This is a genomic window from Bacillus sp. S14(2024), assembly GCF_050473785.1.
Taxonomy (GTDB): Bacteria; Bacillota; Bacilli; order Bacillales; family Bacillaceae_G; genus Bacillus_A; species Bacillus_A yunxiaonensis.
Genome location: NZ_JBFLUP010000006.1, coordinates 732420 through 1193792, shown reverse-complemented (window position 1 = coordinate 1193792; position 461373 = coordinate 732420). Strand labels below are relative to the sequence as shown.

Genomic DNA, 461373 nt, shown 5'->3' with positions numbered 1-461373 from the left:
TTCCATTGTATGCAATCCCACTGTATGAACAGCATGTAAAAAAATATGTTTAAACATTTCTACTTCTGTATGTGCACTGCTGCCAATCAGCAAATTTCCTCCTTCTTCTAATAAAGAACCGTATGCCATTGCCAATTTCACAACAACTTGCGGTGTAATATCTAAATTACATCTTCCACACATACGACTTTTCTGCAGAAAACACGAAATATTTTCATGCTCTCTAATTCCAGATGAAGCAATAATTGTACTATTTTCAACAACTTTCTCTGGCCATACTTTTCCCTTCGCCTTGATCACTACATTCCGTCCAATTCGACATTGATCAGCCACAACACTCTTTTCAAATAAAGTAACTCCATCTTCAATAATTGTACTTGCCCCAACTGTTGTTCCAAGCAACTCACATTGCTTTCCTATGTACGTATGGGGGAGTAAAATACTTTTTTGAAGACGGGTATATGCAGAAATTATGCTATGCTTACCGATAATAGAATACGGCTCAATTACAGCTCCTGTTTGTATTGTTGTTCCTTCACCAATAAAAGCAGGACCGTGGATCTTTGTTCCTTTTTCAATTGTTACATCTTCACCAATCCATACCATTGGCAACACTTCTGTATATGGAATAGGTACATGAACTTTTTTCGTAAGCAAGTCAAATTGAGCTTGACGATATTGAGAAAATGTTCCAATATCAAGCCAATATCCATCCGCTACATATCCATACATGGCTTCTTTGTTTTCTAATAAAGGAAATACATGATGACTAAAATCAAAAAACGTATGAGGTGTAATATAAGAAAAAATCTCGGGGTTCATAATATAAATACCAGTGTTTACTGTATTGGAAATTACTTCGTTCCAACTTGGCTTTTCAATATATTTAATAACTTCATGACGCTGATTTGTTACAACTAATCCATACGATAACGGATTAGCTACTTCTTTAACAAACATTGTAACTATTCCGTTATGACTGTTATGAAAATCAATCCCTTTAGATAGCTGAAAATCTGTTAACGCATCTCCGCTGATCACAACAAATGGCTCATCTAAAAACTTCTCTGCTTGTTTCACACTCCCCGCCGTACCAAGAGGAGGAGTGTCTTCAAAATAATAGAGCTTTACTCCCCATTTACTACCATCACCAAAATAATTTTGAATAACGGAACTCATATATTGAACAGTAATAGCAATTTCTCGAATACCATGCTCTTTCAATAGTTCAATACTATATTCCATCACTGGCTTTTGTAGTAGAGGCAACATGGGCTTGGGAAGGTTACATGTTAACGGACGTAAACGCGTCCCTTTCCCTCCTGCTAAAATAACCCCCTTCATCGGCATTCAACCTCCACATTTATGATGTTGAACTGCTTTTTCATACGTGTGTGCGGTTGCTCTTGCAATTTCACCCCAATTATAGTGAACAAGAACATCTTCATATCCTTTGTTTGCCACGCACTGAGCAACTTCTTGTTGTTCTATAATAAATATTAATTTCTCACTCAAATTTTGCGAGCAGCCTGATTTCATTTGAAACCCATTCACACCATCTATAATGATCTCTTGCAGACCACCCACACGCGAAACCAAAACTGGTCTCTTTGCAAGCATCCCCTCTAATGCAACAATCCCAAAAGGTTCATACAAACTTGGAATTAATAATACATCACACCTTTGGAGAAAAGCTCGTTGTTCTTCTTCTGTAATATGACCGAGAAAAAAGATAGAGTGTTGCAGTCCTCTTCCTTGAACAACTGCACGGTACTGCTCTAACATGGGCCCTTGACCTGCAATAATAAATATAACCTGTGGGTATAGCTTAATAATCTGCGGCGCAGCTTCAATAATCGTATAAAAACCCTTCTCATTGACAATACGGCCAATTGAAAATACAACCAATCGTTCTGCTAAATTATAACGCTGTGTAATTTCTAATGAAGGCGTAACAGCATGAAAGAAATGGCGGTCAATCCCATTTGGATGTACAACAACACATTCACCATTTATTTCCAAATCCCGCGCAACCTCATTTTTCATAAACTGACTGCAAACAATCACAATGTTAGATTCTTTTACTAGCTCCTTTTCATGCATATGTATTTTCCATTGCAGTGATGTATAAATCCCACCATTGCGTCCATGTTCCGTTGCATGAATTGTTGTAACGAGTGACAAACGTTGCTGTTTTTGCAGTTCCATTGCACAAATAGCAACAAGCCAATCATGAGCATGAATCACATCAAACGTATAACATTTACACAATTCTTGTGTATAAGCAAACATAGACTTGTTTAACTGAGCAATCCATTCATAAAAATGATACTTTTCACGATCATCAACTGAAACACGATGCACATGTACATCTTGTATCTTTTCATATGTCGTGCAACGCTCTTCGTGTACCGTTACTACATGCACGTAATGTCCATTATGTGCAAGAGCCCGGGATAATTCATATACATGCCTTCCAAGGCCACCTACCATCATCGGGGGATATTCCCATGCCAACATTAAAATATGCAAAGGCTCCATACATCCCTCTTTTCTCTTCACATAGAAGAATAAAGTGAAACTTCCTTTCATAAACACTTTTTTTATGAAAGGTTAGTTGAACCAATCGGGCTCTTACGGGTGGTTTGAATTTCTTCTTGCTATACTTCTTACCAACCGTTTGAGCGGGGTAAAGTGAAACTTCCTTTCATGAACGTTTTTTCATGAAGGGTTAGTTGAACCAATCGGGCTCTTACGGGTGGTTTGAATTTCTTCTTGCTATACTTCTTACCAACCGTTTGAGCGGGGTAAAGTGAAACTTCCTTTCATGAACGTTTTTTCATGAAGGGTTAGTTGAACCAATCGGGCTCTTACGGGTGGTTTGAATTTCTTCTTGCTATACTTCTTACCAACCGTTTGAGCGGGGTAAAGTGAAACTTCCATACAAAAAGTAAGCGTTTTCTTTAAGTTGCATTATATTCCATCTTACCACCGCAATAACGAAGTAACAATAATCCTTTTTTGTCATATTTCGACTAAAAAAGAGAGGAGCATTCTGCATTCCTCTCTTAATAATTCTTATTCATTTAATAAATAATGCTTTCCTTTTACAAGATAAAAAACATTTTCCGCAATGTTTGTACTATGATCAGCCACTCGTTCAATATAACGTGCAATAAACGACAGCTGTGTGATTTGTCCAATCGTCTCTGGCTGATCTGGAATAGAAGAAATAAACTCACGAATTGCTTTCCCATAAAGTTCATCGACTGCATCATCCATCTCAGCAATCTTTTTCGCATATGTTAAGTTTTCTTCTCTATAAGATCGAATCACATTTTGCAACATATCTATTGCAATTTTGAACATATCTTCAAGGTTTTGTAATGATACAGATACTTCTTTTTCACCAAGACGGATTGTCGACTTAGCAATATTTACTGCGTGATCTGCAATACGCTCTAAATCTGTTGCGGTTTTAATTGAAATAAAAATTCTTCGTAAATCACTAGCAACAGGTTGTTGTTTCGTAATCAACATTAATGCAAAATCATTAATTTCTTCTTCCAAATTATCCATACGATAATCACCATCGATTACCTCAAGCGCCTTCTCTACATCTCTTGTACGCAATCCTTCCATTGCAATTTCAAGAGCTTGTTTTGCTAATTCACCTAGTTCAATAATTTTTTGCTGTAATGCTTGCAAATCATACTGAAATTGTTCGCGTACCATGTTGGTCCCCCTTTATTCGTTACACATGCTCCAATATAAGTTGAAGCTCTCACCGAATTATTCCAATTGATAAGAACATACCTTTCTCTCTCAAACAGACGCTATTAACCGAATCGGCCTGTAATATAATCTTCTGTTCGTTTGTCTGTTGGAGTTGTAAATAATTTATTCGTTTCTGTATATTCCACTACTTCTCCGCTTAAGAAGAAAGCAGTTTTATCAGAAATACGTGCTGCTTGTTGCATGTTATGTGTAACAATAACGATACTGAAATCTTTCTTTAACTCTTGAATTAACTCTTCTACTTTTAATGTAGAAATTGGATCTAACGCTGATGTTGGTTCATCCATTAAAATAACATCTGGTTCAATCGCTAAGCAACGTGCAATACATAAACGTTGCTGCTGTCCACCTGATAGCCCATACGCATTATCATGTAATCTATCTTTTAATTCATCCCAAATCGCCGCACCGCGCAAACTCTTCTCAACAATTTCGTCCAACGTTTTCTTATCGCGAATACCATGAATTTTCGGGCCATACACAACATTTTCGTAGATTGATTTTGGAAATGGATTTGGCTTCTGAAATACCATTCCAACATGTGTACGTAGTTCCTCAACAGGATAAGATTTATCGAAAATGTTACGATCACGATATTCAATCACCCCTGTTGTCCTAACGATTGGTACTAGTTCAACCATACGATTTAATGTTTTTAAATACGTAGATTTTCCGCAACCACTTGGCCCAATAATTGCTGTCACTTCATTCTCATAAACACTTAAATTAATATCCTTTAACGCATGATCTTCTCCGTACCATAAGTTTAAATTTTTCGTATCAAATACAACTTTTTTTGTCTGAGGGATAGTCTTTTCTTCATTTTTCACCTGTACATTTACTACTGTAGATACCATTTTGAAATTCCCCTTTCATCCATGTACTTCTTACTTACGATTTCGTAGCCATATTGCAAAAGTGTTTATAAAAACCAACAACAGTAGTAACACAATAATTCCAGCTGCTGCTACATGTTGAAACTCCTCCTGCGGCCTGCTCATCCAATTAAAAATTTGAATTGGTAAAACTGTAAATTTATCAAATACATCCAGCGGTACATAGTTTGCAAAAGCAAGTGCCCCAATGACAAGTAATGGAGCTGCTTCTCCAATCGCTCGTGATAATGCCAAAATACAACCTGTTAAAATTCCTGGCATCGCTGCCTTAATAACAACACGAGACATCGTTTGCCACTTCGTTGCCCCCACTCCATAAGAAGCTTCTAACAAAGATCTCGGTACAGATCGAAGTGCCTCTTGCGCTGCTACAACAACTGTCGGCAAAACGAGAAGACTCATCGTTAATGCTGCTGCTAATATGCTTTCACCTAACTGCAGCCCATATACAAACATTGTTAATCCTAATAATCCAAAAACAACAGACGGCACTCCTGCCAATGTTTGAATGTTGATTTTTATCATTCGTGTAAACAATGATTGCTTGGCATAGTATTCTAAATAAAGAGCTGTTCCCACTCCTAATAAAAAAGAAGTAGGGGTAACAACACTCATAAATAAAATCGTTCCTGATAAAGCCGCTGCAATACCAGCTTTCTCTGGATTTCGCGATGCAAAATTGGTAAAAAAATCAAATGAGATATATGTTATGCCTTGTCGGAAAATTTGGTACAGCAAAAAAATTAATATACAAAGTGAAAATAGCATAGTTATACGAAATGCAACCTTGCATACACGATCTTTCCGGAATCGAGAAGACATATGTTCTTGTATATTTCGCTCATTTAACATGCGCATATTATGTCGCCTCCTTAAAGCGACGCATAATATACTGCGCAATCATATTCATGATCAATGTAAAAATAAATAGCGTTGCTCCGACAGCATACATACTGTAATAGGTCAACGTACCATAAGGAGCATCCCCTAAGCTAACTTGCACAATATAAGCCGTTAGCGTCTGAATAGACTGTGTCGGATCTAATGATAAGCTTGGCGTTGAACCGCCCGCAATGACAACAATCATCGTTTCTCCAACTGCTCTTGAGGCGGCTAACACAATCGCTGCTACAACTCCTGTAAAAGCTGCTGGTAATACAATGTTCTTTGCCGTTTCAAAACGAGTGGCCCCAATCGCAAAGGAAGCTTCTCGCACCTGATTCGGTACAGCACGCATCGCATCCTCACTAAGAGATGCAATCGTTGGAATCATCATGATACCAATTACAATCCCTGGACTAAGTGCGTTAAAAAACTGTAAATCCGGAACGACGCGCTGCAAAATAGGTGTAACAACTGTTAAAGCAAAAAAACCGTATACAATTGTCGGGATCCCCGCCAGCAGTTCTAATACCGGTTTTAATACCTTTCTTGCTGCATTAGAAGCGTATTCACTTAAAAATATCGCACATCCTAATCCAATCGGAATCGCAACAACCATTGCAATGATAGTAACAAGCACAGTTCCATATATAAGCGGTAAAATACCAAACTTAGGATTTTCAAAAAAAGGAAGCCATTCTTTTTCTGTAAAAAAGGAAACCATTGGTACTCTTTCAAAAAACATAAATGTTTCATTTGCTAAAGTTACAATAATTCCTATCGTTGTAACAATAGAAATACTGGCGATTATTCGTAGTACGAAAGGAACCATTTGATTGATTCGCTGTGCTTTCTTTCGCTTGCCTATATTTCTTTCAATCAAATGTTGAACAGAAACCGTAACGCGACTCTTATCATTACGAGCCAAAGATGAAAACCCCTCTCCATCCTGACATTATTTTTGTATTTCTGTTAACATTTGTAGCTGTTTATTATATTTATATTGCGGTAGCTTCACATATCCAATCTCCTCTACAAGCTCCCCTGCGTGCTCCATCATAAAAGATACATAATTCGCAACGCTTGTTTTAGCTCGAATAGAAGAATTGTTTATATATACATAGAGCGGCCTAGACAACGGCTTATATGCCCCGGATTGAATTGTTTCTTTCGCTGGGGCAATACCGTTAATTTTTACAGCCTTTACTTTATCACGATTCGCGGCATAGTATGCATATCCAACAAATGCAATTGCGTGTTTATTACTCATAACACCTCTTATTAGAACATTGTCATCTTCAGATAACGTGACTGTTTTTGTTATGAGTTTTTTTTGTAACACTACATTTTGAAAATAATCGTACGTACCAGAATCTACCCCTGGTGCGTAAAATTGTATCGTTTCCTGCGGCCATTTCGGATGAATTTGTGACCATTTTTTCGTTGTTCCACTTTCACTCCATATTGTTTGTAATTCTTCTATTGTAAAATTATCTGCCCACGTATTTTCACGATTCACAATAAGTGTAAGACCATCATAAGCAATTTGAAGTGGTGTATACGTGATATGATGCTTCTTAGCAAGTTGCTCTTCTTCTCTTTTCATTGGCCTAGAAGCATTCGTCATATCCACTTCGCCTTTTCCAAAACGATGAAACCCTCCCCCTGTTCCAGATATACCAATGGAAATTTTTACAGAGGGTTCTCTTTTCGTATACTCTTCTGCTACTGCTTCCATAATCGGAAAAATTGTAGAAGATCCATCAATTTGTACCTTCCCTACAATATTCGCAGCAGAAATAGGTAACGTATGAGCAGATAAAAAAAATATCGATAATATAACCATGGTGTATGTTCTATTACGTTTCACGTAATATTTCCTCCTAGGAGCCTTCTGATAACAGAAGTACACATATAAGAATAATGCCGAACTATTAACTCGGTTTTAATAGTTTGTAAAAGTTTTGTAAATATCCACATTTTCTATGCGCTAATGAACAAGCAGTGATGCGTCTGTATACGAAACTTTCATTAGCGAATGCTCCCCCTCCTATCTTCTTTGTTTCCTCTGAATCTTGAGGCAAGAATCTTACTATCTGTGAATAGTAGGATGAATTCCATTTCATTTATAATTTTACGAAAACACAAGCCATATTCCATAAGCTTGTACACTTCTGTCATCACTATATGCGGCACATATAAAAAAAAGCACACTATCTTCACAGATAGTGTGCCAACCTTGCATATTTTTATTCTTATTGATTTGTTTTTGAAGTATTTTCTAATGCTCCAGCGTTTCCATTAGCTTCTTGCTTTTTCAAATCAAAGTATGCGTCCATAACTCGGCGTGCAATATTTCTGCTGACTGGATTATGATCATCAGACAGCCATGGAACAACAACAGAAAATGCAACTTCTGGATCAGATGCCGGCGCATATCCGATCATCGTTAAATTATACGTAGTTGGTAATTGACCACCTAACCTTGCTCTTACTTCTTTTTGGTCAGGACCTGCATAAGCTGCCTGTGCTGTTCCTGTTTTTCCTGCCGGATCATATGTGGCAGTACCAAAAGCAGTATGACCTGTTCCGTTTTGTGTTTGCATTACCATTTTAAAACCATCTTGGACGTGTTTAATATAAGAATCTTTCATATCCACTCGATTTAAGACAACTGGTTCCATCGACTGCACAACTTGTCCTACATCTTCTGGTTTTGAAGTCGGCCTGCGAATTTCTTTTACAATTTGCGGCTTCATGCGATAACCACCATTCGCAATCGTTGATACATATTGTGCCAATTGCAGAGGTGTATAAGTGTCAAACTGTCCAATCGCTAAATCAAGTAGTTTACCAGGTTCCGCTGCTTGTCCTCTTACTCCATACACTTCATTCGGTAAATCTATTCCAGTCGGTACTCCAAGACCAAATTCACCAAAGTTTTTACGCATTGTATCAAAAGCCGATTGTTTAATGTTTAATGTACCATTCGGCACATAATCTACACCTGCAATTTTCATCGCCGTTTTAAACATATATACGTTTGAAGATCGTTGCAAAGCAGTTAAGTCATCAATCGGTCCCATTCCTGAGTCTGTCCATGATTTTTTCACATTCGTACCCTTAAATTTCAGTGGTTCATCGACTTGTACTTCTCCTGGCGTAATTGCTCCTGTTTGATATCCTGTCAAAAGAGTTGCTCCTTTTACAGTTGAACCCATTTCATATGAACTCGTCATCGTACCAAGTGCATAATCTTTTATCTTAGGCTGTCCATCTTCATTCACAAATTGTTTACCAGCCATCGATAAAATTTCGCCGTTTTTCGGATTCATCATAACAACGAACGCACGGTCCATATAACCGGCTGAACCTGAAGCTTTCGCTTTTTGCATTTCGTCTGCGATAATTTGCTCAACCTGCTTTTGCAGCTCCATATCAATAGTCAGCGTTAAATTCTTTCCGCTTTCTCCTTTAGATACGTAATCTGTTTCAATAATATTACCTTTTGAATCTGTAATATTTTTCACTTCTGCTTTTGTACCATGCAATGCGTCTTCGTATTGCTGTTCAATATAACTTTTTCCGACGCGATCATTACGATCGTAATCACGAACTAAGTAGTAATCTAGATTCTCTCGCGGTAATCCCTCATCAGAGCTCGTTACACCGCCAAGTACAGTGCGGAACATATCATCATAAGCATAGTGACGATCCCAATCAACCGTCGTGTCTACTCCAGGCAACTTGTCTAAGTTCTCACTAATTACAGCATATTCTTCAGGTGTAACATCTTTTTTTATAATTTGCGGCGTCATTGCATAACCGCTGTCCATTTTACTCTTAATTGCTAACACCTTTAAATCCTGAGCAGTTAATTCATTTAATTCTGCTTCTGTAATACGGTCAAGTTGACGCTGTGCCAGTTGCTTATCGTCAATCTTTTGCGCTTTGAGATCCTCTTTGTCTTTTTTGGTAATTTTTTCTTTTGCCCGCTCTGGATTTAACAGAATCCAAAAATCTTTTTTATCTCGTTCTGTTAACTTATCAGTCGGTACATCGATTAGTTTCGCAAGTTGTTTTGCGGTTTCTAAACGTTCTTCAGGTTTTGACCCCTTCACTTTTGTATACGTAATCGTTCGAAGTGGTGTATTATCTACAACTGCACGACCGTATCTGTCAAAAATCTTTCCGCGTGGAACAGGAGTACTTACCGTTAAGTTTTCCTTTTTATCTACTTCATTTTTATAATCTTCACCATGTACAATCTGTACCATTCCTAAGCGGACAATAACTGTCGAAAACAGTAAAAACACACAAAAAAACAACACATTTAACCGAAATGGAATCTTGGCTTTCTTCTTTTTCTCTTTCTTGTTCTTGCTCATACGAACCCCCTCTGCCAACAGCTATGCAAGCGGAAAGGGACACCTTCTTCAGGTGTCCTCGCTACTGTCATATACGTTTTACTATTCTAACATAAAATAGGGCAGAAGTTAACCTTCTCCTTCAGTTGTATTTTGAGTCGTTTGTACAACTTCTAGCCCTGTAGAATGCGCTTTTTCATCATCGTATTTGACATTTCGAATTGCAAAATAGATGAGTAAATGTCCAGCACCCAATATTAATAATAAAACAGGCAAGCTTTTTTCTGCCGGAAATAATGAAACCGCTAGTAGGAAACTTAAAACGGAACAGATTCTTCCTCCGTTTAACCATAGTTCACGAACAACAATATATTCTACTCGCCGCTCTTTTGCTTGTTTGGCTCTGCCAATTATATCATATGTCATCGAACCGTATGGAACAAGAAGAATTGGATACGCCACAGCAATACAAGCTGCATAAATGAGCAATTTCGTATACGTAACATGAAAGACAACTAAAAATACAACGGCATATAAAATAATTCCACCAATTAAAATGGCTTTTTTTCTCCATTCCTTTTTCATTACACGTGCTACTAAATAGTAACAAATGAATGAAACAGCAGAATTTACAAGTCCATATTTCCCCAGCGCTAATTCACTTCCAGAAGCTAAATACACATATACAGAAATAACAAATATAAATGTACCTTCCCGTAGACCTTGAAAGAAATGAGCAAGTGTAATTCTTCCCCAGTTTTTATTATTCTTTCTCTCTTTCATTACTTCAACCAGTTCATAACGTCCTTCACATTCACGCTTTGTGAGAAAAAAACTGACCACAACTGCAATAGTAAATAAGGTTAAAGACAGAAAAAAAACGAATGTATAACCACTCCACTTTTCCATACGCGAAATGATAAATCCGGATGCAATCGGACCAATCATGCCCGAAAATGAGCTAAGCAATCCGAGAAATCCGTTAAAAAAATCCCGTGTCTCCGGCTCTGTAATTTCAAATGTTAATAAATTAAATGAGAGCCAATAAAACCCATATCCCATTCCAAGCAAACTACCGATAAGTAAAATATACTGCGAAGCATTTGTTCCTGTTAGTAATACAACAATAAAAAAAATAGCTAATGTTGTCACACCAATTCGGAGCAAAATCGTACGATCCACTCGTTTCGCTAATTTTCCAGCAACAAGAAATGTCAGCGGTTGTAAAACAACGCTTGCTAAATTATAGAGACCAATATTCACAAAATCCTTTGTTTGTTTCCATAAATAAATATTAACAAACGTATTCGACAACGAAATAGCCAACGCATATAACCCGCCAATTGTCAGTAATAATACTAAGTCACGATTCACCTCAACATCGCCAATTAAATGTTTCCATTTCATATGAACTCTCCTTTACTTCACATGTTCTAGTCTTCCAAAGAAGACCACAATTATGTAAAGAAGAAGGGATAAAGTGAAACTTCCGTCAATGGAATGTTTTTCTCCATTGGCGGTTAGTTGAACCCATCAAGCCGATGTGAGAAACAAAAAAAGCTAGGAGAAACATCTCCTAGCTTTTACAATTATAATTATTTTGCGTCTTGGTAACGTTTTTCAACTGCGTTCCAATCTACAACGTTCCAGAATGCACCGATGTAGTCAGGACGGCGGTTTTGGTAATGTAAGTAGTATGCATGCTCCCAAACGTCTAATCCTAAAATTGGAGTTTTACCTTCCATTAATGGAGTATCTTGGTTTGGTGTGCTTGTTACTTCTAACTCACCATTGTTTACAACAAGCCATGCCCAGCCAGAACCGAAGCGAGTTGCGCCTGCTTTTGCAAACTCTTCTTTAAATGCATCAAAGCTGCCGAATTTTGCTTCAATTGCGCCTGCAAGTTCACCTACTGGCTGTCCGCCGCCATTTGGAGAAAGGATTGTCCAGAATAAAGAGTGGTTTGCATGTCCACCACCGTTATTGCGTACTGCTGTGCGAATTGCTTCTGGCACTTCGTTTAAGTTTGCAACTAGCTCTTCAATGCTTTTTTCTGCTAATTCCGCATGCCCTTCTAATGCAGCATTTAAGTTTGTTACGTATGTGTTGTGATGTTTTGTATGATGGATGTTCATTGTTTCTTTGTCAAAATGAGGTTCTAATGCATCATACGCATAAGGTAAATTTGGTAATTCATGTTTTGCCATTGTTATATTCCTCCCATTGTATGTATTGCCGATAATGACTTGGCATACAAATTTATTTTACCCTAATTATATAGGGGGTGAAAACAAATTTAACGTATTGCCTCGCTAACATTAAAGTAGCAAATTTCCCATTTCTTTTCAAACGAAATGCTCATGTATTTCGTAAAAAAAGCTTCCTTCTATAAGGAAGCATATGTGCTATGTATGAATATGTGAAATGGGTATGGACCCTGTAGGACTCGAACCTACGACCGGACGGTTATGAGCCGTCTGCTCTAACCAGCTGAGCTAAGGGTCCACAATATATATATGAATAACTGCCAAGGTATCTTATGTGCTCTAGTCAGTTAAACTACTACGGAATGTATGATTACACATAAAAATGTAAGATAAATTTACCATATTGAAAAGAAATGTGTCAATTGTATTTTCCATATCACGCATGATATATCTTGTGATTCTTTAGAAACGTACGTTACAATGAGGTGATAAATCAGTATATTTAAAAGAAGGAAGTGAATTCATGTCCGTATTTACACAACTATTCAAAAGCTTATATGTACCAAAAGAAATGGCGCTCTTTCGTTTTCAAAAAATCGGAAAAACGATTCTTTACATAATGTTGTTATGTTTATTGGCTACCGTTCCAAAAACAATTCTATTTGGAAATTTCATTCAAGATGGTATCAGTCTGATTGATCGTTCTATCGAAAAAGATGTGCCTGATTTTAAAATTGAAAATGGCGAACTTCACGCAGACATCAACAAGCCCATTGTAAAAGATGACACAAATTCTATTTTTGTATTTGATCCAAACGCAACAGATACAAGTGCATATCCAAACCGAGATGGTGTGTTCATCTTAAAAGATAAAGTGATTTCAATATCAGAGCAAAAACCACAATCATTTCCATATAGTGACTTTGGAAATACAACTTTTGAAAAGAAAGATATTCAAGAATTGGTTACATTTATCGATAGCATATATCCAATTGCTATGTTCGTTATCGGGATATTTATTTACTTATTCCAACTCTTCATTACATTCCTTGGTGTTACGCTATTAGCATTTATCGGCTCTGCAATGAGCGGACAGCGCAAGCTATCTTACAAACAAGTTTGGACATTAACTGCTTACAGTTATACAATCCCAACAATATTCTTTATGATCATGGACTTGTTAAAAATTAATGTCCCAAGCCCGTTACTTCTATTTATTGCTGTTGTCCTCATTGTTCTTTACTTAACAATAAAAGAAGTACCAAAACCAAAAGAAAAAAATTCACTATAAAAAATGCCTTCAAGGCATTTTTTTTTTGGACAAGCATATATTTCTCTACAAAGGAGTGGAGAAATATGAAAAGACTTGGCGGTGTTTTATTGTTGCTTGTCCTCGGTTACATTCTGTACTACGATATTACAATCGGCACTTTGCCGTTACTTCATACATATCCCAAAACAAAAGAAACTTCAGCTAAAGCTTCAAAGAACGACCAAAAAGAAAAAATATTATCAGCAAAATATAAAATCATTGAGGTAAAAACAGGTGATACCGTTCTATCCATTACAGAAGAAATTAACAAAAAAAAAATTCCTTCTATTGAAAAGGTTGTGACAGATTTTAAAGGATTAAACCAAAATGAATCTCCTGCAAAAATACAAATCGGAAAAAAATACAAATTCCCTCTTTACCCATAATAGCATTACATAATTCTTGTCAACTGCAGCAAAGCGCTGATACAATAGAAAAAGTGAAACTAGACATTTGGCTTCACTAGATAAATACTGTATATAATATAAATGTATTTGTCTATAAAATAAGAAACTTCTTTTATAAGGAGAGCGATCTATTCGTGAATGAAATAACTCATCGTACAAAAACACGTCCTGTTAAAGTTGGAAATTTAACAATTGGCGGTAATAATGAATTAATTATACAAAGTATGACAACAACAAAAACGCATGATGTGGAAGCAACAGTTGCTGAAATTAAACGTTTAGAAGAAGCAGGTTGTCAAATTGTTCGTGTAGCCGTTCCAGATGAGCGCGCTGCAAATGCAATTGCTGATATTAAAAAACAAATTAATATCCCTCTTGTTGCTGATATTCACTTTGACTATCGCCTAGCATTAAAAGCAATTGAAGGCGGTATTGACAAAGTTCGTATCAATCCAGGCAACATCGGTCGCCGCCATAAAGTTGAAGCAGTTGTAAATGCTGCAAAAGAACGTGGCATTCCAATTCGCATCGGTGTAAATGCAGGTTCATTAGAACGTCATATTTTAGAAAAATATGGATACCCAACAGCAGATGGCATGGTAGAAAGCGCATTGCATCACATTAAAATTTTAGAGGACTTAGATTTTCACGATATCATCGTATCGATGAAAGCGTCCGATGTGAACTTAGCAATTGAAGCATACGAAAAAGCATCACGTGCTTTCGATTATCCATTACACCTTGGAATCACGGAATCTGGAACGTTATTTGCTGGAACTGTAAAAAGTGCAGCTGGTCTTGGAGCTATCTTAAGCAAAGGCATCGGTAACACACTACGTATTTCGTTAAGTGCAGACCCAGTTGAAGAAGTAAAAGTAGCACGTGAACTATTAAAATCATTTGGTCTTGCTTCTAACGCTGCTACATTAATCTCTTGTCCAACATGCGGACGTATTGAAATTGACTTAATTAGCATCGCAAATGAAGTAGAGGAGTATATTTCAAAAATTAAAGCACCGATTAAGGTTGCGGTACTTGGTTGCGCAGTAAATGGTCCTGGTGAAGCACGTGAAGCTGATATCGGGATTGCTGGAGCACGCGGAGAAGGTTTACTTTTCCGTAAAGGCGAAATTGTGCGTAAAGTACCAGAAGAAACAATGGTAGAAGAATTAAAAAAAGAAATTGATAAAATTGCAGCAGAATATGCGGCAAAACAAGAAAAATAAAGTGAAAAAGTTCTAATAAAAAAAGCTTGTCAGTTTCAAAACTGACAAGCTTTTTATTGTGCACACTTTGGGCAGCGTCCATATATTTCAAACTTATGCCCAGTTACTTCAAATCCTTTAAAATCTTTATTCATTAGTTCCATTGGACACGAAGTAATTTCCTTCGTTCCTCCGCAATCTAAACAAATGAAATGATGATGGTGTTCTGTAGTAGAACATTTGAAGCGAAAATGCTTTTCACCATTTAATTCAGTCTGTTCCAAAATACCAATTTCTACAAATACAGTTAAATTGCGATAAATGGTATCAAAGCTTAATCCCGGATAATCATCTTTCATATTAGCTAAAACATCTCTTGCTGTTAAATATTTATTGTGAGCTGCAAATAGGCGAAGCATCTCTTCTCTTTTACCGGTATGTTTATAGCCTTTCTCCTTCATAAGGTGTAAAGCTTCTGTAAGATTCATAATCATCCCTACTTTACGCAGTTTTTTTCTTCTCCCATAAGATTGCACCAATTAAAATAAGAACTGCTAACACAACAATTGTACCACCTGGAGCGAGGTTTAGCTGATAAGAAGCTAACATACCTCCGACTACCGAAATTTCCCCAAATACAATAGAGTAGAAAATCGTTTGTTTAAATCCTTTCGCGATGCGGATACTCGCTGCAACTGGTAATGTCATTAACGATGAAACAAGAAGAATACCGACAACACGCATTGAAACCGCAATCACAAGTGCAACTAAAATAACAAAAATAAAGTGAATCCATTTTGCACGCAAACCTGTTGCTACAGCATATTCTTCATCAAAAGATAATAAGAACAGTTCTTTGTATAATAAAATGATGACAGCAAGAACAACTATAGCAACCAATCCAATAATAAGTAAATCACTGCTTGTTACTGCACTCACACTACCAAACAAATAACTAAATAAATCTGTATTAAATCCATTTGCAAGCGAAATGAACACAACACCAATTCCAATACCAGCTGATAAAATAATTGGAACTGCTAACTCTTGATAATGTTTATATACCGCTCTTAATTTTTCAATGAGTAAAGCACCACCAATAGAAAATACCATTCCCATATATAATGGATTTAAAAAACCACCGGTAAACACTGTCTTTTCTAGTAATAAGCTCGCTGCAATACCTGATAACGTAACATGACTTAACGCATCAGCAATAAATGATAAACGACGAATTACAACAAAAACACCTAACAGCGGGGCAACAAGTCCAATTAAAATTCCAGCGTATAAAGAATTTCGTAAAAAGTCATATTGCAAAAAATCCTGTATCATCGTATCCCCCCGTGATGCTCGTGATCATGCTCTAAACGATGAACATGATGACCATATAATAACGACATTTCAGTATCTTCTAACTCTCGGAATGTCTCTATATTTCCATGGAAATGTAACTGCTGATTTAAGCATGCCACATGCGTCACTTTTTCTGTTACCGCGCCAATATCATGCGTCACAAGAATCAGTGTAATTCCTAATTTCTTATTTAAATGTGCAAGCATTTCATAAAAACTCTCAACATTTTTCACGTCTACCCCCACTGTTGGTTCATCTAAAATCAACAGCTCTGGGTCGCTGACAAGTGCTCTTGCAATAAAGACGCGCTGCTGTTGCCCTCCAGAAAGCTCTCCAATGTTCCGATTTATAAAATCACTCATTCCAACATCTGCGATAGCCTGTCTTACCTTTTCTTTATCAGATTTGGATAAAAAGCGAAATAAGCCCTTTTTAGAAACAAGTCCCATCGAAACAACTTCAAATACAGTTGCTGGAAAGCCAGAATTGAAGCTATTTGCCTTTTGTGAAACATATCCAACTTTATTCCAATTTTTAAATTTCTTACTATCAACACCAAACAACCGAATCGTCCCTTGTTTCGGTTTTAAAATACCTAATATGCATTTCAATAATGTAGATTTCCCCGATCCATTTGGGCCTACTAAACCTAAAAAAGCTCCTTTAGGAACTTGTAATTGAATGTTCTCTAACACATTTCGCTCTTCATAACGAAAGGTTAAATTCTCGATTTCTAATATATATTCCATCATATCTCACCTATTTTAATTCAGAATGATTCCGATTTATTTCTATTTGAATTATATTATAGCTCATTACGAGTTGTAAACCAATCTGTCCTAAAATATACCTCTCATTTTAGACAACCCTTCTATTATAGCAAAAAGCAGAGAAAATCTCTCTGCTTTTAGTGAATTGCTGATTTAAATTTTGCACCTTTTGTTTCTTGTGTATTCATAATAGTAATAAAAGCATTTTCATCTACTTCATGAACAATTGATTTTAGTTTCGTTACCTCTAAACGAGTAATAACTGCATAGATGACTTCTTTTTCTTTATCTGTATAGCCACCTTTCCCAACTAGCTTCGTTGTTCCGCGACCAAGTCGATGTAAAATTGCATTTGATACCTCTTCATAATAGTCTGACACAATAATAACTGCTTTTGTTTCATCTAGACCTTGAATAACTGTATCAATCGTTTTAAAGGCAATATAGTATGTCATGACAGAATACATTGCTTGTTCTACTCCAAACACAAATGCCGCCCAAGAAAAGACGAAAATATTCATAAACATCACAAATTCACCAACAGAGAACGGTAATTTTTTTGTTAGTAAAATACCTAGAATTTCCGCTCCATCTAATGAACCACCATGCCTAATTACCAGTCCAACACCAACACCTAAAATTAATCCGCCAAAGACAGTCGCTAAAATCGGCTCTGTCGTAAAGGGCTGAATAGAATGCAATGTTGACTCAATGAAAGCTAAACATACAACTGCAAAAACAGAAGATAACATAAATGTTTTTCCGATTTGCTTATAACCTGAGTACATAAATGGTAAATTGAGGATTACAACTAAAGTGGAAAAGCTTAGCCACCAAACATTTGGTGTAAGGTAATCTAATATGAGGGAAACACCGATAATACCACCATCAATAATTTTGTTTGGAATTAAAAACAATTCGAGTGCAACCGCTGCACAACCAGCACCGATTACAATCATAATAAGACGATACACAAGATGAATTATACTTTCTCTTCTATGTTGTTTTTTTTCCATGCTACCTCCTCAAGTATCTTTATAGTTTTGTCCTTTTATTATAGCACACTCACCTTTTTTTGCTGAGAAAACTGCCTGCTTTGGAATATACACAAGCATATTCCACATATATTCGGATATGAGGACAAAACAAAGGAGGCAGCAACATGAACCTCATTCAGCAGTTTGTAAATAAAAAATTAAACAATATGACTTCTAAAGAATTATTAAAATATAGTACAGAATATGGAGTATCTATTACAAGCGAACAAGCAGATAAAATCGTCACATTAATTCAAGGAAAACATATTAATATTTATGATGTCCAAGAAAGATTGCAACTCTTAAAACAAATTGCAAAGGTTACTTCTCCTGCTACTGCACAGCAAATCAATACTTTGTTCCAAAAATTACTAAAATAAAAAAGGGGATTTCCCCCTTTTTTATTGACCTTTAATTTTCTGAAGAATCTCTTCATCAAACATACCGTTTTTCAACATTTCAATTTCAAATTTATAGGGTGGCTTTTTATCTTGTTTATCCTCACCTACATATGGTGTTTCAAGAATTTTCGGTACATGCTGTAATTGTGGATGATGTACAATGTGATGCAATGTTTTATAACCAATATGACCGAATCCGATATTCTCATGACGGTCTTTTCTAGCACCGCGCTCATTTTTACTATCATTAATGTGTAATACTTGCAAACGATCGATACCTACAATTTTATCAAACTCGTTTAAAACACCGTCAAAATCATTAACAATATCGTAACCAGCGTCATGTGTATGACACGTATCAAAGCAGACAGATAATTTCTCATTATGCGTTACACCATCAATGATTCTAGCAAGCTCTTCAAAGCTGCGCCCGCACTCTGTTCCTTTTCCAGCCATTGTTTCTAGCGCAATGTTCACCGTTTGATCAGCTGTTAACACTTCATTTAATCCTTCAATAATTTTTTGAATTCCTGCATCTGCACCTGCTCCAACATGTGCTCCAGGATGAAGCACAATTTGTTTCGCAACCCCTAACGCTGATGTTCTTTCGATTTCCATACTAAGAAAATCAACACCTAGTTGGAACGTTTCAGGTTTCGTTGTGTTGCCAATGTTAATAATATAAGGTGCATGAACAATAATTTCTTCAATCCCATGAAGTTCCATATGTTTACGTCCAGCTTCTATATTTAACTCTTCAATTGGTTTCCTTCTCGTATTTTGCGGTGCTCCTGTATAAACCATAAACGTTGTTGCACCATAGGATACAGCTTCCTCACTCGCTGCTAATAGCATTTTCTTTCCACTCATCGAAACGTGAGATCCAATTTTCAACATGTAATCACCTCTTATAAATACAATAGCTATAATGATAGCATAATTTGTAGAAATCTGACACTGTTAACTTCTCCACAAAAAAAAGATAAGGAAGGTCCTTATCTTTTCTTCTTGCTATATTTTTTCTTAATTTTATCGCGTTCCCATTCAAGCTTTTTCTTGTAGTTCGGTTTTACTTTTTTCGGTTTTTTCACAACTTTTTGCGCCATAGCATCTAATTTATCATTCGGTTTCTTACGACTTTGACGACGACGTCGAGGTCCTAATTCAATCCACTCACCTGCACGCAAATCAACGTGTTGGAATTCAATATGGCGTTGCTTCTCTAAAGTATCTAATGCTTCTTCATCAGCCGGATCATAAATTGTTGCTGCAATACCAGAGTACCCAGCACGTGCAGTTCGGCCAACACGGTGAATAAAGAAATCTAAATCGGACGGAATTTCATAGTTAATAACATGACTAATTCCCTCGATATCAATACCGCGTGCAGCTAAATCTGTAGCTACAATGTACTGGAATTCTAAATCACGAACTTGTTTCATCATTTTCTTACGATCACGAGGGGATAAATCACCATGAATACGACCAACTTTTAAACCGCGCTCCGCTAAACCATCAGCTACTTCATCAGCCATTTTTTTTGTATTTGTAAACACGATCGCTAAATACGGCTGATATTGCAGTAACATATTTTTCACAAGCTCAACTTTATTACGGTGTCTTGATGGAATAAGATGATGTTCAAGGTTAACTGCTGCTACTTGCTTTGGATTAATATGAATATGCTCTGGGTTCTCCATATATTTCTTCATAAATGGTTTTAACTTTTGCGGAATTGTCGCTGAGAAAACAAGCATTTGTAAATTTTTCGGCATACGCGCTGCAATTTTATCTACATCGTGAATAAAGCCCATATCAAGCATTAAATCTGCTTCATCGACAACAATAACAGAAGCCGTATGTACAAATAGCGCTTGCTCTTCCACTAAATCTTTAATACGACCAGGCGTTCCGACAACAACATGCGGTTGTTTCTTCAGCTTTTCAATCGAACGCTGTTTATCTGTCCCACCGATAAAACAACGCGCTGTAATCATTTTGTCTTCTTCACAAAACTTTGTCATCTTTACAATTTCTGCATAAATTTGCTGTGCTAATTCACGAGTTGGAGCTGTAATTACGAGCTGTACTTCCTCTCGGTTTGTATCAATACGATTTAACGTTGGAAGTAAATACGCGTGTGTTTTTCCAGAACCTGTTTGTGATTGCCCGATAATACTAATTCCCTTCTTCACAACTGGGAAAATTTTCTGTTGAATTTCTGTCGGTTCTGAAAAACGCAATTCACGAATTGCATCTATTAAAAATGGTTGAAAATCATACTGTGTAAATGTTTGCACTGACATACATTCCACCTTCTTCCTTATTTCTACTGCGTTCATTAATCAGTCAAGTTAACATTATATCGAAATCTACCAGTAAAATCTATCTTTAGTTTAGCTTTTCAGGGGAAAAACTAACCTTCTTACTGTCAATTGCATATTGTGGTGTATATTACCAAATTAAAGAAAAGAGGATTCCCTAATGCGTATGAAATCTCCTCCATATCAACAAATGTACGGTCAGCCTCCCTATCCTTATACGATGTATCCGTCATCAGGCATGCAACCATTACCAGGTATGCCACCATCACCAGGTATGCAACCGATGATGCCTAAAAAGAAAGGCTTTCTTGCAAAATTGTTTAAAAAAAACGACCCAGCTGCAGATTATATGCATATGATGCCCCCTTATAGACAAATGGAAACCTACTCAAATGTACCATATCAGCAAAACCGTCCATATATGCAGCAGCAGCAGCAAAACAACCCATATATGCAACCGCAACAGCAGCAAAGAATGATGCAACCTCAAATGATGGCACCAAATGAAACACGCGGAGCAGCGGCAGGAGCAGGAAGTACACCTAGTGGGATTGGCAGCTTTTTCACTAACTTCATTTCAAACCCCACTGGAATGCTAAACAACGTTGAAAAAGTTGTCCAAATGGCCCAATCCTTTGGACCCGTCGTGCAGCAATACGGCCCGGTTGTCCGCAGTATTCCTAACATAATGAAAATACTTACATCTGGAAAAAACACTGAGGAAAAACAAACAGAAGAAGTTAAAACAATACTTCCCACTCCATCTGAACAAATACCCATTACAAGCAAACCACTTACTTCTCAAATCATACTTGAAGATGATGCAAACGTAGAAACCTTACAGTCAACTACCCCTAGACCAAAGTTATATGTGTAACATTTCTTTGTCATCCGCTTCCTTCTCCTTTATAATAAAAAGGATTAACTTTATCAAACAAATCCTTTTTTAAAGGAGCGGATTAATTATATGAAAATTGTTAAAATTTCTCCTCGCGGCTATTGCTACGGTGTTGTAGACGCGATGGTTATTGCGCGCAATGCAGCGCTGGATAAGACCTTACCAAGACCAATTTATATTTTAGGTATGATTGTCCATAACAAACACGTAACAGATGCATTTGAAGAAGATGGCATTATTACGCTTGACGGTCCAAGCCGCTTAGATATTCTAGAAAAAATTGAGTCTGGCACTGTTATTTTTACAGCTCACGGTGTATCTCCTGAAGTAAAACAACGTGCAAAGGAAAAGGGCCTAACAACAATTGATGCGACATGTCCTGACGTAACAAAAACACATGACTTAATTGAGGCAAAAAAAGAAGAAGGCTACCATATTATTTATATCGGCAAAAAAGGACATCCTGAGCCTGAAGGTGCAATTGGAATTGCCCCGGATATTGTCCATCTCATTGAGAAAGAAACAGACCTTGAAACACTTACCATTCCAACTGATAAAATTTTGGTCACAAACCAAACGACGATGAGTCAATGGGATGTTCAACATATTATGGAGAACATCCAAAAAAAGTTTCCGACAGCAGAATTTCATAAAGAGATTTGCCTTGCTACACAAGTGCGTCAAGAAGCGGTCGCAAAACAAGCAACTGCTGCTGATTTAACAATTGTTGTTGGTGATCCAAAAAGTAATAACTCTAACCGCCTTGCACAAGTGTCTGAAGAAATTGCTAGCACAAAAGCATACCGCGTTGCCGATGTAAGTGAAATTCAATTAGAATGGCTACAAGGCGTAGAAACAGTAGCTATTACAGCGGGTGCTTCTACACCAACACCTATCACAAAAGAGGTAATCGCATTTTTTGAACAGTACGATCCAACAAATCCTGCAACGTGGGAGCGCAAACGAAACGTACCACTACAAAAAATCTTACCGAAAGTAAAGGCAAAATAAAGTGAAACTCCCATGAATAGCGGGGTAATATAAATAAATCCGTTATCTTATAAGATAACGGATTTTATTCTAGTCCACGTTATACAAACGTAAATGGATCTGTATGTAATTCTGAAGCATGAATACGCGCAGTAAATTTTCTCTCATCTACTTTTGCTTGTAATTGTTTTTGTACACCTTTTTTCATCACTTTTTCTACGTTATGTCCCGGATCTACAATATTTAATCCAAGCATCATCGCATCATGCGCAACATGATAATACATATCTCCTGTCACATATACGTCTGCTCCTTTATACTTCGCCTGCTTTATATACTTATTCCCATCCCCGCCAAGTACCGCTACTTTTTTCACAGTATCATGTAAGTTTCCAACAACGCGAGCTCCCTTCACTTCAAGGGATTCCTTCACATGCTCTGCAAACTGTTGTAATGTCATTTCTTGTGGTAAATACCCGATTTTCCCAAGTCCTAATGTTTCACCTTTGTTCTCTAGCGGATAAATATCATATGCTACTTCTTCATACGGATGTGCCTGTAGCATTGCTTTCATGATTTTACGCTGCAGGGAAGCAGGAATAATAGTTTCAATACGAACTTCTTCCACTTGTTCTAAATGCCCTGTCTTTCCGATATACGGATTTGTTCCTTCTTGCGGCATAAATGTACCAGTACCCCCACTATTAAACGTACAATGACTATAATTCCCGATATGACCCGCTCCCGCATCACCAATCGCCTGACGTACCACTTCTGCATGAGAAGAAGGAACAAATACAACTAACTTTTTCATTTCTTCTGCATAAGTAGGAACAAGCACTTCCGTTTCCTGCAATCCTAAAGCGTCTGCAAGTAAATCATTCACACCACCTTTTGCAATATCCACATTTGTATGAGCAGCATAAACTGCAATATCGTGTTTTATACACATTTCAATAATCCGTCCATATGCTTGCTCTGTATGAATTACTTTTAATGGATTAAAGATAAGCGGATGATGGGCAATAATTAAATTCGCCCTTTTTTCTATCGCCTCTTGCACAACTTCTTCCGTTACATCAAGTGCGATTAAAACACTCTCTATCGTTTTATTCAATGCCCCAATTTGCAATCCAACCTTATCGCCTTCCATCGCTAAATGTTTTGGGTACATACTTTCAAATAAAGAAATGATTTCATATCCATTCGGCGTTTTACTCATGATAAAACCTCCTCAATCATACGGATCTTCTCTAACACTTCTGCACGCTTCACTTTTGTATCTTCTGTTTCTGTCGCAAATTCTAATTGCTTACAAATATTTTTAAAGTTTTTACGTTCACTCTCCCATTTTTCTACAAACACTTCATTTTTCTCTTTCATTAAAAATGGTCCCATTAACAAAGCTTCTTCTTTTTTTTCACTGTACGGTGCAAGGGTGTTTCCCTGTTCCCCTACTAAAATTTCGTAAATCTTGCCGTCTTCTTTTATAATTTTTTCTTTTATTAATTCCCAGCCATTTTCAATAAACCATTCGCGAATATGGTGCGCAGCAATGTTAGGCTGTAAAATTAAACGGGTTACACCACTAAGCTTCTCTTTTCCATTCTCTAAAATATCACGAATTAACGCACCACCCATACCTGCAATTGTAATTACATCTACTTCACCTGGCGCGATTACTTCTAAGCCATTTCCTTTACGTACGTTCACTTTATTTTGCAATCCGCACTCTGCTACCGTAGCTTGGGCAGAACGGAACGGACCTTCTACAACCTCTCCCGCTACCGCTTGTGTGGCAATATTATGTAAAACCGTATAACAAGGTAAATAAGCATGATCCGAACCAATATCTGCAACAGTAGAACCCTTTGGAATTTCAAGCACCACTTCTTCTAATCGTTTTGAAAGCTTTACTTCATTCATTTGTTTCAATTGCTCCTTCTCTTTTCAGTCTGTCTCCATGATAAAGAATTTATAGTTGTTGTTGCAAGGGAATAAATTATTTTACTTACCTTACAAACCGTTTTTTTCGAATTCAACATTTTAGGCGATAAAGTGAAACTTCCATCAGTAGGGGTTTTCTTTCCCCCCACTGATGGTTAGTTGAACCAATCGGACTTTTATGGGCAGTTAGTCCCACCTATCTTCTTTGCGCTTTTCTCTCAATCTTTAGGTGGGACCTTACTGCCCGTTAATGCGGGATAAAGTGAAACTTCCATATATCATAAAATAATTATTTCATGTAGTCACCACATGTCTTTTTTGAGATTATCTTGATCCTCTTTATTTTAAAAAGAAGGTAAACAGAAAGCAAACATAATACAGTAAAACTTCCATCAATGGAGGATTTTCTTCATCCCGACTAATAGTTAATTGAAGTACTCAGCAATCATCTCCCATCTATCTTCTTTAACTTCTCAAGATCTTGAAGCTGGAATCTTACTGCTCATTAAATCAAGACAAAAAAAGACCCTTCGCTAAGACGCAAAGAGTTGCCATGTAACAATATATTATTTTTTCTTTGATAACCAATCTGCAACCTTTGACGCTTGATCCGCTGGAATAATACCTGATGGCATGTTTCCTCTTCCTTTTAAAATAACTTCTTGGATTTGATCTTTCGAAAGTCTGTCACCTACTTTTTGCAAATTAGGACCAACTGCTCCTTGCAACTGATCACCATGACAACTTGTACAATTTTGCTTTACAATATCTTCAGGTTTTGCTGCTGTCTGCGTCGTTTTTCCCCCGGGCTTCTTCGCCTCAGCTAGCTCCTTTGATTTATTCATACCTTGAAATGAAAATACAAACATCATAATAATTCCTAATACGGCAATAAGAGCAAATGGAATTAACGGATTACGCTTCATTTTTTCTTTTTCCCCCTTTATACCCCTTAATAGTTTGATGATTCAGTCATTTATATTGTACTTGAAAACATTCTACCAGAAAAGACCAAACTACAATAAGTTTAAAATATTCCATATATTCAATCAATTATTCCGCTACAAAATCGCGTAAATTTTTGATAAATATCCACTTTTCTCATCATAAACAGTTATATTTTCCACATATTTTTGCTAGGAATACACGAAATTAATCGAAAAATCGAAAAATGACCATTTGCAAATCAAAAGACAATTCTGTAAAATAAATTACAAGAATTGTAATTGCTTTTGACAGCTAAATTTTAACAAAAATTAACAAAAGAAAAAAGTTTACTTCATATTACTGAAGTAAACTTTAAGCAAATCTCTATTCTAAGAAATCTTTCAAACGTTTGCTACGGCTTGGGTGTCTTAATTTACGAAGCGCTTTTGCTTCAATTTGACGAATACGCTCTCTCGTAACGCCGAATACTTTTCCAACTTCTTCAAGCGTGCGAGTTCGTCCATCGTCTAAACCGAAACGAAGACGAAGAACATTTTCTTCACGATCTGTTAATGTATCTAGTACATCTTCTAATTGCTCTTTTAATAACTCATATGCTGCATGATCTGCAGGAGATGTTGCTTCTTGGTCTTCAATAAAGTCACCTAAATGAGAGTCGTCCTCTTCACCAATTGGTGTTTCAAGAGATACTGGCTCTTGTGCAATTTTTAAGATTTCGCGTACTTTTTCAGGAGCTAGATCCATCTCTTCACCAATTTCTTCAGGAGACGGCTCACGACCTAAATCTTGTAATAATTGACGTTGAACACGAATTAATTTATTAATTGTTTCAACCATATGAACTGGTATACGAATTGTTCTTGCTTGGTCCGCAATTGCACGTGTAATCGCTTGGCGAATCCACCATGTTGCATACGTACTAAATTTATACCCTTTGCGGTAATCAAACTTTTCAACTGCTTTAATTAGACCCATATTCCCTTCTTGAATTAAGTCTAAGAAAAGCATACCGCGGCCAACATAACGTTTTGCAATACTTACAACAAGACGTAAGTTTGCTTCTGCAAGGCGGCGCTTCGCTTCTTCATCGCCTTCTTCAATACGTTTTGCAAGAGCAATTTCTTCTTCAGCAGATAGTAAGTCAACACGACCAATTTCTTTTAAGTACATGCGCACAGGATCATTGATTTTCACACCTGGCGGTACACTTAAATCATTTAAGTCAAACTCTTCTTCTGTTTTGGCTAATTGATGTGTATTTGGATCTTCATCGCTGTCGCCAACTAAATCAATTCCTTGTTCACCTAAATATTCATAATATTCATCCATTTGTTCGGATTCAATATCAAATCCGCTCATGCGTTCTGCAATCTCTTCATATGTAAGAACGCCACGTTTTTTTCCGAGCTCTGTGAGTTGCTCTTTCACTTGCTCAAGTGTTATATCAGTTTCAATTTGTTTAGAACGAGCTGGTTTATCAGCCATTTGTTCCCCTCCTTACGCGAGATACAAACAATGATTATAATAAGTTTTTATACAAAAAGCTATTTTCTTGCTTTTCGCTTTTGTAAATACTCTTGGAAAAAACGCGCTGCTGCCAAATGGTCTTCTTTTTCCATTTGCTTGAGCATAAAAATATTTTCCATTTTCTTTATTTTTTGCTTATGCCGACGTAAAGCATCTACGTTACCATGAAGCAATTCTTCTGAGAATTCGGGATTAATCATCTCATCTGTTGAAATATTAGTTACAATATTTTTTAACTTTTCATCAGAAAGCCAGCTTAAAAAGTTTCCGACTGACGGTTCATTTCCCTTTTCATAATATGCGTATAGCTCATATAAAATCCCTTTATGTTCTTCTGTATGAAAATCTTCTATATGAGGCTCGATACGAAAAGCGATATCTACACTTTGCAACATATGATAAATAAGCTCTCTTTCAGCTCTTTCAAAACCAGAAAATTTCGGCTTCGCATGAACAATTTGAGAAGGCTGCGAAATTGGCTTTGTCTGTTTTTGCTGTACCTTTTGTTCTTTGCGATATTGGTGCAATTGCCCAAGTAGTGTTTCCATTGAGTAAGCAAATTCCTGTGACAATGCCTTCAAATACGATTCCGCCTGCATTGCATCTTGCAATGAAGCTAACTCTTTTAAAACACTTTTCACATAAGCTTCTTTTCCAGATTCATCTTGTAAATTTTTCCCTAAACGAAGATAATTTATTTTAAATCCAACAAAACTTATACTTGCATGTACAAGTTTTTGAAACGGTGTTATCCCGTATCGCTGCACATATTCGTCAGGGTCTAATTTATCTGGCATAGAGACAACCTTCACTTCACAACCGGTTTGCAATAACAATTGTCCTGCTTTCATCGTTGCTTCTTGTCCTGCTTTATCACCATCATAGCAAAGAACAACAGTTTCAACATTACGCCGCAGAAGCTTCGCCTGTTCCTCAGTTAAAGCAGTGCCCATTGTTGCAACAGATTCTTCAATTCCACTTTTCACAGCTGCTAAAACATCCGCATATCCTTCAAAGAGAAGAACTTGCCCTCGTTTTCGAATAAATGGCCTTGCTTGATGAAAATTATATAACAGCTTGCTTTTATGAAAAATAGGTGTTTCTGGGCTATTCAAATACTTTGGTGTATCATCTCCTAATGCCCGTCCACTAAAAGCAGCTACTTTTCCTTGCAAGGTATGAATTGGAAATATAACTCGTCCACGAAAACGATCATGATAACTGCCATCCTTCTCGCTGCGAACAAGTAAGCCAGCTTGTTCCATAACAGCTGGTGAGAATCCCCGTTTTTGCAAGATTTTCGCCGCTGCATCCCAAGCGGGAGTGGCATACCCAATTTCAAACTTTGCAATCATTTCTTTCGTAATACCTCGCTCTAGCAAATACGAAAGTGCTTGCTTCCCATCTTCTGTATTTACTAAGAGATGATGGTAATACTTTTTCAAAAGCTCATGAGCTTGCAACATAATCGTACTATCATCAGATATGTTTTGTTTTTGCTCTAGTTCTGATGTAAAGTTAGCAACAGGAATATCATTTCGCTCACCTAATTTTTGTACAGCTTCCACAAAAGACAGTCCGTCTATTTTCATTAAGAAGGAAAAAACATTTCCTCCTTCTCCGCATCCGAAGCAATGAAAAATTTGCTTATCAGAGGAAACAGAAAACGACGGTGAGTTCTCGCCATGAAAAGGGCAAAGTCCAAAATAATTTCGACCTTGTTTTTTAAGCTGCACATATTCACCAATCACATCAACAATATCAGACGATGTACGAATTTGTTCTACAACTTCCTCGGGAATTTTGTTTCCCATAACTCCATCTCCGTGTCGTATTTTGTATTCGATACAAACTAAAGAATTCCTTTATAATTCGACAATATTTTTTCTAAACTAGACAAAAAACATTGTCGATCACGCTTAGCAAACGTTTTTGGCCCTTTTGTAAAGGTTCCTTGTCTACGTAACTTCGCAGATACATATCGATTATATAAAATTGTATCCATATGCTCATCGGTTACAAATGTGCCGCGCGGAGATAATACGTACACTCCTTTTTTAACAAGAAGACCAGCAAGCCCCATATCTTGTGTGATAACGAGATTTCCTGCCTTTGCACGCTGATAGATGTAAAAATCCATCTCATCTTGTGCAGAATCTACATATACCCAATTTCCTTTTTGGCTTCTTGACTGATGGGCGTAGGATGCGACAAACCAAATGTCGACATGAAATTTTGTACGATGTGCAAAATTTCTTCCTTCACTGGACATGCATCTGCATCAACAAAAATTTTAGTGATGTTTTGCATATTTCTCTATTCTACATCCCTTCTGTGAATCCTTCCATAATGTCTGTTTTCTTGTTTAGATTTTTGTCGATTTTACGTAAAAGTATTTCCTTCACAAATCTTATCCCTAGTTTATTCTGAAAAATTAAAGTCTAAACGTAAAATGAATGTTTTTATCACAATTTTTTATTATAATATATTTTTCTAAACTTAGCTACACATCTGTTAAATTTTCATAATTGAGTGAAAAAAGCACATTCACCTTTGGTAAATGTGCTAAAACTTCTGTCGGTTTTGCACTGCATTCACAATAATATTTGCTGTTTCTTCAATCGCTTTATTGGATACATCAATAACAGGACAACCGATTTTACTCACTACACGTTCAAAGTGTTCAATCTCTTCTTTAATACGATTAATATTAGCGTAACTCGCTCCATCACTTAACCCAAGAGACTTTAAACGTTCTTTGCGAATATGATTTAATTTATCAGGTGTTATTTTTAAGCCAAAGCATTTTTCTTTCGGCACGCGATATAATTCTTCCGGCGGATCCACTTCAGGCACGAGAGGAACATTAGCTACTTTTAATCGCTTGTTATGTGCAAGATATTGTGAAAGTGGTGTTTTTGATGTACGAGACACTCCGATTAATACGATATCAGCTTTTAAAAGACCACGCGCATCTCTACCATCGTCATATTTCACAGCAAATTCAATCGCTTCAATCTTTTTGAAATACTCTTCATCCAACTTCCGTACAACCCCTGGCTCATATCTTGGAATTTGCCCTGTTACCTCTTCAATTTGGTCGATAAGAGGACCGATAATATCATAAGCCTCTACACCCTCTTTTGCCGCTTCTTCCCGTAAATATTTTCGCATATCGGGCTTTACTAACGTAAAACAAATAAGCGCATCATTACTTTTGGCGATAGAAATAACTTCTTTTAATGTCCCTGTATCTTCTACGTACGGTACACGTCTAATGTCCGGCGCAAATGGAAATTGCCCCATAGCTGCTCGAACAACTAAATCAGCTGTTTCTCCAACCGAATCAGATACGACATATACGATTTTACTATTCATTGCATTACCTCACTTTAAACGAATTGCACTTACTCATGATTCACTAAATCAACGAATGCACGCGTAATATTAGTTTTTGTGATGCGACCGACAACTTCTAATCCTTGTTTCGTGTCCTTTACAACCGGAACAGCATCAATCTGCTTTTCTATTAAATCCATTGCGACATCATACAAGCTATCTTCCTTGCGACACATCGTAACATTCGGCATTCTTGTCATAATAATATTTACCGGCAATGACGTCAAATCCTGCTTTCCTAGACTTGCTCTTAGCAAATCTTTTCGAGAAACAACACCGACTAACAATGTATTTTGGTCAACGATAAATAAAGTACCGACATCTTCTAAAAACATTGCACAGATTGCATCATATACAGAAACGTTTTTATCAATTACAGCCGGCCTAGATTGATAATCTTGTACAATAACTTTTTTAACCGCCTCAGAAAGCAGTTGTCCACCTGTTTTTCCAGTATAAAAGTAACCAACACGCGGACGTGCTTCTAAATAACCCGCCATTGTTAAAATAGCTAAATCTGGCCTAAGCGTTGCTCTCGTTAAATTTAATTGCTCAGCAATCGCTTCTCCTGTAATTGGACCGTTATCTTTTACAATCTGGATGATATGTTCTTGGCGCTTATTTAGTTCTATGATAATCACCACCTTCATTACAACACGAAAAGAGTTATACTATCTCTTAAATATTATATACTAAATATGTCATTCGAAAAAGAAAGTATGTAAAAAGGACCTCATTTGGTCCTCTATATTTGAAATTTATCAAGCTGATCTAAAAAACGTCTTGATTTTAAATATATCCCGCAATATTCATCATAGTACATATTCAATACTGTGCGCATTTGTTTTTTTGTTTCGTCTTTAACAGATACATTTCCAAGACGCGCTAAATCAAAATGATAAAATAACCGCAACAGCTTGTGAACAGCTTCTCCAATCACAATACGGTACGGGTCTTGCTCAGCGTGATGTTTACACAGAAAACCGCCTTCCCTAATAGAGAAGGCGACAAAGTCTGTTGACTGGTGACAAATCGCACATGTATCAAAGTATGGATTAAGCCCGAAAACTGGCAACATTTTCGTTTGATAGATTAGTGCTAGAACTTCTGGGTCAACCCCTTCACTCATATAATGCAACGTTTGATATAACATTTCAAATAAATACGGATTATGTTTTTTCTCTTCTGTCGCTTTATCAGTCAGTTCAACAATAAATGACGCATAAGCAGTTAAAAATAAATCTTCACGGATTTCTCGCATAGAAGAAATAATCTCACCTTGCTGTAATGTCCCTAAACCGGAACCCATTTGAATGAGAAAATGACCGTGAGTTAATAATTGAGAAATGGATGCCAGTCTACTTTTAGGTTTTTTAGCTCCTCTGGCCATTGCACTAACTTTTCCTAATTCGCGGGAAAATATAGTTACAATTTTGTTTGTTTCTCCATAATCAATCGTTCGAATGACAATTCCCTCAATTTTTTGAAACATGTTCGTCACCATCCAAGGTTCGAACAAAATGGGTTAGGAAATTGGAGAATCTAGCTCTACTTGTACTTCTTCATGCTGCTGCATTTCATCTTCTACATTTTTTTCCATTTCCTTCAAAAGAAGATACGTTTCAATGCTTCCTGTTTTCGAGAAAACTTTCCAGGTAAAATCTAACATAAGAATCCACCTTTCTCAGTAAGCTTACATGTAGTCCAATTTCTTGCTTTGTTATTAAAATGACCCATTTTGTTCATTTTCATGTGAGAAAATTTTTTCTAAATTATACAGTTTTTATCTCTCTATTCGCGGGCAGCAAAACCCCACTCCAATATTCAGAGAAAAGTGAAAAAATAGGTGGGGGATAATTGCTGGCATGCGCCCAGTTGGTTCAGCTAACCATTCGTGAGGAAAAACATCTGACGAATGGCAGTTTCACTTTATAGATATTCGTCTTCGCGGAAGCCAAGGTCACGTAACTGTGACATTTTGTTACGCCAATCTTTCTGCACTTTTACCCACAACTCTAAAAATACTCTTGAACCAAGAAGCGACTCAATATCATAGCGCGCTCTTTTCCCAACTTCTTTTAACATCTTACCTTGTTTCCCAATCACAATTCCTTTTTGTGACGGACGTTCTACAATAATTGTTGCATTAACATAAATTGCTCCGCCTTCACGCTTTTGAATTGCATCAATAACAACCGCAACAGAATGCGGCACTTCCTCACGTGTTAAATGTAATACTTTTTCACGAATAAGTTCTGCAATAATAAAGCGCTCTGGATGATCTGTCACTTGATTTTCCGGATAATATTGCGGGCCTTCTGGTAAATATTTTTTAATCGCCCCAATTAACGCTTCCACATTATTTCCTTCTAATGCTGAAATAGGTACAATTTCAGCGAAATCATATAACGTACGGTATTTATCAATAAGCCCAAGCAGCTCCTCTGGATGAACTTGGTCAATTTTATTGATCACTAAAAATACTGGTCGCTTCGTTTCTTGTAATTTTTCAATGATAAACTCTTCACCGCGTCCAAAGCCTTCCTCTGCATTGACCATAAACAAAACAATATCTACTTCTTTTATTGTCGTTTGAGCCATTTTAACCATAAAATCGCCAAGTTTATGCTTTGGTTTATGTATACCTGGTGTATCAATAAATACGACTTGCGCATCATTTTCTGTATAAACACCTTGAATTTTATTACGTGTTGTTTGTGGTTTATCGCTCATAATCGCAATTTTTTGACCGATAATTCGGTTTAAAAATGTTGATTTCCCAACGTTTGGTCTCCCAATAATAGAGACAAAACCTGATTTAAAACCTTCTCTATTCATGTAAATCCTCCGCTAAAAATGCTCCTGGTAACAATTCTCCTACTGTTGTTTCTTGAATGTCACCGCTTAAATTTGTTAAATATACTTTTGTATTTGACTCACACAATTCTACCATAACTTGACGACACGCTCCACAAGGAGGCACTGGGCGTTTTGTATCTGCTACAACTGCAATTGCAGTAAATTCTGTACTTCCTTCCGAAATTGCTTTAAATAGCGCCGTTCTTTCCGCGCAGTTACACAAACCATATGATGCATTCTCAACATTGCAACCACGATATACTTTCCCGTCTTTCGTTAATAAGGCAGCACCGACTTGAAATTTAGAATACGGTACATATGCTTGTTTACGCGCTTCGATCGCTTCTTGAATTAATTCTTTGCTGTTCATCGTGTCTCGTCCTTTCCATTCACATTATGAAAAGATAAAAATCTTTGGAATGCAACTATATCATATACGGCCCAAAGATAATAGCGCCAATTACAACGGCAATAATCGAGAAAAACAATACCGCGCCTGCTGCTGCGTCTTTCGCTATTTTAGCAAGGGGTTTCACATCAGTCGTTACTAAATCAACTGTTTTCTCTATCGCTGTATTAACGATTTCCAATGCAAATACAACGCCAATTGTCAACAGTAAAATAAGCCACTCTATTTTCGTAATATGAAAATAAAAGCCAAAGCCACTAACAACGCACGCTGCCAAACAATGAATTTGTACATTTCTTTCATGGAGAAGACAAAAGAAAATTCCAGCAAATGCATAGCGAAAACTATTTATTAGTTTCCCTTTTTTCATCTACCCAATCCAAAAGTATCGAGAATTTCTTTTTGCTTTCCAAACATAACCTTTTCTTCTTCTTCTGTCATATGATCATAACCAAGTAAATGTAAAAAGCCATGCACTGCTAAAAAACCAAGCTCACGCTCAAAAGAATGGCCATATTCTTCAGCCTGCTCTTTCGCTCTCGGAATAGAAATAATAATATCCCCTAACATACGAGGCATTTCCACACCGACAATTTCCATTTCTCCTTCGCCCATATCTTCCATGGCAAAAGAAATTACGTCTGTTGGCTGATCTTTATCACGATAATCACGGTTAATTTCTTGAATACGCTCATTATTTACAAATGTAATCGAAAGTTCTGCTCCATCTTCTACAGATTCTGTATCTGCAGCTTTTTCAACTAACTGCTGAATCATGTCAACATACTCTTCTTTTACTTCTTCCGTTTCATCAAAAAAGTCAATTATTAACCCCATTTACTTCACCTTTTCTTCTGATAATTTCGGATACTTAATCCGAGAATGGAAAATTCCATTTAATGTTTCACATAATGTTTTCTCCACAATTTGCAGTTCTTTAAATGTTAAATTACATTCACTAAATTGTCCATCTTGTAGACGATCCTTAATAATACTACGAACAAGATTGTCAATTTGCTCTGGCGTTGGTGCATTCATCGAACGCACTGCCGCTTCTACACTATCGGCAATACCGACAATTGCCGATTCTTTTGATGTTGCTTTTGGACCTGGATAACGAAACATCTCTTCTGTGTACTTCTCTTTATCCTCTTGCATTGCTTTATAGTAGAAATACTTTAACAAAGTGGTTCCATGATGCTGTGCCGTGATATCAATAATTTCTTGCGGAATATGGTGTTCTTCTAACATTTTCACTCCATTTATAACATGGGCAATTATAATATCTCTGCTTGTTTCAGGATCTAACCGATCATGAGGATTTGAGATTCCCATTTGATTTTCAATAAAGAAATGCGGCTGCACCGTTTTCCCGATATCGTGATAGTATGCTCCTACACGTGCTAACACACCATTTGCTCCTACAGCTTCACATGCCGCTTCTGATAAATTTGCAACCATGACACTATGATGATACGTTCCTGGTGCTTCTAATAAAATTTTGCGAAGCAATGGATGATTTGGACTTGATAATTCCACCAACTTCATACTAGAAACAAGACCAAGAGCACTTTCTAAATATGGCAAAATCCCCATTGCTAAAATAGATGAAATAATCCCAGATGCCGCTGCCATTAATAAATGTGTTCCAATCTCAAGCGGTGAAAAGTTTCCGTTGCGCAGTAACAATAAAGCTGATAATACAACCACATTTAAAATAGATACAAGCACCCCAGCTTGCAGCAGCATTGTACGGCGATTTTTTTCTCGCAAGAAAATACTAACAGAAAGCGCGCTAAGCAATACATAAATCCCAACTGAAAAATTCAGTGTACTCGTTACCCCTTCATTAAATAAAATACTACCACACACCGAAAAAATCACACTCGTTATGAAAACAAATCGATCGCTAATCATCAACTTCACTAATATAGTTCCCATTGCAACTGGGACAATATAAGCAATACCGGCGTATTCTAACTTTTGAAACAAACTAATAATTTTCATTAAAACAACTGTAATAGCAACAATTGTTGTATATGCTAGGATATATGGCTTGTCCTCTCTTTTCGGCTTTAAAAACGCCTCAAATTGCTTATGCATAAAAAATAAAAGAACACCAATAAAAATAGCTAGTCCCAAAAATGGTTGAAATGAATTACTTTGATCCAGTAATCCTACTAACTTCAACTGTTCATATATTTCTCTTGTGATTGTGTCGCCTTCTTTCACAAGAATTTGACCTTGTAAAATATAAACAGGGGCCACTTGATCCATCGCCATTTGCTTTCGTTCCTTCGTAGCAGACGGATCATAAAAATAATTTGGTACGATCGCATACTGACCAAGTGCAATAATTGCTTGTTTCAATTCATTGCTAACAAATACATTTTTTAACTCGTTAGAAATACGATCTTTAAACTGATCCACTTCATTCATTTTAATATGAGAACTCATTAAATTATTAACGGCTGTGACGGTTGATTCCCTCGCCACAAGAAGCTGATCTTCTGCCGCATTTAAAAATTGCAATAGCACTTGATCAGACAAACTTTTCGTTAAATCCGTTGGCAATTTCTTTTTTAACTTATCCAATCGTTCTGAAGTCGATAAGTTTTTTTGCGCATCTGGTGCCGAAGCATTGGTCTCTGAATCCACTTCTTTAACTGCATCAAAGACCGAATTTACAACATCAATTCGATTTTGTTTATATTCACTTCGATACGTATACTGATCCTCGACCTTTTGAGCAGCTTCTCTCTTTTTCTTTTCTGTTGTTACTTTATCTTCAATTTTAACAGGAGAATGGATTGTCTTTTTTGAAATAGACAACATTTTGACATCTAATTGTTCCGGTTTTACATTATTCATCAGCGCAAAAAATAGCACTGCTCCTACTAAAACATAAGAAATCCAGCTCAGTTTTTTCGAATGTTGTATATTGCGAAACCACTTAGCAACTTCTTGAAACCTTGACATAATTACAATACCTTCTCCTCTCCTGATATAAAGTGAAACTTCCATTCGTGAGGCGTTCTTTCCTCGCGAATGGTTAGTTGAACCAATCGGGCTCTTACAATCGGTTCGTTTTCTCTTCTTTGCTTTACTACTACCGATTGTTGGAGCGGGATAAAAAGAAATGATCCTTACAAGCAGGATCATTCCATTTTATCATATGCTTCAATAATTCGCTGTACAAGTGGATGACGAACAACATCCGATTGCTCAAGTTTAATAAACGAAAGTCCAGCTACGGCGTCTAATACATTCGCTGCAATAGAGAGACCAGATTTCACACCTTTCGGTAAATCAATCTGAGATGGATCTCCCGTAACAACCATTTTTGAACCAAATCCAAGACGCGTTAAAAACATTTTAATTTGTGCTCCTGTTGTATTTTGCGCTTCATCTAGAATAACAAAGGCATCATCGAGTGTTCGGCCTCTCATATATGCTAATGGAGCAATTTCAATGATACCGCGTTCCATCATTCTTTGTGTATGTTCTTGCCCAAGCACATCATGAAGAGCATCATAAAGAGGGCGTAAATACGGATCCACTTTTTCTTTCAAATCTCCCGGTAAAAAACCTAAACTTTCTCCAGCTTCAACAGCAGGTCTGGTTAAAATAATTTTTTTTACATAACCATTTTTTAATGCTCGAACAGCCATTACTACAGCTAAGTATGTTTTACCAGTACCTGCTGGTCCCATTCCAAAAACAATATCATTCTTCTTAATAGCATGAATATATTGCCTTTGTCCCATCGTTTTCACACGGATGGACTTACCTTTTGCTGTTTTAAAAATTTCTTCTTCATATAACTCTTCAAAATGAGCCAATTTCCCTTGACGACCAAGTTGAATTGCGTAAGCTACATCACACTCAGAAATCGATACACCCTTGCGAATAACAGCTAGAAGCTGTTTTAATATACCTTCAACAAGAGCTATCGCTTCGTCTGTTCCAGATACACGAACAGATTCCCCTCTCGTAACAATCGATACCTCGAGCTCGTTCTCAATTACTTTTAAATGCACATCATTTACTCCAAACAAAGCAATTGCTTCATTATGGTTTTCCAATTGTTGATTCATCTCTACTAATTGTTCAGCCATTAATTACTCAATCTCCTTGAATATCGGATTCAGATATCGGTTGAGCCTCTGCAATATTTTCAATCACTGTATAATGTAACAATAATTTTAAATTCCCATTCTCAACCTGTTTATGCAAAACTTTCTTCCCTATAATCATAGCACGTTCATCCAATTTTTTCTTTAATTCTTTTTGTCCCATTTCCTCCGCTACCGCCATTGCCTGTTTTTCTGTATATTCACGGTTTGCTTCTTCCTCTTCACGTACAATCGCTTTTTCATAAGCAATCGGCAGTGTAAAACCAAGCAGCTTAACATCATGTCTTACTATCTCCGTTTTAGACTGCTTATACTTATCATGCTGAAATCCCCATATTTTTATTTTTGCGTTTCCGAAAGTCAAATAATGCTCTCTATATGAATTCCCTGTATAAACTTGAAATGTCGTTTTCAAAGGTACCTCCACTTCAGACTTGTACCAAGTTTCCCCAAATACAACCCCTTTGGCAGAAACAATCGTCGGGCTATCCTCTTTCCCATACACCCCCGATACAAGAAGTTGTCCTTTTTGTACATAATCATTTTTCATAACTGCTGGCTTTCCAATCTCTACAAACATCTTCGTAATAATCGCTTCCTTTTTTGCAACTAAATGTTGTGGTACCTGTTCTTTTTCTTTTTTTGGTTCATTTTTTTCGACTATTTTAAAGTGATATGTCGTTCCTTTCACTTCCAAACCAACCCATGTAATAGCATTAATATTATTAGTCAAATAACGCTGTACAGTCTCTACACTCGGCATTTGAAATTGCAACTTCCCTTTCTTAATACCCATTTTGTCCAATTCTTTCATCAAAATATATTCCGTTTCTGGCTTTGCCCCTGTTATTTCTATTTTCCATACCATGTTTGATAAGGCGATAACACTTACTAAAAAAAGTAAAAAACCAACAAGAAAACCGCTATTTCGAAGTAAACGCTTATTCCAAAACGGTAACCCATAACGTCCAATAAAATACAGTTTGCATTCATTTTTACGGTAAATCGGACGTAATCGCTTCACATCACGAAGTAGCATGCAAAATACAAGTGTATTATCTTCAACTTTCTTCACATTCCAAACAAGAATATCACGCCTTACACATTCATTAACAAATCGTTCTACTCCTCTTCCTTGAATTCGCACCTTCACATACCCAATCCATCTTGTAAACCACTGATTTTTCATAACTCGCCCCCATCAGCTTTCTGAAAAAGGCGCAGCCCGCTTAGAGACCTGCACCCTCTTTATCACTTTATCCCACTCAAACAGTCGGTAGTAGCAAAACTAAGAAGTGAAGGCTTACCGACTGTAAGAACCCGATTCGTTCAACTAACCATTCGTAAGGAAAAGCGTCTCACGAATGGAAGCTTCACTTTATCTATCTTTCTTTTCTTCTTCTAAAAACAAAACTTGCTCAATGGTCCCCTCAAGTAAAAGCTCTTCTGGAAGAATCGTTTTAATAACAAAAGAGTCTCCTTTTATTAATAATTGTCCTTGTTTTAACAAAAGCCGCACCTCTTTATCGCTAAATACTAATAATCCACGATGATTTTCTATATAAATATGTACCTGCCCAACAAGTGTAATTCTCGGCAGATCCATGAATACATCTGCAGGTAGGTCTATCTGCTTAGTAATCCAATTTTTCATTTGCTGCAACTTTCTCATCGAAGACCCCCCTCTCATCCCATATGTATGAAAAAAAGGCTTGTAATATCACGTCCAAATTGAAAAAAAAACATAAAAAAGCGTCTCATTATAAATGAGACGCTTTTTTATGCTAATAGTTGTGAAACAAGCTTATTCACTTGTGAGCCATCTGCTTTACCTTTTACTTTCGGTATAACAGCACTCATCACTTTGCCCATATCAGCTTTAGAAGCTGCACCAACTTCAGAAATAGTTTGCTGAATAACAGCAGTCAATTCTTCTTCTGTTAATTGCTCTGGCAAATATGTTTCTAAGATCTGAATTTCGCTTTTCAGTTTATCAACAAGGTCTTCACGACCCGCTTTTTCAAATTCAAGGAGGGAGTCTTTATACTGTTTTACTTGACGAGTTAAAACTGTTAATTCCTCTTCTTCTGTAAGAGAGTGTTGCAGTTTAATTTCTTCATTTTGTAAAGCAGCCTTAACCATACGAATAACGGTTAATTTTTCTTTTTCTCTATTCTTCATCGCTTGTTTCATATCATCGTTTAAACGACTGAGAAGACTCATAAATTACACCCTCTCTTAGAATTTGCGTTTTCTTGCCGCTTCAGATTTCTTCTTGCGTTTTACGCTTGGCTTTTCATAGAACTCGCGCTTTCTTGCTTCAGCAAGCGTACCAGCTTTAGAAGTTGATCTTTTAAAACGGCGAAGTGCATCCTCCAAAGACTCGTTTTTACGAACGACTGTTTTTGACATTCTCTTTCCCTCCCTCCGAAACATCCACTTACATCCTAAATTCAGCATGCAAAAAGAAACACTTTCTCAGCATGTCTTTTAAGATTATAATACATTTTATACTTTTAGGTCAACTATCTGATAAAAGAAAAGAAGAGCAATCGCTCTTCTTTTTTCACGATACGTTCAATTTCGATATAAAATTCTATATCAATGCGACATTATTCTACCAAAATGTTCGCTTCTACTTTTCATCATCTGGATACAATATCCCCAGTTTTTCGTGTCAAATAACCTTAGCCGACAGGGCTAAACAGTCGGCTCCGCTTTGATTTTAATAATCAGTTGTTGCTGTTTTTCCGCTTACTAGCGCTACACCAGAGCTTGTACCGATGCGTGTTGCACCAGCTTCTACCATTGCGTCCATGCCTTTTTCATCACGAACACCGCCTGATGCTTTTACACCTATTTCTGGTCCTACTGTTTTTCTCATTAATGCAACATCTTCTACTGTTGCACCGCCTGTTGAAAATCCTGTTGATGTTTTTACAAAATCAACACCTGCTTTTACAGACAACTCACAAGCACGAACTTTTTCTTCCTCGGTTAATAGGCATGTTTCAATAATTACTTTTACAAGCGCTTTTCCTTTTGCAGCTTCTACAACTGCGCGAACATCACGCTCTACTAACTCGTCGTTTTTATCTTTTAATGCACCGATGTTAATCACCATATCAACTTCTGTTGCGCCTTTTGCAATTGCATCTTTTGTTTCAAATGCTTTCGTTTCTGGTGTATTTGCTCCAAGAGGAAAACCAATTACAGTACAAACTTTTACGTCTGTCCCTTTTAAAATTTCTGCCGCTGTTTCAATCCATGTTGGATTTACACATACAGAGGCAAAATCATGTTGTTTTGCCTCTTCGCATAGAGTAACAATTGCCTCTTTTTTTGCATCTGGCTTTAATAACGTATGATCAATTAATTTTGCATAATTCATTTAAAAATTGCCCCTTTCTTAACTTATACTCAATATTTTCGTACTTATCAGTTGTCTGACAACCTTAATCTTCAGCATTATATCATAAAGTATAGCGTTTTCATATTTTAACTTCTCCAGCAAACAAAAAAGCATGCAAACAAAACTGTTTGCATGCTTTTCGATTATGCGCTTGCTGATTCTTTCGGAGATGCATCTTCTAGAACACGAACAAATTGCGCTTCATTATAAGGATAACCAGCTTTCGTGATTTTTACCTTAATCAATTTACCGATTAATTCTTCAGACCCTTCAAAGACAACTTTTAAGTAATTATCTGTGTAACCTACATATAATCCTTCACGATCAGCTTCTTTAAATGGCTCTTCTGGAATAATTTCAAGAACTTCACCTTCAAACTGAGATGCATATTCTTTCGCTAATTGATCAGATAATGCAATCAAGCGGTGTACGCGCTCGTTCTTGATTTCTTCTGGCACTTGATCATCCATGCGCGCTGCTGGTGTTCCCGTACGTTTTGAATACGGGAATACATGGAGTTCAGAGAAATGATTATTTTTAATGAAATTGAACGTTTCCATAAATTCTTCTTCTGTTTCACCAGGGAAACCAACGATAACATCAGATGTAATTGCTAGTCCTGGCAACGCTTCTTTTAAGCGATCTAAACGCTCTTGGAAAAACTCCATCGTATATTTACGGCGCATACGCTTCAATACTGTATTAGATCCAGATTGAAGTGGAATGTGCAGATGACGTACAACAACTTTAGAGTCGCGCAGTACTTCAATCACTTCATCAGTAATTTGACTTGCTTCAATGGAAGAAATACGAAGGCGTTTTAAACCTGTTACTTGCGCTTCCATATCGCGAAGTAATCCTGCTAAATTATAATCTTTCATGTCTTCACCGTATCCACCTGTATGAATACCTGTTAAGACGATTTCTTTATAGCCAGCATCTACTAATTGCTGCGCTTGACGAATAACTTCTTTCCCATCACGAGAACGCATTAAACCACGAGCCCACGGAATGATACAGAACGTACAGAAGTTGTTACATCCTTCTTGAATTTTCAAAGATGCACGTGTACGATCTGTAAAGTACGGTACGTCTAATTCTTCATATACACGTGTTTTCATAATGTTACGTACAGCATTAATTGGCTGACGTTCATTACGATATTCTTCAATATAGCCAAGCATTTTCTCACGGTCTTGCGTTCCGACAACAATATCCACACCTGGAATTGCCATAATTTCTGCTGGAGATGTTTGTGCATAACATCCCGTTACACAAATTACCGCATCAGGATTTTGACGAACGGCACGACGAATGACTTGACGACTTTTTTTATCCCCTGTATTTGTTACAGTACATGTATTAATTACATATACATCAGCTGTTTTCTCAAATTCAGTTCGCTCATAACCACCTTGTTTAAACAGTTGCCAAATCGCTTCTGTCTCGTAGTGGTTTACTTTACAACCTAACGTATGAAACGCAACAGTTGCCATATATATTCACCCCATTAATTCAAAATGATAAGACGCGGCACTTAGCGCATATAAAGGCGCTGTTTCTGTCCGCAATATTCTTGGTCCTAAACTGCAAGGTACAAAAGCATGCTCAGATAGAGAAGATACTTCCCCTTCTGTTAAACCACCTTCTGGCCCAAATACAATGAGTACCTTTTGTCCAGGCTCTAACTTCATTAAAGCCTTAGCAAAGTTTGATTTTTCACCTTGCTTTGCTTCTTCTTCATATGCAACAAGACAACTATCATAGCCTTTGCTCATCGCAAGAAGCTCTTTAAAAGAAACAGGTGCATACACAGTAGGAATCTCACTGCGATGAGACTGCTCGGCTGCCTCTTTTACGATTTTATTAAAACGCTCTACTTTTTTTCCAGCTTTTTTCGCATCCCATTTTACAATAGATCGAGATGCCTCAAACGGTAAAAAGGCGGCTGCTCCAAGCTCAGTTCCTTTTTGTAAAATCAACTCAAGCTTATCTCCTTTAGGCAGTCCGCTAGCAATTGTCACAAATATAGGTAGTTCACTTGACATCTCTACCCATTCTACAATAGTTGCATTTATAAATTCATTGGTAATTTCAGCAATTGTACAAATTGCTGTTCTCCCATTTGTGCAACAATAAATGTGATCACCAGGCGTCATACGCATCACTCTTCCGATGTGATGCACATCATCTCCTACAATACGAATTGTTGTTTCATTTATATTTTGTTCTTCTACAAAATAACGCTGCATCATATCACCTTAGTAAGGTTTAGCTCTTTTCGTAAACAAATGCTTACGAAAAGAGCTAAACAGTTTGATTTGGATTGAACAAACGGCAAGTCCCTCACTACTGTCAGCGAGAGACTTTTCGTTTACATTCCCCCGTACAAACGGGCAATAAAACTCCGAAATAGGGAAAATTCTAACTTACCCTTTACGCGCAATAATTGCTACCCAATCTTCCATCGTTAACACTTCTTCTACTGTAAAACCTGCATTTACTAACGCTTCTGTTACAATTTTCTCTTTCGCAGCAATAATACCAGATGTAATGAATAATCCACCTTGCTTAACAACTTTTGCTGCATCTTCTGGGAATAATAAAATAATTTCCGCTAGTAAATTTGCGACAATTAAATCAACAGGGCCTTCAATTCCTTCTAGTAAACTGTTTCGTTCAACAGTTACAACATTCTCTGTATGATTTAATCGAACGTTCATCTCAGCACTCTCTACTGCAACTGGATCTAAATCGTATGCTTGAATAGACGCAGCACCTAGTTTGGCAGCAGCAATACTTAACACACCAGAGCCTGTTCCAACGTCAATAACAGTATCACCAGGTTGTACTGTTTTTTCTAAAGCACGAATACACATCGTTGTTGTTGGATGCGTTCCTGTACCAAATGCCATCCCTGGATCTAACTCAATAATTTTTTCTTCTGGTGAAGAAGGTGTATACTCTTCCCATGTTGGCACAATTGTAAATGTATCAGAAATTTTCACTGGATGGTAATACTTTTTCCAAGCAGTTGCCCAATCCTCTTCATCTACCTCATTAACAGATACAGTTGCTGCTCCAATCTGAATTCCATAAGAAGGCAACAGATCAATGGATGATTTTACACTTGTAACTGTTTCCTGCAAAGTATCATTCTTTGGGAAATACGCTTTTACAAGTACACCTTCTGTTGGATATTCAGCTGGATTTAACGCATAAATCTCACCAAATTGTTGTTCACGCTCTTTCGTTAATTCAGCAGGGTCTTCAATCGCAACACCGCTTGCTCCTGCTTCATGTAAAATATGCGAGATTGCTTCTACAGCTTCCTCTGTTGTATGAATACTAATTTCTGACCATTTCACAATTTACCAACTCCATTTTTTATTTCCATTATTCCCCTTTAAAAGCTCGCTTAAGCTTTTTAAATAGGCTATCATCATGGTCTTCTTGACCTGCAAATTCTCTCAGCAATTCTTTTTGGTGTGATGTTAATTTTGTTGGTGTAACAACACGAACAACAACATATTGATCACCTTGCCCATATCCGCGTACATTTGGAGCGCCTTTTCCTTTTAAACGGAATTCTGTTCCCGTTTGTGTTCCTGCTGGAATTTTTAATTTTACTTTTCCATGCACAGTCGGAACTTCCACTTCATCTCCAAGTGCTGCTTGTGCAAATGTTAATGGCATTTCACAAATAATATCATCACCTTCGCGATGGAAGAATTCATGCTCTTGTACACGAACTACTACATACAGGTCTCCTGCTGGGCCGCCGTTTATACCAGCTTCCCCTTTACCAGATACGCGAATTTGTTGACCATTATCAATACCAGCTGGAATTTTAACGTTAATTTTTTTACGTTTACGTACTTTTCCAGATCCATGACATGTTGTACATTTGTCTTTAATTATTTGACCTGTTCCAGAGCACTGTCTACAAGCTTGACGATTTACAATACGACCAAATGGTGTGTTTTGCTCCACGCTAATTTGACCTGTTCCAGAACAATGTTTACATGTTTCTTTCGAAGTTCCAGGCTTCGCTCCGCTACCGTTACATGTATCACAAGGATCTTCAGTTGGAATTTCAATATCCATTTCCTTACCAGAAATTGCTTCTTCAAAATTTAAAGAAACTTGATATTGAAGATCTGCACCTTGACGCGGCGCATTTGGATCACGGCGTCTGCCGCCTCCGCCACCAAAGAATGAACTGAAGATGTCTTCAAAACCGAACCCTCCACCGAAGTCGCCTCCGCCAAAACCACCAAATCCTTGATTTGGATCAGCATGACCAAATTGATCGTACTGTGCACGTTTTGAATCATCACTTAATACTTCGTATGCTTCTTGCACTTCTTTAAATTTTTCAATTGCATTTTCTTCTGTACTTACATCTGGATGATACTTTTTCGCCAAACGACGGTATGCTTTTTTAATCTCGTCTTTTGAAGCGCCTTTGCTAACGCCAAGTACTTCATAGTAATCTCGTTTACTCATAAGTTTGCAACCCCCGAATCCTTTCACATAAACGTAATTTTAACATCGAAAGAAAGTGCTTTGCAACACTGTTTCCTCACTTACAGTATGCAAGAAGAAAAACATTGGACTCTCACACAAAAAACTCCGTGTGCACCCAGTCTTTTCTTCACTCGTGAAAAAAGTCAAAGCCAAGGCACGCTTGACTTTGACTTTTTGTCATCTTACTTATCTTATTACTTATCTTCTTTTACTTCTTCAAACTCAGCATCGACTACATTGTCGTTTTTCGCGCCTGCGTTGCCTTGTGCGCCTTCTTCTTGCTGTGATCCTGCAGCAGCTTGAGCTTGCTCATATAATTTTACAGTTAATTGTTGTACGATTTCTTGAAGTGCATCTTTTTTCGCACGGATTTCATCAAGGTCGTTTTTCTCGATTGCCGCTTGTAATGCATCTTTCGCTTCTGTCGCTTTCGCTACTTCAGCTGCATCTACTTTACCTTCTAAATCTTTTACAACTTTATCTGTTTGGAATACAAGTTGGTCAGCTTCGTTACGAAGTTCAACTTCTTCTTTACGTTTTTGGTCAGCATCAGCATTTGCTTCTGCTTCTTTTACCATACGATCTACTTCTTCATCAGAAAGACCTGAAGAAGATTGGATTGTAATTGCTTGTTCTTTACTTGTTCCTAAATCTTTCGCACGTACGTTTACAATACCGTTCGCATCAATATCGAATGTTACTTCGATTTGCGGAATGCCGCGTGGTGCTGGTGGAATGTCTGTTAATTGGAAACGACCTAACGTTTTGTTATCCGCTGCCATTGGACGTTCACCTTGTAGTACGTGAATATCTACTGCTGGTTGGTTATCAGCAGCCGTTGAGAACACTTGTGATTTACTTGTTGGGATTGTTGTGTTACGCTCGATTAATTTTGTGAACACGCCGCCCATTGTTTCGATACCTAAAGAAAGCGGAGTTACGTCTAATAATAGAACGCCTTTTACATCACCAGTAAGTACACCACCCTGTACTGCAGCACCTAATGCTACAACTTCATCAGGGTTTACACCTTTATATGGTTCTTTACCAGTTTCACGCTTAATAGCTTCTTGTACAGCCGGGATACGAGTAGAACCACCTACAAGAATTACTTTATCTAGTTCGCTTGGAGAAAGACCAGCGTCTTTTAACGCACGACGAGTTGGCTCCAATGTTCTTTCAACAAGGTTCGCTGATAGCTCTTCAAATTTCGCTCTTGTTAACGTTAACTCTAAGTGCAATGGACCTGCAGGACCTGCACTAATGAATGGTAATGAAATTTGTGTTTGCGTTACACCAGAAAGATCTTTCTTCGCTTTTTCAGCTGCATCTTTCAAACGTTGAAGTGCCATTTTATCTTGGCTTAAATCAATGTTATTTTCTTTTTTAAATTCAGCTACTAAATGATCAATGATTACTTGGTCAAAGTCGTCACCACCAAGACGGTTGTCACCAGCAGTTGAAATAACTTCAAATGTTCCATCTGCTAATTCAAGGATAGATACGTCGAATGTACCGCCACCTAAATCATACACTAAGATTTTTTGTTCTTCGTCTTGTTTTTCTAAACCGTAAGCAAGTGCTGCTGCTGTTGGCTCATTAATAATACGTTCTACTTCTAAACCAGCAATGCGGCCTGCATCTTTTGTTGCTTGACGCTCTGCATCGTTGAAGTATGCTGGTACAGTAATAACAGCTTTTGTTACAGGCTCACCTAAATATGCCTCTGCAGACGCTTTTAAGTTTTGTAAAATAATCGCAGAAATTTCTTGAGGTGTATATTCTTTACCTTCTACTTCTACTTTGTAATCTGTACCCATATGACGTTTAATAGAGATAATTGTATTTGGGTTCGTAATTGCTTGACGCTTTGCTACTTCCCCAACTTGACGCTCTTCGTTTTTGAAAGCTACAACAGAAGGAGTTGTACGGTTACCTTCTGGATTTGGAATAACCTTTGGTTCCCCGCCTTCCATAACAGCTACACAAGAGTTTGTTGTACCTAAGTCAATACCGATGATTTTACTCATGACGAAACCTCCTATATTTATGTAATTATTGATTTACTTTTACCATTGATGGTCGAATCACGCGATCTTTTAGCTTGTAACCTTTTTGGAATTCTTCTACAACCGCGTTTGATTCAAACTCACTGTCTTCTACTTGCATAACAGCTTGATGTTCATGCGGATCAAACTGCTTTCCAACAGCTTCAATTGCTTCAACACCTTCTTTTGTCAGCGCTTCTAACAATTGACGATACACCATTTCCATCCCTTGTAATAAGGATTTCATTTGCTCATCATTTGCTTCTACCTGCATTGCTCTTTCAAAATTATCAAGAGCTGGCAAAATATCTGATACAAGACTTTGTGATCTATATTTTTCAGCCGCTTGCTTATCTAGTTGAACGCGGCGCTTATAGTTTTCAAAATCAGCTTGTAGACGAAGCATGCGACCTTCCGTTTCCGTCAATTTCGCTTGTAATCCATCTACTTTTTCTTGCAAAAGAGCAGCTTCGCTTTTTTCTTCTACTACAGTTTCTTCGCTATTTTCTGATGCCACAGCTTCTTCTGTTTGTGCTTCTTTTACTTCTTCTACCACTTGTTCATTACGCTCTTCCACAACTTTCACCTCCTTAAAAAGACCGGGCCAACACAACTCAGCACTAACCCAGCTATCTAATTTGTATCCAACTACTCATCAGCAGCGGGGATATCCCCGCCACAAATGGAAGTTTTTTATTATTTCGGTTTATATAAACCGTTCAGTCCATCTGTAAATTGCTTTGTAAACAATTGCAACAAACTAATGACACGAGAATATTGCATTCTCGTCGGTCCTAAAATCGCAATTGTTCCAAGCTGCTCATCCCCAATCGAGTATGTCGCAGAAATTAAGCTACAATCTTCCATGGCAGCAGAAGAGTTTTCACGTCCAATCTTCACTTGAATACCAATTTGTTTACTCTGCAAGATGTCATAAAACGCATCTTCATTTTCAATCATAGTGAATAATGATCGAACCTTCTGAATGTCATGGAATTCTGGCTGAGCAAGCATATTTGCTTTTCCACCAAAATATATTTTTTCGGATAACGGAAATTGGAATGTACCGTCTAACATTTTCATGACACTATCATAATTATGAACGTACTGACGCAAAACCATTACAATTTCTTTAAAGATTTTATTGTGAAGCTCTGACATCGGTACACCTGATAACTTGTCATTCAAAATGTTAACCATCTTTTCTAAATCTAATAAATCAACAGATTCCGGAACAGTGATGGTCTTACTTTGCACATGTCCTGTGTCAGTTACAATAATCGCGACCGCTGTTTTACGATCAAGCGGAAGGATTTGTACATTTTTCAGCTTATTCGCACTCACTTTTGGCCCAAGAACAATCGCCGTATAACTCGTGAGTTCTGATAAAATTTGTGCGGATTGCTGTGCAAGCTTTTCCGCTTCAAAAACTCTTTCAGCAAACAAGTCTTTAATTTGTACAACATCTTCACTTGGCAAAAGCTGCGGTGAAAGAAGATGATCTACATAAAAGCGATATCCTTTTTCAGAAGGAACGCGCCCTGAAGAACTATGTGTCTTTTCAATAAACCCAAGCTCCTCCAAATCAGCCATTTCATTTCGAATTGTCGCTGAACTAAATGTAATTTCTTCTTTTTTAGATAAAGTTCTTGATCCAACAGGTTGTGCAGATCCAATAAAATCGTCAATTATTGTCTGTAAAATTAAGAGCTGACGTTCCGTAAGCATTTCATCATCACCTCTGTTAGCACTCTTAGGTTTCGAGTGCTAAATCTATTACTAACTTACCAAAATTGATATTGAATTGTCAACGGAAACGTGATGAGATAAAGCGAAACTTTTAGCAGCAGTTTTTTCCACTGCTAATTAGCCCCACCAATCGGGCTCTTACAGACGGTTTCCCTCCTTGATTCACCTCTACGTACCGTCTAGCGGGATACAACGAAACTTTATACGAAATTAATCCACCAAGAATGATTGAAATACTTCATTTCCTAATAGCTTCCCTTTTCTTGTTAAACAAATATGGGTATTCGTTTCTTGAAGCAATTCATGTTCTTTATTATGAAGTAACTGCTTCGCAAAGATTTCGCTCATCTCTACACTGAATTTTTTTCTAAATTCTACTTTTGAAACACCTGCTGTTTTTCGCAGCCCTAAAAATAACTCTTCCTCCATTTTTTCTTGCCTTGTCACTTGATGAGCATCTAAATATGGCAAACCTGTCTCATCAATTTTAGCGAAATATTGTTTTAATGGACCTACATTTTGAATTCGTTCGCCGTTTACGTAACTATGAGCCCCAGCTCCAAAACCATAATATTCTTCATTATTCCAGTATGTTAGATTATGTTTACTTTCATAGCCTTCTTTCGAAAAATTACTAATTTCATACTGTTTATAACCATGCTTCTCCATTTCATCCATCACAATTTCATACATTCTTGCTTCATGATCTTCTCCTGGAAGTCTCAGTTTTCCTTTATTCATTAAATTATAAAAAACCGTTTTCGGCTCGACAATTAAAGAATACGCAGAGAAATGTTGAACCCCAAGTGTAAAAGCAATATCTAGCGTTTCTCTTACATCCTCTATCGTTTGCGTTGGCAATGCATAAATTAAATCAACATTAATATTTGTAAAACCAACTTCCTGCGCCTCACGAATCGCTACGAATGCATCTTCTCTCGTATGTTTGCGCCCAATTTTTTGCAATAATTCATCTCGAAATGTTTGAACACCAAAACTAATCCGGTTTACACCACCTTCTAGTAGAAGATTCAATTTCTCTTTAGGTAAATCTCCTGGATTGGCTTCAAAAGTTAGTTCACAATTTGGTGCAAACGGACGTAAACGACGATTAATAATATCTAGCAAATACTCTGTTTGTTCCATATTTAGTGCTGTTGGTGTTCCTCCACCAACAAAAATCGTTTTCATTTGTTCAAAAGGCGTTTTTTTGATTGTATTCACAATTTCTTTCTCTAAATATTGTAAGTATTGTTCAACTGGCTGACGCTCAATAAATACTTTATTAAAATCACAATAGTGACAAATGTGCTGACAAAACGGAATATGAATATACGCAGCTTGTATCAAAGTCTGTTCCTACCTTTCTAAAAAGAAAACCCCCGCACTCCGGAGGTTTATTTACTTCTGTAACCCTATACGAATTCGGCCCATTCGCATTTCCCCCAATCATACATCATTTCAACGATTGGTAAAAGCGGCATACCGAGTTTCGTCATAAAGTATTCTACACGCGGAGGTACCTCTGGGTATACAGTTCGATTAATGATTCCATCTTCAATCAATTCTTTTAATTGATTAGACAAGACTTCATGAGAAATATTAGGAAATAGACGCTGAAATTCACTGAAACGATGCAGACCTTCTACTTTCCACTAATGATAGAAAGTGGAAGGTCCTTTTCACAATTTAAATCACCGTTTTGTATTTTTCTTGAACTTCTTTTCGGATGTTCTCAGACAAGACAATCTCCTAACTTTTAATCAATGGGTACTATTTGGTTACTCTTCACCAAATAGCACATCCTTTTCCAAACAATTTTTGCTTTTTACAATAAAAAGCATCACCACTATTGTAAAGGACAGATACAAAGATGTCTAAATATTAACCGAATCGTTACAGACTACCATTTCTGATTTCTTAAAGAAAAAGAAGCCGTACAAACGGCTTCTTTTTGTTATTAGTTATCATCCATTTTCAATACAGCCATGAATGCTTCTTGCGGTACTTCTACAGAACCAACGGACTTCATACGCTTCTTACCTTCTTTTTGTTTTTCAAGAAGTTTACGTTTACGAGAAATGTCACCGCCGTAACATTTTGCTAATACGTTTTTACGCATCGCTTTAATTGTAGAACGCGCCACAACTTTATTTCCGATTGTTGCTTGTATAGGCACTTCAAACTGCTGTCTTGGAATTAACTCTTTTAACTTTTCTACAATTACTTTTCCACGGTCATATGCTGAGTCACGATGCACAATGAAAGATAGCGCATCGACTTGCTCACCATTCAATAAAATATCCATCTTCACAAGCTTAGACGGTTTATAACCAATTAGCTCGTAATCAAAGGATGCATATCCTTTCGTATTCGACTTCAATTGATCGAAGAAATCATATACGATTTCAGAAAGCGGAATTTCATATGTCAAAGTAACGCGCGTTTCATCTAAATATTGCATATCAATAAACGTACCACGTTTCCCTTGGCAAATTTCCATAACTGCCCCAACATAATCGTTTGGAACCATAATAGATGCTTTTACATACGGCTCTTCCACACGATCAAGAGATTGCGGATCCGGCATGTTAGATGGATTATCAACTGTCATGTCCTCACCGTTTGTTAAATATACTTTATAAATAACACTTGGTGCTGTTGTAATTAAATCAATTTTAAATTCACGTTCAATACGTTCTTGAATGATTTCCATATGAAGTAAGCCTAAGAAACCACAACGGAAACCAAATCCAAGTGCTTGAGACGTTTCTGGTTCAAATTCAAGAGCAGAGTCATTTAATTCTAGCTTTTCTAATGCATCACGTAAATCATTATAACGCGCAGAATCAATTGGATATAAACCACAGAATACCATTGGATTTAACTTACGATACCCTGGTAAAGGTTCTGCCGCTGGACGTTTTGCATGTGTAATCGTATCACCTACACGCGTATCACCAACATTTTTAATTGATGCCGCTAAAAAGCCTACATCACCTACTGTTAATTCTTCACGCTGCGTTGTTTTCGGTGTGAACACACCTACTTCTGTTACTTCAAACTCTTTACCTGTTGCCATCATACGTACTTTATCGCCAACTTTTACTGTACCGTTTACAACACGAATATAAGCAATTACACCGCGGTACGGATCATATAAAGAGTCGAAAATCATACATTGTAATGGTTCTTCCGAATCACCTGCTGGAGCTGGCACTTTTTCAACGATTTGTTCTAAAATCTCTTCAATACCAATCCCCGCTTTTGCAGAAGCAAGCACAGCTTCTGATGCGTCTAAGCCAATTACATCCTCTACCTCTTGACGAACGCGCTCTGGATCAGCGCTCGGCAAGTCAATTTTATTAATAACCGGCAAAATTTCTAAATTATTATCTAGTGCTAAATATACGTTTGCTAATGTTTGCGCCTCAATCCCTTGCGCTGCGTCAACAACAAGTATCGCACCTTCACAAGCCGCTAAACTACGAGATACTTCATACGTAAAATCGACATGCCCTGGTGTATCAATTAAGTGGAGAATATATTCTTCTCCATCTTTCGCTTTATACGTTAATTGTACTGCATTTAATTTAATTGTAATTCCGCGCTCACGCTCTAAATCCATAGAGTCAAGTAACTGTGCTTTCATTTCGCGTTGTGCTAACGCATTTGTTTTCTCTAAAATGCGGTCTGCCAACGTTGACTTTCCGTGGTCAATGTGAGCAATAATGGAAAAGTTACGAATTTTAGACTGCCTTTTTGCTCTTTCTTCTTTATTCATCTATTTTCTCACTCCTACTAATCTCGCCAATATACACTAGCACTGATTATATCAATACAAGGGAAAAGATTCAATGAAAACTGGTGCAGCGTTATAAGCAAGTGCTCTTACTTTTATCATATGCAATCCGTAAACAATAGACAAACCTTTTCTATCATGAAGAAAAGCTACCCTACTCTTAAGTAAGATAGCTGCTTCTTTACGTTCCAAATTAACGAAATATACGTTTCATTTTATCTACAACGGTATATGTTACGTTGCGAACTACATTTTGTACAAATAAAGTCAATCCTCTTCCCATGGTCTCTAGCATATTAAAACTTTTTAATTCCTCTAGCTGTTTTTGTTTTTCCTCAATGGAAAATGTTTCTCCAAGAATTGTTCTTTCTACATCCCCGTGGTCTGTTCCTGTTATATGAGCAATTTGCTCATATGTTGGATTATTATAACCTTTCATCTGTTTTAAACCGCTATTAGCAACTTGCATACCCGCTAACGTTATAAGAAATAAACTGATAACGAGAAGAATACATTTGCGTGTAAACTGCCCCAATTCTTATTACTCCTTTTACAATCAATGCGTATATGCCCCTGTATTATCCTGATCAATTTGATGATGAAGCGCTGCATTCAAACCACTCGCAATGAGATTGGCCATATCTTCAATAAACGCATCAACTTCTTTTGGTGTGACCATTAAATTATGTCCGAGCGGCGCTAACACTTCATAAATTAACTTTCTCTTCTCTTCTTCCTCGAGCGTACCAACAGCCCCTAGAAACATATTGCGGCTTTTTTCGTCCGGCATATCTTCTTCTGTCAATTTTTTCTTCTCACCAAATGTAAAGCCGGCCGGAAGTAAAGAACGGGCTGGCTTTCCGCCCTCTCGCATCTCACGCCCAAAATGTTTTAAAATGAAATCAATTGTATCACTTGTAATCGAAACCGCATCTACAACAGTCGGAACACCAATTGCAATAACTGGTATACCTAGTGTATCTTTACTTAACTCTTTTCGTTTATTCCCGACACCAGAACCAGGGTGAATACCAGTATCCGAAATTTGGATGGTACTATTTACTCGTTCAATAGACCGAGCAGCAAGTGCATCAATTGCAATCACAAAGTCTGGCTTTGTTTTTTCAATGACCCCATAAATCATATCGCTCGTTTCAATACCTGTAATGCCCATAACTCCTGGTCTAATCGCACTGACAGAACGAAAACCTTCCTCTACACTTTCCGGCTGCAACTTAAATAAATGACGTGTGACAAGTACATTCTCCACAACAATTGGACCTAATGCATCCGGCGTTACATTCCAGTTACCAAGACCAACGATTAAGCAGCTCGCTTCCTTATCTATCCCAATTTCCTCCATGAAGTAGGAGAATTCTTTCGCAAAAATATTCTCTACTTTTTGTTGTAACTCTGTGTCTTGCTGACGAATCCCTTGCACTTCTAAAGTTAAATAATTTCCTGGTTTCTTTCCCATCGCCTCAACAGCACTTTCATCAATCGTCACCTTCGTAATTGTAATACCATCTTCTTCGCGCTCTTTTACAATTACACCTTGGATAGCAGTTTTTTCTTCTTGCTGCTCTTGCAGCATTTGATGGGCTTCTAATGCAAGATCTGTTCTTATCGCATATTTACTTAAATCAAGCGGTTCACGCATACTATCTCCTCCACTACTTATAATAAATATTCATTAGAATTCCCCAAACTTTTTTTAGCCATTCTTTTCCTATATTGAAATTTCATCGATCTCACTATTGCAATTCTCTTCTCCGTTTGATAGAATATCACTTGTTCTATGTAAGTATCGAGTCACTCGATCGCACCAGGGAGGTGAAATATATGGCAAACATTAAATCTGCTATCAAACGCGCTAAACTTAGCGAAGAGCGTCGTGCACATAACGCTTCTATCAAATCTGACATGCGTACAGCTGTTAAAACTGTAGAGGCTTTAGTTAACAATAACGATCTTGAAACAGCAAAAGAAGCATACAAAGTAGCTTCTAAAAAACTTGACAAAGCAGCTCGTAAAGGTCTTATCCACCAAAACGCTGCATCTCGTCAAAAATCTCGCTTAGCGAAACAAGTAAACGCGTAAGCGTTTAAAAAAACGATCCATCTGGGTCGTTTTTTATTTTCCTAAAAAAATGTTCATGTAGTTGTCTACATGAACATTTTTCCACTATCCAATATGATTTAAACGCATTAGAAAAAATTCTAACACAAGTCGTTTATCCATTCTTCCTGTTTTCATATTATAATCTGCTTCAGCAAGCTCATGAATCACCCGCTTTAACGCTTCAAATGAGAAGAAATTTGTTTGATTCATGGCCAATTTCACGCGATACGGATGCACACCGATATGCGATGCGATTTGATTTTGCCCATAACCGCGCTGCTGAAGTTCTTTCACTTGATATAATAAACGAAACTGACCTACAAGAAGCGCAAGTAATTTAATCGGCTCTTCTTGCTGTGTAAACAATCCTTCTAAAATACGCATTGCACCTGCAATATCTTTTTTTATCACCTTTTCTGTTAAGGCAAACACATTTTGTTCAACAGACTTTGGAACAAGTTCTGCTACAAGACTTGTAGTAATCTCACCGCCTAGTCCGACGTATAATGTGAGCTTATCCATTTCTTGCGCAAGCATCGTCACATTGCTTCCAACAAGCTCTAATAGCAAACTAGCTGCCCCATCCTCTATATGAATATGCATTTCTTCTGCACGGCTTACGATCCATTTACGCACATCTTGCACTTGCATCGCATTTGCTTCTACCACATCTGCTGTTTTCTTCAAGAGCTTTGTAATTTTTTTACGCTCGTCCAATTTTTCAAACGGGGCGATAAATACAAGAATAGAAAATGGTGACGGTTCAGCAATATATTCCTCTAACACTTTTACATTTTGCTCAATTTTTGCTTTTTGAGATGTTAGAAATAACGGTGATTTCACAACGATGATTTTACGTTCCCCAAAGAAAGGAAGTGTCTTTGCATCCTCAACTACTTCTTCTATATGCGCTTCTTCTAAGTCATACGTAACAACGTTGAACTCACGATCTTCTTCAGGTAATGCTTCTGATGTCAAAAGCTGAAGCGTTTCATTTATAAAATATGCCTCTGTTCCATATAACAAATATAACGTGGAAAATTGCTTTTTCTTTATTTTTTTATGTATATCACTCATGTAACTTCCTACTCCCTAACACTTTATATACTTATAGTAATGTGGCAACCACCGTTTTACAAGTGCAAAGGAACAGGCAGCTACCCGTTCCTTGATCTATATAAAACGTTACAAAATAAACCCCGGGAATTTTATTTTGTAACGGTAATTACCTTGGTTTTATTATTTGCACCTGCCTTACCAACTATGAATGACAACTGTTAGCACACTTGGAAAAGCATTGATAAAGTGAAACTTCCATCAGCGGAGGGTGTTTTCCACTAATAGAAACCCCATCGGACTTTTACGGGCAGTATTCCCAACTCTCTCAGAATTTTGAGTTTGGAATACTGTCCACGAATAACAGGATAAATTGTAGATTTTTTTCTGACAATATTTTATACTAAAATGGAATGTTGGGAGGGATTCAAAGATGAATGAATTTGAAAAAAACGTTCAAAGTAAGCGTAATGACGCTACCGATTCAGGAGTAGGCTTTATAGTTTCATTTGGATTTTTTACCACATTATTTATCATCGCAACAGTCATTAAATTGATCGGTTCTTAAAGACTGCATGTGGCAGTCTTCTTTTTTTCTGTGTTTCATCATATGTTAACTTACTGCGAAACGTTCCCGTCTCCCCTTGAAAAACATAAGAAACTGCTCCTTGTTCATCCGTTCTCCATATTTCAATGTCGCGATCCCTTAGACGCTCTAACACTTCAGTATGCGGATGCCCATAACGATTGTTCTCTCCAACAGAAATAATGGCTGTTTTCGGCTTCACAATATCCAAAAACTGTTGTGAAGATGACGTTTTACTACCATGATGTCCAACTTTTAAAACGTCTGCATGCAGCTCTGGATACCATTGTATGAGGCGCCTCTCACCTATTTCTTCTAAATCACCTGTAAATAACCATGTCAGGCCTCCTATTTTTGTCCAAATCACAATAGATTGATCATTATCTACCTTTTCTTCTCCTCCTGGGGATAATACCGAAAACACCACCTCACCAGCCGTCCAGCTGTCTCCTTTTTCTACAACTCGAATGGGCACATTCTTTTGCACAGCAAGCTGCTTTATTTGTTGTTCAGGTAAGGAGAATTTTTTCTTCTTACCTAAAACAACCTCTTTCACAGCAATGGATTGCATTACTTCTTTAGCTGCTCCCATGTGATCCATATCTCCATGTGTCACAATTAATTTATCAATCACTCGCACACCCTCTTTTTGTAAAAATGGAATGAGAATATCATGTCCAACAGAAAATTCATGTTTTTTTCGCTGCCATTCTTCCTTCTTTACTGGAAGTGTCCCACCCGTATCAATTAAATACGTTCCTTGATTGTATGGGAGACGAATCAAAATAGCATCCCCTTGTCCAACATCAATATAAGTAATACTTCCGTTTGCGTTCACATATGGGAATCCATAATGACATATACTAAGCAGAAAAAAGCTCGATAGGAACAACGTGCGATATTTTCTCCAAATAAGCCCCTCCCATGATAAAAGGACACTTACAATACTCATGCAATATAGCGCAACAATAAATGGCGGTGTTTGTCCAAGGGTAAGACGCACAAACGGTAAAGCTTCGCACATTTGTAGCATCACATTCGAAGCATGTATACATAAAGACAATATGTGAGCCAACCACTGCGACACAATTGGGAGGAATATCATACATATAAGAAGAACAATGCACACAGGTAAAACAACTAAAGATAAAAACGGGACATAGATCATATTTAGAAGAATACTGTAAGGAGAAAAATAACCGAAGTGATAAAGTAAAATAGGCGTACTCGTTAGCTGAGAAATAACTGAAATATATATGGAGTTTTTTAACACGCCATTTTCACTAGCTAAAAGCCGTGACGAAGATAGTAAAAGGGAAAAACTTCCTACAAACGAAAACTGAAATCCAATATCAAATAGTACATACGGATCATAAAACAGCATAATCATCAACGTCATACTTAAAGCATCCATTCCTGAGACTCGGATTGCTTGCGTGAGCGCTCCTAGCACAATAACAGCTGTTATAGATGCTCGCACAACCGATGGCGAAGCCCCTGCACAAAACATATATAGCGGAATACAAACGATCAGGAGCATCGTCGTACTTTCACGTGTCATCCTAGTTCGCAGTAATATGAAATAACATATCGCAGTTAACAGAACAATATGCGATCCTGATATTGCCAACAAATGCACAAGTCCAAATTGTTGATACTGTTCCTCCACCTCAAACGTCATATATTGGCGATCACCAAACAATAAAGCATTCATAAAGGCCGCTGACTGTCCGGAAAAAGTCTCTCCTATATAAGAAACAGCTGCTTGTCGCATCGAAAATAACCAATGAACAAACGAAATATCTTTTTGTACACAATTAGAGATTGATTCTGTCTCAAAAAGAGCATGAATATGCTGTTTATATAAATAATCCTTATAATTAAACGCATAAAAATTTCGAGGAAGTGGCGGCTCTTTCAAAGCACCAGTAAACGTACACACCATACCAGGGTGCAATTGCTTCAATTCTTCTTTTAATTTACGAGACGGAATTTTGTAAAACAACTGAACTGTTTCATTACTTTCCATTCCTAACTGAAAAGAAAGGCGATCTCCATTTATAAGCGGAGTACTTTGAATCGTACCTGTTATGTCTGTCTTACGAAAAGAGAGCATAGAATTATTTTGTTTGTCTACGTAGATTGCGTATACATACGTAAGACCAAATACGAGGACAATCAAGGAGAATATCGGAAGAGAGGTACGAGAAAAACAAACGAAGCAATAGCAACCGAATATAAGAAAAGGAACGATAGAAAAAGAGGAGTAAGCTGTTGCAATCCCAAAGATAACTGAGATTGCAACGTAGCTCCATTGCCCACGCAACACGTACTCACCTCACGGTTTATACCATATTTTTTGCCTGCAATAATACTTGTTGCAACTGTTCTAATGTCATTTCATCTGTTTCTAACGAAGACAAAACCTGTTTTAGCTCCTGCATTTTCTGTTGTTCTTCTAATGTTGTTACGTCAAATGCAAGAGGAACATGTTTTACTCTAACATTTGCTTGCTCAAATAACTCAAGTGCATACGGATGATTTTTATAATCTTGCGCATAGTACACTGCTGTAATACCACTTTGAATAATTGCTTTACAGCAATGTAAACACGGAAAATGCGTAACATAAATTTCCGCTCCATCTGTTTTCGCACCAAATTTCGCACATTGCAGTAGTGCATTCATTTCCGCATGAATTGTGCGCACACAATGATTATCAATCACATAACACCCTTCATCTATACAATGCACACCGCCGGCAATCGAGCCATTATAACCACCAGCAATAATGCGTTTATCCCGTACAATTGTCGCTCCAACTGCAAGCCTTGTACACGTACTGCGCAGTGATAACAAATGACTTTGTGTCATAAAATATTGATCCCAAGAAACTCGTTCCATTATCTTCACCTACTTTTTAATCTTCTTACTAGTGTAGCGAAAGAAGAAAAAAGTCGTCAATCATTTATGGAACAATTATTTCATCTTTTATTTTTTCTAGCGACTTTTCTCCAATCCCATCAACTTCTAATAAATCTTCTACTTTTTGAAACGGTCCATGCTGCTCACGATATTTCATAATATTTTCCGCTTTCCTAGGACCAATTCCGGATATTTTTTCAAGTTGTTCCTTTGTTGCTGTATTAATTTGTATTTTTCCTTCTTGCAAGGATGATCCATTTACAGAAACTGTTTGTTCTCCTTTTTTTGGCACATAAATCATCATTTGATCTTGTACAATCTGAGCCAAGTTTACCTTCGTCACATCTGCTTCTGGCAAAAATCCTCCTGCTTTTTCAACAGCATCTTTCACCCGCGCTCCGCTTTGTAATTCATACACCCCTTCATGATGTACAGCTCCTTTAACATCAACGATAGTCGCTTTTGATTGCGGTTTAGAATCTGTTACTTTTGTTTTCTCTTTCCTTTCTTCCACCTTAGAATTCGCTTCCACTTTCACTGCGGGCTGTTCTTGCCCATTTTTTGTTTGCCATACAAATAAAATACCGACAACACCAATTGCCGCAAATAAAACGAGCCACTTTCTAGGCAAATTCATCATCATTTTGCACCTCTAATTCATAAATTCAAAATAAACTTCATATTGTTTAGGAGAAAGATGTTACGAAGGAGGGGATGAAACATTGAACATAGGAATAATAGGAACAGGGAATATGGGGAATATACTCATTGATGCATGTATCGAAGCCCGGGCTGTCAAACCTTCGTGTCTTACTATCATTAATCGTACTTTCGCAAAAGCATATCATATAAAAGAGAAGTATCCTTCTATTCATATAGCAAAAACAATTCAAGAAGTAATTGAACGCTCTGAGCTGATTTTTATTTGCGTAAAACCATTAGATATATATCCTATTTTGACAAATCATGCTCCTATTCTTACAAATGACAAATGCCTAGTTTCGATTACAAGCCCCATATCTACCGTACAATTAGAAACAATCGTATCCTGCCATGTTGCTCGTATTATCCCGAGTATTACAAATCGCGCATTAGCTGGTGTCTCCCTATGTACATTCGGAAAAAACTGCTCAGAAGAATGGCAAACGCATGTATTAAACTTGTTTCAAAAAATATCTAAACCTATTACTATTGAAGAAAATATTACAAGAGTGGCATCCGATATCGTAAGCTGCGGCCCTGCATTTTTCAGCTATTTGTTACAGCGCTTTATTGATGCTTCTGTAGAAGAAACAAACATTACGCGTGAAGAGGCTACTATTTTAACGAGCGAAATGATTATCGGGATGGGAAAACTGTTAGAAAAACAAATTTTCACCTTGCCGACTTTGCAGGAGAAAGTGTGTGTAAAAGGTGGTATAACAGGAGAAGGGATTCGCGTTTTAGAAGAACATGTTGGAGATATGTTTAACAAGATGTTAAAACGAACACATGAGAAGTATGAAGAGGATGTTGAGCATGTGGAACAACAATTTAAAAAGCATTAATATATCTCTTACGACAAAAACTACTATATTCCTTCATAAATACTTTATTTTTTTGCTGTCTACCTTTATCACGCTATTCGCGGGTAGTAAGCCCCCCACTGATGGAAGTTTCACTTTATAAGTAAAAAAGCAACCATTCATACGGTTGCTTTTTTACTATGCATTCTTTTTAGCGACAAAGAAGACACGCTCTGTTTGTTCTGTTACTTCAGTTCTTTCGAAGTCTCCCGTTACGCGAAGAACGGTAAAACCAGCTTCTTCAAGCCATTTCGTTAGTACTTCAACAGGATATGTACGCTGCATATGCAACTCATCAAATCGATGATACACATCCTCTTCTTCGTCTCGTACAAAAAATGTTAAATCATGCTCGACACTGTTTGTTTCTTCACCTGGGAAGCAGTTCCAGATGAGAGAAATTTCTTCTTCATTGACTGTATACGTTTCATTTTGAAATACATGATGAATTTTATAAAGAGAGTGAACATCAAATAAAAATAAACCATCTTGATATAAATGATGATACACACGTCGAAATGTTTCTTGAATGCCGTCTTCTTGCAACACATAATTTAACGAATCACAAAAAATCGTGACGCAGTCAAACTCACCTGGAACATCCAACTCGCGCATATCTTGTTGATAAAAAGGAATAAAATGACCTTCTTCACATAACTTTTGCTGAGCGATTGTTAACATTTCTTCTGATAGGTCTACTCCCGTTACATCATATCCCTTTTTCACAAGAGGCAATGTGACATTGCCCGTTCCGCAAGCCACATCCAGAATTTTCGCATCTGTTTTACCAATTTGCTCTAAGCTTTGTTCCGTAAATTCTACCCATTTTTCATATGGGACATCATTCATTAACTCATCATACAATAATGCAAATTGTTCGTATCTCATTGACCTAACTCTTCTGTGATATCTTCACGTGGTACATCGCCCCAAAGACGTTCTAAATTATAGTAATCACGCTCATCTTTATGGAATACGTGTACAACAACATCCCCAAGGTCAACTAACACCCAACGCGCTTCTTCAAAACCTTCCATGCGCTTTACATCAATTTGCACTTCATGTGCCTGTTCTTTAATCTCGCGAGCGATTGCTTGCACTTGTTTATCAGAGTTACCATGGCAGATTACAAAATAATCCGCAAGCGGTGAAATCCCTTGCATATTTAAAATAACAATATCTTCTGCTCTTTTATCGTCAGCTGCTCGTGCTGCCAATACTAATAATTCTCGATCTTTCATTTCGTAAAGTCCTCCTTAATGACTGCATTATACGTTTGGAATGTTAATGGATAGATCGTTTGGTTTTTTTCCATTAAAAATTGTATTGTATGCTTTAAAGCATATAATAACGCTTGATTAATATCTTCTCGTGCCAGCTTTCTCGCTTCTTCAACGCCAGGAAACTTACGGCCAGGTTCAATATAATCCGCCACGTAAATCACTTTATCAAGCATCGTCATTTGTTCATGTCCACTCGTATGATACGTAATAGCTTGTAATATGTCAGTATCTGTAATACCGACTTCTTTTTCTACTAAATATGCCCCAACTGGTGCATGCCATAATTCTTTATTATAATACAACAAGTCTTTTGGTAAATTTTCTCGTTTTATAATTTCTTCCATTTCTGAAATCGGTCTACATTTTGCATAATCATGAAAAATCGCTGTCATCTCGGCCTTTTTCTCGTCAACACCATATTGCTTTGCGAGTTCGATAGCCGTTTCCATAACACCAATTGTATGAATATAACGCTTTTCATGCATTTGTTGTTTCACAATTTCAAGTGCTCGTTTACGATCCATATAGCCCATTCCCCTCAATGTATTCCTGTACTCCTTTAGGAAGCAAATATTTGCATGTCTTCTTCTTTGTAAAACGTTCGCGCAGAAGCGAAGAAGAGACAGCAAATTCCGGAATTTCTACCGTTACAATATCATAAGGCGTAGAAAGTGTATAACCAGGACGAGCAACACCGACAAACGTAACGAGCTTTAACAACTCATCGATGTTATACCATTTTGGTAAGTATTCCACCATATCTCCACCAATAATAAAATAAAATTGAACGTCTGGATGGTCCTTTGTCAATTGTAACATAGTGTCATAAGTGTAAGACGGACCTTCTCGTTCCAGTTCCGCTAAACAAATAGAGAAATGCATGTCTTGCTCAATTGCTAAATGAATCATTTCTAAACGATTACGTACACTTGTGACTTCCTTATCTCGTTTATGAGGGGGGATTTGATTTGGCAGAAACCAAACCTCATCAAGTTGCAATGCATCATACACTTCATTTGCAATTAACAGATGTCCATTATGAGGCGGGTCAAATGTCCCGCCAATAATCCCGATTCTCTTCAAAGAAAACGCCCCTTTACCTTGTCCTTATAGGTGATAGCTCTCATTCATGAAAAAGTGAGATACCTATACGAACTCGATTGGTTCAACTAACTTTTAGAAATCGTTACTTTGTTTTTGGTAACACAATACGTTTATTTTCTTTTGATTCTTTATATAAGACGATTGTGCTTCCGATTACCTGTACAAGCTCTGCTTTTGCACCTTCTGCAAGCTCTTCTGCTACTTCATGACGGTCAAATTCACAGTTTTGCAGTACACTAATTTTCATTAGCTCACGCACTTCTAGCGCTTCTGCAATTTGCTTTACCATATTTTCATTTACTCCACCTTTACCAACCTGAAAAATTGGTGTTAAGTGATGTGCCTCAGCACGTAAAAATCGTTTTTGTTTTCCTGTTAACATGTATTTAGCCTCCAAGCTTTTTCATTACTATTTGTTTCATTCGCTCTATATCCGGTAAGCGTCCTGTCCAAATTTCAAATGCAAGCGCCCCTTGAAATACAAACATATCAATGCCATTTTGCACAATTGCTCCATGCACCTTCGCATCTTGCAGCAACTTCGTTTCAAACGGATTATAAATAATATCAGACACAATGCTTCCTTTTTTCAAATCTCGAATGCATAGTGGTGTATCTTCTACATGCGGGTGCATACCTACTGTCGTTGTATGGATAATAATATCGTACAGTGCTTGTTTGTCTATTGCTTCTTCTATTGAAAGCGCTAAGGACACGACTTCACTTTCACAGTCAGCAATAAGCTGTTCTGCCTTTTCTACCGTTCGATTCGCAATGTCAATCTCTTTCACACCAGCATCTGCAAGTGAATAATAAATCGCACGACACGCTCCGCCAGCGCCGAGCAGTAAAATACGTTTGTTCGTTATTGGCTCTTTACTAATAGATTGCAATGAACGAACATACCCAACTCCATCTGTATTATACCCAATTAGTTTTCCTTCTTTATGAAGCACTGTATTTACCGCACCGATTTTCTCTGCCAACGGATCAATTTCGTCTAAATGCTGCATAATAGAAACTTTATGCGGAGTTGTCACATTAAACCCAACAACCCCAAGTGCCTTTAATCCTTTCACCGCTTCACCTAATTCGCTCTCTTGAACAAGAAAAGCATGATAATGTGCATCGATCTCTAAATGTGTAAATGCATCATTATGCATGAGCGGTGATAAGGAATGTCCAATTGGATTCCCAATTACGCCATATAATTGTTTCACAAGTCCTCACCACTTTATATTAAAGATTTACGTAATGAAACACTAACTCCTTTTGGTACATGCGCTGCAATTTTTGCGCCAGCTTCATTCACTGTTACCCATCCTAAACCCGAAAATACAACATCGGTTTTCGGTTCATGAATTGTAAACTCATATTTTACAAGCTCTGGCATGTTCTCAAGTTCTTCTGGTGTTGGTGGATTTAATAATTCTCCAGCATGCTTTTCATACAATGCATCTGCTTTTTCAAGCTTCGTGCGATGAATTGTAAGACGATTGGATAAATGGCAAGTAAACGAACGACGACCGCCGCTTATATAATCAAATCGTGCTAATCCACCAAAGAATAACGTTTGTTCTTCATTGAGTTGAAATACCATCGGCTTAATTTCTTTTGTTGGAGTAATCATTTTTAAGCTTTGCTTTCCAACATAATGCGCCATTTGATGATGATTAATAATACCTGGTGTATCATATAAAGATGAATTTTCATCTAATGGAATATCGATTAAATCCAACGTTGTCCCCGGGAAATGTGATGTCGTAATCACATTTTCCGTTTCCTCACTAAACTCTTTAATAATACGGTTAATAAACGTTGATTTCCCAACGTTTGTACATCCAACAACATAAACATCTTTTCCATCACGATATTGTTCAATTGCGCTTGCAAGTTCATCAATACCTTGACCTTTTGCTGCACTAATTAAGAAAACATCTTCCGGCTTTAAGCCGAGTTGTTTTGCACTATAGCGCATCCAATGTGTTAGCTTTTCTGGTTTTACAGATTTCGGAATTAAGTCCGCTTTGTTACCGACAAGAAGTACTTTATTATTTCCAACAAAGCGGTGTAAACCAGGCAGCCAGCTTCCATTAAAATCAAAAATATCAACAATCTTAACAACTAATGCATCAGATTGTCCAATTCCATTTAAAATGCGTAAAAAATCATCATCTGTTAACGACACATCTTGAATTTCATTGTAATGCTTTAAGCGAAAACAACGCTGACAAATGATATGTTCTTTCTCTAACGAAGAAGCTGGTGCATAACCAACTTCACTTTTATTTTCTGTTTGAATTGCAACACCGCATCCAATACATTTAAACGTCTCAGTCAAGCTTTATTCCTCCCAATTAATTAAACCTTTTTTCTTCATATTACGCATAATTCTACGCTCAATTTTTCGATTAAAACGAGTCATAAACCCATCCGTTTGTGCAACTGGAACAACTAAAATTGTGTATAGCCCAACACGGTTACCGCCAAGCACATCTGTTAATAATTGATCTCCAATTACAACTACTTCCTCCGCACGCAAATTCATTTTCGTTATCGCTCGTTTAAAAGCACGAACAAGCGGCTTACGTGCACTATGAATAAACGGAATACCAAGTGGATCAGCAAAATCTTTTACACGCTGTTCGTTATTATTCGAAACAACTGTCACTTGAATGCCATGTTCTTTCATTTTTGTAAACCATTCTTCCAATTGCGGTGTCGCATTCGGACGATCCCATTCAATCAAGGTATTATCTAAATCAGTAATAATCCCTTTTATACCTCGGTTTTTCAATTCTTCAGGTTGAATATGATACACGTTTTTTACATATTCATTTGGTAAAAATAAACTCAATCTCTTTCACCTCTTTGAGGAGTTTTGTAAAGTTCAACTTCCATTTTGAGAGTGATTTTCTCTGAAAATGGTTAGTTGAACTTATCGGGCTCTTACAGGCAGTTACTCGTCATGAAACTTCTATCACTACTGCCTGTTAGAGCGGGGTAAAGTTCAACTTCCATTTTGAAAGTGATTTTCTCTCAAAATGGTTAGTTGAACTTATCAGGCTCTTACAGACAGTTATTCTTCACGAAACTTCCACTACTAATGCCCGCTAGTAGCAGAATAGATCATCTAACGGCTACTGTCCGTTAAACTTGGACAAAATTTTTCGACAGCATTTTTCGATTACGCACCTGTGGATAAACTTGTACACAATTTCCACACTTAAGTTTCAGTTAATTCCGAAATTACCAACAATTATTACACATTTTATCCACGGTAACATGTGGATAACCAACAGATTGTGGCATAAGACAATTTTTGGTACATTAAATGTGACAAATTTACCTTTTTCGCAGGAGGTGGATCGCCTTGACGGCAAAACATATGGAAAAGTTATCTACCGAATTACTCACTGAGTCTTATTATAAAGCAAAAGAATTAAAATTAAATCCCGACTTCATTTTACTTATTAAACAAGAAATCATTAGACGCTCACTAGAGGACAAGCTTTTGAAATCGTCTTGAGTACATATACAGTGAAACTTCTATAAGTGACCTTTTACCCGCTTATGATTAGTTGACCAGATCACCTTAATAAGCCCTGTATATTAAGGTTAGAAATTTACTGCCCATTCAGTGCGGGACAAATACTGCTTCACCTGTAAAAAGAGCCATCTAGAAGACGGCTCTTTTATTATAAAGTGAAACAAGCTATATAAAAGCTGCTTCTTTTATAACCGAGTTGCGACTTTTTCACCAACACGAACCTCTTGTCCACTAGTTAATGATTGAACTACTTCAATCATATCTTTTTCAAATAATAAAACGACTGTAGAGCCAAATGTAAAGTAAGCCATCTCTTCACCTTTTTGAACAACTTCTCTCTCATGCAGCAGTTCAATACTATTAACAAACATTGCACCTACTTTAACAAGAGCCAACCGCTCTCCTTCACTCTCTATTTCAGTTACAGAGCGATAGTTTTTGGATAACGTATCTTTTCCATATTTCATACCTGCTGCATTAACAGGATATGATTTCCTTCCAAGTACAAAACGTTCTGTCACTGTACCTGAGAGCGGGCTATGAATACGGTGATAATGGCTTGGACTTAAATAAATAACCATGTATGTACCACCTGCGTAGCGCGCTGCTCTTTCTTCCGTACCAAGCATATCTACAATAGAATATTGTTTTCCTTTAATCTCAAACATTTTCGCTTGATCAATAGGACCATGATCTGCAAAAACACCATCAACCGGACTCACAATGCTAGATACTTCTGTATCAATCGATCGTTTTCCCTTTTTTAATTTACGCGTAAATAATTCATGAAGCGTTCCGTACTCTTTTAAATCCTTCTCCATCTCATCTTGTCTAATGTGAAATACTTTTGCATAAGACGGAATAATAATCGAGCTTAAACGCGACTGCGCAAATTTACGCAATACATAGGACGTAAAACGACCATTTGTAAGTTCAATCAATAATCGATATAACGTACGTCGCAAACTGCGAAACCCCCTACTATGATATATTCTTTTGTAATAAGACTATTACATGTAGTTTTTCCTATTTTTGTTTCTATATCATAAATTATTAGCACCTTTTAATATTACAGATAGAACCCATCATTTTCAACCGTGAACATAGATTTATCAAAGGAGTTTCATTTTACCGAAAAAGAAAAATGCCTGCTTTTGAATAAAATCAGGCATTTTCCATCTTCAAGATTTCCCCTTCTTCTCTTTCTCTGCACGAACAAATTCATGAAACATTTTCATTAATGCCCTCTTCTCAATACGCGATACATAGCTCCGCGATATACCAAGTGCTTTCGCAATCTCTCGCTGCGTTTTCTCTTTCTCCATACCAAGACCAAATCGGTTTACAATTACTTCTTTTTCCCGTTCATCTAATATGTCGATATACTCTTTAATTTTCTCAAGCTCCATACTCAGTTGAATGGTATCAATCACATCTTCTGATTCTGATTTTAAAATATCTATTAAAGAAATTTCATTCCCTTCCTTATCCTGCCCAATTGGATCATGAAGAGAAACATCTTTTTTCGTTTTCTTTAATACGCGTAAGTGCATTAGAATTTCATTTTCAATACAGCGAGCTGCATACGTTGCCAATTTTGTTCCTTTTCCTTGCGAATAGCTTTCAATCGCCTTAATTAAACCAATCGTACCGATGGAAATTAAGTCTTCCGCATCTTCTCCTGTATTTTCAAATTTCTTCACAATATGTGCCACAAGGCGTAAATTATGTTCGATGAGGAGATTTCTTGCGTGTGCATCTCCTTGCTCCATAAGCTCCAAGTACTTTCTCTCCTCATCAGGCGACAACGGCTGTGGAAATGCATTATTTTTGACATACGATACGAAAATAAAAACCTCACGAATCATATATCCAATTGCGGCGAACAGACTCAACCTCTTCACCCCCGCAAAAATAGTGGTCTTTACTATGTGTATGTGGGCAGGTGATTGTTTGTGTCTGTACAGCTTTATGGACAAAACGAAAAACATTCCTTAATAGTTTGTTTTGTCTATTCACTTTCTATATGAAATCATTTCAAACTTTCCACCAAATCGCTTTTCCCGTACTCGCATCTATATAGCGAATTTCTCGTCTATCGCTATAATCTCCATTATATTCTGCCGTTGTTTGTCTATAAACAAGTTGATATTGAGGAGGCTCTTGCTCAACGTCTTCAAACCACCTTAATTCTGCACGAAGCGATTGACAATACTGCTCTAACGCTTGTTCTTCACTCACTTTCACTTCCTTGTCATAAGTGAGCAGCTTTTGAATAAGACTTTGCGACGTACCACTATATGTTCTTATGTCGCCAGTTTCTCCATCCACAATGACGCGCACCAACTCACCTTCTATCCGAACACCATTTACATATACATAAAAATTAAAGTGTCCTGGATCTTCTTCATCCGGATCATCTTGATTGCTCCAAACGCGAAGATGTTGTTCGTAATTTGGAAATACCTTTCCTAAAAATTGCAGCGCTTTTTCAAAACATTGTTCACGGGTTAATACAGGTTTTCCCTGGTGGTTTCCTCGTTCATAATATCCAAGCAACTCATTTGTTTCTTTATCCATTTTCACAGTAATTGACGTTTCATACTGGAACATATGAAAGTGTTTCTTCCAGTACGCATCGAAAGATTTGTCATATTCTTCAGCGCTCTCTTGTTTATCTGGTAACTTTGCCAAAATAATTATCTTCTCTGTTTCTCTCTCTTCTTCGTGTACTTTCTTCATGACCTTTTTATCAATATGAAATAAACGTTCAATATTTGCTTCTAGTTGTGGCTCCTCACTTAAAGCTGGCAATTCTCTTGTTTCAATCACATAATGACTACGATCATGCAAGTCTTCTCCAGTATGTACCTCAATAAAAGCATGTGCAGGAATTGGTTCATATACAAGGTAATAGCCTTCTTCTATTTCGCCATCCTCCCATTCAAACAACGAATTCGAAAGTTGTGTAAAGACAGGCTCCATACTCTGCCTTTGCTTCAATTGCCTTGTCACACTTTCTTTCTCTACAATAGAACTCGGCCACATTGGCTTTTCCTTTATGCCCTCGTTTCTAAATTTAATAACATTCCCATCTACATCAACTTCGACTACAAAACCTGTTCGAGGCAACGAATAGCCATTTACTTCCTGCCTATATTCAAACACTATACTCTTTTTTCTTTCATTTATATAAATAATTGTACATTCTTTATATGTATGCGGGGCATGCTGCTGCAAAAATGCATCCGCAATGCTTTTTCCTTGCTCTTCACTTACACTTAGCCGCTTTGGGACGCACTCTTTATGTATGGATAATTCCATTAACTCTCCTGTTTCTTTTCGTAAACAGGCTTGAATGTATTCTTCAGGATTCCCCTGTTTCTCCCACCATAATAAATGAACATCTTCATTTACTTTTTCATCATCAACAACAAGTGTATAATCATGTGGAATTTCAACAATATGAGCTACCTGTTGCACTCTCTTCCTATCTACTTGATTCATCATATTCCCCCTATGGTAAAAAATACGTCTATATCATATCACACAAAATTATCTTTATTTTGTATAAATTGGATTATTCATAATTTATGAAGTTATGGCTGACTCCAAAAAAATCCCCGTACAAAAAATATCGTAATCACTATTAGCACTATACCGGAACCCCACAAAACTATTTTTCCGGGCCAACTAAGGAGAATGTAAATGAAAGAATAAAACCATAAATGACGATACAAAGAGGAATTTCATCACCCATTTCTCTCCTTGATTTTCTTCATTAGCAACAAAAAACGACTAGAATTTCTAGTCGTTTACTTCGTTTCACGATGCAATGTTACTCGCTTTAATCGCGGACAATATTTTTTTAGTTCAATACGCTCTGGATTGTTTCGTTTATTTTTCTTTGTAATATAATTGCGATCACCGCACTCTGTACAAGCTAACGTAATATTTACACGCATAAGTTTATACCTCCTAGTAAATTGATTTCGCGAACACAAAACGTAATCATTACGATTTATATCATAAACTTTGCCATTCACTTTGTCAATTCTATAATAAAAAAACTTCTTAATTTAACGTATTTCCAAAAGAAAGCAAAATACCTCGAACTTAAGATGTTTTGTAAGCGGTATAAAAAAGACAAAAAACTGAAACAATTTGTTCATACGGAATTCACATCAATCAATTAGTATAGAAAATGTACATAGTTATATCATACAATAAACACTATGTGGGGAAGGAGGAACATGTAATGAAAACACGCTATCGCTTTATGATTTCATCTGTGGCGGCGTTTGCTTATATGATTTGGTATTTAGTTTAAGCAACCTTACTTTCCAAATAAGAAAAAGGTGTGTATATAATGGAATTTAACCAAACAACAGTTGATTATTGGAAAGCATTTGTATTACCTTATACATTTGCTCTTGAAGAACTGAAAACAAAATTTGAAATTATGAACCGGGAAGCTCAGTTTCTAGAAGACTACAACCCGTTTGAACATATAAAAACACGATTAAAACAACCAAAAAGTATTATTAAAAAGTTAGAACGAAAAAACATAGCTCCAACTGTCGAAAATGCCCAACAACATTTATTCGATATTATCGGTATTCGAATTACATGTTGTTTTGTGGAAGATATTTACTATTTGAAAAATTTGATAGAAAAACGAACAGATATGGAAATCATAGAAGTTAAAGATTATATTGCAACGCCAAAACCAAATGGCTATAAAAGTCTCCATATGATTATTAAGTATCCATTAGTATTAAATGCAGGAACACAAAACGTTTTTGCAGAGATTCAATTACGTACGTTAGCAATGGATTTCTGGGCAAGTTTAGAACATAAAATGTATTATAAATATGAAGGAAATATCCCTGAATATTTAAAGCAGGAATTACATGATGCTGCTATGAAAGCTGAAGAACTTGACAATAAGATGGCCTCCATCCGTCAAGATATTGATGAAATTGAATCATGTTCAGAGCGCATTTTATTACCTGTGTAAAAGAAGTTCTCTATGCAAGAGAACTTCTTTTTATCCCGCCCCACTGATGGAAGTTTCACCTTATCCTTTTTCAATCAAACGTACTTCTTCTATCTTCCATACACTATCTTCTTTTGCTACGGTGTAACGAACTTTCTTTTCAGCAGACTCTTCTTTCTCTTTCGTTTCTACCACAGCATACTCTCCTTCAAAATTTCTTACACTAAAATCCAACAGTTCAATTTTTTTATTCTTATTTTTAAATTCTGCTTCTTTTTGTGCTTTTGTATCTTCTAGTCCTAATGACTTCGTTGAAAAAAGTGCCATATGCCCCTCAAAGTTTTTCTCATTTATTGTTTGAATATAGGAATCTATTAACTTTCTAATCGCTTGCTCTTCTTCCTTTGGTATAGGCTTATTTTCCCCTTCTTTACGAATTGTTTCTTCCTTTTCCGTTGTGTCTTTTTGCACTTTTTCTTGTGAGCTACATCCACATAATTGAAAACTTATTATTCCTAAAATCCCTAATCTCTTTAAAAATCGTTTCATATATCTATCCTCCAAAATTAAAAAGAAAAAAGCAAGGCAAAGAAGCCCCGCTTTTTCTTCATATTAGCGTCTACCTTTATTTGGATCGCCGCCCCCAATAATATCAAACACTCGTTTTGCTAAGTTTGTATTTTCTTGAACGCCAGCAAATAAGTATTTTCCTGGTCCAAATGCATATACACCAACATCTTCACCAGTATGACCACCAGTTGTCCAACCTGTGTAAGAGCGTGTATTAAAGATCGCTTCAATTGCATTATCAATCGTTGTTACATCTTTTGACGTTGCAGCATCATTCACAGATTTAATTTCTTCAGGTGTTAATTGTAAATCAATATACTTTTTCAATGTTTCTTCAACGTTTGCACCTTTAGCGATTTCAGCTGCCATAAAGTCAGGTGTACGTTTTGCTGCTTTAATTGGACTCACATCAAAATTATATACTCCGTTTGCTCCAAGAGACAGACCACCAGTAGAATGATCAGCCGTTGCCACTACTAACGTGTGCTTATCCTTTTTCGCAAATTCAATTGCCGCTTTAAACGCTCTTTCAAAGTCTTCCATTTCACTCATCGCTGCAACAACGTCATTATCATGACCAGCCCAGTCAATTTGGCTGCCTTCTACCATTAAGAAGAAACCATTTTTGTTTTTATTTAAGCGATTAATCGCTGCATTTGTCATGTCTTCTAAAGAAGGTGTGCTGTAATTGCGGTCGATCATTTTATCAAGACCACCTGGCGCAAATAATCCAAGAATTTGGTCATTTTTATCATTTAATAATTGCTGACGATCCGTTACAAGACTATAACCATCTTTTTTAAATTCTTCTGTAAGTTTGCGATCTTTTCGATCAAAGTTCTTTAATCCTCCCCCAAGGAGAACGTCAACTTTATGTTTCCCATTAATTTTCTCGTTAAAATAGTCATCAGCAATTTGATCCATATTTTTCCGATCAATGTTATGTGCTCCAAACGCAGCTGGCGTTGCATGTGTAATCTCCGAAGTTGCAACTAAACCTGTAGATTTTCCGCGTTCTTTTGCTTGCTCTAATACTGTTTTTACCTTTGATTTATCATTGTCCACTGCTATGGCTGCATTATATGTTTTAACCCCTGCTGACATTGCAGTTGCTGCAGAAGCTGAGTCTGTAATATTTTGATGCTCATCTTCTGGATATGTAACCTGTGTTCCTACGAGATGCTTATCAAATTCAGTTTGCTCCATTTCAAATGTTTTTGGGTTATCCTTCATATAACGATGCGCTGTCATATAAGAAGGGCCCATACCATCTCCGATTAAGACAATCACATTTTTAATCTTTGCATTGTCTTCTTTTTCATCTGCTTTAATAACATCTGAACGCGTAACATTCCACGTTACAATTGAAGTAAGTGCTAACGACGAAACAACCGCAAACGGCCAAGCTTTCTTCATAAATCTTTTCATCTTATAAGTCCCCCTAAATTCTTAATTCTATCCCTACTACCAAATGTACTAGAAAACTGTTAAGAGAGAATTGGAAATATGTAAACATTTTGTTAATTTAAGGTAATATTGTTGCAAGCTGTATTTCTTTGTCGTTTTACTTATCGACGTATATGATCCTTCTAAATTCAGCATGTTTGTAAACCCTCTCTCTTTCCTTAACGCACAATAAGACGTAATATTTTGATTTTCCATGATAAAATGTATCTACTAAAGAAACACGAGGAGTGTAATATATGCAAATAAAAACACTAAGTACCTCTGATATCTCACAACTTCTATCTCTTTGCGATGCAGTAGGTTGGTTACATAACGTTTCATCTATGAAAGAACAATTTGAAACCTTCTTTTCTATCGGTACCTTGTTTGGCCATGATAACGAAGGTAAGCTTATCTCTTGTATCGCTGTTTTTCCATATAAAACAGGATTTACTTCTATTGGTATGCTTATTGTTCATCCAGATTTTCAACGAAGAGGATTAGCACGCTCTTTGCTAGACGTTAGTATAAAAAACGCTTCGCAATTGCAACCTTTTACTCTCATTGCAACAGATGCTGGTACGCCGTTATATCATACATATGGGTTTAACACAATTACTTCTATTCATCGACTAGAACGAAATCGCACAGCTACAAAAAACAACTCCTTTTCTACTAGTCAAATCACAAGTCAGGATCTTAATACACTCACTCAACTCGATTACATAGCAAGCGGCGCTTATCGTCCCGAGCTGTATTCAATACTTTTAAATAGAGCATATCTTGCATTAAAAATAGAAAAAAACGATAGACTAGAGGCTTTTGCGCTATGTATACAAAAAGGAGATATCTTATGTGTTACTCCCCTTATCGCTAACAATGAAGAGAATGCCATGCATTTACTACTATCCATATGTAATCAATGGGATGGAGTTGTTCGTATCGACATTCCTCATTCACAAACAACCTTTAGAAATAAACTACAATCGTATGGATTTCAAGTAACACTCGTTTCTCCGCTCATGATAAAAAACGGAAAACACCTTCCTGGTAAACGTGATTCTATCTTTGCTATGATGGACGCAGCACTCTGTTAGAAAGGAGAAACCATTTTGAAGCGCTGGAAACTTTATATTATTAGTTGCTTTGCTCTGACAACACTAACAAGCTGCAGCACAATTGAGAAGCAAACAAAAAAAGCAACACAAGTAAAAGAAACAGTTACAACAAAACTGAAGACAGATGAAAAAATGATTGAAATTGATGGACAAACCATTTACTTCAAACAAATTGGTAAAAATAAACCACCTTTACTTATGCTTCATGGCTTTGGAGGTTCATCAAATGGCTTTAGCGATATTTATCCCGATTTAGCAAAAAACCATACCATTATCGCTGTCGACATTTTAGGTTTCGGTCATTCTTCTAAACCGATGGGTTTTCACTATTCATTTCCAAATCAAGCAAACTTATATTATAAATTAATGAAAAAATTAGGATATGATACATTCGCCATACTAGGACACTCAATGGGCGGAGAAATTTCTTTAAACTTAACATACTTATATCCGAATGCAGTAAGCCACCTTATTTTAGCGGATGCAACAGGGGCTGAATCTTTGCAACACGGGAAAGGATCTCCAAAACCAAATTTATCAACTGATTTGAGTACTGTCTCTACTCCGAAAGAATATCGTAAGAATGAAGTAAAGTATACACGTGAAGATACGGAGCATTATACAGAATTAAGTAAAATGAGGCCGCGCCGTTTACGCATCAATGCTGATGAAATCAAAGTGCCAACATTAATTATTTGGGGAAGAAATGATAAAAGCGTTTCTTGGAAAAATGGTGAAACGTATCATCAATTCTTAAAAAATAGTACATTTCATATTATCGAGGAAGGCGAACATGCACCGTTTCGTCAACAACCGAAAGAGTTTATGCAGTATGTTGATGAGTTTTTCAAGAAGTATCCTACTAAGTCATAATTTTTTACAAAAAAATTCCTAATCAAAGGGAAATTATAATACAATCAGGGAAAAAGGAGGAGATATATTGCTCAGACCTGATAAAAATAATTCATATAAAAATGGATTGTATTTAAGCATTTATAACTTATGCTATATGCTTGGATCAGGCGCTCTATTAATTGGACTTGGTTGGATATTTAGCTCCATTGAAGTAAAAAGTAGTTTTACTCTTCTATTTGGTCCGATTATGATACTCTTCTTACTTTTGTCAGGGATTGGTTACTTTATATTATGGATCCGATTATTAAAGAAGTATCGCCAATATGTTACACACAAACCGAGTTGGAATATGTTTATTATCGGTGTAATTGGCGTGATTCCCAATCTTATTTTTTTCGGCTATTTTATGAGCCTCCAAAATGATGAATCTTGTTTCGGTGCGGCCTTTTTAGGAATCCCGATTTTCTTTCTATCAGCAATTACGATGCTCATGCTTAGTTTATTTATAGCAAAATCACCTCAAATTCGTTAAAAGGGGTATCTCATGATGAGATACCCCTTTTATCCCGCTATTCGCGAGCAGTAACCCCCCCACTGATGGAAGTTTCACTCTATACGCTAAGCGGCTTGTTTTTTATAATTAAGTGATTTTTTATTGGAAATTTTTGATAAGATAAGTCCATCTACACCAAATTTGCCAGCATTATAACCTGAAACTAAAATCAACATAGACAAGATTACTAATTGTGGATTCACGCCAGTTGAACCACTAAACATATAGGAAAAGTTCATTACAAGACCAAAAAATACAGCTGTTTTCGTTAAACACCCAACAATTAACCCTATTCCAACTAAAATTTCTCCCCATGTAACTAAAAAATTAAATAGCTCTACATTTGGAATTGCTACTTCTTTTAAAAAGGATGCCCACCATGATTGCACTGTTGGATGAGCTCCTGATGCTTGTTCAATTGCTCCTTTTAAAAAACCTGTTGCGTCAAATCCGCCACCTGTTAGTTTTTTCACCCCTGCCATAAGCCACGTATATCCAATATAAATACGCACCGCTGCTAGTAAAAAGGAAACTGCTTTGTTCTCTCTTAAAAACTGAATAACCATACATTCCTCCTGATTTTTGTAATTCAATAAATTACATGACTACAACAACATTCGTAACCGGTTTTCGTTTCATTCTTTCGTTTCATTCATTATGAATGCTTTTTATCAATTTGCACAAAATACTTCAAACGTACGTTATATAACCACTTTTATTTGCAAATAAAAACTTGAACATATAATAACACAAACGATAATGATTTTCATTACTATTTACAAAGAATTTATTTTCTCAATGTCAAATTTTATAAAAAAACGTACTTTTATCTTTTTAGATGAGTAAACTCCTACTTATCGTTAGTTGAACTTCATTTTAATCCCTTTTCTACTATAATTGAATTTCATACATCCCTGTTTCCTCTAAAAAGTCTTCCCTCGTTAGTACTCGTTTCATTACATATTGCCTATATGCTGTAATCGTTCCATCATGAGAAACGATCATTACGCGTGAAACTTGTAACGTTTTACACCATTCTATGAAACTATAGGCAGCTGTGCAAAATTCAGGCTCTGAAATCGTATTGATCCCATTACTCCATAACTCTTCATTGTGTTTTTCTGCTAATAAAAATTGGGGGAATAACTGCTGAATGTTCTTTTGATTTAACATTTTGTCACAAGGCAACGTTCTTGCTCCTTCTCGATATGGAAAAATGCGAGGTGAAATACACGGATGAACCACTTTCATACAAGCAACTTGTCCGCTCCATAACGCAGCTGTCTGTATTGTTCGTACCGTTGGACTTGCAATCAATACATCACTCTCACGTAGAGGTAAATTTCCTTGCAGTAATAATGCCTGTTCTCTTCCCTTATTTGTGAGATATGGATGATTCGTCCGTAAACTATCCGGCAGATTTGTTGTATGCTCTCCTTCTCCATGTCTGACAAAAATAAGTTTCATATTAGAATTCCTTTCTTTTCTCTTTTTTTTCGCATCAACGTGCAATTGTTCATATTAAATAAAGGTCAATCTAACAGCATCTAGACATTTAATGTTGAAAATCCTTTAGCATTCAAGTAATCCTCAACTTTCTTCACTTTTAAGCAATGTAAGATGAAACATAGCTATATTGTTATTAAAACCATTTTTGTTCATTTTCAAATTATGCATTTCAATATCTGTGTCTATCCCATTATATTTTTGAATTAGTTGTTTCACATGATTGTAAATATCTACACTATCCATAGTTTCCTCCTCTAAAATCATACCCCTGAAAATAACGACAATAAACAAACCCTCAATCATAGAAGCTTCTCTTCTTTACAAAAAAATCCTCTCTTTATGTAAAAGAGAGGATCCACATATATTTAAATTTAAGGGGGAAACAAAGTAATATAACCCTTTCCTTACAGGAGTTCAGCATCTACATAACGAATATCATATGTTATACAAAAATAGAAATAGGTGATTATGATGATCCGTGAAATTACCGAAGCAGATGCAGCTCCGTTTTTAAAGCTATGTCAAACAATTGATCAAGAAACAAATTTTATGTTGTTTGAACCTAATGAGCGAGATTTTACAATAGAGAAACAAAAATCTATGATTCAAGCACTTCTCTCTCCGCATAATTCAACACTTCTAGTGGCAGAGAAAGATGAGCAACTTGTTGGTTATATAATAGCTCGCGGCGGAGCAGTAAAGCGAAAGCAACACGCTGCATATTTAGCAATTGGGTTGCTCCAGCAATATGCAGGTCAAGGAATCGGCAAACAATTACTTCATGAAATTGAACAATGGGCACGCAAACAACAATTACTGCGTCTAGAATTAACAGTCATGTCTCATAACGAAAGAGCCATTGCGTTATATAAAAAGATAGGTTTTGTTATTGAAGGTGAAGCAGCGTATGGTGTGATTGTTGATGGACAGCCAAGGAATGAATATTATATGGCAAAAATCTTATAAAAGACTTAGGGAATCCAAAATAAACTCTTTTTTTATCGATATATTTAAAGTGCAGCCAAGTCAATTGTTTCTAAGCAATGACAAAATGATGAGATTGCAGCAGACTTTTTCACCATCTGCATTTGCTTTACATGAACCATTACCCATTAAACAATTAGACGATAAAATTATTTTTACAGATGGTCACACCCGTGCATATTTATATTGGCAAGCGAATATAAAAGAGATTCCTGTGTATTGGGATGACGATCCATTACATTATGACTTATATAAATTATGTGTAGAGTGGTGTCTATCAGAAAAGATTTTTCATATTGGCCATTTACAGCACCGGATTTTACCTCATTCACAATATGAAACGCAGTGGATAAAACGCTGCATAAATGCCGAAAAATCTATGACAAACTATACACTCTTTTAATATGCGTCTCTGAAATCAGGGCACGCATATTTTTATTCTTTTACGGATACAACATGCTCCCAATCTCGTTTCTCATAACAATTTACGGCTTCGTCTATATTTTGAATCCATTTTCTCGCTTGTGAACCGTCTGCATTTGCAATCCACATATCAGCTTGCTTTCGATTAGAGCGTATCCATAAAAGTTGATTTGTGTGTTTTATATAGTACGGATAATAATCTCCATACCCTTTTGGCGGGGTTGTAATTTGATGCTGCTGTGCATTCGCAACATTGATTTGATATAGTGAAGGCTGCGGACGTTGCTGCGGATCATTGGACCATTCCGTTTCTATTGCTCTAGAAATTGTAATAAAAGTATTATTTTCCCAATCAAAATCCCAATCAACATAACCTTTTGGAGTAAAAGTAGCTTGCTGAAAAGCAAGTTCTTTTAATTTTAAATGTTTATTTTCGACGGTAAAGCGTCCTTCTCCTTCTATGTATACAAGAATATTTTTTGAAGGTGACTATTAGAACCATTTTGGTTGAATCAGCATACGATCAACTGCTTCAAACTTGCTTCCATCCGCTCCAATTATACATAACCTATTCATCAATCAAGAAGCTGTTGGCGTTGCTAAAAATAAAAAGAAGGCACACTCTATGCCTTCTTTCTTACTTTTTCACTTTCTGCGATTCAAAATATGCTTCTAAAATGCGCTTTCCAATCTTTTTATTCACCGGATTTTCTGTATCATTCACAACCCATGGTACAACAACAGAAAATGCAATTTCTGGATTGTCGTACGGTGCATACCCAACAAACGTTAAGTTGTAGCATTTGGGACTTTTTCCATCTGAACCAGATTTTCGCAGTTCCTTATCAGGACCATCATAGTAAATTTCGGCTGTTCCTGTCTTTGCTGCTGGCATATAGGGATTGTCTTGTCCAAAATTCGAATATCCTGTTCCCGGAGGCGCTTCCACTACCATACGAAATCCTTTTTGTATTTGCTTGAGATAAGAGCTATCTTTCATACCAATGCTGTTTAATACGACTGGTACATTAGATTGAACAACAGCACCTATTTCTCCTTCCTTCGTTGTTGGTTTACGAATTTCTTTCACATATTGTGGCTTTAATCGATATCCTCCGTTTGCAATCGTAGAAACATACTGTGCTAATTGCAGAGGCGTATATGTATCATACTGACCAATCGCAAGGTCTAATAAAAAACCTGGTTTATCAGCAAGCCCTTTTAAACCACTTGCTTCATTCGGTAAATCAATACCAGTTGGAACACCAAGCCCAAACTGACCAAATGAACTTCTCATCTTGCGAAATGCCTCTTCTTTTACATTCAACTTCATATTTGCTTTATAATCAGTCCCTGCAATTTTCATTGCTGTTTTAAACATATACGCATTGGACGATACTTGTAATGCTTGTAAATCCGTAATGTTCCCAAATACTTTATACGACTTTTTAACTGGTGTTTTATAAATTAAAATCTCCTCATCTAACAATGACGTACCAGGTTGAATGACCCCTTCTTGATACCCCGTAAATAATGTTGCCCCTTTTACAACAGACCCCATTGGATAAGAGCTCGTCATCGTTCCAAGTGCAAAGTCTTGTATTTGCTCCTCATTTTCGATAAACTGTTTTCCTGCCATAGACAAAATCTCACCATTCTTCGGATTCATCATAACGACAAACGCTCGGTCAATGAGACGTTCCCCATTTCGCTTCGCAACCTGTAATTCTTCTTCTATAATTTTTTCTACTTGCTTTTGCAATTCCATATCAATTGTTAAAGACAAATCTTTGCCACGTTCACCTTTAGAAAGATATATCGTTTCCATGATAGCACCGTTTTCATCTGTCACGTTTTTCACTTGCGATTTTTTACCCTGAAGGACATCTTCATGTACTTGCTCAATATAGCTTTTTCCTACTCGATCCGTCCGGTTATATCCTCGGGCAAGGTAATAATCCAGTCTCTCTTTCGGTAACCCTTCATTACTATTTGTAACACTGCCAAGTACCGTTCGAAACATATTTTCATATGGATAGCTGCGATCCCAATCACTTGTAATATCTACTCCGGGAAGTTCCGCTAACCTTTCGCTTACAATTGCATATTCTTGATCAGTCACCCCTTGATTTTTTATTGTTTGAGGAGTTAAAACATGTCCACCTTCCATTTGACGCTTAATCGCCAAAACCTCAATGTCTTCGGGAGTAAACTTTGCTAGCTCTTCTTCCGTAATACGTTCTAACTGTCTCTTATAAAGATCTTTATCACTAATTTTTTTGTCTTTTAGTAATTGTAAATCTTCTTTTGTTATTTTCTTTTCGGCCTGCTTTGGATTCAACTCTATCCAAAAATCCTTTTTATCACGCTCTGTAACTTTATCTATTGGCATTTCAATTAACTTCGCTAATTTCCTTGCAACTTCTAAACGATCTTCCTTTTTGGAACTTTTAGACCTCGTATAACTAATTGTTCGCAGCGGCTTATTTTCTACAATAACACGATGATAACGATCATATATTTTTCCCCGTGGCACAGAAACATTTGTCGTTACATTTTCTACCCTCGCCACTTCTTGCTTATAGCTCTCCCCCTTAATAATCTGTAAAAAACCTAAACGAAAAATAAGTGTTGAAAACGCTATAAACACCGCAAAAAACAGAAGATTCAGTCTAAGATTCGTATAATTTTTCTTTTCCTTCTTCGCCATCCCTCTCACCCTTTTCTTTTACGACAAGAACATCCATATAATATAATAAAATAGAAAAGTTTCCCAAACAACATTTTTTTACAATTCTAGAAAATAATAATTTTCAAATTTTATTTTTTGTATATTTCCACTATAATTATTGTTGACAATTTCGAAGTGGTAGTTTTACAATACAAAACATAGTTTATTTGAACGAAACATATAGGCATTGAAGGAATCATAGTAGTAGTTATATCCCTGTCTCAGAGAGCTGATGGTTGGTGGAAATCAGTACATATATAAACACGAATTACAATTCCAGAGCTTCTTTCTCGTAGTGAACCTTTCATGAAGGGAAAGACGGATCTTTCCGTTATCTTAAGAGAGTGGTAAACAGTCTTTTGTTTACAAATAGGGTGGTACCGCGATTTTTATGGTCCCTATCGGATTTCCGATAGGGCTTTTTTGCGTTCCCCCCTTTAAACAATTTCATATATACGCGTTGATAGAATAATAGTAGTGGCTTATATCCCTGTTTCAGAGAGCTGATGATTGGTGCAAATCAGTACATATATAAACATGAATTACAATTCTGGAGCTTCTTTCTCGTAGTGAACCTTTCATGAAGGAAAAGACGGATCCTTCCGTTATCCTAAGAGAGTGGTAAACAGTTTATTGTTTACAAGTAGGGTGGTACTGCGATTTTTATCGTCCCTATCGGATTTTCCGATAGGGATTTTTTCTATTTGCAGCAAAACAAATATTAAATAATTCGGAATTTTATGATAAAATTTTAGAAGCGCTTACATTTTTTTGAAAGGAGTGATGCGCATAAAAAAACAAATCCTAGCACTTTTTTACATAAAAGGAGGATATCTATATGACAAGAACAACAGAAATTCCATCACATTTAAAACCATTTGTATCAAAGCAGCATTACGACCAATACACACCTATTGATCACGCTGTATGGCGCTACATTATGAGACAAAATCATAACTTTTTAAAAGACGTTGCACATCCAGCATATGTAAACGGATTGCAGTCTTCCGGTATTAATATAGATGCCATTCCAAAAGTAGAAGAAATGAACAATTGTTTAGCACCGAGCGGCTGGGGAGCTGTTACAATTGACGGCTTAATTCCTGGCGTAGCATTCTTTGATTTCCAAGGACATGGTCTCCTGCCAATTGCGACAGATATTCGCAAAGTAGAAAATATTGAATATACACCAGCTCCTGACATTGTTCATGAAGCAGCTGGACATGCCCCAATTCTACTCGACCCTACATATGCAAAATATGTAAAGTTGTTCGGAAAGATTGGAGCAAAAGCTTTCTCTACAAAAGAAGAACACGAATTGTTTGAAGCAGTTCGTCAATTAACGATTGTAAAAGAAAGCCGTACATCTACTCCAGAAGAAATTATTGCTGCAGAGAAAGAAGTGGAAGAAAAACAAAAACATGTTTCTGGCCTATCAGAAGCCGAACAAATTTCCCGTCTTTTCTGGTGGACAGTGGAATACGGATTGATTGGCGATATACAAAATCCGAAAATTTACGGTGCTGGACTGCTTTCCTCTGTAGGTGAAAGCAAGCATTGTTTAACTGACGCTGTCAAAAAAGTACCGTTCTCCATTGAATCATGTATTCAAACGAGCTACGATGTAACAAAAATGCAGCCTCAGCTTTTTGTATGCGGCTCTTTCGAAGAACTGATTGAAGCGCTTGAAAAATTCTCAGAAACAATGGCATTCAAATCAGGCGGTACAAAAGGCTTAGATAAAGCACTGCGTTCTGAAAATACAGCGACAGTTACTTTAAACAGCGGATTGCAAATTACAGGAACACTAGTTGAAGTAGTAAAAGATGAAAGCGGTGAGGCTATTTATATAAAAACAGGTAGTCCAACTGCACTAGCTATCGATCATACACAATTACCAAATCATTCTACAACTGTGCACCAAGATGGGTTTGGTACACCAATCGGATTGTTACAAAATAATATCGCATTAGAATCTTGCACAGACGAAGAATTAAACACATTAGGAATCTCTGTTGGTAACAAAACTGAGTTTACCTTTACAAGCGGTGTACATGTGACAGGGACAGTAACCGACATTATTAGAAATGAGGAAAAAGTCGCCGTCATTTCATTTACAAATTGTACAGTCACTTTAAAGGACCGCTTATTATTCGATGCAGCATGGGGTACATTTGATATGGCAGTTGGTTCAGCAATTCCTTCTGTTTTCCCTGGTGCAGCTGATCCAGCAGCATTCTTCCCAATAGCAGAAGAAGAAGAAGTTATACCTGCACCGCGCACACGAACAGAGCTTGAAAAAATGTACGAAACTGTTCGCGATATTCGGAGCGAAGGTTCATTACACGAACAGCTTATAGAACAGCTTGTAGCAATCCATCACGTATTAGATAAGTTTTATGAAAAGGAATGGCTTCTGCGCCTTGAGATTTTAGAATTATTACTAGAGTATAAAGTGGAGATTCCAGAACGTGCAGCATTGTTTCAACAACTTTCTTCCTTTAAAAATAATGAAGAAGTTCAGCGTCTAATTAATAACGGGCTTGCCTTACTCCCAATAAAGGATGTGATAAACAATGCAACGATTAACTAACGAAGAAGTACAAGAAGAGTTAATGAAGTTGGATAAATGGACAATAAAAGACGAAAAATGGATTGAACGAAAATACATGTTCTCCGACTACTTAAAAGGTGTCGAATTTGTTTCTGAAGCGGCCAAACTATCAGAAGAACACAATCACCATCCATTTATCCTTATCCAGTATAAAGCAGTTATTATCACGTTGTCATCATGGAATGCAAAAGGTTTGACAAAACTTGATTTTGAAATGGCAAAACAGTTTGATGAGATGTTTTTGCAAAATGAAAAAGCAATTGTAAGATAACATGGAATGAACCAGCCAGAAACTTTTCTGCTGGTTCATTTCATATAGCTAAACATGTAGGAGGAACATAATTGAAACACCTCATTCAACTTTTCCTCGGTGCATTTGTTGCTTGGCTAATCATTAGTTTCTTCACAAACCATTACAATTCGGGTAGTTTATTTCTTTTCAGACTAGGTGCAATTTCTGGGTATCAAATTGGAAAGAACTAGAGATAGCATCTCGTACTTCGGCATATTGCTTCTCACATCGAAAAAAGACAAAAAGGAAGCCACTATTTAAGCTTCCTTTTTCTATCTCACACGAGAATGAATATGATACACTTCATTTTCCTACATAACAGATGTTCCAATCATGAACTATTTCAAATCAATTGTTGTGAAGTAGTACTAGTCTTTTTTCAATACTGTCGCTTTTAAGAAACGATCTACAAATCCTTCTGCTTTTACAACAAATAAGTAAAGGCCCATTGCTAATAATGCAAGATCTATTTCATATCCAGGATTTTTTCCGTCTCCTAATAAACCAGCTGACCATTTCACTTTTACAATTGCTCCAACTAAAATAAGTGCAAATAATAGTCCGACATATCTTACACCTAAACCGATAATTAAACAAATACCACCAACTAATTCTACTGTCGCAACGCCATATGCAAGACCGCCTGGTAAACCAATACTTGTAAACCAACCTGCTATGTTATCGATTCCTGCTTGGAACTTTGCTAAACCATGAGCAAAAAACGTAACTCCTAACACAATTCGAATAATTAAATTACCAATATATTGATTCATCGTTCGTTCTCCTTTATTGTTTTGTTATATGAAACTTTTATTTACAATACAAAACATACAATAAAATTTTTTATTCGTCAATTGATTTTTATTGAGAAAAAGTAAAAAAGATTTGCTATGATACAAATATCTGTTTAGAAAAAGGAGATCGAGCATTATGAATATTGGTTCGACAATACGTGAAATTCGGCAGCGCAGGGGTATTACAATTGCGCAAATTTGTGAAGGAACAGGGCTTTCTAAAGGATTTATGAGCCAAGTGGAGAACAATAAAACATCTCCATCTATTTCTACTCTAGAAACAATCGCTCATTTTTTAAATGTTCCTCTCCCTTATTTATTGTTAGAGCAAAAAGATCGCATGAAAATTGTAAAAAAAGAAGAACGGAAATATAGTATTTACGGAAAAGATCAACAAAAAATTGAGCATGTATCTGAACAAGGAGGACTGCGTTTATCATTAGTAGAAATTCCTCCCGGCTTTCCGAAAGAAAACACACCGAATGCTCATGAAGGGGAAGAATGTCATCTTGTCTTACGCGGAAAATTAGAGGTTCAACATGGAGAAGATATTGCCATTGTAGAAGAAGGGGATTCGTTTTCTTGGAGCGCTTGTGTACCACACATCGTTCGTAATATTGGTGATGAAGCTGCACTTCTTCTTATTTCAAGCCATGCTGAAAATCGAAAACATGTATATTGAAGCATTGTAAGCAAATTTGTTTGCAATGCTTTCTTTATGAAATAAACATATTTCTCTCTTCTATGTTCTTGTATAATATTCTTTATAAGGATAAATTTGGATTTTAAAGGTAGGAGAATACAGAATATGTACTATTTTATATCCCTCGCTTCGTTCGTACTTCTTGTCATTACACTGCAACTACAAAATCCTGTACTTGTTGCTATATGGATAGGATCTACACTTGTTTTACTATGGAAAAAAGCATATCAATCATTTGCAGTAACAAATATATTATTTGCCCTTGGTTTTGCTCTATACTTATTTGCAATGCATACGATTTCATTTCCCTCTAAAGAAACAACAATCTTAATAAGACGTCTTTGTCTACTGCTTGTCTTTATTCCATTTCTCACTGCTTCACGTCGATATAAACAGACATTCATGTCATATTGGCAAAAAACAAAATGGAAAAATACACTTTACGCTCCATTTATATGGAGAGGTCCTCAAGAAATCACAATACAACTGTTTCTCATCATTGCTATCAGCATCAATATTATTGTTTTTATACCATTTCTATTTTTAAAAGGACTACCCTATATTCAACATGTTTTTCTGTTTGCTATTTTATTTTCTATTATAAATGCGGTTTTAGAAGAATGGATTTGGAGAGGATTTTTACTTACAAATTTCACAAAACAAACGGGAGAAAAGTGGGCTGTTGTCCTAACCAGCGTCGGATTTGGCTTACAACATTATTCTCTAGGTTTTCCTTGGATTGTTTGTATTAGCTTTAGTATAGGTGGATTTTTTTATGGAGGAATTACCGTAAAAGCTAATAGTATCCTTCCAGCTGTTATATGGCACATTGCTCTGAATCTATTAATGGTATGCAGCGGGATGATTTTATAACTATCTTTTATATACTAAAATAAAAAGGAGCAGGTTATTATTTTCCTATCCCTGCTCTTCTCATTGAATAAACGAGAACATCCATATCATGAAATAACACCGTCTTCTCATAAACCATCCCTGTTTTTCTTGCCACAAAAATAGAAGCTGGATGATTGGGATTAATAAGAGAAATAAGTTTCTGAAGTTGAAGTACTTGAAAGCCGTAATCACGAAAAGCAGCTGCAGCTTCTTTCGCATATCCATTTCCCCAATACTTGGGAAGAAGCCAATATCCAATTTCAATTTCTTCTTTTCCATCGACACGCTGACGAACAAGTCCTGCATGACCGATTGGTTCTCCTGTCTCTCTATGTAACATCATGAATAAACCAAGTCCACGCTCATATCCTGGAAGAACCCAGCTTTCAAGACTTTTTTTGCATTGTTCATACGTTTTGGGAGTTCCTTTCCCAATGTAGCGAATCACTTGTTCGTTTCCCCATAAAGAAGCATAAAAATCTAAATCATCCATTGTATATTTACGAATTTGTAAACGGTTCGTGTGAAACACGGTCTTCCCCCTTTCTTGTCGATTCTCTTTCTATAACTGAAATAGGTAATTGTATTCGTTGCACACGTTCTCCTGTTGATTGTTTATGCAATAAAATGATAGCATTCTTCGCCATACTTGCAATCGAGGTATGGATGGTCGTTATATTAGGATTCATCATCATCGAAATTTCCTGATTATCGAATCCAATCACACCAAAATCTTTTGGAACACAAATTCCCATTCGCTGCGCTTCCATAATCACCCCTGCAGCTATTTCGTCACTACCTGTAAAAACTGCATCAGGAGCATTTTTCATGGATTGCATAGTATGTACAATGCGTTTCCCATCCTTTAATCCATAACAATTCGGAAATACCCATTCCTGTTGCAACGATAGTTTGTACTCACATAAAGCTTTTTTATATCCTTGGTATCTTTTCCGCTGCGCCTTACTTTTTAATGTATCGTAACAAAATCCAATGCGTGTATATCCTTTTTCTAAAAGATGCCTTGTTCCTAAATACCCCGCCTGTTCTTCATCAAATTGAACCGTTGATATCAATTCTGTTTCTACATGCTCATTGCATATAACAATTGTGCCTGAAGTTATTGCGCACTCTATCTCCTCTATTGGTAAAGAAAGTGTAGTAAAAATAAGCCCATCTAACTTCTTCGTTCTTACGTACTGTATAAACTCTCTTTCCCTTTTCATATCATAATTTGATTGTAATATCACAACATCATAACGATCTTCTTTTAAAATATCACTTATTTCTTGAATAAGTTGGCTAAAGAATGGATGATGTAAATTTGGTACTACTACACCGATTAAATTTGTTTGCAGACGCCGTAAATCTTTTGCTACTGCCACGGGAACATAATTCTTTTCATCAATAATCGCTTGCACTCTTTCTCTTAATTCTGTACGAACATACGGATGATGATTGAGTACACGGGAAACGGTCGCTTTAGAAACTCCAGCTAATTTAGCGATATCTTCAATTGTAAAAATCGTAAATCCCCCCTTGACCTGTAACGCATTTCAGAATGTACAGTATATAGTAAGTTATATATCTATTATAAATGAGGTGACCTTAAATATGGGAAAAATTCAAATTTTAGGAGAAACTATTAATGCAAAAGCAGTTGCCTTTGATAAGGATGGTACGTTATTTCAAGCTATCCCTTTTTGGTATGAAATTGATAGACTACGAAAATATAAATTTTTACAAATTGTTGGCGAAGGATACGAATCGCTTTGGGAAAAAGCAGTTGGCTTCGTACATCCTGATCAAGTTGATTTTAAAGGGTTACTAGCAGTTGCACCTGAAGAGGATGAAATAATTGTTACGGCAAGCCTGTTATATCAAATAACAAAATATCCATGGCATCGCTGTAAAGAAATTGCCGCTGCTATTTTTAAAGAAAGCGATGAAGAGTTATGCATTGAAAATGCTTTTCATCCGATTCAAGGAGCGGCTGACTGTATAACTTCCTTGCAAAGTGAAGGAATTTATACAGGGATTTTAACATCAGATACTAAATTACGAGCAAAAAAGTGTATAGAACTTCTTTCCGTACCACCTCTGCATTTTCTTCTTACTCCAGAAGATGTAACATGCGGAAAGCCGAACCCGGAGATGATTATAAAAACATGTAAACAACTTGGTATTCAAACAAATGAACTTATTATGATTGGAGATACTGTTGTTGATGTAAAAATGGCCAAAGATGCAGGCAGTATTGCTGTAGGGATTGCAAATCACGAACATGCAATAGAAGAATTAACACCATACGCTGATTTTATTATTACAGCTTACACCGATATTCAAGTTTTAACTAAAAAAACACAGTAGACAAAACTGTCTACTGTATTCATACCATAATTGATATATAGAAATCGAATCGGGCTATGTAGGATAAAGAATGTAAAAAACAGTGCTCATATGCTCCCAGCTTTGTTACACTCAGCACCCATTTCGCAGTATTTTCATCAAAAAAAGCTACTTAAAGATATATACTCTTTAAGTAGCTTTTCTATCTATAACATCTGTTCATGTTCGTTCTCCTCTAACTTGTCACGCAACTCTCTTGCACGGTAGAAAAAATAAAAAGAACCGCCTAAAAAAGCAGCAATCACACCCATCATGGCAAACATTTGCACCATTTCTTTGTGTCCATTTGGGAGTAATAAACCGAGCATCAAAAATGCACTTAGTGCTAACATGACTTGACCGAAACGAATATAATCAGCAATTTTTTGCTGTAATTCTTTCATTCTTTAATCACTCCTCCTTTTCACTGTATCATATTTTCATCGTTTCGTAGGCAAGTAAATACAACCAATGAGGGAGAAGTTTTCCAAAAGGAAAAGAGCCGCAATACACGCGGCTCTTTCTTTCATTACACACCTTTATATGCTTGCATATATACTTCTTTTAATTCTGAAATAAGCGGTAATTTCGGATTTGCTGTTGTACATTGATCTTCAAATGCTCGTTCAGAAAGTACATCAACAACCACTTCAAATGCTTCTTTTTCAACACCTTGACCAGCAACACTCATATTAATATTTAATTCTTTTCCAAGAGCGATAATGGCTTGTACTAATGATTCCACACCTTCTTCTACTGTGCTTGCTGGAAGGCCAAGCATTCTTGCGATATGTGCATAACGCTCATCTGCAACAAAGTACTCATATTTAGGGAATAGCGCATGTTTTCTCGGTTTAATTGCGTTATAGCGAATAACATGCGGCATTAAGATTGCATTAGCACGTCCGTGCGGAATATGAAACTCCGGTCCAATTTTATGTGCTAAGCTATGGTTAATACCAAGAAACGCATTGGCAAATGCCATCCCAGCAATTGCTGAAGCATTATGCATTTTTTCACGCGCCTCTTCGTCATTTCCATCTTTATATGCACGTGGTAAATATTTAAATACAAGATCAATTGCTTTTAAGGCTAATCCATCTGTATAATCGTTTGCCATAATAGATACGTACGCTTCAATTGCATGTGTTAATACGTCCATTCCTGTGTCAGCAGTCACATGCGGCGGTACTGTCATAACAAACTGCGGGTCAACGATTGCAACATCTGGTGTTAATTCATAATCAGCTAGCGGATATTTGATATTGTTCTTTTTATCTGTAATAACTGCGAATGGAGTAACTTCTGACCCTGTTCCAGATGTTGTCGGAATGGCAACAAACTGCGCTTTAGTTCCTAGTTTTGGATATTTACATGTACGTTTTCTAATGTCTAAAAACTTTTGTTTAATGCCAAAGAATTCTGTTTCTGGATGCTCATAAAATAGCCACATTCCTTTTGCTGCATCCATCGCTGATCCACCGCCAAGAGCAATAATCACATCTGGCTTGAAGCTTCGCATCATTTCCGCTCCTTTAAATACCGTTTCATCTGATGGATCTGGCTCTACTTCAAAAAATACTTCTACCTTTACATCGTTCATATGTTGACATAAATAATGCGTTACTGTATCAACATATCCAAGTTTCACCATTCCAGGATCTGTTACAATAAATGCTCGTGAAATGTTCGGCATTTTTGCTAAATATTGCGTTGCATGTTTTTCAAAATAAATTTTTGGTGGCAGCTTGAACCACTGCATATTCTTTTTTCTGTTTGCAAGTCTTTTTATATTCAGTAGATGTGTTGCCGTTACGTTTTGAGAAACAGAGTTCTTTCCGTATGATCCACATCCAAGTGTAAGTGATGGAATGAAAGCATTATATACATCACCAATTCCGCCGTGTGCTGACGGAGCATTTACAATAAGACGACATGCTTTCATACGTAGTCCAAACTGTTTTTGTACTTCTTTATTTGTAGAGTGAATGACTGCAGAATGCCCTAACCCGCCAAGCTCTAACATATTTTCACAATGTTGCAGTCCTTCTTCTAATGAATTTGCTTTTATACAAGCTAATACTGGACTTAATTTTTCACGAGATAACGGATAATCCGCGCCGACTCCTTTAATTTCAGCTACAAGCATCTTTGTGTCTTCAGGTACTGTAATCCCAACTAAAGCTGCAATATAATGAGCGGATTTCCCTACGATATCGCTATTTACTGCACATGTATTTTCATTAATAACAAGTTTCTCTAATTTTTTTCGTTCTTCTGCTGTTACAAAATAACAATTGTTCGCTACCATTTCTTGTTTCACATCATTATAGATTTCTTTATCTACAATAATTGCTTGTTCAGAAGCACAAATCATACCGTTATCAAATGTTTTCGATAAGATTACATCATTCACAGCTCGCTTCACATGTGCTGATTTTTCTATATAACAAGGAACGTTACCTGGTCCTACCCCTAAAGCTGGTTTACCAGTTGAATATGCTGATTTCACCATTCCTGCGCCTCCTGTTGCTAGAACAAGTGCCACCCCTTCATGATTCATAAGTTGCTTTGTCGCTTCAACAGAAGGTCTTTCGATCCATTGAATACAATTCTCTGGTGCCCCTGCTTTTACTGCAGCATCACGCACTGTTTTAGCAGCTGCGATAGAACATTGCTGCGCTGAAGGGTGGAATGCAAAAATAATTGGGTTTCTCGTTTTCATCGCAATAATTGCTTTAAACATCGTTGTTGAAGTTGGGTTTGTTACTGGTGTTACCCCAGCAACTACACCAACCGGCTCTGCAATTTCTATAACTTCCTCATGTGGATCCTCACGAATAATCCCCACTGTTTTATCGTTTTTTATACTATGCCAAATGTATTCAGTTGCGAAAATATTTTTGATACATTTGTCTTCATACACACCGCGGCCCGTTTCTTCAACAGCCATTTTTGCTAGTGGCATATGTTGGTCCACACCAGCAAGTGCCATTTCGTGTACAATGTTGTCAATTTGGTCTTGTGTAAATCCTTCCAATGCTTGTAAAGCTTTTTGACCGTTCTTTACTAACGCCTCAATCATCTCTGTTACTTCTTGCATTTCATTTACAACTTTCTCTTTGACTGCCATGTAATTTCCTCCTATTTCGCTTTTGGACACAATAAGTCCATTAGGGTCTTTAATTGTCCCTATTAGCTAAAAAAAATAGAACTACCTTTTCTACATGAATCTCATTGTTTGTGAAACATTTCACATAAATATGTGTAAAGTATCTTGTTTCATGTTCTTACTATACACGAGATATTTTTATTTGTGTGTGTCTAATTTGTGAAATATTTCACAAATTAGAATTATAAGAAACAAGCACTACTTCATTCAGTAGTGCTTGTTCCATTATGCTAATGCTCGTGCTAAATCTTCAATTAAATCTTCTCCGTCTTCAATTCCAACTGAAATACGAATTAATGTATCTGTAATTCCTAGTTCTGCACGGCGCTCTACTGGAATAGAAGCATGTGTCATTTGAGAAGGAATTGAAATTAGGCTTTCTACTGCACCTAGACTTTCAGCAAGTGTAAAGTACTGTACTTTCTCAAGGACAGCGTTTAATGTTTCTTTACTATCTACATCAAATGAAATAATTGCGCCATAACCATTTGCTTGCTCTGCTGCTAAGTCATGATTATAGTGACTGCTAAGTCCTGGATAATACACTTTGTTTACTTTCGAATGATTTTGTAAGAACTCAGCGATTGCACGGGCATTTGCCTCATGCTCTTCCATGCGTACTCCTAACGTTTTTAAACCACGTAGTAATAAGAAGCTATCTTGTGGTCCTAAAATACCACCCGTTGAATTTTGTACGAAATGAAGCTCCTCTGCTAATTCTGCACTATTTACAGCTACTACTCCAGCGACAACATCACTATGACCACCTAAATATTTTGTTGCACTATGAAGTACAATATCTGCACCAAGGGAGATCGGTGTTTGCCAATACGGTGTCATAAATGTATTATCAACAATTGTTAATAAGCCTTGTTCTTTAGCCAGTGCTGCAATTTGTTTAATATCTGTAATTTTTAAAAGCGGATTCGTCGGTGTTTCTACATAAATCGCTTTTGTATTTGGAAGAATTGCTTCTTTTACCGTTTCTAAGTTTGTTGTATCAACAAATGTATGTTCAATTCCAAAACGATTTAATACTTTTGACATGACACGGTATGTTCCGCCGTATACATCATCTGTTAAAACAACATGATCCCCTTTAGAGAAAAGCATCATCACTGCTGTAATTGCTGCCATACCTGATCCAAATGCAAATCCTGCATGACCATTTTCAAGAACAGCAATTGTTTCTTCAAGGGCTGCACGAGTTGGATTTCCCGTACGTGAATATTCGTACCCTTTATGATTCCCTACACCTTCTTGTTTGTACGTACTCGTTTGATAAATTGGTACTGTTACAGCTCCAGTTGAAGGTTCTCCGATATGAATACCATGAATTAATTTTGTTTTTTTTCTCATTTTTATTCCCATCCTTTGTATATGTCCTTACTCAAATAGCGTTCACTGCTATCTGGAAAAATTGTTACAATATTTGTACCTGGCTTTGCTTTCTCTGCTTCTAATAAACTTGCGTGAAGCGCTGCACCCGAAGAACTACCAACAAGAAGTCCTTCTTTTTGTGCCAATTGTTTCACACGTGAGAATGCATCACGATCTGAAATCGTATGAACGGTATCAAAATATGATGGATTCAGAAACGGTGGTATAAATTCAAGTCCAATTCCTTCTGTTTCATGAGAGCCGGCTTCGCCCCCATTTAAAATTGAGCCTTCTGGTTCAACAATTACTGTTTTAATCTGTTGACTTTGCTCTTTTAAATATGACGCTGTTCCCATAAATGTTCCACCGGTACCAGCACCAGCGACAAATATGTTAATGTTTCCGTCTAGTGCTTCCCACAGTTCAGGACCTAATGTTTTATAATATGCACGTGGATTTGCTTCATTAGCAAATTGACATGGAGAATATGAATTTGGAATTTCTTTAAGAAGCTCTTCTGCTTTTGCAATAGCACCTGTCATACCTTTTGAGGTTGGTGTATGAACAATCGTTGCCCCAAGAGCTTTCATAAGTTCTTGTTTTTCAATACTAAATTTCTCTGGAACGCAAACGATAACATGTAAATTATGCTCAAGTGCTGCAAGTGCCAGTCCAATTCCTGTATTGCCAGCTGTCGGTTCAATAATTGTTCCACCTGGCGTAACAAGCCCCTTAGCAAGAGCATCCTCAATTAATTCTCGCCCTAACCGATCTTTTACACTTCCTCCTGGGTTATAGAACTCAAGCTTCGCAAAAAGCCGAACACCTTCTGGAAGTAAAAAATGCGTAATTTCAACAAGCGGTGTATGTCCGATTAGGTCATGAACACTGCGATACACTTTCATCGTATTTCCTCCTTACCTAATACCTCAAAAGAAAAAGGCAACTGTATGTATATCTTATATATGAAACAGTTGCCTTTTTGCTACATTACTTTAACTCTTCTAATACTTTTACAATAAAGTTTGTAGAATGAAGAGCTGCTTGATCTAAAAATTGGTCGAACGAAATATCCGATTCCTTACCAGCAATATCAGAAAGTGCTCGAATGATTACAAATGGCACTTTATATTGATAACAAACTTGTGCAACTGCTGCTGCTTCCATTTCTACTGCATACAGATCAGCAAATTTCTCACGAACAAATGCAACGCGGTTTGGATCGCTCATGAAAGAATCTCCAGTTGCAATCATACCTTTTACAACTTGAATGCCATCTGCTGTTTGCATACATTTTTCAGCTAATGCAACAAGTTCTTCATCCGCTGGAAACCCTGCCGGCATTCCTGGTACTTGACCATATTCATAGTCAAACGCCGTTACATCTACGTCATGATGACGAACTTCTGTTGAAATCACAACATCCCCTACATTTAAAGAATGATGGAATCCACCAGCTGAACCTGTATTAATAATTTTTTCAGGCTTATAACGCTCTAATAAAATCGTTGTTGACATTGCTGCATTTACTTTACCAATACCAGACTTCAGTAAAATCACTTCATGACCTGCTAGTGTACCCTTCGTAAACTCGCAACCTGCAACTGTTTCCGTTTCTGCTTGCTCTAACTTGTCACGTAAAATACGTACTTCTTCTTCCATTGCTCCGATTACAGCAATTCTCAAACTAATCCCTCTTTCTATTGCTTCGTTGCCTCCATTACCCAAACAAAATGATTCATACGGGTGAACGTGACTTGAAAGCTATTGTTTTCAAAAATAGATTGCATGACTGGAATACGTGTATAATATTCCGTTTGTAAATCATTTGCTAACTGATGAAATCCTTGCTCTTGTGCAGATTCAACAGTTTTATCATATGCTTCTTGATCTACAAATATCGTGTCAGCAAACACTATTTTACCACCTTTATTTAGCAATTGACTATACTTCGCAATTGCAACATTTTTTTCTTCATCTGTTAAGTGGTGAAAAGCATACGTGCTAACAATCGTATCAACATGCGAAGGAGCAACAAAGTTTAGAAAATCACCTTCTATAATCGATACATCTTGCGGAAGTTTTTGTTTCGCAATCGCCCGCATTTCTTGTGACGGTTCTATACCATAAACATTGTAACCGGCAGCTAATAATCTATTTGTTAAGTTGCCAGTACCAACACCAAATTCCAAAACATTTCCAAAAGATTTATTTACTACATCCTCTAAAATCTCCTCATAATGAGCGAAAACTTCCTTATATTGTATATCTTCGCCCTGTACGAAAGAATCATACGTATGAGCCCATTCATCGAATAGTTCATTAAATTCTGTACCCATAAAAATTCCCCTTTTTCTTATCGGATTTATCAGTATAATATGCCTTATACGCTAAAAAGTCAACAAAAATGCACATGGTATTTCTTAGCCTTCTTTGATACACTAAATTATGAACATGCGGAAAGAGGTGTGCTTCATGTCGTTTACATTTGAAATGATGGAAGATAAAGTTGAATTTTTTGAAGCAGCTAGCTTAGCATCGCTAGAAAAGAAAATCAATGAACAAATCGATAATAATAAGGCACTTATGATGGAAGTGCATCACGTTTCACATCAAATGATTATGGATCCTGAAAGCAAACGACCATATTATAGCGCTGTTGTTCATTTTAAATTGAAAAAATTACGCTAAAAAAGAGAGAGGCTTTATCACCTCTCTCTTTTTTAATTTAGGGTTTGAACAAGCGTTGGTTTCCAGCCCTCATTTTCTACCCAATCAATATTTACTTGATATTTTTTACCTGTTTGTTTATCTGTTACTTTACCATATGCTTTCTGTTTCCCATTATTTCCAATACGGTTAAGCACCAACTGATCTGCTGGGATATCAGTTGCATACGCAATCGCCTTTATCATCTCATTCCAATCAGTACTTCCTTTTTGGAATGTCATTGCTGGTGATTGACCTTGCTCTGTACCAACTGGCTTCCAAGCTGGCTTTGTATACGCTTCTGTCGCTGTTGCAATTGTTTTCTCTGCGGATACTTTTTCATTTTCTTTTGCTTTCGCTTCTTCTTCCGCTTTCTTCTTTGCTTCTTCGTCTTTTTTCTTTTGCTCCGCTGCTTTCGCGTCTTCTTTCTTCTTAGCTGCTGCTTCTTTTTCTTTTTCAGTTTGCTGCGTTACCTTTTTATCACTAGACGCAACTTGCTCTGTTTTATCAGAAGTAAAGAATAATTGATATGCTACAATTATTACCGCTAATAACACGATACCAATTGCAATATTCAAAACACCATTTTGACGACGCCTTTGTTGTTTTTGTTGAAATCTAGTTCCTGCCATCATTCAAACCTCCATGACATTTTTCATACTTGTTATTGTAACATCAAATGCACAAAGGTTGAAGGAGTAGGGCTACTTTTTCACAAAATGAAAATATTTCTTATCAATTTCTCTTGTTTTCCCACTTAGCAATGGATTCCACATAATCAGCAAAAATGTGTGTTACGATATTGTCTTTCCTATTCGTTTCTAAATCAACAACAACTAAAGCATAGCGAGGGTTTTCATACGGAAAATAACCAGCGAACCACCGATTTTCACGATTCTCTTTCCCTGTTTGTGCAGTTCCTGATTTCCCTGCTATTGTAAATGGTAATGATTGATAGGCGGAACCTGTACCATTCGATGACGTTACAACACCTCTTAACAATTGCTGCATTTGCTTTATCGTATTTTTTTTGAGTGTTTTCCCTCGTAGTAGATGATCCTCAAAATGAAATAATTTCGTTCCATTTTTATATGTAATGCTCCGCACAGCTTTCACTTCTTTCTTCTCGCCCCCTCTTGCAATTGTTGCCATCATATTGGCGACAGCTAGCGGTGATAACCGAACATCTTTTTGACCGATTGCAGTTTGTGCAATTGCTTTTCGAACCGTTTTATCTCTTTCATCACGCCAAATTGTTCCCTCTTTTTCTTCTATGAGCTGCTGCAATGAAGATGTATGAAAAATAGATCCTTTCCATCCAACGCTGTTTGCTGCCCCTAACGCGTCTACATACTTCTCAATCACCATTCTATCTTTTTGTAAGAGTTCACGCCCAAGCACTGCAAACGTGCGATTACAGCTGCGAGCAAAGCTTTCTGTAAAAGATAGCTTCCCCATCAACCTATCTGCTTTCCCTTCTCCGTAAAGATCCATATCGCAGTCAAATCTTCGCTTTGCTGTAAGTATTCCTTCCTCAATAGCAGCAGCTGCAATGACAGTTTTAAAAACAGACCCTGGAAAATGTGGAATAAGCATTTGATTACTTGCACCTTGCTTATACGCTTCCTTGTTGTTTGTATGTAAAGACGGCTTACTCACCATTGCTAAAATTTCATTTGTTTGAATATCAAGTAATATAAGACCGCCTTTTACAAGTTTGTACTGATTGATAAGTTCCTCCGCTCTCACTTGTAAACTTTTATCCAATGTTGTTTCTATAACAAGTGGATAAAAAGGATTAGCAGGATATGTATACTTAACTTTTTTCCCGAAAATTGGTTCTCCTTGCCCATCAACATGATATAGTATTTTTGCTTCTCCATCTGATAATAAAAACTCATCAAACGAGCGTTGCAGCCCTGAAATACCGATTGGTGTTTTCTTCTTTTCTCTTTCCCCATACCGCTTTACAAACTGCTCCTCATTTTCTCCAGTAATGCCGATGAGATGCTCAGCTATAATACCATTTTGCTTCAATCTTGCATGGGCTGCCAAAATACCTGGAATCTTTAAATGGTTAATTTGCTGCATTTGTTCTTTCGTTAATTTCAACGGCTTTTCATCTTGCTGAAATATAACGGGCTTGTTTGCTATTCGTATTTGCTGCTCTAATTCTTTCTCTCGTACTCCGATGATATTGGCAATCTTGTGCACCGGCCAATTCGTACTTCGCAATAATGGAAATAAAATTAAAACCGTCTGATTATCATCCACCAGCTCTTTACCGTTTCGATCAGTAAAACGGCCACGCCCATCGTCTACAATAACTGCCTGTGTACGCTGAGCAACGCTTTTTTCAATTAAATTAATATGTTTATCTGTAAACGACTCCGTTTTCACAAGCTGGATTTGTATTAAACGGCCAAGTAATATAAACATCATACACATAAAAGCTGCTAAAATTATGATAATTCGCTGCTGCATTTTCATAAAAAAACACCTCGTCTTTCATTGTTGACGAGGTGTAATTCTTTTTATACAAACAGACAGAAGAATTTGATATTGTAAAGGTTCTCTTTATCCTGCTATTCGCGGGCAGTAAAACCCCCTACTGATAGAAGTTTCACTTTATTTCCCATGGATTTTAAGATGAGGTATACGAATCACAATAATAAAAAGCTAACTCACCATACGATGAGTTAGCTTTTTATGTTTTACTTTACAGAAACGATTTTTACGCGCATATCTCCGCCTGGCGTTTGTACGATTACTTCTTCGCCAATTTGCTTACCCATTAAGCTCTTCGCGATTGGAGAATCGTTAGAAATTCTGCCTTCAAATGGATCAGCTTCCGCGCTACCGACGATTGTATATGCTTCTTCCTCACCACTTGGTAATTCTTGAAAAACAACAGTTTTACCAAGCGTTACAACTGTAGAATCTTCACCGTTATCTTCAATAATAACTGCATTGCGAATCATGTTTTCAAGCTGTGTAATACGACCTTCTACGAATGCTTGCTCGTCTTTTGCTGCATCATACTCAGAGTTCTCAGAAAGATCACCAAAGCTGCGCGCAATTTTAATACGCTCTACAACTTCTTTACGTCTTACTGTTTTTAATTGTTCAAGTTCATGTTCTAATTTTTGTTTTCCCTCAAGTGTCATAGGGTAAGTTTTTTCTGTTGCCATGTTTTCCACTCCTTTTATATACCAATCCCCCGAAAAAAAGAGGAGTTCCATATGAAAACTCCTCCGCCTTATGAAATAGCGAAGGTTTCTAGTACGCTTAGCACTAGCGGAGTTGTCACATACAACCCCGTATTTTTTCCCAATTCTTCCTTATCCCACTATTCGCGGGCAGTGGACCCCCACCTCAAAATCCAAAGGAAAGCGAGGAAGGTAGGTTGCCCGTTAACCTCCCACTGGTGGAAGTTCCACTTTATATAAAGAAGATATGTATGGAAAGTTAATATAAATATGCCCTCACCTAGATGGGGGTGAGGTTGGCATGTTTCATTGTATTCGATAGAAAGGGGAAAAATCCCTTCCTATCGTACATCTTTTACTATGCTATTACAAATTCACTTTTTCTTCAAGAATTGTTGCAATTTTTGTGACCATAATATCAATCGCAACATGATTTTGTCCACCTTCTGGAATAATAATATCTGCAAATTTCTTAGAAGGCTCAATAAATTGATTGTGCATTGGACGCACAACATTTACATATTGTTCAACAACAGATTCCATCGTACGGCCGCGTTCTTTAATATCTCGCTCCATACGGCGTAAAATGCGAAGGTCAGCATCTGTATCAACAAACACTTTAATATCCATTAAATCGCAAAGACGTGGATCTTCTAAAATAAGAATTCCCTCTAGAATAATTACATCTTTCGGTTCTACTGGAATAATTTCTTCCGAGCGTGTATGCAATGTGTAATCATATACAGGCTTCTCAACCTGCTTATACGCAAGCAACTGATGCAAGTGCTCAATTAACAAGTCATTATCAAATGCTAACGGATGATCATAATTTGTTTTTAAGCGCTCCTCCATTGGCAAATGACTTTGATCTTTATAATAATAATCTTGCTCTAAGATTAAAATAGAATGACCTTGAAACTGATCAAAGATTGCTTTTGTTACACTTGTTTTACCTGATCCTGAACCACCAGCGATTCCAATTACAACAGGCTTGTTCGTCCCCATTCAACTACCACTCTTTCTTATTGAAGTATGCTTTTTCGCATCATGTTGTTCACATACACTGGTCGATCCACTTTGAATTTCACGATTTGCAACGGATGTCTCGCTGCATCTAATTCGTTTCCATCCTCATCCCAAATTTTTTCCACCGTTTGTGTAAAGTTTTCAATTTCTGGTCCAAAGAACTCAACTTCATGACCTGGTTTGAAGTAGTTACGCTGCTCTATTGTTACAATGCCTGTTTCTTCATTATAATCTAACACTAAACCAGCAAAATCATACGTTGTTTTCTTACTATGATTTCCATACATTTGTTCTAAGTGCCCAGGAACTCCTTCAAAGAATGCAGGTGCTGTATCACGATTTGCACATTTATCAAGTTCTTCTAACCATTCTTGTTTAAACTCGAAGTTGTCTGGATCTGCACAATATGCATCGATTACTTTACGATACACAGTTGCAACAGTTGCAACGTAGTGAATTGATTTCATGCGCCCTTCCACTTTCAAGCTGTCAATCCCAATTTCAATCATTTTCGGGATAGATAAAATAAGATTTAAGTCTTTTGGACTCATTGCAAAAGGAGCATCCCCTTCTTTAAATAAAGGAAGTTCTTCTGCTTCTTTATGTTGCGATACTGTCTGAACTAAATCATAATCCCAGCGGCAAGATTGACAGCAACCACCGCGGTTAGAGTCACGTGCTGTCATATGATTACTTAATGTACATCTTCCAGAGTACGCAATACACATTGCACCGTGGACAAATGCCTCAATTTCAATATCAACGTGCTCTTTGATTTCTTTCATTTCTTCGTATCCTACTTCACGAGCCAATACAAGACGGTGCAGGCCTTCTTCTTTCCAATACTGCGCTGCTTTCCAGTTGGACAGTGATTGTTGTGTACTTAAATGCACTTCAACAGAAGGTGCTACACGTTTACACGTCTCAATAATAAGAGGATCTGCAACGATAATACCTGTTACACCAGCTTTTTCAATCCCTCTTAAATATTCTTCTAAGCCGTCCATATTTTCATTATGTGCAAAGATATTTGTTGTTACATATATTTTCGCACCATATTTCTTTGCAAATTCAACGCCTTCTGCCATTTCTTCTAGCGTAAAGTTACCTGCATTTGAGCGAAGACCAAATTCTTGTCCACCTAAATATACAGCATCTGCACCGTAATGAATAGCTACTTTTAATTTTTCTAAGTTACCTGCTGGTATTAATAACTCGGGTTTCTTTACAATAACACGTTTTCCGTCAATTACACGTGAAATTTCTTTGACAGTCATATGCTGAACCTCCTTTTTAATAAACAGTTTCTTTGAAGAAGAATCCTGTATCTAACGGGCGATTTACCGGTTGAATTTCTTCAATTTCTTTATATAAGTCGTCTTTTACGCCATAATACGCATCGCGATCTTCTACGCATAAATCAATAGCCTTACGATATCTCTTCGTTACTTCAACAATGTATTCTGAACTTTTTAATACACCATCAATTTTTAAGCTATCGATTTCAGCATCGATTAACTCTTCTAATTCATCGATAAAACAAATATCATTCGGACTCATAATGTGAGTGCCGTTCTCATCTTCATAGACTGGATATTTATTATTACGTTCTTTATCATGTAAAAACATGTTTTCTTCATACTTCTTCTTTTCAATTTCCATATCGCGCCCTTGATATTCAAAGTAGTTTCCTACTAAAGAACGCTTTGATTGGAACATGCATGTCATTCCGTGAATTTGTACTTCCACTTCGACTTCTGCATTTTCTTTTAATTCCACAATTTCATCTAAGCTTAATTCGCGGGCAAGAACAGCGCGTTTTGCACCTTTACGTCCCCAATAGTTACATGTAAACCAGTTTGTTGCTGTTGTTTCTGTATTCCAATGCATTTGCATACTTGGTGCAACTTCACGCACTGTCATTAATACAGCTGGATCTCCAAATACAACTGCATCTACATTTACTTCTTGTAAAAATGCCACATAATCTTTTAAAGCTTCTACTTTCTCATTATGGAACATCGCATTCATTGCAACATACACTTTCATGTTATTTTCATGTGCAATAGCTACTGTTTCTTTTACGTCTTCACGAGAAAATTCACCAGCTAAACGTAAACCAAATTTTTGTTCACCAATCATTACTGCATCTGCACCTGCTTTTGCAAGTGGTTCAATATCCGCCACTGTTCTTGGCGTTACTAACAACTCAGGTTTTTTCATTATACGTCACCCCTTCTTTTTACTCACGGCTACTCCGTCGCCAATCGGGAAAATTGTTGTATCATATCCTTCATGATTCATGAGCCACTCATTATACGTTTTAATTCTTCTAATTAACCCACGTGTACGTCTATTTTCAATGTGTTCCTTTGTCGTCACAAGACCGTGATATAGTACATTATCTGAAATAATAACGCCGCCAGGATTTAATAACGGCTCGTATATATCAAAAAAGCGACGATATTGTCCTTTTGCTGCATCAATAAAAATGACATCAAATGTGCCATGTTCTTTTACTTGCTCTCCTGTTTCTAGAGCATCTCCAAAAATAACAGAAATGCGTTCTTTTACCGGGGAACGATTTATATATTCAAGTGCTTTTTCATATCGATCCGCATTTCGCTCTACGGTGACAATACGTGAATTTGGAATGGCTTGCATCATGCGAATGCTAGAATATCCAATTGCTGTACCAAGTTCTAAGATGGTCTTTGGCTTAATTAGACGCAAAAATTGCAACATAAACTCCATGCCAAGACGATCCATAATTGGTACATGATACTCACTCGCATACTGTTCCATTTCAAGAATTAGCTCATCTTTCGGATCGATAAAAGACTGCAAATATTCATAAACTGCATCTTGTTGCTCCATAGATAGTCCTCCTTATCGCATGGAGAAGTAAAAAAGAATATTGTCTCTTTGCGGCAAGAAAAATACAAGCTCACTCTATCCTTAGCTTGTACGTCCCGTTTCTATATTAAAAACGATTCTTCTGCCAGTTTTTAACCCGCTATATTTTATCATAAAAAAGAGGGATATGCGAATTTTTCTCGCTTCCCTCAAAAAATTTACGATTGCTTTTGTGTAATATACTTTTGTTTTAACGCGTTATGCTCTTCTAGTGTTTTAGCGTAATACACTTGACCGTCTGGTGCCGCTAAGAAATAATAATACTCTGTTTGTGCAGGCTCAAGTGCTGCTTCTACTGATTTTACACTAGAATTAGAAATTGGTCCAACTGGTAATCCTTTCACAACATATGTATTATACGGAGAGTTTACTTTTAAATCCTCATATAGTACACGCTCTTTATGCTTCCCTAATGCATATAGCACTGTTGGATCTGTTTGCAGCGGCATTCCTTTTGCTAAACGATTATAAAACACACTAGCAATATTTTTCCGATCTGTATAACCCGTTGCTTCCTCTTCAATTAAAGAAGACATTGTCAATAATTGGTGAACATCCAATTGTCTTGCTTGCATTTTTTGCGCGTTTTGTTCAATCAATTTATTTGTTTTATCAAGCATTGGCGTTACGATTTCTTCTAACGTTACTTGCTTTTTATAGTACGGGTATGTAGCTGGATATAAATACCCTTCTAATGGATACTTAATATTGCTATCAAAAATTTTATTAGTAAGCAATGTTGGATACTTCTGCTGGAGTTTTTGCACAAATGCTTTATCATTCAACTGACGAATAACATCTTCTTTGTTTAATTTAAATTCCTTAGCAATTGTATCTGCAATTTCAACAACTTGTGCCCCCTCTTTAACTGTCACTTTATAAGCAACTGGACGATGCACATTACCAGATGACATTTGTCCCATTATTTCATCTACATTCATCGATGGGTTTAACAAATATGTACCAGCTTGTAAATTTTGAGACTTCATTTTTGCGTATAAACCAAATATAGTTCCGTTTTTTACAATTCCTTTGTCTTCCAAAATCTCTCCTACCTTACTTGTAGAAGAACCTTTTGGAATTTCCACTTCAATTTCCTTTTTACTCTCTGCATTAAGCGGCTTTAAAGCTGAAGCAATATATGCATATGCAGAACCACAAACAACAAGCAATGCAATGAAAATGGCTGCAATTACTCTTCTTCGTTTTTTTGTTTTCATTTGATTCACTACCCTATGCCCTCCTTATTCCAAATTGTATAATGTACTCGCCTACTCTATACAACAACTTACGAAATACTAAAAAACATGTCTATTCTTTAGACATGTTTTTTCTTTTTTCAACAACCTGTATTATTATACTACAAATAACGATCTGCTTTCGACAAAAAATCTTTCATTCATCTTACAAATATAACAAACAAACTGATTTCAATATGAAATCAGTTTGTTTGCACTTACTATATTATTCTTCGCCTTCTTCTTCCTCAGCAAGAGTGTTAAACATTTCTTGTACCATTTCCCACTCTTCTTCTGATTCGATTGGAAGTAATGTTCCGCCAGATTCTTCTTCGTTTTGCTCGAAAGCCATTGCATCATAAATTGGATCGCCATCTTCGTCAACTTCACCGATTGGTGAGAATACTACGTAAGATTTTTTACCAAATTTTTCAGCATCAAAAGTGAAAATAATTTCACATAGATGTTCGTTACCTTTTTCGTCAACAATTGTAATTTGATTTTCTTCCATTATGGTCACCTCTTATTTACTATCTAAATATCCTTGCAAAATTACGACAGCTGCCATCTTATCAATGACTTGCTTTCGTTTTTTTCGGCTTACATCTGCCGAAATGAGCAGGCGCTCCGCTGCCATTGTTGACAAGCGTTCGTCCCACAGTACAACTTCCAATTGCACGAGCTCACCCAATTTTTCTGCAAATTGCTGACAAGCCACGCCGCGCGGACCGATTGTACCATTCATGTTTTTTGGCAATCCTACTACTATCTTGTCCACATTGTACTGTTTTACTAACTCTGAAATACGATTAAAACCAAATTCGCCTCTTTCTTCGTTAATTTTAATCGTTTCCAAGCCTTGTGCTGTCCAGCCCATCTCATCGCTTATTGCAACGCCGACTGTTTTTGTCCCAACATCTAAACCTAATATACGCATAAACTACTCCTCACGATGATGCTTCAAATAAGACTTTACAAGCTCCTCAATCAGTTCATCACGTTCTAGCTTACGAATAATATTGCGAGCATCTTTATGACGAGGTATGTATGCTGGATCTCCACTTAATAAATAACCGACGATTTGATTAATCGGATTATATCCTTTTTCTTGAAGTGCATCATACACAGTTAATAGTACGTCATTGACATGGACATTTTGTTTTTCTTCTTGGAAGTTAAACTTCATCGTTTTATCGAACCCGTCCATTTTTAAGCACCTCACTTTACTAGGTATAGGGAGAAAGATATCCCTTCTCCCTACTATTGTACACTACTATCTCTTTATTTTGAAACAGATTTAACGTACTCTTCTACAAATGCAAGTGCATCCTCTACTTGTGCTGGATTTTTACCACCAGCTTGCGCCATATCAGGACGACCGCCGCCGCCACCGCCGCAACGAGATGCTACCTCTTTAACAAGTTTACCAGCATGGTATCCTTGCTCAATTAAATCTTTCGTTACACCAGCAAGAATGTTGACCTTATCATCGTTTACAGCTGTAAGCACGATAACTGCAGATTGTAATTTGTTCTTTAAGTCATCCATCATTGTACGTAAGTTATTCATATCTGCAACATTTACTTTTGTTGCAAGTACATTTACACCATCCACTGTACGCACTGCATCTGTTAAGTTACCAGCTTCAATGTTGCTTAGTTTTGCTGCAAGAGACTCATTTTCTTTTTGCAGTTGTTTTACTTCAGCAAATAAGCCATCCACTCTTGTTAAAATATCTTTCGGATTTGTTTTCATTTTGTTTGCTGCTTCTTTTAATAAACCAACTTGTTCGTTCATTAATTCATATGCAGCTTTTCCTGTTACCGCTTCAATACGACGCGTTCCTGCTCCAATACCAGATTCAGCAACGATTTTGAAAATACCAATAGATGCTGTGTTATCTACATGACAACCACCGCAAAGCTCTAAGCTATAATCACCTACTTGTACAACGCGTACAACATCTCCGTATTTTTCACCGAATAGTGCCATTGCACCCATCGCTTTTGCTTCTTCAATTGCTTTTTGAGAAATGTCTACTGTGATACTTTCCCAAATTTTCTCGTTTACAATACGCTCAATTTTTTCAAGTTCATCAGCTTGTACTTGACCGAAGTGAGAGAAGTCAAAACGTAAACGCTCTGATGTTACAAGAGATCCTGCTTGGTTTACGTGTCCGCCAAGTACATCTTTTAGCGCTTGATGCAGAAGGTGAGTTGCCGTATGGTTTTTCACGATTGCTGCGCGGTTTTTCGTATCGATTAACGTTTTTACTGCTGCATCTTTTGTTAATGTTCCTTCTTCTACAACTACTTTGTGTAAGTTTTGACCATTAGGCGCTTTTTGTACATCTTTTACAAGTACTTTTACGCCATCAGCAAGAAGATAACCACGGTCAGCAATCTGTCCGCCGCTCTCAGCGTAGAATGGTGTTACATCTAACATTAATTGTCCTTCTTCACCTGCTTGTAGGCTATCTGTGAACTCACCATTCTTCACAAGTGCAACAACGTTACTTTCTGTAGCTACAGAATCATAACCAATAAATTCGCTCGCTACTTTAATTTCACCAAGAACGCCGCCTTGTACTTGCATTGAATCAACGTCTTGACGAGCTGCACGTGCGCGCTCACGTTGTTTTTCCATCTCTGCTTCAAAACCTTCATGATCAACTGTCATGCCAGCTTCTTCTGCATATTCTTCTGTTAATTCAATTGGGAAACCATATGTGTCATATAGACGGAATGCGTCTTCGCCAGAAATAACAGTTGATTTTTCTTCTTTTGCTTTTCCAATCACTTCAGCTAAGATTGCTTCGCCGTCATGAAGTGTTTCATGGAAACGCTCCTCTTCATTTTTCACAACGCGTGCAATAAAGTCTTTCTTCTCAAGAACTTCTGGGTAGAAATCCTTCATTACTTCGCCAACTACTGGTACTAATTCATACATAAATGGACGACTAACATTTAATTTCTTCGCATAACGTACAGCGCGGCGTAATAAACGACGTAATACATAACCACGGCCTTCGTTAGAAGGAAGAGCTCCGTCTCCAACTGCAAATGTTACAGTACGAATATGGTCAGCAATTACTTTAAACGCTGTATCTTGTTCATGATTGCCAGCGCGGTATTTTTCACCAGAAATTGCTTCTGTTGCACCGATAATTGGCATAAATAAGTCTGTGTCAAAGTTCGTTGGCACATTTTGAACAACAGATGCCATACGCTCAAGACCCATCCCTGTATCAATGTTTTTCTTCGGAAGCGGCGTATATGTACCGTCAGGGTTATGATTGAATTGTGAGAATACAAGGTTCCATACTTCTAAATAACGTTCATTTTCTCCACCTGGATATAATTCTGGATCGCTAAAATCGTTACCGTAAGCTTCTCCGCGGTCGTAGAAAATTTCTGTGTTCGGTCCACTTGGGCCTTCACCAATATCCCAGAAGTTTTCTTCTAAACGGATAATGCGCTCTTTTGGCACACCCATTTTCTCGTGCCAAATTTGGAATGCTTCTTCATCTTCTGGATGGATTGTTACAGATAAAAGTTCTTTATCGAAACCAATCCATTTGTCGCTCGTTAAAAACTCCCAAGCCCATGTAATTGCTTCTTCTTTGAAGTAATCCCCAATTGAGAAGTTCCCTAACATTTCAAAGAATGTATGGTGACGAGCTGTTTTCCCTACATTTTCAATATCGTTTGTACGAATTGATTTTTGCGCATTTGTAATGCGCGGGTTTTGTGGAATTACGCGGCCATCAAAATATTTTTTCAGCGTTGCAACCCCACTATTAATCCATAAAAGAGATGGATCTTCGTGCGGAACTAATGATGCACTCGGTTCTACTGCATGTCCTTTTTCTTGGAAAAAATCTAAAAACATTTGACGAATTTGTGCGCCTGTTAAGTGTTTCATATGTATTTCCTCCTTCATTAAAATCAATTAAAAAACAAAAAACTCCCGTCCCCTATAACAGGGACGAGAGTTGACTCGCGTTACCACCCTGATTATGAAATAAAAAGCGGAAGTGTCTTACTTTTGGACACGACGGCTAGATTGCACATCCTAATAATATGCATATATTTCATCACCTCAAGTTGCCGTAACGTGGCAAGACGGCAGGGATTAGCTGCTCTCAGGAATAGCGTTCTGTTACCCTTCATTTGAAGCTTCTCTCAGCCTAAGGAAGCTTCTCTCTGCAAAATGGACTGTAACATACTCGTTCCGTCATTAATTTATCATATACTATATGCACAAATTGTAGCGAATCCGTTTCCATTTGTCAATGTTTCCAAAATAGCTTGGTATGGACAATAATGGTACGAAGAACCGCTAACAGTGGTACGGATAATAAGAGTCCTACAATGCCGCCAATTTCACCTCCAACAAGCAGTGCAAGCATAATAATAACAGGGTGCATCCGCAGAGATCTTCCTACAATATAGGGGGACAAAATATTACTCTCAACAAATTGTAAAATGGCAAGCGCAATTCCAGCTTTAATAACTAAATTCGTTGATACTGTCGCGGCAATCATTAATGTTGGAATCGCCCCTAAAATAGGACCGAAGTATGGGATAATATCAGTAACTCCAACGATAATCCCTAAAAGAAGCGGATACTTCATTCCGATAAACCAAAATGCCAGCGCAGAGACCCCTCCTAAAATTAAACAAACAAATAATTGTCCGCGAATATAATTTCCAAGCGACTTATCAATTTCTTTTGCTAACTGCTGACCATCCTTACGCCACTTACTCGGTACAAGCTTCCAAAAAATATGATAAAATTCACCGTAGTCTTTTAATATGTAAAATACGATAAATGGAATTAAAAAAATAATAAGAAGTGAATCAAGTATGCCTCTTGCCGTACTCATCACTTTATTTAAAAGCGCTTGTATCTTTCCCTCAACCCCTGCAAAGATTTGTTTAATTTTCTCATTCACGAACTCAGGAAAATTTTCAGTTTGCTCTGTTATTCCATCCGACCATGTTTCATACATGCTCACAAATTGCGGAAATTGCTCGTTCATTTCTTGCAACTGTGCAATAACAGCTGGCGTTCCTTTATACACACCATATCCAAGACCGCCAAAGAAAAGAATGTAAATGAGTAAAATGGCAAATGTACGCGGCATGCCTTTTTCATGCAATTTTTCAATAAGCGGATGCAGCAAATAAGCAATAAAACAAGCGATGAAAAATGGTGTAACGGCGACTTTAATCACAAATAAAATCGGTGCCCAAAGCGGCTTAATTTTCAAAAAGACGAGCAAACATAAAAAAATCAGCAATAATAAACCTAACCGGTAAATCCAAATAATTTTAAGATTCTTCAATAGAAAAACCTCCTCTATTTCTTAGTTTGAAGAGAAATAAAGAAGGTTATGTGTAAAAATTAAAAAACTCCGCCATGCCGGGATTTTTTTGTAGGTATTCTTACTGTTTTGTAGAAAGATACATATACTCAAACTAACAAGTGCAATTTCATATCATTTCTTGTCCTCACTATTATTTATCCCGCTATTTTTGGGCAGTAAGATCTCCACCCTAAGATTCAAAGAGAAACGAGGAAGATAGGTGGGGGACAACTTCCCGCAAAAGTCCGATTAGTTCAACAAAGTTAGGAGGCGCAAAATGGTTTGGTTGATGCTGGGACTTTCCGCACTTTGCATGCTATTAGAATGGATATGTATTGGGTTTGGCATTTGGAAAGGATTTTTCATTCCCTCTTCAAAACAAGAACGTGCCAGGCATCTCTGTTACTACAGTATACTAGGGCTTGGCTGCTACGGACTTTCTCATCTTTTCTCTCAAATCGGATTATTTTACCTCTACATAAGCACATAAAAAAGCTCCCTAAAATTAGGGAGCTTCTTCGCATCTGAAACATGCATGTATAATGAGAATTATAAATAAGATTTAAGCATCTTACGTGCTTTTTTCATATTTCGTCTTGAAAATACATCTTGCTTACGTGCATATCGATATGCTGCTGCTCCTACACCTAATGCAATTAATGATGAGCGCAATTTCAAAGTTAACACTCTCCTTATTAACCGATTGTTCGTTCGTTCTCATCAAACAAATCATCTAAAGAACTTAATGAACCGTCTTCCTCGACTTGATGTGTATGAATTTTCCCCTTTGAAATCGATAATTCAATAAAGCAGTTCCAGCAATAATATTGATTCACACCTATTTTTCCAATATCTTTTCCTTTACAGTTTGGACAACTGAACATATGGCGTTCATCTCCTTACAATCTCCCGTATTCTATTACGCCATTATGTCCAAACTATATATGTTTATACATGATAAGAACTGCATTACACTATATAATTTCACCTCGTTACATAAAATCATACGGTGAAATGTTTTCCACATCGAGACCCTCTTCTGTCATAATCTCAATTGCTTCTGCTTTTCCTTGCAATCTGTCGCATAGTGTTGTTTGACGAAGCGCATCATCAAGGCGACTTACACCAGATTGAAAAGCAGTTTCCTCGCCGCAAATAATTAAAAACTTTTTACTACGTGTAATTCCTGTATAAATTAAATTACGGCGCAACATGCGGTAATAACTTTTTACAACCGGCATAATCACAATCGGAAATTCACTTCCTTGTGATTTATGAATAGAACAGCAATACGCATGTGTAATTTGGTTTAAATCTGCTTTTGTATACGTTACTTCAATACCGTCAAAAGAAACAACAACCATATCTTGCTGTTCTACGTTTTCTTTCGCATAGAACACTGAAACAATTTCGCCAATATCGCCGTTAAATACTTGACTTTCCGGCTGATTGACAAGTTGAAGCACTTTATCTCCAGCCCTATACACAACCTCGCCATATGCAATTTCACGGCTTTTTTCTTTTTTCGGATTAAACACTTCTTGCAGCGCTTCATTTAACGTATTAATACCTGCCGGCCCCTTGTACATAGGAGCTAACACTTGTACATCACGTGCACTAAATCCTTTTGTTTTTGCATTTTCACACACTTGCTTAACAACCTCAACAATTTGCGTACTTGCACACGCAATAAACGAACGATCTTTTTTATTTTGTGTTACATCAGGAGGTAACACACCCTTTTTAATCGCATGAGCAAGCTGAATAACAGATGAACCTTCCGCCTGTCTATATATTTCCGTAAGCTTTACCGTTGGAATAACACTGGATTCTAATAGATCTTTCAACACTTGTCCAGGACCAACAGATGGTAATTGATCTTCATCTCCAACGATGATGACTTGAATGGTAGATGGCAATGATTTGAACAATTGATTCGCAAGCCAAATATCAACCATGGAAAACTCATCAATAATAAGTAATTTCCCTTTAACAGGATCGTGCTCATTACGTTGAAACGATCCTTCGGGTGTCCATCCAAGCAGACGATGGATTGTACAAGCAGGCAATCCTGTTGATTCACTCATACGCTTTGCTGCACGGCCTGTCGGTGCTGTTAATAAAATAGGGAACGGATTGTCATCACTATAATCCTTCGGGTCTAATGATAACCCATGAAGAGAAGCATACATTTCAACAATCCCTTTAATAACAGTCGTCTTTCCTGTACCAGGACCTCCTGTTAAAATCATCATCGGTTTATGAAGAGCTGTTTGAATCCCTTCTTGCTGAAGCGGTGCATATTGCACGCCGAGCTGCTCTTCAATTTTTCCGAGTGTTAACAACAGCTCCGATTCAGGAAAGGAAGGAAGTTCTTCTTGGCCAAGTAAACGATTGATAGAAGCTACAACACCTTTTTCAGAATAATACAAGGAGGCTAAATATACACGCTCATCTTCTATAATAATTTTGCCTTCTCCCTGCATCATTTCTGCGCATTGCAAAACATCTTCTTCTGTAACAGACGTTTCTTGGTTATTTAACAACTCCATCGTTTGTTGCACTAACTGCTCTCTTTTCATATACACATGACCTTCTTGCAGCGAAACGTGCTCTAATGTATAGAAGCATCCTGCTCGTACACGATCGGCATGATTACCAGAGATGCCAAGCGCGCGGCCAATATCATCAGCTCGTCCAAACCCAATACCATCTACCTCTTCAATCAGCTGATACGGATTATTCCGAATAACTTCAAGTGTCATTTCTTTATACTGTTGATAAATTTTAATAGAAAGCTTCGTTCCAAATCCATAACCGTTTAGAAAGCTCATCACTTTTTCAAGGCCTTGATGTTCAATAATCGTTTCGTATATTTCTTGTGCTTTTTGCTTATTTACAATCCCGTCCAAAGCTGCGGGATCATCCATAATTTTCGAAATCGCATGTTCACCAAGATGATCAACAATTTTTTCCGCTGTTCGTTTCCCGATTCCTTTAAATAAATCGCTCGCTAAATATTGCACCATTCCTGTTTTTGTTTGCGGTAATTCCTTTTTAAACGTTTCAATATGATATTGTTTCCCGTACTTTGGATGATCTTTAAAATGACCTGTTAGTGTAAACACTTCATCTTCGTGCATTCGGGGAAAGTGACCTGTTATCATGACCTTTTTTTCGTCATATGTTTCGTTCGTTTCAATAATTTTCATACTGACAACGGAATAGAGGTTTTCTTCGTTGTGGAAAATGGTATGAAGAACTTGTGCTTTTATAAACTTCTGCTCTTCCTCAAACAAATCCATTGCATGTTGATTTCCCATTTTGCCCCTCCTTCCATTTTATGCGTCTTGCTCTAATAAACGAATGCCGTTACCCGCTAAAAAGTGATCCGGTTGAATGGCTACAGCTTTCTTAAACATCACAAGCGCCTTCTCGCTATTTTCCTCAAACGCATATACTACACCTAAATTGTAATAAGCATCTGCATGTTCTTCATCAAGTGCTACAACTTTTTCAAAATAAGGTTTTGCTTCTTTTACATGTTCTAGGCGTGCAAAGCATAATCCGCATTGAAAAATCGCTTCAACATCACCTTCATTTAACTCAGCTGCACGCTGTAAAAACGGCAGCGCTAAACGATCGTTTCCAAGCTGAACATATGTAATGCCAAGCATAAACGAAACATCTCCCGTTTGCAGCCCTGCTTGCATCGCTTTCTCAAATGCTTCTTTCGCCTGTGCAAAAAGCTCTTGCTGGAAATATATATTTCCTAATCCATAATACGCTGTAGCAGATTTTTCATCTAATTCAATCGCACGTTTATAAAAGGCAACAGCACGCTCACTGTCTCCTAATACATCTAATAAATTTGCAAAGTTAATATAACCAAGTGCATCTTTTGGATTTTCCTCAATGGCCTCTGTAAAATTCTTTGCTGCTTCTTCCCAGTTTCCTTCTTGCATATATTGAATGCCTGTTTCAAGCTTGTTTGACATATTTTTCACCTCTACAACAAATTATAACAAAGAATCTATTTTTCGAGCGAACGAAAATTCGCCTTTACTAAAAAGAAACCTCTGACCATTATAAGGCAGAGGTTTTTCTTTCTTATCCTAAATAATCAAGTTTCTTACCATTACGGTATACTTCATCGATTGTTGCGCCGCCTAAGCACTCATCTCCATCATAGAAGACCACTGCTTGTCCAGGTGTAATAGCACGAATTGGCTCATCACAAAGAATGCGAATTGTATTCTCATCAACAATTTGAACCGTTACAGCGTTATCCTCTTGACGATAGCGGAATTTCGCTGTACATGTAAATTCTTTTTCTTTCGGCTTATTGCTTACCCAGCTTACATTTGTAGCAAATACTTCATCACCATATAACAGCTCGTTGTGGAATCCCTGTTCTACATATAAAATGTTTTCTTTCAAGTTCTTCCCAACAGCAAACCACGGATCCCCATTGCCACCAATACCAAGGCCATGACGTTGTCCAATTGTATAATACATTAAACCGTCATGTTTCCCTTTGACTTCGCCAGATAATGTTTGCATCTTACCTGGCTGCGCTGGTAAATAGTTACTTAAAAAGTCTTTAAAATTGCGCTCGCCAATAAAGCAAATACCTGTGCTATCTTTTTTCGCTGCTGTTGCTAAACCTGCTTCTTTCGCCATTTCACGAATTTGCGGTTTCTTTAACTCACCAAGTGGAAACATCGTTTTTGATAATTGGTCTTGGCTCAGTTGATTTAAGAAATATGTTTGATCTTTATTATCATCAACGCCGCGCAGCATTTTATATTCACCATCAATATACGCTACACGTGCATAGTGCCCTGTTGCTACATAATCTGCCCCAAGCTCCATTGCATGGTCTAAAAATGCTTTAAATTTAATTTCTTTATTACACATTACATCTGGGTTCGGGGTACGGCCAGCACGGTATTCATCTAAAAAATACGTAAATACTTTATCCCAATATTGCTTTTCAAAATTGACTGCATAATATGGGATTCCAATTTGGTTACATACTTCAATCACATCGTTATAATCTTCTGTTGCTGTACATACGCCATTTTCGTCCGTATCATCCCAGTTTTTCATAAAAATTCCGATTACATCATAGCCTTGCTTTTTTAATAACATCGCTGCTACAGATGAATCAACGCCACCGGACATCCCAATGACAACGCGTGTTTCGTGAGGTAGTTTGTTCATCACGTCACCTCCTATATTAATTTTGTGTTAATCGTTTTACGATCTTCACTGTTTCGTACGCTGCTTTTTCTACTTGTTCTTTCGTATTGCCAAGTCCAAAGCTAAACCGCACGGATGAACGTATTTTATCGGATTCTTTTCCGAACATCGCTACGAGCACATGTGATGGATCAATAGAGCCAGCCGTACAAGCAGATCCGCTTGAAACCGCAACTCCCGCTAAGTCTAAGTTCATAAGGAATGACTCAATATTCATTCCTGTAAAACTTATATTTAACACATGTGGTAAGCAATGTCCGAAGTTTCCGTTTACCTCGAAAGTAATGTCTTCTTGTTTCAAGACAGATATCATTATATCTTTAAATCCCTTGTATTGGGCAATTTTTTGCTCACGAGCTTGCTCCGCTAACAAAACAGCTTGCTGAAGCCCAACAATTCCCGGTACATTTTCTGTGCCAGCGCGGCGTTTTCGTTCTTGCTCTCCACCTGTTAATAGCGGTTCAAATTTCACATGCTGTCCTGCATATAAAAAGCCGACACCTTTTGGACCGTTAATTTTATGAGAAGAGATTGATAACAAATCAATGCCAAGCTCTTTCACATCAATTACTGTTAAACCGTATGCTTGTACTGCATCTGTATGAAAATAAGCACCGTGTTCTTTCAATAGAGCGCCAATTTCTCCTATCGGCTGCACTGTACCAACTTCATTATTTCCAAACATAATCGAGACAAGAATCGTTTGATCTGTTAATGCCTCTTGCAAATCAGAAATATGGATACGCCCTGTTTCATCAACAGGTAAATACGTCACTTCAAACCCTTCTTGCTCTAGCACATTACATGTATGCAAAATCGCATGGTGCTCAATTGCAGTCGTAATAATGTGATTTCCTTTCTTACGATTCGCACGGGCTACGCCTAAAAGCGCTAAATTATCAGCCTCTGTACCACCGCTTGTAAAAATAATTTCATTTGGATTTGCATGGATGCTCCGTGCACACGTACGTCTTGCTTCATCAACTGCATGACGGCCTTGGCGCCCAAAAAAGTGGATGCTTGAAGGGTTACCAAATGCTTCTGTCATATATGGAATCATCTTTTCGACTACTTCTGGGTGAGCCGGAGATGTCGCAGCATGATCTAAATAAATGCGTTCCATCATATCTCCTTCTTTCCAAATCGTTACACACGGAATTAAATGTAAAACATATAACCACCATTGTTTTCTTCTTCATAGCGTACTAAATCTTCTAATGTTGTACTATCTAGAACTTCCTGCACCGCATCACGAACGCGTATCCAAAGCTGACGCTGTGCTGGCTCTTCTTCATCTAACATTTCTACTACATTAATCGGACCTTCTAATACACGAATGACATCACCAGCTGTAATGTTAATTGGTTGATCCGATAATACATAACCACCATATGCACCGCGTGTACTTTTTACAAGACGAGCATTACGAAGCGGCGAAATGAGTTGCTCTAAATAATGCTCTGATAAATCATGCGCTTGAGCAATTGATTTTAATGAAATTGGACCTTCTCCAAATTTTTTTGCAAGATCAATCATAATCGTTAAACCGTAACGGCCTTTTGTTGAGATTTTCATATATGTTGCACCTCTTTTCAAATCTTTCACTTTTACCTGGCTAGTTATTCTTTTATTTAGTAGGAAGAACACTCTCTGAAATCAAAATCCTTTGAAATTATAGCATAATATAGTATGATAAGAAATTTCAACTTTTCTAACAGAAATGATAACATATAAGTATATCAAATAACTCGGAATTTATAACATAAAGTGAAACTTTAATCAGCCCTCACCAATCGGGCGCATGTTAGCAGTTTATCTCCCATCTAACTTCTGAACGAGCCACTGGAGCTGGACAATGTTTTACCAAATTTCAAGGTGGGAGTATTACTGCCCGCGCATAGCGGGATAAACAATGAACAGTCACTTAAGGAGAGATTATATATGAAGCAACCACTCGCACATCGAATGCGTCCGACCAATATTACAGAAGTTATCGGCCAAGAACATGTAGTGGGAGAAGGCAAAATTTTATGGCGAATGGTACAAGCAAAGCATTTACAATCAATGATTTTATACGGACCTCCCGGAACAGGAAAAACATCTATTGCAAGTGCCATTGCCGGCAGCATCGGTATGCCTTTTCGTCTATTAAATGCCGTTACTCATAATAAAAAAGATATGGAAGTTGTTGTCCAAGAGGCAAAAATGCATCGTCACCTTATTTTAATTTTAGATGAAGTGCATCGTTTAGATAAAGGAAAGCAAGATTTCCTTCTTCCTCACTTAGAAAGCGGACTCATTACATTAATTGGAGCAACGACAAGCAACCCATTTCACGCAATTAACTCCGCTATTCGGAGCCGTTGTCAAATTTTTGAGCTACACGCTTTAACGGAAGAAAATATTTTACAAGGATTAAAGCGCGCTTTAACAGATGAGGAAAAAGGGCTAGGAGAGTACAATGTCACAGTAACAGATGAAGCTCTTCATCATTTCGCAAGTGCATCTGGCGGTGATATGCGCTCTGCTTATAATGCGCTTGAACTCGCTGTCTTATCTAGCTTTACAACAGATAAAGAAACAGTAGAAATCTCGCTTGAAATTGCTGAAGAATGTCTACAGAAGAAAAGCTTTGTACACGACAAAGGCGGCGATGCACATTATGACGTATTGTCAGCTTTCCAAAAATCAGTTCGCGGAAGCGATGTAAATGCAGCCCTTCATTATTTAGCTCGCCTTATTGAAGCTGGTGATATGCAGAGTATTGGCAGACGATTGCTTATTATGGCATACGAAGATGTTGGGCTTGCCAATCCACAAGCTGGGCCGCGTACGCTAGCTGCCATTGAATCCGCAGAACGCGTTGGCTTTCCAGAAGCTCGTATTCCGCTTGCAAATGCAGTTATTGAACTATGCTTATCACCAAAATCAAATTCAGCATATAAAGCACTTGATGCAGCCTTACATGACCTTAGAAATGGACAAACAGGCGATGTTCCCTCCCATTTAAAAGATAATCACTATAAAGGCGCTGAAACGCTCGGTAGAGGTATTGGCTACTTATATCCGCACGATTATCCAAACGGATGGGTTCAGCAGCAATACTTGCCAGATAAAATAAAAAACAAACAATACTATAAACCAAAGAAAACAGGAAAGTTTGAACAAGCACTCGCTTCAGTTTATGAAAGATTGCAACATTCGTATAAAACCGAATCAAAAGGGTAATATAAGCGAAAACGACATGAAATATGGGGGTTTCGCAATGAAAATGCGCCAAGATGCATGGACTGGAGAAGAAGATTTACTTCTAGCAGAAACCGTTTTACGTCATATTCGCGAAGGCAGCACCCAATTAAAAGCATTTGATGAAATTGGCGATCAATTAAATCGAACATCCGCTGCTTGCGGCTTTCGTTGGAATGCAGAAGTTCGGCAAAACTATGAAGAAGCTGTGCAAATTGCAAAAAAACAACGGAAAGAATTGAAGCGGGCACAAGCAACACAGCAAAAACAGCAAATATCACGCTTGAGACCGAAGAAAAGTGTCGTAATTGATGTTGAGTTTTCAGAAGAACTCAGCCCAAATCAGCCATCGCTTACGATGCAAGATGTAATTTCATTTCTTCAAAACGTTGAACAGAACGATCCGCGTGTAGCGAAGTTACAAACTGAAAACGAAACATTACGCCGTCAGCTCGAAAAACTGCGAAATACAAATCAAGAATTAGAGAAAAAGCTTGAAACGTTGAAGAATCAACAACAATCTGTACAAGAAGACTATGAAACACTTGTCAGAATTATGGACCGCGCTCGCAAGCTTGTTATATTAGACGAGCCAAATGAGCATATGGCACCCATTTTTAAAATGGATGAGAACGGAAATTTAGAAATTGTTTCACAATAAAGTGAAACTGCCAGCAATGAGGGGTTATCCTCCGCTCATCTTCCTCACCTCTCTCTGAATCTTGAGGTGGGAGTCTTACTGCTTGTGAATAGCAGGATAAAAAAGAGAGATGCATGTGCATCTCTCTTTTTTATTCTTGTCCTACACGCTTTACTTCTATATCCTTCAAACGTTCACGCACAACATGACTTGCCATAATTAAGCCAGCCACAGACGGAACGAATGCGTTAGAGGAAGGTGGTAATTTCGCTTTGCGAATTTTCGCATTTTCATCTGGAACAATTTCTTTTCGAATGTCTTCACGAATCACAATCGGATTTTCGTCAGAGAATACAACTTTCACACCTTTTTTAATGCCCTCTTTACGAAGCTTCGTACGAATTACCTTTGCAATTGGATCTGTATGTGTTTTTGAAATATCAGCAATACGGAAACGAGTTGGATCCATTTTATTTGCTGCACCCATACTTGAAATGATTTTAATTTTACGTCGCAAGCACTGTTTAATTAAATGAATTTTGAACGTAATTGTATCAGATGCATCCACTACGAAATCTAAACCATGTTTAAAGAACTCTTCGTATGTTTCATCTGTATAAAACATTTCTAATGCGATAACTTCGCAGTCTGGGTTAATGTCTGCAATACGCTCTTTCATTAATTCTACTTTTGAACGACCCACAGTAGAAAGTAACGCATGGATTTGACGATTAACATTTGTAATATCTACAACGTCTTTATCAACTAATACAAGACGACCGACGCCAGAACGCGCTAGCGCTTCAGCTGCAAACGAACCAACACCGCCAATTCCTAAAATACCAACCGTACTATTTTTTAATATTTCAATACCTTCTTTTCCGAAGGCTAATTCATTACGTGAAAATTGATGTAACATGCGGTCTACACTCCTATTACAAAAATGGTCTACCATGTATTCTAGCGTTTTTCCGACTATTTGTATAGAAAAAGTTATATACCAAAACAAAAAATCCTAGATGGAATTAGTATATCCATCTAGGATTCGTTCTTACTTCTCTTCTTTGACTTTTAATTGTAAGTAAAGCTCTTCAAGCTGTGCATCTGCAACTGGGCTCGGTGCTTCTGTTAATAAGCAGCTTGCGCTTGCTGTTTTCGGGAATGCAATTGTATCACGAAGGTTTGTACGACCTGCAAGTAACATAACAAGACGGTCTAAACCTAATGCGATTCCTCCGTGCGGCGGTGTACCATATTCGAATGCTTCTAATAAGAATCCGAACTGCTCTTGTGCTTCTTCTTGCGAGAAACCAAGTGCTTTGAACATTTTTTCTTGTACATCACGCTCGTAAATACGAAGTGATCCACCACCAAGCTCATAACCGTTTAATACAAGGTCATATGCTTGTGCACGCGCTTTTTCTGGTGCTGTTTCTAATAACTCTACATCTTCACGGAATGGCATTGTGAATGGATGATGAGCTGCGAAGTAACGATCAGCATCTTCATCATACTCAAGAAGCGGCCAATCTGTTACCCATAGGAAATTAAATTTGCCTTCATCAATTAACTCAAGTTCTTTACCTAAGCGTAAACGAAGTGCTCCTAAGCTATCTGCAACAACGCTCTTCTTATCAGCAACGAATAATAATAAGTCACCAGCAGCCCCATCTAACGTGCTCATAAGTGCATTTGCATCTTCTTCGTTAAAGAATTTTGCGATTGGACCTTTTAAGCCGTCTTCTTCAACTTTTAACCAGGCTAGCCCTTTTGCTCCGTACACTTTTACGAATTCTGTTAATGCGTCGATGTCTTTACGAGAATATTTGCTCGCTGCACCTTTTGCATTAATTGCTTTTACTTGTCCGCCGCTCTCTACAGCACTTGTGAACACTTTAAAACCACAACTTGCTGCAAATTCTGATAGATCAATAAGCTCCATCGTAAAACGTGTATCTGGCTTATCAGAACCGTAGCGAGCCATTGCATCTGCATATGTCATGCGCGGGAACGGTGCATGAATCTCTACACCTTTTGCTTCTTTCATTACTTTTGTCATCATGCGTTCCATCATTTCTAGAATTTCTTCTTGTGTTAAGAATGATGTCTCAATGTCGACTTGTGTGAATTCTGGCTGACGATCTGCACGTAAATCTTCATCACGGAAGCAGCGTGCCACTTGGTAGTAACGTTCAAAACCGCCGACCATAAGAAGCTGCTTAAATAACTGCGGAGATTGCGGAAGTGCATAAAACTCTCCTTCATGCACACGGCTTGGTACTAAGTAATCACGAGCTCCTTCTGGTGTACTTTTCGTTAAAATCGGTGTTTCTACTTCTAAGAAATCTTCACTATCTAAGAAGTTACGAATTGTTTTTGTTACGTCGTGACGCATTTTAAATGTGTTGTACATAGCAGGACGACGTAAATCTAAGTAACGATATTTTAAGCGAACGTCTTCTGATGCATCTGTATCATCTGTAATCATAATCGGTGGTGTTTTTGCTGCATTTAATACGTTTACTTTCGTAGCTTGTACTTCAATACGGCCTGTTGCCATATTTTCATTAATTGCACCAGCCGCACGCTCAACAACTGTACCTTCTACATGCAGCACATATTCACCGCGAATTGTTTCTGCTATTTCTAATGCTTCCTTTGAAGTCTCTGGACTAAATACAACTTGTACAATACCTGTACGGTCACGTAAGTCAATGAAAATTAATCCGCCTAAATCACGGCGTTTTTGTACCCAACCTTTTAATTGAACTGTTTGTCCCACTGCTTCTACTGTTACTTTTCCACATTCATGTGTTCTTTCAGCCATTTCTGCTCTCCCCCTATACTAATTTCTCTGCTACGTATGAAGCAAATACATCTAATGCAACTTCTTCTTGTTCGCCTGTTGCCATATCTTTTAAGTTGATAATGCCTTTTTCTAGTTCATCCTCACCTAATACAGCAACGTATTTTGCACTTAGACGATCCGCTGATTTAAACTGCGCCTTCATTTTACGATCTAAGTAATCTTTTTCAACCGCTAAGCCAGCCTTCCGAAGATCGAAGACAACTTTTGCAGCGCGATCTTTCGCTTTTTCACCAAGCGCTACAACATAACAATCGATGTTATGAACAATTGGTAATTCAATATTCTCAGCTTTCAGCGCCATAATTAAACGTTCGATACTCATCGCAAAACCAATACCAGGCATTTCTGGACCGCCAATTTCTTGTACAAGTCCGTTGTAACGACCACCGCCGCTTAACGTTGTAATCGCCCCGAAACCTTCAGCCTCACTCATAATTTCAAATACAGTGTGCTGATAATAATCTAAACCGCGCACAAGGTTTGGATCTTTCTCAAATGGTATGCCCATCATTGTTAATAGTTCTTGTACTTTTTCATAATACTCACTTGATTCTTCGTTTAAATATTCTGTAATAGACGGTGCTGTTGCCATCAATTCATGATTGCGATCTTTTTTACAATCTAAAATACGAAGTGGGTTTTTCCCTAAACGAGATTGGCAATCTGCACAAAACTCACCGATGCGAGGCTCAAAGTGTGCGATTAATGCATCGCGATGTGCTTTACGGCTCGCTGCATCACCTAAGCTATTTAAAACAACTTTTATATTCTTTAAGCCCATGCCGCGGTAAAACTCAACAGCAAGCGCAATAACTTCAGCATCAATTGCCGGATCATTACTGCCAATCGCCTCAATTCCAAACTGAACAAATTGACGGTAACGGCCTGCTTGTGGTCTTTCATAACGGAACATCTGTCCAATATAATATAATTTTGTTGGCTGCGTAGCGTCACCAAACATTTTATTTTCTACATAAGAACGTACAACTGGTGCTGTTCCTTCTGGACGAAGTGTTAAGCTGCGCTCTCCGCGATCTTCGAATGTGTACATCTCTTTTTGTACGATATCCGTTGTATCACCAACACCGCGTAAAAATAATTCTGTGTGCTCAAAAATTGGTGTACGAATCTCTTTATAGTTATAACGACGGCAAATTTCACGTGCTTGTCCTTCAATATACTGCCATAGTTCAACAGTACCAGGAAGGATATCTTGCGTTCCGCGTGGGATTTGAATAGACATATTCAGTTCCTCCTCATTTTTTCAATAATAATAAAAATAAAAAAACTCCCGCCTCTACTGATTACACAGTAGGGACGAGAGTATAATACCCGTGGTGCCACCCTAATTGAAGCACGTATGCTTCCACTTTTTTAATAACGCTTAAATTGCGTTCGACCTCTACTGAGCACTAAGCTGTTCAAGACGAAACCTACAGAGTGTCATTCGATCAGTCATCATGCAGAAATGTTTTCAGCCCTGGACATTTCCTCTCTTTTCATGTGTCTCTCATCTACTCTTCTCTATCATCGGTTTATAACATATGTAACTGTAAAAAGACGAATTTGTTTACTACTATACGGTTATTCACAAATGTTGTCAAGGTTCTCAAGAACGTCCAAGGTGCTTCTTTAATGTTTTCACATCTTTTAAAGAAAGCCCAAATTCAGAAGCAAGTTCAAGCGTTGTATTTTGCGATTCTTTTGAAATAAACTCATGAAAATTCACATTAAACAATTGATTCGCTCCGTTAGTAACAGCGTTTCCTTTCTCATTCATACGCATATGCATATCCCTCACATTCAATAGTGGAATTCTAATGACTAGTGTTCCATATTGATGTGGAGGTTATACGCTGTTACAAAAAAGAGAGGAGAACACATCCCCTCTCTTCCACCATCACTATTTACTCTCTACAATTAAAGTCACCGGACCATCATTAATAAGCTGAACGTCCATCATCGCTCCAAATTGTCCTGTTTCTACATGCAATCCTTGTTTGCGAAGTTCTTCGTTAAAGAAATCGTATAAATGTTCTGCATAGTCATGCTTTGCTGCATCCATAAAGTTTGGGCGTCTTCCTTTTCGGCAATCTCCGTATAACGTGAACTGTGAAATAGAAAGAACTTGTCCACCGACATCTAATACAGAATGGTTCATTTTCTCGTTTTCATCTTCAAAAATGCGTAAGTTGGCAATTTTTTCAGCAATGTACGTTGCATCTTTTTCTGTATCTTCATGTGTGATTCCAACTAATAGTGTTAAGCCGAAAGGAATTTGTCCTACAACTTCTCCTTTCACTGTTACAGATGCTTCTTTTGATCGTTGTAAGACAACTCTCATATATATTCACTCCTAATTAATGCATCATGCGGCGCACCGCATAAATTTCTGGAACTCGTTTAATACGTTCCACAACTTTTTTCAAATGCTGTAAGTTATGAATAGAAATAGACATATGAATTGTCGCCATTTTGTTGCGGTCGCTTCTTCCTGAAACAGCCGAAATATATGTTTTCGTTTCTGTTACAGCTTGCAATACTTCATTTAGTAAACCGCGGCGGTCATATCCTGAAATTTCAATATCAACGTTGTATTCAATTTCTTTTTCCGGGCTGCCTTCCCATTCTACATCCAGCAATCTTTCTTGTGCTTCTTCTGTATGAACATTTACGCAGTCTGTACGATGAATCGATACACCGCGGCCTTTCGTAATATAGCCAATGATGTCATCACCAGGAACTGGATTACAACACTTTGATAAACGGATAAGTAAATTATCCGCACCACTTACTTTCACACCAGAATCCCATTTCCGAATTTTCATCGGTTTTCGAACTTCTTTTACTTCCGTTATTTCTTCTTCACGTTGCTTACGGAATTTATCTGTTAAGCGCGTCACAATTTGCGATGCGGTAATGCCGTTATAGCCAACAGCTGCAAACATATCTTCTTCGTTTGCAAAATTAAATTTCTCAGCAACACGTTTTAAGTTATCAGATGCTAATACTTCTTTCATCTCATACTCAAGGCCTCGCACCTCTTTTTCAACAAGCTCGCGACCTTTTTCAATATTCTCATCACGGCGCTGCTTTTTGAAAAATTGACGAATTTTATTTTTCGCATGCGATGTTTGAGCTAATTTCACCCAGTCCTGACTCGGGCCATATGAATGCTTAGATGTTAAAATTTCAATGATGTCACCTGTTTTTAATTTATAATCAAGAGTCACCATCTTACCGTTTACTTTTGCACCAATCGTTTTATTCCCTATTTCAGAGTGAACACGGTAAGCAAAGTCAATTGGAACCGAACCAAGGGGCAATTCCATTACATCTCCTTTTGGTGTAAATACAAACACCATATCAGAGAATAAATCAATTTTTAAGGATTCCATAAATTCTTCTGCATTCGAAGCTTCATTTTGCCATTCTAAAATTTGACGGAACCACGTTAATTTTTTCTCAAGCGTTCCTGTTGTGTCAACCGCTTGTCCTTCTTTATATGCCCAGTGTGCCGCAATTCCGTATTCTGCAATTTCATGCATTTCTTTCGTGCGAATTTGCACTTCAAGCGGATCACCTTTAGGTCCAATTACTGTTGTATGCAGCGACTGATACAAGTTTGCTTTTGGCATTGCAATATAATCTTTAAAACGGCCTGGCATCGGTTTCCAGCACGTGTGAATAATACCTAGAACTGCGTAGCAATCTTTAATACTATTTACCACAACACGAACAGCTAGCAAATCATAAATTTCATTGAATTGTTTATTTTGCATTGCCATTTTACGGTAAATACTGTAAATATGCTTTGGACGACCAGAAATCTCCGGTTGAATCGCCACTTCTTTTAACTTGTCACGAATTTCTGTCATAACTTCATCTAAATATTCTTCACGTTCGGCACGCTTGCGTTTCATTAAATTGACAATACGATAATATTGCTGCGGATTTAAATAACGAAGCGCTGTATCTTCTAGTTCCCACTTAATCGTATTAATTCCGAGTCTATGTGCTAATGGTGCGAAAATTTCCAATGTTTCATTTGCAATGCGACGCTGTTTTTCTTGGGGTAAGTGTTTCAGCGTACGCATGTTATGAAGACGGTCAGCTAGTTTAATTAAAATCACTCGAATATCTTGCGCCATTGCGATAAACATTTTTCGATGATTTTCCGCTTGTTGCTGCTCATGTGATTTATATTTAATTTTTCCAAGCTTTGTGACACCATCAACAAGCATCGCAATCTCTTTTGTAAATTCACGCTCAATATCTTCTAACGTTACCTCTGTATCTTCTACTACATCATGTAAAAAACCTGCAGATACAGTAGACGGATCCATTTGTAAATCAACTAAAATACCTGCTACTTGAATTGGATGAATGATATATGGTTCCCCTGATTTTCGGTATTGCTCACTATGTGCGGAACGCGCAAATTCATAAGCGCGCGCAACAAGATCGATATCATCATCTTGTAAATATTGCCCTGCTCTCTCCAGTACCTGTTCAGCTGTTAGTACTTGTTCATTCGCCATCTAATCACCTTTTATTGAAGATTAATAATCTCTTTCCTTGCCAATTAGAATAATTTTTATTTTACCATTATAACGTAATGATTGGGAATTGTGAAAAGGAAAAGATTTTACAAACATTTCGCTTTGCTTTTTCAACAAATATATAAAAATACCCGATCCTCTCAAAGAGATTCACGGGTACTCCACATGCCGCCCTGTTTACAATTAATATTTTTCTAATACTAATACGTCATAACCGTCTAACATTTTACGGCCATCTAAATAAGTAAGCTCTACTAAAAATGCGATACCTGCAACAACACCGCCAAGTTCTTCTACTAACTTAATTGTCGCTTCAATTGTTCCACCTGTAGCTAATAGGTCATCTGTAATTAATACTCGTTGACCAGGTTTGATCGCATCTTTATGAATTGTTAACACATCTTTACCATACTCTTTACCGTAATCTACTTTAATTACTTCGCGTGGTAATTTACCTAATTTCCGAACTGGTGCAAAACCCACTTCTAATGCGTAAGAAACTGGACATCCAATAATAAAACCACGAGCTTCTGGTCCTACTACAAGGTCGATATTTCTTTCTTTTGCATACGCAACGATTGCATCCGTTGCTGCTTTATATGCTTTTCCATCATTCATTAAAGGTGTGATGTCTTTAAAGACAATACCTTCTTTCGGATAATCCGGTACAATTGCAATATGTTGCTTGAAATCCATATTTATGAATCCTCCTCAAATATAAAAGAATTGTAAATACAAATCCTTTATCCTAACTGTTCTACTTCTTTATGATTACGAATCGTTTCAAACCATGCATATAATTGTTGATATGTGCTATAAACCAGTTCTTTTTCTAATTGTAAATGGTTGATTTTCTCACGATACGTGTTTGATTCGGTTAAATCACGCTTTTTCATTTCTCCTGCCATAAAAATGACACCGTCTTTTATTGTAACAAATTCTAACTCAAAAAACACCTGTGTCATGAAATTTACTGTATCTTTTGACCAACCTTTATGACGGCAAAGTTGCTCTCCGTATTGTCGAAGAGAAAATGGTGCTTTTTGATGTAAAAATGAATAGTACCATTTAAAATGTTCCCTCGTTGGAACCGTACTGAATAAGTGATTGTTTTCTTGATAAAAAACGGTATAAATACGGTCTGGAAATCCTTTTTCACATATAGACTTTAGATCTTCTGTCGCATCTGGTAAATCAAGAACAACAACGTAACGACCTTCTAATATTGTCACATCCTTGGCATGCACGAGATAATCTGTATACGCTTCTAAAGAAAACTTTTGCAATGCCTCTTCTTTAAAATACACGATTGTCAATTTATCACGCGAAAGATCGGCGAGATTTGCTTCTACATTACGCATACTGCGCCAATCAAATAATTGCCAAGCTTCTACAGCAATATCTTGAATCATAATTTGTGGTTTACGGAAATTATTCCATTCATTAATAGAAGCTTCTCCAACGATCGACACGTGCGCTACAGGAGAAATTTCTTTTGCAAATGCACCAAGACCAAAACCGATGCTATCTAATGTCGCTTGTCCATTACGAAGTGTCATTTTCAAATGCGAACCATCAGAACCAATTGCGCGAATACTTTCAAGACCTGCATCCTTCACAGCGATACGCGGCTTTGGATTTCCGACACCAAACGGGGCAAGTTTTTGCATCTCTTCAATTGCAGCAAGCGTTACATCTTCCACTTCACATACTGCATCTACTGCAGTGACTGCAATAAAATCTTCATCTGATAGCTGAACCGCCGCTTGCTCATTTAAGCGTCGGCGCAGTTCATCGACATCATCCATACTAAGAGTCATACCAGCAGCCATTGGATGCCCGCCAAAATGCGGTAAAATGTCCCGGCAATCTGATAAATTAGCATACAAATCAAAGCCTTCAATACTACGGGCTGATCCTTTTGCCGTCCCTTTTTCGGGATCAATGCTTAGTACAATTGTCGGACGATAAAAGCGATCTATGAGCTTTGAAGCAACAATCCCAATTACACCAGGATTCCAACCTTCTTTTGCAAGAACTAATACTTTATTCTCTTCTGGCGGATAATGTGCTTCCACTTCCACAATCGCTTCTTCCGTAATTTGCTTTACAATATCTTTTCGCAATTTGTTCAGTTCATCAATTTCTTGTGCAAGTTCTTTTGCTTCTTCTACATCTTCTGACAATAGTAAATGCACAGCTGGCGTTGCATCTTCTAATCGTCCAACTGCATTAATGCGCGGTCCAATTGCAAAACCAACACTCTCTTCTGTAATGTCACCTTGCGAAATATTAGCAACTTTAAAGAGTGCTTGTAATCCTACTCGCTGCGTTGTTCGCAATTTTTTCAGCCCACGTTGCACGAGTAGGCGGTTTTCACCATAAAGAGGCACTAAATCAGCCACTGTACCAATAACTGCAATTTCTAATAAATGTTCTGGCACACTCCCAAGCAAAGCATGAGCAACTTTAAACGCAACTCCAACACCTGCCAAGTAATGAAACGGATACACACCACCATCTAACTTCGGGTGAATGATCGCTAAAGCTTCCGGCAATTCTGGCGGCGGCTCATGATGATCGGTAATAATTAAATCAACGCCCAGCTCCTTTGCAACCTGCGCCTCGTGAACAGCTGCAATTCCCGTATCAACTGTAATAATAAGTGAGAAACCAGCACGGTGCGCCCAGCGAAACGCTTCTTCATTCGGCCCATATCCTTCTGTAAATCGGTTCGGAATATAAAACTCCACATCCGCTCCAATTTCTTGCAATGCTAAAAATAAAACAGTTGTACTACTAACACCGTCTGCATCATAATCACCAAAAATTAAAATTTGCTCTCCGTTTTGAATCGCTTGGCGAATACGCTCTACAGTACGGTCCATACCTTCTAATAAAAACGGATCGTGAAATTCTTGCTGCTCTGTATTTAAAAAGTCCACAATCTTTTCTTCTGTATCGAATCCTCTATTCAGTAATAGTGAAGTAACAAGAGGAGACAATTGAAGTTTATTTGCCAACTGTCCTACAAGTTCCTCATTAGTATACTTTTCTTTCCAACGCGTCTTCGCTTGTAACAACGAAATCACCCCTTAACCTATCCATTATACTAGACAGACTAAGGGGTGACAATAAAGTGAGACTTCTATTTTGGGAGCGCACTTCTCCCAAAATGGTTAGTCGAACCAATCGGGCTCTTAGGGACAGTTCTCCTCTGCATTCACTACCGCACTACTGTCCCTTTGAGCGGGGTAAAGCGAAACTTCTATTTTTGGAACGCCCTTCTCCCAAAATAGTTAGTCGAACCAATCGGGCTCTTAGAGACAGTTCTCCTCTGCATTCACTACCGCACTACTGTCCCTTTGAGCGGGGGAAAGTGAGACTTCTATTTTTGGAACGCCCTTCTCCCAAAATAGTTAGTCGAACCAATCGGGCTCTTAGGGACAGTTCTCCTCTGCATTCACTACCGCACTACTGTCCCTTTGAGCGGGGGAAAGTGAGACTTCTATTTTTGGAACGCCCTTCTCCCAAAATAGTTAGTCGAACCAATCGGGCTCTTAGGGACAGTTCTCCTCTGCATTCACTACCGCACTACTGTCCCTTTGAGCGGGGGAAAGTGAGACTTCTATTTTTGGAACGCCCTTCTCCCAAAATAGTTAGTCGAACCAATCGGGCTCTTAGGGACAGTTCTCCTCTGCATTCACTACCGCACTACTGTCCCTTTGAGCGGGGTAAAGCGAAACTTCCTTTAGCGCTTTTTGCTAAAGGTTTGTTAAGCCAATCGGGCTCTTACGGGCAGTCCTTCTCCTTGGCGTTCCTACATTCTACTGCCCGTTTGAGCGAGATAAAATGAGACTTCTTTTTGGTCGCCCTTCCCCGAAAATAGTTAGTCGAACCAATCAGGCTCTTAGGGACAGTTCCTCCTCTGTATGAACTACCACTTTATATATTAATCCGGAGAATATGGATTAATATGTACGAAGACGTTTTGCACATGATCTTGCTGCATGAGCACCTCTTTCACATGTTTACCAATGCGATGTCCATCTTCTACCGTAATGTACGGATCAACAGACACTTTAATATCAACAATAACATAGTGTCCATGCTCTCTTGCGTATAGCGAACCTATTTTCTTTACCCCTTCTACTTGCATAACGGCTTCCCTCATCGGAACGATATCTTCTTCATGAAGTACATGATCCAACGTTGTATGAATCGCTTCTTTTCCAATATCCCAAGCCATTTTTATAACGAGTAAAGATACAAATAAACCGGCAACTGGATCGGCATATACAAGCCAATCTACCCCCATTTTACTTCCTATAATCGCCGCTCCAATCCCAATTAAAGCCGCAAATGATGAAAATACATCCGAACGATGCTCATACGCGTTTGCAATAATGGCATCACTTTTTATCCTTTTACCTAACTTATATTTGTAGCGGAACATCCCTTCTTTCACAACAATCGAAAGAAGCACAGCAATCACAGTAATCCAGCGCGGTGGCTCTAGCACTTGTGTAAAAGCTTTAATAGAAGAGATAACAATTTCAATTCCGACAATAAATAAAAGAACAGCTACGATAATCGCTGAGATCGATTCCGCTTTTCCATGTCCATATGGATGATCGTCATCAGGCGGTTGCTTTGCTGCACGCAGCCCAAATAAAACCGCTAACGAACCAATAACATCTGATCCGGAATGTACAGCATCCGCCATAAGCGCTTTACTATTTCCAATATATCCAATAATCGCCTTTATAATTGCGAGTAAAATATTACCAATAATTCCAACAATCGCACCAAACTCCGCTTGTTTAAAACGTTCATCTTTTTCCATAACCGCAATCCTTTCTTTCGCCAACCTATATTTTATCCCGCACTAACGATCAAGCTTAGTGAAATCGAAGAAGAGAAGTGGGGACTAATTTCTCCTAAGTGCCCGATTGGTTCAACTAACCTTCTGGAAAAAAACGTTCCAGAAGGAAGTTTCACTTTATTTTATCCCGGAACAAAAAAGAAATGCCTACAATTAGGCATCTCTTTTTATTCAAGTTTAAGCGACTTTACTTATACTTGCGGTTCAGACGTATTTACTTCAACTTTCTTCTGACCTTTTCCTTTTTTCAAACGACGGCTTTCAAGCATCAACCAAATTTGAGATGCAACGAAAACAGAAGAATACGTACCAACAATTAAGCCGACAAATAATGCAATTGAGAAGTTTCGCAATGACTCACTACCGAAAATTAATAATGTAATAACAGGTAGTAACACTGTCATGACCGTATTAATAGAACGACCGATTGTTTGACGAATACTAGAATTCACAATCTCTTCTAAATCACTTACAGTACGAATTTTTTGTTTCTGTTTGTATAACTCACGGTTTCGGTCAAACGTAACAATCGAATCATTAATAGAATAACCGATAATCGTTAACACTGCTGCGATAAATGTTAGATCAACTTCTAAGTGAAGTAAGCTAAACACAATGATAATGAAGAATGCATCGTGCAGAAGTGCTAACACTGCCGATAGCGCATATGTGAAGCGGAAACGAATACTCACATATAAAATGATAACAAGAGAAGCAATTAGCACTGCAATAAGTGCATTTCGTGCAATTTCTTTTCCGATTGTCGGAGAAACTGTACTTACGTTCGGTTCTGCACCATATTTATCATGGTAAAATGTTTTTACTTTCGCAATATCGTCTTTTGATAGTACACCAATTGTACGAACAGCAAATCCTTTATTATCATTACCTGTCGGCACAATATCTTCTTTCTTCACATCTACTTTTAAATCATGTAACTCTTGTTGTACTTGTGAAACCGTTATGGCTTGATTTGTTTTAATGTCCATGCGCGTACCGCTTGCAAAGTCAATCCCAAGATTCAACTTAAAGATTGGTAAAATAATCGCACCTAGAATCATCACAACAACAGAGAACCAGAAAAACTTATGTCCAATATTAACAAAGTTAACACGGTCAAATTTCGTTGGTGCATGTTCTACACCTTTTGATAACGGAATAATTTCCTTCGGTTTTACACCAAAGTAAGAATATTTTTTATCAAAGTAACGACTCTTAACAAGTAAGCCAAGTAAGAAACGTGTACCGTAAACATTTGTAATAAAGCCGACGAAAATACTTACAATTAAACTTGTCGCAAATCCTTTCACAGAGCTATTACCGTATGCAAATAAGACAACTGCTGCTGCAAGCGTTGTAACATTCGCATCTAAAATCGTTGATAACGAACGCTGATTACCTGCGCGATATGCTGATAACATCGATTTTCCGATGCGCAATTCTTCTTTTAGTCTTTCATATGTAATAACGTTTGCATCAACCGCAATTCCGACCCCGAGCACCAGTGCCGCTATACCCGGTAATGTTAGAACAGCGTGCATCCAATTGAATACGAGTAACGTTATGTAAATATATAAACCAAGCATAATTACCGCTACAAGACCTGGTAGACGATAGAATACAAGCATAAATAAGAAAATAAGAGCGATACCAATCGCACTTGCAAAAATTGTTTTTTGCAATGCTTGCTCTCCGAATTTTGCTCCAACAGAAGTAGAGTATATTTCTTTTAAATCAACAGGAAGTGCTCCGGCATTTAACAACTCTGAAAGTTGTTTTGCGCTCTCTACTGTAAAGTTTCCACCAACAATAGATACTTCCGCTTGATTAAATACTTGACTAACAGTAGCTGCCGATAAATATTTTGGCTTTGGCTTCGCTGCTTCTGCCTTGTAAGAATCTTTTCCTTCTTCAAAATCAAGCCAAATCACCATTAAATTTGTTGGTTGCGGCATGCTAGATACTTTTTGAGTTACTGCACGGAACTTATCAGCACTCTTTAATTTTAGGCTAACGCTTGGACGGCCTTGTTCATCAAACGTTTGCTTTGCTCCATCCGTCGCTAAATCAGAACCATCCATAAGAATGTTATCATTTACATCACGAAATGTTAATTTCGCTTGCGTTGATAACACATCTCGCGCTTGCTGCTGATCTTTTACTCCAGCAAGCTGCACACGAATGCGATCATTTCCTTCAATTTGGATATTCGGTTCGCTTACACCAAGAACGTTTACACGTTTTTCGAGTGCACCAACCGTACTCACAAGAGTATCCTTTGTAACTTTATCTCCTTTTTTCGCTGGCTTTACTTCATATAAAATTTCAAAGCCGCCCCGAAGATCAAGCCCGAGGTTAATTCCTTTTGTAATGTTTTTTGTCGTTGCTCCAATGATTCCTCCAATTAATAACACAACGAGGAAAAAGGCAACGATTCTACTGCTTCGTTTTGCCATATGTTTCTTGTTCCTCCTTTGAACAAAGGCCATTGTTCCAAAATTACCTCTTTATCAATACTCATTATTATACTGCAAGAGGAAGAACAAACCAATTACAACCTATTATTTATTTTCATATTCTTCAAATGACCAAAGCGGTGCTTGGTACGCCTTCATCGTTAAAAATGTCATATAATCGTTAGCTGTTAACGTTAACACGTCATTTACAAGCTCATACAATCTGACATCACTATCTACTTTTTTCCACTTTCGAGTCTTTAAACATTTCCAAACGTCTTCCATTGTAACGCGATCATAGCCGAGCATTTGGAACTCTTCTACCTTGCTTTCTAAGACGATTCTTAACTGTTCCCGATACGCTTCTATCAACTCTTCTTTCCCAACCACTTCCAGCTCATCTCCTTCTGATCTCACGTTCCTCATTTCAAATGCTTGTCATGCTTGCCTTATAGATGCATATAAATTATTGTAAATCATTCCATTGATTTTGAGAAGGTAGGAGAAAATTATGACGAAACAAACCTTTTTACGAGGTGCTTTTATTTTAATGTTAGCTGGTTTTATCACGAAAATATTAGGATTTATTAACCGTATTGTAATGGCACGCACTTTAGGAGAAGAAGGTGTTGGATTATATATGATGGCCGTTCCAACATTTATATTGGCTATCACCATTACACAAATCGGTCTCCCGGTTGCCATTGCAAAACTGGTCGCTGAAGCAGAGGCTACACATGATAAGCAACAAGTTAAAAAAATATTAACTGTTTCATTAGCTATCACCTCGGTCATTAGTATTCTATTAACAGCCGGAATTATGCTTCTGGCACCTTTGTTAGCAGAAACATTTCTAACCGATAAACGAACCTATTATCCATTAATTGCCATTTTACCCGTTGTGCCTGTTATTGCCGTTTCTTCTGTGCTTCGTGGTTATTTCCAAGGGAAACAAAACATGAAACCGAGCGCCTACGCACAAGTGCTAGAACAAGTCGTTCGCATTACAATTATTGCAGTATGCATCCGCCTTTTCTTACCATATGGAGTGGAATACGCTGCAGCGGGTGCAATGCTATCTGCTGTACTCGGAGAAGTCGCTTCCCTTTTATTCCTATTAACGTTGTTTCAAAGAGAAAAACATCTTTCCATTCGATCTCGTTTTGTAAGTACCGTAAAAGAAAGCAAAGACACTTTTTATTCTTTAATGGATATCGCACTTCCTACAACAGGAAGCCGTTTAATCGGATCCATTTCTTACTTTTTTGAACCAATTGTTGTCATGCAAAGTTTAGCAATGGCCGGAGTTGCAGCCTCTATTGCAACAAAGCAATACGGTATATTAAATGGGTATGCCTTTCCACTTTTGTCTTTGCCAGCTTTTATTACCTATGCTCTTTCAACAGCGCTTGTTCCTTCCATTAGCGAAGCAAACGCTAAAAAGCAGCACCGTTTAGTAGAGCGTAGATTACAGCAAGCAATGCGCATCTCTCTTATTACAGGAGGATGGTCTGTTGTTATTTTATACGTATTCGCTTCACCTATTTTAACGCTTATGTATGGTTCCGATAGCGCGACCCTTTTTATTCAAGTACTTGCACCTTGTTTTTTATTTCACTATTTTCAGGGACCACTGACATCTGTATTACAAGCTCTAAATTTAGCGCGAGCTGCCATGATGAATACATTTATCGGAGCGATTGTGAAATTACTTGTTATTTTCGTCCTTGCCTCACAGCCGCAATTTCAAATGATGGGTGTGGCACTTGCAATTGCAGCCAATATCGTGACAGTTACTTTACTTCACTATGCAACGGTATTAAAAAAGATTACGTTTACTATTTATATAAAAGATTATGTATACGGATTATTTTCCATGATCATTGCTGGAGGAACAGGTTACTACATACATAAGCACATCATCTTCTCCCCTTCACTTGGCAAGCAAACATTATGGGAAGTACTATCCACTACGACACTATATATATTTCTGTTAATCCTTTTTCGCCTTATTAGAAAAGAAGAATTACTTCGATTACCTATTATTCGTAGATTCTCTTTTTTTAAATAAAAAGTTGCTGCCTATTTTAAGGAGCAACTTTTCATTTATCTATTAAATCAACAAAAAACTGGCCGTTTTGAAAGCTACAATATGAAATATTTTCAATATCCTTATACCCTAATTTCTTTAGTTTGTCTTCCAGCCATATATCGGTATGTTCCATCATGTATAAGTGTTTTTTCTGAATTTCTCCATCAATAATGAGCGGAACCGAAAATAATGGTGTATCATTTTTACTTTTTTTACTTTTTTGCTTTTCAAACACCGATAATCTTCCTGATGGTTCTAAAATTGCATACTCTACATCACGTATATCACCGATACTTTGCTCACGTAATTGCATAAGCAAATCATCCATATTGTAACGATGTTTACGCATTTGCTTCTCATCGATTTTCCCCTCGTGCACGATAATAGCCGGCTCCCCTTCTAATATATGACGAAGACGCTGGCTTTTTAGCGAGACAAAAGATAAAGCAATTTGAATGATCATAATAAGCACCATCGGAACAAGTTGATGCCACATTGCCTTATCCATATTTTCAATTGCAATAACTGCCATTTCACCAAGCATAATAAAAACGACTAAGTCCAAAACACTCAATTCACCAATTTCACGTTTTCCCATTAGACGAAAAATAATGAGCATTACACTGTATAAGACAATTGTTCGAAAGATAATTTGAACTAGTTCCATCTTTCATTTCCTTTCTCATTTCAATTTCTATATATTAGTTTCCCCGTACAAAAAGAAACTAGTCTAACTTAGCAAAACAAGAAATATGCTTGTATTAGAAAGGAGAGATGCTCTATGGATGGAACGAAAAAATTATCAATTGCAGTTGGATTCGGCATCGTTACCTTACTTATCTTCGCTTGCCTAGCAAGTATCATCATTGCTTTATTATTGAAGTTTACAAACATAAATGAAGGAACTTTATCCATCGCACTTTTTGTCCTCGCAATTATGTCGACAATAATCGCTGGATTTGTTGCTGGGGTAAAAGCGCAGGGAAAAGGTTGGTTTGTCGGTGGATCCACTGGAGTCATATTTGCCATTCTCGTATTTCTTGTAAATTATTTAGGCTTTTCATCGGCGTTATCAAAGGCACAGCTTCTATATCAACTCGTGATTATAGCGGCAAGTACACTTGGAGGCATACTCGGAGTCAATATTGGCAAGCGTACAACATATTAAAAAAGCTGTCCCAAAAGTAATACTTTTGGGACAGCTTTTTTTCATTAACCTTTTACAATTTCACGAATCGCACTGCGATCAAATGTAAGGTGTGAACCACCAGATTTAATCACGATTGTTGTATCAGTTACAGATTCAATTGTACCATGCATGCCGCCAATTGTTACGATTGCATCGCCTTTTTTCAGTTCACTTTGCATTTGTGCTACTGCCTTTTGACGCTTTTGTTGCGGGCGAATTAATAAGAAGTAGAAAATCGCAAACATCGCAACAATCATGATAATATTCATCATACCTGGATTCATCTTTTATTCCTCCTTAATTATTATGTATTAGAAGTTTTTAGCATTCGGTTTATTAAAGCCATACTGTTCAAAGAACTCATCACGGAAGTCTCCAAGACGGTCTTCACGAATGGCTTGTCTCACCTGCTCCATTAATTTTAACAGAAAATGCAGGTTGTGGTAAGACGTTAAGCGAATTCCGAATGTTTCATCACATTTCATTAAGTGGCGAATGTACGCACGTGAATAATTTTTACATGTGTAACAATCACAATTTGGATCAAGCGGGCCAAAGTCCTTTGCATACTTCGCATTTTTCACAACTAGACGTCCTTCACTTGTCATACATGTACCATTTCGTGCAATACGAGTTGGAAGTACACAATCAAACATATCAATACCACGAATTGCACCATCAATTAACGAGTCTGGAGATCCAACACCCATTAAATAACGAGGTTTGTTATCTGGAAGAAGTGGTGTTGTAAATTCAAGCACACGATTCATAATATCTTTCGGTTCTCCAACAGATAAACCACCTACTGCATAACCTGGGAAATCCATTGAAACAAGATCACGGGCACTTTGACGACGAAGTTCTTCAAATTCTCCGCCCTGCACAATACCAAACAACCCTTGATCCTGCGGACGCTGATGCGCTTTTAAACAGCGCTCTGCCCAGCGGCTCGTACGCTCTACTGATTTTTTCATATACTCAAATGTCGCTGGAAACGGCGGACACTCATCAAATGCCATCATAATATCAGAACCAAGTGCATTTTGAATTTCCATTGCCTTTTCTGGTGATAAGAATAATTTATCTCCATTTAAGTGATTGCGGAAATGAACACCTTCTTCTTCAATGCGACGGAAGTCACTTAAACTAAACACCTGAAAGCCACCGGAATCTGTTAGAATCGAACGATCCCAGTTCATAAATTTATGTAAACCGCCTGCTTCGCGTACAATTTCATGACCAGGACGAAGCCATAAATGATACGTATTACTTAAAATAATACCCGCATCCATTGCTTTTAACTCTTCTGGTGACATTGTTTTTACTGTCGCAAGTGTTCCTACTGGCATAAAAATTGGAGTTTCAAATGAACCGTGCGGTGTATGAACACGGCCTAAACGTGCTCCTGTTTGTTTACAAGTTTTAATTAATTCATAACGTATTGCTGTCATATTGTTGCTCCTTTTTATTTCTTCTCTACTTTAGAGTGAGATGCAACAAACATCGCATCACCAAAACTAAAGAAACGATACTTTTCTTTTACCGCTTCATTGTACGCATGAAGAACATTTTCTCTTCCTGCAAATGCGCTCACAAGCATAATTAATGTTGATTTTGGCAAGTGGAAGTTTGTAATTAAACCATCGATCGCTTTAAATTCATATCCTGGATACATGAAAATATCAGTCCAGCCAGAAGCTGCGCAAAGTTTGCCATTATTGTCTGTTGCAATTGTTTCAAGCGTACGCGTTGATGTTGTACCAACAGTAATAATACGACCGCCTTTTTGTTTTACATTGTTTAGCAAATCTGCTGTTTCCGCTGACATATGATAATACTCTGCATGCATATGATGCTCCTCGATTGTATCTGCAGAAACCGGTCTAAATGTCCCAAGTCCAACATGCAATGTAATAAATGCTAAATGAACACCTTTTTGCTTCAACTTTTCTAGCAGTTCTTCTGTAAAATGAAGTCCCGCTGTTGGCGCCGCTGCTGAACCAACTTCACGTGCAAACACCGTCTGATAACGATCGCGGTCTTCAAGCGTTTCTTTAATATATGGAGGAAGTGGCATTTCACCAAGCTCGTCTAAAATTTCATAGAAAATACCATCATACGAAAATTCCAAATGGCGGCCACCTTGTTCACCAGCTCCGACACATGTTGCTTTTAGTTTTCCCTCACCAAAAGAAATTACCGTTCCTTCTTTCACACGTTTTGCAGGTTTAACAAGCGTCTCCCAAGTGTCTCCATCTTCTTGCTTTAATAAAAGCACTTCAATATGTGCACCTGTATCTTCTTTTACACCGTGCAAACGCGCAGGCATCACTTTCGTTTCATTTAAAACTAAACAATCGCCCTCATGTAAATATGAAAGAATGTCAGTAAAATGTTTATGCTGAATCTCACCCGTTTCACGATCTAACACCATTAATCTTGATGTTTCACGATCTTCAAGCGGTACTTGTGCAATAAGTTCTTCTGGTAAATGAAAATCAAACAAATTAATATCCATAACTAAGTTCACCTATTTCTATTTAAATCGATTTATGACATACATAATAAAAGATAATACAATACTTATCACAATACACGTAACAATAGGAAAATAAAAGGTAACGTTTCCCTTTTTCACAAAAATGTCGCCTGGAAGCCTTCCTATAAGCTTCCAAGCTAATCCCACAACAATTAAAAGAATGCCAGCCGTAATGAGCAGCTTTGACATATCCATCAAACCCCAGGCATCTCCATTCCGAAATGTTCATATGCAAGCGGTGTAACAATACGACCCCTTGGTGTTCTTTGCAGGAAGCCAATTTGCAGTAAGTACGGCTCATACACATCTTCAATTGTATGAGATTCTTCCCCAATCGTTGCTGAAACTGTTTCTAATCCAACTGGACCACCGCGGAATTTTTCAATAATACCAAGCAATAATTTGTGATCAATATGATCTAATCCAAGTTTATCTACTTGCAGTAGTTCGAGTGCCATTTGCGTAATATCCATCGTAACAGTTCCATCACCGCGCACCTGCGCAAAATCACGTACACGACGCAATAAGCGGTTCGCAATTCGCGGTGTACCTCGTGCACGCCTTGCAATCTCTAAGGCAGCTAACGAATCAATTTCAACTTCAAACACTTCTGCTGTACGTTCTACAATGGCTGATAACTGATCAACTGTGTAATATTCTAAACGAGACAATACACCGAAACGATCTCGAAGCGGTGCAGATAATGCACCTGCCCGCGTTGTTGCGCCAACTAATGTAAACGGAGGTAAATCAAGCCGAACAGAGCGCGCTGTTGGACCTTTCCCAATTACAATATCAAGACAGAAATCTTCCATCGCTGGATATAACACTTCTTCAATGGAGCGATGCAGACGATGAATTTCATCAATGAATAAAACATCACCCGGTTGAAGCGCCGTTAATACCGCTGCTAAATCACCTGGCCGTTCAATTGCCGGTCCTGATGTTGTACGAATATTCACGCCCATTTCATTCGCAATAATGTTTGCTAATGTCGTTTTCCCAAGTCCTGGCGGCCCATACAATAAGACGTGATCTAACGTTTCTTCACGCATTTTTGCAGCTTCAATAAATACTGCTAAATTATGTTTTGCTTTATCTTGCCCAATATATTGACGGAGCGTTTGTGGTCTTAACGAATATTCTAAGTCCATATCTTCATATACGGACTCTCCCGAGACAAGACGTTCGTCCATTCTACTCACCTCTTACCATTTAGTAAAAGACTAAGTGCCTTTTTAATATATTGATCCGTCGTAAGTGATTCTTTTAATAATTCTGGCACGACGCGAGACACTTCTCGCTCTGCATATCCAAGTGCTCTAAGTGCTTCCAGTGCTTCATCAAGCTCCGCAGATGTTCCTTTTTTCTCATCGAAACGCTCTTCATCTGAAAATAGGTCAACAAAGGCATCCGGCACAACATCTGCTAATTTCCCTTTTAAATCTAAAATCATTTGACGCGCTGTTTTCTTTCCAACACCTGGGAATTTCACTAAGAATTTTTCATCCTCATGTTCAATCGCTTGTACAACCTGACCTGTTTGACCAGAAGCTAAAATCGCAAGCGCTCCCTTTGGTCCAATCCCCGATACACCTAAAAGTTTTGTAAATAATAAACGCTCTTCACGTGTTTTAAATCCGTAAAGGGCCATGATATCTTCTCTTACATAATGATATGTATATACGCGAAGTTCTTGTTTACTTCTTTGAAATACATACGGATTTGGTGTAAAAATTTGATAGCCCATTCCGTTATGGTCAAGAACAACATATTCCGGTCCTACATATTCCACATAACCTGTAATATATTCAAACAAAACTGTATCTCTCCCTCTCAAATCATGTATTCCATTTTAACATAAATAACGATATAAATGCGAGATTCCCCCAACAAATGTTCTCTATCCTATCTTTTCCTTTTCATATTGACTGAGTACTCTCAAAGAATGAATAGCATAAAAATGATAAGAAAACAGCCGTAGCTACTTTAAGCTACGGCTGTTTCCATTACTCATAGAATACTGTTCCATATCTTTCATTACTTCCACAAATCGCTCTTTCGATTTCACTCGAATCCCGCGCTTCAACCGTTCGCGCTGATAACTCTCCATCTTTTTCATATCAATTTGAAAAAAGGAATGAATGACATTATCGGTTTCGGGTACACCGTTAAAAATTTGGAGAATTCCTTCTTTCGAAACCCCAAAATAACCGCTTGTTTTTAATAACGGCGAAATATCGTCAATGCGTTTTTGCAATACAACTTGTACATCGTCTCGATCAACAAGTTGCCACTCTTTATATTGTTCCAAAAGCTTTTCTAAGTGCACAACCTTGTCTCTAAAAATTTCCTGACTCACTTCCCCGTCTAAATATATACGCTGCAACATGATTGTAATTTGAGGTTCCTGTTCCACTGCATTATCCGAACTCTCTGCCGATGCTACACTCGATTCATGATAAAAACAAAACACAGCTAGCACAATCTGCATTGCAATAATCATGAATTTCATATGCTGTCACCTCTTTTAGGGAAAATAAAAAACTTCTATTTACAGTTTGACCGAAAATAGAAGTTTTATCCCTTAGAAAAGTGGCGCTGACTGTTAATCCACTTAGACGAAAGGAGTTAGGAAGCGAAGCTAGATCATACGAAAAACGGAGTTGACTAGAATAAATTCTTTCCTACAAAGAATCACGTCTAAAAGATAACTAACAAAAAAGCGGAATAAGATTTTCATCTTACTCCGCTACAATTTTCTATATAATAAGAAAGACGCCTGTCATGCAGGCGTCTTGATGCGTTTTACGGCGAGAGACCAGGCGGCCACATCCGCGTGTTTAGCACTTAAGCATATCTCTCGTCTTACGTAAATTAGCTCATCGCTTTGTTAATATAACATTAACCGCGCAAGAAAGCAAGAAAGAAATGAATAACCACCTTTATACTACTTTTGATACTGCCTATTTTAGCATGTCTTTTGCCGATTTTACCTACCAATTCTTCTACAATACTACACTGTAACCCTAAACGCCCTCTCTAGAAAAGGAGAATTTCAAAAATGTCGAATCAACTTATCACAGATTTATCTGAATCAAAAAAACATTATAGTACAATTAACACAGGATTATTAGAAGATGAACTTCAATTAGACTGCATCGAAAATATACATTTACTAACAGAAAAATCGATACATTACATAAATAAAAAGAAGGGGAAATAACATTTCCCCTTCTTCTCATTATCGCACCGTATTAGTTACATTCGTACGAAGATCTTGAAACAGATTTGTTACATCACGATTTAAATTGTTTGTAACTGTTCCATTTCGAAGACTTGTGCTAATTGTGTCAACACGAGTAAACATATCTTCTTTTGCTGTAATATAGACATTTCGATTGTTAACAAGCGGTGCGACAGCTTTGCGAATGTCATCTGTTAATGCTTTTTCATCTGTTCCACTGCGAGATTTTACTGCAATGACAACATCATTACCGCGCACAACAGTAGAAACACGCTCCACGTTAGCCATACCCTTTACACGATTAGTAATAGCTTCAGCTGTTTTACCATCATTGTTAACATAGGAGTTGTTCATCGTAACGTTACGAGTTGGATACGGAGTCGTTATATTACGAGTTGGAGACGGATTCGTTATTTGTCCGTGATAATTTACATCGCGGTAATAATTGTATCCAACGTTATTACGAGTATTATGAATGTCTTTATTAATTTTTGAATACTTTACATTTCCGTAATTGTCCGTTCTGACATCGTTACGGTACGTAACATAATCTGTAGTACGGTCTGTACGTGTTACATTATCTCTATACGGATAGGTATTCTCATACGCTGTCCGTTGATAATTATAAGTAGCATTACGATCCATTGCACTTTTTTTAGGTGTACCACATGCAGCTAATGCACTGGTAACTAACAAAGAAGCGGCAATAAGCTTAATTTGTTTGTTCAATACAAAAACCCCCTCTGTTAGAATGAACTTTTCATTCGAAAAGCTCCCTCTTATAATGAGTCACAAAGGGGGTTTTTACACTGTCAGTATTTTACTTAAAATTTCGGAGGTGCTGCTGCTAAATGACGCTTATGCTCTGAACGGGCATGAAGACGCTCAATAATAAGACGATCTTTTTCAGGAACTTCCTCACCTTTTAAATATTTGTCAATCATGTTATATGTTGTACCCATTTCATTTTCATCCGTTTGACCTTCCCAAAGACCTGCGCTTGGTGCTTTATGTATAACTTCATCTGGCACCCCTAATGCTTTTGCCATTTCTCGTACTTCACCTTTTGTGAAATGAACAAGAGGTACTAAATCTACACCGCCATCGCCATACTTTGTGAAATATCCAGTATGCCATTCTGCCGCATTATCTGTCCCAACAACAAGGTAGCCAAAATTGTTTGCAACAGCATATAATGTTGTCATACGAAGACGAGCACGTGTATTTGCATCACCTAATGTCGCACGTTCTTCATCCCATTTTCCATTTGACTTCAGTTGTTCTTCTACTGCACCAAATAATGTTTTATGTGTCTCTGTTAAATCAACGATATAATGATCAATTCCAGAGCTTTCTACAACTTTTAATGCGTCCTCTTGATCTTTTGGATTACTTTTACAAGGCATAATAACGCCTAAAGAATCATTTGGACATGCACGTTTAATTAAATGCGTTACAACAGCAGAGTCAATGCCGCCACTAATCCCAACAATAAGACCTTTTACATTTGCCTCTTTTACTTTCGTTTGTAACCACTCAATGAGTTTTTCAATTTTTTGTTCCATTTCTGCTACTTCCTTTCTCAGCAGGATTCATTTGTACTCATTTTACTATATTATCTAATCTTTTCCGAATTTCCAAACAGATTTTCACAAAAAAAGCCGTTCTGTATAAAAGAACGGCTCCTTGACACCCTTTTTAATTTTCCTCTTCTTCCGAATATGGTGTACCAAATACAGAAGGAGGATTTGGTGGATAATACATTGTACCAGGCTGTGGTGTATACGGAATATATGGATTTTGTTGATAAGATTCACGTGGAAAATATGGTACACCTGGCTGTGGACTATACAATTTTGGTTCATCATCACAGCCACAGTCCTCTTGTATTGGCGCAATTGGCGGTGCATTATTATCCATTGTTATAGGTGCGACATTTGGATTTGGCATAGAAGTGTATTGCATATCATATTGTGGCATGCCCTGCATTGGCGGCATACCTTGCATTGGCGGCATGCCGTAGTATGGATTTTGTTGATATGGCATTTGATAGTGTGGCTGTGGGTATGGTGATTGATATGGCATCTGTTGTGGGTATGATGGTGGGTATGGATACGGCATTGGTGCAAATGGTGGCATTTGATTACTTTCCATCATCGGCATCATATTTGGCATGTGGCTACTTTCCATCATCGGCATCATATTTGGCATGTGGCTACTTTCCATCATCGGCATCATATTTGGCATATTGCTACTTTCCATCATTGGCATCACATTTGGCATTTGATTACTTTCCATCATTGGCATCATACTTGGCATTTGATTATTTTCCATCATCGGCATCATATTTGGCATATTGCTACTTTCCATCATCGGCATCATATTTGGCATATTGCTACTTTCCATCATCGGCATCATATTTGGCATATTGCTACCTTCCATCATCGGCATCATATTTGGCATATTGCTACCTTCCATCATCGGCATCATATTTGGCATATTGCTACCTTCCATCATTGGCATCATATTTGGCATATTGCTACCTTCCATCATCGGCATCATATTTGGCATATTGCTACCTTCCATCATTGGCATCATATTTGGCATATTGCTACCTTCCATCATCGGCATCATATTTGGCATATTGCTACCTTCCATCATTGGCATCATATTTGGCATATTGCTACCTTCCATCATCGGCATCATATTTGGCATATTGCTACCTTCCATCATTGGCATCATACTTGGCATTGGACTATTTTCCGTTATTGGCATCACATTTGGCATTGGACTATTTTCCGTCATTGGCATCACATTTGGCATTTGATTACTTTCCATCATCGACATCACATTTGGCATTTGGATATTTTCCATTATTGGCATAACACTTGGATGGATATTTTCCATTATTGGCATCGTAACATTAGGTGGGAGCACTTGTGGAATTTCTTTTGTAACCTGCGGTGCGACAACATTGCTTACATTTTCTTTTGTAACTTCCGGTGCAACGACATTGCTTACATTTTCTTTTGTCACTTGTGGTGCGACGACATTACTTACATTTTCTTTTTTTACTTCTGGTGCGATGACATTACTTATATTTTCTTTCTTCACTTCTGGCGCGATGACGTTACTTATATTTTCTTTCTTCACTCCTGGTGCGACAACATTACTTCCTTTCATTTTATTTACTTGCGGAGCAATTAAATCGTTACCTTTTTTTATAATATCTGCAATTTTATACTCTTTTTTCGCTTTTACCGGTGGTTGCGGCGGCTGTGGTAAAATGTTCACGGAAAATTTTGTGCTCTCTTTTTGTTTTTCTACTTTGCTAACAACCGGTTGCTTCTCAACAACAGGTAGTTTTTCTACTGGTTTCTCTTTTTGGATAGGCTGTTCTTTTTGGATAGGTTGTTCCTTTTGTATAGGCTGCTCTTTTTGGATAGGTTGTTCCTTTTGTACTTCTTTTTGTGGTTTTACCTGCATTTCCTTCTGCGGTTTTTGCGCTGCTGGTTTTTCTGTAATTGGTCCAGCTTGTGAGACCTCCTCCTCTTCTTCTATACCAAGAGGTTTAGGTGCAACAGGAAATTCTTTTTGCTGCACTTCTTTTACATATTCTTTTGGAGGGACTGAACCAGCACCTGGATTTTTTTTAATCGGAACACTGTTAGATGGTACTTTAATTTTCATGCCAGGCATAATTAAATCTGGATTACTGAGCTGTGTATTCGCTGCTTTTAATGTTTCAAAATCCACCCCGTACTTTTTCGCAATTTTCCAAAGGGTATCCCCTTTTTGCACGATATGAATTTTCAAATTTTCCCCCTCCTGTATAACTTATCTATAATAAAGTGAAACTTCCATCAGTAGAGTTTTTCTTCATCCCCACTAATGGTTAGTTGAACCAATCGGGCTTTTACAGACAGCTATCCCCACCTATCTTCCTAAGAAAAGCGGAAGCGGCTCGTTCAGAATCGCAGGACGCCCGCGCCTAAGGCAAAGAGGCGCTTTTTGCCTCGTCCGAAGGGCGAAACGACCGGAGATTCTAGCCACTAGAGCTGGACAATGCTTTTCTCTGAATCTTGAGGTGAGGAGCTTACTGTCCACGAATAGCGAGATAAAAACGAATATTAACACAATGATTGCTTCAACACAATGTATGCTCACGAAAGCAGAATTATGTACAAAAGAAAAAGCAACGGAAATCCGTCGCTTCTATGCTCGCTCTAACATTCTGTTTAGCGCAAGTACCGCTTCTTCTGTTATTTTTTTATCTACTTGAATTACATTTACATGCTCGCCGCGCTCGATTGCTTCAAGCGCCCATAGTAAATGTGGTAAATCAATACGGTTCATCGTTAAGCATGGACACATAAATGGATTTAATGAAATAATTTCTTTATCTGGATGCTGTTGAATAATACGATTAACTAAGTTCATTTCTGTACCGATTGCCCACTTACTTCCAGACGGAGCTTTTTCAATCATATCAATAATATATTTTGTTGAACCTGCATAATCAGAAGCTGCAACAACTTCATAACAACATTCTGGGTGAACAATAATGTTCATATCTGGATGATTTTTTCTTACACTTTCAATATTCTTCACAGTGAAATTTTGATGGACGGAACAGTGCCCTTTCCATAAAATAACCTGAACGTCTTCTACATTCCCATCATATTCTAATGAATCTGTGTGTGGATCCCAAACCGCCATTTTTTCTAAAGGTACCCCAAGGTCATATGCTGTATTACGTCCTAAATGTTGATCTGGTAAAAATAAAATACGCTCTTTTTGTGTAAATGCCCATTTCACCATTTCTTTCGCATTAGAAGATGTAACAGTTGCACCGCCATTTCGGCCGCAAAATGCTTTAATTGCAGCAGTTGAGTTTACATATGTTAACGGAAGCATCGTATCTCCAAATAATTGCTGTAACTCTTTCCAAGCTCGCTCTGTTTGTTCGATATCAGCCATATCAGCCATAGAGCATCCAGCTCGCATATCAGGAAGAATGACAATTTGTTCATCTGTTGTTAGCATATCAGCTGTTTCGGCCATAAAGTGAACACCGCAAAACACAATATATTTCGCTTCTTTGTTGCGTGCAGCTACTTGTGCAAGCTGCAAGGAATCTCCCGTTGAATCTGAAAATTGAACAACCTCATCTTTTTGATAATGATGCCCCGGAATAAAAAGCTTTTCTCCTAGCTTCTCTTTAATTTCACGCACACGCTCTTCCATTTCTTCTATTGACATTGTTTGATAACGATCTGGCAACATCGTTTCAATCGGTTGCACTGTTTCTAAAATACTCATCTGTGAAGTCCCCCTCTTCCCTTCTCTCAATCACACTTCAATGTTGAAACTAATATCTAACGCTTTAACAGAATGAGTTAGTAATCCTAACGAAATGTAATCCACACCTGTTTGACCATACTCCGCCAAATTCTCAATCGTAATCCCACCTGAAGCCTCTGTAACAATTGCACCTGGTACGAGCTTGCAATATTCGCTCACTTCTTCTGGCGTACGATTATCAAACATAATAATGTCTGCTCCAGCAGCAACTGCTTCTAGCACTTGTTCTTTCGTTTCTGTTTCCACTTCTACTTTTACCATATGTCCAAGCTGCTCTTTCACTGTTGTTACCGCTTTTGTAATCGAGCCAGCGAACGCAATATGGTTATCTTTAATCATGACACCATCGTATAATCCGAAGCGATGATTATAACCGCCGCCGCATACAACGGCATGTTTATCAAACATACGAAGCCCTGGCATTGTTTTTCTCGTATCACAAATGCGTGTATGATCGCTTCCGAGTGCAGTAACTGCCTTTCTTGTCATTGTTGCTACGCCGCTCATGCGCTGAATTACATTTAACACAACACGTTCAGCTGTTAATAAAGAAGCAATCGGTCCTTGTACAGTAGCAAGGATATCTCCGTTTTTCACCATATCTCCGTCTTTTGCATGGAGTGTAACTTCAATACGATTATCTAATAATGTAAAACCTTCCTTAATCACATCAACTCCTGCAAAAACACCCGTATCTTTTACAAGAAACGTTCCCCGCGCTTGCAAGTCGTTTGGAAAAATAAGCTGCGATGTTACATCTCGCTCCCCAATATCTTCTAGAAAAAATTGTTTCAATGCCTCTTTTACTTTTAATGTATTCATAGAACCCCTCTTTCCCTTCGTTAAGCGAATTGCAACATATTCTTTTTCATTACAATTTCGCACGTCCCGTTACTACGCTTTGGAAAATCACTGCGATAATGACCGCCAATACTCTCTTTTCTTTGCAGTGCAGCTTTTGTTAGTAACTGGCAAACAGTTAGCATATTAATAATTGTTATATCTTCATTTGTAAGGTCTTCATATGGAAGCATTTTACTATATGTTCCATACTGCTCTAGCCATCGCTTCGCATACGATAAACCTTCTTCCGTGCGTACAATCCCAACGTATTTCATCATCAGCTCTTGTATTTCTTCTTTTCGCGGCAACTGTATGTGCGGTAACTCACCTTGTACTGCTCCATCGCTATTCACGATTTGCGGCTCAATATTTGCTAAAATGTGTTCCCCTACACGTTTTCCAAATACAAGGCCTTCTAATAACGAATTACTCGCAAGGCGGTTCGCACCATGTACACCATTACATGCAACTTCACCCACTGCATATAAACGATTGATCGATGTTTCCCCGTTACAATTTGTTTTTACACCGCCCATATGAAAATGAGCACCTGGTACAACTGGAATATACTTATTTTCCATGTTAACGCCATTCTTTTTACATAAAAAAGAAACAGTTGGAAAACGCTCTTCAAAGTTTGAAATAGATGAGATATCTAAGTACACCATTTCACCAGCTAACATTTGTTCATGAATGGCACGCGCGACTACATCACGCGGTGCAAGGTCTTGTTGTTCATGAATATGCGTCATAAACCGCTCTCCTTTTGCGTTTCGAAGAATAGCACCTTCTCCGCGCACCGCTTCTGACACAAGACCGCAGCAATCCCCATTTACATATAGCATCGTTGGATGAAACTGTACAAATTCTAAATCAACAAGTTTTCCTCCAGCTCTATATACCATCGCTACCCCATCGCCTGTAACCGTACAATCATTGGAAGTGAATGCATACACTCCGCCAATACCACCTGATGCCAGTACGACACACTGTGCGTAATATTTTTGTATATTTCCTTTACTATCACGTGCAACAACACCATGACAAGTTTGATTCTCTATTATAAAATCCAAGACCATTTCTTGTTCAACAACTGTCACATATGGAAGTACTTGCTCTGCAAGATGCTCTAGCAAATTTTTCCCGGTCGCATCCCCGCCCGCATGTAAAATACGTCGTTTTCGATGCGCACCTTCTTTTCCAAGATGTAATCCTTGCTCATCACCGTCAAAGCGCATACCGTTATCTAGTAAGGTTTTCATTTCTCTTGGCCCTTGCTCTACTAAGTAACGAACAGCTTTCCTATTGTTATAATGACATCCTGCTGTAAGCGTATCTTCATAGTGATCATCTGGATGATCGTATGAAGCAACTGCTGCTGCAATCCCGCCTTGCGCCAAATTTGTATTGTTATTTCGCCCTGTTTTCTTTGTGATAATAATCACATTCTTTTCGTGACAAATTGTTTGCGCAACGCGCAGCGCTGCAACCCCGCTTCCGATAATTAAGACATCTGCATTTGGCATTTTCATTGCCCCCTACTTTACACTTTTCAACTGTCTTGACACCTATATTTACATATATTTAAAATAATAACAAGAGCTTTTTATAAAATGATAAGAAAATCTTATAAAGAAAGGGCTATGCTCTATGATATATATGGATTATGCTGCAACAACACCGATGAGTAAAGAAGCGCTAGAGACGTATACAAAAGCCGCTGAACATTATTTCGGAAATGAACAAAGCTTACATGATATTGGCGGTACCGCCTCCTCATTATTACAGTCTTGCCGCCAAGCATTTGCTACGATGATTAGCGGGAAAGAACAAGGGGTCTTTTTTACGAGCGGCGGATCAGAGTCCAACTATCTCGCGATTCAATCATTACTAAATGCTCGAGACGGAAAGCATATCATTACAACACCTATGGAACATGCATCTATCCGAAATTACTTTCACCTTCTTCAAGAGCAGGGCTATGAAATTACTGAAATCCCTGTAGATCGCTTTGGCATGATTCAACTTGATGCACTCGAACGTTCTATTACAGAACACACTGTACTTGCGAGCATACAACATGGAAACTCTGAAATTGGAACGCTGCAACCAATTGCTGAAATTGGGGCCATTCTTCAAAAACGTAACGTCTTATTTCATACAGATTGCGTGCAGACATTTGGGAAAATACCAATCGATGTGACTAAGATGAACATTGATAGTCTCTCTGTTTCTGCTCATAAAATTTACGGTCCAAAAGGGGTAGGAGCATGCTATATAAATCCACAAGTTCGTTGGGGGCAAGTATTTCCTGGCACCTCTCATGAAAAAGGATTTCGTCCCGGCACCGTGAATGTCCCTGGCATTGCTTCGTTTATTACAGCAGCACAGCACATGGTAAAGAATCAACAAGTGGAAGTAACTCGTTTACAAGAATTACGAGCATACTTTATCCAGCAATTACAAGCCATTTCACACGAAATACAACTTGAAGGCCATTCTACTTCTTGTTTACCACATATCATTGGGGTTACAATAAAAGGAATAGAAGGCCAGTATACAATGCTAGAGTGCAATCGCCGCGGCATTGCTATTTCAACAGGAAGCGCTTGTCAAATCGGAAAACAGGAGCCTTCTAAAACAATGCTTGCGATTGGAAAAGAACATGAAGAAGCAAAGCAGTATGTCCGCTTTTCATTTGGACATCAAACAACAACAGAACATATTGATGCAACAATCCATGCACTTATAGCAATCGGAAATCAATTTAATAGAGGTGTTAATAGTAAATGAGTCAAAATAAACAAAAAAAGATTTTAGGAGAGGAAAGGAGACAGCTCATTTTAGAATGGCTTCTCGCCGCAAGTAAACCATTGTCCGGCAGTGAATTAGCAAAGAAAACAAACGTAAGCCGTCAGGTCATCGTACAAGATATTTCTTTATTAAAAGCCCGAAATGAACCTATTATTGCAACAGCGCAAGGATATTTATATTTAAGACCGTCAGAAAAACAACATACTACATTCGAGCGCATTATCGTTTCCAATCATCAGCCATCACAAGTACGCCAGGAGCTTACTCTACTCGTTGACCATGGAGTTACAATTAAAGATGTAAAAGTGGAACATCCAGTATACGGAGATTTAACTGCTTTAATTCTAGTAAGTAATCGATTTGAACTCGAACAGTATTTAAAAAAAATTGAAGAAACAAAAGCGACTTATTTATCTCAACTTACAGATGGAATTCATTTGCATACAATTGAAGCAGATTCTATTGAAAAGTTAAATGCAGCTTGTGAGGCATTAGACCGAGCTGGATTTCTTGTTCATTAAAAAAACGCACAGAGAATTTTTACTATCTCTGTGCATTTTTTTGTTTTTATCCATGCTACAATAGAAAAAAATGATGGGAAGGGAGAAAATATATGGGAATCGAACTCATTCACTTTAGCATCGGAAAACCAAAAACAATCCAATATGCAGAAGATAAAGAAATGACAACCGGCATATGTAAACAGCTTGTTGAGGATGCTTTTTTATCAAAAGATGGCTTTCAAGGAGACGGTGTTGCGGACTTACGTTTTCACGGAGGGCCTGATCGTGCCGTTTGTGTCTACCCTTACGAACATTATCAGCTGTGGGAAAACGAGTTTCATACATCACTTCCTACATCTGCATTCGGAGAAAATGTAACAGTTACAAATATGTTAGAGCAGGACGTTTGTATTGGTGACATTTATCAGCTTGGAGATGCAATTGTTCAAGTAACGCAAGGAAGAATCCCATGTAGTACAATTTCGAAACGACTCGGCATTTCTGGTATTTTACCTCGCATTGTCGAAACTGGCTATACTGGATATTTATGCCGCGTTTTGCAAGAAGGAACGGTTCGTAAAGATTCACAAGTTACATTACTCGAACGTCAGCCACAGCAAGTTTCCATTTTATTTGCGAACGAAGTCTATTTCCGAGGACAAAAAGATGTAGATGGCATGGAAAAGATTATCGCAGTTCCCGAACTCGCAGAAGATTGGCGAAAATCATTGACCTCACGGCTTGAAAAATTAACATAGAAAATCCCACTGCATGCGCAATGGGATTTTCTTTTTCACACCCAATAAGAGGAATAGCTCCCAAGTAATGTGACAGAAAAGCCAAGTGCTTCTAACTCCATTCTCACTCCTGGAAGCAGGACATCATCATACTCTTTCTCCACATCAATTAAGAAAAAATAATTGCCGAGGCCTGTTTTCATCGGACGAGACTCAATTTTGGAAAGGTTTAATTTTCTCCATGCAAATGCGGATAACACTTGATATAACGCGCCTGCATAGTCTGAAGGTAACGTTACCATAAGCGTTGTTTTCGTCCCGCGGCGCTCCCCATTTCTCGGTAATTCAACTTGTTCGTTCTTATGCAATACGAGAAAACGCGTATGATTATTTTTATGCGTATGAATATCACGCTCGACAATAGATAATCCATATTTTTCAGCTGCAGCCTCATTTGCAATTGCCGCAATTTTTTCTTCTGGATGTTCCATTACAAACTGCGCGGCAGCGCTTGTTGATGTCATATCACGCACCGTCACACCTTTTAATTCTTGATTTAAAAACTTATGACACTGTGCAATTGCATGTGGATGAGAATGTACTGCATATACGTCTTTCCATACTTGTGCATGCTGCGGATGAACGAGCAAATGTTGCTGAACAGGTACTGTAATTTCGCCAACGATTGGCAACGTTTGCTCATGTACAAGATAATCAATCGTAATATTTACTGAGCCTTCAATCGCATTTTCCAGCGGTACAACGGCAAAGTCTACAACATCATTTGCTGCTGCATCTATACAATCTGGAATCGTTCGATATGGTACATGTTCAGCCTCAGGAAAGAAGCGACTCACCGCCATATTTGTAAATGTTGCTTCTGGTCCTAAATAGCCAACTCGAATCGTCATCTTTTCCCCTCTTTTTCGTTTTCTTACTGTTATACCATAAACATCTATATTCTTCTACCTATTTTTAGAATATTAAAACAAAAAGACTAGCAAGAGCTAGCCTATATGTTTCATATATTCTTTTTGTGCAAAGAAGAAATAGAGTATACACGCGATGAGATAAACTGCAATGACCTCTAAAACGAGTCCAAATGATTTAGATAAAAAAAAGGCAACATAGTACGTATGCAAGGCAACTGCACTATGTATACTTCCTAATAAAACGGGGAAAAAGAATAGAACCCCTAGTTGCCAACGTGAAATCTTATATATTTCTTGCTTTGTCATCCCTATTTTTAAAAGAGCTTGATATTGCATGCGGTCATATTCAATATTATGAAACCATTTAAAATAAACTGTGCTACAGGATGCAAGAAAAAAGAGTACACTAATAAATGAACCGATAAATAATATAAGATTCCCTCCGTCTTTCATCGCCTTATATATATATACATTATTACGTGTTACTGCTTCTTTCCCTTTTGAAATGTGAGCTTGTAATTCTTCACCTAATTTTTCTCTATTCTCCCAATTTCTTAATTCATATCCGCTATATACATATTTTTCATGGTCAGGAACTTGACGAGAAAGCTTTTGAAAATCTTGATTATGCATAACGAGAAATCTGCCGCTACGCTGACTACTATCCGTATTAAATACATTTCCTTCATATGCTCCGTTATATGCAAATTGATATATTTCTCCTAGCGCTTTAAAATTTATATACTTCTTATGATGCCGAGGCGGAACATCATAATTACCATAATAAACAAATGTTACGGTTCCTTCTTTCGGATGCACCAGCTGCTTCGACTGCCTGTTTGCTTCTCTATTATACTCATCTTCGCTAATCACAGTTGCATAAGACTCTTTATTAGAATCTAACTGAAATGTTACCGGGATTCCAACAAACGTTGCATAACGAAAATCATTGACACCGTGCTTACGAAACAGATTTTCAACCGTTTCTTTCTCCATTACTTCCTTAGAACCAATTCCTTTTTCAACATATGAGAAAGCATGAGGCTGATTGTAACGAAGTTGTTCTTTCATACTTAAAAAAAATAAATAGACTGAACCTGTAGCTGTTACTACTATCGTTGTTAACATAGATAAAATAAAGAAAAAACGTCGATTATCTTTTACTGTATGTAACAACTGATTGACAACGAATAAATACGGATATTGATACATCACACTCTTTCTATTTTTAATCCTTTGTAATACTTGAATCGTACCATGTGTGCATACAAAATATGTACCAATTGTCGTTAAAATGGAAACAGGTATAAAATACAAAGCAATATTCATCATCGTCACTTTTGTTGTTAAACCATAGCCAATTCCTATACAGACGAAACCGAACCACCAAAGCCACTTCTTACTTTTTGTTTCCTTCTTTCCTTCCTGAATTTCCTTTAATAAATGAATGATTTCGATTTTCCATATACGTAGTGCACTAAAAATTGATAAAAGGAGAAACATAGTGACGTATGTGATAATCGTTATAACAACAGCTTTTAAACTAAAAATAAACGACAATTGATCCGGCATATTAAGCAATAAACTAAAAATCATAAAAAATAACTTTAAAAATAGCAGACCTATCCCTATCCCGGCAAAGCTCGCAATGAGCCCAACTGCAAGTTGCTCCATTATCATCATACATATGACATTTACTTTCGTAGCTCCCATTAATATAAATAGCCCAAATTCTTTTTTACGGGATTGTATAAAGATCGAACTAGAATAAAGAATGAATATAATGGAAAAAGCAATTACAATCACATCACACACAATAAGGCCCGACTGTACCCCCTTATACAAATCACCCGTTTTCATGTAAGGATGCAAAATAATAGATGTGTACATAAAAAAGGCAAATACAGAAAAACAACTACTTAAGAAAAATATTTTGTAGTTGTGCCAATTCCCTCTAACATTTTGAAAAGTAAGTTGATAAAACTTCACCTTTCTCCCCCCTAAAACCCGTTACATACGTAAAAAGCTAGGAAGTCCTAGCTTTTTACGTGCTTTAAATATCCTCTTTGTGCAATGGCAAAATATAATGCGGATGCTAGTACGTATGCTGTAATAATAACCGCTCCTGACTTCCATAAGTCTAAATACAACATGTTCCCTAACGTATATAATGCAAACCCACTATGCAGAATACCTATCAAAATCGGAATAAAGAAAATTGCTCCCATTTGTCTAACTGCAATTCTACGAATTTCTTGATCCGTCATACCAATTCGTTTTAAAGAATGAAATTGAATACGATCTTGTTCTTTATCATTAAACCACTTAAAGTATGTCATACTGCAAGCAAAGAAGAAGAACAATATTGTTATGAAGAAACCAATAAACATCGTAATCGCACCATTTTCTTTTACACTTTGATAAATAAGAATAGAATTATCAAAATTTGCTTTTTTATCATCGGCGATGTGACCTTTCAATTCTTTCACGAGAGCCTCCGTATCTTTCCAGTTCTTAATATAATAGCCGTAATACATCATCTTTTCTGTATCTGGGACAGCAGCTGCATACTTGGCGTAGTCTTGCTCATTTACAACAAGTAAACTATCAGCATTAAACACCGCTTTTGTATATGGCTTATTTAACTTCAGTTCATATGATTGATTTTGTACTTTAAATGTAAAAGGCTTCGTTGCATCAAATTTCATGAGTTCATTCATCATATCCAAAACAACCATTGTGCCAGTTCCAGGCTGATTATGTATCTCTTCCTGTTGTTGCTTTTTCGCTTCTGTATTAAATTCTTTCGCAGAGATAATTCTCATATTGAATTCCCGATCTTCATTCATCAATTTCATATGAAATGTTCCTGGCACTTCGGTTACAGTTACTTTTCGCGCTTGTTCAAAGTTATGTTTTTTGAGCAGCGTTTGCATTGTTTCTTCTTTCATCACTTCATGAGAGTTTACCCCTTTTTCCTGAATGGAAATAGCATGTGGTGTATGCTCCGCCACTTTTGCACTCATATCTTCAAAGAAGACATATAACGTCCCCATTGCCGATGCAACAATTGCTGTGATGATCGAAACAACAAATAGAAAACGTGCGTTATCTTTCATCTTATAAACGAGGTTACTAATAACAAACAAATTCGGCTGCTTATAAAAAAGTGACTTTCTCTTTTGCAATGCTTTTAATAAAACAACGCTTCCTTGTGTGAATAAAAAATAGGTTCCGATAATCGTTAAACCAACAATTGGAAGGAAGTACACCGTAAGGTTCATGAACGTTACTTGAAAACAAAGAACGTAAGCAACGATAATACTTAGTAATCCGGCTAAAAATAACCATGTAAACGAAAACGGCTCGACTCTTTGTTTTCTTGCATCGCGAAGCAGATCAATAATTTGCAATCTCCATATCGCCCATAATCCAAATAATGATAAAACGAAAAAGAGAATCAAATATACACCGGCAGTGATTACGATCGCTTTTCCATTCCAGACAAATGGCAATGCTTTTTCAATTCCTATTACAGCACTTACTGCTTTAAAAAAGAGTGGTAAACCGAGCATACCAAGAGCAATTCCACTGACAATTGAAATGCATCCAAGAATCATTTGCTCTAGCATAATCATTCTTCCTAATTGTCCTTTTGTCGCACCAATTAAAGTGAATAGCCCTAACTCTTTTTTACGAGCCCGTAAAAAGATGGAGTTGGAGTATAAAATGAATAACCCAGAAAATAAAATAACAATATAATTACATGTCTCTAATCCTTTTTCAACACGCATTTTCTCACTAATATTACCATTCACGACATCTGGATGATAAATAAACGAAGCATACATAAAGAACACAAAAATCGATAGACAACTACTAATTAAAAACGCTTTATAATTACGCCAATTTCCTTTGACATTATTAAACGCGAGCTGGCGAAAGTTCATGGTACTCTCCCCCTAGCATCGCAAGTACGTCTAATATTTCTTGGAAGAAGGCTTGTTTTGTTTCTCCCTTATGAATCTCTGAGAAAATTTCACCGTCACGAATAAATAAAATACGTTCACAATAGCTTGCCGCAACAGGATCATGCGTTACCATTGCAATCGTCACTTTCTTTTCTTCATGAAGTTCCTGCAGAGCACCCATCAATGATTTCGCTGATTTGGAGTCTAAGTTTCCTGTCGGTTCATCAGCTAAAATTAAAGTCGGCTGATGAATAATCGCCCGTGCTGCTGCCGCACGTTGCTGCTGACCGCCTGATACTTCGTACACTTTTTTATGTAAAATTCCCTCTATGTTTAGAAACTTTGCAATTTCTAATACTTTCGCATCAATTTCTTTCACAGGACGATTTGCCATTACAAGTGGCAAAATGATATTTTCCTTAATGGATAACGTATCAAGTAAGTTGAAATCTTGGAAAATAAACCCTAAGTGTGTACGGCGAAACGCTGCAAGTTTTGCAGCACGCATTTGACTAATTTCTTCACCATTCATATATACATGGCCAGATGTTGGCTTATCAATTGTCGCTAGTAGATTTAGAAGCGTTGTTTTCCCGCTTCCTGATGGTCCCATAATACCGACAAATTCACCTTCTTCTATTTTAAAGTTAATATTATTTAGTGCTGTTGTCGTTACCGAACCTTTTGATTGATATACTTTTGTTAAACCTTTTACTTCAAGAACACTCATTTTACATCCCCCTATGTATTTTCTTCTTACTTTTACTATAGAAAAAACGAGGAAAAGTAACGAGTGATTTCCCTTACAAAACGGTTTGTTATCTTACAATTTTGTCATTTTCCTCATCATTTGATGATATCCTTTATCTTTCGAGAACTGGAACGTAAATGTTGTCCCCTCATTCTCTATCGATTGTACAGAAATTCCATGACTAAGATGCTCACAAATTTGTTTTGTAATATACAATCCCATTCCTGTCGCTTCTCTTGTTTTCCGTCCATTGACTCCTGTAAAAAACGGTTCAAAAATTCGCTTTATATCTTGTTTTGGAATCCCTATTCCGCTATCACGAATATGTAATGTAATGACACTGTCTGTTTCTTCTATCTGAAATGCAATTTCTTTTTTCTCTTTTTCTGTAATTCTTGTATACTTCAGTGCATTCATCACAATTTGATTGATCGCAATACTAAGCCATTTTTGGTCTGAAGCTACCATATACTGCTCTTTACGAAAGATAACTTTCGGATATACAGAAGATTGAATAAATGCTTTTTTATGCTGGTTAATACTATCACGAACAATATCCACCACATTAACTTCTTCTATTTTATAATCTTTCCCAAACTGTTCGAGGCGTGCCATATGAAGTGCTAACTCTAACCCCTGTAAAATACGATTATTTTCTTCACGAATACTTTCAATCGTATCTCTTGCTTCGCGGTGCGTTTGTCCAAGTTTTTGCAGCAATAGTTCAATGACAGATACCGGCGTTTTCATTTGATGAATCCACTGGTTCATAAAGATCGTTTGCTGCTCTCCTTTTGCTTGTTGTTCATGCACTTCATTCATGTATTGTTGTCTTAGGAGAGAAAAGGCTTCTACAATCGTTTCTTGTTCGTATGAATATGACGAACTGATTGATAAAGAATGATGCAACTCGTGTCCCTCTGCAATATAATGCTCTACTTTTTGCAAGAAAACTTGTCTTTTCCGGTAATCATACATAAGAAAGCAAGCAAAAACGACGATTGATAATAAAAATCCATATAGCCAGGTAGTCCAATTTATAGATTGTTTCTGCAAAAAAGCTTGCAGCTGCAAGACAAGACCAAATAGAACCACACTCATGATGTAAGAAACAAGCAATGCGGTGCGGTCCATCACATACTTTTTAAGATTCATGTTCATTCACCCAGTTCGTTAGGAGCGCATATCCATAGCCCCGTTTCGTAACAATTGCATCGCTAATACCAATCTCCTCTAACTTTTTACGAACACGCTTTACATTTACAGTTAAGGTATTGTCATCAACAAAAGCAATTTCATCCCATAACGCTTCTAATAATTCTTCTCTCGTTACATATTGATCCGCTTGCTTCATTAAGCATTCTAATAAATAATACTCATTTTTTGTAAGCTCCACTTGCTTTTCTTGCCACTCTACCATATGCTGTGCTGGAAATAAAAGTAACCCACTGACTCCAAAGTAATCACTTTCCGCCCCAGAAGCATATTCACCATACACACGGCGCAGTGCACTTTTTACTTTTGCCATGACAATATCTAAATGAAATGGCTTCGTAATGTAATCATCTCCACCATTTTCAATTGCCATCACTTGATCCATTTCTCCTGTCCGTGCAGAAACGAAAATAATCGGTGCATTAGAAATAGTACGAATTTGACGGCACCAATAAAAGCCGTCAAAGTATGGTAAATTAATATCAAGTAAAACTAAATGAGGGTTCACTTTTGCAAATTCATCTTTTATATGACGAAAATCTTGCACGCGAAATGACTGATAACCGTATTTCCCTAGATGCCCTTCTAAAATATCAGAAATTTTCAGATCATCTTCTACAATTAATATTTTATACATACAATTCCCCACTCCCTTTTTAAAAGCAAATGAAGGTACAATTACTACGTGCCTTACATCTACCCATTTTCCATTATAAGGGTAAATTTCCATTTGAGGAGATTTTTTTACTTTGGCAAATAAAAAAGACTGCCGTATTTCGGCAGTCTTTAGTCGATAAATTCAAATTCATATTCAAGAATTTTTACAATATCGCCGTCTTTTGCACCGCGCGCGCGAAGTGCTTCATCAATGCCCATACCGCGCATTTGACGAGCGAATCGGCGCACAGATTCATCACGAGTAAAGTCTGTCATCTTGAATGTTTTCTCAATGTCATAACCAGAAATGACAAATGTACCATCGCTTTCACGTGTAATCTCAAAATTAGAACCTTCAGCCTCAAATTTATACATTACACTTGCATCTGATTCACTGATTACTTCATGCACTGGGAATTCTGGTGTTGTTTCTATTAGATTTGCTACTTCAAATAGTAAATCACGAACACCTTGACGCGTTACCGCAGAAATAGGGAAGATTTTCACTTCATCTCCCACTTTTTCTTTGAACGCTTGTAAATTTTCTTCTGCATCTGGCATATCCATTTTGTTCGCAACAACAACTTGTGGACGCTCTGTTAGACGCAGATTATATTCTTTTAACTCGTTATTAATCGTTACGTAATCCTCATATGGATCGCGTCCTTCTAAACCAGACATATCAATCACATGAATGATAACGCGTGTACGTTCAATATGACGTAAAAATTGATGTCCAAGTCCAACACCTGCGTGTGCACCTTCAATCAATCCTGGAAGGTCTGCCATAACAAAGCTGCGGCCATCACCTGTTTCAACTACTCCAAGGTTTGGAACAATTGTTGTAAAGTGGTATTCGGCAATTTTCGGACGTGCTGATGATACAACAGACAATAATGTTGATTTACCAACGCTTGGGAAACCAACAAGTCCAACATCAGCTAACACTTTTAATTCTAGTACTACTTCACGCTCTTGACCTGGCTCCCCGTTCTCAGCGATTTCTGGAGCTGGGTTCGTTGGCGTCGCAAAACGTGAGTTCCCGCGACCACCACGGCCACCTTTTGCGATAACTGCTGATTGCTCATGCGTTACTAAATCCGCAAGAATTTGACCAGTAGCTTCATCTTTTACAACTGTTCCCGGCGGAACCTTTACAATTAAATCATCCGCTTTACGGCCATGTTGGTTTTTACTCATTCCATGTTGACCGCGATCTGCTTTAAAGTGACGCTGATAGCGGAAATCCATTAATGTACGTAATCCTTCGTCTACAACGAAAACAACATCGGCACCTTTACCACCATCACCGCCTGCTGGGCCACCTTTTGGAACATATTTCTCACGACGATATGCAACCATTCCGTTTCCACCGTCGCCGCCTTTTACATATATCTTGACCTGATCTACAAACATTATTTCACCACACTTTTTTCTAGTATTTGTAATATGACCGAAATTTCTTCATCTCGTACTGTATAAGAAATGGAAAACCATTTATTATGCTGATGAGCAAGCCATTCTTGTATTTCTTGTACATCTGTTAGCTTGCCACGAAAATCAAAAAAGAAACGAGCATCCTCATCGTCACATTCAACTGTGATACAAACATAATTTTCAACATAAACGTCTAAACTATGCTCAAGCATTCGGAAAAATTGAGCCGTCCATATAGAAACACTCTCATCTAGATGTGATAAATTATGTATCTTTCCTAATACTTCGTACTCCAACAAGCACGGGTGCTGCTTCCAATTATATGTTAAAATCCATTCTGAAAACTTGGGCATAGAAAGCCCAATCAGATTCGATTCTTGTCTCGCTTCTTGGACAAAACGATCGATGAGCCCATGAATTTCTTCCACTCTTCCAAGCGAAAGATTTCCTTTAATCATCTGCATACGATTGAGCCAATCATGTCTCGAATGGCGCAGCGCATCTATAATTGTCCATTTTTCCTTCATCCATATACCCCTTTAATATAGAAAAACTCTAACCTGCACCCAGGTTAGAGCTTTCCGTGAGTTTCTTATGCTTCTTGAGCAACAGGATATACGCTCACTTGTTTGCGGTCACGGCCAAGACGCTCGAAGCGTACTACGCCGTCAACTTTCGCGTATAATGTGTCATCGCCACCACGACCAACGTTAACACCTGGATAAATTTTTGTACCGCGTTGACGGTAAAGAATTGATCCACCTGTTACGAATTGACCGTCTGCACGCTTAGCACCAAGACGTTTTGCGATAGAGTCACGACCGTTCTTTGTGCTACCTACACCTTTCTTAGATGCGAAAAACTGAAGATCTAATCTTAACATACGTTACACCTCCTGCACTTTTTCTATTAATCGGATATATTTTCCGTAATCAAGTTCGATCGTTTTTAGCGAAACAACCATGCCCTCTAACAGAAAACAAGCTTTTTCTTTTATAGAATCATCTAGATCACTAGGCAATTCATACTTTAAGAATCCGCCATCTTTTCCAAGTTCAATAGTTGCTTGCACATTACAAAGTGATTCCACAGCATTTATAGATCCAAACACAACCGCCGTCGTTCCAGCACAGACAAGATCTTGTCCATGCGGCGCAAAATTGGCATGCCCGGTCATTTTAAATGATTGGATACTTCCTAATTTCGTGCGATTAATCGTAATTTTAATCATGACAACCCGAATTAAGCGTTGATTGCTTCAATCACTAATTTCGTGTATGGTTGACGGTGACCTTGTTTTTTACGATTGTTCTTTTTCGCTTTGTATTTGAAAACGATAATTTTCTTAGCGCGACCTTGTTTTTCAACTTTCGCAGTAACCGTTGCACCTTCTACAACTGGGCTACCAACTTTAACAGTTTCGCCACCAACGAAAAGAACTTTGTCAAAAGTAACAGTTTCACCAGCTTCTACGTCTAATTTCTCTACGTAGATTGCTTGACCAGCTTCAACTTTAATTTGTTTTCCACCTGTTTCGATAATTGCGTACATAATTGCACCTCCTCATAATTACTAAGACTCGCCAAAACGAGGTAGACATACAATGTCTTTTTGGAACCTGTTCTGTGCGGTTGTAGTATATAGCCGTTTAGGTGCTATAAACTATAACATAGAGATGTTATCACGAAACACTGCCTATTGTCAATGAATGTTCTACTAACTATTTTTTCAATGCACGTATTTCTTCCTTTGTTCCAAAGCGTTGAATCTTATAACGCACAGCTTCTTCATCAATAAAATAAATTTGCAACGATACATTACGTTGCAGTTCCTTCTCAAAAAAGATTTTTTGTACATTAGGATGGGCAGCAATAAGAACCGCCTCATCGTCTGTTCCATTATAAGCAATGAGTTCTCTCTCTAACTCATATGCCACCGTTTCATGTGATAAAACATAACCGCTATTTTGACAAATCGTGCAATCTGCTAATAAAACATCACGAAGCGATTGCTTTTTTCGTTTTCGTGTCATTTCTAAAATACCAAGCTCAGTAAATCCTAATACTCTTGTATAAGTGTGGTCTTTTTCTAAGTTTGACCTTAAGATTTCTCTTATTTTTTCTTTTTCATCGCGGCGCTTCATATTAATAAAATCAATTAAAATCATTCCGCCAATATCTCGAAGTCGCAGTTGCCGTGCGATTTCTTTCGCTGCCATTTCATTTGTGCGCAGCACTGTATCTTGTAAATTTTGTTTTCCGGTGAATTTCCCAGTGTTTACATCAATTACAGTCATCGTTTCCATTTGCTCAATGAGTAAATACGCTCCGCTTGGAAGCCACACAACCTTTTGCAGTGCTTTCTCAATTTCACGATCAATTCCATAGCGAGCAAATAAGGGTGTCTTCTCACTAAAAAAAGTAACTTTCTCTTCACCTATTCTCTCTTTTAATTCTTGTATCATCCCAAGCTGATCTACAATCACTTCTGAAACCGTCTCTACTGGTATCTCTTGAAATATCCGATCTATAAAACTAGAAGGAGAATGAACAAGAATCGGTGCTTTTCCTCTTTGTTCTTGTGTTTTCACAAGCTCAAACTGGGACTGAAGACGTTGCATCTCCGCTTGTACATCTTCTATTTGTACCTTCTCGCATGCAGAACGAAAAATAAATCCACCTGTTTCTTCTAGTGCAAGAAGTTGTTCTCGTTTTCTCGCATCTTTTATTTTCCGGGAAACGGCAAAAACTGTGTCGTAGGGCATATACACGACATATTTCCCGGTGAATTCTATATTCGCTGTTATTTTTGGCCCTTTCGTATCAATCGCTTCTTTCACAACTTGTACGAGGAGTGCTTGTCCTTCGTGCAACCGCATAGATGATGGCACGTTTTCATACGACAAATAAGCATGTTTCTCCAAACCAATATTAACAAAGGCAGCATTCATACCAGCTATCGTTCGCATAACACGCCCAATATATATATTTCCAACAATTTGTTCTTGTTCATTTCGTTGCCATAAAAGTTCTACAATCTCTTTCTCTTCTTCAACAGCAACTCGTTTTTCCGAACCGATGTAGTTTATGTATAGCTTCTTCAAAGTATATTCCTCTCTTTATCCTTTTTTTATACCATAATAAAAGGTTAGTGTTATCGTCAACACTAACCAATTAACTCTTCTATAGATGATGTTGTTCTTTTTTCTGTAAAATATGCGTAAAGTAATTCATTTTCATCTAGTGTATATTGATTTTTATGATCTCCTTGTATGATAATTGAGTGTTTATATCCTCTTCGAAACTGTGTGAAAATATGATATAGACTCGTTTCTTTTTCAACTGTAATAGCTGTAACTTTTGCAATTTCTCGTTTTTTCCCGTAGTAGCGCTCTAATAAGAATCTCATAAATGCATAACGACGTTGTTTCCATTCTTGAAATAAAGAGAATACTAAAAAAAGAAGTAATGTCCACATCATTACATTCTTACTATTCCAGAAAAGTTGCAGCAAAAATACAGCACTAAAACAAGCAATTGATATTTTCATCATGATGTTATGTGCCTGTACAAATGGAAAGCGATATGACAATATATTTAGGACAATCTTCCCTCCATCAAGAGGCCAAATCGGCAGTAAGTTAAAGCACAAAATAATTATGTTATTCCACATAAAAAAATGATAGAAGTCTTCTCCCATCCAACCTACTGTGTACGACAAATAAGCAGCAGCTAACATCCACACATGTTGAATAGGCCCCGCTATAATGACAATCAATTCTTCTTTTAATGGCTTATTTCCATGCTCATCAAGCTCAGCCACCCCGCCAAATGGCAATAACTGAATTTGTTTAATGCGCCATTTATAATGGGCTGCAGCTACTGCATGACCTAACTCATGAATAAAGACAATGAAAAATAAAATTAATAATTCTTTAAAACGAGCTGTAAAAATCGCAATTGCCATAATCCCCCAAAACAATGGATGAATGGTAATTTTTGATAAAATCTCACTGTATTTACTCAAATGAAATCACCTGAATTGGATCAATAAATTTTTCATTCTTTTTAAAAGCAAAATAAAATTTACCATTTTTACCATTTTCATCATTTCCAACCGTTCCAATTTTTTGTTTTTTTGCTACATAATCATATAATTTAACTGATGCTTCTCCTAAATTTCCATACCATGATTCCGTACCATCTGCATGTTGAACCTGAACGATATTCCCAAATCCTTCTTTTTGGCCAGCGAAAACAACAATTCCCTCATTCACTGATTCCACAATTGCATTTGCTGCTGTTTGTACAAATACACCTTGCCCATTCGCATGAAAACTTTGCATCACTTTCCCTGAAGCAGGAACAGCATAATCCTTTTCTTTCTGAACCGTTTTCTTTTCACTAGAAGATAAAAATGACAGTGGCTTTCCAAATTGCGTTTCATACCACTTAGAAACAGATGCAAATTGAAATTCTTTTTCCATTGCTTGTTTGACAGTTGTACGCGTTCCTTCAAGAGAACTCGTTGTATTTTTAAATAAGATCGCTACGACAAGAACAAGAATTGCAGATAGTAGTAACTTAAAAAGAAATATTTCTTTGCGAAAAAAAGGGTGTGTTTCTTCTCCTTCCTCTATAAGAAGTGGTGTACATTCTTGCTCTTCATATGAAAATATTTCATCTTCTTCTGTTCTTTCCTGCTGTGCTTTCCTTTTAGCAATGCGTTTTTTAATTTCTTCTACTCGCTTATTTCTCATCCTGACCCCTTCCTCTTTCAATCAGTTTGTACATATGTATGAGTTGTCCGGGAAAGATATTCATGGGAATGAAATGAAACTTTACCCCCTCTTACCTAACGTCCTTACCTTCTGTTACATGTTAAAATGAGAGGCAAGTCTGCTTAGCAAAACAAAAAACACTCCGCATATATGCGAAGTGCTTTTAACGTATTCCGAAGAATTTTTTCATTTTCGTGAAGACCGTTTCTTTTTCATTTTCAAGCGGCTGCAATGGTACATTTTCCCCAAGCAAACGTCTTGCAATATTTCGATAAGCAATTGATGCTTTTCCATTCGGTTGCAATGCTACAGGCTCTCCTGTATTCGTTGCTCGAATAACTGCATCATCATCTTCTACAACACCGAGTAACTCGATTGAAAGCGTACGTACAATTTCATCTACATCCAACATATCTTGTTCATGTAGCATATGACTGCGCACACGGTTAATAATTAATTTCGGTGGCTCGATATCTTCTTTTTCCAATAGTCCGATAATCCGATCGGCATCGCGCATTGAAGATACTTCTGGCGTTGTAACAACGATCGCTTTATCGGCACCTGCCACAGCATTTTTAAAACCTTGTTCAATACCAGCCGGGCAGTCAATTAATATGTAATCATAGTCCTGGCGTAATTGCTGTATTAATTCTTCCATTTGTTCAGGTGTTACCGCTGATTTGTCGCTCGTTTGCGCTGCAGGTAATAAATAGAGTTCATCGAAGCGCTTATCTCTAATAAGAGCTTGGGGTAAACGACAACGCCCTTCAACAACATCAACAAGATCATATATAATACGGTTTTCCAGCCCCATTACTACGTCTAAATTTCGCAGACCGATATCTGTATCAATCAAACATATTTTTTTCCCAGATAACGCCAAGGCTGTTCCAATGTTTGCAGACGTTGTAGTTTTTCCTACTCCGCCTTTTCCAGATGTAATAACTATTGCCTCTCCCACAGCTATACAATTCCCCTTTCTAACCTTGTTAAATTAGGTCTAAGATGAGTGAGAAGTTGAATGCGATCGACAACAATGTAATTGTTCTCATTAATGTAGGCACATTCTGCCCCTTCCGCCCCGTCTTCTTTCTCTTCAGGAGCGCGCGTTGTCACGTCGCTAATCCGAAGCTGCATTGGATTCATAACAGAAGCTGCAACAACAGCTTCTGCATCCCCATAATATCCAGCATGTGCAATACCTCGTAATGCTCCAATAATAAAAATATTTCCTCCAGCAATAACCGTCCCGCCTGGATTTACATCACCAATTAATAATAAATCGCCTTTTACATGCAATATTTGACCTGAACGAACAATCTTTGAAACAGAAACAATTTCTGTTTCTTCTTTCCATGCCAATGCTTGTTCTTTCGTTACAACATCACTCTCAATAGAATCTACAACTAAATTCTTTTTATTACGAATTAATGTACGCAATTCTTCCTGCTGTACTTCTGTCACATAACGATTCCCAACTTTGACCTGAACTTCAATTAACGATCGTCCATCCCCCTCGTAATAATGGGTGGAAAGCTTTTCGTCAAGTTCTTGCAGCAATTCGCGAAATGAACAGGAATCATCAAGATGTAATGCTAAACCATCCTTTGTTCCTTTTATAGTCACATATTGTTGCTTTTTTTCTGTCACCAATGCTCACCCCACCGATTCAATTCGACATAAAATCAGAAAATCCTTTTTTCTTTTTCTTCCATGGCTTCTGAAAGACGTAAAATATATCTTCTCAGTGGGAAACAAAACAGTAGTAAAAAAATGCCGTTTAATAACAACGTTGGAAGAAGACGGTCTGTGAAAAAGATATGCGCTGACATTTGAACACGACCAATTAGCGTCAAAAATCCATACACATAATACTCCAGCGCGGCAATGCTCGCTAATACAATACAGAACACAATAAAAAGGTTCAGTTGTAAAATTCGCATCGCATGATATACAAGATAAGCTAAAATCGGATAAGCAAATATATACACACCAACTAGCTCTGTATGCACCATATCAAACAAAAATCCAAATAATAGTCCATAGTAAATACCTTGTACAGAATTATAGTAAATTGTAATAAAGCATAAAACAATCATTAAAAAATGCGGAGCTACGACTGTATTCTTCCAAAAAAGACTCGTTGGTACAAAGGTGGAAAACATGCTCTCGAGTACAAACACGAGAAGAAGCAGAAGAGGAAGAATTGCTTTTTTTATACTCATCTCTTCCCCCTCCTATTTCCCTAGATCGACTGTCGGCATTTCTCGTTTTGCGACCATAACATTATCTACATCATTTAAATCTGCTGCAGGTTTTACATAAGCAGTTTGTGTTAATCCGTATTCATCTGATGTCACATCGACGATTTGCCCAATAACCAACCCTTCTGGGAACACACCACCGTAGCCAGAAGTTACAACCATTTGATCCTTCTCTACTGGTACACCAGATGGGATTTTTGTAAAGAGAAGCAATTGCTTCTCTTTATCGTATCCTTCAATTAACCCGAAAACACGCTTATCCCCTTGTACAACAGCTGAAATACGATTTGTTCTATTTAAAGAGCTTAATAGTTCAACTGTTGAAGTGAATTGTGAAACGCTTTTTACTTTTCCGACTAAACCTTTTGATGTAATAACAGCCGAATCTTTTTGAATACCTTGTTGCGCGCCTTTATCAATTGCAATTAGGTCATACCATTTATCTGGATTTCGGTTAATAATAGTTGCTTGAACCGGATTAAAACTACGAAGCGAATCTTTTTTTCCAACAATATCACGAAGATCTGCATTTTCTTTCTCTAAGTCTTTCACCTTTACGGACAATTCTGCATACTTGTCCAAGTTTGCTTTTAATTCTTTATTTTCTTCATACGTGCGCTTTACATCTTGTACGTTCTCAAAGAATCCGGCAACATAATTCGCTGGCTTTTGAAATACACGTTCTACAACTCCTACGGTATCCTTTACAAACTGCTCTGGCCACGTTAGATTTTTCCGTTCTTTCAATGAGATCCCGATCAATGCCACGAGAAGAATGATACTAACTAACAAAACAATTAATCTTTTGTTTAAGAAAAACTGTGGCACGTTCACACCCTCTTAAATTTACTAATTTTTATGCTGAAATAATGGATTTTATCGAGCAGTTTTGAAAAGATGGATATTGTCTAACGCTTTACCTGTTCCAATTGCTACACAATCTAATGGATTTTCTGCAACAAGAACTGGCATATTTGTTTCTTCGCTAATTACTTTATCTAAATTACGAAGCAAAGCACCACCACCTGTTAAAACAATTCCGCGGTCCATAATATCTGCCGCTAATTCTGGCGGAGTTTTTTCTAATGTATTTTTCACAGACTCAACAATCGCATCTACTGTATCTTTTAAAGCTGCTGCAATCTCTTCTGGGCGAATTGTTATCGTTTTTGGTAATCCTGTCACTAAGTCACGACCGCGAATATCCATTGGCTCAACACCTTCTACTTCGCCTGCAGAGCCGATTTCTAATTTTAATGCTTCTGCTGTTCGTTCCCCAATCATTACGTTGTAGCTTTTCTTAACATATTGAATAATTGCATCATCCATTTCATCACCAGCAACACGAGCAGATTGGCTTGTTACAATACCACCTAGCGAGATAATTGCAACTTCTGTTGTACCACCACCAATATCAACAACCATACTTCCTGTTGGTTCCCAAACAGGTAAGTTCGCACCAATTGCTGCTGCAAATGGCTCTTCAATTGGATATGCATCACGTGCGCCTGCTTGACGAGTCGCATCAATTACTGCTCGTTTTTCAACAGCTGTAATACCAGATGGCACACATACCATTACATAAGGCTTGCGAGAGAAGAAGCCGTTTGATTTTTGTGCTTGTTGAATATAATATTTCATCATTGTTGCTGTTGTTTCATAATCAGCGATAACACCGTCTTTCATCGGACGAAGTGCTACAACATTTCCAGGTGTACGACCAATCATTTGTTTTGCATCGTTACCAACTGCAACAATTTGTTTTGTATCTGTTTGCAATGCCACAACAGACGGCTCGCGTACAACGACACCTTTCCCCTTCACGTATACAAGCGTATTCGCTGTTCCTAAGTCTATTCCAAGATCACGAGTAAAACTACCAATTCCAAACATATCATGTATCTTCCTTTCTAATTTTAACAAAAGTACTTTATTTGTTCTTTTAAATACTATTATATTTATATAAAACATAACGTTTTTATATGTTCTTTGTTATAGTGTAGACGAAAGCCTACAAAAAACTCATAACTCACATTATAAAACAAAATAAAGAAAAAAAATAGTCTTAAATATGACCTTTATCTTTTAAACTAACAAATTTATGGTCACCAATTATAATATGATCGAGAATTTCAATCCCGATAATTTTCCCGCATTCTACAAGTCGTTTCGTTACCTCAATATCTTCTCGGCTTGGTGCGGGATCGCCTGAAGGGTGATTATGAAGACATATAATAGAGGCAGCAGCGCGGCGGAAAGCTTCCTTGAAAACCTCGCGCGGATGCACAATTGACGCATTCAAACTTCCAATAAATACCGTTTGCCGATGCATCACTTGATTTTTCGTATTTAAATACAGACACACAAAATGTTCTTGTTGTAAAAAGCGCATCTCCTCCATCATGTAGCGTGCGCAATCTTCTGGATTGCGAATGCTATATCTATTCTGATACTCTAATCGTACCATTCTTCGTCCAAGTTCAAAAGCAGCAATAAGTTGGGATGCTTTTGCCATCCCAACGCCGTGAATGCTTGTCATTTCTTCGATTGTTGCATCTTTTAACATTCGTAATCCATCAAAATGATGCAAAATTCGATTCGCTAATGTTAAAACCGACTCCTCTTTTGAACCCGTTCGAAGTAATATAGCGAGAAGTTCTGTGTTTGATAAGCTGCTTGCTCCTTCTAGCAATAAACGCTCCCGTGGTTGATCTTCTTTCACAACATCACGAATGCAGCTCATATTTCAGCCTCCTTTACATATTAAATTGTTTTAATTCACGCATAACACGTGCAATTGGCAAACCGACAATCGCATAATAATCACCTTGTATATGATGAACAAAAATAGCACCTTTTCCTTGTATACCATAGCTACCAGCTTTATCAAGCGGTTCTTTCGTTCGTACATATGCATCGATTTCTTCTTCTGTTAATTCCCAAAACGTTACTTCTGCACGCTCATAAAATGTCACTGTTTTTTCTTTTGAAATAAGAGCGACTCCTGTATATACTTCATGTGTTTTCCCTGATAAGAGCTGCAACATTTCTTTCGCTTCACCCTCATCTACTGGTTTTCCCAAAATACGCGATTCATACGTAACAATTGTATCAGCACCAAGCACAACACAGTCTTCGTGATTCTTTGCTACAGCAGATGCTTTTTGCAATGCAAGCGACATCACGATATCATGCGGTAATGAATATGCTCCAATTATTTCTTCTACATCACTAACTACAACGTCAAACGGCATATCTACTAGTTCAAGTAATTCTTTACGCCTTGGTGAACCAGACGCTAAAATAAGTTTTTTCATACGTTCTCCTTTCGTTTTCCAAATTAGCAGGAAGATACAACATAACCATACTAAATGTATATATTCTCCTCAAATTTTGAAAATATCGTTTTTCTTTTAAAAAATACAAAAGAAAGGAAAGAAGCTTAACCCCCCCTTCCCTTTCTTCAGCTTAAACAGATGATTTAAAAAAACTCCCCCCCCACTAATAGTTCACATGCCAGCAGTTATCTCCCACTTCACTTCTCTCTGATTTTTGTGGTGGGGTCTTACTGCCCGCGAATAGCTGGATAATGAGTTAAATATTATCTAATTATTATACGTTTTTGTTTTTTTGTGAAACTATTTTTTCATAAGAAAGAAAGCTATCTACTAAAACTTGCTGCAATTTTGTTATTGTTTCCACATCTTGTTTTCCCTCTTGCATTGTCTGTACAGCCACTGATGCATACGTAAATAATTTTTTTACATCGTCTCGCTTCAATGCCTTTTCCTCTTTTTTTATTGCCTTCCATTCATTTTCAATTTGTTCTATATCTGTTTTACTTATTTTATTCCCTGACTGTATCACAGCTGCTTGTTGCAGCAATTTTCCATACAATGATTGTAGCTTTTCAAAAAACGGTCCGTACTCTTGATTCCCTTTTAGAAGTGCTTGATCCGCAATCTCCCATTTCTTTTTCATTACTGATATATCTTTTTGTTTATATTGCTCCATCATCTGCATAACAGATTGTTCATCATTTGCCATTCCAAGAACGAGTAAATATTTATCTCCTGATTGCATAACCGCTCCAGGGACTCCTTGTTCTTGTAGACCCTGGAGCGATGCCTGTCCCTTTTCTTTAGTAGAAAATACTCCGCCCTGCACAAAATAAATAGTAAGCGGTGATAAAGCTGCTGATGCTGCTTTCTTTTCTTCTTTTTTCTCATTTGTTGATTGTTTTGTCTCATTTTTCTCTGTAACATTTGCTACTGGGGCTGTATTTTCACGAACTGTTTCTTGACCTGTTAACAAGTGGAGCATTCCCATTCCAAATCCTGTCCCAATTACAATCGCTGTGGATACTGTCAAAATGAAAGTATTATTCCATCCTTTTTTCCCTTTTTGTATGGAAGATAATACATTTTTTTGAAACGGCACAACATTATTTGTCACTGTATTTGCATTCTCTGGCAGCACCCACTCAAACTCTTCTTTCTTTTGCTCATGTTCTTTCTTTTCTAAATAATTTGCTTCCGTTCCATTCACTTTAATTGAAATTGTTCGCGATTGCTTGTCCATACCCCCACTCCTTACTTCTTATCATTGCCAGCATCGTATCATACTCGTTTCAAAAAAGAACGAGATATTTGTCAAAGAGATTCGCCAAATTATCCTATATTGTTATCTTATATGTATGCTTGCGTCTTTATTTGTAGAACTAAAAAACTAGACAGTTTATTTCTGTCTAGTTTTTTGAATAACGTATTTACGAGCTTCTGATATGAAGTAAAGAGAACCTGTTAGTAAGAAAACATCATCTTCTTGTAGAGAAGCTATTGTTGTATCAATCGCTTCCTGCCAATTCTCAAAAATATGTTTCGATTCTCGTTTCGAATAAGCAGCAAGAGCCTCAGCAGAAATTGCACGATCAAACGTAAACGTCGTAAAGATCATTTCATCTGCAATTGTTTCTAACTGTCCAACCATTGCATCCAATTGTTTATCTCCAAGTGCTGTAAATAAAACGACAATTCGCTTGTCCCTATAGTGGGCACGAACTGTTTCTACAAGGCTATGAACTCCTTCTGGATTGTGAGCACCATCAATAATGACATGTGGTTTCGTAGCAAGTTGTTCAAAACGTCCAATCCAGTATGCTTCAGCTAACCCTTTTCGAATATGCTCCTCATCAATTAAGAACGCCTGATACACTTTTAAATACGTGATTGCCATCAAAGCAAGCGCAGCATTTTGCACTTGATGCTGACCTTTCATAGAAATAAGAAGGTCTTCATATGTATGGAATGGAGACGAAAATGTAAATTGTTCACCTTGCATCTTTGCAAAAAGATGTTCTACTTTAAATTGATTCCCAAGTTCATATAAATTAGAACGCTTTTCACTTGCAACAGTACGAATAACTTCTAACGCACCACCTTGCTCCACACCTGTAATAACAGGAACACCTGATTTAACAATTCCCGCTTTTTCAAATGCAATATCTTCTAATGTATCTCCTAGAATATGCATATGATCATGACCAATATTTGTAATGATGCTCAGTACAGGGTGAATAACATTTGTTGAATCAAAACGCCCTCCAAGACCTGTCTCAAATAAAACGATGTCACACGGATTTGTCTTTCCAAAATAATAAAGCGCCATAACAGTAATGATTTCAAATTCTGTCGCTTCACCTAAATCCGTTTCATCTAACTTTTCCACCACAGGATTGACCATATTTACGAGATCTGTAATTTCTTGATCTGAAATTGGTGTACCATCAATACTAATCCGTTCATTAAACGTTTCGATATACGGTGAAGTAAAGGTTCCTACTTTATACTCTGCCTCCTGTAACATATAGCGCATATATGTGAGAGTAGACCCTTTTCCATTTGTTCCCGCAAGATGAACACATTTTATATGCCGCTCTGGATTTCCAAGTTCCTCTAGCATCCATCGCATGCGTTCTAACCCTGGTTTAATCCCAAATTTTAAACGACTATGAATCCAGTCGATTGCTTCCTCATATGTATGTATCATGTATGCTATTCCCCTTTCAAATCAGCAAAAAAACGAACCAAGACAACAGAGTATCTCAACTCTATTATACGCAAATAAAAGAGACTCACCAATATAGTGAGTCTCTTTCGAATAACTTTATTTTTGAAGATCAGCTAAACGTTGGCGAACTGCTTCGCGTTTTTCTAGATAATCTTGTTCTTTCGCGCGTTCTCCCTCAATAACTGCAGCTGGAGCTTTTGCTACGAATCCTTGATTTGAAAGTTTCTTTTGTACACGCTCTACTTCTTTATCGAACTTCTCAAGTTCTTTTTCAAGACGTGCTTTTTCTTCTTCAAGGTTAATAAGGTCAGCTAATGGTAAGAATAACTCTGCACCTGATACGATTGCAGTCATTGCTTTTTCCGGCGCTTGTAAATCCGTTTGAATTGTTAATTCACTTGGATTACAGAAGCGCTCAATATAAGAGCTGTTTTTCGTAAGTTGAGCTAGTACTGCTTCGTCTTTTGCTTTAATTTGCATTTGAACTTTTTTGCTCATTGGCGTATTTACTTCTGCACGGATGTTACGAACAGAGCGAATGATATCAACTAGAAGGTGCATTTCTGCCGCAGCTTCTGTATCTTGTAAATCTTCGCGAACTGTTGGCCATGCAGCTACTGTAATAGACTCACCCTCATGAGGTAAATGTTGCCAAATTTTCTCTGTTACAAATGGCATGAATGGGTGTAATAGACGCATTGTTTGGTCTAATACGTAAGCTAAAATAGAACGAGTTGTTTTCTTAGCTGCTTCATCTTCACCGTATAGTGGAAGTTTCGCCATTTCAATGTACCAGTCACAGAAATCATCCCAAATGAAGTTGTATAGTGAACGACCAGCTTCACCGAACTCATATTTATCCATGTTACGTGTTACACTTTCGATTGTTTCGTTTAAACGAGTTAAAATCCACTTATCTGCAACTGATTTTTCACCAGTTAAATCGATTTCTTCATACTTCATGTCATCCATGTTCATTAATACGAAACGTGATGCGTTCCAAATTTTATTAATGAAGTTCCAAGTAGATTCTACTTTTTCCATGCTGAAGCGTAAATCTTGGCCTGGTGCACTTCCTGTTGATAAGAAGAAACGCATTGCATCTGCACCGTACTTCTCGATAACATCCATTGGGTCAATACCGTTACCAAGAGATTTACTCATTTTACGTCCTTGCTCATCACGAACTAAACCGTGAATTAATACGTCTTTAAATGGACGCTCGCCTGTAAACTCTAAACCTTGGAAAATCATACGAGATACCCAGAAGAAGATGATGTCATAACCAGTTACTAAAGCATCTGTTGAATAGTAACGTTTGAAGTCTGCTGCATCTTCATTCGGCCAACCAAGCGTTGAGAACGGCCATAATGCTGAGCTAAACCATGTATCAAGTACGTCGTTATCTTGGTTCCAGTTTTCAATATCTGCTGGTGCTTCTGTACCTACGTATACTTCACCAGTCTCTTTATGATACCAAGCTGGAATGCGGTGTCCCCACCATAATTGACGAGAAATACACCAGTCATGAATGTTTTCCATCCAGCGTAAGAATGTGTTTTCAAAACGATCTGGTACGAATGTTACTTTTTCTTCTTCTTTTTGTTGAAGTTCAATTGCTTTTTCTGCAAGTGGTGCCATTTTTACGAACCATTGTGTTGATAAGTAAGGCTCAACAACTGCACCGCTGCGCTCACTATGACCCACTGAGTGCATATGAGGCTCGATTTCTACTAATACGCCAGCTTCTTGTAAGTCTTTTACTAACTCTTTACGGCATTCGAAACGATCCATACCGTTGTACTTACCAGCTCTTTCATTCATCGTTCCATCTTCGTTCATTACTAAGATGCGTGGTAAGTCATGGCGATTACCTACTTCAAAGTCATTCGGGTCATGGGCTGGTGTAATTTTTACAACGCCTGTTCCGAAGTCTTTCTCTACGTACTCATCAGCAATAATCGGAATCTCACGACCTACGATTGGAAGTGTAACTGTTTTTCCGATTAAATGTTTGTAACGATCGTCTTCTGGATGAACTGCTACTGCTGTATCACCAAGCATCGTTTCTGGACGAGTTGTTGCAAGGCGAATGTGACCAGAGCCGTCTGTTAACGGATAGTTCATATGGTAGAATGCACCTTGAACTTCTTTATGAATTACTTCAATATCAGAAAGAGCTGTGCGTGTTGCTGGGTCCCAGTTGATAATATATTCACCGCGGTAAATTAAGCCTTTTTCGTATAATTGAACGAATACTTTATTAACCGCATCAGATAAACCTTTATCTAATGTGAAACGCTCACGAGAATAATCTAGTCCTAAACCAACTTTCCCCCATTGCTGACGAATGTGAGAAGCGTATTCTTCTTTCCATTCCCACGCTTTTTCAAGGAATTTCTCACGGCCAAGATCGTAACGTGAAATACCTTCTTCACGAAGTTTTCCTTCTACTTTCGCTTGTGTTGCAATACCAGCATGGTCCATTCCTGGAAGCCATAATACATCGTAACCTTGCATACGCTTTGTACGAGTTAAAATATCTTGAAGCGTCGTATCCCAAGCATGACCTAAGTGCAGCTTACCAGTTACGTTTGGAGGCGGAATTACAATTGTATATGGTTGTTTCTTTTCATCTCCTGTTGCTTCGAAATATTTGCCTTCAAGCCACCATTGATAGCGGCCTTCTTCAACGGACATATGATCATATTTAGTCGGTAAATTCTTTTCCGTGTTTGACATTATTTTCCCTCCTTCAAAATAAAAAATGTCCCTCATCCAAAAAGGACGAGGGACATCGTGGTACCACCTTTATTTACAAACAAATTCAAAATTTGCTTATACTCTTGATTTGATAACGGACAGATCCGTCTTTTCCTAATGAGAATGACTCCGTTCAGAAAAGATGCTCCAGGGCTACCTTCTAACATGACTATCTAGAGAATCTCACAGCTAATAATTCTCCTCTCTGCAGACGTTTAATGTTATACTCTTCCCCTTCAACGCATTTATATAATTGTTATTTATTATATACAACAGTGTAAAAAACGAAACCACATTCGTCAAGATAAAAATATTTTTCGACTTACATCTACACTTATTACATTCTATTTTCAATCAGCTTAACCAAGTTTTTTATACCATATGCAAAGAAAATGAAAAAAGTGCAGCACAAGCACACTAGACGCTTACCCTGCATAATGTAATATCACATTTATTCTTCTCTTATGATTCCATACTAGAGGAGTTTCTAATACGGAGGACCATTATGCGACGCTTTCGACGCACGTACAACTTTTCAGCCCCTTCATGGCTAAGAAATATACAAACGATGTTTTCTGACTTTGCAATCCCGCTCACGATTTTCCAAGGCATTCGTACGTTGCTTCTGCCTACGTTTTTAGATTTTGTGATACTTGTTATTTTCGTAGCAGCAACGATTCGCTTACATTTTCAGCCGTAACCTCTTCTTGAGGCTACGGCTAATTTTATCCCGCTATTCGCGGGCAGTAGGACCACACCCTAAGAATCAGAGAGAAGCGAAGAAGATAAGTGGGAGATGAAGAAAACCCTCACTGATGAAAGCTTCACTTTATTTTGAGTTCTTCGCTTCTTGCTCAGAAGCTTGAAGCTGCGCCACGAAATATTCAATATTACTTATAAGCCAATGTGCTTGTTGAAGCATTTTCACATCATGTAGCTCCTTTGTTTCGTTACGGACATTTCGAGCATTTGTATATGAATGCACTTGCTTTATAAATGCTTTTGGATAAGCTAAATATGCAAACATAAGTAACTTTTCTTCCTTTGTAAACGCAAAATTCTTTTGATAGATTTGGTACCATTCATATCGATCATTTCTTGCAATTGGATATGTGTTGAAGGAACGTGAATAAAACTGAACGATATCTTGAACTGGGGTAGCAAACTGCGCATCTTCTAAACTAATAAAATAACCGTTCCGCTGATAATCAAATAAAAAGTGATTCATGGAAACATTGCCATGAATAAATGAAATACGTGTTTTTTCTTTTTCTTTCATCGCCTCATGCCATTCTGTAAACTGTTTCGTCGCAAATTCATGGGCACGAAGCGCTTGATGAAAGTACGTACAATACTGCAATTCAAACGGAGACATATACCATTTCGCTTCAGATTCAACTAAAAACTGCTCTAACAGAACTCCATCTTGTTCCCAGCGGTTTGAAATAGTATCAAAATGTTCTTGAAGCGCTTCTTCCGTCACTTCCTCCTCTCGCACCGTTTTTCTGTGCATCAAAGCAAGTGTTTGAAACATTTTATGATACTGATCATTCTCTTCGCCTTGTCCTTCTGCACTTCCTAGCCAAGGCATTAAATAATAACTATGTTCACCATCAGTTAACACGTGCCTTCCATCTTTCGTATGGTAAATCGGTGCAAAATTCGTAAAGCCCTTTTCTCGTAAAAATTGAACATAATACATAAGGTTACTTCGTTCTAATTTCTGAGGGGGTAATTTTTTCAACGCATATGGACCTTGGCTCGTATAAATTTTTATTACATTCCCATATTCCTCAATATGTTCAGGAGCTAATTGATATAGCTGCAAAATAGAAGCATAACGGTCTCGCAATTCCATGTCCATACGAACAACGACCCTTTCTACAGGAGCATAAGGTGAAACTTACATCAGTGAGGGCTTCATCCCCCACTGATGTAAAGCCTGCCCAATCGGGCGCATACCAGCAGTTATTCCCGCCTTTCTCCTTCGCTTCTCTCTGAATATTGAAATAGGGGTTTACTGCCCAAAAATAGCGGGATGAAAAAGCAAAGAGGTGAGGAAGATTCCTCTTCACTCACTTTGTTTTCACTTTTGGTACTGGTATATACAAAATTTGTCCTGCTGTTAAATATATATCATCCGTTTGATTTATACGGTGTAAATGTTGAACAGAAGTATCATAGCGCTCTGCAACGGATTCAATCGTATCGCCTTCCTGTACAAAATACAATCTCAGCTTTGTAAATTCATCTTCCGGCTGCTTTGCAAATAATTTTGTTAAATATAACGCATTTTCATCTCGCTGTGAGTATGAAATTTCTTCTTGCGCCTCCTCATTGACAGCTTCCTGTTTTACTTTCGTTTCCTTACGTCCAAAAAACAGCTGCGGCGCGACTTCTTCTTGCTTTTCCTCCTCGGCCTCGATTTCTTGCTCCTCTTCTAGATCAAGCTCTGGTTCTTGACGAGCTTCTAACTGAAATGGCTCAAAGGCATAATCTTCCCACTCATCAGTCTCTACCAACTCTTCTTCCTCTTTTTCTTCTTCTCTTATTACTGCCTCGTCTCTTACTTCTTCCTCTTCTCTTATTTCTTCCTCTTCTCTTATTTCTTCCTCTTCATCACACAATCCATAGATAGAAATATCCGCTAAAAGCTGCAAGCATCCACTGTCCAACAATTCATAATCAAATTCTTCAATATCCACATATAAATCTTCGACTTGCTTCACGCGTCCTCTTGGAATAGAAATCTCTAACGGGAACGAATGTACCAATTCATTTATACCATCTTCACGTGTTTCAACATAATCTACAGCGCGAACTGGTGATAATTCTCGCAATGAGAAAACCTCTGTTTCTTCCTTTGCAATATATTCCCCTGTTAAATCAAGCTGTCCACTTACAACAATTTCATATTCACGCTCTTCTATAACAACATCAGGATCTAACGAAATAGAAAGTAACTCATTGACTTCCTGTCCTTTTTGAAACCAGACAGATTCTTTTAACGAAAACCGTAATGAAGTTTGTTGATCTGCTGCCACTTCGTATTCCCCCTCCCAAACTATATGTCATTACAGATTTATGTGAGAAATAGGGACTTTATGAATAAAAAAATCGCTCTCACTTGAGAGCGATTTTAATACCACATATTTAAAAGAATAAAAAAGCTAACAAATTAACCTTTTAATTTAGACATAGCAATTTCTGCAGCAGCAATTGTTGCCTCGATATCAGCATCACTATGTGCTGTTGATAAGAACAGTCCTTCAAACTGAGAAGGTGGTAAGAATATGCCTTGTTCTACCATTTCACGGTAATATGCCGCAAAATATTCTAAATTAGACGTTTTTGCTGTTTCATAGTTAATAACCTTTTCATCTGTAAAGAAAATACCAACCATAGAACCAGCACGGTTAATACAATGCGGAATATCATATTTTACAGCAACTTCATGTAAACCTTTTTCAAGTATTTCTGCTTTACGTTCAAATTCTTTATAGCTCTCCGGTGTTAATTGGACAAGCGTTTCATATCCAGCTGTCATTGCTAATGGATTACCAGATAATGTACCAGCTTGATAAATCGGTCCACTTGGTGCTACTTGCTTCATAATTTCAGCTTTACCACCATATGCCCCAACAGGAAGTCCACCGCCAATGACTTTTCCTAAACACGTTAAATCAGGTGTTACTCCAAAATATCCTTGTCCGCAATTATAAGCCACACGGAATCCCGTCATAACTTCATCAAAAATTAGAAGTGCACCGTATTCTGTTGTAACATCGCGAAGTCCTTGTAAAAATCCTGGAAGCGGCGGTACAACGCCCATATTTCCAGCTACCGGTTCTACAATGACACACGCAATATCATCACCGAACTGTTCAAAAGCGTATTTCACGCTCTCTAAATCATTATAAGCAACAGTAATCGTATTTTTCGCAACACCTTCTGGTACACCCGGGCTATCTGGTAAACCAAGCGTAGCAACGCCAGAACCAGCTTTAATTAAAAGGGAATCTCCATGCCCGTGATAGCAACCTTCAAATTTCAAAATTTTATTACGCCCTGTGTAACCGCGCGCTAAGCGAAGTGCACTCATTGTCGCTTCTGTTCCAGAGTTTACCATACGTACAATTTCAATAGACGGTACGCGATCGATTACAAGCTGCGCTAATTTATTTTCAATTTCTGTTGGCGCACCGAAGCTTGTCCCTTTTTCTACTACCGCTTTTAACGCCTCAACAACCCGGTCGTTGGAATGCCCATGAATAAGCGGGCCCCATGATAATACATAATCAATGTATTCATTTCCATCAATATCATAAACTTTAGAGCCTTTTCCACGCTCCATAAATAATGGATTCATACCGACAGATTTAAATGCACGCACTGGGCTATTTACACCACCTGGCATTAAATCTTTTGCTGTTTCAAAAGCTTCAATCGATTTATCAAAACTTTTCATTATCGTGCGCTCCCTTCTTGTAACCATCTCGCTGCATCTTTTGCATGATATGTAAGTATTAAATCTGCTCCAGCACGCTTCATACTTAATAATTTTTCAAGAACAATATCTTTTTCATTAACCCAGCCATTTTGTGCTGCCGCTTTAATCATTGAGTATTCACCACTCACATTATACGCAACAACCGGAAGATTAAAGTTATTTTTCACATCACGAATAATATCTAAATAAGAAAGCGCTGGCTTCACAATTAAGAAGTCTGCTCCTTCCATTACATCTGACTCAGCTTCGCGGAACGCTTCTAAGCGATTCGCTGGATCCATTTGATATGTTTTACGATCACCAAATTGCGGTGCACCATGTGCAGCATCACGAAACGGTCCATAAAAAGCAGACGCATATTTTACTGCATATGACATAACTGGAACATGAGCAAAACCGTTTTCATCTAACGCATGACGAATAGCCGCTACAAATCCATCCATCATATTAGATGGCGCAATAATATCTGCACCTGCTTTTGCTTGACTTACTGCTGTTTTTGCAAGAACCTCTAACGATTCATCATTTAAAATAATTCCATCTTCAATTACACCGCAATGCCCATGACTCGTATATTGGCATAAACATGTATCTGCGATTACAACTAATTCTGGAAATTGCTCTTTAATTTGTGTAATTGCTCGCTGTACGATACCATGCTCACAATACGCAGAAGAACCAACTTCATCTTTTTCAGCAGGTATACCGAACACGATAACTGAACGAATACCTAAATCAACAACTTCTTGCATTTCTGCTTGCAAATGGTCTAAAGAAATTTGAAATACACCCGGCATAGAAGAAACTTCATTACGTTTGTTTTCTCCTTCTACAACAAAAATTGGATAAATGAAATCTTCTGTATGTAAATGTGTTTCACGCACAAGAGCACGCATACTTGCACTTTGTCGTAAACGACGATGACGGTTAAATTGTAAAGGATTCATAACTTTTTCCATCTCCAATTCTTAAAGTTTCATTTTATTATACATTTTTATAATAATATTCTGAAATGCATTGTAACATAGCTTCAATCGTATATTCTTTCGGAATGAGAAGATTTTGAAAATGTTTACGCGCTTCTCGTTCTGTAATTGGGCCTATACAAGCAATTGTACATCCTTTTATCCATTCTCTCCAGTTTTCACCCTCAAGCAATGCGATAAAACTTTGCACAGTCGATGGACTTGTAAAAGTAATCACATCGATTTTTCTCGATTGCAGTGCATCAATAAGCTGCCCGCGCTTTTGTGCATGGACCATAGTTTCATATACAATAAGCTCACGTACGATAGCACCATGACCTCTCAATGCTTCCGGTATCACATCTCTTGCAAGGTTACCTTTTGGCAATAACACACGCGTTCCGCTTCCTATATGACTCACAAATTCTTCCGCAAATGCTTCAGCTACAAATGCAGTTGGCACAAAATGAACAATATAACCGCGTTGCTCTAATTCTTTCTTTGTTTTTACACCAACTGCAGCAATTTTAATGGTATGTGGTAACGGTTGCTTTATACCATCTAAAAAGAAATTCACACCATTTTTACTTGTGAAAATAATCCAATTATATGTGTTTAATTCATCATATACCTCTTGAAAGTTCTCATCTGAAACTGCTGTTATATGCAAAAGCGGAATTTCTAATGGAATTCCGCCCTGCTTTTGCACTTCTGTACTCATTTGCTTCGCTTGTTGCTCAGCTCTTGTAATTAGCACTGTTTTTCCACGAAGAGAAGTCATATTGCTAGTTTTGCTCCTGATTTGCTAAAACAATAAGTTCCTTCGCTCCTTGCCCGATTAACAAGTCTGCTGCTCGTTCTCCAACTTCTCGCGAATTTTCACCAGTCACAACTTCTTTCAATAAGACAGTTCCATCTGCAGATCCAACGAGAGCTGTTAATTCAATTTGGTTATCTTCTTTCAGCGTCGCATATCCAGCAATCGGCACTTGGCATCCGCCTTCTAATTTATGAAGAAATACCCGTTCTGCTTCAACTGTTTTCGCTGTTACACTATCATTCAGATGACTTAGTAGTTGTAATAAATCATCATCATCCTCGCGGCATTCAATGGATAACGCACCTTGCCCAACAGCTGGTACACATGCCTTTTCGTCTAAATACCCTGTAATCACATCATCTGCCCAGCCCATTCGCTTTAGTCCTGCGGCTGCTAAAATAATCGCATCATAATTTTCTTCTTTGAGTTTACGAAGTCTCGTATCGATATTTCCACGAATCCATTTGATTTGTAAATCCGGACGTGCTGCTAACAACTGTGCACTGCGACGTAAACTACTTGTACCGATAACAGCTCCTTCTGGTAACTCATCAAACGATTCACCATTTTTAGAAATAAACGCATCACGTGGGTCAACACGTTTCGGAATACATCCAATTGTTAGTCCCTCAGGAAGTACTGCTGGCATATCTTTCATGCTATGAACAGCCATATCAATTTCTTTTGTAAGCAGCGCATATTCGATCTCTTTTACGAATAGCCCTTTTCCGCCTACTTTCGAAAGGGTCACATCTAAAATAACGTCACCTTTCGTTACAATTTCTTTCACTTCAAATTCATATGGCAATCCCAGTGCTTTCAATTGATCGATAAACCAATGTGTTTGCGTTAATGCCAATTTACTTTTTCTTGATCCTACAATAATTTTGCGCATATTTTTCTCTCCTCATTATAAGTACCAAAAGTGGAAATTCGATAAACTGCTAAATAGAAAAATATTAATTAACATGATGAGAAATGCCCCAATGTTCCAACTTGCAATTTTCTTCCCCTGCAATGTATCTGAGCCGCGCAAATAAATACCTGCACAGTACACAAATAAAACAACGAAAGATCCGATTACCTTCGCGTCATACCAATGAAAATTATCTAACTTCGTATATCCCCATATACACCCGAGCAAAATTGCTAATAAAAAGAATGGTACAGAAAATAAATTCAAACCATATGACATAGAATCGAGCTTCGGTAAATTTCCTAAACGTCTTAATCTTGCATTCCATTTTTTTTGTTTTAATAAACGATATTGAATTAAGTACATAATGGAAAAAATAAAAGAAACTGTAAATGTTGCATAGGAAATAATCGCCATACCAACATGCACATAGACAAGCTCCGATACTAATTGATTTGTTAACATCGGCGACATTTGTCCAAGCGGAGTAAAAATAGAAACGGCGCTTACACCAAATGCAATCATATTTGTAAAAAAGACTAAAAAATCAATACGCATAAATCGGTTAATAACTAATGATAATGTAATTAATAGCCACACATAAAAATAAATACCCGATAGCAGCGTTAAAATAGGATTGATTTCCGCTTCTGTTGCTCGAAGTAACATAAATATCGAATATAATACCCATACAACAGAAAGTAACCAAAAGGCAATTCGATTTGCCTTTCGGTTACTTTGAAAATAATCTATGAAATATAAACTCACGCTGCAGGCATATAAAATAATGGCAATATGATAAATAATGCTATTGTTTAAAACACCCATCCATTTATCCTTTCCATTACAAAGATGGAGCGGATACGGTCCACTTCTCCGTCTGTTTCCATTCTGCTTTTGTCTCTTCCATTACTTCTTTCGCATTTAAATCAAAAATTTTCGCAAATAGAGCAAGTTTTTCTTGCGCATTTTCTTCCGCTGCCAACTCTTTCGCAATTAAAATTGGATCTTTTAACAATTGATTAATAATACTTTTCGTATGCTTACTAATCACTTTTCGCTCACGCTCTGTTAACGTTGGAATCTTTCGTTCAATACTTTGCATTGTTTCACTTTGAATCGCTAATGCCTTATCACGAAGCTCTGAAATTAGCGGTACAACACCAAGCGTATTTAGCCATGACTTGAATAGAATCATTTCTTCTTCAATCATAATTTGAATTTTTTCAGCCTCTTTTAATCGCTCAGCACGATTTGCTTCCACAACACCTTGTAAATCATCAATATCATACAAGAAAACACTTTCTAAAGCATCAATTGCTGGATCAATATCCCGCGGCACCGCAATATCTACCATAAAAAGCGGACGACCAGAGCGCATACCCTCTACTTTGGACATCATTTCTTTCGTAATTACATATTCAGAAGCACCTGTTGAACTAATTACAATATCAGCCTCTAACAATGCACATTGCAGTTGATCTAATGGCTTTGCATGCCCCATATATTTTTCTGCCATCGCTTCCGCTTTTGCAAACGTACGATTCATAACAGTCACTTTATGAGCACCGCTTCCGTACAAATTTTGAAGTGCTAATTCACCCATTTTCCCCGCACCAAGAATAAGAACATGGCAATCTTTCAAATCACCAAAAATTTTCTTCCCAAGTTCAACAGCTGCATAACTTACCGACATGGCATTGCCGCCAATTGTTGTTTCAGAATGGGCACGTTTTGCCAGTGTAACGACTTGTTTAAACAATTCATTAAATATCGTTCCTGTCGTTTTTACTTCTTGCGCTAGTAAGAAGCTATTACGAATTTGGCCTAAAATTTGCGTTTCTCCCACTACCATTGAATCTAATCCGCATGTTACACGGAATAAATGATCCGTAGCACCGTCTTGCTCATATATAGACAAATATGATGCAATTTCCTCTATTTCAAGCTGAAACCAATCAGCCATAAATTTCTTAATATAATAGCGTCCTGTGTGTAACTGATCTACCACAGCATAGATTTCCGTTCGATTGCACGTTGATACAATGACATTTTCTAATACACTTTTTTGTTGTTGTAACGTTGTCATTGCTTGCTCTAACTCTGCTTCTTGGAATGTTAGTTTCTCACGAATTTCTACAGGGGCTGTTCGATAGTTAACACCAACAACAAGAATATGCACGCAGCATGTCCCCCTTCAACCGATTTTTCATCTTATCTACTATCATAATACAACTTTCCTCTTATAAATCCGACAATCATGTGAACATCGTCTCATTTTTCCTTCCTTAATTGACAATAAGACATCCATTGGAATAAGTAAAGAATGAAAAAAGAAAGGTAAGGAAAACTTTTATAAAGATCGATGCATGCAACTAACCCTTTCAGGTGAAAAGCACTCCTGAAAGGGAAGTTTCACTTTATCCCGCTCAAAGGGACAGTAAAAAAATGCTTATTCAAAGAAGATACTGTCCCTAAGAGCCCGATTGGTTCAACTAACCCTTTCAGGTGAAAAGCACTCCTGAAAGGGAAGTTTCACTTTATAATAATTATAAGATAATAACTCTATCTGTACGTTATCAAAAAAAATTGTCAGAATCAAGTAATAGAAACTATTCCATACATGCTGAAAGACTATCTTTTACTAGCTTCTTTCAATTGAAAGAAAATATGTATGATTATTCCAAACGATAGATTTTCTTTTCGGTTGACATCTCATTTGTTTTATTTTATATTAATTTTACAAAATTAAATTGTGCACAATTTAAAAAGGAGGGATACTCATGCACGAGAATCCTTTACATCTAGATAATCAACTTTGTTTTTCTATTTACGCTTGTTCTAGAGAGGTCACACGTTTTTATCGTCCTTATTTAGAAGAAATGGGCATTACGTATCCGCAATATATTACTTTGTTAGTACTGTGGGAACAAGACGGAATAACAGTAAAAGAAATTGGTGAACGATTATTTTTAGATTCTGGAACATTAACGCCTATGTTAAAAAGAATGGAAGGGTTACAACTTGTTAAGCGTGTTCGTTCAAAGAAAGATGAACGAAAAGTATGTATTGAACTAACAGAGCAAGGATTTGCTTTAAAAGAAAAAGCATGTTCATTGCCACAAACAATGGCATCGCATTTAGGAATTACAACTGAAGATTATACAACTTTATTAATTCAATTAAACAAATTAATTGAAACAATGAAAACAATAAATGATAGAAAAGAGGAGTAAACATGGAAAATTTATATACTGCTACTGTAACAGCAACAGGTGGACGAAATGGGAAAGTAATTTCTGAGGATGGTGTTTTAAATCTCGATGTAAAAATGCCAAAAGCATTAGGTGGTATGGGCGGCCATGCAACAAACCCTGAGCAATTATTTGCAGCAGGATATGCAGCCTGTTTTGATAGTGCGCTGCAGCTTGTGATTCGTACGAAACGCGTAAAAGTAGAAAGTACGGAAGTAACGGCTCACGTATCAATTGGCAAAGATACAGATGGGGGATTCGGATTAGCTGTCACATTAGATGTACGCGTAGCTGGTGTATCTCACGAAGAAGCAAAACAATTAGTAGAATCTGCACACGGAGTATGTCCATACTCTAAAGCAACAAAAGGAAATATTGAAGTTACATTAAACGTACTATAGTACCAAAAAAACGTGTGACAATTCGTCACACGTTTTTTGTATTTGTAAACTTATGAATCGCTTTCCACGCTTCTTCTTTCCCAAGACCTGTTTCTGAAGAAAATAATACGACTTCATCTCCTGGTTCTACATCAAGCGTTTCTTTCACAACTTTTAAGTGCTTTTGCCATTTTCCTTTTGGAATTTTATCGGCTTTTGTTGCGATAATGATTGTTGGAATTTCATAATGCTTTAAGAAATCATACATCATCACATCATCACTTGTCGGCTTGTGACGTAAATCAATAACAAGAACAGCTGCATCTAGCTGTTTTCTTGTTGTGAAATACGTTTCGATCATCTTGCCCCATGCTGCTCGTTCTGACTTCGATACTTTCGCATATCCATAACCTGGTACATCCACGAAATGCATCATATCATTAATAATGAAAAAATTTAATGTTTGCGTTTTTCCTGGTTTAGAAGAAATGCGCACTAATTTTTTTCGATTTAAAATTTTATTTATAAAGGATGACTTTCCAACATTAGAACGACCCGCTAATGCGATTTCTGGTAAATCACCCTCAGGATATTGTTCTGGTTTGACTGCGCTAATAACAATCTCAGCTTTTGTTACTTTCATTTTTTCACTCCTACTAATGCGTGCTCTAGTACCTCATCTAAATGCGAGGCCAGCACAAACGTAAGGTTTTCCTTTACGCTTTCTGGAATATCTTCTAAATCTTTTTCATTTTCGGCTGGTAAGATAATTTTCGTTAAACCTGCACGATGCGCACTTAACGTTTTCTCTTTCAATCCACCAATTGGTAATACACGACCACGAAGTGTAATTTCACCCGTCATTCCTACTTCTTTACTAACAGGAATTCCTGTTAATGCTGAAATAAGAGCTGTTGCCATCGTAATCCCCGCAGATGGCCCATCTTTTGGTACAGCACCTTCAGGAACATGAATATGGATATCATGTTTTTCATGGAAATCAGGGTCAATATGCAATTCTTCTGCACGTGAACGAATATAACTAAATGCTGCTTGTGCAGATTCTTTCATCACATCTCCAAGTTTTCCTGTTAAAATTAGTTTTCCTTTTCCTGGAGATACAGATACTTCAATTGCAAGCGTATCTCCTCCAGCTGCTGTATACGCTAAACCTGTTGCCATACCTACTTGATCTTTCGTTTCAGCTTGACCATAGCGGTATACTCGCTTTCCAAGCAACTCTGTAATATTCTTTTCTGTTACAACAACGCGCTTACGCTCTTCTGTTACAACAATCTTCGCTGCTTTCCGGCAAACCTTCGCCAGCTGACGCTCTAACGTACGAACACCTGCTTCACGTGTATAGTAACGGATAATTTCAAGAAGTGCTTCATCACGTACTTGTAAATTCCCTTTTTTCAACCCATGTTCCTTCAATTGTTTCGGAAGCAAATGCTCACGGGCAATATGTACTTTTTCAAGTTCTGTATAGCCAGCAATTGAAATAATCTCCATGCGATCAAGAAGCGGACCTGGGATGCTTGCCAGCGTATTAGCTGTTGCAATAAACATAACTTTCGATAAATCATATGGCTCTTCAATGTAATGATCACTGAAATTATGATTTTGCTCTGGATCTAACACCTCTAATAATGCTGCTGAAGGGTCTCCTCGAAAATCATTCGACATTTTATCAATCTCATCTAATAAAAAGACTGGATTGATTGTCTTTGCCTTTTTCATTCCTTGAATAATACGGCCCGGCATCGCACCAACATACGTACGACGATGACCACGGATTTCAGATTCATCACGTACACCACCAAGTGAAACACGAACAAAATTACGATTTAATGATGTCGCAATTGATTTAGCTAACGATGTTTTCCCAACCCCAGGTGGACCGACTAAACAAAGAATAGGTCCCTTTAATGAATTCGTAAGCTTTTGCACTGCTAAATATTCAAGTACTCGCTCTTTTACTTTTTCAAGCCCATAATGCTCTTCATTTAAAATTTTTTCAGCACGCATAAGGTCTATACGATCTTCTGTTGCCTCAGTCCAAGGAAGAGATAATAACCAATCAATATAATTGCGAATCACACCGCTCTCTGCTGAACTTGCCGGCAATTTCTCATAACGATCTAGCTCTTTTAAAGCTGCCTGCTGCGTTTCTTCTGGCATTCCCGATTCTTCAATCTTTTCACGAAGCTCTTCTACTTCGCCGCCTTTTCCTTCTTTATCACCAAGTTCTTTTTGAATAGCTTTCATTTGCTCACGTAAGAAGTACTCTTTTTGTGTACGCTCCATAGAACGCTTCACTTGCTGACCAATTTTCTTTTCTAAGTTCAATAACTCTTTTTCATCTTGAATAAAAGAAATAAGTGTATGTAATCGTTCTTTCACCGCAGCGATTTCTAAAATCTGTTGCTTTTGCTTCATTTTGAGCGGCAAATGAGATGCTATGAGATCGGCTAATCGACCTGGTTCATCAACATCAACCACTGTTACAAAAGTTTCATCTGAAACCTTCTTAGACAACTTAATATATTGCTCAAAATACTCAATTAATGTACGCATGAGTGCTTTTTCTTCTAAATCGCCCTCTTCTTCTTCCATTAACGTACGGACATTAGCTGTAATTACATCATCTTCTTCGATGAATTCGGTCATTTCTACTCTATGTAAACCTTCTACAAGGATACGCATCGTTCCGTTTGGCAATTTGAGCATTTGCTTCACTTTTGCTAACGTACCTACTTTATAAATATCATCTTCTTTCGGATCATCGATATTCACGTCTTTTTGCATCGCTAAAAAAACTATATTTTCATCTACAGCCGCCTGCTCGAGCGCTTGTATCGATTTATCACGTCCTACATCAAGATGCAGAACCATCGTCGGATATACGAGAACGCCTCTTAATGGTAGGAGGGGCACGATTCTTTCGTTCGCATTCATATTAGACATAGCACCTCCATAAATATCTTTGTTTCCCTATTTTATATTACAATAAAGCCTTATGCAATCGCAGAGACTCGATGCCCTATTGCTCATTAAAGAAAAAGGGACTTCGCTTAAGCATATAACAACTTAAACGAAGTCTAGGATATCCTGCTCTGACGGGCAATAAAGTTAGCATCTCTCGTATGATGATTGCCCATATGAGCCCGATTGGTGAGAGCTTTCCATCAGTGGCGGCTGCCCCCCCCACTGATGGAAGTTTCACTTTATCCCGCATTAACGGGCAGTAAGACCTCCACCCCAAGATTGAGAGAAGCGAAGAAGTTAGGTGGGGGCTAACTGCCCGTAAAAGCCCGATTGGTTCAACTAACCATCAGTGGGGATGAAAAACCCCCACTGATGGAAGTTTCACTTTACATCGATTGCACGTCACCTTCATCTACGGAAAGTAATGTATCGCCTGTTCGCTCAATTTTTTCTTTTACAAATACTAATGCAAATACTTCTTTTAATTTTCGTACAGGAATGATTTCAATACCTTTGATTGTGTAGAGGAAAGGCTGCATATTTTCTGCTGGGATTAGCACTTTCTTTGCCCCAGCCTTTTTCGCTGCTTTTACTTTCGCATAAACACCACCAACTGGTTTCACTTCTCCGTGAATACTAATTTCTCCAGTCATCGCTACTTCATTATTGATATACATGCGATGAACAGCAGAATATACACCCGTTGCAATGGCAATGCCGGCAGATGGTCCATCAATTGGAATACCGCCTGGAAAGTTAATATGTATATCATATCCTTCTGGTAATAGATCTAACGAACGAAGGACAGTCACAACATTATCAACAGAACCTTTCGCCATACTTTTACGACGAATTGATTTCGTTTGATTACCGATACTTTCTTCTTCTACAATCCCTGTTACCACAACGGATCCATTCTCTTTTGCTGGAATTGCCGTTACTTCTATTTCAAGTAATGCCCCTGTATTGGGTCCATATACAGCCAGGCCATTCACAAGACCAATTTTTGGAATTGGATATACCCGCTTTTCATATTTCGGCGTCAGTTGGCTTGAATGAATAACCCATTCAATATCCTCATCCTTTATAAAAGATCGTCCTTCATTAATTGCCATTCCAGCCGAGATTTGCACAAGATTAATGGCTTCTCTTCCATTCCGTGCGTACATTCCAATCATTTCTATACCATGTTCACCTAGCTCCATATCCACCTTTTCAGCAGCATTTTTGGCTACTGCTTCAATTTCTTCTGTATCTAGCTCACGAAAAAAGACTTCTAAACAGCGTGATCGAATGGCAGGAGGAATTTCATCTGGAGAACGTGTTGTTGCGCCAACAAGACGAAAATCAGCTGGTAATCCCTTTTGGAAAATATCATGAATATACGTTGGAATGAGAGAATTCTCTTCACTATAATATGCACTTTCCAAAAATACTTTACGATCCTCAAGCACTTTTAACATCTTATTCATTTGAATTGGATGCAATTCCCCAATCTCATCAATAAATAAAATACCTCCATGCGCATCTGTGACCGCTCCTTTTTTCGGTTGCGGAATACCAGCCTGTCCCATTGCTCCGGCACCTTGATAAATTGGATCATGAACAGAACCAATTAACGGATCAGCAATCCCCCGCTCATCAAATCGAGCCGTTGTGGCATCCAGCTCAATAAATGTTGCAGTCATTCGAAATGGAGATTTCGAATTTTTCTTTGCTTCTTCTAATACGAGCCGAGCCGCTGCTGTTTTCCCAACTCCTGGCGGTCCATATATTATGACATGTTGCGGATTTGGACCGCATAGCGCAGCCTTTAATGATTTAATACCATCTTCTTGTCCAACAATATCAGCAAAAGACGCTGGGCGAACTTTTTCAGCAAGGGGTTCTGTTAAAGAAATTTCCCGCATTTTTCGAAGTTGCTCTAGCTCTTTCTTTGATTCTCTATCAATTGAAACCTTTTGTGTTCGCTGGTTTTTGAGTAAATGCCAAAAATACAATCCGACAATTACACCAAAGACAAGTTGAACGATTAAAAAAATATTTGTCCAGCTCATACTCATTTCCTCCCGCTATGTTTTACTTATCAGTATCCCCTGGGAGGAAACACGCTAAACATAATAAGAAACAGCAATTATACAATTGCTGTTTCTTAACGTTTATGCTGCTATTCACGGACAATAATATCCCCACCTCAAAATTCAGCACAAGCAAAAAGTTAGGTGGGGATCAATTACTGGTATGTGCCCGATTTGTTCCACTCATAATCAGCAGAAAGAATTCCCCACTGATTAAGGTTTCACTTTATGCAGATGTTTTTGTATCTTGTTCAAGTACAGTACCATCTTGAAGCACTAATTTTGGTGTAGCATTTTCTGCTACTGTTTCTTTTGAAATCACACATTTCTCAATATCTTTACGAGACGGAAGTTCGAACATCACATCAAGCATAAGGCCTTCAATGATTGAACGAAGTCCACGTGCACCCGTTTTACGTTCAATTGCTTTTTTCGCAATTTCAACAAGGGCACCCTCTTCAAACTCTAATTCAACATCATCAAGTTCCAATAACTTTTGGAACTGCTTCACAAGCGCATTTTTTGGCTTTGTTAAGATGTCAACTAGAGCGCCTTCATCAAGCGGCTCTAAATTCGCAATAACCGGAAGACGACCAATAAATTCTGGAATTAATCCAAATTTTAATAAATCTTCTGGTAATACATGCGATAAAACATGCTTTTCTGTTACATCAGCATTTTTCTTCTCAGAACCGAAACCAATCACTTTTTCACCAAGACGGCGTTTAATAATTGGTTCAATGCCATCAAATGCACCGCCACAAATGAATAAAATGTTTGTTGTATCAATTTGAATAAACTCTTGATGTGGATGCTTACGACCACCCTGAGGAGGAACGCTTGCTACAGTACCTTCTAAAATTTTAAGAAGTGCCTGTTGCACACCCTCACCAGATACATCACGTGTAATTGACGGATTTTCTGACTTACGCGCCACTTTATCAATCTCATCAATATAAATGATTCCTTTTTCCGCTTTCTCTACATCATAATCAGCTGCTTGAATAAGTTTTAGTAGGATGTTTTCTACATCTTCCCCAACGTATCCAGCTTCTGTTAAAGATGTTGCGTCAGCAATTGCAAATGGAACATTTAAAATACGTGCTAATGTTTGTGCCAGTAACGTTTTACCGCTACCAGTTGGTCCAATTAAAGCAATATTACTTTTCGCTAATTCTACATCATCAATTTTGCTGTTAGAATTAATGCGTTTGTAATGGTTATATACCGCTACCGCTAAAGCCTTTTTCGCTTGATCTTGTCCGATTACATATTCATCCAAAATCTCACGGATTTCTACCGGTTTCGGTACATCTTTGAATTCTACTTCTTCATCTTTTGCAAGCTCCTCTTGCACGATTTCTGTGCAAAGTTCTATACATTCATCACAAATGTAGACACCAGGACCTGCAACAAGCTTTCGAACTTGCGTTTGTGTTTTACCACAGAAAGAACATTTTAATTGCCCTTTTTCATCATTAAATTTAAACATATTTTCACACCCCTTACAAAGTGCTAAAACCTTGCCTTCGTATGTACACGATAAATGTATCGTATGTAAATACATATTATGTCACTACGTGGCTAGAAATACAAATAATATGGTTAGTTATGTACAAATAAAAAATTTTTTGAAACTTTTGAAATATGTATATTCGACTTTCGAAGAATCATTTCCTTCTTCATAACAAAAATGTTTTACAAATATATTTATATTTATAAAACAAGGCACGAGCAATGTCGCGCCTTGTTATTTTATTATGCAGTCTTGCTGTTATCTACTAAGAAATCTACTGCTTTACGAATTTGAAGCTCTTCTTTTACACCTTCAACGTTACCAAGAGCTTGTTTCACAGCGTCTACTGGCATGTTGTACATTTCAGCCATTTTTTCAACTTCTGCATTTACTTCTTCTTCTGTTACTTCAATGTTTTCAGCTTTGATGATTGCTTCAAGAACAAGGTTAGTTGTTACGCGTTTTGCTGCGTCTTCTTTCATTTGTTCTTTTAATTTTGCTTCATCAGTACCTGTGAATTGGTAGTAAAGCTCTAAGTTCATGCCTTGGTAGCTTAAGCGTTGCTCGAATTCGCGAACCATACGATCTAATTCAGTTTCGATCATTGCTTCTGGAATTTCAATTTCTGCATTTGCAGCAGCTTTTTCTACTACTTCGTCACGAAGTTTGTTCTCAGCTTCATGTTTTTTGTTCTCTTCTAAGTTTTCACGAAGTTTTGCTTTTAACTCATCAAGAGTTGCTACTTCTTCGTTTGCATCTTTTGCGAACTCATCATCTAAAGCAGGAAGTTCTTTCACTTTAATTTCATGAACTGTTACTTTAAATGTTGCTGGTTTACCAGCTAGTTCTGCTGCATGGTATTCTTCTGGGAATGATACTTCCACGTCTTTTTGTTCGCCAGCTTTTAGACCAACTAATTGCTCTTCAAATCCTGGGATGAATGTACCAGAACCAATTTCTAAAGAGTAGTTCTCGCCTTTTCCGCCTTCAAATGCTTCGCCATCAACGAAACCTTCGAAGTCGATTACAGCTGTAGCACCGTTTTCTACAATGCCGTCTTCTTTAACTACAAGCTCAGCTTGACGCTCTTGTAAAGATTTTAATTCATTCTCTACATCTTCATCAGTTACAGTAGTATCAACTTTTTCTACTGTTAAGCCTTTGTACTCGCCTAATTTCACTTCAGGTTTTACAGTAACTTTTGCAGTGAAAATTAAGTTTTCGCCTTTTTCGAATTTCTCGATGTCGATTTCAGGGTGAGCAACTGGGAAGATACCAGTTTCATCAATTGCTTCTCCGTATGCTTTTGGTAAGATGATATCTAAAGCATCTTGGTATAAAGATTCTACACCGAAGCGTTGTTCGAATAGTGGACGAGGCATTTTTCCTTTACGGAAGCCTGGTACATTGATTGTTTTTACAACTTTTTTGAACGCAGCGTCTAAAGAGTTGTTTACTTCTTTCACATCAACTTCAATTGTTAAAACGCCAACGTTACCTTCTAATTTTTCCCATTTTGCAGCCATTTATTCTTTCCCTCCAACTATAATAATGTATGCACATACCTCTAGAGATCGAGGCATTTATCGTCTCTGATAAAGAAACAACAAACACTCTGTAAAGCTGACGCATTCAGCTTTTACATCCGTTATAAAAACCTCGGACGCATCATTCTCAATCTACTATTTGTCCAAAAGACAAATATGGTATATTTTGTTCGAGAATAATATGAAACATATAAGTAAGAGAATATTTGTTTCTATTCTCTTATAAAAAGGCAGATTTCAGCCTTTTACAACCCTTACATTATAACATAGAATACTCTCGTTTCAATAACCGAAACATTCTTTTTCATTATACTGGCATAAACCCTTCTTTCTCAATACGTAAAAACCACTGATATGCAACATGATATTCTTCAAGAGTAATATCATACTCACGAAGAAGCTGTTCCTCACGAATCGGCATTCCAAAGCGTTTTCTTCCAACTCTCTCTAAAACAGCTGCCCATAACTTGTCTTTCTCTATTAATAAAGGAAACGGAAAGATGCTTGTTTGCATTTCTTTCCAATATGTAATAATCGCCTCATACATCGTTGGATTATCATGCTCTAAGCGATCAGACAATATATGTAACACTTTTTCTGTATCATATGGATTATAAGATAAATTAGCCGGTATAACCGTTATTGTCTCACCGAATTTCTCCACATCTACGCTTTCTTGTATTTGATTTTCCATTAATATGTGTAAGATAGAAGTTTTAATATAAGGGTGCTTCGTTTCATCTAGTAAAAATTTACGCAGCGCTGGCAACGCACTTCCGACATTTCTATTCGGAAGACGATTTATCGCCCGCAGTTGCTTCCCATAATCACCTTTAAGCAAAGCATCTGCAAACGCAGGTTCATCAAAAAATACGTCATTGTCTATTTCTACTACTTCTTCACCATCTAACATACTCTTTGCAAACAATGCAAGTTGTGCTAATTTCTCTTTTTGCTCTTCTGTTATTTCTTTCGTTTGTAAAACGGACTGTACCGTTTCAATAATGCCTTCATAATCATTTGTTTGTACTAAAATCGTAACATATGTTTCGAGAATATCCTGAAATAAGAGTTCCCCTGTTTCAAGCAATTCCTCGCATCGCTCTTTCGCTTCTTTCATTTCCTTTAATTCTAGTAAACAAATAACTGAAGCCAATTCTGATTGTTCTGTCTGTGCTCCGTACTGGCGCAACATTTCGAAGCATGTTAAAGCTTCTTCAAACCGACGTTCACGCAATGCAATAAACCCTTCGTCGATAAATCGCGCTGACAACTGCGGAAACAATACGACCGTACTTTCTTTTTTATCCATACGCTCGCCTCTTTTTTTAGATTTTCAATACACTTTAAAGTTAATATAACAAATGATAGTTCGGAACACAATATTTGGAATCTGTTCGTTTTTACTAGGAAAATACAGATTTCTACTATACAAAAATAGAATATACTAACCAGAAATACGAAAGTAGAATTTTTAGAAGCAAGTGATGATCCTTACAGGAGGAAGAAAAAAACTCTCAGCTACTGATGCGGAGAGTTCTAATGAAAGGCTTTTATAATAGTAGGATATACAAAGAGGGTTATCACTTGAAGAACAATAAACACCATTATGATGATGCTAAAGAAGAAAATAAGCTTACTACGTTTCATCAATACCATAATAATAATCATGGTACTAATGATTGAACACAAAAAAAATATACTTGTACTTGAACTTAATAATCCAATTGGAAACATAAATAATAAAACAACACTACAAATCCCAACAATCCCCAATAACCATTCCATTCCTTGTCCCCTTAAATCTTATTTATGCAATTAAATGTTTTATAACATTAATCATGTCCATCAATTTATCAAAGGCAACAACTCCAAAAGCAATCGATAAAGCTACAACAGCTAAACCTTTCATTATTTTTCCTCCTCGCGTCGTCTTTGTTATCTTTAGTATAGATTTTTTAGAAATAGTTACCATCGAATTTTCTTACATGTACCTTACAGAATTGTAAGATTTCTCAAAAAAAAAGACTTCTCTCATGTTATAATAAATTCGAAATGATTCAGAAATTTCAAAACGAAAGGGCGATACTACAATGTTTAAAAAAGTAGCAGCTGATATGCTTGGTTTAAGTGACATTGGGTCCGTTATTACCCCTGCTGATTATGATAAAGTAGATGCTGATGATTATGTCATGCATGAAGAAAACGAAAAAATTTACTTTTTAATCAAATCAAAAACAGATGAGTATTGCTTTACAAATACAGCTCTTATTCATGTTGACGGAACAAGTGCGATAAGTAAGAAACGTACACTTCGCCGTTATAATTACAACACTCATAAAATTTCTAACGTTCTGCTTGAAACAGCAGGGACAGTAGACTTAGATATTGAGATTAAATTTAATATGGGCGGAGAGCATTACTCCATCGACGTACATAAAAAACATATTGAAGAGGTAAAAGATTTATATAAAGCGCTTCTGAAAATCGCGGAAATCACTCATGAAAATGATATCGTAACGCAATACGCACATAAGAGCTTAGAAATGGCCTCTTCTACATTAAGCAATGTGAGAAATGCTGAGCTAGATGTAGCAGCGCAGTTTAAAGAAATTAATCAAATAGCGTTTAACTGGCTTGTGGATACGAAGAAACAATATAATGTAAAAGATTTCGGGTTTGTGTTTGAGAAGTTTATTAACAATTAACCTAAACTCATATAAAAAGAAACAGTCCTTATCTCTTTCATATGTATTTACAATAATGTGCTTAATTTTAAGCCCTTAAACTAGTAAAACAGCCAACCTTCCATGGATACTCAATGAAAGGTTGGCTGTTTTTTCAGTATTTATGTTCAAGCATAATTTATTAACGAAGATTTAGTTTAAGAAAACAGACAGTGTATTCACTAAGCTTCTTACGAGTACTCACTGAACCCACTTGAAGCCCCCCTCTTTTCCCTACTCCTCAGTTGAACTCAAATCCAAGATCTCGTCTCTTCTCGTTTTGGTCAAATATATGACCAAACTCAAAATCGTTACAAAAAAGATCGCACTAGTTCCTATGGTACCTAAACCAAGACCACCTTCATCGCGAGGCTGCGACAAGTAATCACCGAAAACCTTTATGTATCAACCACTTTATTTTACTAAAGCTCGATAATAAGACCTTATCCGCAACACAAAAAAGGAACCGCGATTTGCGATTCCTAAAATTTTTATTTATTTGCTCCGTTTATGACACTAAGCGAATTGTTAAGTGCAGATTTGCACTTGTTGACATCAGGGTTTGATGAACGAACTGCTGCTAATACACTGTCAATAGTTCCATCAATTTTAGTCCACGTTGTGCCATCTATTTTCCTAAGTTTAGGCTCCGCTGTGTCCCATTCATGTTCCAAATTGTCTGCCCCTTTTTTCGCCGAAGTAAAGTCATTTGAGTTTACATGGTTTAGCATATCACTTTCAATTTTAACAAAATCTGTTAACTGTCCAGATAATGTAGTTTGCGCAGAATCGGTTGGCGGTGCTATATGATTACTGCACCAAACATAACCGCCTATACCACCAACTAAGAACATGCATAGTACCACAATGGTTTGTGTCAAAACATTTTTCTTGTTTCCATTTGCTTGTTTTGTTTCTGCTGTATCACTTTTTACCTTTGTATCAACTTTTGTAACAGCAAGAAAAACGATTATCGCTAAAATAGCTATTAGAAAAATTACACTAGTAATTGTTGTCCCCAAACCTAACCCGCCATTATTTTTGGGTTGAGATAGGTAATCTCCTATTGATGCTCCGAGTGGACGAGTAAGAATATACGCAATCCAAAACGCTAATACCCCATCAAGTTTCAAAAACTTCCATGCTAAAAATACACAACCAATTATAATAACGACTAGTATTCCTGTGTAAAGATAACCAAGTCCGAGTTGTTCGGAATATAAATCTCCGACTGCTGTTCCAAGTGCAAATGTGAAAAGAATGGTAAGCCAATAGAAAACTTCTCTTTTTCTTGTAAAAATCGAGTGTATTGAGAGTGTTTTTTCACTGAGATACCAAAAAAGAAAAGTTAAACCTAGCAGCACGGAGAAAACTACCGTACTAACCTCAAGAGGTACTCCCATATTGTCTGTTAAATTATCAGTTACCAACGTTCCAAATACACTTATAAGAACAACAGTTAGCCAATAAATGCCTGGAACATATTTAGTTGCTCTGAATTGAAGATACAATACAATGAAAAACGCTATTCCCATAATTATGGTAGTGAGAGTTAAACCAAATCCAAGGTTGAAATTTAGGAAATCAGCAAATGTTTCACCAACAGTTGTGCATAAAATTTTGATTATCCAGAAGAAGATCGTAACTTGTGGAACCTTATTCAACATCTGCCGGCCTAGTGACGAGGCGGCAGCGACTTCATCGGAAACGAATAGATCTTTTGCCAATGAACTCATCTCCTTTTATTGTATTTTAGCCGATAATGAATAACTTAAACATTTCATGATTCTCGTTTATTCATTTGATGATTACTACAAGAACTAGTCCCTACTTTACTAACTTTTAATGAAATTCATCTGAAAATCTAATTAGATTTATATGAGAAATTTATTAAAAATTAATGTAACATCATAAAAAAGGAAAGCATTCTTTATAACAAGCGCTCTTCTAGGGGAGTAAAAAAACAAATAAAATAACAATCATTTAACAAAAAAAGCATCGGTTTTATCACCGATGCTTTACTTTTTTATCATAAGAAATAGCACAATTACCATTTCTTATGATAAAAAATAAAAAACCTTGTCATCAAAAGATAACAAGGTTTTTTTAGCGTCCCAGGAGAGATTCGAACTCCCGACCCGTCAATTACCTACGATATATAAACGATTCTTTCATCGTTTGCTGAACGTTCATTTGGGCGGTCAACTGACCGTTTTTGTTAATTAATATTATACGCTATATAGTAGTTCTACGTCAATGTTGAATGCCTTTTTGTTCTATCAATTCCCTATCGAAAATTCTGACGCATTTAGATGAATCCCCTTATCCACGGAATAAAAAATAATCGTCTTAAAATGCGAATCTCGGCGTACCTTTCCGCACTATTTTATATATTTTGATCGCAGTCTTAATATATCTTCCTCTTCGCGAATACCTGCCGATCCCTTCCTCACATTTTTTACGACAGTCCAATTCGGGTTAGTTTCATCGCCGATATTCTGTACTGTAAAGTTGCCGTCACCATATTTTCGGTGACCTTCTGCCAATTTCTCCGTTAAATCATTCTCATTTGATCTCGCCATCCTTGCGCCATCTCCCTTTTTTATACAACCTTCTTAAACTGTCCAACCAATCACACGTCCAGTCAATTGGAGATTCTCGTTTTCCGCTTCTATTAATTGTAACACACTGTCGGGGATAAGTTCCGATAATAGCTGCTTAATCGCACTAGAAACGTTATTTTCTTCGAATGTGAATGAGCCGACGGCAGTTACGCTAAACGATGCGATTCCTTGCCGCTGTATTTTGTTTGTATGTGATTTATCTAACGCTTGTTTTACGGCTCTAGCTCTATCGTATTTATCTTCATAGCATCGCTTGCAAATCAGCTTAAATCCCCCACGCCCATTTCGATAATAGCTATCTAGCGGAAACTTTTCAGCGCAGGATTTACATTGCTTTACTTCGGTTTCCTTACCGTCTACCTCGATAAATTCCGTCACGGTATATTCGCCAGTCTCCAATCATATCTGTAATAGTTGCTGCGAACACAGCTAGTCCTAATATTACGGCGGCTGCACTAAGATACAAGTTTCCGATAATATCCGTAACTACTAACGCAATTAGTGCGATTGTTAACAGAATTACGGAATGTTTCTTCCTTTTTTTTATTTTTACTTTTATCTTCATATATGTACCCCCTTTCGAAAGGAAACGTATTTCTTTGTCCTACTTATCGTCCATTCTTCTTACGCAGCCTGCGTTCTTTTATAATTGCTGCACCTACCGCAGTAGATATCAATAGGAATAGTACGGCGATAACGTCAACGATAAGGCTGTTAAACTTAGACGAGACACCAACGAATACCAGCGCTATCGTTAATACCGCTAGCATGATTAAGGTTACTTTATCTTCGCACGTAGATACCCACTCCTATCTACCTTTTTTCTTCCTGTAATAGCTTCTTAAACTCTTCTTTAATCCACTTTTTCACACATAACTTACAAATTCCACCTGAAAACAGACGTATTTTATCTGAATTTAAAGGTTGAATATACTCTTTAGCTACTTCTGCTTTACGGCAATAAATTGTTTTAGTGCCCATATCGCGAATAATATGTAGCTTCCTTATTGTATTTACATTAGATAAGTTAAATCGAGAAGAACTACCTACCATGATATTTCGGTCTCTTCGTAAACGATTTAAAAGTCCTTCAAACAACTCTGCTTTCCTCTCTGAGCTAATGTGCATACAGTCTCCCCACCTTATCCCGATACATTCTACTCTTTATTTTACCGCACACAGTAAATTTATGTAATTAATCATTCACTAAGACGCAACCCTCTTTCGTTTTACAAACGAGCGCACCGCCCCTCTAGCACTATCAAAAGAGTGACCTGTTTTAGCTGCCAACCTTCTAGCTATATCACATGTACTTTCTACGTGATCTGTATCAAAAACGATATCCACTATTAATTTATCGGTTTCTCTTTCGCATGTTTAGTCATTCGTTTTGTTATGATGTTATTCGTCGGACTAGTTACGACACTTCCGCCACTCTTCGTAATAAAGAGATAATCATTTTTTACGTTGTATTCTCTTCGAATAATTTCGTTTTGTTTCATAAGAACGTCTAGCAATCGTGCGAGAGCGTCGTCAAACGGCAGATATATTGATTCATGATTCTTAATAATACCGCCGTCAACACTTAATACTTTCGCTTCTAAATCGACATGTTTATGTTCTAATTGCGCCAAAAATTAATATCAATCCATCCGTTATCATGACAACGTCCTAGAAACGCCTTTATGCACTTTAAACGAGTTAATTTCGTTTGATTGCTAACGTTCATAGACGATAACCATTCGTAAATATGATTAACATTTAATTCTTCTAGGTACTGCGTGCCCGTTACCTTCGCAAAGTGATTAACGTGTATATAGTAGTCATTTATCGTACATTCACGTAAGCCAGTCGCCTTCATTTGACGCACAACTATATAGAGCGCTTTGTCGATTGTTAAATTTAACGTATAACGACTTTCTGCGGTCTCTTTCTTAACACGATCACTTTTCAATCTATCGCTAAAGATATTCGATAAGTCTTCGCTAACCGTTAAAGAATCTCGTCTTTTTGACATAAAAAATAAGCCTCCTAACTCGTTAGTGACCGCACATTGTACGATTCAACTGACGAATCAGAAGGCTTATATATTGCGGAATTTGACGTTACCGCAAAGGTTTTTTTAGCGTCCCAGGAGAGATTCGAACTCCCGACCGACGGCTTAGAAGGCCGTTGCTCTATCCTGCTGAGCTACTGGGACATGGAGCGGGTGAAGAGAATCGAACTCTCGACCAGAGCTTGGAAGGCTCTTGTTTTACCACTAAACTACACCCGCATGATATGAAATTTTTACTAATGTCTCATCGACAGTTTTTATTATATTATTACCAATAATTAAAGTCAACATTTTTTTAAAATAGGGTGAAGAAAAATTTCTCACCCTATTTTAAATGTTTTTTCCGCTACAGTTGCACCATCTAATGTAAGAAAACGAATATCTATTTCGCCTTCTTGTATTTCGAGTAAAGCAAAGGTTTTTTCTCTGCGCGAGCGCGGCAAAAGAATACTTCCTGGATTGATAAACAATATGTCGTCTATGATTTCTGCTCCCAATATATGTGAATGACCGAAGCAAACAACATTTGCCTCAGCTTCTTTAGCACGATATAAAAGTGTTTGCAGCGTCATTTTAATATTGTATAAATGGCCATGCGTTACAAGAAAGCGAGTGCTTTGTACATCTGTGATGATATCATTTGGAAAATCACCAACAAAATCACAATTTCCTTTCACCACATGAAACCCTTCTAGTTCAGAATACTGAGATGTTAATTCAGAATCACCGCAATGAATCATCACATCTACGTTTCCTTCATATTGCTCTTTTAATTGTTTTAGCTCTTTCACAGAACCGTGACTGTCGCTCACAATTAACGCCTTCATCGGTTTCGCTCCCTTATTGTTCTTCTCCTAAAAACCATACTGGAATTTTTTCTTCCAATTTACGAAGAGCACGTCCGCGATGACTAATTTTATTTTTCTCATCAGATGACAATTCTGCCATTGCGCTTTTGTATTCTTCTACATAAAAGATTGGATCATAACCAAAGCCATTTTCCCCGCGCTGTTGTTCTAAAATCTTCCCTTCACACGTTCCGTTTACAATCAATGGTTTTTTATCTTCTTGTGGAAACGCAACGGCTAATGCGCAATAAAAACGTGCTGTACGTTTTTCCATTGGAATACCCTTTAATTCTTCTAGAACCTTTTGAATGTTAGCTTGATCATCCTTTTCTTCTCCTGCATAACGAGCAGAGCGAACTCCTGGTTTTCCCTGCAGAGCATCTACAATTAAACCCGAATCATCCGCAATGACAATTTCATCTAACTGTTTACAAAGATGTTCCGCTTTTAAAATGGCATTCTCTTCAAACGTTTCACCAGTTTCTTCTACTTCTTCAATATGAGGAAAATCATAAAGTGATTTTACTTCTAAATCAAACCTTTCAAATAGCTCCGCAAATTCACGTACTTTTCCTGCATTTTTTGTTGCTACTACAACTTGTTTCATATTTTTACCTCTATTCCATATGAGTTACAATATCGCCCAACGCTTCTTTTTGCATTTCAATAAGCTGTAAAATTCCATGTTCCGCCGCATCTAGCAATTCATTCAATTCACTACGGCTAAATGTTGCTTCTTCTCCTGTACCTTGTACTTCAACAAAATGCCCTTTTCCTGTCATAATAACGTTCATATCGACATTCGCCTTAGAATCTTCTGCATAATTTAAATCTAACACAATACCATGCTCATCAACGATTCCAACAGACGTTGCTGCCAAGTAATCTTTCACTGGAATTTTCGATACTTTCCCTGCTGCTACAAGCTTCTCAAACGCTAATACCATCGCAACATATGCCCCGGTAATAGAAGCTGTTCTCGTTCCACCATCAGCTTGAATGACATCACAGTCAATCCAAACCGTCTTTTCACCGAGCGCTTCTAAATCCACAACAGCACGTAATGCTCGTCCTATTAAACGTTGAATTTCCATTGTGCGTCCCGTTACTTTTCCTTTACTCGATTCACGAATTGTACGCTGTTCTGTTGCACGAGGAATCATAGAATACTCAGCTGTAACCCATCCTTTTCCTTCGCCTCTCATAAACGGCGGAACCCTTTCTTCAATCGTTGCTGTACAAATAACTTTCGTATCACCAACTTCAATTAGTACTGATCCTTCTGGATGTTTTAAATAATTCGTATGAATATGTACACGGCGCAAATCTGCTGCTTGTCTACCATCTACTCGCATAAAAATAACCCCCTTATAACTGCTACATGTTAGTATAGCCCATTTAAAAATTATGTTATGTATGACAATAAAAGAAGGGGAATTCCCCTTCTTTTCATAAATTAAGTATATCAAATTATTCCTGTTTAAAAACTACCTGTGTTCACGTTTTGCGGACGATCGACTGGTTTTATTAATTTAGCGCCTTTTTCTGTAACAAGATTCGCTTTTCCATTCACTTGAATTAACACATTTTCTACTCCTTGTTTTTCCGTTAAAGTTAATACAAGAGACTGAAGTACATAGTCAGAAATCATACTTTTACCTTTATTCGCATAAATATTTTCATTAAAGTTAAGCGTAACCGTTCCTTTTTCAAGTTTCGGCTCATTGATTAGCTTCACATCTGGATTAAAGTCGTATGTTAACGCTGATTGATGCGCTGGTCCTTTTACAAGTTCTTTTACAATTGTCGCAACTTCATTTTCTTTTCCTTCTGCAACGCGGCGCGTTACTGGCACATAATAATTTTGTTTATTATTTTGCGCTAAGAAATACAGCGTAACTGGTTTTGTATTTGTAATATCAGCCACTTGTTCATCATCAAAGTTAATGCCATTTGCTCGGCTTAACCCATTACCAATCGGAGTACCAGCAACAGGCATTTTCGTTAATTCTTGCCCATTCATGCTGAACTTCACATTCTTTACTTCTTTAAACTGCGTTAATGTCCAAGTAACCGCTTCTACAATGCGGCGCTCTTCTTCTTTTTTATAATTTTTCAGTTCTTTTGAAAAATCAACAACCGCAGTCCCGTCTTTTTTCACATCAACTGTCATTTCTGTGTCCGCTGGGAGCACAGCTTGAAATCCATTTGGCAATAAGTTTGTTACCGGCCCGTCTTTCACTAAATATTGTAATGACTGCTTAATCACCGCGTTATCTTTCGGAGCAGGTAACTGCACCGTTTGCGGCACAACATAACCATTTTTATCTACAAGATATAAATCTAGTTTTTTCGTTTGCCCTTGTTTCGCAGTTTCTTTCTTCTCCCCGTCTGTATAAGTAACTTTCTTAGGTGGATCAATTTGCTCTGTCGCTTTTTCCTTACTAAACAATCCACATCCTGCTAATAAAACCGTACTTAATGTAGCACAAACAAGCCATTTGAAAGTCGATTTAGGCATACGCTTTCCTCCTAAAAATCTAAGTTTGTACTATATGTATACGAGCCTGATTCTTACTTTAGAACAAGCAATGACAACTTATCTTTTCTAAAAACACCTGCACAAAGTTTTATATTATAGTCAAAAACTTACTCCTTGCCTCTATTGGAATATTTTCAATCCCTTTACTAACCTTCCATGATAAAGTGAAACTTCCATAAGTAGGCGGGTTTCCTACTTATGGTTAGTTGAACCAATCGGGCTTTTACGGGCAGTTATCCCCTGCCTAGCTTCTTCGCCTCTCTCTCAATCTAGAGGTGGGGGCTTACTGCCCGTTAATGCGGGATAAAGTGACACTTCCAACAGTAAGGAGTTTTCTTCATCCCTACTGTTGATTAGTTGAACAAACTAGACTCTTACGGGCAGTAACTTTCATTCATCCTTAAACTACTCTACAGCTCAAGTAATGAGTTTTCCCTTAAAGTGACTACTATTCGGTGTACAATTCAGTAAAATCAAAGACCATCCTTTTATTTTCAAATACGCACTGAATAAGGATGGTCTTTTTATATTATTCTCTTAATTTAATAACCATGAAAACAGCCTCTTTATAAAACAATATGCTTCACATTCTCAATTGGTTGTCCAAACCATTTGGAAGCAATTTCTTTAAACACATCAATGTCTCCCGTTGTTAAAAAAAGATGATCACTTTGCTCTTCTCTACCATACAGCATCTTACTATGATATAAAATAGTGCTCACTTCACGAGCTGTTTCATCACCTGAACTAATCAATTGCACAGAATCGCCCATAACTCGCTTAATAACCGGCCCTAAAATTGGATAATGCGTACATCCTAAAATCAGTGTATCGATTTCAGTTTGCTTCAGTGGTTGCAGCGTTTCTCTTACCACTTCATATGCCATTTCACTCTCAAAATTCCCGCTTTCTACAAGCTCAACGAACGGCGGGCAAGCTAAACTCTCTACTAATACGCGGTTGTTAATCGATTTTAATGCCTCTTCGTACGCACCACTTTTTACTGTTCCAATCGTTCCTATTACACCTACATGGTACACATTTGTCATTTTAAGTGCCGTACGCGCACCAGGGTGGATGACGCCTACCACTGGAATAGACAATTTCTTTTGCATTTCTTCAAGTACAACTGCTGTTGCAGTATTACAAGCAATGACAAGCATTTTAATATCGTGTGCCAATAAATGCTCTGTCATTTCCCATGTGAATTGTCTTACTTCTTCACGCGATCGTGGACCATACGGGCAACGTGCTGTATCTCCTAAATATATAATTCGTTCTTTCGGTAATTGCCGGATCAATTCTTTCGCTACTGTTAATCCGCCAACACCTGAATCAATTACACCAATCGCTCTATTCAAAACAATCGCCCCGTTTTCTCTTTCATACTCTAAGCGTACATTCCCAAATCGTGCACTCATCATCAGTACAACATACATAGACTAATAGAAGGTTCACTTTATGTACATGTTAGACCTTTTTATTCTCCTCCTTTTTCTAGTAATTTGCAAGATACAAAAATAACCGGCTTTTCCTTATATAAAAGCCGGCTTCATCCTTTATAGTTCAAGCTCTCCCATGCGAAGAAGCTCAACAACCGCTTGCGAGCGTCCTTTAACCCCTAGCTTTTGCATCGCATTTGGGATGTGTAGTTTTTGCAAACATCATCTCGAAAAAGTCAAATAATCGTTATCCTCAAAAGAGTAAGTATCTTAGAGTGAATAAAATCCAACAAGTTCTAACATACCAAGATTCTAAACCTTAAATATTTCGAGGTCAAGTGTAATGTCAACTTTTGATGAAAACATCAATTTTTATGCTCTGAAGGATACTCTAAAAGAAATGCAACGTATGCACAAAAGCGGTTATTTACTAACATTTTGTAGATTCCATGGCATCGCTATTGAAGATGTTGAATCCTTATATGCATCAGCGGTTAAATTTGGAAACCGTAAATCCGCATTTTTAGAAGCTGTTAAGCGTGAGAAAAAATATACTAGAACACTTCAACAATTAATTAATGTCTTTAGTTGATAACGATACAAATCCTCTCATTTACAAAAATATCAAGGGAAAATGCATTGGTTCTTAGACAGAGTCAATGTATTTTTTTATTCTCTGCTTTCACTCTTATAAAATGGTCAAAATTCACTTTGGTTCTTCAAACGTATAAGCAATGTCAATAGTTCCATCAGGATGAATTACAATTTCTTCAATTAACGTTTGAAAAACATCAAACAAATCTTGATTTTGATTTTTCAACTCTTCAAACGCTTCTTTAATCGTTTGTATATTTGTTTGTACGGTTTCAGTTTTATTTATAAGGAACAATTCGTTTGTTGTTTTCACTATGATTTCCTCAATCTCTTTTCGTTTCTTTTCGAACTCGCTCTTTTTAATTAAGCCGTCTAAATACAATTCCAATAAGTTCTTTTTACGTTGTTCATTTTGCTTTAATATCTGTTGTAACTTCTTCTCTTTCCTAACTTGTTCATTCTCCACATTCGGTCTAAGATTTAGTAAAACAGATTCTCCCTTCTTCATTAGCAAGTTAAGAATAAACTCTCGAAAATCTCCATACTGAATAGGTATATGATTCACGCAACCATGACGTCCTGCACGTCGATATTGAGAACACTTCAAATATTTCCATTCTGTCCGTTCCCCGCTTTTCTTTTTTCGATGTGATTGAACAATAATCATATTTGAACCACATTCCGAGCATTTTGCCAAATAACGAAATTCATTCCAAGGTGTAATACGAACCTTGTTCGATTGAACTTGCTCCCCGTTAGCTTTATCCCATATTTCTTTATCAACAATAGCAGGATGATGATCCTCAAAAATTATCCACTTCTCTGGCGGATTCCTAATTTGCTTCTTTTTCCCTCCAACTTTCACATTCGTATATTGATTTAAAATAAACGTACCTTTATAAATCGTATTACGAATTAACCTCTGTACGGACGTAAGCTGCCACACATTTTTATTTTTCGGCTTAATACCTAACTTATTTAGTTCATTTGATATCTTCTTAAATCCCCATCCATTGTTGTACCATTTATAAATTTGACGAACAACCTGAGCTTCTTCATCTTTAATTACTAATTTTTGCTCAACACGGTCATACCCATACGGTACTTTTCCAATATGCTCCCCGCGCCTTACTTTCGCTGCTAACGCAGCACTAATACTAGATGATAATGTTCGACTATATTGAGCGGAAAATAATGACCATAACTCAAAAGCCATATCATTTTTCCCTGCTTTATTCGAATCATATCCTTCTTCAACTGAAATAATCCGAACACCATGCGCTAAAAAAACTTCACGTATTTCAAGTGAATCTTTTAAATCACGAGCCAATCGAGAAATGGATTTAAAAATAACCGTATTAATTTTCTTCTGCTTTGCTTTTTCTAATATCAATTGTATAGCAGGACGGTCAATAAACAATGTCCCACTAATCCCCTCGTCTTTATATACGCAACTTTCATCCCAGATAAATCCGTTTCTTTCTAACCAATTCCTACATATATCCACTTGGTTCTCAACAGAAGACACTTGCTCATCTCGGTCTGTAGATACCCGAACATATACTGCATAAGGTTGCAATGCTATCACCTTCTTTGTTGAACTGTATTTCTATGAAGCTAGCTACATGCAACATTTTCTAAGTATCCATCATCCTTTCACTCTCTTCGTTCGAGTGTATTATATGGAATATTTAACCCTTTATTCTCAAATAAAAACAATTCGTTCTTATTTATGAATAATATGTTAAAAATGACCAATAATAAAGATAATGGCCAAACAAAGGAGGACCTTTCATGCACTGGGTTTCAAAAATCCCATTACAGCTTCATCCAAAGTACGCTGATATTAGATACCTTTCAACTCAATTTCAATTACACCCTTTACTAACTCAACATTTATACAATCAAGGATTTTCTAACCTTGAAAAACTAGGTGCTTTGATTTATCCAAAACTAACAAACATGCATAATCCTTTTCTTATGAATGAAATGGAGCCTGCTGTGACACGCACCCTGCAAGCTATCCAAAGAAAAGAATGCATCCATATTTTCGGAGACTATGATTGTGATGGTATAACAGCTTCAACCATTCTCTATTTAGCATTACAGGAACTCGGCGCAAATGTTACCACTCAGCTTCCCCTTCGCTCAGAAGGTTACGGACTATCAGTGAATGCTGTTGAGCAATTACCTGAAAACGTCTCTTTAATCATCACTGTAGATAATGGTTCAAGTGCTCACGATGCACTACGAGTTGCAAAAGAAAAGGGAATTGATGTCATTGTCACTGACCATCACGAAGTATTAAATGACCGACCAGATTGTTTGGCATTTCTAAACCCCAAACGTAAGGACAATACCTATCCGTTTCCTAATCTTTGCGGAGCAGGTGTTGCTTTAAAACTAGTACAAGCTATCCATATCACCTTAAATAGAGATTGGATTAAAGAGACAGCGCAATTTTTAGATGTTGTCACGCTAGGGACTATCGCAGATATGATGCCACTAAAAGATGAAAATCGAATTTTTTGCTATCATGGACTTCGAAAACTGCAGCAACAACCACGGAAGGCTTTTCGAGTATTACTAGATACACTAAAAACAAAAAATATCGATAGTTCCACCATTGGATTTTTGGTTGGTCCCATTTTCAATGCATGCGGTCGTATTGGCGATCCAAACCTTGCCGCATCCATTCTCCAATGTACTGAACCAACCTCACAGCAAATTAAAGAGCTCATCTCTTTAAACGAAAAACGAAAAATAATCACAATTGAGCATTTTAAGTCTGCAATAGAAATTATCCAAAATGAACGCCTTTATTTATCTCCTGTCATTGTTGTAAAAGGTGATTTTCATAAAGGTATTATCGGAATTCTCGCTTCACGTATCGTGAACCATTACAAAAAGCCAGCAATCGTTATCGCAAATGATGGGACAGGTTCAGCTAGAAGCTTACAAAGTAGTGGGTTTTCTATTATTGAATGTATTGCAGCATGCGGAAAGTATTTAAAAAAATTCGGTGGACACACAATGGCTGCTGGTTTTTCCATCACTCCAGATGAAAACCAAATTGAACTGTTTCGTTATACCGTTCAATTAGCCGCCATGAAACAAAAAGTATCTATACCAGTTAACTGGTATATTGGAACCATACCTATTGAGTCTTTTCCTATAACCATGTTTCATGATTTACACGCTCTAGAACCCTTTGGAATGGGCATGCCAAAACCTGTATTTTGTAGCAAAGATACAAATTTATGTTCATACTCCGTATTCGGTAAAGAAAAAGAACACGTACAGATGCATATAAAACAACATGTAGTATATGGCTTTTCAAAATCTTCTCACTTTACTAATTGGACTCATAACACTTCTGTTGATATGCTCTATACACCGTATTGTTATAAAGAAAAAAATTTCCTAGTTCAAGATTGCATTATTGTGTAAAAGCAATGACGCTCTTTTATTATATGAAGGGAAATCTTTATGAATAATTGAAACATAAAAAACGACTCATAAATCCGAGTCGTTTTTCACTTTACTATAAGTCTTTTATTTTAAACTTGGCATTATATTTATAAGCAATATTTTCTATTAACTCCCTAAGTGATTCATTGCTGGGGTTAGCTAATCGATTAGATAACACTACCCCATTGTTCGTCGCGTAATCATATCACTCATACTCATCCTTATACACCCAAAAACTTGAAATATTACCCATGAATTTTACATTTGCCTTTACCCATTCCACAGCAGAATGAGAGGAACCATTGCCGAACTTAAGAACTTTCATTCCAGTCCCCTCCTCCTTGACACTTTCTACTTAGCTAACTTATGTGCTGACCCCTAGAAGTAGAACACGCTTTGTTAGAGATAAAGACTATCGCTCTTCTTAGAACTTACGTTTCATTCTTCAACTCAGTCCGACTATTTCTCTCTTCTTCTTTTTACAATTTGAATCTGCTTGGAAAAGGAATTGACTAACTTTACAACGAATAATAAACCTAAATATCGTCACAAAAAAGAGGGGAATATATGCTGAAAAACTTGGGAGAAAAAATACGTGAACTTCGTATTCAAAAGGGATTTGGCTTGAACGAATTCGCTAAGATTTTGGATATATCACCAAGTTATTTAAGTCAATTAGAAACAGGTAAAACAGAGAACATTAACTTTACACTACTTCAAAGATTACAAGAGGAGCTTGCTTTGCTCCCACTTAATTTGGAAATAAATGATGGAACTTTTTCCCGTCTTAATCGAGCTGTACAACAAATAAAAATCCTCCAAGAAGTCGATCCAGAAGCAACCGAGTTTCTTATACATAATTTAGAAACATCTATAGATTGGTTTATGCATAAAAAACTACGATAAAAAAGCGGATTAAGAAACATCCGCTTTTTCGTCTTCATCCAATTTGGTTTTACCAGCTAAATCTAGATTTTCTATATCCCCATCAATTTCTTCATCACCCCATGGCGTAAATAAATCATTCTCTAGATTCCCTTCTCCACTTTGCATCATAGGTAAAATAACAAGTTCAAAATATTGCTCCATTAATCCCTTCCTTTTCTCCGCCTTAATTACTGTCTCTTGATTGTTTTCTATTATTTTAAGTTCTAATTTCTTTTCATTTTCATTAAATAACTCTCCATCACGGAATAGACCAACCTCATTATAAAAGAGCGAATAGCCCTTTGTAGCTTCTTCCTTAAACCTTTTGTTCATATTTCCTTTCAACTCCCCAAGCTCTGAACGAAGATTCCAACATTCCCGTCTTAAAAATGCAATAAATTCTTTTTCCGACTTCTTTACATGCCTTTTATCATTTATTGCTTCGTTTGTTTTAGACTTCACTACACTTGTTTGACTTTTTAATTCATCCAAAACGTCATTTTTTATTTCATTTCTTAGCTGCTCAAGTTTCACATCTACTAACTTTTCAAATTCCTTATCTTCACTGACCTCATTTTTATCCTCTTCTACAATCCTCTTTAATTCTTGCATCTGCTGCTCAAGTTCCGACAGCATCTCAAGAATTGTCCCTAATTCATTAGAGTTAGTTTCCAATAAAGCCGTCTCTTCCATTTCCTCCTCAGGAGCCTCAATTAAAGTAATCGCCTTTGGTTCACTTCGGTTGATTATTAACGTAATCCCTAGAGGAATCCTATCATTAACTTGATGATAAACCTTTAAAATATCTAAAAATCCTGGCCGCTCTTCTTCAATAAACGATTTTAAATCTTCTTCCTTAATAGTGTACCCCTCTTGTTTAAATGGGGAACCTGTTGCAACAATCTTCCCCTCTCGTATCCACTTTCGCAAAGTTTGAACAGAATCCGTAATATAACAGTCTTTAAGGATTTTCAAAACTTCTTCCGTATTAAATGTTCGCCCCATCATTTCCCTCCCTAGAAGGTTAGTCCTGCTGTGATTATATGAAACAAACCTTAATAAATTACTTTGGACTCCCATTGAATCCAAAAAATTCTATAACAACATTATTTCATCAACATTCCTTATGTAACATTGACAATGCAATATTGATTAATCAACGAACAAATAACCGACAAACAATCGACAACGGAACGAAAAACCGACAAAAGCAAATGCACATATTGTCTAACTATTCATAATCAACACCAATAATCCAAGACCTTATGCCACGTAAGGTCTCAGCTGTATCAAGGATTTTATCGGTCGGTCATTTGTTACAATCTCTATAGAGATTGTAACAAATGACCGACCCTATAGAGGAGGTTGTACAAATGGCCGACACAACAAGGAATCATAAAAAAAGCAAATGACCTTTTCCAAATGAAATAAACTCCTGTTTCCCCCGTTATGTCGAATAACATTTTTACACAGCCCAACGAAAATTTATCTTAATTAATAAATTCCAGCATATACAAACCAGTCCTTATCTCCATTTCACTTTATTTCTTTTTTCTCCTTGTACATTTCTGATGATAAAGAAAGAATATATCCATACTGTATGCAAATTCAGTAAAAAAAGAAGGAAGATCCCGAAAATTATTCAGAATCTTCCTTCTTTTTGAATTTAACATTATCATTTTAACAATATTAATTTCATTATTTCACTTTTTCTTTTACATTTGGAGATAATTATTGAATGGTAAATTGAAAACGAACTCAATTTTCTCAGTTCCATCCTCTTTAATCACATAATTACATTCCTTCACGACCATTAATGCGATTGAACGTTGCTCTGCATGATATTTTTTCTCTTCTTCACATTTCGGTTTCTGCAAACCTTTCAAATCTTTTGTTTTTTTTGGGGGTTTTGGGTTTTTCTCAGGAAAAACAATACTCATTTCTCCCCCATTTTCTTCATTTATTGTATTTTCAAGCTTTTCAATCGTAAAATTTAACTGCTTTATTTCTTCTTCTAATTGTGCAATTTGTTTCTCTACTTGCTGCTGTGTCACATTTAATGCAATCCACATGTCATTCTCACATTCAATAAATTCTCGCTCTCCAATCTCCACGCCCTTATTTATTTCTTGAAGCTCTATCTGTAATTTTTTTAAAAATACTTGTCTTTGAGTATACATAATACTCTTACCGTTCTCGGTAGCTTTCAATGTATCTAATTCATTTCGCAACAATTGCTGCACTTTTTCTCGAAATACATGATTACTCTTTTCGTACAACCAATCCTTATACTTCTCAAATTCACCTTCTACATCGGTAGCTTTAACTTTCCTTTGGCAGTTACTGATATACCACCTTTCCCCTCTTTTTTTCTTGTTCCTCTGGTCTTTTGTACGAAAAAATGCTCCGTTACACGTAGAACACATACACTTAAAAATCCCTTTCAAATAAAAAGATGTATTCGCAAACTTTGGAGCATTTGATTTTAATTGATTGTATTTCTGCCAACATCGTTCCCATTGCTCTTTCGTAATAGGAGGTTCCTTAATGATATTTGTCTCCTCGACCTCATGCCAGTCCTTTCTCTCCTTAAATGTATATCCACCTTGTGAATTAAAGCGATGGTAAGCATATATCCCCATATAAATTGGATTTGTTACAATATACTTTACCTTATTTGCTGTCCATTGCTTCTTTTCTTTATTTTTTAATTCATATCCGCCATATACTTCATTTAATGTCTTTGCAATACTATTAAATGTTCCACTCGTACTGTACCGATCAAAGATTTGCTTTACAATTTTGATTTCTGGTTCTACAGGAACCAAAATTTTCTCATCTCCTAACTCTTCTACAATAAAACCATATGGAACTATTCCTCCTCGCCATCTCCCGTTTTTCATTTTTTCTTTTAAAGAGTGACGAATACGAGCCGACATATTATCAGTTTCAAGCTTGCTTAATCCTACTTCAATAATATTTCGAATAACATCATCAGCAGTATACAGTTGATTTTTCGAAGCAATAATAACAGGGATATTTAATCGTTGAAATAATTTACGGAGAGTATCATGTTCTTTTGGTTGGCGAGAGAGTCTGTCATAATCCGATACAACAATAGCATCAATGTCTTCTTCTTTTACGGCTTGCAGTAACTCCTTTAGCTTGGGGCGTTTTGAAAAAGATTTTTTAGTGGCAGACATAGTATCTTTAAAATCCTGTATTTTAACATTCTCAACATTTTTTAAATACTGCGAAATGACTTCATTTTGACGTGTGTGTTCTTGATGCTCTTTTGAGACACGCTGATATGCCCCAATTTTTTTGGCATTACGTAGTCGTTCCTCGATGTTCATTTCTTTTTGCGACACTCACTTTCCTCCTCCTTATTTTTTCATCACACTTTTAAACTCAATTCCTATTTTGTAATCCTTACTTAGTAAGATTCGTTTGACAAAAAAACGTATCAATTCTTTTTGTTTGTAATTAGACAATGATTGTATCGTTGGAATTGGTAACATTTTATTCAATGCTATTTTAACTTTCTCACTATTTATCTCTAACTCCATCCTGGTTGACTTTAACTTCTCATAACATTTCTTATATTCATCGACATATATTTTAAGAATTTCTTCCTCTTTCGTTCTACATTGTGACGGATTTTCTATTCGGAAACTCGTGACTTGCTGCAACTTCTTCTGAGAATTTTCTAAATCAACTTCATACTGCCTAACCCTCTCTGTTAATGGCATAATAAGTTCTTTTGTTACATAAGCAATAATTTTATCCTTATGCTCTGCTACATGCGTTACCATTCGAGAATGGACTGCTTTTATAATCTCATCATCTAACAAGTCTATTTTTATCCGTAGACGTTGATTGTGCTTAGAACAATGATAATATCCATTCTTAACCAAAGCTGGTTTACTACATATTTTACAAAACAATAAACCTTCTAATTTCGGTTTCACCGTTACTACTTCTTTTTGAATAAATACATCTTTCATTTGTTTCAGCTTCTCATTCGCTTCGTTCCAAAGAGCATCATCTACCGCTATTAATCGCTCGTTCACTTTTTTGCTTCTTATTAACACACCTTCATAGTTGGCTGTCACCCAACCTTTGTGTAATTCTTTCGGAATAAATTCAGCTAAGTCGATACCTTCAAATAATTCTCCTTTTTGTTTAAGCAGTTTATTTGCCACTTTAATCGTCTCAAAATCTCCCTGCACAAAATACTCATATATATCACGAATTACTTTTCTGCTTTTTTCCGTAATCATTAATTTCTTTTCCGTCTTTTCTTCCTCCTGACCTATCTCCGCATCCCCTTTTACTTCTTGAAAGTAATAAAATTTAGGTTTACGTCCACCTGACCATTCTCCTGCATGTACTTTCGCAATACGCGCTTGAATAAGCCTTTGAGTGATATTATTACCTTCATGTTCTGATATAGCTCCAAATAATAGTTCAATAAAGTCACCAACAACTCCATCAAACATTTGTGGTTCATTATCACTTGAGAAGTACATGGAAACATCATGCATTCTTAACAGCTCAACAAACTCCATATATTGGTCTGCCCGCCTAGAAATACGATCACGCTTAAAAACAATAACTCGTTCAATAAATCCACTTCTAACTTCGTTCATTAAACGCCACATCTCTTTTCGTTCCTCTAGATCAGAACTTCGTGCAGATACTTCTCCTTCATTAAATACCTCATGAATAATCCATCCTTGCTTCCTTGCATATTCTTTACACGTATCAATTTGATAAGAAATAGAGGTCTTTTGTTTCTTTTCACTTAGTGACCTACGAACATATATCACCGTTTTCTTCATGCTGTGCAACATCCTCCATCAGTTGATATAATTCCTTCTTCACCAAACTGAAATAATATGCTTTCCATTGCTCCTCAAATTCCTTGTCGTACACATATTGAATTGATTCAACCTGTAAATCTTCTTGCTCTTCCAATAAAATCACCCTTTCATTTCCATTAACATCATTTACCACAAAAGGGGATTTTATTCTCAAATAAAAACATTTTGTTCTTAAATAAAAACAAATATTAAGCAATTCCTATATGTACAATGTATGAGGCTACACTTGTAGGACAACACTGGAAGTCCACATTAATATGAAGGAAAACCGCTCGCTTGAAAACAAAAGAAAAGACACCCAAATTAATTTGGATGTCTTCACAAAATTATTTAACTTGTTCTTGTAAAATTTCTTTTAACAGTTCAATCGCATTTTCTTCGTTTGAGTCATTGGTTCCAAGTTCGCCTCGGAAGGCTTTGGAAAGGATGGAGTGTTTAAGAAGTTCAATTTTTTCAATTGCAATTTCCACATAGCTTAAAGCTTGTTTTTCTTGTTCTAATGTTTTTTCAATAATATTAACTATTCTTCTTTGTGTTTCAATAGGAGCAACTGGAACAGGGATTCTCCCTAATTCTTTTTTGTTAATTTTCGGAAGAACAGACCTAGAACCTGCTGTAGAAGCTTCTTCAACAAAGAACGGAGAAAGCATATACCAAAATAAGTATTTAGAATCTAAGTTGGTTTCTATCGGATACATATCTGCACTACATAAACCATCGAATTCAGAAATTATAACTTTAGACAAATATGGTCGAATTTTAGAATACAAAATTTGCCCCTTATAAAAGTAATGTTTTGAACTTTTAACTTTAGATTCCTCAATTGTTTGATATTCTAATAAGCGTCCTGTCCCCTTTCCAATACAATCTGGAGCAATATGAGGTAAGTTCGGATAAAGTTTTGGCTCTACTAAATTAGAACAAACCTTCGCTATATTATCGAAGCTTTTCCAACACCATTTATCTGGTAACATGTACGGTTGCTCATTTGCCTTATGATTTTTTAATTCGCCAATATTATCTGTCAATTCTCCACGAAATGCCTTATCTAAAATTTCAGCTCGACGAAGTTCAAACGTTTCCTTCGCTTCCTCAATCAACTGCTTTGCTTCTTCAATTTTATCTAAAAGACGCTCCACTTTCTCAACAATGCGACTTTGCTCATCTAAAGGTGGCAGAGGGACAGAAAGATTACCTAATATCTGTGCATTAGCTCCTGGCTGTGCACTTCCTTTTTTAACAACTGTTATCTGCTTCCAATACATAGGGCTCTTCATGAATTCCCATAGATACTCAGGAATCATAATGTTTTTACATCTTAAACGAATCAAGTAAGAAGCAAAAACAGCCATTGGAGGTTTGTTAATTAGATAGCTTTTACCTGTAGTAGCACCAGTACGAGCCACTACAATATCATTATCTTCTAATCTATACTTTTGTAATTCTTTCTCCGTAATTTTACAGTACGGCACGGAACCCCAATTCACACTATCATTTTGAATATCCGTAATACGTAAGAATTTGGGTCCAATTTCTTGAAGTGATGAAGTTTCTGTATAACCATACTGAATACTATCAAGACAGTTCTTCAAGTTTATCCATGTCCAGTTCTCTGGTATTTCATACAATTGCTCTTCTTCTGATATTTTCCTCTCTTCTAATAATTCTCCGATGGTCTTTTTCTTACTCATTGTGTGACCACCTCATCCTCTTCCACCGCTCTTAACTCTTCTACAACTTCGTTCAATAAATTCATTGCTTGCTGAAGTTTCGCAATTGCTTCTTCTGCAGATTCAATCGGGTCTGGTAAATTTTCGTATGCAGATAACGATTCGTCTGCAATAAGCCCAATATCTAAACTGTCATCTTTTTTTGCAATTTCTTCTCGCGTAAACACATTCCAACGCTCGTCTTCTACTTTTGAGCGGTCTGCTGCCTGATACACTTTGATAAAACCTTCAAAATGAGCCTCTGTTAACGGAGTTCGTTTACCAAATGAAGGCATATTTGTACGTAGGTCATATACCCATACCTCTTTCGTGCTATCTTGGTCCGTTTTTTCTCTTGTAAAGAATAAAACATTTGTTTTAACACCTTGTGCATAAAAAATCCCCGTTGGTAAACGTAAAATAGTATGCAAATTACACTTGTTCATTAAATCACGACGAATTTGTGCACCAACACCACTTTCAAACAAAACATTATCTGGCAATATAACTGCTGCACGTGCTTGTCCATCGTCCTTCAATGCATTATAAATTAACTGTAAGAAATTCAACTGTTTGTTTGATGTTTCAAATGTTAAGTCGTCACGAGTCGCACGTTCTCCACCTTTTTTTGTACCAAACGGAGGATTTGTTAAAATAACATCAAAGTTTTTCATCCATTTTCCGTTACTGGATAAAGTATCCCCTTGTTCTAGACGCCCTTCCATGTCATGTAACAGAGCATTCATTAATGCCAGTCGGTGTGTCTCTTTTACGAGCTCCATCCCTGTGAAAGCTTCTTTTTTCTGAAATTCTGCGTCTTGTGGGTCTAAATCAAAATAATCGTCTGTTTTATTCTTTAAATATTGGTCTGCGGCAATCATAAAACCAAATGTTCCTGCAGCAGGGTCATTGCAACGCTCGCCAGGTTTTGGGTCTACTAATTGAACCATTACATCAATTAGTACACGAGGTGTAAAATATTGTCCTGCCCCCGATTTCTTCTCACTTGCGTTTTTCTCTAATAAACCCTCGTACAGATTTCCTAAGCCTTCTTCTTTCGCATTATACCAATCAAGGGCATCAATAGATTTGATAATTTTCTCTAGATTCTTTGGCTCTGTAATACTCGTTGCAGCATCGCTATAAATTTGACTTAGCCTTTCATTAGAACTATTTCCTAATTCAAGCAGTAAACGCTGATAGAATTTTTTTAAATCTGTGCCTTCTTGCTCTAATAAATCATCCCAGCGATATCCTTCTGGAATAACCCCTTCCGTTTCTTGTTCCTTCATCATTTTTAAAAATAATAAATATGTTAACTCTGTTACATATTGTTGATATGTAATCCCATCATCACGTAGTACATTACATAAGTTCCATAGCTTTTGAACGATTTCTTGGTTGTTCATTTCCTTACCTCCCAATGCTTTTCAATCTTTATTTCAATACTAAAGTTTTTTCAAGTCCATTTAGCATAACCTTACTTATTGTAACCTAAAAAGCACCCCTGTGAAGAGGCACTTTTATTAACTAACATATAGGTTTTCATTTATTGTATAAACAATATTATCAATCATATCACCAAACTCACGTTTTAACAGATTGTATCCACCATTACTTTTAAATGGTTCTTCAGAGAACGCATCTTCTGGTGTTGGCGCAAGAACAGGTACTTGAAGTAACTGTTTTTCAATACGCTCTAACCACTTTTTCTGCCTTGGCGTCCAATTATGAAGTGAGTGTACTTTTTGCATTGCTTGCTTAATTCGAGATTCATGATCAACAAGCGCTTCACCTAAAGCTGCTTGACGAATAAAGCTGATAATATCCGCTGCAATCTCCTCGTTTTTTGTTTGTTTCCACGCTGTTTGTAAGTGAGATTGCTTAAATCCTTTTGTTTCTAAAATCGTTATTAACTCTCTTAAATCTTTTCTTGTTAAATCTTTCGGTCTAGTACATATAAGGTGGAGGGCAGGGATTTCATTTATGTTTTCTTGGATAAATCGTACAAATCCATCTAAATAATCTTCGGGACGACTATTCCCTTCTCCATATCCCCGAATGACATCTGTCACCGCATCTTCTTGATTAGAAATATATCGCTTTTCTCCCTTTGTTCGATACGTTTCCATATACTCAAACAACGTTGTGTGTTTTTTTGCATCTTGTGGTGTATAAGATTGCATGTCTTTTGCCCACTCATCGACACTTTTTCCATTTGAAAGTTCTTCAAATTTTTGTTTTCCTTCTTCACCTAGACGTTGCTTACGCCGTTGAATTTTAGCAACTAATTGGTCACGATAAAAAGTTACTTCCTCTTCTGTTTCAGCATTTGTAAGCGATTCATACAGTTCACCGATACTGTAATTTTGCTTCTTTACAACAGGCTTCATTTCTGTATAACTTTGAAGTTTATCATAAATACCTACCGCGTCATAAATGTTAAAATGTGTTTTTCCAATATCAGGACAAAGGCGTGTCGCACGACCAAGCATTTGGTCATATAAAATACGAGATTGTACACGTCGTAAAAATACTAAGTTTGTAATAGATGGAACATCAATACCTGTTGTTAATAAATCTACTGTTACCACTACATTTGGTAATCGTTCATTTTTAAAACGCTTAATTGCATCCAGTGGTTTGTAAATAGAGCCTGTAATTTTAACAATCGCATCATCTTCTACTTCATCCCCAAACTCTTGGAATGCTTCTTTTAATAAACGAACTATTAAATCCGCGTGTTGGTCTGTTGCTGCAAAGATAAGCGTCTTTTCTTTCCCAGTTGGATCAATATATTCTGCAAGCTTTGTTAATACAGCTCGGTTAAACGGTTCTGTAATAACTTGTCTATTAAATTGCTCAACTTCGAAATGAACGGTATCTTCCATTTTTTCTAATTGGACTTCACTATTATCAACGTCATAGACTTCTACTTCTGTATCTTTTTCAAAAGTAATCCCTGCTTTTGCGAGCTCTGTTTGAAATAAGTACGGCGGTTCATGGTCTACTAAATATCCATCTAAAACAGCTTCACTATAAGAATACTTAAAAATAGGCATCCCAAAGATTTCGGTTGTATGGAGCGCTGGTGTTGCTGTAAGTCCTAAACAAGCTGCATCAAAATAATCAATAACACGACGATATTGGCTAATATAATCGTTTTGGTCACGGAACTGTAATTCTTCTTCGGACATTTCACGGTCACTCGTGTATCCACGGTGAGCTTCATCTACAATAATAAAATCATATTGCCCAACAGATGGAAGCTGTTCATTATCATTGTAGAACAATCTTCTAACCATTCCTTGTACAGTTGCAATATGTACTTTTGTCTCAACTTCTGGTGTCATATCTTCTAATGACTTTACATCGTATATATCAGCGAATGAATAACCTTCAATTTTCGTATCCTTTAAAGCGTCTTCCGTTTGTCTCCCAAGAGAACTACGATCTACTAAAAATAGAATACGACGACACTTCTTCGATTTAATTAAGCGATACATAAGTGCAATAGCCGTACGAGTCTTTCCAGTACCTGTTGCCATTGCAATTAACATTCGCCGTTGCCCTTCCTTCAACCCAGCTTCAGCCGCCAAAACTGCACTTTGCTGATAATGACGCAAACCAAACTTTGTAATTTCCTCTTCCTCTAGTCGTTTGTTTGCTTCTTGATCGTCTTGACTAAGAAGCAGTTGTAAATCATCAGGTGAATGCCAACCTTCTAGCGGACGAGCATGTTCTAATGGTTTGCGTGAGTCCCAAAACCATATCCCTGACTCTTCTTTCAACTGTCTTAAATATGGCCGTCCATTTGTTGCATACAAAAATGGTACCTTGTATTCACCAGTTGTTGGGATAATCACTTCTTCCTCATGCTGAATCACATGCCTTGCATATACTTTCGTTTGACTTTCTAACGCACTAGGAATCGTTTTTTTCTCTGCTTTTGCCTCAATAAAGCCAACAAGCTTCAATCCAATAAATAGTGCATAATCAACTCTTCCACCATCAACCTTCCATTCAGCTATTGCCATGTTACGATTTTTTTCTGGGAGCGTACCCTTTTGATGATGATTAAGCATTGTCGTATCTGCTTCCCATCCTGCAGAGCGTAGTTTTTCATCAATAATTGTACGTGTTTCTGCTTCTGTTAATTGCTGGCGACGCATAAAGTTCCTAGATATCTTTTTACGCTCGACTTTTACATCTGTTGATTCATCTTCAGCTTGTTTACGAGCTTTTTCCAGCTCTTCTTCAAGTTTTTTGAATTTCTCTTCATATTCTTGTTGGAGTTTTATAGAATCAATCGCTTCTTCCTGATCTGGCTCTATATACTCTGGTTCTTGAAAATCCCAATCACCATACACTTCCATAAACCAGACAGACAAACGAAATGCTAAACGCACCAATAGCTTTGCTTCTTCCATCTTACCATAACCTGCTTCATGTACAGCATGGTTCCCTTTACGGCGAAGCGTCTCAAACATATCAATAAGCTCTGGCTCTAATAAACCTTCTCTACGCAAAGTATTAATACGGTCCACTTGCGTCATACCGAATGCTTCTCGAATATTTTCAGATGCTAAAATAAACTTCGTCAGTGTCTCTCCAAACAAACGAAGCTTCATTAATGTTGTATGTGGGTCATGATATACGTTTCTCTCCGCTGTCTCTCCCAAGTTAGCAAGTACATCCCATTTCCCGCGAAAAAATGAAAAGTTGCTAGTCATATTTATCACCGTTTTCTTAAAGATTGTTTAAATATATTATACTACAAAAAATGGTGGCTAAGAGGAAATTCATTCCTTTTAGCCACCAACATAAGAATCAAACAAGTGATTTAAACTTTTGGTATAACTGCTCTCTTCTCTTTTCAATAAGTTCTTCGAAATTTGCGAAATCCAAACTAATCGTCGGTATGTAAGTTCTTTAGTTGCTTTATGAATGTTATGAGAAGAATATAACTTTACGTGTTTCTTATTAAAAATAGGCTGTATACATAATATTGTTCATATTAACAAACAAAAAAACGGAGCACGAAAGCTCCGTCCGCATACTTTACTGTCTCTCTATCCGTTGAATGTCTGTTTCTACGGTAAAAACTCGTCTGTTTAAAACTTCTGTCTTGTCATTAACATGTTCTATAATTCTTTCTGTACAAGCATCAAAGCTTTCATTAAAGTCCTTTTGCAATAGTTCCAGCAGTTCTTTTATTTCCGCTATATCTTTCCGCACCGCCTGTAACTCGTTAAGAGTTTGTTTTAACAATTGTTCCATCTCTGCGACCTCCACATATTTTTTGATCCCAACGTACCATGCCTTCTTTCCTTTTTAGAAATTTTTTCTTGAAGCCAAATTTTCCACAACAGATTGTGCTGTTTGTATGACTCAATTCATCTATTTCACCCTTTCTTCGTTTGAAATATGATAACCAAAAAAATATCCATTTGTTGAAAAAAAGGAATAAACCCCAAAAACAAAAAAAGTCATGGTGTTTATAAAAAGATGTGATGTTTTGCCCCTTTGGATCTGTTTATCTAAAGGGATGTTTTTATAGTGAAAAGTGAAAAGAAGATCTGAACTGAAAGGTAAATTAAGGAACTGTTGAGTAGCAATAAAGTTACTTCACTAAAAGGCCAGATTGCCCTATAACGAATAAGTAAAATATATAAAAAATAGGAAGAATCTGTGAAGGAATGTACTAAAATTAAAGGCCTAATCGGCGATGTAGGGATAGCTTTTACTATCTGGAATAAGGAGTAAATAAATGATTGAATAGAAATATGTAAAGTTATTTGATAAAATTGGAGATTGATGAGTTTAAATTGGTTATTTGGGATAATATGATGAGTAAGAATTGTAGTAGTGAACAGATATATTATTATGGAGGGGTGAGAAAATGGGAGATTTTAAAGATAGTAAAATATACAATATAAATGATTTTATAAATTGGTATAGAGATGGCTTATTAGAGTTATCACCTAAATATCAAAGAAACCAAATATGGAATTTAAAGGCAAAATCCTATTTGATTGATACTATTATTAGAGGTTTGCCAGTTCCTCAAATTTTTTTAAGACAAAATACAGATGTTAAAACCTTAAAGACATTTCGAGAAGTAATAGATGGTCAACAACGATTAACTGCAATTATTGAATTTATTGATAATGAATTCCAAATATTGAAAACACATAATAAGGATTATGCTGGATATAAATATTTAGATTTACCAGAGGATGTTCAAGAAGATATTTTAAATTTTGAGTTTTCAGTGGAACTAATTAAATCTAAAGATGATGCCTTAATTTATGATATGTTTTCTCGAGTTAATACTAATAATATGACTGTAAATAGGCAAGAATTACGTAATGCTAAATATTGGGGAGAGTTTAAGGTATTTTCTTATCATCAAGCAAAAGAATGGAAAAAAATATTTATAGAACAAAAAATCTTTACAGATAACAACTTTGCAAGAATGCTTGATGTGGAATTTGTATCTCAGTTAGTTATTCAGTTAATAGATGGTATAACAACTGATACTCCCAACAAGATAGATGAGTATTATAAGAAATATGATGAGAATTTTGCAATTATAGATGTAGTAGAATTTAAAATGAATAAAATCCGTTCGGTAATCAATAGCCTTTTTAATGATGATATATATCAAACGACGTTGTTTAATAATAAAAATTATTTTTATTCACTATTTACGATAATAAATAATGAATTATTTTCTGTTAGTGCGTTAGAAGAATGTGAAAAAATTATAGTTGATGAAGATACTATAGAGCACGATTTAAGAGTGGCATTGAAAAATTTTGAGTCAAGATATGCGAATTACAAAAATGAAACTATTTATGAAGAGCAAGTAAAAAAAGACTTCGAATTAATTGAGAAAAATCATACCCGTCGTACTACGAATTCTATAGAAAGAAAAACTAGGATTAGTTTAATTTATAAATATCTAGTATGACGAATCAAGAAGAAAATCCTCCTCAAAGCACTGTAGTAGATATTGCTTATGAGAATTTAAGAAACGACATCCAGAAATGGCAGACTTTAATTCAAACAAGTACAGACGTTTATGATTTAGCCTTTTTTAAACTATTTGTTAAATTCGAAGGGTTTTTAGTAACAGTATTTAAGGAATATATCTGCGGTAACGGCTCCTTAACGTATATACCTGAACGCAGACTTTCATTTGAGGATTTAAGCCATTTTGAGAAGTTGGTTAAGAGTAACAGTAAAGGATCTTTTATTGATTATTTGAACATAATTGAGAACTTCTCTAAAGAAGTATTTGTTAAAGAAAAAAATCCTTTTGATTGTGTATTTTCAGATGCAAACTTAAAGCCACTCTATTCAAAAATGAGATTTATTCGTAATCATATTGCACATGAAAGTAATGAATCTAGGTTAACTTATCACAGAAAAGTTCTAAGTAATTTAGCATATATAGAGCCTAATGAACATTTACAGAAACAAGTGCCACAAAAAAGGCATACTTATTTTACAGAGTATATTAATGCCATTGAAAATGCAGCATCAATTCTTAAAAATCCTACATCATATTTTTAAATATCTATAGACACTTATAGTTAAAAACATTTTAGAAACTTTACATCGAACAACAAAGGCTTGGTACCATGAATTTAGGGAGCTTTGTAAATTTATGGGGTAACTTAATTTAATAAGTTAGTAATTAAAGTCTTCAACACAAACAGAAAATGATTAAACTTTTTTATAAAAGCTAAATAATTAATCTCAAAAGTGGAATCCATTTTGATCAATCTTTTTTCAAAATGGATTCTTTTTGTTTGCCGTAGAATGTAGGGTTACCTGGGATTGCTGATCAAAATTTATTTCACATCAACAGATTTACTATCTTTCTTCTTTATAAAGTACACTTCTAAAGCTCGAAGAAACGCTTCTTCAACTTTTATTGTGCCGTATGATTCATTTCCAAGTTTGAGTGGGGATGTTTTTTTTGTCATGAGACATCACCTCATCCCCACTATATGCATTTACACAAACAGGACTAACCCAAAAGTTAAACTTATCCTCAACACATATATCAAGCTGTAATCATTTTTCCAGCGTAATCAGATATCTGATCACACTCTATTTCTAAAATAGGATACTCTATCTCTTCTCCGTTACCTAGGGTTATCATTGTCTTACGCTGATAATATATATCTGTTAACAACTGTTTAGCCGCTTCCGAATACCATCTATCCGCCGTTGATTTCCGTCCAACATTCATGTCAATATGATACTTATTAGGGCTACACCTTATATCATACCCTGTACGTTCTTGAATTTGTTTTAATACCTTGACACCTTCACTATTATGTTTTCCCCAAGTATTAGTGATATCTGATAATCGATATTGATAAATAGCAGTTAACGCTTCAGGATTTAAATCTTGGACACTTAGTACATTAAATAGGTGTTCTTCATCAGAAAATGCGTTTAATGTCGCAATATTTACTTGTAGCTGACTACTCTTACTCCTCACGATGTTATAAACACTTCGAGACAGGTTTCTCAATAACTTCATATTCACTTTATCAACTACCACACTCTTCCCTAGCGTCTTATACAATTCAACATAATCTTCCACCTCTATGACATTGACGCGTAAAGAACGATTATTGCCCAAATCAATCAATTTCTCCTTTGCCATTACTTGCTCTTTATCCAATCGTTCTTTCCAATCCACCAACCAAATATTAGGTAGTAAGTGATTGGCGTCATCCAACATTTCTGCAATATCTGATAGGATATCTTTTATATTTTCATCTTGTACAGAATATCCCATTATCACCAATGGGTGTTCAATAAAATACGTTAACAATTGCGCAGATAAGTATTTTTTCTTTTTCATGAAATGTTCATAATCTTCTTTATGAAGAACAATACTATTGGCTTCTTTCGTTGTTCCATGAATTTTTAAAATTTCTCCCACATGTGTGTACATAGACCTTTTTATGATTTGCTGTCCAACTATTACCTCATAGTTAGGAAAAATTGTTTCTAACATCTCATCATAATTTGTAGTTATAATAGCATGTGGATCTATTTGACTTAACAAACTTAATTCCTCCAAAGCAGGATGCGTCCCATTATCATATGCCACTTGAAATTCATGATAGTAATGACTAATAATATCAACAGCTTTGGATTTTAAACATATATCTTTTTCAAATTCCATTAAATACACATAGGACGGAAATATCTCGCTTTCCTTTATCTTCTTTTGAAAAGCATATTTAAAATATGGATCAATTAATTTTTGAGCAACACCTGGTAAATTATCCTTCCCACCCTCCCTGGTATCCTTAATATAATAATCTAAAGATGAATCGATAAGAGGGTTTTCTTCTACAATTTTTTCTAATAATCCTATCCAAGAGGGAGATCCCATATACCTTTTAGATAAACCCGAGCCAATAAATAAGATAGGTCGACACTGCATTTCTTTAATACACTGCAAAAGTTTCTCTAACGATTCTTTAAGATATGTATCATATAGACTAGACATTATACTTTGTATCCCCCTTTTCTTTTCTAAACATGTTTAATTATGTATCTATAATTATAACTGTTCTATTTCATTTGGTTATAGTGACTGTAGAAGACAACTAAAAGCAAAGGGATAAAATTCTTCCTTTGCTTTTTATGTTTGATTACCTATTTGAACATTTATTTTTAAATTTTAATATATTTATATAAAAACGTTATACTTTTTTAAATATCCAGCATTAAATTAACAACACTTGATTCATAATATTGAGCTATTCTTTGTATACTGTCTCTAATTATTATATCAGAGATAGCGTATCCATTATTTAAAAGCCACTTTTGAACAGTTTCATATAATCTGTCCAACTCACACCTTTTTTCATTATAAAACCATAGAGATACAGTCAATGTTTTCAGGCGTTCTCTTGTTTCAAATCCATTTAACATGTTTAAAATGTTTTTATAAACATTCTCTACATCTTTATTTTTTAAAACATTGTTTTTTTGTTTAAATCGCTTACTGTTCACTGAGATAATGTTATCTCCATTTTCTCTTTTTTGAATCGAAAGATATTCATTAGTCGCCATAAGCAATAAAAGTTTATTTACTTTCTGATCAAACGGGCCTTTAGAATTTTCTTCAAATTCTAATTTTAGATTTGCTCCTAAACACTGTGCAATAAATGCTAAATGATTTACTTCCTCATATGTTACCTTTTCTTCATACGGTGATGAATTGTAATATTCAATCAAAAGTAATAATAATGCTCTTTGTCTTGTCATTCTAAATGATGTTGTTGTTTTCTTCTGTATTTTTTTAGAACTTGGTTCATAGACAATAATCTCTACATCATCTAAATGCTGTAATTTTTTTTGTATAAGTGGCTTTACATCATTCCAATCTAAACCACCATTACCACACCCTAATGCTGGTAGGGCAATCGATTTTATAGAGTGTTCCTTTATTTGTTTCACTAAATCATCTAATCCCTCACGAATATATTCCATCTTAGAAGGATTTCTCCAATGATTTTTTGTAGGAAAATTGACTATATACCGCGGACATCCATTAGAATTTTGCAAAAACATTAGCATCTTTCCAGGAAATAATTCTTTATTGGAGCATACTTGCTTATAGTAATTAAAGTTTTCAGGATACCTGTTCTTGAATTCCAATGCTATTCCTTTTCCCATTACTCCTACACAGTTAACGGTGTTAACTATAGCATCCATCCTATACACACTCTCAAACAAATTTCCTGTTTTAAATTTCAACATCAGTTATCTCTCCAGTATTAAAAATAGATTTGTATATTAAGCCATTTACATCCCATTTTCATAATATTATTATACCATTTCGTTACATATTAATGGTATAATTTAGAAAAATATAGAAGTCTAGGGGGAACACAAATGGAACAAGGACTATTACATGTTAACCATAGCAGCGTTATAGCTTCAAAGACTAGTTTTTTACCATCAAATTTAAAATACCTAACACAATATGCATACCATTTTTCCAATATAACTAACATTGCAAACATACTTACAGATGGTAAACTTTACTGTCGAAATCACGAAAATTTAAAAAGCCGTACCGTACATGATAACGCTAGTCCTGAAGTAATCAATTGTACTAATGAAGCCGTAAAAGATTATGTTCGATTCTATTTTAGACCTAAAACACCTACACAGTATCGAAATGAAGGTATACTCTCTGAAGACACAATAAACTCTGGTCTTCATGCACATTGTCCTATTCCCGTGTTTATGGTTTTTGATATTAACACTATCCTTAATAAACCTAATGCTTATTTTTCTCATGAAAGCCTAGCTTCTCATTATAATGTTGATATATTTAACACACCTCAAGACTTATACAATGCACCTTTTCATCATATTTATCATTTTAATTATATAAATGATGAAGAAGATAAACAACTCATCATAAAGCGTAGACATGCAGAAATACTAGTCAAAGAAGAATGCAATTTAAGTGGATTAAAGCATATTTATTGTAGAAATCAAGCTGAATTGAGTACATTAAAATCATTACTCCCGCCTCAAATTCTTAAGCTTTATAGTAAAATTATTAGCATCCCTGAAAATCCTAATGATTTCTTTAACAATGAGTATTTACAAGTAAAAAAAGTCTATTTAGATAATAAAAACGATTTATTTATTGAGTGGATTAATCCACGTTCAGAAACCTTTAAATTTAAAAATGAAATTTATTCGGTTACTACTGACCATCGATTAATTTCTCAAGGATCTTGCGATAAATATAATCCTTATATTCAAATGAATGAAAATATGTATTGGACAACATCACAACATCTTAGAAATCATTCGAAATTCCTCATAAAAATATATCTAGATAACAACTTGGTTTATCAGAATATACATACATCTTCTTTAAAATCTGCTACCGTATAATATTTAAGCTTAGCTCTAATATCCATAACATATGGTTATGGATATTAGAGCTAAGCTACTTCTTTAGCAAGGTCTCCTAAGTCTGCTTACTCTATATATTTTTATCCTCCTTTTTTCCTTTGCAATCCCTACACATCACATTTGAAATATGGTTACGTACGGTTTTTTCACTAATAAAAAGTTCACTTGCAATTTCCTTTGTTGTTTTATCTTGAACAAGTAACTCAAACACTTCTCTCTCTCTTTTTGTGAGCAACGGTTTGGATTGATATTCTTTTTCCTTCAATTGGTATAACCCTCCCTGCTTAAGCCAGAGCTGTATATGTGTAAGATGGGTGTTTATTTAGTCATGATATTGTATGAATAGAGGCATGTGGTGGTGAATAAAAACAAAGAGAAATTCCATGTATTCATTATAAAAAAGTTGTTTGTATGTCATTTTTGTTTTTCTATGTTTTACACAATGTTTCATTATATAAGAACTCCCCATTTATTACCTCTTTCCTTACTAAATATTTGGCTACAAGACGCTCATACTACATAGTATCTATTCCTGGAAATTTTGCATATTGGTGGTGTAAGTATGTTTTCAACAGTCAAAAGACTTCTAATTGGGAGACCGTTAAAATCAACAGCATTAGGAGAGCAGAAGTTAAATAAATTAAAAGCGCTAGCTATCCTGTCTTCTGATGCGCTTTCATCTGTTGCATATGGAACAGAACAAATATTAATTGTTCTTGCAACAATCGGAGCAGTTGCATTTTGGTACTCCATTCCTATTGCTGCCGGTGTTTTAGTTCTATTGACAGCACTTATTTTATCATACCGACAGATTATCTATTCTTACCCACATGGGGGCGGAGCTTACGTTGTTTCTAAAACAAATCTAGGCGTAAATGCAGGCCTCATCGCCGGTGGATCATTGTTGGTAGATTATATTCTTACCGTAGCGGTAAGTGTATCAGCAGGAACAGATGCCATTACATCTGCGTTTCCGACTTTACATCGGTACACCGTTCCTATCGCTGTTATACTCGTTATTTTTATTACAATTCTCAACCTTAGAGGAGTAACGGAATCTGCTTCTGTATTAGCTTATCCTGTCTATCTCTTTGTGCTAGCACTCGTTGTTTTAATTATTGCTGGGGTGTTTAAAATTACATCTGGACAAGTACCAGCCACTTTGCACTCACCTATTGGTACGACAGTACCTGGAATTACATTATTCTTCTTATTAAAGGCATTCTCATCCGGGTGTTCTGCATTAACAGGTGTCGAAGCCATTTCCAACGCCATTCCAAATTTTAAAGAACCAGCTGCAAAAAATGCTGCCAACACATTAGTCATGATGGGAGCGATTCTTGCTGTTTTATTCACTGGCATTACCTTTTTAGCATATTGGTACGGTATTGCCCCTAAACATGCTGAAACTGTCGTTTCTCAAATCGCTTCCAATGTATTCGGAAGAAACTTTGTTTACTACTTTATTCAAGGAGCAACTGCTCTTATTTTAGTGTTAGCTGCCAATACAGGATTCTCAGCATTTCCGTTATTGGCTTACAACTTAGCATCAGATAAATATATGCCTCGCATGTATTTGATGCGTGGTGATCGCTTAGGGTATTCAAACGGTATTATCACGCTCAGTTTTGCATCTATTATTTTAATTATCACGTTTCAAGGAAAAACCGAACATTTAATTCCATTATACGCAGTTGGTGTATTCCTCCCTTTCACCTTGTCACAAACGGGTATGATTATAAAATGGATTCGGGGAAAACCAGAAGGATGGTTACCAAAATTACTCACTAACTTATTAGGAGCACTTATTTCCTTAACCGTACTGCTCATTTTCTTTGTAACAAAATTTATGCAAGTTTGGGCTATTCTTATATTTCTACCGATTATTGTATTGATCTTCCATCGTATTTATAAACATTATGACGCAGTGGGTGATCAACTACGTATAAACCCTGATGAGTCACCTGAAAAAATTGAGGGAAACGTCGTTATCGTACCTATCGCTGGAATTACAAAGGTAGTGGAACAATCACTCAATTACGCTGAATCCATTGGAGATACTGTTATCGCGGTTTACGTGGCCTTTGATAAAGAAAGCGAGATTAAAATGCAGAAGAAATGGAAGGTGTGGAAACCCAATATTCGTCTTGTTACAATAATTTCTTCTTACCGAAGCCTAATGAGACCCATAAAAAAATTAGTAACTACAATTCAAGATAAAGCACAAGAGGAACATTATGCAGTTACCGTTCTCATTCCGCAATTTATTACAAAAAAGAATTGGCACAACTTTTTGCATAACCAATCAAGTGTTTTACTAAGGGTATACCTTTTGTATAAAAAGAATGTTATTGTCTCAACTGTCCCGTATCGATTTAAAAAATAAAGATGCTTTATCCTTATAGAAAACCGAGAGCAATGATTAAAAATAGGTCATTGCTTTTGACGTATTATTTGTGGTGATATTTTTCATAACAATACACAAAATAAGAAACAATATCATGGTGACTATATGAAACTAACAATAATTTCTATAATTTTATTTATTTTTACAATAGGAATTGTAATTTCAATGGATATACCTCAAGGTTTTAGCATGTTCCATACGATGGATACTTTTATAGAAATAAAGAGAAAAATGTCAAAAGAGGATTACGTACTAGTGTTTATTTTCTTCTCCCCGCTCTTCATATCAAAAATCAACTTCCTTAAACAAAAGTAAAAGTAAAAGTAACGTACACTTCGCTACGTTGCTTTTATTTTTTTCTTTATCCATACAGTAGCTAACAATAAAACAGGAATTACAACTTGCGCTGGTAAAGAAATATAATAAGGAACAACTCGTAACCCTTCATGTAAATGAACAATATAATTAGGGGCAATTATTACAGAACAAATAACAATCATGACTCCAATTGGATAAATCAGCTGTTTTGGCTGTTTTACACGAAACAAATCGGCCGAACCAATGACAGCCCCAAAAAAGTAAAGGGCAATTTTAAAAAAGCCGAGAATTACCATGATAATAATAACTAAAATATCTATGCGCTGAATAAAACCAGCGATATTAATATAACTAACAGCACTTAAAATAGGAAATGAAGAACGAACCATACCTTCTGTACCAAGAATCGATATATTAATAATTGTAAACACCATCAAAATGATCCCACTGACAGCTACCGTTGCAATCGTTATCTTTTTTGCTGCATTTTGATGATTCAAATAAGGAAAAAACATTGTAAATACAACCATTTCTCCAAAGGGAAAAGTCACAGATGTCGGAAATAGTGCTTTAAATATGGGTTTCCATCCGTTCTCTAAAGTCGGCTGAAGATTTTGGAACTGTACAAGACCACCGACAAATTCCAATGCAATAATAATTAACAATACAAACAAGATTAAAAACAAACAAAGCTCCGCCACCCGAGCAAACACTTCAAACCCCTTATAAATTGCGTACATAATACAAAGAATCATACATGCACCTATCGTCAAGAATGATGTCGATTGATACGCTGATATAACTAATAATTCTTCAAAATCACGCAACACTCTAGCAGCACCATATATAAAGCTGCTCACATAAAATAATCCGAGCGTCCAACCTACATAGCTTCCCCAAATTTTACGGATATATGTAGTAAATAGTGCTATAGGGTATGCTTCATGCAATTTTATGTAAACGAGAGATAACATGCAGCCGAAGAGCGTTCCACACAATACAACAATCCATGCATCTTGCATTGCTGTGCTTGCCATTCCAATCAAAATTGCACTTCCTAATTCGAATAAAAAAATCATACAAAACAATTGAAAACCACTTATTTTCATCTGTTCCATTTGTAATCGCCTTCTTCAATAAGGATAAGGTCTCACTCTCATTCCCGTTCCCTCAATATTCACATCTACATCAATATAAACTTTTGCTTTCGAAAATATTTGGTCCCAATGTTGTTTTTGTTTCTTCCATTTCACAGGATGGGTACGATGTAAAATATCACCAAATCCAAACACATCACTTTCCATCATTTGTGCCGATACTATACCATCATACGTTTCCTTCTTAAATTCTTGCTCTGCTTCATGTTCAAACTCTTTTATCACTTTGTAGTCATTTATATTCTTGTTACACAATATTTCATCTAAAGTAGCATTTACATGAGTACGAATATGAATAATCGCTTGACTATGATCCATATCAACCTTCACATCACTATGCGCACTTTTTACTTGTACAGAATTATCCTTCTTTTTATTGCAAGGGATACTTAAATTCGTTTGTTTCAATGTGTTATTTACGATTTGAATTGATTTTGTTTTTTTTCCTTCTAACCACCCGACGAGTTTTCCTTTTTTGAAAATACCAACACCGTTTAAAACAGCAAACGTATTCTCCATACGTTCCACATTTGCATTTGTAGTTCCTATTTTTTTATTGCCCTTTACGCTTATACCACTAACAGCCGGTTCCCTTCCCTTACTGGCTAGAGCACTAATGATTTGATAAATCTTGACTTCCCCGTGCTCACCCAATAACTTAGATGTATTTTTAATTCTTCCTATTAAAGAAACCATAGGAACCTTATCTAGTGACGGAAGTATGTCCATTACTTCATGTACACGCGCATTCCGAGCAATTAAAACCGGAACGTTTACACGTACCTTCGCATCCCTTTCAAATACATCAAACACAAAATTCAAGCTTTCCTTCGCAGCTAACGTTTCACCGATAACGACTAAAGCAACATGAGAATAAATATTTTGGCGCGAAATTTGTTTAGATGAATTTCGCGCAGCTTCGGAAATTGTCTTCCCTGTCGCTTTATAACTCACAACAGGAGTAGCCTTTGAGTTCCCAATTTGCATAGCATTTGCACTCGGATTAATAGCCTGAAATGTTACCTCATATACATCTTTTTTAGGAATATAATCCACTCCCATACCGACTATAATCGCTACTTCATTTAATTGTTTATAGTTCGAACAACCAGATAGAATAATAAACAAAAGAATAAGAAGAAGAACTCGTTTATCGCTCATCCTGACCACCATCTTCACTATTCATACGTATTTTATTCCCTCTTTTCGCCGGAGAAGGTCTCTTGATTAACGATTGTAACGAAAAGCGAAAGAATGTATCTTTTTACTCATCCACTCGAAATGGAGCAATAGGAGCAACATAAGGCACACCAAAAGAACGTAAGCTGCACATATGTAAAGCAATAAAAAGTGTACTGAGCAAAAGACCATATAATCCAATAAAAGAAGCCATAAGTAATAAAACAAAACGGAGAATGCGAGCAGTAATTGCCATATTATAATTCGGTATGACAAAACCTGCGATAGCAGTAACAGAAACAACAATAACCATCGCAGCTGAAACAAGTCCGGCCTGTACAGCTGCTTGTCCGAGTATTAATGCTCCTACAATAGATACAGCTTGCCCTACAGCTCTTGGCATACGAACCCCAGCTTCCCGTAATACTTCGAACATAATCTCCATAAGCACTGCTTCTACTATTGCCGGAAATGGAACGCCTTCTCGCTGAGCGGCTATACTAACAAGCAAGACCGTAGGAATAAGTGCTTCGTGATGAGTAATCGTCGCAATATAAAGAGCTGGTGTAAACATAGATAGAAAAAAAGCTCCAAATCGCAGTAATCTTAAAGCCGTACCGATATATTCATTTTGATAATAATCTTCTGGTGATTGAAAAAATTGAACAAACGTAACTGGAGTTATTAATACGTAAGGTGTACCGCGAACAAATAATGCAATTCGCCCTTCAAGTACATTAGCTGCCACAATATCTGGCCGTTCTGTATTTAAAATAGTAGGAAAAAGCGTACGTTGTTTATCTTGTATAAAACTTTCAACATAACCAGATTCCAAAATACTATCTACTTCAATTTTGTTTAAACGACTCCTTACTTCTCGTACAATAGATTCGTCTGCAATCCCTTCTATATACATCATTTCCACATCCGTCTGCGTTACCGTTCCAATCTTCAGTGCTTCAAGACGTAAACAAGGACTTTGAATGCGTAAACGAACGAGAGATGTATTTGTTCGTAAATTCTCTGTAAAGCTATCTTTCGGCCCCCTAATAACAGTTTGCGTAGTCGGTTCAGTTATACCGCGAGATTGAAATTCGCTCGTGCTAGCTGAGAGCGCTTGTACACATCCATTTATAAAAATAACTGTATTCCCAGATAATACAACTGACAATACGTCACCAAAGTTCGTTACAGTCTCTAATTTTGAAACTGTGACTTTTCGTTCCAATTCTTCCTTTAGAAACTCTGCAGAAGGCGAAACTATGTTATATTTGCATTCTAATAATGGTTCAATAATATTTTGATTAATCTTCTGCTCATCCGAGATTCCACCAATATGAATAACAGCAATGATAAAGGAATTTTCTTCATTCAACTTGAGAATTCGAATAACTAAATCGGAACTGTCCCCTAACTCATCCTTTAATTTAGCAATATTTTTGTGTAATTCTTCATGTAAAGGTGTTGCATCCGAATATTGTAGTTGTTTTAGATTCTTGGTGCTTTTTCTATGTTTTGTACGAAATGTTCCTACCACAAAATCCATGCCACCTTTTCGTAAGTTTTATTCTTATCTATTTTTTCCATATCATTTCGAATTATGTATTGTCCCTCTTTCACTTACGATAAAGTAAAACTTACATCAAGGTGGGGTTTCTTCATCCTCCACTGCTGGAAAGTTCTCACCAATCAGACTTTTACGAGCAGCGGGATAAAACTGTAATCTTCTCCTAAAAACCATAATATAATTCGATAGCCCTTACTTTTTCCATATAGGATAAAAGCATAAGGCATTCACTTCTACATAAAAAAATGATGAATAATGAAAAGGAGAGATTTCATTATGGATAAAAAATTATGCAAATCTTCAACAGATAAAGTGTTTATCGGTGTTTGTGGTGGCTTAGGGGAATATTTCGGTGTGGACACAAATATAATTCGTATTCTTTGGCTGATCGCAATCTTATTTTTCGGAACAGGCTTTTTAGCTTATTTCATTCTTATGTTGATTATGCCGCAATCTCCTGAATAAAGGCATCGATTCCACCGGTGCCTTTTTATTATTTTACGATGAATATTTCATTGTTAAATGTAAAACTGCTGCTTCGTTTCCACTATTTTCATAGCTATTTACGATTTGCTTCAAATTGAATGGTAACGTTCCTTTTCACTACTGTTACAAAACAAAATAAAACAGCATAATTCTCTTTTCCGCAAGTTGCCTTTTTACTCCATAAAAAAAGCAACTTGTTTTTTATGTTGACAAAGAATAATAGTTGTAACTATAATAGTTACATAAAGTTGTAACAATATTAATTACAACAAAAATAAAAGTAAATACATTTTTATATAAAACAAAATAAAAAAGGAGAATGATTATGAAACTTGCAGTAGTAGGCGCAACTGGTAACATCGGAAAACAAATTATTGAGGAAGCTTTAACACGCGGACATGAAGTAACTGCTATCGTTCGTGACGCATCTCGCGTAGAAACAGCACATGAAAATTTATATGTTGTAACAGGTGATATTTTTAATGTAGATAGTATTGCAAAAGAGGCTGCAAATCATGATGTTCTAATTAGTGCATTTGGTCCTAAGCACGGTGAAGATGAGAAACTTGTAGCAGCAACACACTCTTTATTACAAGCAGCAAAACAAGCTGGTGTTTCTCGTCTTGTATCTGTCGGAGGCGCAGGCAGCTTAGAAGTAGCACCTGGTTTACAAGTTGTTGATACACCAGACTTCCCAGCAGAATGGAAATCAATTGCATTAGCACACCGCGATGCTCTAGAAGTATATAAACAATCTGATTTCAACTGGACGAATTTAAGTCCTGCTGCGATGATCGAACCAGGTGAGCGCACAGGCAAATATGTAACAGGCACAGATCAACTATTAACAGACGAAAACGGTGAGAGCCGCATTACAATTCCAAATTACGCCGTTGCTTTATTAGATGAAGTAGAAAACCAACAATTTTCTCGTCAACGTTTTACAGTACGTAACGCATAATAAAAGAACCTAGCCATCATACAAGGCTAGGTTCTTTTATTGTTGTATTTTCTCTTCTAGATTTGTAACGAGCTGTTTTACCTTTACATTTGCAAGAACATTTTCCATCGCGTCTTGTGCTTGCAACAATATAATTTCTAATACAGTTTGAATATTAGCTCCAACTGGGCATTCCACATTTGGATTATCGTGAAAAGAAAATAAATGCCCTTCTTCTACAACTTCAACCGCTTTATATACATCAAGTAACGTAACTTCATCTAAATCTCGAGCTAATGAAGTACCGCCTTTTCCAGCTTGTACATCAACTAATCCCGCTTTTTTTAACATTCCTGTAATTCGGCGAATAACGACTGGGTTTGTATTGACACTACCAGCAATCCATTCAGATGTACATCGAGATTTTTTATCGATTTCTAGCAATGTTAACATATGAACAGCTACCGTAAAACGACTACTAATCCCCACTTGTATCCCCCTCCTTTAAGTTCATTCTCTCTCATTTATTTAAAAATAACGTATCTTTTATTATATACTATTTTCCTTCATCATATAAAGTGAAACTTCCATCGGTAGTGGGTTTCTTCATATTCCACCTATCTTCTTCGCTATGTCTTAAGGTTATACATTACTATTCATGAATGCAGAAAAAAACCCGATTTGCTTATAAAGAAATCAGGCTTTTTCCTGTATTAATAACGTCTTATAAATTTAGCAAGATCTTTAAACTTCACTTTATCAGAATAGTTCATCACACCGTTTACATAAATGCGACTTGTAATAAAGTTTAAAAGGAAGATGGTCACAAGTAATAACGATAACGTAATACTAATTTCTAAAGCTCCTGCTTCTCCAGCTACAACACGTGAGAATGTGACCATTGGCGTAAAGAAGGGAATATATGAACCAATAACAACAATTGTACTATTTGGGTCTGTCAATGATTTAATACTAATGAAAAACGCTGCCATAATTAAAATCGCGACTGGAAACGAAACGGATTGTAAGTCTTCTGTTTTGGATACGACAGCTCCAGCTGCTGCATACATCATCGCATATAATAGATACCCTGTAATAAAAAATACAATAAACAGACTAATAACTTTTGCATCTAGCTTCGCAAAATCAATTGGCATCCCAAATAAAGTTGCATCTTCCCATTTTATCCACCCGATTAAAACGGGAACAAAAAAGCCACATGCAAGTATAGCAATTTGCAATAACGCAGTTGAAACAACAGCAAGAATTTTAGCGTACATCATTTGCAGCGGTTTCACTTTTGAAAGCATAACCTCCATAACACGAGAAGATTTTTCCGATGCAATATTCATTGCAATGGTATTTCCAAAAGCCATAATAAACATATACAATACAAAAATAAAAATATATGCAATCCCAAAAGAAGCGGAACGATCTTTTATCGCTTCTTCCTTCACTGAAATATCAGTTTGCAATTGCTGCGCTACATCAGATGAGATCTTATTTTTTAAAAGGACTATTTGTGTATATTGCTGTTTAAAATAGTTTGCTATAATTGCAGACATCTCTTGACTCGAAAAACCATTATACATATAAGTTATTTCAGGAACTCCATTTTTTTCTGTAACGTAAAAAAGGCCATTTAAATCCTCTTTTTCTACTTGTTTACGAAGCTTCTCTAATTGACTTTTCTCTGCTACTTGTATTTGAGTTGATGGAAGGATTTTCTGTAATTCATCTTCTTTTACTTTATACGTCGAACTATCTATTACTATTGCCACCTTATCTTTATCTTTATTTTTATCTTTAGCAGAGGTAAAGTGATTAAAAGCAAAAATACCAAACACTATTAAAAATAAAATTCCACTTGTAATAAGTGATTTTTTGGAGAGAAATGATTCTCTAAAATAAAATGAAAACACATGATAAAATTTACGCATCTTTATTTCGCCCTTTCTACAAAAATTTCATTTAAAGTTGGTTCTAACATTTTAAATTGACGTAAATGTAAACCTTTTTCTTGTAATTTTTGCAAGATTGATAGGGCTTCTGTATCTTTCTGAACTTGAATATAAAGAGAACCAAGACGTTTCTCATACATAATTTGTAATGTTTGCAATGCCTTTTCATTTTCTTCGTTATCTTCAATTGTTAAGTTTCGGAATCCATATTCCTTTTTTATATCATTTAAATAACCTTCTACAACTGCTGTACCTTGCTTTAAAATACACACATGCTGACAAAACGCTTCAACTTGCTCCATACGATGACTCGATAAAATAATTGTTTTTCCTCTTTGAATTTGTTCTTCAATAATATTTGCTAACATAGCAGCGTTCACAGGATCTAATCCACTAAACGGCTCATCTAAAATAAGTAAATCTGGATTGTGCAGAAGCGCTGCAATTAATTGGATTTTTTGTTGATTCCCTTTAGACAACTCTCCTGCACGCTTATATTTATACTCAGGGATCAATAATTTACCTAACCAAAAATCAATTGCTGTATCCACTTCTTTTTTTGTCATTCCTTCTAGTCTCCCAAAATAGCGAAGCTGATCAATGACTCGACTTTTCGTATATAGACCTCTCTCTTCAGGAAGATAACCGATTGTTACACCGCTCTTTGAAATCTCTTTGTTATCCCACGTAATACTTCCTTGATTTGGTGCTAATAAACCTAACAACATTTTAATAGTCGTTGTTTTCCCTGCACCATTTCTTCCGAGCAATCCTAGCACTTCGCCTTTTGGCAATACAAGATTCAACCTATTCACAGCAATATTTTCACCAAACTGTTTGGTTAATTGCTGAATTTGTAATGTCATAAATTTCTCTCCTCATAAATCAAAATATAAATATTTAACAATATATATAAAGAGCATATTTTTACCATATTTTTATTATAACATTGCGCATACTATTCATATAATAAAAATCAATATGCAAAATTGCATCAATTTATTATTAAATTATTGTGATATAATTGAGAATTGAGTTTATACATATTTGGAGGGTAATATGAAGAAAAGAAAATTAACAACACTATTATCTGTTGCATTATTATCTACATCTTTAACAGCATGCAACATGGCGGCAGAAAAAACAACAGCAACAGCAAAAGAAACAAAGGTCCAACTAACGGATCAACAATTAATGGCTGACTTATGGTATCAAACTGCTGGCGAAGTAAAAGCATTATACCATCAAGGCTACAACATAGGTACACAAAAGCTAGATGCAGCTCTTGCTAAGGGGACAAGCAAGAAACCAGCTGTTGTACTAGACTTAGACGAAACCGTTTTAGATAATAGTCCGTACCAAGTAATGACGGTTAAAACAGGAAAAGGCTATCCTTATAAATGGGATGACTGGATTAACAAAGCAGAAGCAGAAGCGCTTCCTGGTGCAATTGATTTCTTAAAATATGCAGACTCTAAAGGTGTAGACATTTACTACATTTCAAATCGTAAAACAAACCAACTAGATGCAACTACTAAAAATTTAGAACATATCGGTGCTCCACAAGCAACAAAAGAGCACATTTTACTACAAGAACCGAAAGAACAAGGAAAAGAAAAGCGCCGTGAACTCGTTTCATCAACACATGACATCGTTTTATTATTTGGTGATAATTTATCAGATTTCACTGGGTTTGATGGATTATCCGTGCAAGATCGTAATAAGAAAGTAGAAGAAACAAAAGCGCAATTTGGTGAAAAATACATCGTTTTCCCTAATCCAATGTATGGTGACTGGGAAGGTGCTTTATATGACTATAACTTTAAAAAATCAGATGCAGAAAAAGATAAAATCCGCAGAGATAACTTAAAATCATTTGAAGATAAAAAGTAAAGGATGGCGCTATGCCATCCTTTACTTTTTATCTTTTATAAGAGGTAAGATAAATACTTCTACTCGTCTATTTTTCGCTCTTCCTTCCGGTGTATCATTCGGTGCGACAGGACGATATTCTCCGTAACCAATTGCACTAAACTTTTGCGGAAGTAATTGTTTATTTTGGAGCAACACTTGCATGAAATTAACAGCACGCTGCGTACTTAACTCCCAGTTAGAAGCAAAATTTGCGTTAGAGATTGGAACATTATCCGTATGTCCTGATACAGTAATTTCTCGAGGAGATGCTGCTACTAATAATGTCGCCATCTCTTGCGCCATGTTCAGCGACTCTGGCTTTACAGTAGCTTGTCCGGAATCAAAGAGTGCGTTATCTAAAATTGTTACCATTAACCCGCGTTCAGTAAGCTCTGTTTTAAACGAGGATGTAAGTCCTTTGTCCTGGATATATGTATCAATTCCTTTTTGCACTTCTTTTAATTCATTCATTTCTTGCTGTTTCACTTCTGCCTCTGCTTGTTTCTTAATCTTTTCAGACTCCGGGCGCTTGTCGGATACATCTTTCTCAGATGCTGGTTTTTGATCACTTAAGAACTCCTTTTTCCCTGTTCCACCTGAGAGCTCTGATTTAAAAGCAACCGCCATTTGTTTAAACTTTGCAGCATCAAGACTACTCATTGCAAACAAAACGATAAATAGTGCAAACAACAAGGTTAACATGTCTGCATATGGAATGAGCCATGTTTCATCGATATGATCCTCATGCTTTTTTTTCTTCTTCTTTCTACTACGCATCTTTTTTCGCTCCCTGCTCTAGCTTTTTACGCTCAGTTTCAGAGAGTGCACCTAGAATGCGGTTCTTCATAACAAATGGGTATGTACCAGCTTGAAGCATTAATAAACATTCAATCATTAAACGTTTCTTCTCAATTTCTTGCGCGGACTTTTGCTTTAATTTGTTCGCAAATGGATGCCACAAAACATAACCAGAGAAAATACCAAAAATCGTTGCAATAAACGCACTGGAAATCGCATGACCTAGCTTATCAATATCTGATAAATTACCTAGTGCAGCTACAAGTCCAATGACAGCTCCTAAAACGCCAAGTGTCGGTGCATAAGTACCAGCTTGCGTGAAAATGCCAGCTCCTTTGGCATGACGCTCTTCTATCGCTTCAATTTCTGCTTCTAATATTTGTTCGAGATCTTCTGCTGATACACCATCAATAACAAATTTCAAACCTCTCATCAGAAATTCATCTTCGACTTTATCTAATTGCTGTTCTAAAGATAAAATACCGTATTTTCTACTTTCTGACGTCCAATGAACAAATAGTTCCAACACTTCTTCATACTTCATTTCCTTTTTGTTATTACCAAAAATAATTTTAAATAATTTAGGAACTCTTTTTAATTGACTCACTGGAAAGGCAATACAGACCGCTGCAATTGTTCCTATAACAATAATTAAAAATGCAGCGAGATTTAATAGAGCACTCAGTGCAGCTCCTTTCAAAAACATTCCTAATACAACGGCAACTATCGCAAGGATAATGCCAATGATTGATGCCAAATCCATCGTTGTTCCCTCCTAGATTATTCGATACAAGTAAGAAGTTACATATCACATTTTAATCGTTACATTGTTCTATATATATATATTACATAAAAAATAGAATTCTTGAAAGATTGCAATGCATCATTTTTAAAAAAATCATGAGGAATCGACTTTTTTTTACAAATTTTTTTCAATTTTGTTACATGAGGGCTCCTTTATTTCTTTTTACATACGATAGACTTATAATGTAAAAAGATAATAAAGTACGAGCATTTTAGAAAGGAATAAATCGGTTAAAAATTATGAAAAAGAGAATTATAAAAAGAACAATTTTAATTTCAATTACGATTCTTATTGTTGTTTCTTTAATAAATTTTGGTTCTAAAGCTTTTACAGGAAATATACATAATCAAGCATCAGCAGTTGAAACAAATCAGGATGCTAAACATCCAAAAGAGGAGATTCCTCCATTCCCAAAAGCAAGTGCAACAGCAAAAAAAATTGATGAACAATTTTCACTTGTAAATAACACTGATTCATTACTCGTTTTAGTAAACAAGCATCGCAAGCTCCCAGATTCCTACACACCACGCGATTTAACAAAACCAAATGTTCCATTTTTAAGTCTGCAAGATAAGGAAAAAACATTACTTCGTAAACCGGCAGCAGATGCCCTAGAAAAAATGTTTGAAGCAGCAAAACAACAAGGGATTGAACTTACTGCAGTATCTGGATTCCGCTCTTACAAGCGACAAGAGTCATTGCATAATACATATGTAAATCGTCAAGGAAAAGAAGCTGCTGATGCGTTAAGTGCTATTCCTGGGACAAGCGAACACCAAACTGGACTTGCCATGGATATTAGCTCTAAATCAGCAAAGTTTCAATTGGAGCCGATATTTGGAGAAACACCTGAAGGAAAGTGGGTAGCGGAGCATGCTCACGAATTCGGATTTATCATTCGCTATCCAGAAGATAAAACAGACATTACAGGATATGATTATGAACCGTGGCATCTTCGTTTTGTCGGCAATCCGCAGGCTACATATTTATATAAACATCACCTGACATTAGAAGAAGCAATGGAAGACAAAAAATAAGAGAGCGATACGCTCTCTTATTTTTTAATCTAATAACCGTTGTTTCCATTCCGCTGGCCAAGGTACTCCTTTTCCTGTTTGTTTAGAAGCCTGTACCATCGCTCCTCGCCCTACTAAGCAAATCTCTCCTGCCTCGTTCTTCACCATATAGTGTAAGTCTAAAGATGAATTTCCAATATTCCCTGCTTTTACATATACTTTTAAATTCTCATCAAAGAACACTTGCTTTAAAAAATTACATTGTAAATCCGCCACTACAATCATTGTTTCTGATTCTGCATGTACCCACTCTTGCATAAAACCAAGCTCTTTAAAAAATTCAATACGCGCTTCTTCAAAATACGTAAATGCAACACCGTTATTCATATGCCCAAACATATCCGTTTCAGAAAAACGAACTTTTATAGGAATATAGAATGAAAATGTACTTTCCCATTGCTTAAAATCTTCAACATAATGAATCTTCTTCACACTATTCAGCTCCTTTGGAATTCCTCTTTCTATATATTATTTGATTTTTCTGAATTAAAAACCTACAAAATTACAATTCATTAAGGTAAAAATAAGTATATTTCAATGTAAAAATATAATTAAGTAACTTAAATAAAAATAATATAAATATTGCCTCTTCAAACTGAAGAGGCAATATAGATTAATAGTTATTGTCACTACCAAAGAAGTCTTTAAATGATTGAATCGTTGTATCACGGTTTAAAGCCGCAATCGATGTCGTTAATGGAATTCCTTTTGGACAAGATTGTACACAGTTTTGTGAGTTACCGCAGTTTGCAAGTCCTCCATCACCCATGATTGCACGTAATCGATCAGCTTTATGCATTTCACCTGTTGGATGTGCATTGAATAAACGAGCTTGTGATAGTGGCGCTGGACCGATAAAGTCAGACTTATCATTTACGTTCGGACATGATTCTAAACATACACCACAAGTCATACATTTTGATAGCTCATATGCCCACTGACGCTTTTTCTCTGGCATTCTTGGCCCTGGACCTAAGTCATACGTACCATCAATCGGAATCCATGCTTTAACACGCTTTAATGCATTAAACATACGGCTGCGATCCACTTGCAAGTCACGAATAACCGGGAATGTTTTCATCGGTTTTAAGCGAATCGGTTGTTCAAGTTGATCAATAAGTGCTGTACATGATTGACGTGGTTTTCCATTAATCACCATCGAACATGCTCCACACACTTCTTCTAAGCAGTTCATATCCCAAGCAATAGGTGTTGTATGATTCCCTTTCGCATCAACAGGATTACGACGAATTTCCATTAGTGCCGAAATGATATTCATATTTGGGCGATATGGAATTTCAAATTCTTGATCATACTCCTGAGAGTTCGGACCATCTTGTCTTGTAATAATAAGGCGGATTGTTTTCTCAGACATGTTGCTTATCCCCCTTCTCTTCTCCCTTAGCAGCTACTTCATGCTTTGAAGAATAGTCGCGCTTACGTGGTTCGATTAATGAAATATCAACGTCTTCGTAATGGAATGCTGGCGCATTTCCTGCTCCCTCAAACTTCGCCATTGTTGTTTTTAAGAAGTTCTCATCATCACGATCTGGGAATTCTGGTTTATAATGTGCACCGCGGCTTTCATTACGGTTATATGCACCAATTGTAATAACACGAGCTAATTCAAGCATATTTGCAAGTTGACGTGTAAACGAAGCACCTTGGTTACTCCATTTCGCCGTATCGTTAATGTTAATGCGTTTATAACGCTCCATTAACTCTTGGATTTTCGCATCTGTGTCTAATAATTTTTTATTTTCACGAACTACTGTTACGTTATCTGTCATCCATTCCCCAAGCTCTTTATGAAGAACATATGCATTTTCATTACCATCTAACGTTAAAATATTGTTGAATTTTTCTGTTTCGATTAATTCATTTTGCTCATATACAGAAGATGATACTGCATCAGATGATTTTCCAAGACCTTTCATATATTCAATTGCATTTGGTCCCGCTACCATACCGCCGTAAATCGCTGATAATAATGAGTTAGCACCTAGTCGGTTACCACCGTGCATAGAGTAGTCACATTCACCCGCTGCAAATAACCCTGGAATATTTGTCATTTGTTTATAGTCAACCCATAGTCCGCCCATTGAGTAGTGAACAGCTGGGAAGATTTTCATTGGTACTTTACGTGGATCATCACCCATGAATTTTTCATAGATTTCAATAATACCACCTAGTTTAATATCAAGCTCTTTCGGATCTTTATGAGAAAGATCAAGATATACCATGTTTTCACCGTTAATACCAAGCTTTTGCTCAACACATACATCGAAAATTTCACGCGTTGCAATATCACGAGGTACAAGGTTTCCGTATGCTGGATATTTCTCTTCAAGGAAATACCAAGGCTTACCGTCTTTATATGTCCAAACGCGGCCACCTTCACCACGTGCAGATTCACTCATTAGGCGTAATTTATCATCGCCTGGAATTGCTGTTGGGTGAATTTGAATAAACTCACCGTTTGCATAATATGCACCTTGCTGATACACAGCAGATGCTGCTGTACCTGTATTAATAATAGAGTTCGTAGATTTTCCGAAGATGATACCAGGACCACCTGTTGCCATAATTACAGCATCAGCTGGAAAACTTTTAATCTCCATAGATTTTAAGTCTTGCGCTACGATCCCGCGGCATACGCCTTCGTCATCCACAACAGCGCGTAAGAAATCCCAGCCCTCATATTTCGTAACAAGACCTGCTACTTCATGACGGCGCACTTGCTCATCTAATGCATATAATAATTGCTGTCCTGTTGTTGCACCAGCAAATGCTGTGCGGTGATGCTGCGTTCCACCAAAGCGACGGAAATCTAGTAAACCTTCTTCCGTACGGTTAAACATAACACCCATGCGATCCATTAAATGAATAATACCAGGCGCTGCATCGCACATCGCTTTTACAGGAGGCTGGTTCGCTAAGAAGTCCCCTCCATAAATTGTATCGTCAAAGTGAATCCACGGAGAATCCCCTTCACCTTTTGTATTTACAGCACCGTTAATGCCGCCTTGTGCACATACAGAGTGAGAACGTTTCACTGGTACTAAAGAGAATAGTTCTACATTCACGCCTGCTTCCGCTGCTTTAATCGTTGCCATTAAGCCGGCTAATCCACCGCCAACTACAATAAGTTTCCCTTTCATGCTTTCCCACTCCTTACAAGTTTGCTAGACTCGGATTAATGAACGCAAGTAATGCGCTCACTCCTACGTAAGATAACGCTAAGAAAATTACTAATGTTACATACGTAGAAATACGCTGCGAACGTGGTGACACCGTGATACCCCAGCTAATACAGAATGTCCATAATCCATTTGCAAAGTGGAAAATAGCCGATACAACCCCTACTAAGTAGAAACCGAACATAAATGGATTGCTTAAAAGATTTGCCATCATATCATAGTTTACCGTTTGTCCCAATGCAGCTTGAATGCGCGTTTCCCAAACGTGCCAAGCTAAGAAAATCAGCGTAAATACTCCTGTGAATCGTTGCAGAACGAACATCCAGTTACGGAAGTAGCTGTAAGATGTCGCATTGTTCTTTGCTGTAAATGCGATATATAAACCGTATACAGCATGGTACAACAATGGTAAGAAAATCACAAAGATTTCTAATGCGTACCGGAATGGAAGCATTTCCATAAAATGAGCAGCATTATTGAAAGCCTCTGCTCCTTGTGTTGCAAAGTGGTTTACTACTAAATGTTGTGTCACAAAGACACCGATTGGAATGACACCCATTAATGAGTGCCACTTGCGAAACGTATACTCGCGGCCTTTCATGTCCCCTTTACCCCCCTTGAATGTTTGACTACTGTTTGTCACGTTACTTTATAACAATAGCATTTTTTCACTATTGCTATAAGAAAAACTGAAAAAATTATTCGCAATATTTCAGCATAATTTGATACCAAGTTCATTTTACTCCTATTTTTGTCGAAGCGTCAAGAAAACGTATACATAATCTGTATATAATTTTTATATTCTTTTTTTCATTCTCTACATCAGATTTTTTCCTAAGAAATAGCTGTGTTTATCTATATAAGATGGTATATAATATTGGCAGTATAGAAAGTGGGGAATATTGTGAGTACAAAAAAAATTGAGAGCGAATCTTTACAAAATATTTCAATGAATGCTTTTGCCTACGAATTGCTTCGTGAAGAATTACTCCCTGACTTAATAGGGAAAGAATTAGATGCTATTTTATATTGGGCTGGCAGGAACTTAGCACGAAAATATCCATTAGAAACAATTGATGAAGTGATTCAATTTTTCGTAAAAGCTGGATGGGGTGACTTAACCATCATTGAACATAAACGCCGTGAAATGCAATTTAAACTAACTGGTGATCTTATTAAGGAACGCCAACAACAAAATAGACACTCTTCTTACCAATTAGAAGCTGGTTTTATTGCAGAACAAATTCAAAAACAGCGTGGTGTGATTGCTGAATCTTATGAGGAACAAAAAAAGCGTTCTGACTCTATTATGATTCTTGTACAATGGGATGTAAAAGATCCTGTCGAAGTATAATGTCATTCTATAAAGTCAACTAGACATAACAATGTCCAGTTGACTTTTTTATCTATATATATTTTTATATTCCTGAGCTATCACTAAAAAAATAGAAGACACTGTAAATTACAATGTCTTCCCTGTTAAATATGAATGAATAGTCTCTGCTATTTTTTGCGGCATTCCTGCTTCTATAATGTCTGTAACAGACGCTTCTTTCATTTTCTTAAGAGAACCAAAATGTTTTAAAAGTGCTTTCTTCCGCTTTTCTCCTACTCCCGGTATATCATCCAATGCCGATTGAATCACAGATTTCCCGTGAATTTGACGATGGAATGTAATAGCAAAACGGTGCACTTCATCTTGAATACGCTGCAATAAGTAAAACTCTTGACTATTACGCTCTAACATAACAGGTTCAGGCGGTTCACCAATTATTAAATGTGACGTGCGATGTTTATCATCTTTTACGAGTCCTGCTGTTGGAATAAAAAGACCCAGTTCATTTTCTAACACATCACATACCGCAGCTAAATGACCTTTTCCACCATCGATTACAATTAAATCAGGAAGAGGCAAGTTTTCTTTTAAAGCACGTGTGTAACGGCGGCGCACAACTTCGCGCATCGATTCATAATCATCCGGTCCTTGCACTGTTTTAATTTTATATTTTCGATACTCTTTTTTTGCAGGTTTTCCATCAATAAAGACAATCATGGCGGAAACTGGGTTTACCCCTTGAATGTTAGAGTTATCAAACGCTTCAATTCTGTGCGGCGTTTCAATCCCAAGATGTTCGCCTAAGTTTTCTACAGCCTTAATTGAACGTTCTTCATCGCGTTCAATTAAATAAAATTTTTCATGCAGCGCAATTTTAGCATTCTTACTCGCTAAGTCAACGAGTTCTTTTTTCTTGCCGCGTTTTGGCTGCGTCGCTTCTACTTCTAAAAATTTTCCGATCAGTTCATTATCAATGCTGCTTGGTACAACAATTTCTTTCGGTTTAAAATGATTATTTTGTTCATAAAATTGCCCGATAAATGTCAAGAAACCTTCTTCTGGATCATCATAAATAGGAAACATCGAAACATCTCGCTCGATTAACTTTCCTTTTCGAACAAAGAAAACTTGCACACACATCCAGCCTTTATCTACCGCATAACCAAACACATCGCGGTCGACTAAGTCACTCATAATCATCTTCTGTTTTTCCATGATCGCATCTATATGAGCAATTTGATCTCGTAATTCTTTCGCTCGTTCGAACTCTAATTTTTCCGATGCTTCATACATTTTCGCTTCCAATTCCGAACGAACTTCTTTATGTCCACCATTTAAAAACTTAATAATCCCATCTACAATTTCCTTATTTTGTTCATCCGTTACTTCTTTCACACAAGGAGCTAAACATTGTCCCATATGATAATATAAACAAACTTTATCTGGTATATTTGTACATTTCCGAAGTGGATACATACGATCTAACAATTTTTTTGTTTCATGAGCCGACTGCGAATTTGGATACGGGCCAAAATATTTTCCTTTATCCTTTTTCACATTTCTCGTGATGAGCAAACGCGGCTGTTTTTCAGCTGTAATTTTAATAAATGGGTATGTTTTATCATCTTTTAATTGGATGTTATATTTTGGATCATATTTTTTGATTAAATTTAATTCTAAAATGAGTGCCTCCAGATTCGAGGAGGTCACAATATACTCAAAGTCAACAATTTCTCCGACAAGACGTAGTGTTTTCCCATCGTGCGATCCGGTAAAATACGAGCGCACACGATTTTTTAACACCTTTGCCTTCCCAACATATATAACTGTTCCTTGCTTATCTTTCATTAAATAACAGCCCGGTTGATCTGGTAAAATCGCTAACTTCTCTTTTAAATGCTCGTGCACTCGTATTCCTCCGTTCCTCGCATGTTTATCATTCTTGTTTCCCCTAGAAAAATACAACACGCTATTTTCCCAACATACGTTCTTTTATTGTAATGGAAAGCAGAAAAAAATGAAAACATTATACACGTTTTCCTCTTTTCGCTCCACAACTAAATGGAACATTTTTCTGCATAATAAAAAAGCTGCCTCGCAGCAGCTTTTTTATTATTAGAAGTGTTTAGATACTAATTCAACTAACGCTTCTTTCGGTTTGTAACCTAATGCTTGATCAACCACTTTACCATCTTTTACTACGAAAAGAGATGGAATGCTCATTACTTCGAATTTACGAGCTGTTTCTTGGTTTTCATCAACATCTACTTTTACTACCTTTACTTTATCGCCTAATTCTGCATCGATTTCTTCTAATACAGGAGCGATCATTTTACAAGGGCCACACCAAGGTGCCCAGAAATCTACTAATACAACACCTTCGCTTGTTTCAGCTGCGAAAGTTTGGTCAGTTGCGTTTACAATTGCCATTTTATTTCCTCCTTTATAAGCTTTCTAACCAAAGTATATCATTATCTTATATACGTGGCGAATAATATGTATCGTTAAGTATTGTATCAAATAATCATGCCTTTATACTATAAGAAAGTATTACTTTCCATACGAAAAAGCGAGAAGCAGGGGACCTCTCGCCTTCCTTTATTTATATAGGGGTAATTACTTAATGGGAACCCATTATGCATAACGTAAGACTCAAGAATGTACTTTTAACTTTTTGAATTCTTCTGTTAGAAGCGGTAACACCTCAAATAAGTCGCCAACGATGCCATAGTCAGCTACTTTAAAAATGTTTGCTTCAGGATCTTTATTAATTGCTACAATAATCTTTGAGTTAGACATACCAGCCAAATGTTGAATCGCACCAGAAATACCACATGCGATATATAAATCTGGTGTTACAACTTTACCCGTTTGTCCAATTTGCAATGAATAGTCGCAGTACTCTGCATCACAAGCTCCACGAGAAGCACCAACTGCTCCGCCAAGCACATCTGCTAATTCTTTTAACGGCTTGAAACCTTCTTCACTCTTCACACCGCGTCCGCCTGCGATAATGACTTTTGCCTCAGAAAGGTCTACACCTTCTGCTGTTTTGCGAACAACTTCTTTAATCACTGTACGCAAATCTTTTACGTCGACTGTCATAGAAGAAACATCGCCTTCACGTGCTTCATCTTTTTCAAGCGGCGCAATGTTATTTGGACGAATTGTCACAAATAATACACCGTCTGTTACAATCTTTTTCTCAAATGCTTTACCAGAGTAAATCGGGCGTGTGAACACAACGTTTCCACCAGCCACTTCTAACGCTGTCACGTCAGAAACAAGACCTGCATGTAATTTCGCTGCAAGTTTTGGTGATAAATCTTTCCCAAGCGCTGTATGTCCAAAGACAATTCCTTCTGGCTTTTCTTCTTCATACACTGCTAGAAATGCTTGTGCATATCCATCAGATGTATATGAGCTTAACTTATCGCTTTCAACTGTCACAACGCGATCTGCACCGTAATGAATCAGTTCTTTCGCAAATGAAGCGACGCTTTCACCTAGTAAAAGACCGACAACTTCACCGCCCTCTGCAATTGTTTTTGCTGCTGCTACTGCCTCAAATGAAACGTTACGTAAAGATCCGTCACGAACTTCTCCCATTACTAATACTTTACGAGCCATATGTTTTCCCTCCTGGATATCCTAGTATTTTTTAAACTACTTTCGCTTCTGTATGCAACAACGATACAAGTTCTTTTACTTGATCTTGCAGTTCGCCTTGTAACACTTTTCCAGCATCTTTCTTAGGAGGTAAATAGATTTCAATTGTTTTTGTTTTCGCTTCTACATCATCTTCATCTAAATCTAAATCATCTAATTCTAAAGTTTCCAGCGGCTTTTTCTTCGCTTTCATAATACCTGGAAGCGATGGATAACGCGGTTCATTTAAACCTTGCTGTGCCGTTACTAAAAGTGGTAATGTCGTTTCAATTACTTCTGTATCCCCTTCAACATCACGCTCGATTTTCACGTTTGTACCGTCAATTTCAAGCTTTGTAATTGTTGTTACATAAGGGATATTAAGCGCTTCAGCTACACGTGGGCCAACTTGGCCAGATGCACCGTCAATCGCTACATTACCAGCCAAAATTAAATCGACATCCTTCTCTTTTAAGTATTCAGTAAGTATTTTTGCTGTTGTATATTGATCTCCATTTTCAACATCGTCTTCAATATTAATTAATACCGCTTTATCACAGCCCATCGCTAGTGCCGTGCGAAGTTCTTTTTCACTATCTTCACCGCCAACTGTAACGACTGTAATTTCACCGCCTTGCGCATCTCTTACTTGAATTGCTTCTTCAATCGCATATTCATCGTAAGGGTTGATGATGAATTCCGCTTCGCCATCGTAAATTGCACCGTTCTTAATTGCGATTTTTTCTTCAGTATCAAATGTTCGTTTCATGAGTACGTAGATGTTCATTCTATTTACCCCCTTGTTTTTTATAAAAAAATTTAGTTAATTACAATATTCAGTTAATTTATATTAAAAAAATATAGAACTACCTGCCACTAAAAGAAGGTTTACGTTTTTCTAAGAAAGCAGCAACACCTTCTCTTCCATCTCCACTTGTAAATACTTCACCAAATAACTGTGCCTCGCGTTGCACGCCTTCATAATAAGAAGAAGATTTTGTTGTTTGCAATAGCTCAAGCACCGAACGGACAGATGCTGCGCTTTTTCCTGCAATCTTTTTCGCTAGCTTTAGCGTTTCTTCCAGTAATACTTCTTCAGGGAATGCTCGATTTGCAAGTCCATATTCAGCTGCTTCCATACCTGAAATTGGATCGCTTGTTAACATCATTTCACAAGCTTTTGCTTTCCCGACATAACGTGGTAAACGCTGCGTCCCAGCAAAACCAGGAATCAATCCTAGCGTTAACTCCGGCAAACCAATTTTTGCAGTTTCACTTACAAAGCGCATATGGCAAGACATTGCAAATTCTAAACCGCCGCCAAGTGCTGCACCATGAATAGCCGCAATAATTGGTTTTGAAAACTTTTCAACACGTTCAAAAATTACTTGCCCATGTTGTGATAATTTCGTAGCCTCTCTTGCTTCTTCAACAGAAGTGAATTCCTTAATATCCGCTCCCGCTGAAAAAAAGCGACCTTCTCCATGAACAAGTACAACGCGCACATTTTCGTCCGTTTCCACTGCATCAAGAAGTTCACCAACTTCACTAATGACTTGTGAAGACATCGCATTTGCCGGCGGATGATTAATCTTTACAATTGCTACGTAATCTTCCACCGTTACAGATAGGAAATTCAAATGTACTCCCTCCCCATTAATTGCGGTAACCACAAGCTGCTACTAATAGCTCATGCACCGTTTTTGAAATTGCGACCAAATCATATTTATGATCGCTCATTACCCAGTTGGTTACAACTTCATCTACTGTTCCAAAGATCATTTGTCTTGCCACGCGGACATTTAAATCTGCGCGAAATTCTCCTTGTTTTATGCCAGTTTCTAAAATTTCATCCATGACTTGCAAGTACCCTTTCAGCACTTCATTAATTTTGAGGCGTAATTCTTGGTTGGATTGACGAAGTTCTAGTTGCGTAACGATAGCAAGAGGATCATTTTTCGACAGTAAAGAGAAGTGCGTTTCTACCAACATAAATAACTTCTCTACAGCGCTTTCAATTCCTGCTGTTTTTTGCCGAATTGTTTCAATAAATTCTCCCATCTTCTCCTGAAATAGAGATATCAATATATCTTCTTTATTTTTAAAATATAAATAAATAGTTCCATCGGCAACACCAGCTTGTTTTGCTATTTTAGAAACTTGCGCTTGGTGATATCCATTTTCCGCGATGACAATCACCGCTGCATCAATAATTTGGTTATATTTTGGTCGATTCTTTTTCACAGTACTATCCCCTTCAAGAAGATGACTGAATGATGATTCATTCACAATTTAATAATACTGACTATTTAAAATATTGTCAATACTACTCCTCCAAAAAAAGAAAGGGCGTTTAGCCCGTCTGCTCATCTTCTTGTTTTCGCAACTCTTCCTCAACAAGCACACGACGTAAAATTTTTCCGACAGTTGTTTTCGGCAACTCTTTCCGAAACTCATATATTTTAGGAACTTTGTATGCCGCTAAATATTTACGAGCAAACTCATTTAATTCTTCTTCTGAACATGTTAGACCATCTTTTATAACAACGAAAGCCTTTACTGTTTCACCGCGGTATGGATCAGGCACACCAAGAACGACAACTTCTTGCACCTTTTCGTGCTCATACAATACTTCTTCTACTTCGCGCGGATATACGTTAAATCCACTAGCAACAATCATGTCTTTCTTACGATCTTTCACATAAAAAAAGCCATTTTCGTCCATATATCCAACATCACCCGTATGAAGCCAGCCATCTTGCAACACTGCTGCCGTTTCCTCCGGTTTATTCCAATAACCTTTCATCACTTGCGGGCCCTTCACAACGATTTCTCCAATCTCTCCTATCGGCAATGCTTCACCTGTCTCCAGCGAAATAATGCACGCATCCGTATCTGGCCACGGCACACCAATACTTCCCGGCACCCGTCTTGCCCATAAAAAGTTACCATGTGTAACCGGGGATGATTCCGTTAAGCCATATCCTTCTACAAGCTTTCCTCCCGTTACACTTTCAAATTGTTCTTGCACTTCAACCGGAAGCGGGGCGGAACCACTAATACATGCGCTAATGGAAGAAATATCATATTTATGAAGCTCAGGATAGTTTAATAGCGCAATATACATAGTCGGGGCTCCAGGAAATAACGTAACACGATGTTTTTTAATCGCCTCTAGCATCATTTTAATATCAAATTTCGGAACGAGCACCATCTTATACGCTTGCATAATTGATAAATTCATTACTGCCGTCATACCATATACATGAAAAAATGGAAGTACACCAAGAATGACTTCTTCTCCTTTTCTGCAATTATACAACCAATGCATACCCATAATTGTATTTGATACAAGATTTTTATGCGTGAGCATTACACCCTTTGGAAACCCTGTCGTCCCGCCTGTATATTGCAGAAGTGCTACATCTTCTTCAGGATCACACGAAATGTCTACCGCTTCATCCCCTGCATGTTCAATGGAATTCCAAACGTGGATATTCTCACTTTCTCTTACATTCACCACAAGGTTCGTTTGTTTCTTTTGTATAAATGGATATAATAAATTTTTCGGAAATGGTAAAAAATCTGCGATACGCGTTACGATGACATGCTCAATATCGGTTGAGGACTGCACATTGCTGACTTTCGGAAACACTAAATCGAGGCACAGAATGACTTTCGCTCCTGAATCATGAAGCTGATATTCAAGCTCTCGTTCTGTATAAAGCGGATTCGTTTGCACGACAATACCGCCAGCTAATAGTGTTCCATAATAACCGATAACACCTTGCGGGCAGTTTGGCAGCATAATAGCAACTCGGTCCCCTTTTTCTATTCCTAGTTTGCGAAGATAGTTGGCGAATTGCCTAACTTTACGATCTAGTTCTGAAAATGTAATATCTTTCCCAAGAAAATGAAGCGCTTTCTTATCTGAATATTGTGAAGCTGTTTGCTGTAAATACACATGAAGAGGCTGCATATCGTAGGAAATTGTATGCGGAATTTCCTTTGGATAACTGTTTAGCCAGGGCCTTTCCATATTAAAAACTCCCCCTTCTCTACATTATAAAACTACCATCAGCGTATCATTCTCCTACACTAACGGTCTGCTTTCCTCTAAAACAAGGAAAACTGAATGTGTATTCATGTTGCTTATTTTTATTATATTATAGGGATTATCACGTTACAATCATAATATTCAGACTATTTTATAACTATTACCATCCCACAAGCATTCTCCAACAAACAAGTGTAATTACTCCCGTTAATAAAGAAAGCACAACTTGTCTTTTCCATACCCCTATACCAAATGCCACAATACCTGCAACGATATACTCAGAACTCCAGCTTCCTTCTTTCATATAAAACAGAATAAGTGGAATTGTTAACGAAACAAAATGCTCTAAGTTATTCTTTTGTTCTGTTATAATGTTGTGAAGAAGGATTGACATAGTAATCTAATGACAATGAAAATCCTTTATTTTTCTTTATACATAGAAGGAAACTATAAAACTTTCACGAATTTACCATTTGAATCTAATCATAGGAGGTTTTTTCTATGTTCCAAACAATTGAAGGCTTTTTAACATCTTGGAAATACGAAGCAGAGTCAACTCAAAAGATATTAGATGCTCTTACTGATGAATCGTTAAAACAAGCAATCACACCGGAAAACTGGACGTTAGGCCGTATTGCATGGCATATTGTCACTGCTATTCCTGTCATTACATCCCGTACAGGATTAAAGTTTGAAGGAGAAACGAAGGATTACCCTGTTCCAACGTCAGCTCAGCATATCGCAGACAGCTACCGTCAAATGAATGAAGCATTTACTCAAGCAATAAAAACACAATGGACAGATAAGGACTTAGCAACGATAAATGATTTCTTCGGAAGACCAATGCCAAATTCAATATTTTTAATGACTGTCATCAACCATCAAAACCATCATCGCGGTCAAATGACGGTACTCATGCGTCAAGCCGGATTAAAGGTTCCTGGTATTTACGGCCCTGCAAAAGAAGAATGGGCTCTAGCTGGAATGGAAGCTCCGCAGATGTAGTATTTGCTTTCTAAATAAAAACAAGGTTCCCCTTTTTTGAGGAACCTTGTTTTTTTAATGCATATCACTCACACCTCTTCTTGAATCGGGAAATGTATCCAGTTATGATAATTTAACATATCTGTTTCATATTGATCATTATAATCGTGGTATGAATGTACATGTGGGACAGGTATATCTACTTCTCCCTCTGTAAATCCCCTATTATTTAATAATTTACATATTTGTTCTACATCTCCGTACACATAGATGATATTATGCTGATCATACACAATCATCTCTTTACGTTCTGTTTCTCCAACCCTAGCTATCCAAATGTCATGTCTAGCATCCGTTTCAAAATAACTTTTAAATTGTAGACAATATGTCTCTACTTCCTTAAAACTTACTACATCTGGACTTTGATATCGACCTGCCTCATGAGTAGATACTCTAGGAACTTTTAAATCATAAAGAATGCCATATGGCCCTTGAAACATTTTTGCTAAATCTAACATTAAATTCACATGGTTTTCCTTCGGTGCCACAACGACTCTTTTAAAATCAGGAAATTCTTCTATTTCCCATGTATTATTATACTCAAATTTTCTATCACCTATTTTACTAATCTTCCATAACTCAACATTGTCCATATATCTCACCACTCCACATCATACATGATTTATATTTAATTAATTTTTATCAATATATAAATATTATTATATAAAAAGAACAAAAATCCCACAGTTATATCTCTTCCTCGTGTAAATATATTCTTATGTAACAGTCCAATTCTTTTTAAACAGGAGAAAATGACCTTCTATAGAATAATTTAAAATGCATATAGATAGTATTGGAGCTGAAACGGATGGATTATATAAGCTATTTAAGAAATATGGTGGGACATAAAAAAGTAATCATGGTGGCCGCAGGTTGTTTTATATGTAACGAAAAAAATGAAGTACTTCTTCAGCTGCGCTCTGATAATGGAAAATGGGGACACCCTGGCGGATTTATGGAAATTGGTGAGACTGTTGAAGATACAGTAAGAAGAGAAGTATTAGAAGAAACCGGTTTGAACTTAGGAAAACTTGAATTCTTTAATGTGTATTCTGGAAAAGAATACGAAAAAACACTATCCAATGGAGATCAACTTGCCTTAGTGAAGTTAGCTTATATTTGTAGAGATTTCCACGGAAATTTACATACTTATAACGAAGAAAGCTTACAGCTAAAATTTTTCCCCTTAGACGAATTGCCTGAATTATGGAGTGACCAACAAGTAGCTTTTGAAGATTTGTTGGAGTTTATGAAAATAAAGAATTAATTTTTCCTATTAGAATTAGATTTATACGAACTAAATTTCAATAATAAAAAAGACAAGACTGATAAGAATCTTGTCTTTTTTACTACAAATAATCTATTTTATAAAATTAAATCGCATCTTCTTTCTCAATGTTCCGAATTGCTAAGTAGGCAATCATAATTCCAACAGCTGCAAGAGCGAACTGAACTGGAATAATCGCGACCATTGAGAATGTTGGATTATAAGAACAAGCGAATGAAACGACAAACAGCGATGATAAAATTGTGATAGGGACAGAATGCTTACGCATCCCGAAATATAGCGGAATTAAACTTGTGCCAGCAGCAGCAACTGCAAATGGCACCATGTTAATCGCTTGTTGCATCCAGTCATTAATGGTTATGGAGTATGATATAAATGAAAAGTAGCTGTGCAAAGCAAAGATAGCGCCTGCAACAACTATATTAGATAGCCAAATTGTTATGAACGTGAGTATAGCTACAATGAACAATTTACTAGCAATAATTTTTTTCCTATCGATCGGATAGGAGAACATGATCAATATTGTCTTATTTTTATATTCTTCAATAACTAATTGTGCAATTAATACAGCCGCAAACACGATAAACGTTCCCCGCACCATTGCACCTATAAATAGAAAAGCTTTCTCGGAACTTTCAATAAATACATTTCCTTCTATTTGTTGTATATAGTTAAGGAAAATGAATAGGGCCGTAATGATAACATTGGCAATTAACGCTCCTTTTACATACCAGCCAAATTTAAATTTTTTCATTTCTAGCTTCATGAGCTGTAGCATAATGGCCTCTCTCCTTATTTCATCTATTTTATTTAAACAAATCCACTTGCTCTATTTTTCTTACCACCACATAAGCAATCAACAACCCTGCACAAGCTAATATAATGGGAATAAAAATAATATCGTACAACGAAAAATGAACTTTTAAGCCTGATGTTAGTAGGGACATAATAATAACTGCAGATACTATCGTTGTCCTCTCTGAATACTTTTTCATGCCAAAATATAAGGGGATTAAGCTGATTCCAGTCGCCGCGATGGCATTCATTAATAATTTAGATGCATTTTGTGAAATCATGGTCATTGTTAATCGTTCTGTTATAACTGACTCATATACATTTAATATATAAAAGAAACTAAAGATTACAATTTCAGAAATGACAATAGAAAGAAATGTAAAGGTCATAATAATGAACAATTTTGCAATCATCATTTTTTTACGACTAATCGGATACATAAACATCACTGTCATCGTCTTCTCTTGAAATTCCTGAATAATAAATTTGGAAATTAAACTTGCCCCAAATATCATAAATGTTGCTTTCACAAGAATATCAATAAACCGAAAAGCATCATCGTAACTTGTAAATTCAAGTGCTGTAACAAACCCTAACATAATAAGAAGCGCAATGAAGGCGCCTTTAATGACTGGCCATAAATTAAATTTGATAAGCTCTAATCTTATCAAATTAAGCATGGATTCCCTCTCCATTCATAAGGCTTAAGAAATAATCTTCTAGAGAGCTATGTTTCTTATTAATTCCTTCAATTACGACATCATTCATAATGAGCGTTTTGGAAATTTCTTGCTGTGTTATTGTCATTTCATAAATTCGAATCATACCTTCATTCATTACTTTAAAGTTTGTGAGACGTAATTTATTTTCTAAAATATAAACTGCTTTTTTCACATCCTGAACCGTAACCTCAACATATTCTGTTTGTTTACCATTAATACTTTTCATCGAAATTTCTTTTATTAGCTTCCCGTTTTGAATGACACCAATTGTATCTGCCATTTGTTCCATTTCACCTAAAATGTGACTGGAAACTAACAGCGTAATTCCATACTCTTTACAAAGTATTTTAAATAATTCTCTTAGTTCTTTAATGCCGATTGGATCCAAACCGTTAATTGGTTCATCTAAAATTAACAGTTCTGGTTTTGTCGTAATAGCTCTGGCAATTCCTAGTCGCTGTTTCATCCCAAGTGAAAAATCTTTTACTTGCTTGTCGTCGACATTGTGTAAGTTTACAAGGTCTAACGCTCGGTCAATCGCTTTTTTGTCATAATAACCCATATATTCACAGTGTAGATACAAATTTTCTCTAGCTGTTAATTTTTCATAAAAGATTGGGTATTCAATAATTGTCCCCATTCGCTTTAGCACTTCATATGAAGTATCCGTTAATTTCTCACCGAAAATTTCAATTTCACCGCTCGTTGGTTTGATTAAATTCGTTATCATTTTCATAATTGTTGTTTTACCAGCACCGTTTGGTCCTAAAAACCCATATATTTCACCTTGTTTCACATGCATATTTACATTAGAAATAATTTCTTTACCATGAAACACTTTCGTTAATTGATTCGTTTTCAATATATATGTCATTTTTCATGCCCCTTTCGCACTGCTCCATATTTATATAGTAAGAAATGAAATTCTCTTTTTTCTTACTGCATTCTTACAAATTTCTTAAGTTGAAAAAAAGCTTGTAGAATTTCTCTTTCTACAAGCTAAAAATTGATTCTTCTTAACATAACTGTAAATACTGTTTTTTCATATGGCGTACTAGACAGATGAATTTCTCCCCCTAACGCTTCTACAAGGCGCTTCGTAATTGTAAGTCCAAGTCCGCTGCCTTGATACAAACGATTTCGTGAATCTTCTAATGTGTACATACGTTCAAATACTTTATCAATATGAGATTCAGAGATTCCTTTTCCTTTATCCCATATGTCCACATACACAAACTTATCATCGCTTCGTAATGTAATCCCTAATGTTTTTCCATCTCCTCCATAGGCAATTGCGTTTGAAATTAGGTTATTCATAATCCTTCCGATGATTTCTGTATTTCCGTGCGCATACATTGGTGTTTCTGGTATATTAATATGAACATTAAATCCTTGCGTTGTTAATAAATCATAAAACGATAACATATGTTCCTGACAAATTTCATTCATATGAATCCGCGTCATTGCAATATCTTTATCGCCGGATTCTAGTTTTGCCAGATCGAAAAATTTACGAATAAGCTCTAGTACTTCTAACGTTTTCGTATGAACTTTTTCTAGTAATATCTTTCTCTCTTCTTCATTTATCGTTTCATCTACATTTAACATTTCGACATAACCGAGAATCACAGTAAGCGGTGTCTTTAAATCATGTGAAATATTAGAAAGCATCTTTCTCATTGAAATTTCCAGCTTCGAATGCTCGGCAATTGTTTTTTTCTTTTCATCTAGCAAATAATTAATTGCCACTAATAATGATTTCAATTCTTTATCATCTGTTACTACTAATAAATTTTCACTCGTTTGCTTCTCTACAATATCCTGCAATTTTTCATATGTATAGCGTAAATTTGCACTTCGATTTTTCCCCGTGCAATATTGAAAATAAATAATACCAATTAATATAAAAATAATAGCCGTTAAAAATAAAACCATTTTATATCACTTCCAACTTATAACCGATACCCCATAGTGTCTTAATGTACTGCGGCTGAGATGGATCGTCCTCAATTTTCTCTCGCAGCCTTCTCATATGAACATTAATGACGTTCTCATCACCGTAATATTCTTCATTCCAAATTAAGCTATAAATTTGTGCCTTCGTGAACACGCGATTTTGATTCGTCGCAAATAGCTTTAAAAGCTCAAACTCTTTCGATGTAAGTTTAATAGCCTCGTCGTTTTTTTGAACAGTAAAATTAGCCGTATCAATTTTTAAATTCCCGATCATAATCATGTCATCTTGTTTTTGCTGCGGGGCGGAATACGTAGTCGACCGGCGAATTCCAGCCTTGACCCGCGCAGACAACTCAATCATAGAAAACGGCTTACAAATATAATCATCTGCGCCAAGCCCAAGTCCTAACGCCTTATCAAGATCCGTATCCTTTGCTGACATAATTAAAATCGGAACCGAACTCTTTTTCCGAATTATATTCATCACTTCTAATCCATCCATTTTAGGCATCATAATATCAAGAATGATTAAATCAAATCGCTCTTGTAAAAACTTAGCAAGCCCTTCTTCTCCATCAGAAGCTGTCGCTACAGTAAACCCCTCTTTTGTTAAATAGCTTTCCACCATTTCACGGATAGATAAATCATCTTCTACTAATAAAATATTATGTCGCACACCATCACCCGTTTTCTTGAAAATTTATAATTATATTGTAATACGGTGGTTGAATTTGGTAAATAAAATATACGGAGTGGATCACATATAAATATAACCATGTTCCTATCATTCTTTTATCCCGACTAGTATGTAGTATAGTTCCTCGTTTCAATTCCTCATATATGAATACAATTACATTCAAACAGTCTCTATTTCCGAAAAACGAAATATTCAATATGTCCATTTTTTGGACAAGTATACAAGCAAAAGAGGCACAAATTCATATAATTAAATTATATTTTAACAGAAAGGAGTTTTATTATTCTTGTCAGCAAAACACTCTAACTCTTATGGGTATCCTGCTCCAGCTCCAAAATATCTAAGGGAATCCGCTGTGTTTACGACAGGATCTATATGGAGAAACCCTAATACCGAGATCGTAATCGTCACGCTTTTAAATGAGGATTACAACATGCCTCAAACCGTCACCGTATCCGTATTAGATTGGCAAAATACGTGTAATCCAGCCGAAGTTTCCAAGTCTGCATTTTTATGTGGACAAGTCGTCAATCCACCTTTAAACACTGCACAAACGATTCAACCTCAGCAAAGCAGCATCGTTTCGCCTGACAACGTCCAACCGATTCTCACACCGTTTACGTTTACAATTCCTCCTCGCAATCTTCTCGTGATTCATGCATTTCTTCCAAATCCTTTTCAGCAGCCAAGTCCTTGCTACGAAGTACTTGTGACTCCTCAACATGGACCTGCCAAATGTGTCATCATGAACACATTTGGAGTCAATACTGCGGGTGTTCCGCAAGAAGGAAATACAATCTTGCATCATCAGTTTTCACCTACTCCTGTCATCTCACATGCTCTCCCGCATTATCCTTTCGCTCCGCTTAGCCCTGTCACTCCATAAGGAAACAGATCATTATATCATCCACAATTTTGGATATACGAGCGAAAAGCCCCTTTAGTTCATACACTGAAGGGGCTTATTGTTAATTGAATCGATACATCGACTACCGATTCGTTTTAACACATTTCCAAAAGAAGTCCTTTACGACAAATTTTCCATTGTCATTACATACAAAACTTTTATAAACCCTTCCTTTTCCCCAAAAATATTCTTCACCCTTATATTCGCTCTTTTGAGTAAAAAGGTTCAAAAAATTTTTTATGAATACAAAAAACTATTTAAAAAGTATAAAGAACCTGTGGAGGGTTCTTCATGGACTCTCTTCAACCAAACCTGTCGTTGCTCCCCCATGTTTATCCCGCTATTAAAGACCGCCAATCCATTCCCCATCCGAAAGCCCCTATAGAACTTCTTAATTACCTATAGTGCCGCTTCATTTCTTCCCCTAACAATGATATGATGGAGTTCACTATGAATGTTTACAATTTACTTTATATAAAAGGAGATTTCATATGTCAGAGAATAAAAAAGTAAGCCTAGCGGATTTAATGCGTGAGCAACTTGCAAAGAAAAAGCAAGGAAATGGAAATGGATCAAATGCTAAAAATCAAAGTCAAGGAACGAAGAAATTGCAAAATCAACAAACGAAGAAACCAAACAATCAACGCAGACGCACAGGTGTATAAATGAACGGACAGAAACGCGTGAATATATCGCCTGGTCTAGAAGTTGATATTGTACTAAAACAAGATCAGCGTACAGGAAAATTAACAAGAGGTATTGTGAAGGATATTTTAACAAATTCTCCTTCACATCCACACGGTATTAAAGTCCGCCTTCAAGATGGACAGGTCGGTCGTGTGAAAAATATTATTTCATAAGAAAAGGAGCTCATTTTTGAATATGAGCTCCTTTTCTTATGTGACTTTTCGTTGAATAGTCGATATATTGTACATTTAGCCTTTGATTTTTTTTATGAACACCACTTTTAAATAATCACCTTCTGGAAACTGTGAAATGGTACGGAAGTCCTCTGGCAATGAATGTTCTTCTAACACTTTATACTTTCCGTTCATTTCTTTAAATGCCGTATCAATGAAGCTTTTGAACTTTTTCATACCGAAGGCACTGCAATTTGTAGAAGCTACGATAATACCGTTATTTTCTGTAATCGCAATTGCTTCTTTTAATAAGTTTTTATAATCTTTCGCAGCACTAAATGTATATTTTTTTGAACGTGCAAAGCTTGGCGGATCTAGAATGACCATATCAAACTTCAACGCTTTCTTTACTGCATATTTGAAATAGTGAAATACGTCTTCTACGATAATATCTTGCGCCTCATAGTCAACGCCGTTCACGCTAAATTGTTCAATTGTTTTACTTAAGCTGCGGTTCGCAAGGTCAACACTTGTCGTCTTTGCCGCTCCTCCAAGTGCTGCAAAAACAGAAAACGCACCTGTGTAGGAGAACATATTCAAGACTGTCTTGCCATTTGCATACTTATCGCGAATTTGCTTTCTAACATTACGTTGATCTAAAAATACGCCGACCATTGCCCCGTCGTTTAAATACACCGCAAAGTTTACACCGTTCTCTTTGACGATAATCGGAAACTCTCCGCGTTCCCCTATTACGAAATCGTCTTCTTCCATATATTGACCTTTCGTATCAAAGCGCTTTTTCTGATAGATCGCTTTAAATTCAGTCACATTCTGCAAGGACTCGATAATTTCTTTACTAAATTGATAAATTCCCTCGCTGTACCAGCTAATAACGTAATACCCGTCATAATAATCAATGATTAAACCGCCAATTCCATCACCTTCACCGTTGAACACGCGAAATGCTGTTGTATCTGAATCTTCATAGAAGTTTTTACGTTTACTTAATGCTGATTTCAGCTTTTTTTCAAAAAAGGCTTGGTCGATTTGTTCTTGTTGTTTACTTGTTAGAACCCAGCCGTATCCTTTATTTTGCTTTCCGTAATATCCTGTACCGATAAACTTATTTTTGTCGTCTACAAGTTTTACGATTGCACCTTCTACATTTACATCGTGTAAATTTATAATCGCTTCTTTCGAAATAAGTGGATATCCACTTTTTAATTCGTTTGCATATTTCATCTTAACTTTTAAAACAACTTCTGTTTTCATCACATATCCTACCTTTCAATTTCAATGCTTTCTAGCTATTCAGAAAGGCTTATACGAAGTCAGAAGCTTGATCACAACTTATCTTATGTATGAAACCACTCTATATTAGAAGCATATATATTCATAAAATGAAATAGGGCTGTTTATATAAGTATCCCCCATAAACAGTCCCTTCTAACTATACCACGTTATTCTTTTATCCACATAACAAGCTCTTACCCCTTTTTATGAAAAAAATTAGGAGTGAGTATTTGATTTGGATAAGGCTTATGATAAATGTGCGTTGCTGCAGGAGATACAGGCGGAATCAACCATACCCAATTCCCTGTTACAAGACGGCCGCATGCTGCTTCTTGCTTCTCAAATTGACTAAATTGCTGAGCGGCTGTATGGTGATCTACAATGGTTACCCCTTGTTTTCTGAAAGAATGTAAAACTGCTACATTTAATTCTATTAATGCCTTGTCTTTCCAAAGTGTACTGTTTCTTGATGTATCTAGCCCCATCATCTCCGCAACAGCTGGAAGAAGATTATAACGATCCTGATCAGCTAAGTTGCGCGCTCCTATTTCTGTTCCCATATACCAGCCATTAAAGGGCGCGGCTGTGTAAAAAATACCGCCAATTTCTAAGCGCATATCAGAAATCATCGGAACGCCGTACCACTTTGCTTCCAAAGAGGAGAAAGGATACTCTGGATGTTCTAACGGTACTTCTTTTACATATTCTTCTGGGATTGGCATATAAACTGGTTCGTTTCCATCAATTGAGAATACAAGCGGCAACACATCAAAATATGTCCCCTTGCCACTCCAGCCAAGCTCCTGACAAACTTTCGAAAATGATAGGGAATGAGAATCACCGATAATACCTTGCTCGGTTTCATATCCCGCATAACGAATCAACTGGTGATTATAAATTTGAATTTGATTATGCTCACCTTGATATTGTTTAAAAATAGTAATTGTAGGTAGGATTTTCCCGTCATTGGTAGCATATTGAATATGATGAAGCAATGCCTCATATATACCTTCTGCGTCATTTACATCGCGCGCGTCTAATACATGAAGCTTATTCCAAAAAAGACGACCGATGCAGCGATTACTATTTCTCCACGCCATTCGCGCTCCGTGAACAAGTTCTTCAAAAGTATGTTCATACGTTCCTGTATTTTGTATTTCAGCTTCAATTTGTGATAATCTATCTTGTATTTCATGAGATTTTTCTAGCTCATTGTAGCAATCTGTAATAAAATTAGTTGCTTCCTCTAACAGTTTTTTCGTTTTAATCATAACGTCTCCTTCTATTCCTGTATAACATCCTCTATTATACATAACAACTTCCACTCATGCACATACTCTAATATTCACTGAAAAACATGCAATGAAAAAGAACACCAAAAATGGTGTTCTCTCCTTTATTTCGCAAAAAACAGCAAATATATAACCCCAATAATAAAGAACGTTCCACAACAAGCTAACAATACTTTTGCAAGTTTGTCCATAAACATAGCCGTTTCCCCTTTGCTTGTTTTCCTACTTCAGTTCTACAACTGTAACACCAAGGCCTCCCTCGCCCATATCACCATAACGGAAGCTTTTCACGCCGCGATGGTTTTTCAAGTAATCTTGTACGCCTTGGCGCAGTGCTCCTGTTCCTTTCCCATGAATAATGGAAACGCGTGGATAGCTTGCGAGCTGTGCATCATCTAAATATTTTTCAACACGTGCCATCGCGTCTTCAAAGCGTTCGCCGCGCAGATCAAGCTCTAAAGAAACGTGATAGTCTCTTCCTTTTACTGCTGTCACTGCCTTTTTCTCAACAGGGGCTGGTGTATTAATATATTCCATATCGGACTCTTTTACTTTCATTTTCAGAATTCCAATTTGGACGTTCCATTCGTTGTCACTTACTTTTTTAAGAAGCTGACCTTTTTGACCGAACGTTAATACCTTCACTTCGTCGCCTGGCTGCAGCACTTGTTTTGGTGCTGTGTTTTTCACATTGATTTTTTGTTTTTTCACAAGCTCTGGTGCTGCTCCCGCTAAACGGCTTTTTGCCTCAATTAGCTCGTGGTCTTTAATATCAGCAAGCTTTGCTTTTCGCAATTGACGCAGTTCACGAATAATTTCTTCTGCTTCTTTCTTAGCAGCTTCAACCTTTTCTTCGCCTTCTTTTTGCGCTTTTAATAATCTTTCATCACGTTCTTCGTTAAATTCAATAATTTGACGCTGCAATTCTTTATGAAGTTTTTCAGATTGCTTGCGAAGCTCTTCTGCTTCATTCCATTCACGCTCAGCATTCTTTTGACTTTCTTCCAGCTTAGCAATCATATTTTCTACTTTATTTGACTCTGTACTAATATGACCACGAGCACGGTCAATTACGCGGTCAGATAAACCAAGACGTTTTGAAATTTCAAAAGCGTTACTTCGCCCTGGTACACCAATTAATAATTTGTAAGTTGGGCTTAATGTATTTACATCAAACTCAACACTCGCGTTAATTACTTGTTCACGATTATATCCGTATGCTTTTAACTCTGGATAATGCGTCGTTGCGACAACGCGCGCACCGCGATTATACACTTCATCTAAAATTGAAATTGCAAGCGCAGCTCCTTCTTGCGGATCTGTTCCTGCTCCTAATTCATCAAACAGAACTAAACTTTCAAAATCAGCTTGCTCTAAAATATCAACAATGTTCACCATGTGAGATGAGAATGTACTTAAGCTTTGTTCAATAGATTGCTCATCTCCAATATCAGCAAAAACATGTTTAAACACACAAATTTCTGATTCATCAAGAACAGGAATTTGCAGACCAGATTGCGCCATTAATATACAAATCCCTACCGTTTTTAATGTAACGGTTTTACCACCTGTATTCGGTCCAGTTATAACGATTGTTGTAAAGTCTTTTCCAAGCACAATATCGTTTGGTACAACGACTTTAGGATCAATAAGCGGATGGCGCGCTTGGCGTAAATTCATATAACGCTCATTGTTCAAAATTGGTTTCGTTGCTTTTAATCGTTTCGCATAAAAAGCTTTTGCGAAAATAAAATCTAACTCTGCCACAATATCAACGTTCTCTAAAACAACATCAGCCTCAGCAGCAACTTCTTCTGTTAACATCATTAAAATGCGTTCTACTTCTTGTTTTTCTTTTACTCGTGCTTCTTGCAGTGTGTTATTCAATTCAACAATCACTTGCGGCTCGATAAATAATGTTTGTCCTGAAGCAGACTGATCATGAACGATACCACCGTATACACCGCGATATTCTTGTTTAACAGGAATTACATAGCGATCGTTACGAATCGTTACAATCGCATCTGATAACATCTTCTGTGCGTTAGAAGAACGCGTCATATTTTCAAGTTTCTCACGAATGCGACTTTCCGCTGTGCGAATTTGCTGGCGAATACCGCGTAGTTTTTCACTTGCGCTATCAACTACTTCTCCGCCATCACTAATGCAGTTCGTAATTTTCTTTTCTAAATCATATAAAGATATAATGCGTGCTACATACGTTTCTAAAATTGGAAGTTCAACGCCGTTTTCAATCATATCTTCAATAAATCGTTTTATTTGACGGCTGCCATACATCGTGCTAGCAATATCAAGCAGTTCATGCGGACTTAACATACTGCCAATTTTCGCACGCTTTACATTTGGACGAATATCAAAAATCCCGCCAAGCGGCACATGCCCTTTTAAACGGATCACTTTTGCTGCTTCATCTGTTGTTTCTTGAAGCTCTACCACTTCTTCATAATTCGTGCTCGGCATAAGCCCTTTCACTTTATCACGACCAAGTGAAGAAGCAACGTGCTCAAGCAATTGTTCTTTTATTTTGTCATATTCTAATACCCGCAACGTTCGTTCTAACATAGTTGCTTGTCCCCCTTGTGTTACTTATTACGCTTAATATAATCTAATAAACGTTCAATATCCCATGTATTAATAACTGTATCTTTTTGAATCCAACCTTTTCGCGCGGCAGCAACACCAATTTCCATGTCCTCGAGCATTTCAAGCGTATGAGCATCTGTGTTAATTGCGATTTTCACGCCTGCATCTTGCGCTTGTTTTAACAGTTTAGCACTTAAATCTAAACGATTTGGATTTGCATTTAATTCAAGTACAGTATTTGTTTCTTTCGCAAGCTCAATTAAGAAATCTGTATCGACATCATATCCTTCACGTCGACCAATTAAGCGGCCCGTTGGATGTGCAATCATTGTCACATGATGATTTTCAATTGCCGTGCGAAGGCGCTTCATAATTGTTTCACGATCTTGTGAGAAGCTAGAATGAATAGCACCAATGACATAATCAAGCTTCTCTAATACTTCATCATCAAAATCAAGGGTTGCATCCGGTAAAATGTCCATTTCAATACCACGTAAAATGGTGATATCCGGATACTTTTCATTGATGCGTTCAATTTCTTTTCCTTGCTCACGAAGACGCTCTTTCGTTAAACCATTCGCTACCTTTAAATATTGGGAATGGTCGGTAATCGCCATGTACTTATATCCTCGAGCGCGGCATGCTTGTACCATTTCCTCAATAGAAAAAGCACCATCACTCCACGTCGTATGCATGTGTAAATCACCTTGAATATGAGAAAACTGAATCAGATTCGGATACTGTTCAATTAGGTCAATTTCTTTGCCATCTTCACGCACTTCTGGCGGAATAAACGGTAACCCAAAATGAGCAAAAAAGGCTTCCTCTGTTTCAAATGTCTTCACTTCACCCGTTTCTAAGTTTTCAACACCGTATTCACTAATTTTTTCACCCTTATCTTTCGCAATTTGGCGCATTCTTACATTATGGTCTTTTGAACCTGTGAAATGATGAAGAGTTGTAATAAATTCTTCCGGCTTAACAAGACGGAAATCAATAGAAATATCGTACTCATACTGAAGACGTACAGAAACTTTTGTATCTCCGCTTGCAATGACTTCAATCATATTATCAAACTGTAATAAATGCTCCCGCACCTTTTCTGGTTCTGTAGTTGCAATAATAAAGTCTAAATCTTTCACTGTTTCGCGAACACGGCGCAAACTACCAGCACGGGAATACCGAATAATTTCTGGCACATTCGACAATTTCCGTTCTATTTCCCCGGCAATAGGAAGTACCATCGCTACCGGAAGACGCTCTGGACGAGAACCAACTTGAGCGATTGCTTCTAGTATTTTCTCTTCTGTTTTCTTACCAAATCCAGCAAGTGCTTGAATTTGATTCTCCTCACAAGCTTTCTTTAATGTTTCCATATCTACAACGCCAAGTTCTTTATATAATTTCGCTACTTTTTTACCGCCAAGGCCTGGCAATTTTAAAAGCGGCAATAAGCTGCTCGGTACTTCATTTTCCAGCTCCGCAAGCACTTCTGACGTTCCAACTTCAATATATTCTGCAATCACGGCTGCTGTTCCTTTTCCGATGCCTGGTATTTTCGTAAAATCTTCAATCTCTGAAAGGCTGCGATCATCACTTTCTAGTGCCGCTGCCGCTTTACGAAATGCTGATATTTTAAAGGGATTTTCACCTTTTAGCTCCATAAAAAGTGCAATCGTCTCAAGTAGTTTAATCACTTGCTTTTTATTTACTTTCATTCTTCTCCCGCCTTCCCATCATAGAAAAAAACTTCTCTTTCTAAAAAAGAGAAGTTATACCTTGCCACCTGTCTGCCATAATTCCTTAACTTTTTCAGAAAGAATTGGTGTATCATTTACAATTACTTTGCTTATTGTTGATGTATTTAGCGACGTTTGCACTTGTCCAACTGGAAGTATTGTACCAATCACAATTAATACGAACAATATAATATACACCTCTAAAAAACCTAAGATGGCTCCGCCTAATGCGTTAATCTGTTTCAAAACAGGGATTTCTGTAAACATATTCAAAAGCTGTCCCAGTAACGTTAACGCGATTTTTGTAATGATAAATAATGCGATAAACGCAATTGCTTGATAAAAAACTGTTTCCATATTATTTGCATTAATCCAATTCGGCACATTTGTTTCTGGCTTAAATGGATACGGAATGATTTTTTGCAGTGCAGGCGCTAAATCTTTGCAATACCAATATGCCACAAGATAGGCAATAATAAAGCTTGCTAACTTTACAAGTTGCAGTACAAGCCCTCTTCTAAGACCAAGAAGAAAACCCATAACAAGCAATACAATGATTATAATATCAACCATGTTATTCCATTCCTTTTTGTTTCATTCTTTCTTTCAACTTTTCATTTTCTTCTTTTAATTTTATGTAATCATGCACGACATTGACTGCCGTCAACACCGCCAATCGATTTGTGTCAAGCGAAGGATTCTTAGCATTCAGTTCGCGCATTTTATCATCCACAATCGCCGCGACTATGCGTATATGACTTGTACTTTCATCGCCAACAACTGAATATTGTTGACCGTAAATTTCTACATTAATTTTACTTCGATTTCCTTTTTGTTGTGACAACTTACTGTCCTCCAATCCCGTACAGAATCCTACAGATTATCATACCATGAAAAAACATGATATGGAAACAGAAACAACAATTCGATATGATAAAAACATAAATAATGAAAAAGGAGCAATCATTTTGTCAAATTCTATTGTTATTCAAGTAAGTTCCACTGTTATAGAGGACATGAAAACAAAATACGCACAAGCATTGCAGCCAAAAATCCCCCAAGGCGGTATCTTCATGGCAAAGGTTCCATCTTGCACAATTACGGCCTATAAATCAGGAAAAGTAATGTTTCAAGGCGGACGTGCAACTGAAGAATCTAGTCGTTGGGAGGTAAATGCCGCTGCGCCGAAAGCTTCTGTAAAGAAAAGTGTAAATGACCATTCCTATGCACCGCCAGCTTCCATCAGTGCGATGTCTATTCTCGGCTCAGATGAAGTCGGAACAGGAGATTATTTTGGACCGATGACAGTTGTTGCAGTATATGTCGATGCAACACAAATTCCATTATTAAAAGAACTTGGCGTCAAAGACTCAAAAAACTTAAATGATACACAAATTTGTGAAATTGCAAAACAACTACTGGCGGTTGTCCCTTACAGTTCCCTTGTTCTTCACAACGAAAAATATAACGAAATGTTTGAAAAAGGCTACAATCAAGGACAACTAAAGGCAATGCTTCATAATAAAGCCATTACAAACTTATTGGCTAAGATGGCACCAACGAAACCAGAAGGCATATTAATTGATCAGTTCACACAGCCAGCTACATATTATAAATATTTAGCCAAACAAAAAAACGTTCAACGCGAAAACGTATATTTCGCTACAAAAGGCGAAAGTGTACATATCGCTGTTGCAGCAGCCTCCATTTTAGCCCGTTATTCCTTTGTAAAACAGTTTGATGAACTGAGCAAAAAAGCGGGTATGACACTGCCGAAAGGCGCTGGGAATCAAGTCGATATTGCAGCTGCGAAATTGATTCAAAGGCTTGGGAAAGACAGATTACCTGAGTTTGTGAAATTACATTTTGCAAATACGGAAAAGGCGTTTCGATTGTTGAAGAAATAGCTATTCTTCAGTATGGGCAGGATACGAAATGAATAAACAAGAAGACACGAATGATTAGCTCGTGTCTTCTTGTTTTTATCCCGCCATTCGCGCCCCCATCTCAAGATGTAAAGAGAAACGAAGCAGATAGGTGGGGTGGCAACTGCTGGCATGCGCCCGATTGGTGAGAGCTTCCCATCAGTGGGGATCCCCACTGATGGGAGTTTCACTTTATTCTTTAAACAAATTTGTAATTTGTTTTGAAGCTTCTTTCAAATCATAAAACTCAACATGTTCTTTCTCTGGCGTATCTTTATGTCCAATTACAATTTCCCCGTCATCTTCTATCCAAACAAAGTAGTTTTCAATCAATCCATCACCATAATCAATAGACATATTGTAACTAATAGAGGATTTAGTTTCTTCATCTAGTGATAGTGTTTTCGGTTCATCCCCGTTTTCTGCCAATCCAACTTGCTCCATCGCAGATACAAGTTGTTTTATATCATTTTCTTTTTGCAATACTTTCGTACCTTTCGTTTTCGTAGATGTTAACTGAATTTCCTTTATTTCTTTTCCTTGAAACGTAACAACCTTTGCCTCTTGTGATGTCGGAACTACTTTTTCTTGTTTTTCTTTTTCATTTCCGCATGCACTTAAGCTGATTAGCATGATCGCTAAGAAACATACTATTCTTTTTTTCACAAATTCAGCTCCTTTCTACTTTACGTATTGTTTCTCCTTATCCAATACCTCTCCCTGCTCAAAAGAAAAATAAAAAGGTATATCAAACAGCTTAATTGCCGTTGATATACCTTTTTTCAATCTTAAAATTCCGCAGAACCTGGTGTTCTTGGGAATGGAATTACGTCACGAATGTTAGCCATACCAGTGATGTACATTAAGAAACGTTCGAAACCAAGACCGAACCCAGCGTGTTTTGTACCGCCGTATTTTCTAAGCTCTAAGTACCACCAGTAGTCTTCTTCGTTCATGCCTAGTTCTTTAATTCTGTCTACTAAAACATCCATTCTTTCTTCACGTTGACTTCCGCCGATTAATTCGCCGATGCCAGGAACAAGTAAGTCTGTTGCAGCTACTGTTTTACCGTCATCGTTCATACGCATGTAGAATGCTTTAATATCTTTTGGATAGTCTGTTACGAATACAGGGCGTTTAAAGATTTGTTCTGATAAGTATCTTTCGTGCTCTGTTTGTAAGTCAATACCCCATTCTACTGGGTATTTGAAGTCTGCACCTGATTCTTGAAGCACTTTAATTGCTTCTGTATATGTGATGCGACCAAAGTCAGAGTTGATTACGTTATTCATGCGCTCAAGAACTGTTTTATCAACGAAGCTGTTGAAGAATTCCATTTCTTCTGGTGCATGCTCTAATACGTATTTCATTGCATATTTCAGCATATCTTCTGTAAGATCCATTACATCTTCTAATTCAGCGAATGCAATCTCAGGCTCAACCATCCAGAATTCAGCAGCATGGCGAGTTGTGTTAGAGTTTTCAGCGCGGAACGTTGGACCGAATGTATATACATCGCGGAACGCTAATGCATACGCTTCAGCATTCAATTGTCCACTTACTGTTAAGTTCGTTTCTCTGCCGAAGAAGTCTTTTGAATCATCTACTTTTCCATCTTCACCTTTTGGCAAGTTGTTCATATCCTGCGTTGTTACGCGGAACATTTCACCTGCACCTTCAGTATCACTACCTGTAATAATTGGTGTATGAACATGTACAAAGCCGCGCTCTTGGAAGAACTTATGAATTGCATAAGCTGCAATTGAACGCACACGGAACGTTGCCGAGAATGCATTCGTTCTTGGGCGTAAATGAGCGATTGTACGTAAGTACTCAAACGTGTGACGTTTCTTTTGTAATGGGTAATCAGAATCTGATAATCCCTCGATTTCGATTTTGTCCGCTTTAATTTCAAACGGTTGCTTTGCAGTTGGAGTTGCGATTAACGTTCCTTCTACTTTAATAGAAGAGCTTAACGGAAGCTTCGCAATTTCGTTAAAGTTATCTAGTTCTGTATCGAAAACGATTTGAACACTTTTAAAGAAGCTACCATCGTTTAATTCGATAAAACCAAATACTTTTGAATCACGTAAGTTACGGATCCAACCTGATACTTGAATTTTTTGATCTACATACTTATCAGTTTCTCTATACAGACTTTTTACTAATGTGTTTTCCATATTGAAATTCTCCTTTACTTATATTTAAATACAAAAAAACCTTCCATCCATAAAGGGACGAAAGGTTAAACTTCGCGGTACCACCCAATTTGTCATAAAGACCAGCTCTAACTCGTATGTATTACACATACTTCCCGGTTTGTAACAGGCCGGATTCCCGTCTAAGTCTACTCTTGAACACACGTTTCAATTTCGGTTAGCAACTCCAAGGTGTTCTTCACATATACCGCCTCATCAGGCTCGCACCATCCCTGACTCGCTTTGGATTATAGTATATACTACTCTTCCTTATCATCGTCTTTCATTTTTTTAAACTAAAATTAATGTACTACATTCGATGGAAAGATGCAAGTTGTCCCTCAAAGCAAAAAGCCTTTTTATTATCATTCCATCTAATAACGTACGTTCTGAAAAGCAGCTTAGAAAAAAACAAAATCATCTTAGTTTGCCTACGCATGACAATAGCTCGTTTTTTCAATTCATTATTAACAAAAAGCATCCGCAATAAAAAAACATATTCTACACTATACCTTAATAAAAAAGCGAGGAAACGTAAATGAGTCCAGATTATAAAAAAAATTTCGTTACAAGCACACCTTTTTTTCCTTATATCGTTCTACCAGAACTTCATACAATTCAAAAATCTGTAAAATTACCAACATCTTCAACAATCCAAAAACCGATACAATTATCGAAATCTCCTGAACCAAAAACGATGTGCTGCAGACAAATTGTAGAACACAAAATCCCATTAGTTCCCCCTGCAAAAAGAGGAACCATCGAAGTTGATAAACAAATATTTACTACGATTGAAAAAGTGTGTTCAGAAGTCGTTGTCATAGTTGGCTTTATCCGTAAAACGATTACTTATACAGCAGTAATGCATGACAAGGAGATTCTAAACCATAGCATCCAAGATGACGTTCCCTTTCAGGGTCTTATAGAATCAATGGATATAAAAGAAAACAATCAATTTAGCATCATCGAGCAAAAAATACTCAGTGAAATTTTCTCCTATGAAGCTAACTTTGGAAAATTAAATGATTCTCAATTATATAAGCCAACTCTTGCTTTCAATTTTACAGAAAAAGATATTATAAAAATTTCCATACAAATGATTACTTAGCAAACAAATATAAAATGGGCTCATTTTTATATTTGTGATGGACGAATAAACTTATTTATTAAAAATAGTAATCCAACCCCCGATATTCTCCCATACAAGCTCCATATATATTTCATAATTTAATAAGAGGAACATCCCACTCTATTCAGACAATTCATTCGCGGAATACAGTGAAGCTCCCAGCAATGGAGGTCTTACTGCCCACGAATAGCGATATAACAATCTCACCCCGTCTGAAGAGAATATATCCTATAAAACCAAGGAGGAATACTTAATGACTTATCCTCTTACTAATCCAACAACTTGTTGCCAAGTTGCTGTTGAACACACAGCGCAACTTGTCCCCCCAGCACTCGAAAATACTGTTACCTTCACGAAAACAGTTGAAGCAAATATTGAAAAGGTACTCCCAGAAAGAGTTGTTATTTACGGGGCCATCCATACAACTCTCACTTATACAGCTGTTTTAGAAGACGGAACTCTAGTGCCTGGTTTTCAAGTTGTAGACGATATCCCATTTCAAAGTGTCATTAACCGCGAAGATGCCAATGAAGGTGACATTTTTGAGGTGACTGGCGTGGCCATTTTTAGCGAAGTTTCTGCCCAAGAACAAAACTTTGGAGTTATAAATGGACAGCGGGTTGCGTTTACATTCAAAGAAAAAGAGATCGTCAAAGTTTGTGTTAAAAGATTAGCAATTACTAGTATAGACGTAGATCTTGGATTCAATTTGACAAGTGAAGATGATAACGCTTCTGCACCAGATCGTTTATTAGTCAATGGCATCGGATTTGCAGGAATACCAGTTTTTTTCACAGTGGATGGTTCAGCAACTGTTTCTCCAAACATGGTTCTTACAGAAAAAGACGGGTTCTTTAACACTACTGTCACTGCTTTAGGGCCTGGGGATATAACTCTTACAGCTTCAGGTATTGTAAATGGAGTTCCTTTTTCTCAAAAAGTAACAACGCTTTCACCATATGCATAAATGAAGCTTCTATTACTAACGATTACGGGATTCCCCTTTCCTATCGATTCAGTTATGAACAGGGACTCTCATCCGTTTAACTGCCCCAAATGGTGGGGGAAATTACAAAAAAAACAATAAAAAGCAGCCACAAGGCTGCTTTTTTATTATTTACGTAACTCCGCACCAAATTTCTCTTCTACCGCTGCTAATACACGGCTATGTGCTTCTGTTACTTCTTCATCTGTTAATGTACGTTCTGGGTCGAAGTAGTTCATAGAGAATGCAAGTGATTTCTTGCCTTCTTCCATTTTTTCGCCTTCGTATAAGTCGAATAATGTTACTTCTTTTAGAAGCTCTCCGCCTGCTTCAGCAATTGTTTGCTTCATTTCGCCAGCTTTTACTACTTTCGCTACTACAACAGCCATATCACGTGTCATAGATGGGAAGCGCGGGATTGTTGTGTAGTACGTTTCTTCTGCCTCTGCCGTGAATACTTTCGCAAGAGATAATTCGAATACGTACGTTTCTTTTACATCTAATTGTTTTTGTGCTTCTGGGTGTAATTGACCGATGAAACCAATATTTTCGCCGTCTAGTACAATATTAGCTGTACGTCCTGGATGCATGCCCTCACGTTTTGCTGGTACATATGTGATGCTCTTCGCAACGCCAAGTATGTCAAATAAGCCTTCTAATACACCTTTCATAACGAAGAAGTCAACAACCTTCTTCTCCCCTTGCCATTGATGATGAAGAGCTAGCCCTGTCATAACACCTGCAAGATGTTGCTCTTCTTTCGGAAGTTCACCTTCTACTGTTGGTAAAAATACAGAACCTACTTCGTATAACGCAACGTTATCTACTTTACGAGCATTGTTATAAGCTACTGCTTCTAATAATTGTGGTACTAAGCTTAAACGAAGCTGACTGCGCTCTTCACTCATTGGAAGTGCAAGGTTCACAGGTGTCTTTTCGTTTGGCTCAACCATATATTGTTTTGCCTTTTCAGCACTTGTTAATGAATACGTAATCGCTTCATATAACCCAGCGCCTTCTAAATAACGGCGTACTTTACGGCGCTTTGTTTGCGCCGCTGTTAATTTACCGCGTGTGATTGTACCAGTTGGTAATGTTGAAGGAATATGGTCGTATCCATATAAGCGACCTACTTCTTCTACTAAATCCTCTGGAATTGTAATATCAGGACGACGTGCTGGTACGTTCACATGGAATGTTCCTTCCACTTCTGTGAATGGGAACTTTAAGTTTGTAAAGATTGTGCTCACTTGATCAGCAGAAATGTCTGTACCTAATACACGATTAATTTTTTCAACTGTAACAGATACTGTACGCTCTTCTACTTGTAAGTTATCAACTTCTACAACGCCTTCTAACGCTTCGCCGCCAGCATATTTTGCCATTAATGCCGCTGCGTGTTGAATCGCTTCGAATGTACGTGTTGGATCGATGCCTTTTTCAAAACGAGCACTTGATTCGCTGCGAAGACCTAAGTCTTTTGATGTGCGGCGTACTGTTTGACCTGCGAAATATGCAGACTCGATTAACACGTTTACTGTATCATTATCTACTTCAGAGTTTGCTCCGCCCATTACTCCGGCAACGGCTAATGCTTTTGTACCGTTTGTAATAACAAGGTGATGAGCTTGTAATGTACGCTCTTGATCGTCTAATGTTGTCATTTTCTCGCCTTCCCTAGCAAGACGAACAACGATTTCTTTTGATCCTAATTTATCATAGTCAAACGCATGTAACGGTTGACCGTATTCAATTAAGATATAGTTTGTAATATCAACTACGTTGCTAATTGGACGAATGCCAGCTGCCATTAGGCGCGTTTGCATCCAGATTGGTGATGGACCAACTTTTACGTTTTTCACCATTTTTGCAATGTATAATGGGTTTTGTTCTGTTGCTTCTACACTTACAGAAATGTAATCAGATGTTTTCTCTGCTGCTTCTTGTAAGTCTGCTGCTGGAAGTTTCACTTCACGACCGTAAATTGCTGCTACTTCGTATGCAACACCTAACATGTTTAAGCAATCTGCGCGGTTCGGTGTTAAACCTAGTTCAAGTACTTCATCATGTAGGTTTAAGATTTCTAATGCATCTGCGCCAACTTCTGCATCACTTGAGAAGATGAAAATACCTTCTGCATAATCTTTTGCAACTAATTTCCCATCAATGCCAAGCTCTTGTAAAGAACAAACCATACCGTGAGAAGCTTCGCCGCGTAGTTTTGCCTTTTTAATTTTGAAGTTGCCAGGAAGAACAGCGCCAACTTTTGCAACTGGTACTTTTAAACCTTTTGCAATGTTAGGAGCTCCGCAAATAATTTGAACTGGCTCTTCTTCACCGATATCGATTAAGCATTTGCTTAACTTATCAGCTTCCGGGTGTTTTTCGCACTCTAATACGTGACCAACTACAACACCTTTTACGCCTTTATTTAATACTTCAACGCCTTCTACTTCGATACCGCTTTTCGTAATTTTATCAGCTAATTCTTGTGCTGTTACATCTTTAATATCTACATACTCTTGTAACCAACGATATGATACGAACATTCTTTATCTCTCCTTCCCTTACGCTCGTTTGAATTGTTGTAAGAAACGTACATCGTTTGTATAGAAATGACGAATGTCATCAATGCCGTACTTTAACATCGCAATACGCTCTGCACCCATACCGAATGCGAACCCTTGATATTCTTTTGAATCATAGCCAGCCATTTCAAGAACGTTTGGATGAACCATACCTGCACCTAAAATTTCAATCCAGCCCGTTCCTTTACATGTGCCGCAACCTTTTCCATGACACATCATACAAGAAATATCCATTTCAACAGATGGCTCTGTGAATGGGAAGAAACTTGGACGAAGGCGAATTTCACGGTCTTCACCAAACATTTTCTTCGCAAATGCTTGTAATGTACCTTTTAAATCGCTCATACGAATGTTTCTGTCAATTACAAGACCTTCAATTTGCATGAACTGATGAGAGTGCGTCGCATCATCATCATCACGGCGATATACTTTACCAGGGCAAATGATTTTAATTGGGCCTTTTTCTGTATTCTTTTCCATCGTTCTTGCTTGTACAGAAGATGTATGTGTACGAAGCAACATTTCTTCTGTAATGTAGAAAGAATCTTGCATATCGCGTGCTGGGTGATCTTTCGGTAAGTTTAACGCTTCGAAGTTGTAATAGTCTTTTTCTACTTCTGGACCTTCAGCAACTTCATAACCCATACCGATGAATAAATCTTCAATTTGCTCAACAACTGCTGTTAACGGATGGTGACAGCCTGTATTTACAGGGCGGCCTGGTAATGTTACATCAATTGTTTCAGATGATAATTTTGCTTCAATTACCGCTTTTTCTAAATGATTAATTTTTTCTTCTAAACGTGTTTGAATTGCTTCACGCACTTCATTTACTAACGCTCCCATACGTGGACGCTCTTCTGGAGATAATTTCCCCATGCCGCGCAGTACTTCTGTAATCGGACCTTTTTTTCCTAAATACGCTACGCGTACATCGTTTAAGCCCTTTAGCTCTTTCGCTTTTTCAATCAGCTCTAACGCTTCTTGCTTTAGCTCTTTTAAACGTGCTTCCATTTGGAACCCTCCTAATTTTAAAAATAAAAAAACCTCGCTCCCTAAAAAGGGACGAGGTAAATTCGCGGTACCACCCTAAATTGACAGAACAAATCTGCCCACTCAATTCGTTATAACGGCTTTTTAAGCCGGAACGCCTTTACATTTACATGGTCCTGGCGTCAACTCCAGAGGTGAATTCACTTACGTCTACCATGAGAATACTTTCAGTCTACGGAATTCTCTCCCTATATGGCGATTTTGTAAGTTACTCTTCTCTATCAACGTTTTTAACTATTTTACTTCCATCTATTATAAGAAGTTTTTTATCGATTCGCAACCGGAGTTTGTAAATAATACGTTAAAATCCCTGCTGCAACCGCAACATTTAATGATTCTGCTCCTCCGTAAATCGGGATGTATAAGTTTTGATCACATTTAGTAAGAATCTCTTGGCGTACACCATTTCCTTCGTTCCCTACAATTAATGCGAAACTTCCCGCTGGTGTTACTTCACCGTACGGAACCCCGTTTTCAAGAGCTGTTCCGTATACAGGAACGTTCTTTTCTTTTAATTTGTCTACCCATTCTTCTAAGCTTCCTTTTACAATCGGTAAATGGAATACAGAACCTTGTGTAGAACGCAGTACTTTACTGTTATAAATATCAACGCATCCTTCTCCAAGCACAACGGCATGAATACCAGCTGCATCTGCTGTACGAATAATTGTTCCTAAGTTACCTGGATCTTGCAGGCCGTCAAGTAATAGGAATTTTCCATCTGTCAAAGTTACTTCTTTTTCTTGCTTTTCACAAACCGCAAATACGCCTTGTGTTGTTTCTGTTTCACGGAGTACCTTTACAATTGCTTCAGGCACAATATACATTTCGACATCAGCAACCGTCCAATCTTTAGGAAGATCTGTTTGATCTGAAACGATAAGTTCTGTTACAACTCCTGCCTTTAAAGCTTCCTCCACCAAATGGAATCCTTCTATAAAGAATAAACCTTTTTTATCGCGCTCTTTTTTCGTTTGCAGCTTTTTCCACTGCTTTACGCGCGGATTTTGTACTGAATCAATGTTTTTCATAATATGTATTTCCCTCTCTTCTTGTCTTCTCATTATAGCCTATTTTTCATACATATTTACATAAAAAAGAACAAAAACTAATGTCAGTTTCCATTCCTAAAAAGAGGTGAAAGTGATGAACTTTAATTTACGCGGTGCTGTATTAGCGAACGTATCAGGAAATACGCAAGACCAATTACAAGAAACAATCGTCGATGCAATTCAAAGCGGAGAAGAAAAAATGCTTCCAGGGCTTGGCGTTTTATTTGAAGTCATTTGGAAAAATGCTGATGAAAATGAAAAGCATGAAATGCTAACGACATTGGAGCAAGGCTTAAAAAAATAAGGAATTTCTTCCTCACCCATCCTTGACTCTTAAGGTAAATAAATTTTGCTTTATAGAAATAACGGAGTAAGAATGATAGAAATCACCTCAGCATTTGCTGAGGTGATTTCTACTTTGATTATGGAATTTCAAATGATTACATAGTATGTAACTATGGAACACTTTAAGCTCTTTACCTAAAGACAAGGTTGACATTTTAATGCCCCGTTAATCATTTCAATAGTCGCAGCAACAGCGTTTAATAGGCTTAATAGTATTGCTCCTCAAAAAAGAAAAATGCATTATATAAAAAAGCCTTGCGGAGAAAACCGAAGGCTAATTCATATACCTATACACTTATTAATTTATTTATGCTTGAATATCCGAAACAGCTGGAATATCTGGAATATTCGGGACAAAGGTGCGAATAGACTGAAGAAGGTTGTTTGCAATATTTTGTTGTTGAGCTGTTAGTGTACCACCACCAGTAAATACTGTAATACAGACTGGGCAAACTTCAATATGAATTCCCAATAGGTTAATAGCAAGTCCACCTGGTACGCTTACAGTGAGAATAGATGTTGAACCTGCAGGAGGAGTGCAAGTTTGACAGTTAGTTAAAAGAGCCATAAAATCAATTCCTTTCTTTATAAGGTTACTTATATATATGACCGAACATAGCTCTGCGAAATAGACATTTGGACAACTTTTAATCATTTTTTAAAATACCTCCAAAATTAGGCGTGATTTCTGTATTAGTAAGATTTTTGATACCTCACTCTATATCATGGTTAATAATTTTTTTATCTCTTCTATCAATCATAACAACATGGCCTTCCCCATCAAATACTAGAACCATTCACGAATAGCAGAATAAAAATTACCTTAGCAAACTAGGGTGTTTTTATTTTCATTATGAAACTTTTAACTATTATGTAATATCTAACTATATAATATATAATCTAAATATATATAATTTTAAATATAGATAATAGAGAGGATTGGATATATGCAGCATTCTGTACAACTTACATATGATCAAAAGCATTCTTTGTCATGGGGAAAATTCATTGGTTCTTTGTTATTCTCTTATTTTGGAACAGGACTCATAAGCGGCTTATTTATAGTACTTCCCGCTATCATTTATACCCATGGTCTTACTGACAAAAAACAAATTGCCCTATATGAATCAATCGGAAATACTGGAAACACTCTTTTACAATTATTAGTTTTATTGTTATTCATTTATAAATTCGAACCGATTAAAAGATTATTATTTCCGATTTTCAACCTTCAAGTACTCAAGAAAGTTCGTACATATATATATTTATTTCTTTTCTTGGGACTTAGTATCCTTATCAATCAGTGCTTCCTTGCATCTTTATTTCCTGATGCACTGCAGCAACAATCTAATGCTTTACATTTAGAAACTTTAAAACAATATAAAATTCTATTAATAATTGGATCTGCCATATTCATTCCTACTTTTGAAGAACTTATTTTCCGCGGAATCATTCTTCAATTTTTCCAGCAGCGTTTTCCATTTTGGTTGGCAGCAATCGGATCAAGCTTCATCTTTGGAATCGCTCATACATATTCTCTAGGTATTATGGTTAGTGCTTTTATCATGGGCATGTTTATGGCTGTATTATGTAAAAAAACGAACTCCATTATTCCAGCTATGTTATTCCATATGATAAATAACACACTTGCGTTTTTATTATAAAAAGAGATATCGTGTGCAATCCACTTATGTTTGCAGACATAAGTGGGATGCACGCAATCAAATCACTATCATTAAACATGTAGGGATTACTTTATGTTCACTTGCTGTAATAGGGATATTTTTCTATGAAATGATGTAATTTAGTTATTCTCTTGAAAAGGGATCAAAACATAAATTTTTTTTCTATTACATCATTAATTACTTTACTAACATAACAATGATGTAGTAAAATGTTCAAAATATATTTATAACTATTGTTTTTCTCTATACTACACTGCACTGAATGAAAGGAGTGAATGTTTTATGCGCCGTGTTACACTTGAACAAATTTTTCAGCATCCCATCACCCAAAAATATGTAAACCGTTCTGGAATGGTTCATGCGATTGCTGTCGCTTACCACGCGTTCCACTTAGCCAAAAAGCATCACGCCTCAGTCGATGCGGCAACAAAGGCTGGTTTTCTTCATGATATCGGACATCACACATGGTATCGCAATGGGAAATGGGACTATGAATTGTATAAAGAGAATGATATACATGCTATTAAAGGAGCGGAAAGAGCTCATAAATTGCTAATCCGATTAGGAGAACACCCTAATCAAGCAAAGGAAATTTCTGTTGCCATTCTCCTGCACACTGATTCTTTTCTACTAGAGCAAACACTTGAAAGAACGTCTCTGCAAAATATTATTAAATGGGCAGACGAAGCAGATGAAGAACCAGGAGGAACACATCACTATCGAACCATCTCTTATGAAAAAGCACTGCAAGCGATCAAACGATTAGACCAAATGGTAGATCACGAATTACAAACAAATCCACCATCCTCTTTGCATATTCCTGCAAATAAAGGAATAGAACAAACAAAACTTGTACAGCATTAACATAAAAAGTGAAACTTCCATCAATGGGGGTTTTCTTCATCCCCCACTGATGGAAGGCTCACCCAATCGGGCTCTTACCGCCCAAAATAGCGGGATAAGTGAAAATACATGAATAACAAACTTACAAATAAAAAAAGCAGAGATTATCTCTCTGCTTTTTTGTTCGCCTTATTTCCTGGTTGTAAGAAAAACGATAAGACTAAGGCAATGGCTGTTAAGAGCGTCGCAATCCAAAACGCATCATTAATTCCGTTAATAACGGACAACTTCGAAACTTGCCCAAATAGCATTTGCGAACCTAACGCGTTTCCTGCCTGAGCTGACCCAGTCAATGCAGCAACACTTTGCCCCATTTGAGCTAGTTTGTCTACAATAATTGGATTCGTTGTTGTTATTGCATTTGCATAGTCTGCCATATGATTTGTCGTTTGCTGCGTCATAATTGTAATTAAGAGCGCAGTCCCGATTGAACCAGCAACTTGTCTTGATGTATTTTGCGTTGCTGTTCCATGAGAAATGAGTCTCATTGGTAGAGCATTCATCCCCGCTGTCATGATTGGCATCATGATAAAGGACATCCCAAACGAACGAATAATATAATCTCTCATAATTTCAAAATAAGGTGTGTCTAATGTTAAATGTGTAAATTGATATGTTGCGTACGTTGTAAGAAGTAATCCAAAAATAGCAAGTGGGCGAATTCCATATTTATCAAATAATTTCCCGGCAAACGGCCCCATCAATCCCATGATTAAAGATCCTGGAAGAAGGAGTAATCCGGAATCAATCGGTGTAAATCCACGGATATTTTGTAAATATACAGGAAGCAATATCATGCCGCCATATAATGCCATTGTAACAATTGCATTGATTAAAAGCGTCGAAGTAAATGCAGAATAGCGGAATACGTGCAGATCTAACATTTTATTGTCAGCCGTTAACTGTCTCCATATGAATAAACTTAGTCCAATGATACCAATTACAATTGCAATGATAACTTCTGCACTGCTCCAACCGTTATTTCCCGCTTCACTAAAACCATATAGTAAGCTTCCAAGTCCGATACTAGAAGCGATCACACCAAACGTATCTAGCGTTGCCTTTGATACAGGCTGTTTCAGTGTGAAATATTTTAGTGCTAATGCAGTAATGAGTAAACCAATAATAAACATCGCATAGAACATAACATTCCATGTATAGTTTTGAATAACCCACCCTGTAATTGTTGGTCCAACGGCAGGTCCTAAAATCATCGCAATACCAAGTAGTCCCATCGCTGCCCCGCGTTTATGCGGCGGGAAGATTGTCATAAAAATATTCATTCCGACAGGCATTAAAATACCAGCACCAACAGCTTGAATGACACGTCCTGTCATCATCATCGTAAAGCTTCCAGATAGCGCACAAATAAGCGAACCTACTGTAAAGAATAGCATAGCCGATAGAAATAAGTTTCGATACGTAAATCGCGAAACTAAAAATGCACTAATCGGTACTAATACCCCGTTCACAAGCATAAAACCCGTTGTAAGCCACTGCGCTGTAGATGTTGATACATTAAATTCATTCATTAAAGCTGGCAAAGCAACGTTAATTAATGTTTGATTCAAAATCGAAACGAACATCCCGAAAACAAGAACACCCAAGACCGCTTTTACGTTAAAATCAGGAAGCATCGTTTGAGAACGAGAAGATTTCTGTTCTGTACCTTCTGCTTTTTGTTCTTGGACTGGTTCTTCTTGTTTTACAATTGTTTCTTCTACAATTGTTTGTTCTCCAGTGCTTTCTTCAGTAGTTTCTAATGTTTCTTGTTTTTCAATTGTTTCTCTTACAATTGCTTGTTCTCCAGTTCTTTCTTCAGTAGCTTCTGATATTTCTTGTTGTATTACCACTTCTTTTGTATCCTGTAAAACCCCTTGTTCTTGAACTCGTTCTTCTAGCCCTTTTTCTTTTTTCCTAAAGACACGATTTACAACGATGAACACGCCAATACATAAAAGAGCGTATCCTGCAATAAAAATCGAGGACATATTTCATTCCCCCTTACTTATGAATTCGAACTGTGACATTCATGCCCGGGACAATATTTAATGATTTATTATGGTCTAGTGAGATTTTAACCGGAATAACTTGTGTTACTTTCGTATAGTTTGCTGTTGCATTGCTAGATGGCAGCATAGAGAATGTATTTGCTGTTGTTAAACCAATTTGCTCTACTTTTCCTGTTAATGTTGTAGAAGGATATGCATCTACATATACATCTACATCTTGCCCTTTTTGAACATCGTCGATATCTGTTTCTTTAATGTTTGCTGTTACCCATAAGTCACTCATATTATACGCATATGCAAGCGGTGTTCCCGGCGCAATGTAAGAATCTTGCGTTGCATTAGATTGAACAAGCGTTGCATTTGTCGGAACTGTAACATCTACTTCTTGCGCTGTTCCGCCAGCGTTACTCGTTACAGAACCTACTTTATCGCCAGCACTATAACTTTTTCCTACTTCAGCTGTCCAGTTTGTTAATTTTCCAGCAACTGGAGATGCAATTGGTACAACTTTTCCATCAATTTTTGCATTGTCCGTTTTTAAATAATTTGTTGATTGGTTGTAATAATAATAGCCAGCAAATCCGCCGCCAACTAACACAATCAATGTAATAATATTGATGATAACCATTCTTCGTAATTGACTCATTGTGTTCTCTCCTTATTTTCAATATTAGTTTATTTTTTAATAAGCCCTTTTTATCTTTTTAGTTAATAATGTTGACCATTCATAATATTAAGGACTAATCAAAAAAATAATTCTTTCCCGGGCACAAAATACTCTCCTTATTTTGTGCTAAGAAAAAGAATATCGTATATAATTATAAATAATTCATTTTGAACGACAACCGTCAATTTATTTCGATATGTTGTTTTTCCGACATTCGCCTATATATATGTTGAAAAAGTATGAAAAACAAAGCAAGGAGAACGAAAATGTCTATTAAAAATTCAAATGATCCACGCGTAAAACGAACGAGGCAAGCGATACGCGATGCTCTTGTATCTTTAATACATGAAAAAGGTTTTAATAGTATTACTGTTCAAGATATTGCTGAAAAGGCGACTGTAAATCGCGCTACCTTTTATAGTCATTATCACGACAAATATGATTTGTTAGACAAGAGCATTGAGGAAATGTTAACAGCATTAGCAGATATTCTCAAGTCGAAGAAATTAGATAAGAAGGAGTTTGAACTTACCTTTGATACTCCCCATCCTATCTTTTTATCTTTGTTTAGCCATATTGCTGAACATGCTTTCTTTTATCAAGTGATGCTCGGAGATAATGGGATTCCGAAGTTTTCCTTGCAAATGATGAAAGCCATTCAAGCGAATCTGCTTATCGCCCTTTCTCTTTCACAACCAAATGAAGAAGAATTGATTGTGCCTCGTGATATTCTCGCTAGTTATATTACAGGTGCACATTTAGGTATGATTCTTTCTTGGTTAAGACAAAATATGCCGTATACGCCTCATTATATGGCCTTGCAGCTATCTCGTTTAATCATTTTAGGTCCGTATACAGCCGCTGGATTAGAACAACCATTTAAATGAAAAAGAGCGAAAGGAATGTCCTTTCGCTCTTTCTTATATCAATCAAATGTAATGTTATGTACGGCCTCAGCATCAAGACGTTTCACAACTTCTACAATTAACTTCACTGTGTTTTCATAGTCATCACGATGTAACATTGCAGCATGAGAATGAATATAGCGAGTTGCAATTGTAATTGCCATTGCTGGAATACCATCCACAGAAACATGAATTGCACCTGCATCTGTTCCGCCGCCTGGAAGTGCATCGTATTGATACGGAATGTTTAATTCATCTGCTACACCAACAACAAAGTCACGAAGACCTTTATGTCCAACGATAGATGCATCATATAAAATAATTTGCGGGCCATCACCCATTTTACCTTGTGCTTCTTTTTCGCTTATACCTGGTGTATCACCAGCAATACCAACATCGACTGCAAATGCGATATCAGGTTGAATATAATTTGCAGATGTTTTCGCTCCGCGAAGACCTACTTCTTCTTGTACAGTTCCAACACCGTATACGATATTTGGATGTTTTTCATCTTTTAATTGTTTTAAGACATCAATTGCGATTGCACAGCCAATGCGGTTGTCCCATGCTTTCGCAAGTAACATTTTCTCATTTTTCATCACTTGGAATTCAAAATATGGTACAACTTGATCTCCTGGACGTACGCCCCACTCCATTGCCTCTTCTTTACTAGAAGCACCAATATCAATAAACATATCTTTAATATCCACTGGTTTTTTACGAGCTTCTACTGGTAAAACGTGAGGTGGTTTTGAACCAATGACACCCGTTACATCACCTTTGCTCGTAACTATAGTTACACGCTGTGCTAACATAACTTGTGACCACCAGCCGCCAACTGTTTGGAAGCGTAAGAAACCTTTATCAGTAATTTGCGTAATCATAAAACCAACTTCATCTAAGTGACCCGCTACCATAATTTTCGGGCCGTTACCGTCACCGATTTTTTTCGCAACTAAGCTTCCTAAATTATCTGTTGATACTTCATCAGCAAACGGTGCAATATATTTTTTCATTACTTCACGAGGCTCACGTTCATTTCCTGCAATCCCGCGTGCATCCGTTAGTTCTTTTAACATTGTCAATGTCGCATCTAATTTTGTCATTGGACAATGACCTCCTTTTTCTTCATCCCTTCAATTATACAAGAGGGGAAAAGAATGTTCAAAAAATTTCATCAATACCCTTCTGTTTGACGCTGATGATTCACTTCGTTTTTATCTAAATATGCTTTCTCAATCTCTTCTTGATCAAAATCAAGTGCTTGTCCTAGGCGAAGATAGCTCGTAAACAATTCGATATAATTTGTAATAGACGGCTGTTCGTTAAAACGGATTGCTTTTGCATATGCATCTAAGAAAATTTCTACCTGCGTTTTATTTGTTATTGCACACTTATAAAACAAGAAATTTTTATCAACGCCTAAGTCAATCCCGATAGATAAAATAAAATGTAAGCCATCTACATATTCTTCTAGTACAATCTCACGCTCAGATGCTGGCTTATTGCTCCAATATTTAAAGCAGCGTGTTTCATTGGCAAGTTCACCAATTTCTACAAGAAGCGCTAGCATTTTTTCTTTTAATAGCTTTTTCGGCTCTAAATTATGTTCTCTCGCAATACGGTCATCTAACTCTTTTTGTAATTTAAATAGTTGTAGTAAATCCAAAACGTACTCCTCCTTCAATATCAAATAAACATTATCCGATATTGTTCCATTCTAATGGTAAATATAAGAAAATAAGCAAGTCATATTCTTACATTATAACAGTGTCAGTTTCACGTGGAAAGACAAGATTGTCTGAAGTCAAGCTCCTTCTTACCGCCATCATTCTTCCATATATAAGCGAGGTTATGACTATACATCTAAATAAAGATAAAAAGTCAGAGACCCCCCCTCCGACTTTTTATCTTTATTCTTCTATATTATTGTGCCTTTTATGCTTGTTTTGTCATATATAGCATAACACGTCCATTCATCTTTTTTCCATTTCAGCAAAAACAGTGTTAGTTTATGAAAAATAAAAAAATCCTTAGGAACAATGTCCTAAGGATTTATTATCATTACTTGTTTAAAGCAGTTTTAGCAGCTGTTGCTAATTCAGCGAAAGCTTTTTCGTCATGAACAGCTAGGTCAGCAAGCATTTTGCGGTTTACTTCGATACCAGCAAGCTTAAGACCATTCATTAAACGGCTGTAAGAAAGACCGTTCATACGAGCAGCTGCGTTAATACGAGTGATCCATAATTTACGGAAGTCACGTTTCTTTTGACGACGGTCACGGAATGCATACATTAAAGATTTCATTACTTGTTGGTTAGCAACTTTGTATAATGTATGTTTAGAACCGTAGTAACCTTTTGCTAATTTAATAATTTTTTTACGACGTTTACGAGTAACCGTACCACCTTTTACTCTTGGCATATTATTTCCCTCCTAGATATCTATCTGAACAAAATATTAATTACATGTTGTCAAGCATTTGACGAATACGTTTGAAGTCACCAGCGCTTACTACACCAGCTTTACGTAATTTACGTTTAGCTTTTGTAGATTTGTTAGCGAATAAGTGGCTTGTGTAAGCGTGAGAACGCTTTAGTTTACCAGATCCTGTTTTTTTGAAACGCTTTGCAGCGCCGCGGTGAGTTTTCTGTTTAGGCATAGTGATTTCCTCCTCTATTTATTACTTATCATTTTTCGGTGCTAAAACTAAGAACATACTACGTCCTTCCATTTTTGGCTTAGATTCAATTGTACTAACTTCAGCACAAGCTTCAGAGAAGCGATCTAAAACACGTTGACCGATTTCTTTATGAGTAATAGCACGACCTTTAAAGCGAATAGACGCTTTAACTTTGTCGCCTTTCTCCAAGAATTTAATAGCATTACGAAGTTTTGTGTTAAAGTCATGTTCATCGATTGTTGGACTTAAACGAACTTCTTTCATGCTAATGATTTTTTGATTTTTGCGCTGCTCTTTTTCTTTCTTTTGTTGCTCAAAGCGGAATTTTCCGTAGTCCATAATACGGCATACTGGTGGTTTCGCATTTGGAGCAACTAATACTAGATCAAGATTTAAGTTTGCAGCCATATCTAATGCTTCTTGACGAGACTTAATTCCAAGTTGATCACCATTTGCACCAACTAAACGTACTTCACGTGCACGAATTTGCTCGTTAATCATCATGTCCTTGCTAATAGTAAGCCACCTCCAAGGTTTTATGGGAATACGTTTTGGGAAGGCAGAACCCAAACAAAAAAGTGCGGGCATATGACACACCCACACTTGTAATATCTTAAGTAAGAAATACATTTACCTGGCAACTGCTTTCGCGTCAATCAGGTGAGAAGCGGGTGCTTCTACTTGTTCCACAAATCCGTATTCTATTATCCTTGATGATTTTATCATAGGACGTGATGCGTGTCAAGAAGTCGAGTTTCTTAAGTAGCAACAAAAAATATTGTAACAAACAAAACGAATACATGCAACATTTTTTTATACAAAGCGAACTTTGGTTCTTATTACCAAACAAAAACATACAAAAAAGCCGCGGACGAACCGCGACCTTTTCTTATCGTTTTCCTTCAGCTTTAATTAGGTCAACGAACGCATCTAACGAGATTGTTTCTGATTTTTGTTCACCGTATTTACGTACGTTCACACCAGTTTCAGCAACTTCATTGTCACCTACTACAAGCATATACGGGATTTTTTGCATTTGTGCCTCGCGGATTTTGTAACCGATTTTTTCATCACGAGTATCCACTTCAACCCGAATGCCAGCACGTTGTAATTCTTCTTGTACTTTCTTCGCATAATCTAAATGTACTTGCGGAGAAACTGGAATTACTTGTACTTGAACTGGTGCTAACCAAGTTGGGAATGCACCTTTATATTCTTCAATTAAGAAGGCAACAAAGCGTTCCATAGTTGATACAACACCGCGGTGGATAACAACTGGACGATGATGCTTACCGTCTTCACCGATGTAAGTTAACTCAAAGCGTTCTGGAAGTAAGAAGTCTAATTGTACAGTTGAAAGTGTTTCGTCTTTTCCAAGCGCAGTACGAACTTGCACGTCAAGTTTCGGACCGTAGAACGCCGCTTCACCTTCAGCTTCATAGTACTCAAGACCCATTTCATCCATAGCTTCTTTTAACATGCCTTGTGCTCTTTCCCACATTTCATCGTCATCATAATACTTTTTAGTATCCTCTGGATCACGATAAGATAAGCGGAATGAATAATTTTCTAAACCGAAGTCTTTGTATACTTCTAAAGTTAAGTTTACAACGCGTTTTAATTCTTCTTTAATTTGGTCTGGACGAACGAAAATGTGCGCATCATTTAAAGTCATCCCGCGTACACGTTGTAATCCAGATAGTGCACCAGACATTTCATAGCGGTGCATTGTTCCAAGCTCCGCAATACGGATTGGTAATTCACGATAGCTGTGGATATCGTTTTTATAAACCATCATATGGTGAGGGCAGTTCATTGGACGAAGTACTAATTCTTCATTATCCATTTCCATTGATGGGAACATGCCATCTCGGTAGTGATTCCAGTGACCAGAAGTTTCATAAAGTTCTCGGCTTCCTAGTACCGGAGTATATACGTGGTCATAGCCTAAGCTTGCCTCTTTATCAACAATGTAACGCTCGATAATACGGCGGATTGTTGCACCTTTTGGTAACCAAAGTGGTAAACCTTGTCCTACTTTTTGGCTATTTGTAAATAGTTTTAACTCTTTACCTAATTTACGGTGATCGCGTTCTTTCGCTTCTTCAAGAAGACGTAAATGCTCGTCTAATTCTGCTTTTTTTACAAATGCAGTACCGTAAATACGTTGTAGCATTTTATTATTGCTATCGCCGCGCCAGTAAGCACCTGCTACGCTTAGCAATTTGAATACTTTAATCTTTCCTGTAGATGGAAGGTGAACACCACGGCAAAGATCGAAGAATTCGCCTTGTTCATAAATTGAGATAACCGCATCTTCTGGAAGATCGTTAATTAGTTCTAATTTCAGCTCATCGCCGATTTCTTCATAGCGACGAAGTGCTTCAGCACGTGGTACTTCATGACGAACGATTTCTAAGTTCTCATTCACAATTTTTTGCATTTCTTTTTCAATTTTTGGGAAGTCCTCAACTGTAATTGCTTCTTCCATATCGATATCGTAGTAGAAGCCGTTTTCGATTACTGGACCAATTCCTAGCTTCACATCTTTATATAAACGCTTTAATGCTTGTGCTAATAGGTGGGCTGTTGAATGGCGTAAAATGTACAAACCATCTTCAGAATCTAATGTAACAATAGAAATTGCACCATCTTGCTCAATCGGTGTACGTAAGTCTACCATTTCCTCATTTAATTTCCCTGCAATCGCTTTTTTCTTTAAGCCAGGGCTAATAGAAGCAGCAATGTCTTCTGTTGTTGTTCCTTTTGGAAACTCTTTCACAGCTCCGTCTGGGAATGTAATTTTTACTACATCTGCCATCTTTGGTCACTCCTTTTTCATAGTCAAAATAAAAAACACCCGTCCCTATAAAAAGGGACGAGTGTTGAATTCGTGGTTCCACCCTTGTTCCAGCTAACGCATTGTTAACTGCTCAAGTTCATTATAACGGCATTTACCGTCAGCAATTACTAGAATTTCGTTCACTGCTGAAGTTCAGAGGTGGTAAGTAATAATCTCGTATTAAGAAGCTCACAGCCTAAGGCTTCCCTCTCTGAGAATCGTAGATAATCACCCATGTCCTCATCGTAACATTTCAATGTATTTTCATGTATGTACGTAATTATATGCTCAAAAATTTAGAAAATCAAGGGCGTTCCCTTTATTTTTATAATTTTTCACATTCTTTTCAAATTCATGAAGCGCATATAGTTGCACCCTCTCTTGAAACACGTTTTGAATTGTCACGATCATATTATGATCTTGCTCTTTCGTATATAGATAAATTTTTTTAGGCGAGATCGAAAGAAGCGGCGCCATAATATTCGGATCAATGTACAAGTCTTTTTGAGAGAGTAATTCTTCTTCTATATACTGAACAAGTTTATCTTGTTTTAAACGAGCCCCCTTTTCATCATAAAAAATAAAACTTTCATCAAACACAAGATGCAAGGATGACAAACGCGACTTTCGGCTGCTTACTTGCTGCCGGAGCGTTTCCACAAACATCTGATACTCTTGTTCTAACTTATATTCATCTATCGCCATCTCTGCAGTGCGATATAAAAATTCTTTGTACTTTCTCAAGCGGAAACGAATGTATGCTCCAAACGAAAAAGACATCGTATCATGCATCCATCCCCGCAAGGAAGAAACCACCAACTCTTTTCCTCTTCGTTTAGAAGGTGCATCTGTTAGCCCTTTACGTTTTCCATTTAAAATAGAATGAGCCATATGTAAAATTTGAATTCGTTCTTCTCGCTCTTCATAGTAAAAATTCTCTTTTAAAATACCACTTATCCATTCATCTTGTTTTGTATTTATAATATATTGAACAAGTACTGGGATAACCACTCCATCAATGTAGCATGATTCTTGTATTGGTATATGAACAATCACTATTTGTTCGTACAAATAAATGTTTATTTCTGCATATATATCATCTGTCTGTTTTTTCAGCTCTTTATATATGGCAATAGCATCATTTTTTTCTTCGAAGCAAATTTCAATCACTTTTGTCCCCCCTTTTATAATTCTTGCTATTTCCATATATATTAAGGGGATGTACAAAAAATGATACAAGCGTAAAGTAATTTATCATTCAAAGTAATACTTTATTATATTTCCTTCAAAAAAATAAAGAGCAAGCTCATCGCTTGCTCTTTACGTATGCCGACGGTTTTTCCCACCAATAGGAATCGGCTTTGCTAAATATTTAATACGCTCCATAATACGGGCTGCTTTCATTTCTTCTGCTTCTCCGCGCTGCGTATATGTTAGATGATGTTCTAACTCTTTAAAATCAAAATTTGATGTAAAGAACGTCGGTAAATTTTCCAGCATGCGAAATTGTAAGATGGCACCGAGGACATCATCACGTACAAAGCTGGACATTGCTTCTGCCCCAATATCATCTAACATTAAGACTTGTACACGCTTCACAGCATCAATCTTTTCACCTATCGTGTTATCTTGCAGTGAACTTTTAATTTCCCGTAAAAATTCTGGTAAGTATACAATCATTGAACTTACCTTTTTTAAGGCTAATTCATTTGCAATCGCTCCTAGGAGATACGTTTTTCCTACACCAAATTTACCGTAGAGATATAAACCCTGTACTTTTTTCCCTGGTTCATACGCACTTAAAAATCCATTTGCTGCATCAATCGCATCAATACGCGCATCTAAATCCGATGGGTCTAAATTTTCCATAGAAGCCTTCAAAATATCACTTGGCATATAGACACTCTGCACTAATTTTTCATATTTCTTTCTCTCATCATAAGCTACTTTTCTCACACAACGATCATACTGAATATCAATCATCTTACCTTGAATAATCAATTTTGGCTCGTATCCTTGAATCATATTTTTACATGATTCTAAGTTCGGACAATCTGTGCATCCAACACTTTGCCCAATATATTCATACAGTTTCACAAGACTTCGTTCTATCATAGAAGTCGTTACTTCCCCTTTATGTTCTTCCACAAATTCTTTCACACGGGGATGTGCCATAACTTCTGCTTTTAACACTTCATATCTATTTTTAAAATTTTCGTTTTGCATCAATTTTGCAAATGAATTTTGAATATGCTCCATTTTTTCACCTCAAAGAGCGTTCATTCTCCTCTACTAATCACGCTTATATTTTTTTAGTACTTCTTCCAGTCTCTTTCGTTCTTCTTCTAGCTTGCTTGGATTTTCTTTTGAACTTGCATGATCTTGCGATTGTTCTTTAGATTCTTCTTCCGCTTCTTCCTTAAGCCAATCCGGCACCATTTCTTTCCGCACTAGCTTCTTCGATGTACGGCCTTTTTTCTTCGTCTCAGCCCATTCTTGATATTGGCGATTCTCTTCTTTGGCTAAAGCCATCGCTTCTGACACTGTGCCTACCTTCTTCCTTGCCCAGTGTCCTGCAATCTTCTCAACATATGTTTTAGCAAGTTTCATATCAGAGCGCAGCATCACATAATAAATAAGCACATTTACAACGCCTGGTGTGAGCTTCTGATTCAACATCACTTCTTCAATAATTTGCAAATCAGCTTTCGTCGGCTCAGCCCCGCCTGAAATTTCTTTTAATAACTCTCTTGGCGAAATTTCTTCTAACTGCTTAATGAGCATTTCTTCTTGTGTTGTCGGTTCTTTTTCTTTCATCGTCCGCGCATGCAATGGCTGCGTTCGTTCACTAAACACCGGGAGTGCTTGCCCATTCTCAAATTGATACCAATCACGCGCACCTTTTCGCAGTCGTTCCATATCAATTGTATGATGTTCCGTAACAGCACCAAGAACAACATTTTGCATGGATAGCGGATCAATTCCGTATACGTATGCTAATGTCATCACACATTCGCGCATCTGTTCTGTAATGGCTTTACGCGGAACGAGCGCTGATAATCCTTCTACAAATAATGAAAAATCAAAGAAATCATTCCAAAGTTGAGGTGCATTACCCTGCACTCTGCTCGGCATCACAGTTGCATTTGGTATAAGCAATTCTTCCTTGGCATACTCAACTTGTCCTGGATTAAACGAACCAAACACATCATTAAAGGATCGTGTCATATTTTCGTAAGAAGCGAAGTCAAATTCTTCTTCTAAAAAATATTGCTTTACTTGATTGTATTTTGCCTTGCTTAAACGATTATATAAAAAAATACTTAATACAATATCATCAAAAAATTGCTTCGGCATGAGCGGTGGCTGCAACTCATAAATAAACATGCGAATATCTTTTTCTTTTTTCATATACACATTTAAAAGCCCAATTGCCTCTAATTTCATACGTTCTTCATAAATATCCGGGAGCTGCATTTGCATCGTTACCATAATAGAATGGTGTGTATTTTCTCTTCCAAATAAACGATCCTGCTCTAATTCGCCCCACAATGTCATATATAAACTAAAAGCTTTACTACCGATTAGCGGTTGATATAACATCGTAAGCACTTTACGGTCATAATTACTGAGCAGTCCTCTTGCGCTTACTTTATAACGGTCAATTGGCAGTAACTCCATCCATGACTGTCTTTCCATCCTTGCAAATCCTTTCTGTTATCCATTCTTATCATAAAGTGAAACTTCCATCAATGGGAAGGCTTCATCCCCCACTGATGGTTAGTTGAACCAATCGGGCTTTTACGGACAGTTATCCCCTACCTCTCTTCTTCGCTTTTCTCCGAATCTTGAGGTGGGGGTCTTACTGTCCGTTAATGCGGGATAAAGTGAAACTTCCCACAGCGGGGACGTTTTTTTCATCCCCACTGTGGGAAAGCTCTCACCAATCGGGCGGATGCCAACAGTTATCCTCCACCTCTCTTCTGTAGAAAAGCGGAAGCGGCTTGCTCAGAATCGCAGGACGCCCGCGCCCAAGGCAGAGAGGCGCTTTTTGCCTCGTCCGAGGGGGCGAAACGACTGGAGATTCTAGCCGCTAGAGCTGGACAACGCTTTTCTCAGAATTTCGAGGTGAAGATCTTACGGCCCGCGAATAGATACATGTGATTTATACTAATTATTAGTGAAAAAAGAGCTAATAGCTTACGCTTCTAGCTCTTTTATTTTCGTTCTTTTTGAAGTATATCTTTTAACTCTTCAATAAATACGTTCAAATCTTTAAATTGTCGATAAACAGATGCAAAACGTACATATGCAACATCATCAATATCACGAAGCTCTTCCATGACCATTTCACCAATCATATCGCTTTTTACTTCTGACATTCCTGAGTTACGCAATTCACGTTCTACATGTTGCGTAATTTCTTCTAATTGTTTTAAAGATACAGGTCGTTTTTCACACGCTTTAATTAAACCGCGCAAAATTTTCTCTTTGTTAAACTCTTCTCGCATTCCTTCTTTCTTTACAACAATTAGCGGCGGCTCCTCAACACGTTCAAATGTTGTAAAGCGATTGAGGCAACTTTCGCACTCTCTTCTCCTGCGAATTGATCGCCCTTCATCAACTGGACGCGAATCCAATACTCTCGTACCATTGTGAAAACAGGATGGACAACGCAATCCATTCACTCCTTTACAATTTAATTTTATCTTAACAAAACCAAAACATTATAAACAAGAATTTTCTCTTCTATATTATAAAGCCTTAATCAAATATACTTATGTACGTTATTCTTTTTGGTCTTTCTAACAATTAATTTACCCTTGTATAAAGTGAAACTTCCAGCAGTGTGGATCTTACCATCCCCGAATAGCGGGTAAATTAAAAAGAGGTGTATTATACACCTCTTTACATTTTAAATCACTTATCTTCTTTTTTAAAGAGCTTTTGTTTCTCTTTGTTTAATTTCGAAGCTACCTGTACCACGAGGAAGTTCAATGCTCTCTCTCGTTTTTGCGCCTAAACCTTCAGCGATGTACTCTGCAGCAACATTCGGATCAATGCGATCACCGCAAGTGTACACATCAATACTTGCATAACCATGCTCTGGAAAGCTGTGGATTGTTAAATGAGATTCAGAAATAATTACAACCCCACTTACACCTTGTGGTGCGAATTTATGGAAAGCAACCTCACGTACTTCAGCTCCTGCTCGAAGTGCTGCATCCACAAATAATTTTTCAATATAAGGCATATCATTAAGTTTGTCGAAATCGCAATCCCAAAGTTCCGCGATTACGTGACGACCCATAGTATCCATAGTATCCATTCTACAGTTCCCCCTTATAAATTTAATCTAACTGTTCGAATTGAAAACTAATTTGCAATTTGGTTTGCTCCACTACCACGGGGGAAAGTTAGTCCAAAGAGGTCCTAACCCTTTAAGTAGTGACTACCACCTCAGCTCTTAAGTTTACGAATGTTAGTATACTTTGTTTATTTTCATTTTGCAACAACAGTTTTTTATTTTTCGATGACACTTTCTTTTTTACATCTCTCCGAAAAAAAGAAAAAATTCAAAATCACAGTAATCATAGCTCTTCAAGGTGATTTACAAAGAAAAGACATATGTAATTTTTTCCATCCATAAAAAAAGAAAAGGACTAGCTAATGCTTGCCCTTTTCTCATCTATTAAATATGTTGTACGTTTTCTTGTTTCGCAAATTGATCTACAACAAGTTTTACAAGATCTACAACACGACGAGAATAACCCCATTCGTTATCGTACCAAGCAAGTACTTTTACTTTGCGCTCACCCATTACCATTGTAGATAAACCATCAATGATTGCGGAATGTGTATTTGTATTAAAATCTATTGAAACAAGCGGCTCATCACTAAATGCTACAATTCCTTTTAATGCACCGTTAGCTGCTGTCATAAATGCTTCATTAATTTCTTCCACTGTTACATCGCGCTTTACATCCACAACTAAGTCAACAAGAGATACATTTGGTGTTGGAACACGAAGTGCCATACCATGAAGTTTTCCATTTAGATGCGGAAGAACTTTTGCTAACGCTTTTGCAGCACCTGTCGTTGTTGGAATGATAGACTGGCCACATGCACGTGCTCTGCGTAAATCTTTATGTGGATTATCAATATTTTTTTGGTCATTTGTATAAGCATGAACTGTTGTCATTAAACCGTTTTCAATTCCAAACTGCTCATCTAACACCTTTACAACAGGCGCTAAACAGTTTGTTGTACAAGATGCATTTGAAATAACGATATGTTTTGTAATATCAAGTTGTTCGTCGTTTACACCAACAACAACTGTTACATCTTCGTTTTTACCAGGTGCAGTTAAAATAACATTTTTCGCACCAGCTTCTACGTGAAGGCTTGCTTTTTCTTTGGAGTTAAATTTACCTGTTGCTTCAATTACAACATCTACTCCTAATTCTTTCCAAGGCAATTCTCTTGGATCGCGGTTGTTTAAAAGGCGAATCATTTTGCCATCTACTAATAAATGATCTTCAAACGCTTCTACTGTACCATCAAATTTGCCGTGAACTGTATCATATTTAATTAAATGTGCTAACGTTTCAGATGGGTAGCTCGCATTGATCGCTACAATTTCGAATGCGCTTTCTTTTACTGCCTGGCGAAACACCATTCTCCCAATACGTCCAAAACCATTAATTGCCACACGAATCATAATATGTTATCCCCCTTGATTGCGTTATACTATTTATCTCCAATCCCAATAATAGTATAGCACAAAAAGGCGATATGTCACTAAACAATTTCATCATTTTTAAATTTTTTTATTTAATAATGTTCCATTCTTTTAAAATGTGGCTTAATTGTGCTTTCGTCTCTTCCATTGTGCCATTATTATTAATTACTTTATCCGCTAATGTGATTTTATCTTCTAGCGGCATTTGCGAAGCAATACGTGCTTTTGCCTCTTCTTCTGTAAAATTGTTGCGCTCCATTAATCTTGTAAGCTGCGTCTCACTGTCAACATAAACGAGCAAAATTTTATCTACAAGACCTGTTAATTTGCCCTCAAATAATAGTGGAATATCAAGCACAACCGCTTGCACCTTTTCTCTTATGTACATATCCTTTTGTGCATTCATTTCTTCTCGCACAGCAGGGTGAACAATGCCATTTAACAGCAAACGTTTTTCTTCATTATGGAACACAATGCTACCAAGCTTCGGACGATCTAGTTCTCCATTTTCCCCCAGCACTTCTTTCCCAAATGCTGCTACAATTTCGTTATACGCTTCCTTCCCTCGTTCTACAACTTCCCTCGCAATAACATCTGCATCAATAACTGGAACGTGAAAACCTTGAAACATTTGTGACACTGTACTTTTTCCACTTGCAATGCCGCCTGTTAATCCAATTACAACTGTCATCATAACTCCCCCTTAAGAAAAGCTTAAGCGTCCTGTTTCGTAAAAACAAGCGCTGAAGCTATGCATCTCCAATTTTTATAAAGTAAAACTTCCAACAGTGTTTTTTTCATCTCCCACCTAGCTTCTTTAGAAAAGCGGAAACGGCTCGCTCAGAATCGCAGGACGCCCTCGTCCGAGGGGATGAAACGACCTGCGATTCTAGCCGCTAGAGCTGGGCAACGCTTCTCCTTGCATCTTGAGATCGGGACTTACTGCTCGCGAATAGCGGGATAAATTCTTATTGTTTAAAAATAAAGACGTGAAACATCGTTTCACGTCTCCTCTTACATTTTCCAAATTCCAATAATAATAAGTAATATACCTGGCAAAAACGTGAACTTTTGCAGCCATTGCATATTCGATAATGCTGTTCCTATTTTCATTCCAGCGAATAAAAATAACGAGCTCATTACTGCAACCAATCCCGCCATCATCAATGGGGAATATCCAAGTAATGACGCCCCAATACCCGCTCCAAACGAATCTAATGAAAGCGCCATGCCAAGAAGAAGCGCTTCTATCCCCGAAATTGTCCCGGATTTATCAAAATCAGCAACAGTCGGTTTTCGTAAAATTTGAATGACAAGACCAAGAGAAGCAATTTCTAAGTTCCATACTTTTTCTTCTTGAGGTGCTTCCTCTTTTTTATCACTTTGAAAAAATTGATACACCACCCAAGCACCAATCGCCACGAGAACCAATCCACCAATTCTTTTCGCAAGTACCGGTGAAAAAACTTGTGCAATCATATGCCCGATTCCCATTGATAGTATCATCACGGCAGCTGAACAAATCCCGATTACAATAATAGATTTCAGTAGAATCCGGACGTTGCGGAGCCCGTATGTAAGCCCCACACTGCAGCTATCTAAACTTAGCGTAAAAGCTAATAAAATTAGAGAGAAATAATGATACATCGATAAGCTCCTTCCCTATACATAGCTTTGCTGTATATATATGACAGAAGCCTATCCGATGTTATTACAAAAAATAAAATGATGCTGACATCAATAAGTATTTTTTACTGATGCTTTGTTTGTTTAACTTTTCAACTGACAAACAGGGCAATAATGTGTACCGCGGCCGCCAACAACTGTTTTTTCAAGTGCAGTGCCACACGTTACACACGGTTCACCTTTTCTTCCATATACGTAAAGTCGTTCTTGAAATGAACCAATTTGTCCTTGCGAATTCATATACGTACGAATTGTACTTCCACCACGCTCGACGGCTTCTGTTAATGTTGCAACAATTTCTTTATACAACGTTTCAAATTCCTCATTCGTTAAAGAAGACGCTTCTCGCTCTGGATGAATACGTGAACGGAATAATACTTCATCTACATATATATTGCCAAGACCAACTACAATGCGTTGATCTAGCAAGACAACTTTTACTTTCCGAGCAGTTTTTTGCATTCTTTCTCGTAAATACGCCGGTGTTAATTCACCCGAAAAAGGCTCTGGTCCTAAATCTGCCAGCGGCATGACTGTAAGCTCCGTTCCTTTTTCAAAAAGATGCATCGTACCAAATTTACGTACATCTTTATAACGAAGTTCCGTACCGTCTGTAAAACGAAAACGGACGTGTGTATGTTTATCAACTAGATCATTTGCTTCGTGCAGCATATATTTCCCTTCCATTCGCAAATGAGAAACAATGACGTAACGGGTTACATATATAAGAAGAAACTTACCGCGGCGTTCGACCTTTTCAATCGTTTCTCCGCGCAGCATCTCTTTGAAAAGTTCAGCATCATCTGGCTCTTTTACCAATTTCGGGTATGTTACAATAACTTCTTCAATCGTCTTTCCTTTGACGAGCTTCTCTAGCGTTCGTCTTACATTTTCAACCTCTGGCAGTTCTGGCATACTATCACTTCCTTATTTTGCGTCGTACCATGTTGGACCATATGAGTAATCAACCTTTAATGGAACGGAAAGCTCAATCGCATGCTCCATTACTTCAGGTACAAGCTTCTCTAGCTTCTCTACTTCCTCTTGAGGCACTTCAAAAATAAGTTCATCGTGCACTTGCAAAAGAAGACGAGCTTGTAATCCTTCTTCTTCTAGTCGATCCGCCATAATAATCATCGCTTTCTTAATAATGTCCGCAGCACTTCCTTGAATAGGTGTATTCATTGCCGTGCGTTCTGCAAAGCTGCGCAGATTAAAATTACGGCTCGTAATTTCCGGGATGTAACGGCGACGATTCAGTAATGTAGATACATATCCTTTTTGCTTCGCATCTTGCACAATATCATTCATATATTCTTTTACTCCCGGAAAACTCTCTAAATACTTTTGAATGAAATCAGCTGCTGCTTTTCTTGTAATGCCAAGGTTTTGCGATAAACCATAATCACTAATGCCGTACACAATTCCGAAATTTACAGCTTTCGCTTGTCGTCTCATATTAGAGGTTACCCCCTCTTTTTCAACTCCAAACACATCCATCGCTGTTTTTGTGTGAATATCCATATCATGTTGGAATGCCTCAATCAAGCCATTATCTTTCGAAATATGTGCTAATACACGTAATTCGATTTGAGAATAATCCGCAGCAAACATAACCCAATCTTTTTCTAAAGGAATAAACGCTTGACGTATTTTTCTTCCTTCTTCTAAACGAATCGGAATGTTTTGTAAGTTTGGATCTGTTGAACTTAAACGTCCCGTTTGTGTTAATACTTGATTAAAACGTGTATGGATTTTGGACGAATCTGTATAAACAACTTTCAGTAAACCTTCAATGTACGTAGAATTTAATTTTCCCAGCTGACGATAGTGTAAGATTTTCGGAATAATTTCATGATGCTCCATTAATTTTTCAAGCACATCAGCTGATGTAGAATAACCCGTTTTTGTCTTTTTTATAACTGGTAAATTTAAATTTTCAAACAAGATCACACCAAGTTGTTTCGGTGAATTAATATTGAATTCCGTTCCTGCAAGCTCGTAAATTTCTTCTTCCATTTTCTTGAGCTGCGCAGCCAATTCATCACCCATATTACGGAGACGATTTGTATCAACTGTAACGCCTTTACATTCCATTTCAGCTAATACGCGGCAAAGCGGCATCTCCAACTCTGTAAATAATTCATACTGCTCATTCTTTTTCAGTTCTTCAGCAAATGACTGCTGTACATCGTATAACACATGTACTTTTCGCGCTACGTGTTCTGCTACAACTGTCTGCTCTGGTACAGCTCGTTTTGCACCTTTTCCATATACCTCTTCATCTGATTGCACGGCATGCGTTTCTTTCATTTTCGCAACGGCACGAAAATCTTTATCGGTTTCTGCTGGATCAAGTAAGTAAGCTGCAATTAATAAATCAAAATCGATTCCCTTTATTTCATAGCCTTTCCACTTTAACGCAACAATTGCACGCTTAGCATCGAATGTATACTTCTTCATCTCTGGATTCGCTAACCAGCTGGTAAAAGGTTGTGATTGAAGAGCGATATCAGTCGGAACAAAGTAACATCCGTTTTCATTTTGAATACCAAATCCTTGAATATCGGCTCCGTGATAATTGTCTTCTTGCACTTCGACAATGAGCGCACTATCTTGCTGCAACATTTCTTCCGTTACTTCTTCTACGATTTCAAATGAGATATCATCTAGCTCAGCTGCAGGCGCTTCTGCAATCGGTGCTCCTAGCTTGGTTAATAAAGAATGAAACCCTAAGTTCTCAAATACTGGGATAATATCACTATTATCATATCCGTTATAAGCAATATCATCTAAATGAACCGTAATTGGGGCATCAGTAATAATTGTCGCTAACTCTTTACTCATCAACGCTTGCTCTTTATTTTCTTCAAGCTTTTCTTTTAATTTCTTACCGCTCACTTTGTCTAAGTTTTCATATACAGCTTCTACTGTTTCAAATTGTGTTAACAATTTAATTGCTGTCTTCTCACCGACACCTGGGACACCTGGGATATTATCTGATTGATCTCCCATCAGCCCTTTCATATCAATAATTTGCTTTGGAGATAAACTATACTTTTCAAATAATGTTTCTTTTGTATACTCGTCCACTTCTGTAATTCCTTTACGCGGAATACAAACGCGGGTATTGTCTGAAACGAGCTGAAGCAAATCTTTATCCCCGGAAATGACTTTTACTGAAACCCCTTGTTCACTCGCTTCTTTTGCCAATGTTCCCATAATGTCATCCGCTTCGTAGTTCTCTAATTCGTAACGAGACACATGAAATGCATCTAACATTTCACGGATGAACGGAAATTGCTCTGATAGTTCTGGTGGTGTTTTTTGACGGCCACCCTTATACTCACTATATGTTTTATGACGAAACGTTGTTTTCCCCGCATCAAATGCAACAAGCATATGCGTCGGCTTTTCTTCTTCTAGAATTCTCATTAACATCATCGTAAAACCATAAATGGCATTTGTATGTATACCTTTGTCGTTGTTTAAAAGCGGCAACGCAAAGAAGGCGCGATATGCAATATTATTTCCATCAACTAAAACGACTTTCTTTTCCAATTTGAAAAACCTCCCCGTAAAAAATTAAAACGATTTCTCAATACATAGAAAAAACCGTTCCTTTTCTTCTCTCTATATTACCACGACTAGAAGAGAGAAGAAAAACAACGGCTTTCCTCATAATTATATTCAGCATCATATAGGTGGAGTTCATTCTTACTCTTAAAATATAACAGCATATATATATCGGTATAACATAGCACGCATGAAAACATTTCAAAAGAAGAACTATCATTACAAAAAGGGAAGGGACGAGAATAAGTCTCCTTATTCTCGTCCAAAACTACTCCTTGGATGAAGGGGTTTTCATGTATTATAGTAACAGACCTTTATTAATATAAAATGAAGATATTGTTAATATAATGTAAATATCTACTTACTGTACTTTTGAAGGGTAACAGTAAAAGTCGTTCCAACCCCAATTGCACTTTCTACAGTGATTATCCCATGATGTGCTTCAACTAAATGTTTCACAATAGACAATCCAAGTCCCGTGCCACCTGTATTGCGACTGCGCGCTTTATCAACGCGGTAAAAACGCTCAAAAATACGAGGGATTTCGTCTTTTTCTATTCCAATCCCTGTGTCAGATACCTTTATATATACGTTTTGACTATCATACGAAAGTTTAACAGAAACAGTCCCGCCTGCTGGTGTATATAAAATTGCATTATTCATTAAATTAATAAAGACTTGTTTCAATCGTTCTGCATCTCCTACGACAGAGATATGTTCATTCACATCGACATGTAAACGAATGTCTTTATCACTTGCTTTATTTTCTAATATCATACCGACTTCTTCTAATAATCCTTTTAAATCGACAACTCCCATATTTAATCGAAATCCTTGTTGTTCAATTTTCGATAAATCTAACAAGTCTTCAATTAACATTTGCATTCGATCGCTTTCTTTCAAAATAATATGTAAGAAATGCTCCAGAAATTGCTGATTTTCCATCGCTCCATCAAGCAACGTTTCTGAAAATCCTTTAATAGAAGTAATAGGCGTTTTCAGTTCATGCGACACATTTGCCAAGAAATCTTTACGCATTTGTTCAAGTTTCTTAAGCTCCGTAATATCATGAAAGACAAGCACAATCCCTTTCCATTCATGGTTTGTCCCAATAATTGGAGCACCATACACTTCAAAATGTTTTCTTTCAATTTCAAGAGGCAACAACATTTGCTTTCGTACTTTGACCTCTGTCATAAAAATCTCTTCTACAAGTTCGACAATTTCTTTGTGCGTAAATGCCTCATAATATAAACGATGTAAATACTCTTCATCTGTTACATAAAAAATCTCTTTATAAGAACGATTGACAAGACTAACATGACCGCGGCTATCAATTAAAATCATACCGCTTCCCATATTTTCAATGAGTGTATGCAACCGATCTTGCTGCATTTCTTGTTCTAACGTCATCTCTTGTAAATTACGCGCTAAAATGTTGATTGCCTTGCTGAGCATTCCCGTCTCATCTGATTGGCTTTCATAAGCACGTGCTTTATAGTTTCCTTTCGCCAGTTCAATCGCTACTTTTGTAACAGACTCAATCGGCCTAATATACTGCCCCGTAATTCTCATAACAAGAAACAGAATAGTAAGGAAAGAAATGATAAAACCAACCATTACTATGCCCCATGTTTTTTGATGCACAGTTTTTAAAGATTCAATAGAACTATTAATAATGATATACCCTTTCTTCCCCTGTGCATCTTGGATAAACATAGCATAGTAATATGGGTATTCATCCTTTGTTTCCTTCTTCACAACGGTATGCGTTTGCTTTTTCGCTTCTGGAAGCAGTTCATCTATTACTTCTTTACGTGATATCGCCTGTTGATTTACAGTCTCATATTGAATCTGTTTTTGTCCATTTACAAACGTTACATATACACCAAACTGCTCTTCAAATTTCAAAAACACATTTGGTTTCTTAAGAACATTATCAATCCCTTCTGCTTCGACAACAGAAGCAACGTACTGCGTTTCTTTCTCTAATCTCTCATGGAAACGATCAATATAAGATCCTTCCAATACTTTTTCAAGCAATAATCCTGTCCCTACAAAAATAAGAACAATTAGAGAAATAAACGTAAAGAGAAGCCTTGAGCGAAATTTATTCATCCCCCTTCGGCTCCTCCAATTTATAACCTAAGCCACGGATTGTTTTAATGTAAGCTGGTTTTTTTGTATTTTTTTCGATTTTATCTCGCAAGTGACTAATATGAACATCAACAATACGTGTATCACCAGCAAAATCATAATTCCATACAGCACTTAACAACTGATCGCGAGTTAACACGCGGCTTTTATGTCTCGCCAAATATACAAGTAATTCAAATTCTTTCGGTGTAAGCTCTAGCTTTTCCCCTTGGAAATATGCCTCATAAAAGTCCGGTAAAATTCTTAATTCAGCAAGTATAATACTATTTTCATCTTCTACTTCCGGCACTTGTTCATCGTTGATTTTCGTACGGCGCAAAATAGCCTTTACACGCGCAACTACTTCTCTTGGACTGAACGGCTTTGTCATATAGTCATCCGCTCCAAGTTCAAGACCTAACACTTTATCAAACTCATCATCTTTTGCTGTTAACATTAAAATAGGTGTCATAATACGTTGTAAGCGCAGTTCTTTACAAACTTCCATTCCATCCATTTTTGGAAGCATTAAATCTAATATAATCAAATCCGGACGTTCCGTCTGTGCTTTATGCAGCGCTGTTTCTCCATCCATCGCTGTTATGACCTCAAATCCTGCTTGCTGTAGGTTAAATTCGATTAAAGTTAAGATAAACTCCTCATCGTCTACGACTAAAATTCGATTGCTCATTCTTTTCCTCCAGGTTATAGACTCTTAAACTTTCTTCACCCTAGTATTCTTCCCCGACATTTCCATCATACTAGAAAACAAAACCCCTCTCAATAAAATTGTACTTTGAAAAATAAGAGTTTATCCCGCTTTAACAAGCAGTCCCCCCTACTGACTTACACTCCACTTTATGTTACGTTTATACAACAAAATACATTTTTACAGAAAGGGCTCTTATGTTAAAAGCATTTATTATCTTTTTTCTTGCAGGTCTATCTGAAATTGGCGGTGGTTATCTCATTTGGAAATGGCTGCGCGAAGGCAATTCCATTGGAATCGGCATCATCGGAGGAGTGATTCTATTTTTATATGGGGTCATCGCTACATTCCAAGTATTCTCAAGCTTTGGAAGAGTATATGCAGCTTATGGCGGCGTATTTATTGTAATGAGTGTATTATGGGGCTGGTGGATCGATAAAAAAACACCCGACCTATTCGATTGGACCGGCGCCTTTGTTTGTATCATTGGTGTGTTTATTATGTTATGGCCACGCGGATAAGGTACTTGTTTCTCTAAATAACATTGCCTATTTAAGCTGAATAAGAAAAACAGGTGACATCACATCACCTGTTTTTTATCAAAAATTATCAAGCGCTCTTTCAAATATCGTTGTTAAATGATGCGGTGGTGCTACTGTTAATAAACCTTTCATCACTTCTTCTTCTTTCTCATTGTACGCAAGCATTTGCATTTCAATTAAATGATTTTCTTGGTAAACGGAAACAACTTCAAAATGAATTTGCAGCGTTGCATAATGGTGTACAGGCTTTACAAATTCAATTTCTTGCCTTACAACATGACTTCCTGGGCCAGGTAAGTATTTTGTAACCGCAGTTGTAACAATCCCCGTTAACATAATAGTTGGTACAATTGGTTTTTCATACGGAGTTTGGGATGCATAATCATGCTGAATATATAGCGGATTTGAATCATCCGTTAATCCTAAATATAACAACAAGTCTTTGTCTTCTATTTTCTCTGTAACGGATAACTTTTCTCCTACTGTAATTTCATCCATTTTACGACCTAATTTATTCTTCTTTTTTAACATGATACAATCCCTCCGATCGATATTTAAATTATCCTACTCGAAGTGGTATATTATACGAATCTTTATAAAGGTGAGAGAACGTTCACTACAAATCTGCATTTTATATTGTAGGATACTTATTTGATAACGCTTTCAAATTATTTTAAAAAAATAATCCTCTAATAGTGGAAAAAGATTCGGGGCTCCCGAATCTTTTTCTTTCTTTTCTTATGCAAGAACTTTCATTACACTGCGTACTGATTCTGCAGAACGATCTAATCCTTCTTTTTCTTCTGGAAGAAGATCTAATTCAATAATCTTTTCAATTCCGTTACCGCCAAGGATAACCGGAACCCCTAAGTAAAGGTCGCTGTAACCATACTCACCTTCTAGATATGCGATAGCTGGCAATACGCGGCGTTGATCTTTTAAGATTGCCTCTGCCATCTCTACTAAAGAAGCAGCTGGTGCATAGTATGCACTACCGTTTCCTAATAGATTTACAATTTCGCCGCCACCTTTACGAGTACGTTCAACGATTGCATCTAAGCGTTCTTTCGGAATTAACGTTTCTAATGGAATACCACCTGCGTAAGAGTAACGAACAAGCGGTACCATTTCATCACCGTGTCCCCCAAGAACAAATCCTGTAATATCTTTCACAGATAGATTCAATTCTTGCGCAATAAACGTACGGAAACGAGCTGTATCTAATACACCAGATTGACCGATAACGCGCTCTTTCGGGAACCCAGCTTCTTTAAATACTGAATATGTCATTGCATCAACAGGATTTGTCAATACAACAATAATTGTATTCGGAGAATATTTCGCAATTTCTTGCGTTACACTTTTCATAATTTTAGAGTTTGTTGCCACTAAATCATCGCGGCTCATACCTGGCTTACGAGCAATACCTGCCGTAATGATTACAACATCAGAATTAGCTGTATCTGCGTAATCAGATGTGCCGATGATATTAGCGTCGAAACCTTGTACAGGGCTTGCCTCTAACATATCTAACGCTTTCCCTTTTGTTGGATTTTCAAGTTGTGGAATGTCCACTAATACAACGTCTGCTAATTCTTTTTGCGCTAATAAGAATGCTGTTGTTGCCCCTGTAAATCCTGCACCGATGACTGAAACTTTTTTGCGTTTGATTGTCATAATTTCTCCCCCACTTTAGAATTATGAGTTTTTAATAATCGCTGCGTCCATATTGTTAATAAGAGCACCAGCAAATTCGGAACATTTCACTTCAGTTGCACCTTCCATAAGGCGTGCGAAGTCATATGTTACCACTTTTGAAGCAATCGTTTTCTCTACAGAATCAATGATTAATTTCGCTGCTTCATTCCATCCCAAATGTTCTAACATTAATACCCCTGAAAGAAGAACTGAAGATGGATTTACTTTATCTAAACCTGCATATTTTGGAGCTGTACCATGTGTCGCTTCAAAAATAGCATGTCCTGTAACATAGTTAATGTTAGCACCTGGTGCAATACCGATGCCGCCAACTTGCGCTGCAAGTGCATCAGAAATATAATCGCCATTTAAGTTCATTGTTGCTACAACGTCGAACTCGCGTGGACGCGTCAAAATTTGTTGTAAGAAGATATCTGCAATTGAATCTTTTACGATGATTTTTCCAGCAACTTCTGCCTCTGACATCGCTTTATTAGCAGCATCTTTTCCTTCCTTCTCAACAATACGGTCATATTCAGCCCAAGTAAATACTTTGTCGCCAAACTCTTTTTCTGCTACTTCGTAACCCCAGTTTTTGAATGCACCTTCTGTATACTTCATAATGTTACCTTTATGAACTAATGTAACAGAAGAACGTTTTTCATTAATTGCATATTGAATCGCAGCGCGAACAAGACGCTTTGTACCTTCTTCAGAAATCGGTTTAATTCCAATTCCAGAAGTTTCTGGGAAACGGATTTTTTTCACGCCCATTTCATTTTGTAAAAACGCAAGAAGCTTTTGAACTTCTTCAGAACCTTGTGCATATTCAATACCAGCGTAGATGTCCTCTGTATTCTCACGGAAAATAACCATATCAGTATCTTCCGGACGCTTGATAGGAGAAGGAACACCATCAAAGTAGCGAACAGGACGTAAACATACGTATAAGTCTAGTTCTTGACGAAGCGCTACGTTTAAAGAACGAATGCCACCACCAACAGGAGTTGTTAATGGCCCTTTAATTGCGATTAAATATTCGCGAATCAATTCTAACGTTTCTTCTGGTAACCACTCACCTGTTTGATTAAATGCTTTTTCTCCAGCAAGCACTTCTTTCCAAACAATTTTCTTTTCGCCGTTATATGCTTTTTCAACAGCTGCCTCTAATACACGAGATGCTGCCGCCCAAATATCTGGTCCAATTCCATCTCCTTCAATAAAAGGAATGATTGGGTTGTTTGGTACATTCATAACACCATTAGTTACGGTAATTTTTTCTCCTGTAGTCACTGCGATTACCCCCATGTTTGAAATTTCATATGTATGAAACTGAGGGATAATCCCCTCAGTTCAAACCATAAATTAATTTTAAATATTCCAATCATTGTTTCTTTGCGAAAAAGTCAGATTCTTGAAAGCGCATTACGCCCTTTGGCCGATTGGTACATAACGTTGGTTAATCGGACCATCATAATCTGCACGCGGACGAATGAGACGGTTATTGTCATATTGTTCTAGAATATGAGCTAACCAACCAGACATACGGCTGATTGCAAAGATTGGTGTAAATAAGTCATGATCAATTCCTAAGCAATGATACACAGATGCAGAATAAAAATCTACATTTGGCGGAAGCTGTTTTGCTGAAGTTACAAGCTCCTCAATTTTAATGGACATATTATACCACTTATCTTGCCCTGTTAGCACACATAAACGCTTAGACATTTCACGTAAATGTTTTGCACGCGGATCACCATTGCGGTATACACGATGTCCAAAGCCCATAATTTTCACTTTATTCGCAAATGCATTATCAATATATGATTCTACATTTTCTTCTTCACCGATTTCCATTAGCATCTTCATTACATTTTCATTTGCTCCTCCATGAAGTGGTCCTTTTAAAGCACCAATTGCTGCTGTAATACCGGAATACACATCGGAAAGTGTAGCTACACAAACACGCGCTGTAAAAGTAGATGCATTTAATTCATGATCCGCATGAAGTACAAGCGCCTTATCAAATGCTTCAATTTCAACTTCATTTGGCTCACGATTATTTAACATATATATAAAGTTTGCAGCTAATGATAAATCTTTACGAGGCTCAACAACATCTAACCCCTTGCGGATTCTTGCAAATGCCGCAACAAGAGTTGAAACTTTCGCCTGTAATTTAACCGCTTTCAAATAATTGGACTCTGCATTCATTAATTCAGCGTCCTCATCGTATAATGATAGCATGGAAATCGCTGTACGTAAAACCGACATTGGATGTGTTGTTTTTAAGTTCGTGTTTTTCAAATATTCTAAAATCTCCCCTGGCACTCCTGCATGCTGGGATAATTGTGTTTTTAATTCTTCTAATTCCACTTCATTCGGAAGCTTGCGATGCCACAATAAGTATACAACTTCTTCAAATGTAGCATTTTCAGCTAAATCATCAATATTGTATCCTACATATGTTAATGTATCATCAATAATAGAACTTACAGATGATGTTGTTGCTACTACCCCTTCTAAACCTCGAATAACAGTCATTATAACCTCTCCTTTTCCACGAAATTTCTCCCCAACCTTATACTTTGTCTCAATAAAATGTACTTTCCGCTGTTCACGAAAATGAATGAGCACCCGTTCATCTCTGAAACAAGCGAAATACACCCTAGTACAATCAAATCTGCATTTACATCTATCTATCGTTCCATGCTTTTTAGCATAGACGTGAGATTCTCCCCGCCTCCCCACGCTACAAACGATACATAGTGAGGAAATATAATTTCGGAGAGCTTATATATAAAAACAACATAAAACAATATTAGCCAAATTATTTTATGTTGTTTTTATTTTATCTGGTGTAGGTCTATGCTGTTATGTAACTCGAAAAAGTTCCATAAATCTATTATAAACAATTATCTGACTTTTGTGAATGGAAAGAATTCAAAAAATTTATATTACAATAAATTTTTTTATTTAAATAGCTGTATAATACTCATCGCAGCATATGCAATTCCAGCTCCAATTAACGGTCCCACCGCCACTCCATTAAATAGTGCTACCGAAATAATTGTTCCAAACACAAGAGCTGTCGTAATATACGGATCACTCGCTAAAAGCTGTACACCGCCTTTCGCAAGAAGTGCTACAGCAACACCAGAAGCAAGAGCAATCCAAGCATAATAAGATTTCGTCGCCTCTACAAGTTGCTTAAAACCAATTTCTCCTGTCGCAATCGGCACAAGAACCGCAATCGTTATAATGGTAACCCCAAGGTTAATTCCTTTCGTTTGAAGATAAGGGAACATTTTATCTCCTAAGAACGTCCATTTCATCAACAATAAAACGCCAACCGCTACTGTTAAAGATTGATTTTTTGCGATAAATCCAATGAGAAGAAGTATGAATAAAAATAAAGTTGATTGACTAATCATGATGCCTCATCCTTTCTGAAAATAATGAAGTGCTCTCGAACATATCCCTTTAATAAAGTGTAACTTCCATCAGTGGAGTTTTTTCATCTCCACCTATTTTCTTTGCTTTCTCTGAAAAAAGAGGAATTTATTCAGCGAATAGAGAATCGTTTCCACTTACGCCCAAAAAGAAGTTGCTTCCCTTTTCTTTCTTACAAGAAAAAGGTAAAATAAAAAGAGAAAAACCCATACAATATCATACCATTTACAGAAGGTGCATCAAAGCATCTCATCATTTGATAAGTGAATACTTACACAACCTTAGCTCTTACGAAACATATTTTGCAAAGGGGGAAAGACCTTTGAATCGACATTCACTTTATATGGCACTTCGACTTCTATTTGTCATTGCAGCAGCTATATTTGGAATATACGCACTCGTATATATAGCAGGTCTTGTATACCCATTTATTATCGCTTTTGCAATTGCATATATGATCAATCCAGTTGTAAACTTTCTCGATCAAAAACTACGATTTCCTCGTGCTTTGTCTGTATTTATTAGCCTTATCCTTGTATTTGGAGCCATCGTTGGACTCGTTACGTATCTTGTAACAGAAGCGATTTCTGCAACAACTTACTTATTACAAATTGTACCGGACAAATTTCCGGCTATTGTTCAGTATCTGCAAGAATTTGCACTCACTAACATTATGCCGCTCTATAACGATTTAATTGCAAAATTCAATCACCTTGGGGCAACACAACAAAGTACGATTACAACAAACATTCAAAACCTTGGTACAGAAGCAACGCAGCAAATGAAAACTATTTTGACAGCCATAATAAGTGGATTAACAAATTTCATCAGTGCTCTTCCGACTATGTTAACTGTTCTTGTATTCGTCTTATTAGCCACTTTCTTTATTAGCTTTGATTGGCACCGTCTTGCTCGTAAAATTGAAAAATTATTGCCAAATCGGTTACATGGCTATGGAAAAACAATTTTTGTTGATTTGCGCAAAGCTTTGTTTGGATTTATAAAGGCTCAATTTACACTTATATCAATGACGACCATTATCGTTCTAATAGGCCTATTAATTTTGCGTGTACCATACGCCATTACTATCGCCCTTATTACAGGAGTTGTTGATTTACTTCCATACCTAGGAACAGGGACTGTTTTCGTTCCATGGATTATTTACGTATTCTTTACAGGAGACACCGCTTTCGCACTTGGGTTACTCATTTTATATATCGTTGTCATTGTGCAACGACAATTAATGGAACCAAAGGTATTATCATCTAACATCGGACTTGATCCACTTCCAACATTATTTTCTTTATTTATCGGATTTAAATTATTTGGTTTTTTAGGACTAATTATCGGTCCTGTAACACTCGTGTTATTAAATACATTACATAAAGCAAATGTATTTAAAGATCTTTGGAAGTTTATAAAAGGGTAAAGCGAAACTTTCCTCAGCAATTATTTGCCCTTGCTGAGGATTAGTTGAGCCAATCGGGCTCTTACGGGCGGTTTCACTTCACGAAATACCCAAACATACCGGCGGGGTAAAGCTCTAACGATTGGTATAAAGTAGATTTTCATCAATAGAAAAATCAGCTAAAAACAAGGAGAATTTTCTCCTTGTTTTTTTATTTATTAAAACGAATAAAAATACAATCCTTTTCTCTCTTTTTCAACAAATGAATATTTATTCATTTGTATTTTCGACAAAAAAATAACACTTGAAGAGTTTCCTCTTTCAAGTGTTATTTTTGCACAATAATAGTGTTATTTCGGTTTATTTTTCGTTCCATCCATTTGATTATCATATATTTCACCGGTTTTCTCGCTATCGGAATCAATAACATCAATCCTATACAGTCTGTTATATACCCTGGAATCACTAGAAGTATACCGCCTGCAAAAATGCAAATCGCATCTAATACAGCATCACCGGGAATCTCACCTCTACTTAACCGATACTGAATCTCTCTCCAAACTGCTACTCCTTGCCGTTTCGCTATATACGCTCCCATAATACTCATTACTACAATCACACAAAACGTCGGCCACAGCCCAATCCAGTGACTCGATCCAATTAACACTGTAACTTCTAACGCTGGAATTAAAATAAATAAAAAGAGAAATATCTTCATTCCTCTCACCTCATGTTTTCAAATTGAGTAAAAAAAAGAGAAGGATCTCCGTCCTTCCCTACATATTATTTCTTATAGCACTTCCGCATGTCCATTATATACAATTCCACGCGCCGCATCAACTGTTACTTCTTGACCATTTTTCAGGATAGCAGTCGCAGTTTCTACACCAACGATAACTGGAATACCAATTGTTACACCAACAACCGCCGCATGGCTTGTTAAGCCGCCTTCCTCTACAACTAGAGCCGCAGCTTTTTCAATTGCAGGAATCATATCTTTGTCAGTGCTTGTTGTAACAAGAATGGAACCTTCTGTTACGTTTGCTAATGCTTCTTCAGCTGTTGTCGCTACAACAACTTTACCTTTTGCTGTTTTACGACCAATTCCTTGTCCTTTAGCGAGTTGTTCGCCAACAACATGAATTTTCATTAAATTTGTTGTGCCAGTTTCAGCAACTGGTACACCAGCAGTAATAACAACTGTATCACCAAGGCCAACCATACCTGAATCCATAGCTGTTTCAATAGCAGTTTCTAACATTTCATCTGTAGATTTTGCCTTTTCCTCTGCCATATATGCTTGTACACCCCAAGCAAGCGCAAGACTGCGGCATACTTGTTCATTAGATGTTACTGCTACGATTGGAGATTTTGGACGATATTTAGAAATCATTTTCGCAGTATAGCCACTTTCTGTCGGAGCTACGATTGCCGCTACATCAAGTGCAATTGCTGTATGTGCAACAGATTGACTAATCGCATCTGTAATTGTACAAGATTGCTCTTTAAGACGTTTTTTGAACATGTCTTCATATTGCAATGATTTCTCAACACGAATTGCGATGTTTGCCATCATTTGTACCGCTTCAAGTGGGTATAAACCTGCCGCTGTTTCACCAGAAAGCATGATTGCATCTGTGCCATCGAAAATAGCGTTTGCTACGTCACTTGCTTCCGCGCGTGTCGGGCGAGGGTTACGTTGCATAGAATCTAACATTTGCGTTGCAGTAATAACTGGTTTACCTAGTACGTTACATTTTTTGATTAGACGCTTTTGCACTAACGGTACTTCTTCTGGTGGAATTTCTACACCCATGTCACCGCGCGCTACCATTAAACCGTCAGAAACTTCTAGGATAGAGTCGATATTATCGATACCTTCTTGATTCTCGATTTTTGGAATGATTTGAATATGTTGCGCTCCGTGCGCTTCTAATAATTCACGAATTTCTAATACGTCAGATGCTTTACGTACGAAAGAAGCTGCGATAAAGTCAACATTTTGCTCGATACCGAAGATGATATCTTGAATGTCTTTTTCTGTAATCCCAGGAAGCTTGATGCTTACGTTTGGTACGTTTACACCCTTTTTATTTTTTACAGTACCGCTATTCAATACTTTTGTGCGGATATCGCCGTTTACTTTTTCAATTACCTCTAACTCAATAAGACCATCATCGATGAGAATACGAGAACCTGTATCTACATCATCATAAAGTCCCGCATAAGTTACAGAGAACTTTTCAGCAGTTCCTAATACTTGTTCTGTAGAAATAACAACTTCTGCACCTGTTTTTAGTTCAGCTTGTCCATCTACAAAATCATGTGTACGAATTTCTGGACCTTTTGTATCAAGTAAGATTGCTACAGTTTTACCAGTTTTCTTCGCAGCTTCACGAATGCTTTTAATACGTGCTCCGTGCTCTTCATGGCTACCGTGAGAGAAATTTAAACGACAAACGTTCATACCCGCTCCGATTAATTGTTCTAATTTTTCAATACTTTCACTAGCAGGACCAATTGTACATACGATTTTAGTTTTGCGCATAACGCACCTCCAAATATTTATGAAAACGTTACCACCAATCCGACACTACGCCAATTAGATGGATAACTCTTTTGATAATTGATACACATCTAAATCAAGTTGATGTTTTTGTGCTAACGCTTCAATAATATCATGATCAACAAGTTGATTGTTTTGAATACCTACGCAGCGGCCGCCTTTTCCTTCTAATAGAAGCTCAACTGCTCTTGCACCAAGACGACTTGCTAATACACGGTCCATCGCACTTGGAGATCCTCCGCGCTGTACGTGACCTAATACTGTAACACGTGTATCAAATTGTGTTGCTTCTTCAATGTGTTTACCGATTTCAATCGCGCTGCCAACACCTTCAGCTACAACGATAATACTATGTTTCTTACCGCGTTCACTACCGCGTTTTAGACGGGCAATTACATCACCCATGTCATAGTCTGCTTCCGGAATTAAAATTGTTTCTGCACCGTCTGCTAAACCAGCCCATAACGCAATATCTCCCGCATGACGACCCATTACTTCAATTACATATGTACGTTCATGAGATGTAGCTGTATCACGAATTTTATCAATTGCATCAATAACAGTGTTTAAAGCTGTATCAAAGCCAATTGTAAAATCAGTACCAGGAATATCATTATCAATTGTGCCAGGTACACCTACACATGGAAAACCATGCTCTGTTAATTTTTTCGCACCTTGGTAAGAACCATCTCCACCAATAACAACAAGTCCTTCAATACCAAATTTCTTTAATTGTTCAATTCCTTTTAATTGCCCTTCTAGTTCTTTGAACTCAGGGCATCTCGCTGTATATAATTTCGTTCCACCGCGGTGGATAATATCGCCTACAGAACCTAACTCTAATTTTTCAATATGACCAGAAATTAGCCCTGCGTATCCATGATAGATACCATACACTTCTAGATCATGATACATTGCTTTACGTACAACCGCACGAATGGCAGCGTTCATACCAGGGGAATCTCCACCACTTGTTAACACACCAATACGTTTCATTAGTACTCACCTCATAAAGATTATTTGCCTTATATTAAAATAACATGAAGAAAGATAAAATGACAATGGAGAAGATGTGTCTTTTTCATAAGAAAAACGTGCATTCGCGAGATGGAACGCACGCTTTTTCTATTTTACCCCAATGGAAGCGTTTGAAAACGAAACTTGCCCAATTTTCATATATTTTGTGTAACGATTTTCGACCAGTTCCTCTTTCGAAACACCTTCTAATTGTTGGAATGTTTTTTGTAAGGTACGGTTTATATATTCCGCTTGTTCTTTAACGTTGCGATGCGCACCGCCGCGAGCTTCTGGAATCATTTCATCAATTACACCCAATTCTTTCAAGTCCGCCGCCGTAATTTTCATCGCTTCAGCAGCTTCTTTTGCTTTTCCTGCATCTTTCCAAAGAATCGCAGCCGCACCCTCTGGAGTAATAACAGAATAAGTGGAATTTTCTAGCATATGAATGTAATCTCCTACGCCAAGACCTAATGCACCGCCGCTACCACCTTCACCAATAACAATACAAATAACAGGTACAGTTAAACCTGCCATTTCAAATAAATTACGAGCAATGGCTTCACTTTGACCACGTTCTTCAGCTGCTTTACCAGGATAAGCCCCTTTCGTATCAATGAAACAGATGATTGGGCGATTAAACTTCTCCGCTTGCTTCATAAGGCGCAATGCTTTGCGATAACCTTCTGGGTGAGGCATTCCGAAATTTCGGCGAATATTTTCTTTCGTATCTTTTCCGCGCTGATGGCCAATTACCGTTACAGGCATTCCATTATATTTCGCTATACCGCCGACAATCGCTGCATCATCACCAAATAGGCGATCTCCATGACATTCAAAAAAATCGGTAAATAAGTGCTCAATATAATCAAGCGTTGTCGGTCTTTCGGCATGACGAGCAATTTGAACACGGTCCCATACTTTCATATTGCCGTATATTTCTTCCTCTAAATGCTCTAACTTCTCTTCCAAAATACGGATTTCTTCACTGAAGTCCATTTGGCTGTTTTTCGTATACTCTTTTAATTCACGAATCTTATTTTTCAGCTCAACAACTGGCTTTTCAAATTCTAATTCTGCCATGACGCCACTTCCTCCCCTTGATGAACTTCTAAAATCTTGCGGAGTGTATCTCTCATATCATTACGGTGCACAACTGCATCTAATTGTCCATGTTCCAATAAGAACTCTGCCGTTTGGAAGTCCTCCGGCAATTTTTCACGAACAGTCTGTTCAATTACGCGGCGACCTGCAAATCCAATTAAAGCGCCTGGTTCTGCTAAATTGTAGTCACCAAGTGAAGCAAAACTCGCGGAAACTCCGCCCGTTGTTGGATGCGTCATAATAGAAATGAATAAACCACCTGCATTGCTATGCTTTTTCAAAGCAACACTTGTTTTCGCCATTTGCATTAAACTTAAAATACCCTCTTGCATACGAGCTCCGCCTGATGCGGTAAAAATAAGAAACGGCACTTTCATTTCATGTGCTTTTTCAACAGCACGCGCAATTTTTTCACCTACAACAGAGCCCATGCTTCCCATTCGAAACCTTGAATCCATAACCGCAACAACAACGAGCATATTCTCGATTGTTCCTTCTCCTGTCACAACTGCTTCGTTTAATCCAGTTTTTTTACGATCGCCCTCAAGTTTCTCCTCGTAATCAGGGAAGTGAAGCGGGTTTGCCGAAATCATTTCTTTGTCATATTCACGAAATGAATTTTCATCTAACAAACTTTCAAGACGCTCCCATGCGTTCATCGGATGATGATACCCACAGTTAACACATACTTTTAAATTCTTCAGAAGTTCTTTCGTATACATGATCTTTTTGCATTTCGGACATTTTGTCATGACGCCGTCCGGTACATCTCTTCTTACTTGCTCTGAAGGAATTGCAGCATATTTTTTCTTCTTTTGGAATAAATCTCGTAGCAAAGTTTGACCCTCCTTTAGGTGATAAAAGAGCTAAGGTTAACGAGTAAGAAAATGTGGCTAACACCTACGTCAATAAGTGTTAGCCTTGTTTTCTCAATTTGTCTTATAACCCATCTCTTTACGTTTAACTTTAAACGTTGTCTGGCAGAATGTTTGTCAGAACGTGTCATGGTCATTTCGACAAATTTTGTATAGATGTATAGAATTACAAATGAAACTGTATGTTCTCTTTGATTGCATCATAAAGCTCTATTGCTGTTTGTTCCTGCTTATTCTCTAAGGCTTTATATAGCTTTTCATGCAATTCTCTCGCGTTTAAATGAACATCGCAAGAAAGCGTCGAAGCGTAGTCATGTACAATCATCCAAACACGATACATTAAAAAATTATCTACTTGCTCTACAAGCGTTTTTAAAAAGGTTTGATGAAATTCAGCGATAGATGACTGTTCATCAGAAAAAGTCACCTTAAGTATCTTTAAGCTGTCTTCTGTCTGCATTTGACATAAAACACGAATCGCATCTTTCTCAAGCAACTCTTTCATTTGTAACAAATCTTGCCGCGTTTTTTCATCTTGTAATACGAACGGTGCAATTAATTGCACAAGACCATTTTCATAAAAATTTCGAATGAACGTCCCTTCACCGCGCCGCGTTTCAATTAAGCCAACCAATTCCAGCGCTCTAAGCGCTTCACGAACAGAGGAACGACCAACATTTAAACGCGCGCTTAGCTCTCGTTCAGATGGCAGGCGATTACCTGCTTCTAATCCGTCCTCTTTTATAATAGAACGGATTTTTTTCACTATTTCCAGGTATACTTTTGTTTGTGATGATGTCAATGGACACTCCTCGCTTATTCTTTACCGATAATCGCTAGTTCTCTTGTTTTCTCAGCTACTTCATTCGGATCGACTTGGCGGCGAGCAACACCTGTTTCCATTGCAGCTTTCGCTACATACGCTGCCACTTGCGGTGCTACGCGCACATCGAATGGAGCTGGAATAATATAATCCGCATTTAGTTCTTCAGCTGATACAAGCTCAGCAATTGCTCGTACTGCTGCAATCTTCATTTCTTCATTAATTTGCGTTGCATGTACGTCAAGGGCACCGCGGAAAATACCAGGAAAAGCTAGTACGTTATTTACTTGGTTCGGGAAGTCCGAACGACCTGTACCTACAACTGCTGCTCCAGCTGCTTTTGCAATTTCCGGCATAATTTCTGGATTTGGATTCGCCATTGCAAAGATAATTGCATCTTCATTCATAGAGCGAACCATTTCTTCTGTTAATGCACCTTCCGCAGATACACCGATAAAAACATCTGCACCTTGAATTACGTCTGCTAATGAACCTTCTACACGATTTTTATTTGTATATTTTGCAACTTCATTTTTCACAGGGTTCATACCAACAGGACGACCTTCAAAAATCGCACCTTTCGTATCACACATAATAATGTCGCGTACACCGTAGCGATATAAAAGTTTAATAATCGCAATACCAGCTGCTCCGGCACCATTTGCAACAACTTTAATATCAGACATTTTCTTCCCAACTAGCTTTAATGCATTCACAAGACCTGCTACTGTTACAATTGCTGTACCGTGCTGATCATCGTGGAATATAGGAATATTTGTTTCTTTCTTTAAACGCTCTTCAATAATAAAGCAGTTTGGCGCTGCAATATCTTCTAAGTTCACGCCGCCAAAAGTTGGCTCCATTAATTTTACAGTTTCAACAATCTTATCTACATCATTTGTATTTAAAGCAATTGGAAATGCATCTACGCCAGCAAAGCTCTTAAATAATACAGCTTTACCTTCCATAACAGGAAGTGATGCTTCCGGTCCAATATTTCCAAGACCTAATACAGCCGTTCCATCTGTTACAACTGCTACCATATTGCCCTTCATTGTATATTCGTATACCTTGCTTTTATCGTCATAAATAACTTTACATGGTTCTGCAACCCCTGGAGAATACGCAAGACTTAAATCTTTTGCATTTTCTACCTTTACTTTTGATACTGTTTCTAATTTTCCTTGATGCACTCTATGCATGTGAAGTGCTTCTTCACGAAGTGTTGACAAACGATCCACTCTCCTCATATGTTCTTACTGCATAGCGTTATTCATTCTCCAAGGTGGTCTGACCACGAACGCTATTACTACTATAATCGAAATAGAGGGAAATTGTCCATTATATTTTTACAACGACATTTTCCTTCCCGACTACCTCATAAAGCGCTTGTAGACATTCTTCACTTGGATGAATGGATAAACTACGAGATAATTGTATCATCTTATGCTCTTTTTCATAATAAATTAGTACTTTCACAAAACCTGAATAGTGAAACAATATTTTTGTTATATTGTTTAACAGCTTTTTTTCATACTGTGATGGTATTTTCACGTAAATAGAAGCGTCCTTCATTTTATCGTAAGTATCCATTTGTTCTAACGGATATACCCCATTTATAATCCATTGCAGCTTGTGATTTCGTTGTTCAATTGTACCTTCTATTAAAACAATTTCACCTTCTTGTAACCGCTCTGCAAAATGGATATACGTTTCAGGAAATACAACCGCTTCCATCTCATTGTTTTGATCACAAAATGTAACAAACGCCATCTTTTGTAATTTTTTTGTTCGAATGACTTTTATATTTGTCAAATACACAATTGCCCGCTGCACTTTTCTTTGCTGCTTCATCGCTTGTGCAAGTGTTGGAATTTCCAATTGTTTAATAAGCGGTGCGTACTGTGCAGTTGGATAACTTGATAAATAAAAGCCCAGTGCTTCTTTCTCTTTATTTAATTGTTCAATAAAGGATAGCTCTGCCTCTTGTGCATACTCTGACTTCGGCACAAGCTCCTCGCCAATTTCACGTGCTAAGTTCGCATATTCTAACGCACCTTTAATACTGTTAAACAACGATGGACGTGAAACCTCAAAGTCATCAAAACAACCAGCCCAAATCATCGTTTCTAAATTGCGTTCTGTTACAAACTTCGCCGGCATGCGCAAACAAAACTCAAATAAATCTTGAAATGGTTTTTTGTTTCTTTCTTCCATTAAAGCATTTACTGTCGCCATCCCTACATTACGAATCGCAAGTAAGCTATACCGAATTGCATTCCCTTCCACAAGAAAATCATAACTGCTCTTATGAAGAGATGGAGGTAAAACATGAAATCCTTTTCGCTTCGTTTCCCGAACATATTGTACAATCTTCTCTTCATTTCCGACTGCGCTTGATAATAGTGCTGTCATAAACTGCAACGGATAATTTGCTTTTAAATAGGCAAGCTGATATCCAATCATACTATAAGCAACTGCATGACTTCTATTAAATCCATAATTCGCAAATTGCACAATTAAATCATAAATTTTCTGGGCAGTTTCTTCATCATACCCATTTTGCAAACAGCCTTTCACAAAGTGAGTACGCTCTTCGTCTAAAATATCACGATTTTTCTTACTTACGGCGCGGCGTAATAAGTCAGCCTCACCAAGAGAAAATCCTGCTAAACGAGAGGCAATTTGCATAATTTGTTCTTGATAAACGATAACTCCGTACGTATTTTCTAAAATTGGTTTCAAATCAGGATGAAGATAATGTATCGCACGTTTCCCATGTTTTGATTCAATAAATACTGGAATTTGCTCCATTGGTCCTGGTCGATATAGCGCGTTAACCGCAACAATATCTTCAAACTCATTCGGTTGTAACGAACGCAAAACATTCCGCATTCCGCTTGATTCAAGCTGGAAAATTCCAGTCGTATCTCCCCGTCCGAGCAGTGCGAATGTTTTCGCATCCTGAAGAGGTAATTTCTTTATATCTATATTTGTCCCAGTTGTTTGCGCAACAAAGGTACGAATATTTTCAAGCAATGTTAAATTCCGAAGACCAAGAAAGTCCATCTTTAATAATCCAAGTTCTTCTAATACCTCTGCGGGATATTGCGTAACATATACACCATCATGCCCCTCTTGAATAGCAACGCTATTTGTTAGCGGCTCTTCGCTCATAATTACCCCGGCTGCATGAATAGACGTATGACGAGGTAAGCCTTCTACCCGTTTTGCGATATCAAATATCCTTTGAAATATGAGGTTACTTTGTATATAATTTTGCAGTGCTTGCGATTCTATATAAGCTTCCTCTAATGTAATCCCAACCTTAGATGGAATATGCTTTGAAAAAATATCAATTTCATTTGGCGGCAGCCCCATTACTCTTGCAATATCGCGAATTGCTGCTTTTGCTGCGAGTGTTCCAAATGTTACAATTTGGGCAACACGTAGGTCTCCGTACTTATCTTTCACATAACGAATCATTTCATCGCGGTGAATATCTGGAAAGTCAATATCAATATCAGGAAGTGTCACACGCTCTGGATTTAAAAATCTTTCAAACAATAAATCATACTGAATTGGATCAATATCGGTAATTTCCAATACGTAAGACACGAGTGATCCAGCTGCCGAACCACGGCCTGGTCCTGTTAAAATGCGACGTTCATGAGCGTACGTCATGAAGTCCCATACAATAAGAAAATAATCACTAAATCCCATACGAGAAATAACGCCTAATTCGTGCGCTAAACGTGCTTTATGCACATCTGTCACTCTTTCATAACGTTTCCTCAGCCCTTCTTCACAAATGCGGCGTAAAAAGTCATCTGACGATTCATTTGTTGATACTGGAAACTTCGGTAATTGATTTGTATGAAACGAAATCTCTACATGACAGCGCCCTGCAATGTATGCAGTGTTTTGAATCGCTTCTGGCATAGCAGCGAATAACGCTTCCATCTCAGAATGCGATTTCATATAATATTGATCAGTTTGTAAACGCGGCCTTTCTGAATCTGTCATTTTTGTGCCGCTATGAACAGATAGTAAACACTCCTGTACAATCGCATCACCTTGTTTGACATAACGAATATCATTTGTCGCAACAAGTGGGATTCCCAGCTGCTTTGCAAGTGGCAGAAGCTCTTCCTGCAGCAATAATTCTTCTTGAATAGCATGGTGCTGTAAGCTTATATAAAAGCTCGCAAATATACTTTTATACGTATTTGCTACTTCTTCAGCAACCTCATGTTTGCCCTGTAATACAAGTTGTTCAATTTCACCGTCTTTCCCTGGAGAAATCGCAATTAATCCGCCTGCATAGTGCGCAAGCCATTTCTTTGGAATACCGTCTTTTGACTTTGTCATAATGCTGCTAGAGATTTTAAGTAAATTCCGATACCCAGTTTCGTTTTCAGCCAATAAAACAAGTGGATAAGATCGCTCTTCTTCTTCATTCCATATCGAAGCTGTTAAACCGATAATAGGCTGAATGCCCGCTTTTTTACATGCTTTATAAAACGGAACAACACCATACATCACATTTTCATCTGTAATCGCTAATGCTGTAAAACCAAGTTCTTTCGCTTGATGAACAAGCTCATCTATTTTACATGCACTTTTCAATAAACTATAAACGGTTTGACATTGTAAATGCACAAACTTCACTTTTATGCCCTCTCTTTATCTATTTGACTACTTCCTATTATACGTGAAATCAAAACATACTTCCCCTTCTTTGTCCATATACATGAAAAAGAAAGGAGAATGATGATGGAAGTGAATCAAAGCTTTTTCTCTCTTCTCGTTACAAGCTATTTTATTGCCCTTGGTGTTATGATTGGTGGGTCGTTAATCGGCGGGATTGGTGCCTTTTTAGTTGGGAAACCACCCCTCACAATGATTACGCAGTTTGCAGAAAATTTACGAATTTGGGCACTTGTCGCTGCTATTGGCGGGACTTTCGATACATTTTACAGCTTTGAACGCAGCTTCTTTGGAGGAGATACAAAAGATATTGTGAAACAAATTCTGCTTATTTTCTTTGCCACAGGCGGTATGCAAACAGGATTCATTATTATTAATTGGATTACACAGGAGCATGTATGAGAGTTCCAAGCTCACTCTCCAATCGATGGAAACTTTTTTTAGGCGGCGCTGCTGTTGGCGGTATTTTAAGCTGGATTATTTTTTTGTACATATATGGTGTATTTCAAGAAGTACAAACAAAAACACTAGAACAACAAGAAGCAAAAATAAAGAAGTTAACAGATGACTTACATGTAATCATTGAAGATCAAAATAAAGAAAATGAAAAAAATAAAAAAGTGTTAACGATTCAAGAAATTGAAATTGAGATTGTCAATCATGATAAATATAATGTAGACTCTCTTACTGTTGAAACATTAAAAACCTCGATTCGCGATGATCTCCGCCACTTGCTTACCCAAAATATTCAGAGCGTCGCAAATAATAAAGAACTACTGAAAAAGGTCATTGAAAATAAAGTATATAAATATTACGACCGTGTCTATAGATTTGAAATCGAAACAGTTTCTTTTGACACTACACTTGAAATTAGCGTAAAGATAAAACAAGAAAGGTAGAGCTCTCTACCTTTCTTCTTATTTACACAATTCGCGTAAGTCTGCAAAAATACGGTCCGCTTCTTCCCAAGAAAAAGCTTTTGCACCGGAAGCCATTGGATGCCCTCCACCGTTATATTGCATTGCTAATGTATTAATTACCGGTCCTTTTGAACGAAGTCGAACACGAATTACATCTTCTTCCTCTAGAAATAAAACCCATGCTTTTAAGCCTTCAATATTTCCAAGTGCTCCAACAACTCCTGATGCCTGAGACGGAAGTACATCAAATTGCTCTAATACTTCTTTTGTCAACTTAATATAAGCTGCTCCTTCTTCTGTCATTGTGAAGTTTTGTAAAATGTAACCATTTAAACGTGCAATGCGCTCATTTGTTTTATACATTTCATCATATAATGCGGGGAATTCAACTCCCATGTCTACAAGTTCAGATGCATAACGAAGTGTTTTTGCAGATGTGCTTGGGAATAAGAAACGTCCTGTATCACCAACGATACCCGCTAAAATAAGACGCGCTGCTTCTTTTGGTAACCTTAATCCTTTGTCTTTACCATATAAATAAAATTCATAAATAAGTTCACTTGTAGAACTAGAAGTTGTATCTACCCAAACAATATCTCCGTACGGGTCTTCATTTGGATGATGATCAATTTTAATTAATTGCTTTCCTTTTGTGTAGCGCTGATCGCAAACGCGCTCTTGGTTTGCTGTATCACAAACGATAACAAGCGCCTCTTCATATGTAGCATCATCAATTTCATCCATTACGCGTAAATATGCTAAAGATGGTTCGTTGTATCCTACCATATAGATCTTTTTCTCTGGAAACGACTCTTGCAGCATTGTACCAAGTCCGCACTGCGAACCTAATGCATCTGGATCCGGACGTACATGACGGTGAATAATAATCGTATCAAATTGCTTAATTGCTTCTAAAATCTTCTCATGCATATGTAAAAGTCTCCTTTTTCACCAATTTATACCCATTATAACCCAAAACACTTCATACAGGACGATAATTGATTTACAATAAAATAAATAACATACAAATAGATGGGGGATTGGGGTCATGCCAGTATTAGTCTTTTGTATTATCGTTACATTTATGTTGTATCTCTTCTACAAAACGAAATATTTTCGCACAAACCGTTCCATGGAGAAAGGATGGCTTGCTGGAAAATCAGCGATTGCACTCGGATTATTTGTTGCATTATTTGGCCTGAACCAATTTTTCTTGGACCTTTCAACGGCTCGTATAATCGTTGGCGCTTTATTTGTAATTGTTGGCGGAGCTAGCATCTACAATGGAATTCGCCAATATAAACATTTTTTACCGCTTGCGGTTGAGGAAGCAGAGCAGTTCCAAAAACAATCTTGAGGTGAGATGAAATGAACACCTTTCTAAACGATTTTTTTAACCGTATTCAATACGAAAAGCAAGATGTGACATTTGAAGATATTCGTGTGTTACAATCACAATTTGCTAAACATGTGCCATTTGAAAATATTAGTATTATACAAAATGAAAACATTGAAATTACCTTTGAAAACTTAAAAAGAAAGATTATAGACAACCAGCGCGGTGGTGTTTGCTATGAGCTGAATCCTTTATTTTACTACGCTTTAAAAGAACTAGGATTTCAAGTTCATATGATATCCGGCACTGTATTTAATGATGGAGAAATTCGGCTAATTGAAACGCACTTTGCAACGATTCTACATCATAATAATCAGCTATACCTAATCGATGTTGGTTTCGGTTCACATCATGCTCTGCAGCCTATTCCACTTACAGGAGAAACAGTGACATCCTCAACTGGTGAATACCGTATTCAACAGAAAAAAACAGATTTAGGAGAATACGCATTTGAAAAATATAAAAATGGCACTCTAGAAATTGGCTATGACTTCTTCACATCGCCAATTGATGAAACAGTTTTACAAAACGCACAACAAATCATTACCCACCATGAACAATCACCATTTAATAAATCACCGCTTCTCGCAAAACGAACAGACGATGGTCACATTACACTGACAGACAAAACCTATACCGTAACGAGAGGGAATCATAAATCTAAACAAACGATTGATCTGCAAACTTTTCAAGCGCTTGCGTTGAGTGAATTTGGTATTGCGGTTAAATAGGAGTCATTTCTTTATACAATAACTGTAGTTTTTCTGTAAGATTCATTGAAAACATGAAAAAGCGGTCATCCTTTCATGGAGGGATGACCGCTTTCAATTTTAAAATTGAAAGTGAGTTCATTCATAGTAAAAATGGTACTAAAAAAACATAAGTGATAGAATACAATTGAATTGATTAAAAAGGAAAGAAAGTGAAAGCAGTGAGAATAGGATTTTTAGACTCTGGTATCGGTGGAATTACTGTACTTCATCAAGCGTTAAAGATCTTACCAAATGAAGATTATATTTTTTATGCTGATACTTTACATGTTCCATATGGCGAAAAACCAAAGGAAGAGGTAAAACAATATATTTTTGATGCTGTTGACTTTATTGCGAATCAAGATGTGAAAGCATTAGTCATTGCTTGTAATACAGCAACAAGTATTGCTGTGGAAGATTTACGTAAAAAGTACGATTTTCCGATTTTAGGGATTGAGCCAGCTGTAAAACCAGCTGTTCAAAATAGTGAAGAAAAGCGAAAAAAAGTTTTAGTGTTAGCAACTAAACTAACTCTTAAAGAGGAAAAGTTTCAAAATTTAGTAAAAAGCATAGATAATCACGATATTGTTGAAAGTCTACCTCTTCCTGGTCTTGTACAATTTGCTGAGGAATTCGAATTCAGTGAAGAAAAAGTTTTACCCTATCTAAAACAGCAATTATCTATATTTGATTTAAAACAATTTGGAACAGTCGTTCTCGGTTGTACTCATTTTCCATATTTTAAATCCAGTTTACAGAAACTTTTGGGCGAAGATGTAGACATTATCGACGGAAGTGTTGGAACTGCTAAAAATTTAAAGAGAATTCTCGAAGAAAATAACCAAATGAACAACGGAACAGGAAATATTTCATTTTTTAAATCTGGTAATAAAGTTGAAGATGAAACTACTTTATCTAATTATAAAAAATTATTAGCACTGTTAGATAAGGAAAGCTCACTCACAAGATAATTCCATATGAGCGGTAAATCAAGAGGCGCAGATAGCTAACTTGTTCTGCAATTTTCAAAAGCACAGCTATCTGGTCTCCCTCTATCAGTTTCACTATTGCCTCCTTTTCAGCAATAGCGAAACTGATAGAAGGGTCATACTGCCCGTTAACAAGGGATAAAAATCAAGTATAAAGCCAATGTGATTTTATACTTGATTTCACACACTATTCATTATATTGTTCTACATTATCAGAACTACCTAATCTTACATTTGAACTGTTCCTATTTACGATGGCGCAGTTTATATATCAGACTCGCAACAATAGCCGACGGTATGTTAAACAAATTCCCCTGCAAATTGAAATGCGCTTGTTCTTCTTCAAATGACATCTTTTCGTATAACTCACTTTGTGTAAGCCCAATCTTCTTCATTCTTTCTTTTAACCCCGATATATAAGAGTATTGGATTGGAATCATGATTAGAAAGTAAAGGATAGCAATGCTTCCGAAAAAGATACCAGCAGATAACACATACACCACTCCCTTCATTTTCCATAATAACATATCGAACGAAAATTCAGACATTTATTTATACAAAAAAACTGCCCTTTCAGACAGCTTTTTCTTCTTAACGATCAATTAATTGAACCATAAGCAATGCTTTTCCAACAACATTTCCTTCATGTCGTACTTCTACGTCAACTTTACCAAATTTACGTCCAATTTCTAGCACTTTCGGATAAACGGACACAACGTTATCAATTTGAACCGGTTTTACAAAGAAAATGGTTAAATTCTCTACAATGACGTCACCTTTTTTCTGCGCACGAAGCACACGATTTGTTGCTTCTGTCACAATTGTTGTAAAGACGCCGTATGACAAAGTCCCAATTGAATTTGTCATTTGTGGTGTGACAGAAAAATGATAAGCAGAATCTTGTTTCGCTTCTTTCGGGTTCATAAATTGATTCGTTACAATATCATCAATCGTTTCCCCAACTTGCGGCTGACGCTGAATCATTTGGAGCGCTTGCAGCACATCTTGACGACTAATAATCCCTTGTAATGTATTGCTATCATCAACAACTGGAAGAAGCTCAATTCCTTCCCACACCATCATACGTGCCGCTGCTGCAACAGACATTTTTCCGTTGACAGTAATCGGCTGTTTTGTCATTACTTTTTCAATTGGTGTTTCTTTTACTACACCAATCATATCTTTGGACGTTACAATGCCCAGCACTTTATTTTCCTCATCTACAATCGGATAACGGCCGTGCATCGTTTCTTCATTATATTTATGCCATTTTTCCACCGTATCACTTGGCTGTAAATATACCGTCTCTTCAATTGGTGTTAAAATATCTTCAACGAGAACTATTTCTTTTTTAATAAGTTGATCATAAATAGCGCGGTTAATAAGCGTTGCTACTGTAAATGTATCATAACTGCTCGAAATAATCGGCAGCTTTAATTCATCTGCCAATTTCTTCACATGCTCTTCTGTATCAAATCCACCTGTAATGAGTACAGCTGCTCCTTCTTCAAGCGCTAATTGATGTGCTTGTGTACGGTTTCCGATAATAAGTAAATTCCCAGCTTCCGTATAGCGCATCATTGCTTCTAACTTCATTGCCCCGATTACAAACTTGTTTAACGTTTTATGTAAACCTTCTCTTCCGCCAAGCACTTGACCATCCACAATGTTAACAACTTCTGCGAATGTTAGCTTTTCGATATTTTCTTTCTTTTTTTGTTCAATACGAATTGTCCCGACCCGTTCAATTGTACTTACATATCCTTTATTTTCCGCATCTTTAATCGCACGATATGCCGTTCCTTCACTTACACTCAACTCTTTTGCGATTTGGCGCACAGAAATTTTATGCCCAATTGGCAAACTGTTGATATATTCTAAAATTTGGTTGTGTTTCGTAGCCAAAAAGTTTCACCATACTTTCTTTTCCCTAAATTCTTCACGCGTTATCTTTTTAGTATACTATATTTCAAAAACTGTTACACTGCATCTTTCTATATCTGTACTATTTTTTTTATAACAAGTCTATACAAGTTTCTTACAATAATGTAATTTGCTTGTCACCTCATTCGATGGTTTGTTTCATTTCCTTATCGTACAATGAAAATAAGAAATAAGAGAAAAGGAGCGATATGATATGAAAGAAGCTTTAAAAATAATTAGTGCGGTATTGTTAGCATTCGTGGACGGAAAGAAAGTAGCAATAGCATTAAACGAAACAGCAGAAATAGAAACAGGCACACCACAATCTAAAAATGATATAACAAATACAACATCTACATTATACCCTTCTCACATATAAAAACCTTCACTTTGCCGCGCAAAATGAAGGTTTCTTTTGTTATAGCTCAATACCTTCCCCAGCTTCTAATACTTTCCCTACACTACCGGTTAATTTCCCTACAAACTGATACGGATTTTGTTCGATAACTGGGAATGTATTATAGTGCATCGGCACGACAATTTTTGCTCCAATCCATTCTGCAGCTAACGCGGCATCCTCTGGACCCATTGTAAAGTTATCCCCAATTGGTAAAAACGCCACATCAATCGTATGACGAGAGCCAATTAATTTCATATCTGAAAACAACGCTGTATCCCCAGCGTGATAAATTGTTTTTCCTTCTGCAGTAAATACAATCCCCGCTGGCATACCTGTATATGTAATCGTTTGATTTTCTTCATCAATATAGCTAGAACCATGAAATGCTTGTGTAAACTTCACTGTTCCAAATTCAAATGCATGAGAACCTCCAATATGCATTGGATGTGTATTCACACCTTTCCAACCTAAAAATGTCGCAAGCTCAAACGGTGCAATAACAACTGCATTATGTTTTTTTGCTAATTCTACTGTATCCCCAACATGATCACCATGTCCATGAGAAAGGATAATTGCATCGACTGTTACCTCTTCTACTTTTAAATCTGTTTTCGGATTACCTGTAATAAATGGATCAATTAAAATAACCTTCCCGTTCGTTTCAATCTTTACAACTGAATGACCGTGATAAGATACTTTCATCTTTTCATTACCTCCCTTATTCATATTCACACCTTCTATTCTACACGATTTCGCAATTCCCTGTCTTTTCAAACATCGATTTGCTTGTCATAACGCTTTCGTTCGATGTAAAGTTATACATGTAATTGAAATTTCGGAGGTGCAGATTTATGAATACTAGATTAGAAAAATTAATGCAATGGCTACAAGAAAAAAATACAGAAGCTGCATTCTTAACTTCTACACCGAGCGTCTTCTATATGACGAACTTCCACTGCGAACCGCATGAAAGACTACTCGGTCTATTTGTATTCCAAGAAAAAGAACCTATGTTAATTTGTCCGAAGATGGAAGAAGACAAAGTAAGAAGTGCTGGCTGGACTCACGAAATTATCGGATTTACAGATACAGATAATCCATGGGATATGATCGCGAAAGCAATCAAAGCACGCGGCATTGATGCAAATACAGTTGCAATTGAAAAAGAACATTTAAATGTAGAACGCTATGAGCACTTATCACAATTATTCCCAAAAGCATCTTTCACACCTGCTGAAGAAAAAGTACGTGAACTTCGCTTAATTAAAGATGAAAAAGAACTAGAGATTTTACGCCAAGCTGCTGCTATGGCTGATTATGCAGTTGAAGTTGGGGTAAATGCAATTCAAGAGAATCGCAGTGAACTTGAAGTATTAGCGATAATTGAGCATGAATTAAAGAAAAAAGGCATTCATAAAATGTCCTTTGACACAATGGTATTAACAGGTGCAAATTCCGCCCTTCCGCACGGTGTACCAGGTGCAAATAAAATGCAACGCGGTGATTTCGTCCTATTTGACTTAGGTGTTATTATCGACGGTTACTGCTCTGACATTACGCGTACAGTTGCTTTTGGCGAAATTTCAGACGAACAAAAACGCATTTATGACACTGTATTAAAAGGGCAATTACATGCAGTTGAATCATGTAAACCAGGTGCAACATTTAGTGAAATCGATCGTGCTGCTCGTTCTATTATCGCAGATGCTGGTTACGGCGACTTCTTCCCACATCGCCTTGGTCATGGACTTGGCATTAGCGTCCACGAATATCCAGATGTAAAAGAAGGCAACAACTCTCCATTACGAGAAGGAATGGTCTTCACGATCGAGCCAGGTATTTACGTACCAAACGTAGGCGGCGTTCGTATTGAAGATGATGTTTATATCACGAAAGATGGCGTGGAAATTTTAACGAAATTCCCGAAAGAATTACAGTTTGTAAAATAAGTATAAAAAACGCTTGGAAATCATCACTATCCAAGCATTTTTTATTTGTATTTATCTCCAAAACTCCAAAGTTAAAATCCATCCGCTTCTAACTTCATCATTCCACCAAAATAATGTTGAGCAGTAGTAAAAGAAATGAATGCACAAAGCTCACTTATTTCAGCTTCTGAAAAATACTCTTTTAATATTTGAAAAGAAGAATTTGAAATATTTCCTTTTTGTTCTTTTAAAAACACTTCTGCAAATCCAACCGCAACAGATATTTTTTCATCAAATATATGAGGCTCAGGTTTTCCTTTTGCTTTGCAATACTCACAACCATTGCTCTGCGCTAATGTTCTTCTAACCTGTTCTTTTAATTTTGATGATAACAGCCCATCTTTCTCTAGTACTTCTCCTAAATAAGACCACGCCTCCATAACTTTTTTATTGTGTCCTAAAAGTTTTTGAAAGGGCGTTTCTCCGAAATTTGATTCATTGATCCTTGCCATTTACAATACCTCCTTGTTATATTAAGCATACAGAATAAAATCTATAGATTACATTAAATTAGAAATGTATTATTTAATAATAATTTAAATAACAAACCAAAAAAGGCGGATTACTTTAAAAATGAAAATAGATGATATTGATAAAAAAATAATAGTTGAGTTATCCAACAATAGTCGTTTATCAATGAGTGAACTTGGAAGAAGAATTAATTTATCTTCTCCCTCTGTAACTGAACGAGTAAGACAAATGGAGTCATTTGGAATAATAAAAAAATATACTTTAGAAATTGATTATGAAAAATTAGGATTTCCTATCCAATGCATAATAGAAGCAACAGTTAAAAACGGTGGCTATAAAAATTTTAAAAGTTACATTGAGAGTCTTCCTAATGTGGATTTTTGTTACCGCATAGCCGGAAATGCTTGTTATATGCTTAAAATGCAATTTGAGAACTTTTCTAAAGCAGAAGAGTTTATCGACACTGTAAACCCATACGCATCCACTGTTACACATTTTATCTTTTCTCAAGTCCAAACGAGTTTAAAAATTGATTCAGATTGACCTGTTTCGTAATTATCTATCGGAATATATCCCATAAGAAGCTGAAGATATTGCGTATCTTACACAATATCTTCAGCTTCTTTGCTTTAAACGCTAAGTCTTCGTAAAAATTCGTATATATTATCATTCAACAATCTCCATGTATTTCCACACATAAAAAGCACATCAAAACTTGATGTGCTTTCAATCTTATAAACGCTAGTTTCCTCTACCTCTTTAAAACAACTCGGTTTAAACCACCTTGTCTTTATAAGTATGTAAAAATAACTCTTCAAACTCACAAGCTGGCAGTGGCTTACTAAAATAATACCCTTGTATGTAGGAACAATTATGCTCCCTTAAAAAGGCTAGTTGTTCCTCTGTTTCTACACCTTCTGCTGTAATTTCAAGACCAATATGTTGCCCCATTGCGATAATAGCTGCAGTGATTTGCTTCGTTCGTACATCTTCATGAATATCTTTAATAAAAGAGCGATCAATTTTCAATTTTTGAATTGGATAGTCTTTCAAATAACTTAATGAACTATGACCGGTTCCAAAATCGTCAATACTAATCGTTACTCCAAGATTACGAAATGCCCGTAACAACCTTTTCGATCGCTCTACATTTGTCATGGTCATACTTTCTGTTACTTCAAGCTCTAATAAATGAGGGGACAGCTTATATTTCCGTAATAAGTCCGCAACGGTTTTTACGATATCCTCAGTCTGAAATTGTCTTGGTGATAAATTAACAGACACACGAATTGAGAATCCTTTATCATACCAAGCTTTCGCTTGCTTGCATGCTTTCTCCAATACTAGCTTTCCTAGCGGAATAATTAAACCCGTTTCCTCTGCCAAAGAAATAAATTTTAACGGCGAGCGCATTGTACCATCTGGTAACTGCCAGCGTACAAGCGCTTCTACCCCAACAACCCCTCCTGTTTCACAATGAACTTGTGGTTGATAATGGAGAATAAATTCATCATTCTCAATCGCTTTCCTCAATTGCTGTTCTTCTACTAATTGTTTCTCTGAAAGTTCTCCAATTGCTGAAGAATAAAAGCGATAACTACTCTTTCTACTCTCCTTCGCTGTATACATAGCGATATCTGCGCGGCCCATAATTGTATCTACTTCTACTCCATCCCGCGGAGCCATAGCAATTCCAATACTAACACTGCAATATAAATGATTTCCCTCTATTACAAAAGGTTCCTCAAATATATGTATAATTTGCTTTGCTAATTGAATCGGCTCCTGTTTCGATTGAATATTAGGAAGTAAAATTGTAAATGCATCGCCGCCTAAGCGTGCAACTGTCCCTCTCCTTCCAACTTCCATTGCTAACTTGTTTGCTACTTGTTTTAATAATATATCTCCCACATTATGTCCTAGGGCATCATTAATCACTTTAAAACGATTTAAATCAAGAAAGAATACAGCACACTTTTCATTATTTTCTACACTGTTCTTCAAAGTAGCTTCCAACTTTTCCATAAAATTGCGTCTGTTTGGCAATTCTGTGAGATTATCATAATAGGCCAATCGAAATATATTTTCTTCATTTTCTAACTGCTCTGTAATATCCCTTACAATTCCATATATACAATCCAATCGTTCTTCAATGTAAACTGGAACTAATGTAATATTCACATCTAAAACAGAGTCATCCTCTAATTTAATTTTCGTATTAAAATTATGTGCTTTCCTATCATGAATCGTTTGATAGAAATATAATTTAACTTTCTGCTTTTCTTCCCTCGTTAACACACGTATCATTTTTTTATTTTGCAATTCACGCTCTCTATAACCGAGCATTTCCTCCCCTGCAGGGTTCATGCTTAATAACCGTCCATCATACGATATTGAAAAAACAGCATCTAAATTGTGATTAACAAGTGAGCGATACCTCTTTTCATTTTCAAGCAACTCTATCGCTTGAAACCGAAAACGCCTATCTGTGACAGTACCAAATACTAAAAAAAACTGAATCATTATCGTCGTAATACCAACCATAATCACAAGTGTGTAATGACTCATTCCAGGCGACACAGTTAAAGCAGAAGGTAAGTTAAAAGATGCGGTGGCCATTTCTGTGTAATGCATACCCGCTATCGCGATTCCCATAGCGATAGCACTGATAAATTTATATATATTACCCCTTATAGAATTTTCATTTTTAGACAATTCAAAGGAAATTTTTAATACTGCTATAGAAGCTACAATCGCAATCAATATTGATAATATAAATAAAAATGGATCATACTCAATATCTACTGCCTCCATCGAGGCCATCCCAATATAGTGCATAGCACCAATTGCTATCCCCATTGAACTGCCGCCTAACACAAAATGAACACGCTTTACTTGTAGATAACTTACACTATACAATCCGATTAAAGAAGCAATACATGAAACAAACATAGAAAGCAAAACAAGCTTTGGATTATATTTAATAGATATTGGAAATTGAAAGGCTAACATACCAATAAAGTGCATAGCCCAAACCCCAATTCCCATTGTAATGGAACCAAAAAATAACCATAACTTCCTTCTCCTTTTATTAGAATGCACAATCCGTCCTGTAAGATTTATAGCAGCATATAATACAAAAACCGAAATTACTACTGACAGCGATACGAACCAATTATTATAAGAACCGATTAATTGTTGCATCCACCTTTACCCCTTCAATATCATAATATAAAGAAATAACATTTATACACACATAAAAATACCAAAATAATCTGCTTTCATCGCTTCATTTTTTCTAATAAATAGTCTTTACTATTATATACGAAATACCTATGATTGTTTACGTATAATTCTTCTTTTTAGCGTATCATAATGAAAAAACAAAAAAAGGCACAAGTTTTTACACTTACATCTTTTCTGTTTTTCCACTAAATTCTTTATACATTCTCCACGATAACTGTATCGGCATCTACATCTTCAAAACAAAGATTAACAGTACGCTTTATCGCTCTTGTCCGATGAATTGTCCCTGCTGGAATGCATAACGTATCATTTGGCTTCAAGACAATTGTTTCCCGATCTTGAAAATCAATCAGCAACTCTCCTTCTAATACCATAAATAATTCATCTGAATTCGAATGAAAATGCCAATCATACTCTCCTGTAAATACAGCAATACGCAAACAGTGATTATTTACATTTGAAACAACAAAATTTTTATGTTGCTCTGTAATATTTCTTGTCATCTCTAATAAATTGATTTTTTCTAAATTTAATTCTTTTGTAAGTTCATTTTTCATATTTATCTCCCTCTTACTCATCAACTACGTGTTATACTACTTTTTCTTCTAATTTCATTATAACATTTTTTCTGATTTATCAGACAAAAATCCCGAAACATTAAAATTAAAATTAAAATATAGACTTAAAAGTTAACTTGTGTTAATTTATTAACACGGGTTAATTTTATTAACAAGGAGCATAGTAATGAAAGAGAAATTACCACTACGAGAAATCAAAAAAGCACGAACAAAAATCAAGCTATTTCACACTGCATTAGACATCATTGGAGAAAAATCATTTCGAGAAGTATACGTTGAAGAGTTATGCGAAAGAGTAGAAATTTCAAAGGTGACATTTTTTAAAATGTTCTCTCGAAAAGAAGACATTCTTATTTATTTCATGAGGTTATGGTTAACGGATCGTATGTTGGAACTGAAAGAAACAAACAAAAAGGGAATGACCGCACTCCGTCATATTTTTGAAGGAGTTTCAGAATATGCAAAAGAAAAACCTGGATTGATGCTAAGTTTGATTGCATTTCTCTCTGAAGAAAAAATGCATCCTTGTATGCCTCATTTAACCGATGCAGAAATTCATCTATTATATCCCGAAAAAGAAGAACAAGTACGAAAGCTCATTCCAAATTTGAATGAAGTATTTGCAAACTGCGTGGAAGAAGGAAAAGCTGCAGGAGAAATTACAATCAAGATGGACACTTCACATATTGTAAAACTACTACACTCTATTTTTTACGGCGCTTACTTAACAGCTCATGTCTTTCAAACTCAAAATGTAATGGAAATGTATGATCTTCATTTAAACATATTAAATCCATAATAAAAGAGGGATGAATAATGAAGCCTGTAATATCTGGACGTTATACTGCACAGATGGATGATTCCTTTGTAGTATTTGTGATTGGTATGCGAATTAATAAATTTTTCGCTGTTTCAAAGTGGTTACCTGTAGCCCTGGCAATGGGTGGAATGCTAAAAGAACTATATGAAAATAAAGAACTCGGTTTTCTCGACACAGAATCTTTCTTCAACGGCCGCACAATTGTACAAATTCAATATTGGAAGTCATTCGAAGCCCTTGAACACTATGCACGCCACGCTTCCTTACATTTAGAAGCATGGAAAAATTTTAATCAAAAGGCTTCCAAAACTGAAGCAATTGGAATTTTCCATGAAACTTTTGTTGTTGAGAAAGGTCAATACGAGAGTTTATATGCGAATATGCCCCTATTCGGTTTAGCCAAAGCAGGTACTTCTCTTCCTGTAAGTAGTCAACGAGAAACTGCACGAGCACGCATGAAGTCTTAGTAAAGTGAAAGTAACAATCGGACTTTTATAGATAAAAGGCGGCTACCCAATGGGTAGCCGCTGTGTACTCTTTCTTATGATAAAGCAGGAGCTTTTTCAAGAAGCTCTTTCGCATCCGCATATTGTAAACCATGTGCTTCCGCAACTGCTTCGAATGTTACATAGCCATCTAATGTATTAATACCTTTTAATAAGGCACTGTTATCTAAGCAAGCTTTTTTGTAGCCTTTGTTTGCGATTTGTACTGCGTATGGTACTGTTACGTTTGTTAACGCAAGTGTTGACGTACGCGGAACTGCACCAGGCATATTTGCAACTGCATAGTGAACTACGCCGTGTTTTTCGTAAGTTGGGTTGTCATGTGTTGTAATACGATCAGTTGTTTCAAAAATACCGCCTTGGTCGATTGCGATGTCGACTACAACAGAACCTGGTTCCATAGATTTAATCATTTCTTCTGTTACAAGTTTTGGCGCTTTTGCACCTGGAATTAATACTGCACCGATAACAAGATCAGACTCTTTTACAGCTTCTGCAATGTTATATGGATTAGACATTAATGTTGCTACGTGGTTACCGAAAATATCATCTAATTGACGAAGACGCTCTGCACTTAAGTCGATAATTGTTACTTCAGCACCTAAGCCAACAGCAATTTTCGCTGCGTTTGTACCAGCTTGACCACCGCCGATAATTGTTACTTTTCCGCGTTTTACCCCTGGAACGCCTGCAAGTAAAATACCTTTTCCACCTTTATTTTTTTCAAGGAACTGCGCACCAATTTGTGCTGCCATACGACCAGCTACTTCACTCATAGGTGCAAGTAGTGGTAAAGAACGGTTGTCTAATTGAACTGTTTCATACGCAATTGCGACTACTTTGTTTTCAATTAACGCTTTTGTTAATTCTGGCTCTGGAGCTAAGTGTAAGTATGTGAATAAAATTAAACCTTCGCGGAAATAGCCGTATTCGCTTGCGATTGGCTCTTTTACTTTCATAACCATCTCTTGATTCCAAGCTTCTTGTGCTGTTTCTACAATTGTTGCTCCTGCTTCTACATATGCTTCATCTGTAAAACCAGATCCTAAACCAGCACCTTTTTGAACAAAAACTTCATGACCGTTGTGAATTAAATGAACAACACCCGCTGGCGTCATTGCCACACGATTTTCATTGTTTTTAATTTCTGTTGGTACACCGATACGCATTGGAAATTCCCCCTTGAGATTATAAAATTACCCCTGAATAGCCATAGTATATACGCTTTTTATAAAGCGCTTCTACTCTCGTATATTTTACCATAATATCGCAATTTTTGACAAAAATTATGCGGGTTGTCCGGTAGAATTTGTCTAGTTTTGACGATATCGATGAATAACATCAACTGCTCCAGTTACTTCTATAATTGTTCCCGTAATCATGTCCGAATCTTCCTCACATAAAAAGGAAATTGTACGAGCGATGTCTTCCCCTGTGCCTGAACGTCCAATCGGTGTACGGTGATCAAGTACTGCACGTGCCTTAGTAATTGTTGCCTCTTTCATATCACCAATAATGTCACCCGGACATATCATATTTGATGTAATACCATATTCAGCTTCTTCATAAGCTATCGTTTTCGTGAGTGAAACTAGTCCGACTTTTGCAGCTGCAAATGCGGAACGATACATCCATCCCGGCGCGCTATCTGCTCCTTGAAATCCATAATTCACAATGCGGCCAAATTTCTGCTGTCGCATAATTGGTACAACGAGCTTTAATAAATGAAAAACTGCTGTTAAGTTACCATGAATCATTTCATTCCATTCATCATCTTCATACTCAACTAATTTTTTACGTTCAAATACGTAAGGACCTGCATTATTAATCAGAAAATCAATACGACCAAAACGCTCCATCGCTTTTGTTACTACTTTATGTAAATCTTCTTGTTTCGTTACATCTGCTTGCACAAATTGCATACGATGCGCAAGATTTTTATATTGCTGTTGTATCTTTTCCATCGCTTGTACATCGCTGCGATACGTTACTGTTACCGAATATCCTTTATGTAATAACTTCTCTGTTACTTGCTTCCCTAAACCTTTTGTACCGGCTGTAATGAGCGCATGTCTCACAAAAATAAGCCTCCTTTTTTCTTGCTATAATTCATATGTAACAACTTCTTCTAACAATTACAACTAAAAAGTTTGAACAGATTTTTCAAAATTCTGTAACGTTTCTGACATACTTTTTTCCATAATTTACTTTATAATAAAAGTGTAAAGAGTTATAACACTTTTACAATTGGGAGGAATCGTTCATGAATACTACATATACAAATATTTTAATTGCAGTCGATGGTTCTAAAGAAGCTGAAAAAGCATTCAAAAAAGCCATTCAAGTAGCGAAGCGTAACAACGCTACATTAACAATCGCTCATATCGTTGACGTCAAAGCTTACTCTGCAGTCGAAGCATACAGCCGCGCTATTGCAGAACGTGCAAACTTATTTGCAGAAGATCTATTAGAAGACTACAAAAAGACTGCACTAGAAGCGGGCCTTACAAAGATAGAAACTGTACTAGAATTCGGTAATCCAAAATCAAAAATCTCGAAAGATATCGCACCGAAACACAACGTTGATTTAATTATGTGCGGTGCAACTGGTTTAAACGCAGTAGAGCGTTTCTTAATCGGCAGTGTCTCTGAACATATTATTCGCTATGCAAAATGCGATGTCCTTGTTGTTCGCGGTGAAGAAGAGCAAGGGGAAATTTAATATCTGTAATGAATCAGCACTAAGCCTCTATTTTATGAGCTTGGTGCTTTTTTATTTATTCAAATAAAGAGAAACTCCCATCAGCGGCGGCCCACCTATCTTCTTCGCTTTCCTCTTAATCGTCTTACTGCCCTAAAACAGCAGGATAAGATGATTCTGTAAGGTTATACTAAGAAAAAAGGAAATGAGGGAAACGGCATGGAAAGTCATGAACGTATCATACTAGATTTAAACGGACAAGAAATTGATATGGTAGAAAAAATTTGTGCCCACTTCAAAGAAAAACATGGTGTGGAGTTAAGTCACGGTGCACTTTTTCGTGATTTAATGGACATAGAATATATTCGCATTACAGAAGGAAAACATAAATACGAACAGGAAAAAATATAGGCGCCTGGTTGCTTGCATCGTACAAGCAACCTTTTTCTTTATGCATACATTATTTATATATGTCCAAGCATAAAGGTGTGATGTTTTTGAGTGATGAGAATAAAAGAAAAAGCAAATCCGCTACTCCGATTATGAACTTATGTATATTTACTCTTCCCGGCTGCAATGTAACAGAAAAACAAATTAAGCAGCAAGTTGCGTTAGCAACCAAAATATGGAACATAGACTTTATTATCACAAGTATCACAACACTGAAAAATTTTTCTGTTCAAACGAATGATACTTCATTTCGTAAAAGACAAAGCAAAAATATACAGCGATTATTTCGTGAAAGAAAGTATCTCTTTCCAAATCCAAATAGTATTTCAATATTCTATACAAATGCAAGGCACCTCTCGAGTAACACGACAGGACGAACGTTCTCTTCCTTAATGACGAAAAGCCGTTTCAACCATATTATCCTCACAAAGTCTTCACTAGAAAATACACTTGCGCACGAACTCGGACATATCTTATTCTACTCCCACCGAAAACTACAAGGAAAAAATCCAGATAGAAACTCTTATCGAACGCATAGCCTAGACCCTGAGAATATTATGTTTGGAACTGCTACAAGCCGTAAACGAAAAACAACATCCCTGCAAAGATCGAGTGCATTAGAAAGTACATTAATTGAATATATGTAACAATTATGAAAAAAACCCGTGAAACATTACATGTTCACGGGTTTTTCCACTATCTCTTTTGCTTTTTGAAGTGCCTGTTCAATTTGTTCGAACCCTGTACCACCTGCACTGTTTCTTCGTTTTACTGCTGCGTATGGTGAAAGCACTTCATATAAGTCTTCCTCAAATAATGAGCTCATCTCTTGGTAGGTTGTTAACGGTAAATCTAACAAATAAACACCTTCGTTAATACAATGAAGGACAAGCTTCCCTACAATTTCATGTGCCTGACGAAACGGTAACCCTTTACTCGCTAAATAATCTGCAATCTCTGTCGCATTTGAAAAATCTTGCGTGACAGCCTGTGCCATTTTATCTTTTTTCACCGTCATCGTCTCAAGCATGCCTGCCATTACATGTAAACAGCCCTTTACTGTATTTACCGTATCGAACATGCCTTCTTTATCTTCTTGCAAATCTTTATTGTAAGCAAGCGGCAACCCTTTCATAACTGTTAATAAGCTAAATAAATTGCCGTATACTCTTCCTGTTTTCCCGCGAATAAGCTCTGCCATATCCGGATTTTTCTTTTGCGGCATAATGCTGCTACCCGTTGCATAGCTGTCGCTCATTTCAATAAACTGAAATTCTTGACTGCTCCATAAAATAAGTTCTTCACAAAAACGTGATAAATGCATCATTAATATAGAAGCATTACTTAAAAATTCAAGAATAAAGTCACGGTCGCTTACTGCATCTAAGCTATTTTCATATATTCCATCAAAACCGAGCAACTGCGCACTATACTCGCGATCAATCGGGAATGTTGTCCCAGCAAGTGCCCCGGCTCCAAGCGGAGAAATGTTAATACGTTTTAGCGAATCTTTCAAACGATTCGCATCGCGCTCTAACATCCAAAAGTATGCAAGGAGATGGTGTGCAAAAGAAATCGGCTGTGCACGCTGCAAATGCGTATACCCCGGCATAATTGTTTCGATATGTTTTTCAGCTTGTTCTGCAAGTACAATTTGCACTTGTTTCACTGCCTCGATAATGCCTTGCACTTCATTTCGCAAATACAAATGCATATCCGTTGCTACTTGGTCATTACGACTTCTTCCTGTATGCAGCTTACCGCCAACTTCACCAATATGCTGAATTAACATCTTTTCAATATTTAAGTGAATATCTTCTGCTTCAACAGAAAACGTAAGCTCTTGCTTCTTTGCTTTTTCAAGTAAATACTGCAAGCCGTTTTTAATTTTTTCTCCTTCTTCAGCCGTTACGATACCGCATTTTGCAAGCATCGTAACGTGTGCCATACTTCCTTGTATATCTTCTACTGCTAATTGCTGGTCAAAGGAGATGGAAGCTCCAAACTCCTCAACCCACTGTTCAGCCTGTTCCGTAAAACGGCCGCCCCAAAGTTTGCTCATGCCTCCACCTTCTTTTGATTCACTTGGCTGTATACTTTTGTTGGTAAACCAAATAATGAAATAAATCCAATCGCTGCATCGTGATTAAATTCATCATCTACTGTATACGTCGCTAATTTTTCATCGTATAGAGAATACTCTGATTTACGTCCTTCTACAATTGCATGTCCTTTAAACAGTTTCACACGTACTGTCCCAGTTACATTCTTTTGCGTTTCTTGTAAAAAGGCAACAAGAGCATCTTTTAAAGGCGAGAACCATAAACCGTTATAAATTAACTCTGTTAATTTTTGTTCAATCATAGGTTTAAAATGTGCTACTTCTTTTACAAGTGTTAAGTCTTCTAATTCCTTATGTGCAGTAATCAACGTCATCGCCGCTGGGCATTCATACACTTCACGTGACTTAATACCAACAAGACGATTTTCTACATGGTCGATGCGCCCAACCCCGTGCTTACCAGCAAGAGAGTTTAACGCTTTAATTAACTCTGAAAGTGAATATGATACACCGTTTAATGTCGTTGGCACCCCTGCTTCAAAACCAATTTCTACAAATTCCGGTGTGTTTGGTGTATCTTCTAATGCTAACGTCATTTCATATGCATCTTCTGGCGGTGCTGCCCATGGATCTTCTAAGATTCCGCATTCGTTGCTGCGTCCCCATAAATTTTGATCAATTGAAAACGGGCTGTCTAAGTTAATCGGAATTGGTACATCATTTTCTTTTGCATATGCAATTTCCTCTTCACGTGACCATTTCCATTCACGCACCGGTGCAATCACTTCTAAATATGGATTTAACGCTTGAATAGAAACTTCAAAACGGACTTGGTCATTTCCTTTTCCTGTACATCCATGTGCAACTGCACTTGCACCTTCCATCTCTGCAATCTCTACCAATTTTTTAGCAATTAGCGGACGAGATAATGCAGATACAAGTGGATATTTCCCTTCATATAACGTGTGAGCTTGCAGTGCTTTTAATGCATATTCATTCGCAAACTCTTCTTGAACATCAATCATATAAGATTTAATTGCTCCGACGGACAATGCTTTTTCTTTTACAAACTCTAAATCTTTTCCTTCCCCTAAATCTAAACAAAGTGCAATAATATCGTATCCTTTTTCTTGTAACCATTTAATCGCAACAGAAGTATCAAGACCTCCGGAATATGCTAATACAACTTTTTTGTTCTCCATTTTATATCCCCCTAAAGAATAATTATTCATCATATCTAATATTAATTCATAATTTATCACCTTTTCAAAAATGTTGCAAGGGATATTCATAGATTTTTTAAAACAATTTCATCGAAGTTCTTTCTCTTTTTCGATACAATGAAGACAATAAATGGAGGGGACGATATATGGAACAATATTTCACATATGATGAACATCTGGGGATTGAACTACCTGATTTCCGAGAAGAATGGGAGGATATTCCTAAAACAGTTCAACATGCAATTTTATTAAAGTGGGAACAAATTCGCGGGAAAATACCAGATCGGATTAAAGAACTTGAACATATCATTAACACGAAACAACACCGCTTAAATAGCGAAGAAAACTTTGAAATTTCTTGTAGACTCAATACAGAAATCGCGAATCACGCTTCCATTATTAATGATCTTTGGCTTTGGTATCGTCTGACTCAAAATGTATCCGAAGGAAAAGCGCATCAGTGAGGTGAACTTTATAGAAGATAGAAAGAAAGGAGTATAATCCTAATAAAAGCTCTATTCATTACCATACTCACCTTTCTAAGTGTTATTAACTGGGGGACCTTTTCTAAAGATAAGAAAACGAATCAAGAAGATGATTCTTAAAAAGCTGACTCTATCATTCTTCTACTTATTAAAACTAATTAAAGTAAAAGGTTTCCATCAGTAAATAATTGATGGAAACCTTTCACCAATCAAGCTGTTGCTTACAGCTATCTTTCCTTTTTTTATTTTCCCTTTTCTACAATACAGTTGTAAACGCTTTCAACTATAGGTAAATAAAAATAAAGGTTTGTTCAAATGTGTTACGATGGATTCTTATATTCTGATAACAACGAATACAAACTTTTCTACTACGTTGAACGTGTAGTATTAATTGTATTTTTCTTTTCATGAATATAAGATTCCTTCTCTGTGCATGTAAAAAGGTATACTAAATTATCTAATTCCTGACTACATGCGATCACTCTATGATGATTTAAACCATGCTTTTTTACAAGTTCAATCAATTCCTCCCTTTTTTCTTCTATGCTTGCCTGTATGTCTCTCGTTTTCATACGAATCTCTCCAGTCATCATAGGTGATATCATTCGAATTATAAAAAATGTTCTTGTTAAATTTAATATTTTGTAATTAATTAAAGTAAGTTTTACAGAAAAATCGACAAAATTTACTTTTTTATATAGAGAGCCTTTCGACGGAAAATATTTTTTATACCGTTATTCGCGGGCAGTAAGACCCTCACCTCAGGATTCAAAAAGCGAAGAAGATAGTTGGGGGATAACTACCCGTAAAAGCCCGATTGGGTGGGCTTTCCATCAGTGCGGGATGAAAGCCCCCTACTAATGGAAGTTTCACTTTATTGCACCATTTTTCAGTAAAATTTACATGAATTTCACCTAAAGCTTCCATATTTACGAAGTATGTAGTTTTTTCGTTGCCCATTGTCGGTTTCCAAGAACATACATTTTAAAAAAGTATGATATAATAGTATATAATCTTTTATAGAAAGGATTTAGATATCATGATCGCTCGAAGGAGCATGTGGCATCGAAAAGACGAATCTTACACGTAGCGTATTTTTTTGCTTAGATACTTTGTCTAGCGAAAAAAATACGAGAGTGGGGAAATTATGATTGCCCGAAGGATAATTTGGCAACGAAAAGACTCTTCTTACACGTAGCGTTTTGTTTAGGTTATTTCATATTCGCTAAACAAAACATAAAAGAGAGCAGGATTGCTAAATGAAAAATTCTACTCTAAGTTTTGTTTAGTCTATTTCAGACCTAAACTAAAACGAAAGTAGGGAGAATTGATGGACGAGAGGATTATTCGTTATTTCTTCAGTGATATATAGCGTAGTTAGACGTATATAAACTAACTGCTGCTATATAGGCGTAGTTAGTTTATGAAAAACAAAAAACTACTAACTACGGAGAGAAGGAATAACGATGGAGAACATCCAAAGTCGACAAATTATTAAAGAAATTTTTATGGTTTTACTTGGTTCATTTATTTTGGCTATCGCACTTTACCACATTCAGTTTCAGAATCACTTAACAGAAGGTGGATTTGTAGGAATCGCACTGTTTTTACAAAACTTTTTTGACATTTCACCGTCAATTTCAACTGTTTTAATGGATATTCCTGTCATTTTACTATGCGCTACATTTTTAGGTAGAAAAATGGTCGGTTATTCATTTGTTGGTTCCATTTCATTCGGAGTATTTTATTCTTTAATGGAAAACTATTCTCCATTTACGGTTGATTTATCAAATCATTTATTTGTAGCTGCAGTAATCGGCGGAGCGTTAGCTGGAGTTGGCCTTGGTTTTATTTTACGATTCGGTGGTGCAACAGGCGGAGACGATATTTTAACCATTGTATTAAGCAAAAAAACACGCTTTACAGTTGGTCAAATTTTCTTCGTTTTTGACGCAATTGTCATTGCACTTTCATTATATTATTTAACATGGACTGAAATTGCTTTTACGATTCTTTCCCTTGCTGTGCAGGCAAAAGTACTAGATTTCATTTACTATCCAGCAAAGGCAAAGAAACCAGTGGCAATTCCATTCTCAAAACAACATGCAACAAACTAAAAAGCGAAAGGCGGCTGCCTTTCGCTTTTATATTTTTTGACGTAAATAACGCATTTGATAAAATCGATTCGCAAATTCTGTTATGCTCCGTGTTAACCGATAATTCGCTGTCGATCCAACCGCAATCCCAAGTACTGGTACACCTTGAAACAACTTGCGGCGCACCGAATAAATAATAAACGTTTTCAAAATTTGTTTTAGTAGTACTTGTACAGATGCTGGATTTAGCACTTCCTCTTCTCCCTCATAGAAGAATGGAGCCGCTTCTTCTTGTTCTAATTCTTGCTGTAAGTTGTACCAAGCATACTGCTGCAAATGCGCTGGCAATATGGCTGCGTGAAATACTTTTAACGCTAGCATCATTTCATACGGTTTATTCACATCATGACCAAATGATGTGGCGATTAGCTGTACCGCTTTCACATTTAAAGCAACTAATACTGGTAAGTCTGCACTTAATAATAAAAAGCCACCAACTCCTGTTACTCCTCCTTGTACGAAAGAATATAAACGATGACGAGCTGTTTGCTGTTCTGCTATGTATGTTAATTGATCAATTGATAATACTTTTATGTCTTCAACATGTTCAATGGAATCATCGAATAAACGAGCCGTTCCTAAAATACGTCCCCGTGCATCAAGTTGCGACTGTGAGCTTTGAATAAGTGCATGAAGATGAAAGAGCCATCCATCTGCTTTTGAAAAAAATTCATTTCGTTTTTTTTCCGGTAGCTTAGAAAATGTACCGTTCAACCACTTATCAAACATTCTCTGAAAGTCCGTTGATTCTTGTTGCACTAATTGCTGTTCCCAGCTTTTCAAATCATATAAAATTCGTTCTTCTCGCTTTGACAGCATACAAACAACCCCTTGGATTATTTTTTCTATATTGTAACATATTTGCTGTAAGAGGCCGCACGCCCTTTTTTCTGAAAAATGTGTTATTTTCAAATAAGTCGTATTAAAATCAGTGGGGGCTTCTTATTACTGCTCGCGAATAGCGGAATAAAAAATGGGAGGAATGTTATGCATCCACGTGCGAAAGCCTTAGGTATTATTGCATACAACAATTGTATTCTTGTTGAAGAATACAAAGGAAAACACGAAACTGGTGAAGGGTATTATTATAGACCACTTGGAGGAACTATTGAACTTGGAGAGCATTCCACGGAGACAATTATTCGAGAATTTCAAGAAGAACTTGGAGTCGCTGTGGAAATTGTTACATATTTGGGCTGTTTAGAAAACATCTTTCAAATAGAAAATACAATTGGACATGAACTAATTCAATTGTATTCCGTCTGCTTTTCAAACAAAGCGCTTTATAAAAAGGATCGATTCACAATAACAGAAGGACAGAACATCTCCTACGGTGTATGGGTTCCCGTTGAAACATTTTTGCAAGGAGAAAAAACATTATACCCAAACGGATTAACAGATCTACTTTCAAAAAAATAATATAAAAAAAGACGGGAATCATCCCGTCTTTTCATCATATATTAACCAATATTTCCAAAACGTACTACGTCACGAGCAATCATAACTTCTTCGTCTGTTGGAATTACGATTACTTTTACTGGAGAATGCGGGAAGCTAATGAATGCTTCTTCACCGCGGAAATTGTTGCGTTTCGCATCAAAGTATACACCCATGAACTCAAGGCCTTCTAATACACGCTCACGAATTAATGCACTGTTCTCACCAATACCAGCTGTAAAGATGATTGCGTCTACACCTTTCATACGAGCTGCATAAGAACCGATATATTTGTGGATACGGCCTACAAATACTTCTAGCGCTACTTCCGCACGGTGATTTCCTTCTTCTTCAGCTTGTTCAATATCACGTAAGTCACTAGAGAATCCAGAAAGACCTAACATACCACTTTTCTTGTTTAATACGTTAAGAACTTCGTCTACAGATTGTCCTGTTTTTTCCATAATGTATGGAATTAACGCAGGGTCAATGTTACCAGAACGTGTACCCATTGTTACACCAGCAAGTGGTGTGAAGCCCATAGACGTATCGATTGATTTTCCGCCTTCAACAGCTGCGATACTTGCACCGTTACCTAAGTGACAAGAAAGTAAACGTAGGCTTTCAAGTGGACGGCCTAATAATTCAGCTGCACGCTCTGTTACATACTTATGAGAAGTACCGTGGAAACCGTATTTACGGATGCCGTATTTCTCATAGTATTCGTAAGGTAAGCTGTATAAGAAAGATTCTTCCGGCATTGTTTGATGGAATGCTGTATCGAATACTGCTACTGCAGGTACGTTCGGAAGTACTTCTCGGAATGCTTTAATACCAACAGCGTTTGCTGGGTTATGAAGTGGTGCTAATTCACTTAAAGCTTCGATATCTGCTAATACTTGGTCGTCAATTAGAACAGAATCTGGGAATTTTTCACCGCCGTGTACAACACGGTGACCCGTACCGCTAATCTCATCAAGAGATTTGATAATACCTGTTTCAGTTAATTTATTTAGAAGCATATTAACTGCAACTGCATGGTCTGGGATATTTGTTACTTCTGTTTGTTTCTCACCGTTCACAGTAATTGTAAATACGCTATCCTCTAAACCGATACGTTCTACTAAACCTTTTGTTAATACTGTTTCACTTGGCATTTCGAATAATTGAAACTTTAAGGAAGAGCTTCCTGCATTAATCGCGATGATTTTTGACATCTAGTCTTTCGCCCCTTTTTCTCTTGTTAGCCGTGTGGAATCTTTCCACAAACCGCTCAATTTTATGTCTTCAATTTTTATCAGCTAACATAACCGTTTCACTGAAAAAAAATTTAAACTCACGATTTTAATTTAAACATCGTACGACATATATTTCAAGTGAAAAAATTGTAACACAAAGATTTTTTTTATATTACAGATTTGGTATTTTTCTATTGTCATCTTGTATACGTTACTAAATACTGTATAAAAGATAAAACTGTATTATATATACATATACCCCTGTTACATAGGAACAATGGTTATTTTTGCTCAGCGAACCAACCATTAATTTGATTCATGATGTTCTCCATCGCTTGCATATTAGAGAATTTTGGTAACTCTACTAATAATGCTTGTTTTGGCATTTGTATGGTTTGCCCTTTCTTTTGGAGAACAAATATACTTTTTGCATTTTTTTCATTTTTAAACATGGAAACAGGTAGCTGTAATAATCCTTGAACAAAACATGTTTCTTTAATAAAGGCATGAAGCTTTGGCGCTTGATCGCTTTCAAAAATGAAGTTTGGCACTAAGAAAAATAAATAACCGCCTTCTTTTGTATGTTTTACACTTTGTTCAATAAAAAGATGATGCGCATAAGACATGCCTTCGTCTGCTTTTAAAGTATATTCACTTGCACCCATTTCATTTGGATAATAACCGACTGGTAAATCACACACAACTGCATCAACCGGATCAATATAAAGTGGAGCTAATCCATCTTGATTGAAAAACTCAACTGCTTGTTTTTGTAAATTTGCATTGACTAACGCAAGCTTAACAAGCAAATCATCTACATCTACCCCAAATCCACTCACATTTGTACCTTCTGGGCAACCATTAAAGATTGTCGTCAATAAATTTCCCGTTCCAACTGCAGGATCTAAAACAGTCATTTCCTTTTGATTCTTCATAAATTTATGGAACAAATAGCTCATAAACATACCAACTGCATCTGGCGTCATTTCATGATTTGCTTGTACGCCGTCTTTCATCCCTTTTAAGATGGCAAGTTGGAACGCCTTGCGAATCTCTTCGCCTTTATAGTTTTCTTCATTAAACTTGCTATATTCACGCTCTAATCGCTCAATTGTTGGCTGCTCTAATCCTTCTTGTAAAATTGTTCCTTCAAATAAATTATCACCTGTTTCTACAAGCGCTTCTAAATACGTTATGTCTAATTCTTTACGTAAAATTACGGCAGAAGAATCAAAGATAGAAAATATTGTTTCTACTGTTGAGCTCACGAAAACTCCTCCTTCAAACTAAAATACACATAACTTATATCATACCACACTCTAAATTCTTTCCAAAAGAAAAAGCGACCCCTTTTCACAAGAGGCCGCTTTTCACTCTTCGCATTACTTCGCAGCTTTTGCTGCTTCTAATGCTGCTTCGTAATTTGGATGGCTTGTACCTTCGCTTACATATTCTACGTAAACAACTTTATCATTGCTATCTACTACGAATACTGCACGTGCAAGTAGACGAAGTTCTTTCATTACAACACCGTATGCTTCGCCAAAAGAAAGGTCACGGTGATCAGAAAGTGTAACAACGTTTTCTAAACCGTTAGCTGCACACCAGCGTTTTTGAGCGAATGGTAGATCAACACTAATTGTTAATACTTTTGCGTTTTCAATACCAGCTGCATCTTCGTTAAAGCGACGAGTTTGTGCATCGCATACACCTGTATCGATAGATGGTACAACACTAATTAATTTCACTGCACCTTTGTATGTTTCTAAAGTTACCGGAGATAAATCATTTGCTAATACTTGAAAGTTAGGCGCTTGGTCGCCTACTTTAACTTCTGTTCCAACTAAAGTGATTGGGTTTCCTTTAAACGTTACGTTTGCCATTTGAAAATCCTCCCTTTTCTAAAACAAAATATGTACAGTGTAAATGATAGATGTTCAGCAAACAGAATGCAAATGAATCGCTCTGTTTTATGAAAAAAGAAGCTAACCAATAGGATTAGCTTCTTCATTCTATATTTCATACTCCGGCTGTTTATCTTTTTGTTTGTTCATCATTTCTTTCACCTTATCCACTGCTTGCGGTGCTAATTCCATTATCTTGTCAAGTATGTGCGTCTGTTTATCTAAGTGAAGCACTTTCACACCTTCACTATTTACAACAAGAAAAGCAATTGGATTAATGGAAACGCCGCCGCCACTACCGCCGCCAAATGGATGATGATTATTGTTTTCAAGTTTCCCAAATTCACTACCGCCTGCCGCAAAGCCGAAGCTTACTTTAGAAACCGTTAAGATGACACTGCCATCTGGTGATTGAATTGGGTCACCGATAATTGTGTTTACATCAATCATATGCTTTAAATGTTGCATCGCTGTTGTCATTAATCCTTGAATTGGATGTTCCATATAATCCCCCCTATGTTCATTGTTGCATAGCATTATCTGTAGCAATAACCCCTTGTTTTTTCAATAATACAAACAAGCGAATTGCTGTTCTCACTGCACGATATATCCGAAATGAAGCTGTTAATTCACAATGTGATGCCACAGTTTTCCCTTGAAAAATTGGAGTAACTTCAAGCTGCGGTGCACCGATAATGTCCATATAGTGTCCAGTAATTCCAACAACCATTCCTTTTACTGACCATACATAACCTGTTACAATCCCGGTGCTCGCTGCATCACCTGTTCCAATTTGTGAACGCCATCTCCAATTTTTGATTTTTACTTTTTGAAGAAAACCTTTAAACATAGTATGGATTTCTTGCATCCTTTTTATAATCTCAGCTATGCTGTCAAGCATTGCTACAAACTTGTCCTCTGTTCCGCCTTCCTCTCCTGCTTTTTCAATTTTTTGACCTGTTTTCTTTTGTTGTTTTTCTATCCGCTCAAGCACATCAAACGTATAATGAAGCATCCATATTTTCACTTGAAATAAACATTGTTTTTCTGTTTCTGTATATAACAAACTGATTTTCAGCGATAATTTCGATAACAAAATAAGCAAGACGAACAAGATAAGTATTCCAATTCCAATCGCAAGCCACTTCATCGTACCATCCTTTCATTCCGTATCCATTATCGACACAATATGAAAAGAATAAACGAAATTGAAAATATAGATTTTTCTAAAAATAGGAGGATTTTTGATATTTTTTATCGAAATATAGTATTTGAACATATTATTTACTGCATGGAGGGATACAAAATGGCAGATCGTCGCAATTTATTTTTCTTTTACGGTGATGATAAAGCAACGCTTGTCGAAAAAATGAAACCAGTATACGACATTTTAGAAGAAAATGGATTTACAATATTAGACCAGCCAAAACACGCAAATGCTATCGTTAGTGTTGGCGACGACAGTACATTCTTGCAAGCTGTCAGAAAAACAGGATTTCGTGAAGATTGTTTATACGCAGGAGTTTCGACAACAAATGATATTTCCTTTTACTGTGACTTCCACATTGACCATGTCGATAGCGCCCTTCAAGAAATCACAAAAAATGAAATTGAAGTAAGAAGATATCCAACAATTCAAGTAACAGTTGATCATGATACATCTTTTTATTGCCTCAATGAATTTTCACTGCGCTCTAGCGTTATTAAAACATTTATGCTAGATGTGTATGTTGATGACTTATACTTTGAAACATTCAGAGGCGATGGATTAGTTGTTTCTACACCAACAGGAAGCACAGCATATAATAAATCACTACACGGAGCTGTTGTGGATCCATTAATTCCATGTTTCCAAGTAAGTGAACTCGCTTCGTTAAATAACAATACGTACCGTACACTTGGTTCCCCATTTATCTTAAACAATGATCGTACATTAACGCTAAAATTAGCTCCAAGCGGCAGCGACTATCCTGTCATGGGCATGGATAACGAAGCATTAAGTATTAAACAAGTCGAAAAAGCAGTTGTTCGTTTAAGCGATAAACAAATTAAAACAGTAAAACTGAAAAATAATTCGTTCTGGGAAAAAGTACAAAGAACGTTTTTATAAAGTTCAACTAACCTTTTGGAGTGTTCTTCTCCAAAAGGTTAGTTGAACCAATCGGGCTTTTACGGGCAGTTATTCCCCACCTATCTTCTTTGCTTCTCTCTGAATCTTGAGGTGGGGAACTTACTGCCCGTTAATGCGGGATAAGTAAATAAAGGCGGCCTCGGCCGCCTTTATTTCTTATATACAATTTCACCATCGACAACGGTCATTACAACGTCTATCTCTTTTATTTCCTCTTCCTGAATTTCAAATATATCTCTGTCTAGCACAGTAAAATCCGCTTCATACCCTGCAGCAATTTTCCCGCGGCTTTCTTCTTTTCCAATCGCATATGCACTTCCTGTTGTGAATAGCGAAACAGCTTCAAATACCGTTAATTTTTCTTCTGGTATGTAACAGTTTTCATCCACAAAGCTTTTTCTTGTTACGGCGCTGTATATCCCTAAAAGTGGATTCACCTGCTCGATTGGTGCATCCGAACCGCCCGCGCAGTGTAAGTCAGCATGAAGAAGCGTTTTCCATGCATATGCATAGCGAAGGCGATGCTCCCCTAGTTTTTCAATAACAGATGGAAAGTCGGAAGAAACGAAGACAGGTTGAAGATCTAAAATTGCAGGGAGCTTCTTCATACGATTGATTAACTCTTCGCGTACAAGTTGACAGTGAATAATGCGATCACGCTGCCCTTCTTTTGGTGGATACATTTCGAGCGCATCTATCACATATTCAAGTGATAAATCACCAATCGTATGAATCGCAACAGGCATATGGAAATCTCTCGCTTGTTTTACAAGTAGCGCAAGTTCATCGCGCGAAAAGATGGCAACTCCATTTGTTTCCTTTGCGTCTTCATATGGTTCACTAAGCAGCGCTGTCCGTCCGCCAAAGGAACCATCTGAAAAGATTTTCATTGCTCCAAACTCAATATAATGTGTACTCTCATAGCGCTCCCGTTCATGTGCCACCTCATGATGAACGAGAAGGTGTGCTTTAAACGGCATATCTCGAATCACTTCTGCAAAGGCTTTATATGTTTTTTGAAAACCACCGTAATAGTTTAAGTCTTCTGTATGTCCACCAACTAATCCGTATTTCCAACAATCTTGAATGGCTGTTCTCAGTGCGTTGGTTACATACGCTGCATCAATTTCTGGTTGAATATGAGCAATTAAATCCTGCGCTTGTTCGTACAATAAACCGGTGAATTCACCAGTTTTATCACGCCCAATTTTCCCGCCTTTCGGATCTTCTACCCCTTGCACAATCTCTGCTTTCTCAAGAACATAGGAATTTACCCAAGTCACATGACGACAGACGCGTTTCAATAAAATAGGATGATGAAGTGACAGAACATCTAAATCACGTTTATGTATGTCTTTTCGATCTGTAAAATTATTTTCATTCCAGCCCTCTCCAATAATCCATTCTCCTTGTTTAGCTGTTTTTATTCGCTCAGCAACAAGATGCAGCATTTCTTGATAGGATGTACATGTCGATAAATCTAAGCGAAGCAATCGTTCTCCATGTCCAATAAGATGCATATGACTATCGACAAGACCAGGGAGCATTGTTTTGCCTTCTACATTAAATAACTGCTTCGGACGATAACGAGCTTCTAACTCTTCTCTCGTTCCAACGGCAATAATCTTACCATTTTCTACATAAATGGCTTCTACAGTCGTTCCTTCTTCTTCCATCGTATAAATCTTTCCGCCATACCAAAGTCCTCCCATTTTTTCTCCCCCTTTGCTTCTTACTTTTTAGTGTACGAAATTGTCAGCAAGAAAAAAAGCAGACAGATTTCTCTGCCTACGATTCTTCTTTACTCCGCTATTACCAGGCAGTAAGACCCCACCTTAAAATTCGGAGAAAACCGAAAAGGGGGAACTGCCCGTAAAAGCCCAATTGGGCGGGCTTTCCATCAGTGGGGGATAAAGCACCCCCACTGACGGAAGTTTCACTTTACCCCGCATTAACGGGCAGTAAAAGCCCGATTGGTTCAACTAACCATCAGTAGAGGAGAAAACCCTCCACTGACGGAAGTTTCACTTTACTTCGAAGCTAATTCCATTTCACGTTTTCGCAATTCTACGCGGCGAATTTTACCGGAAATTGTTTTTGGAAGTTCTTCCACAAATTCAATCTTTCGCGGATATTTGTAAGGTGCTGTTAATTCTTTTACATGCTCTTGCAGAAGCGGAATTAACATTTCATCCTTTTTCTCTATCCCCTCTTGTAAAACAATAAAGGCTTTTACGACATTCCCTCTTATTTCGTCTGGACTTGCCACAACAGCACATTCTCTTACGTATGGATGCTTCACAAGTGCATCTTCCACTTCAAACGGCCCAATTGTATAACCAGAACTAATAATAATATCGTCGCCTCGCCCTTCAAACCAGAAGTAGCCATCTTCGTCCTTTTTCGCCTGATCACCTGTAATATAATAATCACCGCGAAATTGCATAGTTGTACGTTCCGGATCTTTATAGTACTGCTTAAATAATGCTGGTGTTTTGATGTGCACCGCAATATCTCCTACTTCTCCCGGAAGAACTGGTTTACCATCTTCATCAACAATGTCAACTTGATTACCTGGTGTTGGTTTCCCCATCGAACCAGGCTTTGTTTCCATTCCTTTTAATACACCAACAAGTAATGTATTTTCTGTTTGGCCATAACCATCGCGAACCGTTACATGAAAATAATTTCGGAATGTATCAATAACCTCTCTGTTCAATGGCTCTCCCGCCGAAACAGCACTATGCAAGGAAGACAAGTCATATTGCTGCAAGTTTTCTATTTTTGCCATTAAACGATATTCAGTCGGCGTACAGCACAATACATTTACTTTATTATCACTTAATAATTGCAAATATGTTGCCGGGTCAAATTTCCCGTGATACACAAATCCCGTTGCACCTGAACCAAGTGTTGCAAGAAAAGGACTCCAAACCCATTTTTGCCATCCTGGACTTGCTGTTGCCCACACAACATCATTTTCTTCGATTGCTAACCAATTTGCAGCGCTCGTACGAAGGTGAGCATATGCCCAAGCATGTGTATGTACAACACCTTTTGGATTGCCTGTCGTGCCAGATGTATAGGATAAAAAGACCATATCATCACAGTTTGTCTTTGCCACTTCTAGTATGTCACTCTCTGTTTCAAGCGCTTCTCTTATATTGTTCCAACCGTCTAGCGGTTTTTCACTTAATACAAATTTACAAAGTGAATTCATCGCTTCGATTCCGTCGAATTGTCTAACGTACGGCTCGTAACTCACAATCGCTTTTACTTCTCCATGGGCAATGCGGTATTCAATATCTTTTTTACGCAGCATTTCTGAACTTGGAATGACAACAAATCCCGCTTTAATTGCGGCAATATACGTCATATATGTTTCAATAAGACGAGGCATCATAATGAGAAGCTTGTCCCCTTGTTGCAGACCACTTTTTATAAAAGCGTTTCCAATTTTGTTTGCTCCTTTTAACAATTCCCCATATGTCACTTTCTTTTTATTGCCTTGATCATCTTGCCAAATAAGCGCAAGTTTATTTGGCTCTTTTGCATAACGCTCCATCTCTTCTACTAAGTTATACGTTGACGGTGCTAATAATTCTTCACGGCTCACATGTCTCATACTCTTCCCCCTTTACAATATACGACTTCCTTTTAATAATAAAGAATTTTCTGTCAATAATAAAGAGTTTTCTGTCGATGGTAAAGAATTTTCTGTCAATTTAAAACTATCTTCTTTTGACAAATCGGTTTATATTTTGACTAGTTGGCTACAATAGTAGATGTTTTCTCTTATTTTTTGACAGAAAACAACAACAAAAAGAAAGAGCGGGGAATCCCGCTCTCTCTAAGCCATTATATATGGTTATTATCTTTGGAAACCGCCTAATTGTTGTTCAGCCATTGAAACTAGACGTTTTGTAATTTCGCCACCAACAGATCCGTTAGCACGAGATGTTGAATCTGGCCCAAGTTGTACACCAAACTCTTGAGCGATTTCATATTTCATTTGATCTAAAGCAGCTTGCGCACCAGCAACTGCTAATTGATTTGTGTTTGCCATATGGTATCACCTCCTTGTGAGTATAGAGTGTGATAAATCATATGGCTTCATACATATCTTTTGATGGTAATTTATGGTTTTAGAATAAATCTTCGAATTGTTCTTCTTCTGCTACTTCTACTGTTTGTAATACCATTTTCTCCGTATTGGCAACCGCTTCTTCAATAAGCGGCGTAAAATCATAGTATGATTCAAATTTATTCGCTTTTTCACGCTTCGGTTTTGTCGTTGGACTCGCTGGAGTAAATACTGTACAACAATCTTCATACGGACGAATTGAAATGTCATACGTGTCGATTTCGTTTGCAATTTTAATAATTTCTAGCTTATCCATCGCAATAAGCGGACGGATAATTGGATAATTCGTCACTTCGTTAATCGTATGCATACTATCCAATGTTTGGCTCGCTACCTGTCCAAGGCTTTCCCCTGTCGTAAGAGCAAGTGCGTTACGCTCTTCTGCAATACGCTCTGCAATACGCATCATCATACGGCGCATAATTGTCATTGAATAGCTAGATGGAATTTCTTTATTAATTGTTTTTTGCACTTCTGTAAACGGTACAAGATGAAGTGTCACACGTTTACAATACTTCGTTAACTGCTGTGCTAAGTCAATAACTTTCTGTTTTGCACGTTCGCTTGTAAATGGCGGACTATGAAAATGAATAGCTTCCACTGATACGCCGCGCTTCATTGTTAAGTAAGCTGCAACAGGGCTATCAATACCACCTGAAAGAAGAAGCATGACTTTTCCGCCAACACCAACTGGAAGACCGCCAGCTCCCATGCGCTCATCGCACATAATATAGCTATAACCGCTTCTAATTTCAACACGGATATTTACATCTGGATTATGAACATCTACTGTAATATCCTCTGTATTTTGTAAAATATGCCCGCCGATTTCTGGAAGCAGTTCCATCGTTTGCATCGGAAAATGCTTATAAGAACGATGTACCGTAATTTTAAATGTTTTCACTTCACGCTTTACTTGCAAGAAAGCAGCAAGTGCACCTTTTTTAATTTCTTCTAAATCTGTTGGCACTTTCATAGCTAAGTTAAACTTGTGAATACCAAACACATCTTGCAGCTTGTCCGCAACAGCTTCATGATCTTCACCATTTAGCTGAATATACATCCGGTCATGCGTCGCATCAATTTTTAAGTTTGTAAATTTCTTCAACTTATGTTTTACGTTGTCTTTCAATGTACTTACAAACTTAGAACGGTTCTTTCCTTTTGTTGTCATTTCGCCGTAACGAACTAAAATATATTCGTATGTCATCATCTTTCCTTACCTCATCACTTCATATAATTTTGGCAATGTTTCTTTTACAATCCCTTCGAATTGTTTTACTTCTTCCATCGTATTTTCCGGCGCTAAACTTACGCGAATTGCACTTGCTGCTACTTCGTGCGGCAAGCCCATCGCCAGTAAAACGTGGCTGACTTCGTTTGCTTTGGAAGAGCAAGCAGACTTTGTCGATACATACACATCACGTTCTTCTAGGGCATGTACAACAACCTCTGGCTTTAATCCTACAAATGATACGTTTAAAATATGCGGTGCCGTATGTTCATTCGGCGTATTAATTGTAACATCTTCCATATCATTAAAAACATGAATGAGTTCTTCTTTTAATGCTTGAAGATGCATGATATTCTCTGACTGCTTTTCTAATGTCATTCGCAAAGCTTTTATCATTGCAACAATTCCCGGCAAGTTTTCTGTACCAGAACGGTAACGCAACTCTTGTCCACCACCTGATAAAACTGGATCAAGTCTAACACCATCGCGAACATATAAAAGCCCTGTACCTTTTACACTATGGAACTTATGCCCAGAAATCGTACAAAGGTCAATATGATTTTCATACAAATCAAGCGGGACTTTTCCAATTCCTTGCACATGATCCACATGGAATCGTACTTTCGGATAATCTGCTAATAACTTCCCAATTTCACCAACAGGCTGAATCGCTCCCGTTTCGTTATTAACGTGAATCATGGAAACAAGAATTGTATCCTCTCGAAGAGCACGTTTTACATCTTCTACCGATACAACACCGTTTTTATTTACAGGTAAATATGTAACGTCAAAACCAAGATTTTCCAGCTGTTTATATGCCTCAGACACAGAAGCGTGTTCAATATTTGTTGTAATCATATGCTTGCCGCGGGAGCGATTTCTCATCGCAATCCCCTTAATTGCAAGGTTATTCCCTTCTGTTCCTCCAGACGTGAAGATAATTTCTGAAGGCTTGACACGAAGAAGCTGCGCTGCAATCGCACGTGATTGCGTTAATAAACGCTCTGATTCTCCTCCAAGGGAATGAATAGAAGAAGGATTCCCAAAATATTTTCCTGCAACTGTTACATAAGATTGCAAGGCTTCTGGGTATGGTTTTGTCGTCGCACTATTATCAAAATAGATCATCGTTCTTCCCCTTTCAGCGATATCGCATCACACAATCATATCATAAGTTCATGCGTTTACGCTAAACATGCTCATAGTTTCCGTCATTAAAGCGGAAGTATGCTTTTCTACTTTTAACTAAAAAACGCTCTATATTCCGCTATTCATTATAGCAATATTACATCCTCATGCATACAAAAGTTGTCTAAACAAAAACAAACCCCTTAATACATATTAAGGAGTTTGTTCTAAGTCAACAAATTCAGCAATCTTTTGGACAACACCTGGCTCAATTTGTTCTAATACAGAAGCTGCTTGTTCTAGTGCTGCATCATATTCATATTCACGGAATAATCGCTCTGCATGATCTAAACTTTGTGCCAGCATATCATCATGACTGCGATAACGGTTACCATACTGAATTAACTTCTCTACTAAATATGCTTGCTCAATTAATTCTTGCGTTGCTTCATATACACCATTTACAATAGCTGCCGCTTCTTCTAACGTACTGGTTACCACACCCATATTCAGGGGTTTTAATTCCAGCTGCTCATATACATTTTGCATCGCTTGTTGGCCGTTTTGCAAATCAACCATGATATTATCTGGTAAACCTGGTAAATTTGATTTTTGCATCATACGTTTTGATTCCATTATTGTATGGCGCATTTCTCGTAACGCTTCACGTGCTTCAAATTCATCTTTACGCATTGTTTGCAACATATCTTTGTACTCATCGTGAAGTATTTTCAATGTTTCACATTGCTCGTAAATTTCCTCTAATTCTTCTCGAATCACAGAGAATGCAATATCTTGCTCTGCAATACGAAGTTGTAAGACTTCGAAACGCTTCATCAAAATATGCATTTGTTTTTCAATCACTTTTTGTGATTCAATATCTTTATCTTGCAGCTGATAACTTTGCTTCACAAACTGTGTTTCTGCTTTTGTTTCCAGTGCCTGCTCGCGAATTGTTTCTAAATCTTCGTATACAGCTACTGTCTGCTGTTCAACATAATATTTCGCTCTCACTTCTAATTCCAATTGTTCGTATAACGTATCGAGCTGTGTTTTTAAAACGTCGATTTTTTCTTTTGCTTCTAGCACATGTAGATATTCTAAATCCGCAAGACATGTTTGCAGTTGTTGGTTCATTTCTCTTACTTCTTTTGGGATTTCCAAATGATTTAATACATAGCCTTGCTTTTTCATATCGTCGTGACCTTGTGTTAAGTCTTCTAATTGTACTGGTAAGGTCGCCTGGCATTCTACTAATAAGTCCGGCACTTCATGCACAATCAGTTCTAAATTTGATAGTCCTTCTTCTAAACTTATAACAATTTCACGCGCTTTTAAATAATCTCCATTTTGAGTGGCTTCTTCAAACGTTTGAAATTTCTTCGATTCCACATCAAGTGCCTCTTCTATTTTCTGTTCTGCTGAGCCAAACATATGTCGATGAGCAAGCACACTCTTTTTCATATTCCGATATGTATCGCGTAAATGTTCAATTTCTGAGTTGTTTTTCTCATAGCTTTCTAACAACTCTTGCAATTCATTTAAAATATCAGTAATTCGATGATCTGCTTCATCTAAACCGCTAATGGATTCATTCATTATATGCTTTGCTTTTCGGAAGGAAAATTGCGCGGCAAGTTTTTGAGCGCTTTCTAATTCTTTTTCTGCTTTCGGAAGAATATTAGCAATAATTTCATCCCATTCATTTCGCCATTTTCCAAACAGTTCTTCCGTTTGTCCGGTCATATTTAATTCTTTTACTCTCTTTAATTCATCTGCAACAGGCTTGTCCTTAATTTCTTGCTGCCATTGCTGCAATGCCTCAATATCTTTATATAAACGATTTCTCATCACGAGCTCTACTATAAGAAAGAGCAAAATAGCGCTCACTATGATGATAACGATCGTTAAAATTGAATCCATTCAAAAGCCTCCTATTTATCTTGTTTTTTGTCCGTTCCGTTTTTTGAAATGGAAGGCGTTATGTAAGAAAAGGAAAATCCCCTATATTTAACAACTTTCAATGTACTAATCATACCATGTAATTATATGTTTTTGGCCTAGTTTTTAGAAAAATTTCGCGAAAGAATTTACTCCTTCCAAATCCATTATGGATATACCTCTAACCCAAAGTGATAATTGTTAAAAAACAGTATTTCTTCTCGTAAATGCTATTACCGCTTAATTGATATACTACTATATCGTGATTAAAAAAAGAAGATGTTATCTCATAGGAAGCAAACAAAAAACAGCTCGTTTCCATACATACTGGTAACAAGCTGTTTTTATGTTTTTCGATTTTCTTTATACATAAGCCGCTCTCGGCAGGGGATAATGTGAACGCTCTATACAAAGAGTTTGCTCCATCCACTGCTCTACTTCCTTCATATACATTTCAATAAAAAATACTTCTGACGGAAATGAATGCAGCACTTCTGATATATATTGCGGATATAAATACGGCATACTAATCATTCCCTTCAGCTGTGTCATAAACATCGTGAAAGATACTTTTTGAAACTCTTTATTTTCCTGACCTTGTCTAATAAGTTGTTCTACATAATATCTCTCTTTTGAAAAGTAAATCGTCATTACTTCTCGAATTAATGTGCTATCTAATGAAAGTTCTCTATAAAAGAAACGAGTAAGCTCTCTTCGCTCAAATTGATATTGTAAAATATTGCGCACGATCTGAAATAATACTTCTTTTGAAGATAAAAAATTCCGCCGTTCAAATGTTATTTCAACTACACGTAAGTACCCCTCTAAAAAGTCTGACACCAACTGTTCCAGCAATCCTTGTTTTCCGGCAAAATAATATGAAATATTTGCTGCGTTGACATTTGCTTGTTTTGCTATATCACGCACCGATGTACCATCATATCCTTTCGCATAAAATAGAGAAATTGCCGCGTCGATAATCTTCTGTCTCACCTGTGTCACGCACTCACTCCCTTTCATCGAACAGCTTTTATCTTTTAACAAGCAGTAAGAACCCGGCTAGTTCAACTAACCATCAACCGAGGATGCCCCTCTACTGATGGAAGTTTCACTTTTATGTAAATTTCTTGACTTTTAAGACAAATTCCTTTAATTTTCTATCGACAAAGTCGTGCGAATTATAGCTTATTTTGCGACGATTTTACATTTTTTCAGGGAAAGGACGGCGTTTTCATGTTTACATCAGAAGGATATACAGGTACACGTGAGGAACAATACGAAACAGTAATCAAACAACTCGATGCATTATTAACAGGTGAGTCAAATGTAGTGGCTAACTTAGCAAATGCATCTGCTTTACTCAATGTGTTTTTACAAGATATTAACTGGGTGGGCTTTTATGTAACGGAAGGGAATCAGCTTGTACTTGGACCATTTCAAGGACTACCAGCTTGCGTTCGTATCCCATTTGGCCGTGGTGTATGCGGCGTAGCAGCGGAAACAAAAACGACGCAACTTGTCGCTGATGTTCATCAGTTCCCTGGACATATCGCCTGTGATGCAGCTTCTAATTCAGAAATTGTTGTACCACTTATCAAAAACGGTGAAGTCATCGGCGTACTCGACATCGACAGCCCAAATAAAGGTCGTTTTGATGAAATCGATCAAACATATTTAGAGAAATTTGTAGAAACTTTATTAAACCATATATAAAAAAAGAAAAAACGGCTCTTAAGATAGAGCCGTTTTTTCTTTTTGCAGCGCTTGTGATAAATCTACTACGATATCGTCCCACGCCTCAAGTCCTGCGGATAAGCGCAGTAAATTATCATAAATACCCATCTGCTCACGAATATGTTTTGGAATAACCGCATGTGTCATCGTTGCTGGATGCTGAATTAACGTTTCTGTATCACCAAGGCTAACTGCAATTGCAATTAACTTTAAGTTATCCATCAAAGCTTGTGCCTCTTCTTTTCCACCTTTTACTGTAAACGACAGCACACCACCGCCGCGCTTCATTTGTTTATTCGCAAGCATTCCTCCTGGATACCAAACATCTTCTACTAGTTCATGATTCCGCAGAAAAGCAGCAATTTTTTCTGCATTTTCAGAGTGGCGATCCATCCGCACTGCTAATGTTTTTAAACCGCGCAAAAGCAGCCATGCATCAAATGGTGACATAATCCCCCCAACATCTTTGCGAATCGGACGAATTTTTTCTGCAAGCTCTTTTGTTTTACAAATCGTAACACCCGCGACAACATCACCATGACCGCCAATATATTTTGTCGCACTGTGCAAAACAACATCGCAGCCTAATGTAAGTGGTCTTTGTAAATATGGTGAACAAAACGTATTATCAACAATAACGAGAAGTCCATGCTGCTTTGCTACTTTTACAACAAGTTCTAAATCAATAAGTTTCATCGTTGGATTAATTGGTGTTTCTACAAAAATAATCTTCGTATTCGGTTGAATACTATTTGTAATCTCTGCTTCTGTTTCCATCTCGCATAATGTATGCGTAATTGCAAATTTCTCCTCTAACACTTCTAAAAATCCATACGTACAACCGTACAATCCGTTAGAACAAACAATATGGTCCCCCGCTTTTAAAAAGGCTAAAAGCGTCCCTGAAATAGCTGCCATTCCAGAGCCAAACGCAAGCGCAGCTGCCCCTTCTTCTAAAGCTGCCATTCTTTCTTCAAATAACTCGACTGTCGGGTTACCAAGTCTAGAATAAATGTAAGCTGAATCATATCCAGCAAAGCTCGCTTCCCCTTGCTCAGCGGTTTCAAATGTATACGTAGATGTTTGAAATAACGGTGGTGTTAAACTCCCTTTATACTGTGCAGCATCATACCCGTGATGGACCAATGTCGTTTCGATATGTTTCTTTTTCATACAAACATCCCCCTTATACTTTATTTTATGTAAGCGTTTTCTATCTGTTGCTATCCTTTCCATGAGCATTCATAAAATTCCTTCTTGCATTTTTCCAAAATTTATATGTATAAAATGAAAATTGATATTCTTGACTCCCTCCTAATAAACAGATATAATAGCCTTTGTGTAAAATAAAAAGGCAGCCTTGTAATGTGAGTTTATTGTTTGTATTTTGTTCCTCATGAAGAGGTGTATCGTGTAACTCCCTGCTGCTGGAGCGAGGATACATGAAAATGAAATGCGCATAAATGTCAATTACGTCTGTTTTTATTTTACAAAAATAAAAACATTTAAAGGAGGAGTCATTCATGGCTCGTTATACAGGTCCATCTTGGAAACTTTCTCGTCGTCTTGGAATCTCTCTAAGCGGCACAGGTAAAGAATTAGAAAAACGCCCTTACGCACCAGGTCCACACGGTCCTAACCAACGTAAGAAACTTTCAGAATACGGTTTACAATTACAAGAAAAACAAAAACTTCGTCACATGTACGGCATGACTGAGCGTCAATTCCGTCGCACATTTGACCAAGCTGGTAAAATGAAAGGTAAACACGGTGAAAACTTCATGATCCTTCTTGAAGCTCGCCTTGACAACCTAGTTTACCGCATGGGCTTAACTCGCACTCGTCGTGCTGCTCGTCAATTAGTAAACCACGGCCACATCATGGTAGATGGCGCTCGCGTTGATATCCCATCTTTCCGCGTTAAACCAGGCCAAACAATCAGCGTTCGCGAAAAATCTCGCAACCTAGCTGTTGTTAAAGAAGCAGTTGAAGTTAACAACTTCGTACCTGAGTACTTAACTTTCGATGCTGACAAATTAGAAGCTACTTTCACTCGCTTACCAGAGCGCGCTGAGTTAGCTGCTGAAATCAACGAAGCGTTAATCGTAGAGTTCTACTCTCGTTAATGACGAAAAGCCAATCCTTTTGGATTGGCTTTTTTCTTTGAATAAAAATATTTATTTTAGCTTTATATTCATCGTTTTATCCTGTTCATGTTTCTCGACACAAACATATGGTTCACTATGATTTTTTTGTAAGTGAGTTTTTTCATTTTCTGCTAGCTGCCCTGCGTTCAGTAACGAAAAAATAATTAATGCTTCTAGTGACATATAGTTAAGCTCCTTTTTTTCTATCACTTATGATACATACATCATACAAGCTTGTTATGAACTTGAAGTGAACATACGGAAAATTTTTGAACAAAAAAAAGACTTCGGCATCACCGAAGTCTTTTTTTCATCTATATTCTCTTACGCTATTTCTTTACGCTTTTCCCCTAAAGAATAGTTCGCAACTTTTGTAATTGAGCTGTTTGCAATGAAGTAAATCTCCCCGTTTTCTGCAACTAGCTGCGTCGTACGAAGCCCTACTTCTTCGATGATGCCATCGATATCATTAATTTTCACTTTATCGCCAACTGAAAATTGATCTTCAAAAATAATAAAGAATCCTGTTACAACGTCTTTTACTAAGTTTTGTGCACCAAAACCAATTGCTAAACCAGCAACACTCACCCCAGCAAGAAGTGCTTTAATATCGATTCCTACTGTATCTAAAACCGTCATAATTACCATAAAATACACAACATAATGAACAATATTTTGACAAAGCTTCGTTAATGTCGCCTCACGTCTTTCGTTCGTACGCACAGGCGCTTTGCTGCTCATCTTAAAAATTTGTTCAATTCCTACACAAGCTACGCGAATAATCACTTTTGCAGCAATAAAAATAATAATTATTCTTAGGATAGTTCCCCCAAAGCTCATTAATTTTTCTGGATTTAAAACATAATCCTCTAAAATTTTCTGAATATCCATAAGATTAACTTCTCTCCTTTAAAAGGCAAAAAGCGTAAGGGTCCTTACGCTTTTTCGCACATTAGTAACGAATTAAGAAATATTTTTTCTTACCGCGGCGAATAATTGTAAACTTACCTTCAATGCGGTCTTTTTCTGTTACAGTGTAGTCTAACTCTTGTGTACGTTCACCATTCACATAAACCGCGCCATTTGTAATGTCTTCACGCGCTTGACGTTTTGATGGTGAAATTTTACTTTCTACAAGTACATCCACTAGTAATGCATCTTCTGTATTACGCTCCACAGATGGTACATCCTTAAAGCCTTGCTCGATTTCCGCCGCTGTTAATTCTGCAACAGAACCGCTAAATAGCGCTGCTGAAATTTTAATCGCTTGCTCTAATGCTGCTTCACCGTGAACAAGTTTTGTCATTTCAGAAGCTAATGCTTTTTGTGCTTCACGTTTTTCTGGTGCTTCCGCTACTTGTTTTTCTAACTCAAGAATCTCTTCATGAGATAAGAATGTAAAGTATTTTAAGTATTTAACAACATCGCGGTCATCTGTATTAATCCAGAATTGGTAGAACTCGTAAGGTGTTGTTTTTTCTGGGTCTAACCAAACTGCTCCGCCTTCTGTTTTACCAAACTTCGTACCGTCAGATTTCGTTACAAGTGGTACAGTTAAACCAAATGCCTTCGCATCTTCTTCTGATTTACGGATTAGTTCAAGACCAGCTGTGATGTTACCCCATTGGTCACTACCACCGATTTGTAATTTACAGCCGTATGTTTGGTATAAGTTTAAGAAATCGTATGATTGTAAAATCATGTAACTAAACTCTGTAAATGAGATACCTGTCTCTAAACGAGATGCAACTGTATCTTTCGCTAACATGTAGTTTAAACCAAAGTTTTTACCGATATCACGTAAGAATGTGATTAAGTCTAAAGAACCAATCCAATCATAGTTGTTTGCGATAATCGCTGGATTTCCTGCTTTTTCAAAGTCCAAGAAACTAGAAAGCTGCTCTTTAATGCGCTCACTGAAAAAGGCAACTGTTTCTTTTTCATTTAATGTACGTTCTGCTTTTTTACCACTTGGGTCACCGATTAAACCTGTACCTCCGCCAACAAGTGCGATTGGTTGATGCCCCGCTTGTTGGAAACGACGTAGTATTAAAATTGGCAGCATATGACCAATATGTAAACTGTCAGCTGTTGGATCAAAGCCACAGTATAATTTCACACTTTCTTTCTCTAACAACTCTTGTAAACCTTCTGCATCCGTTTGTTGGTTAATCAGACCACGGAACTCAAGATCTTGTAAAATGTTCATCAGATTCACTCCTTTAAAAATAGTTTGTGCGCGGAATTTAAAACATAAAAAAATCGCCCCTTCAATAAGGGACGATTTTACTCATCGCGTTACCACCCTAGTTGCAGGAAAAAACCTGCCACTTCATTCACATAACGGCTCATCACCGTCTTTCCCCTTTTAGATTCGGATTAAATCCAATCGAAGAAAGATGCTCCAGAGGTGTAATTCACGATCATTTATGTGCTGATTTCCACCGACCATCAGCTCTCTAAAACAGGGAAATGATCACTACTGTTCCCTTTCCACGCTCGATTATTTATATACTTCTCTTTATAACATCATTTGTATATGCCTGTCAAATGCAGCCCAAAATTTCTCCGTTGTGATTTCGTTATGTCACTTTTTTAAAATTTTTACTGATTGGCAATGAATATTGTAAGTAAAGAAAGGAGTGGAACACTGGCTAACAAAGAGATGTGAAACACAATTGATAAATCATTACCAATTGTCGCTTCAACAGGATCTTTAGCCGGAGACGCAAGAAAACGTAAAAAACGATCTCCCATATTCACTTTTTGCGGAAAATCAGGAATTTCCACATGATCACTATCTAAATGCTGTTTCAATCTATATTCTTTATCAAAGGGATTTTCGTTCAATTTCATCCACCTCCAGCAATTGTTTCAATTTCTTCATGCCATGATAAAGCCTCGATTTCACCGTTCCTACAGGAATATCAAGTACCTCTGCGATTTCCTTTTGCGGCATATCATGATAATAAGAAAGAATAAGGACCGCTCGTTGGTCCTCTGGAACCTTCAAAACCGCTTCTCTCACTGTAAGACGGTCTTCTTGCGAAAATTCCTTCTCTTGAATCGGTACAAGAAATGGTATAAGTGAACGCCATCTCTTTCTTCGATTCAGTTTATTAATCATAAGCCGATGACCAATTTGAAACAAATACGTTTTAATCTTTCCTTTTTCAATCTCATACATATGTTTCTTACGTTCTAACGTCAAAAACGTATCTTGAACGAGGTCTATGCTCAGCTGTTCATCACGGCTAAAACGATATAAAAACGTATATAACGCTGGTTTGATTAAGAGATATAATCTTTCTCCTGCTCGCTTATCCCCATTTTGATATGCAAGCATGAGTTCTTCCTCAATCCCAATCTGCGCCATGTTTTTTAATCTCCTTTATCCCCTTTAACGTTAAAGAGATTCGGCTAATTAAATAAATACTTGCAACTAATGTCCAAACCTGCGCTTGATTCGTAAAAAATTGTACATACGGATTTTGAACTGTTAATCCGCTTGAAACTAGGAAATTTAACACTTGTACACATATACAAGCGTACACTGCAACGCAGACAGATATTGTATCAAATACATTCCAACGAAAGTATACTTTTGTTTTTGTAAAATCGATTTTATTCCCGGCTTTCCGCACAATATATTTCTTGTCAAACGGTATAAGGATTGAGAACATAACAATCATTGTACTTGCCAGTGTAATCATTGAAACTTTAAACCCTATCGCCATTGGCAAAAACAGACCTATAGTAAACACGGTGATAATACTTATTACAACTAATGAAAGCATCATCCATCTATTCTGCATATAAACCGCCTCCTAATCTATCATGTCATAAACTTATACAAATACTGGAGGCAAATGGTTCAAAAATTATTTTATTTCTTAATAACATACTTAAAATAAGCAAGTTCTGAACTATACTTGATTCAGAACTTGCTTATTTAATCTTCCATCGTAGACAGTCGTCTATCGGCAAGTTTAATCCCCAAACCTTTAAACTAACGTGTAGCAGGGGCTTGGTTAGCTTGGCTAACCATAAGTGAGAAATGAGCTTTACTTATGAAAATGACTACGGTCGTTTTTCCAGTGCTAATTTAATCCCAAATGCCAAAAGTACAAAACCGCTTATCCCTTGAATAGCCCGCTCTGTGGACGGCTTTTTCATCCATGTCCGAATTGCATTGATTAAATAAATATAGAGTATAAACCATAGAAAGGTTAAAACTGTATATGTCATACCCATAATAAAAAGTTGAAAAAACGTATTTCCATCATGCTGTATAAATTGTGGTAAAAATGTTAAAAAGAAAATAGCTACTTTTGGATTTAACAAATTAGTAAGAAAACCTTGCCGGAAGCAAGGAGCACCCTGATACTTATTTTTAACTGTAATATCCTCTGTTTCTTTTCCTTTCTTCCGTAAAGACCACAATGATACGCATCCTAAATAAATAAGATAAATAGCACCAATATACTTAAAAATAGAAAATAAAAATGCCGATTTAACAAGAATTGCAGAAATCCCAAGTACAGCTGCTAACGTATGAATACTTAAACCGCATAGAATACCAAAAACAGTTTTCATTCCGCCTTGTTTTCCCTGCAACATTGTATTCTGAGTTACTAATCCCGTATCAGGTCCTGGCAAAATAATAAGAAAAATTGACATAGCAACAAAAAGATAATATTGCGTCATTAACATCCCTCCACAGGTTACATCTTTTCTTTATCTCTTGTATTAACCTTCTTGCATCCTCTGTTGCATTTTACATATTACAATAAGGTATATGTAACGCTGAACAATTTCAATACAATTTCACTATACTCTAAACAAGAAAGGCCTGAACCAAGTGTAGTTCAGACCTTTCTTACTTAATCTTCCATCGTAGACAAGTCTCCTGTTGGTAAGTTTAACTCCCACGCCTTTAATACACGGCGCATAATTTTACCGCTTCTCGTTTTTGGTAATTTATCACGGAACTCAATTTGACGAGGTGCCGCATGAGCAGCCAATCCTTTTTTCACAAATTGGCGAATATCTTCTTTTAACTCTTCAGATGGTTCATAACCTGTGCGCAGTGCAATAAATGCTTTAATAATCTCGCCGCGCACTGGGTCTGGGATTCCGATAACACCAGCTTCCGCAACTGCTGCGTGCTCGATTAATTTACTTTCCACTTCAAATGGACCAACGCGCTCGCCTGACGTCATAATAACATCATCAATACGCCCTTGGAACCAGAAGTATCCATCTTCATCCATATACGCAGAGTCACCTGACACATACCAGTCTCCTGGCATAAAATAAGACTCATATTTTTGCGGGTTATTCCAAACAGCACGCATCATCGATGGCCAGCCTTTTCCAATTGCTAAGTTCCCCATTGTATATGGCGGCACTTCATTTCCTTCATTATCAACGATTGCTGCCTTCACGCCCGGAATTGGTTTTCCCATTGATCCTGGACGAATTTCCATACAAGGATAGTTACAGATAACTTGTCCTCCTGTTTCTGTCATCCACCATGTATCATGAATGCGAAGATGGAACACTTTCATCGCCCAGCGAATAACTTCTGGATTTAACGGCTCACCAACACTCAAAATATGACGAAGTGCTGATAGATCATACTTCTTCAGCGTATCGTCACCAGCACCCATTAACATACGGAATGCTGTCGGAGCGCTATACCAAACTGTTACACCATAATTTTGAAGCGTTTCGTACCAAGCATCCGGGCTAAAGCGTCCACCTAAAACTACGTTAGAAGCCCCAACTAGCCAAGGCGCAAAAATACCGTATGCTGTTCCTGTTACCCAGCCTGGATCCGCTGTGCACCAATACACATCATCTTCTTTTAAGTCTAGTACCCATTTTGCTGTTTGATGCTGCTGCACCATTGCATTTTGAACGTGCAGCACACCTTTTGGTTTCCCTGTTGAACCAGACGTATAATGTAAAATAAGTCCATCTTCTCTTCCAAGCCATTCAATATTTAATTTATTCGAAGCTTGTTCAAAAAGTGGATTAAACGCCGTAATTTTACCGCCTTCTTCTACATTTTCACCAACGACAAATACCGTTTTTAATGCTGGTAAATCATTAAAAGGTATACGCTCTAACAATTCTGGCGTTGTTACAAGCACCTTTGCTTCACTATCCACTAAACGGTCGCATACAGCCGCTTCCATGAAAGCTTCAAATAGCGGTCCTACGATTGCTCCAAGTTTTACTGCACCAAGTAAAGTGAAATATAATTCCGGTGAACGAGGCATAAAAATAAAGACGCGATCGCCTTTTTCGACATCCCCATAATTCTTTAAGACATTTCCTGCTTTATTCGACAACTCCATCATTTCTTTAAATGTATACTTCTCTTTTCTCTCGCCATCTTGATAATACAATGCTACTTTATTTTTCCGGTGGGATTTGGCATGTCGATCAATTGCTTCGTAAGCCATATTTACTCGCCCAGTTTCATGCCAAGAAAAGTTTTGATTTACTTCTTCCCAATTAAAATTTTGATATGCTTCATCATAATTTAACAAATTATTTTCACCTTTAATTACTGGAAGCGTTTCTACTTTCATTCTTTACATCCCCCTTCTATGTACTCTATGTATTTATTATAAATATATTTTTTATAATTTTCAGTATTTTTTACAAATTTCGCACAAATTTTTACTGACAAATTTCGATTCACATCGCATACTGAGTACAGTAGTATGAAAATAGATAGTAGATTCACAAAGCTCTGAAGGTGGTGAGCCTAAAATTGATTCATAGTAAAGTATACAACGTAAGAAACTTGAAAACGCCGAAAGGAACTTTAATTATTGAAGGTCCTGTCAAAACGCATAATTTAGAAATGTATGAGTTTCATCCTGATCTAGTTGCCTTTCGACCTGCCGATCAGCAATATAAAGCAATTGTCGAAATTTCCAAGTTACCTGAAGCTCGCATCATTATCGCTCGTCATGAACAAATAATTATTGGCTATGTAACCTATTTATATCCTGATCCGCTTGAGAGATGGTCTGAAGGGAAAATGGACGATTTAATCGAACTTGGTGCCATTGAAGTCGCATCAGATTTTCGCGGATGTGCTGTTGGAAAGAACTTATTAGAAGTTTCTATGATGGATGATCATATGGAAGATTATATTATTTTAACAACTGAGTATTATTGGCACTGGGATTTAAAACAAACCGGCTTAAATGTTTGGGAATATCGAAAAGTAATGGAAAAAATGATGAATGCTGGCGGGCTTGAATGGATGGCAACAGATGATCCTGAAATTTGTTCGCATCCGGCAAACTGCTTAATGGTTCGCATTGGAAAACGCATTGATCCACAATCCATTCAAAAGTTTGATCGCTTACGCTTCCAGAATCGTTTCATGTACTAAAAGGGAGGATTACATCATGATTGTTGAAGAAATTATGAATCAAAATGTAACAGCGCTGCGCCCAACTGACACGATTGAAACAGCCTTACGAACATTAGCAGCAAAAAGCATCCGTCACATTCCAGTTGTAAATGAAAAATATGAAGTCGTTGGAATTATTTCCGACCGTGACGTTCGAGATGCAAGTCCATCTATTCTTGATGAACACGTTTCAAAGGATGCTCTTAAAGAACCGATTGAACGTATTATGAAACATCCCGTTATGACATGTCACCCTCTTGACTTCGTTGAAGAAATCGCCACGTTATTTTTTGAAAATAAAATTGGCTGTCTTCCCGTTACAAAAAGTGGTAAGCTTGTCGGTATTATTTCAGAATCGACTGTACTGCATACGCTTGTTAAATTAACAGGTGCTCATCAACCAAGTTCACAGGTTGAAATTCAAATAAAAAATGAACCTGGTATTCTTGGAAAAGTTGTTGCAGTTTTTAGTGAACTGAAAATTAACATTGTGAGCGTTCTCGTTTATCCAGCAAAAGAAGAGAGCGACAAAGTTCTTGTTTTCCGCATTCAAACAATGAATCCTCTTAAAGCAATTGAAGAGCTAGAACAAAAAGGCTACCGTGTGTTATGGCCGAATATCGCGGGGATGGGAACATGAAAAATGTATTCATTTACTCAGAAGATTATCAGGGCTATTCCTTTAGTCCTGATCACCCTTTTAATCAGCTTCGCGTAAAGCTGACGTATGATTTGCTCCAAAAAGGAGGATTCATACAGCCTTCACAAGTCATTACACCTCGAATCGCAACAGATGAAGAAATTGCTTTAATTCATACAGAGGAGTACATAAATGCGGTAAAACGTGCTGGAGAAGGAACGCTGGAAAAATCAATCGCAATGTCCTACGGTCTCGGAACAGAAGATACGCCAATGTTTGCGAATATGCATGAAGCAAGCGCCCTTCTTGTTGGAGGGACATTAACTGCGGTCGATGCAATCCTTGAAGGAAAAGCAGAGCATGCTCTAAATTTAGGAGGCGGCTTACATCACGGCTTTCGCGGCAAAGCATCTGGCTTTTGTATTTATAATGACAGCTCCATTGCCATTAAATATATGCAGCAAAAATACGGTCTTCGTGTTTTATACATTGATACAGACGCTCATCATGGTGATGGTGTGCAGTGGTCCTTTTATGATGATCCTAACGTATGCACAATTTCCTTGCATGAAACAGGGCGTTACTTATTTCCAGGAACAGGTGCTGTAAACGAACGTGGTCAAGGGAATGGATACAGCTATTCTTTTAATGTTCCTCTTGATGCTTTTACAGAAGATGAATCATTTATACATGCATATCGCACTGTTATTCGTGAAGTCGCTGATTATTTCAAACCAGATATCATCTTAACGCAAAACGGAGCTGATGCTCATTATTATGACCCTCTAACACATCTTTGTTCAACGATACAAATTTACCGTGAAATCCCAAGACTTGCTCATGAAATTGCTCATGAATATTGCAACGGCCGCTGGATTGCAGTCGGTGGCGGCGGTTATGATATGTGGCGCGTCGTTCCAAGAGCTTGGGCACTCATTTGGCTCGAAATGAATAACATCCAAAACATCTCAGGTTATCTCCCTCCAGAATGGATTGAAGCTTGGAAAGGACAAGCTCAAACAACTCTCCCACTCACCTGGGAAGACCCAGACAACATGTATAAACCAATTCCACGCAAACAAGAAATTGAAGAAAAGAACGAATTAACTGTAACAAAATGCCTAGAAATAATTCGGAATAATATGAAAAAAGTTTTATATTAAAATTAAAAATCCCTTTCTTTTTAGGGGGGACAAGAGCATCTGGCCATGCATAGAAGCGGTCAGGGCCTTTTCCTGCCACATACAAGGGTTAAAACAAAGGGAGGGAGCAAGCAAGTAGCGATCATAGTGTATTCTACATAACAGTGACTTATGTGTCCGAACATTAAAATGGGTTTATATAGAATAGGAGGTGTGCCTCCTATTCTAATATTATTAACTGTTTCAAGGAGTGTATATATACAAGTTGAAAAACCGACATAAAACCCCTTTCTTTTTAGCTGGACGAGAGCATCTGGCCATGCATAGAAGCGGTCAGGGCCTTTTTCTGCCACATGCAAGGGTTAAAACAAAAGGAGAAAGCGAGTGTTGGTCACTTTTTGTTCTGCGTGACAGCGAATTGTATGTTGAAAAATCAAAATGAGCTTATATAAATTTAATTAAAAAGACAATTTCGAGGAGTGGAACACATGGAAGTAATGATTAGATTAGCAGACAAAGAAGATGCCGCGTTGGTTCATGCAATCATGTTAGAAGCTTTTGAAGAATATCGAAATTTAGAAGTTCCCTCAAGCGCAATCCATGAAACCGTATCTTCTATACAACATTCATTACAAAATGGACATGAGCAAGCGTTACTCTGTTTTGTTAATGGTCTCCCTTCCGGTTCAGCAAGGTTTAAAATGAATCAAACCTCCCTTCATTTTTCACGTTTATCCATTTCTCCTACAGCACGAGGGAAAGGTATCGCTAAAAAGATGTTAAGATGGCTTGAAGACTATGCAAAAGAGCATGACAAAAGCAAAATGATATGTAGAGTTCGTACGGCACTCTCTAAAAATATTCGATTGTATGAAACACTTAGTTACAACATCGTAAAAGAAGAAACTGTAACAAATCTAAATGGTTTTTCTGTAAAAACTGTAGTTATGGAAAAGGCACTCTAAAAAGAAAGGAGATACTTCCATGTGGAAGCAACAACTTATACATACAGAGCGAGGAACATTTGAACTATTTACGAAAGGACACGGAGAGCCTCTTTGCGTGACACACCTTTACTCACAGTTTAATGAAACAGGTGATTATTTTGCCGATAGCTTCACATCCTTACATAAAGTTATATTAATTAACTTAAAAGAAGCAGGCAATTCAGTAACTGCTTGTAAAGAAGAAGAATTAAGCATGAAAGAAACAGTTGAAGACCTAGAAGCAATTCGAGAAGCGCTGAACATTCCATCATGGCATTTTGCAGGGCACTCTACCGGCGGCATGCTTGGGCTGATGTACGCTATAAACTATCCGCAATTATTACAATCTTTAATAGTAGTTGGCGCTGCTACTAGTGATTACACAAAAACGAAAGATTGCATTTACCATCCGGATCATCCTCAGTTTGCATATATGCAGCAACTCATTGAAGATTTAAAACTGCCGCATCTTACGAAAGAAGAAAGACATACTTTATCAATCAAACGCACGAAATTATCTTTATATCATCCAGAACAATATGAAACATACTTTTCAAAACCGGTTCATAAGACGATGGCCGCAAGCCGTATGAACTATTTTTCAAAAGAATTTCGTAGCTTTGATTTAAGAGAACAACTTGCTAGCGTAACAACAAAAACGTTAATCATTTGTGGAAAACACGATGTTCAATGTCCTATTGCATCGTCCCTACAAATACATCAAGGTATTCGAAACTCTTCTTTTATTCCTTTTGAACACAGCAATCATTATCCCTTTTTAGAAGAGAAAGAGAAATTTTCATCTGTTATTACAGGGTTCTATCATTCTTTGAAAGAAGGAAGTGGAAAAGTATAATGCTTCAAAATGGGGTGAGATTCATAACGGTTAATCACATTCGTCATTGGTGCAAAGTTGCTGGTGCCCAGCACGAGACAACACCAATTATTGTTATTCACGGCGGGCCAGGAGGAAATCATTATGTATTTGAGCGAACAATTGGTCCAAAACTAGAGGAATTTACAACTGTCATTTATTATGAGCAACGTGGATGCGGACGTTCTGATCCTCCCGAAAATACAGAAGATTACTCTATCGCTATTCTAGTCGATGATCTTGAAAAACTAAGGGAAGCTCTGCAGATTCCCAAATTCCATCTACTTGGCTATTCTTTTGGCGGACAACTTAGTTTGGAATATGCGTTAGCTTATCCAAACCAAGTAGAAACGTTACTTCTGCAATTCCCACCATTATTTTCCCCACTAAATATGCATCTTCTTAATATTCCATATAAACGAATCAATCCCTTTTGAAAAATGAGATATCGGTTTTTCTTTAGAAAGCTCACTATGAAAAGGAGAAAAAAGTGTATTCATCCCGATTTCTGTCTCTATTTTTTGTAACGGCCAAGGACTATGATGGATTTCCCCACAATAGATGTTACCTCTTTTATCAGCACTATATAAGCAATATCGCTCTGTGAGCCAATGATCTATCGTTCCTGTATTAGCAAAATTCACTTCTTGTGAAGGCATGAACGATCCACTAAATGTTACTTGAGTATTTGTTTTACCTTTTCTAATACTTTGACAATGAATAGTTTTATCTTCATTTTGAAAAGAAATCTGTGCGGGATAGTACGGTAAACGGTACCATCTCTTTGCAATTGTATAAGAAGCCCAGTTCTCGACGTCTAGAGACATAAAATAGACACCCGGTTTACCATTATAATGAACATACGTTCTTACATTGACTTCTGAAAATTTAGGAGTTATTGAAATAGATGGCAACCCTCGAGGATAAATTCCCTCCATAACAAATGCAACAATTCCTAACCAAGCATAGTGTTCAAAGGTGTCAATTTGTAAGGGGGCAGGTATATGTGGACGGAGTGCTTCCGGTCGAATAGGCCAATGGAGAAAAAATAGATCCCGCCATGTTTGTCGCATGATCCACTTTTTCGAAGGTAATGGAAAGGGGCGATGAATGATATCATTTAATAAGTTCATGAAAATGACCTCCTTCTTACTAGCTAGCAGCACCTAAAGCCGTAGAAAATATATACGACTAAGCTACGTTAAAAAATCAATGCTGGTTGTTGTACAATTTTGAAGATCCTTTTATAGTCTTTCCGTTAAAGAAAACTTCAATCCGACTCCTTTTATATTTCCTTTCCTTGATGTAGCTAAGAGTAATTTCATATAAAATGATAATTATTTCTCCTTGGGGAATAATGGTAATGACGACTGTTTAATTTATACAATAGTGGAGAAGTGAATATGCCGAACATTTTTATTTATGTAGCGTTTGCAATGTTATCCATTGTATTTTTTCTATTATTATTCATACTTATTGGTTGGCGTTGGATTTTAAAACTAATCGTCAAGAGGTTTGGAAAAATCATTTTAACTGATAGTTATCAAGAAAATCTTATAGAATTGATGCCCGGTCTAAGACATATGGGTATCCAAAATATGCTAGAAAACAGCTTACGTTCAGAAACAGGCAGCGTCCTTCAGCGACCACTTGCTGGCTCTTCAAAAAATTGGCCGCATTTGGACCCGATAACTTTTATTCCTGCTCAAACGACACCATTTCCAGTTGATGGTGAAGAAGAAGTCGATGTAAAAATAACGATTGGACCAAAAGCAAAAAAACCACTAGAAATTCAAATCCCCCTAATGATCAGTGGTATGGGCTATGGAATAGGTCTTAGTGAACAAGCAAGGCTTTCACTAGCAGAAGCAGCTAAAAATGCAGGAACAGCGATTAATTCTGGTGAAGGAGGAATCTTACCTGAAGAGTTAAGCGCAGCCGGGAAGTATATTTTACAGTTTTCAAGAACAGCATGGGCAAAGGAAAAAGAATTAATTAAGCGTGCTGACATGATTGAAATTAAACTCGGCCAAGGTGCACTAGTCGGGATGGGTAAGAAAATCCCACCTAAAGATTTAACAGGGCGCGCTCGCGAGGTGATGGGGCTTAAGGAAAATGAGGATGCCGTGATTTTTGAACATTTTTTTGAGAATCAAACATTAAAGGACATAAAAGAACTAGTTGAGGAACTAAGAAATTTATCTGGCGGTGTCCCCATTGGTGTGAAAATAGGAGCGGGTGGCAAAATTGAAGAAGATATTGATCATTTAATTGACCAAGGTGTTGATTTTATCGCAATTGACGGAGGACAAGCAGCGATGAAAGAGGCTCCGCCTATTTTATGCGATGATTTTGGTATCCCAACATTACATGCAGTCGTTCGCGCTGTGAATCATTTAGAAAAAAGAAATAAGAAAGGAGAAATAAGTTTAATTGTCTCCGGAGGACTTTTAGTCCCTGGACACTTTTTGAAGGTGCTCGCACTCGGCGCTGATGCCGTATATCTTGGCTCTTCAATGTTATTTTCTCTCTCTCATACTCAATCCTTCAATGCACTTCCTTTTGAGCCGCCGACACAAGTTATTTGGTATAACGGGAAATTCAAGGATCAATTTAATGTCGAGGATGGGGTAAAATCTGCTGAAAAGTTTTTAACCGCAAGTATAGAAGAAATAAAAATGGCATTAAGAGCAATGGGAAAACGATCCTTAAAAGAATTGTCAAAAAAAGATTTAGTATCGTATGATGAGTTAACTGCGAAAATGGTTGGGATCCCGTTTTCATTTGAACCTTGGGAAGACAAGCAAATACAGAAATAAATGCTATGATTGAAACACTAACTATATTTTCAAATTACATCTTCATTAATAAAGAGAAACTTCTATCAGTAGAGAGGTTCTTCCTCCTCTCACCGATGGAAATTTCTTTTTTTTACTCTTAAACGGAATCCTTTATCTTTTGAATATTTTCATGAGAAATGAAAGAACTTAATAAAAAACGCTATCATTACACCATATATGGCACTACATAAAGAAGGTGAAGGCTATAAAAAGATTTCTAATTTTGTATGTCCTATTTGTAATTATAACAGGCTGGTCTACTAAACAGGCTTTTGCTGAAAAACATGAAGAAGCTGAATTAACGAAAAATGTAAAATATTCATCGCACCAGAACGAACCACTGCCATTTTCAACTCCTCCAAAACAAGAAAAGGCGATTTTAGATGTACCGCTCATACCTCAAAAACCCGAGCTAAAATTCGGCTGTGAAGTGACGAGCTTAGCGATGGTACTGCAATACGCTGGCGTGAAAGTCGATAAAATGCAATTAGCAAACAATATCAAAAAAGACAATGATTCGTTGTCTATCAGCAAAGACGGGGATATTCTTCAATGGGGAAACCCTAAAGAAGGGTTCGTTGGAGATATAACAGGGAAAACTATAGGATATGCTGTTTACGTTGAACCATTGCAACAATTAATGGAACATTATCTTCCAAATCGCACAGTAAATTTAACAGGGAAATCTTTTGATAATGTGCTAGCTCAAGTCAACATAGGTAAACCTGTCGTAGTTTGGACAACAGGGGATTACAAACTTCCTGACAAATGGGCGTCTTGGAAACATGGAAACGAAAACATTACAGCTCCTCTAGATTTACACGCTGTTGTACTCGTAGGTTTTGAAAATGGATACGTTTATATTAATGATCCTTTAACTGAGAAAAAAGCACTGAAGGTAAACAAAAAAACGTTTATTCAATCTTGGGATGCGTTAGAGAAGCAGGCTCTGTCGTATCGTTAACAAATATAAAAAGAAATGTGCCCTTTAAAAGCACATTTCTTTTTGTTATCTTTCCAGAAGCTCACAAAAAAGGAAAACGCATTCAGTTTCCTGAATTTACTTTCATTCCCTTTTACTCTTTATTTCTACCTTAAATCTATATACAATGTATGAGATAGAACTCATAATTTTATATATAATCGTGGAAAGGATGAGAATTATATATGTGGAACGAGTTTAAAAAGTTCGCTTTAAAAGGGAATGTTATCGATTTAGCTGTCGGGGTTATTATCGGTGCTGCTTTTGGAAAAATCGTTGATTCATTAGTAAAGAATATCATGACACCTTTACTTGGAATACTAATTGGAGGCGTTGACTTTACAGGACTAAGCCTTAAAGTTGGTAAGGCTTCTTTAGAGTACGGAAAATTCATCCAAACAGTCTTTGACTTCTTAATCGTATCATTCTCCATCTTCTTATTCATTAAACTATTCAATAAACTAGCATTCAAAAAAGAAGAAGAGAAGAAAGAGGAAGTACCTACACCAACAAAAGAAGAAGTACTTCTTACAGAAATTCGTGATTTATTGAAACAGCAAAACGCATCAAGAGACAATGCATAATAAAATAGACAAAAAGAGAGCGGGCATAGATTAACGGGTTCTCTTTTCAGAGGGAAAGATATTTAATTGAAATTAAATATCAATATAAATAGTAGTAAATTAACCCAATAAATCGCAGTAGAAAGAGCATTGAATTGACATCAATGCTCTTTTTCATCGTTATTGTTATTAACACAAAGCTGTTCAGCTATCTCTTGCACCCGTTCAATGTTTTGAAAAACATCCATTCCACTATCAAAAGATTGAGTACCCAAGAAAAAATAATGGTAAGACCATATAGCACACCACGTTCCTGGGTAATCAATAGTACAAGCAAACTCCAAATGCGAAATGTAACAAAGGTAAGTGTAACTGCATAACTTCTCATCATCCACTGTTTATGTTTTTTGATGTTTCCTTTTCGTATCATGAGAAATCCTACTACTGTTGTATACATCCAAGCTACTGTCAAAGAATAAAATCCAATGACACTAACCCACCCTCCTGTCGCATAATAGGATAAATATAAACCAATGCAAGAGGAAATGAAAATAGATAACACGTATATTTTCCCTATGAGTTTATGTGTGTTTATACTCTTTTGCCGAATTTTATGAATAAATTGAAGAGGTCCAAGCAGTAAAGCGATGAGTCCAAAAATAATATGAACATATAAGAGATATATCCAAGGATGATAGGGGAAAAAAAAGAAGTCATTTGTTTTACCTTTTACAAAAGGAGAAACGGTTGGCCCTATAACAAAATATTGTATAACGACATAACATGCAAAAAAGAGGGCAAATAATCCAAGACAACCCAGAAACCATTTTTTCTTACTCATGTTATATATATCCCCTCCTGTTTATCATATATATGTAATATAGAATGTGAATAGCATAGAATTCAATCGTTGTCTTCAAAAAATAACCATTTATCCCCCACCTACAATCCGTATAGATAATGGTGGTTTTTTCGGTATAAATAATAAAAAAGCGGATTTCGCCGCTTATACCGTTGTAGTTTCTCCGCAATCTGAAAAAGGTTGCAGTAATTACTAACGTTTTACCCTCTTGTCAAACTTCCCAATATAAAACCTCAAGATGCAGAGAAAGCAATGAAAAAACTCCCACTGATGGAAGTTTCACTTTATAACATTTCTGAATTTGTATGAATAAACAAAATAATAACTGCAACAAGTAAAATAATAATAGCGCCTACAAATAATGTAATGGAAAAAAACACAAAGTTCGCATGTATTTGTTGTCCAGCGCTTTCTAAAAAAATCGAAGTAACGTATGTGATTAGGGCTATCCCTGCCAAAACACTACCGGGAATAAAGCGTCTCATACCACTCTGCTTTAACGTCATATAAGCGAATATAGCCGTCACACAAAGCGTAATTCCCCAAAGAATTATCATTTCATCTCCCCCTCACATAGTTTTATCCCGCTATTCGCGGGCAGTAAGATCTCCCACTAACGGAAGTTTCACTTTATCCCGCATTAACGGGCAGTAAGCCCCCCACCTCAAAGGTTCAGAGAGAAGCAAAGAAGATAGGTGGGAGATAACTGCCCGTAAAAGCCCGATTGGTTCAACTAACCGTCAGCGGGGGATGAAGCCCGTCCCCGCCGACGGAAGTTTCACTTTATACTCATTATACATTAGAAATAGTGGTAAAGCGAAATTTCCCTCTAAAAACAAATGTTACAGTGACTATTGAACTCTTTCTAAAATAAAAAAACTCGTGGTTATACTTCCACGAGTTTTCTTCTTATTACTTTGTTGAGTCTCTAAACTGAATACGGTGCGGTAAGATTACCGTATGATCTTCCACCGTTTCTTTGTTCATGTATTTTGTTAGTAAACGCATTGCAACTGCTCCAATGTCATACATCGGCTGTACAACTGTTGAAAGTTGTGGACGTACCATAAGTGCAAGACGTGTATTGTCAAAACCAAGTACTTCTAAATCATTTGGTACATTTAGACCTTTATCTTGAGCTGCGTGAATTACGCCTAATGCCATTTCATCAGAGGATACGAATACTGCTGTTGGCTTTTCAGCAAGTTCCCATAGTTTATCTAATGCTTCCATACCTGAATCGTATGTGTAATCACCGTCTACAACAAGCTCTTCGTCGTAAGCAATACCTGCTTCTTCTAATGCTTGTTTATATCCTTGTAATTTTTTTGCGCTGCCTGCTTTATCAACATAAGGACCAGATACAAAACCAATGCGTGTATGACCTTGCCCTAAGAAATGCTTCATTGCATCATATGCTGCTTGTGTGTAATCAATATTTACAGATGGTGTTATATTTTGCTCATCAAACGATGCTGCAAGTACGATTGGAACAGGAGATTTTTTAAATTCTTCTACATGAGTGTCTGTAATATCTTCTCCCATAAATACGATGCCGTCTACTTGCTTCCCAAGCATTGTATTCAATAAATGGAACTCTTTCTCTTTGTTTTGGTCAGAGTTACTTAAAATAATATTATATTTGTACATTGTTGCGATATCTTCAATACCGCGTGCAAGTTCTGCATAAAACGTGTTAGAGATATCTGGAATAATAACCCCTACTGTTGTTGTTTTCTTACTTGCTAATCCGCGTGCTACTGCATTTGGACGGTAGCCAAGACGCTCAATTGCTTCTAGTACTTTCTTTCTTGTTGTCGGTTTTACATTTGGATTGCCGTTCACAACACGTGATACTGTTGCCATCGAGACATTTGCTTCGCGCGCTACATCATATATTGTTACGTTCATCTTTTCACACACTCCTTTATAAAATTCATCTATATAATATGTACAAGTTAACTTGAATGAAAAAAAGACATCAACTCTACTTGAAGATGTCACTCCCGAGCCCTTTTACTAATGATACGATACAAATAAGGATTGAGACAATATTTTCCCGAAAAAGTTTCGAAAAAAATCATTCCTTTTCTTATATTTTCATATTTTAGATAGAAAAATACTTATTTTCCAGAAAAAAATCTATGCAGCATTCAGCTGCATAGATTTTGAAGCCATTCTTATCCCGCTCTAACAGTCGGTAAGGTGCTTAGCTACGAAGTAATAACAAACCGTCTGTAAGATCCCGATTGGTTCAACTAACCTTTTGGAGAAGAGCGCTCCAAAAGGAAGTTTCACTTTATCTCATACGAAATGCTTTCAATTCGTTCATAAATGCATTAAATTCCGGAATATCCATTTGCTGCGCTGAATCAGAAAGTGCTACAGCTGGGTCAGGATGCACTTCTGCCATAATCGCATCTGCGCCAATTGCCATCGCTGCCTTCGCAGTTGGCAACAATAAATCACGGCGTCCTGTTGAATGTGTTACATCAACAACAACCGGCAAGTGCGTTTCTTTCTTTAAAATTGGTACAGCAGAAATATCTAATGTATTTCGAGTTGCTTTCTCGTACGTACGAATGCCGCGCTCACATAGAATAATATCGCCGTTCCCTTGTGCAATAATATATTCTGCCGCGTACATAAACTCTTCAATCGTTGCGGATAATCCTCGTTTTAATAATACCGGCTTATTGACAGAACCAGCTGCTTTTAACAGCTCAAAGTTTTGCATATTGCGCGCGCCAATTTGAATTACATCTACGTAATCAAGCGCCATTTCAATATCATTTGGATTTAAAATTTCACTAATTACAGCTAAATCATACTCATCTGCTACTTGGCGTAAAATTTTCAGCCCTTCAACACCAAGACCTTGGAAATCATATGGTGATGTACGCGGTTTAAACGCTCCGCCGCGCATTAGTTTTAATCCTTGTTCTTTCATGGCTTTCGCTACTTGACGAACTTGCTCATAGCTCTCAACTGCACATGGTCCCATAATAAAATGAGCATTGCCATCACCGATTTTTTCACCTTTAATATCGACAATTGTATCATCCGACTTTTTCTTACGTGATACGAGAAGCGCTTTACGATGATCATCTTCTTGCAGTTCTAAACCTGTTTTAAAAATTTGTTTAAACAAATGTTGAAGCGTTGATGTTTCAAATGGCCCATCATTGTTTTCTGAAATTAAATCAAGCATTTTGCGCTCCCGTACTGGATCAAAACGTTTCACACCTTGTACTTCTTTTAATTTGCCAACTTCTTGTACAAGACGACCGCGCTCATTTAACAATTTTAAAATTTGTAAGTTCTTTTCATCAATTTGAGAACGTAAACGGTCTAACTCCTGTGATGCCATAGTCACGCCACCTCTTTCAAAATTTATATGTATACTAATAAAAAGTATAATTATTGTTAATAAGATAACTTATTATATATGATACATATGCAGATGTCACTTCATACACTTCGTATTAGACTGCTTATGGAATCGTTATTTTTTCTTAATTTAATCGTAAATTGTATAGCCCGTCAATGTTATTTTCGAAAAATTAAAAAAGCAAGCGTATTCGCTTGCTTTTCCTTATTTAATATTCTCTTGTAAAGCCTGCTCTGTAATGTTCCAATGTGATGCATGCCATAGCACTTTACCATCTTTTATGTATAATACTTGCGGTGATTCATGTCTAATTTCAAAATGCTCGGCAATCTTATTGGAAATAGGACGTGCCTCTTGCACATATAAATAATATGCCGGTACAGCTTGCTCCTTACTGCGATATTCTTGAAATGCCGTGAAAGCACCGTGGCTAATTGGACATGTTGTACTATGTTTAAACAAGATATATGGCTCTTTACTTGCTGTTACTTCTTCAAATTGCTCCATTGTTTCAATCTTCGTCATGCTCATTTCATTCGCCTCTCATTCGAACCGGAAGTCGCGGTAATTTCTTTTCCTTCTTCGTTTTTTTCTCTGGCTTTTCAAACTCCTCTACTACATCCTCTTTCTTTTTGGCACGAAAGCGATTGTACACATCAATAACTGCATTACTCCATTGCACCACTTGTGCTACCTTATCTGCATTATTTTCTACCTGATGTGCAACAGAATCAGAAACGCCGCGTAATCTTGTGTTTAAAGAATGAATCGTTGTTCCAATTCCCTCTACACCTTCCACAACTTTATTTAACGACTGTGATTTCTTTTGAATATCTTCTGCTAATGCATTTGTTTTATGAAGAAGCTGCTCTGTCTCCACTGTAATCCCCTGCATTTGTTTTTGAAGACCTTCCATCGTACTTGCTACATTTTCTAACGTTTTTTGTACAGATACTAATGTTCTACATACATATACAACTAGTACGGCAAACGCAATTGCGATAATGGCTACACTGACGTATAAAAGAATTTGCATACGAATCACTCCTTTATCTTTTTATGCTTACTCCTATTATACAATCATTTTCCGTTTCATTCTAATTGTTCCATATTTCGTGTTAATTTTCATATTTGTTTGGCAAATACAACATAAATTATTAAACAAATTCGCATAAGTAGGTTACAATAAGGAAGGATACATATATAAGGGAGGCTTTACATATGAAAGACCCACGTATTGAAACATTAGCAAAAAATTTAATTAATTACTCTATTCGTTTACAAAAAGGCGAAAAAGTATTAATCGAAAACTTCGGCTTACAAAAAGAGCTTGTAACAGCACTTGTAAAAGCTGCATATGAAGCTGGTGGTTATCCATTCGTACTATTAAAAGATCATCAAGTAGACCGCTCTTTAATGATGGGCGCAACTGAAGAACACTTCGAGCAAATTGCTGCGTATGAAGCAAGCGTAATGAAAGATATGGATGCTTATATCGGCCTTCGCTCTGGTGATAACGTAAATGAACAAGCTGACGTTCCAAGCGAGCGTATGAAAATTTATGGAAACACAATAGGTAAAAAAGTACATAGAGACATTCGTGTTCCAAAAACAAGATGGGTTGTACTTCGTTATCCAAACGCTTCTATGGCACAGCTTGCAAAAATGAGCACAGAAGGCTTTGAAGACTTCTACTTTGACGTATGTAACTTAGACTACGCTAAAATGGATAAAGCGATGGACAACCTTGTTGAGTTAATGAACAAAACAGACAAAGTACGTCTTGTTGGTCCTGGAACTGACTTAACATTCTCAATTAAAGATATTCCGGCTGTTAAATGTGCTGGTCACTTAAATATTCCAGACGGCGAAGTATACTCTGCGCCTGTTCGCGATTCTGTCAACGGTACAGTTTCTTACAACACACCATCTCCGTACAACGGTTACATGTTCGAAAATGTAAAACTTACATTCAAAGACGGTAAAATCGTTGAAGCAACTGCAAACGATACAGAACGCATTAACAAAATTTTTGATACAGATGAAGGCGCACGCTACGTTGGTGAATTCGCAATTGGCGTAAACCCATACATCTTACACCCAATGGGCGATATTCTATTCGATGAGAAAATCGACGGCAGCTTCCACTTCACACCTGGACAAGCATACGACGATGCATGGAACGGCAACAACTCTAACATCCACTGGGATTTAGTATGCATCCAACGCCCTGAATACGGCGGCGGAGAAATTTATTTCGACGATGTATTAATCCGTAAAGATGGCCGCTTCGTTGTACCTGAACTAGAAGCACTAAACCCAGAGAACTTAAAATAAGGATAGAGAAAGTGAGCACAGGTTATTGTGCTCACTTTTGTTTTTAGTTTTTAACATGAGGTTCGTTAGCGGAAATTATGTGTATTATAAAGAATCAATATAATCTTTAGACTCACGTAATGATAATCCTAAATCTTTTTGTGCTTTCTTAATCGCTCTAATTTTCTTTCCATCTTTAACCAACTGACGGATTTCTTCATTGCTTACATGCTCTGGAACACCCAATTGTTTAGCTATTTGCTCTAATTGATTTTCTGTTCGTTTTACTCTTTTATTAATTTGATTGATATGATCTGAAATATAAATGATACCGAAAAAACAAATGCTGTTATAACCCAAGAATTCATATTCATTTCTCCCTTTCTTCTACATTACAAGCTAAATACAAAATAAAGGTACTCATTTTCCCTAATAGATGATTACTTCTTATATAAATAAAGACCGTAATCTTGCATAACGGAAGCGTGACCTTGTTGTCGTAACATAGCTGCGATATTACCGCGGTGATAAGATCCATGAGTAACAACGTGTAATATAGATTCAGAAATAGAAGTTGTAAGTAAACCAGCATATGGATTATCAACTACAATTACTTTTTCTATATCTTCCTGAACACTCAGAAAGGCTTTATATCTCTTCGATAAATCGAAAAAGCTGCTCTCTATTTCCTCAATACTTTTTGACTCTGTTTGCTCTATTAATTGATTTACTAATTCAAATGCTTCATTCATACTTTTACCAGAAATCACATCTAACCATAAGTAATCGGTGAGATAAATATGAGATAACGCTTTTGATATAGAAGGAAAAATACTCTGCATTCCCTTGGTGTAAACATCCTGGGACAGTTCTTTTAATCGATCAATCATTTTTTGGTTCGCCCATACATGGTAGTCATACATTTCTAATGTGGAATTTATCATATTTCACATCTCCCTTTTCCCTACATTCCACCAAAACACAAAATATATAGGAAATGATTATAGTAACCGTACTTATCCAGATTATACCACTAATTGTCGGTAAATTCAGAAAAAAAGAAGCGTTTCTCTAGACGCTCCTTCCTTTTCTACGGTTCTATTTTTCGCAAAAACTAGATGTCATTTACTAATTGTAGTATTCTCTATCTGTAAATAATCAGTGCTTTCCACTTCATCTTCGTCATCCAAATCTACAATAGGTAAAGCAGTATGAACCGCCCAGTAATAGCTAATCAAGGAAACAATACTAACCGCTATCAAATCTGTTGAATTCGTTAAATATCCCTTTCCTTCACCAAACATACCGAAGTATGACACAACCATTATGGCAATGTAGTAAAAAACGAGCCATAACGATGACTTGATTTGCTGGGCAAAAGATACTTGTGAAGTTGGTGCCCATTTTTTGCAACATAGATAAATTACAAACATAATAACTTGTGAAGATAATAACCAAGAAAGTGTTTTCCAACCAGACCAATAAACAATTAATGATGCAATGACAAATGAAAGTGGTCCAATGATTGACATCCCTTTTACCCAAAACGGACGGTTTAGCTCAGGAGCCCGTTTTCTAAGCGCCGCCGTTGTAATCGGTGCGAGAGCATAACTTAATACAAGCGCTGCAGAAACAACATTAATTAATGCTTCCCATGAAGGAAACGGTAATGTCCAGAAAACAGAAAGAACAAATGTAAGCCAAAGTGCAGGTCTTGGTATGCCTGATTTTTCATCAACTTTAGAAAATACTTTAAATAAGGTTCCGCTTTGAGCCCAGCCATATACAACACGAGGGGTAGCGGACATATAAATATTCCCCGTTCCACTCGGTGATATAATGGCATCGGAAACGATAAAATAGACCATCCACCCTAATCCTAACAGAACGGAAATATCTTTAAATGGTAAACTAAATTCATGACTAATTCCCGCCCAACCTTGGCTAAGCATTTCAGTTGGAATACTTCCAATAAAAGCAACTTGTAAAAGAACATAAACAATCAATGAAGAGATCACAGACAAAATAAGAGCAATTGGTATCGTTCTTTGTGGATTTTTCACTTCACTTGCAACTGATACAATAGGTGTCAGTCCTAAATAAGCAAAAATAACACCGCCTGCAGAAATAGCTGCTTGTACACCAGAAAATCCAAACGGCGCGAAACCAGCACTTGAAAAATTATCACCATGTAAATGCATTAACAATACAATGATTGTTAGTGCTGGTACAAAAAATTTAAAGATGGTTATAATTAAATTCGATTTAGCAAATGTTTTTACGCTCCAATAATTTAACAGAAAGAAAATGACGAGCAACCCAAATTGCATAAGCCATCCACTTATAGTCGGCAAAGTAGAATTTTCTTTCGTCAAGCTCGGCCACCAAGCTGCAGCATATTGCCTAGCCGCTTCTACTTCAATTGCTATTAAACTTGAAAATGCAATAAGGGTAATAAATCCTAATAAATATCCAAGTATAGGACCATGTGAATAAGCAGGATAGCGAACAATTCCTCCAGCCCTTGGAAGTGATGCCCCAAGTTCACAGTATACAAGTCCTAATAAAAAAATAGCGATTCCACCAATTACCCATGAAATAATTCCCGCTGGACCTGCTATTCCTGAAACATGGCTAGCAGCAAACAACCATCCTGATCCAAACATAGATCCAAAACCAATAAAGGCTAAATCCAATAGTGATATTTCTCTTTTAAACTTGCCTTTGTTTGCCATACTTTAATCTCTCCCCTTTCAATCTTATATTTTCTTAATATTCAGTATTTTAAAATTAGACTATTGCCATTGTTTCATAATTTTATAGAAGAACAGCATATATGAAGAAAAATTTTCTATAAAAGTTTAATATAAGGAACGCTAATGATGGGCTGCTCCCTAAATCATATGTTCCGTTTTTCTTATACATCAAGCTTTCAAACAGTGCGGAAATTCCAAACCTACTGCTGGTTGAAGATTCACCTGATGTAAACGCTTTATTTTTTAGAAATTCCAATAAAATTAATTAAAAAGATGGACAGTTCGATTGGTGAGAGCTTTCCATCAGTGGGGGATGAAGCCCCCCGCTGATGGAAGTTTCACTTTATTTCAAGTTCACCCAAATGCTCTTCACTTCTGTATAGTTGTCGAGTGCATAAGAGCCCATTTCGCGCCCAATGCCCGATTGTTTATAACCACCGAATGGAGCAGCAGCATCTTCTAAGTTGTAATCATTAATCCAAACTGTTCCGGCCTTTAAGCGATTCGCCACTTTGTGTGCCGTTTTAATGTTTTCTGTCCATACACCTGCAGCGAGTCCAAATGGAGTGTTATTTGCTCTTTCGATGACTTCTTCAACTGTATCGAACGGCAGAACTGCAACTACTGGACCAAATATTTCTTCTTTTGCGATTGTCATATCATCTGTAACATCCGCAAAAATGGTTGGCTGAACGAAGTATCCTTTTTCAAATGCCTTCACACCGCCAGCTGCAATTCTTGCTCCTTCTTCTTTTCCTTTTTCAATATAACGTAACACGCGCTCTTGTTGCTTTTTGGAAACAAGAGGTCCCATTTCAGTTCCTTTTTCCATTCCTGCACCGAGCTTTACATTGTTTGCTAGTTTCGCTAGTTCTTCTACGACTTTTTCATAGTGCTTTCTATGAACGAACACACGGGATCCTGCACTACAGTTTTGACCATGGTTGTACATAATACCGTTAAAAGCACCAGTAATTGCTTCATCTATATTCGCATCTTCTAAAATAATATTTGGTGATTTTCCCCCAAGCTCTAACGTCACATGTTTAATCGTTTCAGCTGCTTGGCGCATAATATACTTGCCAGTGTCTGTGGAGCCTGTAAAAGCTACTTTTTCGATATCATGATGATTTACAATTGCTGCACCTGCTGTTTGGCCAAATCCAGGAACGAAATTCACAACGCCGTCCGGGAAGCCAGCTTCTTTAAAAAGCTGCGCTGTATATAAGAGGGATAACGGCGTTTGTTCAGCAGGTTTTAATACGATTGTACATCCTGTCGCAAGTGCTGCACCCATTTTCCACGCAGCCATGACTAATGGATAGTTCCACGGAATAATTTGGCCGACAACACCAATTGGTTCATGACGTGTATAGTTTAAATAATCCTTTGAAATCGGAGTCGTCTGACCAAGAATCTTCGTTGCCCAGCCAGCATAATAACGGTAATGTTCCACTGTTGCTGGAATATCGTCTTCTAATGCTACTTGATACGGCTTTCCGTTATCTAATGCTTCCAATTGAGCTAATTCTTCCTTATGTTCGTCAATTAAATCAGCCAGCTTATAAATTAAGTGTGCTCTTTCTGCCGCACTAAGTTCAGGCCATGGCCCTTTTTCAAATGCCCGGCGCGCAGCCTTCACCGCTAAATCAACATCTTCTTCCCCTGCTTCACTTACGAAAGCAAGAACTTCTTCTGTCGCTGGGTTATACGTTTCAAACTTTGTACCGCTTGTAGCTGGTACAAAGTTTCCATCGATAAAAAGTTCAATAGTTCCTTCTAAAAAAGCTTTCACTCTCGGCTTTAATTCTATTTGTGCTGTTAACATATTCCACTCACCTTTTCATTTTTTATTTGTACAGTGCTATGCCTTTTTACACATGTGAAACGGCAGTTAAAGTAGCTAAAATATCTTTCAACTTTTGATCTTCCTCAAGCGTTAATCCTAAACGAGGATAACGAGAAGGACCTCCTGCCTGTCCATTTAATTCCATTGCCCGCTTAACAATTTGCACATATTTTCCTGATCCTTCAAGGAATGTACAAAGCGGTAATATGCTGTCATTGATTGCCCAAGCTTCTTTTAGCTCACCTTTTTGAAAATGATTAAACATTTTCGTAACAAGATTTGGCACAATATTGCCTGCAACAGAAATCCAGCCTGTTGCTCCAACTAAATAAGACTCCATCACTAAATCTTCTGAACCGCAGAAAATTTCAATATCCCCTTTGCCATGTCTGACAAGATCTCTTGCTTTGCGAATATCCCCACTTGATTCTTTAATGTGAGTAACTCTTTCACATTCTTTTCCGATTCGCAGCATCAGCTCTGTACTCATATCAACGCCAGATGTAAAAGGATTGTTGTACAGCATAATAGGTACATTCACTGCATTTGAGACTTCTTTAAAGTGGAAATAAATTTCTTCCTCTTTCGGTTTACAATAATAAGAATTAATGATCAGCGCACAATCTGCACCATGTGCTTCCGCCTGTTTCGTATATTCAATTGTTTCTTTTGTCGTTTCAGCAGCTGTTCCCACAATAACAGGAATGCGGCCGTTCACTTCTTTTAATACTGTTTCAACCATTTGGAACTTTTCTTCTTTTGATAAACTTACAAACTCTCCAGTACTGCCGTTGATTACAATACCTGCAACCCCTTGATCTACGAAGTAGTTCACATTATTTTTCACACCGCCCCAATCAATCTCCTGCGCCTCATTCATCGGAGTAATTAATACTGGATAAGCTCCTCTAATTGTTGTCATTTCTATTTCCCCCTTAATATTTTTTTAGTTTTTTTGCTATCACTAGCAAGCACAATAACTTTAGTAAACGACTACAATTTGATTATTTTAGTAAAAATCCAGCAGATAAAGGATCAGTCGGATCTAATACAAACATCTGCATTCCTGTAATAAAACCACGGCTTTTCAAAATAAACTTGTATCCACTCTCCGTTTGTTTCACTCCTTGTACCGTCAAAGTGCTGCCAAAAATGCTTTCACTTACAAATGGTGGTTCTATACACACCTTCCCTTTAGAAAGCAAGCTTGTATAACACGCCATCGTCGATCCAAAACCAGGAGAACGAACAACATACCGGTCGGTGCGGAATGTAATTGTTTTGATTCGCCCTTCTTCTAAATGAGAATCATCCATTAAAATAACGCCCTTTATTGGCATTTTTGATTCGAGAGCTTGAAGCACTGTTTCTCCCCATCTCTTTAGTTCAGAAAGCTCCTCAACACGAATCTGTGCAGAAATATCACTTTTCTCAAACACTGCGTATAATTGATCAGCTTGCACGAGGGTGAACTGTGTATTGAAATGTGGATCGGACAATGGGATATTCGTTTCGACTATTTGACACGATTCACTTTCTATCACTACTGAAACTACTTCATCATTCTCCATCATCGCGGTAACGGAAATCACACCGCTGACCGTTTCGATTTTATATTCACTTGACGCCCTCGGCTTTAAATGACCGCATTCCAATAAAGCTGTAATCACAGCAACGATGCCCCCGTAATGAAGAGGAACCGTTCCTTCATGATTGAAAAATAATACTGCGGCATCAGCCTCTTCATTAATCGTCGGAACAACAAGACAACCATTTAAACCAGCAAATCCACGCGGTTCATTCAACAAAAGATAGATTTCTTCCGCAAACACATGCATAAACTGCTCATTCAGCTGCTCCAAGTTTTGATAGTGAATGAACGGCACATCTTTAATAACACGAAACGCTTGACCAGCTACGTGTACATCTGTTGTTGAATACGTCTTCTGAATTTTCATTTCACGTCCTCCGTTTCATGTTCCATAGGGGGAATGAGCAGAAATCCTTCTTTAAGCGGATCTTCTTCGTGATAGAAGAAGCGATGCATCCCCATTAACCAAGCTGATCCCGCAATTTTGGTCACCACAGCCTGGGTACCTTCCACATCTGTTGTTTCCAATACGCGTCCTCTAAATAAGGAACCGACAATGCTTTCATGAACGAATTCTTCGCCAATTGAAATTTCTTGATTGGCATATAGGACAGCCAATTTTGCAGAAGTACCCGTTCCACACGGGGAACGGTCGATTCCTCCCGGGGGAACAATAACTGTATTTTTCACATCTGCTTCCTCATGGGTTGGTTCAGTAAAAAATTCAACATGAGTTAACCCTTTAATAAACGGATGTTGCGGGTGAACGATTTCAACTTTTTCATTAATGGTATTTCTAATGTTGATTGCTGTTTCGATTATGTTAGAAGCATTCTCTGGAAGTAAATCCAATCCAACTGATTTTGCATCAATGATTGCGTAAAAATTCCCGCCATACGCAATGTCAGCATCTATACGCCCAATTCCCTCGACATCAATGGAAACACGTTTTAAAAGAAATGCTGGGATATTACAAAAAGACACTTCTTTTGCTTTTCCATTTTCTACTGCGATATCCACTTCGACGAGCCCGGCAGGTGTATCCAATTTTAAGGAAGTGACCGGTTCTTGAATGGGAATCAATCCAGATTCAACTAACGCTGTACACACACCAATCGTGTCATGTCCACACATCGGCAAATATCCGCCCGTCTCTATGTAAATCACACCAATATCTGCTTCTGGATGGCAAGGGTCCGTTAACAAAGCACCAGACATGACATCGTGGCCGCGCGGTTCATTCATTAACAGTTTGCGAATCCAGTCATATTCCTTTTTCATATGGAGCATTTTTTCTGACATTGTTTCTCCAACTAACTTAGGAAGCCCGCTAATCAGTGTCCTCGTTGGATTCCCGCCTGTATGTGTATCAATTGTTGTAAAGACTCTTTGTGCCCTCATCTGCTCAACACCCTTTCTGTAAATCGGTTAAAGCTAAGCGGAGCAACGGGAATCGATGTTTCTTTTTCATTAATGAGTTCTTCTATTATTTTCCCAGTTACTGCTGCGAGGCTAATTCCGTCCCCTTCATGTCCCGCCGCGATATAATAATTTGGAATTTTATCCACACGTGAAACGATTGGCAAATGATCTTCCGTCCATGGCCTTAATCCTGCATATGAACGAATCACCATCATATCTGCCATTTTCGGATAAAAGCGGATTGCCCGGTTAGCAATACATTTAATGATTTCATTGTTTACTTTCGTATGAAAGCCGACAAATTCTCTACTGCTCCCAATTAAAAAATTTTGGCTTTCCGTTGGTTCAAAGACAAGAGCTACTCCGTATTTTTCAGTGAGTGGATCAACACGACGCTTTCCACCAAACTTAGAAATTAAGTAACCAAACTCCATTACTTTTCGAGATCCTACATGCTGCTGCCTTGAGGCAACGATGATATGCCCTTTTCTTGGTTCAATTGGTATGGAAAGATCAAGCATCTCTCCTATTCGAGGCGCCCATACTCCTGCCGCATTGACGACATGATCCGCAGTAAAAACTCCGTTTGTCGTTTCTACAGTAAATGAACCACTTTCTTCTTTTTTCATTTGTTTTACTTCTGTATGCTTGAAAGCTTTAGCTCCTAGTTTTTTTGCGTCTTCCAAAAGTGAAAAAGCTAAGAGATAAGGATTAACCGTAGAATCAGTGGCGCATTCTAGCCCACCTAATAAATCATCTGCAAAAAAGGGGGACTCCTGCCGAATATCCTGCCGGTCAAGCATTCGAAATGGTAAACCGGCAGCTTTTTGACGATTCACCCATTTCTGTGCCGCTTCCATCTCCTCGTCCGACTCACAAACAAGGATGCTTCCTGGTGCTCGATATTCAAATGGATACTCCAATTCTTTGCTTAAGTCATCCACTAATTTCTGACTAAACAACGACATCTGACTATCAAAACCCGGGTCTTTATCAATCGCCAAAATATTGCCGTCACATCGTGAAGACGTGCCACTAACAAATTCCCCTTTTTCAATTATCGTTACATCTCTTCCATACTTAGAAACATAGTAGGCAATCGAACAGCCAATAATTCCCCCGCCAATGACTAACACGTCACAATGTTTCACATCACATTCCTCCTCTCGATGAAATGGCCTCATTATCTAAAATGCAATTCGTGTGCCAATTCATGTGAAACTATCACAATGGACTATTACTTCATCCCGGCTGACGGTTCGGTGCAAGTGACGGCGACTCGCATCGAACAGGAAAATTTCAGAGGGAAAAGAAATTACTTTTGTGCTTTCAAATTTTTGTTCCTATCACCAGGATTCATTCCTGATTCAGTTCCTCAATTTCTAAACACAGCAGTTTTACTCTCATTTCATAGAATGAAATTTTCTGTTTAAATATTTTAAACATTCAGCTAATTGGTGTATAATTTTTTTTACAGTGTTAATCATTTTTTACAGCGCAGGAGGAGGATCACTATATTTTCATTACCGTCAGTAAAAGAAATAATAAAACATCTTCTAATCGATACACCGTTCGATAAACATCAGATTGAACAGAAAAACGGTGAATTTTATTATCGTTCAACAACAGAAACGCTTGATTTCCCATGCAAAATCGTATATGAAGATGATCCATTCTTCACCTTGATTGAGGCGTTTAATCAGCATTCCACAGCAATTATTCTTGATACAACCAAAAATCCAATAGGCTGTATAACAGCCGCTCAAATGATCCATTTTCTTCATAACTCTTACAATCAATTAAAAGCATTTTATGAAACTGTCATTCAAACAACAGATTCTTCAGTCACAGTCATTGATGATAACGAGCATGTTTGCACATGGACCGAAGGCGCAGAAAAAATTTTTTCAGTCAAGCGGGAAAATATAATCGGCCAACCAATTACGGATTTTTTCGACTATAAAAATCTAGAAATCTTGCAATCTCTGCATAAAGGGAAAAGTATTGCAGGACAGCACCATCAGCCTCGGTCTGATTTGTTTGTCATAATCAACTCTAATCCCGTTTATTTTAATGGTCAGATTATCGGGGCAGTCGTTTCAGAAACGGATATCACAAATCAAGTCGTACTGAATGAGAAATTATTTAATATGTCCAACGAAGTACACCGTTTAGAACAAGAAGTAGCAAAATATAAGGATTCATCTGATCCATTTCAATCTATTAAAGGAAAAAGTACCACCCTGCAAAGAACAGTGGATTTAGCTAGAAGAGTATGTTCTGTTAAATCCACTGTTCTCATATTAGGCGAAAGCGGTGTCGGAAAAGAGGTGTTTGCGAAAGCAATTCATGAGGCAAGTGAAATGCCGAAAGCACCTTTTATTTCAATTAACTGCGGCGCGATACCAGCATCTTTATTTGAAAGTGAGCTATTCGGATATGAACGGGGTGCTTTCTCTGGTGCCGATAGTAAAGGAAAAAAAGGAAAAATAGAACTAGCAAAAGGCGGTACATTATTTCTTGATGAAGTAGGTGAAATGCCGCTCGAAATGCAGGTAAAACTCCTACGCGTGCTGCAGGAGCGGAAATATTATCGCGTTGGTGGAGAAAAAGAAATCAATATCGACTTCCGTATCATCGCTGCTACAAATCGCGATTTACAAGAATTAATGAGAAAAGGACAATTCCGTGAAGATTTATATTACCGATTGAACGTAGTCAGTTTGCACATCCCTCCTTTAAGAGAGCGGCAAGAAGATATTATCGAATTAACCCATTACTTTTTACATGATTTTTCTTTGAGCTATCAGCGGCCAATTCATGAGTTTCCTCCAGAAGTCATGCATGAACTGCTTCGGTATGATTGGCCTGGCAATATTCGCGAACTTCGCAATGTCATAGAACGGCTCATCGTATTTGCAACAGATGGCGTAATAAAAAGAGAGTATTTACCCTTTCATCCAAATAGTATCAACTTTGAAAACACACCAAAGACTGTATCTAATGTACTTCAAGAAAATGATTCAACCATCTTATCACTACAAGAAGAAATGGATCAACACGAGAGAAAAGTAATCGAAAGAGCGTTACAGATCTTAGATGGAAATAAATTAGAGTGCGCGAAACAACTTGGTATCACAAGAGCCACTTTATACAATCGTTTGAAGCGGCTCGGCCTACATTAATCCTCTTCCTCCTCTGCATTGGCACATTTTTTGCATAATATTTTTATGAAAGACTGTCGAGGAGGAATTCAAATGGTTAACAAAGAGAGCATTGTGATTTGCCGCTGTGAAGAAGTTACTTACGGACAACTTCAGAAAACGGCAGATCAACATACATGCACAGCAAGAGAATTAAAATTAAGAACACGAGCAGGAATGGGCTTTTGCGGCGGCCGCACATGCAGGCCGACATTAGATAGAATTATTGAAAGTGTTATCCCTAATGTGTCACCTGGTGAAATTCCGTTAAAATATCAGCCCCCAATTCGGCCGGTAACCTTTGGAACAGTAGGTGAAAATCAATGACTAGAATCATGAACCATCCCATTTTAGGGAATTTAGATGATAGAGAACGTATTTCCTTTCAGTTTGACGGAATTCAATATGAAGCATATGAAAATGAAACGATTGCGGCGGCTCTTTTGGCAAACGGAATACGAAAACTGCGCGTTCACGAAGATAGCGGGACACCTAGAGGTATTTATTGCAATATCGGTCATTGCTTAGAGTGCCGTGTAACTGTCAATGATCAAGCAAACGTAAGAGCCTGCTTAACAGTTGTCGAAAAGGATATGATTGTTGAAAGCGGCAAACAGCATCCGAATATTGTAAGAAGGATGGTGGAAAAGCGATGATTGATGTCATTGTAATTGGAGGGGGCCCAGCAGGATTAGCAGGAGCTATTGCATGTGCGAGCTTTGGTCTCAAAGTGACTGTTATTGATGAATTTATAAAACCAGGCGGCAGGTTACTAGGACAACTTCATCAAGAACCTTCCGGTGAATGGTGGAATGGCATAAAAGAATCAGAGCGCCTTCATCAAGAAGCGAAAAAATTATCGGTCGATATTCGCTGCGGTGTGTCTGTTTACAATTTAGAAAAAGAAAACCACCTATGGAATGTACATACGAGCTTAGGTACGCTAGAAGCACCATTTGTACTAATTGCGACTGGAGCTGCCGAGTACTCTATCCCGCTGCCTGGTTGGACCCTTCCTGGTGTAATGTCCATTGGCGCAGCTCAAGTCATGACAAATGTTCATCGCGTCCAAGTCGGCAAAAAAGGGATCCTTATCGGAGCAAATATTTTAGCATTTGCGATTTTAAATGAATTACAACTAGCTGGCATAACAGTTGATCGAATTGTACTCCCTGAAAAAAGTGTCCTTAGTCAAAAAGCTGGTGAGCCTGAAGAGGTTATGAAATCGCTCTTGAACGCAGCTCATCTCGCTCCATCACCGTTATTACGTATCGGGAGCCGTTTCATGAAAAATGACTGGATGCGGAAAGTTGCTTTAAACTTTTATCCGAAAAACGGCATGAAAGTGAACGGTACTCCCCTTCAACTTCGGAAAGCAGCACTCGAAATTATCGGTACAGATCAAGTGGAAGGAGTACGCGTCGCCGATATTGATGCAAATGGCAATATTATTGAAGGGTCTGAAACTATTCACGAAGCGGATTTTGTCTGTATAGCAGGCGGCTTGTACCCGCTGGCAGAGCTTGCCGCTGTTGCCGGATGTCCATTTCAATACATTCCTGAACTTGGCGGTCACGTGCCCCACCATTCAGAGATGATGGAAACTCCTCTTAATGGACTATTTGTAGCCGGGAATATCACCGGGATTGAAAGTGGCAAAATTGCCATGGCTCAAGGAACAACGGCGGGATTGTCAATCGCCAAACATGCCGGAAAAGAATCGAACACAATTGACCAAAAACTACAACAATCTGTGCAGCATGTCCGTACTGTTCGCAAGCAAGCTGCAATCCAATTCAATCCTGGGATTGATAGCGGCAGAAGCAAAATGAACGAACTTTGGGAACGTCTCTATTCAAATGACAGCACTGGGAAAACTCCCAAACAAATTGTGTAATGAAATGAAAAATCCCGTCAGTCTTTGTTCTGACGGGATTTCTTATTTACATAACGCTCGTTAGCGGAATTTATACGTATTATAAAGAACCACTATTGCCTTTAGACTCACCTAAATCTTTTTGAGCTTTCTTAATTGCTCTAATTTTTTCTTCATCAGTTATGCTGCAGTTACTGAAGAACGTTTTGGCTTTCGCTTACTCTTTTTCTTGTGCCACCACATATACGTGCCAGTAAACATTAAAATTGATGGTGTAAGACCACCAATAACATATAAGATTTTTGTAAATAAACCACCAAACGTTCCTGTATGTAGTGGTTTAAGCCATGTCTGATACGTCAATCCATCATCCACCTTTGGATCTTGTTTAGCCAACACTTTCCCGCTATACTGGTCAACCCATATTTTCACATTCCCATTCCCTGGATCGTATGGACGACTCAAACGAATTTCCACAGCACCTTCTGCTTTTCCTTTTTTCGCTTGCACAGGCATCCTTACTTGCGTAATAGTCCCTTGAGGAACTGCCTTTTCAGCTTCACCTAACAAGGAATCAAGAGGGAGTTTTCCTCCTGAAAGAGGCTTAGAAATAAGTTTCTCCTTCGATGGCATGACACTAGTTTTCGCTCCGATCCACCCAAAAATTGTCTTATCGTATGTAAAAAGTGCCCCTGTTAATGAAACCACTAATAAAAGTGGCATAGCAATGATTCCAATGACTTTATGTATATCATACTGTTTTACATATGTATTCTTACTACGCCGTATAACAAAACCGCGTGCCCATTTTTTAATTCCAGGCCACCATAAATACAACCCAGATAAACTAATAAAAAAGAAAATAAATCCAATAATACCCACAATTTCTTTACCGTTAAAATCATTAAGAAGTAAATGATAATGAATCTCTTTTACTTGATTAAAAAACGCTTTTTCCCCTAATTCTCCATTTATGTTACTGGTCCCCGGATCAACATATACAGATTTCGTCCCTTTTCCTTCTTTCAAATTAAACAAATAAACCCCTTGAGAGTGTGGATCATCTGGCGTATACACACGCTGAATTTCTCCCTTTGGGTATGTGCTTGCTACAGTTTGCAAGGCTTTCTGATATGTAACCGGTTGACCCTTAGTTATTTTGTATAAATCAGGATAAATCATACGATTTAATTCGTTGTCAAAGACAAGCAAACTTCCAGTCAATCCAATTAGCACAATAAACATACCAGCTATCATGCTAAGGTATAAATGAACCTTTCTAACCATACTGCGAATCTTCATAAAAGTCCCCCTTAATGAAATGAAAAGTCAAATTAATATTAAAGATAATGATTATCATTGTCAATATGTAAAAATTCAAAATATAGAGTAAAAGTTCAAATATAATTGTTCCCACAACAAAAAGAGGATTATTTTTTCACACCCTTACCTTAAGTTTTTATCCCCCACTTATCTTCCTCGTTTCTCTCTGAATTTTGAGGGAGGGTCTTACTGCCCGTTAATACGGGATAAATCTCAAGATTCATGATTTTTCAGCCCTTTTCAAAGCAGTAATTTCAATATCACTTTCACCTGAAATATAGCTAGCAATGTATGCCTTTTAAAGCCTATTCATGTGATAAAAACAGACATTTTTGTAAACTAAAAAAACCGTTTGAAATATATTTTCATAAAATCATAGCTTAGTGTAGGAAATGTGATGCTTTGGCGGCGATAGCACATTGCAAAAATTTTCATTGACAAATAAAAAATGCGGGATTAAGATTAATCTAGTTTTTATTGATAAAGATTATCATTATCATTTTTAGATATACTAGGGGGAAGTTCATTGCTTAAAAAATTTTTAAATCTCAAAACCATTCTTATATCGTTTTCCTTGTTGGTAGTAATTGGTGTCATCATATGGCAGGGAGTGAATTATCAAGGGAATCCTGATCCTACCGCTAAAGATATAACGCCAGGTGCTGCAATCATAAATACGGCTATCCTTATCTTTCGGGAAGGATTAGAGGCTATTTTAGTATTATCAGCAATTATCTCTGGCTTAGTGCGTAAGAAACAAGATAACTATTGGAAGCCCATTTCTGCTGGAGCGGGGGTATCCTTCTTAGCCACAATTGCTACATGGTTTATTGTAGTAGGGATTATTTCTTCTGTGAATGCATCGGAGCTTCATATTCAAGCTGCAACAGGAATTCTAGCTGTTATTGTTTTATGTATTATCATGAACTGGTTCTTTCATAAGATTTATTGGCAGGGTTGGATTAACCTACATAATCGTAAGAAACAAAAAATAACCGGAAATAATGGTGAGAGTGTGGCAAAGAGTACATTTTGGTCTCTTTTCCTACTAGGTCTTACATCGGTTTATCGTGAGGGTTTTGAAGTCGTTCTTTTCCTTCAAAATTTACGATTAAAAGTGGGATCTGATGTTATCTTACAAGGAGCACTGATTGGGTTAGCGTTAACGATGATAGTGGGAGTTCTGACCTTTTTAGCTCATCGCCGTCTTCCTTATAAAAAAATGTTGGTATTTACAGGCGGTCTCTTAGTGGTTGTCTTGGCCGTAATGGTGGGAGAAACCGTACAAGAGATGCAACTAGCAGGATGGATTAGTACAACTACCATCAATATTCATTTCCCTGATTGGATGGGGGTTTGGTTCTGTATATTCCCAACAGTTGAGACATTATCAGCTCAAGTTATAGCTGTAATTTATGTATTAGGCTCTTACTTTGCTGCTCGTTATTTAACAAAACGAAAAGCAATGAAACGACAAACGCAAGCAGTGTCATAAAAACAAAAAGAGGTCTACCTATTCCTATCAAGTAAGCAACTATAAAAAAGATTAATCAGCCATCGAGATTTGATATTCTATCAGAACTCGGTGGCTGTTTAATCTTCTTTGGAATTGTTTATCCTGCATTAATGGGCAATTGCTTCAATCAATCAGCAATGTGGAATGAAAAAAAACCATTGATGGAGATTTCACTTTAGTAATCTTGAGTCAACTACCCACCACTTATCGTTTGGCTACGCCCTTCACACGATTGAAGTGGGGTATCCTTGCCGATTTTAGATGAAATATCACACTCTATTCTAAGTGAATTGTACAATTATATAGTTCTGGCTCCCAGCCATTCTTTGCTTTTATAAGTTTAGTTAGAGACGTGTTTTTCGGAGATTCTACCATATTCAAATGCGGTACTAGTTCCTTTAGAAGATGTCGAATGAATGCACCATGACTAACGATTAATATATTTTTGTTATCATGTTTAGAGGCTATCTCTTCAATTACCGAAAGACCTCTTGTGATTACACTATCAGCACTTTCAATTCCTAAGTCTAGCTCTCTCCAATTCTGTCCCCATTTTAAAACTCTCTCTTCCTCCGTTGTCCCTTCAATCTGTCCTCCGCCTACTTCACGAAGCCTAGGTTCTAAATAAAGAGGGATACTCAAAATTTTTTCTCCTATAATTTCGGCAGTTTGCTTCGCTCTTAATAGATCACTAGAATATATGAAATCCCAATTCTCCTTACGCAAGCGCTCCGCAAGTTTATAAGCCTCTGATAATCCAGCTTGATCAAGGGAAATATCTGAACTCCCCTGTGCTCTCCCTTCTTTATTCCACGGTGTACTTCCGTGACGGATTATACCTATTTTAGTCATATGAAACCTCCAAATTATCAAAAATGAACTTAGTTCGAAGTATCATTCCTCTTCCTAAGCTCATCTCGGATATCTTTTAAATATTCATTTCTTTCTCTCATCCTCTTTAATACAGCCACCACAACGTATACCGCAAAGACTGCGACTGCAATATAAAAAATAAGTCCTAAAATTGAAAAAATACCAAACATAGTATTGCCCCCCCCTCACTCTATTCAAGCTTCTGCATGAGCAGATGGAGTAACCCATACCTTATACATAATGTTATCCCCAAGCCAAACTGTATCCGTATGAACATGAAATCGCGGAGCACTTGCCAAGCGAAAGGCCAAAACATAGACGACTTTCTTATCTGGAGTTGTATATCCATCAAATGCACCTGTATATATGTCATTACTTATGGAGTAGCTCCATTCCTCAGCTTCCCATAGCGTATCAAAAATCATATGATCCTCGCGATAATTGGATTCGTGCCAACGAATGTTCATATAGAGACCTCCTGGATTACACACTTGATGAAAACTGACATACTCTATTCATTCTATTGCTTAAAAGATTTCTCACCATATATTTAATTTTCTATTCTCACATAAGGACTTCCTTGCAAAAGCAGCTCCATGAATTTTTCTTTCTCTTTTGGCAGTGTAATCATATGCACTTCAAAATTACTACCGTACGTGATTTCTAAATTATTCTTTTTTCTTCCCACAAATCGTATAGTACGAATGCTTACAGTCGGAATTTTCTTCTTTGTCAGCCAATGTCCTGTTATTAATTCTCCATCAACGACTTTATGCTGGAATACAAACATTTCAGAAATAGGAATAATATTTGCAGCTAAAAATAAGATTCCTGCTGCAAGTCCTGTCAGCCAACCTTTCTCATTCATCATAAATGATATGATAGGAGAGATTACAACAAGCAGCAGCATAATGACAGTAAGCAGTATCATAATTGGATTTTTTTTCACGTAAAATTCCATCTTCATCACTCCTTATCCATATTATACCATCAATTATTGATAAATTCAGAAAAAAGGAAGCGTCATTTCATACGCTTCTCTCTCCATTCTCTTGCTAACATGCTATACACCGCTATGTCCTGAAAATGATCATATAACCATTCTCCCTCACGCATAATTCCATCTAAGTGAAAACCTAACCGCTCTGGAATTGCACGGCTCTTTTGATTGTTTACTCCGCAATGAATTTCAACTTTATTTAATTTTAATTCTTCGAAAGCATAACGAAGCGCAGCCTTTACACTTCGCGTCATAATTCCTTTTCCACTTACTTCTTCCGCAAGATAGTATCCAAGACTTGTTGCTTTCTTCGCCCAATTCACCGGATGAATCCCAATCATCCCAACGAGCTTTCCTTTATAGCGTATACCTGATTCAAAGCCATTTCCATCCGCGAAGTTATGTAGCCACATTGGAAAGATTTCATTGTACCCTTCAGCTGATTTCGTGCGATCCGCCCATGGAAGCCATTCTCGTAAATATTCTCGATTGCTATCCACTAACTCGTATAATTCATCTTTATGTTGCATTTCTAATAATTGTAATGAGATTTCATCATCAACGCGTAGTGTAAACATTTTCCTATCCCCTTATTTTTTCTTATTATTCTAACATTTAAAATCACGATTTTTCTAGAAAAAAATAACAACTTAGCAAAAAACTCTTTTTCTATTTTTTTATACTATCAATTATTGATAAATTCAGAAAAAAAGAAGCGTCATTTCATACGCTTCTCTCTCCATTCTCTTGCTAGCATACTATACACGGCAATGTCATGGAATTGATTATATAAACATTCTCCATCACGCATAATTCCATCTAAATTAAAGCCGAGGCGTTCTGGAATGGCACGGCTCTTTTGATTATTTACTCCGCAATGAATTTCAACTTTATTTAATTTTAATTCTTCGAAAGCATAACGGAGCGCAGCCTTTACACTTCGCGTCATAATTCCTTTTCCACTTGCTTCTTCCGCAAGATAGTATCCAATACTTGTCGCTTTCTTCGCCCTACTCACCGGATGAATCCCAATCACCCCAACGAGCTTTCCTTTATAGCGTACACCCGCTTCAAAACCATCTCCATCTGCGAAATTATGCAGCCACATTGGACAGAGTCCATTGTACGCTTCAGCTGATTTCGTGCCGTCCACCCATGGAAGCCATTCTCGGAAATATTCTCGGTTTCTATCCACTAATTCGTACAGTTCATCTTTATGTTGCTTTTCTAATAATTGCAATGAGATTTCGTCATCAACGCGTAATGTAAACATTTTCCTATCCCCTTATCTTTTTCTCATTATTCTGACACTTAAAATCACGATTTTTCCGAAAGAAATAACAACTTAGCAAAAAACTCTTTTTCTACTTTTTAATACAAACAGCTCTTAGGAACAAAGAACGCCTGCAATTGTATATATTATATTCTCTCTTAACTTTCACTGTTCCACCTTACTTAGAGCTAATTCTAAATCAACAAAAAAATGACGTGCCAATTGCACGTCATTTCTTCTTACTTCTTCTCTGCCACTTGTACTTCCTTCGCATAAGCAGCTTCAAATTTTTGAATATCACCAGCGCCCATAAAAATAAGTACGCCGTTTTTATGTTTCTTTAATACTTCTGTTGTCATAACCGTAATAAGCTCTGCACCATCAATGCGTTGCTGCAGGTCTTGAATTGTTAATTCTCCTTTATTTTCACGAGCAGAACCAAAAATATCACATAAATATACTTGATCTGCCTTACGTAAACTCTCTGCAAATTCATCTAAGAATTTTTGTGTTCGAGAGAATGTATGCGGCTGAAATACTGCTACAATTTCACGTTCTGGGTATTTCTGACGAGCAGCTTCAATTGTCGCGTTGATTTCTGTTGGATGATGTGCGTAATCATCAATAATGACCTGCTCACCCATTTTCTTTTCATTAAAACGGCGCTTTACACCACCGAATGTTGTTAACTGATGTTTCACAACTTCGACATCAATGTTTTCATAATCACAAAGAGCAATAACTGCCAATGCATTTAGCACGCTATGATTGCCGTAACCTGTAATTTGGAACGTTCCATAATACGTATTACGAACAAAGACATCAAACACTGTACCATCTGTTCTTTTTTGAATGTTACGTGCCTGGAAATCATTATCTTCGCCAAATCCATAGAAAATAACTGGTACTTTCGCATGAATCTTTTGAAGTTCTTCATCATCACCACACGCAATAATACCTTTCTTCACTTGCAGTGCCATCTCTTGGAACGCACTAAATACATCATTAATGTCTGCAAAATAATCTGGATGATCAAAATCAATATTTGTCATAATTGCATAGTCTGGATGATATGACAAGAAATGACGACGATATTCACACGCTTCAAATACAAAATACTTACTATCTTCTACTCCAAGTCCTGTTCCATCACCAATTAAACAAGATGTAGGGCTTGCTCCTTGCATTACGTGAGATAACAAACCTGTCGTTGATGTTTTTCCGTGAGCGCCAGTTACAGCGACACTCGTATACTTACTCATAAATTCGCCTAAAAAATGATGATAACGATAAATAGGTAAATTTAATTCCTTTGCGGCTTCAATTTCCTCATGTGTATCTGGGAATGCATTTCCTGCGATAATCACTTGTCCTTCTTCAACATTATTTTTATCAAAAGGCAGGATAGAAATCCCACGACTTTCCAACGCTGTTTGCGTGAAAAAACGTTTGTCTACATCAGAACCTTGAACAGTATGATTCATATCATGTAAAATTTGCGCTAAAGCACTCATCCCTGTCCCTTTAATTCCTACAAAATGGTAAACTGTCATCTTAAAGAACCTCCAACATTTCGAACTATTCCAACGGTCTATCTATAAGACAGTATATGATTTTCTTTTTATTTTGGTAATCATCTCGAATTCCTTATAATCACGTTCATGCTCTCTTTTAAGTCCACAACAAATTTATTATAGCAAAAATCAATCCGTTATACTATGATAACAGAAAAACTGATAGGGTCAATTCCCTACCAGTTTATCCGCTTATTCCACTATATAAAATTAACTCTCCACCACCTCAACATTCTGCAAAAAACAACGCAGTTACATGAGGGATGAACTTCCTAATTATATAGTTTCACTTTGTTCCATGTTTTCTTTTTTTTGCAATTGAACACGCTCTAAGCGTGGATTTGGACGATATTTACGTCCCGCTTTCGCTTCCGGTTTTCCGTTCAATTCTACGTTATCACCTGTGAAGCCAATGTTCATTTTTAATAAGCTGCTTCCGACGCCATAAATATCAACTGGAACATTTTGTGCTTCAAATTCACGAATTCGTTTTTCATCAAATCCACCGCTCACTACGATATTCACATGTTGGAACCCTTCGTCATCTAATGCTTTTCGAAGCGCAAAGATAAGAGACGGATTCACACCGCGCGGATCAAATGTGCCAAGCACTTCTGGATGACGAATAAAGTGTTGATCAATCATCGTACGAGATGTATCTACACGTACTCCTTTTAGCTCTGATCCAAATTCATGTGCCACGCGAAGTGCATCTGTAATCACATCGTTATTGTAATCAATTAGTACAACTAACTCATCTTCTGGAAACTTTTTATGGTATGCTTTTGCCGCTTCCACAACATCACCGTTAAACATTTGAATTAAAGCGTGAGGCATTGTTCCCATGCCGCTTTTACCCCACCATTCATTCATCGCATGCGTTGCTTGCGCGCTCATACCACCGATATAAGCCGCATAACCATCACCAGCTTGTTGCGTATAATGGTCATCGCGATCTCCCATGAAAATAACCGGTTTCTCTTTCTCACCGCTGCGCGCAGCTTGTACAACGTTATACACATTTGTCGCAACAGAAGTGCGGCGTGCTAAAATACCATCAATCACACCTTCTAAATAACCGAAATACTCATACGGTCCGCGAATCGTTAATACTGTTTCAAACGGATTAACTTTATCCCCATCTTTTAAAGAATAAATTTCAAGCTCTTCAGGATGCTCTGCAAATGTTTGTAATAAAGCAAGTATTTCATCTGTTCCGCATAATACAGCATGTTCCTTTTGGAAAAATTGCATTGTCACAATGCTTCCTGTTCGAAATTCTTTAATAATATCACGAGTTTTTAAGAAATAAACCGCAGAAAACCATCCTTCGCCAACGCGCTCATCAAACTTGAACGTCTTGTTTGTTAGTCGATTTATTTCACCTTGTAATTTTAATTCGATTTCTTTCATGTCGCTATACTCCCTACTTTACTATCCAACGTTTTCTCTTAGTATACAGCAAAACCTTTTCTTATACATGTATATCCTGCATCGCAGCAAATTCATCTTCTGTAATAAGGACATCTCTTGGTTTGGTTCCGCGTGCTTCTGAAATAATCCCTTGCGCTTCCATGTCTTCAATAAGACGAGCTGCACGGTTATAACCAATGCGGAATCTTCGCTGTACAGAAGACGTGGACGCTCCCCCTTGTTCTACAACAAATTGACATGCCTCAAAGAACAACTCATCTTCGGATTCTTGCTGTTCTGTTTTTGCCAATAAGTCTTCTTGATGGAATAAATAATTTGGCTTCATTTGACGCTTCGCATGCGCAACAGACTTTTCAATCTCTTCATCTGAAACGTACACCCCTTGCACACGAACCGGTTTTGACGTTCCATTATCTAAAAATAGCATATCACCACGGCCAAGCAATTTCTCAGCTCCGCCAATATCAATAATTGTACGTGAGTCTACTTGCGATGACACTGTAAAAGCAATTCGCGTTGGAATGTTCGATTTAATCAATCCTGTAATAACATCTACAGATGGACGCTGCGTCGCTACTAATAAATGAATTCCGCACGCTCTTGCTTTTTGGGCAATCCGGCAAATCGCTTCTTCCACATCACCCGGTGCAACCATCATTAAATCCGCTAGCTCATCAATGACAATGACGATGTACGGTAACGTCTCACCTGGAATTTCTTGTTCGTTCATAATTGTATTGTAACGTGTTAAATCGCGTGCACCTGCATGCGCAAACAATTCATAACGCCGTTCCATTTCCTCTACTGCCCACTTTAAGGCCGCCGTCGCTGCTTTTACATCCGTAATAACCGGCGCAACAAGGTGCGGTACAGAATTGTACGGCGCAAGTTCAACCATCTTCGGATCGATGAGCATCAGCTTTACTTCATGTGGCTTCGCTTTATATAAAATACTTGTTAAAATCGCATTAATACATACGCTTTTTCCTGATCCTGTTGCCCCTGCAATTAAACCGTGGGGCATTTTTCGAATATCTGTCACAATTGGTGTGCCTGAAATATCAAGGCCAAGTGCAACTGTAAGCGGTGATTCGCTTTTCGTAAACACTGGGCTTCTTAAAATTTCACGAAGAAATACTGCTTTACTCTCTTTATTCGGCACTTCAATTCCAACTGCACTTTTCCCTGGAATCGGCGCCTCAATTCGAATATCACGAGCAGCCAAGTTTAGTTTAATATCGTCACTTAAATTCGTAATTTTGTTTACTTTCACACCAGGTTCTGGCTGTACTTCAAAACGAGTTACAGCTGGACCTTGCGTCACGTTCACTACTTTTGCACCAACATGGAAATTATGGAATGTCGTATTTAACAGCTCTTTTTGTTCCTCTAACCACTCAGCATCATTTGTCGCTGGATGACTTGGGATATTTAAAAGTGTTAATGGTGGAAACTCATATGTTGGCGGTGCCTGTAAGACGTTACGAATATCTTGTTCTGTTTCTACAACAACTCGGTGCGTCATCTCTTCTTGCACTGGTTGTTTCACTGCCGGCGGTTCCATATTTTGTTGTTGCTCAGTCACATTATGTGAAGGAGCAGGTTGTGGCGGCATTGCTGCGCGGCGCTTTGCTTCTAACATCTGTTTATCTTGCTTCAACATCACTACATTAAACGGAACAAAACGTTTCTTCTCACGTTTCGGTTCTTGCATCGAATCTATTTTGCGCTGCTCTGTTTTTACTTTATTCTGCTCAGCAATTGTATTTTGTTTTTCCTCTGTTTCTTCTATTAATACATTTGCAAAGGCTTGTACAGCTTGCTGTGTTTGTTCATTAGCTTGAATCGGTTCTAGACTTTGCTCTTGAACGAAACTTTCAGTAACTACTGCTTCCGCTTCATTAGCTTCAAGTACTTCTTCTGTTATTGAAAATACTTCCTTGAACTCTTCAGCTTCAAATATTTCTTCTGTATAGGACTCTTCCATTTCTGAAGATAACTCTACTTCTTCTATTTCCTTAGACTCTTCAACTTCAAATGTTTCTTCTTGTACATCCGATTCTTCCAGCCCTGAAGATAACTCTACTTCTTTTGGTTCCTCAAACTCTTTAGCCTCTAGTGTCGCTTCTTGTACATCCGACTCTTCCATTTCTGAAGATACTTCTACTTCTTCTATTTCCTCAAACTCTTCAGCTTCTAGTGTCGCTTCTTGTACATCCGATTCTTCCATCTCTGAAGATAACTCTATCTCTTCTGTTTCCTCAAACTCTTCAGCTTCTAGTGTCGCTCCTTGTACATCGGACTCTTCCATTTCTGAAGATACTTCTACTTCTTCTATTTCCTCAAACTCTTCAGCTTCTAGTGTCGCTTCTTGTACATCCGATTCTTCCATCTCTGAAGATAACTCTATCTCTTCTGTTTCCTCAAACTCTTCAGCTTCTAGTGTCGCTTCTTGTACATCCGATTCTTCCAGCCCTGAAGATAACTCTACTTCTTTTGGTTCCTCAAACTCTTCAGCTTCTAGTGTCGCTTCTTGTACATCCGATTCTTCCAGCCCTGAAGATAACTCTACTTCTTTTGTTTCTTCAAACTCTTCAACTTCTGGTGTTTCTCCTTGTACATCGGATTCTTCCATCTCTGAAGATAACTCTACTTCTTTTGGTTCCTCAAACTCTTCAGCTTCTAGTGTCGCTTCTTGTACATCCGATTCTTCCAGCCCTGAAGATAACTCTACTTCTTTTGTTTCTTCAAACTCTTCAACTTCTGGTGTTTCTCCTTGTACATCGGATTCTTCCATCTCTGAAGATAACTCTACCTCTTCGGTTTCCTCAAATTCTTGAGCTTCTAGTGTCGCTTCTTGTACATCCGACTCTTCCATCCCTGAAGATAACTCTACTTCTTTTGTTTCTTCAAACTCTTCAACTTCTAGTGTCGCTTCTTGTACATCCGACTCTTCCATTTCTGAAGATAACTCTACTTCTTCTGTTTCCTCTGGCTCTTCAACTTTTAGTGTATCTTCTTGAATAACAGATTCTTCTATTCTCTCAACTTCTTCTTTCATTTCAAATTCTGTCTCTACTGCAATAGACTCATATAATTCATTTTCACCTTGAGCTGCAATTGCTTCATTTTCAAATGAATGGATTTGCTGACTAGAATCTCCCTTTAACACCACAGCCTCTTCGGACATATTCACCTGTTCTGCCTCACGATTATGTAGCACTGTTTCATCGAATGTTGCATCATTTTGCACAGGTGCAAGTTCTGCTTCATTTTTCTCTAACCATGTATCAACAACAGACTTCTTAACTTCCGCTTTCTCTTGCTTTGCGTTCACTTCAACCCGTGTAATTTCTACCTGATTTTGTTCTGGTAGAACATCTTGTGATGATTCATAAAACGCATAGCCATTCTTCTCAAACCACGCATCAACAACTGCTTTTCCTTCTATTGATATCTCAATATCTTCTCGTTGTTGTTTCCTACTTTCGGTATGTTCTTGTCTCCCTACTTCCGGGCGTTTATACCCAAAAATCGGAGAAACTATTTCTGTCGGACGAAACGGTCTTCGGTGACTTTCTTCTACAGAAGTAGACTTTGCTTCCGTTACCTCTTGAATAATCGGTTCAATCCGTGTCTCTTTTTGTATTTCTTCTACTCGTCTTGATTGTCGTCTTTCTCGAATTGGTATTTCTTGTATAGCACGCTCCTCTATACGAGGCGATTTCATTGTGCTCTCCTCAAATCCTCCGTCAGGAATTAATGGAAAACGAAAATTTCTGCTCGCATGCGGCTTAGACACTTGCAGCTCATCTTCTCGTTTATTAGAGTAGTAGTTTACACGAGGAGTGTGCGAAGTAACCTTTTCCTCTACAGGAATCTCTATTTCTCTCAATACTGTTGCTTCATTTTCTTCCTCTTTTTTAAAAAGCTTTTTCATCCAATCTAGCATGCTTACCACTCTTTCTACTAAATAGTAACACCCTTTATTGTATCAGCATTCGGCAAAAAGTGCAGATGAAATTACTTTCAAATTATTTACAGAAAAATACAAAAAGATTACAAAATGAAAACGGTTTTATATGAATAGAAACAATTCTTATGTACTTCATACCATTCCCCTTTTCTATCTTTCCAGATTTTAACTAATCTGCTTTATAAGTACAATTACTTTCAAAACTTCTCTAAAAAAAATAGCCTCATCATACGATGAGGCTATCTTCCTTCTTAATCCCGCTCTAACGGGCCATATATTTAGAACTTAAACTCTTGTCCAACTTCATAGCTGTCTTCTAGTACAAGAATTCCTTTTTCCTGCGGAGCATCTGGAAGCTCTAATTCACGTGCTGAGCAAATCATACCTGAAGATGGAATACCGCGAAGCTCTGCTGGTTTAATTAACATACCACTTGGCATTACTGCACCGATTTTCGCAACGACTACTTTTTGACCTGCGTCAACGTTTGGTGCACCGCATACGATTTGTAATGTTTCTGTTCCAACTTCTACTTTACATACATTTAATTTATCCGCATTTGGATGTTTTTCTTTTTCGGCTACGTAACCAACCACAAATTTTGGAGAAAGATCTGCTTCTACTTTTTCTGTAAAATCGTTCTTTGCTAAAATTTCATTGATCTTTTCCACAAGCTCTTTCGTTAATGTAAGATTGCCTGTTTCTGTTACTTCCATATAAGAAGAAGCATTAAAAATGTTGAAGCCTGCTGTTACATTGCTTTCACGATCGAAAACGCGCGCTACATCTCCTTTACGCTCAAATGTACGGTTTTCTAATGTAATATCTTGCAGGGCAACAATTAATGTATCCCCAATACCTTCAAGGTTATAAAAAACGTTCACTTTGTTCATCCTTTCTCTTTTTCACTTCGTTCCTTCCGATTTTTCGCCAAAATAAAGATTGGTTCGAAATTACCATCCTCATATACGAATGAAAGTGATGTAATCGGAACATGACCTTCTGCAAAAAACTTCATTGTCATTTGTGCAATAATATCATAACCGATTTTGTTCACGATATCAGCAACTATTAATACATCTTGGTGCGGAACCGCAACAACCATATCACCTGAAATTTGTTTACGCATGTCTCGTAATAACGCATCGTTTAAAATACGGCTCGCGTCATAGCCATCATTTGTATTTAAGAAATAAAACGTATTTCCAGCGACTTCATCTCGCTTAAAATCAGCACGTAAAGAACGAACGTTGAACAATGCCATTTCACGTACTTGTTCTTCTGTCATTCCAAGTTTTTGCAGCAAATGCTGATCAATAAGGCGATATGTTTTATCTGAATCTAATGCATAATAAATACGCGTTTCTGCTGTATGCTCTGTCATAACAAACTGATTTCCTTCTTCCGCTTCTCTCGGAAAGGACGTTGAACGAATAACAGGTAAAATCTTCGCCGTACTTTTCACTTCTTTATGCATCGCAACAAGCGCTTCTTCTACGTAATATACAACTTCTTCAATTGCCTTCTCTTTCTTTACCTCCCACTTCGCTACGATACCTGGAAGAGAAACAGTAATTCCCTTTTTCGTATCTGTCTGCTCAATGCGAAGCGTCTCCTTTTCACTATCGTACTGAAAACTCCACTCTGCTCTTTCAAGGCGCTTCATGAGCTCGTCTTTCATCTTTTTACTCGTCATTTTCATATGATGACCTCCCTTCCGAAAAAAACAACCTCCACATGTGAAGATAGAGGTTGTTTTTCGCATTGTAATTGGCTGAAACAGCTTATCCCTAAGATCCCTCAAGGAAAATCGAGGGGATTCCACCACACTGATGGAAGTTTCACTTTATTTTAGCCCTTCAATAAACTCTTCAATTTGCTCTTGTGTTTTACGATCTTTGTTTACGTAACGACCAATTTCTTCTCCCTTATTGTAAGCGACAAAGCTTGGAATACCAAATACGTCTAATTTGATACATAAGTCGATATATTCATCACGGTCTACATAATAGAAAGAGAACTCGCTATATTTTTCTTCTACTTCCGGCATAAATGGATCGATAAAACGGCAATCTGGGCACCAATCTGCTGAGAATAAAAAGATCACTTTCTCTTCGTTTTTTAATTCTTGAAATTGCTCCATGCTTTCTAATGCTTTCATCTATTTTTCCTCCCTAAAAATGAAGTATGTATTTACTAATCTAATCTTAATTTATATATAAATCGCTGCTATGCAGATCAAAACATGACCGCTTCTATGCACGGCCCGATGCTCTCGTCCATCTAAAAAGAAAGAGGTTTTTTAATTTGTATTTATATACTACCATACATGAAATACGGTGCAAGGTTTATGCTTCATTTCTGTCATACATATATTGTCCAACTAATAGCTTCACAACATGCACAAACAAATCCGTTCGATCTACATAATTGTTTGTAAAAATGCCGATTGCTCCTTCATGGCTGCGAATGTCATGCCGCTTTGTATAGTCTTCCATTACTTCGCTTAATTCTTTTCCTTCTTCAAGAGGTTGAATAAACTCATCTGGCAGCTTGATACGTGCTCCGCCTGCGGTAAATAACTTTCCTTCTTTCGTCGCTAAAGCACCCCAGTTACACATAAACAAGCCGTGCTCCGTGTGCATCACACCGCCTTCTAAACCAATTCCAATATTTGCTTTCCCTTCTACTAATGCTAATTTTGCCCGGTTACTTGCCCCCTGCAGCGTTTCTTCATCAGAAAATGGCTGCGCTGACACATGAGATGGTACAGACAATGAAATCATTTCAGCATCTAGTAACACTTGCTGAACAGCATTTACTTTCGTTTGATTTTTTGATCCGACTGCTACTTTCACTGTTAAACCTCCTAATTTAAAAAGAAAAGGCCGTATTTGGCCTTTTCCATATTAAACATTTTGTTTAATTGTTTCAAATGTTGTTTTATCTGTTGCTTTTACTAAATGAATCAGTAATTCTTTCGCTGCTGCGTAGTCATCAATATGTAAAATTGACGCATGTGTATGAATGTAACGAGCACATACACCAATAACAGCTGATGGTACACCAGAGTTACTTGTATGTACGCGTCCTGCATCTGTACCGCCTTGTGATACAAAGTACTGATACGGAATGTTATGCGTTTCTGCTGTATCTAAAATAAATTCACGAATTCCGCGGTGTGTCACCATAGTACGATCATACAAACGAAGCACAGCACCTTTTCCGATTTGACCAAACTGTGTTTTATCTCCTGATGCATCGTTTGCTGGGCCTGCATCTAACGCGTAAAAAATATCTGGCTGAATCATATTCGCTACTGTTTGTGCACCGCGAAGACCGACTTCTTCTTGTACAGTTGCACCGGAATATAGCGTGTTTGGCAACTTTTCATCTTTTAACTCTTTTAACAATTCAATCGCAAGACCGCAGCCATAACGATTATCCCAAGCTTTCGCCATAATTTTCTTTGGATTTGCCATTGGTGTAAACGGACAAATTGGCACAATTTGTTGACCAGGTTTCACGCCAATTTCATGTGCTTCCTCAGGGCTATCTGCACCGATATCAATTAACATATTTTTTATATCCATTGGTCTCGCGCGTTGTTCGTCACTTAATAAATGAGGAGGAACAGAACCTACTACACCGATAATTGGTCCATTGTCTGTCATAATTTGTACGCGCTGCGCTAGTAACACTTGACTCCACCAGCCGCCTAATGTTTGAAAACGAACCATTCCGTTTTTCGTAATTTGCGTTACCATAAAGCCAACTTCGTCCATATGACCAGCTACAAGAACACGCGGCCCATTTTCGTCACCCTTTTTTAAGCCGAAGATACTTCCTAAACGATCTTGCACAATCTCATCTGAGTATTTGCTTAGTTCTTGCTTCATAAAACGACGCACATCATGCTCAAATCCAGAAGCGCCTTGCAGCTCTGTTAACGTACGAAATAGTTCCATTGTCTCTTTATTCATCACGGTATCCTTCCTTCAATCCAATAATAGAATCACTCTTTTCATTGTAACGAAATTTTCGAAATCTTTCTAGTTTCTTCTTTTTTCATGTAAATTGATTTATAATTATGAAGATGAACTTTTTATAGGATAGAGGTGAATACATGAACTGGAAAAGCTTATTAGCGGGTGTTGGTTTAGGATTCGCAGCGGGATATGTTGTTGCAAATAAAGTACAAGAACAAGCCCACATTTCTTCTGAAAAAGCATTAAAAATGGTGAAACAAGCATTAAGTCATAAAGGTGAAATTACAGGTTCTTGGGTGCATATGGTACCTGAGACATTTGAAAAATATGATGTTACTTACGATGTATACCGCGGTGGTATTACAACATTATTACACGATGTACAAGAACGATTTGAATTTTTAGTAGATGCAAAAACAGGTACAATCTTAGAAGTAAAAGTTGCTTAATCAAAAGGGTGCAGAATTATTTCTGCACCCTTTACTTATTACATCCACATATCGGTGAATTTACAATATTCAACATGAATGTACTGTTATATTCTTTCAATAATTGTTGCTGTTGACATCCCGTGCCCAATACAAATCGTAAGTAGTCCATATCTTCCATTTCTTCTTTCCAGTTCATGAAGAAGGGAAGTCATCAATTTCACACCTGTTGCTCCAAGCGGATGCCCTAATGCAATAGCACCGCCATTCACATTTACTTTATGTAAATCTGCTTCCATTTCTTTTTGCCATGCAAGAACAACGGAAGCGAATGCTTCATTAATTTCTACTAAGTCCATATCATGAATCGTTAAGTTTGATTTTTGCAGTACTTTTTTCGTTGCTGGAATAACTCCAGTAAGTCCCATTGTAGGATCTGAGCCAACAACAACTTGATTCACAATTCGCGCTCTTACTTTATATCCTAATTCTTTCGCCTTTTCACTATCCATTAAAAGAATCGCCGCTGCCCCATCACTAATTTGACTTGCATTTCCTGCTGTAATCGATCCGTCCTCCTTGAACACAGCCTTTAAATTTGCCAATGCTTCAAGAGAAGTATTCGCTCTCGGTCCTTCATCATTTATAACGAGTATTGCATTTCCTTCTTTATCTATCCCATCTACTGGTACAATTTCTCGCTTAAAGTAGCCTGCTTCTATTGCCTGTAGTGCACGTTGATGACTTTCAAAGGCATAGCTATCTAGCTGTTCTCTTGTAATTCCATATTTTTCAGCAATCATTTCTGCTGATACACCTTGATGTACAATTTCATATTTTTCATGAAGACTATTTGGAATTGTATTTGCATTTCCATCGCTTAAAATTGGCACTTTCGTCATATGCTCAACACCAGAAGCAATGGTAATATCCATATCCCCAGATTTAATTTCTTGCGCTGCAAAATGGATCGCTTGTTGCCCCGAACCACAAAGACGGTTAATCGTTACAGCAGGGACTGTAATCGGAAAATTTGCTTCTAGTGCGGCAAGTCTACCAATATTAAAGGCTTGCTCAGCAATCGGCGTCACACATCCCATTACAATATCTTCTATAATTCCTTTTTCGATATTTGCACGTTTTGTAACTTCATTCAGCGCCACCGCTGCAAGTTGCACTGGATGTAGTTCACGAAAAGCACCATTTCTTTTTCCAACTGGAGTGCGTACTGCTTCAACAATAACGACTTCTCGACTCATATTTTCTCTCCCACTTTCCCTTTTTGATAATCATAGAATCCTTTTCCTGTTTTCCGACCAAGATGGCCTGCCTCTACCAACTTTACAAGTGTTTGCGGAGCGCAAAATCTATCACCAAACGCTTCGCTTAAACCTTGACTTGCAAATAACAACGTATCTAATCCAACATAATCCGCTAACTCAAACGGACCCATCGGATAGTTCAAGCCAAGTTTAATAGCTTTATCAATTTCCTCTTTACTGCCTACGCCTTCTTCATACATACGCATACACTCTAACAAATGTACTGCAATTGCTCTTGAAGTGACAAATCCTTGCACATCTTTCACAACAACTGTTTCTTTCCCAATCTCTTCTGCTAACTCTTTCACTGCTTGTATTGTATGTTCCTCTGTATCAACCCCTTTCACAATTTCAATAAGCTTCATAACAGGTGCTGGATTAAACCAATGCATTCCCACCACTTTCTCTGAGCGGCTTGTCGCGCCTGCAATCGCCGTTACACTTAATTCAGATGTATTTGTTGCAAGAATCGTAGACTTAGAGGTATAAGTATCTAATTGTTTAAAAATCTCTTTTTTCAGCTGTAAATTTTCAGGTGCGGCTTCAATTACAAGCTCTACCTCTTTACACACTTCCTCTAACGTAATGGTAGAAACAATGTTAGCGAGAACTTGATCTTTGTCTTCTTCACTCATACGCCCGGCTTTCACAAAGCGATCCAAACTTGCGGTAATTCCCTTATATGCTTTTTGTAAACTTTCTTCCGATACATCATACATTTTCACACACTTTCCGCCCATCGCTAATGACTGCACAATGCCGCTTCCCATAATTCCAGCACCGATTACTGCAATATTTTGAATCATCATTTCTCCTCCCCTTCTTCTTTCAGCATCACAAACCCATATTTTTCGCAATAATATTTTTCATAATTTCATTTGTCCCAGCATAAATCGCGCTTACCGGAATATCTCGGTATCTCCTTGCAATCTCGTATTCTTCCATATATCCATACCCGCCGTGCAGTTGCATGCACTCTGCTGCAACTTTCTTCGCAAGGTCGGTTAACCACCACTTCGCCATTGATACTTTTGTTACAATGTTCTCCCCTTGCATATGTGCCCTAATACATTCATCAACAAATGTGCGACCAATTTCAATTTCTGTATACATTTCGGCAAGCTTGAATTGCACAGTTTGAAAATCACTAACACTCTTTCCGAATGCTTTTCGCCCTTTTACATATTCCTTTGTTAAACGCAGCATCACTTCTGCTGCAGTTATAGCTGCAATCGCGACAACGAGGCGCTCTTGCTGCAATTTGTCCATTAAATAGTAAAAACCTTTTCCTTCTTCCCCTAGCAAATTAGAAACGGGAACTTTCACATCTTCAAAAATGAGTTCCGCTGTATCTTGGCTATGTAATCCAACCTTTTCTAGTTTTCTTCCCCTCTTAAACCCTTCCATTCCTCTCTCCAAAACGAGTAAACTCATTCCTTTATGCGCTGGCTTTACAGTAGAATCCGTCTTACAAACAACAACAACCAAATCTGCATGAATACCATTTGTAATAAATGTTTTTTCTCCGTTTACAACATAATGATCCCCTTCTTTACGTGCCGTTGCGCGAATACCAGCTAAATCAGAACCTGCTCCCGGCTCTGTCATCGCAATTGCGGTAATGTATTCACCGCTCACACATTTTGGAAGCCAGCGTTTCTTTTGTTCTTCTGTTCCATATGCTGTTAAATACGGAACGACAATATCATTATGGAGACCAATTCCTACTAAACTCGAGCCAACCTTTTCTAGCTCTTCATTTATCACAGCTGAATATCCAAAATCTGCTCCAGCTCCGCCGTATTTCTCCTCTACCATCGGACAAAGAAAGCCGTTTTGACCCATCTTTTTCCACAGAGAGCGCGGAATAATGCCGTCTTTCTCCCATTGGTTGTAGTACGGATACGCTTCTTTTTCTAAAAATTTACGGAAAGCATCACGGAAAATGTGATGCTCCTCCTCCAAATATGCATGCTTCATCGTATTCTCTCCTTACTTTTTCACCTCTGCCCCTTGACTACGTAGAATAAACTTTTGAATTTTCCCGCTCGCATTTCTCGGCAACTGCTCCGTAAATACATACCGGCGCGGACGTTTATAATCAGCGAGTGTATCGCTTTGTTTACAATATTCATCTAGCATTTCTTCTGTAAGAGACTCATCTTTCGAAACGATATACGCAACGACACGCTGTCCCCACAACTCATCCTTCTCTCCAAGCACCGCAACGTCTAAAACACTTTTATGCGTATACAAAAAGTCCTCTACCTCGCGCGGGTAAATATTCTCACCGCCGCTCACGACCATATCATCAACGCGGTCTGCAACGTATAGATACCCATCTCTATCTACAAAGCCTAAATCGCCTGAATGATACCATCCTTTATATAAAGCCCTTTCTGTTGCTTCTTTATTGTTGTAATACCCCGCCATCACACAAGGACCTCTCATAATAATTTCTCCAATTTCATATGGAGGTAACCGATCATCAGGTTCAGACGGTCCATCATCATTCGGGCGAACAATGCGAATTTCATGATTATATAAAGCCTTTCCTGCTGAACCAACTTTCGAAAGCTGCTCATGCTCACGTAAAAACGTAACGGCTGGTCCCATTTCTGTCATTCCGTAAGCTTGTACTAACGAAACATTCAACTTTTCATCGCAAGCTTTTACAAGTACAGGTGCCATTGAAGCCGCTCCGTATAAACCGTATTGAAGCGATGATAAATCATATTGTGACAAATCTTCCTGCAGCATCATATTCCACATTGTCGGTGCGGCAAACATAACCGTTATCTTTTCACTTTGAATTGTCTCCAAAACAAGCTTTGCATCAAAATGATGAAGAATAATATTGGTTGCACCGCTATGTACCCTCGGAATAAAGCAGCAATGAAGCTCCGCACAATGAAACATCGGCGCTGTTACAAGTCCGCGGCTTTTTTCCGTATAATGTAAGTAGCCAATGCCCATCAAGCTGTGATCTATAATCTCTCGATGACGATGAAGCACACCTTTTGGATGCCCTGTTGTCCCGCTTGTATACATAATGGAACAAATATCATCTTCTTTTACTTCTACTTTTTCAAAATGCGGCGTGGCGCTAGATACTTTTTCTTCATAAGAAACAGAAAATGATGGCTGATCTTGATCGATGTACCAGAACTGAATGTGAGGAAATTGTGTATGAATGCTTTGTACTTGGGAGGATAGTTGCTGTTCAAAAAGTACGATTTTAGGAGAAGCGTCTTCTAATATGTAAGCAAGTTCTTGCGGTTTTAACCGAAAATTAATTGGATTGAATACAGCCCCAATTTTTGCACAAGCAAAACATGTCGTTGCCAGCGCACTACTATTAAAAAGAAATGTCGAAACGCGGTCACCCTTTCGTATCCCGCTTTGTTGAAGCGCATGGGCAAGTTTGTTTACCTGCTCATTCCATTCTGCATACGTCCAGCGAATCTGTTTTTCCGGCTCAACAATTGCTTCCTTATTCGGATAACTTTCAACCGTAAATTCCAGCAGTTTCCCAATGGTCATATACACGATATATTCCCCCTCCTCATGTGTTAAAACGCTTTCATTTTTTGTTATCTTCTTATCAAAAATGAAATAGCTTACGGTTATTATAACAATTTTCACAATGTTTAAAGAGTGAATATTTCGACAAATAGAGACAACTACTATTTGCTTTGATAGTTAAAAAAGCTAAACAAATAGCAGTTGACTTGTTCATCAAATGCTTCGCTTAGGAATAATTAGACTCATATTTGTTACTTCCAGGAAGTTTCTTAATGTTGTTCCAAGCTTCAATCGCTTCTTCACGACTTTTTCCTTTATTGTTTGGATCTGCGAAAAAGTCACGAGTAAATTGATTGTATTCAAATTGAGGAGCAAGTTGTCTTTTATATAATGGGTCTTTCTTTCGCTCTTCTTCATACCAAGCAGCTACAACATCACGATATGTTTTTCCTACATTATGTTTAAAATAGTTTTGAATATAGGTGGAAAAATGAAACTTAGGACTAATCGATGTTTTAAAAAAAGCTCTTACCTCTTGACTACAACGATGATTTTCCGTAATGACTGTATCAAGACTCAAGTTACCTTGTACTTGCGGTTTTGTCTTATCTTTTGGCTTTCTCAATGGTTTTTTAATCTCTCCAGTCTGAAGAAATGTTTCAATTCTATCTGCAATCTCTATCTTAGAACCAGATGCACTCATTCCATTTTCCCTACAAAATAATTGCAATTCTTCTTTTAACCAATAAAAATCCTTAAAATCTTGAATAGAAATATCCTTTGTAAGATTCGGTCTCACTCATAACACCTCCATATATACTTCATTTAGCATAGAACATAAGTTCTTGATATACAATTTAATCATAAAATAAAATTGTTCAAACTCCTGTTAGTTCTCATTACTATTAGTAACCCTAACAAAAAAGAGCTTGTTTTGAAAAAGGATTCGTTCAAACAAGCTCTAAACGTATTTTATTGTTAAAATAATCTGCACTACTAGTTTAATCGAATAACTTTATCTTCCGCTAATCGTCTTTCTTTTTTCGGAGAGTAACTAATCCCTACAAACACTAGCAAAATTCCAATAAATTGATAGGCATCAGGACGGTAATGCAAAATAGTAACATCCATTAATATTGCAACAATTGGATCAACAAAGACTAAAATAGCAATTGTTTGAGCCTTTAATTCTCGCAAACTACTGAAAAACAAATAAAACACAAATCCTGTATGAATGAATCCTGTAACAAGGATATAAATCCAATTTTCAATGGTGAGATGCATAAACTTTGACCAATCTACGAATGGAATCAATAATAAAACACCGAGACTTGTTTGAATAACAGTTGTTAGCAGCGGACTAAGTGTTTGAATGCCTTTTCCCGTAATTGAAGTAAGAGCATAAAAGAATGCTGCTGCAAACGCCCATAAAACGCCTGTAGATAAAAATCCAGCAACGGTTGTATGTTGGTGAATTCCTCCAACTAACAGTGTTCCTAAAAAGCAAACAAAGAAAAATATCAATCCTGTTCCTGTTATTTTTTCTTTAAAGATAAAAGAACCTAGTAAAAGCACAATAACAGGCGCTAAATGATAAATAGATATTGCCACAGTAATGGGCATTACTTCAATAGAGCGAAAGAAAAAGACCCAGTTTATAATAAGAAACACACCACATAGTAAAGCAAGTAAGTACTCCCGGCGCGGAATAAAACTTTTATGCGGCTGTTTTGTTGTTAATGTACGAAAACCCCATATTGCTCCTAAAAGAATACTTGCACAGAGGCAACGTACAAAAACCAATTCAATCGACGGAAGGCCTGTTTTTATCGAAAATAAACCGATTGAACCAAAGATAGCCATAGAGACGGCAAATTTTAGTTTTGCATACATCTAATTCCCCTCCAAAGTCGTTATAATTATAACAACTCTTGTTTTATGGTAAAAAAACAGCTTTATGCTAAGCTGTTTTTTCCTGTCATGACATGAATTAAATCTTCCCTCGTCTTCCATAGCCCCTCTAGCTTTTCAGGACCGTATGCAGTTGTAATCTCTTCTACCATAATGTCGTGCCTAATATATTCAGTAGCAATCAGAACGAGGGCTGGATCAGTTGACTTCACAGCCCACTCTGAACCTCTGTCGCTAAATTTAGCAATCAGAGCTTCCTCTTCATCTCGAATAAGAATGGTCAAATATCCGCCCATACGTTTACTCACAATATCTGGTGCCATGTAATTATGATGATATGTGTGCCCCAACGTCTTATCTTCAGCTCCGAATAAAACCGTAAAAATGGGGATCACCCCTTCTTTCTCTCGAACAGCTTTTTCAATGTCTTTTACAATAGGAGACCAAATCGATAGCCAAAGTTCTTTGTTTGCAGATCGAATCATCGAAATCATTTCTTGAACAATATGTTCATACTGAACAATTCTAGTCACAACGTCCACTTTCTGATCGCTTTCTAACGTTGTGAGAGAAGATTCCAGCACTTCTAATGATGTATTCATCTCTTCTTTCAACCTAGCAAGCAATTGCTTCGGTTCAACAGGTTTATAGACAATCGGATCAGAAGGAACCGTTTGAATTGCTCCTTTATCAAGCAATTTTCCTAATACCTCATAAATCATTGAGCGCGGGACGCCGGAACGCTTACTTAATTCATACCCCGTGATGGCAGGTGATTTCAATAAACCTATGTAGGCCTTACACTCGTATTTTGAAAATCCATGTTTTTGCAATTCGGTAATTGCTTTCTCTTCCATAAGCCCTCCCCCAATAGTAGTTATTGTATTAACTACTATAAATCATCTGTGTTTAAATGTCTATATTTTCAGACTTCTTATTCGAAGCATAAAAAAGTATCAGTCCACAGAGACCGATACTTTTACTCATACGAACGATCTTTTCCTTTATACATCGGCTCCATATTGATGTTCGCAAATCGGAATTTATCCACATGCATCGCTGCTTTCTTTTCTTCAACTGCTACATCATGCTTTTTCTGCGAAATAGGCATAAACCTTTTGTTGAGCTGTTCCTTTATTCCTTGAATCATGAAATTTAGAACAAAAATTGATATTGTAAAAGCTACTAACGGCGCCAATATAATCCATGGTGCTGTTAATAATTCATTTTTATTTAATCCGATTAATCCCGACCACTCATTTGTAAGAGAAAATGTAGCGGAACCACTCTCATCCTGCACTACTTTTCTTCCACCAATTAATACTTTAAAAAAGCCCATATGTATGAGTAGTGTAAATAGCTGAACAGCTTGTTGGAGAAAAAGGATGACAAGAATTTCTTTCAAATACAGCCAAATATGCTTTCGAAACAAATGCATTTTTCTAGCACCGAGCACAATAGAACTTGTAATATAGTCTTTTTTCATAAAAAGATTAATCTCTTGACTAATATAAAGAATGATATTTGGCAATGTAACGATGCAAAGAATGAGAAATTGCTTGATAACAATAGCTTCCTTAAAACCTGTCTGCTCGCTTTTCACCATCAACGGCAACATAAACAAAATAACTAAAATAACTGTCGGAACATAGAAATATACCTTACATACTTTTTCAATGAACTTTTGTACTAAAGGTGGTGTATATGCTAGTAAACTACCCAATAATGTTCCTAATACAAGCTGAATAAAACAAATTCCAAATACAAATAAAATGGTAAACTTTGCGCCAATAATGAGTTTAAAGAATAAGTTATATCCGCTTCGATCCGATCCAAACGGAGGCATCAGCAAAGGATTGAACGGTGCACTTTGCGAAACATTACCGTCACCATCTTTCATTAACAATTGTGTCTGAGAATACAACTCTTTTCCGTACCATGTAAATAAAAAACTAGCTAACACAAGTCCACCGAAAAAAGAAAGGCCTATCCAAAAACGTTTAGAATGGAACATACTATTTTTCATTTGCAAGCCCTCCTGTCTTACGCTTCACTTGGAAATGAGCAATTGTAAACACGACATAAAATGGAATAAACAATAAAAAGATCCATCGTGCTACCGTTACAGGATTTAAAACAAGTGGCTTTAAAATAAATGACATGTATCCATTAATATTGAAAGCAGCCTCCACAAGCAGCAGACTTGAAATCATAAATAGAAAAGTAGATTGTAAATGATTTAGCAAATGATAAATTACATTTCGAAACAAGTGAACAAATAAAATATATTTTCTACTTAACCCCTTTGCACGGGCAAATTCTACATACGGCTTATTCTGTTCGTCTAATAAAAATAAAACCATAATGCGAAAAAAATGAAGAGCAGGTACAATGCTCATCGTAACGATAGGTAAAAAATATGCTTGTTTATTACCGAATGCGTAAATATTTACAAAATTTATCCCTGTTTGTTTAAATACCCAAACAAAAAATAGTTGCAGCATAAAAATTAATAACAAATCAGGAATAGATTCAATCAACACTAAACATCGCTCAATTGCTTTCTTCACTTTCAAAGAAGATAATACATAACAAAAGGAAAGACATGTCGCAATTAAAACTGTTAAACAAGTAGATGCTAGTAGAATAAGACCTGAATAGATATACGGCTCCCGAATCATATCCCAAAAAGAAACTTGGCGCATAGTCATAGGATTTACAGCATCTCCCGGGATAAACACCTTTTGTAAAAACATAGTAAAACTAAGAGGATAGTTCTCTAAAAACCCAAACGGCGCATAACTAATAACAATAATAACAATGATGCAAATGCAAAATTCTATACATTTCTCAATGAAAAACCCCTTCACTTTGAATCTCCTCGCGTTATTATTTACAGCATTAAATAGTTGTTAGCCATTAAGCTATCACCTAATGACTAACAATCTTTCATTACACTTCGCTCGGTACTTCTGCTTCTTCGCGTTCTAATTTTTCTACCATATGCCCTTCTTCGTCCCATTTCACAGCGCGGTAATATGCATCGTGGTAGAACGTAAACCATGCCTTCTGCTCTGTTCCGTATTTCATCCATTTTTGTTTATTCTCAATTGAAGTCATTGGATAATCATCATACGCCATGACCCACAATACATTTTGATGCGCATGCGTTGGCATTAGGTCTGCTAAATGCAGCAATGTTTCATTTTGACTTTGTGCAACGACAACTGCATGTCCATCGCTATGTCCGCCTGTATGAACCATTCGGATTTCATCTGTAACGTTTACTTCTTCCGTAAACAGCTGTACTTGATGTACAATTGGCTCCCAATTTTCTTTCCAATATGTATTGCGTGAGCGGATATTCGGATTTCTCATTTCGTCCCATTCTGTTTGTGATACATATATTTTTGCATTTGGAAATGTCGGGACAAGCTTTTCACCTTCCCATTTTGTTAAACCAGATGCATGATCAAAATGAAGATGCGTCATAAGAATATACTGAATATCTTCTGCTTTCAAACCAAGTTGAACGAGCGATTGTTCAACAGATGACTCTTCAGTCACCCCTTGATTTCGCTTCATTTTCTCATTCATTTTATTGTTACCTATCCCTGAATCTATGAGCATATTTCCATCTTTCGTTTGCAGCAGCAATGGATCCGTTCGTAAATAAATTTGATTTTTATCGTTATGGCTATATTTGCGTGACCAAAGCGCTTTCGGTACAACGCCGAACATCGCCCCGCCGTCTAAATGCGTATTTCCTCCTCGCAACCATGTCACTTGTATATCTCCAATTTGTAGATATTCCATTTTTTGTATCCCCCTTTTCCTTTTATGTTATCATATAATTCAGAAAAAATAGTTTATCAAAGTAAAAAAGGAGCCATTTTTATGATTAAAGGACTGCAACGGCGCTAGGTTTGAAGCTGAATGAAATGAATGAGGTTGTATTTGCTGCTCCTTGGGGCATACAAGATGTGATTAACTTGGAGCTAAGACCGACTCCTTATTTTGAAAAAACAGAAGAACTTTCAAAAATTTATGAAGAACGCTTACTTAAGAAGAAGTGGGAGGAGAAATGGAGTAAGGTGAAGGTTTTTATCCTCTAAACTTTATATAGGAGAATGAAAAACGCTATTCTTTCAAAAAGAATAGCGTCTTTCATTATATAAGCACAAACTAGATTAATGTATGCCCACCTTCAACATGAAGCACTGTCCCCGTAACAAAACCGTTCTGCATTACATAGAGTACAGCCTGTGCTACATCTTCAGCTTGACCTACTCGTCTTACAGGAAGTTTATTTCCTAAGTCAGTGTAGAATGTATTCCGCACTTCTTCTGCCATTTTACTGCGTGACGGTGTATCAATAATTCCTGGAGAAACAACATTCACCCGAATAGGAGCTAACTCTAACGCTAACGTTTGGCCAAGATTAGAAACGGCTGCATTGACTGCACCAAGCGTTGCAGACCCAGCCATAGATTTATAAGCAACAACTCCGGAAAATAAAGTGATAGAGCCATTCTCAGCAATCTTTGATGCACCATATTTTGCAGAATAGAATTGTCCCCAAAATTTATTTTCAAACAACTGGCGTGCTGCGGCTGTATCTGTGTCAATAAAAGAGCCCCCTGATGTTTCTGCCGCTGTAACAACTAAATGATCAATTGTACCTACTTGCTCAAAAAAGGACTGAACTTGTTGTTCTTGCGTTGTATCAAGCGCGTAGATCGTTACGTTCCCTCCTAACTGATCCTTCGCTCTCTGCAATTTTTCCTCAGAACGACTAGCAATGATAACCTCAGCTCCTTGCAAAAGTGCTAGTCTCGCTGTTTCTAAACCAATACCAGAGCTTCCGCCAATAATTACAATTTTTTTATTGTTTAACATGTTCATTTCCCCCAGTTTTTCTTGTTTTGTTTTGCTGAGGTTATTGTATTTCCAAAGCTTTCTCTTTGGAAGTAGTGATATTTAATTCACATAGTTACATTTTAGAAAGTTTCTTTTTTGAAAAGAAATATACGCATAAAAAAATTTACTATCATAAAAAAAAGACCATGAAGGCCTTTTTATTTGTTTTTAAATCATTTTATAAAGTTAACCCAAATCTCTTTAATTCAATGAAAATATGTTCTAAACGTTTTCCTTTGTCTGTTAATGTGTATTCTACACGCGGAGGAACTTCTGGATATACCGTTCTTTCCACGATCCCTTGCGCTTCAAGTTCCTTCAGACGAAGAGAGAGGGTCTTCGGACTAATTCCATCCATCGATTTTTGTAAATCACTAAATCGCATTGTTCCTTCAATAAGAAGATCTCGAATAATTAAAAAAGTCCATTTTGTCCCGATTACATCTAGTGTTTTTGCAATGGGACAAATTTGTCCTGGTGTTCCTTTTGTTAATTTAAGTGGCTCCATATTCTCCATTGAAACACGCTCCTGAAAAAATTTTTTGAATTATTTCCCTTTATGCTATCACAATTCTATCCTTACGGTAACTATATGAAATAAATATCACTACTTCCCAAAAGAAACTAACTATACATACAATATCAATAGCGACTAGACGCTATTTCTAAACTAAGGAGGCGATAAAAATGAGTACAGAACACCGACCACTGGCACTGATTTCTCTCTTAATAAGTATCTTCGGGATTATGATTTTGATGACTGCGTGTAGTACGCAAACATCAGAATACAAGACTGCTGCACCAGTAAAGAAAGAGATTCAACTGTTGAAGGATTTTCCTCAACCTAAATCAATGACCATAGATCCTTCATTAGATCAAAAGAAAGCTACAGAGATGGTTCATGCTGCGCAGCGCTTTTACGCATTTTGGAACAGCGGCAACGAAACTCTGATTCCGCAAACTGTTACAACAAATTTCGTTGATAACACGTTACCAAAGGGACGCCCACAAGGACCAAAAGGCTTAGCATTTGCATCAAACAATTTTCGTAAAGCCGTGCCAGACTTACAGTGTAACATCGAGGACTTATTGGTAACTGGGGACAAAGTAACAGCTCGACTATCATTCACTGGAACACATAAGGAGGATTTTGGAGAGAAAAAATCAACTGGTAAAGCTGTTAACTTCTTTGCAATTGATATTTTACGGATTAAAGATGGAAAGATTGTTGAAGATTGGCACTTAGAAGATAATCTAACTCTTATGCAACAACTCGGCGCCATACCGGAAAATTAATCTTTAGAACTCATAACACATTTATAAAATAAAGGGGATAAATAAAATGAAAAATATACTAATAATCAATGGTCATCAAACATACAGATCAGCAGAAGGAAAACTAAATACAACTTTGACAGACAATATGGTGACTGCATTGAGTACAAAGAGCAATGTACAAACAACAGTGATTCAAAACGGATATCATATCGAAGAAGAACAAAACAAGTTTTTATGGGCTGATATTGTCATCTACCAAACGCCTATTTATTGGTTCAATGTTCCCGGATTACTGAAAACATATATGGACGAAGTATATGCTTACGGATTATTTTTCAAAGGATCCGAGCAATATGGCAGAGGTGGTTTATTAACTGACAAACACTATATGTTTTCCACTACATGGAATGCTCCTGAAAAAGCATTTAACGATCCAGCACAGTTCTTTGGAGGAAAAAGCTTAGAAGACGTACTCAGTCATTTACACCGAACACAAGAATTTATCGGTATGAAACCTTTAAAGAGCTTTGCTTGCTATGATGTAATAAAAAATCCGGATATTGATAAATTTGTATCTGAACTGAATACACACCTAGAAGAAGTATTACCGCTGTAATTCACTTTCACATTAGATAAGCCCCCTTCAGAAAATCTGAGGGGGTTGCAAATTGTAATCCAGTTTTCATACGTATCCTACGTCGAATTCTTATTACTTAATCGTTCCCATCCCAGCGAGTTTTACATTTACCTTAACATTTACATCTCCCTTTGCAAATGCCTTCCCCCATTGATTTTGGACTTTTTTCCACTCTGGATATGTGTAAGCTCTCGCATATTTACCATATCCAAAAGAATCGATTTCGACATCTTGTATTTTCTTTATTAAGTGCTTGAAATCGGCTTCTAGCTTAGTTTCAATAGCTTTTTGCAGCTTCTCTGCGTCCTTTCTTGTATTGAATAAAAAAAGCCGTTCTGTAATGATAACTCTCATCTTTATATCTGTATTAAATATAAAACGACCGTCATACTTTGCCTTTGTCTTTACCTTGATGTTTTGAGCAGAGAAACTTATCAAATCTTTATTATGATCATCCGATTTTGGCTTGATTGCAAGTGTAAATGGAAATTCACCTTTATTTTCGTTCTATAAAATACGTAACAGCATACTTTCATCCGGTGTTAACGTTAATTTATATCTTCCTTTTGCATCCAACAAGGCTGTTCCTGTCAACCATACTCTCTTCTTCTTTTTCATCTCGGTAATACTTGCTGTCATACCTTTTTCTTTCGCTTGTTCACGCAATTCTTGAAGAGTTGTTCTTACCGTGACATTTCTTATAGAAGCGGTATCAACTAATTTTGCTAAATACAAGGGAAGCCGTGGCTTATCTTTTGGCTTATAAAAGATTATATCTGAAACAGGTCCATCTACAGCAACAACCCGCGCAGTAACAGTATTTTGGGGATCTCGATAAAATGGGTCAAGGTATTCTTGCCAGTTTTTTCGTTTCAGCAGCCGTTTCCCAACTAACATAACCTGGGTTTTACTTCCCGATGTTAGCGCCATAACCGTAGCATCAAATTTCTCTCTAGACTTTCGAACTGTAACAGATTTCACGGCAGTATTTTCCTCTTTCTGCTTTGCTTCTTTATTAAAAACAGGACTTCACATGTACACCAATAAGTTATCATTATCATCTAGATCAATACCAATTATAAGAGTAAGGGAAACATTTTCAACACTTGTTTGATCAAAACATCCAGTCATCGTGAACGTTAATAACAAAATGCAACATAGTACCTTCCTTTTCAATGTATCCCCCTCCGGTGGTACTTCTCATATATCCAGCTATATATCCATAAAATTACAGGTAATATATACGTCAATCCTATCCCAGCCTTTGATAATGCCTGTTGCCAAATCTCAGATTCATTCCAAGTCGGATGGATCCAAAATATGAAACCGGTAATGCACAATAATAAAACAATGACGTGAGAGCTATGGTCTTGTTTTCCCAGTAATTGACTAGAACAAAATACAGCGCAGTATACGGAAGGAATCCACACTTTGGAAACAACCATTAAATAAACAGCTAATAAAACCATGTCAAAACGTTCTAAAAAACGAAATTCAATTACTTTAAGCAAGTTCAATACTGGTTGGTTAAATTCTGTAATGCTATCAGGGCTAAAATAGGCAAAACAAACAAGAGTGGCAAATAAATAAAATAACATCGATAAGGTATTTGCAATCACAATTCCATGGATTGCGTATTGCTTTTTTTGTAAAAAGGGATATAAAAAGAACGCAATCTCAAATCCTAAATAGGTAAAAACAGTAGTCGGCACAGCTTTTAACACCGGTCCCAACCCGTCTTTCAGTAACGGAAAGAAATGGAGCCAAGTACTACTTTCTCTTAGCGGTATTAAAAAAAAAAGTGCAATCCAAAATGTCATATAAAATGCGAGTTCGCAGTATCGTCCTATAATACGAATGCCGTTGCGTGCAACAAAAAAAGTAGGAATTGAAAACAAAAATATAATGATATAGTCAGGCGTTTTCGGCAGAAGCCATCCTTTCAGATAAAGCAAAGCGTTCACAAGAACGATACCGGAATAAAAAATAAAATATATCATGTAAATAACGACTATCCCTTTCCCAACTATTTTTCCAAATAACCGTATAAGAATGTCGTAAAGCGTATCATTTGGATATCTTTGAGATGTTTTCACTATAAAAATGCTGGCTGTTATAGATAATACCCCTCCAATAACTAAAGCTATCCATCCATCTGTTCCAGCTTTCTCTGCAAGTACTCGTGGAAGAGATAAAATCCCTGTTCCCACCTGCATTCCATTAATTAAAAAAATATATTGCATAAGAGTGATTTCATTGTAAGCATACTTTTTCATAGGTTCACCTTTTATTATGATTTTCCCCTTGTCGAATAGATTGAATCGCTCTAGCACCTTTAGGACGACTTCTCATTTCCCATAAAGGAAAGCGTATAAAAGCATCCTTCATATCTGCAAGGTGAAAAGGTGCCAACGGAGTACCATAAGGAGTACCTAACGATTCAAGGCTTATTAAATGCGCAACTAATGTCATCCATCCGATAACGAGTCCTACAATTCCAAACATGGCAGCTAATAGCATCATATGAACTCGCAGCATTCTAATCGCTGAACCCATATCATAATTTGGAATAATAAAAGAAGCGATAGCTGTAACAGCAACGACAATAATCATAATATTGCTTACAACTCCCGCCTGAACAGCGGCCTGTCCAATGATAATTCCGCCTACATTAAGGTGGGGTCTTACTGCCCGTTAATGCGGGATAATCCAGTTTCCATACGTATCCTAGTTGAATTCTTATTACTTAATCGTTCCCATCCCAGCGATGTTTACATTCACCTTAACATTCACATCACCCTTTGCAAATGCCTTCCCCCATTGATTTTGGACTTTTTTCCACTCTGGATATGTGTAAGCTCTCGCATATTTACCATATCCAAAAGAATCGATTTCGGCATCTTGTATTTTCTTTATTAAGTGCTTGAAATCGGCTTCTAGCTTAGTTTCAATAGCTTTTTGCAGCTTCTCTGCGTCCTTTCTTGTATTGAATGAAAAAAGCCGTTCTGTAATGATAACTCTCATCTTTATATCTGTATTAAATATAAAATGCCCGTCATATTTTGCCTTTGTCTTTACCTTGATGTTTTGAGCAGAGAAGCTTATCAAATCTTTATTACGCTCACCCGGTTTCGGCTTGATTGCAAGTGTAAATGGAAATTCACCTTTATTTTCGTTCTGTAAAATACGTAACAGCATACTTTCATCCGGTGTTAACGTTAATTTATATCTTCCTTTTGCATCCAACAAGGCTGTTCCTGTCAACCATACTCTCTTCTTCTTTTTCATCTCGGTAATACTTGCTGTCATGCCTTTTTCTTTCGATTGTTCACGAAATTCTTGAAGAGTTGTTCTTACCGTGACATTTCTTATAGAAGCGGTATCAACTAATTTTGCTAAATATAAGGGAAGTCGAGGTTTATCTTTTGGATTATAAACCATTACATCCGAAACAGGTCCATCTACAGCAACAACCCGCGCAGTAACTGTATTTTTTGGATCTCGATAAAATGGGTCAAGGTATTCTTGCCAGTTTTTTCGTTTCAGCAGCCGTTTCCCAACTAACAGAACCTGGGTTTTACTTCCCGATGTTAGCGCCATAACCGTAGCATCAAATTTCTCTCTAGATTTTCGAACTGTAACAGATTTCACGCCCGTAGTTTCTTCTTTCTGCTTTGCTTCTTTATTAAAAACGGGACTTGACATGTACACCAATAAATTATCATTATCATCTAGATCAATACCAAGTATAAGAGTAAGGGAAACATCTTCAACGCTTGTTTGATCAAAGCATCCAGCCATCATGAACGTTACTAACAGAACACAACATAGTACCTTCCTTCTCAACGTATTCCCCCCTGATGATACTTCTCATATACCCAGCTGTATATCCATAAAATAACAGGTGCCATATACGTCAATGCTAACCCAGCATTTGATACTGCCTGTTGCCAAACCTCTGATCCATTCCAAGTAGGATGTGTCCAAAATATGAAGCCAATAATAAATAATAATAGAACAATAACATCAGAGCTATGGTCTTGTTTTCCACGTAATTGACTAGAACAAAATACAGCACAGTATATGCAAGGAATCCAAGCTTTTGAAACAACCATTAAATAAACAGCCAATAAAACCATGTCAAAACGTTCTAAAAAACGAAATTCAATTACTTTAAGCAAGTTCAGTACTGGTTGGTTAAATTCTGTAATGCTATCAGGGCTAAAATAGGCAAAGCAAATAAGAGTGGTAAAGAGATAAAATAACGTCGACAAGGTATTTGCAATCACAATTCCATGGACGGCGTATTGCTTTTTTTGTAGAAAAGGATACAAGAAGAATGCAACATCAAATCCTAAAAAAGTATACACAGTTGTCGGCACAGCTTTTAATACCGGTACCCACCCGTCTTTCAGTAACGGAAAGAAATGGAGCCAAGTACTACTTTCTCTTAGCGGTATCAAAAAAAACAGTGCAATCCAAAATGTCATATAAAAAACGAGCTCGTTGTATCTCCCTATAATATGAATACCGTTGCGTGCAACAAAAAGAGTAGGAATTGCGAACAAAAATATAATGATATAGTCAGGCGTTTTCGGCAAAAGCCAGCCTTTCAGATAAAGCATCGCGTTTACAAGAATGATACCGGAATAAAAAATAAAATATATCATGTAAATAACGACTATCCCTTTCCCAACTATTTTTCCAAATAACCGTATAAGAATGTCGTAAAGCGTATCATCAGGGTATCTTTGAGATGTTTTAACTATAAATATACCGGCTATTGTAGATAATAATCCCGCAATAAGTATAGCTATCCATCCATCTGTTCCAGCCTTCTCTGCAAGTACTCGCGGAAGAGCTAAAACCCCTGTTCCCACCTGCATTCCATTGATTAAAAAAATATATTGCATAAGAGTGATTTCATTGTAAGCATACTTTTTCATAGCCTCACCTTTTATTCTGATTTTTCCCTTGGCGGATAGATCGAATAGCTCTAGCACCTTTAGGACGACTTCTAATTGCCCATAAAGGAAAACGTATAAAAGCATCCTTCATATCCGCAAAGCGAAAAGGTGCCAACGGAGTACCATAAGGAGTACCTAACGATTCAAGGCTTATTAAATGTGCAACTAATGTCATCCAGCCGATAACGATTCCTACAATTCCAAACATGGCAGCTAATAGCATCATAGGAAATCGCAGCATTCTAATTGCTGAACCCATATCATAATTTGGAATAATAAAAGAAGCGATGGCTGTAACAGCAACGACAATAATCATAATATTGCTTACAACTCCAGCCTGAACAGCAGCCTGTCCAATGATAATTCCGCCTACGATTCCGACTGTTTGACCGATAGGAGTCGGTAAACGTAAAGCTGCTTCCCTCATCATTTCCAAGGTCATTTCCATAAGCAGTGCTTCCATAATAGGCGAAAATGGAACAGTCGCCCTGAATTCCGCAATAGATAAAAAAAGTGGCACAGGAATGACTTCAAAATTAAAAGAAATAAAGGCAACATAACTTGCTGGGAAAAATAGAACAACTAGAAAAGCCATGAAACGAAGCAGACGGATAAGCGAAGCGACTAACCAACGTGTGCCGTAATCATCAACCCCCTGAAAAAAAGATATAAAATTTACAGGAGCAATCAATACATTGGGAGAACGATCCACAACCGTCACAAATCTTCCTTGCAGAATGTGAGATACCGCGAAATCAAGTCTTTCAGTGAGCATAAATTGCGGAAACGGTGAATAGGGATTATCTTCAATGAATTCGATAAGTTCTCCGGCACCACCGACAGCGTCCACTGTAATATCTTGCATTCTTGTTTCCAGTTCTTTCAGTACGTCTTCAGAAGCTACATCTTTCAAATATAAAATGGAAACCTTTGTTTTTCCCCGCATACCGATTGTCATTTCTTTTAACATTAACTCTTCATGAGGAATACATCTCCGAATCAATGCAATATTTTGCCTTGCATCTTCTACAAACGCTTGATGCGCACCTTTTAAAGATATTTCATTCCTAGGGTCTTCAATATTTCTTTGCGGCCATCCTTTCGTATCTAATTGATGTGCCGTAGTCCGACCGTGAATAAATAAAATGCTATCTCCTTGCAAAATAGCATTTTCGATTTGTCTCCATGTATCAACGATTTCAACCTGGGCTAATGTAATAGGCAGTTCCGTATTCGGATCACCGGCACTATGCATCAAAGGACTTAAAACATGATTTTGAATCGATTGCTTGTCTGTTAATCCGGACAAGTAGGCCAAGGCTGCTTCCAATCCGTCTGCGGTCATTTGAAACCGGCGAATCACCAAATCAGGAGATTGATGAAAGAACTGCTGAAGCTGAGCAATATTCTTAGATAAATCAGTTTCGAGAAAGGAGTCCTGTATGTTTTTTTCCTGAAAATCAGTATTATCGCGTATTGGAAAAGAATTTAAATTACGTCTACCTTTCAACCGATTCAGAAAATTAGCCATGAATTCCATCCCTTTCTACATACGTTCCATATTATTTTTTAGTATGCATTCTCCAAGGAAAAATATTCTAATAACGATTCTGACTCATTGTTTGCGAACGAACAGTCCTCTTAACCAAATCTCCAAAACAAAAAGCATTTCTTTCTGTATGATTAGAAAGAAATGCTTTTTTGTGTTAAGGATATAAAATAAATATTTTTAACTATTTTCGATTTTTTTCTTTTTATTTCGTTCTAATTGCGCTGTAATGCCAGTACGATCAATTTGAATCCAGTACTCTACAATTTTCCCGCCTTCTACACGATACACCGCGCTCGCTAACTCAATGATAGGAAGACCAGTTGGTTGAAATCCATCAACCTCACCAATATGAGTACCTGTTTGTTTCCATCGAACATATACACGATCTTGCTGAGATACTAACAACTCTTGAATTTCTAAAGTAAATGTACCATAAGCATCCAACATCTCTTGCACATGATCCGCATAATCCATAGGAGATCTTTCAACTGTAACTTCATCTTCAGCTTGAACTTGATGAGCCAACACCTTTTCTGCCATGAACTCTGTGACTATATGTAGATTACGTCCTGAACGTATTTCTTCAAAGAATCTTCTAACTACAATCTCAGGCATCATATAACAGTCGCTTCCTTTCAATATCATTTTCTATGAATATAACAAAAAGCACCTCATTTTGGAAATGAAGTGCTTTTTTCGTATATCGAATATCGCCGACTGGTCTTTATGTTGTGCCGAAGCACCGTTATATCGTAAAAAACGCCTATATATTTGTCCCACGCTACCTACTTTATTTTCCGCTATACACCTTCGGACATTCATCTCCAGACGGTTCATAAAAGCAATGATTCTTATATTGTCCTGCATGAGGTTGATCCCACCACGTAGGAGGACAACTGCCAACTGGACGAAAAAACCAAAGAGAATATACACCTGGCCATATACGAGCATAATTTAAACATTTTCTTGCCATTGCCTTGTCGCTCTCTCTTGCCCGTTGATAAAAATACCCTTTCGTCACTGCTTCAAATCCACCTGGCTGCTGATACACCATTTGTTGAATATTTGTAATCTGTTTAAAGTCTAAACAATCACACATTACACGATTCACGCCAACTGTCCCTACTGCCATCATTCCCTGTTGCCCTTCGCCTTCTGCTTCTGCTCGCATGAGACGAGCAAGTAAATCAACATCACTTTCTGTATAGGCAATTCTCGTCACTGTTATCCCTCCGTTCTCCCTATAACTATATGCAGCAAGGAACATTTGTTTAAAAAAGACATGTTCTAAATAACAAAAAACCCGAATAGGTTAACTTGCTTACTACTCGGGTTACGGTTAATAAATAACCTAATTATTTAACTCTTTGACGAAAGAATAGGATTCCACCTAAAATGAACAATACCATACCTCCAGCAATTGAAATTATCTCCGCTGGTGTCCCTCCTGTTTCAGGAAGTAATACTGCCTTCTTATCATTTCCTTTAGTAGGTGGAACTTTTGAATCGTTATTTGTATTTGTGTTCGATCCTTTATTTGGTTCTTTATTTATCTCTGTGTTTGTACTTGTGTTTAATTCTTTGCTTATCTCTGTGTTTGTACTTGTGTTTGATTCTTTGTTTATCTCTGGTTTTGGATCCGGTTTTGGATCTGGTTTCGGATCCGGTTTTGGATCTGGTTTTGGATCTGGTTTTGGATCTGGTTTTGGATCTACAACTGTTCCATCCTTGATTTTTGTATTCGTGATATCATAACCTTTTACTTCCGATTTATATCCTGCTACTGGTTGTTCTTTCACTTCATACTTGTACGCAGCACCATTCGCATCATATGCCGCTAAATCTGCAAATGTATATTTCCAACCGTTCGCCTCTGTTACTTCTTGTGTTTTGATAACTTGACCATTTTGCAGTAATTCTACTTGAATCTTGTCCGGACGATCTGTCGCATTGTCGTCTTTCCACGTTTTTGTTCCTTCTACTGTTGTTTTCGCTTCTTTTGTATTCGTAATGTTGTAACCATTTACTTCCGATTTATATCCTGCTACTGGTTGTTCTTTTACTGTATACGTATATGCGTTACCATCATCATCATACGCGGGTACATTTGCAAACGTATAGTTCCAACCATTTGCCGCTGTTACTTCTTGTGTTTGGGTAACAGTACCATTTTGGAGTAAGTCTACTTTAATTGTGCTTGGACGATCTGGTGCATTGTTATCATTCCATGTTTTTGTTCCAGTAACAGATGTAGTTTTCACCTTATTCGGAATCATCAACTTTACACCCTTTTGAGCATTTGCATCAATTGTAAAGTTTATTTTTGCTTGAGGATCAAAATCCAGATAGTCTGGAGCTTTAATCTCTGTTACATAGTAATTTCCTGGGTCTAAATTAGACATTTCAACAATCCCCTGTGCACCTGTTGTATAAGTATCGCCAATTTGTTCACCTGACTCCTTATACAACTTAAACGTAACATTTGGGATGAGTTTTGTTTCGTTCCCGTCAATGTGCTTAACGATTCTTAATGTTCCTTTCGGAGGTAAGTCACCTTGCGCACCGCCGCCAGCATTTATATTTTTAACCCAGGCACTATCTGAATGGATTACCGGTTGTCCATTTAAAATTTGGTAATTAATCGTATAATCATTGAAAAGACTTTCTTGGCTCATTCCACTTTCAGCTATAGTAGAGGTATACCTTAAAAGGAAAAACTCACCACTAACCTGATCCTTATAAGCCCTAATGTCAAAAGAATTACCGTTAAAAGTGACCGTTCCATAACCCTTATCAATGAATTGTTGTGGTGTTAAACTTTCATTTCCAACTATTAAGGTAAAACCATCCTGATCAAGTGTTTGACCCGATCCTAGAGTATCCTTCAAAACAATATCAGCACTTAACTGTTCTTTGTTATTGTTTATAGGCAAATCCCACTTTACTTTAGTTGGAGCATCTGGGTCAATTCTACCTGTTTTGTAGGAAAATGGTACTGTCCCACCACCACCCTCAGTTGGCCCTTTAATTGTTACCCTTTGCGCTTGTAAATCTGTACCTAGATTTGTGTCAACCGTTATTGTTTGTCCTGTTGCTACAGTACTAGTTGCTTGAACTTCAAAATAAAAATATCCTCTAATATTTTGAAGCTTCTCAACTACATCAGTAAATGTACATACGACATTCGTTGTCGTTACTTGACAAGTACCAAATGTAACACCGGCATCATTCTTTAAGTCAATCTTTCGACTATATCCTTGTAATTCTTGAGGTAATGTTAATGTTAGTGTGTCTCCAGCCTTCATTTTATTTCCAGATTTATCACTAAAATTAACTTTTATTCCCGTTCGTTCTCCGTAAGTTAGGTCCGTTTTATCGAACGTAAAGCTATCAACAAATCCGGTTGTATTTATTTCTTGTGCTTTCGCTATTATAGGCATCAAACTCTGACCTATAGTAAACATAAAAATCATTACAATTGAAAAAATCGAAGTTACTCTTTTGAAAGTTATACCCATGTAAGCCTCCTATAAATAATAATTAGATGGCTCTTGGTACAAATATGCTTTGACAATGATTCCGCCCTAATGAATCATCTGAGTATTTAACTTAAATGATTTAGGTGCCTGCTAACATCGTTTCGTCTTTCTTTCACTCTTCCATCAATTGTCGACAAGCTTAATCTTTATCGACTATGTATGATGCTATGCCACGAAAAGTAAAAAATACAAAACTTGCAGGCTTGTTGTCTCTTATCTTGCTAAGATAAAAATTAATCATCTTTTCTTCGGAATCCACTCGCCAAGAATCGTTAGTTTCCCTAAGATGACACCGATTAACTCAGAACCATATTGATATGCTCAATGCATGATGATAATATTAAAATTATGTATATTGCGCTCTTTCATCGTTTTCAGATTAATAGTATCAGTATGTTCGAGTTTGATAGTCGATGTTTAACGACTCACAACTTCTGTTGCACCAGAACCTTATGAATCCCCATATAAATCCCTCATATCGTAATTCACAATTTTAAAACTGTTTTGATAATAAAAATAGTTTTTGTAAGTTTTGTAATTAGTTTTGTAATTAAAGAAACCGCATGTTTTTCCCAAAAATAGCTATTGAAAGCATCCCCTATCATATAGTTCCTTTCTATATATAATCAAATACCAACATTTAATCTTTGTGCTAAACACATACCATACTCTCGATCTGCACGAAAAAAGTTACAAATCATAAGCAATTTTATTTGTTCATGTACATTTTTTAAATCATTTGGTTTCTCAGTTTTTTTACGAACTACATAACCTATAAGTTTCATAATTGAATTTTAATACGTCGCATATTCACTTGAACTTCCAGTATGACAACTTGATTCATAATTGCTTGCAGATAGTTGTTGGTTATGCACAGTACCTCTTCCCTAAATAACAAAAAACCCAAATAGTGACTTTTTCATTTGTCTACTACTCGGGTTACCGTTAATACATAATTTAATTATTTAATTCTTTGACAGAAAAATAGAATTCTACTTAAAACAAACAATATCAAAACTTAACTGTTTGCTGGGACTCATAATATTTACATTCAACTCCCACTATTTCACAATTCCTCCCATATATGCCGAAATATCAACGTTTAATGCCTGCGCTAAACGCATACCATACTCTTGATCTGCACGGAAGAAGTTACAAATTGCAAGTAATTTTGTTTGTTCATTTACATCTTTTAAATCATTTGCTAAGTTCGCAATTAAGTTATCTTGTTCTTCTTGAGAGAATGAACGATAACGCTCACCAGCTTGTTGGAAATCGTTTGGTTTCTCAATTTTTTCACGAGATACATAACCTGTAAGTTTCATAGTTGAATCTCGATATGCCGGATCTTCACTTGGATTTTCCGCATGGCGACTTGGTTCATAATTGATTGTGGATGGTTGTTGGTTCACTTGCATGAAACCATCACGTTGCTGGTTATGCACAGCTGCATACGGACAGTTTACAGGTATTTGTAAGTAATTTGCCCCTAAGCGATAACGCTGTGTATCCGGATAAGAGAATAAACGTCCTTGTAATAATTTATCCTCAGATGGTTCAATACCAGGCACAGTTGCACTTGGTGAAAATGCTGCTTGCTCTACTTCTGCAAAGAAATTTTGCGGGTTACGATTTAACGTCATTGTGCCTACTTCCATTAATGGAAAACGGTCTTCTGGCCACATTTTTGTTGGATCTAGTGGATCAAACTCTAGAGAATCCATTTCATCTAGTTTCATGACTTGTACATGAAGATCCCATTTTGGATAATTCCCACGCTCAATCGCATCAAATAAATCACGAGTTGCATGGTTAAAATCCTTTCCTTGCACTTGTTCTACTTCTTTTACATTAAAGTTACGTACGCCTTGTTGTGGCTTCCAGTGGTATTTTACGTATACAATCTCTCCATCTGCGTTTACCCATTTAAATGAATGGACACCGAATCCTTCCATTTGGCGATAGTTTGCAGGTGTACCGTAATCAGAAAATACCCAAGTTAACATATGAGTTGATTCTGGTGTTAGCGTCATAAAATCCCAGTAACGATCTGGTGTTTGAATATTTGTATCAGGCGCTGGTTTTAGAGAATGAACCATATCAGGGAATTTCATTGCATCACGAATGAAGAATACAGGTAAATGGTTACCAACAAGATCATAGTTTCCTTCTTCTGTATAAAACTTCACCGCAAAACCTCTTGGATCACGAGCCGTTTCTGGGGAACCTTGGCCATGAATAACAGTTGAGAAGCGTACAAATACAGGTGTTTCTGTTTCTTCTTTCTGTAAAAATGCTGCTTTTGTATATTCTTTCATACTATTTTTTGTTACGAAAATACCATGAGCACCTGCACCACGCGCATGTACAACACGCTCAGGAATACGTTCACGATCAAAATGAGCTAACTTTTCTACTAAATGATAATCTTCTAATAATACTGGCCCACGGCGACCTGCTGTGCGAGAATTTTGGTTATCTCCTACGGGAGCACCTTGGTTTGTTGTTAAACGATGATTAAAATTCATTTTAAAAAGCCTCCTTTTAAATAATAAATACTTATTTAAAATTATTATAATCTAATTATTATTAAAAAGTTACTCCATTGTCAATTATTTATATAAAATTTTTTTACTTTTTTAAAACTATTGCCACTAAATCATTACCTCTTAGTCATCTCGCATATCTACTCTATTGGGTTTTATATAATATAAAAAAGAAGAAAGAGTAGCAAACATACATGACAATCTCTTTAAGACTGAATTTTCTGTATTTTTATTTTAAAAGGGGAGGGTTTTAGCTACTCTCTCTTAATAATTATTAGTTTAGCACTAAAAATATAGTACAGCAACAAAAAACGTCAATTTTCTGACAAATCCGACAATTATCACAAATTAACACTAAATATCTATATTCATTAAGACACGTTAAGAGAAATTAAAACGATACTTCCATCAGTGGGGGCTCATTGTCCCACGAATAGCGGGATAAAAAGGTTCATTTCTATTCAAAAATCTGTCTCAAAAGGTCGCTATTCGACGACCTTTTGAGACAGATTTACATGTACAACTTTATTTTGTTTTCATCGATACAACGCAGTTTGCTTACCGGTCTTCCTACCTGCTGATAGACCATTTCATTTTCTAAAACTCCGATTTCAATTAAAAATAGGACATACTTTCGAATAGATACTCTTGAAATTCCAACTAACTGTGCCATTTCATCTGTTGTAAATTCTTTTCCATGAAGCGATTCTATTTGTTTCCAAACTAACTGCAATGTTTGTTTTGTTAATCCTTTTGGAAGTTCTTTACTTACGGGAGATTCTACTTTTTCTTTTTGTAAAATCAGTGCATCTAGTTCAGATTGATTAATATTTTGTTGCTTCCTCATGAATCTAAATTTCTCACGATAGGCAGATAACGCTTCTTTAAAACGTTCAAATGTAAATGGTTTAATTAAATAATCGACAACTCCATATTGCAGTGCTCTTTTTATACTCGCCATATCATGCACCGCTGAAATCATCATCACATCAATTTCTTTTTCCTTATTGCGAATATGCAATAGTAATTCAAACCCTGTATCATCAGGCATAAAAATATCAAGCAATATAAAATCTATATGAGATTTCTCTAACACTTGTAACGCTTCATCTACAGAGTTAGCCGTATGAACAAGTTCAAATCCGCCAACTTGTGCTAAATAATGCTTATTTAACATAGCTACCATTGGATCATCTTCTACAATTAAAACTTTAATCATCTTTCTATCTCATCCCTACTTTTATATGGTGCTTCAACGGTGATTGTCGTTCCCTTTCCTAACACTGAATCAATACGTATATTTCCCTTTAAACGCTCTATACTGTCCTTTACAAGATATAAACCATAACCTCGGTTTTCTCCTTTTGTGGAATACCCTTTGGTGAAGACTTTATCTATTTCTTCTTTTTTGATTCCATGTCCTGTATCTGTAACTTTGACAATCAACTTATCCTTATATTGAATAGAAATATGCACTTGCTTAGATTCACAGTTTGCCACTGCATCTAATGCATTATCAATTAAATTCCCTACAATTGTAATGAGTTCATGAATAATACTTTCATCAGCTGACTCTGGTAAATGTGAATCTTCGCTTATAATCAGTTCTATTCCCTTTTCTCTCGCATAGCTAAGTTTACCGAGCATAAACCCTGCAAACACAGGATTTTTTATTTTCCGCATCACATCACCAATTTCATATTGATGCTCTGACACCATGCTGCTAATATATGTCTCTAATTGTTTATATTCTTTCATATATGTTAACCCTAATACGACGTGCATTTGGTTCATAAATTCATGCGATTGTGCTCGCAAAGCATCTGCATATAACCGAATCCCCGTTAACTGCTCTGCTAGTTGCCTAATCTCCGTTTTATCACGAAAAGTTGCAATTGCACCCACAATTTCTCCTTTTACGTATAAAGGAACTCGATTCGTAACAATTGTAATCCCATGTAGATTTTGTTCCTGATGAAACTGCGCTACTCCCGTTTTTAATACCTCTTTTATACTTGAGTTCGGCATATACTTTCCAATGTCTTGACCAACAAAATTTTCTTTAATCCCACTTTTCTCAATTAACCGTTTTGCTTCGTTATTGATTAAAGTAACCCTCGCATCCTTATCGATAGCAATAATTCCTTCTTTGACAGATTGCAGCATGGCATTCCGCTCTTCTAAAATTTTTGAAATTTCACTTGGTTCGAGGCCAAATAAAATCTTCTTAATATGTCTTGCTAATAAAATAGCACCTATAATTCCAACTAAAATTCCCACACCGATACCGATGTAAATAATATGTCTGCTCTCCTTAACCCTTTCTTCCACATTATCAGCTGAAATTCCGACGGCAACAACCCCTATTTGTTCTTTCGTTTCAGAAAAGATTGGTACAAACACTCGCATAGATTCCCCTAATGTGCCTTTTCCCATTGATACATATTCTTTTCCTTTCAAGGCTATGCCCTCATCGCCTCCAACAAAATGCTGGCCGATTTTCCGAGGGTCTGGATGAGATTTTCGTATCCCATTCATATCCATGACTACAATAAAGTGAACACCTGTATTTTTTAAAAGTCTATTCGTGTACGTTTGAATTTCAGATGTATCTTTTCTTCCCGCTAAAGCATCAATTACGAGCGGTGAATCTGCCACAATACGCGCAATCACTTTTGCTTTTTCTGCTTGACTGTCTTCTGTCGCACGCTCGACATTATGACTAATTAAAATATCTGTTACAAGCAAAGAAAATGCAACAACAGCACATACTAGCAACGTAATTGTTGTACGTAACCCTAACGAAGTTTTTCTTTTCCTCATCCCTCTACTATCTCCCTTTGTTCTTCTATATTACACGCGAAACCTATATCTCTTATTCTCTTTAATAAAACAATATTTAGTATAATCGAGGTCATCTCCATTACTTTACTAGTTCCGATACAAATATACTACAGTTTTGAAAATCCCATATACATTTATATGTCCTAATGTAAAAATAAATTGAAACTATTATCAGTGTTTTCTTCACCCGCCGCTTATGATTTGACATCAAAGTGAATTATTAATAAAATAGTGTAAAATTACACCGAAGGGAGATTTAACACTATGAAACAAAAAAACATGTTTATACGATTATCTCTTATACAGTTAGTTCTTTTCGTACTTAACACATTTATTTTTTCCTCAACCATGCGATTTCTACCCTGGTATGTTGAAGATGCTGTAGGATTTTTCGGGGTTCTTATTACTGCTCCCTTACTATTACTTATTAGTTTACTTATGATATATCTTCAAAAAAGTAAAGGGTATGTGATAACAAGAATAAGATATATCATTCCCCTTTTTACATCGATTTTTTCACTATGTATCTTGCTCCTAAATATCACAGACTTATCCATTATAACAGCACTCATCCTTAATTTCGGAATGGTTATTATAACTGTCATATTTTTGTTACAAGATTTCTTTAAACTGAATACAATTTGAATTTTTAAATATAGATTCACAAAATGCGAATTAGACAACTCTATTTTCGAAGATTATATTTGTAGTGTTTTTAAGCGTACAAAAAAGGTATCCATGATTGACAATGGATACCTTTTTAATTTGGCAAACTAAAAGATAACAATTTATAAAGTGAAACTTCCAGCAGTATTTTTTTCATTCCCCGCTTTTCCCACAATCTTGAGGTGAGGGGCTCGGGATTAAAGCTTCACTTTATTGTTCGATAGAATAACTTGGCATCGTTGTGATTTGTGCCACTCCTGATTCAATGGCTGCTTTTGCTACCGCAGCTGCTACACTTGGTACGACTCTTTTATCTAATGGATTTGGAATGACATAATTTGCATTTCGTTCTTCATCCGTAATAATGTTAGCAATTCCGTACGCCGCAGCTAATTTCATTTCCTCTGTAACATCTGTGGCACGTACATCTAATGCACCACGGAATATACCAGGGAATGCTAATACATTATTTACTTGGTTTGGAAAATCAGAACGTCCTGTTCCAACAACAGCTGCTCCAGCCTCTAGCGCATCCTCTGGGAATATTTCTGGTACTGGATTCGCCATTGCAAACACAATTGGATTTGTATTCATTGTATTCACAAGTTCTTTTGTTAATACGTTAGGAGCAGATACGCCGATAAAAATGTCTGCGCCGTGAATCGCTTCTTTTAATGTTCCACGTACAAGTTCACGATTTGTTTCTTTCGCAATCTCGATTTGTGCAGGGTTCATCCATGATTCTCCTTCACAAACGACACCTTCTAAACTTACTAACGTCATATGCTGTGCCCCTGCTTTTAATAATAATTTACCAATTGCAATCCCTGCAGAACCAGCTCCATTAATGACAATCTTCACTTCATCCATCGTTTTATTTACTACTTTTAACGCGTTAATCACCGCCGCTAAAACAACAATTGCTGTTCCATGTTGATCATCATGAAACACCGGAATATTCGTTTCTTCTTTTAAACGTTTTTCAATTTCAAAACAACGCGGTGCTGCGATATCTTCTAAATTAATCCCTGCAAATGTAGGCTCTAAATTTTTGACTATGGTTACGATTTCATCTACATCCGTCGTTCCAAGACAAAGCGGAAATGCATCTACATTCGCAAACTTTTTAAATAAAATACTTTTCCCTTCCATAACAGGCATAGCTGCTTTCGGTCCAATATTCCCTAATCCAAGTACTGCTGTTCCATCCGAAACTACCGCAACCATATTACCGCGCGCTGTATAGTCGTAAGCAGTTTCTTCATCCGCAGCAATGGCCTTACAGGATTCAGCTACACCTGGTGTATATGTCAAACTTAAATCATCTGCTGAATTTACTTCTACTTTACTCGTAATTTCAATTTTCCCTACTAATTCTTTATGAAGCAATAACGAACGTTCTTTAATTTGATTCTCTAACATAAAAATAATCTCCTCCTAATTTTACAAGCTAGCTATGTCTTTACATAGCTAGCTTGTCTGCATATATTACGAAAACATTTTTAATAAAATTGTTGCTGCTACAACCATTGCTGCCCCGCCTAAACGCGTTGAAATTTGTGCAAATGGCATTAATTCCATACGGTTTGAAGCTGATAAGATGGCAACGTCTCCAGTTCCTCCTAATCCACTATGACATCCTGTTACAATTGCAGACTCGACTGGATACATTTTCATTACTTTTCCAACAAAGTAACCAGATACGATCATTGTTACTACTACTGATGCACACACAACAACATATCCAACTGAAAGAACAGCTGCTACATCTTTTAACGGAATGTATAACAATCCTAAACCAACCATTAATGGCCACGTTAAGTTTGTCGAAATAAATTTATATAAGTGATACGCACCTTGCTCCATTTTTGCTGGCATCAATTTAAAATACTTTACAAGTGCTGCTGAAAAGATCATGATGATTGGTCCTGGAATACCAATAAATTTAGAAGCAAATCCACCAAAAATAAAGAATGTACATGCAAGTAATAAACCTGCTCCCATTAATGAGAAATCAATCGGTTTTTCTGTATTTTGTTCTTTTAATAATTCATCTTGATTACCTGTTTTCACCAATATACCATTACCGCTAAGCTCTGGCTTTTTCTCACCTAGTTGTTTCATATATCCAGCACCTATAATCGCAAACATATTTCCGATAACCGCTGCTGGAATAAGCTGTGATACAAATGTTGCTGATGATTGATGTAAAATCTCACTGTAAGCTAAGGAAAGTGGTAAAATCCCTTCTCCGATACCACCGCTTACAATTGGCACAATAATATAGAAGAATGTTCTCTTCATTTCAAATCCAAATAACGATCCAACTAATAATCCAACTGCAATAGAAGCGATTGTTCCTACAATTAACGGAATAAACATACGAATAAACCCTTGTACTAACACTTTACGGTTCATTCCTAAAACACTGCCGACTACTAAACAAGAAATATATAAATATAAAAAGTTCGATTTTTTCATTAACATATTGGCAGCATTCATTGAAGCTGGGTTCATCCAATTAAAGAACACAAGCAATGACGGAATAAATAGTGAAAGAATTGCTGGTCCACCAATGTTCTTTAAAATTGGAATTTTCATTCCGATATCACCTAAGAAAATTCCAATAATCATAATTACTGCAAATCCACCAATCATATCAGCAGGCAATTTATTATATACAGATGCTCCGTAAATAATAGCTGCTAATACAAGATATAAAGGTAATGGTATAACACCAATTTTTATGTTCATAATTTTTGAAACAAATGTTTCCTGCTTTGTTTCTGCTTCACCTACAGGTGACACCGTTTCCATTTTATTTTGAATCCCCATTGAGGCACCTCCTTATATTCTTATTCACAATATTAAAACGCTTTCAATAGTAATAATAGATTTTGTAAGTTTTGTAATTGGTTTTGTAATTAAAGAAAGGGGATTGGCATGAATCACAATCTTACTTTTCATACTAGTCATTTTGATTGCCTTCCTTGATTATGAACGACCTTTTTGTATTATAATTTAAATATTAAGAATGATTTAAATTTTGCGAGGTGACTTACGAAATGAAATTGTATAAATGGAGTGAACGCGTTCAAGAAGTTTACGGGGACTATCCTGATCAAGATCCAATCCTTTTTTCTTGTATTGCATCTTTGCTAGGACTCATCACATACATAAAAAATTAACATAGGAGGTTACTACATGCAGCAATTGAAAAAAGAATATAAAGAACTGGATGAATATGATCATATCCAAAAACGAAAGGGCAATTCTATCATGAATACGATGGATGCTTTCGCAAAAAGTGCTCCATTATTAGGTGCGCTATTCATCATCCTATGCATTCCTTTTTATTTCATAAGAAAAGCTACTACAAGATTTAAAACAAAGTGAAATTAAGGAAATAGAGAGGAGAATTCTTGATGGATCGAGTTGAAGATAAATTTTTATCTACTATACTTTCCCAATTTACACATATAAAAGAACGCGCTGAACAAGCAATTGAACAATTAACTGAATTAGAGCTACATTGGCGCCCTAACGAGGAGTCTAATAGTATTGCAATCATCATGAAGCATTTAAGTGGAAATATGCATTCCAGATGGCTCCACTTTTTAACAACTGATGGCGAAAAAGAATATCGGGATCGAGATGATGAATTCGTTGATACAATTCAATCGAAAGAGGATTTAATGCACATTTGGGAAAAAGGATGGTTCCTCTTATTTTCAACCATTCAAGAACTTAAAACAGATGATCTACTAAAGATTGTGACCATCAGAAAAAATCCATTAACAGTTTTAGAAGCCATTCAAATTGAAATTGCACATTGCAGCAATCATTTAGGACAAATTCTATATATCGGTAAGCAAATTAAAGGTTCAGAATGGAAAATATTAAGCATTCCAAGAGGACAATCTAAAACCTTTATCCCGCATTAACAGGCAGTAGGACCCTTAATGATGGAAGTTTCACTTTATTAGATGAATACTCCTATGAATAATTCAGCATATAAAGGAGGTATAGATATGGACAAACCAATTGTGATTGAGGAGTATACATCAAATTAGGCATTACAATTTAAAGAGGAACAAAAGATCATAAAAGATATTATGGGTAGTACAGCGCTTGCTATTGAACACATCGGAAGTACATCCGTCGAAGGATTAAGCGCGAAACCTATACTTGATATAATGATTGGAGTTCGTGATTTTAGTGAAGTAGACACATTTATTGAACCATTAGAAAAAATCGGGTATGAACATGTATTTCATAAAGAATTCCCTAATAGGAAATTCTTTAGAAAAGGATTGTGGGGAGCTGGAACGCATCATTTACACATCTAAAAATTTGGTAGTGACGAATGGGATAGTAACCTTTTATTTCGAGACTATTTAAGAAATCATCTTGATGTGCGTCAGCAATATAATCAGCTAAAAAAGGAATTAGCAAATAAACATCATTTTGATAGAGTTGCATATACAAATACAAAAGCACCATTCATAACAAGTGTTATCCAAAAGGCTAAATTGTCGAATTAATAGGAAGATTGTCTATTTTTTGTTGATTTGTTTTATTTTTAGTGTTACACTTACAATCACAAAGAGAGAGTAGCTAAAACCCTCTGTATTCCAAGAAGTATAAATATTCATTTTTTTGCTTGTTTACTCCTTTTTTGCTTGTTTGACATGCGTGTACATTTATCACTCTTTCTTTGCTGTCCTGTCATAGCAAATCAAATACCTTGAATTTTTTGAGGTTATTTGGTTTGCTATGCATTTTGTATTTTGTCTATTA

The 461373-nt window shown here is 37.1% G+C and carries 445 protein-coding genes, 3 tRNA genes, 13 pseudogenes and 10 other annotated features (1 of these 471 cut by a window edge); of the genes and pseudogenes, 104 read left to right on the top strand and 357 right to left on the bottom strand.

The window, feature by feature from the left end:
* The 11 genes from AB1279_RS06335 to AB1279_RS06285 form a co-directional block, all read right to left on the bottom strand.
* On the bottom strand, nt 1-1344 hold the 5' portion of the coding sequence (locus AB1279_RS06335; RefSeq protein WP_429753861.1) for a sugar phosphate nucleotidyltransferase. Its footprint begins 1014 nt before the window's first position; 1344 of the gene's 2358 nt are visible here — the first part of the coding sequence; its start codon is at nt 1342-1344; the stop codon falls past the left edge of the window.
* A gap of 6 nt (nt 1345-1350) precedes the next feature.
* Nucleotides 1351-2541 carry a glycosyltransferase family 4 protein gene (locus AB1279_RS06330; RefSeq protein ID WP_429758192.1) on the bottom strand — a complete coding sequence of 397 codons (1191 nt, stop codon included), beginning with the start codon at nt 2539-2541 and terminating at the stop codon, nt 1351-1353.
* A gap of 537 nt (nt 2542-3078) precedes the next feature.
* Complete coding sequence (gene phoU, locus AB1279_RS06325) at nt 3079-3735, bottom strand: phosphate signaling complex protein PhoU (RefSeq protein ID WP_429758191.1); 657 nt, start codon at nt 3733-3735, stop codon at nt 3079-3081.
* A 104-nt stretch (nt 3736-3839) separates the two neighbouring features.
* Nucleotides 3840-4655 carry a phosphate ABC transporter ATP-binding protein gene (gene pstB / locus AB1279_RS06320; RefSeq protein WP_429758190.1) on the bottom strand — a complete coding sequence of 272 codons (816 nt, stop codon included), beginning with the start codon at nt 4653-4655 and terminating at the stop codon, nt 3840-3842.
* A 30-nt stretch (nt 4656-4685) separates the two neighbouring features.
* Complete coding sequence (pstA, locus tag AB1279_RS06315) at nt 4686-5552, bottom strand: phosphate ABC transporter permease PstA (protein WP_429758189.1); 867 nt, start codon at nt 5550-5552, stop codon at nt 4686-4688.
* 1 nt (nt 5553) lies between these two features.
* The gene (pstC, locus tag AB1279_RS06310; protein ID WP_429753856.1) at nt 5554-6504 is read right to left on the bottom strand and encodes a phosphate ABC transporter permease subunit PstC; all 951 of its coding nucleotides are present in this window, start codon (nt 6502-6504) and stop codon (nt 5554-5556) included.
* 27 nt (nt 6505-6531) lie between these two features.
* The gene (locus AB1279_RS06305; protein WP_429758188.1) at nt 6532-7446 is read right to left on the bottom strand and encodes a PstS family phosphate ABC transporter substrate-binding protein; all 915 of its coding nucleotides are present in this window, start codon (nt 7444-7446) and stop codon (nt 6532-6534) included.
* Between the two features lie 385 nt (nt 7447-7831).
* On the bottom strand, nt 7832-9964 hold the full coding sequence (locus AB1279_RS06300; RefSeq protein ID WP_429758187.1) for a peptidoglycan D,D-transpeptidase FtsI family protein: 2133 nt from the start codon (nt 9962-9964) through the stop codon (nt 7832-7834).
* 108 nt (nt 9965-10072) lie between these two features.
* Nucleotides 10073-11350 carry an MFS transporter gene (locus AB1279_RS06295; protein WP_429753854.1) on the bottom strand — a complete coding sequence of 426 codons (1278 nt, stop codon included), beginning with the start codon at nt 11348-11350 and terminating at the stop codon, nt 10073-10075.
* Nucleotides 11351-11538: 188 nt separating this feature from the next.
* Nucleotides 11539-12150: a superoxide dismutase gene (sodA, locus tag AB1279_RS06290; RefSeq protein WP_230574888.1), complete on the bottom strand. Its 612-nt coding sequence runs from the start codon at nt 12148-12150 to the stop codon at nt 11539-11541.
* A gap of 224 nt (nt 12151-12374) precedes the next feature.
* Nucleotides 12375-12448 (bottom strand) — tRNA-Ile (locus tag AB1279_RS06285).
* A gap of 225 nt (nt 12449-12673) precedes the next feature.
* On the opposite strand from AB1279_RS06285, the gene AB1279_RS06280 reads away from it, so the two are divergent.
* The 3 genes from AB1279_RS06280 to ispG all read left to right on the top strand — a co-directional run bounded on the left by AB1279_RS06280 (nt 12674) and on the right by ispG (nt 15095).
* Complete coding sequence (locus AB1279_RS06280) at nt 12674-13441, top strand: DUF1189 domain-containing protein (protein WP_429758186.1); 768 nt, start codon at nt 12674-12676, stop codon at nt 13439-13441.
* A 65-nt stretch (nt 13442-13506) separates the two neighbouring features.
* Entirely contained in the window at nt 13507-13848 is a 342-nt protein-coding gene (locus AB1279_RS06275; RefSeq protein ID WP_429758185.1) for a hypothetical protein, read from the top strand.
* Nucleotides 13849-14003: 155 nt separating this feature from the next.
* A complete protein-coding gene (gene ispG, locus AB1279_RS06270; protein ID WP_413789174.1) occupies nt 14004-15095 on the top strand; it encodes a flavodoxin-dependent (E)-4-hydroxy-3-methylbut-2-enyl-diphosphate synthase in 1092 nt (363 codons plus the stop codon).
* Between the two features lie 53 nt (nt 15096-15148).
* On the opposite strand, the gene AB1279_RS06265 is transcribed toward ispG, so the two are convergent.
* The 4 genes from AB1279_RS06265 to AB1279_RS06250 all read right to left on the bottom strand — a co-directional run bounded on the left by AB1279_RS06265 (nt 15149) and on the right by AB1279_RS06250 (nt 18216).
* Nucleotides 15149-15562 (bottom strand): Fur family transcriptional regulator, encoded by a 414-nt coding sequence (locus AB1279_RS06265; protein ID WP_098308046.1) that lies wholly within the window; start codon nt 15560-15562, stop codon nt 15149-15151.
* A gap of 13 nt (nt 15563-15575) precedes the next feature.
* Entirely contained in the window at nt 15576-16409 is an 834-nt protein-coding gene (locus tag AB1279_RS06260; RefSeq protein ID WP_429753850.1) for a metal ABC transporter permease, read from the bottom strand.
* Nucleotides 16406-17179 carry a metal ABC transporter ATP-binding protein gene (locus AB1279_RS06255; protein ID WP_429753849.1) on the bottom strand — a complete coding sequence of 258 codons (774 nt, stop codon included), beginning with the start codon at nt 17177-17179 and terminating at the stop codon, nt 16406-16408. The genes AB1279_RS06260 and AB1279_RS06255 overlap by 4 nt, the downstream gene beginning before the upstream one ends.
* A 158-nt stretch (nt 17180-17337) precedes the next feature.
* Entirely contained in the window at nt 17338-18216 is an 879-nt protein-coding gene (locus AB1279_RS06250; protein WP_429753848.1) for a YitT family protein, read from the bottom strand.
* 146 nt (nt 18217-18362) lie between these two features.
* On the opposite strand from AB1279_RS06250, the gene AB1279_RS06245 reads away from it, so the two are divergent.
* Nucleotides 18363-18617, top strand: a complete 255-nt coding sequence (locus tag AB1279_RS06245; RefSeq protein WP_429753847.1) for a DUF2624 domain-containing protein — start codon at nt 18363-18365, stop codon at nt 18615-18617.
* 21 nt (nt 18618-18638) lie between these two features.
* Here AB1279_RS06245 and AB1279_RS06240 read toward each other — a convergent pair whose 3' ends face one another.
* Nucleotides 18639-19535: a deoxyribonuclease IV gene (locus AB1279_RS06240; RefSeq protein ID WP_336481684.1), complete on the bottom strand. Its 897-nt coding sequence runs from the start codon at nt 19533-19535 to the stop codon at nt 18639-18641.
* A 98-nt stretch (nt 19536-19633) separates the two neighbouring features.
* Nucleotides 19634-20944 carry a DEAD/DEAH box helicase gene (locus AB1279_RS06235; RefSeq protein WP_429758184.1) on the bottom strand — a complete coding sequence of 437 codons (1311 nt, stop codon included), beginning with the start codon at nt 20942-20944 and terminating at the stop codon, nt 19634-19636.
* A gap of 208 nt (nt 20945-21152) precedes the next feature.
* Here AB1279_RS06235 and vrrA point away from each other — a divergent pair, with 208 nt between their 5' ends.
* Both vrrA and AB1279_RS06225 read left to right on the top strand, forming a co-directional pair.
* The gene (vrrA, locus tag AB1279_RS06230; RefSeq protein ID WP_429761309.1) at nt 21153-21839 is read left to right on the top strand and encodes a VrrA/YqfQ family protein; all 687 of its coding nucleotides are present in this window, start codon (nt 21153-21155) and stop codon (nt 21837-21839) included.
* 90 nt (nt 21840-21929) lie between these two features.
* Nucleotides 21930-22871, top strand: coding sequence for a 4-hydroxy-3-methylbut-2-enyl diphosphate reductase (locus tag AB1279_RS06225; RefSeq protein WP_429758183.1), 942 nt, complete (start codon nt 21930-21932; stop codon nt 22869-22871).
* Between the two features lie 79 nt (nt 22872-22950).
* On the opposite strand, the gene AB1279_RS06220 is transcribed toward AB1279_RS06225, so the two are convergent.
* The 33 genes and pseudogenes from AB1279_RS06220 to gpr all read right to left on the bottom strand — a co-directional run bounded on the left by AB1279_RS06220 (nt 22951) and on the right by gpr (nt 55276).
* Nucleotides 22951-24072 carry a Nif3-like dinuclear metal center hexameric protein gene (locus AB1279_RS06220; RefSeq protein WP_429758182.1) on the bottom strand — a complete coding sequence of 374 codons (1122 nt, stop codon included), beginning with the start codon at nt 24070-24072 and terminating at the stop codon, nt 22951-22953.
* On the bottom strand, nt 24069-24776 hold the full coding sequence (locus AB1279_RS06215; RefSeq protein WP_429758181.1) for a tRNA (adenine(22)-N(1))-methyltransferase: 708 nt from the start codon (nt 24774-24776) through the stop codon (nt 24069-24071). The genes AB1279_RS06220 and AB1279_RS06215 overlap by 4 nt, the downstream gene beginning before the upstream one ends.
* Before the next feature lie 587 nt (nt 24777-25363).
* Nucleotides 25364-25723: a cytochrome c550 gene (gene cccA / locus AB1279_RS06210; protein WP_429753840.1), complete on the bottom strand. Its 360-nt coding sequence runs from the start codon at nt 25721-25723 to the stop codon at nt 25364-25366.
* Nucleotides 25724-26108: 385 nt separating this feature from the next.
* The gene (gene rpoD, locus AB1279_RS06205; RefSeq protein WP_230574877.1) at nt 26109-27230 is read right to left on the bottom strand and encodes an RNA polymerase sigma factor RpoD; all 1122 of its coding nucleotides are present in this window, start codon (nt 27228-27230) and stop codon (nt 26109-26111) included.
* A 59-nt stretch (nt 27231-27289) separates the two neighbouring features.
* On the bottom strand, nt 27290-29086 hold the full coding sequence (dnaG, locus tag AB1279_RS06200; protein ID WP_429758180.1) for a DNA primase: 1797 nt from the start codon (nt 29084-29086) through the stop codon (nt 27290-27292).
* A gap of 38 nt (nt 29087-29124) precedes the next feature.
* Nucleotides 29125-29582: pseudogene (locus tag AB1279_RS06195) on the bottom strand (YaiI/YqxD family protein).
* Between the two features lie 255 nt (nt 29583-29837).
* The gene (locus AB1279_RS06190; protein ID WP_336481691.1) at nt 29838-30650 is read right to left on the bottom strand and encodes a pyruvate, water dikinase regulatory protein; all 813 of its coding nucleotides are present in this window, start codon (nt 30648-30650) and stop codon (nt 29838-29840) included.
* 29 nt (nt 30651-30679) lie between these two features.
* The gene (locus AB1279_RS06185; RefSeq protein ID WP_429753838.1) at nt 30680-31312 is read right to left on the bottom strand and encodes a helix-turn-helix transcriptional regulator; all 633 of its coding nucleotides are present in this window, start codon (nt 31310-31312) and stop codon (nt 30680-30682) included.
* Nucleotides 31313-31416: 104 nt separating this feature from the next.
* Complete coding sequence (gene recO / locus AB1279_RS06180; RefSeq protein ID WP_429753837.1) at nt 31417-32163, bottom strand: DNA repair protein RecO; 747 nt, start codon at nt 32161-32163, stop codon at nt 31417-31419.
* Nucleotides 32164-32196: 33 nt separating this feature from the next.
* Nucleotides 32197-32340 carry a YqzL family protein gene (locus AB1279_RS06175; protein ID WP_429753836.1) on the bottom strand — a complete coding sequence of 48 codons (144 nt, stop codon included), beginning with the start codon at nt 32338-32340 and terminating at the stop codon, nt 32197-32199.
* A gap of 260 nt (nt 32341-32600) precedes the next feature.
* Nucleotides 32601-33509 (bottom strand): GTPase Era, encoded by a 909-nt coding sequence (era, locus tag AB1279_RS06170; protein ID WP_429758179.1) that lies wholly within the window; start codon nt 33507-33509, stop codon nt 32601-32603.
* Nucleotides 33502-33900 carry a cytidine deaminase gene (locus AB1279_RS06165; protein WP_336481694.1) on the bottom strand — a complete coding sequence of 133 codons (399 nt, stop codon included), beginning with the start codon at nt 33898-33900 and terminating at the stop codon, nt 33502-33504. Before AB1279_RS06165 ends, era begins: the two co-directional genes overlap by 8 nt.
* A 55-nt stretch (nt 33901-33955) precedes the next feature.
* Nucleotides 33956-34309, bottom strand: coding sequence for a diacylglycerol kinase family protein (locus AB1279_RS06160; protein WP_429758178.1), 354 nt, complete (start codon nt 34307-34309; stop codon nt 33956-33958).
* Nucleotides 34306-34776, bottom strand: a complete 471-nt coding sequence (gene ybeY / locus AB1279_RS06155) for an rRNA maturation RNase YbeY (RefSeq protein WP_336481696.1) — start codon at nt 34774-34776, stop codon at nt 34306-34308. The genes AB1279_RS06160 and ybeY overlap by 4 nt, the downstream gene beginning before the upstream one ends.
* Complete coding sequence (locus AB1279_RS06150; RefSeq protein WP_429758177.1) at nt 34777-36918, bottom strand: HD family phosphohydrolase; 2142 nt, start codon at nt 36916-36918, stop codon at nt 34777-34779. It abuts the gene before it with no gap.
* A gap of 179 nt (nt 36919-37097) precedes the next feature.
* A complete protein-coding gene (locus tag AB1279_RS06145; protein ID WP_429758176.1) occupies nt 37098-38057 on the bottom strand; it encodes a PhoH family protein in 960 nt (319 codons plus the stop codon).
* Nucleotides 38058-38064: 7 nt separating this feature from the next.
* The gene (gene yqfD / locus AB1279_RS06140; protein ID WP_429758175.1) at nt 38065-39264 is read right to left on the bottom strand and encodes a sporulation protein YqfD; all 1200 of its coding nucleotides are present in this window, start codon (nt 39262-39264) and stop codon (nt 38065-38067) included.
* Between the two features lie 189 nt (nt 39265-39453).
* On the bottom strand, nt 39454-39747 hold the full coding sequence (gene yqfC / locus AB1279_RS06135) for a sporulation protein YqfC (protein ID WP_154710175.1): 294 nt from the start codon (nt 39745-39747) through the stop codon (nt 39454-39456).
* A gap of 107 nt (nt 39748-39854) precedes the next feature.
* On the bottom strand, nt 39855-40298 hold the full coding sequence (locus AB1279_RS06130) for a GatB/YqeY domain-containing protein (RefSeq protein WP_429753830.1): 444 nt from the start codon (nt 40296-40298) through the stop codon (nt 39855-39857).
* A 15-nt stretch (nt 40299-40313) separates the two neighbouring features.
* Nucleotides 40314-40487 carry a 30S ribosomal protein S21 gene (rpsU, locus tag AB1279_RS06125; protein ID WP_020062243.1) on the bottom strand — a complete coding sequence of 58 codons (174 nt, stop codon included), beginning with the start codon at nt 40485-40487 and terminating at the stop codon, nt 40314-40316.
* A gap of 313 nt (nt 40488-40800) precedes the next feature.
* Entirely contained in the window at nt 40801-41466 is a 666-nt protein-coding gene (deoC, locus tag AB1279_RS06120) for a deoxyribose-phosphate aldolase (RefSeq protein WP_429758174.1), read from the bottom strand.
* 164 nt (nt 41467-41630) lie between these two features.
* Nucleotides 41631-42983: a tRNA (N(6)-L-threonylcarbamoyladenosine(37)-C(2))-methylthiotransferase MtaB gene (gene mtaB / locus AB1279_RS06115; protein WP_429753828.1), complete on the bottom strand. Its 1353-nt coding sequence runs from the start codon at nt 42981-42983 to the stop codon at nt 41631-41633.
* A gap of 6 nt (nt 42984-42989) precedes the next feature.
* Nucleotides 42990-43739: a 16S rRNA (uracil(1498)-N(3))-methyltransferase gene (locus tag AB1279_RS06110; RefSeq protein WP_429761307.1), complete on the bottom strand. Its 750-nt coding sequence runs from the start codon at nt 43737-43739 to the stop codon at nt 42990-42992.
* Between the two features lie 177 nt (nt 43740-43916).
* A complete protein-coding gene (prmA, locus tag AB1279_RS06105; RefSeq protein ID WP_429758173.1) occupies nt 43917-44855 on the bottom strand; it encodes a 50S ribosomal protein L11 methyltransferase in 939 nt (312 codons plus the stop codon).
* Between the two features lie 28 nt (nt 44856-44883).
* The gene (gene dnaJ / locus AB1279_RS06100; RefSeq protein WP_429753825.1) at nt 44884-45996 is read right to left on the bottom strand and encodes a molecular chaperone DnaJ; all 1113 of its coding nucleotides are present in this window, start codon (nt 45994-45996) and stop codon (nt 44884-44886) included.
* Nucleotides 45997-46211: 215 nt separating this feature from the next.
* Nucleotides 46212-48047 carry a chaperone protein DnaK gene (gene dnaK / locus AB1279_RS06095; RefSeq protein WP_429758172.1) on the bottom strand — a complete coding sequence of 612 codons (1836 nt, stop codon included), beginning with the start codon at nt 48045-48047 and terminating at the stop codon, nt 46212-46214.
* Between the two features lie 25 nt (nt 48048-48072).
* A complete protein-coding gene (gene grpE / locus AB1279_RS06090) occupies nt 48073-48642 on the bottom strand; it encodes a nucleotide exchange factor GrpE (protein WP_429753823.1) in 570 nt (189 codons plus the stop codon).
* 119 nt (nt 48643-48761) lie between these two features.
* Nucleotides 48762-49793, bottom strand: coding sequence for a heat-inducible transcriptional repressor HrcA (gene hrcA, locus AB1279_RS06085; protein WP_429753822.1), 1032 nt, complete (start codon nt 49791-49793; stop codon nt 48762-48764).
* A 231-nt stretch (nt 49794-50024) separates the two neighbouring features.
* Nucleotides 50025-51164: a radical SAM family heme chaperone HemW gene (gene hemW, locus AB1279_RS06080; RefSeq protein WP_429758171.1), complete on the bottom strand. Its 1140-nt coding sequence runs from the start codon at nt 51162-51164 to the stop codon at nt 50025-50027.
* Between the two features lie 51 nt (nt 51165-51215).
* Nucleotides 51216-51557 (bottom strand): annotated as a pseudogene (locus AB1279_RS06075) (winged helix-turn-helix transcriptional regulator).
* A 217-nt stretch (nt 51558-51774) separates the two neighbouring features.
* Nucleotides 51775-53598: an elongation factor 4 gene (lepA, locus tag AB1279_RS06070; protein ID WP_429753820.1), complete on the bottom strand. Its 1824-nt coding sequence runs from the start codon at nt 53596-53598 to the stop codon at nt 51775-51777.
* A 211-nt stretch (nt 53599-53809) separates the two neighbouring features.
* Nucleotides 53810-54151 carry a YqxA family protein gene (locus AB1279_RS06065; RefSeq protein WP_429753819.1) on the bottom strand — a complete coding sequence of 114 codons (342 nt, stop codon included), beginning with the start codon at nt 54149-54151 and terminating at the stop codon, nt 53810-53812.
* A gap of 21 nt (nt 54152-54172) precedes the next feature.
* Nucleotides 54173-55276: a GPR endopeptidase gene (gene gpr, locus AB1279_RS06060; RefSeq protein WP_429758170.1), complete on the bottom strand. Its 1104-nt coding sequence runs from the start codon at nt 55274-55276 to the stop codon at nt 54173-54175.
* Between the two features lie 182 nt (nt 55277-55458).
* Here gpr and rpsT point away from each other — a divergent pair, with 182 nt between their 5' ends.
* Nucleotides 55459-55716 carry a 30S ribosomal protein S20 gene (gene rpsT / locus AB1279_RS06055; protein ID WP_336481714.1) on the top strand — a complete coding sequence of 86 codons (258 nt, stop codon included), beginning with the start codon at nt 55459-55461 and terminating at the stop codon, nt 55714-55716.
* An 84-nt stretch (nt 55717-55800) separates the two neighbouring features.
* Here rpsT and holA read toward each other — a convergent pair whose 3' ends face one another.
* Nucleotides 55801-56814 carry a DNA polymerase III subunit delta gene (holA, locus tag AB1279_RS06050; protein WP_429758169.1) on the bottom strand — a complete coding sequence of 338 codons (1014 nt, stop codon included), beginning with the start codon at nt 56812-56814 and terminating at the stop codon, nt 55801-55803.
* Nucleotides 56815-57226: 412 nt separating this feature from the next.
* Between holA and AB1279_RS06045 the strand changes: the two genes are divergently transcribed.
* Nucleotides 57227-57361, top strand: a complete 135-nt coding sequence (locus AB1279_RS06045; protein WP_429753817.1) for a YqzM family protein — start codon at nt 57227-57229, stop codon at nt 57359-57361.
* Here the strand turns inward: AB1279_RS06045 and AB1279_RS06040 are convergent.
* From AB1279_RS06040 to AB1279_RS06030, 3 genes are all read right to left on the bottom strand, one after another.
* Nucleotides 57342-59705 carry a DNA internalization-related competence protein ComEC/Rec2 gene (locus AB1279_RS06040; protein ID WP_429758168.1) on the bottom strand — a complete coding sequence of 788 codons (2364 nt, stop codon included), beginning with the start codon at nt 59703-59705 and terminating at the stop codon, nt 57342-57344. The genes AB1279_RS06045 and AB1279_RS06040 overlap by 20 nt on opposite strands.
* A 19-nt stretch (nt 59706-59724) precedes the next feature.
* The gene (locus AB1279_RS06035) at nt 59725-60282 is read right to left on the bottom strand and encodes a ComE operon protein 2 (RefSeq protein ID WP_429758167.1); all 558 of its coding nucleotides are present in this window, start codon (nt 60280-60282) and stop codon (nt 59725-59727) included.
* A 64-nt stretch (nt 60283-60346) separates the two neighbouring features.
* A complete protein-coding gene (locus AB1279_RS06030; protein WP_429758166.1) occupies nt 60347-60946 on the bottom strand; it encodes a helix-hairpin-helix domain-containing protein in 600 nt (199 codons plus the stop codon).
* Between the two features lie 79 nt (nt 60947-61025).
* Between AB1279_RS06030 and comER the strand changes: the two genes are divergently transcribed.
* Nucleotides 61026-61850 carry a late competence protein ComER gene (gene comER / locus AB1279_RS06025; RefSeq protein ID WP_429753813.1) on the top strand — a complete coding sequence of 275 codons (825 nt, stop codon included), beginning with the start codon at nt 61026-61028 and terminating at the stop codon, nt 61848-61850.
* 156 nt (nt 61851-62006) lie between these two features.
* Here the strand turns inward: comER and AB1279_RS06020 are convergent, their stop codons facing one another.
* The 8 genes from AB1279_RS06020 to AB1279_RS05985 all read right to left on the bottom strand — a co-directional run bounded on the left by AB1279_RS06020 (nt 62007) and on the right by AB1279_RS05985 (nt 67112).
* A complete protein-coding gene (locus tag AB1279_RS06020) occupies nt 62007-62756 on the bottom strand; it encodes a class I SAM-dependent DNA methyltransferase (RefSeq protein ID WP_429758165.1) in 750 nt (249 codons plus the stop codon).
* On the bottom strand, nt 62753-63109 hold the full coding sequence (rsfS, locus tag AB1279_RS06015) for a ribosome silencing factor (RefSeq protein WP_429758164.1): 357 nt from the start codon (nt 63107-63109) through the stop codon (nt 62753-62755). The genes AB1279_RS06020 and rsfS overlap by 4 nt, the downstream gene beginning before the upstream one ends.
* On the bottom strand, nt 63106-63675 hold the full coding sequence (yqeK, locus tag AB1279_RS06010) for a bis(5'-nucleosyl)-tetraphosphatase (symmetrical) YqeK (RefSeq protein WP_429758163.1): 570 nt from the start codon (nt 63673-63675) through the stop codon (nt 63106-63108). The genes rsfS and yqeK overlap by 4 nt, the downstream gene beginning before the upstream one ends.
* The gene (locus tag AB1279_RS06005) at nt 63665-64234 is read right to left on the bottom strand and encodes a nicotinate-nucleotide adenylyltransferase (protein ID WP_429758162.1); all 570 of its coding nucleotides are present in this window, start codon (nt 64232-64234) and stop codon (nt 63665-63667) included. The genes yqeK and AB1279_RS06005 overlap by 11 nt, the downstream gene beginning before the upstream one ends.
* A gap of 103 nt (nt 64235-64337) precedes the next feature.
* Nucleotides 64338-64637: a ribosome assembly RNA-binding protein YhbY gene (gene yhbY, locus AB1279_RS06000; protein WP_429753808.1), complete on the bottom strand. Its 300-nt coding sequence runs from the start codon at nt 64635-64637 to the stop codon at nt 64338-64340.
* A gap of 4 nt (nt 64638-64641) precedes the next feature.
* Nucleotides 64642-65475: a shikimate dehydrogenase gene (aroE, locus tag AB1279_RS05995; protein WP_429758161.1), complete on the bottom strand. Its 834-nt coding sequence runs from the start codon at nt 65473-65475 to the stop codon at nt 64642-64644.
* A gap of 14 nt (nt 65476-65489) precedes the next feature.
* Nucleotides 65490-66596 (bottom strand): ribosome biogenesis GTPase YqeH, encoded by a 1107-nt coding sequence (yqeH, locus tag AB1279_RS05990; RefSeq protein WP_429753806.1) that lies wholly within the window; start codon nt 66594-66596, stop codon nt 65490-65492.
* Nucleotides 66597-66599: 3 nt separating this feature from the next.
* Nucleotides 66600-67112 carry a YqeG family HAD IIIA-type phosphatase gene (locus tag AB1279_RS05985; protein ID WP_429758160.1) on the bottom strand — a complete coding sequence of 171 codons (513 nt, stop codon included), beginning with the start codon at nt 67110-67112 and terminating at the stop codon, nt 66600-66602.
* 516 nt (nt 67113-67628) lie between these two features.
* Here AB1279_RS05985 and AB1279_RS05980 point away from each other — a divergent pair.
* Nucleotides 67629-67784: a sporulation histidine kinase inhibitor Sda gene (locus AB1279_RS05980; RefSeq protein WP_141524996.1), complete on the top strand. Its 156-nt coding sequence runs from the start codon at nt 67629-67631 to the stop codon at nt 67782-67784.
* Between the two features lie 206 nt (nt 67785-67990).
* Here the strand turns inward: AB1279_RS05980 and AB1279_RS05975 are convergent, their stop codons facing one another.
* From AB1279_RS05975 to rpmG, 4 genes are all read right to left on the bottom strand, one after another.
* Nucleotides 67991-68770, bottom strand: a complete 780-nt coding sequence (locus AB1279_RS05975; protein WP_336481729.1) for a phosphatidylserine decarboxylase — start codon at nt 68768-68770, stop codon at nt 67991-67993.
* A gap of 216 nt (nt 68771-68986) precedes the next feature.
* The gene (sigK, locus tag AB1279_RS05970) at nt 68987-69700 is read right to left on the bottom strand and encodes an RNA polymerase sporulation sigma factor SigK (RefSeq protein ID WP_230574839.1); all 714 of its coding nucleotides are present in this window, start codon (nt 69698-69700) and stop codon (nt 68987-68989) included.
* Between the two features lie 142 nt (nt 69701-69842).
* The gene (locus AB1279_RS05965; RefSeq protein ID WP_429758159.1) at nt 69843-71315 is read right to left on the bottom strand and encodes a YcdB/YcdC domain-containing protein; all 1473 of its coding nucleotides are present in this window, start codon (nt 71313-71315) and stop codon (nt 69843-69845) included.
* A gap of 305 nt (nt 71316-71620) precedes the next feature.
* Nucleotides 71621-71770, bottom strand: a complete 150-nt coding sequence (gene rpmG / locus AB1279_RS05960) for a 50S ribosomal protein L33 (protein WP_001265619.1) — start codon at nt 71768-71770, stop codon at nt 71621-71623.
* A gap of 404 nt (nt 71771-72174) precedes the next feature.
* Here rpmG and AB1279_RS05955 point away from each other — a divergent pair, with 404 nt between their 5' ends.
* The gene (locus tag AB1279_RS05955) at nt 72175-72825 is read left to right on the top strand and encodes a GTP pyrophosphokinase (RefSeq protein ID WP_429753802.1); all 651 of its coding nucleotides are present in this window, start codon (nt 72175-72177) and stop codon (nt 72823-72825) included.
* A 60-nt stretch (nt 72826-72885) separates the two neighbouring features.
* Here the strand turns inward: AB1279_RS05955 and AB1279_RS05950 are convergent, their stop codons facing one another.
* Both AB1279_RS05950 and AB1279_RS05945 read right to left on the bottom strand, forming a co-directional pair.
* Nucleotides 72886-73353, bottom strand: coding sequence for a hypothetical protein (locus tag AB1279_RS05950; RefSeq protein ID WP_429758158.1), 468 nt, complete (start codon nt 73351-73353; stop codon nt 72886-72888).
* A gap of 63 nt (nt 73354-73416) precedes the next feature.
* Nucleotides 73417-74802, bottom strand: a complete 1386-nt coding sequence (locus tag AB1279_RS05945; RefSeq protein WP_429758157.1) for an alkaline phosphatase — start codon at nt 74800-74802, stop codon at nt 73417-73419.
* Between the two features lie 275 nt (nt 74803-75077).
* Here AB1279_RS05945 and AB1279_RS05940 point away from each other — a divergent pair, with 275 nt between their 5' ends.
* From AB1279_RS05940 to AB1279_RS05930, 3 genes are all read left to right on the top strand, one after another.
* Complete coding sequence (locus AB1279_RS05940; protein ID WP_429758156.1) at nt 75078-75917, top strand: GNAT family N-acetyltransferase; 840 nt, start codon at nt 75078-75080, stop codon at nt 75915-75917.
* Nucleotides 75918-75932: 15 nt separating this feature from the next.
* On the top strand, nt 75933-76811 hold the full coding sequence (locus AB1279_RS05935) for an alpha/beta fold hydrolase (RefSeq protein ID WP_429758155.1): 879 nt from the start codon (nt 75933-75935) through the stop codon (nt 76809-76811).
* Nucleotides 76812-76878: 67 nt separating this feature from the next.
* Nucleotides 76879-77325, top strand: coding sequence for a hypothetical protein (locus tag AB1279_RS05930; RefSeq protein WP_429758154.1), 447 nt, complete (start codon nt 76879-76881; stop codon nt 77323-77325).
* 86 nt (nt 77326-77411) lie between these two features.
* On the opposite strand, the gene AB1279_RS05925 is transcribed toward AB1279_RS05930, so the two are convergent.
* The 3 genes from AB1279_RS05925 to AB1279_RS05915 form a co-directional block, all read right to left on the bottom strand.
* Nucleotides 77412-77912: a DoxX family protein gene (locus tag AB1279_RS05925; RefSeq protein ID WP_429758153.1), complete on the bottom strand. Its 501-nt coding sequence runs from the start codon at nt 77910-77912 to the stop codon at nt 77412-77414.
* Between the two features lie 325 nt (nt 77913-78237).
* Nucleotides 78238-78813 carry a histidine phosphatase family protein gene (locus AB1279_RS05920; RefSeq protein ID WP_429758152.1) on the bottom strand — a complete coding sequence of 192 codons (576 nt, stop codon included), beginning with the start codon at nt 78811-78813 and terminating at the stop codon, nt 78238-78240.
* A gap of 123 nt (nt 78814-78936) precedes the next feature.
* Nucleotides 78937-79158, bottom strand: coding sequence for a hypothetical protein (locus tag AB1279_RS05915; RefSeq protein ID WP_429758151.1), 222 nt, complete (start codon nt 79156-79158; stop codon nt 78937-78939).
* 165 nt (nt 79159-79323) lie between these two features.
* Between AB1279_RS05915 and AB1279_RS05910 the strand changes: the two genes are divergently transcribed.
* Together AB1279_RS05910 and AB1279_RS05905 are read left to right on the top strand one after the other, a co-directional pair.
* Nucleotides 79324-79821, top strand: a complete 498-nt coding sequence (locus AB1279_RS05910) for an N-acetyltransferase family protein (RefSeq protein WP_429758150.1) — start codon at nt 79324-79326, stop codon at nt 79819-79821.
* The gene (locus AB1279_RS05905) at nt 79793-80242 is read left to right on the top strand and encodes a hypothetical protein (protein WP_429758149.1); all 450 of its coding nucleotides are present in this window, start codon (nt 79793-79795) and stop codon (nt 80240-80242) included. Before AB1279_RS05910 ends, AB1279_RS05905 begins: the two co-directional genes overlap by 29 nt.
* Before the next feature lie 32 nt (nt 80243-80274).
* Here AB1279_RS05905 and AB1279_RS05900 read toward each other — a convergent pair.
* A pseudogene (locus AB1279_RS05900) lies at nt 80275-80835 on the bottom strand (translocation protein TolB); the annotation flags it as partial.
* A gap of 64 nt (nt 80836-80899) precedes the next feature.
* Entirely contained in the window at nt 80900-82972 is a 2073-nt protein-coding gene (locus AB1279_RS05895) for a peptidoglycan D,D-transpeptidase FtsI family protein (protein WP_429758148.1), read from the bottom strand.
* Between the two features lie 199 nt (nt 82973-83171).
* Nucleotides 83172-83396: a binding site (T-box leader), on the top strand.
* A gap of 48 nt (nt 83397-83444) precedes the next feature.
* Nucleotides 83445-83670, top strand: a binding site (T-box leader).
* Between the two features lie 161 nt (nt 83671-83831).
* Between AB1279_RS05895 and AB1279_RS05890 the strand changes: the two genes are divergently transcribed.
* The 3 genes from AB1279_RS05890 to AB1279_RS05880 all read left to right on the top strand — a co-directional run bounded on the left by AB1279_RS05890 (nt 83832) and on the right by AB1279_RS05880 (nt 86090).
* Nucleotides 83832-85586 (top strand): aromatic amino acid hydroxylase, encoded by a 1755-nt coding sequence (locus tag AB1279_RS05890; protein WP_429758147.1) that lies wholly within the window; start codon nt 83832-83834, stop codon nt 85584-85586.
* Complete coding sequence (locus AB1279_RS05885) at nt 85570-85878, top strand: 4a-hydroxytetrahydrobiopterin dehydratase (RefSeq protein WP_429753789.1); 309 nt, start codon at nt 85570-85572, stop codon at nt 85876-85878. Before AB1279_RS05890 ends, AB1279_RS05885 begins: the two co-directional genes overlap by 17 nt.
* Before the next feature lie 71 nt (nt 85879-85949).
* The gene (locus AB1279_RS05880) at nt 85950-86090 is read left to right on the top strand and encodes a tRNA U-34 5-methylaminomethyl-2-thiouridine biosynthesis protein (protein WP_429758146.1); all 141 of its coding nucleotides are present in this window, start codon (nt 85950-85952) and stop codon (nt 86088-86090) included.
* Nucleotides 86091-86267: 177 nt separating this feature from the next.
* Here AB1279_RS05880 and AB1279_RS05875 read toward each other — a convergent pair whose 3' ends face one another.
* Nucleotides 86268-86672, bottom strand: a complete 405-nt coding sequence (locus AB1279_RS05875; RefSeq protein ID WP_429753788.1) for a DoxX family protein — start codon at nt 86670-86672, stop codon at nt 86268-86270.
* Nucleotides 86673-86829: 157 nt separating this feature from the next.
* On the opposite strand from AB1279_RS05875, the gene AB1279_RS05870 reads away from it, so the two are divergent.
* Nucleotides 86830-87375 carry a helix-turn-helix domain-containing protein gene (locus tag AB1279_RS05870; RefSeq protein ID WP_429758145.1) on the top strand — a complete coding sequence of 182 codons (546 nt, stop codon included), beginning with the start codon at nt 86830-86832 and terminating at the stop codon, nt 87373-87375.
* Between the two features lie 126 nt (nt 87376-87501).
* A complete protein-coding gene (locus tag AB1279_RS05865) occupies nt 87502-88269 on the top strand; it encodes a CPBP family intramembrane glutamic endopeptidase (RefSeq protein WP_429758144.1) in 768 nt (255 codons plus the stop codon).
* A gap of 37 nt (nt 88270-88306) precedes the next feature.
* Here the strand turns inward: AB1279_RS05865 and AB1279_RS05860 are convergent, their stop codons facing one another.
* On the bottom strand, nt 88307-88822 hold the full coding sequence (locus tag AB1279_RS05860) for a GNAT family N-acetyltransferase (protein WP_429758143.1): 516 nt from the start codon (nt 88820-88822) through the stop codon (nt 88307-88309).
* The gene (locus AB1279_RS05855) at nt 88791-89798 is read right to left on the bottom strand and encodes a LacI family DNA-binding transcriptional regulator (protein ID WP_429754436.1); all 1008 of its coding nucleotides are present in this window, start codon (nt 89796-89798) and stop codon (nt 88791-88793) included. The genes AB1279_RS05860 and AB1279_RS05855 overlap by 32 nt, the downstream gene beginning before the upstream one ends.
* 106 nt (nt 89799-89904) lie before the next feature.
* Here AB1279_RS05855 and AB1279_RS05850 point away from each other — a divergent pair, with 106 nt between their 5' ends.
* Nucleotides 89905-90660, top strand: coding sequence for an HAD family hydrolase (locus AB1279_RS05850; protein WP_429758142.1), 756 nt, complete (start codon nt 89905-89907; stop codon nt 90658-90660).
* Nucleotides 90661-90845: 185 nt separating this feature from the next.
* Here the strand turns inward: AB1279_RS05850 and AB1279_RS05845 are convergent, their stop codons facing one another.
* The 6 genes from AB1279_RS05845 to AB1279_RS05820 all read right to left on the bottom strand — a co-directional run bounded on the left by AB1279_RS05845 (nt 90846) and on the right by AB1279_RS05820 (nt 97569).
* On the bottom strand, nt 90846-91082 hold the full coding sequence (locus AB1279_RS05845; RefSeq protein ID WP_429758141.1) for a YrhC family protein: 237 nt from the start codon (nt 91080-91082) through the stop codon (nt 90846-90848).
* A 125-nt stretch (nt 91083-91207) separates the two neighbouring features.
* A complete protein-coding gene (gene adhE / locus AB1279_RS05840; protein WP_429758140.1) occupies nt 91208-93811 on the bottom strand; it encodes a bifunctional acetaldehyde-CoA/alcohol dehydrogenase in 2604 nt (867 codons plus the stop codon).
* Between the two features lie 264 nt (nt 93812-94075).
* Nucleotides 94076-95209 (bottom strand): bifunctional cystathionine gamma-lyase/homocysteine desulfhydrase, encoded by a 1134-nt coding sequence (locus AB1279_RS05835; protein WP_429758139.1) that lies wholly within the window; start codon nt 95207-95209, stop codon nt 94076-94078.
* 2 nt (nt 95210-95211) lie between these two features.
* On the bottom strand, nt 95212-96135 hold the full coding sequence (locus AB1279_RS05830; protein ID WP_429758138.1) for an O-acetylserine dependent cystathionine beta-synthase: 924 nt from the start codon (nt 96133-96135) through the stop codon (nt 95212-95214).
* 85 nt (nt 96136-96220) lie between these two features.
* Nucleotides 96221-96916 (bottom strand): 5'-methylthioadenosine/S-adenosylhomocysteine nucleosidase, encoded by a 696-nt coding sequence (gene mtnN / locus AB1279_RS05825; RefSeq protein ID WP_429758137.1) that lies wholly within the window; start codon nt 96914-96916, stop codon nt 96221-96223.
* Nucleotides 96917-96930: 14 nt separating this feature from the next.
* A complete protein-coding gene (locus AB1279_RS05820) occupies nt 96931-97569 on the bottom strand; it encodes a class I SAM-dependent DNA methyltransferase (RefSeq protein WP_336481756.1) in 639 nt (212 codons plus the stop codon).
* Between the two features lie 136 nt (nt 97570-97705).
* On the opposite strand from AB1279_RS05820, the gene AB1279_RS05815 reads away from it, so the two are divergent.
* A complete protein-coding gene (locus AB1279_RS05815; RefSeq protein WP_429758136.1) occupies nt 97706-97921 on the top strand; it encodes a YrzA family protein in 216 nt (71 codons plus the stop codon).
* 32 nt (nt 97922-97953) lie between these two features.
* Here the strand turns inward: AB1279_RS05815 and AB1279_RS05810 are convergent, their stop codons facing one another.
* From AB1279_RS05810 to AB1279_RS05750, 13 genes are all read right to left on the bottom strand, one after another.
* Nucleotides 97954-98574 (bottom strand): YrrS family protein, encoded by a 621-nt coding sequence (locus AB1279_RS05810; protein WP_429758135.1) that lies wholly within the window; start codon nt 98572-98574, stop codon nt 97954-97956.
* Between the two features lie 100 nt (nt 98575-98674).
* Nucleotides 98675-100429: a peptidoglycan D,D-transpeptidase FtsI family protein gene (locus tag AB1279_RS05805; RefSeq protein ID WP_429758134.1), complete on the bottom strand. Its 1755-nt coding sequence runs from the start codon at nt 100427-100429 to the stop codon at nt 98675-98677.
* A 224-nt stretch (nt 100430-100653) separates the two neighbouring features.
* Complete coding sequence (gene greA / locus AB1279_RS05800) at nt 100654-101130, bottom strand: transcription elongation factor GreA (protein WP_429753774.1); 477 nt, start codon at nt 101128-101130, stop codon at nt 100654-100656.
* Between the two features lie 384 nt (nt 101131-101514).
* Nucleotides 101515-102153, bottom strand: a complete 639-nt coding sequence (udk, locus tag AB1279_RS05795; RefSeq protein ID WP_336481761.1) for a uridine kinase — start codon at nt 102151-102153, stop codon at nt 101515-101517.
* 17 nt (nt 102154-102170) lie between these two features.
* Nucleotides 102171-103451 (bottom strand): peptidase U32 family protein, encoded by a 1281-nt coding sequence (locus AB1279_RS05790; protein WP_429753773.1) that lies wholly within the window; start codon nt 103449-103451, stop codon nt 102171-102173.
* A gap of 16 nt (nt 103452-103467) precedes the next feature.
* The gene (locus AB1279_RS05785; protein WP_429758133.1) at nt 103468-104397 is read right to left on the bottom strand and encodes a peptidase U32 family protein; all 930 of its coding nucleotides are present in this window, start codon (nt 104395-104397) and stop codon (nt 103468-103470) included.
* Nucleotides 104398-104403: 6 nt separating this feature from the next.
* A complete protein-coding gene (locus AB1279_RS05780; RefSeq protein WP_429758132.1) occupies nt 104404-105051 on the bottom strand; it encodes an O-methyltransferase in 648 nt (215 codons plus the stop codon).
* A gap of 197 nt (nt 105052-105248) precedes the next feature.
* Nucleotides 105249-106310 (bottom strand): endolytic transglycosylase MltG, encoded by a 1062-nt coding sequence (gene mltG, locus AB1279_RS05775; RefSeq protein WP_429761306.1) that lies wholly within the window; start codon nt 106308-106310, stop codon nt 105249-105251.
* 244 nt (nt 106311-106554) lie between these two features.
* The gene (locus tag AB1279_RS05770; RefSeq protein WP_336481765.1) at nt 106555-106839 is read right to left on the bottom strand and encodes a DUF1292 domain-containing protein; all 285 of its coding nucleotides are present in this window, start codon (nt 106837-106839) and stop codon (nt 106555-106557) included.
* Nucleotides 106840-106851: 12 nt separating this feature from the next.
* Nucleotides 106852-107265: a Holliday junction resolvase RuvX gene (ruvX, locus tag AB1279_RS05765; protein WP_429753769.1), complete on the bottom strand. Its 414-nt coding sequence runs from the start codon at nt 107263-107265 to the stop codon at nt 106852-106854.
* Nucleotides 107266-107268: 3 nt separating this feature from the next.
* Nucleotides 107269-107535, bottom strand: a complete 267-nt coding sequence (locus AB1279_RS05760) for an IreB family regulatory phosphoprotein (protein WP_035434175.1) — start codon at nt 107533-107535, stop codon at nt 107269-107271.
* A gap of 74 nt (nt 107536-107609) precedes the next feature.
* Nucleotides 107610-110252: an alanine--tRNA ligase gene (gene alaS, locus AB1279_RS05755; RefSeq protein WP_429758131.1), complete on the bottom strand. Its 2643-nt coding sequence runs from the start codon at nt 110250-110252 to the stop codon at nt 107610-107612.
* Nucleotides 110253-110619: 367 nt separating this feature from the next.
* The gene (locus AB1279_RS05750) at nt 110620-111696 is read right to left on the bottom strand and encodes an AI-2E family transporter (RefSeq protein ID WP_429754434.1); all 1077 of its coding nucleotides are present in this window, start codon (nt 111694-111696) and stop codon (nt 110620-110622) included.
* A 280-nt stretch (nt 111697-111976) separates the two neighbouring features.
* Between AB1279_RS05750 and AB1279_RS05745 the strand changes: the two genes are divergently transcribed.
* The gene (locus tag AB1279_RS05745) at nt 111977-112189 is read left to right on the top strand and encodes a hypothetical protein (protein ID WP_429753767.1); all 213 of its coding nucleotides are present in this window, start codon (nt 111977-111979) and stop codon (nt 112187-112189) included.
* Between the two features lie 59 nt (nt 112190-112248).
* Here AB1279_RS05745 and AB1279_RS05740 read toward each other — a convergent pair whose 3' ends face one another.
* From AB1279_RS05740 to cymR, 7 genes are all read right to left on the bottom strand, one after another.
* On the bottom strand, nt 112249-112377 hold the full coding sequence (locus AB1279_RS05740; protein ID WP_429758130.1) for a YrzQ family protein: 129 nt from the start codon (nt 112375-112377) through the stop codon (nt 112249-112251).
* 17 nt (nt 112378-112394) lie between these two features.
* Nucleotides 112395-112583 (bottom strand): hypothetical protein, encoded by a 189-nt coding sequence (locus AB1279_RS05735; RefSeq protein WP_020060848.1) that lies wholly within the window; start codon nt 112581-112583, stop codon nt 112395-112397.
* Between the two features lie 108 nt (nt 112584-112691).
* A complete protein-coding gene (recD2, locus tag AB1279_RS05730; RefSeq protein ID WP_429758129.1) occupies nt 112692-115022 on the bottom strand; it encodes an SF1B family DNA helicase RecD2 in 2331 nt (776 codons plus the stop codon).
* A gap of 18 nt (nt 115023-115040) precedes the next feature.
* Nucleotides 115041-115697, bottom strand: a complete 657-nt coding sequence (locus AB1279_RS05725) for a tetratricopeptide repeat protein (RefSeq protein ID WP_429758128.1) — start codon at nt 115695-115697, stop codon at nt 115041-115043.
* A 112-nt stretch (nt 115698-115809) separates the two neighbouring features.
* Nucleotides 115810-116925, bottom strand: a complete 1116-nt coding sequence (gene mnmA, locus AB1279_RS05720; protein ID WP_429758127.1) for a tRNA 2-thiouridine(34) synthase MnmA — start codon at nt 116923-116925, stop codon at nt 115810-115812.
* Nucleotides 116926-116941: 16 nt separating this feature from the next.
* Nucleotides 116942-118087, bottom strand: a complete 1146-nt coding sequence (locus AB1279_RS05715) for a cysteine desulfurase family protein (protein WP_429761305.1) — start codon at nt 118085-118087, stop codon at nt 116942-116944.
* Nucleotides 118088-118122: 35 nt separating this feature from the next.
* Complete coding sequence (gene cymR, locus AB1279_RS05710; RefSeq protein ID WP_090916825.1) at nt 118123-118539, bottom strand: cysteine metabolism transcriptional regulator CymR; 417 nt, start codon at nt 118537-118539, stop codon at nt 118123-118125.
* Nucleotides 118540-118905: 366 nt separating this feature from the next.
* Here cymR and AB1279_RS05705 point away from each other — a divergent pair, with 366 nt between their 5' ends.
* Both AB1279_RS05705 and AB1279_RS05700 read left to right on the top strand, forming a co-directional pair.
* Nucleotides 118906-120192, top strand: a complete 1287-nt coding sequence (locus tag AB1279_RS05705) for a replication-associated recombination protein A (protein ID WP_429758126.1) — start codon at nt 118906-118908, stop codon at nt 120190-120192.
* Between the two features lie 37 nt (nt 120193-120229).
* The gene (locus tag AB1279_RS05700) at nt 120230-120871 is read left to right on the top strand and encodes an RsfA family transcriptional regulator (protein ID WP_429758125.1); all 642 of its coding nucleotides are present in this window, start codon (nt 120230-120232) and stop codon (nt 120869-120871) included.
* Between the two features lie 130 nt (nt 120872-121001).
* Here the strand turns inward: AB1279_RS05700 and AB1279_RS05695 are convergent, their stop codons facing one another.
* The 11 genes from AB1279_RS05695 to AB1279_RS05645 all read right to left on the bottom strand — a co-directional run bounded on the left by AB1279_RS05695 (nt 121002) and on the right by AB1279_RS05645 (nt 136012).
* The gene (locus tag AB1279_RS05695) at nt 121002-121769 is read right to left on the bottom strand and encodes a tRNA threonylcarbamoyladenosine dehydratase (RefSeq protein WP_429758124.1); all 768 of its coding nucleotides are present in this window, start codon (nt 121767-121769) and stop codon (nt 121002-121004) included.
* Between the two features lie 132 nt (nt 121770-121901).
* Nucleotides 121902-123677: an aspartate--tRNA ligase gene (gene aspS / locus AB1279_RS05690; protein WP_429758123.1), complete on the bottom strand. Its 1776-nt coding sequence runs from the start codon at nt 123675-123677 to the stop codon at nt 121902-121904.
* Between the two features lie 13 nt (nt 123678-123690).
* On the bottom strand, nt 123691-124962 hold the full coding sequence (gene hisS, locus AB1279_RS05685; protein ID WP_429758122.1) for a histidine--tRNA ligase: 1272 nt from the start codon (nt 124960-124962) through the stop codon (nt 123691-123693).
* 67 nt (nt 124963-125029) lie between these two features.
* Nucleotides 125030-125259: a binding site (T-box leader), on the bottom strand.
* A gap of 69 nt (nt 125260-125328) precedes the next feature.
* On the bottom strand, nt 125329-125505 hold the full coding sequence (locus AB1279_RS05680; protein ID WP_429753756.1) for a hypothetical protein: 177 nt from the start codon (nt 125503-125505) through the stop codon (nt 125329-125331).
* Between the two features lie 117 nt (nt 125506-125622).
* Nucleotides 125623-126063, bottom strand: coding sequence for a D-aminoacyl-tRNA deacylase (gene dtd / locus AB1279_RS05675; RefSeq protein WP_429758121.1), 441 nt, complete (start codon nt 126061-126063; stop codon nt 125623-125625).
* A 16-nt stretch (nt 126064-126079) separates the two neighbouring features.
* Nucleotides 126080-128260: a GTP diphosphokinase gene (relA, locus tag AB1279_RS05670; protein WP_429753754.1), complete on the bottom strand. Its 2181-nt coding sequence runs from the start codon at nt 128258-128260 to the stop codon at nt 126080-126082.
* 204 nt (nt 128261-128464) lie between these two features.
* A complete protein-coding gene (locus AB1279_RS05665; protein WP_230574794.1) occupies nt 128465-128977 on the bottom strand; it encodes an adenine phosphoribosyltransferase in 513 nt (170 codons plus the stop codon).
* 47 nt (nt 128978-129024) lie between these two features.
* Nucleotides 129025-131364: a single-stranded-DNA-specific exonuclease RecJ gene (recJ, locus tag AB1279_RS05660; RefSeq protein ID WP_429758120.1), complete on the bottom strand. Its 2340-nt coding sequence runs from the start codon at nt 131362-131364 to the stop codon at nt 129025-129027.
* An 869-nt stretch (nt 131365-132233) separates the two neighbouring features.
* A complete protein-coding gene (locus AB1279_RS05655; RefSeq protein ID WP_429754433.1) occupies nt 132234-133127 on the bottom strand; it encodes a cation diffusion facilitator family transporter in 894 nt (297 codons plus the stop codon).
* Nucleotides 133128-133357: 230 nt separating this feature from the next.
* Nucleotides 133358-135622, bottom strand: a complete 2265-nt coding sequence (gene secDF, locus AB1279_RS05650) for a protein translocase subunit SecDF (RefSeq protein ID WP_429753752.1) — start codon at nt 135620-135622, stop codon at nt 133358-133360.
* 105 nt (nt 135623-135727) lie between these two features.
* On the bottom strand, nt 135728-136012 hold the full coding sequence (locus AB1279_RS05645) for a post-transcriptional regulator (RefSeq protein ID WP_336482014.1): 285 nt from the start codon (nt 136010-136012) through the stop codon (nt 135728-135730).
* A 121-nt stretch (nt 136013-136133) separates the two neighbouring features.
* On the opposite strand from AB1279_RS05645, the gene spoVB reads away from it, so the two are divergent.
* A complete protein-coding gene (spoVB, locus tag AB1279_RS05640; protein WP_429758119.1) occupies nt 136134-137693 on the top strand; it encodes a stage V sporulation protein B in 1560 nt (519 codons plus the stop codon).
* 31 nt (nt 137694-137724) lie between these two features.
* Here spoVB and AB1279_RS05635 read toward each other — a convergent pair whose 3' ends face one another.
* Nucleotides 137725-138381, bottom strand: a complete 657-nt coding sequence (locus AB1279_RS05635; protein WP_336481786.1) for a DUF421 domain-containing protein — start codon at nt 138379-138381, stop codon at nt 137725-137727.
* 114 nt (nt 138382-138495) lie between these two features.
* Between AB1279_RS05635 and AB1279_RS05630 the strand changes: the two genes are divergently transcribed.
* Complete coding sequence (locus tag AB1279_RS05630; protein ID WP_429753749.1) at nt 138496-138882, top strand: TIGR04086 family membrane protein; 387 nt, start codon at nt 138496-138498, stop codon at nt 138880-138882.
* Between the two features lie 44 nt (nt 138883-138926).
* On the opposite strand, the gene yajC is transcribed toward AB1279_RS05630, so the two are convergent.
* The 7 genes from yajC to AB1279_RS05595 all read right to left on the bottom strand — a co-directional run bounded on the left by yajC (nt 138927) and on the right by AB1279_RS05595 (nt 143957).
* On the bottom strand, nt 138927-139187 hold the full coding sequence (yajC, locus tag AB1279_RS05625; protein WP_429753748.1) for a preprotein translocase subunit YajC: 261 nt from the start codon (nt 139185-139187) through the stop codon (nt 138927-138929).
* 27 nt (nt 139188-139214) lie between these two features.
* Nucleotides 139215-140354 carry a tRNA guanosine(34) transglycosylase Tgt gene (gene tgt / locus AB1279_RS05620; protein WP_336481789.1) on the bottom strand — a complete coding sequence of 380 codons (1140 nt, stop codon included), beginning with the start codon at nt 140352-140354 and terminating at the stop codon, nt 139215-139217.
* 14 nt (nt 140355-140368) lie between these two features.
* On the bottom strand, nt 140369-141421 hold the full coding sequence (gene queA / locus AB1279_RS05615; RefSeq protein WP_429753747.1) for a tRNA preQ1(34) S-adenosylmethionine ribosyltransferase-isomerase QueA: 1053 nt from the start codon (nt 141419-141421) through the stop codon (nt 140369-140371).
* A gap of 18 nt (nt 141422-141439) precedes the next feature.
* A complete protein-coding gene (locus tag AB1279_RS05610) occupies nt 141440-141640 on the bottom strand; it encodes a DUF2905 domain-containing protein (protein WP_429753746.1) in 201 nt (66 codons plus the stop codon).
* Nucleotides 141637-142638 carry a Holliday junction branch migration DNA helicase RuvB gene (gene ruvB / locus AB1279_RS05605; protein ID WP_429758118.1) on the bottom strand — a complete coding sequence of 334 codons (1002 nt, stop codon included), beginning with the start codon at nt 142636-142638 and terminating at the stop codon, nt 141637-141639. The genes AB1279_RS05610 and ruvB overlap by 4 nt, the downstream gene beginning before the upstream one ends.
* A gap of 5 nt (nt 142639-142643) precedes the next feature.
* Nucleotides 142644-143261, bottom strand: a complete 618-nt coding sequence (ruvA, locus tag AB1279_RS05600) for a Holliday junction DNA helicase RuvA (RefSeq protein ID WP_429753744.1) — start codon at nt 143259-143261, stop codon at nt 142644-142646.
* Between the two features lie 165 nt (nt 143262-143426).
* Complete coding sequence (locus AB1279_RS05595) at nt 143427-143957, bottom strand: BofC C-terminal domain-containing protein (RefSeq protein ID WP_429758117.1); 531 nt, start codon at nt 143955-143957, stop codon at nt 143427-143429.
* Nucleotides 143958-144506: 549 nt separating this feature from the next.
* On the opposite strand from AB1279_RS05595, the gene AB1279_RS05590 reads away from it, so the two are divergent.
* Nucleotides 144507-144668 carry a hypothetical protein gene (locus AB1279_RS05590; protein WP_429753742.1) on the top strand — a complete coding sequence of 54 codons (162 nt, stop codon included), beginning with the start codon at nt 144507-144509 and terminating at the stop codon, nt 144666-144668.
* Nucleotides 144669-144686: 18 nt separating this feature from the next.
* On the opposite strand, the gene AB1279_RS05585 is transcribed toward AB1279_RS05590, so the two are convergent.
* The 6 genes from AB1279_RS05585 to nadB form a co-directional block, all read right to left on the bottom strand.
* Nucleotides 144687-145418 (bottom strand): YhcN/YlaJ family sporulation lipoprotein, encoded by a 732-nt coding sequence (locus AB1279_RS05585; protein WP_429758116.1) that lies wholly within the window; start codon nt 145416-145418, stop codon nt 144687-144689.
* Nucleotides 145419-145513: 95 nt separating this feature from the next.
* Nucleotides 145514-146254 carry an NAD(+) synthase gene (gene nadE / locus AB1279_RS05580; RefSeq protein ID WP_429753740.1) on the bottom strand — a complete coding sequence of 247 codons (741 nt, stop codon included), beginning with the start codon at nt 146252-146254 and terminating at the stop codon, nt 145514-145516.
* A 133-nt stretch (nt 146255-146387) separates the two neighbouring features.
* Nucleotides 146388-148505, bottom strand: a complete 2118-nt coding sequence (gene safA / locus AB1279_RS05575; protein WP_429758115.1) for a SafA/ExsA family spore coat assembly protein — start codon at nt 148503-148505, stop codon at nt 146388-146390.
* 399 nt (nt 148506-148904) lie between these two features.
* On the bottom strand, nt 148905-150011 hold the full coding sequence (gene nadA / locus AB1279_RS05570; protein WP_429753738.1) for a quinolinate synthase NadA: 1107 nt from the start codon (nt 150009-150011) through the stop codon (nt 148905-148907).
* 30 nt (nt 150012-150041) lie between these two features.
* On the bottom strand, nt 150042-150875 hold the full coding sequence (gene nadC, locus AB1279_RS05565; protein WP_429753737.1) for a carboxylating nicotinate-nucleotide diphosphorylase: 834 nt from the start codon (nt 150873-150875) through the stop codon (nt 150042-150044).
* Nucleotides 150876-150895: 20 nt separating this feature from the next.
* A complete protein-coding gene (gene nadB, locus AB1279_RS05560; protein ID WP_429758114.1) occupies nt 150896-152422 on the bottom strand; it encodes an L-aspartate oxidase in 1527 nt (508 codons plus the stop codon).
* 124 nt (nt 152423-152546) lie between these two features.
* Between nadB and AB1279_RS05555 the strand changes: the two genes are divergently transcribed.
* The 3 genes from AB1279_RS05555 (at nt 152547) to AB1279_RS05545 (ending at nt 154971) form a co-directional block, all read left to right on the top strand.
* The gene (locus AB1279_RS05555; protein ID WP_429758113.1) at nt 152547-153689 is read left to right on the top strand and encodes an IscS subfamily cysteine desulfurase; all 1143 of its coding nucleotides are present in this window, start codon (nt 152547-152549) and stop codon (nt 153687-153689) included.
* Nucleotides 153686-154231 carry a transcription repressor NadR gene (locus AB1279_RS05550; protein WP_429753734.1) on the top strand — a complete coding sequence of 182 codons (546 nt, stop codon included), beginning with the start codon at nt 153686-153688 and terminating at the stop codon, nt 154229-154231. The genes AB1279_RS05555 and AB1279_RS05550 overlap by 4 nt, the downstream gene beginning before the upstream one ends.
* A 92-nt stretch (nt 154232-154323) precedes the next feature.
* A complete protein-coding gene (locus AB1279_RS05545; protein WP_429753733.1) occupies nt 154324-154971 on the top strand; it encodes an MOSC domain-containing protein in 648 nt (215 codons plus the stop codon).
* 35 nt (nt 154972-155006) lie between these two features.
* On the opposite strand, the gene pheA is transcribed toward AB1279_RS05545, so the two are convergent.
* From pheA to AB1279_RS05425, 24 genes are all read right to left on the bottom strand, one after another.
* Complete coding sequence (gene pheA, locus AB1279_RS05540) at nt 155007-155861, bottom strand: prephenate dehydratase (protein WP_429753732.1); 855 nt, start codon at nt 155859-155861, stop codon at nt 155007-155009.
* A gap of 96 nt (nt 155862-155957) precedes the next feature.
* A complete protein-coding gene (locus AB1279_RS05535) occupies nt 155958-157871 on the bottom strand; it encodes an FtsX-like permease family protein (protein WP_429758112.1) in 1914 nt (637 codons plus the stop codon).
* A gap of 47 nt (nt 157872-157918) precedes the next feature.
* Nucleotides 157919-159832 (bottom strand): ABC transporter permease, encoded by a 1914-nt coding sequence (locus tag AB1279_RS05530; RefSeq protein ID WP_429758111.1) that lies wholly within the window; start codon nt 159830-159832, stop codon nt 157919-157921.
* The gene (locus tag AB1279_RS05525; protein WP_098914034.1) at nt 159807-160583 is read right to left on the bottom strand and encodes an ABC transporter ATP-binding protein; all 777 of its coding nucleotides are present in this window, start codon (nt 160581-160583) and stop codon (nt 159807-159809) included. Before AB1279_RS05525 ends, AB1279_RS05530 begins: the two co-directional genes overlap by 26 nt.
* A gap of 93 nt (nt 160584-160676) precedes the next feature.
* Entirely contained in the window at nt 160677-161759 is a 1083-nt protein-coding gene (locus AB1279_RS05520) for a sensor histidine kinase (protein WP_429753728.1), read from the bottom strand.
* A complete protein-coding gene (locus tag AB1279_RS05515; RefSeq protein ID WP_429753727.1) occupies nt 161749-162456 on the bottom strand; it encodes a winged helix-turn-helix domain-containing protein in 708 nt (235 codons plus the stop codon). Before AB1279_RS05515 ends, AB1279_RS05520 begins: the two co-directional genes overlap by 11 nt.
* Nucleotides 162457-162605: 149 nt before the next feature.
* On the bottom strand, nt 162606-163892 hold the full coding sequence (gene obgE, locus AB1279_RS05510; RefSeq protein ID WP_429753726.1) for a GTPase ObgE: 1287 nt from the start codon (nt 163890-163892) through the stop codon (nt 162606-162608).
* Nucleotides 163892-164440: a Spo0B C-terminal domain-containing protein gene (locus AB1279_RS05505; RefSeq protein WP_429758110.1), complete on the bottom strand. Its 549-nt coding sequence runs from the start codon at nt 164438-164440 to the stop codon at nt 163892-163894. The genes obgE and AB1279_RS05505 overlap by 1 nt, the downstream gene beginning before the upstream one ends.
* A gap of 65 nt (nt 164441-164505) precedes the next feature.
* Nucleotides 164506-164796, bottom strand: coding sequence for a 50S ribosomal protein L27 (rpmA, locus tag AB1279_RS05500; protein WP_369902463.1), 291 nt, complete (start codon nt 164794-164796; stop codon nt 164506-164508).
* A 3-nt stretch (nt 164797-164799) separates the two neighbouring features.
* Nucleotides 164800-165144, bottom strand: a complete 345-nt coding sequence (locus tag AB1279_RS05495; protein ID WP_429753724.1) for a ribosomal-processing cysteine protease Prp — start codon at nt 165142-165144, stop codon at nt 164800-164802.
* An 11-nt stretch (nt 165145-165155) separates the two neighbouring features.
* Nucleotides 165156-165464 (bottom strand): 50S ribosomal protein L21, encoded by a 309-nt coding sequence (rplU, locus tag AB1279_RS05490; protein ID WP_020059958.1) that lies wholly within the window; start codon nt 165462-165464, stop codon nt 165156-165158.
* A gap of 14 nt (nt 165465-165478) precedes the next feature.
* Nucleotides 165479-165556: a sequence feature (ribosomal protein L21 leader region), on the bottom strand.
* 77 nt (nt 165557-165633) lie between these two features.
* A complete protein-coding gene (locus tag AB1279_RS05485) occupies nt 165634-167016 on the bottom strand; it encodes an Rne/Rng family ribonuclease (protein WP_429758109.1) in 1383 nt (460 codons plus the stop codon).
* 62 nt (nt 167017-167078) lie between these two features.
* The gene (locus tag AB1279_RS05480; RefSeq protein WP_429753722.1) at nt 167079-167939 is read right to left on the bottom strand and encodes a M50 family metallopeptidase; all 861 of its coding nucleotides are present in this window, start codon (nt 167937-167939) and stop codon (nt 167079-167081) included.
* Nucleotides 167932-168672 carry a peptidoglycan DD-metalloendopeptidase family protein gene (locus AB1279_RS05475; RefSeq protein WP_429758108.1) on the bottom strand — a complete coding sequence of 247 codons (741 nt, stop codon included), beginning with the start codon at nt 168670-168672 and terminating at the stop codon, nt 167932-167934. Before AB1279_RS05475 ends, AB1279_RS05480 begins: the two co-directional genes overlap by 8 nt.
* Nucleotides 168673-168856: 184 nt before the next feature.
* Nucleotides 168857-169654, bottom strand: coding sequence for a septum site-determining protein MinD (gene minD, locus AB1279_RS05470; RefSeq protein WP_429758107.1), 798 nt, complete (start codon nt 169652-169654; stop codon nt 168857-168859).
* Between the two features lie 2 nt (nt 169655-169656).
* Nucleotides 169657-170343: a septum site-determining protein MinC gene (gene minC / locus AB1279_RS05465; protein WP_429753720.1), complete on the bottom strand. Its 687-nt coding sequence runs from the start codon at nt 170341-170343 to the stop codon at nt 169657-169659.
* A gap of 35 nt (nt 170344-170378) precedes the next feature.
* Nucleotides 170379-170918, bottom strand: a complete 540-nt coding sequence (gene mreD, locus AB1279_RS05460; RefSeq protein ID WP_429753719.1) for a rod shape-determining protein MreD — start codon at nt 170916-170918, stop codon at nt 170379-170381.
* Nucleotides 170919-170930: 12 nt separating this feature from the next.
* Nucleotides 170931-171785 carry a rod shape-determining protein MreC gene (mreC, locus tag AB1279_RS05455; protein ID WP_429758106.1) on the bottom strand — a complete coding sequence of 285 codons (855 nt, stop codon included), beginning with the start codon at nt 171783-171785 and terminating at the stop codon, nt 170931-170933.
* Nucleotides 171786-171833: 48 nt separating this feature from the next.
* Nucleotides 171834-172850 carry a cell shape-determining protein MreB gene (gene mreB, locus AB1279_RS05450; protein WP_429758105.1) on the bottom strand — a complete coding sequence of 339 codons (1017 nt, stop codon included), beginning with the start codon at nt 172848-172850 and terminating at the stop codon, nt 171834-171836.
* 172 nt (nt 172851-173022) lie between these two features.
* A complete protein-coding gene (gene radC, locus AB1279_RS05445) occupies nt 173023-173700 on the bottom strand; it encodes a RadC family protein (RefSeq protein WP_098305083.1) in 678 nt (225 codons plus the stop codon).
* A gap of 13 nt (nt 173701-173713) precedes the next feature.
* A complete protein-coding gene (locus AB1279_RS05440; protein ID WP_429758104.1) occupies nt 173714-174274 on the bottom strand; it encodes a Maf family protein in 561 nt (186 codons plus the stop codon).
* Between the two features lie 295 nt (nt 174275-174569).
* Nucleotides 174570-175538, bottom strand: coding sequence for a stage II sporulation protein B (locus tag AB1279_RS05435; RefSeq protein WP_429758103.1), 969 nt, complete (start codon nt 175536-175538; stop codon nt 174570-174572).
* A gap of 156 nt (nt 175539-175694) precedes the next feature.
* Nucleotides 175695-177005 (bottom strand): bifunctional folylpolyglutamate synthase/dihydrofolate synthase, encoded by a 1311-nt coding sequence (locus tag AB1279_RS05430; RefSeq protein ID WP_429758102.1) that lies wholly within the window; start codon nt 177003-177005, stop codon nt 175695-175697.
* Nucleotides 177006-177122: 117 nt separating this feature from the next.
* Nucleotides 177123-179768 (bottom strand): valine--tRNA ligase, encoded by a 2646-nt coding sequence (locus AB1279_RS05425; RefSeq protein ID WP_429758101.1) that lies wholly within the window; start codon nt 179766-179768, stop codon nt 177123-177125.
* 38 nt (nt 179769-179806) lie between these two features.
* Nucleotides 179807-180038: a binding site (T-box leader), on the bottom strand.
* A gap of 256 nt (nt 180039-180294) precedes the next feature.
* Here AB1279_RS05425 and AB1279_RS05420 point away from each other — a divergent pair.
* Entirely contained in the window at nt 180295-180489 is a 195-nt protein-coding gene (locus tag AB1279_RS05420; protein WP_336481826.1) for a hypothetical protein, read from the top strand.
* 129 nt (nt 180490-180618) lie between these two features.
* Here AB1279_RS05420 and ysxE read toward each other — a convergent pair whose 3' ends face one another.
* The 8 genes from ysxE to hemA all read right to left on the bottom strand — a co-directional run bounded on the left by ysxE (nt 180619) and on the right by hemA (nt 189182).
* Complete coding sequence (gene ysxE, locus AB1279_RS05415; RefSeq protein WP_429758100.1) at nt 180619-181653, bottom strand: spore coat protein YsxE; 1035 nt, start codon at nt 181651-181653, stop codon at nt 180619-180621.
* A gap of 211 nt (nt 181654-181864) precedes the next feature.
* Nucleotides 181865-182833: a stage VI sporulation protein D gene (gene spoVID / locus AB1279_RS05410; RefSeq protein ID WP_429758099.1), complete on the bottom strand. Its 969-nt coding sequence runs from the start codon at nt 182831-182833 to the stop codon at nt 181865-181867.
* A gap of 134 nt (nt 182834-182967) precedes the next feature.
* Nucleotides 182968-184257: a glutamate-1-semialdehyde 2,1-aminomutase gene (gene hemL / locus AB1279_RS05405; protein WP_429758098.1), complete on the bottom strand. Its 1290-nt coding sequence runs from the start codon at nt 184255-184257 to the stop codon at nt 182968-182970.
* Nucleotides 184257-185246: a porphobilinogen synthase gene (gene hemB, locus AB1279_RS05400; protein ID WP_429712044.1), complete on the bottom strand. Its 990-nt coding sequence runs from the start codon at nt 185244-185246 to the stop codon at nt 184257-184259. Before hemB ends, hemL begins: the two co-directional genes overlap by 1 nt.
* Before the next feature lie 37 nt (nt 185247-185283).
* On the bottom strand, nt 185284-186045 hold the full coding sequence (locus AB1279_RS05395) for a uroporphyrinogen-III synthase (RefSeq protein WP_429753709.1): 762 nt from the start codon (nt 186043-186045) through the stop codon (nt 185284-185286).
* A gap of 4 nt (nt 186046-186049) precedes the next feature.
* Nucleotides 186050-186979 carry a hydroxymethylbilane synthase gene (gene hemC / locus AB1279_RS05390; RefSeq protein ID WP_429758097.1) on the bottom strand — a complete coding sequence of 310 codons (930 nt, stop codon included), beginning with the start codon at nt 186977-186979 and terminating at the stop codon, nt 186050-186052.
* 15 nt (nt 186980-186994) lie between these two features.
* Nucleotides 186995-187828 (bottom strand): cytochrome c biogenesis protein, encoded by an 834-nt coding sequence (locus tag AB1279_RS05385; RefSeq protein WP_429753707.1) that lies wholly within the window; start codon nt 187826-187828, stop codon nt 186995-186997.
* A 16-nt stretch (nt 187829-187844) separates the two neighbouring features.
* Complete coding sequence (hemA, locus tag AB1279_RS05380; protein WP_429758096.1) at nt 187845-189182, bottom strand: glutamyl-tRNA reductase; 1338 nt, start codon at nt 189180-189182, stop codon at nt 187845-187847.
* Nucleotides 189183-189783: 601 nt separating this feature from the next.
* Between hemA and AB1279_RS05375 the strand changes: the two genes are divergently transcribed.
* Together AB1279_RS05375 and AB1279_RS05370 are read left to right on the top strand one after the other, a co-directional pair.
* Nucleotides 189784-190236 carry a MarR family winged helix-turn-helix transcriptional regulator gene (locus AB1279_RS05375; protein WP_429758095.1) on the top strand — a complete coding sequence of 151 codons (453 nt, stop codon included), beginning with the start codon at nt 189784-189786 and terminating at the stop codon, nt 190234-190236.
* Between the two features lie 2 nt (nt 190237-190238).
* Nucleotides 190239-190655, top strand: coding sequence for an organic hydroperoxide resistance protein (locus AB1279_RS05370; RefSeq protein ID WP_429753704.1), 417 nt, complete (start codon nt 190239-190241; stop codon nt 190653-190655).
* 25 nt (nt 190656-190680) lie between these two features.
* Here the strand turns inward: AB1279_RS05370 and yihA are convergent, their stop codons facing one another.
* The 7 genes from yihA to AB1279_RS05335 all read right to left on the bottom strand — a co-directional run bounded on the left by yihA (nt 190681) and on the right by AB1279_RS05335 (nt 200554).
* Nucleotides 190681-191277, bottom strand: coding sequence for a ribosome biogenesis GTP-binding protein YihA/YsxC (yihA, locus tag AB1279_RS05365; protein WP_429753703.1), 597 nt, complete (start codon nt 191275-191277; stop codon nt 190681-190683).
* Nucleotides 191274-193604 (bottom strand): endopeptidase La, encoded by a 2331-nt coding sequence (gene lon, locus AB1279_RS05360; RefSeq protein WP_429753702.1) that lies wholly within the window; start codon nt 193602-193604, stop codon nt 191274-191276. Before lon ends, yihA begins: the two co-directional genes overlap by 4 nt.
* A 407-nt stretch (nt 193605-194011) precedes the next feature.
* Nucleotides 194012-195682 (bottom strand): ATP-dependent protease LonB, encoded by a 1671-nt coding sequence (gene lonB / locus AB1279_RS05355; RefSeq protein WP_429753701.1) that lies wholly within the window; start codon nt 195680-195682, stop codon nt 194012-194014.
* Between the two features lie 247 nt (nt 195683-195929).
* Nucleotides 195930-197195, bottom strand: coding sequence for an ATP-dependent protease ATP-binding subunit ClpX (clpX, locus tag AB1279_RS05350; RefSeq protein ID WP_230573826.1), 1266 nt, complete (start codon nt 197193-197195; stop codon nt 195930-195932).
* A gap of 266 nt (nt 197196-197461) precedes the next feature.
* Nucleotides 197462-198745 (bottom strand): trigger factor, encoded by a 1284-nt coding sequence (tig, locus tag AB1279_RS05345; protein ID WP_429758094.1) that lies wholly within the window; start codon nt 198743-198745, stop codon nt 197462-197464.
* Nucleotides 198746-199073: 328 nt separating this feature from the next.
* The gene (locus AB1279_RS05340; protein WP_429758093.1) at nt 199074-200078 is read right to left on the bottom strand and encodes a hypothetical protein; all 1005 of its coding nucleotides are present in this window, start codon (nt 200076-200078) and stop codon (nt 199074-199076) included.
* Between the two features lie 227 nt (nt 200079-200305).
* Nucleotides 200306-200554: a hypothetical protein gene (locus AB1279_RS05335; RefSeq protein WP_429758092.1), complete on the bottom strand. Its 249-nt coding sequence runs from the start codon at nt 200552-200554 to the stop codon at nt 200306-200308.
* Between the two features lie 305 nt (nt 200555-200859).
* On the opposite strand from AB1279_RS05335, the gene AB1279_RS05330 reads away from it, so the two are divergent.
* A complete protein-coding gene (locus AB1279_RS05330) occupies nt 200860-201474 on the top strand; it encodes a PH domain-containing protein (protein WP_336481842.1) in 615 nt (204 codons plus the stop codon).
* Between the two features lie 252 nt (nt 201475-201726).
* Here AB1279_RS05330 and AB1279_RS05325 read toward each other — a convergent pair.
* From AB1279_RS05325 to gerE, 15 genes and pseudogenes are all read right to left on the bottom strand, one after another.
* Nucleotides 201727-201885, bottom strand: a pseudogene (locus AB1279_RS05325) (hypothetical protein); the annotation flags it as partial.
* 548 nt (nt 201886-202433) lie between these two features.
* Nucleotides 202434-203228, bottom strand: a pseudogene (locus AB1279_RS05320) (COG4705 family protein); the annotation flags it as partial.
* 645 nt (nt 203229-203873) lie between these two features.
* The gene (locus tag AB1279_RS05315; RefSeq protein WP_335358855.1) at nt 203874-204074 is read right to left on the bottom strand and encodes a cytoplasmic protein; all 201 of its coding nucleotides are present in this window, start codon (nt 204072-204074) and stop codon (nt 203874-203876) included.
* A 33-nt stretch (nt 204075-204107) separates the two neighbouring features.
* Nucleotides 204108-204494: a hypothetical protein gene (locus AB1279_RS05310; protein WP_429758091.1), complete on the bottom strand. Its 387-nt coding sequence runs from the start codon at nt 204492-204494 to the stop codon at nt 204108-204110.
* Nucleotides 204466-204681, bottom strand: a complete 216-nt coding sequence (locus AB1279_RS05305; protein ID WP_429758090.1) for a hypothetical protein — start codon at nt 204679-204681, stop codon at nt 204466-204468. The genes AB1279_RS05310 and AB1279_RS05305 overlap by 29 nt, the downstream gene beginning before the upstream one ends.
* Nucleotides 204682-204929: 248 nt before the next feature.
* The gene (locus AB1279_RS05300; RefSeq protein ID WP_429753692.1) at nt 204930-205244 is read right to left on the bottom strand and encodes a hypothetical protein; all 315 of its coding nucleotides are present in this window, start codon (nt 205242-205244) and stop codon (nt 204930-204932) included.
* Between the two features lie 236 nt (nt 205245-205480).
* Nucleotides 205481-206133, bottom strand: a pseudogene (locus AB1279_RS05295) (tyrosine-type recombinase/integrase); the annotation flags it as partial.
* 109 nt (nt 206134-206242) lie between these two features.
* Nucleotides 206243-206316: transfer RNA gene (locus tag AB1279_RS05290), tRNA-Arg, on the bottom strand.
* Nucleotide 206317: 1 nt separating this feature from the next.
* Nucleotides 206318-206391 (bottom strand) — tRNA-Gly (locus AB1279_RS05285).
* Between the two features lie 101 nt (nt 206392-206492).
* Nucleotides 206493-206999, bottom strand: a complete 507-nt coding sequence (locus AB1279_RS05280) for a metallophosphoesterase family protein (RefSeq protein WP_429758089.1) — start codon at nt 206997-206999, stop codon at nt 206493-206495.
* A 13-nt stretch (nt 207000-207012) separates the two neighbouring features.
* Complete coding sequence (locus AB1279_RS05275) at nt 207013-207627, bottom strand: XTP/dITP diphosphatase (protein ID WP_429758088.1); 615 nt, start codon at nt 207625-207627, stop codon at nt 207013-207015.
* 10 nt (nt 207628-207637) lie between these two features.
* Nucleotides 207638-208375 carry a ribonuclease PH gene (rph, locus tag AB1279_RS05270; RefSeq protein ID WP_429758087.1) on the bottom strand — a complete coding sequence of 246 codons (738 nt, stop codon included), beginning with the start codon at nt 208373-208375 and terminating at the stop codon, nt 207638-207640.
* Between the two features lie 125 nt (nt 208376-208500).
* Nucleotides 208501-209541 carry a GerMN domain-containing protein gene (locus tag AB1279_RS05265; protein ID WP_429758086.1) on the bottom strand — a complete coding sequence of 347 codons (1041 nt, stop codon included), beginning with the start codon at nt 209539-209541 and terminating at the stop codon, nt 208501-208503.
* Between the two features lie 587 nt (nt 209542-210128).
* Nucleotides 210129-210983: a glutamate racemase gene (racE, locus tag AB1279_RS05260; protein WP_429761304.1), complete on the bottom strand. Its 855-nt coding sequence runs from the start codon at nt 210981-210983 to the stop codon at nt 210129-210131.
* Between the two features lie 138 nt (nt 210984-211121).
* Nucleotides 211122-211211: pseudogene (gene gerE / locus AB1279_RS05255) on the bottom strand (spore germination transcription factor GerE); the annotation flags it as partial.
* A gap of 136 nt (nt 211212-211347) precedes the next feature.
* On the opposite strand from gerE, the gene AB1279_RS05250 reads away from it, so the two are divergent.
* The gene (locus AB1279_RS05250) at nt 211348-211596 is read left to right on the top strand and encodes a hypothetical protein (protein ID WP_429758085.1); all 249 of its coding nucleotides are present in this window, start codon (nt 211348-211350) and stop codon (nt 211594-211596) included.
* 114 nt (nt 211597-211710) lie between these two features.
* Here AB1279_RS05250 and AB1279_RS05245 read toward each other — a convergent pair whose 3' ends face one another.
* Entirely contained in the window at nt 211711-213177 is a 1467-nt protein-coding gene (locus AB1279_RS05245; RefSeq protein ID WP_429758084.1) for a recombinase family protein, read from the bottom strand.
* A 215-nt stretch (nt 213178-213392) separates the two neighbouring features.
* On the opposite strand from AB1279_RS05245, the gene recJ (AB1279_RS05240) reads away from it, so the two are divergent.
* Together recJ (AB1279_RS05240) and AB1279_RS05235 are read left to right on the top strand one after the other, a co-directional pair.
* Nucleotides 213393-215048: a single-stranded-DNA-specific exonuclease RecJ gene (gene recJ / locus AB1279_RS05240; protein WP_429758083.1), complete on the top strand. Its 1656-nt coding sequence runs from the start codon at nt 213393-213395 to the stop codon at nt 215046-215048.
* Nucleotides 215049-215636: 588 nt separating this feature from the next.
* A complete protein-coding gene (locus AB1279_RS05235; protein WP_429758082.1) occupies nt 215637-215975 on the top strand; it encodes a helix-turn-helix domain-containing protein in 339 nt (112 codons plus the stop codon).
* A 9-nt stretch (nt 215976-215984) separates the two neighbouring features.
* Here the strand turns inward: AB1279_RS05235 and AB1279_RS05230 are convergent, their stop codons facing one another.
* The 8 genes from AB1279_RS05230 to AB1279_RS05195 all read right to left on the bottom strand — a co-directional run bounded on the left by AB1279_RS05230 (nt 215985) and on the right by AB1279_RS05195 (nt 227871).
* Nucleotides 215985-217004, bottom strand: a complete 1020-nt coding sequence (locus AB1279_RS05230; protein ID WP_429758081.1) for a helix-turn-helix domain-containing protein — start codon at nt 217002-217004, stop codon at nt 215985-215987.
* 707 nt (nt 217005-217711) lie between these two features.
* Nucleotides 217712-219367 carry a recombinase family protein gene (locus AB1279_RS05225; protein ID WP_429758080.1) on the bottom strand — a complete coding sequence of 552 codons (1656 nt, stop codon included), beginning with the start codon at nt 219365-219367 and terminating at the stop codon, nt 217712-217714.
* 15 nt (nt 219368-219382) lie between these two features.
* On the bottom strand, nt 219383-220840 hold the full coding sequence (locus AB1279_RS05220) for a recombinase family protein (RefSeq protein ID WP_429758079.1): 1458 nt from the start codon (nt 220838-220840) through the stop codon (nt 219383-219385).
* Complete coding sequence (locus AB1279_RS05215) at nt 220812-220976, bottom strand: hypothetical protein (protein WP_429758078.1); 165 nt, start codon at nt 220974-220976, stop codon at nt 220812-220814. Before AB1279_RS05215 ends, AB1279_RS05220 begins: the two co-directional genes overlap by 29 nt.
* A 232-nt stretch (nt 220977-221208) precedes the next feature.
* Nucleotides 221209-222573, bottom strand: a complete 1365-nt coding sequence (locus AB1279_RS05210) for a restriction endonuclease subunit S (protein ID WP_429758077.1) — start codon at nt 222571-222573, stop codon at nt 221209-221211.
* A complete protein-coding gene (locus AB1279_RS05205; RefSeq protein ID WP_429758076.1) occupies nt 222570-224000 on the bottom strand; it encodes an N-6 DNA methylase in 1431 nt (476 codons plus the stop codon). The genes AB1279_RS05210 and AB1279_RS05205 overlap by 4 nt, the downstream gene beginning before the upstream one ends.
* Before the next feature lie 117 nt (nt 224001-224117).
* Nucleotides 224118-227324 carry a type I restriction-modification system endonuclease gene (gene hsdR, locus AB1279_RS05200; RefSeq protein WP_429758075.1) on the bottom strand — a complete coding sequence of 1069 codons (3207 nt, stop codon included), beginning with the start codon at nt 227322-227324 and terminating at the stop codon, nt 224118-224120.
* Nucleotides 227325-227652: 328 nt separating this feature from the next.
* The gene (locus AB1279_RS05195; RefSeq protein WP_429758074.1) at nt 227653-227871 is read right to left on the bottom strand and encodes a hypothetical protein; all 219 of its coding nucleotides are present in this window, start codon (nt 227869-227871) and stop codon (nt 227653-227655) included.
* 622 nt (nt 227872-228493) lie between these two features.
* Here AB1279_RS05195 and AB1279_RS05190 point away from each other — a divergent pair.
* Nucleotides 228494-229567 carry a DUF262 domain-containing protein gene (locus AB1279_RS05190; protein ID WP_429758073.1) on the top strand — a complete coding sequence of 358 codons (1074 nt, stop codon included), beginning with the start codon at nt 228494-228496 and terminating at the stop codon, nt 229565-229567.
* Nucleotides 229564-230172, top strand: a complete 609-nt coding sequence (locus tag AB1279_RS05185) for a hypothetical protein (RefSeq protein ID WP_429758072.1) — start codon at nt 229564-229566, stop codon at nt 230170-230172. Before AB1279_RS05190 ends, AB1279_RS05185 begins: the two co-directional genes overlap by 4 nt.
* A gap of 281 nt (nt 230173-230453) precedes the next feature.
* Here the strand turns inward: AB1279_RS05185 and AB1279_RS05180 are convergent, their stop codons facing one another.
* The 3 genes from AB1279_RS05180 to darG form a co-directional block, all read right to left on the bottom strand.
* Nucleotides 230454-230588 (bottom strand): hypothetical protein, encoded by a 135-nt coding sequence (locus AB1279_RS05180; RefSeq protein ID WP_429758071.1) that lies wholly within the window; start codon nt 230586-230588, stop codon nt 230454-230456.
* Nucleotides 230589-230668: 80 nt separating this feature from the next.
* Nucleotides 230669-232138 carry an SIR2 family protein gene (locus AB1279_RS05175; protein ID WP_429758070.1) on the bottom strand — a complete coding sequence of 490 codons (1470 nt, stop codon included), beginning with the start codon at nt 232136-232138 and terminating at the stop codon, nt 230669-230671.
* Between the two features lie 206 nt (nt 232139-232344).
* On the bottom strand, nt 232345-233397 hold the full coding sequence (gene darG, locus AB1279_RS05170; RefSeq protein WP_429758069.1) for a type II toxin-antitoxin system antitoxin DNA ADP-ribosyl glycohydrolase DarG: 1053 nt from the start codon (nt 233395-233397) through the stop codon (nt 232345-232347).
* Nucleotides 233398-233532: 135 nt separating this feature from the next.
* Here darG and AB1279_RS05165 point away from each other — a divergent pair, with 135 nt between their 5' ends.
* Complete coding sequence (locus tag AB1279_RS05165; RefSeq protein WP_429758068.1) at nt 233533-234555, top strand: DarT ssDNA thymidine ADP-ribosyltransferase family protein; 1023 nt, start codon at nt 233533-233535, stop codon at nt 234553-234555.
* A 91-nt stretch (nt 234556-234646) separates the two neighbouring features.
* Here AB1279_RS05165 and AB1279_RS05160 read toward each other — a convergent pair whose 3' ends face one another.
* Nucleotides 234647-234841 (bottom strand): helix-turn-helix domain-containing protein, encoded by a 195-nt coding sequence (locus AB1279_RS05160; protein ID WP_429758067.1) that lies wholly within the window; start codon nt 234839-234841, stop codon nt 234647-234649.
* A gap of 297 nt (nt 234842-235138) precedes the next feature.
* Here AB1279_RS05160 and AB1279_RS05155 point away from each other — a divergent pair, with 297 nt between their 5' ends.
* Nucleotides 235139-236962, top strand: coding sequence for an APC family permease (locus AB1279_RS05155; protein WP_429758066.1), 1824 nt, complete (start codon nt 235139-235141; stop codon nt 236960-236962).
* Nucleotides 236963-237321: 359 nt separating this feature from the next.
* Here the strand turns inward: AB1279_RS05155 and AB1279_RS05150 are convergent, their stop codons facing one another.
* The 3 genes from AB1279_RS05150 to AB1279_RS05140 all read right to left on the bottom strand — a co-directional run bounded on the left by AB1279_RS05150 (nt 237322) and on the right by AB1279_RS05140 (nt 241183).
* Complete coding sequence (locus AB1279_RS05150) at nt 237322-238419, bottom strand: GerAB/ArcD/ProY family transporter (protein ID WP_429758065.1); 1098 nt, start codon at nt 238417-238419, stop codon at nt 237322-237324.
* A 15-nt stretch (nt 238420-238434) separates the two neighbouring features.
* Nucleotides 238435-239619, bottom strand: a complete 1185-nt coding sequence (locus tag AB1279_RS05145) for a Ger(x)C family spore germination protein (protein WP_429758064.1) — start codon at nt 239617-239619, stop codon at nt 238435-238437.
* Between the two features lie 103 nt (nt 239620-239722).
* Complete coding sequence (locus tag AB1279_RS05140; protein ID WP_429758063.1) at nt 239723-241183, bottom strand: spore germination protein; 1461 nt, start codon at nt 241181-241183, stop codon at nt 239723-239725.
* A 297-nt stretch (nt 241184-241480) separates the two neighbouring features.
* Here AB1279_RS05140 and AB1279_RS05135 point away from each other — a divergent pair, with 297 nt between their 5' ends.
* Both AB1279_RS05135 and AB1279_RS05130 read left to right on the top strand, forming a co-directional pair.
* Nucleotides 241481-241669, top strand: coding sequence for a PspC domain-containing protein (locus tag AB1279_RS05135; RefSeq protein WP_429758062.1), 189 nt, complete (start codon nt 241481-241483; stop codon nt 241667-241669).
* Nucleotides 241670-242015: 346 nt separating this feature from the next.
* Complete coding sequence (locus tag AB1279_RS05130; protein WP_429758061.1) at nt 242016-242651, top strand: NAD(P)-dependent oxidoreductase; 636 nt, start codon at nt 242016-242018, stop codon at nt 242649-242651.
* 36 nt (nt 242652-242687) lie between these two features.
* On the opposite strand, the gene AB1279_RS05125 is transcribed toward AB1279_RS05130, so the two are convergent.
* The 3 genes from AB1279_RS05125 to AB1279_RS05115 form a co-directional block, all read right to left on the bottom strand.
* Nucleotides 242688-243119, bottom strand: a complete 432-nt coding sequence (locus tag AB1279_RS05125; RefSeq protein ID WP_336481855.1) for an Rrf2 family transcriptional regulator — start codon at nt 243117-243119, stop codon at nt 242688-242690.
* Nucleotides 243120-243343: 224 nt separating this feature from the next.
* A complete protein-coding gene (locus tag AB1279_RS05120) occupies nt 243344-244570 on the bottom strand; it encodes an ABC transporter permease (RefSeq protein WP_429758060.1) in 1227 nt (408 codons plus the stop codon).
* A 2-nt stretch (nt 244571-244572) separates the two neighbouring features.
* A complete protein-coding gene (locus AB1279_RS05115; RefSeq protein WP_429758059.1) occupies nt 244573-245457 on the bottom strand; it encodes an ABC transporter ATP-binding protein in 885 nt (294 codons plus the stop codon).
* 193 nt (nt 245458-245650) lie between these two features.
* Between AB1279_RS05115 and AB1279_RS05110 the strand changes: the two genes are divergently transcribed.
* On the top strand, nt 245651-246484 hold the full coding sequence (locus AB1279_RS05110; RefSeq protein ID WP_429758058.1) for a 5'-nucleotidase, lipoprotein e(P4) family: 834 nt from the start codon (nt 245651-245653) through the stop codon (nt 246482-246484).
* Between the two features lie 21 nt (nt 246485-246505).
* Here AB1279_RS05110 and motB read toward each other — a convergent pair whose 3' ends face one another.
* Complete coding sequence (gene motB, locus AB1279_RS05105; RefSeq protein WP_429758057.1) at nt 246506-247282, bottom strand: flagellar motor protein MotB; 777 nt, start codon at nt 247280-247282, stop codon at nt 246506-246508.
* Nucleotides 247275-248066: a flagellar motor stator protein MotA gene (gene motA, locus AB1279_RS05100; protein ID WP_429758056.1), complete on the bottom strand. Its 792-nt coding sequence runs from the start codon at nt 248064-248066 to the stop codon at nt 247275-247277. The genes motB and motA overlap by 8 nt, the downstream gene beginning before the upstream one ends.
* Before the next feature lie 296 nt (nt 248067-248362).
* On the opposite strand from motA, the gene AB1279_RS05095 reads away from it, so the two are divergent.
* Nucleotides 248363-249145: a M15 family metallopeptidase gene (locus AB1279_RS05095; RefSeq protein ID WP_429761303.1), complete on the top strand. Its 783-nt coding sequence runs from the start codon at nt 248363-248365 to the stop codon at nt 249143-249145.
* A 24-nt stretch (nt 249146-249169) separates the two neighbouring features.
* Here AB1279_RS05095 and AB1279_RS05090 read toward each other — a convergent pair whose 3' ends face one another.
* The 4 genes from AB1279_RS05090 to AB1279_RS05075 all read right to left on the bottom strand — a co-directional run bounded on the left by AB1279_RS05090 (nt 249170) and on the right by AB1279_RS05075 (nt 252985).
* Complete coding sequence (locus AB1279_RS05090; protein ID WP_429753673.1) at nt 249170-249616, bottom strand: acyl-CoA thioesterase; 447 nt, start codon at nt 249614-249616, stop codon at nt 249170-249172.
* A gap of 181 nt (nt 249617-249797) precedes the next feature.
* Entirely contained in the window at nt 249798-250559 is a 762-nt protein-coding gene (gene sdhB / locus AB1279_RS05085) for a succinate dehydrogenase iron-sulfur subunit (protein ID WP_336481862.1), read from the bottom strand.
* Nucleotides 250552-252345 carry a succinate dehydrogenase flavoprotein subunit gene (gene sdhA, locus AB1279_RS05080; protein ID WP_336481863.1) on the bottom strand — a complete coding sequence of 598 codons (1794 nt, stop codon included), beginning with the start codon at nt 252343-252345 and terminating at the stop codon, nt 250552-250554. Before sdhA ends, sdhB begins: the two co-directional genes overlap by 8 nt.
* Before the next feature lie 13 nt (nt 252346-252358).
* Complete coding sequence (locus tag AB1279_RS05075; RefSeq protein WP_336481864.1) at nt 252359-252985, bottom strand: succinate dehydrogenase cytochrome b558 subunit; 627 nt, start codon at nt 252983-252985, stop codon at nt 252359-252361.
* A gap of 348 nt (nt 252986-253333) precedes the next feature.
* Between AB1279_RS05075 and AB1279_RS05070 the strand changes: the two genes are divergently transcribed.
* Nucleotides 253334-253738: a YslB family protein gene (locus AB1279_RS05070; RefSeq protein WP_429761302.1), complete on the top strand. Its 405-nt coding sequence runs from the start codon at nt 253334-253336 to the stop codon at nt 253736-253738.
* Nucleotides 253739-253846: 108 nt separating this feature from the next.
* Here the strand turns inward: AB1279_RS05070 and uvrC are convergent, their stop codons facing one another.
* The 8 genes from uvrC to AB1279_RS05030 all read right to left on the bottom strand — a co-directional run bounded on the left by uvrC (nt 253847) and on the right by AB1279_RS05030 (nt 261819).
* Nucleotides 253847-255628, bottom strand: a complete 1782-nt coding sequence (gene uvrC, locus AB1279_RS05065; protein WP_429758055.1) for an excinuclease ABC subunit UvrC — start codon at nt 255626-255628, stop codon at nt 253847-253849.
* 207 nt (nt 255629-255835) lie between these two features.
* Nucleotides 255836-256150 carry a thioredoxin gene (trxA, locus tag AB1279_RS05060; protein ID WP_336481867.1) on the bottom strand — a complete coding sequence of 105 codons (315 nt, stop codon included), beginning with the start codon at nt 256148-256150 and terminating at the stop codon, nt 255836-255838.
* A 222-nt stretch (nt 256151-256372) separates the two neighbouring features.
* Nucleotides 256373-257350, bottom strand: coding sequence for an electron transfer flavoprotein subunit alpha/FixB family protein (locus AB1279_RS05055; protein ID WP_429758054.1), 978 nt, complete (start codon nt 257348-257350; stop codon nt 256373-256375).
* A 31-nt stretch (nt 257351-257381) separates the two neighbouring features.
* Complete coding sequence (gene etfB, locus AB1279_RS05050) at nt 257382-258155, bottom strand: electron transfer flavoprotein subunit beta (RefSeq protein ID WP_429753669.1); 774 nt, start codon at nt 258153-258155, stop codon at nt 257382-257384.
* 79 nt (nt 258156-258234) lie between these two features.
* Entirely contained in the window at nt 258235-259008 is a 774-nt protein-coding gene (locus AB1279_RS05045; protein WP_429758053.1) for an enoyl-CoA hydratase, read from the bottom strand.
* Nucleotides 259009-259024: 16 nt separating this feature from the next.
* Nucleotides 259025-259612, bottom strand: coding sequence for a TetR/AcrR family transcriptional regulator (locus AB1279_RS05040; protein WP_429758052.1), 588 nt, complete (start codon nt 259610-259612; stop codon nt 259025-259027).
* Between the two features lie 109 nt (nt 259613-259721).
* Complete coding sequence (locus tag AB1279_RS05035; protein WP_429758051.1) at nt 259722-261407, bottom strand: long-chain-fatty-acid--CoA ligase; 1686 nt, start codon at nt 261405-261407, stop codon at nt 259722-259724.
* Between the two features lie 178 nt (nt 261408-261585).
* Nucleotides 261586-261819, bottom strand: coding sequence for an AzlD domain-containing protein (locus tag AB1279_RS05030; protein ID WP_429758050.1), 234 nt, complete (start codon nt 261817-261819; stop codon nt 261586-261588).
* A gap of 107 nt (nt 261820-261926) precedes the next feature.
* Here AB1279_RS05030 and AB1279_RS05025 point away from each other — a divergent pair, with 107 nt between their 5' ends.
* Nucleotides 261927-262430, top strand: a complete 504-nt coding sequence (locus tag AB1279_RS05025; RefSeq protein ID WP_429758049.1) for a DinB family protein — start codon at nt 261927-261929, stop codon at nt 262428-262430.
* A 68-nt stretch (nt 262431-262498) separates the two neighbouring features.
* Here AB1279_RS05025 and AB1279_RS05020 read toward each other — a convergent pair whose 3' ends face one another.
* Nucleotides 262499-263062, bottom strand: a complete 564-nt coding sequence (locus tag AB1279_RS05020) for a hypothetical protein (protein ID WP_429758048.1) — start codon at nt 263060-263062, stop codon at nt 262499-262501.
* A 215-nt stretch (nt 263063-263277) separates the two neighbouring features.
* On the opposite strand from AB1279_RS05020, the gene AB1279_RS05015 reads away from it, so the two are divergent.
* On the top strand, nt 263278-263736 hold the full coding sequence (locus AB1279_RS05015) for an NUDIX hydrolase (protein WP_429758047.1): 459 nt from the start codon (nt 263278-263280) through the stop codon (nt 263734-263736).
* 106 nt (nt 263737-263842) lie between these two features.
* Here AB1279_RS05015 and AB1279_RS05010 read toward each other — a convergent pair whose 3' ends face one another.
* The 5 genes from AB1279_RS05010 to AB1279_RS04990 form a co-directional block, all read right to left on the bottom strand.
* On the bottom strand, nt 263843-264535 hold the full coding sequence (locus AB1279_RS05010) for an ABC transporter permease (RefSeq protein WP_429758046.1): 693 nt from the start codon (nt 264533-264535) through the stop codon (nt 263843-263845).
* A gap of 28 nt (nt 264536-264563) precedes the next feature.
* Nucleotides 264564-265232: an ABC transporter permease gene (locus AB1279_RS05005; RefSeq protein WP_429758045.1), complete on the bottom strand. Its 669-nt coding sequence runs from the start codon at nt 265230-265232 to the stop codon at nt 264564-264566.
* On the bottom strand, nt 265225-266148 hold the full coding sequence (locus tag AB1279_RS05000; RefSeq protein WP_429758044.1) for an ABC transporter ATP-binding protein: 924 nt from the start codon (nt 266146-266148) through the stop codon (nt 265225-265227). The genes AB1279_RS05005 and AB1279_RS05000 overlap by 8 nt, the downstream gene beginning before the upstream one ends.
* Nucleotides 266149-266273: 125 nt before the next feature.
* Nucleotides 266274-267209: an ATP-binding protein gene (locus AB1279_RS04995; RefSeq protein WP_429758043.1), complete on the bottom strand. Its 936-nt coding sequence runs from the start codon at nt 267207-267209 to the stop codon at nt 266274-266276.
* A 1-nt stretch (nt 267210) separates the two neighbouring features.
* On the bottom strand, nt 267211-267906 hold the full coding sequence (locus AB1279_RS04990; RefSeq protein ID WP_429758042.1) for a response regulator transcription factor: 696 nt from the start codon (nt 267904-267906) through the stop codon (nt 267211-267213).
* A gap of 454 nt (nt 267907-268360) precedes the next feature.
* Here AB1279_RS04990 and AB1279_RS04985 point away from each other — a divergent pair, with 454 nt between their 5' ends.
* The 3 genes from AB1279_RS04985 to AB1279_RS04975 all read left to right on the top strand — a co-directional run bounded on the left by AB1279_RS04985 (nt 268361) and on the right by AB1279_RS04975 (nt 269694).
* Nucleotides 268361-268813: a hypothetical protein gene (locus tag AB1279_RS04985; protein ID WP_429758041.1), complete on the top strand. Its 453-nt coding sequence runs from the start codon at nt 268361-268363 to the stop codon at nt 268811-268813.
* 512 nt (nt 268814-269325) lie between these two features.
* Nucleotides 269326-269499: a hypothetical protein gene (locus AB1279_RS04980; protein WP_429753655.1), complete on the top strand. Its 174-nt coding sequence runs from the start codon at nt 269326-269328 to the stop codon at nt 269497-269499.
* Nucleotides 269500-269694, top strand: a complete 195-nt coding sequence (locus tag AB1279_RS04975) for a YwbE family protein (RefSeq protein WP_429753654.1) — start codon at nt 269500-269502, stop codon at nt 269692-269694.
* A 75-nt stretch (nt 269695-269769) separates the two neighbouring features.
* Here the strand turns inward: AB1279_RS04975 and AB1279_RS04970 are convergent, their stop codons facing one another.
* The 6 genes from AB1279_RS04970 to zapA all read right to left on the bottom strand — a co-directional run bounded on the left by AB1279_RS04970 (nt 269770) and on the right by zapA (nt 277469).
* Nucleotides 269770-270969, bottom strand: coding sequence for a class I SAM-dependent rRNA methyltransferase (locus tag AB1279_RS04970; RefSeq protein WP_429758040.1), 1200 nt, complete (start codon nt 270967-270969; stop codon nt 269770-269772).
* 215 nt (nt 270970-271184) lie between these two features.
* Nucleotides 271185-272261, bottom strand: coding sequence for a nitric oxide synthase oxygenase (locus AB1279_RS04965; RefSeq protein ID WP_429758039.1), 1077 nt, complete (start codon nt 272259-272261; stop codon nt 271185-271187).
* A gap of 243 nt (nt 272262-272504) precedes the next feature.
* Complete coding sequence (locus AB1279_RS04960; protein ID WP_336481886.1) at nt 272505-274865, bottom strand: endonuclease MutS2; 2361 nt, start codon at nt 274863-274865, stop codon at nt 272505-272507.
* Nucleotides 274866-274885: 20 nt separating this feature from the next.
* A complete protein-coding gene (gene polX, locus AB1279_RS04955; protein WP_429758038.1) occupies nt 274886-276604 on the bottom strand; it encodes a DNA polymerase/3'-5' exonuclease PolX in 1719 nt (572 codons plus the stop codon).
* A 54-nt stretch (nt 276605-276658) separates the two neighbouring features.
* On the bottom strand, nt 276659-277198 hold the full coding sequence (locus tag AB1279_RS04950) for a CvpA family protein (RefSeq protein ID WP_336481888.1): 540 nt from the start codon (nt 277196-277198) through the stop codon (nt 276659-276661).
* A gap of 1 nt (nt 277199) precedes the next feature.
* Nucleotides 277200-277469 carry a cell division protein ZapA gene (gene zapA / locus AB1279_RS04945; protein WP_154709943.1) on the bottom strand — a complete coding sequence of 90 codons (270 nt, stop codon included), beginning with the start codon at nt 277467-277469 and terminating at the stop codon, nt 277200-277202.
* A 124-nt stretch (nt 277470-277593) separates the two neighbouring features.
* Here zapA and rnhC point away from each other — a divergent pair, with 124 nt between their 5' ends.
* The gene (gene rnhC / locus AB1279_RS04940; RefSeq protein WP_429761301.1) at nt 277594-278532 is read left to right on the top strand and encodes a ribonuclease HIII; all 939 of its coding nucleotides are present in this window, start codon (nt 277594-277596) and stop codon (nt 278530-278532) included.
* A 210-nt stretch (nt 278533-278742) separates the two neighbouring features.
* Here rnhC and AB1279_RS04935 read toward each other — a convergent pair whose 3' ends face one another.
* Nucleotides 278743-279216 carry a hypothetical protein gene (locus AB1279_RS04935; RefSeq protein ID WP_429758037.1) on the bottom strand — a complete coding sequence of 158 codons (474 nt, stop codon included), beginning with the start codon at nt 279214-279216 and terminating at the stop codon, nt 278743-278745.
* Between the two features lie 122 nt (nt 279217-279338).
* Nucleotides 279339-280730, bottom strand: a complete 1392-nt coding sequence (gene asnS, locus AB1279_RS04930; RefSeq protein WP_429758036.1) for an asparagine--tRNA ligase — start codon at nt 280728-280730, stop codon at nt 279339-279341.
* A gap of 50 nt (nt 280731-280780) precedes the next feature.
* Nucleotides 280781-281034, bottom strand: a binding site (T-box leader).
* 252 nt (nt 281035-281286) lie between these two features.
* On the opposite strand from asnS, the gene AB1279_RS04925 reads away from it, so the two are divergent.
* Together AB1279_RS04925 and AB1279_RS04920 are read left to right on the top strand one after the other, a co-directional pair.
* Entirely contained in the window at nt 281287-281856 is a 570-nt protein-coding gene (locus AB1279_RS04925) for a hypothetical protein (protein ID WP_429758035.1), read from the top strand.
* A gap of 274 nt (nt 281857-282130) precedes the next feature.
* Nucleotides 282131-282844, top strand: a complete 714-nt coding sequence (locus AB1279_RS04920) for a hypothetical protein (protein ID WP_429758034.1) — start codon at nt 282131-282133, stop codon at nt 282842-282844.
* A 146-nt stretch (nt 282845-282990) separates the two neighbouring features.
* Here AB1279_RS04920 and pheT read toward each other — a convergent pair whose 3' ends face one another.
* From pheT to AB1279_RS04905, 3 genes are all read right to left on the bottom strand, one after another.
* Nucleotides 282991-285411, bottom strand: coding sequence for a phenylalanine--tRNA ligase subunit beta (gene pheT / locus AB1279_RS04915; RefSeq protein WP_429758033.1), 2421 nt, complete (start codon nt 285409-285411; stop codon nt 282991-282993).
* Nucleotides 285412-285429: 18 nt separating this feature from the next.
* Entirely contained in the window at nt 285430-286464 is a 1035-nt protein-coding gene (gene pheS, locus AB1279_RS04910) for a phenylalanine--tRNA ligase subunit alpha (RefSeq protein ID WP_429758032.1), read from the bottom strand.
* 44 nt (nt 286465-286508) lie between these two features.
* Nucleotides 286509-286737 (bottom strand) — a binding site (T-box leader).
* A 32-nt stretch (nt 286738-286769) separates the two neighbouring features.
* Entirely contained in the window at nt 286770-287567 is a 798-nt protein-coding gene (locus AB1279_RS04905) for a TrmH family RNA methyltransferase (RefSeq protein ID WP_429758031.1), read from the bottom strand.
* 82 nt (nt 287568-287649) lie between these two features.
* Between AB1279_RS04905 and sspI the strand changes: the two genes are divergently transcribed.
* Nucleotides 287650-287859 (top strand): small acid-soluble spore protein SspI, encoded by a 210-nt coding sequence (sspI, locus tag AB1279_RS04900; protein ID WP_429753642.1) that lies wholly within the window; start codon nt 287650-287652, stop codon nt 287857-287859.
* A 348-nt stretch (nt 287860-288207) separates the two neighbouring features.
* On the opposite strand, the gene AB1279_RS04895 is transcribed toward sspI, so the two are convergent.
* Nucleotides 288208-288555 carry a hypothetical protein gene (locus AB1279_RS04895; RefSeq protein ID WP_429758030.1) on the bottom strand — a complete coding sequence of 116 codons (348 nt, stop codon included), beginning with the start codon at nt 288553-288555 and terminating at the stop codon, nt 288208-288210.
* A gap of 292 nt (nt 288556-288847) precedes the next feature.
* Between AB1279_RS04895 and AB1279_RS04890 the strand changes: the two genes are divergently transcribed.
* Entirely contained in the window at nt 288848-289564 is a 717-nt protein-coding gene (locus AB1279_RS04890) for a CPBP family intramembrane glutamic endopeptidase (RefSeq protein ID WP_429758029.1), read from the top strand.
* 303 nt (nt 289565-289867) lie between these two features.
* Nucleotides 289868-290449, top strand: coding sequence for an HD domain-containing protein (locus tag AB1279_RS04885; RefSeq protein ID WP_429758028.1), 582 nt, complete (start codon nt 289868-289870; stop codon nt 290447-290449).
* A 143-nt stretch (nt 290450-290592) separates the two neighbouring features.
* Here the strand turns inward: AB1279_RS04885 and AB1279_RS04880 are convergent, their stop codons facing one another.
* Both AB1279_RS04880 and AB1279_RS04875 read right to left on the bottom strand, forming a co-directional pair.
* Nucleotides 290593-292479 (bottom strand): DHA2 family efflux MFS transporter permease subunit, encoded by a 1887-nt coding sequence (locus tag AB1279_RS04880; RefSeq protein WP_429758027.1) that lies wholly within the window; start codon nt 292477-292479, stop codon nt 290593-290595.
* Between the two features lie 13 nt (nt 292480-292492).
* On the bottom strand, nt 292493-293146 hold the full coding sequence (locus AB1279_RS04875) for an HlyD family secretion protein (RefSeq protein ID WP_429753637.1): 654 nt from the start codon (nt 293144-293146) through the stop codon (nt 292493-292495).
* Between the two features lie 287 nt (nt 293147-293433).
* Between AB1279_RS04875 and AB1279_RS04870 the strand changes: the two genes are divergently transcribed.
* On the top strand, nt 293434-294054 hold the full coding sequence (locus AB1279_RS04870; RefSeq protein ID WP_429758026.1) for a TetR/AcrR family transcriptional regulator: 621 nt from the start codon (nt 293434-293436) through the stop codon (nt 294052-294054).
* Nucleotides 294055-294092: 38 nt separating this feature from the next.
* On the opposite strand, the gene AB1279_RS04865 is transcribed toward AB1279_RS04870, so the two are convergent.
* The 18 genes from AB1279_RS04865 to AB1279_RS04780 all read right to left on the bottom strand — a co-directional run bounded on the left by AB1279_RS04865 (nt 294093) and on the right by AB1279_RS04780 (nt 314428).
* On the bottom strand, nt 294093-295178 hold the full coding sequence (locus AB1279_RS04865; RefSeq protein ID WP_429758025.1) for a M42 family metallopeptidase: 1086 nt from the start codon (nt 295176-295178) through the stop codon (nt 294093-294095).
* A 71-nt stretch (nt 295179-295249) separates the two neighbouring features.
* Nucleotides 295250-295741 (bottom strand): dUTP diphosphatase, encoded by a 492-nt coding sequence (locus tag AB1279_RS04860; RefSeq protein ID WP_429753634.1) that lies wholly within the window; start codon nt 295739-295741, stop codon nt 295250-295252.
* A gap of 395 nt (nt 295742-296136) precedes the next feature.
* Nucleotides 296137-296496, bottom strand: a complete 360-nt coding sequence (gene rplT, locus AB1279_RS04855; protein ID WP_429753633.1) for a 50S ribosomal protein L20 — start codon at nt 296494-296496, stop codon at nt 296137-296139.
* 40 nt (nt 296497-296536) lie between these two features.
* Nucleotides 296537-296734 carry a 50S ribosomal protein L35 gene (gene rpmI, locus AB1279_RS04850; protein WP_020060080.1) on the bottom strand — a complete coding sequence of 66 codons (198 nt, stop codon included), beginning with the start codon at nt 296732-296734 and terminating at the stop codon, nt 296537-296539.
* Nucleotides 296735-296755: 21 nt separating this feature from the next.
* A complete protein-coding gene (gene infC, locus AB1279_RS04845) occupies nt 296756-297259 on the bottom strand; it encodes a translation initiation factor IF-3 (protein WP_429758024.1) in 504 nt (167 codons plus the stop codon).
* Between the two features lie 62 nt (nt 297260-297321).
* Nucleotides 297322-297444 (bottom strand) — a sequence feature (ribosomal protein L20 leader region).
* A gap of 200 nt (nt 297445-297644) precedes the next feature.
* Nucleotides 297645-299576 (bottom strand): threonine--tRNA ligase, encoded by a 1932-nt coding sequence (gene thrS / locus AB1279_RS04840; RefSeq protein ID WP_429758023.1) that lies wholly within the window; start codon nt 299574-299576, stop codon nt 297645-297647.
* 50 nt (nt 299577-299626) lie between these two features.
* Nucleotides 299627-299853, bottom strand: a binding site (T-box leader).
* Between the two features lie 32 nt (nt 299854-299885).
* Nucleotides 299886-300767 carry a putative sporulation protein YtxC gene (gene ytxC / locus AB1279_RS04835; protein WP_429758022.1) on the bottom strand — a complete coding sequence of 294 codons (882 nt, stop codon included), beginning with the start codon at nt 300765-300767 and terminating at the stop codon, nt 299886-299888.
* 150 nt (nt 300768-300917) lie between these two features.
* Complete coding sequence (gene dnaI, locus AB1279_RS04830) at nt 300918-301856, bottom strand: primosomal protein DnaI (RefSeq protein ID WP_429753630.1); 939 nt, start codon at nt 301854-301856, stop codon at nt 300918-300920.
* A gap of 33 nt (nt 301857-301889) precedes the next feature.
* Nucleotides 301890-303296: a replication initiation and membrane attachment family protein gene (locus AB1279_RS04825; protein WP_429758021.1), complete on the bottom strand. Its 1407-nt coding sequence runs from the start codon at nt 303294-303296 to the stop codon at nt 301890-301892.
* 518 nt (nt 303297-303814) lie between these two features.
* Nucleotides 303815-304276: a transcriptional regulator NrdR gene (gene nrdR, locus AB1279_RS04820; protein ID WP_336481913.1), complete on the bottom strand. Its 462-nt coding sequence runs from the start codon at nt 304274-304276 to the stop codon at nt 303815-303817.
* Nucleotides 304277-304533: 257 nt separating this feature from the next.
* Nucleotides 304534-304917 (bottom strand): adenosylmethionine decarboxylase, encoded by a 384-nt coding sequence (gene speD, locus AB1279_RS04815; protein WP_170857660.1) that lies wholly within the window; start codon nt 304915-304917, stop codon nt 304534-304536.
* A 372-nt stretch (nt 304918-305289) separates the two neighbouring features.
* The gene (locus tag AB1279_RS04810; RefSeq protein WP_377881005.1) at nt 305290-306318 is read right to left on the bottom strand and encodes a glyceraldehyde-3-phosphate dehydrogenase; all 1029 of its coding nucleotides are present in this window, start codon (nt 306316-306318) and stop codon (nt 305290-305292) included.
* Between the two features lie 109 nt (nt 306319-306427).
* The gene (gene coaE / locus AB1279_RS04805; protein ID WP_429761300.1) at nt 306428-307030 is read right to left on the bottom strand and encodes a dephospho-CoA kinase; all 603 of its coding nucleotides are present in this window, start codon (nt 307028-307030) and stop codon (nt 306428-306430) included.
* Nucleotides 307031-307353: 323 nt separating this feature from the next.
* Complete coding sequence (ytaF, locus tag AB1279_RS04800; RefSeq protein WP_429758020.1) at nt 307354-307986, bottom strand: sporulation membrane protein YtaF; 633 nt, start codon at nt 307984-307986, stop codon at nt 307354-307356.
* A 123-nt stretch (nt 307987-308109) separates the two neighbouring features.
* Entirely contained in the window at nt 308110-308940 is an 831-nt protein-coding gene (mutM, locus tag AB1279_RS04795; protein ID WP_429758019.1) for a DNA-formamidopyrimidine glycosylase, read from the bottom strand.
* A gap of 12 nt (nt 308941-308952) precedes the next feature.
* Nucleotides 308953-311586 carry a DNA polymerase I gene (gene polA, locus AB1279_RS04790; RefSeq protein WP_429758018.1) on the bottom strand — a complete coding sequence of 878 codons (2634 nt, stop codon included), beginning with the start codon at nt 311584-311586 and terminating at the stop codon, nt 308953-308955.
* 372 nt (nt 311587-311958) lie between these two features.
* Nucleotides 311959-313719, bottom strand: coding sequence for a two-component system histidine kinase PnpS (gene pnpS, locus AB1279_RS04785; protein ID WP_429758017.1), 1761 nt, complete (start codon nt 313717-313719; stop codon nt 311959-311961).
* Nucleotides 313712-314428 carry a winged helix-turn-helix domain-containing protein gene (locus AB1279_RS04780; RefSeq protein ID WP_377881012.1) on the bottom strand — a complete coding sequence of 239 codons (717 nt, stop codon included), beginning with the start codon at nt 314426-314428 and terminating at the stop codon, nt 313712-313714. Before AB1279_RS04780 ends, pnpS begins: the two co-directional genes overlap by 8 nt.
* A 215-nt stretch (nt 314429-314643) precedes the next feature.
* On the opposite strand from AB1279_RS04780, the gene AB1279_RS04775 reads away from it, so the two are divergent.
* Nucleotides 314644-314967: a YnfA family protein gene (locus AB1279_RS04775; RefSeq protein ID WP_429758016.1), complete on the top strand. Its 324-nt coding sequence runs from the start codon at nt 314644-314646 to the stop codon at nt 314965-314967.
* A gap of 78 nt (nt 314968-315045) precedes the next feature.
* On the opposite strand, the gene AB1279_RS04770 is transcribed toward AB1279_RS04775, so the two are convergent.
* From AB1279_RS04770 to AB1279_RS04750, 5 genes are all read right to left on the bottom strand, one after another.
* A complete protein-coding gene (locus AB1279_RS04770; RefSeq protein ID WP_429758015.1) occupies nt 315046-315519 on the bottom strand; it encodes a MaoC family dehydratase in 474 nt (157 codons plus the stop codon).
* A 207-nt stretch (nt 315520-315726) separates the two neighbouring features.
* Nucleotides 315727-316665: a malate dehydrogenase gene (gene mdh / locus AB1279_RS04765; protein WP_377881016.1), complete on the bottom strand. Its 939-nt coding sequence runs from the start codon at nt 316663-316665 to the stop codon at nt 315727-315729.
* Between the two features lie 21 nt (nt 316666-316686).
* Nucleotides 316687-317979, bottom strand: a complete 1293-nt coding sequence (gene icd / locus AB1279_RS04760; protein WP_429758014.1) for an NADP-dependent isocitrate dehydrogenase — start codon at nt 317977-317979, stop codon at nt 316687-316689.
* Between the two features lie 132 nt (nt 317980-318111).
* Nucleotides 318112-319230 carry a citrate synthase gene (citZ, locus tag AB1279_RS04755; protein ID WP_429758013.1) on the bottom strand — a complete coding sequence of 373 codons (1119 nt, stop codon included), beginning with the start codon at nt 319228-319230 and terminating at the stop codon, nt 318112-318114.
* Nucleotides 319231-319658: 428 nt separating this feature from the next.
* Nucleotides 319659-320120 carry a DUF441 domain-containing protein gene (locus tag AB1279_RS04750; RefSeq protein ID WP_429753617.1) on the bottom strand — a complete coding sequence of 154 codons (462 nt, stop codon included), beginning with the start codon at nt 320118-320120 and terminating at the stop codon, nt 319659-319661.
* Nucleotides 320121-320461: 341 nt separating this feature from the next.
* On the opposite strand from AB1279_RS04750, the gene ytvI reads away from it, so the two are divergent.
* Nucleotides 320462-321568 carry a sporulation integral membrane protein YtvI gene (ytvI, locus tag AB1279_RS04745; RefSeq protein ID WP_429753616.1) on the top strand — a complete coding sequence of 369 codons (1107 nt, stop codon included), beginning with the start codon at nt 320462-320464 and terminating at the stop codon, nt 321566-321568.
* A 307-nt stretch (nt 321569-321875) separates the two neighbouring features.
* On the opposite strand, the gene AB1279_RS04740 is transcribed toward ytvI, so the two are convergent.
* The 8 genes from AB1279_RS04740 to dnaE all read right to left on the bottom strand — a co-directional run bounded on the left by AB1279_RS04740 (nt 321876) and on the right by dnaE (nt 332603).
* Nucleotides 321876-322265: an FxsA family protein gene (locus AB1279_RS04740; protein ID WP_429758012.1), complete on the bottom strand. Its 390-nt coding sequence runs from the start codon at nt 322263-322265 to the stop codon at nt 321876-321878.
* A 72-nt stretch (nt 322266-322337) separates the two neighbouring features.
* Entirely contained in the window at nt 322338-324095 is a 1758-nt protein-coding gene (gene pyk, locus AB1279_RS04735) for a pyruvate kinase (RefSeq protein WP_429758011.1), read from the bottom strand.
* A gap of 54 nt (nt 324096-324149) precedes the next feature.
* Complete coding sequence (gene pfkA / locus AB1279_RS04730) at nt 324150-325109, bottom strand: 6-phosphofructokinase (protein WP_429758010.1); 960 nt, start codon at nt 325107-325109, stop codon at nt 324150-324152.
* 129 nt (nt 325110-325238) lie between these two features.
* Nucleotides 325239-326213 (bottom strand): acetyl-CoA carboxylase carboxyl transferase subunit alpha, encoded by a 975-nt coding sequence (accA, locus tag AB1279_RS04725; RefSeq protein WP_429758009.1) that lies wholly within the window; start codon nt 326211-326213, stop codon nt 325239-325241.
* A complete protein-coding gene (accD, locus tag AB1279_RS04720; RefSeq protein ID WP_154711960.1) occupies nt 326201-327070 on the bottom strand; it encodes an acetyl-CoA carboxylase, carboxyltransferase subunit beta in 870 nt (289 codons plus the stop codon). The genes accA and accD overlap by 13 nt, the downstream gene beginning before the upstream one ends.
* A gap of 205 nt (nt 327071-327275) precedes the next feature.
* Nucleotides 327276-327911 carry a FadR/GntR family transcriptional regulator gene (locus AB1279_RS04715; protein WP_429758008.1) on the bottom strand — a complete coding sequence of 212 codons (636 nt, stop codon included), beginning with the start codon at nt 327909-327911 and terminating at the stop codon, nt 327276-327278.
* A gap of 14 nt (nt 327912-327925) precedes the next feature.
* Entirely contained in the window at nt 327926-329182 is a 1257-nt protein-coding gene (locus AB1279_RS04710; protein WP_429758007.1) for an NAD(P)-dependent malic enzyme, read from the bottom strand.
* 91 nt (nt 329183-329273) lie between these two features.
* Nucleotides 329274-332603, bottom strand: a complete 3330-nt coding sequence (gene dnaE / locus AB1279_RS04705) for a DNA polymerase III subunit alpha (protein WP_429758006.1) — start codon at nt 332601-332603, stop codon at nt 329274-329276.
* A gap of 99 nt (nt 332604-332702) precedes the next feature.
* Here dnaE and AB1279_RS04700 point away from each other — a divergent pair, with 99 nt between their 5' ends.
* Together AB1279_RS04700 and ytrI are read left to right on the top strand one after the other, a co-directional pair.
* A complete protein-coding gene (locus AB1279_RS04700) occupies nt 332703-333044 on the top strand; it encodes a YtrH family sporulation protein (protein WP_429753608.1) in 342 nt (113 codons plus the stop codon).
* A complete protein-coding gene (gene ytrI, locus AB1279_RS04695; protein ID WP_154711965.1) occupies nt 333041-333541 on the top strand; it encodes a sporulation membrane protein YtrI in 501 nt (166 codons plus the stop codon). The genes AB1279_RS04700 and ytrI overlap by 4 nt, the downstream gene beginning before the upstream one ends.
* 18 nt (nt 333542-333559) lie before the next feature.
* On the opposite strand, the gene AB1279_RS04690 is transcribed toward ytrI, so the two are convergent.
* Nucleotides 333560-334492: a DHH family phosphoesterase gene (locus AB1279_RS04690; protein ID WP_429758005.1), complete on the bottom strand. Its 933-nt coding sequence runs from the start codon at nt 334490-334492 to the stop codon at nt 333560-333562.
* 118 nt (nt 334493-334610) lie between these two features.
* On the opposite strand from AB1279_RS04690, the gene AB1279_RS04685 reads away from it, so the two are divergent.
* From AB1279_RS04685 to murI, 3 genes are all read left to right on the top strand, one after another.
* The gene (locus tag AB1279_RS04685) at nt 334611-334919 is read left to right on the top strand and encodes a YtpI family protein (protein WP_429758004.1); all 309 of its coding nucleotides are present in this window, start codon (nt 334611-334613) and stop codon (nt 334917-334919) included.
* Nucleotides 334920-334930: 11 nt separating this feature from the next.
* Entirely contained in the window at nt 334931-335689 is a 759-nt protein-coding gene (locus tag AB1279_RS04680) for an arylamine N-acetyltransferase family protein (protein WP_429758003.1), read from the top strand.
* Nucleotides 335690-335889: 200 nt separating this feature from the next.
* Nucleotides 335890-336681, top strand: coding sequence for a glutamate racemase (murI, locus tag AB1279_RS04675; RefSeq protein ID WP_429761299.1), 792 nt, complete (start codon nt 335890-335892; stop codon nt 336679-336681).
* Between the two features lie 263 nt (nt 336682-336944).
* On the opposite strand, the gene AB1279_RS04670 is transcribed toward murI, so the two are convergent.
* Both AB1279_RS04670 and AB1279_RS04665 read right to left on the bottom strand, forming a co-directional pair.
* Nucleotides 336945-337211: a DUF3949 domain-containing protein gene (locus AB1279_RS04670; protein WP_429761297.1), complete on the bottom strand. Its 267-nt coding sequence runs from the start codon at nt 337209-337211 to the stop codon at nt 336945-336947.
* Nucleotides 337212-337290: 79 nt separating this feature from the next.
* The gene (locus AB1279_RS04665; protein ID WP_429753603.1) at nt 337291-338604 is read right to left on the bottom strand and encodes a DRTGG domain-containing protein; all 1314 of its coding nucleotides are present in this window, start codon (nt 338602-338604) and stop codon (nt 337291-337293) included.
* Between the two features lie 232 nt (nt 338605-338836).
* On the opposite strand from AB1279_RS04665, the gene AB1279_RS04660 reads away from it, so the two are divergent.
* Nucleotides 338837-339001, top strand: coding sequence for a hypothetical protein (locus AB1279_RS04660; RefSeq protein WP_429758002.1), 165 nt, complete (start codon nt 338837-338839; stop codon nt 338999-339001).
* Nucleotides 339002-339040: 39 nt separating this feature from the next.
* Here the strand turns inward: AB1279_RS04660 and AB1279_RS04655 are convergent, their stop codons facing one another.
* Nucleotides 339041-339724: a metal-dependent hydrolase gene (locus tag AB1279_RS04655; protein WP_429761296.1), complete on the bottom strand. Its 684-nt coding sequence runs from the start codon at nt 339722-339724 to the stop codon at nt 339041-339043.
* A 149-nt stretch (nt 339725-339873) separates the two neighbouring features.
* Between AB1279_RS04655 and pepQ the strand changes: the two genes are divergently transcribed.
* The gene (pepQ, locus tag AB1279_RS04650) at nt 339874-340971 is read left to right on the top strand and encodes a Xaa-Pro dipeptidase (RefSeq protein ID WP_429758001.1); all 1098 of its coding nucleotides are present in this window, start codon (nt 339874-339876) and stop codon (nt 340969-340971) included.
* Between the two features lie 71 nt (nt 340972-341042).
* Here the strand turns inward: pepQ and AB1279_RS04645 are convergent, their stop codons facing one another.
* Nucleotides 341043-341462 carry a carboxymuconolactone decarboxylase family protein gene (locus tag AB1279_RS04645; protein WP_429758000.1) on the bottom strand — a complete coding sequence of 140 codons (420 nt, stop codon included), beginning with the start codon at nt 341460-341462 and terminating at the stop codon, nt 341043-341045.
* A gap of 121 nt (nt 341463-341583) precedes the next feature.
* Between AB1279_RS04645 and AB1279_RS04640 the strand changes: the two genes are divergently transcribed.
* Nucleotides 341584-342024, top strand: coding sequence for an Lrp/AsnC family transcriptional regulator (locus AB1279_RS04640; protein WP_429757999.1), 441 nt, complete (start codon nt 341584-341586; stop codon nt 342022-342024).
* A gap of 231 nt (nt 342025-342255) precedes the next feature.
* On the opposite strand, the gene AB1279_RS04635 is transcribed toward AB1279_RS04640, so the two are convergent.
* Complete coding sequence (locus tag AB1279_RS04635; RefSeq protein ID WP_429757998.1) at nt 342256-344685, bottom strand: EAL domain-containing protein; 2430 nt, start codon at nt 344683-344685, stop codon at nt 342256-342258.
* Nucleotides 344686-344921: 236 nt separating this feature from the next.
* Nucleotides 344922-345284 (bottom strand): cupin domain-containing protein, encoded by a 363-nt coding sequence (locus AB1279_RS04630; RefSeq protein ID WP_429757997.1) that lies wholly within the window; start codon nt 345282-345284, stop codon nt 344922-344924.
* Between the two features lie 187 nt (nt 345285-345471).
* On the opposite strand from AB1279_RS04630, the gene AB1279_RS04625 reads away from it, so the two are divergent.
* Both AB1279_RS04625 and AB1279_RS04620 read left to right on the top strand, forming a co-directional pair.
* Nucleotides 345472-346104, top strand: a complete 633-nt coding sequence (locus AB1279_RS04625) for a TetR/AcrR family transcriptional regulator (RefSeq protein WP_429757996.1) — start codon at nt 345472-345474, stop codon at nt 346102-346104.
* Between the two features lie 17 nt (nt 346105-346121).
* Nucleotides 346122-346592, top strand: coding sequence for a DUF4188 domain-containing protein (locus tag AB1279_RS04620; protein WP_429757995.1), 471 nt, complete (start codon nt 346122-346124; stop codon nt 346590-346592).
* 74 nt (nt 346593-346666) lie between these two features.
* On the opposite strand, the gene ald is transcribed toward AB1279_RS04620, so the two are convergent.
* Together ald and AB1279_RS04610 are read right to left on the bottom strand one after the other, a co-directional pair.
* Nucleotides 346667-347800, bottom strand: coding sequence for an alanine dehydrogenase (ald, locus tag AB1279_RS04615; RefSeq protein WP_429753594.1), 1134 nt, complete (start codon nt 347798-347800; stop codon nt 346667-346669).
* Nucleotides 347801-347944: 144 nt separating this feature from the next.
* Nucleotides 347945-348709: an SDR family oxidoreductase gene (locus AB1279_RS04610; RefSeq protein WP_429757994.1), complete on the bottom strand. Its 765-nt coding sequence runs from the start codon at nt 348707-348709 to the stop codon at nt 347945-347947.
* A 185-nt stretch (nt 348710-348894) separates the two neighbouring features.
* Here AB1279_RS04610 and AB1279_RS04605 point away from each other — a divergent pair, with 185 nt between their 5' ends.
* From AB1279_RS04605 to AB1279_RS04595, 3 genes are all read left to right on the top strand, one after another.
* On the top strand, nt 348895-349353 hold the full coding sequence (locus AB1279_RS04605; RefSeq protein ID WP_098305390.1) for a universal stress protein: 459 nt from the start codon (nt 348895-348897) through the stop codon (nt 349351-349353).
* Between the two features lie 198 nt (nt 349354-349551).
* Nucleotides 349552-349743, top strand: coding sequence for a ProA domain protein (locus tag AB1279_RS04600; protein ID WP_336481951.1), 192 nt, complete (start codon nt 349552-349554; stop codon nt 349741-349743).
* 86 nt (nt 349744-349829) lie between these two features.
* A complete protein-coding gene (locus tag AB1279_RS04595; protein WP_429757993.1) occupies nt 349830-350429 on the top strand; it encodes a hypothetical protein in 600 nt (199 codons plus the stop codon).
* Nucleotides 350430-350455: 26 nt separating this feature from the next.
* Here AB1279_RS04595 and argH read toward each other — a convergent pair whose 3' ends face one another.
* Both argH and AB1279_RS04585 read right to left on the bottom strand, forming a co-directional pair.
* Nucleotides 350456-351844: an argininosuccinate lyase gene (gene argH, locus AB1279_RS04590; RefSeq protein WP_429757992.1), complete on the bottom strand. Its 1389-nt coding sequence runs from the start codon at nt 351842-351844 to the stop codon at nt 350456-350458.
* Nucleotides 351841-353046 (bottom strand): argininosuccinate synthase, encoded by a 1206-nt coding sequence (locus AB1279_RS04585; protein ID WP_336481954.1) that lies wholly within the window; start codon nt 353044-353046, stop codon nt 351841-351843. Before AB1279_RS04585 ends, argH begins: the two co-directional genes overlap by 4 nt.
* A gap of 167 nt (nt 353047-353213) precedes the next feature.
* On the opposite strand from AB1279_RS04585, the gene AB1279_RS04580 reads away from it, so the two are divergent.
* Nucleotides 353214-353531, top strand: coding sequence for a radical SAM protein (locus AB1279_RS04580; protein ID WP_429757991.1), 318 nt, complete (start codon nt 353214-353216; stop codon nt 353529-353531).
* Nucleotides 353532-353920: 389 nt separating this feature from the next.
* Here the strand turns inward: AB1279_RS04580 and AB1279_RS04575 are convergent, their stop codons facing one another.
* Nucleotides 353921-354124, bottom strand: a complete 204-nt coding sequence (locus AB1279_RS04575; RefSeq protein ID WP_429757990.1) for a Spo0E family sporulation regulatory protein-aspartic acid phosphatase — start codon at nt 354122-354124, stop codon at nt 353921-353923.
* Nucleotides 354125-355018: 894 nt separating this feature from the next.
* On the opposite strand from AB1279_RS04575, the gene AB1279_RS04570 reads away from it, so the two are divergent.
* Nucleotides 355019-355669: a YitT family protein gene (locus tag AB1279_RS04570; protein ID WP_429757989.1), complete on the top strand. Its 651-nt coding sequence runs from the start codon at nt 355019-355021 to the stop codon at nt 355667-355669.
* Between the two features lie 27 nt (nt 355670-355696).
* Here AB1279_RS04570 and AB1279_RS04565 read toward each other — a convergent pair whose 3' ends face one another.
* Nucleotides 355697-356527, bottom strand: coding sequence for an EcsC family protein (locus AB1279_RS04565; protein WP_429757988.1), 831 nt, complete (start codon nt 356525-356527; stop codon nt 355697-355699).
* 168 nt (nt 356528-356695) lie between these two features.
* Here AB1279_RS04565 and AB1279_RS04560 point away from each other — a divergent pair, with 168 nt between their 5' ends.
* Nucleotides 356696-357127 (top strand): NUDIX hydrolase, encoded by a 432-nt coding sequence (locus AB1279_RS04560; RefSeq protein WP_429757987.1) that lies wholly within the window; start codon nt 356696-356698, stop codon nt 357125-357127.
* A gap of 41 nt (nt 357128-357168) precedes the next feature.
* Here AB1279_RS04560 and AB1279_RS04555 read toward each other — a convergent pair whose 3' ends face one another.
* The 5 genes from AB1279_RS04555 to AB1279_RS04535 form a co-directional block, all read right to left on the bottom strand.
* The gene (locus tag AB1279_RS04555) at nt 357169-358362 is read right to left on the bottom strand and encodes an acetate kinase (protein ID WP_429757986.1); all 1194 of its coding nucleotides are present in this window, start codon (nt 358360-358362) and stop codon (nt 357169-357171) included.
* Between the two features lie 302 nt (nt 358363-358664).
* Nucleotides 358665-359651, bottom strand: a complete 987-nt coding sequence (locus AB1279_RS04550; protein WP_429757985.1) for a class I SAM-dependent methyltransferase — start codon at nt 359649-359651, stop codon at nt 358665-358667.
* A 114-nt stretch (nt 359652-359765) separates the two neighbouring features.
* Nucleotides 359766-360266, bottom strand: a complete 501-nt coding sequence (gene tpx, locus AB1279_RS04545) for a thiol peroxidase (protein WP_098305412.1) — start codon at nt 360264-360266, stop codon at nt 359766-359768.
* A gap of 129 nt (nt 360267-360395) precedes the next feature.
* Entirely contained in the window at nt 360396-360791 is a 396-nt protein-coding gene (gene ytfJ / locus AB1279_RS04540) for a GerW family sporulation protein (protein ID WP_429757984.1), read from the bottom strand.
* 16 nt (nt 360792-360807) lie between these two features.
* Nucleotides 360808-361437 carry a DUF2953 domain-containing protein gene (locus AB1279_RS04535; RefSeq protein ID WP_429757983.1) on the bottom strand — a complete coding sequence of 210 codons (630 nt, stop codon included), beginning with the start codon at nt 361435-361437 and terminating at the stop codon, nt 360808-360810.
* A 156-nt stretch (nt 361438-361593) separates the two neighbouring features.
* Here AB1279_RS04535 and AB1279_RS04530 point away from each other — a divergent pair, with 156 nt between their 5' ends.
* Complete coding sequence (locus AB1279_RS04530; RefSeq protein ID WP_429757982.1) at nt 361594-362397, top strand: NAD kinase; 804 nt, start codon at nt 361594-361596, stop codon at nt 362395-362397.
* Nucleotides 362398-362567: 170 nt separating this feature from the next.
* On the opposite strand, the gene AB1279_RS04525 is transcribed toward AB1279_RS04530, so the two are convergent.
* The 7 genes from AB1279_RS04525 to refZ all read right to left on the bottom strand — a co-directional run bounded on the left by AB1279_RS04525 (nt 362568) and on the right by refZ (nt 371867).
* Nucleotides 362568-364130: an amidohydrolase gene (locus tag AB1279_RS04525; protein ID WP_429757981.1), complete on the bottom strand. Its 1563-nt coding sequence runs from the start codon at nt 364128-364130 to the stop codon at nt 362568-362570.
* Between the two features lie 317 nt (nt 364131-364447).
* Nucleotides 364448-366034, bottom strand: coding sequence for an acyl-CoA synthetase MbcS (gene mbcS / locus AB1279_RS04520; RefSeq protein WP_429761294.1), 1587 nt, complete (start codon nt 366032-366034; stop codon nt 364448-364450).
* A gap of 255 nt (nt 366035-366289) precedes the next feature.
* Nucleotides 366290-366484 (bottom strand): alpha/beta-type small acid-soluble spore protein, encoded by a 195-nt coding sequence (locus AB1279_RS04515; protein ID WP_336481967.1) that lies wholly within the window; start codon nt 366482-366484, stop codon nt 366290-366292.
* A gap of 79 nt (nt 366485-366563) precedes the next feature.
* Nucleotides 366564-367775, bottom strand: coding sequence for a tRNA uracil 4-sulfurtransferase ThiI (gene thiI, locus AB1279_RS04510; RefSeq protein WP_429753578.1), 1212 nt, complete (start codon nt 367773-367775; stop codon nt 366564-366566).
* Between the two features lie 6 nt (nt 367776-367781).
* The gene (locus tag AB1279_RS04505; protein ID WP_429757980.1) at nt 367782-368924 is read right to left on the bottom strand and encodes a cysteine desulfurase family protein; all 1143 of its coding nucleotides are present in this window, start codon (nt 368922-368924) and stop codon (nt 367782-367784) included.
* Between the two features lie 213 nt (nt 368925-369137).
* Entirely contained in the window at nt 369138-370847 is a 1710-nt protein-coding gene (gene ezrA / locus AB1279_RS04500; RefSeq protein WP_429757979.1) for a septation ring formation regulator EzrA, read from the bottom strand.
* 381 nt (nt 370848-371228) lie between these two features.
* A complete protein-coding gene (gene refZ / locus AB1279_RS04495; protein ID WP_429757978.1) occupies nt 371229-371867 on the bottom strand; it encodes a forespore capture DNA-binding protein RefZ in 639 nt (212 codons plus the stop codon).
* Nucleotides 371868-372098: 231 nt separating this feature from the next.
* On the opposite strand from refZ, the gene AB1279_RS04490 reads away from it, so the two are divergent.
* Nucleotides 372099-372578: a GAF domain-containing protein gene (locus tag AB1279_RS04490; protein WP_429757977.1), complete on the top strand. Its 480-nt coding sequence runs from the start codon at nt 372099-372101 to the stop codon at nt 372576-372578.
* 18 nt (nt 372579-372596) lie between these two features.
* On the opposite strand, the gene megL is transcribed toward AB1279_RS04490, so the two are convergent.
* Nucleotides 372597-373772 carry a methionine gamma-lyase gene (megL, locus tag AB1279_RS04485; RefSeq protein ID WP_429757976.1) on the bottom strand — a complete coding sequence of 392 codons (1176 nt, stop codon included), beginning with the start codon at nt 373770-373772 and terminating at the stop codon, nt 372597-372599.
* A gap of 350 nt (nt 373773-374122) precedes the next feature.
* Here megL and rpsD point away from each other — a divergent pair, with 350 nt between their 5' ends.
* Nucleotides 374123-374725: a 30S ribosomal protein S4 gene (gene rpsD, locus AB1279_RS04480; RefSeq protein WP_429757975.1), complete on the top strand. Its 603-nt coding sequence runs from the start codon at nt 374123-374125 to the stop codon at nt 374723-374725.
* A gap of 51 nt (nt 374726-374776) precedes the next feature.
* Here the strand turns inward: rpsD and AB1279_RS04475 are convergent, their stop codons facing one another.
* The 8 genes from AB1279_RS04475 to acsA form a co-directional block, all read right to left on the bottom strand.
* Nucleotides 374777-374929 (bottom strand): transporter, encoded by a 153-nt coding sequence (locus AB1279_RS04475; protein ID WP_336481975.1) that lies wholly within the window; start codon nt 374927-374929, stop codon nt 374777-374779.
* 141 nt (nt 374930-375070) lie between these two features.
* Complete coding sequence (locus AB1279_RS04470; RefSeq protein WP_336481976.1) at nt 375071-375637, bottom strand: mechanosensitive ion channel family protein; 567 nt, start codon at nt 375635-375637, stop codon at nt 375071-375073.
* A gap of 61 nt (nt 375638-375698) precedes the next feature.
* Nucleotides 375699-376955, bottom strand: coding sequence for a tyrosine--tRNA ligase (gene tyrS / locus AB1279_RS04465; protein WP_098305443.1), 1257 nt, complete (start codon nt 376953-376955; stop codon nt 375699-375701).
* Between the two features lie 64 nt (nt 376956-377019).
* Nucleotides 377020-377251 (bottom strand) — a binding site (T-box leader).
* A 99-nt stretch (nt 377252-377350) separates the two neighbouring features.
* A complete protein-coding gene (locus AB1279_RS04460; RefSeq protein ID WP_429753568.1) occupies nt 377351-377596 on the bottom strand; it encodes a hypothetical protein in 246 nt (81 codons plus the stop codon).
* Entirely contained in the window at nt 377577-378122 is a 546-nt protein-coding gene (locus AB1279_RS04455) for an RNA polymerase sigma factor (protein ID WP_429757974.1), read from the bottom strand. Before AB1279_RS04455 ends, AB1279_RS04460 begins: the two co-directional genes overlap by 20 nt.
* Nucleotides 378103-378561 (bottom strand): hypothetical protein, encoded by a 459-nt coding sequence (locus AB1279_RS04450; protein WP_429757973.1) that lies wholly within the window; start codon nt 378559-378561, stop codon nt 378103-378105. The genes AB1279_RS04455 and AB1279_RS04450 overlap by 20 nt, the downstream gene beginning before the upstream one ends.
* A 265-nt stretch (nt 378562-378826) precedes the next feature.
* The gene (locus tag AB1279_RS04445; RefSeq protein WP_429757972.1) at nt 378827-379453 is read right to left on the bottom strand and encodes a LysE family translocator; all 627 of its coding nucleotides are present in this window, start codon (nt 379451-379453) and stop codon (nt 378827-378829) included.
* Between the two features lie 176 nt (nt 379454-379629).
* Nucleotides 379630-381348 (bottom strand): acetate--CoA ligase, encoded by a 1719-nt coding sequence (acsA, locus tag AB1279_RS04440; RefSeq protein WP_336481982.1) that lies wholly within the window; start codon nt 381346-381348, stop codon nt 379630-379632.
* Between the two features lie 185 nt (nt 381349-381533).
* Here acsA and AB1279_RS04435 point away from each other — a divergent pair, with 185 nt between their 5' ends.
* From AB1279_RS04435 to AB1279_RS04410, 6 genes and pseudogenes are all read left to right on the top strand, one after another.
* Entirely contained in the window at nt 381534-382166 is a 633-nt protein-coding gene (locus AB1279_RS04435) for a GNAT family N-acetyltransferase (RefSeq protein WP_336481983.1), read from the top strand.
* Nucleotides 382167-382182: 16 nt separating this feature from the next.
* Entirely contained in the window at nt 382183-382827 is a 645-nt protein-coding gene (locus tag AB1279_RS04430; RefSeq protein ID WP_429757971.1) for an acetoin utilization AcuB family protein, read from the top strand.
* Complete coding sequence (locus AB1279_RS04425; RefSeq protein WP_429757970.1) at nt 382824-383990, top strand: acetoin utilization protein AcuC; 1167 nt, start codon at nt 382824-382826, stop codon at nt 383988-383990. Before AB1279_RS04430 ends, AB1279_RS04425 begins: the two co-directional genes overlap by 4 nt.
* A gap of 467 nt (nt 383991-384457) precedes the next feature.
* Nucleotides 384458-384934, top strand: coding sequence for an N-acetyltransferase family protein (locus AB1279_RS04420; RefSeq protein ID WP_429757969.1), 477 nt, complete (start codon nt 384458-384460; stop codon nt 384932-384934).
* A 19-nt stretch (nt 384935-384953) separates the two neighbouring features.
* Entirely contained in the window at nt 384954-385811 is an 858-nt protein-coding gene (locus AB1279_RS04415) for an alpha/beta fold hydrolase (RefSeq protein WP_429757968.1), read from the top strand.
* Nucleotides 385811-386206, top strand: a pseudogene (locus AB1279_RS04410) (alpha/beta fold hydrolase); the annotation flags it as partial. The gene AB1279_RS04415 and the pseudogene AB1279_RS04410, both read left to right, overlap by 1 nt.
* A gap of 9 nt (nt 386207-386215) precedes the next feature.
* Here the strand turns inward: AB1279_RS04410 and AB1279_RS04405 are convergent.
* Nucleotides 386216-386962, bottom strand: coding sequence for a YqjF family protein (locus tag AB1279_RS04405; protein WP_429757967.1), 747 nt, complete (start codon nt 386960-386962; stop codon nt 386216-386218).
* A 270-nt stretch (nt 386963-387232) separates the two neighbouring features.
* Here AB1279_RS04405 and AB1279_RS04400 point away from each other — a divergent pair, with 270 nt between their 5' ends.
* From AB1279_RS04400 to mscL, 3 genes are all read left to right on the top strand, one after another.
* A complete protein-coding gene (locus AB1279_RS04400; RefSeq protein WP_429757966.1) occupies nt 387233-388648 on the top strand; it encodes an FMN-binding glutamate synthase family protein in 1416 nt (471 codons plus the stop codon).
* A gap of 244 nt (nt 388649-388892) precedes the next feature.
* Nucleotides 388893-389633 carry a C39 family peptidase gene (locus tag AB1279_RS04395; RefSeq protein ID WP_429757965.1) on the top strand — a complete coding sequence of 247 codons (741 nt, stop codon included), beginning with the start codon at nt 388893-388895 and terminating at the stop codon, nt 389631-389633.
* A gap of 203 nt (nt 389634-389836) precedes the next feature.
* Complete coding sequence (gene mscL, locus AB1279_RS04390) at nt 389837-390235, top strand: large conductance mechanosensitive channel protein MscL (RefSeq protein ID WP_429757964.1); 399 nt, start codon at nt 389837-389839, stop codon at nt 390233-390235.
* Nucleotides 390236-390422: 187 nt separating this feature from the next.
* Here the strand turns inward: mscL and AB1279_RS04385 are convergent, their stop codons facing one another.
* The 6 genes from AB1279_RS04385 to AB1279_RS04360 form a co-directional block, all read right to left on the bottom strand.
* Complete coding sequence (locus tag AB1279_RS04385) at nt 390423-391055, bottom strand: DUF2306 domain-containing protein (RefSeq protein ID WP_429757963.1); 633 nt, start codon at nt 391053-391055, stop codon at nt 390423-390425.
* Between the two features lie 305 nt (nt 391056-391360).
* On the bottom strand, nt 391361-391633 hold the full coding sequence (locus tag AB1279_RS04380) for a DUF3917 domain-containing protein (protein WP_429753556.1): 273 nt from the start codon (nt 391631-391633) through the stop codon (nt 391361-391363).
* A 355-nt stretch (nt 391634-391988) separates the two neighbouring features.
* Entirely contained in the window at nt 391989-392987 is a 999-nt protein-coding gene (gene ccpA, locus AB1279_RS04375; protein WP_336481993.1) for a catabolite control protein A, read from the bottom strand.
* A 388-nt stretch (nt 392988-393375) separates the two neighbouring features.
* Nucleotides 393376-394446, bottom strand: coding sequence for a bifunctional 3-deoxy-7-phosphoheptulonate synthase/chorismate mutase (locus tag AB1279_RS04370; protein ID WP_429753555.1), 1071 nt, complete (start codon nt 394444-394446; stop codon nt 393376-393378).
* Between the two features lie 225 nt (nt 394447-394671).
* Nucleotides 394672-394998, bottom strand: a complete 327-nt coding sequence (ytxJ, locus tag AB1279_RS04365; protein ID WP_429757962.1) for a bacillithiol system redox-active protein YtxJ — start codon at nt 394996-394998, stop codon at nt 394672-394674.
* A gap of 1 nt (nt 394999) precedes the next feature.
* On the bottom strand, nt 395000-395503 hold the full coding sequence (locus tag AB1279_RS04360; protein WP_429757961.1) for a DUF948 domain-containing protein: 504 nt from the start codon (nt 395501-395503) through the stop codon (nt 395000-395002).
* A 185-nt stretch (nt 395504-395688) separates the two neighbouring features.
* On the opposite strand from AB1279_RS04360, the gene AB1279_RS04355 reads away from it, so the two are divergent.
* Nucleotides 395689-396804 (top strand): aminopeptidase, encoded by a 1116-nt coding sequence (locus AB1279_RS04355; RefSeq protein ID WP_429757960.1) that lies wholly within the window; start codon nt 395689-395691, stop codon nt 396802-396804.
* An 84-nt stretch (nt 396805-396888) separates the two neighbouring features.
* On the opposite strand, the gene AB1279_RS04350 is transcribed toward AB1279_RS04355, so the two are convergent.
* From AB1279_RS04350 to AB1279_RS04315, 8 genes are all read right to left on the bottom strand, one after another.
* Complete coding sequence (locus AB1279_RS04350) at nt 396889-397143, bottom strand: hypothetical protein (RefSeq protein WP_429757959.1); 255 nt, start codon at nt 397141-397143, stop codon at nt 396889-396891.
* Between the two features lie 80 nt (nt 397144-397223).
* Nucleotides 397224-397727, bottom strand: coding sequence for a DinB family protein (locus AB1279_RS04345; protein WP_429757958.1), 504 nt, complete (start codon nt 397725-397727; stop codon nt 397224-397226).
* A 177-nt stretch (nt 397728-397904) separates the two neighbouring features.
* A complete protein-coding gene (locus AB1279_RS04340; RefSeq protein WP_429757957.1) occupies nt 397905-399518 on the bottom strand; it encodes an APC family permease in 1614 nt (537 codons plus the stop codon).
* Between the two features lie 364 nt (nt 399519-399882).
* Nucleotides 399883-401367 (bottom strand): aldehyde dehydrogenase family protein, encoded by a 1485-nt coding sequence (locus AB1279_RS04335; protein WP_429757956.1) that lies wholly within the window; start codon nt 401365-401367, stop codon nt 399883-399885.
* A 46-nt stretch (nt 401368-401413) separates the two neighbouring features.
* A complete protein-coding gene (dapA, locus tag AB1279_RS04330; RefSeq protein ID WP_429757955.1) occupies nt 401414-402310 on the bottom strand; it encodes a 4-hydroxy-tetrahydrodipicolinate synthase in 897 nt (298 codons plus the stop codon).
* A gap of 82 nt (nt 402311-402392) precedes the next feature.
* Nucleotides 402393-403346, bottom strand: coding sequence for a proline racemase family protein (locus AB1279_RS04325; RefSeq protein WP_429757954.1), 954 nt, complete (start codon nt 403344-403346; stop codon nt 402393-402395).
* A complete protein-coding gene (locus AB1279_RS04320; protein ID WP_429757953.1) occupies nt 403343-404380 on the bottom strand; it encodes a proline racemase family protein in 1038 nt (345 codons plus the stop codon). Before AB1279_RS04320 ends, AB1279_RS04325 begins: the two co-directional genes overlap by 4 nt.
* Nucleotides 404377-405552 carry an NAD(P)/FAD-dependent oxidoreductase gene (locus AB1279_RS04315; RefSeq protein ID WP_429757952.1) on the bottom strand — a complete coding sequence of 392 codons (1176 nt, stop codon included), beginning with the start codon at nt 405550-405552 and terminating at the stop codon, nt 404377-404379. The genes AB1279_RS04320 and AB1279_RS04315 overlap by 4 nt, the downstream gene beginning before the upstream one ends.
* A 363-nt stretch (nt 405553-405915) precedes the next feature.
* Here AB1279_RS04315 and AB1279_RS04310 point away from each other — a divergent pair, with 363 nt between their 5' ends.
* The 4 genes from AB1279_RS04310 to AB1279_RS04295 all read left to right on the top strand — a co-directional run bounded on the left by AB1279_RS04310 (nt 405916) and on the right by AB1279_RS04295 (nt 409501).
* Nucleotides 405916-407586 (top strand): sigma-54 interaction domain-containing protein, encoded by a 1671-nt coding sequence (locus tag AB1279_RS04310; RefSeq protein ID WP_429761293.1) that lies wholly within the window; start codon nt 405916-405918, stop codon nt 407584-407586.
* 72 nt (nt 407587-407658) lie between these two features.
* Nucleotides 407659-407931 carry a (2Fe-2S)-binding protein gene (locus tag AB1279_RS04305; RefSeq protein WP_429753542.1) on the top strand — a complete coding sequence of 91 codons (273 nt, stop codon included), beginning with the start codon at nt 407659-407661 and terminating at the stop codon, nt 407929-407931.
* Nucleotides 407928-408260 carry a (2Fe-2S)-binding protein gene (locus AB1279_RS04300; protein WP_336484393.1) on the top strand — a complete coding sequence of 111 codons (333 nt, stop codon included), beginning with the start codon at nt 407928-407930 and terminating at the stop codon, nt 408258-408260. Before AB1279_RS04305 ends, AB1279_RS04300 begins: the two co-directional genes overlap by 4 nt.
* On the top strand, nt 408257-409501 hold the full coding sequence (locus AB1279_RS04295) for an NAD(P)/FAD-dependent oxidoreductase (protein ID WP_429757951.1): 1245 nt from the start codon (nt 408257-408259) through the stop codon (nt 409499-409501). The genes AB1279_RS04300 and AB1279_RS04295 overlap by 4 nt, the downstream gene beginning before the upstream one ends.
* 159 nt (nt 409502-409660) lie before the next feature.
* Here the strand turns inward: AB1279_RS04295 and AB1279_RS04290 are convergent, their stop codons facing one another.
* Nucleotides 409661-410782: a PepSY-associated TM helix domain-containing protein gene (locus AB1279_RS04290; protein WP_429757950.1), complete on the bottom strand. Its 1122-nt coding sequence runs from the start codon at nt 410780-410782 to the stop codon at nt 409661-409663.
* A gap of 547 nt (nt 410783-411329) precedes the next feature.
* Between AB1279_RS04290 and AB1279_RS04285 the strand changes: the two genes are divergently transcribed.
* A complete protein-coding gene (locus AB1279_RS04285; protein ID WP_429753539.1) occupies nt 411330-412298 on the top strand; it encodes an FTR1 family iron permease in 969 nt (322 codons plus the stop codon).
* A gap of 297 nt (nt 412299-412595) precedes the next feature.
* Here the strand turns inward: AB1279_RS04285 and AB1279_RS04280 are convergent, their stop codons facing one another.
* From AB1279_RS04280 to AB1279_RS04215, 14 genes are all read right to left on the bottom strand, one after another.
* Complete coding sequence (locus AB1279_RS04280) at nt 412596-413171, bottom strand: histidine phosphatase family protein (protein ID WP_429757949.1); 576 nt, start codon at nt 413169-413171, stop codon at nt 412596-412598.
* A gap of 29 nt (nt 413172-413200) precedes the next feature.
* A complete protein-coding gene (locus AB1279_RS04275; RefSeq protein ID WP_429757948.1) occupies nt 413201-413362 on the bottom strand; it encodes a hypothetical protein in 162 nt (53 codons plus the stop codon).
* Between the two features lie 24 nt (nt 413363-413386).
* A complete protein-coding gene (locus AB1279_RS04270; protein ID WP_429757947.1) occupies nt 413387-413659 on the bottom strand; it encodes a hypothetical protein in 273 nt (90 codons plus the stop codon).
* 83 nt (nt 413660-413742) lie between these two features.
* Nucleotides 413743-414153, bottom strand: a complete 411-nt coding sequence (locus AB1279_RS04265) for a PH domain-containing protein (protein ID WP_429757946.1) — start codon at nt 414151-414153, stop codon at nt 413743-413745.
* Between the two features lie 62 nt (nt 414154-414215).
* A complete protein-coding gene (locus AB1279_RS04260; protein WP_429757945.1) occupies nt 414216-414770 on the bottom strand; it encodes a GNAT family N-acetyltransferase in 555 nt (184 codons plus the stop codon).
* Nucleotides 414771-414910: 140 nt separating this feature from the next.
* A complete protein-coding gene (locus tag AB1279_RS04255; RefSeq protein ID WP_429757944.1) occupies nt 414911-415465 on the bottom strand; it encodes a GNAT family N-acetyltransferase in 555 nt (184 codons plus the stop codon).
* Nucleotides 415466-415704: 239 nt separating this feature from the next.
* Nucleotides 415705-417018, bottom strand: coding sequence for a UDP-N-acetylmuramate--L-alanine ligase (gene murC, locus AB1279_RS04250; RefSeq protein WP_429753532.1), 1314 nt, complete (start codon nt 417016-417018; stop codon nt 415705-415707).
* 297 nt (nt 417019-417315) lie between these two features.
* Nucleotides 417316-418452 carry a nicotinate phosphoribosyltransferase gene (locus tag AB1279_RS04245; protein ID WP_429757943.1) on the bottom strand — a complete coding sequence of 379 codons (1137 nt, stop codon included), beginning with the start codon at nt 418450-418452 and terminating at the stop codon, nt 417316-417318.
* A gap of 61 nt (nt 418453-418513) precedes the next feature.
* Entirely contained in the window at nt 418514-422425 is a 3912-nt protein-coding gene (locus AB1279_RS04240) for a DNA translocase FtsK (protein ID WP_429757942.1), read from the bottom strand.
* Between the two features lie 302 nt (nt 422426-422727).
* Nucleotides 422728-423342 (bottom strand): YtpR family tRNA-binding protein, encoded by a 615-nt coding sequence (gene ytpR / locus AB1279_RS04235; RefSeq protein ID WP_154711143.1) that lies wholly within the window; start codon nt 423340-423342, stop codon nt 422728-422730.
* Complete coding sequence (locus AB1279_RS04230; RefSeq protein WP_429757941.1) at nt 423339-424151, bottom strand: DUF1444 domain-containing protein; 813 nt, start codon at nt 424149-424151, stop codon at nt 423339-423341. Before AB1279_RS04230 ends, ytpR begins: the two co-directional genes overlap by 4 nt.
* A 144-nt stretch (nt 424152-424295) precedes the next feature.
* Complete coding sequence (locus AB1279_RS04225) at nt 424296-424610, bottom strand: thioredoxin family protein (protein WP_098918480.1); 315 nt, start codon at nt 424608-424610, stop codon at nt 424296-424298.
* Between the two features lie 187 nt (nt 424611-424797).
* Nucleotides 424798-425307 (bottom strand): DUF84 family protein, encoded by a 510-nt coding sequence (locus tag AB1279_RS04220; protein ID WP_429757940.1) that lies wholly within the window; start codon nt 425305-425307, stop codon nt 424798-424800.
* A gap of 51 nt (nt 425308-425358) precedes the next feature.
* Complete coding sequence (locus tag AB1279_RS04215) at nt 425359-426432, bottom strand: M42 family metallopeptidase (protein ID WP_429757939.1); 1074 nt, start codon at nt 426430-426432, stop codon at nt 425359-425361.
* A gap of 143 nt (nt 426433-426575) precedes the next feature.
* On the opposite strand from AB1279_RS04215, the gene AB1279_RS04210 reads away from it, so the two are divergent.
* Entirely contained in the window at nt 426576-426887 is a 312-nt protein-coding gene (locus AB1279_RS04210) for a PepSY domain-containing protein (RefSeq protein ID WP_336484410.1), read from the top strand.
* An 86-nt stretch (nt 426888-426973) separates the two neighbouring features.
* On the opposite strand, the gene AB1279_RS04205 is transcribed toward AB1279_RS04210, so the two are convergent.
* The 10 genes from AB1279_RS04205 to AB1279_RS04160 form a co-directional block, all read right to left on the bottom strand.
* Nucleotides 426974-428125 carry a thiolase family protein gene (locus AB1279_RS04205; RefSeq protein ID WP_429757938.1) on the bottom strand — a complete coding sequence of 384 codons (1152 nt, stop codon included), beginning with the start codon at nt 428123-428125 and terminating at the stop codon, nt 426974-426976.
* Nucleotides 428122-428994 carry a 3-hydroxyacyl-CoA dehydrogenase family protein gene (locus tag AB1279_RS04200; protein ID WP_429761292.1) on the bottom strand — a complete coding sequence of 291 codons (873 nt, stop codon included), beginning with the start codon at nt 428992-428994 and terminating at the stop codon, nt 428122-428124. Before AB1279_RS04200 ends, AB1279_RS04205 begins: the two co-directional genes overlap by 4 nt.
* A 28-nt stretch (nt 428995-429022) precedes the next feature.
* The gene (locus AB1279_RS04195; RefSeq protein WP_429757937.1) at nt 429023-430168 is read right to left on the bottom strand and encodes an acyl-CoA dehydrogenase family protein; all 1146 of its coding nucleotides are present in this window, start codon (nt 430166-430168) and stop codon (nt 429023-429025) included.
* Between the two features lie 12 nt (nt 430169-430180).
* Nucleotides 430181-431737 (bottom strand): fatty acid--CoA ligase, encoded by a 1557-nt coding sequence (locus AB1279_RS04190; RefSeq protein ID WP_429757936.1) that lies wholly within the window; start codon nt 431735-431737, stop codon nt 430181-430183.
* Nucleotides 431738-431939: 202 nt separating this feature from the next.
* Nucleotides 431940-432512 (bottom strand): DUF6434 domain-containing protein, encoded by a 573-nt coding sequence (locus AB1279_RS04185; protein WP_429757935.1) that lies wholly within the window; start codon nt 432510-432512, stop codon nt 431940-431942.
* Nucleotides 432513-432709: 197 nt separating this feature from the next.
* On the bottom strand, nt 432710-433606 hold the full coding sequence (locus tag AB1279_RS04180) for a DMT family transporter (protein WP_429757934.1): 897 nt from the start codon (nt 433604-433606) through the stop codon (nt 432710-432712).
* Between the two features lie 62 nt (nt 433607-433668).
* Nucleotides 433669-434481 (bottom strand): TrmB family transcriptional regulator, encoded by an 813-nt coding sequence (locus tag AB1279_RS04175; RefSeq protein WP_429757933.1) that lies wholly within the window; start codon nt 434479-434481, stop codon nt 433669-433671.
* 122 nt (nt 434482-434603) lie between these two features.
* Nucleotides 434604-435650 carry an ABC transporter permease subunit gene (locus tag AB1279_RS04170; RefSeq protein ID WP_429757932.1) on the bottom strand — a complete coding sequence of 349 codons (1047 nt, stop codon included), beginning with the start codon at nt 435648-435650 and terminating at the stop codon, nt 434604-434606.
* Nucleotides 435640-436494, bottom strand: coding sequence for an ABC transporter permease subunit (locus AB1279_RS04165; RefSeq protein WP_429757931.1), 855 nt, complete (start codon nt 436492-436494; stop codon nt 435640-435642). The genes AB1279_RS04170 and AB1279_RS04165 overlap by 11 nt, the downstream gene beginning before the upstream one ends.
* 82 nt (nt 436495-436576) lie before the next feature.
* Nucleotides 436577-437440 (bottom strand): YtnP family quorum-quenching lactonase, encoded by an 864-nt coding sequence (locus tag AB1279_RS04160; RefSeq protein WP_429757930.1) that lies wholly within the window; start codon nt 437438-437440, stop codon nt 436577-436579.
* 125 nt (nt 437441-437565) lie between these two features.
* Here AB1279_RS04160 and AB1279_RS04155 point away from each other — a divergent pair, with 125 nt between their 5' ends.
* Nucleotides 437566-437739 carry a nucleotidyltransferase family protein gene (locus tag AB1279_RS04155; protein ID WP_429757929.1) on the top strand — a complete coding sequence of 58 codons (174 nt, stop codon included), beginning with the start codon at nt 437566-437568 and terminating at the stop codon, nt 437737-437739.
* Between the two features lie 70 nt (nt 437740-437809).
* On the opposite strand, the gene AB1279_RS04150 is transcribed toward AB1279_RS04155, so the two are convergent.
* Together AB1279_RS04150 and AB1279_RS04145 are read right to left on the bottom strand one after the other, a co-directional pair.
* Entirely contained in the window at nt 437810-438529 is a 720-nt protein-coding gene (locus tag AB1279_RS04150; RefSeq protein ID WP_429757928.1) for an SDR family oxidoreductase, read from the bottom strand.
* A 193-nt stretch (nt 438530-438722) separates the two neighbouring features.
* Entirely contained in the window at nt 438723-439061 is a 339-nt protein-coding gene (locus tag AB1279_RS04145; protein ID WP_429757927.1) for a winged helix-turn-helix transcriptional regulator, read from the bottom strand.
* Nucleotides 439062-439231: 170 nt separating this feature from the next.
* Here AB1279_RS04145 and AB1279_RS04140 point away from each other — a divergent pair, with 170 nt between their 5' ends.
* The gene (locus AB1279_RS04140) at nt 439232-439840 is read left to right on the top strand and encodes an ester cyclase (RefSeq protein WP_429757926.1); all 609 of its coding nucleotides are present in this window, start codon (nt 439232-439234) and stop codon (nt 439838-439840) included.
* Between the two features lie 46 nt (nt 439841-439886).
* Nucleotides 439887-440438, top strand: coding sequence for an NAD(P)H-dependent oxidoreductase (locus AB1279_RS04135; protein ID WP_429757925.1), 552 nt, complete (start codon nt 439887-439889; stop codon nt 440436-440438).
* A 93-nt stretch (nt 440439-440531) separates the two neighbouring features.
* Here the strand turns inward: AB1279_RS04135 and AB1279_RS04130 are convergent.
* The 16 genes and pseudogenes from AB1279_RS04130 to AB1279_RS04055 all read right to left on the bottom strand — a co-directional run bounded on the left by AB1279_RS04130 (nt 440532) and on the right by AB1279_RS04055 (nt 459408).
* A pseudogene (locus AB1279_RS04130) lies at nt 440532-441635 on the bottom strand (Ger(x)C family spore germination protein).
* Nucleotides 441632-442735, bottom strand: a complete 1104-nt coding sequence (locus tag AB1279_RS04125; RefSeq protein WP_429757924.1) for a GerAB/ArcD/ProY family transporter — start codon at nt 442733-442735, stop codon at nt 441632-441634. The pseudogene AB1279_RS04130 and the gene AB1279_RS04125 overlap by 4 nt, the downstream one beginning before the upstream one ends.
* A 4-nt stretch (nt 442736-442739) precedes the next feature.
* Nucleotides 442740-443129: pseudogene (locus tag AB1279_RS04120) on the bottom strand (spore germination protein); the annotation flags it as partial.
* A 72-nt stretch (nt 443130-443201) separates the two neighbouring features.
* Nucleotides 443202-444305, bottom strand: a complete 1104-nt coding sequence (locus AB1279_RS04115; protein WP_429757923.1) for a Ger(x)C family spore germination protein — start codon at nt 444303-444305, stop codon at nt 443202-443204.
* Complete coding sequence (locus tag AB1279_RS04110; RefSeq protein ID WP_429757922.1) at nt 444302-445405, bottom strand: GerAB/ArcD/ProY family transporter; 1104 nt, start codon at nt 445403-445405, stop codon at nt 444302-444304. The genes AB1279_RS04115 and AB1279_RS04110 overlap by 4 nt, the downstream gene beginning before the upstream one ends.
* Nucleotides 445406-445409: 4 nt before the next feature.
* A complete protein-coding gene (locus AB1279_RS04105) occupies nt 445410-446957 on the bottom strand; it encodes a spore germination protein (protein ID WP_429757921.1) in 1548 nt (515 codons plus the stop codon).
* Nucleotides 446958-447155: 198 nt separating this feature from the next.
* The gene (locus tag AB1279_RS04100) at nt 447156-447596 is read right to left on the bottom strand and encodes an ester cyclase (RefSeq protein WP_429757920.1); all 441 of its coding nucleotides are present in this window, start codon (nt 447594-447596) and stop codon (nt 447156-447158) included.
* A gap of 172 nt (nt 447597-447768) precedes the next feature.
* Nucleotides 447769-448245, bottom strand: coding sequence for a cell wall hydrolase (locus tag AB1279_RS04095; RefSeq protein WP_429757919.1), 477 nt, complete (start codon nt 448243-448245; stop codon nt 447769-447771).
* An 88-nt stretch (nt 448246-448333) separates the two neighbouring features.
* Nucleotides 448334-450496, bottom strand: a complete 2163-nt coding sequence (locus AB1279_RS04090) for a Cna B-type domain-containing protein (RefSeq protein ID WP_429757918.1) — start codon at nt 450494-450496, stop codon at nt 448334-448336.
* A 205-nt stretch (nt 450497-450701) separates the two neighbouring features.
* Nucleotides 450702-450812 (bottom strand): annotated as a pseudogene (locus AB1279_RS04085) (IS6 family transposase); the annotation flags it as partial.
* A 331-nt stretch (nt 450813-451143) separates the two neighbouring features.
* A pseudogene (locus AB1279_RS04080) lies at nt 451144-451386 on the bottom strand (catalase); the annotation flags it as partial.
* 192 nt (nt 451387-451578) lie between these two features.
* Complete coding sequence (locus AB1279_RS04075) at nt 451579-453045, bottom strand: catalase (protein WP_429757917.1); 1467 nt, start codon at nt 453043-453045, stop codon at nt 451579-451581.
* A gap of 529 nt (nt 453046-453574) precedes the next feature.
* Nucleotides 453575-454282 carry a response regulator gene (locus tag AB1279_RS04070; RefSeq protein WP_429757916.1) on the bottom strand — a complete coding sequence of 236 codons (708 nt, stop codon included), beginning with the start codon at nt 454280-454282 and terminating at the stop codon, nt 453575-453577.
* Nucleotides 454279-455886 (bottom strand): sensor histidine kinase, encoded by a 1608-nt coding sequence (locus AB1279_RS04065; RefSeq protein WP_429757915.1) that lies wholly within the window; start codon nt 455884-455886, stop codon nt 454279-454281. The genes AB1279_RS04070 and AB1279_RS04065 overlap by 4 nt, the downstream gene beginning before the upstream one ends.
* Before the next feature lie 897 nt (nt 455887-456783).
* Nucleotides 456784-457995 (bottom strand): NAD(P)-dependent malic enzyme, encoded by a 1212-nt coding sequence (locus AB1279_RS04060; protein WP_429757914.1) that lies wholly within the window; start codon nt 457993-457995, stop codon nt 456784-456786.
* Nucleotides 457996-458061: 66 nt separating this feature from the next.
* Entirely contained in the window at nt 458062-459408 is a 1347-nt protein-coding gene (locus AB1279_RS04055; protein ID WP_429757913.1) for a 2-hydroxycarboxylate transporter family protein, read from the bottom strand.
* A 230-nt stretch (nt 459409-459638) separates the two neighbouring features.
* On the opposite strand from AB1279_RS04055, the gene AB1279_RS04050 reads away from it, so the two are divergent.
* The 4 genes and pseudogenes from AB1279_RS04050 to AB1279_RS04035 all read left to right on the top strand — a co-directional run bounded on the left by AB1279_RS04050 (nt 459639) and on the right by AB1279_RS04035 (nt 461117).
* Nucleotides 459639-459761 carry a hypothetical protein gene (locus tag AB1279_RS04050; protein WP_429757912.1) on the top strand — a complete coding sequence of 41 codons (123 nt, stop codon included), beginning with the start codon at nt 459639-459641 and terminating at the stop codon, nt 459759-459761.
* A 16-nt stretch (nt 459762-459777) separates the two neighbouring features.
* Nucleotides 459778-459969, top strand: coding sequence for a hypothetical protein (locus AB1279_RS04045; protein WP_429757911.1), 192 nt, complete (start codon nt 459778-459780; stop codon nt 459967-459969).
* A gap of 29 nt (nt 459970-459998) precedes the next feature.
* Nucleotides 459999-460517: a DUF1572 family protein gene (locus AB1279_RS04040; protein ID WP_429757910.1), complete on the top strand. Its 519-nt coding sequence runs from the start codon at nt 459999-460001 to the stop codon at nt 460515-460517.
* Nucleotides 460518-460604: 87 nt separating this feature from the next.
* Nucleotides 460605-461117: pseudogene (locus tag AB1279_RS04035) on the top strand (GrpB family protein).
* Nucleotides 461118-461373 lie beyond the last annotated feature (256 nt).

Bases quoted from the DNA above. Each gene is read 5' to 3' on its own strand.
- AB1279_RS06330 (WP_429758192.1), bottom strand. From the start codon at position 2,541: ATGGAGCCTTTGCATATTTTAATGTTGGCATGGGAATATCCCCCGATG.
- phoU (WP_429758191.1), bottom strand. From the start codon at position 3,735: ATGGTACGCGAACAATTTCAGTATGATTTGCAAGCATTACAGCAAAAA.
- pstB (WP_429758190.1), bottom strand. From the start codon at position 4,655: ATGGTATCTACAGTAGTAAATGTACAGGTGAAAAATGAAGAAAAGACT.
- pstA (WP_429758189.1), bottom strand. From the start codon at position 5,552: ATGCGCATGTTAAATGAGCGAAATATACAAGAACATATGTCTTCTCGA.
- AB1279_RS06300 (WP_429758187.1), bottom strand. From the start codon at position 9,964: ATGAGCAAGAACAAGAAAGAGAAAAAGAAGAAAGCCAAGATTCCATTT.
- AB1279_RS06295 (WP_429753854.1), bottom strand. From the start codon at position 11,350: ATGAAATGGAAACATTTAATTGGCGATGTTGAGGTGAATCGTGACTTA.
- sodA (WP_230574888.1), bottom strand. From the start codon at position 12,150: ATGGCAAAACATGAATTACCAAATTTACCTTATGCGTATGATGCATTA.
- AB1279_RS06280 (WP_429758186.1), top strand. From the start codon at position 12,674: ATGTCCGTATTTACACAACTATTCAAAAGCTTATATGTACCAAAAGAA.
- AB1279_RS06275 (WP_429758185.1), top strand. From the start codon at position 13,507: ATGAAAAGACTTGGCGGTGTTTTATTGTTGCTTGTCCTCGGTTACATT.
- AB1279_RS06265 (WP_098308046.1), bottom strand. From the start codon at position 15,562: ATGAATCTTACAGAAGCTTTACACCTTATGAAGGAGAAAGGCTATAAA.
- AB1279_RS06260 (WP_429753850.1), bottom strand. From the start codon at position 16,409: ATGATACAGGATTTTTTGCAATATGACTTTTTACGAAATTCTTTATAC.
- AB1279_RS06255 (WP_429753849.1), bottom strand. From the start codon at position 17,179: ATGGAATATATATTAGAAATCGAGAATTTAACCTTTCGTTATGAAGAG.
- AB1279_RS06250 (WP_429753848.1), bottom strand. From the start codon at position 18,216: ATGGAAAAAAAACAACATAGAAGAGAAAGTATAATTCATCTTGTGTAT.
- AB1279_RS06245 (WP_429753847.1), top strand. From the start codon at position 18,363: ATGAACCTCATTCAGCAGTTTGTAAATAAAAAATTAAACAATATGACT.
- AB1279_RS06240 (WP_336481684.1), bottom strand. From the start codon at position 19,535: ATGTTGAAAATTGGATCTCACGTTTCGATGAGTGGAAAGAAAATGCTA.
- AB1279_RS06235 (WP_429758184.1), bottom strand. From the start codon at position 20,944: ATGTCAGTGCAAACATTTACACAGTATGATTTTCAACCATTTTTAATA.
- vrrA (WP_429761309.1), top strand. From the start codon at position 21,153: ATGTACGGTCAGCCTCCCTATCCTTATACGATGTATCCGTCATCAGGC.
- AB1279_RS06225 (WP_429758183.1), top strand. From the start codon at position 21,930: ATGAAAATTGTTAAAATTTCTCCTCGCGGCTATTGCTACGGTGTTGTA.
- AB1279_RS06220 (WP_429758182.1), bottom strand. From the start codon at position 24,072: ATGAGTAAAACGCCGAATGGATATGAAATCATTTCTTTATTTGAAAGT.
- AB1279_RS06215 (WP_429758181.1), bottom strand. From the start codon at position 24,776: ATGAATGAAGTAAAGCTTTCAAAACGATTAGAAGAAGTGGTGCTTGAA.
- cccA (WP_429753840.1), bottom strand. From the start codon at position 25,723: ATGAAGCGTAATCCGTTAATTCCATTTGCTCTTATTGCCGTATTAGGA.
- rpoD (WP_230574877.1), bottom strand. From the start codon at position 27,230: ATGGCTGATAAACCAGCTCGTTCTAAACAAATTGAAACTGATATAACA.
- dnaG (WP_429758180.1), bottom strand. From the start codon at position 29,086: ATGGGAAACAAAATTCCCGAGGAAGTTGTAGAACAAATTCGTACATCG.
- AB1279_RS06190 (WP_336481691.1), bottom strand. From the start codon at position 30,650: ATGAATAGTAAAATCGTATATGTCGTATCTGATTCGGTTGGAGAAACA.
- recO (WP_429753837.1), bottom strand. From the start codon at position 32,163: ATGTTTCAAAAAATTGAGGGAATTGTCATTCGAACGATTGATTATGGA.
- AB1279_RS06175 (WP_429753836.1), bottom strand. From the start codon at position 32,340: ATGTTAGATTTTACCTGGAAAGTTTTCTCGAAAACAGGAAGCATTGAA.
- era (WP_429758179.1), bottom strand. From the start codon at position 33,509: ATGAATAGAGAAGGTTTTAAATCAGGTTTTGTCTCTATTATTGGGAGA.
- AB1279_RS06165 (WP_336481694.1), bottom strand. From the start codon at position 33,900: ATGAACAGCAAAGAATTAATTCAAGAAGCGATCGAAGCGCGTAAACAA.
- AB1279_RS06160 (WP_429758178.1), bottom strand. From the start codon at position 34,309: ATGAAAAAAGGGAAACTAATAAATAGTTTTCGCTATGCATTTGCTGGA.
- ybeY (WP_336481696.1), bottom strand. From the start codon at position 34,776: ATGGGGTTAATAATTGACTTTTTTGATGAAACGGAAGAAGTAAAAGAA.
- AB1279_RS06150 (WP_429758177.1), bottom strand. From the start codon at position 36,918: ATGTCAAGGTTTCAAGAAGTTGCTAAGTGGTTTCGCAATATACAACAT.
- AB1279_RS06145 (WP_429758176.1), bottom strand. From the start codon at position 38,057: ATGGCTGAACAATTAGTAGAGATGAATCAACAATTGGAAAACCATAAT.
- yqfD (WP_429758175.1), bottom strand. From the start codon at position 39,264: ATGAAAAATCAGTGGTTTACAAGATGGATTGGGTATGTGAAGGTGCGA.
- yqfC (WP_154710175.1), bottom strand. From the start codon at position 39,747: ATGAGAAAGTTGCAGCAAATGAAAAATTGGATTACTAAGCAGATAGAC.
- AB1279_RS06130 (WP_429753830.1), bottom strand. From the start codon at position 40,298: ATGAGTCTTCTCAGTCGTTTAAACGATGATATGAAACAAGCGATGAAG.
- rpsU (WP_020062243.1), bottom strand. From the start codon at position 40,487: ATGTCAAAAACAGTCGTTCGTAAAAACGAGTCTTTGGAGGATGCACTT.
- deoC (WP_429758174.1), bottom strand. From the start codon at position 41,466: ATGAATTATGCAAAATTAATTGATCATACGTTATTAAAGCCAGATGCA.
- mtaB (WP_429753828.1), bottom strand. From the start codon at position 42,983: ATGGCAACTGTTGCGTTTCATACGTTAGGTTGTAAAGTAAACCACTAC.
- AB1279_RS06110 (WP_429761307.1), bottom strand. From the start codon at position 43,739: ATGCAGCGTTATTTTGTAGAAGAACAAAATATAAATGAAACAACAATT.
- dnaJ (WP_429753825.1), bottom strand. From the start codon at position 45,996: ATGAGTAAACGAGATTACTATGAAGTACTTGGCGTTAGCAAAGGCGCT.
- dnaK (WP_429758172.1), bottom strand. From the start codon at position 48,047: ATGAGTAAAATCATCGGTATTGACTTAGGTACAACAAACTCTTGTGTA.
- hrcA (WP_429753822.1), bottom strand. From the start codon at position 49,793: ATGCTTACGGAACGTCAGCTCTTAATTTTACAGACAATAATTGACGAT.
- lepA (WP_429753820.1), bottom strand. From the start codon at position 53,598: ATGAATAAAGAAGAAAGAGCAAAAAGGCAGTCTAAAATTCGTAACTTT.
- gpr (WP_429758170.1), bottom strand. From the start codon at position 55,276: ATGCGTGAACCGCTTGATTTAAGTAAATATGCGATAAGAACAGATCTT.
- rpsT (WP_336481714.1), top strand. From the start codon at position 55,459: ATGGCAAACATTAAATCTGCTATCAAACGCGCTAAACTTAGCGAAGAG.
- holA (WP_429758169.1), bottom strand. From the start codon at position 56,814: ATGAGTGATATACATAAAAAAATAAAGAAAAAGCAATTTTCCACGTTA.
- AB1279_RS06045 (WP_429753817.1), top strand. From the start codon at position 57,227: ATGAATGAATTTGAAAAAAACGTTCAAAGTAAGCGTAATGACGCTACC.
- AB1279_RS06035 (WP_429758167.1), bottom strand. From the start codon at position 60,282: ATGGAACGAGTTTCTTGGGATCAATATTTTATGACACAAAGTCATTTG.
- AB1279_RS06030 (WP_429758166.1), bottom strand. From the start codon at position 60,946: ATGATGATGAATTTGCCTAGAAAGTGGCTCGTTTTATTTGCGGCAATT.
- AB1279_RS06020 (WP_429758165.1), bottom strand. From the start codon at position 62,756: ATGAGATACGAACAATTTGCATTATTGTATGATGAGTTAATGAATGAT.
- rsfS (WP_429758164.1), bottom strand. From the start codon at position 63,109: ATGAAAGATCGAGAATTATTAGTATTGGCAGCACGAGCAGCTGACGAT.
- yqeK (WP_429758163.1), bottom strand. From the start codon at position 63,675: ATGGATCGTAAACGAGCACTTGAAATTGTGAAACAACAAATGCATGAA.
- yhbY (WP_429753808.1), bottom strand. From the start codon at position 64,637: ATGTTAACAGGAAAACAAAAACGATTTTTACGTGCTGAGGCACATCAC.
- AB1279_RS05965 (WP_429758159.1), bottom strand. From the start codon at position 71,315: ATGATGAATCAAGTAGATAGGAAGAGAGTGCAACAGGTAGCTCATATT.
- rpmG (WP_001265619.1), bottom strand. From the start codon at position 71,770: ATGCGTGTAAATATTACGTTAGCTTGTACAGAGTGCGGTGATCGCAAT.
- AB1279_RS05955 (WP_429753802.1), top strand. From the start codon at position 72,175: ATGGAATTTAACCAAACAACAGTTGATTATTGGAAAGCATTTGTATTA.
- AB1279_RS05950 (WP_429758158.1), bottom strand. From the start codon at position 73,353: ATGAAACGATTTTTAAAGAGATTAGGGATTTTAGGAATAATAAGTTTT.
- AB1279_RS05945 (WP_429758157.1), bottom strand. From the start codon at position 74,802: ATGAAAAGATTTATGAAGAAAGCTTGGCCGTTTGCGGTTGTTTCGTCG.
- AB1279_RS05940 (WP_429758156.1), top strand. From the start codon at position 75,078: ATGCAAATAAAAACACTAAGTACCTCTGATATCTCACAACTTCTATCT.
- AB1279_RS05925 (WP_429758153.1), bottom strand. From the start codon at position 77,912: ATGGTTATTCAGTTTTTAAGAGAGAACAAAGCAGTTTCCTTTTTACTA.
- AB1279_RS05920 (WP_429758152.1), bottom strand. From the start codon at position 78,813: ATGAAACTTATTTTTGTCAGACATGGAGAAGGAGAGCATACAACAAAT.
- AB1279_RS05915 (WP_429758151.1), bottom strand. From the start codon at position 79,158: ATGATTGAGGGTTTGTTTATTGTCGTTATTTTCAGGGGTATGATTTTA.
- AB1279_RS05910 (WP_429758150.1), top strand. From the start codon at position 79,324: ATGATGATCCGTGAAATTACCGAAGCAGATGCAGCTCCGTTTTTAAAG.
- AB1279_RS05905 (WP_429758149.1), top strand. From the start codon at position 79,793: ATGAATATTATATGGCAAAAATCTTATAAAAGACTTAGGGAATCCAAA.
- AB1279_RS05895 (WP_429758148.1), bottom strand. From the start codon at position 82,972: ATGGCGAAGAAGGAAAAGAAAAATTATACGAATCTTAGACTGAATCTT.
- AB1279_RS05890 (WP_429758147.1), top strand. From the start codon at position 83,832: ATGACAAGAACAACAGAAATTCCATCACATTTAAAACCATTTGTATCA.
- AB1279_RS05885 (WP_429753789.1), top strand. From the start codon at position 85,570: ATGCAACGATTAACTAACGAAGAAGTACAAGAAGAGTTAATGAAGTTG.
- AB1279_RS05875 (WP_429753788.1), bottom strand. From the start codon at position 86,672: ATGAATCAATATATTGGTAATTTAATTATTCGAATTGTGTTAGGAGTT.
- AB1279_RS05870 (WP_429758145.1), top strand. From the start codon at position 86,830: ATGAATATTGGTTCGACAATACGTGAAATTCGGCAGCGCAGGGGTATT.
- AB1279_RS05865 (WP_429758144.1), top strand. From the start codon at position 87,502: ATGTACTATTTTATATCCCTCGCTTCGTTCGTACTTCTTGTCATTACA.
- AB1279_RS05850 (WP_429758142.1), top strand. From the start codon at position 89,905: ATGGGAAAAATTCAAATTTTAGGAGAAACTATTAATGCAAAAGCAGTT.
- AB1279_RS05845 (WP_429758141.1), bottom strand. From the start codon at position 91,082: ATGAAAGAATTACAGCAAAAAATTGCTGATTATATTCGTTTCGGTCAA.
- adhE (WP_429758140.1), bottom strand. From the start codon at position 93,811: ATGGCAGTCAAAGAGAAAGTTGTAAATGAAATGCAAGAAGTAACAGAG.
- AB1279_RS05835 (WP_429758139.1), bottom strand. From the start codon at position 95,209: ATGAGAAAAAAAACAAAATTAATTCATGGTATTCATATCGGAGAACCT.
- AB1279_RS05830 (WP_429758138.1), bottom strand. From the start codon at position 96,135: ATGAAAGTGTATCGCAGTGTTCATGACCTAATCGGACATACACCGCTT.
- AB1279_RS05820 (WP_336481756.1), bottom strand. From the start codon at position 97,569: ATGGGTACAGAATTTAATGAACTATTCGATGAATGGGCTCATACGTAT.
- AB1279_RS05815 (WP_429758136.1), top strand. From the start codon at position 97,706: ATGTCGTTTACATTTGAAATGATGGAAGATAAAGTTGAATTTTTTGAA.
- AB1279_RS05810 (WP_429758135.1), bottom strand. From the start codon at position 98,574: ATGATGGCAGGAACTAGATTTCAACAAAAACAACAAAGGCGTCGTCAA.
- AB1279_RS05805 (WP_429758134.1), bottom strand. From the start codon at position 100,429: ATGAAAATGCAGCAGCGAATTATCATAATTTTAGCAGCTTTTATGTGT.
- greA (WP_429753774.1), bottom strand. From the start codon at position 101,130: ATGGCAACAGAAAAAACTTACCCTATGACACTTGAGGGAAAACAAAAA.
- udk (WP_336481761.1), bottom strand. From the start codon at position 102,153: ATGGGGACGAACAAGCCTGTTGTAATTGGAATCGCTGGTGGTTCAGGA.
- AB1279_RS05790 (WP_429753773.1), bottom strand. From the start codon at position 103,451: ATGACTGTCAAAGAAATTTCACGTGTAATTGACGGAAAACGTGTTATT.
- AB1279_RS05785 (WP_429758133.1), bottom strand. From the start codon at position 104,397: ATGAAAAAACCTGAGTTGTTAGTAACGCCAAGAACAGTGGCGGATATT.
- AB1279_RS05780 (WP_429758132.1), bottom strand. From the start codon at position 105,051: ATGGAGCAACAAGATGCAGTTTATGAATATTTGCAGTCTTTTATCGAT.
- mltG (WP_429761306.1), bottom strand. From the start codon at position 106,310: ATGAAAACAAAAAAACGAAGAAGAGTAATTGCAGCCATTTTCATTGCA.
- AB1279_RS05770 (WP_336481765.1), bottom strand. From the start codon at position 106,839: ATGGAAGAAAATCAAATTACAATTGTTGACGAAAAAGGTAACGAACAT.
- ruvX (WP_429753769.1), bottom strand. From the start codon at position 107,265: ATGCGTATATTAGGTTTAGATGTTGGGACAAAAACAGTCGGCGTTGCA.
- AB1279_RS05760 (WP_035434175.1), bottom strand. From the start codon at position 107,535: ATGGACGGGTTCGATAAAACGATGAAGTTTAACTTCCAAGAAGAAAAA.
- alaS (WP_429758131.1), bottom strand. From the start codon at position 110,252: ATGAAACACTTAACAGGCGCACAAATTCGTCAAATGTTTTTAGATTTT.
- AB1279_RS05745 (WP_429753767.1), top strand. From the start codon at position 111,977: ATGGTTTGGTTGATGCTGGGACTTTCCGCACTTTGCATGCTATTAGAA.
- AB1279_RS05735 (WP_020060848.1), bottom strand. From the start codon at position 112,583: ATGTTCAGTTGTCCAAACTGTAAAGGAAAAGATATTGGAAAAATAGGT.
- recD2 (WP_429758129.1), bottom strand. From the start codon at position 115,022: ATGGGAAATCAACATGCAATGGATTTGTTTGAGGAAGAGCAGAAGTTT.
- AB1279_RS05725 (WP_429758128.1), bottom strand. From the start codon at position 115,697: ATGTCAAACAAGCTTGAAACAGGCATTCAATATATGCAAGAAGGAAAC.
- mnmA (WP_429758127.1), bottom strand. From the start codon at position 116,925: ATGAACAAACTACCTCACGAAACACGCGTTGTCATTGGGATGTCCGGT.
- AB1279_RS05715 (WP_429761305.1), bottom strand. From the start codon at position 118,087: ATGGAACGCATTTATTTAGATCATGCTGCGACATCTCCGGCTCACCCA.
- cymR (WP_090916825.1), bottom strand. From the start codon at position 118,539: ATGAAAATCTCAACAAAAGGCCGTTACGGTTTAACGATTATGATTGAT.
- AB1279_RS05705 (WP_429758126.1), top strand. From the start codon at position 118,906: ATGAAGCAACCACTCGCACATCGAATGCGTCCGACCAATATTACAGAA.
- AB1279_RS05700 (WP_429758125.1), top strand. From the start codon at position 120,230: ATGAAAATGCGCCAAGATGCATGGACTGGAGAAGAAGATTTACTTCTA.
- AB1279_RS05695 (WP_429758124.1), bottom strand. From the start codon at position 121,769: ATGTTACATCAATTTTCACGTAATGAATTAGCCTTCGGAAAAGAAGGT.
- aspS (WP_429758123.1), bottom strand. From the start codon at position 123,677: ATGGCTGAAAGAACACATGAATGTGGAAAAGTAACAGTAGAAGCAGTG.
- hisS (WP_429758122.1), bottom strand. From the start codon at position 124,962: ATGTCTATTCAAATCCCACGCGGAACGCAAGATATCCTTCCTGGTACT.
- AB1279_RS05680 (WP_429753756.1), bottom strand. From the start codon at position 125,505: ATGCGTATGAATGAGAAAGGAAACGCTGTTACTAACGGAGCGAATCAA.
- dtd (WP_429758121.1), bottom strand. From the start codon at position 126,063: ATGAGAGTTGTCTTACAACGATCAAAAGAAGCATCTGTAACAGTGAAA.
- relA (WP_429753754.1), bottom strand. From the start codon at position 128,260: ATGGCGAATGAACAAGTACTAACAGCTGAACAGGTACTGGAGAGAGCA.
- AB1279_RS05665 (WP_230574794.1), bottom strand. From the start codon at position 128,977: ATGGATTTCAAGCAACATATTGCAATTGTACCGGATTATCCGAAAGAA.
- AB1279_RS05655 (WP_429754433.1), bottom strand. From the start codon at position 133,127: ATGGAAAAAGATGAACGTTTTAAACAAGCGGAGTTTGGTGCGATTGTT.
- secDF (WP_429753752.1), bottom strand. From the start codon at position 135,622: ATGGCAAAACGAAGCAGTAGAATCGTTGCCTTTTTCCTCGTTGTGTTA.
- spoVB (WP_429758119.1), top strand. From the start codon at position 136,134: ATGACGAAACAAACCTTTTTACGAGGTGCTTTTATTTTAATGTTAGCT.
- AB1279_RS05635 (WP_336481786.1), bottom strand. From the start codon at position 138,381: ATGGAACTAGTTCAAATTATCTTTCGAACAATTGTCTTATACAGTGTA.
- AB1279_RS05630 (WP_429753749.1), top strand. From the start codon at position 138,496: ATGGATGGAACGAAAAAATTATCAATTGCAGTTGGATTCGGCATCGTT.
- yajC (WP_429753748.1), bottom strand. From the start codon at position 139,187: ATGAATCCAGGTATGATGAATATTATCATGATTGTTGCGATGTTTGCG.
- tgt (WP_336481789.1), bottom strand. From the start codon at position 140,354: ATGACAGCAATACGTTATGAATTAATTAAAACTTGTAAACAAACAGGA.
- queA (WP_429753747.1), bottom strand. From the start codon at position 141,421: ATGGATATTAATTTGTTTGATTTTCATTTACCAGAAGAACTTATTGCA.
- ruvB (WP_429758118.1), bottom strand. From the start codon at position 142,638: ATGGACGAACGTCTTGTCTCGGGAGAGTCCGTATATGAAGATATGGAC.
- AB1279_RS05595 (WP_429758117.1), bottom strand. From the start codon at position 143,957: ATGAAATTCATGATTATTGCAATGCAGATTGTGCTAGCTGTGTTTTGT.
- AB1279_RS05590 (WP_429753742.1), top strand. From the start codon at position 144,507: ATGTCGAATCAACTTATCACAGATTTATCTGAATCAAAAAAACATTAT.
- nadE (WP_429753740.1), bottom strand. From the start codon at position 146,254: ATGGAACAAAAAATTGAAAAACTCATTGAGTGGTTACAAACGAAAGTA.
- nadA (WP_429753738.1), bottom strand. From the start codon at position 150,011: ATGAGTATTTTAGAAACAGTGCAACCGATTGAAACGATGTTGCCAGAT.
- nadC (WP_429753737.1), bottom strand. From the start codon at position 150,875: ATGAATACATTAAAAGTAAAAGAGGCATTGAAACAATTTTTTCTAGAA.
- nadB (WP_429758114.1), bottom strand. From the start codon at position 152,422: ATGCCAAATGCAGATGTCTTAATTATCGGAAGCGGGGTTGCAGCGCTG.
- AB1279_RS05555 (WP_429758113.1), top strand. From the start codon at position 152,547: ATGATATATATGGATTATGCTGCAACAACACCGATGAGTAAAGAAGCG.
- AB1279_RS05550 (WP_429753734.1), top strand. From the start codon at position 153,686: ATGAGTCAAAATAAACAAAAAAAGATTTTAGGAGAGGAAAGGAGACAG.
- AB1279_RS05545 (WP_429753733.1), top strand. From the start codon at position 154,324: ATGGGAATCGAACTCATTCACTTTAGCATCGGAAAACCAAAAACAATC.
- pheA (WP_429753732.1), bottom strand. From the start codon at position 155,861: ATGACGATTCGAGTTGGCTATTTAGGACCAGAAGCAACATTTACAAAT.
- AB1279_RS05530 (WP_429758111.1), bottom strand. From the start codon at position 159,832: ATGAACTTTCGCCAGCTCGCGTTTAATAATGTCAAAGGAAATTGGCGT.
- AB1279_RS05525 (WP_098914034.1), bottom strand. From the start codon at position 160,583: ATGAGTGTTCTTGAAGTAAAAGGTTTAACAAAAGTATATCAATCAAAA.
- AB1279_RS05520 (WP_429753728.1), bottom strand. From the start codon at position 161,759: ATGAATCTTAAAAAGTATGTGATGGACCGCACCGCATTGCTTGTTTCT.
- AB1279_RS05515 (WP_429753727.1), bottom strand. From the start codon at position 162,456: ATGTATAAAATATTAATTGTAGAAGATGATCTGAAAATTTCTGATATT.
- obgE (WP_429753726.1), bottom strand. From the start codon at position 163,892: ATGTTTGTAGATCAGGTCAAGATATATGTAAAAGGCGGCGACGGTGGA.
- AB1279_RS05505 (WP_429758110.1), bottom strand. From the start codon at position 164,440: ATGAAGGAAAAATGGACAATTATAGATGCGCTGCGCCATTCGAGACAT.
- rpmA (WP_369902463.1), bottom strand. From the start codon at position 164,796: ATGTTAAGATTAGATCTTCAGTTTTTCGCATCTAAGAAAGGTGTAGGT.
- AB1279_RS05495 (WP_429753724.1), bottom strand. From the start codon at position 165,144: ATGATTAAAATTACGATTAATCGCACGAAATTAGGAAGTATCCAATCA.
- rplU (WP_020059958.1), bottom strand. From the start codon at position 165,464: ATGTACGCAATTATCGAAACAGGTGGAAAACAAATTAAAGTTGAAGCT.
- AB1279_RS05475 (WP_429758108.1), bottom strand. From the start codon at position 168,672: ATGAGAAATAAGCGAGTAGAAGAAATTAAAAAACGCATTGCTAAAAGG.
- mreD (WP_429753719.1), bottom strand. From the start codon at position 170,918: ATGAGTATAAAAAAAGCAATTCTTCCTCTTCTGCTTCTTCTCGTGTTT.
- mreB (WP_429758105.1), bottom strand. From the start codon at position 172,850: ATGTTTGGAATTGGTAGTTTTACTCGTGATCTTGGAATAGACTTAGGA.
- radC (WP_098305083.1), bottom strand. From the start codon at position 173,700: ATGAGCTGCATTCGTGATGTTGTGAAAGAAGATCAACCACGGGAGCGT.
- AB1279_RS05440 (WP_429758104.1), bottom strand. From the start codon at position 174,274: ATGAAAAAACTTATTTTAGCGTCTGGTTCACCAAGGCGTAAAGAATTA.
- AB1279_RS05435 (WP_429758103.1), bottom strand. From the start codon at position 175,538: ATGGACAAGCAATCGCGAACAATTTCAATTAAAGTGAATGGAACGGAA.
- AB1279_RS05430 (WP_429758102.1), bottom strand. From the start codon at position 177,005: ATGATACATACATATGAGGAAGCAATCGACTGGATTCATAGTCGTTTA.
- AB1279_RS05425 (WP_429758101.1), bottom strand. From the start codon at position 179,768: ATGTCAAACACGGAAAAGAATTTACCGACTAAATATGATCATATGTCC.
- AB1279_RS05420 (WP_336481826.1), top strand. From the start codon at position 180,295: ATGCGACGCTTTCGACGCACGTACAACTTTTCAGCCCCTTCATGGCTA.
- ysxE (WP_429758100.1), bottom strand. From the start codon at position 181,653: ATGGACATGGAATTGCGAGACCGTTATGCTTCTATTTTGCAGCTATAT.
- hemL (WP_429758098.1), bottom strand. From the start codon at position 184,257: ATGAAAAGTTTTGATAAATCGATTGAAGCTTTTGAAACAGCAAAAGAT.
- hemB (WP_429712044.1), bottom strand. From the start codon at position 185,246: ATGAATCCTTTACAATTTAACCGTCATCGTCGTTTACGACAAAGTGCA.
- AB1279_RS05395 (WP_429753709.1), bottom strand. From the start codon at position 186,045: ATGACTTCTCTTCGTGGAAAAACAGTGCTAATTACAAGAGCTGAGCAA.
- hemC (WP_429758097.1), bottom strand. From the start codon at position 186,979: ATGCGCAAAATTATTGTAGGATCAAGAAAAAGTAAATTGGCATTAACG.
- AB1279_RS05385 (WP_429753707.1), bottom strand. From the start codon at position 187,828: ATGGGTGTTTTAAACAATAGCATTATTTATCATATTGCCATTATTTTA.
- AB1279_RS05375 (WP_429758095.1), top strand. From the start codon at position 189,784: ATGCACGAGAATCCTTTACATCTAGATAATCAACTTTGTTTTTCTATT.
- AB1279_RS05370 (WP_429753704.1), top strand. From the start codon at position 190,239: ATGGAAAATTTATATACTGCTACTGTAACAGCAACAGGTGGACGAAAT.
- yihA (WP_429753703.1), bottom strand. From the start codon at position 191,277: ATGAAAGTAACAAAAGCTGAGATTGTTATTAGCGCAGTCAAACCAGAA.
- lon (WP_429753702.1), bottom strand. From the start codon at position 193,604: ATGTCTAATATGAATGCGAACGAAAGAATCGTGCCCCTCCTACCATTA.
- lonB (WP_429753701.1), bottom strand. From the start codon at position 195,682: ATGAGCTGGACAAATATTTTTTTAATCGTTCAACTTGTCTTTGGTGTA.
- clpX (WP_230573826.1), bottom strand. From the start codon at position 197,195: ATGTTTAAATTTAATGATGAAAAAGGGCAATTAAAATGTTCTTTCTGT.
- tig (WP_429758094.1), bottom strand. From the start codon at position 198,745: ATGGCTGCAAAATGGGAAAAATTAGAAGGTAACGTTGGCGTTTTAACA.
- AB1279_RS05340 (WP_429758093.1), bottom strand. From the start codon at position 200,078: ATGGATAAAAAAGAAAGTACGGTCGTATTGTTTCCGCAGTTGTCAGCG.
- AB1279_RS05335 (WP_429758092.1), bottom strand. From the start codon at position 200,554: ATGGAATGGTTATTGGGGATTGTTGGGATTTGTAGTGTTGTTTTATTA.
- AB1279_RS05330 (WP_336481842.1), top strand. From the start codon at position 200,860: ATGTTTAAAAAAGTAGCAGCTGATATGCTTGGTTTAAGTGACATTGGG.
- AB1279_RS05315 (WP_335358855.1), bottom strand. From the start codon at position 204,074: ATGGCGAGATCAAATGAGAATGATTTAACGGAGAAATTGGCAGAAGGT.
- AB1279_RS05305 (WP_429758090.1), bottom strand. From the start codon at position 204,681: ATGAAGATAAAAGTAAAAATAAAAAAAAGGAAGAAACATTCCGTAATT.
- AB1279_RS05300 (WP_429753692.1), bottom strand. From the start codon at position 205,244: ATGCACATTAGCTCAGAGAGGAAAGCAGAGTTGTTTGAAGGACTTTTA.
- AB1279_RS05280 (WP_429758089.1), bottom strand. From the start codon at position 206,999: ATGAAGGCGTTAATTGTGAGCGACAGTCACGGTTCTGTGAAAGAGCTA.
- AB1279_RS05275 (WP_429758088.1), bottom strand. From the start codon at position 207,627: ATGAAACAAGTTGTAGTAGCAACAAAAAATGCAGGAAAAGTACGTGAA.
- rph (WP_429758087.1), bottom strand. From the start codon at position 208,375: ATGCGAGTAGATGGTAGACAAGCAGCAGATTTGCGCCGTGTACATATT.
- AB1279_RS05265 (WP_429758086.1), bottom strand. From the start codon at position 209,541: ATGCCTAAATCGACTTTCAAATGGCTTGTTTGTGCTACATTAAGTACG.
- racE (WP_429761304.1), bottom strand. From the start codon at position 210,983: ATGAGTGCACGATTTGGGAATGTACGCTTAGAGTATGAAAGAGAAAAC.
- AB1279_RS05250 (WP_429758085.1), top strand. From the start codon at position 211,348: ATGTCAACTTTTGATGAAAACATCAATTTTTATGCTCTGAAGGATACT.
- recJ (WP_429758083.1), top strand. From the start codon at position 213,393: ATGCACTGGGTTTCAAAAATCCCATTACAGCTTCATCCAAAGTACGCT.
- AB1279_RS05235 (WP_429758082.1), top strand. From the start codon at position 215,637: ATGCTGAAAAACTTGGGAGAAAAAATACGTGAACTTCGTATTCAAAAG.
- AB1279_RS05230 (WP_429758081.1), bottom strand. From the start codon at position 217,004: ATGATGGGGCGAACATTTAATACGGAAGAAGTTTTGAAAATCCTTAAA.
- AB1279_RS05220 (WP_429758079.1), bottom strand. From the start codon at position 220,840: ATGAAGAAAACGGTGATATATGTTCGTAGGTCACTAAGTGAAAAGAAA.
- AB1279_RS05210 (WP_429758077.1), bottom strand. From the start codon at position 222,573: ATGAGTAAGAAAAAGACCATCGGAGAATTATTAGAAGAGAGGAAAATA.
- AB1279_RS05205 (WP_429758076.1), bottom strand. From the start codon at position 224,000: ATGAACAACCAAGAAATCGTTCAAAAGCTATGGAACTTATGTAATGTA.
- hsdR (WP_429758075.1), bottom strand. From the start codon at position 227,324: ATGACTAGCAACTTTTCATTTTTTCGCGGGAAATGGGATGTACTTGCT.
- AB1279_RS05195 (WP_429758074.1), bottom strand. From the start codon at position 227,871: ATGGAACAATTGTTAAAACAAACTCTTAACGAGTTACAGGCGGTGCGG.
- AB1279_RS05190 (WP_429758073.1), top strand. From the start codon at position 228,494: ATGGGAGATTTTAAAGATAGTAAAATATACAATATAAATGATTTTATA.
- AB1279_RS05185 (WP_429758072.1), top strand. From the start codon at position 229,564: ATGACGAATCAAGAAGAAAATCCTCCTCAAAGCACTGTAGTAGATATT.
- AB1279_RS05180 (WP_429758071.1), bottom strand. From the start codon at position 230,588: ATGACAAAAAAAACATCCCCACTCAAACTTGGAAATGAATCATACGGC.
- AB1279_RS05175 (WP_429758070.1), bottom strand. From the start codon at position 232,138: ATGTCTAGTCTATATGATACATATCTTAAAGAATCGTTAGAGAAACTT.
- darG (WP_429758069.1), bottom strand. From the start codon at position 233,397: ATGTTGAAATTTAAAACAGGAAATTTGTTTGAGAGTGTGTATAGGATG.
- AB1279_RS05165 (WP_429758068.1), top strand. From the start codon at position 233,533: ATGGAACAAGGACTATTACATGTTAACCATAGCAGCGTTATAGCTTCA.
- AB1279_RS05155 (WP_429758066.1), top strand. From the start codon at position 235,139: ATGTTTTCAACAGTCAAAAGACTTCTAATTGGGAGACCGTTAAAATCA.
- AB1279_RS05150 (WP_429758065.1), bottom strand. From the start codon at position 238,419: ATGGAACAGATGAAAATAAGTGGTTTTCAATTGTTTTGTATGATTTTT.
- AB1279_RS05145 (WP_429758064.1), bottom strand. From the start codon at position 239,619: ATGAGCGATAAACGAGTTCTTCTTCTTATTCTTTTGTTTATTATTCTA.
- AB1279_RS05140 (WP_429758063.1), bottom strand. From the start codon at position 241,183: ATGGATTTTGTGGTAGGAACATTTCGTACAAAACATAGAAAAAGCACC.
- AB1279_RS05135 (WP_429758062.1), top strand. From the start codon at position 241,481: ATGGATAAAAAATTATGCAAATCTTCAACAGATAAAGTGTTTATCGGT.
- AB1279_RS05130 (WP_429758061.1), top strand. From the start codon at position 242,016: ATGAAACTTGCAGTAGTAGGCGCAACTGGTAACATCGGAAAACAAATT.
- AB1279_RS05120 (WP_429758060.1), bottom strand. From the start codon at position 244,570: ATGCGTAAATTTTATCATGTGTTTTCATTTTATTTTAGAGAATCATTT.
- AB1279_RS05115 (WP_429758059.1), bottom strand. From the start codon at position 245,457: ATGACATTACAAATTCAGCAATTAACCAAACAGTTTGGTGAAAATATT.
- AB1279_RS05110 (WP_429758058.1), top strand. From the start codon at position 245,651: ATGAAGAAAAGAAAATTAACAACACTATTATCTGTTGCATTATTATCT.
- motB (WP_429758057.1), bottom strand. From the start codon at position 247,282: ATGCGTAGTAGAAAGAAGAAGAAAAAAAAGCATGAGGATCATATCGAT.
- motA (WP_429758056.1), bottom strand. From the start codon at position 248,066: ATGGATTTGGCATCAATCATTGGCATTATCCTTGCGATAGTTGCCGTT.
- sdhB (WP_336481862.1), bottom strand. From the start codon at position 250,559: ATGTCTGAGAAAACAATCCGCCTTATTATTACAAGACAAGATGGTCCG.
- sdhA (WP_336481863.1), bottom strand. From the start codon at position 252,345: ATGAAAGGGAAACTTATTGTAGTTGGCGGTGGATTAGCCGGCTTAATG.
- AB1279_RS05075 (WP_336481864.1), bottom strand. From the start codon at position 252,985: ATGAAAGGCCGCGAGTATACGTTTCGCAAGTGGCACTCATTAATGGGT.
- AB1279_RS05070 (WP_429761302.1), top strand. From the start codon at position 253,334: ATGAATGCTTTTGCCTACGAATTGCTTCGTGAAGAATTACTCCCTGAC.
- trxA (WP_336481867.1), bottom strand. From the start codon at position 256,150: ATGGCAATTGTAAACGCAACTGACCAAACTTTCGCAGCTGAAACAAGC.
- AB1279_RS05055 (WP_429758054.1), bottom strand. From the start codon at position 257,350: ATGGCTCGTAAAGTATTAGTAATGGGAGAAGTTCGTGACGGATCTTTA.
- etfB (WP_429753669.1), bottom strand. From the start codon at position 258,155: ATGAACATCTACGTACTCATGAAACGAACATTTGATACTGAAGAAAAA.
- AB1279_RS05035 (WP_429758051.1), bottom strand. From the start codon at position 261,407: ATGGAAAGGCCCTGGCTAAACAGTTATCCAAAGGAAATTCCGCATACA.
- AB1279_RS05030 (WP_429758050.1), bottom strand. From the start codon at position 261,819: ATGTCAATCCTTCTTCACAACATTATAACAGAACAAAAGAATAACTTA.
- AB1279_RS05025 (WP_429758049.1), top strand. From the start codon at position 261,927: ATGTTCCAAACAATTGAAGGCTTTTTAACATCTTGGAAATACGAAGCA.
- AB1279_RS05020 (WP_429758048.1), bottom strand. From the start codon at position 263,062: ATGGACAATGTTGAGTTATGGAAGATTAGTAAAATAGGTGATAGAAAA.
- AB1279_RS05015 (WP_429758047.1), top strand. From the start codon at position 263,278: ATGGATTATATAAGCTATTTAAGAAATATGGTGGGACATAAAAAAGTA.
- AB1279_RS05010 (WP_429758046.1), bottom strand. From the start codon at position 264,535: ATGCTACAGCTCATGAAGCTAGAAATGAAAAAATTTAAATTTGGCTGG.
- AB1279_RS05005 (WP_429758045.1), bottom strand. From the start codon at position 265,232: ATGCTTAATTTGATAAGATTAGAGCTTATCAAATTTAATTTATGGCCA.
- AB1279_RS05000 (WP_429758044.1), bottom strand. From the start codon at position 266,148: ATGACATATATATTGAAAACGAATCAATTAACGAAAGTGTTTCATGGT.
- AB1279_RS04995 (WP_429758043.1), bottom strand. From the start codon at position 267,209: ATGGTTTTATTTTTAACGGCTATTATTTTTATATTAATTGGTATTATT.
- AB1279_RS04985 (WP_429758041.1), top strand. From the start codon at position 268,361: ATGCCTCAAACCGTCACCGTATCCGTATTAGATTGGCAAAATACGTGT.
- AB1279_RS04980 (WP_429753655.1), top strand. From the start codon at position 269,326: ATGTCAGAGAATAAAAAAGTAAGCCTAGCGGATTTAATGCGTGAGCAA.
- AB1279_RS04975 (WP_429753654.1), top strand. From the start codon at position 269,500: ATGAACGGACAGAAACGCGTGAATATATCGCCTGGTCTAGAAGTTGAT.
- AB1279_RS04970 (WP_429758040.1), bottom strand. From the start codon at position 270,969: ATGAAAACAGAAGTTGTTTTAAAAGTTAAGATGAAATATGCAAACGAA.
- AB1279_RS04965 (WP_429758039.1), bottom strand. From the start codon at position 272,261: ATGATTAAAACGAAAAAACTGTTAGAGGAAGCAACTAATTTTATTACA.
- AB1279_RS04960 (WP_336481886.1), bottom strand. From the start codon at position 274,865: ATGTTAGAACGAACGTTGCGGGTATTAGAATATGACAAAATAAAAGAA.
- polX (WP_429758038.1), bottom strand. From the start codon at position 276,604: ATGAAAGTAAATAAAAAGCAAGTGATTAAACTACTTGAGACGATTGCA.
- AB1279_RS04950 (WP_336481888.1), bottom strand. From the start codon at position 277,198: ATGGTTGATATTATAATCATTGTATTGCTTGTTATGGGTTTTCTTCTT.
- asnS (WP_429758036.1), bottom strand. From the start codon at position 280,730: ATGGAAAACACATTAGTAAAAAGTCTGTATAGAGAAACTGATAAGTAT.
- AB1279_RS04925 (WP_429758035.1), top strand. From the start codon at position 281,287: ATGAGTCCAGATTATAAAAAAAATTTCGTTACAAGCACACCTTTTTTT.
- AB1279_RS04920 (WP_429758034.1), top strand. From the start codon at position 282,131: ATGACTTATCCTCTTACTAATCCAACAACTTGTTGCCAAGTTGCTGTT.
- pheT (WP_429758033.1), bottom strand. From the start codon at position 285,411: ATGTTCGTATCATATCGTTGGTTACAAGAGTATGTAGATATTAAAGAT.
- pheS (WP_429758032.1), bottom strand. From the start codon at position 286,464: ATGGAAGCACGTTTAAAAGAGCTAAAGCAAGAAGCGTTAGAGCTGATT.
- AB1279_RS04905 (WP_429758031.1), bottom strand. From the start codon at position 287,567: ATGAGAAGACAAGAAGAGAGGGAAATACATATTATGAAAAACATTGAT.
- sspI (WP_429753642.1), top strand. From the start codon at position 287,650: ATGAACTTTAATTTACGCGGTGCTGTATTAGCGAACGTATCAGGAAAT.
- AB1279_RS04895 (WP_429758030.1), bottom strand. From the start codon at position 288,555: ATGATTAAAAGTTGTCCAAATGTCTATTTCGCAGAGCTATGTTCGGTC.
- AB1279_RS04890 (WP_429758029.1), top strand. From the start codon at position 288,848: ATGCAGCATTCTGTACAACTTACATATGATCAAAAGCATTCTTTGTCA.
- AB1279_RS04885 (WP_429758028.1), top strand. From the start codon at position 289,868: ATGCGCCGTGTTACACTTGAACAAATTTTTCAGCATCCCATCACCCAA.
- AB1279_RS04880 (WP_429758027.1), bottom strand. From the start codon at position 292,479: ATGTCCTCGATTTTTATTGCAGGATACGCTCTTTTATGTATTGGCGTG.
- AB1279_RS04875 (WP_429753637.1), bottom strand. From the start codon at position 293,146: ATGAGTCAATTACGAAGAATGGTTATCATCAATATTATTACATTGATT.
- AB1279_RS04870 (WP_429758026.1), top strand. From the start codon at position 293,434: ATGTCTATTAAAAATTCAAATGATCCACGCGTAAAACGAACGAGGCAA.
- AB1279_RS04865 (WP_429758025.1), bottom strand. From the start codon at position 295,178: ATGACAAAATTAGATGCGACATTGACAATGTTAAAAGAACTAACGGAT.
- rplT (WP_429753633.1), bottom strand. From the start codon at position 296,496: ATGCCAAGAGTAAAAGGTGGTACGGTTACTCGTAAACGTCGTAAAAAA.
- rpmI (WP_020060080.1), bottom strand. From the start codon at position 296,734: ATGCCTAAACAGAAAACTCACCGCGGCGCTGCAAAGCGTTTCAAAAAA.
- infC (WP_429758024.1), bottom strand. From the start codon at position 297,259: ATGATGATTAACGAGCAAATTCGTGCACGTGAAGTACGTTTAGTTGGT.
- thrS (WP_429758023.1), bottom strand. From the start codon at position 299,576: ATGGCAGATGTAGTAAAAATTACATTCCCAGACGGAGCTGTGAAAGAG.
- dnaI (WP_429753630.1), bottom strand. From the start codon at position 301,856: ATGGAGCATATTCAAAATTCATTTGCAAAATTGATGCAAAACGAAAAT.
- AB1279_RS04825 (WP_429758021.1), bottom strand. From the start codon at position 303,296: ATGGAAAGACAGTCATGGATGGAGTTACTGCCAATTGACCGTTATAAA.
- speD (WP_170857660.1), bottom strand. From the start codon at position 304,917: ATGGATACTATGGGTCGTCACGTAATCGCGGAACTTTGGGATTGCGAT.
- AB1279_RS04810 (WP_377881005.1), bottom strand. From the start codon at position 306,318: ATGATTCGTGTGGCAATTAATGGTTTTGGACGTATTGGGAGAATGGTG.
- coaE (WP_429761300.1), bottom strand. From the start codon at position 307,030: ATGACAGTTGTAATTGGATTAACAGGCGGCATTGCAAGTGGAAAAAGT.
- ytaF (WP_429758020.1), bottom strand. From the start codon at position 307,986: ATGTATCATTATTTCTCTCTAATTTTATTAGCTTTTACGCTAAGTTTA.
- mutM (WP_429758019.1), bottom strand. From the start codon at position 308,940: ATGCCAGAACTGCCAGAGGTTGAAAATGTAAGACGAACGCTAGAGAAG.
- pnpS (WP_429758017.1), bottom strand. From the start codon at position 313,719: ATGAATAAATTTCGCTCAAGGCTTCTCTTTACGTTTATTTCTCTAATT.
- AB1279_RS04780 (WP_377881012.1), bottom strand. From the start codon at position 314,428: ATGAGCAATCGAATTTTAGTCGTAGACGATGAGGAGTTTATCTTAACT.
- AB1279_RS04775 (WP_429758016.1), top strand. From the start codon at position 314,644: ATGTTAAAAGCATTTATTATCTTTTTTCTTGCAGGTCTATCTGAAATT.
- AB1279_RS04770 (WP_429758015.1), bottom strand. From the start codon at position 315,519: ATGTTAAAAAAGAAGAATAAATTAGGTCGTAAAATGGATGAAATTACA.
- mdh (WP_377881016.1), bottom strand. From the start codon at position 316,665: ATGACAATCAAACGCAAAAAAGTTTCAGTCATCGGTGCAGGATTTACA.
- citZ (WP_429758013.1), bottom strand. From the start codon at position 319,230: ATGACTGTTATTCGAGGTTTAGAAGGGGTAGTAGCAACAACATCATCT.
- AB1279_RS04750 (WP_429753617.1), bottom strand. From the start codon at position 320,120: ATGATTAGTCAATCAACTTTATTTTTATTCATACTTCTTCTCATTGGA.
- AB1279_RS04740 (WP_429758012.1), bottom strand. From the start codon at position 322,265: ATGAAGATATTTCTCTTTTTATTTATTTTAATTCCAGCGTTAGAAGTT.
- pyk (WP_429758011.1), bottom strand. From the start codon at position 324,095: ATGCGCAAAACTAAAATCGTATGTACAATTGGTCCTGCTAGTGAAAGT.
- pfkA (WP_429758010.1), bottom strand. From the start codon at position 325,109: ATGAAACGTATTGGTGTGTTAACAAGTGGTGGAGATTCCCCTGGTATG.
- accA (WP_429758009.1), bottom strand. From the start codon at position 326,213: ATGGCAGAATTAGAATTTGAAAAGCCAGTTGTTGAGCTGAAAAATAAG.
- AB1279_RS04710 (WP_429758007.1), bottom strand. From the start codon at position 329,182: ATGAGGAGAGTGGATCGTTTGTCAACACTTCGTGAAGAAGCACTTCAC.
- AB1279_RS04700 (WP_429753608.1), top strand. From the start codon at position 332,703: ATGATGATGGAAGTGAATCAAAGCTTTTTCTCTCTTCTCGTTACAAGC.
- ytrI (WP_154711965.1), top strand. From the start codon at position 333,041: ATGAGAGTTCCAAGCTCACTCTCCAATCGATGGAAACTTTTTTTAGGC.
- AB1279_RS04690 (WP_429758005.1), bottom strand. From the start codon at position 334,492: ATGCATGAGAAGATTTTAGAAGCAATTAAGCAATTTGATACGATTATT.
- AB1279_RS04685 (WP_429758004.1), top strand. From the start codon at position 334,611: ATGCCAGTATTAGTCTTTTGTATTATCGTTACATTTATGTTGTATCTC.
- AB1279_RS04680 (WP_429758003.1), top strand. From the start codon at position 334,931: ATGAACACCTTTCTAAACGATTTTTTTAACCGTATTCAATACGAAAAG.
- AB1279_RS04670 (WP_429761297.1), bottom strand. From the start codon at position 337,211: ATGAAGGGAGTGGTGTATGTGTTATCTGCTGGTATCTTTTTCGGAAGC.
- AB1279_RS04660 (WP_429758002.1), top strand. From the start codon at position 338,837: ATGAAAGAAGCTTTAAAAATAATTAGTGCGGTATTGTTAGCATTCGTG.
- AB1279_RS04655 (WP_429761296.1), bottom strand. From the start codon at position 339,724: ATGAAAGTATCTTATCACGGTCATTCAGTTGTAAAGATTGAAACGAAC.
- pepQ (WP_429758001.1), top strand. From the start codon at position 339,874: ATGAATACTAGATTAGAAAAATTAATGCAATGGCTACAAGAAAAAAAT.
- AB1279_RS04645 (WP_429758000.1), bottom strand. From the start codon at position 341,462: ATGGCAAGGATCAATGAATCAAATTTCGGAGAAACGCCCTTTCAAAAA.
- AB1279_RS04640 (WP_429757999.1), top strand. From the start codon at position 341,584: ATGAAAATAGATGATATTGATAAAAAAATAATAGTTGAGTTATCCAAC.
- AB1279_RS04635 (WP_429757998.1), bottom strand. From the start codon at position 344,685: ATGCAACAATTAATCGGTTCTTATAATAATTGGTTCGTATCGCTGTCA.
- AB1279_RS04630 (WP_429757997.1), bottom strand. From the start codon at position 345,284: ATGAAAAATGAACTTACAAAAGAATTAAATTTAGAAAAAATCAATTTA.
- AB1279_RS04625 (WP_429757996.1), top strand. From the start codon at position 345,472: ATGAAAGAGAAATTACCACTACGAGAAATCAAAAAAGCACGAACAAAA.
- AB1279_RS04620 (WP_429757995.1), top strand. From the start codon at position 346,122: ATGAAGCCTGTAATATCTGGACGTTATACTGCACAGATGGATGATTCC.
- ald (WP_429753594.1), bottom strand. From the start codon at position 347,800: ATGCGTATCGGTGTACCAACAGAAATTAAAAACAATGAAAATCGTGTG.
- AB1279_RS04605 (WP_098305390.1), top strand. From the start codon at position 348,895: ATGAATACTACATATACAAATATTTTAATTGCAGTCGATGGTTCTAAA.
- AB1279_RS04600 (WP_336481951.1), top strand. From the start codon at position 349,552: ATGGAAAGTCATGAACGTATCATACTAGATTTAAACGGACAAGAAATT.
- argH (WP_429757992.1), bottom strand. From the start codon at position 351,844: ATGAGCAAACTTTGGGGCGGCCGTTTTACGGAACAGGCTGAACAGTGG.
- AB1279_RS04585 (WP_336481954.1), bottom strand. From the start codon at position 353,046: ATGGAGAACAAAAAAGTTGTATTAGCATATTCCGGAGGTCTTGATACT.
- AB1279_RS04580 (WP_429757991.1), top strand. From the start codon at position 353,214: ATGGAACAATATTTCACATATGATGAACATCTGGGGATTGAACTACCT.
- AB1279_RS04575 (WP_429757990.1), bottom strand. From the start codon at position 354,124: ATGAAAACGAGAGACATACAGGCAAGCATAGAAGAAAAAAGGGAGGAA.
- AB1279_RS04570 (WP_429757989.1), top strand. From the start codon at position 355,019: ATGGAGAACATCCAAAGTCGACAAATTATTAAAGAAATTTTTATGGTT.
- AB1279_RS04565 (WP_429757988.1), bottom strand. From the start codon at position 356,527: ATGCTGTCAAAGCGAGAAGAACGAATTTTATATGATTTGAAAAGCTGG.
- AB1279_RS04560 (WP_429757987.1), top strand. From the start codon at position 356,696: ATGCATCCACGTGCGAAAGCCTTAGGTATTATTGCATACAACAATTGT.
- AB1279_RS04555 (WP_429757986.1), bottom strand. From the start codon at position 358,362: ATGTCAAAAATCATCGCGATTAATGCAGGAAGCTCTTCCTTAAAGTTT.
- tpx (WP_098305412.1), bottom strand. From the start codon at position 360,266: ATGGCAAACGTAACGTTTAAAGGAAACCCAATCACTTTAGTTGGAACA.
- ytfJ (WP_429757984.1), bottom strand. From the start codon at position 360,791: ATGGAACATCCAATTCAAGGATTAATGACAACAGCGATGCAACATTTA.
- AB1279_RS04535 (WP_429757983.1), bottom strand. From the start codon at position 361,437: ATGAAGTGGCTTGCGATTGGAATTGGAATACTTATCTTGTTCGTCTTG.
- AB1279_RS04530 (WP_429757982.1), top strand. From the start codon at position 361,594: ATGGCAGATCGTCGCAATTTATTTTTCTTTTACGGTGATGATAAAGCA.
- AB1279_RS04525 (WP_429757981.1), bottom strand. From the start codon at position 364,130: ATGGGAGGACTTTGGTATGGCGGAAAGATTTATACGATGGAAGAAGAA.
- AB1279_RS04515 (WP_336481967.1), bottom strand. From the start codon at position 366,484: ATGGCAAACACAAATCAATTAGCAGTTGCTGGTGCGCAAGCTGCTTTA.
- thiI (WP_429753578.1), bottom strand. From the start codon at position 367,775: ATGATGACATACGAATATATTTTAGTTCGTTACGGCGAAATGACAACA.
- AB1279_RS04505 (WP_429757980.1), bottom strand. From the start codon at position 368,924: ATGATCTATTTTGATAATAGTGCGACGACAAAACCATACCCAGAAGCC.
- ezrA (WP_429757979.1), bottom strand. From the start codon at position 370,847: ATGGATTCAATTTTAACGATCGTTATCATCATAGTGAGCGCTATTTTG.
- AB1279_RS04490 (WP_429757977.1), top strand. From the start codon at position 372,099: ATGTTTACATCAGAAGGATATACAGGTACACGTGAGGAACAATACGAA.
- megL (WP_429757976.1), bottom strand. From the start codon at position 373,772: ATGAAAAAGAAACATATCGAAACGACATTGGTCCATCACGGGTATGAT.
- rpsD (WP_429757975.1), top strand. From the start codon at position 374,123: ATGGCTCGTTATACAGGTCCATCTTGGAAACTTTCTCGTCGTCTTGGA.
- AB1279_RS04475 (WP_336481975.1), bottom strand. From the start codon at position 374,929: ATGTCACTAGAAGCATTAATTATTTTTTCGTTACTGAACGCAGGGCAG.
- AB1279_RS04470 (WP_336481976.1), bottom strand. From the start codon at position 375,637: ATGGATATTCAGAAAATTTTAGAGGATTATGTTTTAAATCCAGAAAAA.
- tyrS (WP_098305443.1), bottom strand. From the start codon at position 376,955: ATGAACATTTTACAAGATCTTGAGTTCCGTGGTCTGATTAACCAACAA.
- AB1279_RS04455 (WP_429757974.1), bottom strand. From the start codon at position 378,122: ATGGCGCAGATTGGGATTGAGGAAGAACTCATGCTTGCATATCAAAAT.
- AB1279_RS04450 (WP_429757973.1), bottom strand. From the start codon at position 378,561: ATGCAGAATAGATGGATGATGCTTTCATTAGTTGTAATAAGTATTATC.
- AB1279_RS04445 (WP_429757972.1), bottom strand. From the start codon at position 379,453: ATGACGCAATATTATCTTTTTGTTGCTATGTCAATTTTTCTTATTATT.
- acsA (WP_336481982.1), bottom strand. From the start codon at position 381,348: ATGAAAGTAGAAACGCTTCCAGTAATTAAAGGTGAAAATAATTTGTTA.
- AB1279_RS04430 (WP_429757971.1), top strand. From the start codon at position 382,183: ATGATTGTTGAAGAAATTATGAATCAAAATGTAACAGCGCTGCGCCCA.
- AB1279_RS04425 (WP_429757970.1), top strand. From the start codon at position 382,824: ATGAAAAATGTATTCATTTACTCAGAAGATTATCAGGGCTATTCCTTT.
- AB1279_RS04420 (WP_429757969.1), top strand. From the start codon at position 384,458: ATGGAAGTAATGATTAGATTAGCAGACAAAGAAGATGCCGCGTTGGTT.
- AB1279_RS04415 (WP_429757968.1), top strand. From the start codon at position 384,954: ATGTGGAAGCAACAACTTATACATACAGAGCGAGGAACATTTGAACTA.
- AB1279_RS04405 (WP_429757967.1), bottom strand. From the start codon at position 386,962: ATGAACTTATTAAATGATATCATTCATCGCCCCTTTCCATTACCTTCG.
- AB1279_RS04400 (WP_429757966.1), top strand. From the start codon at position 387,233: ATGCCGAACATTTTTATTTATGTAGCGTTTGCAATGTTATCCATTGTA.
- mscL (WP_429757964.1), top strand. From the start codon at position 389,837: ATGTGGAACGAGTTTAAAAAGTTCGCTTTAAAAGGGAATGTTATCGAT.
- AB1279_RS04385 (WP_429757963.1), bottom strand. From the start codon at position 391,055: ATGAGTAAGAAAAAATGGTTTCTGGGTTGTCTTGGATTATTTGCCCTC.
- AB1279_RS04380 (WP_429753556.1), bottom strand. From the start codon at position 391,633: ATGATAATTCTTTGGGGAATTACGCTTTGTGTGACGGCTATATTCGCT.
- ccpA (WP_336481993.1), bottom strand. From the start codon at position 392,987: ATGAACGTAACAATATATGATGTAGCGCGCGAAGCAAATGTCTCGATG.
- AB1279_RS04370 (WP_429753555.1), bottom strand. From the start codon at position 394,446: ATGGCATCACAGGAGTTAGACCGTTTACGTTCTCAAATTGATGAAAAG.
- ytxJ (WP_429757962.1), bottom strand. From the start codon at position 394,998: ATGAGCATGACGAAGATTGAAACAATGGAGCAATTTGAAGAAGTAACA.
- AB1279_RS04360 (WP_429757961.1), bottom strand. From the start codon at position 395,503: ATGCAAATTCTTTTATACGTCAGTGTAGCCATTATCGCAATTGCGTTT.
- AB1279_RS04355 (WP_429757960.1), top strand. From the start codon at position 395,689: ATGAAAGACCCACGTATTGAAACATTAGCAAAAAATTTAATTAATTAC.
- AB1279_RS04345 (WP_429757958.1), bottom strand. From the start codon at position 397,727: ATGATAAATTCCACATTAGAAATGTATGACTACCATGTATGGGCGAAC.
- AB1279_RS04340 (WP_429757957.1), bottom strand. From the start codon at position 399,518: ATGGCAAACAAAGGCAAGTTTAAAAGAGAAATATCACTATTGGATTTA.
- AB1279_RS04335 (WP_429757956.1), bottom strand. From the start codon at position 401,367: ATGTTAACAGCACAAATAGAATTAAAGCCGAGAGTGAAAGCTTTTTTA.
- dapA (WP_429757955.1), bottom strand. From the start codon at position 402,310: ATGACAACAATTAGAGGAGCTTATCCAGTATTAATTACTCCGATGAAT.
- AB1279_RS04325 (WP_429757954.1), bottom strand. From the start codon at position 403,346: ATGAAAATTCAGAAGACGTATTCAACAACAGATGTACACGTAGCTGGT.
- AB1279_RS04320 (WP_429757953.1), bottom strand. From the start codon at position 404,380: ATGAGGGCACAAAGAGTCTTTACAACAATTGATACACATACAGGCGGG.
- AB1279_RS04305 (WP_429753542.1), top strand. From the start codon at position 407,659: ATGGTTAACAAAGAGAGCATTGTGATTTGCCGCTGTGAAGAAGTTACT.
- AB1279_RS04300 (WP_336484393.1), top strand. From the start codon at position 407,928: ATGACTAGAATCATGAACCATCCCATTTTAGGGAATTTAGATGATAGA.
- AB1279_RS04295 (WP_429757951.1), top strand. From the start codon at position 408,257: ATGATTGATGTCATTGTAATTGGAGGGGGCCCAGCAGGATTAGCAGGA.
- AB1279_RS04290 (WP_429757950.1), bottom strand. From the start codon at position 410,782: ATGAAGATTCGCAGTATGGTTAGAAAGGTTCATTTATACCTTAGCATG.
- AB1279_RS04280 (WP_429757949.1), bottom strand. From the start codon at position 413,171: ATGACTAAAATAGGTATAATCCGTCACGGAAGTACACCGTGGAATAAA.
- AB1279_RS04275 (WP_429757948.1), bottom strand. From the start codon at position 413,362: ATGTTTGGTATTTTTTCAATTTTAGGACTTATTTTTTATATTGCAGTC.
- AB1279_RS04270 (WP_429757947.1), bottom strand. From the start codon at position 413,659: ATGAACATTCGTTGGCACGAATCCAATTATCGCGAGGATCATATGATT.
- AB1279_RS04265 (WP_429757946.1), bottom strand. From the start codon at position 414,153: ATGGAATTTTACGTGAAAAAAAATCCAATTATGATACTGCTTACTGTC.
- AB1279_RS04260 (WP_429757945.1), bottom strand. From the start codon at position 414,770: ATGTTTACACTACGCGTTGATGATGAAATCTCATTACAATTATTAGAA.
- AB1279_RS04255 (WP_429757944.1), bottom strand. From the start codon at position 415,465: ATGTTTACATTACGCGTTGATGACGAAATCTCATTGCAATTATTAGAA.
- murC (WP_429753532.1), bottom strand. From the start codon at position 417,018: ATGACAGTTTACCATTTTGTAGGAATTAAAGGGACAGGGATGAGTGCT.
- AB1279_RS04245 (WP_429757943.1), bottom strand. From the start codon at position 418,452: ATGAAAGAAATCGAATTAAAATTACAAGGTGAAATAAATCGACTAACA.
- AB1279_RS04240 (WP_429757942.1), bottom strand. From the start codon at position 422,425: ATGCTAGATTGGATGAAAAAGCTTTTTAAAAAAGAGGAAGAAAATGAA.
- ytpR (WP_154711143.1), bottom strand. From the start codon at position 423,342: ATGAACAAAGTGAACGTTTTTTATAACCTTGAAGGTATTGGGGATACA.
- AB1279_RS04230 (WP_429757941.1), bottom strand. From the start codon at position 424,151: ATGAAAATGACGAGTAAAAAGATGAAAGACGAGCTCATGAAGCGCCTT.
- AB1279_RS04225 (WP_098918480.1), bottom strand. From the start codon at position 424,610: ATGAAAGCATTAGAAAGCATGGAGCAATTTCAAGAATTAAAAAACGAA.
- AB1279_RS04215 (WP_429757939.1), bottom strand. From the start codon at position 426,432: ATGAATAAAGAGACAATGGAACTATTTCGTACGTTAACAGAGCTGCAA.
- AB1279_RS04210 (WP_336484410.1), top strand. From the start codon at position 426,576: ATGAACTGGAAAAGCTTATTAGCGGGTGTTGGTTTAGGATTCGCAGCG.
- AB1279_RS04205 (WP_429757938.1), bottom strand. From the start codon at position 428,125: ATGAGTCGAGAAGTCGTTATTGTTGAAGCAGTACGCACTCCAGTTGGA.
- AB1279_RS04200 (WP_429761292.1), bottom strand. From the start codon at position 428,994: ATGATTCAAAATATTGCAGTAATCGGTGCTGGAATTATGGGAAGCGGC.
- AB1279_RS04195 (WP_429757937.1), bottom strand. From the start codon at position 430,168: ATGAAGCATGCATATTTGGAGGAGGAGCATCACATTTTCCGTGATGCT.
- AB1279_RS04180 (WP_429757934.1), bottom strand. From the start codon at position 433,606: ATGTATGCAAAACTAAAATTTGCCGTCTCTATGGCTATCTTTGGTTCA.
- AB1279_RS04175 (WP_429757933.1), bottom strand. From the start codon at position 434,481: ATGGAAGAGAAAGCAATTACCGAATTGCAAAAACATGGATTTTCAAAA.
- AB1279_RS04170 (WP_429757932.1), bottom strand. From the start codon at position 435,650: ATGAAAAATAGTATGTTCCATTCTAAACGTTTTTGGATAGGCCTTTCT.
- AB1279_RS04160 (WP_429757930.1), bottom strand. From the start codon at position 437,440: ATGGAATATCTACAAATTGGAGATATACAAGTGACATGGTTGCGAGGA.
- AB1279_RS04155 (WP_429757929.1), top strand. From the start codon at position 437,566: ATGAATGAGGTTGTATTTGCTGCTCCTTGGGGCATACAAGATGTGATT.
- AB1279_RS04150 (WP_429757928.1), bottom strand. From the start codon at position 438,529: ATGAACATGTTAAACAATAAAAAAATTGTAATTATTGGCGGAAGCTCT.
- AB1279_RS04145 (WP_429757927.1), bottom strand. From the start codon at position 439,061: ATGGAGAATATGGAGCCACTTAAATTAACAAAAGGAACACCAGGACAA.
- AB1279_RS04140 (WP_429757926.1), top strand. From the start codon at position 439,232: ATGAGTACAGAACACCGACCACTGGCACTGATTTCTCTCTTAATAAGT.
- AB1279_RS04135 (WP_429757925.1), top strand. From the start codon at position 439,887: ATGAAAAATATACTAATAATCAATGGTCATCAAACATACAGATCAGCA.
- AB1279_RS04125 (WP_429757924.1), bottom strand. From the start codon at position 442,735: ATGAAAAAGTATGCTTACAATGAAATCACTCTTATGCAATATATTTTT.
- AB1279_RS04110 (WP_429757922.1), bottom strand. From the start codon at position 445,405: ATGAAAAAGTATGCTTACAATGAAATCACTCTTATGCAATATATTTTT.
- AB1279_RS04105 (WP_429757921.1), bottom strand. From the start codon at position 446,957: ATGGCTAATTTTCTGAATCGGTTGAAAGGTAGACGTAATTTAAATTCT.
- AB1279_RS04100 (WP_429757920.1), bottom strand. From the start codon at position 447,596: ATGATGCCTGAGATTGTAGTTAGAAGATTCTTTGAAGAAATACGTTCA.
- AB1279_RS04095 (WP_429757919.1), bottom strand. From the start codon at position 448,245: ATGTTCCTTGCTGCATATAGTTATAGGGAGAACGGAGGGATAACAGTG.
- AB1279_RS04090 (WP_429757918.1), bottom strand. From the start codon at position 450,496: ATGGGTATAACTTTCAAAAGAGTAACTTCGATTTTTTCAATTGTAATG.
- AB1279_RS04075 (WP_429757917.1), bottom strand. From the start codon at position 453,045: ATGAATTTTAATCATCGTTTAACAACAAACCAAGGTGCTCCCGTAGGA.
- AB1279_RS04070 (WP_429757916.1), bottom strand. From the start codon at position 454,282: ATGATTAAAGTTTTAATTGTAGAAGATGATCCAATGGTAGCTATGTTA.
- AB1279_RS04065 (WP_429757915.1), bottom strand. From the start codon at position 455,886: ATGAGGAAAAGAAAAACTTCGTTAGGGTTACGTACAACAATTACGTTG.
- AB1279_RS04060 (WP_429757914.1), bottom strand. From the start codon at position 457,995: ATGTTAGAGAATCAAATTAAAGAACGTTCGTTATTGCTTCATAAAGAA.
- AB1279_RS04055 (WP_429757913.1), bottom strand. From the start codon at position 459,408: ATGGGGATTCAAAATAAAATGGAAACGGTGTCACCTGTAGGTGAAGCA.
- AB1279_RS04050 (WP_429757912.1), top strand. From the start codon at position 459,639: ATGAAATTGTATAAATGGAGTGAACGCGTTCAAGAAGTTTACGGGGAC.
- AB1279_RS04045 (WP_429757911.1), top strand. From the start codon at position 459,778: ATGCAGCAATTGAAAAAAGAATATAAAGAACTGGATGAATATGATCAT.
- AB1279_RS04040 (WP_429757910.1), top strand. From the start codon at position 459,999: ATGGATCGAGTTGAAGATAAATTTTTATCTACTATACTTTCCCAATTT.